The sequence below is a fragment of the Litoribrevibacter euphylliae genome, assembly GCF_042646085.1.
GTDB classification, from domain to species: domain Bacteria; phylum Pseudomonadota; class Gammaproteobacteria; order Pseudomonadales; family Litoribrevibacteraceae; genus Litoribrevibacter; species Litoribrevibacter euphylliae.
Genome location: NZ_JBHRSZ010000002.1, coordinates 346,030 through 807,402 on the forward strand (window position 1 = coordinate 346,030; position 461,373 = coordinate 807,402).

Annotated in this window: 376 protein-coding genes, 9 tRNA genes and 2 pseudogenes (2 of these 387 cut by a window edge); 166 read left to right on the forward strand and 221 right to left on the reverse strand. The window is 44.3% G+C overall.

The window, feature by feature from the left end:
- Window positions 1–2,190, forward strand: the 3' portion of a protein-coding gene (locus tag ACFOEK_RS03330; protein WP_386716133.1) for a proline dehydrogenase family protein. It extends 1,200 nt beyond the left edge of the window; only the last 2,190 of its 3,390 coding nucleotides appear in the window; the start codon falls outside the window, past its left edge; it ends in the stop codon at window positions 2,188–2,190.
- Here ACFOEK_RS03330 and ACFOEK_RS03335 read toward each other — a convergent pair.
- The 3 genes from ACFOEK_RS03335 to ACFOEK_RS03345 form a co-directional block, all read right to left on the reverse strand.
- Window positions 2,180–4,114, reverse strand: coding sequence for an acyl-CoA synthetase (locus ACFOEK_RS03335; RefSeq protein ID WP_386716136.1), 1,935 nt, complete (start codon window positions 4,112–4,114; stop codon window positions 2,180–2,182). The two genes, ACFOEK_RS03330 and ACFOEK_RS03335, sit on opposite strands and share 11 nt — an antisense overlap.
- Window positions 4,115–4,495: 381 nt before the next feature.
- On the reverse strand, window positions 4,496–5,089 hold the full coding sequence (locus tag ACFOEK_RS03340; protein ID WP_386716139.1) for a 2-hydroxychromene-2-carboxylate isomerase: 594 nt from the start codon (window positions 5,087–5,089) through the stop codon (window positions 4,496–4,498).
- A gap of 33 nt (window positions 5,090–5,122) precedes the next feature.
- Window positions 5,123–5,866 (reverse strand): SDR family NAD(P)-dependent oxidoreductase, encoded by a 744-nt coding sequence (locus tag ACFOEK_RS03345; RefSeq protein WP_386716142.1) that lies wholly within the window; start codon window positions 5,864–5,866, stop codon window positions 5,123–5,125.
- Window positions 5,867–6,069: 203 nt separating this feature from the next.
- On the opposite strand from ACFOEK_RS03345, the gene ACFOEK_RS03350 reads away from it, so the two are divergent.
- Window positions 6,070–7,035 (forward strand): LysR family transcriptional regulator, encoded by a 966-nt coding sequence (locus ACFOEK_RS03350; protein WP_386716145.1) that lies wholly within the window; start codon window positions 6,070–6,072, stop codon window positions 7,033–7,035.
- A 69-nt stretch (window positions 7,036–7,104) separates the two neighbouring features.
- On the opposite strand, the gene ACFOEK_RS03355 is transcribed toward ACFOEK_RS03350, so the two are convergent.
- The 6 genes from ACFOEK_RS03355 to ACFOEK_RS03380 all read right to left on the reverse strand — a co-directional run bounded on the left by ACFOEK_RS03355 (window position 7,105) and on the right by ACFOEK_RS03380 (window position 13,512).
- Window positions 7,105–7,545: a hypothetical protein gene (locus ACFOEK_RS03355; RefSeq protein WP_386716148.1), complete on the reverse strand. Its 441-nt coding sequence runs from the start codon at window positions 7,543–7,545 to the stop codon at window positions 7,105–7,107.
- Window positions 7,546–7,820: 275 nt separating this feature from the next.
- The gene (locus tag ACFOEK_RS03360; protein WP_386716151.1) at window positions 7,821–8,726 is read right to left on the reverse strand and encodes a bile acid:sodium symporter family protein; all 906 of its coding nucleotides are present in this window, start codon (window positions 8,724–8,726) and stop codon (window positions 7,821–7,823) included.
- A 221-nt stretch (window positions 8,727–8,947) separates the two neighbouring features.
- Window positions 8,948–9,466 (reverse strand): alpha-ketoglutarate-dependent dioxygenase AlkB family protein, encoded by a 519-nt coding sequence (locus tag ACFOEK_RS03365; RefSeq protein ID WP_386716154.1) that lies wholly within the window; start codon window positions 9,464–9,466, stop codon window positions 8,948–8,950.
- 743 nt (window positions 9,467–10,209) lie between these two features.
- Entirely contained in the window at window positions 10,210–11,061 is an 852-nt protein-coding gene (locus tag ACFOEK_RS03370; RefSeq protein ID WP_386716157.1) for a HEAT repeat domain-containing protein, read from the reverse strand.
- Between the two features lie 551 nt (window positions 11,062–11,612).
- Entirely contained in the window at window positions 11,613–12,380 is a 768-nt protein-coding gene (locus ACFOEK_RS03375; protein WP_386716160.1) for an SDR family NAD(P)-dependent oxidoreductase, read from the reverse strand.
- A gap of 127 nt (window positions 12,381–12,507) precedes the next feature.
- The gene (locus ACFOEK_RS03380) at window positions 12,508–13,512 is read right to left on the reverse strand and encodes an AraC family transcriptional regulator (RefSeq protein ID WP_386716163.1); all 1,005 of its coding nucleotides are present in this window, start codon (window positions 13,510–13,512) and stop codon (window positions 12,508–12,510) included.
- A 221-nt stretch (window positions 13,513–13,733) separates the two neighbouring features.
- On the opposite strand from ACFOEK_RS03380, the gene ACFOEK_RS03385 reads away from it, so the two are divergent.
- The 5 genes from ACFOEK_RS03385 to ACFOEK_RS03405 all read left to right on the forward strand — a co-directional run bounded on the left by ACFOEK_RS03385 (window position 13,734) and on the right by ACFOEK_RS03405 (window position 18,990).
- Window positions 13,734–15,329 (forward strand): sterol desaturase family protein, encoded by a 1,596-nt coding sequence (locus ACFOEK_RS03385; RefSeq protein ID WP_386716166.1) that lies wholly within the window; start codon window positions 13,734–13,736, stop codon window positions 15,327–15,329.
- A 237-nt stretch (window positions 15,330–15,566) separates the two neighbouring features.
- Entirely contained in the window at window positions 15,567–16,409 is an 843-nt protein-coding gene (locus ACFOEK_RS03390) for a TauD/TfdA dioxygenase family protein (RefSeq protein ID WP_386716169.1), read from the forward strand.
- A gap of 38 nt (window positions 16,410–16,447) precedes the next feature.
- Window positions 16,448–16,732 carry an SCP2 sterol-binding domain-containing protein gene (locus tag ACFOEK_RS03395; protein ID WP_386716172.1) on the forward strand — a complete coding sequence of 95 codons (285 nt, stop codon included), beginning with the start codon at window positions 16,448–16,450 and terminating at the stop codon, window positions 16,730–16,732.
- Between the two features lie 157 nt (window positions 16,733–16,889).
- Window positions 16,890–17,921 (forward strand): AraC family transcriptional regulator, encoded by a 1,032-nt coding sequence (locus ACFOEK_RS03400; protein WP_386716175.1) that lies wholly within the window; start codon window positions 16,890–16,892, stop codon window positions 17,919–17,921.
- Window positions 17,922–18,060: 139 nt separating this feature from the next.
- On the forward strand, window positions 18,061–18,990 hold the full coding sequence (locus tag ACFOEK_RS03405; RefSeq protein WP_386716178.1) for a fumarylacetoacetate hydrolase family protein: 930 nt from the start codon (window positions 18,061–18,063) through the stop codon (window positions 18,988–18,990).
- Window positions 18,991–19,006: 16 nt separating this feature from the next.
- Here ACFOEK_RS03405 and ACFOEK_RS03410 read toward each other — a convergent pair whose 3' ends face one another.
- The 3 genes from ACFOEK_RS03410 to ACFOEK_RS03420 form a co-directional block, all read right to left on the reverse strand.
- Complete coding sequence (locus ACFOEK_RS03410; RefSeq protein ID WP_386716181.1) at window positions 19,007–19,795, reverse strand: hypothetical protein; 789 nt, start codon at window positions 19,793–19,795, stop codon at window positions 19,007–19,009.
- 92 nt (window positions 19,796–19,887) lie between these two features.
- Window positions 19,888–20,781, reverse strand: coding sequence for an AbiTii domain-containing protein (locus tag ACFOEK_RS03415; RefSeq protein ID WP_386716184.1), 894 nt, complete (start codon window positions 20,779–20,781; stop codon window positions 19,888–19,890).
- A gap of 110 nt (window positions 20,782–20,891) precedes the next feature.
- Window positions 20,892–21,527: a hypothetical protein gene (locus tag ACFOEK_RS03420; protein WP_386716187.1), complete on the reverse strand. Its 636-nt coding sequence runs from the start codon at window positions 21,525–21,527 to the stop codon at window positions 20,892–20,894.
- Between the two features lie 624 nt (window positions 21,528–22,151).
- On the opposite strand from ACFOEK_RS03420, the gene ACFOEK_RS03425 reads away from it, so the two are divergent.
- Together ACFOEK_RS03425 and ACFOEK_RS03430 are read left to right on the forward strand one after the other, a co-directional pair.
- Window positions 22,152–22,430: a BrnT family toxin gene (locus ACFOEK_RS03425; protein WP_386718527.1), complete on the forward strand. Its 279-nt coding sequence runs from the start codon at window positions 22,152–22,154 to the stop codon at window positions 22,428–22,430.
- A complete protein-coding gene (locus ACFOEK_RS03430; protein WP_386716190.1) occupies window positions 22,427–22,615 on the forward strand; it encodes a hypothetical protein in 189 nt (62 codons plus the stop codon). Before ACFOEK_RS03425 ends, ACFOEK_RS03430 begins: the two co-directional genes overlap by 4 nt.
- Window positions 22,616–22,763: 148 nt before the next feature.
- On the opposite strand, the gene ACFOEK_RS03435 is transcribed toward ACFOEK_RS03430, so the two are convergent.
- Both ACFOEK_RS03435 and ACFOEK_RS03440 read right to left on the reverse strand, forming a co-directional pair.
- A complete protein-coding gene (locus tag ACFOEK_RS03435) occupies window positions 22,764–23,153 on the reverse strand; it encodes a tautomerase family protein (protein WP_386716193.1) in 390 nt (129 codons plus the stop codon).
- A 10-nt stretch (window positions 23,154–23,163) separates the two neighbouring features.
- Window positions 23,164–23,625 (reverse strand): hypothetical protein, encoded by a 462-nt coding sequence (locus tag ACFOEK_RS03440; protein WP_386716196.1) that lies wholly within the window; start codon window positions 23,623–23,625, stop codon window positions 23,164–23,166.
- A gap of 242 nt (window positions 23,626–23,867) precedes the next feature.
- Between ACFOEK_RS03440 and ACFOEK_RS03445 the strand changes: the two genes are divergently transcribed.
- Window positions 23,868–25,097, forward strand: coding sequence for an NADH:flavin oxidoreductase/NADH oxidase family protein (locus ACFOEK_RS03445; RefSeq protein WP_386716199.1), 1,230 nt, complete (start codon window positions 23,868–23,870; stop codon window positions 25,095–25,097).
- A gap of 108 nt (window positions 25,098–25,205) precedes the next feature.
- On the opposite strand, the gene ACFOEK_RS03450 is transcribed toward ACFOEK_RS03445, so the two are convergent.
- Entirely contained in the window at window positions 25,206–26,105 is a 900-nt protein-coding gene (locus ACFOEK_RS03450) for a LysR family transcriptional regulator (RefSeq protein WP_386716202.1), read from the reverse strand.
- Between the two features lie 275 nt (window positions 26,106–26,380).
- Here ACFOEK_RS03450 and ACFOEK_RS03455 point away from each other — a divergent pair, with 275 nt between their 5' ends.
- Both ACFOEK_RS03455 and ACFOEK_RS03460 read left to right on the forward strand, forming a co-directional pair.
- Window positions 26,381–27,832 (forward strand): coniferyl aldehyde dehydrogenase, encoded by a 1,452-nt coding sequence (locus tag ACFOEK_RS03455; RefSeq protein WP_386716205.1) that lies wholly within the window; start codon window positions 26,381–26,383, stop codon window positions 27,830–27,832.
- A 43-nt stretch (window positions 27,833–27,875) separates the two neighbouring features.
- Window positions 27,876–29,498, forward strand: coding sequence for a GMC oxidoreductase (locus tag ACFOEK_RS03460; protein WP_386716208.1), 1,623 nt, complete (start codon window positions 27,876–27,878; stop codon window positions 29,496–29,498).
- Between the two features lie 31 nt (window positions 29,499–29,529).
- Here ACFOEK_RS03460 and ACFOEK_RS03465 read toward each other — a convergent pair whose 3' ends face one another.
- Window positions 29,530–29,784, reverse strand: coding sequence for a YkgJ family cysteine cluster protein (locus ACFOEK_RS03465; protein WP_386716211.1), 255 nt, complete (start codon window positions 29,782–29,784; stop codon window positions 29,530–29,532).
- 268 nt (window positions 29,785–30,052) lie between these two features.
- Between ACFOEK_RS03465 and ACFOEK_RS03470 the strand changes: the two genes are divergently transcribed.
- The gene (locus ACFOEK_RS03470) at window positions 30,053–30,238 is read left to right on the forward strand and encodes a hypothetical protein (protein WP_386716214.1); all 186 of its coding nucleotides are present in this window, start codon (window positions 30,053–30,055) and stop codon (window positions 30,236–30,238) included.
- 276 nt (window positions 30,239–30,514) lie between these two features.
- Here the strand turns inward: ACFOEK_RS03470 and choV are convergent, their stop codons facing one another.
- The 9 genes from choV to ACFOEK_RS03515 all read right to left on the reverse strand — a co-directional run bounded on the left by choV (window position 30,515) and on the right by ACFOEK_RS03515 (window position 41,463).
- A complete protein-coding gene (gene choV / locus ACFOEK_RS03475) occupies window positions 30,515–31,693 on the reverse strand; it encodes a choline ABC transporter ATP-binding protein (RefSeq protein WP_386716217.1) in 1,179 nt (392 codons plus the stop codon).
- Window positions 31,694–31,730: 37 nt separating this feature from the next.
- Entirely contained in the window at window positions 31,731–32,570 is an 840-nt protein-coding gene (choW, locus tag ACFOEK_RS03480; protein WP_386716220.1) for a choline ABC transporter permease subunit, read from the reverse strand.
- 103 nt (window positions 32,571–32,673) lie between these two features.
- Window positions 32,674–33,615, reverse strand: a complete 942-nt coding sequence (locus ACFOEK_RS03485; protein WP_386716223.1) for a choline ABC transporter substrate-binding protein — start codon at window positions 33,613–33,615, stop codon at window positions 32,674–32,676.
- A gap of 84 nt (window positions 33,616–33,699) precedes the next feature.
- The gene (gene betA, locus ACFOEK_RS03490; protein ID WP_386716226.1) at window positions 33,700–35,400 is read right to left on the reverse strand and encodes a choline dehydrogenase; all 1,701 of its coding nucleotides are present in this window, start codon (window positions 35,398–35,400) and stop codon (window positions 33,700–33,702) included.
- A 9-nt stretch (window positions 35,401–35,409) separates the two neighbouring features.
- Window positions 35,410–36,888 carry a betaine-aldehyde dehydrogenase gene (gene betB / locus ACFOEK_RS03495; RefSeq protein WP_386716229.1) on the reverse strand — a complete coding sequence of 493 codons (1,479 nt, stop codon included), beginning with the start codon at window positions 36,886–36,888 and terminating at the stop codon, window positions 35,410–35,412.
- 10 nt (window positions 36,889–36,898) lie between these two features.
- On the reverse strand, window positions 36,899–37,522 hold the full coding sequence (betI, locus tag ACFOEK_RS03500) for a transcriptional regulator BetI (protein ID WP_386716232.1): 624 nt from the start codon (window positions 37,520–37,522) through the stop codon (window positions 36,899–36,901).
- 422 nt (window positions 37,523–37,944) lie between these two features.
- Window positions 37,945–38,460 carry a chalcone isomerase family protein gene (locus tag ACFOEK_RS03505; protein ID WP_386716235.1) on the reverse strand — a complete coding sequence of 172 codons (516 nt, stop codon included), beginning with the start codon at window positions 38,458–38,460 and terminating at the stop codon, window positions 37,945–37,947.
- 224 nt (window positions 38,461–38,684) lie between these two features.
- A complete protein-coding gene (gene argS / locus ACFOEK_RS03510) occupies window positions 38,685–40,418 on the reverse strand; it encodes an arginine--tRNA ligase (RefSeq protein ID WP_386716238.1) in 1,734 nt (577 codons plus the stop codon).
- Between the two features lie 211 nt (window positions 40,419–40,629).
- Window positions 40,630–41,463 (reverse strand): HDOD domain-containing protein, encoded by an 834-nt coding sequence (locus tag ACFOEK_RS03515; RefSeq protein WP_386716241.1) that lies wholly within the window; start codon window positions 41,461–41,463, stop codon window positions 40,630–40,632.
- A gap of 440 nt (window positions 41,464–41,903) precedes the next feature.
- Between ACFOEK_RS03515 and rimO the strand changes: the two genes are divergently transcribed.
- Entirely contained in the window at window positions 41,904–43,223 is a 1,320-nt protein-coding gene (gene rimO / locus ACFOEK_RS03520) for a 30S ribosomal protein S12 methylthiotransferase RimO (RefSeq protein WP_386716244.1), read from the forward strand.
- A 90-nt stretch (window positions 43,224–43,313) separates the two neighbouring features.
- On the opposite strand, the gene ACFOEK_RS03525 is transcribed toward rimO, so the two are convergent.
- From ACFOEK_RS03525 to argF, 6 genes are all read right to left on the reverse strand, one after another.
- Entirely contained in the window at window positions 43,314–44,723 is a 1,410-nt protein-coding gene (locus ACFOEK_RS03525) for a hypothetical protein (protein WP_386716247.1), read from the reverse strand.
- Between the two features lie 76 nt (window positions 44,724–44,799).
- The gene (locus ACFOEK_RS03530) at window positions 44,800–45,642 is read right to left on the reverse strand and encodes an alpha/beta hydrolase (protein ID WP_386716250.1); all 843 of its coding nucleotides are present in this window, start codon (window positions 45,640–45,642) and stop codon (window positions 44,800–44,802) included.
- Between the two features lie 81 nt (window positions 45,643–45,723).
- Window positions 45,724–47,496 carry an Lnb N-terminal periplasmic domain-containing protein gene (locus ACFOEK_RS03535; RefSeq protein ID WP_386716253.1) on the reverse strand — a complete coding sequence of 591 codons (1,773 nt, stop codon included), beginning with the start codon at window positions 47,494–47,496 and terminating at the stop codon, window positions 45,724–45,726.
- A gap of 226 nt (window positions 47,497–47,722) precedes the next feature.
- Complete coding sequence (locus ACFOEK_RS03540) at window positions 47,723–48,205, reverse strand: DUF3015 domain-containing protein (protein ID WP_386716256.1); 483 nt, start codon at window positions 48,203–48,205, stop codon at window positions 47,723–47,725.
- 408 nt (window positions 48,206–48,613) lie between these two features.
- On the reverse strand, window positions 48,614–49,411 hold the full coding sequence (locus ACFOEK_RS03545) for a PhzF family phenazine biosynthesis protein (protein ID WP_386716259.1): 798 nt from the start codon (window positions 49,409–49,411) through the stop codon (window positions 48,614–48,616).
- Window positions 49,412–49,414: 3 nt separating this feature from the next.
- The gene (argF, locus tag ACFOEK_RS03550) at window positions 49,415–50,416 is read right to left on the reverse strand and encodes an ornithine carbamoyltransferase (protein WP_386716262.1); all 1,002 of its coding nucleotides are present in this window, start codon (window positions 50,414–50,416) and stop codon (window positions 49,415–49,417) included.
- A gap of 511 nt (window positions 50,417–50,927) precedes the next feature.
- Between argF and ACFOEK_RS03555 the strand changes: the two genes are divergently transcribed.
- Window positions 50,928–54,446 carry an ATP-binding protein gene (locus ACFOEK_RS03555; protein WP_386716265.1) on the forward strand — a complete coding sequence of 1,173 codons (3,519 nt, stop codon included), beginning with the start codon at window positions 50,928–50,930 and terminating at the stop codon, window positions 54,444–54,446.
- On the opposite strand, the gene murI is transcribed toward ACFOEK_RS03555, so the two are convergent.
- From murI to ACFOEK_RS03580, 5 genes are all read right to left on the reverse strand, one after another.
- Complete coding sequence (murI, locus tag ACFOEK_RS03560) at window positions 54,443–55,258, reverse strand: glutamate racemase (protein WP_386716268.1); 816 nt, start codon at window positions 55,256–55,258, stop codon at window positions 54,443–54,445. The genes ACFOEK_RS03555 and murI overlap by 4 nt on opposite strands.
- A 71-nt stretch (window positions 55,259–55,329) precedes the next feature.
- On the reverse strand, window positions 55,330–56,049 hold the full coding sequence (gene hda, locus ACFOEK_RS03565) for a DnaA regulatory inactivator Hda (protein WP_386716271.1): 720 nt from the start codon (window positions 56,047–56,049) through the stop codon (window positions 55,330–55,332).
- Window positions 56,050–56,082: 33 nt separating this feature from the next.
- Window positions 56,083–57,144: an AI-2E family transporter gene (locus ACFOEK_RS03570; protein ID WP_386716274.1), complete on the reverse strand. Its 1,062-nt coding sequence runs from the start codon at window positions 57,142–57,144 to the stop codon at window positions 56,083–56,085.
- A 52-nt stretch (window positions 57,145–57,196) separates the two neighbouring features.
- The gene (locus ACFOEK_RS03575; protein WP_386716277.1) at window positions 57,197–57,760 is read right to left on the reverse strand and encodes a CDP-alcohol phosphatidyltransferase family protein; all 564 of its coding nucleotides are present in this window, start codon (window positions 57,758–57,760) and stop codon (window positions 57,197–57,199) included.
- Between the two features lie 33 nt (window positions 57,761–57,793).
- A complete protein-coding gene (locus ACFOEK_RS03580; protein ID WP_386716280.1) occupies window positions 57,794–59,119 on the reverse strand; it encodes a DUF2066 domain-containing protein in 1,326 nt (441 codons plus the stop codon).
- 267 nt (window positions 59,120–59,386) lie between these two features.
- Here ACFOEK_RS03580 and purM point away from each other — a divergent pair, with 267 nt between their 5' ends.
- Together purM and purN are read left to right on the forward strand one after the other, a co-directional pair.
- Entirely contained in the window at window positions 59,387–60,430 is a 1,044-nt protein-coding gene (purM, locus tag ACFOEK_RS03585) for a phosphoribosylformylglycinamidine cyclo-ligase (RefSeq protein ID WP_386716283.1), read from the forward strand.
- A 103-nt stretch (window positions 60,431–60,533) separates the two neighbouring features.
- On the forward strand, window positions 60,534–61,178 hold the full coding sequence (gene purN / locus ACFOEK_RS03590; protein WP_449280216.1) for a phosphoribosylglycinamide formyltransferase: 645 nt from the start codon (window positions 60,534–60,536) through the stop codon (window positions 61,176–61,178).
- A gap of 80 nt (window positions 61,179–61,258) precedes the next feature.
- On the opposite strand, the gene ACFOEK_RS03595 is transcribed toward purN, so the two are convergent.
- The 3 genes from ACFOEK_RS03595 to apbC form a co-directional block, all read right to left on the reverse strand.
- Window positions 61,259–61,897 carry a TetR/AcrR family transcriptional regulator gene (locus ACFOEK_RS03595; RefSeq protein WP_386716285.1) on the reverse strand — a complete coding sequence of 213 codons (639 nt, stop codon included), beginning with the start codon at window positions 61,895–61,897 and terminating at the stop codon, window positions 61,259–61,261.
- Window positions 61,897–62,466: a dCTP deaminase gene (gene dcd / locus ACFOEK_RS03600; protein ID WP_386716288.1), complete on the reverse strand. Its 570-nt coding sequence runs from the start codon at window positions 62,464–62,466 to the stop codon at window positions 61,897–61,899. Before dcd ends, ACFOEK_RS03595 begins: the two co-directional genes overlap by 1 nt.
- Before the next feature lie 105 nt (window positions 62,467–62,571).
- Window positions 62,572–63,660, reverse strand: a complete 1,089-nt coding sequence (gene apbC / locus ACFOEK_RS03605; RefSeq protein WP_386716291.1) for an iron-sulfur cluster carrier protein ApbC — start codon at window positions 63,658–63,660, stop codon at window positions 62,572–62,574.
- 293 nt (window positions 63,661–63,953) lie between these two features.
- Between apbC and metG the strand changes: the two genes are divergently transcribed.
- From metG to ACFOEK_RS03665, 12 genes are all read left to right on the forward strand, one after another.
- A complete protein-coding gene (gene metG, locus ACFOEK_RS03610) occupies window positions 63,954–66,017 on the forward strand; it encodes a methionine--tRNA ligase (RefSeq protein ID WP_386716294.1) in 2,064 nt (687 codons plus the stop codon).
- Between the two features lie 195 nt (window positions 66,018–66,212).
- Window positions 66,213–66,443 carry a type II toxin-antitoxin system ParD family antitoxin gene (locus tag ACFOEK_RS03615; protein WP_386716297.1) on the forward strand — a complete coding sequence of 77 codons (231 nt, stop codon included), beginning with the start codon at window positions 66,213–66,215 and terminating at the stop codon, window positions 66,441–66,443.
- A 266-nt stretch (window positions 66,444–66,709) separates the two neighbouring features.
- Window positions 66,710–67,291, forward strand: a complete 582-nt coding sequence (rsxA, locus tag ACFOEK_RS03620) for an electron transport complex subunit RsxA (RefSeq protein WP_386716300.1) — start codon at window positions 66,710–66,712, stop codon at window positions 67,289–67,291.
- Window positions 67,292–67,300: 9 nt separating this feature from the next.
- Complete coding sequence (gene rsxB, locus ACFOEK_RS03625; RefSeq protein ID WP_386716303.1) at window positions 67,301–67,906, forward strand: electron transport complex subunit RsxB; 606 nt, start codon at window positions 67,301–67,303, stop codon at window positions 67,904–67,906.
- The gene (gene rsxC / locus ACFOEK_RS03630; protein WP_386716306.1) at window positions 67,906–70,749 is read left to right on the forward strand and encodes an electron transport complex subunit RsxC; all 2,844 of its coding nucleotides are present in this window, start codon (window positions 67,906–67,908) and stop codon (window positions 70,747–70,749) included. The genes rsxB and rsxC overlap by 1 nt, the downstream gene beginning before the upstream one ends.
- Window positions 70,750–70,756: 7 nt before the next feature.
- On the forward strand, window positions 70,757–71,803 hold the full coding sequence (gene rsxD / locus ACFOEK_RS03635) for an electron transport complex subunit RsxD (protein ID WP_386716309.1): 1,047 nt from the start codon (window positions 70,757–70,759) through the stop codon (window positions 71,801–71,803).
- A 3-nt stretch (window positions 71,804–71,806) separates the two neighbouring features.
- A complete protein-coding gene (gene rsxG / locus ACFOEK_RS03640) occupies window positions 71,807–72,526 on the forward strand; it encodes an electron transport complex subunit RsxG (protein WP_386716312.1) in 720 nt (239 codons plus the stop codon).
- A 2-nt stretch (window positions 72,527–72,528) separates the two neighbouring features.
- Window positions 72,529–73,236: an electron transport complex subunit E gene (locus ACFOEK_RS03645; RefSeq protein ID WP_386716315.1), complete on the forward strand. Its 708-nt coding sequence runs from the start codon at window positions 72,529–72,531 to the stop codon at window positions 73,234–73,236.
- 47 nt (window positions 73,237–73,283) lie between these two features.
- Window positions 73,284–73,919, forward strand: coding sequence for an endonuclease III (gene nth / locus ACFOEK_RS03650; RefSeq protein ID WP_386716318.1), 636 nt, complete (start codon window positions 73,284–73,286; stop codon window positions 73,917–73,919).
- Between the two features lie 109 nt (window positions 73,920–74,028).
- Window positions 74,029–74,433, forward strand: coding sequence for a lactoylglutathione lyase (gene gloA, locus ACFOEK_RS03655; protein ID WP_386716320.1), 405 nt, complete (start codon window positions 74,029–74,031; stop codon window positions 74,431–74,433).
- 4 nt (window positions 74,434–74,437) lie between these two features.
- Complete coding sequence (gene rlmF / locus ACFOEK_RS03660) at window positions 74,438–75,418, forward strand: 23S rRNA (adenine(1618)-N(6))-methyltransferase RlmF (RefSeq protein ID WP_386716323.1); 981 nt, start codon at window positions 74,438–74,440, stop codon at window positions 75,416–75,418.
- Between the two features lie 121 nt (window positions 75,419–75,539).
- The gene (locus ACFOEK_RS03665; protein WP_386716326.1) at window positions 75,540–76,229 is read left to right on the forward strand and encodes a TetR/AcrR family transcriptional regulator; all 690 of its coding nucleotides are present in this window, start codon (window positions 75,540–75,542) and stop codon (window positions 76,227–76,229) included.
- 46 nt (window positions 76,230–76,275) lie between these two features.
- Here the strand turns inward: ACFOEK_RS03665 and ACFOEK_RS03670 are convergent, their stop codons facing one another.
- The 5 genes from ACFOEK_RS03670 to ACFOEK_RS03690 form a co-directional block, all read right to left on the reverse strand.
- A complete protein-coding gene (locus tag ACFOEK_RS03670) occupies window positions 76,276–76,749 on the reverse strand; it encodes an FKBP-type peptidyl-prolyl cis-trans isomerase (RefSeq protein ID WP_386716329.1) in 474 nt (157 codons plus the stop codon).
- 257 nt (window positions 76,750–77,006) lie between these two features.
- Window positions 77,007–78,179, reverse strand: coding sequence for an FAD-binding oxidoreductase (locus tag ACFOEK_RS03675; RefSeq protein WP_386716332.1), 1,173 nt, complete (start codon window positions 78,177–78,179; stop codon window positions 77,007–77,009).
- A gap of 2 nt (window positions 78,180–78,181) precedes the next feature.
- Window positions 78,182–79,750 (reverse strand): phytoene desaturase family protein, encoded by a 1,569-nt coding sequence (locus tag ACFOEK_RS03680; protein WP_386716335.1) that lies wholly within the window; start codon window positions 79,748–79,750, stop codon window positions 78,182–78,184.
- A gap of 173 nt (window positions 79,751–79,923) precedes the next feature.
- Complete coding sequence (locus ACFOEK_RS03685; RefSeq protein WP_386716338.1) at window positions 79,924–80,757, reverse strand: CvfB family protein; 834 nt, start codon at window positions 80,755–80,757, stop codon at window positions 79,924–79,926.
- 69 nt (window positions 80,758–80,826) lie between these two features.
- Window positions 80,827–81,897: a phospholipase A gene (locus ACFOEK_RS03690; protein ID WP_386716341.1), complete on the reverse strand. Its 1,071-nt coding sequence runs from the start codon at window positions 81,895–81,897 to the stop codon at window positions 80,827–80,829.
- Window positions 81,898–82,144: 247 nt separating this feature from the next.
- Between ACFOEK_RS03690 and ACFOEK_RS03695 the strand changes: the two genes are divergently transcribed.
- Window positions 82,145–84,028 carry a methyl-accepting chemotaxis protein gene (locus ACFOEK_RS03695; RefSeq protein WP_386716344.1) on the forward strand — a complete coding sequence of 628 codons (1,884 nt, stop codon included), beginning with the start codon at window positions 82,145–82,147 and terminating at the stop codon, window positions 84,026–84,028.
- A gap of 80 nt (window positions 84,029–84,108) precedes the next feature.
- On the opposite strand, the gene ACFOEK_RS03700 is transcribed toward ACFOEK_RS03695, so the two are convergent.
- Window positions 84,109–85,938, reverse strand: a complete 1,830-nt coding sequence (locus ACFOEK_RS03700) for an ABC transporter ATP-binding protein (protein WP_386716346.1) — start codon at window positions 85,936–85,938, stop codon at window positions 84,109–84,111.
- A gap of 187 nt (window positions 85,939–86,125) precedes the next feature.
- Here ACFOEK_RS03700 and ACFOEK_RS03705 point away from each other — a divergent pair, with 187 nt between their 5' ends.
- Window positions 86,126–86,524, forward strand: coding sequence for a SpoIIAA family protein (locus ACFOEK_RS03705; protein ID WP_386716349.1), 399 nt, complete (start codon window positions 86,126–86,128; stop codon window positions 86,522–86,524).
- A gap of 41 nt (window positions 86,525–86,565) precedes the next feature.
- On the opposite strand, the gene ACFOEK_RS03710 is transcribed toward ACFOEK_RS03705, so the two are convergent.
- Window positions 86,566–87,984, reverse strand: coding sequence for an ABC1 kinase family protein (locus ACFOEK_RS03710; protein WP_386716352.1), 1,419 nt, complete (start codon window positions 87,982–87,984; stop codon window positions 86,566–86,568).
- Between the two features lie 361 nt (window positions 87,985–88,345).
- Between ACFOEK_RS03710 and ACFOEK_RS03715 the strand changes: the two genes are divergently transcribed.
- The 4 genes from ACFOEK_RS03715 to ACFOEK_RS03730 all read left to right on the forward strand — a co-directional run bounded on the left by ACFOEK_RS03715 (window position 88,346) and on the right by ACFOEK_RS03730 (window position 94,050).
- A tRNA-Thr gene (locus ACFOEK_RS03715) sits at window positions 88,346–88,421 on the forward strand.
- Window positions 88,422–88,737: 316 nt separating this feature from the next.
- Window positions 88,738–89,856 (forward strand): efflux RND transporter periplasmic adaptor subunit, encoded by a 1,119-nt coding sequence (locus ACFOEK_RS03720; protein WP_386716355.1) that lies wholly within the window; start codon window positions 88,738–88,740, stop codon window positions 89,854–89,856.
- Window positions 89,857–89,979: 123 nt separating this feature from the next.
- The gene (locus tag ACFOEK_RS03725; protein WP_386716358.1) at window positions 89,980–93,108 is read left to right on the forward strand and encodes an efflux RND transporter permease subunit; all 3,129 of its coding nucleotides are present in this window, start codon (window positions 89,980–89,982) and stop codon (window positions 93,106–93,108) included.
- Between the two features lie 225 nt (window positions 93,109–93,333).
- Window positions 93,334–94,050: a substrate-binding periplasmic protein gene (locus ACFOEK_RS03730; protein WP_386716361.1), complete on the forward strand. Its 717-nt coding sequence runs from the start codon at window positions 93,334–93,336 to the stop codon at window positions 94,048–94,050.
- Between the two features lie 43 nt (window positions 94,051–94,093).
- On the opposite strand, the gene ACFOEK_RS03735 is transcribed toward ACFOEK_RS03730, so the two are convergent.
- The 5 genes from ACFOEK_RS03735 to ACFOEK_RS03755 all read right to left on the reverse strand — a co-directional run bounded on the left by ACFOEK_RS03735 (window position 94,094) and on the right by ACFOEK_RS03755 (window position 99,947).
- A complete protein-coding gene (locus tag ACFOEK_RS03735; protein WP_386716364.1) occupies window positions 94,094–95,116 on the reverse strand; it encodes an AraC family transcriptional regulator in 1,023 nt (340 codons plus the stop codon).
- A gap of 377 nt (window positions 95,117–95,493) precedes the next feature.
- Entirely contained in the window at window positions 95,494–96,660 is a 1,167-nt protein-coding gene (locus ACFOEK_RS03740) for a dihydrolipoamide acetyltransferase family protein (protein ID WP_386716367.1), read from the reverse strand.
- 45 nt (window positions 96,661–96,705) lie between these two features.
- Entirely contained in the window at window positions 96,706–97,668 is a 963-nt protein-coding gene (locus ACFOEK_RS03745) for an alpha-ketoacid dehydrogenase subunit beta (protein WP_386718533.1), read from the reverse strand.
- Window positions 97,669–97,755: 87 nt separating this feature from the next.
- The gene (gene pdhA / locus ACFOEK_RS03750) at window positions 97,756–98,859 is read right to left on the reverse strand and encodes a pyruvate dehydrogenase (acetyl-transferring) E1 component subunit alpha (RefSeq protein ID WP_386716370.1); all 1,104 of its coding nucleotides are present in this window, start codon (window positions 98,857–98,859) and stop codon (window positions 97,756–97,758) included.
- Window positions 98,860–98,936: 77 nt separating this feature from the next.
- Complete coding sequence (locus ACFOEK_RS03755) at window positions 98,937–99,947, reverse strand: Glu/Leu/Phe/Val family dehydrogenase (protein ID WP_386716373.1); 1,011 nt, start codon at window positions 99,945–99,947, stop codon at window positions 98,937–98,939.
- 152 nt (window positions 99,948–100,099) lie between these two features.
- On the opposite strand from ACFOEK_RS03755, the gene ACFOEK_RS03760 reads away from it, so the two are divergent.
- Window positions 100,100–100,849 carry a pseudouridine synthase gene (locus ACFOEK_RS03760; RefSeq protein WP_386716376.1) on the forward strand — a complete coding sequence of 250 codons (750 nt, stop codon included), beginning with the start codon at window positions 100,100–100,102 and terminating at the stop codon, window positions 100,847–100,849.
- Window positions 100,850–100,861: 12 nt separating this feature from the next.
- Here ACFOEK_RS03760 and ACFOEK_RS03765 read toward each other — a convergent pair whose 3' ends face one another.
- On the reverse strand, window positions 100,862–101,788 hold the full coding sequence (locus ACFOEK_RS03765; RefSeq protein WP_386716379.1) for a substrate-binding periplasmic protein: 927 nt from the start codon (window positions 101,786–101,788) through the stop codon (window positions 100,862–100,864).
- A 175-nt stretch (window positions 101,789–101,963) separates the two neighbouring features.
- Here ACFOEK_RS03765 and ACFOEK_RS03770 point away from each other — a divergent pair, with 175 nt between their 5' ends.
- The 6 genes from ACFOEK_RS03770 (at window position 101,964) to ACFOEK_RS03795 (ending at window position 105,897) form a co-directional block, all read left to right on the forward strand.
- On the forward strand, window positions 101,964–103,010 hold the full coding sequence (locus tag ACFOEK_RS03770; protein ID WP_386716382.1) for an alpha/beta fold hydrolase: 1,047 nt from the start codon (window positions 101,964–101,966) through the stop codon (window positions 103,008–103,010).
- 186 nt (window positions 103,011–103,196) lie between these two features.
- A tRNA-Asn gene (locus tag ACFOEK_RS03775) sits at window positions 103,197–103,272 on the forward strand.
- A 3-nt stretch (window positions 103,273–103,275) separates the two neighbouring features.
- A tRNA-Pro gene (locus tag ACFOEK_RS03780) sits at window positions 103,276–103,352 on the forward strand.
- Between the two features lie 110 nt (window positions 103,353–103,462).
- Window positions 103,463–103,539: transfer RNA gene (locus ACFOEK_RS03785), tRNA-Pro, on the forward strand.
- 125 nt (window positions 103,540–103,664) lie between these two features.
- The gene (locus ACFOEK_RS03790) at window positions 103,665–105,005 is read left to right on the forward strand and encodes an SLC13 family permease (protein WP_386716385.1); all 1,341 of its coding nucleotides are present in this window, start codon (window positions 103,665–103,667) and stop codon (window positions 105,003–105,005) included.
- Between the two features lie 43 nt (window positions 105,006–105,048).
- Complete coding sequence (locus tag ACFOEK_RS03795; RefSeq protein ID WP_386716388.1) at window positions 105,049–105,897, forward strand: sterol desaturase family protein; 849 nt, start codon at window positions 105,049–105,051, stop codon at window positions 105,895–105,897.
- A gap of 60 nt (window positions 105,898–105,957) precedes the next feature.
- Here ACFOEK_RS03795 and ACFOEK_RS03800 read toward each other — a convergent pair whose 3' ends face one another.
- Window positions 105,958–106,836, reverse strand: a complete 879-nt coding sequence (locus ACFOEK_RS03800; RefSeq protein WP_386716391.1) for an SDR family oxidoreductase — start codon at window positions 106,834–106,836, stop codon at window positions 105,958–105,960.
- Between the two features lie 125 nt (window positions 106,837–106,961).
- Between ACFOEK_RS03800 and ACFOEK_RS03805 the strand changes: the two genes are divergently transcribed.
- Window positions 106,962–107,885 (forward strand): LysR family transcriptional regulator, encoded by a 924-nt coding sequence (locus tag ACFOEK_RS03805; protein WP_386716394.1) that lies wholly within the window; start codon window positions 106,962–106,964, stop codon window positions 107,883–107,885.
- A 15-nt stretch (window positions 107,886–107,900) separates the two neighbouring features.
- On the opposite strand, the gene ACFOEK_RS03810 is transcribed toward ACFOEK_RS03805, so the two are convergent.
- Complete coding sequence (locus tag ACFOEK_RS03810) at window positions 107,901–108,362, reverse strand: Lrp/AsnC family transcriptional regulator (protein ID WP_386716397.1); 462 nt, start codon at window positions 108,360–108,362, stop codon at window positions 107,901–107,903.
- A 120-nt stretch (window positions 108,363–108,482) separates the two neighbouring features.
- Between ACFOEK_RS03810 and ACFOEK_RS03815 the strand changes: the two genes are divergently transcribed.
- Window positions 108,483–109,505 (forward strand): hypothetical protein, encoded by a 1,023-nt coding sequence (locus ACFOEK_RS03815; protein ID WP_386716400.1) that lies wholly within the window; start codon window positions 108,483–108,485, stop codon window positions 109,503–109,505.
- A gap of 25 nt (window positions 109,506–109,530) precedes the next feature.
- Here the strand turns inward: ACFOEK_RS03815 and ACFOEK_RS03820 are convergent, their stop codons facing one another.
- The 5 genes from ACFOEK_RS03820 to ACFOEK_RS03840 form a co-directional block, all read right to left on the reverse strand.
- Window positions 109,531–110,808 carry an O-acetylhomoserine aminocarboxypropyltransferase/cysteine synthase family protein gene (locus ACFOEK_RS03820; RefSeq protein WP_386716403.1) on the reverse strand — a complete coding sequence of 426 codons (1,278 nt, stop codon included), beginning with the start codon at window positions 110,806–110,808 and terminating at the stop codon, window positions 109,531–109,533.
- Between the two features lie 459 nt (window positions 110,809–111,267).
- Window positions 111,268–111,474, reverse strand: coding sequence for a cold-shock protein (locus ACFOEK_RS03825; protein ID WP_284382005.1), 207 nt, complete (start codon window positions 111,472–111,474; stop codon window positions 111,268–111,270).
- A gap of 497 nt (window positions 111,475–111,971) precedes the next feature.
- Window positions 111,972–112,844, reverse strand: coding sequence for a substrate-binding periplasmic protein (locus ACFOEK_RS03830; protein WP_386716407.1), 873 nt, complete (start codon window positions 112,842–112,844; stop codon window positions 111,972–111,974).
- 87 nt (window positions 112,845–112,931) lie between these two features.
- Window positions 112,932–113,387, reverse strand: coding sequence for a BLUF domain-containing protein (locus ACFOEK_RS03835; protein ID WP_386716410.1), 456 nt, complete (start codon window positions 113,385–113,387; stop codon window positions 112,932–112,934).
- Window positions 113,388–113,645: 258 nt separating this feature from the next.
- The gene (locus ACFOEK_RS03840; RefSeq protein ID WP_386716413.1) at window positions 113,646–115,067 is read right to left on the reverse strand and encodes an SPFH domain-containing protein; all 1,422 of its coding nucleotides are present in this window, start codon (window positions 115,065–115,067) and stop codon (window positions 113,646–113,648) included.
- Between the two features lie 526 nt (window positions 115,068–115,593).
- On the opposite strand from ACFOEK_RS03840, the gene ACFOEK_RS03845 reads away from it, so the two are divergent.
- Window positions 115,594–116,073, forward strand: a complete 480-nt coding sequence (locus ACFOEK_RS03845) for a hypothetical protein (RefSeq protein WP_386716416.1) — start codon at window positions 115,594–115,596, stop codon at window positions 116,071–116,073.
- Between the two features lie 30 nt (window positions 116,074–116,103).
- On the opposite strand, the gene ACFOEK_RS03850 is transcribed toward ACFOEK_RS03845, so the two are convergent.
- On the reverse strand, window positions 116,104–116,721 hold the full coding sequence (locus ACFOEK_RS03850) for a uracil-DNA glycosylase family protein (RefSeq protein WP_386716419.1): 618 nt from the start codon (window positions 116,719–116,721) through the stop codon (window positions 116,104–116,106).
- Between the two features lie 131 nt (window positions 116,722–116,852).
- On the opposite strand from ACFOEK_RS03850, the gene ACFOEK_RS03855 reads away from it, so the two are divergent.
- Complete coding sequence (locus ACFOEK_RS03855) at window positions 116,853–119,147, forward strand: LemA family protein (RefSeq protein ID WP_386716422.1); 2,295 nt, start codon at window positions 116,853–116,855, stop codon at window positions 119,145–119,147.
- A 135-nt stretch (window positions 119,148–119,282) separates the two neighbouring features.
- On the opposite strand, the gene ACFOEK_RS03860 is transcribed toward ACFOEK_RS03855, so the two are convergent.
- On the reverse strand, window positions 119,283–119,744 hold the full coding sequence (locus tag ACFOEK_RS03860; protein WP_386716424.1) for an Lrp/AsnC family transcriptional regulator: 462 nt from the start codon (window positions 119,742–119,744) through the stop codon (window positions 119,283–119,285).
- 471 nt (window positions 119,745–120,215) lie between these two features.
- On the opposite strand from ACFOEK_RS03860, the gene putP reads away from it, so the two are divergent.
- Both putP and putA read left to right on the forward strand, forming a co-directional pair.
- The gene (gene putP / locus ACFOEK_RS03865; RefSeq protein ID WP_386716427.1) at window positions 120,216–121,682 is read left to right on the forward strand and encodes a sodium/proline symporter PutP; all 1,467 of its coding nucleotides are present in this window, start codon (window positions 120,216–120,218) and stop codon (window positions 121,680–121,682) included.
- Between the two features lie 229 nt (window positions 121,683–121,911).
- Window positions 121,912–125,547, forward strand: coding sequence for a bifunctional proline dehydrogenase/L-glutamate gamma-semialdehyde dehydrogenase PutA (gene putA, locus ACFOEK_RS03870; RefSeq protein WP_386716430.1), 3,636 nt, complete (start codon window positions 121,912–121,914; stop codon window positions 125,545–125,547).
- Window positions 125,548–125,727: 180 nt separating this feature from the next.
- Here putA and ACFOEK_RS03875 read toward each other — a convergent pair whose 3' ends face one another.
- On the reverse strand, window positions 125,728–125,979 hold the full coding sequence (locus ACFOEK_RS03875) for an FKBP-type peptidyl-prolyl cis-trans isomerase (RefSeq protein WP_386718536.1): 252 nt from the start codon (window positions 125,977–125,979) through the stop codon (window positions 125,728–125,730).
- Between the two features lie 186 nt (window positions 125,980–126,165).
- Between ACFOEK_RS03875 and ACFOEK_RS03880 the strand changes: the two genes are divergently transcribed.
- The 4 genes from ACFOEK_RS03880 to ACFOEK_RS03895 all read left to right on the forward strand — a co-directional run bounded on the left by ACFOEK_RS03880 (window position 126,166) and on the right by ACFOEK_RS03895 (window position 135,596).
- Complete coding sequence (locus ACFOEK_RS03880) at window positions 126,166–127,995, forward strand: hypothetical protein (RefSeq protein WP_386716433.1); 1,830 nt, start codon at window positions 126,166–126,168, stop codon at window positions 127,993–127,995.
- Window positions 127,996–128,305: 310 nt separating this feature from the next.
- The gene (locus tag ACFOEK_RS03885) at window positions 128,306–130,138 is read left to right on the forward strand and encodes a hypothetical protein (RefSeq protein ID WP_386716436.1); all 1,833 of its coding nucleotides are present in this window, start codon (window positions 128,306–128,308) and stop codon (window positions 130,136–130,138) included.
- A 312-nt stretch (window positions 130,139–130,450) separates the two neighbouring features.
- Window positions 130,451–132,835, forward strand: coding sequence for a hypothetical protein (locus ACFOEK_RS03890; protein WP_386716438.1), 2,385 nt, complete (start codon window positions 130,451–130,453; stop codon window positions 132,833–132,835).
- Between the two features lie 280 nt (window positions 132,836–133,115).
- The gene (locus tag ACFOEK_RS03895) at window positions 133,116–135,596 is read left to right on the forward strand and encodes a hypothetical protein (protein WP_386716441.1); all 2,481 of its coding nucleotides are present in this window, start codon (window positions 133,116–133,118) and stop codon (window positions 135,594–135,596) included.
- A gap of 68 nt (window positions 135,597–135,664) precedes the next feature.
- Here the strand turns inward: ACFOEK_RS03895 and ACFOEK_RS03900 are convergent, their stop codons facing one another.
- The 4 genes from ACFOEK_RS03900 to ACFOEK_RS03915 all read right to left on the reverse strand — a co-directional run bounded on the left by ACFOEK_RS03900 (window position 135,665) and on the right by ACFOEK_RS03915 (window position 139,769).
- Window positions 135,665–136,642, reverse strand: a complete 978-nt coding sequence (locus ACFOEK_RS03900) for a GlxA family transcriptional regulator (protein ID WP_386716443.1) — start codon at window positions 136,640–136,642, stop codon at window positions 135,665–135,667.
- A 365-nt stretch (window positions 136,643–137,007) separates the two neighbouring features.
- A complete protein-coding gene (locus tag ACFOEK_RS03905; protein ID WP_386716446.1) occupies window positions 137,008–138,000 on the reverse strand; it encodes a GlxA family transcriptional regulator in 993 nt (330 codons plus the stop codon).
- Between the two features lie 384 nt (window positions 138,001–138,384).
- Entirely contained in the window at window positions 138,385–138,948 is a 564-nt protein-coding gene (locus ACFOEK_RS03910) for a hypothetical protein (protein ID WP_386716449.1), read from the reverse strand.
- Between the two features lie 104 nt (window positions 138,949–139,052).
- Complete coding sequence (locus tag ACFOEK_RS03915) at window positions 139,053–139,769, reverse strand: FKBP-type peptidyl-prolyl cis-trans isomerase (RefSeq protein ID WP_449280217.1); 717 nt, start codon at window positions 139,767–139,769, stop codon at window positions 139,053–139,055.
- A 214-nt stretch (window positions 139,770–139,983) separates the two neighbouring features.
- On the opposite strand from ACFOEK_RS03915, the gene ACFOEK_RS03920 reads away from it, so the two are divergent.
- On the forward strand, window positions 139,984–142,218 hold the full coding sequence (locus ACFOEK_RS03920; RefSeq protein ID WP_386716452.1) for a thrombospondin type 3 repeat-containing protein: 2,235 nt from the start codon (window positions 139,984–139,986) through the stop codon (window positions 142,216–142,218).
- A 63-nt stretch (window positions 142,219–142,281) separates the two neighbouring features.
- Here the strand turns inward: ACFOEK_RS03920 and ACFOEK_RS03925 are convergent, their stop codons facing one another.
- A complete protein-coding gene (locus ACFOEK_RS03925; RefSeq protein WP_386716455.1) occupies window positions 142,282–143,436 on the reverse strand; it encodes a GGDEF domain-containing protein in 1,155 nt (384 codons plus the stop codon).
- 160 nt (window positions 143,437–143,596) lie between these two features.
- Here ACFOEK_RS03925 and ACFOEK_RS03930 point away from each other — a divergent pair, with 160 nt between their 5' ends.
- A complete protein-coding gene (locus ACFOEK_RS03930; protein WP_386716458.1) occupies window positions 143,597–144,142 on the forward strand; it encodes an adenine phosphoribosyltransferase in 546 nt (181 codons plus the stop codon).
- Window positions 144,143–144,233: 91 nt separating this feature from the next.
- Here ACFOEK_RS03930 and ACFOEK_RS03935 read toward each other — a convergent pair whose 3' ends face one another.
- A complete protein-coding gene (locus ACFOEK_RS03935) occupies window positions 144,234–145,256 on the reverse strand; it encodes an AraC family transcriptional regulator (protein ID WP_386716462.1) in 1,023 nt (340 codons plus the stop codon).
- A 107-nt stretch (window positions 145,257–145,363) separates the two neighbouring features.
- Here ACFOEK_RS03935 and ACFOEK_RS03940 point away from each other — a divergent pair, with 107 nt between their 5' ends.
- Entirely contained in the window at window positions 145,364–147,085 is a 1,722-nt protein-coding gene (locus ACFOEK_RS03940; RefSeq protein ID WP_386716465.1) for a PKD domain-containing protein, read from the forward strand.
- Between the two features lie 303 nt (window positions 147,086–147,388).
- Window positions 147,389–147,934, forward strand: a complete 546-nt coding sequence (locus ACFOEK_RS03945) for a hypothetical protein (protein ID WP_386716468.1) — start codon at window positions 147,389–147,391, stop codon at window positions 147,932–147,934.
- A 47-nt stretch (window positions 147,935–147,981) separates the two neighbouring features.
- Here ACFOEK_RS03945 and ACFOEK_RS03950 read toward each other — a convergent pair whose 3' ends face one another.
- From ACFOEK_RS03950 to ACFOEK_RS03960, 3 genes are all read right to left on the reverse strand, one after another.
- Entirely contained in the window at window positions 147,982–148,695 is a 714-nt protein-coding gene (locus tag ACFOEK_RS03950; RefSeq protein WP_386716470.1) for a 16S rRNA (uracil(1498)-N(3))-methyltransferase, read from the reverse strand.
- Window positions 148,696–148,721: 26 nt separating this feature from the next.
- Entirely contained in the window at window positions 148,722–149,720 is a 999-nt protein-coding gene (gene trhO / locus ACFOEK_RS03955) for an oxygen-dependent tRNA uridine(34) hydroxylase TrhO (protein WP_386716473.1), read from the reverse strand.
- A 130-nt stretch (window positions 149,721–149,850) separates the two neighbouring features.
- Complete coding sequence (locus ACFOEK_RS03960) at window positions 149,851–150,168, reverse strand: BolA family protein (protein ID WP_386716476.1); 318 nt, start codon at window positions 150,166–150,168, stop codon at window positions 149,851–149,853.
- 164 nt (window positions 150,169–150,332) lie between these two features.
- On the opposite strand from ACFOEK_RS03960, the gene ACFOEK_RS03965 reads away from it, so the two are divergent.
- Window positions 150,333–151,259 (forward strand): alpha/beta fold hydrolase, encoded by a 927-nt coding sequence (locus ACFOEK_RS03965; RefSeq protein WP_386716479.1) that lies wholly within the window; start codon window positions 150,333–150,335, stop codon window positions 151,257–151,259.
- Window positions 151,260–151,387: 128 nt separating this feature from the next.
- On the forward strand, window positions 151,388–152,302 hold the full coding sequence (locus ACFOEK_RS03970; protein ID WP_386716482.1) for a sensor domain-containing diguanylate cyclase: 915 nt from the start codon (window positions 151,388–151,390) through the stop codon (window positions 152,300–152,302).
- A gap of 112 nt (window positions 152,303–152,414) precedes the next feature.
- Here ACFOEK_RS03970 and ACFOEK_RS03975 read toward each other — a convergent pair whose 3' ends face one another.
- The 4 genes from ACFOEK_RS03975 to ACFOEK_RS03990 form a co-directional block, all read right to left on the reverse strand.
- Entirely contained in the window at window positions 152,415–153,707 is a 1,293-nt protein-coding gene (locus ACFOEK_RS03975; protein ID WP_386716486.1) for an NCS2 family permease, read from the reverse strand.
- Between the two features lie 611 nt (window positions 153,708–154,318).
- Window positions 154,319–155,965 carry a methyl-accepting chemotaxis protein gene (locus tag ACFOEK_RS03980; RefSeq protein ID WP_386716489.1) on the reverse strand — a complete coding sequence of 549 codons (1,647 nt, stop codon included), beginning with the start codon at window positions 155,963–155,965 and terminating at the stop codon, window positions 154,319–154,321.
- A 43-nt stretch (window positions 155,966–156,008) separates the two neighbouring features.
- A complete protein-coding gene (locus tag ACFOEK_RS03985; RefSeq protein ID WP_386716492.1) occupies window positions 156,009–156,602 on the reverse strand; it encodes a cache domain-containing protein in 594 nt (197 codons plus the stop codon).
- Between the two features lie 187 nt (window positions 156,603–156,789).
- Complete coding sequence (locus tag ACFOEK_RS03990; protein WP_386716495.1) at window positions 156,790–158,220, reverse strand: DUF3422 family protein; 1,431 nt, start codon at window positions 158,218–158,220, stop codon at window positions 156,790–156,792.
- A 289-nt stretch (window positions 158,221–158,509) separates the two neighbouring features.
- On the opposite strand from ACFOEK_RS03990, the gene ACFOEK_RS03995 reads away from it, so the two are divergent.
- Both ACFOEK_RS03995 and ACFOEK_RS04000 read left to right on the forward strand, forming a co-directional pair.
- Entirely contained in the window at window positions 158,510–160,642 is a 2,133-nt protein-coding gene (locus tag ACFOEK_RS03995) for a GAF and HD-GYP domain-containing protein (protein WP_386716498.1), read from the forward strand.
- A 287-nt stretch (window positions 160,643–160,929) separates the two neighbouring features.
- Window positions 160,930–163,761, forward strand: coding sequence for a sensor domain-containing protein (locus tag ACFOEK_RS04000; protein ID WP_386716501.1), 2,832 nt, complete (start codon window positions 160,930–160,932; stop codon window positions 163,759–163,761).
- 72 nt (window positions 163,762–163,833) lie between these two features.
- On the opposite strand, the gene ACFOEK_RS04005 is transcribed toward ACFOEK_RS04000, so the two are convergent.
- The 4 genes from ACFOEK_RS04005 to ACFOEK_RS04020 form a co-directional block, all read right to left on the reverse strand.
- A complete protein-coding gene (locus ACFOEK_RS04005; RefSeq protein WP_386716504.1) occupies window positions 163,834–164,715 on the reverse strand; it encodes a nitrate- and nitrite sensing domain-containing protein in 882 nt (293 codons plus the stop codon).
- A 212-nt stretch (window positions 164,716–164,927) separates the two neighbouring features.
- A complete protein-coding gene (locus tag ACFOEK_RS04010; RefSeq protein WP_386716506.1) occupies window positions 164,928–166,109 on the reverse strand; it encodes an acetyl-CoA C-acetyltransferase in 1,182 nt (393 codons plus the stop codon).
- 186 nt (window positions 166,110–166,295) lie between these two features.
- Window positions 166,296–167,921 carry a methyl-accepting chemotaxis protein gene (locus ACFOEK_RS04015; protein ID WP_386716509.1) on the reverse strand — a complete coding sequence of 542 codons (1,626 nt, stop codon included), beginning with the start codon at window positions 167,919–167,921 and terminating at the stop codon, window positions 166,296–166,298.
- A 111-nt stretch (window positions 167,922–168,032) separates the two neighbouring features.
- Window positions 168,033–169,268 carry a GGDEF domain-containing protein gene (locus ACFOEK_RS04020; protein ID WP_386716512.1) on the reverse strand — a complete coding sequence of 412 codons (1,236 nt, stop codon included), beginning with the start codon at window positions 169,266–169,268 and terminating at the stop codon, window positions 168,033–168,035.
- 180 nt (window positions 169,269–169,448) lie between these two features.
- Between ACFOEK_RS04020 and ACFOEK_RS04025 the strand changes: the two genes are divergently transcribed.
- Window positions 169,449–169,904 (forward strand): RDD family protein, encoded by a 456-nt coding sequence (locus ACFOEK_RS04025; protein WP_386716515.1) that lies wholly within the window; start codon window positions 169,449–169,451, stop codon window positions 169,902–169,904.
- 21 nt (window positions 169,905–169,925) lie between these two features.
- On the opposite strand, the gene lptG is transcribed toward ACFOEK_RS04025, so the two are convergent.
- Window positions 169,926–171,008, reverse strand: coding sequence for an LPS export ABC transporter permease LptG (lptG, locus tag ACFOEK_RS04030; RefSeq protein WP_386718542.1), 1,083 nt, complete (start codon window positions 171,006–171,008; stop codon window positions 169,926–169,928).
- The gene (gene lptF / locus ACFOEK_RS04035; RefSeq protein WP_386716518.1) at window positions 171,008–172,129 is read right to left on the reverse strand and encodes an LPS export ABC transporter permease LptF; all 1,122 of its coding nucleotides are present in this window, start codon (window positions 172,127–172,129) and stop codon (window positions 171,008–171,010) included. The genes lptG and lptF overlap by 1 nt, the downstream gene beginning before the upstream one ends.
- Window positions 172,130–172,366: 237 nt before the next feature.
- On the opposite strand from lptF, the gene ACFOEK_RS04040 reads away from it, so the two are divergent.
- From ACFOEK_RS04040 to ACFOEK_RS04060, 5 genes are all read left to right on the forward strand, one after another.
- Complete coding sequence (locus ACFOEK_RS04040; protein ID WP_386716521.1) at window positions 172,367–173,833, forward strand: leucyl aminopeptidase; 1,467 nt, start codon at window positions 172,367–172,369, stop codon at window positions 173,831–173,833.
- A 58-nt stretch (window positions 173,834–173,891) separates the two neighbouring features.
- Window positions 173,892–174,317 (forward strand): DNA polymerase III subunit chi, encoded by a 426-nt coding sequence (locus ACFOEK_RS04045; protein ID WP_386716524.1) that lies wholly within the window; start codon window positions 173,892–173,894, stop codon window positions 174,315–174,317.
- A 42-nt stretch (window positions 174,318–174,359) separates the two neighbouring features.
- Window positions 174,360–175,016: a hypothetical protein gene (locus tag ACFOEK_RS04050; protein ID WP_386716527.1), complete on the forward strand. Its 657-nt coding sequence runs from the start codon at window positions 174,360–174,362 to the stop codon at window positions 175,014–175,016.
- Window positions 175,017–175,179: 163 nt separating this feature from the next.
- On the forward strand, window positions 175,180–178,047 hold the full coding sequence (locus ACFOEK_RS04055; RefSeq protein WP_386716530.1) for a valine--tRNA ligase: 2,868 nt from the start codon (window positions 175,180–175,182) through the stop codon (window positions 178,045–178,047).
- Window positions 178,048–178,178: 131 nt separating this feature from the next.
- The gene (locus ACFOEK_RS04060; RefSeq protein ID WP_386716533.1) at window positions 178,179–178,664 is read left to right on the forward strand and encodes an asparaginase domain-containing protein; all 486 of its coding nucleotides are present in this window, start codon (window positions 178,179–178,181) and stop codon (window positions 178,662–178,664) included.
- A gap of 79 nt (window positions 178,665–178,743) precedes the next feature.
- Here ACFOEK_RS04060 and ACFOEK_RS04065 read toward each other — a convergent pair whose 3' ends face one another.
- The gene (locus tag ACFOEK_RS04065) at window positions 178,744–178,932 is read right to left on the reverse strand and encodes a DUF2175 domain-containing protein (protein WP_386716536.1); all 189 of its coding nucleotides are present in this window, start codon (window positions 178,930–178,932) and stop codon (window positions 178,744–178,746) included.
- A gap of 275 nt (window positions 178,933–179,207) precedes the next feature.
- On the opposite strand from ACFOEK_RS04065, the gene ACFOEK_RS04070 reads away from it, so the two are divergent.
- Window positions 179,208–180,428 carry a DUF445 domain-containing protein gene (locus ACFOEK_RS04070; protein ID WP_386716539.1) on the forward strand — a complete coding sequence of 407 codons (1,221 nt, stop codon included), beginning with the start codon at window positions 179,208–179,210 and terminating at the stop codon, window positions 180,426–180,428.
- Between the two features lie 158 nt (window positions 180,429–180,586).
- Window positions 180,587–181,207, forward strand: a complete 621-nt coding sequence (locus tag ACFOEK_RS04075; RefSeq protein WP_386716541.1) for a TetR/AcrR family transcriptional regulator — start codon at window positions 180,587–180,589, stop codon at window positions 181,205–181,207.
- Between the two features lie 105 nt (window positions 181,208–181,312).
- Here the strand turns inward: ACFOEK_RS04075 and ACFOEK_RS04080 are convergent, their stop codons facing one another.
- The 3 genes from ACFOEK_RS04080 to ACFOEK_RS04090 all read right to left on the reverse strand — a co-directional run bounded on the left by ACFOEK_RS04080 (window position 181,313) and on the right by ACFOEK_RS04090 (window position 182,929).
- The gene (locus ACFOEK_RS04080; RefSeq protein WP_386716544.1) at window positions 181,313–181,738 is read right to left on the reverse strand and encodes a phasin family protein; all 426 of its coding nucleotides are present in this window, start codon (window positions 181,736–181,738) and stop codon (window positions 181,313–181,315) included.
- Between the two features lie 273 nt (window positions 181,739–182,011).
- A complete protein-coding gene (locus tag ACFOEK_RS04085; RefSeq protein WP_386716547.1) occupies window positions 182,012–182,512 on the reverse strand; it encodes a hypothetical protein in 501 nt (166 codons plus the stop codon).
- A 69-nt stretch (window positions 182,513–182,581) separates the two neighbouring features.
- Window positions 182,582–182,929, reverse strand: coding sequence for a YqcC family protein (locus tag ACFOEK_RS04090; protein WP_386716550.1), 348 nt, complete (start codon window positions 182,927–182,929; stop codon window positions 182,582–182,584).
- 106 nt (window positions 182,930–183,035) lie between these two features.
- On the opposite strand from ACFOEK_RS04090, the gene ACFOEK_RS04095 reads away from it, so the two are divergent.
- Window positions 183,036–184,094, forward strand: a complete 1,059-nt coding sequence (locus ACFOEK_RS04095; RefSeq protein ID WP_386716553.1) for a DUF3549 family protein — start codon at window positions 183,036–183,038, stop codon at window positions 184,092–184,094.
- A gap of 88 nt (window positions 184,095–184,182) precedes the next feature.
- Here ACFOEK_RS04095 and ACFOEK_RS04100 read toward each other — a convergent pair whose 3' ends face one another.
- On the reverse strand, window positions 184,183–184,977 hold the full coding sequence (locus tag ACFOEK_RS04100; protein ID WP_386716556.1) for a ParA family protein: 795 nt from the start codon (window positions 184,975–184,977) through the stop codon (window positions 184,183–184,185).
- Between the two features lie 233 nt (window positions 184,978–185,210).
- Between ACFOEK_RS04100 and ACFOEK_RS04105 the strand changes: the two genes are divergently transcribed.
- Both ACFOEK_RS04105 and ACFOEK_RS04110 read left to right on the forward strand, forming a co-directional pair.
- The gene (locus ACFOEK_RS04105; RefSeq protein WP_386716559.1) at window positions 185,211–186,128 is read left to right on the forward strand and encodes a DUF2971 domain-containing protein; all 918 of its coding nucleotides are present in this window, start codon (window positions 185,211–185,213) and stop codon (window positions 186,126–186,128) included.
- A 13-nt stretch (window positions 186,129–186,141) separates the two neighbouring features.
- Complete coding sequence (locus ACFOEK_RS04110; protein ID WP_386716562.1) at window positions 186,142–187,374, forward strand: DUF945 family protein; 1,233 nt, start codon at window positions 186,142–186,144, stop codon at window positions 187,372–187,374.
- Between the two features lie 48 nt (window positions 187,375–187,422).
- Here the strand turns inward: ACFOEK_RS04110 and purU are convergent, their stop codons facing one another.
- On the reverse strand, window positions 187,423–188,277 hold the full coding sequence (gene purU, locus ACFOEK_RS04115; protein ID WP_386716565.1) for a formyltetrahydrofolate deformylase: 855 nt from the start codon (window positions 188,275–188,277) through the stop codon (window positions 187,423–187,425).
- Between the two features lie 108 nt (window positions 188,278–188,385).
- Window positions 188,386–189,906, reverse strand: coding sequence for a fumarate hydratase (locus tag ACFOEK_RS04120; RefSeq protein WP_386716568.1), 1,521 nt, complete (start codon window positions 189,904–189,906; stop codon window positions 188,386–188,388).
- 346 nt (window positions 189,907–190,252) lie between these two features.
- Between ACFOEK_RS04120 and ACFOEK_RS04125 the strand changes: the two genes are divergently transcribed.
- Window positions 190,253–191,458 carry a GGDEF domain-containing protein gene (locus ACFOEK_RS04125; RefSeq protein ID WP_386716571.1) on the forward strand — a complete coding sequence of 402 codons (1,206 nt, stop codon included), beginning with the start codon at window positions 190,253–190,255 and terminating at the stop codon, window positions 191,456–191,458.
- Between the two features lie 9 nt (window positions 191,459–191,467).
- On the opposite strand, the gene trmH is transcribed toward ACFOEK_RS04125, so the two are convergent.
- A complete protein-coding gene (trmH, locus tag ACFOEK_RS04130) occupies window positions 191,468–192,163 on the reverse strand; it encodes a tRNA (guanosine(18)-2'-O)-methyltransferase TrmH (protein ID WP_386716574.1) in 696 nt (231 codons plus the stop codon).
- Between the two features lie 140 nt (window positions 192,164–192,303).
- Window positions 192,304–193,005, reverse strand: a complete 702-nt coding sequence (locus ACFOEK_RS04135) for a hypothetical protein (RefSeq protein WP_386716577.1) — start codon at window positions 193,003–193,005, stop codon at window positions 192,304–192,306.
- Between the two features lie 188 nt (window positions 193,006–193,193).
- On the opposite strand from ACFOEK_RS04135, the gene ACFOEK_RS04140 reads away from it, so the two are divergent.
- Together ACFOEK_RS04140 and ACFOEK_RS04145 are read left to right on the forward strand one after the other, a co-directional pair.
- On the forward strand, window positions 193,194–193,616 hold the full coding sequence (locus ACFOEK_RS04140) for a CBS domain-containing protein (RefSeq protein ID WP_386716580.1): 423 nt from the start codon (window positions 193,194–193,196) through the stop codon (window positions 193,614–193,616).
- A 170-nt stretch (window positions 193,617–193,786) separates the two neighbouring features.
- Window positions 193,787–194,629, forward strand: coding sequence for an SDR family oxidoreductase (locus tag ACFOEK_RS04145; protein WP_386716583.1), 843 nt, complete (start codon window positions 193,787–193,789; stop codon window positions 194,627–194,629).
- A 67-nt stretch (window positions 194,630–194,696) separates the two neighbouring features.
- On the opposite strand, the gene purT is transcribed toward ACFOEK_RS04145, so the two are convergent.
- The 4 genes from purT to ACFOEK_RS04165 all read right to left on the reverse strand — a co-directional run bounded on the left by purT (window position 194,697) and on the right by ACFOEK_RS04165 (window position 197,402).
- The gene (gene purT / locus ACFOEK_RS04150) at window positions 194,697–195,878 is read right to left on the reverse strand and encodes a formate-dependent phosphoribosylglycinamide formyltransferase (protein WP_386716586.1); all 1,182 of its coding nucleotides are present in this window, start codon (window positions 195,876–195,878) and stop codon (window positions 194,697–194,699) included.
- 38 nt (window positions 195,879–195,916) lie between these two features.
- Window positions 195,917–196,114 carry a DUF1289 domain-containing protein gene (locus tag ACFOEK_RS04155; RefSeq protein ID WP_386716589.1) on the reverse strand — a complete coding sequence of 66 codons (198 nt, stop codon included), beginning with the start codon at window positions 196,112–196,114 and terminating at the stop codon, window positions 195,917–195,919.
- A 98-nt stretch (window positions 196,115–196,212) separates the two neighbouring features.
- Complete coding sequence (locus ACFOEK_RS04160; RefSeq protein WP_386716592.1) at window positions 196,213–196,737, reverse strand: gamma carbonic anhydrase family protein; 525 nt, start codon at window positions 196,735–196,737, stop codon at window positions 196,213–196,215.
- A 47-nt stretch (window positions 196,738–196,784) separates the two neighbouring features.
- Window positions 196,785–197,402 carry a CoA pyrophosphatase gene (locus ACFOEK_RS04165; RefSeq protein ID WP_386716595.1) on the reverse strand — a complete coding sequence of 206 codons (618 nt, stop codon included), beginning with the start codon at window positions 197,400–197,402 and terminating at the stop codon, window positions 196,785–196,787.
- Between the two features lie 311 nt (window positions 197,403–197,713).
- Between ACFOEK_RS04165 and ACFOEK_RS04170 the strand changes: the two genes are divergently transcribed.
- The gene (locus ACFOEK_RS04170; RefSeq protein ID WP_386716598.1) at window positions 197,714–198,274 is read left to right on the forward strand and encodes an NUDIX hydrolase; all 561 of its coding nucleotides are present in this window, start codon (window positions 197,714–197,716) and stop codon (window positions 198,272–198,274) included.
- Window positions 198,275–198,295: 21 nt separating this feature from the next.
- Here the strand turns inward: ACFOEK_RS04170 and ACFOEK_RS04175 are convergent, their stop codons facing one another.
- The 3 genes from ACFOEK_RS04175 to purL all read right to left on the reverse strand — a co-directional run bounded on the left by ACFOEK_RS04175 (window position 198,296) and on the right by purL (window position 203,923).
- A complete protein-coding gene (locus ACFOEK_RS04175) occupies window positions 198,296–198,607 on the reverse strand; it encodes an NGG1p interacting factor NIF3 (protein WP_386716601.1) in 312 nt (103 codons plus the stop codon).
- Window positions 198,608–198,610: 3 nt separating this feature from the next.
- Window positions 198,611–199,687 (reverse strand): DUF4062 domain-containing protein, encoded by a 1,077-nt coding sequence (locus ACFOEK_RS04180; protein ID WP_386716604.1) that lies wholly within the window; start codon window positions 199,685–199,687, stop codon window positions 198,611–198,613.
- Between the two features lie 333 nt (window positions 199,688–200,020).
- Window positions 200,021–203,923 (reverse strand): phosphoribosylformylglycinamidine synthase, encoded by a 3,903-nt coding sequence (gene purL, locus ACFOEK_RS04185; RefSeq protein WP_386716607.1) that lies wholly within the window; start codon window positions 203,921–203,923, stop codon window positions 200,021–200,023.
- A gap of 219 nt (window positions 203,924–204,142) precedes the next feature.
- Between purL and mltF the strand changes: the two genes are divergently transcribed.
- Complete coding sequence (gene mltF / locus ACFOEK_RS04190; protein WP_386716610.1) at window positions 204,143–205,651, forward strand: membrane-bound lytic murein transglycosylase MltF; 1,509 nt, start codon at window positions 204,143–204,145, stop codon at window positions 205,649–205,651.
- A gap of 66 nt (window positions 205,652–205,717) precedes the next feature.
- Here the strand turns inward: mltF and tadA are convergent, their stop codons facing one another.
- From tadA to guaB, 3 genes are all read right to left on the reverse strand, one after another.
- A complete protein-coding gene (gene tadA / locus ACFOEK_RS04195; RefSeq protein ID WP_386716613.1) occupies window positions 205,718–206,233 on the reverse strand; it encodes a tRNA adenosine(34) deaminase TadA in 516 nt (171 codons plus the stop codon).
- 92 nt (window positions 206,234–206,325) lie between these two features.
- Window positions 206,326–207,903, reverse strand: coding sequence for a glutamine-hydrolyzing GMP synthase (gene guaA, locus ACFOEK_RS04200; RefSeq protein ID WP_386716616.1), 1,578 nt, complete (start codon window positions 207,901–207,903; stop codon window positions 206,326–206,328).
- Window positions 207,904–208,021: 118 nt separating this feature from the next.
- Window positions 208,022–209,494, reverse strand: coding sequence for an IMP dehydrogenase (gene guaB, locus ACFOEK_RS04205; RefSeq protein ID WP_386716619.1), 1,473 nt, complete (start codon window positions 209,492–209,494; stop codon window positions 208,022–208,024).
- A gap of 156 nt (window positions 209,495–209,650) precedes the next feature.
- On the opposite strand from guaB, the gene xseA reads away from it, so the two are divergent.
- Complete coding sequence (xseA, locus tag ACFOEK_RS04210) at window positions 209,651–210,973, forward strand: exodeoxyribonuclease VII large subunit (protein ID WP_386716622.1); 1,323 nt, start codon at window positions 209,651–209,653, stop codon at window positions 210,971–210,973.
- Window positions 210,974–211,086: 113 nt separating this feature from the next.
- Here the strand turns inward: xseA and ACFOEK_RS04215 are convergent, their stop codons facing one another.
- The 10 genes from ACFOEK_RS04215 to ndk all read right to left on the reverse strand — a co-directional run bounded on the left by ACFOEK_RS04215 (window position 211,087) and on the right by ndk (window position 221,874).
- Entirely contained in the window at window positions 211,087–212,112 is a 1,026-nt protein-coding gene (locus ACFOEK_RS04215) for an AraC family transcriptional regulator (RefSeq protein WP_386716625.1), read from the reverse strand.
- Between the two features lie 167 nt (window positions 212,113–212,279).
- Window positions 212,280–213,731, reverse strand: coding sequence for a ribosome biogenesis GTPase Der (gene der, locus ACFOEK_RS04220; protein ID WP_386716628.1), 1,452 nt, complete (start codon window positions 213,729–213,731; stop codon window positions 212,280–212,282).
- Between the two features lie 12 nt (window positions 213,732–213,743).
- Window positions 213,744–214,904 carry an outer membrane protein assembly factor BamB gene (bamB, locus tag ACFOEK_RS04225; protein ID WP_386716631.1) on the reverse strand — a complete coding sequence of 387 codons (1,161 nt, stop codon included), beginning with the start codon at window positions 214,902–214,904 and terminating at the stop codon, window positions 213,744–213,746.
- Window positions 214,904–215,578 (reverse strand): YfgM family protein, encoded by a 675-nt coding sequence (locus ACFOEK_RS04230; RefSeq protein WP_386716634.1) that lies wholly within the window; start codon window positions 215,576–215,578, stop codon window positions 214,904–214,906. The genes bamB and ACFOEK_RS04230 overlap by 1 nt, the downstream gene beginning before the upstream one ends.
- A gap of 91 nt (window positions 215,579–215,669) precedes the next feature.
- Window positions 215,670–216,941, reverse strand: a complete 1,272-nt coding sequence (gene hisS / locus ACFOEK_RS04235; RefSeq protein ID WP_386716637.1) for a histidine--tRNA ligase — start codon at window positions 216,939–216,941, stop codon at window positions 215,670–215,672.
- 88 nt (window positions 216,942–217,029) lie between these two features.
- Window positions 217,030–218,148, reverse strand: a complete 1,119-nt coding sequence (ispG, locus tag ACFOEK_RS04240) for a flavodoxin-dependent (E)-4-hydroxy-3-methylbut-2-enyl-diphosphate synthase (protein WP_386716640.1) — start codon at window positions 218,146–218,148, stop codon at window positions 217,030–217,032.
- A 65-nt stretch (window positions 218,149–218,213) separates the two neighbouring features.
- The gene (locus tag ACFOEK_RS04245) at window positions 218,214–219,158 is read right to left on the reverse strand and encodes a RodZ domain-containing protein (protein WP_386716644.1); all 945 of its coding nucleotides are present in this window, start codon (window positions 219,156–219,158) and stop codon (window positions 218,214–218,216) included.
- An 18-nt stretch (window positions 219,159–219,176) separates the two neighbouring features.
- Complete coding sequence (gene pilW / locus ACFOEK_RS04250; RefSeq protein WP_386716646.1) at window positions 219,177–219,992, reverse strand: type IV pilus biogenesis/stability protein PilW; 816 nt, start codon at window positions 219,990–219,992, stop codon at window positions 219,177–219,179.
- A gap of 147 nt (window positions 219,993–220,139) precedes the next feature.
- Window positions 220,140–221,297, reverse strand: coding sequence for a 23S rRNA (adenine(2503)-C(2))-methyltransferase RlmN (rlmN, locus tag ACFOEK_RS04255; RefSeq protein WP_386716649.1), 1,158 nt, complete (start codon window positions 221,295–221,297; stop codon window positions 220,140–220,142).
- A gap of 151 nt (window positions 221,298–221,448) precedes the next feature.
- On the reverse strand, window positions 221,449–221,874 hold the full coding sequence (gene ndk, locus ACFOEK_RS04260) for a nucleoside-diphosphate kinase (RefSeq protein ID WP_386716652.1): 426 nt from the start codon (window positions 221,872–221,874) through the stop codon (window positions 221,449–221,451).
- Window positions 221,875–222,058: 184 nt separating this feature from the next.
- On the opposite strand from ndk, the gene ACFOEK_RS04265 reads away from it, so the two are divergent.
- Entirely contained in the window at window positions 222,059–223,864 is a 1,806-nt protein-coding gene (locus ACFOEK_RS04265; RefSeq protein WP_386716655.1) for a flagellinolysin, read from the forward strand.
- Window positions 223,865–223,942: 78 nt separating this feature from the next.
- Here the strand turns inward: ACFOEK_RS04265 and ACFOEK_RS04270 are convergent, their stop codons facing one another.
- From ACFOEK_RS04270 to trmJ, 13 genes are all read right to left on the reverse strand, one after another.
- Entirely contained in the window at window positions 223,943–224,386 is a 444-nt protein-coding gene (locus tag ACFOEK_RS04270) for a chemotaxis protein CheW (protein WP_386716658.1), read from the reverse strand.
- A 289-nt stretch (window positions 224,387–224,675) separates the two neighbouring features.
- Window positions 224,676–225,479 carry a mechanosensitive ion channel family protein gene (locus tag ACFOEK_RS04275; RefSeq protein WP_386716661.1) on the reverse strand — a complete coding sequence of 268 codons (804 nt, stop codon included), beginning with the start codon at window positions 225,477–225,479 and terminating at the stop codon, window positions 224,676–224,678.
- 185 nt (window positions 225,480–225,664) lie between these two features.
- Window positions 225,665–226,090 (reverse strand): SufE family protein, encoded by a 426-nt coding sequence (locus ACFOEK_RS04280; RefSeq protein WP_386716664.1) that lies wholly within the window; start codon window positions 226,088–226,090, stop codon window positions 225,665–225,667.
- A 100-nt stretch (window positions 226,091–226,190) separates the two neighbouring features.
- Window positions 226,191–226,724, reverse strand: coding sequence for a putative Fe-S cluster assembly protein SufT (gene sufT, locus ACFOEK_RS04285; RefSeq protein WP_386716667.1), 534 nt, complete (start codon window positions 226,722–226,724; stop codon window positions 226,191–226,193).
- Between the two features lie 45 nt (window positions 226,725–226,769).
- Entirely contained in the window at window positions 226,770–227,123 is a 354-nt protein-coding gene (locus ACFOEK_RS04290) for a HesB/IscA family protein (RefSeq protein ID WP_386716670.1), read from the reverse strand.
- 89 nt (window positions 227,124–227,212) lie between these two features.
- Window positions 227,213–228,475 (reverse strand): SufS family cysteine desulfurase, encoded by a 1,263-nt coding sequence (locus ACFOEK_RS04295; protein WP_386716673.1) that lies wholly within the window; start codon window positions 228,473–228,475, stop codon window positions 227,213–227,215.
- Complete coding sequence (gene sufD / locus ACFOEK_RS04300) at window positions 228,472–229,845, reverse strand: Fe-S cluster assembly protein SufD (RefSeq protein WP_386716676.1); 1,374 nt, start codon at window positions 229,843–229,845, stop codon at window positions 228,472–228,474. Before sufD ends, ACFOEK_RS04295 begins: the two co-directional genes overlap by 4 nt.
- A 3-nt stretch (window positions 229,846–229,848) precedes the next feature.
- On the reverse strand, window positions 229,849–230,631 hold the full coding sequence (gene sufC, locus ACFOEK_RS04305) for a Fe-S cluster assembly ATPase SufC (RefSeq protein ID WP_449280221.1): 783 nt from the start codon (window positions 230,629–230,631) through the stop codon (window positions 229,849–229,851).
- Window positions 230,631–232,067, reverse strand: coding sequence for a Fe-S cluster assembly protein SufB (sufB, locus tag ACFOEK_RS04310; protein ID WP_386716682.1), 1,437 nt, complete (start codon window positions 232,065–232,067; stop codon window positions 230,631–230,633). The genes sufC and sufB overlap by 1 nt, the downstream gene beginning before the upstream one ends.
- 140 nt (window positions 232,068–232,207) lie before the next feature.
- Complete coding sequence (locus tag ACFOEK_RS04315; RefSeq protein ID WP_386716685.1) at window positions 232,208–233,371, reverse strand: IscS subfamily cysteine desulfurase; 1,164 nt, start codon at window positions 233,369–233,371, stop codon at window positions 232,208–232,210.
- Window positions 233,372–233,505: 134 nt separating this feature from the next.
- A complete protein-coding gene (gene iscR, locus ACFOEK_RS04320) occupies window positions 233,506–233,982 on the reverse strand; it encodes a Fe-S cluster assembly transcriptional regulator IscR (RefSeq protein ID WP_386716688.1) in 477 nt (158 codons plus the stop codon).
- Between the two features lie 281 nt (window positions 233,983–234,263).
- Window positions 234,264–235,082 carry a serine O-acetyltransferase gene (gene cysE / locus ACFOEK_RS04325; protein ID WP_386716691.1) on the reverse strand — a complete coding sequence of 273 codons (819 nt, stop codon included), beginning with the start codon at window positions 235,080–235,082 and terminating at the stop codon, window positions 234,264–234,266.
- A 288-nt stretch (window positions 235,083–235,370) separates the two neighbouring features.
- Entirely contained in the window at window positions 235,371–236,147 is a 777-nt protein-coding gene (gene trmJ, locus ACFOEK_RS04330) for a tRNA (cytosine(32)/uridine(32)-2'-O)-methyltransferase TrmJ (protein ID WP_386716694.1), read from the reverse strand.
- Between the two features lie 264 nt (window positions 236,148–236,411).
- Between trmJ and ACFOEK_RS04335 the strand changes: the two genes are divergently transcribed.
- Window positions 236,412–237,161, forward strand: coding sequence for an inositol monophosphatase family protein (locus ACFOEK_RS04335; RefSeq protein ID WP_386716697.1), 750 nt, complete (start codon window positions 236,412–236,414; stop codon window positions 237,159–237,161).
- Between the two features lie 106 nt (window positions 237,162–237,267).
- Here the strand turns inward: ACFOEK_RS04335 and ACFOEK_RS04340 are convergent, their stop codons facing one another.
- The 6 genes from ACFOEK_RS04340 to ACFOEK_RS04365 form a co-directional block, all read right to left on the reverse strand.
- Complete coding sequence (locus tag ACFOEK_RS04340; RefSeq protein WP_386716699.1) at window positions 237,268–238,521, reverse strand: sensor histidine kinase; 1,254 nt, start codon at window positions 238,519–238,521, stop codon at window positions 237,268–237,270.
- A gap of 88 nt (window positions 238,522–238,609) precedes the next feature.
- A complete protein-coding gene (locus ACFOEK_RS04345; protein ID WP_386716702.1) occupies window positions 238,610–239,293 on the reverse strand; it encodes a response regulator transcription factor in 684 nt (227 codons plus the stop codon).
- Window positions 239,294–239,350: 57 nt separating this feature from the next.
- Window positions 239,351–239,917: a PepSY domain-containing protein gene (locus ACFOEK_RS04350; protein ID WP_386716705.1), complete on the reverse strand. Its 567-nt coding sequence runs from the start codon at window positions 239,915–239,917 to the stop codon at window positions 239,351–239,353.
- A 231-nt stretch (window positions 239,918–240,148) separates the two neighbouring features.
- Entirely contained in the window at window positions 240,149–240,967 is an 819-nt protein-coding gene (locus tag ACFOEK_RS04355; RefSeq protein ID WP_386716708.1) for an SDR family NAD(P)-dependent oxidoreductase, read from the reverse strand.
- Between the two features lie 107 nt (window positions 240,968–241,074).
- Window positions 241,075–242,016 (reverse strand): alpha/beta fold hydrolase, encoded by a 942-nt coding sequence (locus tag ACFOEK_RS04360; RefSeq protein WP_386716711.1) that lies wholly within the window; start codon window positions 242,014–242,016, stop codon window positions 241,075–241,077.
- A gap of 18 nt (window positions 242,017–242,034) precedes the next feature.
- Window positions 242,035–243,639, reverse strand: coding sequence for a flavin-containing monooxygenase (locus tag ACFOEK_RS04365; RefSeq protein ID WP_386716713.1), 1,605 nt, complete (start codon window positions 243,637–243,639; stop codon window positions 242,035–242,037).
- Window positions 243,640–243,816: 177 nt separating this feature from the next.
- Here ACFOEK_RS04365 and ACFOEK_RS04370 point away from each other — a divergent pair, with 177 nt between their 5' ends.
- The 4 genes from ACFOEK_RS04370 (at window position 243,817) to ACFOEK_RS04385 (ending at window position 248,993) form a co-directional block, all read left to right on the forward strand.
- A complete protein-coding gene (locus ACFOEK_RS04370; protein ID WP_386716716.1) occupies window positions 243,817–244,830 on the forward strand; it encodes an AraC family transcriptional regulator in 1,014 nt (337 codons plus the stop codon).
- Between the two features lie 212 nt (window positions 244,831–245,042).
- Window positions 245,043–245,993, forward strand: a complete 951-nt coding sequence (locus tag ACFOEK_RS04375) for an esterase/lipase family protein (RefSeq protein WP_386716719.1) — start codon at window positions 245,043–245,045, stop codon at window positions 245,991–245,993.
- Between the two features lie 176 nt (window positions 245,994–246,169).
- Window positions 246,170–247,303, forward strand: a complete 1,134-nt coding sequence (locus ACFOEK_RS04380) for a lipase secretion chaperone (protein WP_386716722.1) — start codon at window positions 246,170–246,172, stop codon at window positions 247,301–247,303.
- 262 nt (window positions 247,304–247,565) lie between these two features.
- Window positions 247,566–248,993: a sensor histidine kinase gene (locus ACFOEK_RS04385; protein ID WP_386716724.1), complete on the forward strand. Its 1,428-nt coding sequence runs from the start codon at window positions 247,566–247,568 to the stop codon at window positions 248,991–248,993.
- On the opposite strand, the gene ACFOEK_RS04390 is transcribed toward ACFOEK_RS04385, so the two are convergent.
- Window positions 248,961–249,635: a response regulator gene (locus ACFOEK_RS04390; protein WP_386716726.1), complete on the reverse strand. Its 675-nt coding sequence runs from the start codon at window positions 249,633–249,635 to the stop codon at window positions 248,961–248,963. The two genes, ACFOEK_RS04385 and ACFOEK_RS04390, sit on opposite strands and share 33 nt — an antisense overlap.
- A gap of 160 nt (window positions 249,636–249,795) precedes the next feature.
- Here ACFOEK_RS04390 and ACFOEK_RS04395 point away from each other — a divergent pair, with 160 nt between their 5' ends.
- Together ACFOEK_RS04395 and can are read left to right on the forward strand one after the other, a co-directional pair.
- Entirely contained in the window at window positions 249,796–250,194 is a 399-nt protein-coding gene (locus tag ACFOEK_RS04395; protein ID WP_386716729.1) for a YkvA family protein, read from the forward strand.
- Between the two features lie 103 nt (window positions 250,195–250,297).
- Window positions 250,298–250,951 (forward strand): carbonate dehydratase, encoded by a 654-nt coding sequence (gene can, locus ACFOEK_RS04400; RefSeq protein ID WP_386716731.1) that lies wholly within the window; start codon window positions 250,298–250,300, stop codon window positions 250,949–250,951.
- Between the two features lie 67 nt (window positions 250,952–251,018).
- Here can and ACFOEK_RS04405 read toward each other — a convergent pair whose 3' ends face one another.
- The 4 genes from ACFOEK_RS04405 to ACFOEK_RS04420 all read right to left on the reverse strand — a co-directional run bounded on the left by ACFOEK_RS04405 (window position 251,019) and on the right by ACFOEK_RS04420 (window position 256,376).
- Complete coding sequence (locus ACFOEK_RS04405) at window positions 251,019–251,876, reverse strand: hypothetical protein (RefSeq protein ID WP_386716734.1); 858 nt, start codon at window positions 251,874–251,876, stop codon at window positions 251,019–251,021.
- Window positions 251,869–252,564 carry a sigma-70 family RNA polymerase sigma factor gene (locus ACFOEK_RS04410; protein ID WP_386716737.1) on the reverse strand — a complete coding sequence of 232 codons (696 nt, stop codon included), beginning with the start codon at window positions 252,562–252,564 and terminating at the stop codon, window positions 251,869–251,871. Before ACFOEK_RS04410 ends, ACFOEK_RS04405 begins: the two co-directional genes overlap by 8 nt.
- Window positions 252,565–252,701: 137 nt before the next feature.
- Complete coding sequence (locus ACFOEK_RS04415) at window positions 252,702–254,762, reverse strand: vWA domain-containing protein (RefSeq protein ID WP_386716740.1); 2,061 nt, start codon at window positions 254,760–254,762, stop codon at window positions 252,702–252,704.
- A 162-nt stretch (window positions 254,763–254,924) separates the two neighbouring features.
- A complete protein-coding gene (locus tag ACFOEK_RS04420) occupies window positions 254,925–256,376 on the reverse strand; it encodes a diguanylate cyclase (RefSeq protein WP_386716743.1) in 1,452 nt (483 codons plus the stop codon).
- 253 nt (window positions 256,377–256,629) lie between these two features.
- Between ACFOEK_RS04420 and ACFOEK_RS04425 the strand changes: the two genes are divergently transcribed.
- The 4 genes from ACFOEK_RS04425 (at window position 256,630) to ACFOEK_RS04440 (ending at window position 261,160) form a co-directional block, all read left to right on the forward strand.
- Window positions 256,630–257,529, forward strand: coding sequence for an alpha/beta hydrolase (locus ACFOEK_RS04425; protein WP_386716746.1), 900 nt, complete (start codon window positions 256,630–256,632; stop codon window positions 257,527–257,529).
- Window positions 257,530–257,700: 171 nt separating this feature from the next.
- Window positions 257,701–258,546, forward strand: a complete 846-nt coding sequence (locus tag ACFOEK_RS04430; protein ID WP_386716749.1) for a substrate-binding domain-containing protein — start codon at window positions 257,701–257,703, stop codon at window positions 258,544–258,546.
- Between the two features lie 68 nt (window positions 258,547–258,614).
- A complete protein-coding gene (locus ACFOEK_RS04435) occupies window positions 258,615–260,207 on the forward strand; it encodes a sensor histidine kinase (protein ID WP_386716752.1) in 1,593 nt (530 codons plus the stop codon).
- 62 nt (window positions 260,208–260,269) lie between these two features.
- Window positions 260,270–261,160, forward strand: a complete 891-nt coding sequence (locus ACFOEK_RS04440; protein ID WP_386716755.1) for a Dyp-type peroxidase — start codon at window positions 260,270–260,272, stop codon at window positions 261,158–261,160.
- A 150-nt stretch (window positions 261,161–261,310) separates the two neighbouring features.
- Here the strand turns inward: ACFOEK_RS04440 and ACFOEK_RS04445 are convergent, their stop codons facing one another.
- Entirely contained in the window at window positions 261,311–261,586 is a 276-nt protein-coding gene (locus ACFOEK_RS04445; RefSeq protein ID WP_386716758.1) for a hypothetical protein, read from the reverse strand.
- Between the two features lie 230 nt (window positions 261,587–261,816).
- On the opposite strand from ACFOEK_RS04445, the gene ACFOEK_RS04450 reads away from it, so the two are divergent.
- Window positions 261,817–262,992: a BaiN/RdsA family NAD(P)/FAD-dependent oxidoreductase gene (locus ACFOEK_RS04450; protein WP_386716761.1), complete on the forward strand. Its 1,176-nt coding sequence runs from the start codon at window positions 261,817–261,819 to the stop codon at window positions 262,990–262,992.
- A 140-nt stretch (window positions 262,993–263,132) separates the two neighbouring features.
- Here ACFOEK_RS04450 and ACFOEK_RS04455 read toward each other — a convergent pair whose 3' ends face one another.
- From ACFOEK_RS04455 to ACFOEK_RS04480, 6 genes are read right to left on the reverse strand one after another with little or no spacing between them, the layout of a single operon-like run.
- Window positions 263,133–263,825, reverse strand: a complete 693-nt coding sequence (locus ACFOEK_RS04455; RefSeq protein ID WP_386716764.1) for a M48 family metallopeptidase — start codon at window positions 263,823–263,825, stop codon at window positions 263,133–263,135.
- A complete protein-coding gene (locus ACFOEK_RS04460; protein WP_386716767.1) occupies window positions 263,822–267,124 on the reverse strand; it encodes a type I restriction endonuclease subunit R in 3,303 nt (1,100 codons plus the stop codon). Before ACFOEK_RS04460 ends, ACFOEK_RS04455 begins: the two co-directional genes overlap by 4 nt.
- A 25-nt stretch (window positions 267,125–267,149) precedes the next feature.
- Complete coding sequence (locus ACFOEK_RS04465; protein WP_386716771.1) at window positions 267,150–268,460, reverse strand: restriction endonuclease subunit S; 1,311 nt, start codon at window positions 268,458–268,460, stop codon at window positions 267,150–267,152.
- Window positions 268,453–270,975, reverse strand: a complete 2,523-nt coding sequence (locus ACFOEK_RS04470; RefSeq protein WP_386716774.1) for a type I restriction-modification system subunit M — start codon at window positions 270,973–270,975, stop codon at window positions 268,453–268,455. The genes ACFOEK_RS04465 and ACFOEK_RS04470 overlap by 8 nt, the downstream gene beginning before the upstream one ends.
- A 4-nt stretch (window positions 270,976–270,979) precedes the next feature.
- Window positions 270,980–273,478, reverse strand: a complete 2,499-nt coding sequence (locus tag ACFOEK_RS04475; RefSeq protein WP_386716777.1) for an N-6 DNA methylase — start codon at window positions 273,476–273,478, stop codon at window positions 270,980–270,982.
- A gap of 59 nt (window positions 273,479–273,537) precedes the next feature.
- Window positions 273,538–274,452: a restriction endonuclease gene (locus ACFOEK_RS04480; RefSeq protein WP_386716780.1), complete on the reverse strand. Its 915-nt coding sequence runs from the start codon at window positions 274,450–274,452 to the stop codon at window positions 273,538–273,540.
- Between the two features lie 450 nt (window positions 274,453–274,902).
- On the opposite strand from ACFOEK_RS04480, the gene ACFOEK_RS04485 reads away from it, so the two are divergent.
- Window positions 274,903–275,553: an RNA ligase family protein gene (locus ACFOEK_RS04485; protein WP_386716783.1), complete on the forward strand. Its 651-nt coding sequence runs from the start codon at window positions 274,903–274,905 to the stop codon at window positions 275,551–275,553.
- A complete protein-coding gene (locus tag ACFOEK_RS04490; protein ID WP_386716786.1) occupies window positions 275,546–276,817 on the forward strand; it encodes an AAA family ATPase in 1,272 nt (423 codons plus the stop codon). The genes ACFOEK_RS04485 and ACFOEK_RS04490 overlap by 8 nt, the downstream gene beginning before the upstream one ends.
- Window positions 276,818–276,859: 42 nt before the next feature.
- On the opposite strand, the gene ACFOEK_RS04495 is transcribed toward ACFOEK_RS04490, so the two are convergent.
- Window positions 276,860–278,467 carry an EAL domain-containing protein gene (locus ACFOEK_RS04495; RefSeq protein ID WP_386716788.1) on the reverse strand — a complete coding sequence of 536 codons (1,608 nt, stop codon included), beginning with the start codon at window positions 278,465–278,467 and terminating at the stop codon, window positions 276,860–276,862.
- 229 nt (window positions 278,468–278,696) lie between these two features.
- Between ACFOEK_RS04495 and ACFOEK_RS04500 the strand changes: the two genes are divergently transcribed.
- The 6 genes from ACFOEK_RS04500 (at window position 278,697) to ACFOEK_RS04525 (ending at window position 286,155) form a co-directional block, all read left to right on the forward strand.
- On the forward strand, window positions 278,697–279,749 hold the full coding sequence (locus tag ACFOEK_RS04500; protein ID WP_386716791.1) for a DUF481 domain-containing protein: 1,053 nt from the start codon (window positions 278,697–278,699) through the stop codon (window positions 279,747–279,749).
- The gene (locus ACFOEK_RS04505; protein WP_386716793.1) at window positions 279,743–280,381 is read left to right on the forward strand and encodes an ATP-dependent zinc protease family protein; all 639 of its coding nucleotides are present in this window, start codon (window positions 279,743–279,745) and stop codon (window positions 280,379–280,381) included. Before ACFOEK_RS04500 ends, ACFOEK_RS04505 begins: the two co-directional genes overlap by 7 nt.
- A 47-nt stretch (window positions 280,382–280,428) precedes the next feature.
- Complete coding sequence (locus ACFOEK_RS04510; protein WP_386716796.1) at window positions 280,429–282,030, forward strand: inactive transglutaminase family protein; 1,602 nt, start codon at window positions 280,429–280,431, stop codon at window positions 282,028–282,030.
- On the forward strand, window positions 282,030–282,971 hold the full coding sequence (locus tag ACFOEK_RS04515; protein ID WP_386716799.1) for an alpha-L-glutamate ligase-like protein: 942 nt from the start codon (window positions 282,030–282,032) through the stop codon (window positions 282,969–282,971). The genes ACFOEK_RS04510 and ACFOEK_RS04515 overlap by 1 nt, the downstream gene beginning before the upstream one ends.
- A 276-nt stretch (window positions 282,972–283,247) precedes the next feature.
- Window positions 283,248–284,801 (forward strand): DUF3369 domain-containing protein, encoded by a 1,554-nt coding sequence (locus tag ACFOEK_RS04520; protein WP_386716802.1) that lies wholly within the window; start codon window positions 283,248–283,250, stop codon window positions 284,799–284,801.
- Window positions 284,761–286,155 (forward strand): ATP-binding protein, encoded by a 1,395-nt coding sequence (locus ACFOEK_RS04525; protein ID WP_386716805.1) that lies wholly within the window; start codon window positions 284,761–284,763, stop codon window positions 286,153–286,155. The genes ACFOEK_RS04520 and ACFOEK_RS04525 overlap by 41 nt, the downstream gene beginning before the upstream one ends.
- Before the next feature lie 97 nt (window positions 286,156–286,252).
- On the opposite strand, the gene ACFOEK_RS04530 is transcribed toward ACFOEK_RS04525, so the two are convergent.
- Entirely contained in the window at window positions 286,253–287,614 is a 1,362-nt protein-coding gene (locus ACFOEK_RS04530) for an MFS transporter (RefSeq protein ID WP_386716807.1), read from the reverse strand.
- 122 nt (window positions 287,615–287,736) lie between these two features.
- Complete coding sequence (locus ACFOEK_RS04535; protein WP_386716810.1) at window positions 287,737–289,053, reverse strand: response regulator transcription factor; 1,317 nt, start codon at window positions 289,051–289,053, stop codon at window positions 287,737–287,739.
- Between the two features lie 149 nt (window positions 289,054–289,202).
- Between ACFOEK_RS04535 and ACFOEK_RS04540 the strand changes: the two genes are divergently transcribed.
- Both ACFOEK_RS04540 and ACFOEK_RS04545 read left to right on the forward strand, forming a co-directional pair.
- Window positions 289,203–289,892 carry a hypothetical protein gene (locus tag ACFOEK_RS04540; protein WP_386716813.1) on the forward strand — a complete coding sequence of 230 codons (690 nt, stop codon included), beginning with the start codon at window positions 289,203–289,205 and terminating at the stop codon, window positions 289,890–289,892.
- Between the two features lie 45 nt (window positions 289,893–289,937).
- A complete protein-coding gene (locus tag ACFOEK_RS04545) occupies window positions 289,938–290,687 on the forward strand; it encodes an acyltransferase (RefSeq protein ID WP_386716816.1) in 750 nt (249 codons plus the stop codon).
- A 27-nt stretch (window positions 290,688–290,714) separates the two neighbouring features.
- Here the strand turns inward: ACFOEK_RS04545 and ACFOEK_RS04550 are convergent, their stop codons facing one another.
- Together ACFOEK_RS04550 and ACFOEK_RS04555 are read right to left on the reverse strand one after the other, a co-directional pair.
- Window positions 290,715–291,542, reverse strand: coding sequence for a hypothetical protein (locus tag ACFOEK_RS04550; RefSeq protein WP_386716818.1), 828 nt, complete (start codon window positions 291,540–291,542; stop codon window positions 290,715–290,717).
- A gap of 119 nt (window positions 291,543–291,661) precedes the next feature.
- Complete coding sequence (locus ACFOEK_RS04555; protein ID WP_386716821.1) at window positions 291,662–291,895, reverse strand: hypothetical protein; 234 nt, start codon at window positions 291,893–291,895, stop codon at window positions 291,662–291,664.
- 201 nt (window positions 291,896–292,096) lie between these two features.
- On the opposite strand from ACFOEK_RS04555, the gene ACFOEK_RS04560 reads away from it, so the two are divergent.
- The 5 genes from ACFOEK_RS04560 to ACFOEK_RS04580 all read left to right on the forward strand — a co-directional run bounded on the left by ACFOEK_RS04560 (window position 292,097) and on the right by ACFOEK_RS04580 (window position 298,100).
- Window positions 292,097–292,993: a LysR substrate-binding domain-containing protein gene (locus tag ACFOEK_RS04560; RefSeq protein WP_386716824.1), complete on the forward strand. Its 897-nt coding sequence runs from the start codon at window positions 292,097–292,099 to the stop codon at window positions 292,991–292,993.
- A 325-nt stretch (window positions 292,994–293,318) separates the two neighbouring features.
- Window positions 293,319–295,790, forward strand: a complete 2,472-nt coding sequence (locus ACFOEK_RS04565) for an efflux RND transporter permease subunit (RefSeq protein ID WP_386716827.1) — start codon at window positions 293,319–293,321, stop codon at window positions 295,788–295,790.
- Complete coding sequence (locus tag ACFOEK_RS04570) at window positions 295,777–296,592, forward strand: outer membrane lipoprotein-sorting protein (protein ID WP_386716830.1); 816 nt, start codon at window positions 295,777–295,779, stop codon at window positions 296,590–296,592. The genes ACFOEK_RS04565 and ACFOEK_RS04570 overlap by 14 nt, the downstream gene beginning before the upstream one ends.
- A gap of 153 nt (window positions 296,593–296,745) precedes the next feature.
- Window positions 296,746–297,879 (forward strand): LPS O-antigen chain length determinant protein WzzB, encoded by a 1,134-nt coding sequence (locus tag ACFOEK_RS04575; RefSeq protein ID WP_386716833.1) that lies wholly within the window; start codon window positions 296,746–296,748, stop codon window positions 297,877–297,879.
- Between the two features lie 134 nt (window positions 297,880–298,013).
- A tRNA-Leu gene (locus ACFOEK_RS04580) sits at window positions 298,014–298,100 on the forward strand.
- A 305-nt stretch (window positions 298,101–298,405) separates the two neighbouring features.
- Here ACFOEK_RS04580 and ACFOEK_RS04585 read toward each other — a convergent pair.
- Both ACFOEK_RS04585 and cysC read right to left on the reverse strand, forming a co-directional pair.
- Window positions 298,406–298,804 (reverse strand): annotated as a pseudogene (locus ACFOEK_RS04585) (helix-turn-helix domain-containing protein); the annotation flags it as partial.
- Between the two features lie 106 nt (window positions 298,805–298,910).
- Window positions 298,911–299,516: an adenylyl-sulfate kinase gene (gene cysC / locus ACFOEK_RS04590; protein WP_386716835.1), complete on the reverse strand. Its 606-nt coding sequence runs from the start codon at window positions 299,514–299,516 to the stop codon at window positions 298,911–298,913.
- A 511-nt stretch (window positions 299,517–300,027) separates the two neighbouring features.
- Between cysC and wecA the strand changes: the two genes are divergently transcribed.
- Window positions 300,028–301,068, forward strand: coding sequence for a UDP-N-acetylglucosamine--undecaprenyl-phosphate N-acetylglucosaminephosphotransferase (wecA, locus tag ACFOEK_RS04595; RefSeq protein WP_386716838.1), 1,041 nt, complete (start codon window positions 300,028–300,030; stop codon window positions 301,066–301,068).
- A gap of 40 nt (window positions 301,069–301,108) precedes the next feature.
- On the opposite strand, the pseudogene ACFOEK_RS04600 reads toward wecA, so the two are convergent.
- From ACFOEK_RS04600 to ACFOEK_RS04710, 23 genes and pseudogenes are all read right to left on the reverse strand, one after another.
- A pseudogene (locus ACFOEK_RS04600) lies at window positions 301,109–302,044 on the reverse strand (IS30 family transposase).
- Window positions 302,045–302,176: 132 nt separating this feature from the next.
- Entirely contained in the window at window positions 302,177–304,114 is a 1,938-nt protein-coding gene (locus ACFOEK_RS04605) for an acyltransferase family protein (protein WP_386716841.1), read from the reverse strand.
- Window positions 304,115–304,124: 10 nt separating this feature from the next.
- The gene (locus ACFOEK_RS04610; RefSeq protein ID WP_386716844.1) at window positions 304,125–304,784 is read right to left on the reverse strand and encodes a class I SAM-dependent methyltransferase; all 660 of its coding nucleotides are present in this window, start codon (window positions 304,782–304,784) and stop codon (window positions 304,125–304,127) included.
- Window positions 304,785–304,786: 2 nt separating this feature from the next.
- Window positions 304,787–306,085 carry a hypothetical protein gene (locus ACFOEK_RS04615; RefSeq protein WP_386716847.1) on the reverse strand — a complete coding sequence of 433 codons (1,299 nt, stop codon included), beginning with the start codon at window positions 306,083–306,085 and terminating at the stop codon, window positions 304,787–304,789.
- Entirely contained in the window at window positions 306,075–307,325 is a 1,251-nt protein-coding gene (locus ACFOEK_RS04620) for a hypothetical protein (RefSeq protein WP_386716850.1), read from the reverse strand. Before ACFOEK_RS04620 ends, ACFOEK_RS04615 begins: the two co-directional genes overlap by 11 nt.
- 16 nt (window positions 307,326–307,341) lie before the next feature.
- Window positions 307,342–308,628, reverse strand: coding sequence for a DUF4910 domain-containing protein (locus tag ACFOEK_RS04625; protein ID WP_386716853.1), 1,287 nt, complete (start codon window positions 308,626–308,628; stop codon window positions 307,342–307,344).
- Window position 308,629: 1 nt separating this feature from the next.
- Window positions 308,630–309,607, reverse strand: coding sequence for a sulfotransferase family protein (locus ACFOEK_RS04630; protein ID WP_386716855.1), 978 nt, complete (start codon window positions 309,605–309,607; stop codon window positions 308,630–308,632).
- Window positions 309,607–310,878: a glycosyltransferase family 2 protein gene (locus ACFOEK_RS04635; RefSeq protein WP_386716858.1), complete on the reverse strand. Its 1,272-nt coding sequence runs from the start codon at window positions 310,876–310,878 to the stop codon at window positions 309,607–309,609. The genes ACFOEK_RS04630 and ACFOEK_RS04635 overlap by 1 nt, the downstream gene beginning before the upstream one ends.
- On the reverse strand, window positions 310,871–311,965 hold the full coding sequence (locus tag ACFOEK_RS04640) for a hypothetical protein (RefSeq protein ID WP_386716861.1): 1,095 nt from the start codon (window positions 311,963–311,965) through the stop codon (window positions 310,871–310,873). Before ACFOEK_RS04640 ends, ACFOEK_RS04635 begins: the two co-directional genes overlap by 8 nt.
- Entirely contained in the window at window positions 311,946–312,458 is a 513-nt protein-coding gene (locus tag ACFOEK_RS04645; RefSeq protein WP_386716864.1) for an acyltransferase, read from the reverse strand. The genes ACFOEK_RS04640 and ACFOEK_RS04645 overlap by 20 nt, the downstream gene beginning before the upstream one ends.
- A gap of 14 nt (window positions 312,459–312,472) precedes the next feature.
- On the reverse strand, window positions 312,473–312,904 hold the full coding sequence (locus ACFOEK_RS04650; RefSeq protein WP_386716867.1) for a hypothetical protein: 432 nt from the start codon (window positions 312,902–312,904) through the stop codon (window positions 312,473–312,475).
- Entirely contained in the window at window positions 312,901–314,601 is a 1,701-nt protein-coding gene (locus ACFOEK_RS04655) for an N-acetylneuraminate synthase family protein (RefSeq protein WP_386716870.1), read from the reverse strand. The genes ACFOEK_RS04650 and ACFOEK_RS04655 overlap by 4 nt, the downstream gene beginning before the upstream one ends.
- The gene (locus ACFOEK_RS04660) at window positions 314,601–315,143 is read right to left on the reverse strand and encodes an acyltransferase (RefSeq protein ID WP_386716873.1); all 543 of its coding nucleotides are present in this window, start codon (window positions 315,141–315,143) and stop codon (window positions 314,601–314,603) included. Before ACFOEK_RS04660 ends, ACFOEK_RS04655 begins: the two co-directional genes overlap by 1 nt.
- Complete coding sequence (locus tag ACFOEK_RS04665; RefSeq protein ID WP_386716876.1) at window positions 315,140–316,276, reverse strand: DegT/DnrJ/EryC1/StrS family aminotransferase; 1,137 nt, start codon at window positions 316,274–316,276, stop codon at window positions 315,140–315,142. Before ACFOEK_RS04665 ends, ACFOEK_RS04660 begins: the two co-directional genes overlap by 4 nt.
- Window positions 316,273–317,253 carry a hypothetical protein gene (locus ACFOEK_RS04670; protein ID WP_386716879.1) on the reverse strand — a complete coding sequence of 327 codons (981 nt, stop codon included), beginning with the start codon at window positions 317,251–317,253 and terminating at the stop codon, window positions 316,273–316,275. Before ACFOEK_RS04670 ends, ACFOEK_RS04665 begins: the two co-directional genes overlap by 4 nt.
- Window positions 317,250–317,801: a dTDP-4-dehydrorhamnose 3,5-epimerase gene (gene rfbC, locus ACFOEK_RS04675; protein ID WP_386716882.1), complete on the reverse strand. Its 552-nt coding sequence runs from the start codon at window positions 317,799–317,801 to the stop codon at window positions 317,250–317,252. The genes ACFOEK_RS04670 and rfbC overlap by 4 nt, the downstream gene beginning before the upstream one ends.
- Entirely contained in the window at window positions 317,798–318,673 is an 876-nt protein-coding gene (gene rfbA, locus ACFOEK_RS04680; RefSeq protein ID WP_386716885.1) for a glucose-1-phosphate thymidylyltransferase RfbA, read from the reverse strand. The genes rfbC and rfbA overlap by 4 nt, the downstream gene beginning before the upstream one ends.
- Before the next feature lie 20 nt (window positions 318,674–318,693).
- Complete coding sequence (rfbB, locus tag ACFOEK_RS04685; RefSeq protein ID WP_386716888.1) at window positions 318,694–319,749, reverse strand: dTDP-glucose 4,6-dehydratase; 1,056 nt, start codon at window positions 319,747–319,749, stop codon at window positions 318,694–318,696.
- Window positions 319,746–320,771, reverse strand: coding sequence for an NAD-dependent epimerase/dehydratase family protein (locus ACFOEK_RS04690; RefSeq protein WP_386716891.1), 1,026 nt, complete (start codon window positions 320,769–320,771; stop codon window positions 319,746–319,748). The genes rfbB and ACFOEK_RS04690 overlap by 4 nt, the downstream gene beginning before the upstream one ends.
- A 19-nt stretch (window positions 320,772–320,790) precedes the next feature.
- The gene (tviB, locus tag ACFOEK_RS04695; RefSeq protein WP_386716894.1) at window positions 320,791–322,065 is read right to left on the reverse strand and encodes a Vi polysaccharide biosynthesis UDP-N-acetylglucosamine C-6 dehydrogenase TviB; all 1,275 of its coding nucleotides are present in this window, start codon (window positions 322,063–322,065) and stop codon (window positions 320,791–320,793) included.
- Window positions 322,066–322,083: 18 nt separating this feature from the next.
- On the reverse strand, window positions 322,084–324,228 hold the full coding sequence (locus tag ACFOEK_RS04700) for a YjbH domain-containing protein (protein ID WP_386716897.1): 2,145 nt from the start codon (window positions 324,226–324,228) through the stop codon (window positions 322,084–322,086).
- A 27-nt stretch (window positions 324,229–324,255) separates the two neighbouring features.
- A complete protein-coding gene (locus ACFOEK_RS04705; protein WP_386716899.1) occupies window positions 324,256–325,242 on the reverse strand; it encodes a Wzz/FepE/Etk N-terminal domain-containing protein in 987 nt (328 codons plus the stop codon).
- Between the two features lie 92 nt (window positions 325,243–325,334).
- Window positions 325,335–328,601, reverse strand: a complete 3,267-nt coding sequence (locus ACFOEK_RS04710) for an SLBB domain-containing protein (protein WP_386716902.1) — start codon at window positions 328,599–328,601, stop codon at window positions 325,335–325,337.
- 243 nt (window positions 328,602–328,844) lie between these two features.
- Between ACFOEK_RS04710 and ACFOEK_RS04715 the strand changes: the two genes are divergently transcribed.
- Complete coding sequence (locus tag ACFOEK_RS04715; protein WP_386716905.1) at window positions 328,845–329,102, forward strand: hypothetical protein; 258 nt, start codon at window positions 328,845–328,847, stop codon at window positions 329,100–329,102.
- A gap of 71 nt (window positions 329,103–329,173) precedes the next feature.
- Here the strand turns inward: ACFOEK_RS04715 and yaaA are convergent, their stop codons facing one another.
- From yaaA to fadB, 4 genes are all read right to left on the reverse strand, one after another.
- Entirely contained in the window at window positions 329,174–329,965 is a 792-nt protein-coding gene (gene yaaA / locus ACFOEK_RS04720) for a peroxide stress protein YaaA (RefSeq protein ID WP_386716908.1), read from the reverse strand.
- A 154-nt stretch (window positions 329,966–330,119) separates the two neighbouring features.
- Window positions 330,120–332,810: a type I DNA topoisomerase gene (gene topA / locus ACFOEK_RS04725; protein WP_386716911.1), complete on the reverse strand. Its 2,691-nt coding sequence runs from the start codon at window positions 332,808–332,810 to the stop codon at window positions 330,120–330,122.
- 178 nt (window positions 332,811–332,988) lie between these two features.
- Window positions 332,989–334,164, reverse strand: coding sequence for an acetyl-CoA C-acyltransferase FadA (gene fadA / locus ACFOEK_RS04730; RefSeq protein WP_386716914.1), 1,176 nt, complete (start codon window positions 334,162–334,164; stop codon window positions 332,989–332,991).
- A 32-nt stretch (window positions 334,165–334,196) separates the two neighbouring features.
- On the reverse strand, window positions 334,197–336,341 hold the full coding sequence (gene fadB, locus ACFOEK_RS04735; RefSeq protein ID WP_386716918.1) for a fatty acid oxidation complex subunit alpha FadB: 2,145 nt from the start codon (window positions 336,339–336,341) through the stop codon (window positions 334,197–334,199).
- Window positions 336,342–336,907: 566 nt separating this feature from the next.
- Here fadB and ACFOEK_RS04740 point away from each other — a divergent pair.
- The 3 genes from ACFOEK_RS04740 (at window position 336,908) to ACFOEK_RS04750 (ending at window position 341,864) form a co-directional block, all read left to right on the forward strand.
- The gene (locus ACFOEK_RS04740; protein WP_386716921.1) at window positions 336,908–338,203 is read left to right on the forward strand and encodes a hypothetical protein; all 1,296 of its coding nucleotides are present in this window, start codon (window positions 336,908–336,910) and stop codon (window positions 338,201–338,203) included.
- A 98-nt stretch (window positions 338,204–338,301) separates the two neighbouring features.
- The gene (locus ACFOEK_RS04745) at window positions 338,302–339,021 is read left to right on the forward strand and encodes a condensin complex protein MksE (protein ID WP_386716924.1); all 720 of its coding nucleotides are present in this window, start codon (window positions 338,302–338,304) and stop codon (window positions 339,019–339,021) included.
- Window positions 339,021–341,864, forward strand: a complete 2,844-nt coding sequence (locus ACFOEK_RS04750) for a hypothetical protein (protein ID WP_386716927.1) — start codon at window positions 339,021–339,023, stop codon at window positions 341,862–341,864. The genes ACFOEK_RS04745 and ACFOEK_RS04750 overlap by 1 nt, the downstream gene beginning before the upstream one ends.
- A gap of 98 nt (window positions 341,865–341,962) precedes the next feature.
- Here the strand turns inward: ACFOEK_RS04750 and ACFOEK_RS04755 are convergent, their stop codons facing one another.
- Window positions 341,963–342,988, reverse strand: a complete 1,026-nt coding sequence (locus ACFOEK_RS04755) for a sensor domain-containing diguanylate cyclase (RefSeq protein WP_386716930.1) — start codon at window positions 342,986–342,988, stop codon at window positions 341,963–341,965.
- 207 nt (window positions 342,989–343,195) lie between these two features.
- Between ACFOEK_RS04755 and ACFOEK_RS04760 the strand changes: the two genes are divergently transcribed.
- Entirely contained in the window at window positions 343,196–344,131 is a 936-nt protein-coding gene (locus ACFOEK_RS04760) for an MBL fold metallo-hydrolase (protein ID WP_386716933.1), read from the forward strand.
- Here the strand turns inward: ACFOEK_RS04760 and ACFOEK_RS04765 are convergent.
- Window positions 344,043–344,771, reverse strand: a complete 729-nt coding sequence (locus ACFOEK_RS04765; protein ID WP_386716935.1) for a pseudouridine synthase — start codon at window positions 344,769–344,771, stop codon at window positions 344,043–344,045. The genes ACFOEK_RS04760 and ACFOEK_RS04765 overlap by 89 nt on opposite strands.
- A 115-nt stretch (window positions 344,772–344,886) precedes the next feature.
- Between ACFOEK_RS04765 and ACFOEK_RS04770 the strand changes: the two genes are divergently transcribed.
- The 3 genes from ACFOEK_RS04770 (at window position 344,887) to ACFOEK_RS04780 (ending at window position 347,879) form a co-directional block, all read left to right on the forward strand.
- Entirely contained in the window at window positions 344,887–346,074 is a 1,188-nt protein-coding gene (locus tag ACFOEK_RS04770; protein WP_386716938.1) for a DesA family fatty acid desaturase, read from the forward strand.
- A 182-nt stretch (window positions 346,075–346,256) separates the two neighbouring features.
- Window positions 346,257–346,523, forward strand: coding sequence for a hypothetical protein (locus ACFOEK_RS04775; protein WP_386716941.1), 267 nt, complete (start codon window positions 346,257–346,259; stop codon window positions 346,521–346,523).
- 171 nt (window positions 346,524–346,694) lie between these two features.
- Complete coding sequence (locus ACFOEK_RS04780) at window positions 346,695–347,879, forward strand: GGDEF domain-containing protein (protein WP_386716944.1); 1,185 nt, start codon at window positions 346,695–346,697, stop codon at window positions 347,877–347,879.
- Between the two features lie 69 nt (window positions 347,880–347,948).
- On the opposite strand, the gene ACFOEK_RS04785 is transcribed toward ACFOEK_RS04780, so the two are convergent.
- Entirely contained in the window at window positions 347,949–349,076 is a 1,128-nt protein-coding gene (locus ACFOEK_RS04785) for a 5-(carboxyamino)imidazole ribonucleotide synthase (protein WP_386716947.1), read from the reverse strand.
- A 42-nt stretch (window positions 349,077–349,118) separates the two neighbouring features.
- The gene (purE, locus tag ACFOEK_RS04790) at window positions 349,119–349,610 is read right to left on the reverse strand and encodes a 5-(carboxyamino)imidazole ribonucleotide mutase (RefSeq protein WP_386716950.1); all 492 of its coding nucleotides are present in this window, start codon (window positions 349,608–349,610) and stop codon (window positions 349,119–349,121) included.
- A gap of 404 nt (window positions 349,611–350,014) precedes the next feature.
- Here purE and ACFOEK_RS04795 point away from each other — a divergent pair, with 404 nt between their 5' ends.
- A complete protein-coding gene (locus tag ACFOEK_RS04795; RefSeq protein WP_386716953.1) occupies window positions 350,015–350,326 on the forward strand; it encodes a hypothetical protein in 312 nt (103 codons plus the stop codon).
- Between the two features lie 53 nt (window positions 350,327–350,379).
- Here ACFOEK_RS04795 and ACFOEK_RS04800 read toward each other — a convergent pair whose 3' ends face one another.
- The 3 genes from ACFOEK_RS04800 to ACFOEK_RS04810 form a co-directional block, all read right to left on the reverse strand.
- The gene (locus tag ACFOEK_RS04800) at window positions 350,380–351,261 is read right to left on the reverse strand and encodes a ribose-phosphate diphosphokinase (RefSeq protein WP_386716956.1); all 882 of its coding nucleotides are present in this window, start codon (window positions 351,259–351,261) and stop codon (window positions 350,380–350,382) included.
- Complete coding sequence (locus ACFOEK_RS04805; protein ID WP_386716959.1) at window positions 351,258–352,769, reverse strand: thymidine phosphorylase family protein; 1,512 nt, start codon at window positions 352,767–352,769, stop codon at window positions 351,258–351,260. Before ACFOEK_RS04805 ends, ACFOEK_RS04800 begins: the two co-directional genes overlap by 4 nt.
- A gap of 760 nt (window positions 352,770–353,529) precedes the next feature.
- Window positions 353,530–354,036 carry a tetratricopeptide repeat protein gene (locus ACFOEK_RS04810; RefSeq protein WP_386716962.1) on the reverse strand — a complete coding sequence of 169 codons (507 nt, stop codon included), beginning with the start codon at window positions 354,034–354,036 and terminating at the stop codon, window positions 353,530–353,532.
- Window positions 354,037–354,239: 203 nt separating this feature from the next.
- Here ACFOEK_RS04810 and ACFOEK_RS04815 point away from each other — a divergent pair, with 203 nt between their 5' ends.
- The 4 genes from ACFOEK_RS04815 to ACFOEK_RS04830 all read left to right on the forward strand — a co-directional run bounded on the left by ACFOEK_RS04815 (window position 354,240) and on the right by ACFOEK_RS04830 (window position 357,236).
- Window positions 354,240–354,986: a glycerophosphodiester phosphodiesterase family protein gene (locus ACFOEK_RS04815; protein WP_386716965.1), complete on the forward strand. Its 747-nt coding sequence runs from the start codon at window positions 354,240–354,242 to the stop codon at window positions 354,984–354,986.
- A 10-nt stretch (window positions 354,987–354,996) separates the two neighbouring features.
- Window positions 354,997–355,644 (forward strand): NUDIX hydrolase, encoded by a 648-nt coding sequence (locus tag ACFOEK_RS04820; protein WP_386716968.1) that lies wholly within the window; start codon window positions 354,997–354,999, stop codon window positions 355,642–355,644.
- A gap of 109 nt (window positions 355,645–355,753) precedes the next feature.
- Complete coding sequence (locus ACFOEK_RS04825) at window positions 355,754–356,377, forward strand: START domain-containing protein (RefSeq protein WP_386716971.1); 624 nt, start codon at window positions 355,754–355,756, stop codon at window positions 356,375–356,377.
- Between the two features lie 151 nt (window positions 356,378–356,528).
- Entirely contained in the window at window positions 356,529–357,236 is a 708-nt protein-coding gene (locus ACFOEK_RS04830) for an START domain-containing protein (RefSeq protein ID WP_386716974.1), read from the forward strand.
- 92 nt (window positions 357,237–357,328) lie between these two features.
- On the opposite strand, the gene secF is transcribed toward ACFOEK_RS04830, so the two are convergent.
- The 5 genes from secF to queA form a co-directional block, all read right to left on the reverse strand.
- Complete coding sequence (gene secF, locus ACFOEK_RS04835) at window positions 357,329–358,288, reverse strand: protein translocase subunit SecF (RefSeq protein ID WP_386716978.1); 960 nt, start codon at window positions 358,286–358,288, stop codon at window positions 357,329–357,331.
- The gene (gene secD / locus ACFOEK_RS04840; protein ID WP_386716981.1) at window positions 358,288–360,153 is read right to left on the reverse strand and encodes a protein translocase subunit SecD; all 1,866 of its coding nucleotides are present in this window, start codon (window positions 360,151–360,153) and stop codon (window positions 358,288–358,290) included. Before secD ends, secF begins: the two co-directional genes overlap by 1 nt.
- Window positions 360,154–360,445: 292 nt before the next feature.
- A complete protein-coding gene (gene yajC / locus ACFOEK_RS04845; RefSeq protein ID WP_386718545.1) occupies window positions 360,446–360,760 on the reverse strand; it encodes a preprotein translocase subunit YajC in 315 nt (104 codons plus the stop codon).
- 104 nt (window positions 360,761–360,864) lie between these two features.
- Complete coding sequence (gene tgt, locus ACFOEK_RS04850) at window positions 360,865–362,016, reverse strand: tRNA guanosine(34) transglycosylase Tgt (RefSeq protein WP_386718549.1); 1,152 nt, start codon at window positions 362,014–362,016, stop codon at window positions 360,865–360,867.
- A gap of 152 nt (window positions 362,017–362,168) precedes the next feature.
- Window positions 362,169–363,233, reverse strand: a complete 1,065-nt coding sequence (gene queA / locus ACFOEK_RS04855) for a tRNA preQ1(34) S-adenosylmethionine ribosyltransferase-isomerase QueA (RefSeq protein ID WP_386716984.1) — start codon at window positions 363,231–363,233, stop codon at window positions 362,169–362,171.
- Window positions 363,234–363,846: 613 nt separating this feature from the next.
- On the opposite strand from queA, the gene ACFOEK_RS04860 reads away from it, so the two are divergent.
- From ACFOEK_RS04860 to ACFOEK_RS04880, 5 genes are all read left to right on the forward strand, one after another.
- Window positions 363,847–367,758: a response regulator gene (locus ACFOEK_RS04860; RefSeq protein WP_386716987.1), complete on the forward strand. Its 3,912-nt coding sequence runs from the start codon at window positions 363,847–363,849 to the stop codon at window positions 367,756–367,758.
- A gap of 17 nt (window positions 367,759–367,775) precedes the next feature.
- Window positions 367,776–368,867, forward strand: a complete 1,092-nt coding sequence (locus tag ACFOEK_RS04865) for an HD domain-containing phosphohydrolase (RefSeq protein WP_386716989.1) — start codon at window positions 367,776–367,778, stop codon at window positions 368,865–368,867.
- A gap of 152 nt (window positions 368,868–369,019) precedes the next feature.
- Window positions 369,020–369,883, forward strand: coding sequence for a pirin family protein (locus tag ACFOEK_RS04870; RefSeq protein WP_386716992.1), 864 nt, complete (start codon window positions 369,020–369,022; stop codon window positions 369,881–369,883).
- The gene (locus tag ACFOEK_RS04875) at window positions 369,880–371,097 is read left to right on the forward strand and encodes a bifunctional alpha/beta hydrolase/OsmC family protein (RefSeq protein ID WP_386716995.1); all 1,218 of its coding nucleotides are present in this window, start codon (window positions 369,880–369,882) and stop codon (window positions 371,095–371,097) included. The genes ACFOEK_RS04870 and ACFOEK_RS04875 overlap by 4 nt, the downstream gene beginning before the upstream one ends.
- 97 nt (window positions 371,098–371,194) lie before the next feature.
- Entirely contained in the window at window positions 371,195–372,859 is a 1,665-nt protein-coding gene (locus tag ACFOEK_RS04880) for an esterase/lipase family protein (RefSeq protein WP_386716998.1), read from the forward strand.
- Window positions 372,860–372,863: 4 nt separating this feature from the next.
- On the opposite strand, the gene wrbA is transcribed toward ACFOEK_RS04880, so the two are convergent.
- Window positions 372,864–373,460 (reverse strand): NAD(P)H:quinone oxidoreductase, encoded by a 597-nt coding sequence (gene wrbA / locus ACFOEK_RS04885; RefSeq protein ID WP_386717000.1) that lies wholly within the window; start codon window positions 373,458–373,460, stop codon window positions 372,864–372,866.
- 156 nt (window positions 373,461–373,616) lie between these two features.
- Window positions 373,617–374,174, reverse strand: a complete 558-nt coding sequence (locus ACFOEK_RS04890; RefSeq protein WP_386717003.1) for a cysteine hydrolase family protein — start codon at window positions 374,172–374,174, stop codon at window positions 373,617–373,619.
- Between the two features lie 96 nt (window positions 374,175–374,270).
- On the opposite strand from ACFOEK_RS04890, the gene ACFOEK_RS04895 reads away from it, so the two are divergent.
- From ACFOEK_RS04895 to ACFOEK_RS04910, 4 genes are all read left to right on the forward strand, one after another.
- Complete coding sequence (locus ACFOEK_RS04895; RefSeq protein WP_386717006.1) at window positions 374,271–375,206, forward strand: GlxA family transcriptional regulator; 936 nt, start codon at window positions 374,271–374,273, stop codon at window positions 375,204–375,206.
- Between the two features lie 141 nt (window positions 375,207–375,347).
- Window positions 375,348–375,848, forward strand: a complete 501-nt coding sequence (locus ACFOEK_RS04900) for a hypothetical protein (protein ID WP_386717009.1) — start codon at window positions 375,348–375,350, stop codon at window positions 375,846–375,848.
- A gap of 65 nt (window positions 375,849–375,913) precedes the next feature.
- Window positions 375,914–376,816 carry a recombination-associated protein RdgC gene (locus ACFOEK_RS04905; protein WP_386717012.1) on the forward strand — a complete coding sequence of 301 codons (903 nt, stop codon included), beginning with the start codon at window positions 375,914–375,916 and terminating at the stop codon, window positions 376,814–376,816.
- Between the two features lie 227 nt (window positions 376,817–377,043).
- Window positions 377,044–377,514: an SRPBCC family protein gene (locus tag ACFOEK_RS04910; RefSeq protein WP_386717015.1), complete on the forward strand. Its 471-nt coding sequence runs from the start codon at window positions 377,044–377,046 to the stop codon at window positions 377,512–377,514.
- A 63-nt stretch (window positions 377,515–377,577) separates the two neighbouring features.
- Here ACFOEK_RS04910 and ACFOEK_RS04915 read toward each other — a convergent pair whose 3' ends face one another.
- The gene (locus tag ACFOEK_RS04915; protein ID WP_386717018.1) at window positions 377,578–380,334 is read right to left on the reverse strand and encodes a bifunctional acetate--CoA ligase family protein/GNAT family N-acetyltransferase; all 2,757 of its coding nucleotides are present in this window, start codon (window positions 380,332–380,334) and stop codon (window positions 377,578–377,580) included.
- Between the two features lie 262 nt (window positions 380,335–380,596).
- Between ACFOEK_RS04915 and ACFOEK_RS04920 the strand changes: the two genes are divergently transcribed.
- From ACFOEK_RS04920 to ACFOEK_RS04945, 6 genes are all read left to right on the forward strand, one after another.
- Window positions 380,597–381,526, forward strand: a complete 930-nt coding sequence (locus ACFOEK_RS04920; RefSeq protein ID WP_386717021.1) for a histone deacetylase family protein — start codon at window positions 380,597–380,599, stop codon at window positions 381,524–381,526.
- Window positions 381,527–381,738: 212 nt separating this feature from the next.
- Window positions 381,739–387,621, forward strand: a complete 5,883-nt coding sequence (locus tag ACFOEK_RS04925; RefSeq protein ID WP_386717024.1) for an alpha-2-macroglobulin family protein — start codon at window positions 381,739–381,741, stop codon at window positions 387,619–387,621.
- Between the two features lie 155 nt (window positions 387,622–387,776).
- Window positions 387,777–390,176: a penicillin-binding protein 1C gene (gene pbpC, locus ACFOEK_RS04930; protein ID WP_386717027.1), complete on the forward strand. Its 2,400-nt coding sequence runs from the start codon at window positions 387,777–387,779 to the stop codon at window positions 390,174–390,176.
- Between the two features lie 209 nt (window positions 390,177–390,385).
- Entirely contained in the window at window positions 390,386–392,755 is a 2,370-nt protein-coding gene (locus ACFOEK_RS04935) for a fatty acid cis/trans isomerase (RefSeq protein WP_386717030.1), read from the forward strand.
- Between the two features lie 172 nt (window positions 392,756–392,927).
- Window positions 392,928–393,278 (forward strand): NUDIX hydrolase, encoded by a 351-nt coding sequence (locus tag ACFOEK_RS04940; RefSeq protein WP_386717033.1) that lies wholly within the window; start codon window positions 392,928–392,930, stop codon window positions 393,276–393,278.
- A 123-nt stretch (window positions 393,279–393,401) separates the two neighbouring features.
- Window positions 393,402–394,484, forward strand: coding sequence for a linear amide C-N hydrolase (locus ACFOEK_RS04945; RefSeq protein ID WP_386717036.1), 1,083 nt, complete (start codon window positions 393,402–393,404; stop codon window positions 394,482–394,484).
- 87 nt (window positions 394,485–394,571) lie between these two features.
- On the opposite strand, the gene ACFOEK_RS04950 is transcribed toward ACFOEK_RS04945, so the two are convergent.
- From ACFOEK_RS04950 to ACFOEK_RS04960, 3 genes are all read right to left on the reverse strand, one after another.
- Window positions 394,572–395,489 carry a DMT family transporter gene (locus tag ACFOEK_RS04950; RefSeq protein WP_386717039.1) on the reverse strand — a complete coding sequence of 306 codons (918 nt, stop codon included), beginning with the start codon at window positions 395,487–395,489 and terminating at the stop codon, window positions 394,572–394,574.
- Between the two features lie 115 nt (window positions 395,490–395,604).
- Entirely contained in the window at window positions 395,605–397,605 is a 2,001-nt protein-coding gene (locus ACFOEK_RS04955) for a methyl-accepting chemotaxis protein (RefSeq protein WP_386717042.1), read from the reverse strand.
- 139 nt (window positions 397,606–397,744) lie between these two features.
- Window positions 397,745–399,475, reverse strand: coding sequence for an ABC transporter substrate-binding protein (locus ACFOEK_RS04960; RefSeq protein ID WP_386717045.1), 1,731 nt, complete (start codon window positions 399,473–399,475; stop codon window positions 397,745–397,747).
- A gap of 298 nt (window positions 399,476–399,773) precedes the next feature.
- Here ACFOEK_RS04960 and ACFOEK_RS04965 point away from each other — a divergent pair, with 298 nt between their 5' ends.
- Window positions 399,774–400,637 (forward strand): helix-turn-helix domain-containing protein, encoded by an 864-nt coding sequence (locus ACFOEK_RS04965; protein ID WP_386717048.1) that lies wholly within the window; start codon window positions 399,774–399,776, stop codon window positions 400,635–400,637.
- Window positions 400,638–400,777: 140 nt separating this feature from the next.
- The gene (locus ACFOEK_RS04970; protein WP_386717051.1) at window positions 400,778–402,154 is read left to right on the forward strand and encodes a glutamine synthetase family protein; all 1,377 of its coding nucleotides are present in this window, start codon (window positions 400,778–400,780) and stop codon (window positions 402,152–402,154) included.
- A gap of 85 nt (window positions 402,155–402,239) precedes the next feature.
- Here the strand turns inward: ACFOEK_RS04970 and ACFOEK_RS04975 are convergent, their stop codons facing one another.
- Window positions 402,240–403,148: a LysR family transcriptional regulator gene (locus tag ACFOEK_RS04975; RefSeq protein ID WP_386717054.1), complete on the reverse strand. Its 909-nt coding sequence runs from the start codon at window positions 403,146–403,148 to the stop codon at window positions 402,240–402,242.
- 120 nt (window positions 403,149–403,268) lie between these two features.
- Here ACFOEK_RS04975 and ACFOEK_RS04980 point away from each other — a divergent pair, with 120 nt between their 5' ends.
- Entirely contained in the window at window positions 403,269–404,006 is a 738-nt protein-coding gene (locus ACFOEK_RS04980) for a cupin domain-containing protein (RefSeq protein ID WP_386717057.1), read from the forward strand.
- A 36-nt stretch (window positions 404,007–404,042) separates the two neighbouring features.
- Here the strand turns inward: ACFOEK_RS04980 and ACFOEK_RS04985 are convergent, their stop codons facing one another.
- Window positions 404,043–405,095: a GlxA family transcriptional regulator gene (locus ACFOEK_RS04985; protein WP_386717060.1), complete on the reverse strand. Its 1,053-nt coding sequence runs from the start codon at window positions 405,093–405,095 to the stop codon at window positions 404,043–404,045.
- Between the two features lie 108 nt (window positions 405,096–405,203).
- Here ACFOEK_RS04985 and ACFOEK_RS04990 point away from each other — a divergent pair, with 108 nt between their 5' ends.
- Together ACFOEK_RS04990 and ACFOEK_RS04995 are read left to right on the forward strand one after the other, a co-directional pair.
- A complete protein-coding gene (locus ACFOEK_RS04990) occupies window positions 405,204–406,535 on the forward strand; it encodes an MFS transporter (protein ID WP_386717063.1) in 1,332 nt (443 codons plus the stop codon).
- Window positions 406,536–406,583: 48 nt separating this feature from the next.
- Window positions 406,584–407,378 (forward strand): hypothetical protein, encoded by a 795-nt coding sequence (locus tag ACFOEK_RS04995; RefSeq protein WP_386717066.1) that lies wholly within the window; start codon window positions 406,584–406,586, stop codon window positions 407,376–407,378.
- A gap of 109 nt (window positions 407,379–407,487) precedes the next feature.
- Here the strand turns inward: ACFOEK_RS04995 and ACFOEK_RS05000 are convergent, their stop codons facing one another.
- The 3 genes from ACFOEK_RS05000 to ACFOEK_RS05010 form a co-directional block, all read right to left on the reverse strand.
- The gene (locus ACFOEK_RS05000) at window positions 407,488–407,772 is read right to left on the reverse strand and encodes a cytochrome C oxidase subunit IV family protein (RefSeq protein ID WP_386717069.1); all 285 of its coding nucleotides are present in this window, start codon (window positions 407,770–407,772) and stop codon (window positions 407,488–407,490) included.
- Window positions 407,773–407,793: 21 nt separating this feature from the next.
- Entirely contained in the window at window positions 407,794–408,435 is a 642-nt protein-coding gene (locus tag ACFOEK_RS05005; protein ID WP_386717072.1) for a cytochrome c oxidase subunit 3, read from the reverse strand.
- Between the two features lie 167 nt (window positions 408,436–408,602).
- Window positions 408,603–408,968, reverse strand: a complete 366-nt coding sequence (locus ACFOEK_RS05010; protein WP_386717075.1) for a glutaredoxin family protein — start codon at window positions 408,966–408,968, stop codon at window positions 408,603–408,605.
- Between the two features lie 208 nt (window positions 408,969–409,176).
- Here ACFOEK_RS05010 and ACFOEK_RS05015 point away from each other — a divergent pair, with 208 nt between their 5' ends.
- Window positions 409,177–409,710, forward strand: coding sequence for a flavodoxin (locus tag ACFOEK_RS05015; protein ID WP_386717078.1), 534 nt, complete (start codon window positions 409,177–409,179; stop codon window positions 409,708–409,710).
- A complete protein-coding gene (locus ACFOEK_RS05020) occupies window positions 409,711–410,082 on the forward strand; it encodes a hypothetical protein (RefSeq protein ID WP_386717081.1) in 372 nt (123 codons plus the stop codon).
- A gap of 375 nt (window positions 410,083–410,457) precedes the next feature.
- On the opposite strand, the gene ACFOEK_RS05025 is transcribed toward ACFOEK_RS05020, so the two are convergent.
- The 3 genes from ACFOEK_RS05025 to ACFOEK_RS05035 all read right to left on the reverse strand — a co-directional run bounded on the left by ACFOEK_RS05025 (window position 410,458) and on the right by ACFOEK_RS05035 (window position 412,335).
- Window positions 410,458–411,018 (reverse strand): LOG family protein, encoded by a 561-nt coding sequence (locus ACFOEK_RS05025; protein WP_386717084.1) that lies wholly within the window; start codon window positions 411,016–411,018, stop codon window positions 410,458–410,460.
- 182 nt (window positions 411,019–411,200) lie between these two features.
- Window positions 411,201–411,410, reverse strand: coding sequence for a cold-shock protein (locus ACFOEK_RS05030; RefSeq protein ID WP_386717087.1), 210 nt, complete (start codon window positions 411,408–411,410; stop codon window positions 411,201–411,203).
- Between the two features lie 229 nt (window positions 411,411–411,639).
- Complete coding sequence (locus tag ACFOEK_RS05035; protein WP_386717090.1) at window positions 411,640–412,335, reverse strand: arylesterase; 696 nt, start codon at window positions 412,333–412,335, stop codon at window positions 411,640–411,642.
- Between ACFOEK_RS05035 and ACFOEK_RS05040 the strand changes: the two genes are divergently transcribed.
- The 4 genes from ACFOEK_RS05040 to ACFOEK_RS05055 all read left to right on the forward strand — a co-directional run bounded on the left by ACFOEK_RS05040 (window position 412,322) and on the right by ACFOEK_RS05055 (window position 417,344).
- Window positions 412,322–413,014: an ABC transporter ATP-binding protein gene (locus tag ACFOEK_RS05040; protein ID WP_386717093.1), complete on the forward strand. Its 693-nt coding sequence runs from the start codon at window positions 412,322–412,324 to the stop codon at window positions 413,012–413,014. The two genes, ACFOEK_RS05035 and ACFOEK_RS05040, sit on opposite strands and share 14 nt — an antisense overlap.
- The gene (locus ACFOEK_RS05045; protein ID WP_386717096.1) at window positions 413,011–415,698 is read left to right on the forward strand and encodes an ABC transporter permease; all 2,688 of its coding nucleotides are present in this window, start codon (window positions 413,011–413,013) and stop codon (window positions 415,696–415,698) included. The genes ACFOEK_RS05040 and ACFOEK_RS05045 overlap by 4 nt, the downstream gene beginning before the upstream one ends.
- A 137-nt stretch (window positions 415,699–415,835) precedes the next feature.
- Window positions 415,836–417,080 carry an APC family permease gene (locus ACFOEK_RS05050; protein ID WP_386717099.1) on the forward strand — a complete coding sequence of 415 codons (1,245 nt, stop codon included), beginning with the start codon at window positions 415,836–415,838 and terminating at the stop codon, window positions 417,078–417,080.
- A 27-nt stretch (window positions 417,081–417,107) separates the two neighbouring features.
- A complete protein-coding gene (locus ACFOEK_RS05055; protein WP_386717102.1) occupies window positions 417,108–417,344 on the forward strand; it encodes a DUF6868 family protein in 237 nt (78 codons plus the stop codon).
- Window positions 417,345–417,376: 32 nt separating this feature from the next.
- On the opposite strand, the gene ACFOEK_RS05060 is transcribed toward ACFOEK_RS05055, so the two are convergent.
- Complete coding sequence (locus tag ACFOEK_RS05060) at window positions 417,377–419,236, reverse strand: methyl-accepting chemotaxis protein (protein ID WP_386717105.1); 1,860 nt, start codon at window positions 419,234–419,236, stop codon at window positions 417,377–417,379.
- A gap of 256 nt (window positions 419,237–419,492) precedes the next feature.
- Here ACFOEK_RS05060 and ACFOEK_RS05065 point away from each other — a divergent pair, with 256 nt between their 5' ends.
- Window positions 419,493–420,230, forward strand: a complete 738-nt coding sequence (locus tag ACFOEK_RS05065) for a substrate-binding periplasmic protein (RefSeq protein ID WP_386717108.1) — start codon at window positions 419,493–419,495, stop codon at window positions 420,228–420,230.
- A 1-nt stretch (window position 420,231) separates the two neighbouring features.
- Here ACFOEK_RS05065 and greB read toward each other — a convergent pair whose 3' ends face one another.
- Genes greB through ACFOEK_RS05080 form a run of 3 tightly spaced genes read right to left on the reverse strand, consistent with a single transcriptional unit; the run spans window position 420,232 to window position 422,799 of the window.
- The gene (gene greB / locus ACFOEK_RS05070) at window positions 420,232–420,714 is read right to left on the reverse strand and encodes a transcription elongation factor GreB (RefSeq protein ID WP_386717111.1); all 483 of its coding nucleotides are present in this window, start codon (window positions 420,712–420,714) and stop codon (window positions 420,232–420,234) included.
- Window positions 420,715–420,772: 58 nt separating this feature from the next.
- Entirely contained in the window at window positions 420,773–421,621 is an 849-nt protein-coding gene (fghA, locus tag ACFOEK_RS05075; protein WP_386717114.1) for an S-formylglutathione hydrolase, read from the reverse strand.
- 59 nt (window positions 421,622–421,680) lie between these two features.
- Window positions 421,681–422,799, reverse strand: a complete 1,119-nt coding sequence (locus tag ACFOEK_RS05080; RefSeq protein ID WP_386718552.1) for an S-(hydroxymethyl)glutathione dehydrogenase/class III alcohol dehydrogenase — start codon at window positions 422,797–422,799, stop codon at window positions 421,681–421,683.
- A 184-nt stretch (window positions 422,800–422,983) separates the two neighbouring features.
- On the opposite strand from ACFOEK_RS05080, the gene ACFOEK_RS05085 reads away from it, so the two are divergent.
- Window positions 422,984–423,853: a LysR family transcriptional regulator gene (locus ACFOEK_RS05085; protein ID WP_386717117.1), complete on the forward strand. Its 870-nt coding sequence runs from the start codon at window positions 422,984–422,986 to the stop codon at window positions 423,851–423,853.
- Between the two features lie 44 nt (window positions 423,854–423,897).
- Here ACFOEK_RS05085 and ACFOEK_RS05090 read toward each other — a convergent pair whose 3' ends face one another.
- Both ACFOEK_RS05090 and ACFOEK_RS05095 read right to left on the reverse strand, forming a co-directional pair.
- The gene (locus ACFOEK_RS05090) at window positions 423,898–424,347 is read right to left on the reverse strand and encodes a hypothetical protein (protein WP_386717120.1); all 450 of its coding nucleotides are present in this window, start codon (window positions 424,345–424,347) and stop codon (window positions 423,898–423,900) included.
- Between the two features lie 121 nt (window positions 424,348–424,468).
- Entirely contained in the window at window positions 424,469–425,488 is a 1,020-nt protein-coding gene (locus ACFOEK_RS05095) for a LysR family transcriptional regulator (RefSeq protein WP_386717123.1), read from the reverse strand.
- Between the two features lie 149 nt (window positions 425,489–425,637).
- Here ACFOEK_RS05095 and ACFOEK_RS05100 point away from each other — a divergent pair, with 149 nt between their 5' ends.
- The 12 genes from ACFOEK_RS05100 to ACFOEK_RS05160 all read left to right on the forward strand — a co-directional run bounded on the left by ACFOEK_RS05100 (window position 425,638) and on the right by ACFOEK_RS05160 (window position 441,893).
- On the forward strand, window positions 425,638–426,942 hold the full coding sequence (locus tag ACFOEK_RS05100; protein WP_386717126.1) for an efflux RND transporter periplasmic adaptor subunit: 1,305 nt from the start codon (window positions 425,638–425,640) through the stop codon (window positions 426,940–426,942).
- A gap of 175 nt (window positions 426,943–427,117) precedes the next feature.
- On the forward strand, window positions 427,118–430,324 hold the full coding sequence (locus ACFOEK_RS05105; RefSeq protein ID WP_386717129.1) for an efflux RND transporter permease subunit: 3,207 nt from the start codon (window positions 427,118–427,120) through the stop codon (window positions 430,322–430,324).
- A gap of 674 nt (window positions 430,325–430,998) precedes the next feature.
- Entirely contained in the window at window positions 430,999–432,522 is a 1,524-nt protein-coding gene (locus tag ACFOEK_RS21230; RefSeq protein WP_449280218.1) for a methyl-accepting chemotaxis protein, read from the forward strand.
- 201 nt (window positions 432,523–432,723) lie between these two features.
- A complete protein-coding gene (locus ACFOEK_RS05120; protein WP_386717132.1) occupies window positions 432,724–433,239 on the forward strand; it encodes a hypothetical protein in 516 nt (171 codons plus the stop codon).
- Between the two features lie 311 nt (window positions 433,240–433,550).
- Entirely contained in the window at window positions 433,551–433,949 is a 399-nt protein-coding gene (locus tag ACFOEK_RS05125; protein WP_386717134.1) for a type IV pilin protein, read from the forward strand.
- 5 nt (window positions 433,950–433,954) lie between these two features.
- Entirely contained in the window at window positions 433,955–434,500 is a 546-nt protein-coding gene (locus ACFOEK_RS05130; protein ID WP_386717137.1) for a GspH/FimT family pseudopilin, read from the forward strand.
- Window positions 434,497–435,078, forward strand: a complete 582-nt coding sequence (gene pilV, locus ACFOEK_RS05135) for a type IV pilus modification protein PilV (RefSeq protein ID WP_386717140.1) — start codon at window positions 434,497–434,499, stop codon at window positions 435,076–435,078. The genes ACFOEK_RS05130 and pilV overlap by 4 nt, the downstream gene beginning before the upstream one ends.
- Window positions 435,079–435,089: 11 nt before the next feature.
- Window positions 435,090–436,073, forward strand: coding sequence for a PilW family protein (locus ACFOEK_RS05140; protein ID WP_386717143.1), 984 nt, complete (start codon window positions 435,090–435,092; stop codon window positions 436,071–436,073).
- 50 nt (window positions 436,074–436,123) lie between these two features.
- Window positions 436,124–436,561, forward strand: coding sequence for a hypothetical protein (locus tag ACFOEK_RS05145; RefSeq protein WP_386717146.1), 438 nt, complete (start codon window positions 436,124–436,126; stop codon window positions 436,559–436,561).
- 12 nt (window positions 436,562–436,573) lie between these two features.
- Complete coding sequence (locus ACFOEK_RS05150; protein ID WP_386717149.1) at window positions 436,574–439,699, forward strand: pilus assembly protein; 3,126 nt, start codon at window positions 436,574–436,576, stop codon at window positions 439,697–439,699.
- 387 nt (window positions 439,700–440,086) lie between these two features.
- Complete coding sequence (locus ACFOEK_RS05155; RefSeq protein WP_386717152.1) at window positions 440,087–440,632, forward strand: hypothetical protein; 546 nt, start codon at window positions 440,087–440,089, stop codon at window positions 440,630–440,632.
- A 508-nt stretch (window positions 440,633–441,140) separates the two neighbouring features.
- The gene (locus ACFOEK_RS05160) at window positions 441,141–441,893 is read left to right on the forward strand and encodes a chalcone isomerase family protein (protein ID WP_386717155.1); all 753 of its coding nucleotides are present in this window, start codon (window positions 441,141–441,143) and stop codon (window positions 441,891–441,893) included.
- 83 nt (window positions 441,894–441,976) lie between these two features.
- On the opposite strand, the gene ACFOEK_RS05165 is transcribed toward ACFOEK_RS05160, so the two are convergent.
- Complete coding sequence (locus ACFOEK_RS05165; RefSeq protein WP_386717158.1) at window positions 441,977–442,387, reverse strand: response regulator transcription factor; 411 nt, start codon at window positions 442,385–442,387, stop codon at window positions 441,977–441,979.
- Window positions 442,388–442,741: 354 nt separating this feature from the next.
- Between ACFOEK_RS05165 and zigA the strand changes: the two genes are divergently transcribed.
- From zigA to ACFOEK_RS05195, 6 genes are all read left to right on the forward strand, one after another.
- Window positions 442,742–443,956, forward strand: coding sequence for a zinc metallochaperone GTPase ZigA (zigA, locus tag ACFOEK_RS05170; RefSeq protein WP_386717161.1), 1,215 nt, complete (start codon window positions 442,742–442,744; stop codon window positions 443,954–443,956).
- Window positions 443,956–444,600 carry a DUF1826 domain-containing protein gene (locus tag ACFOEK_RS05175; protein WP_386717164.1) on the forward strand — a complete coding sequence of 215 codons (645 nt, stop codon included), beginning with the start codon at window positions 443,956–443,958 and terminating at the stop codon, window positions 444,598–444,600. Before zigA ends, ACFOEK_RS05175 begins: the two co-directional genes overlap by 1 nt.
- 133 nt (window positions 444,601–444,733) lie before the next feature.
- Window positions 444,734–446,047 carry a hypothetical protein gene (locus tag ACFOEK_RS05180; protein ID WP_386717167.1) on the forward strand — a complete coding sequence of 438 codons (1,314 nt, stop codon included), beginning with the start codon at window positions 444,734–444,736 and terminating at the stop codon, window positions 446,045–446,047.
- A 141-nt stretch (window positions 446,048–446,188) separates the two neighbouring features.
- On the forward strand, window positions 446,189–447,307 hold the full coding sequence (locus tag ACFOEK_RS05185; protein WP_386717169.1) for a hypothetical protein: 1,119 nt from the start codon (window positions 446,189–446,191) through the stop codon (window positions 447,305–447,307).
- Window positions 447,297–448,226, forward strand: a complete 930-nt coding sequence (locus ACFOEK_RS05190; protein ID WP_386717172.1) for a metal ABC transporter substrate-binding protein — start codon at window positions 447,297–447,299, stop codon at window positions 448,224–448,226. The genes ACFOEK_RS05185 and ACFOEK_RS05190 overlap by 11 nt, the downstream gene beginning before the upstream one ends.
- Window positions 448,219–449,004 carry a metal ABC transporter permease gene (locus tag ACFOEK_RS05195; protein WP_386717175.1) on the forward strand — a complete coding sequence of 262 codons (786 nt, stop codon included), beginning with the start codon at window positions 448,219–448,221 and terminating at the stop codon, window positions 449,002–449,004. The genes ACFOEK_RS05190 and ACFOEK_RS05195 overlap by 8 nt, the downstream gene beginning before the upstream one ends.
- On the opposite strand, the gene ACFOEK_RS05200 is transcribed toward ACFOEK_RS05195, so the two are convergent.
- The 6 genes from ACFOEK_RS05200 to ACFOEK_RS05225 form a co-directional block, all read right to left on the reverse strand.
- Window positions 448,970–449,545, reverse strand: coding sequence for a hypothetical protein (locus ACFOEK_RS05200; RefSeq protein ID WP_386717178.1), 576 nt, complete (start codon window positions 449,543–449,545; stop codon window positions 448,970–448,972). The genes ACFOEK_RS05195 and ACFOEK_RS05200 overlap by 35 nt on opposite strands.
- A gap of 24 nt (window positions 449,546–449,569) precedes the next feature.
- Complete coding sequence (locus tag ACFOEK_RS05205) at window positions 449,570–450,289, reverse strand: OmpA family protein (protein ID WP_386717181.1); 720 nt, start codon at window positions 450,287–450,289, stop codon at window positions 449,570–449,572.
- Window positions 450,286–451,533: a MotA/TolQ/ExbB proton channel family protein gene (locus ACFOEK_RS05210; RefSeq protein ID WP_386717183.1), complete on the reverse strand. Its 1,248-nt coding sequence runs from the start codon at window positions 451,531–451,533 to the stop codon at window positions 450,286–450,288. The genes ACFOEK_RS05205 and ACFOEK_RS05210 overlap by 4 nt, the downstream gene beginning before the upstream one ends.
- Before the next feature lie 122 nt (window positions 451,534–451,655).
- Complete coding sequence (locus ACFOEK_RS05215; RefSeq protein WP_386717186.1) at window positions 451,656–452,957, reverse strand: sodium ion-translocating decarboxylase subunit beta; 1,302 nt, start codon at window positions 452,955–452,957, stop codon at window positions 451,656–451,658.
- Between the two features lie 14 nt (window positions 452,958–452,971).
- The gene (gene oadA / locus ACFOEK_RS05220; protein ID WP_386717189.1) at window positions 452,972–454,750 is read right to left on the reverse strand and encodes a sodium-extruding oxaloacetate decarboxylase subunit alpha; all 1,779 of its coding nucleotides are present in this window, start codon (window positions 454,748–454,750) and stop codon (window positions 452,972–452,974) included.
- Window positions 454,751–454,807: 57 nt separating this feature from the next.
- On the reverse strand, window positions 454,808–455,056 hold the full coding sequence (locus ACFOEK_RS05225; protein ID WP_386717192.1) for an OadG family protein: 249 nt from the start codon (window positions 455,054–455,056) through the stop codon (window positions 454,808–454,810).
- A 327-nt stretch (window positions 455,057–455,383) separates the two neighbouring features.
- Here ACFOEK_RS05225 and ACFOEK_RS05230 point away from each other — a divergent pair, with 327 nt between their 5' ends.
- A complete protein-coding gene (locus ACFOEK_RS05230; protein WP_386717195.1) occupies window positions 455,384–456,334 on the forward strand; it encodes a tRNA-dihydrouridine synthase in 951 nt (316 codons plus the stop codon).
- Between the two features lie 115 nt (window positions 456,335–456,449).
- Here ACFOEK_RS05230 and ACFOEK_RS05235 read toward each other — a convergent pair.
- From ACFOEK_RS05235 to alaS, 7 genes are all read right to left on the reverse strand, one after another.
- Window positions 456,450–456,526: transfer RNA gene (locus ACFOEK_RS05235), tRNA-Arg, on the reverse strand.
- Window positions 456,527–456,597: 71 nt separating this feature from the next.
- A tRNA-Arg gene (locus tag ACFOEK_RS05240) sits at window positions 456,598–456,674 on the reverse strand.
- Between the two features lie 69 nt (window positions 456,675–456,743).
- A tRNA-Arg gene (locus ACFOEK_RS05245) sits at window positions 456,744–456,820 on the reverse strand.
- A 43-nt stretch (window positions 456,821–456,863) separates the two neighbouring features.
- A tRNA-Ser gene (locus ACFOEK_RS05250) sits at window positions 456,864–456,953 on the reverse strand.
- 70 nt (window positions 456,954–457,023) lie between these two features.
- Window positions 457,024–457,209: a carbon storage regulator CsrA gene (csrA, locus tag ACFOEK_RS05255; protein ID WP_284380622.1), complete on the reverse strand. Its 186-nt coding sequence runs from the start codon at window positions 457,207–457,209 to the stop codon at window positions 457,024–457,026.
- A gap of 304 nt (window positions 457,210–457,513) precedes the next feature.
- Window positions 457,514–458,743, reverse strand: coding sequence for an aspartate kinase (locus ACFOEK_RS05260; protein ID WP_386717198.1), 1,230 nt, complete (start codon window positions 458,741–458,743; stop codon window positions 457,514–457,516).
- A gap of 94 nt (window positions 458,744–458,837) precedes the next feature.
- On the reverse strand, window positions 458,838–461,373 hold the 3' portion of the coding sequence (alaS, locus tag ACFOEK_RS05265; RefSeq protein WP_386717201.1) for an alanine--tRNA ligase. The gene runs 89 nt beyond the window's last position; the window shows 2,536 of its 2,625 coding nt (coding positions 90–2,625); its start codon lies off the right edge, out of view — the gene reads right to left on this strand; the stop codon is at window positions 458,838–458,840.

Below are 461,373 nucleotides of genomic sequence, written 5' to 3' on the forward strand. Positions count from 1 at the left end.
ACTCAAAAATCAGCAACCGATTTGAATTACCAAGCCTGCTGCCAGATCTTACTCAAACTGCAAATGGAAGGCTGGCTGCAACCTCAATTCGCAACCCACAATGCCGTCACCATCGCCACGGTTATAAGCCTCGCGGAAGACTTAGACCCTGAACGACAACATCTCTTTCCCATCGAGTTTCAACGACTTCATGGCATGGGCGAAACCATTTACAGCGCGCTCAGTGGGTATAGACAAACGCATCAGGATTACTACTGTCGAAGTTACTGTCCGGTTGGGCCTTATCAAGAATTACTGCCCTACTTGATTCGACGAATTCTTGAGAATGGAGCCAACCAATCCTTCTTGAATCATTTATCCCAAGGAACGGTTTCCCCGCCCAAGAAAGCGAGTGAAGCCAAACGTTCCGCAACGGAAGTGGCAGCAGACATTAAAACAGATGCAGAGTCTGAATCCGCTGTATCCGATGAAACTCAAGACACAATGCCTGAACCACCAACGGACGATCATGAGTTAGAAAAAATCGAAGCCGACGCGCTTGCTAAACTGCCCATTCACGGGCTAATTCAGTATGACCGCTTTCGACCAGATTTCCCGCTTCCCCAAGACATCTACCTGCCTTGGTTAAAAGGGTCGTTAGGGCTCAATGTCAATCACCCTCTGCACCTAAAAACTTTGCTTGAAGAGACACAAGATTTTTCTGAACAACTTTATCAAGTAGAACCGGCACTGCCTGAGAACATTCACCATCAAATCAATTCCGAAACACTTTATTCACCCAACGACCAGGAATTTCGTCTTGGGCTCTGCCATACCTTGAACCAGTTGGATCAACAGCATTTAAAAGTAGCGTTGAAGGAATCCTATCAGTGGAGCAGTGTTTCTCCTGAGCAGCGCATTGCGGTCATTGAACAGTTTGCGCTCATTCTGGAACATCACAAATATGAATTAATCGCGCTGTGCATCAACGAAGCAGGTAAAACGTGGCAGGACGCCATTGGTGAAATCAGAGAAGCCATCGACTTCTGCCATTATTACGCGCAAAGCTACAAAGGGTTAGCGCAGCCGATAACCTTGCCGAATGCCGCCAACGAATCGAACAAACTCATCTACCGGCCCAAAGGCACCTTTTTATGCATTAGCCCGTGGAACTTCCCAATCGCCATTCTAACCGGCCAAGTGGTGGCTGCGTTGGTGACGGGCAATCGTGTCTTAATCAAACCGGCACCTCAAACCCAAATCTGTGGTCGTCGAATCTATGATTTTCTTATCGCCAGCGGCATTCCGAAAGACAGCCTCTACTTCTTGCCCGCCACCAATCAGTTAAGCCAACAGCTGGTGGGCAACCCTCAAATAGACGGCATTGCGTTTACCGGTTCTTTAGCAACAGCCCAAGTCATTCAACAGGAATTGTTAAACCAACGCAGTTACGCAATTCCCTTGATTTCGGAAACCAGTGGTTTGAATTGCATGATCACAGACGACTCGATTCTGACCGAGCAAATGGTCAAAGACGTGGTGTCATCCGCATTTGGATCAGCCGGTCAACGCTGCTCAGCTTTGAGAGTATTGTTTATTCATGAAAGTATTTATCAGGAAACCATTGATGCCATCATAGGGGTGATGAAACGACTTAAAGTCGATCATCCTCGTCAATTTGATAGCGACTTAGGCCCTATTATTGATGAAGCTGCATTGGAGCGTTTACAGAGTTACATTCAAACACTTCAAGAAGACAAGAAACTTCTGTATCAAATCCAATTACCCGAAATGGACGGTCACTACTTTGCCCCGGCACTGGTTAAATTACACGGCATCAAAGAACTGACCAAAGAACACTTTGGCCCGATCCTTCACGTCATCAAATATAAGTCGAACGACATCAACCAGCTGATCCAAGATATTGAAGACACAGACTACGCCCTCACTCTCGGTATCCATAGTCGAGATAAACACTGGATTGATTTTCTCTGCACCAACCTCAGCATGGGCAACATCTACATCAATCGGCACATCACCGGCGCGCAAGTAGCAGCCCAACCTTTTGGTGGGCATAAAAAGTCAGGGTCAGGATTCAAAGCGGGCGGCCCCAATTATCTACTGCAGTTCGTTAACGAACAGTGTATTTCAGAAAACATTGCGGCCATTGGCGGGAACGTCAATTTGATCAACCTCCCCACTAAACGCTAACAATCTCAGTTTTGAAGGTATAACCACCTAAGCGTTTACTTAACTCATCCAGCGACGGCAAGTTCCCAGTAACCGCAATATGAGCCAATAAACCATGAAGCGGGTCTTGTCGTACTTCCACTTTTAGCTCGTGCGTTGGAATTATCTTTGACGCCACTTCAATCACACATTTCTCAATCTCTTGCATTTCCAACGCGGGTTTGAACACCTTTCCCACCGCAGTAACGGGCAGATCACTGACCACATGAATGTCTTTCGGAATCGCTGCGCGTTCAGGAATCACTCTATCTGCAAACTCAATCAACTCGCTAATCTCTATTGGGTACCCCTGTTTCACTTGCACATAGCACACAGGTACTTCCCCCGCATGTAAATCCGGCTTGCCAACCGCTGCGGCCAAATTAATTGCAGGATGTTTACACATAGCTTCTTCAATCATCTTAGGCTCAATGTTGTGCCCACCTCGGACAATCAGTTCTTTCTTTCGCCCCGTCAGCCAGAAATAACCATCGTCATCCTGTCGAGCCAAATCGCCAGTATTCATCCAGACTTGCCCCTGTTCATCGGTCATCCACAAACCTTCGTTCTGATGATCCAACAAATACCCGGAAAACACATTCGGCCCCCGAACCACCAGAGTGCCAATCTCATTAACACTGCATTGTCTGAGGATACGATCCCCCTCGTGCTTTACACACATCATTTGCTGATGAGGAATTCTGACACCGATAGAACCCACCTTCTGCTTGCCATGAATAGGGTTGACACTACTCACGCACGTGGCTTCCGTTAAGCCATACCCTTCAATAATTTTCACGCCTGTGGTTTGCTCAAACGCTTTGAAAGTTTCCACCGGCATAGGTGCAGCTCCGCACAAGCAGAACTCCAGCGAAGAGATGTCTTTGCCTTCAAACGAAAAATTCATCAACGCCGAATACACTGTAGGCACCCCACTGAAGGTCCCCACCTTAAAGTGCTCGATGATGCTCCAAAAGTTCGGAAACAGATTCTCACCACGAAAGCCTTGCGGTGTCGCCATCACCACAGTCGCACCGATTGAAAACGGTAACAAGCCAGTAATCAATGCGCCATTAACATGAAATAACGGCAACCCGGCCAGTATCGACTTGTCTTTATTCAGCGCCGTCGACGCCATGAGTCGAACCGATACCGCATTGGCCAGTTCATTACGATGGGTTCGTTGCGCTATTTTAGGCAGTCCTGTAGTTCCACCAGTACAGAACAGGGAAGAAATGGTGTCATCAGAAAAGCGTCGATAAAATTGCAGCGCCTGACCTTCGCACTTCTGAATTTCTTCCGAGAAATTGTAATACGCCTTGCCATGGGGAATGCTGATGTCTTTTCTATGCAGCAATTGCATCGCTTTGGCCACTAGTTTGGCCGGCCCCTTAACATATGGGTAAATATCGATCCCCACCACATGCTTCACAGAAGGTAATTCGTTAAGAATGGATTGCACCTTAGGCCAAAGATCAATCTTGGTCATCGGGTTCATGGTAACAACCACTTTGGCATTGGCCGAACTTAATAAATCTTTGATTTGTTCAGGCTCAAGCAAGGGATTGACCGCAAAGACCTTACATACCGCTTCACCCCCCCACAGCACGTAATGCGTTTCTGGCAAGTTCGGTAACAGAAAGGCAACCACATCGTTTTCAGTGAGCCCCAGACTATGGAAGAAATTCGCTGTTTGAGTGATTCGTTCCAATAAGGTTTGATAGCTGATGTGATGCGCTTTTTGGAATTCATCCCCTTTCAGAAAGAACGAAATGGCCGCTTTATCCGCGTTCTCCTTGGCACTGGCCTTAATGGCATCATAGGTATTATCAAACGGCATCAGCCCTTGAACTGCATTACTTGCTTCAATGTGTTTCACATCGTCTTGTGTTTTTACTTCTAACATAGTCTTACGCCAAAGAGATTTGAGTTTAAAACCAACAATCTTGGGGGTTAGGGAACCTCTGAATGAGTTCCTAGCTTACTTACGGAAGAATTCGTCATCTATTGAAGAGAATTGCTAAGGACTCTTAAGAAATGTTATAGCCCAGAGCCTTTGCGACCCATTCGGGGAAGACGCACTCAAAAGGTAACGGCCCAGACACATGTGCCATTCGAAAAGTTAAGTACCGTTCAGAAATTTGATCATTAGACTGTCGCGAAGAAACAACGCTTAATAGGCGCTGTCCCTGGCTGGGACATTGTGTTCCCACCATCGCTTATGACAAGAGCCAAGTCATAAGTTATTCACTACTGCCTTTTCGGCAGTAGTTTTTTACGATACCCCTTAACGTTCCGCCAACTGCTCTTCCACAAAATCAAGACGATCCTGACCGAAGTACATCTGATCATCAATGAACATGGTGGGTGCACCAAAGCAACCTTTCTTGACGGCCTTCTCGGTGTTCTCTTTAAGTTCCGCCTTGATGGCCTCGTCGGTACTCAATGCGATAATTGCATCGGCGTCCAACCCTGCTGAAGACAAGGTCTCTTTCCAAATGGCATCATCCCCCAGATTAAGCCCTTTGGCCCAAAGCGCCCGGAACATCACATCCACATAGACGTCGAAGCAGCCCAGTTGTTTCGCGGCATAACACCCTCTCATCAATTTAAGGGTATTGATCGGAAAGTGAGAGTTCATCTTAAACTCCACCCCATATCGCTGAATGAAACGGGGTAAATCCTGAACCAACATGTAGCGCCCCTTAGCGGGTACAGAAATCGGGGGCACGTTGTTAGTGGCTTTGTGCACGGCCCCTAACAGCATGGGTTCGTAAACCAACTCCGCCCCGTACTGCTTAGCAAGATCGTTCAATTTACAATGCGCCAAATACGCGGTGGGACTACCAAAATCAAAATAAAACTCTACTGGCTTCGACATACCGTTTTCTCTTCTTAATCAACAATAAAAGGGTTACCACTTCTCTACCCAAGGGCGAACATCCAACTCAAAAGTCCAGGCGTTACGCGGTTGCTCATGCAACATCACATAGTTTTTGGCCAGGTCAGCAGGCTGAACAATCCCCTCTTTAGCACTTAACTTGCTGTAATCCGGGTGGTTATCACGAATCCACTGAGTTTCTACCGCAGCATCAACCACCACATGGGCTACATGAATGTTCTTGGGCCCTAACTCTCGCGCCATACTTTGTGCCAACGCGCGTAATCCATGTTTAGCACTGGCAAAAGCACCAAAAATGGCACCGCCGCGAAGGCTGGCCGTAGCCCCGGTGAACAAAATCGTGCCACGCTTACGTTGTGTCATTACTCGTGCAGCTTCTCGCCCAACCAAAAAACCAGCAAAGCAGGCCATCTCCCAAATTTTGAAAAACTTTTTCGCACTGGTGTCCAAAATGCTCATAGGCACATTGGCTCCAATGTTAAACACCACCACATCAATAGCGCCTATGACCTGCTCAATGTGTTGAAACAAGGCCTCAACGTCCTCTTCTTTTCGGGCATCCAATGCAAAGCCATGAGCCAGATACCCGTCAGTCTGAAGCTGTCGAGCGTACTCAACCACAGGCGCTTCAGAACGTCTCGCCATACACACGGTGTAACCCTTGGTGGCGAATTCTTTAGCAATGGCACTGCCGATGGCGTCACCCGCTCCCACCACAAGAGCTACTTTTGTTTCTTGTAAGGTTTCATTAGTCATCGCGTAAACCTCGTATTGCTGTTTTTTTTAATAACGCCCATAACAAAGCGTTTTAATGGGTCATAACTCATATCTCGGAGCCAATGAACCAATCATTCTCTGCTCAGAGCTATGCTTTATTGATAAGTTAATCTATATTTATCCTCATAAAAAACAGTTATTAGTTATCCTTTATTAAGTTTTACTTATCATTAACTGAAATCATGAAGCCACCACCTATTCAATGGTTACCCGTTTTCGAAGCCTCCGCCCGGCACAAAAGTTTTCGAAAAGCCGCCGATGAACTGCACGTTTCACCGCCCGCAGTAAGTCAGCAAATTAAGGCGTTAGAGAAGTATCTGGAAATCAAACTGTTTCGTCGTCATGGCCCTCGACTCGAACTGACGGATGCTGGCCATTTTTATTATCAGTTAGCCGCCGATACCGTTCGCTCTTACCAACAAGGCTTTAAGGAATTTGACCGGAAATACAATCAACGGTCGCTGCGATTGAATACCCCACTGTTCATAGCGCAGGAAATACTGATACCGAATTACTTAACCTTCAAAACGCTGGAACCCAACACCGAGCTGAGAATTACTACCGGCACAGAATACATAGACTTCGACACTGGCATTGCCGATGCAGCCATTCGGTTTGGCTTGGGTCACTGGCCGGGGCTGGAAGCAAAACTGTTATGCCCTGTCAAAGTCAGCCCGGTATGCTCACCTGACTACCTGAAGCGAAATCCCATTGGTAAGCGTTCAAACACGAACAATTCACACACGGACACTTCACGCGCGACAAAGACAAATGCACCAAAACCAAGTTTTCCGACATCGGATGTTCATCGCTGGCTGAACGATCAAACCCTGCTTTCCACCAACGAAAACTATCGGGACTGGCTTCAATACTCCCCTGAGCTTCAGCAACATCAAGGCATTGTTTGCGACAGTTACTTCTCTGCCATCAAATCCGCTGAACAAGGATTAGGCGTGGCACTGGGCATCTTCCCTGCCATCAACAACTGGGTAAACGACGGAAAACTGCTTTCATTGACCGAGCGTTTGGACTCCCCCACCAGCTATTGGTTGGTCTGCCCGAAGGAACACGCTCGCAGCGCCTTGATTGATTCTTGCTACCGGTGGGCTAAGCAACTGTTTGATGGGTTGCCGGAGCTTAGTAAGTGAATTGCTGATTGGAACTTTCTCAGGAGTTAACACCGCACATTCGATGAGCTACCTGATCATACTTTATAATTAAGTAGATATATCGTTTGCCACAATGCTATCACCGTTGAATTGTATGCCAATGTATAACCACTTATGCTCGGGCTTAGATTCAAAACATACTTCCCAGTCCAACTCCTCGATAGAATTGATTGAAATAGCTGCTACTTTAAACAAGCTCTTCGCGGGAAGGCTTGGAGGTATAGAGCTCCACTGGCTTGCAATAGATAAAAGCTCAACTGAACAAATTTTCCAATACTTATCTAGATCTTGAAGCTTAGTAATAATGACATCTACTGCTTTAGGGTCTGGCCCCTGCTCATCCCCTGGAACACTGTGAAATATAGCGCTATCGATTGTTTCCCAAAAACCACTGGCAGCATCAAAATTTATGTAACCAAGCTGATCGTGATTAATTGCAATTCTTTGTTTCTGTTTGCTTGGAAATAACTTTTTAAGAAAACTGAACATCAATCCTTCCTATGCACCTATATGTCCTTAACTGAGAGGAAGCATATTTTTGTTAGCTGTATATAGCATATGCTTCATTCATAAGTTGGATACCCTTTTGCTTTCACGTTTAGCCCAGCAATTTACTTTCGAACCACTCTCGAAGATTATTCATCATTTTCCTATATGCATTTTCGTGACTAAACAGTATACAGGGTAAATCTAGCAAGAAATTCATCTCACCATCAGTATTAGACTAACCACACTAACCAACCCAAAACCAAAGAACAACCTCATCAACCGTCAAGCTCATAAGCAGGCGCAGGGTTAGCTTTTGGCCCATCGCCCCAGCGTCTCAACAGAAGTACCGATGGAAAAGCCACGGCATACATAGTCAGGGAGTAAACCGCTGCAGGCAAAGCAAGGTCTGGTAAAGCGCTACTCACTCCGCTGATTAATACCGCTAAGGTAAGCGCCATGGGTGAGTTCTGAATACTGGCTTCAATGGCCAGCGTTTTGGATTCCGTTCGGGAGAGATGAGACATACGGCCAATAAGCAAACCCAAGCAAGTCATTACAATCGGTAGGAACAACAAGCCTGGGCCGATTTTGCCAAAGTTAGCTTCCACGGTCTCCCAAGCAGAAGCAAATGCACCGATCACAATGATACTCCAGAGCACATAAGCCAAGCGCTCCAGCCCTCGCTCAATGCGTAGTGCCGCAGAAGTTTTGAAATGGCGGAACAACACCCCTAATGACACAGGTGTCGTTGTGATCAAGAAAGTCACTAAGGCAATCTTGCTAAAGGAATACTCCGTTAAAGCATCGCCCAAGAAATGAGTCACCGAAAGCGCCACCAAGAAAGGTACCGAAACAAACGCAAGAATACTGGTAACAGCGGTTAAGGATACCGACAGCGCCACATCCCCTTTTGCCATTTTGGAGATAATATTGCTGGTCACGCCGCCCGGGCAGAAGCTAAGAATCATCAAGCCCGCCGCATACATAGGTGGAAAAGAGAACAAATGAACCGTTAAATACGCCAACACAGGCAGAACCAGCACTTGAGCAATGAGTGCAATACCGACGACCTTCTTTCGTTCCAACACACGTTTAAAGTCTTTGACTTCAAGGCCTATGCCCAGTGAAAACATAATGATGCTTTGAGCAATCAACAGCGCAATATTAACTATGGAATCCATCTGAACCGTCTCTCTTATTTATTGTTATTGAATGCCCGGTTTGATGACGTGTTTTTCATTGGCAACAACCTAAACCACACCATCACCTCACCACCACACCAGGCTCTGACGGTTCAATATGCCTGTAGACGCATAAAGTGAATATTGAATTTACTTTTGAGTAGCAGCAAAAGAGAGGAATATCTCTACATTGAGAACGGTGATAAAAGAGTCGGTACAAGTTACTTGATGATGTGCCTAAATGTAAGGCTAATTCTCTCGCCAACCCCTTTCTGCTTTGGAATCGCGTGCATCCATTTCTCTTGCACTTCATCATTCATATATAAAAGAGCTCCGCTTTTAAGCGGATACTTATGCTTAATCTCTTTATCTTCTTTGCTTCGATAAGAAATATTACGCTCTGAACCTAATGATACAATCGCCACACCAGTACCTTCGAGTAACTCTTCACTTGAATCGGAATGGTACCCCATGGATGAATCTCCATCTAAGTAGTAATTAAGAAGACAGTTATTTGGCTTAAACCCCAATTCTTCGTCAATCTTTTCGCAAATTGCACCCAATACCTGAGGCATATCCTCATTTGGATAAGTGATCCCAGAATAATCATAAGCCACACCAAAGCTCGCGGTTTTCCGCGCTTTCATTCTCTCATCCCAATTCACCGACTCTTTCAAATTGAGAAATAGAGAGTCAGATTCTTTAACAAAGTTTTCAATAATTATTAAATTCGGCTCCATCCTACTCTTCTCTTGTAACGTTTTGATAAATAGCGCTAGCGAGTCCAGCAAGGGAGTCTTTTTCCTGACCGAGCATTGCCCAACTTGTTATTAGCTCCATGCCACATGCTATTTTTACGACTCTTTGTTTTTGTGTCTGTAGTTACTGATTTGATGGTTTGCTCGATAAACGCAATTAGCCAAGAACAATGATAAACCTATTGTGCTTACTTTGAAGACCAGTTGGATGCCAGTGTTTGGACAGCCCCAGGCACATGTTGAAAACAAAGATATAAAAGATAGCGCTAGCAGCGTTAATGTAATTAGTATGGCAACTGCGATTTTCATAAATAGACCTTTGCCTTAGTCTGTAGGCCACGTTTTTTTTGCGCCTTGCCAAGCCCCGGTCACATAGATTTTAGACACTTTCTTTGTCCTTTTTAAAACGAGCCCAGAGTATCGATACTGCTAGCGAAAATAGGAACCAAAATAGTATTAGAAAGAGAATCTGTATGGGCGCAAAATTCGGTGTCATTCTCCCGAATATAATCTCAGTTAACTCTCTCATCAATTCTCTATTCTCTAAGAAAGGCATAGCTTTGCAAGGAGCAAGACCTACATGTATTAAAGGATGAGAATAAGGCTCAGGAATTAAGAACGCATTTAGAAGTAAAACAACAGGAACCGTAATCCCAATGAGTATGTGCCTACCCAGTCTCTTCATATTATTTCCGTATGTCTAGACGCCTTAATCACCCGATGCGTTAGTCGTCGATTGGATTTACCTGTTCAATTTTCGGTTGGCATGCCTCTAAAGCACATTGTAACTGCAACTCAAATTGTCCATCTCCTTCACAATCCAAAGTCTCACTAAAATAAATTAACTTAGAGTACAGCCGTGGGCTCGATATTTCTTCAGCCGCTTCCAAACTCAAAACACTAATATCATCAAATGATTTCCATTCATTCAATATTAAATTAATAACTCTACTATCCTTTCTAACTGCAAGCCCTACAAGAGCTTCACCACGAATTTCTGAATCATTGTCGGATACTCCAATAATGAGTGCTTGTCTTATCTCTGGCGTATCAGCTTCGATTTGCGTACCTAACCCAAACATGGCCCAATTCCTAACATCTCTATCTGGATCTTTAGATAGAGTGATAATTGTATCTATAGCCTCTTTAGTCTCCAACCCAGACAATGAAGTAGTTACACCATATCTAATTTGAGAATTTTTATGCCCTGCAAGTCTAATCAACTGACCAATAGACTTTTCGTCACCTCGATGACCTATAGCACAGCATGCGCAGAAAATGACGAACTCGTCTGAATCATCCAGCAGCGAAATTAATATTTTAAGACTTTCTTGCAAATAAGTTCGATCTTGCCAACCTAGCTGTCCTAGTATGTCTGCACCAACAGCTCGGTCTATTGGGTCGTTACTATTTGCGTACATTTTGCCTAAGCGAAACTCTTCCTCCCCACCACGATAATGCACCAAGGAAAGACTTTCTTCGAAATCATCCGACATTACAACTTTCCTATATGCTTCAACTATCGAAACACTAGGTGTCGAATTATTTTCGTACTTAAGGTTAAACTCTTTGGTCATATTAAATTTGAAGACCTCAAACACCAGTTTGGTGAAGTTGGTGGCTTTTTGGGAACAAAAAAGATAACAGCTTTACCAAGCCTCCGTGCTTTGACTTGTTATAAGTTACTCTCGCTCTGCAGCACACCAGCTGCCTCCACAACCGCTATATGTTTCTGCTGTGAGATGATAAAGTTGATTACACTTAGAGCATTCAAAGTAGTAGTCAACGATATCTCCCCATAACTTACCATTTGCAAGATCAGTAAAAGGCCCGCTATCACAGTAATTGAGAATATCCTTCGGCCAATACTCACTCTCTCTAATAGTGCCATCAGATATATTCGCGGCCACAACGCGGATTGCCTTTTCAAGGTCTATAGGGCTTCTTATGCGAAACTCTTGTTTAACTTCACTACAATACTTACAAGTTCGATCACTCATAGACTTTTAGCCCCCAATCCTACGCCCCAAGAAACGCAAAATAGCTTTCCCATTTTGCGAACCATTCTCTAACGCATTGTCCATTAAAACAACAGTTCGATATTTGTCATCAGATCGTCCCTGCGTTTCTATATGGAAAACGGCAACAGTCGAGAGGCTTTTTCCACAACCGAGGGAAAACAGAAGTACAGGCCACTGGCGATGCGTGTTTTGGTATCCATAATGGCGCGGGGCTTTTTCTTGACGGCTTTTGTAATCCATCCTGCGGCTTGATTCGGGGTCATGCCCGGTAATTTTCTAAAGCTCTTTGTTGCACCGCTCATGGCAGTATGCACCAGCGGGAAATGAATTTGGGTAACAGAGATACCTTGGCCTTCCATCTCCATTCTCAGAGTATTAGCCATGGTATCCAGTGCTACTTTGCTAGCGTTGTAGGGGCCAAATCCGGCGGCGGGTAACAGGGTGCCCCAGGTGGTGGAGTTAATAATGTGGCCGTCTTTTGATTGAAGCAGCGCAGGCAATAGATTGCGGATCAAGCGCACAGGCGCAAAGTAGTTGATGTCCATACAACGTTGGAAATCATGGTAGCGTTCCAGAGAATCTTCCATCGGGCGGCGAATAGAGCGCCCAGCATTATTGACCAGTACATCAATGACCAAATGCTCAGAAAGGATCTTATCAGTGAGCTTATCGATTTCTTCGACCTTGGATAAATCACCAACATACCAATGCGCCGTACCACCCAAGGCCTTAATGTCATCGACTACTTCTTTCAGTAAGGCTTCTCGCCTGGCAATAAGGATCACGGTTGCGCCTTTCTTCGCTAATTGAATTGCCGCTGCCTTACCAATGCCGCTGGACGCACCGGTAATCACAATTGTTTTATGAGCAAACATCCTTTCCCCCTTGGTTTTCCCCTTATTTATCGGAACGACTGTTTCCGAATTTTTTTTCTAAAACACGTCTATTTCTGAAACACTCTTCTTTCTAAACGCCGATACGCAAATCGCCTAGAGAGGCGTTCTAAAAAACCCCCTCTTTCAACGCCTTTTTCGGCGTTATGCCAAACCAGGTTTTAAACGAACGATAAAAGCCACTGAGTTCTGAATAGCCTAGTACAAGCGCTGTGTCTTTAATCTCGGTGCCCGTGTTTAATTCTTGCAGTGCTCGTTCCTTCAACACTTCTTCTTTGATTTTTCTAAAGCTCGTTCCGTAATCCGCCAATTGCCGCTGGAGACTGCGTGGATAGGTGTTGAGCTGCTCAGCGCACTCGGTAATGCCCGCCATCAACATACCGTTATGAGCGATGAACCGTCGCACCCGTTGAATCAGTTCAATCCCCTGATTCTTTTCATTCAGCAGTGAATTGGCGTATTCCAGGCACGCGTTGTACAGGGTGGTATCGCAGCCGGAGATGGGCGTTTTCAGCCCTGCCATGCCAATCGTAAATCCAAAGCCGTGCCCCTGATTGATCACCTCCATTTGCAGAAAGTCCCTAATCACATCAGAGGCATACCCTTCGGGCACAACAAGCCGTTTAGCACTCACCTGGCCTGACGATAAGGTGTTAATGACATTAATAACGCCCACCGTGACAGACAGAATTTGCTGCGAGGAGGATCGAACCGCTGCCGGTGTTTCTTCGTAATAGCAAAATATTAGCTGTTTCTCTTCATCAATCTCATATCGAAAAGCGCCATTCTCACTGATCAGTGTCTGAAATCTGGCAATGTTTTGGAGCGCCAGCGCAATGCTTTTTGAATGCCAGATGATGGGGGCCAGCACTCCAATGCTTCGATAATCGGCACTCAATCCGATCTTACACCCCAGTAAAGGGTCTCCCGATAATTTACTGGCGCGATGCCAAAGCAACCGAGCAGACAGCAAATCCAGACGATCGCCTTCGGTGAACTCCCCTTCCACAAATCCAGGTAAGTCCCGAGTTAACTCTCTGCGATTCAGATTCTCAGCATCAAACACTTTTAACAACGCATTGATCCAAGTGCTGGCAATCCACAAATGTTTCATTACACGACCTTCTTACTGTCTGAGCAGCGTCATACCTAAAAAGACTGAGGGAATCTCTAAGGAACCTCTAAACCTTACTTAATCATAATTATTAATTAGCGCCTACATCCGAGATAAAAAACTATCGTATCTATCCACTTTTAATCGCAAAGGGTCAAAGACTTGGAATCACCATCAGGAGACACTGATAACGTCTATAAATACAACAAAGGTAGAATCTCATGGCGTTTGAATACAATTTTGGAGCCATTGGCATCCCGCTGTTTCTTCTATTCATGCTGTTCGAATACATCGCATTGAAGCTACAAGGCAAAAACCTGCACACCTACAGTGACTCCATTACCAGTGGTTCCATGGGGGCCTGCCTGCTGATCTCTGAAGCACTGCTGAAGGTCTTCACCTTTGGCGTATTTGTCTGGGTGTGGGAAAACTACCGACTGTTCGAATTTAGCTCTGCCAGTCTGCTGACTTGGGTGATCTTCTTTTTTGGCGTGGACTTTTGTTATTACTGGTTCCATAGAATCGCGCATGAACGCAATATGCTCTGGGGTGCCCATGAAGGTCATCATCAAGGCGAGGAATTCAACTATACAACGGCGGTGCGCCAAAGTGCATTCCAATACGCTTTCTCTTGGATCTTCTATCTTCCTTTGGCTGTATTAGGCTGTCCGCCGGAGGTATATCTCGGCCAATTCTTACTGCTCAAAGCCTACCAGTTCTGGATTCACACCCAAGGCATCGACCGTATTCCCTACATCGAAGGCATCTTGTCTACCCCATCCAGCCACCGGGTGCATCACGCCAAGAACCCTATATACATTGATCGCAACTACGGCGGCACCTTGGTTATCTGGGATCGATTCTTTGGTTCCTGGCAACCTGAACTGCGGGAAGAAGCCTGTCACTACGGCACAACCAACGCACCGCACACCCTTAGCCCGCTAAAATTGAATCTGCGCCACTGGCGTAATCTGTTCCACGATACAATCAAGACTAAAAAGCTAACCGACAAAATCGGGCTTTGGTTTAAACCAACAGGCTGGCGGCCAACCGACTGCGTGGAAGAGCATCATCACCTTCAAAAAGAAGGCACGGCAGATCGACCTAAATACGACCCGTATTCCACCCTACCGAAAAAACTCTATGCCGGATTTTCAACAATTCTCACCTTCTTAGCGGGCCCCATGTTCATATTTTTATCTCCGCAACTTGAGGTTGTCTATAAGATTGCCGGCGCCTTGATACTGGTTACTGGTGTAATCGTTGCCACGAATCTGTTGGAGAATAAGAACAAGCTGATTCCGTTAGAAGCCGTCAGATTACCTCTGATGCTCGGCTTCATTTATGTGTTGTGGACATTCCCTGTCACCACGACCGTGGTTAATACAGTGGTCATCAACAAACCTGCCAGCGAAGCTCTGAATTACGCCGGTGATGTCAGCCGATGGCCAGAGTGGCATCCGTCTTCTAAGCAGGTTACCACCGCCAAAACAGGCACCATGCAGGCAGGAGATTCCTTTGCAGAAAACATTGAAACACCCATAGGCCCGAATGACCTGAAGTGGCAGATTAAGACCTACCAACCGGGTCAAACATGGTCTGCTGATGCGGAAAACCTAACCAATGGCAGCGTTATTTCACTGCAGTACCGAGTAAGTGCAATGTCAGAGAACCAAACCGAGTTTGAACGAACCCTGCATTACACCCTGCCTAACTTTGCTTTGGTGGCCGCCAATGCGATTTACTTCAAAAAGACAATTGAACAGAGATCAGAGCAATCCTTAGTTCAATTAAAAGCATCCATCGAGGCCATTTAACGTTCGGATACCGCCAAACGAGGCGATTATCGTCTCGTTGATAAAGGCATAACTATGCCGTCAGATACCGCTAATTTCGCGCGCCTCAATCCCTCCTGCCAATGTGACAAAAGCCACGCGCCTGTCTTCCATTTGGCCACATACATCATTCTGTTGGCCTGATGTATCATGTTGATCATTCCCTAATCACCTTAACCTGCTCCTGATTCTAATAAAAAACTGAATGTGGAGTGTGTTATGAGCATGACCGTTACACCTACTGGCGAAGCCTGTGGCGCTTTCATTTCTGGTGTCGATTTGACCCAACCGTTAAGCGAACAACAAATTAAAAATATTCGCGCGGCGTGGAACGAACATCACGTCATCATTTTCAAGAATCAGAAACTGAGCGACGATGATCTGGAACGTATTTCAGAATACTTTGGCGATTTAGCCATCGACCCCTTTGTAAAACCCATGGAAGGTCGTAAGCATATGATTTCCATTCAGCGAGAAGCGGATGAAACCAGCCCGATCTTCGCGGACATCTGGCACGCCGACTGGACCTTTAAAGCCGACCCGCCGTTTGCAACGACCCTTTACAGCATCGAGATTCCACCCGTCGGTGGCGATACCCTGTTTGCCAATCAGATTCAGGCCGCAGCGGAAATGCCAGAAGACCTCCGCCAGCGTGTCGAAGGCAAGATGGCCATTCACTCTGCGAAAATGGGTTACTCCAAGAAAGGCTCTTACGGCGATAAATTCAAGAGCCACAGCATGGAAATCACCCCGTCCGATGAAGCGCTGGACTCAGAAACCCACCCATTCATCATCACCCATCCTGAAAGCGGCAAAGAATCCATTTACGGCTCTGCCATTGCCTACATTGTTGGCATTGAAGACATGCCACACAAAGAAGCCATGGCCTTAGTGATGGAAGTTCAGCGCTGGCAGATTCAGGAGCGCTTCGTTTACCGTCATAAGTGGGAAGAAGACATGCTGGTGATGTGGGATAACCGCAGCGTACTGCATAAAGCCACCGGCGGCTTTGAAGGCCATCGAAGAGAACTGCACCGCACCACCATCAGTGCGCGCGCCTAAAATCCAACATGACTATAAACTCAAAGAAGGTATCTACTATGTCGATCGAATCGTTAATTGAATCCAAAATCATTCCCGCCGTTGAGAAGTTTGGTGGCTTTGCTTCACCGGTTAAATTCCATATAGGGTCAGAAGTGCTGCATATTTCAGGCAAAGACGTGACCACAGAAGATAAGGATGCCGACTGCACCATCACCATGTCGCCAGAGTTGTTCGCCCAAATCGTTGCGGGTGAAACCGACCCAATGACCGAAGTGATGGAAGGCAACATTGAAGTGGAAGGCGACGCCTCCATCGCTATCAGCATTCAGGGTTTGTTTTAAATACTGCCCTGACTAAATTCCGAAGCCCTCAGGCATTCACGGTGCACTTCAAGAGCAGCGTTTGTGTTTGACAGGCTTCTGAATGGCTTTTAGATTTTCTGTAGCGCACTGGTTAATAAATAGAGCAAAAAACACCAAGGGCAAACGGTTTACTGATATGTCGCTGAAACAAAACAATCGGGCAAGACTGGCGATTCAATCCATCCTTCAGATGCTTGAAAAGGAAGGGATTGATCCTGAGCTGTGCTTGCGTCAAACCGGTTTTACCCGCGAGCAATTACTCAATCAGCAAACCGACCTTCCCGACCGATTGGAAATCAAGATCCTGGATCAAGCGTTAGCCCTGCTGCCGCAACGCGCAGGCTACGGCTTTGAAGCTGGGCAAGCCCTTCAAGTCGACAACTTCGGAGTTTGGGGGCTCGCCATTTTGACCAGCCCTGATCTGCGCTCGGCGTTCGATATCGTCTCTCGTTTTTCAAGCATGTCGATCATGCTCTCACGCGTTTTACTTCAGGAAGACGATGACACGGTCAGCCTGGTGCTGGATATGCAGCATTTACCCATCACGATTCATCGCTACTTATTCGAGCGGTATTGTGCTCTGACCATCAACTTCCTAAGAGATATGCTGCCCAACTTTGATTTCTCCAGCGCTGAACTCTGGCTGCCCTTTGATGATGCTGAATACCAGCAGGCGCTGTCGGAACTGACCCAACTCACGGTCAAAACGGAACGCCCCTACTTTGCTATCTCGTTAGCGAGCAACTTGTTTGATATTTCCTTCGCTAAAACCGATGCCTTAATCCATGCCCACTTCATCAGTGAATGCGAGCAGTTATTGGATAGCCATCAAACGCTGCCGGATTATGCCCAGCGCATTCGTAATTACGTGCTGCATAACAAAGCCTTTAATCCAAAGCTTTCGGTAGTGGCCAAATCGCTGTTCATCAGTGATCGAACCCTAAGACGTCGTTTAAAGGAAGAAGATCACAGATTTAGCGAAGTGGTGTTAGACACCAAAATGACCCTCGCCAAAGAATGGCTAATGACCGCCAAACTGCCAGTGAAAGTTGTCGCCGCCCAACTGGATTATTCCGAACCCGCCAGCTTCACTCGTGCCTTTATCAAATGGTGGGGCGTGCCCCCGACAGAAATCCAAGCCCATCATGTGCCGTTAAGATGCGCCTAACCGCTCAGCTGTTGATGCCCGAATTCTTAAAAGCACACCTTCAAACAATAATCCGTATTAAGAACACATAGAGGTCACTATGCCCTGCCATATTGCCAGATTTCAGCACCGCACAACCGGAAAACAAGGTTGGGCACTGATGACAAAAGATACCGATAACACAGAAAGTCTGTACCCCATTGAAGGCGACTACCCAGACACCACAAATTTTCTTGAACAAGGCAAAGCATTGGCCTTTGCCATGATTAAAGACCCGGCATTGCGTAAGCTACCAAAACTGGATACCACAGAGATTGAATTGCTTTCGCCCATCACCGCGCCATGCCGATTGATTTGTCAGGGCGCCAACTACCCGTCCAGTCGCCGTGAGCTGGGCATGGACCCAGAAGATAAAAGCTTTAACAGCCTGTTCCATAAATCCGATGCCAGCCTGTCCGGCCCGTACGATGACATCATCAAACCTGATCACGTTCAATTGCTGGATTACGAACTGGAACTGGCCATCGTGCTTGGCCAATCCATAGAATCACCGCAAATCATCACCCAACAAAATCTGCATCAATACGTTGCCGGCATCGTGATGGTGCAAGACGTCACCGCACGGGATATTCAGATCCCCGAAGGCCAATTCTTCAAAGGCAAAAGCTATCGCACTTTCTGCCCCACCGGGCCGTACTTATGCCTGTTAGAACCGCATGAAATGCACTACCTATCGCAATGCCAACTGAAACTGTCTGTGAATGACGAGCTAAGACAAATCGACAACAGCCAGAACCTGATTTTCAAACCGGAAGAATCCCTCAGCGAACTCTCTCATATCACCAACCTATCACCCGGCGATATGCTACTGACCGGCTCACCAGGCGGTTGTGCGTTGTCCGTTCCACCGGCACCCTTGGTGAAACTCATGGGGTTACTGCCGGAACGTTTGAAATGGCAAGCCTTTATCAAACGCCAACGCGCCAACCCTCAGTATTTGAAGGCTGGCGATCAGATTGTGGCGAGTATTGGCAGTGCAGATGGCGAGGTGAATCTAGGTACGCAGATTAATCGGGTGTGTGGGGGTTAGGAGGGGAAGGCCTCCATCAGCCGACGTCAGAGGCGGTCGGCTGGATTGACTTGTTAGCTGCTTCTATGATTTTTATAAGGATCTTGTCTATGAATACATCGAGCTCAGAGAAGTCGTATTCATGAGGTTCAATCTTCTTTTTTTGAAGAGCTTGCCTACACTCTCTGTAGTCAATAAATCCACAGTGCTTTGCTAGTAACGTAATATCTTCATCTAAAAGAGCTATGAGTTCAGATATGTTTTCTTCTTTTAACTCATCTGAACTGCTAAATAAAACTTCTTGAAGCCACTCCTGTTCTATATGCTCTGATATTTTCTCTTCATAACTTTGAAGATAATTATTGGTGTGAGACATTACAGCTTCGAGTTTTTCTTTTCCTCTAAGCCTATAAGCGAGCACTGGCTTTACTGTAGCAAGATCTAATAAGGTCTCTTCAAAAGGTGTCAATAAGTTTTCATGTATGTCTGTTCTCATTGCTGAGATGATATTATGAAAATGTGTCTTCACTAAATCATGCATTGACCCTTCAATTTCTGAAGGTTCCACAGGAATCCCTTTTTCTTTAATCCTCTTAAAAAGGTGTTCAAAATATGCTTTTGCAGCATCTTCTGGATCAAAAAGAGAGTTTATTATTGCATAGCGTATTTCCAGAAGTAGGTATAAAACCTTTCTTGCGCTTTTCTTAGTCTCTACCCTTGTTTTGAATAAATAACCAAAACTACTCAGTAGAGCGGTTATTAATATCCCACAAACACCAATTAGGGCTACAATGACTTTTACATCTAGGATTTCTTTTTCTTCCATGATTTTCTGATTAATTCCTTGAAGCTAGCGCCCGCAGCTGCGGACAACTTGTAGAGACTAAGGAGCGGAAAGGCGTTTCTTGTTATGTAGCACTACATCAGACTCGCAAGCTGTGTTAGTAACCCTGTAGCCAACATGCTACCGGTAATGCCTTCTAATATTGATCGAGCCGATTTCAGAGACTCCGAGATAATCAACTGCTTTGGTTTTGGTGACGCCATCTGATGCTCAATTGTAAGGACTTCTGCCTCCAATTCCGCTTTACCCTGCTGATCCAACCTTAAGTCAGATATGGAAGCCTTGAGCTTTTGAATAAACTCGGCAAGATCGGCTGTTGATTGTGTAATATTTTGCGTCTGAGAAGCTCCGGCTGAATCTTGCTGTAGCTGTGAGTTCTCCATGCTACCTATATTATTCGTTATTTGATAAGTAACCTGTGATGCAGCCTTCTTTTCTTCGCTTGAAAAACTCATACCATCACCAATAATTCCTTTAGACTCTAAATCCAAAGCCCAATTCAGAACTTCATTTCGTACCGCGTCGAGAATCCCATAGATTTGGGAGTCACTAACTAATAGTGTAGGCTCCAATTGAACATCCATTAAGGACATCAATTTGTTTTTAGTGCGTTGATTAAATGGTACTTGTAGATTGCCTGATTTATCGTTGTTCACAATCGCGACTAACTCACCAATTGCTTGAGATATTTTTCGCTTTGATAAGTTTTCTCCAAGATCTGCATCACCAAAATGGAGTGGCTGCCATCCATGATAAGGATTGTAAACTTTTACCGTTCCAGTTATCTCTCTATATTCCGGCACTGCATCCTCATCCGCAGGATAACCAGACAATTCACTAGTAATCCACTTCTCAATTTCTTCAATTGATAGCTTTTTTGATACTACCATTACCTTTCGCAACAAATCAGATACGTCTACCTGTTTATCAAGGGCGTCTCGTTGAAGTTCTAATACCAAACCAGACATTACTCTGAATCTCCTTTTGCTACATAACACCCGGCTCACCGAGCAAGTTTTATTGCGGCTTTTATGGGACAAAAAAGGTGACACTATAATTTGTCCGGTGGAGCCGCTGGTTAGTGTCTATATCCCATTAAAACTGCAACGAACATTGCACCTACTACATACAAAGGGTATTTGAAAGATTCAAAGAAACCCACATCTGGGTAGAAACAAAAAACAACCAACCCTGAATACACAATAATTAGAGGCAATATTGCACGAATATAAAATACAAAAAATCTTTGAGGGCTTACATCCCCCCACTCACGATCGTAAATATATTCAATATATTTAGTTATAATTTGCCCCAAAATGAACACAGGGATAAATGCTAATAGTACAAATACAATTGCAACATTTATAGAACTTACGCTCTCTAGTGGAAGCCAAAATAATCTACTTGATTGAATATCTACAACCATACTTAAGTTCGAAGAAAGCAATATTGGCAACATAGCTGAAACAAAAAGCGCCATTAGTGACCACATGACCATATTAAAAGACCACTTAAAGCTCTCTGCTCTAGCCCTGTTTAACATTCTCCGAGCATATTTATCACGATCTACTTCTGGTACTTGAACCGGAACCTCTACATCTGTAGGTTGTAGTTTTCTTGCACCAAAAAGATTATCCCAATTCATTACCGATTTGGTTAAATCTGTTAAAAAATTCCCTATCACACTCCCCAAAATACCAATTATAAAATCCAAGGCCTTCTCCTTTGTACCTAATGAGCCCTAACAGTTTTTTCTACGTACGCCTATCCTTTTCCTTATTTAACATACCATTATTCATGGAAACTACTACAAATCAATGAGATACAAATATCCATACAAAAACAAATAAGCAAAAGCGTATCAAGCACACTTTTGCATTTTATAATTTCTATTTATTTCAACGGGTTAGATAGGAATTCCATGTAATATTAACAGTATAAACATATCACTCAGTTAACTCAGTACTAAAGCATTAATTATCTAAAGATCCCCCCATCAAATCAAACCATTTAGCCGCTCTGAAATCATTCTATGCGCATCTTTCATGATGCTGCTGATTAGCTCTTCACAGTTTGGTACGTCATTAATCAAGCCCGCTACTAAACCACACGACCAGGCACCTGCATTTAAGTCGCCCTCCCCATCACTTTTGGATACACTCCGACCACGCCTTCGGCAATGTCATCAAACTTGATGGTATCGCCCAGTTCGCGTTCCAGTTCGATAGTTTTTCTCAACCGCTGGGTTGGTCAGTACCCGTTCTGTGTTTCTTAGTGGGCGCATGACCAATCGAAGGTCGTGTTCTTCGGTATTAACAATGGCCTGTTTTACGTTGTCGTGCACTGGCGCTTCTTTGGTGGCCACAAAGCGCGAATTGACTTTGCTGACGCTGTACACATATTTCTTGATAACAACAGAATTGAGCGTGAAGATTATCGGGTTGGCTATGGAGAACAAAGATTTCAAACCATAGGCTCTTCGGAATATGGCATATTGTTCGTGATTTATACTGAGCGTGAGCCAGATGGAACCATTCGACTCATATCAGCCAGCAAAGTAAACAAACAGGTAAAACTATTACTACAAAGGCAAATTTCTGCAGGCATTGTGATATGACTCTAAAAAAGTTTAGTTTTGAAGAAATTAAAAACCTCAAGGGAAAGACTAAAAAGTCGGAAGTTGACTCAATCACAGATAAAGACATTGCTGAAGCAGTCTTAAGTGACCCTGACTCAAGGGTGCCAACAGAAGAAGAGCTAAAAGAATTTACAAAACCCAAGGAACGGAAACAACATGACTAAGCGTGTAAAAATCCTGTTTACTGCCTATCCAAAGCCAGTATTTACTACAACCAAGATAGGCAGTTCTGAATAATAATATCTTTCGTGAAGCACCTATAGCTTAAACACGATTTTCACTTCATAACATATTGATTGAATGGCCATCGACCTAAGCGCTGTGACCTTTTTGAAGCCACTCACATTGATCTTCTTCGCCCGGTTCAGGCAGGATTTCACCACCTTCCATAACCCATTGAGCGGGTACTTCAAACAGGGACAGTTCTAACTGTAGATCTGAGATTTTCATCAGGTCAGAGATTTTCTGAATCAGTTCTTTTTGCAAGGTGTCGTTCATGGCACTGGTACGACCTTTACGCACCGTTCCCAACACATTCATGGTGATGCCATCCGCCAACGGGACATTTTCACAATACAACACATTCACAAAGGTTTTCGGGGCACCGGTAATACCGCAGTGCACCTCCATAATGAGATTGGCTAATTCTTTTCGTCTGGGCACAGTTAACGAAAGGCCGGTAGAAACGGTATAAAGAGGCATAGTGAATTCCTTATAGATTGACGCTGGTGTTGAGGTAGCCTTTGCGGAGATAGCCCTTCAGCAGACTCATCAGCATTTTGCGTTTGGTTTTGCGTCTCAAAGCGGGGTTAAAGCGTGCGTCCATCGCATCGTAAAACGCATTTACATGCGTCATGTCGGACGACGCCAAAATGATCTCGTTCTTATTGCAACCTGTAATGTGTTGCCATTTGGCGCAGATCTCACTCATGAAGGGATGACGTTGCTCTGGCGGTAAACCATCTTCTACCGGCATTTGTACAGTCGATGCTGTAGACAGTTCGCCGGCTAAATACGATTGTTCATAGGGAATGTTTAACCAGATGAAGACCAGTCGGTACTGCGCGCCAAAGTGCGCCTGGTAGGTGCTTTTCATCACCGATTCCAATTGCTTAATTTTCTTTTGACCCAGGGAACCCTCCTGAATCGAACACATTACTCGAACAACCTTCATGTCGTAGTCACCTTGTTTATGAGTGTTAATACAAGGTTGATGATAGATAACTCGGGTTTCGCCAATAAGTGAAAAAACTTGCCTGCCCTTCGCAATGAACCGAATAAACGTCATTCAATAGATGCGCACAAAGGATCTTTCAGTTTTTTTCCTGCCATCCACAAATATCTTCATTACCTCAGCACAAATCAGCTTCGATACCCTTTGATGCGTTATTGACTACCAACGTAAAGAGATTTCACATGTCCAATCAATCCACCTTATCAACCCCGTTAAAACTTCGTTCCGGCTTAACGCTGAAAAATCGGCTCTGTAAATCGGCAATGAATGAAGCCATCGCCACTGGCGAAGGTCGTGTCGTACGACAATTCGAAGTGCTCTATCGAACCTGGGCAGAAGGCGGTGCCGGGCTTCTGGTTACCGGCAATGTGATGGTGGATAAACGCCACGCGAATGAGCCTTTGGCGGTTGCCGTGGAAGACGAGAAAGATGCGTTATTGCTGCAACTTTGGGCAAACGCCGCTAAATCCAAAGGTGCTCAGATTTGGGCGCAGCTAAGCCACCCCGGCAAACAATCCCCTAAATTTTTGAACTCAGCGCCAGTGGCACCTTCAGCGATTCCTTTAGCCAGCGATATGTTCGTGCCACCCAGAGAGCTGACGGAAACTGAGATTGAAGACATCATCCAGCGTTTCACCACAACCGCGTCGGTGTTAAAAACGGCAGGGTTTGATGGCGTGCAATTGCACGGAGCTCATGGCTATCTAATCAGCCAATTTCTTTCCCCCAACCACAACAAACGCACCGATAAATGGGGTGGCTCGCTTGAAAACCGAATGCGCTTTGTGACCGAGGTGTACAAATCCATTCGAGCCAAAGTCGGGAAAAAGTTTGCCATTGGCATCAAGCTCAATTCATCAGATTTCCAAAAAGGCGGCTTTACCAACGAAGAGTCCATTGAAGTGTGTAAAACGCTCGATAAGTTGGGCATTGATATGATTGAAATTTCAGGGGGCAGCTGGGAAAACCCGGTGAACCGAAAGGGCAACCTGAAGGAAAGCACCAAACAACGGGAAGCCTATTTCCTTGAATTCTCTGAACAACTGAAAAAGAACGTCTCAGCACCGATTATGGTCACTGGCGGATTCAGAAGCCAACGAGCCATGGAAGAAGCGGTTGAATCGGGCGCGACCGACATTGTAGGTCTGGCCCGTCCGTTTGCTATTGATCCCGATTTGGCCAATAAAATCCTGAAAGGCCAAGGCTATCTGTCGACAGTAAAGCCCATCTCTACCGGTATTAAAAAGATTGATGATATGGCCATCATGGAAATCAGTTGGTACACCGATCAGATCCGTCGTATGAGTGAAGGTAAAGACCCGAAAACCAAAGTACGCGGCTTAATCTCTGTGGCTGACGTGTTGTTTAACTTCTGGCGTCGTGGCCAGCAGGTTAAGCGCGTGCGTGCGTAAGCCTTGATGTTTTCGCTAACGAAAGCGTTATCTTTATCACTTTCGTTAGCCAAAGCATAAGAAAAGCGCTGCCTTGTGAAAAGCGAGTTTGTCTAGGGAACCTTTCAACTAGACTTCAGGCGCATCCATGTACTGAGAGAAGATCGAGACAACTTCCTTCACGATGGGGATCAACAAGGTTTCTGGTCTGCCAATGCACATGCAATTCCAGTTTACATCGATTGGAAATTCCAGCTTCGCCAACTCACCACTGGTAAACTCCGTTCGAAACAAAGACTCAGGACCCGCCGTAATATAATCTGAGTTACTCACAATGGTTTTCGCCATCGCATAATTTTCGCACACGATTTCCGGCTCTAACGGCGTGTTCTCCAGTAAACGACTGATTTGATGGCCCATATGCGCAGGGATGTCCGGCGTGACGGCTTTGAATCTGGTGAACGCATCTAAGGTCAGCGCAGCACCCTTCGAAGATAAGTCATGCCCGGAGCGCACCGCACCGATAATTTTCTCGGATAAATACAGAGGCGATGTCATGTCATCTGGAATATCACTCTCAACGAACGGCCCAATGGCCAGATCAATAGCGCCCTTTCTAAGTTGCTTCAGTAACGCTTCAGAAGACATGGTGGTGACCTGAATTTTGAAGTCGTAGTTTTGATCCACATAATCCAGCAGCACTTTAGGCAACAGAATCTGCTCTACAATTGGGCCGACACCCAACTTCACCACACCGCCTTTTTTATAGGACATCAACTCCAGCTGTCGCTCTACTTTCCGAAGCTGGTCTTTAAGATGACTGCCCTCTTCAATCAATAAATTCGCAGCTTCGGTTGGCACCATCCCGGCGATGCCCCGGCTGAACAGTTCCAGGTTTAGCTTTTGTTCCAGACGGCTTACTTTCTTGCTCAAGGTGGGTTGTGACATATTCAGCAGCTCTGCGGCTTTATTGATGCTGCCCACATCGGCCACTACTTGAATCATATGAATATCAGAAATATCAATCACGTTTGGCGCACTCGGCTCTTAAGATTATTGTTATGCTCTACACCAGTATAGGTAAAAACATCGTCCATCATCTTAGATTACCAGCACACTATGGTATTCAGATAATTAATAACCCATGGTAAGTTTTTGAATACCCCTTGCCTTCCTATGCTTGTCTCCCAGCTGTATTCAAATACTTCATCACCCCACCGCAAACTATTAATTATCTGCCACCCCCGGCTTTTGGCTAACCTAAACGCGATTAACATCCCCATTAAAGAACGCAGGTAAGGCTTATGAGTGCAATCGAACAAATAACCACTGAGAAAAATTATTCGTACCTTAGTGACCGTCTTCATGCTCAAAAGATTGCTTATATCAATAAGCCAATGCCAACGGCACAAGAGAGAATCAACCAACTTAAGAAACTGAAAGCGGCGATTATTGAATACTCCGATGAGGTCATTTCGGCGGTCAGTATGGATTTTGGCAACCGCTCAGAATCGGAAACTTTAATGGCTGAAATCTTTCCGTTGTTGGATGCCATTAATTACAGCAAAGCCCGCATCAAAAAGTGGATGAAGTCCGAGAAACGTAAAACCCCAATGACCTTAATGCCCGCACAAGTGGAGCTAATGTATCAACCATTAGGGGTCGTAGGCATAGTCGTGCCCTGGAACTTCCCGTTGTTTCTCGGTTTATCACCTCTGGTTTCGGCTTTGGCGGCCGGCAATCGGGCAATGATCAAAATGTCTGAGTTTGCACCCAACACCGCCGAGGTGGTTAAGAAAATCATCGAGTCCTGTTTTATCGATGACGAAGTAGCCGTCTTCACAGGCGAAGTCGATGTCAGCAGTGAATTCACTAAACTGCCGTTTGATCACCTGGTGTTTACCGGTGCGACCTCCGTCGGCAAACTGGTGATGCGTGCCGCTTCTGAACATTTAACCCCGGTGACATTGGAGTTGGGCGGTAAATCCCCAACCATCATTCACGATTCTTTCCCGATTGAAGAAGCCGCTCAACGCATTGCCTTTGGTAAAGCAATGAACGCTGGTCAAATCTGTGTATCACCGGATTACATCTTCTGCCCGAGACATAAAGTTCACGCCTTTGTGGAAGCCTTTATTAAAGCCATAAGCAAGAGCTACCCCAGCCTTAAAACCAATGATGACTGGACGTCCATCATTAATGATCGTCAGTTAGCGCGCCTGCAATCTTACTTACAAGATGCTAAAGAAAAAGGCGCGAACGTCCTGCCAATTAACCCGCAGGAAGAGAGCTTTGAAGGGGGGCGCAAGATGCCGATGACACTGGTATTGGATACAAACGAAACCATGTTGATTGAGCAAGAGGAGCTGTTCGGCCCGATCCTTCCGATCAAGCCTTACGATGACATCGAAGAAGCCCTGCTCTACATCAATCAACGCCCAAGGCCATTAGCCCTGTATTACTTTGACTGGGACAAACAGCGTGCCGCCGATATTGTGTCACGAACCCACTCCGGCGGCGTCTGCATTAACGACACCCTAAGCCATGTAATGGTAGACGATGCTCCCTTTGGTGGTATCGGGCCTTCAGGAATGGGCCATTACCACGGTAAAGAAGGCTTCATTAATTTCAGTAAAGCTAAAACCATCGTTCATAAGGGCACCATCAACACCGCCAAGTACATTGCCCCACCGTGGAATAACCTGCCGTTCAACCTCTTGAAGAAACTGCTGTGGTTCAAATTCAAGCGCAGTTAATGAAGTTAAGTTTCAATGGTAAAGCGATTGAGAGCACAGCAGTATGAAACACACAGCACAAGCACAGGCCTACGATTACATCATTATCGGCAGTGGTTTTGGCGGCTCGGTAAGTGCCTACCGCCTCAGCCAAAAAGGTTACAAGGTATTGGTCATTGAAAAGGGGCAGTGGTTTAAAGAGAGTAACTACGCTGCCAATGCCTGGAACCTGAAGAAGTGGCTGTGGATGCCCATGCTGGGATTAAGAGGCATCATGAAAATGACCATCCTTCGTCATGTGACTGTCTTTTCAGGGGTTGGCGTCGGCGGTGGCTCCCTAACCTATGGCGCTACCTTGCCTACACCCAAACAGCAATTCTTCGAGTCTGGCTCTTGGGGACAATTGCAAGACTGGGAAACCCTGCTCAAGCCTCATTACGAAGAAGCACTTAGAATGCTGGGCGCTACTGAAAACCCGACTCTCACCGAAGCCGACCATGTCATTAAAGAACTGGCGGAGACACTGGGTAAAGAAGACCAGTTTCACCCTTCCCGAGTGGCGATTCATTTTTCCGACCCGTCGCAACACGGCAGCTATCAGGATGACCCATATTTTGATGGCAAAGGGCCTGCTCGTAGAGGTTGTACTCAATGTGGCAGCTGCATGACCGGCTGTAAAAACAACGCCAAGAACACGCTGGATAAAAACTATCTGTACCTAGCGCAAGCTCACGGTGCAGAGATAGTGGCCGAACATGAGGTGGTGGATGTACTGCCCGCAGGCGATAAACAAGGGGCGGATGGTTACTTGGTCAGTTATCAATCGTCCAAAACGTACGCCAGAAAACAGAAGAAGGTCAGCCATACCAAAGGCGTGATTTTCTCTGGCGGCGTGTTGGGCACTGTGCCCTTATTGTTGAAGCTCAAAGACTCTGGCTCCTTACCTCGTCTTTCCGATCAGGTCGGGGCTGATATCCGAACCAATAACGAAACCATTACCTCGGTTACTTCCTTCAAAGACGATGTGAACTTCGCACAGGGTGTCACCATTGGCTCGGTATTGCACACCGACGAACACAGCCACCTGGAGCCGATTAATCAAAACAGCCGTGCAGGGTTAATGAAGTTAATCACCGCACCGAGGGTGTCTGGCTCGAACCTGATCACCCGTTTTGGCTCCTTTGTGAAAACCATGGTGCTTTCCCCCAAAGCCAATTTAAAGGTGCTGTTCGCTAAAGACTGGGGTAAGAAAACCCTCTTTTTATTGTTTATGCAGCACCTAGACAGCACACTGACCTTCAAACGCGGTATCGGCGGTCAACTGACCAGTCATTTGGGGAACGGCCCGGCGCCTTCAAGATACATTGAAGCCTCTGACGCCATAACCAAAGAGGTTGAAAAAATCGTCGACGGTAAAGCCACCACAGGGATGACCGAAGCCGTATTTGGCACACCCAGCACTGCCCATATTCTGGGTGGTGCCGTAATGGCGAGCGATCCCAAAAACGGCGTCATTAACGACAAGTGCGAGGTGTTTGGCTATGACAATGTGTTGGTCTGTGACGGCTCTGCAATATCCGCAAACCCAGGAGTGAATCCGTCGCTGAGCATTACTGCCATTTCCGAATGGGCCATGAGTCATATCCCCGATAAAGAAATACCCGTTACCGTGAAGAAACCGTCATAGTAAAAAATCGCTGACAGTGAAAAGAAGTGCCTTAGTGACTCGTAATATCTTCCATCTCAATCAAGCGAGCCATGGCGGTCTCATTCGACGAACCACACACCCATTCAGCGGCATGGAAGTCTAGGCAGACTTTCGGCCGCTCTGGCTGACCAAAGATTTTACATAGATTGTTGTCGTCCAACTGCACACAACGTTCACCGGCTTTTTTCCCATCGGGCATCCCCGGAATTGCACTGGTAATGGAGGGGGCGATACAGCAAGCACCGCAGCCAAGGCGACATTCCATAACAAAAGAACTCTTTAGAAAAATATCAGAATAGAATTGAGTCGCTATCAGACCGATCAGTGAACCGGTTCCAAACGAACCGAATTACAAAAGCTCACAAAAAGGATGAAAACTCACAGCCACTTGGGGGACTATTCTACACGAACTTACTTAGGATTCAGAAAAAGCGTTCCGCACCACAAGATATACTTAAAGCTTATGTCGGAAACGAAAAAAATAATCCGAGCCAATCCGAGCCGTCAATCCAGCTAAGCATTAGGAACAATGTATGAAGTATTTACAGCGCATCAACTGGTTTCCACCTGAGCATAAAGTTATCTTTCGTGATCACGAAAACAATCGAAGTTGGATTTCATTTAAGAGCATTCGACTGCTTGCCCGAAGAGAACGCGCCGATATCTGGCTATGCTGTGAAGGTCAGTTTGAATTTTTGATGTTAAAGCTACCCGACTAGTCTTATGACATTCGAATTTAAGACGCTATAATCAAGGATATGAGTGGTTGCAGATTGAGAATCTAGCATGCAGTACCTACAAAAAATCGACTCTTGGCGCGACAAACGTCAAAAATTGATCTTAAAAGAAGACGGCCAAGTTTTTTATATTTCCGCGAAAGCGGCCATGGAGAAAGCCAAATATTGCGATAAGGATATTTGGCAATGCAGAGATAAAGGCCACATCTTTTACATACTACGGGAAAAGGACGTAGCCTAGTGATAGCCCATCACAGGCTAATCGTCATCCAGCAGCTTACCTAACATCGCATGGTAAATATCTTTATCCCCGATATAACCAGTAATCTGTTGTTCTGCCTGAACTAACACACCATGACCTGTGTAATAGCGAATTTCCATCACCTCTTTCATGGAAACCTCTGATGACACTATGGTTGGGTGTTTTTCTAAAGATTCAATGGCCGTTTCACCATTCCACACTTGTAAGGTATGTTGTTCGTCACCGTAGCGAACCTGGCTGTCAGAGATAGATGCTCCCAATTTAAGCCAATAATCATGACGACGACTTAATAAATACTCGCCCTCTTCCTGCTTTAAGGTGTCTAGCGGACGCTGCAATGAACCGGCTTTAACCACTTCTGTTGGATTGGTGTGAGCTACGAAATCACGGACATAATCATTGGCCGGATTCAACACGATGTTCTCTGGCGTATCGTGCTGAACGATCTCACCGTCTTTCATGATCGCGATGTGGTTCCCCAGTTTCAGAGCTTCATCCAAATCATGACTCACAAAAATCACGGTTTTATGCAGCTGTTCTTGCAATCGTAACAGCTCGTCTTGCAATTGCGCTCGAATTAACGGGTCGAGCGCTGAAAAGGGTTCGTCCATCAAAATGATGTCCGTTTCCATTGCCAAAGCCCGTGCTAACCCCACACGCTGTTGCATACCACCCGACAGCTCAGAAGGTTTCATATCCGCCCACTGAGACAAGCCAACCAGTTCCAACTGGTTTGCAGTTTTCTCTTTAATTTCTTTTTTAGAGAGGCCCTTTTGTTCCAAGCCAAAAGCAACATTCTGCGCTACGGTCAGCCAGGGCATCAAAGCGAACTTTTGGAATACCATGGTGATCTTGTTCATGCGGATATCGCGTTGCTCTGCCTCGCTCAACGCCATGAAATCCTGCATGCCCTGCTCAGTTTCAACCAGCACTTCACCACGGGCCACCGGATTCAAACCATTAGCTGTGCGTAACAAGCTGGATTTACCTGAGCCGGACAAGCCCATCAACACACAAATCTCACCCTTCGCCACCGAAAGATTGGCGTTACGAACACCTGCGGTTAATCCGGTTTCATCCAAAATCTCTGAGCGGCTTAATCCTTGATCCAATAAAGGTAAGGCTCTCTCAGGTTGTTTTCCAAAGACGACGTCAACGTTCTTAAATTCAATCATAACTACTTAACAACTCGGAATTTCAATGATCAGAGACTTATTCAGAGGTTCCCTTGGTTTTAAACAAGCGATCCAACATGATGGCAATCAACACAATGGCCAAGCCAGCTTCAAAGCCCGTTGCAATATCAACGGTATTCAAAGCTCGAACCACGGGTTTACCCAGGCCATCAGCCCCCACTAACGCGGCAATCACAACCATCGACAACGACAACATGATGCACTGGGTAATTCCCGCACGAATGCTCGACATCGCCGCCGGAATTTCAATCCGCGTTAAAAGACGCTGCTTAGTGCAACCAAACGCCTGACCGGCTTCTAACAATTCTTTCGGCACTTCACTGATGCCCAGATAGGTCAGTCGAATCGGTGCTGCAATGGCAAAGACAATGGTAGAAATTAGCCCTGGCACAACCCCTAAGCCAAACAAGGTCAGGGTTGGAATCAAATACACAAAGGTCGGAATGGTCTGCATTAAATCCAGAATCGGTCGTAACACTTTATACAGCCACGGACGGTGTGCTGCGGCAATCCCGATCGGCACACCAATCAGCACACAAAAGCCGGTCGCAAAGAGCACCAAAGACAAGGTTTCGATGGTTTCTTGCCAATAGCCAAGATTCCAAATCAACACAAGTGATAAGGTCGAGAATAATGCCGTGCCCCAGTGCCTTTGACGCCACACAGCAAAAGCAGCAATCAGCACAACCACCAACCACGGCGGCATCATAGTCAACAGGTTTACTAAGCCCTCGATCATGGTTTCCAACACAACGGATAAACCATCAAAGAAAGCGCCACTGTGATCGATCAGAGCATCAATAACGTCTTCCGCCCAATCACCCACAGGTAATTTATTTTCTGTAATCCAATTCATAACACTTATATTGATTAATGAATGACATGTGTGATCACTAGTGATCACACATAAAAGAATCTAAGCTAATGCTTTGCTAACGACTTAACTCAACAGTCATCGACTACTTAGCTAAAAATGCTTTAACTGCAGCTTCAGCAGGCTTACCGTCAAGTGTGGTAACACCTTCAAGCCAGCCGGAAAGTACAGACGTGTTGTTACTTAACCATGCTTTTGCAGCAGCGTTAGGCTTTTTACCTTCATCAAGAATGGCAGACATCACTTCGTTTTCCATCGCCAAAGTAAAGGTCAGATTCGTTAATAAGTTGCCCACGTTCTTACACTCAGCGGCATACCCCTTACGAACGTTAGTGAAAACGCTTGCTCCCCCAAGGTTCGGGCCGAAGAAATCATCACCACCTTCCAGATACTCCAACTCAAAGTTCGCATTCATTGGGTGTGGCTCCCAACCTAGGAACACAATCCACTTGTCGCGCTTGGTCTTACGTTTTACCTGAGACAACATACCTGCTTCAGAAGACTCAACCACTTTAAAGCCTTTAAGACCAAACGCATCCTGATCAATCATGGATTGAATCAAACGGTTGCCGTCGTTGCCTGGTTCGATGCCGTAAATTTTGCTGTCGAACTTATCGGCAAACTTGGCGATATCTGCAAAGTTTTTCACACCGGTATCGTACACGTATTTAGGAACCGCCAACGTATACTTTGCACCTTCTAAATTCTTATGGATGGTTTCAACCGTACCACGCTCACGGTACGCTTTGATGTCCGCTTCCATCGTTGGCATCCAGTTACCCAAGAACACATCAATGTCGTTATTTTCCAACGACTTATAGGTCACAGGCACAGACAGTAACTGAGTCTTGGTTTTGTAGCCCATGCCTTCCAGCAACGTAGACGTAATCGCGGTGGTCGCCGTAATATCAGTCCAGCCAACGTCCGAAAAACGAACGGTTTCACATTGGTTTGCACTTGCTATCGTTGATGCAGACAAGGTCGCTGCTGATAGCAGTACCGAACCGAGTAGAGATCTAAATTTCATTGTCTGTGTTTCCTCGTTATCGATGAGTTTTCTTGTTATTGGTTGTTCAAATTATTTGTTGTAATAAGTCGTTGTAATCAGCCGCTATTTAATAATGCGCTCTGGAGTGTGATCACGCTGCTTGGTTTGCCACTCGTGCTCCATTCCGACCTCTGCCGTGCTTACCTGCAAGGTGCCCTGCCCTTTAATCAAATCCGCAGCACGTTCAGCCACCATAATGGTCGGCGCATTTAAGTTCCCATTTGGAATCGTTGGGAAGATGGATGAATCCACCACGCGTAATCCGGAAACCCCGCGCACCCGTGTTTCGGAATCCACCACTGCCATGTCATCTTCTCCCATCCGGCAAGAACACGACGGGTGATACGCACTTTCTACGTTCTGACGTACGAACTGATCAATCTCTTCATCCGTTCTTACGTGCTCACCAGGTTGGATTTCTCCGTCCCGATAATCATCGAACGCAGGTTGATTGATGATCTCACGCGTTAATTTCACGCAGTCCCGGAAACCTTCAATGTCATCTTCGTGTTGAAGATAGTTAAACAGAATGCTCGGCTTATCTTTCGGATCAGCACTCTTAATATGAATACGTCCACGACTTTTCGGTTTGTTATGGCCAATGTGTACCTGGAAGCCATGACCAGCAAAGGCGGTTCGGCCATCGTAACGCATCGCCGCTGGTAAGAAATGGTATTGAAGGTCTGGCCACTCAACGCCTGCTTTGGAACGAATAAAGCCGCACGACTCAAAGTGGTTGGTTGCACCTAAACCATCACGTTTAAAGAACCAACGGGCACCAATTAAGAATTTATTGAACCAGTCCAACTTACTGTTCAAGGTGATTGGCTGTTTGCACTTAAACTGGAAGTAAAACTCCAAGTGATCCTGAAGGTTTTCACCCACGCCGGGTAACTCGTGCGCAACTTCGACACCCGCCTTTTCAAGCACAGCTTTGTTACCAATACCGGAGAGCTGTAAGATCTGAGGCGAGCCAACCGACCCTGCCGAAAGTACGACTTCTTTCGAGCAACGCACCTCTTCAATGGTGCCTTTACGCTCGTACTTCACTCCCACTGCGATTTTGTTTTCCTGCCCAGGTTTATTTTCTAACAGCACTTTATGCACCAAAGCGTGGGTTATTACGGTTAGATTTGGGCGAGACATCGCAGGACGCAAGTAAGCGTTTGAAGTTGACCAACGCACACCGTTCTTAACCGTCATGTGCATCGGGCCAAAACCTTCTTGCTGTTTACCATTGTAATCCTGAGTAAAGAAATAACCCGCTTGCTGACCCGCTTTGATGAACGTCTTATAGAGCGGATTCTTCATCTGGTTGCCGTTATTGACACCCAACGGGCCGGAATCACCACGATACTCATCAGCACCGAACGCCCAGGTTTCCGCTTTTTTGAAATACGGTAAGCAGTTCGCATAATCCCAATCTTTGGCACCATGTTCTGCCCACTCATCAAAGTCTTTTGCATGGCCACGAACGTACACCATGCCATTGATCGACGACGAACCACCCAGCACTTTACCTCGTGGGCAATGCATTTCACGGTTATCCAAATGCAGCTCAGGTTCAGTCTCAAACTGCCAAGCGTATTTTTCAGTATTCATCGGAATGGATAAGGCCGTCGGCATCTGAATAAAAATGCTTCGATCACTGCCACCGGTTTCCAATAACAACACAGATACCTTAGGGTCTTCCGACAGTCGATTGGCTAACACACAACCGGCCGAACCAGCGCCAACAATGATGTAATCGTATTTTTTGCTCATCAAACTTTCCTAAAACGGGCTTTCCAAAGGATTCATCCCCACATATACCGCTTTCAACTGGGTATAGTGATTTAATGTCGCCACACCATTTTCACGACCAATGCCCGATTGCTTGTATCCACCCACCGGCATTTCGGCAGGCGAAGCGCCGTAGGCATTGATCCAGCAAATACCCGCTTGTATTTGATGAATCACACGATGAGCACGTTGAATGTTTTGGGTAAATACACCAGCGGCTAGACCAAGTTCCGTATCGTTAGCACGCGCAATGACTTCGGTTTCTTCAGAGAAGCTCAACAACGCCATGACCGGGCCAAAGATTTCTTCACGAACAATGGTCATGTCGTCTGTACAATCCGCAAACACGGTCGGCGCAACGAAATAACCATTAGGTGCTGATTCAGGGCTTAACGCTTGACCACCCGCGAGTAGGGTTGCACCTTCATCAATGCCTTTCTGAATGTAATCCATCACTAAGCTGTGATGTTTCTTAGAAATCATTGCGCCGAAATTCACTTCCGGATCAAGAGGATTACCCGCAATGATGTTGTTCTGGATGCGTGTCACCAACTTCTCTTTGAATTGATCCATCACGGATTCATGCACAAAGACTCGTGTACCGTTAGTACAAATTTCACCTTGGGTGTAGAAGTTACCCAACATGGCAGCAGACACCGCTTCGTCCAGATCGGCATCGTCAAACACGATCAATGGCGACTTACCACCCAGCTCCATGGTCACATCTTTTAGGTTTGATGCGGCATTAGCCATCACCTTCTTGCCCGTACCCACTTCACCCGTAAAGGAAACCTTCTCGATACCACTATGACCGGTCAGTTGCTGCCCTACTCGATGGTCGCCTTGAACTACATTGAATACGCCAGCCGGTACACCTGCTTCAATAAAAATTTCTGCCAGTTTCAATGCGCCCAATGGTGTTTCTTCTGACGGCTTAAACACCATCGCATTACCCGTTGCCAGGGCCGGAGCTGATTTCCAGCAAGCAATCTGTAACGGATAATTCCAAGCACCAATCCCAGCACACACGCCCAAAGGCTCGCGACGGGTGTAATAAAAATCACCACCTAAATCCTGTTGATTGCCCTCGATAGATGGCGCGAGACCAGCAAAGAATTCAATGGAATCGGCCCCGGTAACAACATCTACAACAGACGCTTCTTGCCAAGGTTTACCGGTATCCAATACTTCAATTCGAGCCAGTTCATCATTACGTTCGCGCAACAGCGCAACCGCTTTTAATAGGATGCGTGAACGCTCCATACCAGTCATTGCTGACCACTCAGCAAAGCCTTGTTGCGCAGATTCAACCGCGCGATCAACCAAGGCTTCATCCGCTTGTTCAACAGCGTAAATCACTTCACCAGTAGCAGGGTTTACTACATCGAAAGTTTCACCAGTGGCATTTGCCACATACTGGCCATGAATAAAGGATTGATAACATGGTTTGTTCGTAACGGGGTTAGTCATAACTTATTCGCTAAATCAAAGATCTCAAAAATCGTTTACATAATGCAGCGGCGTGCTGCCCATCAATAGCTTCTTCACTAAGCGCACCTCGTAACCATAGGCCATCAATCAAAGCGGCAATACTTTTTGCTGCATCATCAACCATTTCTTCTGGCAACAATGCTCTTAGTGAATATTTAAGGTTTGAATGCAATCGGCGTTCATTCACTCGTTGCAAACGTGCAAACTCTGGCTGATGCATTGACTGAGCCCAAAATGCCATCCAAGTCTTTGCACTGGACTCATCAATTTGAAATTGGCTGAAGTTAGCATCAATGATCGCATCCAAACGCGTTAATGGATCATTCCCAATTTCGCTGTTCAACTGAGCAAACAATTCATCCTGCAACGACTGCAGTAAAAATCGAACCGTCGCTTCTAATAATTCTTGCTTACCGCCGAAGTAATGACTGATGACCCCCGTCGATACTCCAGCAATCTTACTGATACTGCTTACTGTCGTCCCATGCAAACCAAAGCGTTCGACAGAAGCAATGGTTGCCTCAATCAGCTGCGCTTGGCGTATTGGTTTCATTCCTACTTTTGGCATGACACGAACGTACTCTTCATTCATTAAACAAATTGAACGTTTCAAGATTTGGATCACCGCATTGAGCAAGCCCCAAGCCATACTTCAAAGCGTATTCATAACCCATTCTTTTTTTAATGAACGTTCAATATAAAAAGAATAATAATAGTTAGAGTTGTAAATATCAAATCCACAAAGTCTACTAATATTCAGATAGCCACTCAGAAAAAAACGGATCAAAACCTAAAGAAATAACGATTAATCTTTTATTTTCAATAAGATAAAGACAGTCACACCACCAAAAGAATTCTTTTAGGACTCTAAATATTTTCCTGATAAACGTTTTTATTCTGATCAAAAAAACATAGACATCTATAGACTATCCTTCCATTCTCCCCTTCTCTGGATAGGTTATTGGTCAAACTGCAGGCATAAAAAAAGCGAGCCGAAGCTCGCTTTTTATCGATCTGAAGTTTGCTACTTAGCGCTTAACTACCTAGCAATTCAGCTTTTAAGCCGTCGTGTACAGGATTGTCTGACAACCAAATACCGAACATAGCTTTTTTGAATTCTACGCCTTTAACAGTGTCTTTCTTAACACCGTTCTTAGTAACAGTTACACCTTCACCTGGTACGTAAACCAAATCAAAGATGTCACCTTCTTTAATCTCTTCACGGAAAACATTGATGAACTTATCGATTTCAGATTTGATTGCTGCAGTGTTACCACCCGTTGCCAGCTCAAAACCTTCGTTCGTTGCATTGACCATTTTCTCTGCTGTAATCAAGCCAGAAACGATGTGTAAACGAAGCGCCATTGGCTGGTCAGCATTAACAACCTGATCGGCTGATAAGCCTTTGTTTTGTAGGTAAAGACCTGCAACGTAAAGATCCAGGAACATCTTGTCACGGATGCCTGCGCCATTAAGCACTAGATCGCCACTTGAAACACTTAGTTGATCTGGAATTTCAATGTCAGCAATTTGCATAGCTGAAGCGGACATTGCGCAAACCATTGCGCCACATGCGATGATTTTTTTAAACATTTATCTCTGATCCCATATTGTTATTGTTAGTCGTCCAGTACACAGGTCGCTTAGGAGTGTGTGCCCTGTGCGCGATAAAGTGTACTGGTTTGGGTACCACAAAAATGTGGACTGAGTTACATTTTTTATCTGAAATAAGCGCCAAATGTTAAAAGGCGACAAAAAGCATCATAGCCGCCCTATTACATACGATCAACAACCTTAATGCCTAACAGATCCAGGCCAGTGTGCATCGCTTCTGCAACGCGTTTACACAGTGCCAAACGGCTTGCTCGAACCTCGGCATCCACGCCCTCTTTATTGATAGGACACGCCTCGTAGAAGGTCATGAAGTTGCCTGACAACTCATACAGATACGTACACAGTAAATGTGGTGCACCCTCTTTCGCTACCGCTTCTACGACCTCAGGAAGTTGTAAGAGTTTCATTGCCAAAGTACGCTCTGCGTCTTCTTGAACAACAATATCCGCAGCAAAGGTTTCTAATGACTCATCTGCTTTGCGGAATACACTAACAACACGAGTGTAAGCATACTGAAGGTAAGGCGCAGTATTACCTTCAAACGACAACATGTTATCCCACTCGAAAATGTAATCCGTCGTGCGGTTCTTAGATAGATCAGCATACTTCACAGCACCGATGGATACGGCATCGATCACCGCTTGTTTTTGCTCTTCAGTAAGATCAGAACCTTTCGACTCAATCAAACTAGTGGCACGCTGCTCTGCTTCATCCAACAAATCAGACAACTTAACCACACCGCCAGAACGAGTTTTGAACGGGCGGCCATCTTTGCCTAACATCATGCCAAATGCATGGTGCTCCAAAGACATGCCTTCAGGCGCATAGCCCGCTTTACGGACAATGGTCCAAGCTTGCTGTAAGTGCTGAGCCTGACGGGAGTCGATGAAATAAAGTACACGGTCTGCACCTAATTCTTCATTACGATACTTGGCACATGCAATGTCCGTCGTCGTGTAAAGGAAGCCACCGTCTTTCTTCTGGATAATTACACCCATTGGATCGCCATCTTTGTTCTTAAACTCGTCCAAGAACACCACCATGGCGCCATCGTCTTCAACAGCCAAACCTTTCTCTTTAAGATCAGCCACAACACCTGGCAGCATATCGTTGTACTGGCTTTCACCCATGACATCATCACGAGACAAAGTCACATTTAAACGGTCATAAGACTTCTGGTTCTGCTCCATAGTGACATCAACCAGCTTGCGCCACATGTCATTACACCACTGGTCACCACCTTGCAGCTTCACCACGTAATTACGCGCGCGCTCTGCAAATTCCTCATCGAAATCGTATTTCTGCTTGGATTGACGATAGAATTCTTCCAAATCCGACAATTCAGATTCAAGTACATCCGGGTTATCACGCATCAGCTCTTCTAGGTGTGCAATCAACATCCCAAATTGAGTACCCCAGTCACCAATGTGATTACAACGAATCACTTTGTGACCTAAAAACTCCAACGTTCGAACAACAGCATCTCCGATAATGGTGGAACGCAAGTGACCAACGTGCATTTCTTTAGCAACGTTCGGAGCGGAATAATCAACCGCAATGGTTTGAGTCTCTTGAAGCTCAACACCGCAACGCGAGTCGTAGCCTTTTAATTCGTTGGCAACCCAATCTTTATTTAGAAAGATATTAATGAACCCTGGGCCCGCAATTTCTAATTTATCGATCACACCTTCGAGCTGAACCTGCTCAACCACTTTCTGAGCAAACTCACGTGGATTCATGCCCAGTTTTTTGGCAACCGGCATCACACCGTTGGATTGATAATCTCCGAAATTAGCTTTCGCGCTTGGTCGCACCATTCCTGGTGTTCCTTCAGGAGCACCTGCGGCTACTAATGCTTTTGAAAACGCTTGATCTAGAAAGTTACGAAGATTCATTTATCAACCTTTATGAAATTGGGGAAGGAGTTAACAAACTGCTTTATAGCGAAACAACACTAAAATGCTTCAAAAATGAGGCGCTATTCTACAACAGACTGCGTAGAGGAAAAACCGCCGAATATAGAAAGTCCGAAGAACGAAAAGCCAGATACAGAAAAGGCCAGCAAATGCCAGCCCTTATCGATCAGATATATTGACAGAAAGTCGATTACAAGCCTTCTAAAAGAGCATCCAACGCTTCTTCAACACCCACCGCATCCTGTACTTCCTGCAATGCTCTCGGATGATCCATTCCCACCGCATCTGCGATTTGAGAAGGGAAGCGAGCGATAATCTCGTCTTCACTTAACTCGTCCATGTGTGCTTGATGTAGGAATAGCGCTAGATTAATAATGCCAGCCATAGGCGGAACCGGATCATTCGCCAACGGATCATAGTGATGAGCAATGCCATCGCTCATTTCATTAGGAAAACGCCATCGCCTCGCCAACTCTGCACCAACCTCCGCGTAATCATAACCAAAGACCTGATGCTCCGCTTCACGACGGTCTTTACCTTCTTTGATCATGGCATCAACGCCGACACATTCCTGCGGATACACGGTATGCATCAGTACTATACCAATGGAATACAACATGCCCGCCGTAAATGCAGATTCAGGGTTCACATTGGTATAACGAGCAATCCAACGCGATAGCTCGGCAACTGCAAAACTGTCTTTCCAAAAACCTTTTCGATCAAACCCTTGAGGTACAGTAACTGCCGCCGAGATACCTGAAGCCAACACCATGGTTCGCAACATACTCAAGCCAAGCAGCACCACTGCATCATTGATCGTTTTGACTTCACGACTCGAACTGAATTTCGCCGAATTAGCGATTCGTAAAACCTTTGCACTTAACACCTGATCTTTCGATATTTTATCGGCAATGTCGTCAATATCGATGGATTCTTCATCCTTAAAACTTTCGATCAGTTCCTGAACCACTTTAGGAATACTTGGGAGTTGTTGTGAGCTATTGAAAATGTCTGCTAGTTCCATATACATCCTCATCAGATAATACTTGCCGAATACTCAATAGATGCGCTCCGCGCCGGACAACTCTTTGATTTAAAGGAAGATTTAAATCAAAAAGATCCCCTGCCTCTATCAAGTAAGACATGAAAATTAATACTAAGCTTGGTCTCGCGAGATGTGCTTCACTGAACCCTGTTTTTGTTAGAATCTTTTCTGATCCACACATTTGAGTGTAGACACTAATCTGCCCTCAACACTGACTTTTTTCGTTATCTTTATGTTAAAAAGACTGTCAGCCATACCTCATTGCTCTCAACATATCTTGTGACCACTCAAATTGATCATTTCCCGACCAATGACCAAAAAAAGACGACCTAAACCTTAACTGTCTTTTGCTCTAACGCTACAATACGCCGCTGTTTAAAACCTATCATTTATGAACTGTAATTCTGAGAACAATTTCTATGTCAAAGCATCAAGGTAAAGTCGGGTTTGTATCACTGGGCTGCCCAAAAAATACGGTAGACTCGGAGCGTATTCTGACTCAACTAAAAACCGAAGGTTATGAGATATCCCCTAGCTATGAGGATGCGGATGTTGTTCTTGTAAATACGTGCGGATTCATTGATAGCGCAGTTCAGGAATCATTGGATACCATTGGTGAAGCCATTCAGGAAAACGGTAAAGTTATCGTGACCGGCTGCTTAGGTGCGAAAGAAGATGTTATCCGTGAAGTGCATCCTAACGTGCTAGCAGTAAGTGGCCCGCATGCTTACGATGAAGTTATGAATCAAGTTCATGAAGTGGTTGATAAACCGGTTCATAATCCGTTTGAGAGCTTAGTTCCCGATACTGGCGTGAAGTTAACACCAAAACATTACGCTTATCTAAAAATCTCAGAAGGCTGTAACCACCGTTGTACGTTCTGCATTATTCCTTCTTTCCGTGGTGATTTGGTTAGCCGCCCTGTGGGTGAAGTGCTTCATGAAGCCAAACGCCTTGCGGATGCCGGTGTTAAAGAATTATTGGTGATTTCACAAGACACCAGTGCTTATGGCGTCGACACCAAATACAAACTTGACTTCTGGGATGGTCGCCCGGTTAAAACACGCTTAACTCAACTGTGTGAAGAGTTGGCTAAGTTTGGCATCTGGGTTCGCCTTCACTATGTTTATCCATATCCGAATGTAGATGAGCTGATTCCTTTGATGGCTGAAGGAAAAATCCTTCCGTACTTGGATATCCCATTCCAACACGCATCACCAAAAGTGTTAAAGAACATGAAGCGCCCTGCCCATTCTGAGAAAGTGCTAGGACGTATTAAGAAATGGCGCGAGATCTGCCCGAACATTGTGCTTCGCTCTACCTTTATTGTGGGCTTCCCTGGTGAAACCGAAGAAGACTTCCAAATGCTATTAGACTTCCTTGAAGAAGCACAATTGGATCGCGTCGGCTGCTTTAAGTACTCTCCGGTAGATGGTGCCACTGCTAATGAGCTACCAGATCAAGTTGATGAAGACGTAAAACAAGAGCGTTGGGATCGCTTTATGGAAGTTCAACAGCGCATCAGTGCTGCCAAGCTTCAAGCAAAAGTCGGTACCATCATGGATGTGATCGTTGATGAAGTGGTAGAAGAAGGTGCCGTTTGCCGTTCATTCGGAGACGCGCCTGAAATCGACGGCCAAGTTTTCCTGGATAACCAAGTTCACCTGAAGCCAGGGGAAATCGTAACCGTTAAAATCGAAGAAGCCGATGAATACGATATGTGGGGTCACTTGGTTTAATCTGTTTAAACCATTAACCGCACGAAACGAAAAAGGGGATTTGTTACAATCCCCTTTTTTATTCTTATTTACTGTCTCAATTGCAAGCGCTCAATCCGTTACTACTCTGGGCAAGGTGGTAAACATCAACACCGCTTCCGCCGGATTCACTTCACTGGCTTTTTTCTTCTTTTTAACCAAGCCGCGAGTTTTAGAAACGCCTTCGCTCACACTTTTGGCAATGGTGTAGTAAGTACCATCAAACTCGGTGTAGGGAATCAAATCCATAGGATCATTTTTAAGCGCCATCACTTGCAGGCTCTCCACCCCAAACGGTGGCTCGATTTCAAACTCACCCAAGGACATCCAGCGATTGGCATCGTCCGCATTTACATATTGGATAAATTTTCGATTCCCCGGCGCATCCTGCAAATCAAGGAGATAGCTTTTTTCACCTTGATTACTCTTGGTATGACCTACTAAATAGTAATAGCCAGGCTGGTTCAATTTGATAAAGAGTTCAACCGATTCACCCGCCATAAACGCCAAATCACGCATCCCGCGATTAGTGCGCAGCTGCACTGAAAAATCAGACGACACGGCATACCCCGAATGCAATAACTGATCAAAGTCGACGGCTTTTGGCTGTGTATTAAGATGTGCAAATGCTGAAGGTGCTAACCGAACAAGCCGAGCAGCAACAACACTCCCCTGACGATCCACTAAGCGGTAATTTACCGTTATTCCTTTTCCATGCTTTGCGTATTGCCCTTCAAAGTAGTATTCCGCTCGATTTAAGGACGTTGTTTTTCCACCAAGTACAGATTCCAAGTGCACTTTCATCGCCTGAGCAAATTCGGTGACCTCTCGTGAGCTCTGCAAAGTCGCAGGTAAGATGAGGATATTTGATTGAGTAATGTTCTTAACCAATTGTTTGGCAGCATGAGCCAGCGATTTGGATTGAGATACGCTTTGTTGTAAGCGTTCCATTAAATCATGCTTACTCACATCTAAGGATGCTTTCTTCGCATCAGCACTGGAAAGCAGAGCGAGCACTTCACGTAAGCGATACCATTCATCTATCTGATTAATCGCTTTAGCTAACGCTTGTTCTTGCTGAATCTGTGACATTGAATCAATCGCTTTCTCCGTATGCTGGATCTCGTCTGATAGCAAGGTCAACTTCTGGAGATATAAAGGAGCGGCTTGCTGGGAATCCAACAAACCGTGACAGGTATATTCGTTACTCTTGGCAAAACAATCCACCTGAGCACCTAAGATCGGCAGATGCGTGGTTGCTTTCGTTTTGGTTGTGGATTTTAGACCTTTAACTGTATCCGCCACGCTGACAGATTCGCTTTCGATTTGAACGTATAAATTGCTGGCCAGATGACTGAGTACTTGCTCACGTGCATAAGCTTCAGTGGGCCCAAACGACTGAGCATCCCAAGTCTGCCCATAAGATACAGAAACAAATACCAGCAAACTGAGAGCAATTAATTTATTAAGCACCTTATACATAACAACAAACCCTTTACCATTACCCTAATAAAGCAAAATAGACAGGAAATAAATAACGTTCAAAGAGTACTGCGATTTATTGAGAATTACATGTCTGATAGAAATCCAAAAGAACATTCCGGTATTTCTGTAAATTGAAGGTCGCAATATGCAGGCCTGAAGAGTCGACCCATGACAGTTGTTCAAAATGCCTGCTAAGTGCGACACCTTGATCATAAGGAATCACCTGATCATTCGGCGAATGGAATTGCAGAACAGGCATCTTAAGTTTATCTGCATAATCCTCTGGTTCTAAATCCGAAGGCAACAACCAACTGGCCGGATAAGCAAAAAGCCAAAATAACCAAGAGCGTTGAAAGCTGATTCTCGCCATATCCTGAAACGAACCAAACCCGGCATCTAACACCACACAATCCGGTTGTGATTCCATATTCGCGATGGCCATAACTGACAAGGCGGCACCAATGCTCTGCCCTAAAACATAAATGGGTTTGTTATCAACAGACGCTCTTCGTTGCATCCATTCATAGGATACTTGCATATCTGAAAGCACATCCGGCAAAACAGGCACCCCGGATGATTTACCAAACCCACGATAATCAACCAGAAAAACTTCATAACCCGCTTTAGGCAGCCAATGAACACTACCAAAATGCGTACTGATATTTTCTGCATTACCATGAAAGAAAACGATACGACCTTTAAGCTCGCCTTCCGCATGAAACAGCCAGTTCTCTAACTGAACACCATCTGGCGTTTCAAGCGTGACCGCTTCATAAGAAATGCCATAATCTTTAGGATCATTAAAGTATTGAGTGCTGGGATGGAAATAGAGTGTCGTTAAAGAACGACACCCTGATAATAAAGTAAAAATCAGAACGATAAGAATAAGTGGGAAATGCCGACTCTTTTTCATCATAAGCTCATCCTTTGAATCCGTTCAAAGCACCGTTAACAAGTACCGTTAATTGGCGGATATTCCAGTATTTCCAGTCACTGATTAAAAGTAATAACGATAGCCAGCAAACACTTCACCAAAAGATTCATCATTGTGCCATTCATAACCTAACGAGAATCTCAGCGCATGGTTTACATTAAGATTAATATTTTGTTCAAAAGAAGCCTTGGTTCGGTATTGACCATTCAAAAATTTATAGCCACTTACATCCAATTTTTGAGCACCGAACGAAGGATTATTCAATAATCCAACTGCTGCACCAAACGCCGGTTCAACGAAGTATTCAAAATCTTGATTATGCTCCGCCCTTGCCGTTGCTAATCCATAGAAGGCCATATCATCGGTTACTTCATAGGTATGACCAACACCACCGTTCACTTGAACCACACCGGTATCATCGTTCTCACTATAAACTCGTTCATAGCCCACATTAACTCGCCAGGAAAGCGGCGTTAGAAAACGATTACGTTTAGAAATGGAATTAATATCCAATAATTCAAAACGATTTACCTTCAATCCTGCGTCTTGGTAATACCTTAGTTCCGTATTCGCAAATAAAATCTGAGCACCGCGAATGTATCCCTGCTCATTATCAAGCAAGTCATGATAATTCACTCGAAAACTGAACTGCTGATAAAAGTCGTCATTTCTTTCACCAATCCCATACGTAATCAAACTGGTTTCATGACCCGTTTCAGGCGATGCAGGCTCTGCAACTTCCAACTTTTCAGACGGCAGCTTATTCAATGCAAGCAGCAATCGATGACTTCTGCGAGCCATCTCCTTACTTCTCTGAATTTTTCTTTGCTCATATCTCAAAAAGCTATACGCCAACTGGACTACATCCGCTTTTTCTTTATCTTCAAGCGCTAAAAACTCCGACGATTCCATCACTTGAATATCATCCGCAAGCGCACGAGCCAACACTTGGCTTTCTTCGGATAAAGCATTAATCCGAGTTCTCAAGACACTGACTTCGGAAGGGCGGAATTTAATATCCTCAACTAACTCTTCCTCAATTACAGCCCGTACGGTATTGGTAGGAATCACAGCATAACTAAAACGCCCCGTCAGGTTTACATCCGGGCGAACCAGCTCTAACAACGCTAATAAACGGAACGAACAGTTTTCGTCTAAAAAGAAATAATCGAAATTAATGTCTTTTAATTCCCAAACGTGCTGAAGAATCAAATCTACTTCTTCCGGCGTCAGGTTAAGTTTGTATTCCCACATGTCTCGGTTTTCCATGCGGTTATATTCTTTGATTTTTTCAAAGTAACGCATCATGTTATAAACACCGGGATAACCTCCGGCAAGCCCATGGTACGCAAAGAAAATAGAGTTATCGTCGTTATTAATATTTGCACCAAAATTAAGTGCATACGACAACCAATCCGAACCTTCCTCAATGTCTTTAGGGTCAAACCTCAACAATGTATGGCCGAACATAGAAGACGGACTGTTAAGCGTACTCGCAGGAAATACCAGCGAAACAGAATGCGCATTTACTTCACTGCGCCATTGAGCGTAATCCTTACATTTCACTGCGGGTAAACGTTCAGAATCAATAGATAACTTTTCTGAAAGCCACTGATAACGATAAATGAATCGACATTGGGCCTGCTCTTCGCCCTGCTCTTTGGTAGAAAAAATCTGCTCTATGGTTGCCAGAAGTTCACTTTCACTGTTGCTATCACCGTCTTCCGCATAGAAGAAATCAGGATCATCCACGTAACTGCTATAACCTGAAGCTGACCAAGAATCTTCATGATAGTGCAACAAGGCCCACCAGGTTTTTTCATCAGCAAGCTTCAAGCGTAGGGCCTGCCTTTGTAATTCTTTAACGTATTGATTTGTTTCTGAAATATTGTTGTTTGCGTGCAAATTAAAACTAAGTAAAACACCCAGCAGAAGAACTATTAAATGGTGCATATATAGGAACTAATGATTTAAGGAATAAGGAGGGGAAAACAGAATAAAGATAGGGAAAGAATAATCAACATAAAGAATGCCTACGAGAGGCATTCTTTATTAACACAAATTAAGCAGCGTACTTGCTTAAACGAGTGTCAGCTTTCATAACGTCAAGAACAGCAGCCATTGCTTGGTCAGCTGTAACTTCTTCGCTTGGGAAAATTACTGCGAAGTTTTCATGCATCACTGCATCAAAAGTAGCACGATCTTGAGCTTCAATGTTAAGAGCTACAGCAACAGTACGAAGTGCATCGCCATGACCACGAGCTACGTCTTCAGAAAACTCGTCCATGATAGCACCAAGGTCGATCATTGGCTTACCACCGTATGTCAATGTACCGTCAGCAGAACAGCCGTTAGTACCAGAAGTCATACCGAATGAAGCATTACCTGATGTACCGTTAGTTGTAGAAGCAAGAACATGCATAGGTAGACCAGACTGGCCTTCAAACAACATGTTACCCCAACCACAGCTATCGCCACCTGGTACAACTGCTGAAGCTTGGAAAGACGCTGCCAATAGACCTGCTGCCAATAAAGACTTTTTCATAGTAATTCCTCTTACTAACTAAATCTATGCGCGGAAAAATTCGTCACATAGAATTTCAAATTTTGATTCTAGCCCTTTCTACTTTAGATGAGATCTCACAATGAGCGAGATTATCTTTGTTTCAAAAAGTAAACACTCGTTTAAGAACCGGATTCCATTTTTAGAATTCATAAATCCAAATGAACACTAATATAACTCAGAAATTACAACCTCGTTTCAACAAGGTTACAAGTACGGAGCAAGGCCGATTAAAATAAAAGTTGATCCTCAAATCAAGATTTTTTTATTAGAAAACTGGTATTTGGTTAACAAAAGCCATCATTAAAATCAGTCCAGCAGTCAGATCCTCAACAAAAAGGGCCACCTAATGGCAGCCCTCTGTAGATTTAGATCGACAGAAAATATCAATCAAGACACTAAAATCGAACCTTTCATATAAAGTACAGCTCCACCTTTTAAAGTAACGTTTTCATCACTCACGACACAAACAAGGTTTCCTTCCCTTGCAGATACCTGCCTTGCTGTTAGTTCGCTCTTACCTAATTTCTCTGCCCAAAATGGCGCTGAAACACAATGAGCCGAGCCGGTCACTGGGTCTTCATTAATCCCAAACGCAGGCGCAAAGTAGCGTGATACAAAATCTACATTCTTACCAGGCGCTGTAACTATCGCACCCCGTCGATCCAACTGAGCTAATACGGAAAAGTCAGGATTTAAAGCAAGAACATCGTCTTCTGAAGGAAGCACTACCAAATAGTCATCGGAAACGAGCGCTTCAGAAACATCTATTTTCAAACCTTCAGTAAGTGCTGCAGGAATCTCGCTCACAGCTTCCGGCTTCAGATTTGGAAACGTCATGCTATAACCTGAAGCTTCTTTCACTACGGTGAGAGGGCCTTTGAATTTGGTCTGAAACGTAATTTGATCATCAGCAAAGCCCATTTCTTCAAAAAGTACATGTGCCGTTGCTAGTGTTGCGTGACCACATAGCTCAACTTCACAGGTTGGCGTAAACCAACGTAGCAACAACTCACCCTCTTCCGTCATGGCAAAGAAGGCGGTTTCTGCCAAGTTATTTTCTGCAGCAATGTTTTGTAGTACTGCATCATCAAGCCATTCAGTCAGAGGAACGACAGCAGCAGGATTTCCTTTGAACAACTCAGAGGTAAAGGCATCAACCTGATAAATCGTCAACCAATTACTCATTTGTTATTCCCCTAACGTTGCGACCATAACGGCTTTAATTGTATGCATCCGGTTTTCTGCTTGATCGAACACGATAGAGTGTCTCGATTCAAAAACCTCTTCGGTGACTTCCATACCATCAAGACCAAACTTCTGATAGATCTCTTCACCTACTTTGGTTTCACGATTATGAAAGGCAGGAAGACAATGCATAAATTTAACGTCAGGATTTCCGGTTTGCTCTATCACTTGCTGATTGATTTGATACGGTTTCAATAAGGTAATACGCTCATCCCAAACGGATTCAGGCTCACCCATAGAAACCCATACATCGGTGTAAAGGAAATCAGCGCCTTTTACCCCTTCTTCCACATCTTCTGTGAGAAGAATCTTAGCACCGGATTGTTTCGCAATTTTCTGGCAGGTTTCCACCAATGACTCCACTGGCTGGCAGCTCTTTGGAGCCGCAATACGGAAATCCAAGCCCATAATAGCCGCACCGACCATCAAAGAATTCGCCATATTATTACGACCGTCACCCAAGTAACAAAAGGTCATCTCATGCAAATCTTTATGGGAGTGTTCTTGCATCGTTAAGAAGTCTGCAAGGATTTGTGTCGGGTGGAACTCATCCGTCAAACCGTTCCAAACCGGCACACCGGCATGCTCTGCTAATTCTTCCACAACCGACTGACCGTAACCACGGTATTGAATGCCATCGTACATGCGCCCTAATACACGAGCAGTGTCTTTCATCGATTCTTTATGACCGATTTGCGAACCGCTTGGCCCAAGATAGGTAACATAAGCGCCTTGATCTTGCGCAGCCACCTCAAATGCACAACGAGTTCGTGTCGACGACTTTTCAAAGATCAACGCAATTTGTTTGCCTTTTAATCGAGGTTGTTCATAACCACCATATTTAGCTGCTTTCAAGTTGGCAGCCAAAGACAACAAAAAACCAATTTCCTCCCGGTTGAAATCCAGAAGCTTTAAAAAGTGTCGATTTCTCAAATTAAATGCCATGCATTCATCTCTTCTATCTAACGGTACACATCGAACAGCCCACAGATTCCGGGCCAAAAGATTACGTTTTGTTACAGGAAACCCCGCACTCTACCTCTTCTTTCCATGAGACTCAATGCCCGCGAATCATCTAACAATTGCACCTATTCACAAGATGGCGGCGTTTTTTACTTATCAAACACGGACAAAATTGTATAATCTTTGCGCGTCTTGTTTGGCCCAAAAAATAAAACTTAGGTAGACAAGCGTCTATACTGGGAATCTTGTGGACATACAGCTACTACATAATGTTACATTCCACAGACCTGAACGACCGATAGCAGAACTATAATAAGGCAAGCATGGTCGTATATAAATCGAGCAGCGCCAGCCCTATCTTCTCTCTGTTGCCATACGCAGTAGTCGCAGAGAAACAACGGCATTGCAATAATATCTAATCTAGTTACTGAACCAAGGATGGATGGCTCAGGCTTTGCTAAACTTAGAAAACTAAGTCCAAGAGAAAACAGGGATGAACTGGTTTAACAACCTAAAAATTCGCTACAAGCTCGCCCTTATCGTATTGCTACCCAGCATTACGCTTTTGGCCTTTTCAATTAAGGCGATTCAGGAAAGGTACAGCGTCTACCAAGACTTTTCGACTACAGCCACTGACTTTCATGCGATTGATTACATTTATTCCATTGTTAGCGGCCTGCAAACCGAACGAACCTTAAGCCGGGCCTATCAAGTCACACAACAAGGCAACTACCAAGAAGCACTCTTAAGACACAGAAAAGTAGTCGATAATGCGATTCATCAGCTGGAGCAATTTGTTAAACGCAGCGAAATCAGTCAACGTTTTAAAGACCCCAGAAGCCTGGACGCGGATCAGCGAATCAATGATCCGGTGAATGACCTCAATCAACTGCTCTTTGACTTAGAGTCGATTAGAGATGTACGCGCAGGTTTTGATAACAAAAACCCGAATTCAGACTACTTCTACTTTTTCTCCGACATTATTCAAACGGCGCTTTATCTGGTTAAGGCCATCACCTCCACCAACCATGACCTGTCGGTTCTGCAAAAAACCAATGTATCCAATCTTCTTGCTCGCATCGAAGAACAGGTAAGCTTAGAAACCGCTCATGGTTTAACCTTCATGAACTCGCCAGAGCAAAACTACGATGAGAACAAATTTCTCCAGACCAATATGCTGGTGCAGAATGCTCTCTACGATGATTTCCATTTTGAGCTAGCAACCGAAAAACAAAAGAACATGCTTTATGGCAGTGAGAGTCAAACGACCTCTCATAGGATTAACGAACTCAGAGACCAGATGCTGAACATGCCGTCCAAGCTGGAAATCATTCAACAGCTTGAGCACATTTTTCAAACTCGATCGTGGTACAACTTATGTCAACTGGCTCAAGAAGGCAGTGAGGTTTCACCTTTGATTCGCTCCAGTAGCAGTCGCATCACCATCCTCCTGGATAAATACCGTTTTCTGTCGAAAACTAAAGAAGTAGAGCGAACACCTCTTTCGAGTCTAAATAAGCTGCTTAATGGCTGTCATACCATTGAAAACACGAATGATGCAGACGCCTGGATTTCAGAACTAAAAAGCAGTTTAGCAACCTTACAAGCTGCCGCGCTGACCTTTGAATCCAATGAATGGTATGAACTTTCAAAGCAGAAGAGTGCTCATATTCACAACATTCGACAGATCATCAGCCAACAAGCACTCAGTGAAATTATCGACCTGTCAGACAGCGCACGCCACCAGCTTGTTCGCTACATTATCGTAACCTTACTCGCCATTATCGGATCCCTTTGGTTAGGTTATCTTCTTGTTTCCAGAGCATCTAGCACCTTGGGATCAATCAACAAAACACTATCGAGTTACGCCAAAAGCGGGCACTTCTCGAACAAAGTTACCGTATATGGCAACGACGAAATCAGTGAAGTGGCTCTGCATCTGAATCAGGTCATCGATGAACGTGAATCCATGAATATCGCACTGGAACACAGCGAAACCAAATTCATCGAAGTGTGCCATACGTCCAGCGAACCTATCTTCCTCATTCGAGATCATGAAGTCATTGATTTCAACCACTCCGGCGCTCAACTCCTAAAAGCCAGCGAAGACAACATTACGGGAATTAATTTAGGTCAATTGTTGATTGCACCGCATCAGAATGAACAGGAGCGAATTAAAGAGCTCAATCAATTAATCGACGATGCCTCGAATAACGGTTCTTCTCATAAGGAGTTAAACTTCCTGGCGCCAAATCAAGATGAAATCTCCATCATTGATCTTTCCCTGATCTCTATGGTGTTCCAAGGCGAAAATATTATCTATTGCGTGTGTAAGGACATCACAGCACAGAAACGCGCTGAGAAAGCACTGATTGAATCCAAACGTGCCGCCGAAGCAGCGAATAAAACCAAGAGTATGTTCCTGGCCAATATGTCTCACGAGTTAAGAACGCCAATGAACGGCATTCTTGGCATGGCCTCTTTGCTTCAGAAAACAGAATTGAATTCAGAACAAAACGAATACGTCTCTACCATCAACAATTCTGCATCTACTCTGCTCAATATCCTGAATGACATTCTGGATTTCTCTAAAATTGAGGCAGGAAAACTTCAGATTGAGATTCTTCCCTTCAGTCTGGTCAAACTGGTTGAAGACGTTACCTCACTGCTTAATGTCAAAGCCTCTGAAAAAGGCATCAGTCTGGATACTCGCATCCAGCCGGATCTACCTATCGAGCTGATTGGTGATTACGTTCGAATCAAGCAGATCATTCTAAACCTTTGCTCGAATGCGATTAAATTCACCGAAGAAGGTCATGTAATGATCCATGTTAAACGTGATGCTTCGGTACAGGTGCGCCCACTGTCGAACAAGGTGCCTCTGGTCATTGAAGTCGTAGATACAGGGCATGGCATTAACAATCAGAAGCTCAACGATATTTTCCGGGTATTTACGCAAGAAGACAGTTCAACAACACGTCGATTTGGCGGCACCGGCCTTGGTTTAACCATCTCCAGACAGCTCGCTGAGCTTATGGGCGGAAAGATTTCTGTAGAAAGCACCAAAGGTCACGGCTCCACCTTTAGTCTACATTTGCCGCTTGCGGCTCCCAAAGGCTCTGCCTCTCTGTTCTCCAGGGGATTACTGCAAGGTCAGCACGTTTGCTTAGCCTGTCATGATGACAATGAACAAGAATCCTTGCGTGAAATTTTCAGACATTATGGTGCCAGCGTTCATACCGCACATAACAACGAACAGCTTGATCAGCTCTTCCAACGTCAAGACGAGGTATCCGAAGCCATATCCTTGATTCATATCTCAGATGATTTTGACTATCAATGTATTAACACCAAGCTGAAAGAACTCGCCCAATTACTAAGCGCCACCAGGATTATTTTTGCCAACAGTGCCCAAAATGATGTCTTGCCAGAATCTCTCGAAGCCACTTTATTTGACGGCTGTTACTCCAAAATCTATCGCTACAGCATTCTGGAACCCATGCTCAACCGTCTGCATGTACAAGACTTTGGCAGCACGCAACTTCTGACGAAAGCAGATCTGATCGAAGCAGAGAACAACACCAATCTCAATGGCAATGAGCATGATGTTAACTTCGCCATTTCAGTCTTATTAGTTGAAGACAACCCTGTCAATCAAAGGGTTGCTACCCGTATCCTTGAAAAACTCGGCTGTACCGTTGATTTAGCAGAAGACGGCACGAAAGCCTTGGAAATGTTCCACCATAACTACGATGTCATCCTGATGGACTGTCAAATGCCCGTTATGGATGGTTTTGAAGCGACACGAAATATCAGAGCCAAAGAAGCCCTACTTGGCGGCAAGAATCTAATTATCGCGCTCACAGCTAACACCATCGAGGGTGATAAACGTAAATGCATAGAAGCCGGCATGGACGACTTCATTCCAAAGCCAGTCACCATGAATGCGCTGCAAGAATTGTTAGGAAAGTACTTTAATCACCAGGAAGAGAAAGTACCCAGCGAAGTCTAACCCTTGAGTTCAAAGGGAAGAATCTGTGAGAACGCCCAAGCTGAGATTACCTCAGAATTGAGCTTAGTCAGATCCGTTGAATAAAACACTTTATGATCAGAGCAGCCCTCTGCTCGATGCGGATCTGCCTTACTATCAAGCTTTAATAAGAAAGACACTCGACGTGCAATTGCCTGTCCAGAATCAACCCAGCTTACCGACCAATCTGCAGCTTGTCCCAATTCCTCTTTTAACAAGGGAAAATGAGTGCACCCCAGCACCACTGTATCGACTTGAGCTTCTTTCAGCGGGTATAGAATCTGCTGTAACTCATAAATATCAATCACTTCCCCTGCAAGCTTCTGCTCTGCTAACTCCACTAATCGAGCTGAACCAACCAACGTAATTTCATTATCCTGACCAAAGTCATTAATGAGATTACGAGTGTATTCCCGAGTTACAGTTCCCTCTGTCGCCAGTACCCCTACACGCTTTGACGACGACAAAGCACAAGCAGGCTTAATTGCAGGCACTACGCCCACAAACGGCATATCAAAACGAGCACGCAAAGCTTCCAATACCACGGTACTGGCCGTATTGCAGGCAATGACCGCAAGATCATAAGGTGAATCAGTTGGGGATTTGTTAATTGCGTGCTGAATCAGAGATGAGACTCGAGCAATTAACTCAGAAGGGGATTTTGTACCGTAGGGAAAAAACGCATGATCCGCCAGATAATCAATATGAGCACCGGACACAACCTGAGAGATCTCTTGTAGAACACTAAGACCGCCAACACCAGAGTCCAAAATCAATATGCGAGGACATGTCATCTAACAGACCTTTTAGTCACTATCTAGCAAGCACAAGGATCAAACACTCAAGGATAAATACTTTAAAGCCGTTACCACTCAAGCACTTCTTTAACAAACGGACGTGTCAATTTACGTTTTGCGGACAAACTTGCGAAGTCCAAACGATCTAATGTTTCCAATAACTCAGGTGCAGAGCGTCGCGCTCTGGAGACAATGTAGTCCGCGACTTCCTCCGACATCTCTAAACCACGTTTATTAGCGTGATCGATCAATAAGTCACGTGCATCCAGCTCTGACAAACTCTCAATCTTAAAGGTTAGCCCCCAACTGAACCGGGATTTCAGATCCGCTAACTCCAAAGGTATTTGCAGCGCCGATTCATCACTGGATACAACGAGACAATGCCCGCGATCTCTCAGCTTATTGAAAAGATGGAATATACCAATTTGCCAATGCTTATTGCCTTTTAAGCAATTGACGTCATCCAGACACACCAACTTCATGTTTTCCAGCCCCTGTAAGACTTCTGGGCCGTACTTCAAAAGCTCTGGTAGAGGGAGATAGACACAATCAACTTTATGCGCGCCGACATGATTGCACAGCGCTTGCAACAAATGAGTCTTACCTACCCCTTGAGCACCCCAAAGGTAGAAATTGGTTTCAAAAGGCGACTGAGCAACAATGCTTTCAGACAAACGTAATAAAGCATCGACTACGGCTGAGTTATCACCCGCCCAAAAGCTTTCAAAGTTCGCTTCAGGCTTCAGCTGAATATCAAGAGGAAGCTGTACTAACTGAGAAACGGTCATTCTCTTCAGATCATCTTTTATTAAGTTAGGAGTTTACTGTCCGGCGTGGTAGAAATGACTACCTTTATAGCCGGAATAAGCAAACCTCAATATTACCATTGCCACTGCAGCAACCGGTAACGCCAGTAACACTCCGGTAAAACCAAAGAGCTGGCCACCCGCCATAATGGCAAAAATCACTGCAACAGGATGCAAGCCAATTTTGTCACCGACCAATACCGGCGTTAGCAGAACACTTTCTAAAACCTGACCTACACCAAATACGATACAAACGTATACCAGCGGCAACCAATCGTGAAACTGGAAAATAGCAGCAACAAGTGCAAAGCCGATTCCGACAATAAAACCTAAATACGGCACTATGCTCGACAGGCCCGCAACCATACCAATTAATAAAGCTAAATCAAGTCCTACGATCCATAATCCAATGGAATAAATGATACCAAGGGCCAACATCACCAATAACTGCCCCTTCAGGAAAGAACCTAAAACTTCGTCACTTTCACGAGCGAGATGGGTAACCGTTCCCTCAAGATTCCTCGGTAACATAGAATGAATGCGCTCGATAATTAAATCCCAGTCCCGCATCAAATAGAAAGACACCACAGGCACCAGCAGTAAATTTGCAGCCCACACCAACATAGAAAACGAAGACACGGTCACTTCTTTTGCGATTGAGGCTAATAACCCACCATGCGTTGATAATTTCTCTTGCACGACGTGGCGGACGCCTTCGGTAGAAAGCCGCTCCAACTCCCACCCCAGATTATTGGTTAACCAAGGCACCAGTACCTGATCAAACCAAATAATGGCATCTGGAATAAAACCACGTAACAACTCAATCTGTCGGATTAAGCTCGGAATAATCAATAACAATGAAAGCACACTGAGCAAGGTAAAAACCGCGAACACCACAGAGACACCCAGGGCTCTAGGCCACTTCCAGGCCTCAAACCGATCCACAATAGGATCACCAAGATAAGCAATCAAAGCCCCCAACAAAAACGGCATCAAAATCGGCTGCAGCAGATAAATAAATACACCCGAAATAAGAGCAATTGCCAAGAAGAACCAACGCTGTGACACCGTCATCATACTGTCCTTAGTACTTAGTATTTGTTTCGTGTTTCTCTGAAATTAGAGGCACTTAATGAGTTTGTTTCATACCCTGAGACTTACGATACCAAGTCACAACATATTCCAAACCACTGTAGATAGTAACGATCAGAGTTAACCAAATTAACGCCGTTGAAATATGCTGACCAGAGAGTTCAAAGGATTGTTCCACCAACAACCACAACACCAATAGAATTTGTAAGAAGGTGCTCATCTTTCCAGCCTTGCTTGGAGACATCATGTAAGGCCCATGCAACCAACGAAAAATGGAAGCACCCGCTATGATCACAATATCCCGAACAACCACCGCCAACATCAACCAAGTAGGAACAATGCCAATTACGGTTAGCACAATATAACTGACCGTCATCAGTAACTTATCCGCGATAGGGTCTAAGATTGCGCCTAAATAGCTCTGCCATTGATATCGTCGAGCAAGAAAACCATCCAACCCATCGGTAAATCCAGCAAAACTAAAGGTCACCAACGCCGCAAAAAATTGTTGTTGATAGATAAACCAAGCGACTGGTGCCACAAGTAAACACCGTAATATGGTCAATGCATTTGGAATCCAACTTAAACCAACGCTACTCATAAACTCACTAATTACCTAAACAATTAATTCGGACTAGCCTTCAATCAAGAATTCCGATTCACCCTCAGAAGGTATTTCTTCGGCAGCTTCACTGTCTGAAGACTCACCATCTAAGAATTGGGCGTCTGACGCATTATAAACTTCAGCGCCGTCTTGTTCTTTCAGATGCAATTGCTCACTTTGATATTGATAGTAGAGATTTACGATCTGCTCTGACTTAATTTCAGATTCAGTTTCAACCTCACCAACAGCAACATTATCTGCAGGCACTGGTTCAGTGGATACATCAGGCACCTGATCATCTACTTTAATAAGCTCCAATAAGTAGTCCTTATTTGACAGCACTACTTGTAACAATTGCTCATCGCCCAGGATTTTCAACTTTAGTTGAACATCATTGCCATTCAATGAGACAGGTATGACATCTTTTACCATTAAAATCGACGACAGATCAGCCATCATATAATGCAGTTGATCGTATTTAGAAACCGAAGCTACATCCAGTAGAACTTCACGCTGATCGTTTGGGTCCACCTGCAGCGCATAGTGTTCAGCCATTATATTCATGGCATTATTAAGCACCAATGATAACGCTTGCGCTTCCGACTCTGCCGTACCTTGGTAGGGCACAGAGGCATTCGGCATATTCATTACCGCATCAAATTGCCAGGTTTCTTCAGAACTTGGGAAAATACGTGCAGCAAGACTGTTCTTTAATTGATAGGCCAAACTGGCTTGCTTAATTTCTTCCTGAAAAAGCCCCCAGAGTGCGGAGGTAGAAAGAAGCTCACGATCTTCGTCATCATAGACAGGGAATTTCAAATTAATTCCCCTACCACGAGCTTGGTATGTTAGCGATGATTTATATTTCTCAGGCGTTACTTCGTTTGAAGTCAAAACCCTTCTGAGTCCATCTTGTGACTCATAGGCAACCCATACCATCAAATCCGGCCTTGGCATCGGCCAAATCGGTGCGCCAGCATTGAATAAGGCAGACTCTACCGCCTTATGATCGAATCTCAATCGTAAACGCCACTTTGCTTGTTTACTCTGCTCAAATTCAGACACGATCTCCAAATCAGATTCAGCCAGTGGCTCATAGCGAAATTCGAGTAAAAATTTATCAGGCTGGGCCATTAATTGAGCCACTTGAGGAAGCTCTGAAACCGCCGAATTTCCTGACATCATAGTCAGGTATTCAACAAAAGCACTGCGAACCGCAACCTTAAATTCACTCTGTTGCTGGCTGACTACTTTCCGAATTACTGCTTGTGAGCCTAAATCCTGAGCAAAGACCGTGGAAAAAGAAGCACAAAAAGCACAAAGAAAAACTAAAAAAACCTTATAAATCTTATACATAGACAATGCTTCCATGCTCTTACAATATTTATCTTGGTCGTCCTTACGGGTGCTGATAAAATAGCGCCCCATTCAAGTGAGCTGAAACCATATCAAATGGTCCCAATGAATTGGACTATTGAATTGAATTTTAATGCGGGGCAATTGTAATACATAAGATGAGCCTAGTCTCATACCTCGTATAGATTAATCTCGATTCTCTAATCGAATCATCAGACTCAAAGAAAAAGTCTTTCCAAACACACTTTTATGATCGGGCGAGAACACATGACAGATCAGACATCCATTAGCTATAAAGACGCGGGCGTTGATATTGACGCGGGCAATGCATTGGTAGAGCGAATTAAAGGCGTTGCCAAACGTACCAGTCGTCCTGGCGTAATGGCAGGCCTTGGCGGTTTTGGTGCATTATTCGAAATTCCTAAGGGCTACGAAGAACCTGTTCTTGTGTCAGGTACAGATGGCGTGGGTACAAAACTTCGCCTGGCGATGGATTTAAACCTACACAACACCATCGGTATTGATCTGGTTGCAATGTGTGTAAACGACCTTGTAGTAGCCGGCGCAGAACCTTTGTTCTTCCTTGATTACTACGCGACAGGTAAGTTGAACGTTGATGTAGCCGCTTCGGTTGTTGAAGGTATCGGTACAGGTTGTGAACAAGCAGGCGCTGCTTTAGTAGGTGGTGAAACTGCTGAAATGCCAGGTATGTATGAAGGCGAAGATTACGACTTGGCCGGTTTCTGCGTTGGTGTTGTTGAAAAATCAAAAATCATCGACGGTTCTAAAGTAGCTGTTGGCGATACACTGATTGGTCTGCCTTCTTCTGGCCCTCATTCAAACGGCTACTCACTGATCCGTAAGATTCTTGAAGTTAAAAACATCGACATCAACCAAGAATTCGATGGTAAAACCTTGGGCGAAGTACTGCTTGAACCAACACGCATTTACGTAAAACCACTCCTAGCACTTCTTAAAGAAGTAACTGTGAATTCACTTTCGCACATTACTGGTGGCGGCTTGTACGAAAACTTACCTCGCGTACTGCCTGAAAATGCAAAAGCCGTTATTGATGCAAAAAGCTGGAATCGCCCTGCTGTCTTCGATTGGCTACAAGAGCAAGGTAACGTTGAAGACCGTGAAATGCTGCGCACCTTAAACTGCGGCATCGGAATGGTTGTTGTTGTTCCAGCTAATGAAGCAGATAAAGCGGTTGAACTTCTTAAAGCAGAGGGTGAATCACCTGTTGTGATCGGTTCTATCGAAGCTGCGACGGCAGACGAAGAACAGGTTGAAGTTAAAAACCTGTAACAGACTTTCGTTCTGATCGATACCAGGGTTAAAGCATATGTGTTCAAATGCTTTAACCCTTTATTTTTTGAACACTTTCAAACTTAGCTGAATTATAAATACCATGAATGTCGTTGTACTCATCTCTGGGGGCGGAACCAACTTACAGGCCCTGATCGACGGTCAACTGGATAAGACCCTACCGATCACCATTCAATCAGTCATCAGCAATAAAGCCGACGCTTATGGATTAGAGCGAGCAAAACTGGCAGGCATCAACACAGATGTTCTTGATCACAAAGCGTTTGATTCACGAGAAGCCTTTGATCAAGCAATGATTAAAATCATTGATCAGTATAAACCTGAACTTGTGGTACTAGCTGGTTTCATGAGAATTCTGACACCAGAATTTACTCGTCATTATTTAGGAAGAATGATCAACATCCACCCTTCTCTGCTACCAAAGTATCAAGGCTTGCACACACATAAGCGCGCCATTGAAGCTGGTGATAAAGAACACGGTTGCTCTGTTCACTTTGTAACAGAAGAACTGGATGGCGGCCCTGTAGCAATGCAGGCGGTAGTACCTATCGAAAAAAATGACACACCAGAAACCTTAGCCACACGCGTGCTAACACAAGAACACATCATCTTCCCTGAAAGCGTTAAACTCTTTGCAGAGAAACGACTAACCATGGGCGAGAACAGCTCAGTTTTGGATGGCACCGCCCTTCCTGCTCACGGATTACTTATAAACAACTTCAAGTAACCACCATTTGAGCAAGACTTTCAGACATTAAAAAGGGAGCGATCACAGCTCCCTTTTTTTGTTCTAAGCCATCGCTAATCTTAAGAATCCAAACGCCCTTCAAGTAACGCTAGCACCGCCAACTTATAGCCAGTTAACATCAATTCTCGAAGCTCTTCTTTTGGGCGAATCAACAATAGCTTCCTGAAAATGGAATCACCTAGTTCAACCACTGCTTCAGCCATAAGATTCAATACATCATCTTTTTGATCCGGATAACGTCGCTTCAGAAGCCCCACTAACCATCTCGCCAGACGTCGATTATTTGAATCCAACAACTCACGAAAGTCAGGATGAACGTGCATGCTATTCATAATATTGATCATACCAGGGACTTTCTCATAGGCCGTACTCATCGAGAACACGGCTTGCCCCATCAACTCATCCATCGACAACTTATCTAACGATTCCGAAAAGAAAGGCTCGAAATGCGTATCCAGCTGATGCAATTGACGCTCAAATAGAGCGTACAGAATAGACTCTTTGTTCGGAAAGAACTGATAAATCGTACCAATAGGAACACCTACCTTTTCGGCAATAAGATTGGTCGTAATCCAATCGGTACCGCCCGACTCAACCAAGTCAGCAACCGTATCCAGAATACGGTTGTATTTTTGAATGGAACGCGCTTGAGTCGGTTTTTTACGTAGCTGAACTCTAGGAGAAGAAGAATCTTTCATTAGGTTTTCGGAAGCGTCACACCTGTTTGACCTTGGTACTTACCACCACGATCTTTATACGAAGTGTCACAAGGTTCGTCCGACTGTAGGAACAACATCTGAGCCACACCTTCATTGGCATAAATCTTAGCCGGCAAGTTGGTCGTATTAGAAAACTCCAACGTTACATGACCTTCCCACTCAGGCTCCAACGGCGTTACATTCACAATAATGCCACAACGCGCATAGGTGGACTTGCCTAAACAGATAGTCAACACATCACGAGGAATTCGGAAATACTCAACCGTTCTCGCCAATGCAAAGGAGTTTGGCGGAATCACACACACATCATCGACAATATCCACAAAACTCTTTTCATCGAAATTCTTTGGATCTACCGTTGCTGAATGAATATTGGTAAAGACTTTAAACTCATTTGAACAACGAACATCGTAACCATAGCTGGATGTACCATAAGAAATTAAACGATCGTTGTTTGCACCATAGCGCACCTGACCAGGCTCAAACGGCTCAATCATGCCTTGCTCTTGCGCCATGCGACGGATCCACTTATCCGACTTAATTGACATCTATATTCTCCTTTCGGCCTGACAATATGCCCGGCATTAAACTAATTTTGCACATAATACCTGCACGCCCATTAAATGCCTATGAGCGTTACATTTCGGATGATATTAATCATCGCTCATTTGAATAATCGGCATCTCTTCTTGTGCTTGATTCTGTTGAGCCAAACGAGCCATCGCTCGTCGGGCAATGTCGATATACATCATCGCAATCGGACTTTCAGGATCGTCTGCCACATGCGGGCTTCCCGCATCGGCCTTTTCCCGAATACTCAATGACAAAGGCAGTTCGCCAATTAAGGATGTACCAAACTCTTTCGCGATACGATCGCCACCGCCTTCGCCAAAGATCGGCTCTTCATGACCGCACTTAGTACAAATGTGCGTGCTCATATTTTCAATCACCCCCAGCACAGGCACATTCACCTTACGGAACATTTCAATGCCTTTCTTAGCATCCAATAATGCCAAGTCTTGGGGGGTTGTAACGATGACGGCCGCTGTTACCGGTACTTTTTGAGATAACGTCAGCTGAATATCACCCGTTCCTGGCGGAAGATCGATCACCAAGTAATCCAAATCATCCCACAATGTCTGAGTAAGCAATTGCTGAAGCGCACCACTGACCATAGGACCACGCCAAACCATCGGGGTGTTTTCTGTCACCAAAAACGCCATCGACATCACCTGTAAGCCATGCGCTTCAATCGGAAGAAAGAACTTCTCATCCTGAACTTCCGGACGAACACCATCAGCCACACCCAGCATCAACCCTTGACTGGGGCCATAAATATCCGCATCCAACAAACCTACGCGAGCACCTTCATGTTTCAACGCCAACGCCAAATTAGCAGAAGTCGTTGACTTACCAACCCCACCTTTGCCCGACGCAACGGCAATGATGTTTTTAACGCCTTTCAGACCAGGAAGATTGTTCGCTGTTTTTTGTGCCTCAACCTTCCAGTCAACAACGACTTCAACTCGGTGTTCATCAAATTCAGAACTTAATCCACTTTGAAGCAACTGCTGAACACCGCCACCAAAAAACTCAGCAGCGTACGGCAAGGTAAGTTTCACTGTGATCGATTGATCATCAATTTCGATACTGTTCACCGCACCGGCTTCAACATAATTTTGTTCAAGATAAGGATCGGTGATATTGGAGATTACGTCTTCGACTTGAGAACGATCAATCATCTGGATAACTTCCTTCAAAACGGCGTTTCAGGCAACCTCAAGTTCGTTCGGAGAAAGAACTCGAACGAAAGCCACCACACGCATAATAAGATGGCGCGTATTAAACCATAATCAGCACTTTGGATTCACATATTTTTCTGTAAACAGAACACCTCAAAATGAACACGAGAGGTGAAAAACTTCATCAAACCAAGTAATATTGCCCACCACGTTTAAGGCTTATTATCTTTCGCCTATTCAACATTCGGATAATCACACGAACTGATCAACTACTAACGAGCTGAGTTTCAACAATGACCGACGTTCAACCGCGTAAAATTCTTGTAACAAGCGCATTGCCGTATGCCAATGGCCCGATTCATCTGGGTCACCTTCTTGAGTACATTCAGACGGATATCTGGTCTCGTTTCCAGAAATCTCGTGGACATGAGTGTTACTACGTTTGTGCTGATGATGCACACGGCACCGCCATTATGTTACGCGCAGAACGCGAAGGCATTACTCCAGAGCAATTGATTGCCCGCATATCGGAAGAACATCAAGCGGATTTTGCGGACTTCAAAATCAAGTTCGACAACTATCACTCCACGCATTCCGAAGAAAACCGCGAACTGTCTTCTTACATTTATAAGCAATGTCGCGACAATGGCCACATAGCGACTCGCATGATCACTCAGGCCTTCGACCCGGAACAAAACTTGTTCTTGGCAGATCGCTACATTAAAGGCGAATGCCCTAAGTGTGGTGCCGATGATCAATACGGTGATAACTGTGAAGCCTGTGGTGCAACCTATTCACCAGCAGAATTGAAGAACGCCAAGTCTGTAATTTCTGGTGCAACGCCCATTCAAAAAGATTCAGAACACTTCTTCTTCAAACTGACAGATTTCGAAGACTTTTTGAAAGACTGGACCAAAGCCGGCCATCTTCAAGATTCTGTTTCAAACAAGCTTCAAGAATGGTTGGAAGGCGGTCTTCAGGATTGGGATATCAGCCGTGATGCCCCCTATTTCGGTTTTGAAATCCCGGACGCACCAGGTAAGTATTTCTACGTTTGGCTGGACGCACCGATTGGCTACATGGCGAGTTTCAAAAACCTATGCGATCGCGAAGGCATTAACTTCGATGAATTCTGGGCGAAAGACTCGGAAGCCGAGCTTTACCACTTCATCGGTAAAGACATCATCAACTTCCACGCCCTATTTTGGCCTGCGATGTTAAGCTGCTCTGGTTTCCGTACGCCAACCGCTGTGAACGCACACGGTTTCGTTACGGTAGACGGAGCTAAAATGTCGAAGTCTCGTGGCACCTTCATCAAGGCTCGCACCTTCGTTGACCATGTGAACCCAGAAGCACTTCGTTACTACTTCGCCGCAAAACTAGGCAACGGCGTAGACGACTTCGATCTGAACTTTGAAGATTTCGTGCAGCGCGTAAATGCGGACTTGGTAAACAAGTACGTCAACATCGCTTCTCGTTGTGCTCCATTCATCAAAAAAGCTGGCGGCAAACTGTCTGAAAACATTGCCGAACCAGAAATGATGCAGAGCTTCATTGAAGCCGGTGAACAAATTGCTGAATTCTATGAAAACCGCGAATTTGGTAAAGCAACTAAACTGATCATGGAATTGGCGGATCGTGCCAACGAGTACATCCAAACCAAAGAACCATGGGTACTAGCTAAGCAAGAAGGCAAAGAACAAGAAGTTCTGGATATTTGTACTTTAGGCATCAACTTGTTCCGTCAGATCACTATTTATTTAGCACCTGTGCTTCCTGAAATGGCAGAGAAAGTTCAAGCCTTTATGAATCTTGAGACTCTGTCGTGGGAAAGTCGCAAGGAAGTACTGAAAGGTCACAGTATTAATAAATTCAAACCTTTGATGCAACGTGTTGAAGGTGCACAAATCGAGAAAATGAAAGAAGCAACCGTGGCAGATTTAGAAGCAGAACAAGCACTGGCGGCGAACAGCACTACTAAAGCTGCAGAAGAAACCAGCAACAAGCATTGGGAAGACAACCCACTGGCTGAACAAATCACTTTCGATGATTTCGTGAAAGTCGATATGCGCGTTGCCTTGATTGAAAACGCACAACACGTCGAAGGTGCAGGTAAGCTACTTCAGCTAACCCTGGATTTGGGCGGCGAAAAGCGTAATGTCTTCGCCGGCATCAAATCCGCCTACAAACCAGAAGACTTAATTGGCCGTAAGACCATAATGGTCGCTAACCTGGCACCACGTAAGATGAAGTTCGGCGTGTCAGAAGGCATGGTGATGGCTGCAGGCCCTGGTGGTAAAGAGATTTACCTATTCTCACCTGACGAAGGTGCAGAACCAGGTATGCGTGTCTTCTAATTTATTCTTAGATTCTTCTCATACCCACACAAAAAGGTCGGACACGTTCCGGCCTTTTTTTATATCCAAATCACAACGCCTGCTCAACTTTTACTGATTTACTACATTCCTCCGATTGATGCACTAAAAGTCACACGGCAAGGTGAAGCTACGGCAACTCACACCTGAATAAAAATCACTACACAAGGAAAAAACGTGGCCAACCGTCTTAGCTTAGGAAATCATTGGGAGCACTTCATTCAGCAAGAAATTAAAAGTGGTCGATACCTATCTGTATCTGAAGTGCTAAGAGATGCATTAAGAGCCCTTGAAGAAAGAAGATCCAACCATCAAACGCTTGAACCTCTCTCTGGCTTTAGTTCACCCTATTCAAATTCTTCTCGATTTGAAGATCACATGAGCATTGATCACATCATTCACGAATAGTCTTTATCCAAAAATCCGAACTACCAATCAAATATTATCTACTTAGCCGATAAGAATTATAGACAATTTTCTTAATGACAAAGCCATTACAACTTGATTGGCAGAGCCCTGTGCCAGATAATACGCGCGCCTAAGATTCTAGAACTATCATAATTTCTCTGCTTACTTACGTTTTGTTGATCGAGATCGGTACCTATTGCTGACAAAACAGTTATAAGCACTAGCTCTTTGGCACCTTTGATTAAGCGGATAAAGTGATATAGCTAATGGTTGATTATCTACTGATTCTGGTCAGTACCATCCTGGTGAACAACTTCGTATTGGTTCAGTTCCTTGGTTTATGCCCATTCATGGGAGTGTCCAATAAACTCGAAACTGCCATGGGTATGTCACTGGCAACCACCTTCGTATTAACACTTTCTTCTGTATGCAGTTACCTAACGTACGAATTCATTCTCGAACCGCTTAATATTACCTACCTAAAAACTATTTCCTTTATTTTGGTGATTGCCGTGGTTGTGCAGTTCACTGAAATGTTCGTGCGTAAAGCCAGTCCGGTACTCTATAAGGTGTTAGGGGTATTTTTACCGCTGATCACCACCAACTGTGCGGTACTCGGTGTTGCATTACTCAACATCAAAAAAGAAAACGATTTCATTGAATCCGTATTTTACGGTTTCGGCGCAGCAGTGGGCTTTTCACTGGTATTAGTATTATTTGCAGCCATGCGTGAGCGCATTGCTGTTTCCGATGTGCCTGTGCCTTTCCAAGGCGCAGCTATTGGTATGATTACAGCCGGCCTTATGTCTCTGGCCTTTATGGGCTTCACTGGCCTAGTAACTTTATAAGGAGGCGACATGACGTTATTAACCGCTATCCTTGCCTTAGTTGGCTTAGCGCTTCTCTTTGGAGCCATTCTCGGCTTTGCCTCAATCCGCTATAAAGTGGAAGGCAATCCCATCGTCGATCAAATCGATGCTCTGCTCCCTCAAACTCAATGCGGACAATGTAGCTACCCGGGTTGTAAGCCTTACGCTGAAGCCATTGCAGGCGGTGAGAAAATTAATAAGTGTCCTCCTGGTGGTGAAACGACTATTCAAGCCTTGGCCGATTTATTAGGTGTTGAGCCAGAACCGTTGGATGCCGAACACGGTGAAGAATCCGTTACCAAAGTAGCCATCATTCGTGAAGATGAATGTATTGGCTGTACCAAATGTATTCAGGCCTGCCCGGTTGATGCCATTCTAGGCGCAGCAAAACAAATGCACACCGTGATTGCCAGCGAATGTACCGGCTGTGATCTCTGTGTAGAACCTTGCCCTGTCGATTGTATTGATATGGTGCCTGTGGCGCCTACGCTTCAAACTTGGAGCTGGGATCAACCGCCTTCTGCAGCTGACACAGTAACGACACAGAATGATCATCTAATTATTACGGATAAAGGCCGAGGAGAAGCTGCCTAATGAGTCAAGCAATAAAACTCTGGGATATCCACGGCGGCATTCATCCAGCAGAAAATAAAGAGCAATCATCTCAAAAGCCGATTCGCCAGGCAGCCTTGCCAAAGAAACTGTATCTGCCACTGCAACAACATATTGGTAGCCCATCGGAGCTATCTATCAAGGTTGGCGATAAAGTACTGAAAGGCCAACGCATTGCAGAAGCGAATGGTTTCATCAGTGCTTCATTGCACGCACCAACCTCAGGTACTGTGGTTGCGATTGAAAATCGCGCGATTCCACACCCTTCCGGTCTGTCCGCTGAAACTCTGATCATCGAGACCGACGGTGAAGAAACTTGGTGTGAACGTGAAATCATTGAGGATTATCGTCACACCGATCCAAAAGTATTACTAAACCATATCCGTAATCATGGCATTACTGGTATGGGCGGTGCAGGCTTCCCGACATCAGTGAAACTGACCGCGAAAGATGATGATCACATCGACACCTTAATCATTAATGGTGCTGAGTGTGAGCCTTACATCACCGCCGATCACCTGCTTATGCGGGAACGCGCCGATCAAATCATTGAAGGCATTGGCATTCTTGGCCACATCCTAAAACCTCGCCGCTGCATTATCGGCGTTGAGGATAACAAGATGGATGCAGTAGAAGCGTTAAAAGCTTCCGTTCAATCTCACCCGAATACCTTGCCATTTGAAGTGGTAGTTGCGGCTATTCCAACCAAATACCCATCCGGTGGTGAGAAACAATTGATTCAAATTCTTACGGGTAAAGAAGTACCTCACGGTGGTATTCCCGCCGACCTAGGCATTGTGTGTCAAAACGTCGGAACCGTTGCTGCGGTGAGTAAAGCCGTTTTACAAGGCGAACCTCTGATCAGCCGAATTACCACAGTGACCGGTAATGCTGTCGCTGATAAAGGCAATTTCGAAACCTTAATCGGTACTTCCATAGCAGACCTACTGTATCAGTGCGGTTTGGACGAAGACGATCTGCACCGCTTACTCATGGGCGGGCCAATGATGGGCTTCGCATTACAGACCACTGATCTGCCAGTGATTAAAACCACTAACTGTATTCTTGCAGCCACAGAAGCAGAATTCCCGAACCCAGCAACCGTCCAAGACTGTATTCGTTGCGGTATGTGTGCCGAAGCCTGTCCTGCTGAGCTTCTTCCACAACAGCTGTATTGGTTCTCTCGCGCTAAAGAGTTTGATAAAGCCAAACACTTTAACTTGTTTGATTGTATTGAATGCGGCGCCTGTTCGTTTGTCTGCCCTAGTCATATTCCACTGGTTCAATATTTCCGTTTTGCCAAAGGCGGAATTCGCACGGAAGAGCAAGCACACATCAAATCAGATCGCGCAAAAATGCGTTTCGAAGCCAGACAAGAGCGCTTGGCTAAAGAAGAGGCTGAAAAAGAAGCACGCCGTAAAGCTCGTGCTGACGCAGCTGCAAAAGCCAAAGCGGAAAAAGAAAAAGCCGCCGCACAAGCAGAAGCAACACCCTCCGATAACGCCGAAGACGATAAGAAAGCCGCGATTGCAGCTGCGGTGGCCAGAGCCAAAACCAAAAAAGGTGCCGATGCATCAGCGCCGAGCGTTGATCTAAAAGCCTTAAAGGTAGAGTCGTCTCAGGCTCGCGCTGCGTATTTAAAAGCTCAACGTACGTTGGATGCCGCCAAAGAAGCGAGTGAAGTAACCCCGGAACAAATTGCCGAACAAGAAGCGGACATCGCTAAGCTGAAAAAAGCATACGACGATGCCAAAGCCAAGATGGATTCAGCACGTAGCGGTGGTTCGACACCCGCTGCACCTGCGGAATCTAACGGCCCTGACCTGAAAGCCTTGAAAGTTGCCTCCTCGCAGGCCCGTGCTGCCCATTTAAAAGCTCAACGAGCATTGGATGCAGCGAAAGAAGCTGGTGAGCTTTCAGAGGAAGAAGTAAAAGCTCAAGAAGCTGAAGTGGCGAAACTACTCACCGCTTATGAAGACTCGAAGAAAGCACTGGATGACGCCAAGTCTGGAAATGCACCTTCAGCTGAAGCATCGGCAAACACCGCTGACACTCAGCCAGCCGTTGATGTTAAGGCGTTAAAGGTTGCCTCTTCACAAGCACGAGCAGCTCACCTCAAAGCACAGCGCGCATTCGACGCCGCTAAAGAAGCGGGCGAACTTTCAGCTGAAGAAGTCAAAGCACAGGAAGCCGAAGTAGCCAAGTTGCAGGCCACCTATGAAGCGGCTAAGAAAGCCTTGGATGATGCAAAGAATGGCGTCACGGCTTCAAGCAAAGAACAAGCAGTATCAAGCAAAGCTCAAGTCACGGATGCACCTGCGACCAAAACGCTCGATCAGAAATACAAAGAGATGAAGGTACAAGCATCTCAAGCCCGTGCCGCAGCAAAACAAGCACAAAAAGCGGTCGATGAAGCCAAAGAAGCAGGCCAAACGGCTGACGTAATCAAAGCACTGGAAGATACCCTAGCCGAAGCCGTTCAAAACTACGAGAAGCTCAATGCCAAGAAGTTAGTGCTTCAGGAAAAGGTCAAACTTCAGAAAGAAGCACCTGCAGCTAAATCGAACAGTTCTGAACCAGCCGAGGTAGCAGAAACAATCACTGAAACCAAAATCGAAGAAGACCCGGCACAAAAAGCTAAAGAACTAAAAGTGGCCGCGTCTCAAGCTAAGGCAGCATGGCGTAAACTGGAACGAGAGCTGAGCTCGGCACAAGAAGCCGGTGGCGACACCTCGGCTCTTGAAACACAAGTTGCTGAAGCAAAAGAAAAATATGATCAGGCCAATGAAGCGAAAACGGCTGCAATGGACGCCCTGAAAGGATAATTACCCTATGTCATTATTGAGCATCACTTCCCCTCATATGAATAAATCCAACGTGCGTAGCGTTGGATGGGTAATGACCCAGGTAATTCTGGCGACTGTACCTGCCATTTTGGCGATGACCTGGTATTTTGGCTGGGGCACGCTGATCAACATTAGCTTGGCCGTTATCGTTGCCCTACTTTCTGAAGCCTTTGCATTAAAACTTCGTAAGCGCCCAATGAGCTTCTATTTAAAAGACGGCTCAGCCATCGTTACCGCATTGTTACTTGCCTTGGCCTTGCCGACCTTCGCTCCATGGTGGTTAACCACGGTCGGGGTGGCTTTCGCAATTATTGTGGCTAAACACATGTATGGCGGCATGGGTTATAACCCATTTAACCCGGCTATGGTCGCGTATGCTTTGCTACTGGTTTCCTTCCCTGTGGATATGACCCAATGGTCTTTCCCAAATCACAGTTTTGTCTTGAGCTTCTCTGATACCTTTAGCCATATCTTTGGCTTATCTGTAGCCCACGATGGCTTAACCAGTGCGACGCCACTTGATGCTATGAAGCACAGTGCCGGTCAAACCTTGAACGAATTATTCGCATCGAAAGCCGCCCTACAGCCAGAAACGTTCGAAGCCTATCAAGTAGTTTCAGTGGCCTTCCTGTTAGGAGGCATTTACTTACTGGCACGTAAAATCTACACCTGGCATGCGCCAATTGGCATGTTAGCGGGAATCGCAGTGATTGCGACCATTTTCCAAATTATTGACCCTGACAGCTATGCACCAGCCAGCTTCCATTTATTAACCGGCGCGACCATGTTGGGTGCCTTCTTCATTGTGACCGACCCGGTCACCAGCGCGACCAGCACAAAGGGCCGCTTAATCTTTGGTATTGGCGTTGGCATTTTGGTGTATTTGATCCGCACCTTTGGTAATTACCCTGACGCGGTAGCATTTGCCGTGTTACTGATGAACTTTGCATCGCCGTTTCTTGATCAGTACACCCAACCTCGAACCTATGGTCACCGCAAAGCGCGCTCCGGCCTGCCAAAGAAGAAGGATTAATCCATGGATTCGTTGTTAATTGCTATTCGTAAAAACGCTATAGGTTTAGCCATATTCGCGGCAGTCACCGCCGGACTGATCGCCGTCATTCAAGTAACGACCAAAGAAACCATTAGCCACAATATTCAACAAGCTCGCGTAAAAGCACTGCACGAAATTCTGCCTCGTGATCAACACGATAATGATTTGCTTGAAGATGCTTTCTGGGTCAACGGTAAGGCGTTAGGACTTACTCACCCGACAGAGGCTTTTATTGCTAGGAAAGACAACCAAGCAGCGGTCTTCTTTTTCCCAGTGAAAGCACTCGAAGGATATACTGGCCCGATCAGCTTGGTAGTAGGCGTTAAACGCTCAGGAGAGCTGGCAGGTATTCGCGTCCTTCAGCATCAGGAAACACCGGGATTGGGTGACCAAATCGAGCTAAAGAAATCTGACTGGGTTCTGACCTTCAACGGTCGTTCTCTTAACAACCCTGAAGACTCCGGCTGGAAAGTTAAAAAAGACGGCGGTCAATTTGACCAGTTCACTGGTGCAACCATTACACCGCGAACCATCGTTAAAGCAGTCCATCAAACACTGAAAGCCTTCAAACAAAATAAACACCGTCTAATGAACATAGAAACACATCAAAGTATCGAAGGTGCAGAACCTGCGAATGTATTTGAAATGACCTATGATCCAGACTTAGATTCTGCTGGCTCACAAAGCACCAAAGGAGAATAACCATGACAGACATGAAAAAAATCGTGGTCGATGGCCTTTGGAAAAATAACCCGGCCACAGTTCAACTTTTAGGTCTTTGTCCGCTGTTGGCGGTAACAGGCTCGGTAGTTAACGCACTAGGTTTGGGCCTTGCAACTATTCTGGTTTTGGTCGGCTCTAACTTATCCGTTTCGCTGATTCGAAACTATGTCTCGGAAGCAGTTCGTCTTCCTGCATTCGTAATGATCATTGCCTCCTTCACCACGTCTGTAGAGCTTCTGATGCAAGCGTTCACTTACGAGCTCTATCAGATTCTAGGTATTTTTATCCCATTGATCGTAACCAACTGTGCCATTCTAGGCCGTGCTGATGCTTTTGCCTGTAAGAACCCGGTTCTGCCTTCTGTGATCGACGGTTTGATGATGGGCTTAGGCTTCACCGGCATCTTGATCTTATTAGGTGCAATGCGTGAAATCATCGGTCTGGGTACCCTATTCTCAAACATGACCCTACTGTTTGGTAGCATGGCGGAGAACTGGACTGTTATCTTATTCGATGACTACAAAGGCATGCTATTCGCAATCCTACCGCCGGGAGCCTTCATTGGTTTAGGCTTGATTATCGCGGTTAAAAACATCATCGACGCGAAAATTAAAGAACGCGAAGAAGCAAATAAAGTCCACGTTGAGACCGGCTCCAAACGTGCTCGTGTGACCGGTACGATTTCTTAGTACTCTCGCTCCTAAAAATTGCGTTCTTAATAGATGACAGCTATCTGATGAATAAAGAAAAACGTACCGAGATATTTACTCGACTCAGAGATCAGAACCCAAACCCTGTAACGGAGCTGGAATACAGCTCTCCGTTTGAGTTATTGCTGGCCGTTGCCCTCTCAGCTCAAGCCACCGATGTCAGTGTTAACAAAGCCACACGCAAACTCTTTCCGGTGGCTAACACGGCTCAATCAGTTTATGAATTGGGTGTTGAAGGCTTAAGTGAGTACATCAAGACCATTGGTCTGTACAACTCCAAAGCAAAAAACGCCATCGCCATGTGCAAGATCCTGATCGAAAAATACGATGGTGAAGTACCAGAAACCCGCGAAGAGTTAGAAGCCCTACCGGGTGTTGGTCGCAAAACCGCTAACGTGGTATTGAACACCGCGTTTCGTCAAATCGCGATGGCCGTTGATACGCATATTTTTCGAGTTTCCAATCGGACAAAAATCGCTGCGGGTAAGAACGTTCGAGAAGTGGAAGATCGCCTAATTCGACTTGTCCCCAAAGACTTTTTGATGGATGCGCATCACTGGCTGATTCTTCATGGCCGATACGTGTGTACCGCACGCAAACCTAAGTGCACTGCCTGCATCATTGAAGATTTATGTGAATTCAAAGAAAAGACGAGTGAATAAGTTTCTACTGAGTTTATTCGTTCTTTTTCCTATACTCATTCAGCAATTTAAGCCTGAGCATCAACCCAGAAGCTAATTTCCCAAAAATCAGTCTACTTGAGAGTTACACATGCGAATTCTTCACACCATGCTGCGCGTTGGCGACCTTGATCGTTCCATTGAGTTTTACACTAATGTTTTGGGCATGAACCTGATCCGTCGATCTGACAATGAACAATACAAATACACCTTGGCTTTTGTAGGCTATGGCAATGAGAAAGACGGCGCAGTCATTGAGCTAACCTACAACTGGGGTGTCAGTGATTATGAGCATGGTGGCGCGTTCGGCCATATTGCCATCGAAACTGACGATATCTATGCCACCTGTGATGCCATCAAAGCCAAAGGCGGGACCGTGACACGCGAACCAGGCCCGGTGAAAGGCGGCACCACCGTTATTGCTTTTGTAAAAGATCCAGACGGTTACAGCATCGAATTGATCAATAAGAAAGATGCAGGACAAGGGCTCGGTTAAGACAGTGTCTAAACATTCTAAACATAAGACGTCGTCTCAACCTAAAGCTGCACTCCACCCCAGAAACCCGCATTCCGGGCGCTACGATTTAAACGCGTTATGCCAAGTAAAACCTGAGCTAAAGAACTACCTAAAGCTCAACCCTCGAGGTGAGCAAACTGTCGATTTTGGCGACGATCAAGCGGTCAAGTGTCTGAATGCGGCGTTGCTAAAGCATCATTATCACATTGAGTTTTGGGATATTCCCAAAGGCTACTTGTGCCCACCGATTCCAGGTCGGGCTGACTACATTCACCATCTGGCCGATTTACTGAGTGAATCCAATCAAGGTAATTTACCGACAGGCAAACACATTCACGGTCTCGACATAGGCACTGGTGCCAACGTAATTTATCCGCTTCTGGCTCATAAAAGTTATGGTTGGAAAATGACAGCCAGTGATATTGAAAAACCATCACTGGCATCCGCCGAAGCAATCCTTAAAGCCAATCAACTGCACAAATCCATTAAGCTGAAACACCAAGCTAACAAAGCTCATATTTTTGAAGGCGTTATTTCGGACACAGATCGCTTTCACTTTACGCTGTGTAATCCTCCTTTCCATACATCCGCACAAGAAGCGGCTGACGGCACGGATCGTAAATTACGTAATCTCAAGAAAAGCGCGATCAAGCAACAGGATCAAAAACCATCGACTCGCTTAAACTTTGGCGGACAACACAATGAGCTTTGGTGCGAAGGCGGTGAAGTCGGTTTCATCAAACAGATGATTAGAGAAAGTGTTCAATTTCAGAATCAATGCCTGTGGTTTACCTCATTAGTGGCTAAGAAAGAGCATTTACCCGCCATTCACAGGGCATTGAAGAAACACAAAGTTGCTTACTTTAGAGAAGTAAAAATGGCGCAAGGCAATAAAATCAGCCGTTTCATCGCTTGGACATTTCACCCAAAATCAGAACAGATCCATTGGTTTAGAGATCACTAGAGAGTCTCTGAATAGATAAAATTCGTAGGAAATTAGGGAAGTCCCGGCTTTCTTTGTATAATCCTGAAAAATAAGCATTTATCTTTTACGTTATTCACTTCCAACCTTGAAACGGCATTGCATGTCCAATACTACTGTATCTGTAACGACTGAAGCATCAGACTCGAAATCACCAAAAACCAAAGGTAATACCTACCATCACGGTGATTTAAAAGCGTCTCTTATTACTGCCGCCAGAACCATTCTTCAACGCGATGGTGCAGATGCGTTATCCCTACGCTCCATTGCGGCCGAAGTTGGTGTATCCCACATGGCGCCCTATTCTCACTTCAAGAATAAGAAAGAGTTGATTCAGGCAATCACTGCAGACGGTTTTCGCTCGTTAGCCACAGCGATGGAACAAGACAGTCAAGGTTTGCAGAAACCGGAAGAATTGATATTGGCTTATGGCACATCCTACTTGGAATTCGCGGTAAACAACCCTCAGTTGTATCGGATTATGTTAGGCCAGGTGGACTCACAAGGTCGCAGAAATCGAAAGGAAAACCCAAGCCAAGCACTTGAGCCAAAACTCTCTATTGAGCAGGACGGTTTCAGTGAAGGCCCTTATGCCTTGCTAAAGAATGCCTTTGCCAGCGTATATCAAGACGAAACAATGATTAAAGCACAGGCCATTGGCGCCTGGTCTATCGTTCATGGCATGGCGGCATTGATTATCGAAGGCCATATCGACATACCGGAAGGTACTAGCTTAAAACAGTTCTTGGCCAAGGCGGCGCTTCGTGCCAGCCCCAACATTGAATTGATTTAGTAACTAAGGGAGAGAACTCTCCCTTCACAAGATCATGATCGCAGTGTTAGTTAATCGCGATCAATTCCACATCAAAGATCAGTAGCGATCCACCAGGAATGGCACCGACCGGGCGATCCCCATAAGCCAAGTGACTCGGGATGCTCAAACGTGCTTTCTCACCCACCACCATTTTTTGAAGCCCTTCTGTCCAACCAGGAATCACTTGATTCAGAAAGAAGTCGATGGTCTGGCCACGATCCACAGAGCTGTCGAAGACCGTGCCGTCGATCAACGTACCGTGGTAATGTACTGTCACTTTATTAGTAACGGAAGGATGTTCTGTCCCCGTGCCTTTACGCAAAACCTGATACAACATACCAGATTCTGTTTGTTCAACGTTTGAATCGTTCTTATGAAGGTCTATGTATTCCTGCCCTTTTTGAATATTAATCTGAGCTTGCTTCTTAGCGTTCTGGAATCGTCGGGTAAACATAAAGACCAAAAAGACAGTGACGACAATCACAAGTAAATTCATCATAAGGAAGGCTCCCGACGCTAATAGCTAGTAATACAACAAAAATTACGGAAGCCGCATTGTATAGAACTAATGACTTCAGGGAAATGACATTGTCCGACAAAAGGGTTGAGACAAAAAAGCCAACACAGATGATTACTACCTTATCTGTGTTGGCTAAAAAATACTGACTAAAAGGTGCTGCTTGAAACAGCACGGGAACCTTAAGAGTTACAAACCGTGAAGCCTCTGTTGTACGAGGCTACGGTAAAAAGACATCGTTAAACGACGATCTCAATGTCTTCAGTAGGAAACGCCACACACGAATGACACCAACCGTATTGGGCATCCGTCGAACGCAAATGCGCTTCCGGAGGATTAAACACCTGCCCCTTTGTGACTTTTACACGACAAAGGCTGCATTCGCCTGAGCGACACGCATTCTCGGTAGTAAAGCCGTTTCGCTCCATGCTGTTCAGCAAAGGCTCATCCACTCGCGCCTTAAATGTTCCTTTGCCTTTGATGGTGACATTTACTTCGTGCTCAGGGGCTAATCCTTCTGGCCAGCCTGCTAACGTTTCAGGGTTCTTTGGTGGCCCGTTACACTCAACACGTACTCGTTTAGCTTTTACATTCAGCAGTTCAAGTTGGGACTCACAAAACTCATGGAAGCTGGTTGGTCCACAGACATAAAACATCTTGCTTTGAACATCGCCCACCAAGTCTTCAATGACCTCCGCTTTTAGGTGACCAGTGCGGCCTTGATAACCTTCTGGCGGACGTGAAATTAACTTAGTCACTGTTAGAAACTCATGCGCCTTGTCCAAGGCTTTCAGTTCCTCATCAAAGATCACATCATCCACATAGCTTGAGCCGTAGATCAGATGGAATTTATAAGTAAGACCGCGATCAGCAATGTCTTTGATCATGCTACGCGCAGGTGCAATACCAGAACCACCTGCAAGAAACACCAAATCATTCCCATGAAAAACCGGGTTGTGATAGAAAGTCCCCATAGGCCCGGTACTCTCAAACTGATCACCCACCTTAACGCGATCCAAAAGGAAATGCGTCACATAGCCTTGTTCCACACGTTTGATCGTCAAATCGTAATAACCACGGGCCAACGGCGCGGAAGAAATGGCGTAAGGGCGTGCTGTTTCGACGCCATCAATGTTCACAAATAAATTGATGTACTGCCCGGCCTGAAAGGGTGGCAAAGGTAACCCGGTAGACACCAAACGAAAGGTTTTAGTACTTGGGGTATCTTCAATAATTTCAGCCACTTCGAGCGTCAAACGCTTAGGATGCAACTTGGCAATTGTACTTTCGACCTTACCCTTTTGCTCGGTGTAATCCGTGCCCGTTTTTTCTAATTCCGCTTTATGATCCAAGGCTTGTTGATAACCTTCGACGGCATGCAATACGTTCATTTCAGGTGAAGAGTTCGACATGATTAAGCTCCCTCTGCTTCTGTGTTTAACACTTGTTCTGATGCCTGATTTTGTTGGGCTTCGGCGTGCTTTTTCTTAACTTTCTTAACCGCCGCGCGGCCCGTACTTTCACCAATCATATAAGTTGGCTGGAAACCGCCCATCCCATTCCAGCAGCCAGCCAATAACAAGCCATCAATGGCATTCATGCGCTCGCGGAATATTGGCCCATCCTGAGTGTTCTGCTGGAAACCATAGATAGCGCCCCCGGGGGTGTTGAGATAACGCATCATAGTCAGAGGCGTGCCCACTTCGAGCTCTTCAATGTTGTCACGAATCCCAGGAAAGACTCGTTCTGCGTGTTCAATTAAGTGATCTGCAAACTCGTATTTGGTCTTGGCATAGTCTTCCGGAGGAATAGACTCCCATGGCTCTCCGTATTGCAAGCAAAGTAACGACAAGGTGGTCTTACCTTCCGGTGCAAAGCTTGGGTCTTCAAAGTTGTAACAGGTCAGCATGGTATGCATCGGCGGTGTCATGCTCTGCATGTTCTTATGTGCAACTTCCTCATCACAACTGTCGATGATGAAGGTCGATGCTGCATTCACTCCGATGTCTTGAGGCGAACAATCCAAACCAATATAAAGCACGAACGCAGAAGTCCCCAAACGACGAGACTTCATATCTTGAGCGGCTTGGATTGGCGGATGATCCGTATCCAACAATTCGTTAAAAGTATGAATCGGGCTGGAATTCGAAATTACGGAAGAACAACTGAAGGTCTCGCCATTCTCTGCAACAACAGCGGTGACCGCATCGTTTTCCGTTAAGATTTTCTTTGCTCCGCAGTTAAAACGAACTTCACCGCCCGCTTCCATAAAGGATTCCAACAAGGCGCTGGAAATTGCCTGTGAACCGCCTTTGATATGACACGGTTTGTAGGCAGCGTAGGAATAGATCATCACTGCCATATCCATGAACGGGATGTCTTTGGTCGGCATACCGATGTAACACCAGTACGCAGCAATGATGGCCTTCAACTGTTCACTTTCAAAGAACTCATCCAACACCTCTTTGGTCGATTTCAGGCCGTATTTCACATAGTTCGGACAAGATGCCTTAAGCATGCTCTCATCATTTGCCTTCATAACACGAGGCATCATCATAAAGGCTTCCAGGCAGAGGGTTTCGCAGAGCTTCATATAACGAGCGATGTTATCGGCCTCTGCAGGGAACTGGTCACTCAGAACCTCTATCAGCCCCTTCACACTGGCAGGTAAGGTCACATCAAACTCACCCGGCATCACAATGCGATACAAAGAATGCTCTTGAACCACTTCCAAGCGATCCATAATGCCAAGTTTTTGGAAGATTTGACGAAGAATAAACGGCTTGTCGTCGGTTCCCATGCCACTCAATTGGTGAAGAGCAACTTCAAATTCATAGTCACCTCGTACAAACGAAGTCGCACACCCACCAGGGATGTTATGCCTTTCTAAAAGAAGTGTGCGTGCACCGCCTCGTTGAGCAGCCACCGCGGCCGTCAAACCCGCGTTACCCGCACCAATCACGATCACATCAAAGTCGGTCATCGGTTTGCCCTCATACGTTTCTTGTTATTTTGTTTCAATCAACATGAGCAACCTTACAAAGTAAAGTTTACATTGTAAAGTTAATAATTAATGTTTCGAGTAAATAGTTTCAGGCAATAAAAATCCCGATACGAAGATCGGGATTGAAAGAGAAGAACCGAAAAGATTACGGACTAAACCAGATGAATACCGTCTTTCTCGATTTTGATGAGTTGCTGTTTATAGAGCGTTCCGATGGCTTGCTTGTAGGCATTCTTACTGCATTTAAAAACGCGCTTAATGGCGTCAGGCGAACTCTTATCACTGATGGCAATGTAACCGCCTTCTTTCTTAAGCTTTTGCAACACTTCGCCAGCTAAGCCTTCCACTTTAGCAAACCCCAGAGGCCTGAGACTGATTTCAAGCTTCTGATCCTCACGGACACGCTTGATATACGCCTTACGTTCTTGGCCGCGCTTTGGGGTTTCAAACAAATCATTGGCATAAATCAGCCCCCAATGCGTGCCATTTACAATCACTTTCAAGCCCAGATCCGACTTTTCAGCAGCAACAATAGAAACTTCATCACCTTGTTTGAAGGTATTCGTGTCATCGATATCTTCTAAAAAACGATCCAGCTTGGTAGAAGCCGCAATACGTTCGGAATTATCGAGATAAACTCGCACTAACGCCTGTCCACCTTTTTTCAGGGTATGTCGTTGTTCACTGAAAGGCACAAACAAATCTTTCGACAGGCCCCAATCCAAAAAACAGCCGTGGCGATTTTCATCCACCACATTCAAGTAAGCAAATTCGCCGACCTGAACCTTTGGGGTTTCTGTCGTAGCAATAAGTCGATCTTCGCTATCGCAGTAAATAAATACGCGAAGCACATCGCCTACCTGTTCATCCCCTTGCAAATATTGTTTCGGCAAGAGGATTTCACCGAATTCACCACCATCCAACTGCAACCCTCGGGGTAGCTGACTTAATACAGGTAAATCATTGTATCGACCAATCTGAATCATGATATTGCTCACTTATTTAAACAGGCAGCATTATAGCCGAGGGCAGCCATTCGCTAAAGAAAACAGAAATTAAAGAATATCGGTCAGAATCACACCAAGACCGAATCGATGAACCTTGTGATCGTAATCAATCAAACTCTCACCATAGCCATGAAAATATTGAGCAAACCCACGCAAACGCCCCCAGAGTGGAAAGCTTAAACCCGTTTCTACTGCACCAAAGCCCGTTGCCCAGTTGTATCGGAAGCCACCGGTAAATTCGTAATCTTCATCTAATCGATACACGCCATGAACTTCGTAATAACCCATGTACTTATTGATGTCTGGGTTGTCGTCACCTTCCGGATCATCGTCGTTTTCTTTTTCGTCCTCAGGAATTCGATACCAAGGCTGGATATAAACGCCCCAATCATTCTTGGCAAACCCAAGTCCGGCAAAGACACGGTTCCAACTTCGACTTAAATCACCACCTCGTCCATTCGACTCGTGTTCAATACCAATACGAGTAAGTAATGTCCCACCCCATAGCGAGGCAGGAATGGGCGCTTCGTAATAAATTTCAGGTCGATAGTTGGTTTCACGAAACGGCGAAGAAATATCCGAAGCATAGAATTGCCAGAACGATTTCAGCGTAAAACCAAAGTAAATGGTGTCATTAGGAACCAATAAGCTGGAATAACTCAATGGCACTTTCAAACTGAGCTGTAATTTAACTTCTTCATTTTCAATGGGGTTTTCAACGCCAGGATAAAAATCCACGCCCTCATAAGCGTCCTGATTGGGTGAATCCATGTAACTAAACGGAAGAATATAGTTCTGTCTGTGCGCCGTGATGATGAAGCGATTATCTTCAGTGGCCTTCTCAACCACAATACGTTTCGGCACTTCCACTTCATTCATGGTTTCCAGACGTAAACAATTGTCTTTGATTTCTTGAACCGTAACCCCTTCCCCTGCAATGTCTACGCTTCTCAGAATACAAAGATTGTATCTTTCATCGCTGGAAAGGCTCTCCAGATCGGGTTCTTCAGTGGCAGCAAAACCAATGCTGGCACACACTGTTGCAGAATAGGCCAGTAGCCACTTACTAAAAGATCGACCAAGAAATACACGACTCTTGTTGTGGCGGGGAATAATCACATTACGCTCCTTGTACGCACAGTTCGTAGCTTTCCACTATAGGACAATCTTTGTAAGCCTTATCCTACAAAGCATCAGAGAAACTTGATTCTTAACTCATTCAATCTAATCTGAAATTTAAATGCATAGTAACACTAGAGAACCCCTGAACAAGTCCCTCTCTGCTCTGGGTTCCCTAAAGAGTCAGTCTTTTATGACGTTAAATAAAAAACTACTCGATTATAAGCAGTGAGATTTGGAGGACGTTGTGAAAGTTTCCCATAAAGTCGGCGGGATATCCGCCATCATATTATTAACTGTAATCACCATCCTCTCCTGGTCTCAGTACCTCACCGTCAGTAACAGCCTCTATCAGAAAACCGAAAACTCGATTAACGAAATCAGTTCAGCCTTAGCACATCAGATCGCTAATTGGCTTAATGGTAAGTTAAACCTGGTCAATCAAATGGCTCAAACCATCGATGCCGATTTCAGTAAAGAACGTATTCAAGAAGTGTTTGATCAATCGATTTTAAAAGAAGAATTCCTCTTGATCTTCGGCGGCTTAGACACAGACGGAAAAGCCATCACCAATGACACCAGCTGGAACCCTTCTGGTTGGGATGCGCGAAAACGGCCTTGGTATCAAGTGGCCAGAAATGCCAACGGCAAAGCCGTATTAACCGAACCCTATGCAGACGCCAGTACCAAAGAAATTCTTATTTCTGTAGTAGCAAACTTCAGCGACAGAGGTTCGTTTAAAGGCGCATTCGGTGGTGACTTGAGCCTGAAAACAGTGTCAGACTCGGTCAATACCGTCACCTTTAATGATTCCGGTTATGCCTTTTTGTTGACGAATAAAGGCGTGATCATTAGCCACCCCAATGCCGAGTTGAACGGCAAACCCATTTCAAAACTCTTCACAAATAACACGCCGAAACTAACGTCCGAATTACAAACCATGGACATTGATGGCACGTCGGTGTTTACCTCCTATCACCCACTCAGCAACCTGAAAGGCAGTGACTGGATGATTGGAGTGGTCGTTGAAGAAGACATCATCATGGCAGATGCTGCGGCAGTGGGTTGGCGAGCATTCTTTGCGGCCATCATTGGTGTGGTCGCCAGTACCCTGATCCTACTCGTGGTAATGACCAAAGTACTGAAACCATTGCAATTGCTCTATGAATCGTTACTAGAAATTAACCGTGGTGAAGGGGATTTAACGAAGCGGCTTCCCATTGTCAGTAAAGATGAGTTTGGTGATGTATCCATTCAATTCAATCAATTTGTTGAGCACTTACAACAGCTCATCATTAAAATTAAAGACTTGTCGTCCGGGGTAAGAAACAGTACCAATTCCACAGCCGAAGCCGCAGCCGAAGCGTCGGAATGTTTGCAACGACAGCTTTCTGAACTGGACCAACTGGCAACCGCTATGGCCGAAATGTCATCCACAGCCCATGACGTTGCAGACAACGCTCAGCGTGGAGCCGACAGTGCGCAAACTGCGTTAGAAGCAGCTCAAACCGGTGCCGGCATTGTTCAGAAAACCACCACCTCCATCAATCAGCTTTCCAGCGATATGGACGATGCGGTCAAAACCATTACTAACTTAGCCGAATACAGTAACAACATTGAATCGATTCTATCGGTTATTACCGGCATTGCTGAACAAACCAATCTGCTTGCGTTAAACGCAGCCATTGAGGCGGCACGAGCGGGTGAACAAGGACGTGGCTTCGCAGTGGTTGCTGATGAAGTTCGCGCGTTAGCCTCTCGTACTCAAGAATCTACCGAAGAAATTCAGAACATGATTAATCAACTGCAAACCGGAGTGAAACAGGCCGAGCAAACCATTAATCACAGTCAGCAAATGGCAAACGATACTCAAGAAGTGTCAGCCAAAGCCAACGATGCGTTGGAGTCGATCAGTCAGGCCATCTCTGAGATTTCAGACATGACCATCCAAATTGCTGCGGCGGCAGAAGAGCAAAGTGCAACCACAGAAGAAATTAACCGCAACACCACCAACATTCGCGACATCAGCCAAAGCGTTGCAGACGGTGCCGAAGAACAAACCGCACACTGTCAGGACATGGTGGAAAAAGCGAGTCAGCAAGAAGATCACCTCAGTGTTTTCAAGGTCTAACACAACGAACACTCAAAAACCAAAAAGGAGGCCGACTGACCTCCTTTTTACTTTCTATTACTTACCTTCAAAAGAAAAGATCATTCCTCTCCAATATAGCCGCCGGTCTGATGAGCCCAGAGGTGCGCATAAATACCACCGTATTCGATCAGTTCCTGATGAGTTCCCTGCTCTACAATCGCGCCTTTATCCATCACAATTAAGCGGTCCATCGCGGCGATAGTAGACAGACGGTGTGCGATGGCAATAACCGTTTTGTTCTCCATAAGCTGAGTTAAGCTTTTCTGGATGGATGCCTCCACTTCCGAATCCAACGCAGAGGTTGCTTCGTCCAATACCAAAATAGGAGCATCTTTCAAAAGCACCCGAGCAATAGCAATGCGCTGACGTTGGCCGCCCGACAACTTAACACCACGCTCACCGACTTTGGCGTCATAACCAACGCGACCTTCGAGATCACTTAACGTCTGGATAAATTCATCCGCTTCCGCTTGCAAGGTTGCCTGCACCATTTCTTGTTCAGTAGCTGTTGGATGACCGTACAAGATATTCTCGCGAACAGAACGGTGCAGTAACGAGGTATCTTGTGTCACCATACCAATCTGGGCGCGCAGAGACTCTTGCTGAACCTTGCTGATGTCCTGACCGTCAATCAAAATACGGCCACCTGCCAAATCATGGAACCGCAGCAAGCTGTTCACCAATGTAGATTTACCCGCACCTGATCGACCCACTAAACCGACTTTTTCACCCGGCTTGATGTTTAAGCTTAAATCATCAATCACACCAGACGCTTTGCCGTAATGGAAAGCCATATGCTCAAACTCAATCTTACCGCGCGTCACTTCCAATGGTTTAGCATCAGGTGCATCCACCACATCTTGCGGTTGAGACAGAGTCGTAATGCCATCGGCAACGGTACCAATGTTTTCAAACAAGGCCGACATTTCCCACATAATCCACTGAGACATGCCGTTCAGACGCAGAGCCAAACTGACAGCAACCGCAATCGCGCCTGCGGTAATTAATTCTCCCGTCCACAACCAAATACCAATAAAGCCTAAAGCAAAGATCAATAAGTAATTAATTACATCAACACCGAAGCTCAGCCCAGTGGCATAACGCATTTGGGTGTACACCGTTTGTAAAAATGAATTCATGCCTTCTTTGGCGTAAGAGGCTTCGCGCTGACTGTGTGAAAACAGTTTTACCGTAGCAATGTTGGTGTAACTGTCCACCACCCGACCGGTCATTTCAGCCCGCGCATCGGCCTGTATGGTTGAAATTCGCTTTAAACGTGGAATAAAGAAGTAAAGAATTAATGAGTAGCACACGATCCAAGCCAGCAAAGGCAACATCATTCGATAATCTGACTGCGCCACCAAGACGAGAATAGACACCGCATAGACACCGACATAAACCATTACATCCAACAGTTTCATCACGGTTTCGCGAACCGCTAACGACGTTTGCATTACCTTGGTGGCAATCCGCCCGGCAAAGTCATTCTGATAAAACGACATACTTTGTTTCAGTAAATAGCGGTGCGACATCCAACGAATTTGCATCGGAAAATTACCAAGTAACGCCAAGTGCAAAACCGCTGCGTGCAAAAATACCAGAATCGGCAGCCCCACTAATAAGAGCACACCAAACCAAAACAACTCGCTGCCATGATTTTGATACAAGCTTGACGGTGTTTCTGTGGACAACCAGTCAATCAAGTCACCCATAAACCCAAACATGTAGACTTCAATCACCGCCAGAATCGCCGACAAAATACCCATGGTAATGAGAGGCCACTCCATGCCACGAATGTGATGACGACAGAACTGATACAAAGAAGAAGGCGGCTGTTTAGGTTCCTCTTCAGGAAAGGGATCAATGATTTTCTCGAACAAACGAAACATGAAAAAGACCTTAAAGACTGGAAAAAATAAGAAGGCATTGTAAAGCAATAAACCCTGATCAATGTAACAGGATTTTAGATTTAAGTTATCAATTTAGTTGCTCCGATCTATAGTTATAACAAGTGAACCGCTGAACAAGCTCATTCTTTTTCCTGAGCTCCTAATCCATCACGTTATGGAGGTATGTATGAATACGTCACGTCATGGAATATCTGTAGGCATTGAGCGAGTTGACGATGAAATACTGCTTACTATGCAAATTCAAGGAAAGCTAACACATCAAGATTACGAACACTTTGTTCCTATGTTGGAATCTGCGCTACAAGGCATTGAGCATCCTTACATCAACTTTTATGTTGATGCCACGGAATTAGAAGGCTGGGAACTGCGAGCAGCCTGGGACGATTTAAAGCTGGGGCTGAAACATGGAAATGACATCGCAAAAATAGCCATTTACGGCAATAAGAAATGGCAAGAATACGCAGCGAAGATTGGCTCTTGGTTTATATCGGGTGAAGCCAAGTTCTTTGAATCCAGGGAAGAAGCTATGGATTGGCTAAAAGAAGAAAAAAAGGCACTTTGGTAATCAAAGTGCCTTTTATGATCTTTAAACCAGCCGAATATGGATCACGCTTGTTGATAGTCACCTTCTTCGATGTGATCGGTAAGCAACTCAAAGTAAGGTTCAAACACGTCCTGTCCATTAAACTCGGCCTTCAATACCGAGATCATGGTGTACACACCCACCAGTTTTCTTTGCAAAAATAAGAACTCTTTTGGTGGCATATTAAAATGCTTAGACAGTGCTGAAATCGCTGCTTTTCTAGCAACCCGCGCAGGCAAATCACTCAGCGCCCAACAATATTCACCAAACTGATTTAAGGTAAATGCAGGGGGTGGATTTTGTTCATTGGCGAACGGTTCAACCAAATCGTACACGATCTCAGTAAAGGCACTTAAAATCTTCGGCGGGAAATGATCCTGCATAAAGTTGACGGATACCGCCCCTTCCAAGACACGTTTTTTATCACGCAGATAACCACCTTTAATCATCAACTGAACCGGTTTCATGATGCTGTCATCGAATGAACGAACGGCACCAAAATCCAGTAACACCAGTTGATCAGACTGGCCGTTTTCGCTTAAACGCACTCGGTAGTTACCAAAGTTCGGATCCGTTTGCATTTCCTGCCAAACAAAGAGCTCTTTAAATAACAGATCTAATGCCGCTTTCGACAGCTTATTTCTGCGCTCTAGTGTCAGCCCTAGCACGGCATCACAATTGACCGTTAAACCTTCTTCATACGTGGTGCACAGTACCGCACCTGTGGAATATCGATCAATCACATCCGGCACCACATAACGATGGTCATCCGCCAGCTGTTTTCTGAATTTCTTAGTGGTATGCGCTTCTTCGTAGTAATCCACTTCACGATGCATCATGAAGCGAATTTCATTGAACCACTGATCGAAATCTTTACCCATCTTGATGGAACGAGTCAGCTTCAATAAAGAAGCCACAGTACTTAAATCACTGTCGATGGCTTCGGCCACACCCGGGTATTGAACTTTCAGGCACAATTGCTTGCCGTCGGACTTACGAACGGCACGATGTACCTGCCCCAGCGACGCCGCACCTAGGGGGACAGGGTCAATCTCCAATTCAAGAAGGCGTTCAGCACCGAGCTCGGTAATCAACGCGTGATGAATGGTTGTCCAAGCAACCGGCGTGGTATCTTCTTCAAGGGTATGAAGCGCATCGGTGATTTCTTCGGGGAGGAATAACTCGCCGTATAAAGCCATCATTTGGCCAATCTTTACAACACTGCCTTTGAGTTTCCCCAGCTCTTCGACCAGGTAATGGGCTTCTTGAGATAAAGCACGCTTATGCGCTTTGCGTCGACGATCCTGACCTTTGAGCATGGCTCCTGCACTCTTTGACGCATAACGAGTACCTGCTACCAAGCCAGCTTTGGCCATCAAGAACTTTCGTTCAAAACTTCCTATTTTAATCTTTTCTACGTGCTTTTTCTTTTGTTTTGCCATGAAGCTTCCAATCTAGGATGGATACTTATTAAACAATCTCTATTAAAAAGAGATCACAACGCATGAGCCTGGCTGTCCATCAATCTCGCAATCGAGCCTGAAGGTTATAATTATTTATTGTGATTTATTATTTACTGATGAATAAAGGGCTGCGAATTCTACCGACTTTTGCGAATCAGCGCGATGTCATGAACCGACGTTTAACGTCACCCATTGCCATCTATCACACTAAAGCCCTCTCTACATCTCAGGCGATTTTGTCCAACCTAAATAGATTAATCAATTGATTAAGAAAAAAATTAAAAAAGTTATAAGAAAGTCTAGACAAAGAATATTTAATACATATAATGCTCATCCATTCGCCGGCATAGCTCAGTTGGTAGAGCAACTGACTTGTAATCAGTAGGTCCCGAGTTCGACTCTTGGTGCCGGCACCAGAATTAAAGCCCGACTTCGAAAGAAGTCGGGCTTTTTCGTTTTTCAGAAAAATTCTCTCACCACCACTAACCTTCACATTCCATTCTATAGTTGTATCAAGTTCGTACGAATACAGTTAGTAGGAATAAATCAGTACGATTGAATTAAAACGATTGGCCAGACGATCAAATAGCACTTACCAACAAGCAGAGATGAGACCAATTCATCTAAGTGATCAATTTTCTCAATTGAGCCCTGTTCATAAAGCACATAAACTAACCACCAAAATTAAACGTATGTTTGATACCCAAACACAGCAATAAAAAGAGATAACAAATGACTGCCTGCACTTCAGCCACCTTCAACCACCGTCGACTTTCCAAGTCCGCTAATCTTGCTCTGCAAGCGCTGATTGGCTTGATGTCATTTATATGGATGTTGAATCTTCATGCAAACACCCCTCCGCCAGCCAAAGTGGTTACTACTAACATCCAATTTCAGGAACTGGCCGATACCACCAGTATTCCTGGAATCATAGAGTTTAATACCAGCAGTCAAATCACCAGTGAACAAACCGGCATTATCTCCGCGATCTATTTCAATGAAGGCGACAAGGTGAACAAAGGCGATATTATTGCCAGCCTCAACACCGACTTGTTACATCAAGATATCAAAGTTAAGCGTTCTGAAATTGATGCCTTGGCAGCAGAACAAACACGAATCGAAAAAGACATCGAGCGTTCAAATAAGCTGCTCAAAACCAGTTTCGAAAGTAAACGCGCGTTGGAAAACCTAGAGTTCAGCCTGAAAGCAAATCTGGCAAACCGTCAGCGTCTGCTGCATCAGGTAGAACGTTTAAATATTCTGATTCGAAAGAGTGAAATCAAAGCGCAATTCGACGGTTTAATCCTGGCAAAACACAAACATCCTGGTGAGTGGCTGGGTCAAGCCGATCCCATTGTGACCTTGGCGAAACTAAGTGACACCATGGCACTGGTAAGTGTACCGGAACGTTACATTCGCTACATTCAATTAAGAAGCACCACCAGTGTAATGATCCCAGCGTTGGATCTAGAAGTGGAAGGTACCATCGACAGTACCGTGCCGGTAGCAGACCTTCGAACCAAAAGCGTTCCTCTAAAAGTGAAGATCGACTATCAGACCAGTTTCATCCGCAACATGTCGGTCAAAGTGTCTGTCGCTACCTCCGCGAAACGTAAGGTACTGACCTTCCCTAGAGATGCCGTCATTCAACATCAGGGCAAAGAGTTTGTTTATACCGTAAAAACCAATGACGATGGCAGCCAACAAGCCCAGATTGTTCCTGTACAAATAACAGGGCGTTATGGTGCAACTGTGGCAATTCAGCCAGGCTTATTGCAAGCAGATCAGCCAGTAATCATCAAAGGGAACGATCGCTTACAGCCAGATCAACCGATCGCGGTTCAGAATTAATATGAAAAATAACTATGAAAAACTAACCTGAAAACTCATCTAAAAAATACGGTATATGCCATCAGGCAAACGTTTATCGCTGGAGGCAAAAGCAGCTAGCGACGATTGGATCAAGGAATTCCTATGTCATTCATCAGTCAATCCATCAGACATCCGGTTGCGACCATCTCGGCCGTTATTCTGGTGGTCATGTTTGGTATTGTCAGCTTACTGCAGTTACCCGTACAGCTGACCCCAGATGTGGAACAACCACAAATCACAGTTCGAACGGTATGGGCTGGCGCCAGCCCTTATGAGATCGAAAAAGAAATCATTGAACCTCAAGAAGAAGTGTTGAAAAGCGTTCAGGGCTTGTTGCTACTCGAAAGCTCAAGCTACAACGACTACGGTGAAATCACATTAACCTTTAAAGTGGGAACGGCATTAAACACCGCCAACATGCTGGTTTCCAACAAACTTAATGAAGTATCCAGCTACCCTGAAAATGCCCTCAAGCCAGTAATCAACACGTCAGGCGCAGACAGTTCACCTATCATTTGGATGATGCTTAAAAAGAAAGAAGAACCGTTCCGGGATATTCGTAAAGAGCGCACCTTCTTCGAAAATGAAGTTCGTGCTCAGTTAGAACGCGTCGATGGCGTTGGTTCCTTATTTGTTCTCGGCGGAACAGAAGAGCAATTGGAAGTGGTGGTCGATACCACCGCACTTGCAAATAACCAGCTCACCATTGATGAACTCGCCCAGCGTATCCAGCGAGGCAACAAAACCACTTCCGCCGGTGTCCAAGGCATCAGCCGTCGTAATTACCGCATTCGTACCCTTGCTGAATTCCAAACACCTGAAGACGTAGAAAAACTGCCTGTCCGTGATGACGGCTTTTATCGCATTACTGTCGCGGATGTTGCCAACGCGCGTATCGGTTATGAACCAAAAACCGACGCCGTCCTGCATAATGGCATGCCGATGATCATCGTTGGCGTACGAAAAGAATCCGGCGCCAATGTATTGGAATTAACCCGCAGAGTGAACGTCGTTGTTAACGACCTGAATGACAACATTCTTGCCGATAACGGCCTGTATCTCGATTGGGTTTATGACCAAACGCCATACATCAATACTGCCATCGAAATGGTTCAAAACAACCTGATCATTGGTGCGTTAATGGCGATCACGGTACTCCAGTTGTTCTTACGCTCAATCTCCTCGACCATCACGGTAGCCATTGCCATTCCGGTTTCAGCCATGGGGACGTTTATCTTCTTGTATCTCGGTGAACGTTCAATCAATGTCGTCAGCCTGGCGGGGATTTCGTTCGCCGTTGGTATGCTGGTGGATAACTCCATTGTGGTCTTGGAAAACATCGACCGACATCGTCGCATGGGTAAAAGCGCGTTCAAAGCAGCGTTCGATGGTACCAACGAAGTATGGGGCGCAGTATTGGCGTCAACGGTCACTACCGTTGCCGTATTCCTACCAGTGCTCTTTATCGAAGAAGAAGCCGGTCAGCTGTTCCGGGACATTGCCATCGCGATTACTGCTTCGATTGTCTTCAGTCTAGTGGTATCAGTGTCGGTGATTCCAACCATCATTCGTCGTTTTTATGGGCGATCGGATCATAAATCCAGCCGCGCCGATGAACATGAACGCCCAGTGAAGCTCCACAAAGGTAACTGGTTTGTGCGAGGCATCATGGTGCTCTCTGAGATCACCTTAAAATCGTCATTCACACGTCTGACCACCGTCATTGTGTTTGTGTTGGGCTCATACTTCATCACCATGTGGTTGCTGCCCAAGTCGGAATACTTGCCACAAGGTAACCGAAACCTGATCCTTAACATTCTGGTTCCACCACCCGGCTATTCCGTCGAAAAACGCGAGCAACTATCCGAATACGTGTACGACGAATTAAAGCCGTATATTGAAGAAGATAACGTTGAAGGCTTCCCTCAAATCAAACAGCTCTTCTTCGTAAGTAACGATGGGCTTACCCTCTTTGGCGGCTTGAGTGAACACGAAACACGAGCCAAAGAACTAATGCCTCTATTCAACCGAGTAATGCAGTCGATACCGGATATGTTCGGTGTCAGTTTGCAAGCGGGTATTTTCGAAAGCGGCATCGGTAAAGGCCGAAGCATTGATGTGAATATCTCCGGCGAAGACAACGAAGCCATCGTCAATGCCGCCCGAGTACTCTACGGTACCTTGGCAGGCGCAATTCAAGAAGCTCAGATCCGACCTGTGCCGTCATTGGAAATCTCCTATCCAGAAGCTCGAATCATGCCGGATCGCAATAAACTGCTTGCCAACGGTCTCGATGAAACCAGCTTAGGCACCTACATCGACATCATCATGGATGGCCGAAAAATCAGCGAATACAAACCGGACGGTAAGAAAGAAATCGACCTGGTATTACGTACCGCTGCCGAGCGTGTGGCTTCACCCGAGGACATTCTGGATAAACACATCGTTAACAACTTTGGACAACTGGTCCGCATCGGAGATGTCGCTGAATTGAGTTACACCACGGGTGTTCCCCAAATCAATCACAGAGAACGCAAACGTACCGTGACACTGCAAGTGACGCCGCCACCAGAAATGCCATTACAAACGGCACTGGAGTTGATCAGTCAGAAGCTGGTACCGTCCGTAGAAGAGCAAGGTATCCTAGGCGACGTTCAAGTCTCGGTCGGTGGTAACGCAGACAAACTGACCGAAACCAAAGACGCTTTGCAGTGGAACTTCATCCTAGCAATCCTGATTACTTACCTATTGATGTCAGCGCTGTTCTCAAACTATCTCTATCCACTGATCATTTTGGTGTCAGTGCCATTAGCCGCCGCCGGTGGTTTTGTGGGCTTATCACTGGTAAATCAATTCATTGCACCACAACCCTTCGATATTCTGGTAATGCTTGGCTTTGTAATTCTGGTGGGAACAGTCGTGAACAATGCAATTCTGATCGTTCACCAGTCTCTGAATAACGTTCGCTTTAACGGTATGGATAACATCACTGCGATTCTGTGGTCGGTTCGTACTCGTATTCGACCGATCTTTATGAGTACCACCACCAGCCTGTTTGGACTTTTCCCGCTGGTGATTGCCACAGGCGCGGGCAGTGAAATTTATCGAGGACTCGGCAGTGTCATTCTGGGAGGCTTAGCCTTATCCACCCTACTAACACTCTTTGTGATTCCTGCATTGTTGGCTTTCTTCATTCACATGGAGAAACCACAAATCCGCGAAGAACTGTAAATACAGCCCGTCCTCACAGGAAAATCTTTCTGTTCCTTACTCCAGAGCAAGCACTATAGTGACTTGCTTTGGGGACTTACTCCGAGAACGCCCTATGGGAACTCGCTCTGGAATAGCCTCGAACATCTCATTTCTTTTTTAATCTCAAAATTCTGCCATACTTTTTAAAGCTCTATAGAACATACCCATAAAAAATAATTTAAAGCTCATACTCAAATGGATGCTATGAAAAAGCCCTGTTCTGCTCTTTTGTCCTTTTTACTATTCTTTTTAACTCAGACTGTTTTAGCTATTGAACCAGATCCATCTAAAGCCGATGTACGTTTAGTCACAGGAATTCTAGAACCTTATCAGGTGTATGATCAAAATCAGCAACTCACAGGCACAGGCATCTCTGCCATTCAATGCCTGGAAAAACAATCAGGATTAACCTTCAGTGTTGAAGTGTTTCCATGGAAACGAGCGCAAGAATTAGTCGAAAGAAAAAAGTACGATGGTTTTTTTGTTGGCTCTAAAAATACAACACGTGATAAATACGCAACCTTCGTTGGGCCACTGCTTCACAGTTTTTGGCAGTGGTACACAGTGAAAGATGAAAAGATGGAAATTAACCCGGATGGCACACCTACATCTAAAGACAAGATCATCGGTGTGGTGTTAGGGACAAATATGCATCAGTGGATTTCAAGCCAACCTGGCTATCAAGTGGTTGCACACACCACCAGCGACCAGTTGTTTGAATTACTTGCTGCAGGCAGACTCGATTATGTATTGGCCACAGGTGCCATGTATGAAGAGTCCTTAAAAACACTGGATTCCCAATTCAACATTTTGGTCGCCCGATCCAAACCTTTGGGCCTGTATCTAGGCCATCACTTTATGGAACAACACAAAGAACTTGCAGCTAAAATCGAAAAAGGCGCAACTCAATGTGCGCCTTAATGTCGATAGTACTGAAATAGCACTTTAAGCGTTTCAACGCCCACTAACAGCGTCGGTATTCACTCGGCGCTTTCCCCGTCCAACGTTTAAATGCCCTACGGAAATTAGCACTGTCGCTGTATCCCAGGCGGCTGGCAACATCATCAACTGAAAGACGATGATCACCCAAGAAATGACAGGCTTTTTCTTTCAATACCGAGTTCACAATATTTTGGTAGCTGGTATCGTGACGAGCCAATCGTTGTCGCAACGCTTTAGGTGACAATTCAAACGAATCCGCCAAATCGTTAAGGCTTGGGATGTTGCCCGTGTTGCGTTGCAAAATCAGTTTCACCTGATTAGGCAGGGTATCTTGTTCGGATAAATCGCGAATGCGCTGATCACACAGTTTCTTAGCCAGTTCCGACAAAAATGGATTGGCTGTCTTCAACGGCTGACTTAGCAAAGCGGTCGGAAACACCATTTCATTAAACTGTTGATCAAAAGAGACGTCACAACCAAACAGATCTTCGTAATCTTTCAGGTACTTCCTACGACCGAAAGCCAAATTTAGCTGGCTCAACATCATCTGATCACCGAGCATGCTTTGCAGCTTCATCCAATGGCTGGCGAAAACGGCTTCGGCAGTGAACACTTTATGTTGAGGTTTGATGCGATTGTAGTAAGGATAGGTCACTCGAATAATAGTGAGATCATCCATTACCGTGACAGATTGCTGCATGGAAAAGCCAGAAATCGGGTAATACTTCATCATCCGATCCACCGCTTCCCCTAAGGTATTCGCAGACACCACCAACTGAGACAATAGACCGTCAGCGTGTACGGTAATTTGTCGTCCAAACTCAAGACCAAGCGAAGGACAGTCCGTGAGTTTGTAGCCTAAGTCGATCATACGACCAAATTGGCGGCGACTGACCCGGCCTTCATTTGAATATAATTTGTTTGAAGAAATTCCAACCTGATCACCCAGATGAAACTCCTGCCCCCCTAGTTTATCAGCAACCTGACTTAATACCGCCGCATAGATCGAAGGTATTTGTTCTTTATCCAGTACTTTGTCGTTCATGGCTTGCCTATCAAAGTCTGATAATTGGTACGCCTGAACCCCCGGTGGAATGCCCTAAACAGGTCATTCCGTTCATGTACCTTATTATAATTATCGCCTGTTATTATTCGGCATCCGAAGCTGTATTTATTACCAATTTTCAAGATGCACCTTATTGGAAACGTGTCCGTACATAGTATTCAGCCACTCTCCTGAGGCATTTCGTCCACAGTAACATCGTACCAACTCGGTATAGAGGTTATATCTGACCATATTTCAGTCATACTTTACCAGCGTTTATTGAATTGTCGTTCAATTAAAAATCATGTCGCGAATTATCAATAAACTAACACCTCTTAACAACCACATAAGTTTCAAGGACTTACTCGGAGAGCCCCCTACTTAATCCGCTTTTTAGACAGACTCTCCAGTATTGCAGCCAAGAAACGGGCAGCTTCCCCACCAGTAACAGCTCTGTGATCAAAGGTTAATGAAAGAGGCATCACCGAACGAATTTGCGCCTCCCCCTTATACACCACGACATCTTCATAAATTTTCCCGGCGCCGATAATAGCTACTGTAGGTGGTACAACCACGGGTGTGGCAAAACGCCCGGCCATTGTGCCAAAATTGCTCAAGGTGATGGTTGCGCCCAGCATTTCAGACGGCGGAATGGTACGAGCTTTGACATCAGCCCTAAGATGATTCAAGCCATCCCGAAGATTCTTTAATGAACGATTATTGATGTCGCGTAATACCGGCACAAACAAACCTTGATCGGTATCCACGGCAATGCCCAAGTCCACTTGAGAACACATACGACGCGACATGTGCTCACCGTCAAACCACACATTCAACGCAGGCTCTTTCTTGCAGGCCGCTGCAATGGCTTTCGCCAACCTCATGGTGGTGTCTTCACCTTCCGCCCATTTATCTACGTCTGCTACATCGAAAATACTCACCGGCACCACATGCTGATGCGACAAGGACATGGTTTTGGCCATGGTACGGCGCACCCCTCGCAAGGTTTCGCCCTGGCCTTTTTCCTGATCCACACGCGCATAGGACTCAATGTCTTGCGCTAAAATCCGTCCCTCTGGACCCGACCCTCGCACCGAGTCAATATCCACATCCAGGCGACGTGCTAACGCCCGAACACTGGGCGTCGCCTTGGCTTGAGAATAGGACGAGTGAGAAGATGACGAAGCGTGTGGCGAACCAATAATGAACTGTTCAGTTACAGACGATTTAGCCGTAGTAGATGCCCCAGTGGACACTTTGGATTTTTTCGCTTCAGGGATTTTCCCGACTACTGTGCCAGTGTCTTCCGCTTGGCTATCAAACTCCACTAATGGATCACCAATATGAAGCACATCGCCCGGCTGACCAAAACACGCCACAACTTTGCCTGAGACAGGAGAAGGCAAATCTACAATGGCTTTGGCCGTTTCCACTGATACGAGTAATTGATCTTCCTTAATCTCTTCGCCTTCTTTGACATGCCACTCAACGATTTCTGCTTCTGATAACCCTTCACCCAAATCGGGTAATTTAAAGTACTTCATAGGCACTCCGTTTAATCAGACGTCATTTCTTTTCAGGTCCACGTTTTAAAATTTCATTAGGTCAAGACAGGTACTTACGATGTCTTGTTCGGATGGCAAGTAATACTGTTCGTTTTTAAAGTACGGCATGATGGTGTCGAACCCCGTGACCCGTTTTACCGGCGCTTTTAAGTCCAACAAGGCGTGCTCCGCAAGCCCTGCCGCTATCTCAGCGCCCACCCCGAACGAACGACAAGCTTCATGCACAATGCAACAACGACCAGTGTGCTTAACGGAATTCAAGATAGTCGCGAAATCCAACGGTTTAATGGTGGCCAAATCCAACACTTCACATTCAATTCCTTGTTCACTGAGCTGGTCTGCTGCCGACATGGTTTCCATGATCGACGCCCCCCAACTCACCAGAGTAATGTCGTCACCCTGACGTAAGGTAAAACAGGTATCCAAAGGCAACGCCTGCCCATGGTCTTCCACCCGTTGTCTTTCTATCCGATAGATGCGTTTAGGTTCCAGAAACAACACAGGGTCATTACTTCGAATCGCAGCCAACAATAAGCCATAAGCGCGAACCGGGGACGACGGAATCACCACCCGTAACCCTGGCACATGAGCAAACAAGGCTTCGGTGCTTTCTGAGTGATGTTCCGGTGCATGAATTCCGCCACCAAACGGTGCTCGAATGACCAGCGGACATGTAATGCGACCACGGGTGCGATTCCGCATGCGACTGGCATGGGACACCACTTGCTCCATACAGGCGTAGATAAACCCCATGAATTGAATCTCAGCTACAGGTCTCAAGCCATAGCCCGCCATGCCAATGGCCATACCGGCAATCAAGGTTTCCGCCAAAGGCGTATCCATGACGCGCTTGAATCCAAACTCCTCTCTTAAACCTAAAGTTGCACGAAATACCCCGCCGTTGGGCCCAATATCTTCTCCAAGCAGGACGACATTCTCATCACAACGCATCTCATGCGCTAACGCTAAGGTCACCGCTTCGACCATAGTGATGTCATGCACAGGGCTGTTATTCACAGTTGCATCGTTCGCTGTTTCAATGCTCGCTGTTTCATCGTTCATAACCGCTCCCCTCTAATCCTCAGTCTCGGAAGACTGCATTCGTTCGACTTTCTGATAGAGCAATTCCAACTGCCCTGACATACACTCAGGAAATTCCTCATACAGATGATCAAACATCGCTTCGGCCGGCTCAGGCGGCATGGATTTATAGGCGCTAATCCCCTCTTCGACTTTTTTGTCACACGCGTGTTGCCACTGTTTTTCTTGATCGCTGTCCCACCAGCCTTGCTCAGCTAAATAGGTTTGCATGCGTTTAATGGGTTCTTTTGACCAAGCCTCTTTGGCTTCTTCGGGGGAACGATAACGGGTGGCATCATCGGCTGTGGTGTGATCCCCTAAACGATAAGTCACCGCTTCAATCAGAAACGCGCCTTTACCAGATCGGGCACGTTCGAGCGCTAAAGTCATCGCGTCATAACAAGCGACAAAATCATTGCCATCTACTTGCAGAAAAGGAATGCCTGCACCAACGGCTTTTTGCGCTAAGGTCTTGGCGCCGCATTGAATCGATCGGGGCACTGAAATGGCGTACTGATTGTTGGAGATGACAAACACCACCGGCAACTGCCAGGCACCGGCCACATTAATCGCTTCAAGAAAGTCGCCTTTGGATGTTCCACCATCACCGATGGTCGTGACCACGGCATTGGCTTCGCCTTTAATCTTCATAGCCGCCCCCACACCAGCCGCATGACCCGACTGAGTAGCAATGGGAACACTGATCGGAAAATCATGAACCGGACCACCCGCACTGCCGCGTTCATCGCCGCCCCAATACAACAACACATCCCGAATCGGCCAGCCACGAATCAAAAAAGTCGCATGATCACGATAATAAGGAACAAGCACATCCTCCTTGGTCATCGACAATCCGACGGCAACACCAATGGCTTCCTGACCTAGCGAGGCGGGATAGGTGCCCATTTGTCCGGTTCGCTGTAAGGCAACGGCCTTTTGATCGTAGACACGAGTTAAGGTCATCCAGCGATAGGCTTCTTTAAGCAATTCGGGATTTTTAAGAATGGACGCCTGCGTTTCGGTTAAGCCGGTTAACGCTTGTCCTTTGGCTGAAAGACATTGTAGATAAGGTACTTCCACATGCGGTTGCATAGGCATAGACGACTCCTATCTTCATAATCATTTCGACCCAGTCGTTGCTGTTCACAAACTCTGTATACAAATTGCTGGGTACGTTAGGCTTCAATAATCTCCTTCGCCATGGTAACAGCCACCTGATTCGTGGGAATATCCTGTTTATGGGACTCAGAGAAAACCTGAGCTAAGGTCTTAGGTAAGCGCTCTAAATTAAGTGCGATTTGTTCGGCTGAAAATCCTTGATAACGCCCCGACGCATAGATAAGTCCACCCGAGTTGATGACAAAATCAGGGGCATAGAGGATTTCTCGTTTATGTAATAAATCGCCCGTTTCTTCATTCCAAAGCTGATTATTAGCACAGCCTGCAATGGCTTTGCAGTTTAATCTAGGCACCAAATCCGGCGTGATAATGCCACCTAAACCACACGGCGCTAAGATGTCGCAGGGCTCAACAAGTAACTCGCTGACCGGCGCAACAAACACCCCATGTTCATTGATGACGCGGCGGGTTTTCTCTGAATCCTTATCCGAAACAATCACTGTCACGCCCTTTTCGATGAGCTTTTCCATCAAGGTATAACCGACATTCCCTAAACCTTGAATAGCAACCGTAGATCGATCCAGTGCAATATTCAGTTCGTCTTCAAGGATCATTCGTATGTTCTGAAACACCCCTTCTGCAGTATGTGGAGAGGGATTACCAATAACAGAACTGCTGGCCACAAATTCGGTTTGTCCTCGAATAATATCCATATCCTGAACGTCGGTTCCCGAATCTACAGCCGTTATGTAACGCCCCACTAAATCCTGAACAAACTGACCAAAACGCTTAAACAAGGCTTCACGATCAAATTCGCCTTCCGGATACAAAATGACGGCCTTGCCACCACCAAACGGCACTCCCGCCAATGCGGCTTTATAAGTCATACCTTGGGCCAAACGCGCCGCATCCAACGCGGCACTGTCGGGGTCTGAATAAGGAACAAAACGACACCCGCCCAATGCTGGCCCCAGCTGGGTGCTGTGTATTGCCACAATCGCGTTCAAGTCATCGCTTTGAACATAGTGCAATTCTTGAAGTTGGTGTTCCTTCATCAGATCAAACATAGAAGACTCCATGAAGTGAAGGTAACCGATCAGGAAGTCCCTGAATCCATTAGCGGTTTTAACTTGAGTTTAGCCAGACAGCTCAAAAAATGTGCAACTTTTTGTAAATAAAAGGTCCAAATAAGGGATTATAGGTTGCACAAAAATGGCGGATGCGGATAATCACGAGCACTCAAAATACGCCTATCTCAGCAAACGCCCCCGAATCTCCGATGCCTGAAAATACCAAACACCCAGCACTCTTTGATACCGTCATTACCAGCCATCGAGACATCGACGTTTATTACCAAGACGATCATATGGCAATGGTAGCCAAACCCGCTGACCTGCTTACCGTACCAGGAAGGGGGCCAGACAAAGCCGACTGTTTGATTTCCCGAATTCAGGAAAACGCACCCTATGCACGCATCGTTCATCGCTTAGATATGGCAACGTCAGGAATTTTAGTCATCGCTTATACGCCCACTGCACATCGGGAACTCAGCCGTCAGTTTCAAGATCGAGAAACTCAAAAACACTACATTGCTGTGGTGAATGGTGACTTGGTGGCCAGCACTGGAAAAAAATCCGGGGAAGTGGATCTGCCCTTAATCACCGACTGGCCGAATCGTCCAAAACAGAAAGTGTGTCATGAGTCAGGAAAACCCTCTCAAACGTTGTGGCAGGTAATAGAACACTCTGATGATCGAACGCGTGTAAAGCTGACCCCAATTACCGGTCGCAGTCATCAATTAAGAGTGCACATGTTGGCATTAGGCCACCCAATTCTTGGTGATAACCTCTACGCCTGTGATGAAGCCTTGGCCAAATCGGATCGTTTGTTATTGCATGCAGAACAACTTACGGTAACTCACCCAGTCACCCAACAGCCCATTTGTGCCAAAGCCCGGCTGGATTTTTAACGATAGAAACAATCAATGACGTTTCTTTTCCAACTGTTGCTGATGAAACGCCACCCTCGCCTCAAAGTCCACTGATTGATAATACGCTTCTAACGCGCTGAGCCATCGGCTTTGCAATTGCGGATATACCTTATTTTTCTTGGAAAACGCCAAATACACGGGCGTAGAACGCTTTACGCTGTAGACTTCTCGAAACGTCGCTTCGCTGAGCTGATTCGACGCATTACTCACTTTCTCAACTTCTTCCTGAAAACTGGCTCTGGGCATAAAGAAATAGTCGGCTCGTTTCAGAGCCACAAATTTCATTACTTGATCTAAGGTGGACAGCTCCACAAGCTTGGGATCAAGACCTCGCTTTGGAAGTAACGCAACAAAGTCATCTATTTCTTTACCAAAACTGTTACCCCGGACAATCGCTAACGTAAACTGAGCGAGATCTTCTATGGCCGTGACGTCTGGAAAATTTGTGTCGTAAGCACTGTAAACACCTACTTCAGTGAAATTAATAAATGCGGGACGATCAAGATAACGAAACTTTATCTCCCGTTCAGGTGTTTTATTTGCCCCTAAAATAAAGTCAGTGGTTCCTAGCGCAACACTTTCCTGACAACGCTTCCAACTGTCAATTTCCTTCATGACCAGTTTAATATCCGGATTTTTTGCCCTAAACAAATCAAGCTGTTCAACCAAAATACCACTGTAAGTACCTTGTTTGTTTTTATAAATCCAGGGTGGCCAATTGAAATAAGCACACCAACGAAACGCCTTATCTTGGCCAATATTGATCTGACTAGAGTCGGCTTGAGTAGGTTCAATCTGAATGGATTCGATCTGAATGGATTCGACCTGAATAAGTTCAATCTGAACAGATTCCTTCTGAACAGAACCAGCCAGCAGCGGCGTACTCAACAAACACAACAAAAGAATGATATGTTTCATAAATGATTTTTCACGTGACAGTGAAATCCAGTATAGCCGGATGTTCAGCGACTTTTCTAAGGGAACCTTTGAGTATCACATCAAGATTATCAACGACTTGTCTTAAATCGACATAAAGGTTCTCCAGAATCACCTTCTATACTGGTAAAGATTACTTTCCCCGTTGGAGGTTTAAGTGCGGCAAAGATTCAGTTCGATTAATTCAGGCAGCCAAACCCAAATTGGCTATAAAGAGATTTTCGAAGTCATCACGGACGACGGCGTACCTTTGATCGTGACCCGCAAGCTTCCTTTGCTCCAAAAAAGAAATCTAACACCGGTATTACTGATTCACGGTCTCGGTCAAAATCGTCATTTTTGGGATCTGACCGGACGTTCCTTTGCCGACTATCTTGTAACTCAAGGCTATGATGTGTTTATCGCAGAACTTCGCGGTCATGGCCTCAGCCGCGCGAATGGCGCACCTTACCCTAAGAGTTTCGAAGAATATGTGGATTACGATGTTCCTGCACTGATCGACTTTATCTGTCACCGAACCGAACACAACAAGATCTATCTCATCGGTCACTCACTGGGTGGCGCCATCTGTTACGGGGCCAGCTCTGAAATGCAGCGCCAACTCAAAGGCTTTGTGTCCATTTGCGGGCCGTTTAATTTTGGCAAAGGCACTCGTGTGATTCGTCCATTGGCGCAAGCCTACACCTGGATGCACCGTAAATTGCACGTTCACGCCCTCTTTCCACAACACCTGAGTATTGATGTGGTCGGCGCTCTCACTAATCGAGCACTGCCTTTTCTCGATAATGAAAAGAATCGCTGGTTCGCCCCCTTATGGGTTCCACAAACCATAGATCAACCTTTCTTAACCAATCTGCTATTAAAAGCTTTTGACCGAACGGGCATGCCGGTTTTCTCTACGCTATTAGGCTGGGCGTCAGAAGGCAGGTTTTTAAGCACCAATCGGCAACACGATTACGAGCAATCCATTCGGCAAATTACCACACCGGTATTATTTCTCTCTGCAGACAAGGACAGAGTAGTACCGCCAGAGTCCATTGCCGGTGCCTATGACAAAATTGGTAGTGTCGATCGTCAATGGCGTGAGTTTGGAAAACCGGAAGATCATCGACATTTTGGTCACATGGATATTATTTGTGGTCAAGATGCTCCTGAAAAAGTCTGGCCAGTTGTCCGGGATTGGTTACTGGAACGAGACGCTTAACGCACTTCTCAAAATATTTCTGAACATAAAATAATCATTATTTATCAATAACCTCTGAATTCGTTCAAAGATTAAACACCTTTTAAATGACTGCGTTAAAAATTCATATTTTTAAAGAAATTCGTTGGAAAAACTGTTGACAGTAAAACGGCTCATCATTAATATACGCGCCACTTGATGAGTTGTTCCTCGATAGCTCAGTTGGTAGAGCAGTAGACTGTTAATCTATTGGTCGCTGGTTCGAGTCCAGCTCGAGGAGCCATTTCGGAGTGTAGCGCAGCTTGGTAGCGCAACTGGTTTGGGACCAGTGGGTCGGGGGTTCGAATCCCTCCACTCCGACCATCTTTCTTCTCATCAATCTTTTTTCTTCTCTTGAAGATCATCTGTGAAGGAATCACTTATTTAAACGAATGCTCTGTTAAGTGCAGGCATCAGTGATTGCTTTATTTGCTCGGAGTGTAGCGCAGCTTGGTAGCGCAACTGGTTTGGGACCAGTGGGTCGGGGGTTCGAATCCCTCCACTCCGACCATCTTTTCTTCTCCTCTTTTGATATTCGTCAATTTCATCCAACGCTTTCTTGTCGATAAATCAGTACGTCTAAACTTTAATTAATTCTTACCCTAATTCTCTTTTCAGATAGGAGACGGCGTAGGAATGACAACAAAGAAACTAGTCAGCTTACTCACACTTTTGATTGCGTGCTTGGCCATTTACTTGTCGGACTTCGATCCAAATGTAAAGAAAGGGCTTACCATCTTTAGTGTCGCCGCCATCCTATGGATGACTGAAACGCTTCATCTCACTGCCACTGCCTTGTTGATTCCCGTCTTGTCGGTAGCGTTGGGCGTTTTCCCGGTCAATCAAGCCCTGGATTCATTCTCCCACCCCATTGTGTTTATCTTTCTTGGCGGGTTTACTTTAGCAACGGCGCTCAGAAAACAGCGACTCGATGAAGTTATTGCCCACAAAATTCTGGCCTGTTCGAAAGGCCATACCAGCCTCGCGATTTACTTACTGTTTGGTTTAACGGCGGTACTTTCAATGTGGGTCAGTAACACCGCCATTACCGCCGTCATGTTACCGCTCGCCCTGGGCATCATTGCTTCCTTGAGGTTATCACAAGGTCCAACCTCATTATTTGTGTTACTAGGCATTGCCTATTCCGCCAGTATCGGCGGTATGGGATCTCTGGTCGGCAGCCCGCCAAATGCTATCGTTGGAGCCGCGTTGAATCTCACCTTTATAGACTGGATGAAGGTCGGCTTGCCTCTGGTCATCGTACTGCTACCGCTTTTAATCTTCACTCTCAAATTGGTCGTCAAACCGGATTTATCGGGCAAGGTTGAACTTTCAATGGACGCCCCCGAAGCCAGTTCGGGCAGTAAAACTGTGATCGTTATTTTCTTATGCACTGTACTTGCCTGGTTATTTGGAAAGCCTTTAGGCAATTGGCTTGGTATCGAAAAATACTTTGATGCCTGGGTAGCCATTTCAGCCGTTGTGACTTTGATTGTGTTCCAAAGCCTGAAATGGAAAGACATTGAACAAGGGGCAGACTGGGGCGTTTTATTACTCTTTGGCGGCGGCCTGGCCTTAAGTGGCGTGTTAAAAACCACAGGCACCAGCGCGTTTATCGCTGAAAACTTTGCCAGCTACATGCACGGCATGCCCTTTATGATATTTCTGGTGATGGTGATTCTGTTCGTCATTTTCTTAACCGAATTAACCAGTAACACTGCCACCGCTGCGTTATTAGTACCGCTGTTTATTAGCATTTCAGATCAGCTGAATTTACCTTCTGAATTCATCGCCATGGGCATTGGTCTCGCTGCATCCTGCGCCTTTATGTTGCCTGTCGCGACACCACCAAATGCAGTGGTTTATGGCAGTGGTTTAGTGCCTCAATCAGAAATGATGCGGGCGGGGATATTCCTTAATCTCGTTGCCTCTGCGTCTTTACCATTCTTGCTATATTTATTTTTATGGCTCGCTTGAAGTCTCAACGTAAAAATTAAATGTAGGACAAAAGGCAAAGATAATGAGTACGCTCGATTCTGCTAGCATTTTAGCAACCCTGCTCCCTGCGGCCTGGCTGAATAGCTATCAAGACACGCTCTATGTTGATTTGGTGGTCGTCACACCACTTCTGAGCATCGCTGCCTTTCTGATCTTTGCCCTTCCCTGGACGTTACTGGCCTTTTTCGATCCTAAATCCATGCAAGGATTCAAGATTCAGCAAAAACCGTTTCAGGTCAGAAAATACTTCCTCCCAAACATTGCTCGAATCACTGTTAACACGACGATTTTGATCGCATTAATGACCTTACTGTGGCCGTTGTTCCGGCACATAAACACTATTCACATAGGTGAACTGCCGGCTTGGTACCTCATTATTGGGCAACTGATTTTCTTTATTATCCTCGATGATTTTTTGTATTACTGGATGCACCGAAGCATGCATCAACGCTGGATTCTGAAACACATACACGGCGTCCATCACCGCATCAAAAACACCTGCGCCTTGGACGGAAATTATTTTCATTGGGTGGAATTTGTCGCAACGGGCCTATTAGCGCTCGTCCCGCCGTTGCTGGTCGGGGCGCATTTATATGTGGTCTACGCCTGGATTATCATCCGTCAGTTTGAAGCCGCCGATGGTCACAGTGGTTATGATATTCCCTATAACCCGATTAAGCTCATTCCTTGCTATCACGGCGCCATTTATCACGATTTTCATCACGCCAAATTCAAGGGGAATTTTTCAGGATTCTTGTCCTATTTAGACGGTTGGATGGGCAACACCTACATCCCGTCGTATCTCAGTTATTTAAGCAATCGTAAGAAAGGTCTTGCACCTGCTGAAGCCAATGAGAATAACCCTAAATAATAAGAGAAACAGTCATGAACCACAGACGCCTGCTTAGTGCAGGCTTCTGTGATCATTTAGCTATTGAGTACAGTCTTGAATACTGTCTTTAATACAGCCTTTTATACTTTGCTGAATCGAAGTGGTTGGCCTTCCAATCAACTTAGATAAAGTGCCGCTGTCATCAAACAACCACCCATCTCGCGCATTGAGATCAGAATCCGCTAACAGCGCAGCAAAACCCTCCGGTAAACCAACACTCACGAGAAAGCCCTGATACTCAGTGTCATTCATTGAGTTGAACGTCACTTCCTTGCCAGACTGACGAGCAATCTCTTGCGCATACTCTGACAATGAAAAAGACGCGTCTCCGGCCAACTCGTATACATTGCCTGAAAGATCATCCTTAGACGCTAACACAGCAGCCGCCGCTTCTGCGTAATCTTTACGATCCGCTGACGAAATTCGTCCATCAGCCGAGGCACCAGCAACCACACCGTATTGAACAACGTCCTTAATTGAACCCGTATAGTTTTCCGAGTACCAACCGTTTCTGAGAATCACAGCAGGAACGCCTGATTGCTGAATGTAGTCTTCAGTAGCCACATGCTCTTGCGCCATTTTCATTGGCGATTGTTGAGCCTTCAAAATGCTGGTGTATACCAACAAGTTAACGCCCTCTTCTTTCGCCGCATCCACAACGGCCTGATGTTGTGGAACACGTTGACCTACCGCGTTACTGGAAATCAGCAACAACTTGTTAATGCCTTGCAACGCCTTGGCTAAGGTATCAGGTTTGTCGTAATCCGCTTCACGAATCTCTACGCCCAACGCGGCTAGTTCATTTGCGTCATTCACGTTTCTTACTAAAGCCACCACTTCTGTTGCTGGCACTTGTTCAATTAAAGATTCAATTACTAATCGGCCAAGCTGACCATTGGCACCGGTTACTGCGATCATCGTCTACTCCTGCGTATATCTATTAAATGACTCAAGGTGGTCATTCGATCTTGAACATAGGAGCCATTATGGGCACCATCTATTGTCATCACTAGATAGACATTACCGAATAGATTGATCGGATTATGAGAACAAAAAATTTTACGATACTGAAGTTACTGGCCATTTTTGTCACCGTGATCGAATCCGGTAGCTTTGCCGAAGCCGCCAGACGATTACATTCCAGTCGCTCAAGAATCAGCGAACAAGTGGCTCAGCTGGAACAACATCTCGGCATCCGATTGATTCAGCGCTCTACCCGAAAGCTGTCCATCACCCCGGAAGGTCAGGAAATTTTTGACGAAGCCCAACAGCTACCTCAACTACTGAATAAGGTAGATGCCATAGCCTCACCTCAAACGCCAAAAGGCCGAGTCAGCATCACCATGAACACGGACATTGCGGTCACACACTTTATTCCCGCCTTAGACGACTTTCATAACGCCTTTCCCGAGATAGAAATTGATTTGATTGCGGACGATTATCCGCTCGACTTAATTGAAGAGACCATTGATTTAGCCATTCGAATTGGCTTTCCAAAGGACGACTCACTGATCGCCCGCCCCATGTTTCAGGAAAGCTTCGGGATCTTTTGCACCCCAGACTTTTTGAAAAAGAACGCACATAAAAACAAAACAGTACAATCCATTGAAGAACTCGAACAACTCAGATGGATTATCCTGAATCAGTCCACACCGAATGGCCTGATCGAGTTGATACAAGATCAACAGAAAGTCCTCATACAGCCAAAGAGATATGATAAGTGCAACTCGCCAATGGCCATGCAACACATGATCAAGGCTGGTCAAGGGGTTGGACTATTATTACCAACAACGGTTAAAGACGCGATCAAGAACCAATCATTGGTTCAATTATTTCCGGACATTCAATCCGCGCCCTTGGTGTTTTCATTGGTTTACCCTTCACGAAAACAAGTACCGTTAAGAGTTCGCTGTTTGATTGATTTTTTAATGAAGAGAAATATCTTTCACTCGCCTTTTAACGCATAGAGTAAGTGAAAAAGATCAAAGCGGCACTTCCGTCGAGAACTTATTGCGGCGCATAGAAATCAACGTCCGAAACTTTCGCATGTTCGAATAGGAATACAGAACCTGTTCTGTAAAGGTTTGAAAGGCTTCCATGTCCGATACGTTCACAATCAACACAAAATCCACTTCACCCGTCACTTGATAACACTGTGAGACTTCAGGTGTTGCTTTCACTCGACGGATGAACTCATCGTTCTTATCCGCACGATCACTCTCCATCTCAACTTCCACAATCATGGTGATACCAATGCCCGCCTGCTTAAGATTAAGAATGGCAACGTTCTGCTCGATTACCCCAACTTCGTGAAGCCGTTTCACCCGCTTTAAGCAAGCCGGTGGCGATAGTCCAACGCGCTCTGCCAATGCTGCATTGGTGATTTTATTATCTTTTTGAAGAATACGTAGAATTCGACGATCTGTTTCAAGTAACTCAGCCATAAGTTAATTTTTCATCAACTGTTTTAATAAATTAGAAATAATATTAACTCTAGAGTTTAGATTAAGAAATTGAAAATTCTTCGCTTGGTTTACCATATTCAACCTAAGCGAGGAAAAATCATGACAACATTTCTTAAAGGCATCCCCTTTTTCCAAGGGGCTTTTTATAAAGAATTGGGCAAGGAAATTTGGGAAGTATCCACCACCCTCTTCAAAATCATGATCCCAACGATTGTGGTGGTAAAGTTGCTCGAACTGATGGGGCTCCTAAAATACATCGCCATGCTGATCGGCCCAATCATGAGTTGGGTTGGACTACCAGAATCCATGGGCTTAGTTTGGGTCACAACCATCTTCACCAACATTTATGCGGGCATGCTGGTGTTCTTTTATGTGCAACAACATGAAGTTCTTACTGTTGCACAGGTCACCATTATTTCACTGTTGATGCTATTAGCCCATGGCCTGCCAGTCGAAGCCAGAATTGCACAACAAGCCGGTATTCGTTTAAGAATTACATTACTGCTGCGCATCGGTGGTGGACTGTTATTAGCCTGGATAACTCACCAAACTTACGATGCTTTCGATTACTTACAAACGCCGAGTGAATTGTTATGGCAACCGGAGATTCCTGATGCCAGTTTATCCGGCTGGGCCGTTAGCCAGTTGGAAAGTCTCATCATTATCCAGCTGACCATTATCGTGCTACTGACCTTTCTAAAAATTCTGAAAGTAATTGGTATCGAGCGTTTAATGCGGCTTCTGCTCTCTCCGATCCTTAAATTACTGGGCATCGGTAATCAGGCCACATCCATTACGATTATCGGTGTGACGCTGGGTCTGAGTTTCGGTGGCGGGTTGCTGATTTATGAGAGCCGTCAGGGTCACGTGTCCAAGCGTGATGTTTTTTCAGCCATGTGCTTATTGGCCTTGTGTCACAGCATTATCGAAGACACCTTGTTAGTCATGCTCTTAGGTGCGGATATTTCTGGGGTGCTCTGGGCTCGGTTGGCGTTTTCAGTGTTGGTCATTGCGCTGTTGACACGTGTGGTCAATCGACTGCCAGAGCACTTTTGGGATAAACACTTAACCAATCGGCATCTGAACAGATCGTCCGATGAAACAGCCGTCCCGGCCAACTAAGGCCGGGCTGCCCATGAAACCATGATTAAGACATAGCGACCTTAAGCGCTTGATCAATATCGGCAATGATATCGTCAATGTGCTCAATACCAATCGACAAACGTACCATTTCTTCGCTTACACCCGCAGACTTCAATTCTTCAGGTGATAGCTGACGGTGCGTTGTTGAAGCTGGGTGACACGCCAATGACTTAGCATCACCAATATTCACCAGACGCAAAATCATCTGTAGCGAATCGATAAACTTAGCACCCGCCGGTACGCCACCTTTGATACCAAAACTTAGAATGCCCGATGCTTTACCCGAGGTAATCTTATCCGCCAAAGGACGGTACGGGCTGTTTTCCAAGCCAGCGTAATTTACCCAAGATACGGCTTCGTGCTGATCCAGATACTCGGCAACTTTCTGTGCGTTCTCACAATGACGTTCCATACGCAGAGACAAGGTTTCTAAACCTTGCATCAATAAGAACGCACTGTGTGGCGCCATTGCTGCACCGGTATTACGAAGAGGAACAACGCGACAACGACCAATAAATGCCGCAGCGCCTAGTGCTTCGGTATACACCACACCGTGATAAGAAGGATCAGGCTCATTCAGAATTGGGAAACGCTCTTTATTTGCTGCCCAATCGAACTTACCAGAATCAACAATAGCGCCACCAATGGTCGTACCATGACCACCAATGTACTTAGTCAAAGAATGAATCACGATGTCTGCTCCGTACTCAAACGGACGACATAGCACAGGCGTTGCTACCGTGTTATCCACCATCAGTGGTACACCGTGACGATGAGCAATTTCAGCCAAACGCGCAATATCGACCACGTTACCTGCCGGATTACCGATCGACTCACAGAACATTAACTTAGTGTTCTCATCAATGGCTGCTTCCAACGCTTCATAGTCATCGTGCGCAGCAAAACGTACATCAATACCTTGCTTTGGTAAGGTATGAGCAAACAAATTATACGTCCCGCCATACAACTGACTGGTACTGACAATATTACTGCCGACGTTTGTAATGGCTTGAACTGCATAGGTAATTGCAGCCATCCCGGAAGCCACACATAACGCACCAATACCACCTTCCATGGCTGCAACGCGCTCTTCAAGCACTGCGGTGGTTGGGTTCATGATTCGTGTATAGATGTTGCCTGGAACCTTCAAATCAAATAAATCAGCGCCATGCTGAGTATCGTCAAAGGTATATGAAGTCGTTTGATAAATTGGTGTCGTGGCAGCATTAGTAGTCGGGTCGCCATCATACCCTGCGTGTAACGCGATGGTTTCTAATTTCATTATCTTCCCCAAGATGTTAGCTTATTGAGAATACTCTCATTAGGGAACCTCTGAACAAGTCCCTCTCTGCTCAGGCCTATAAGAGAAATGTCTATTTGAGGCGCGGTTTTGAAGGCATAACGGGTTACGTCAAAAAGCCGCAACAAAAAAGAGATATTTCTCTTAAGGCCCCGAAGGGCGGGGCTTGAAAAATGTTAGAACTGGTAACCACGTTATGTGTTGAACTTCTTGAAAAGGTCTCGGACTGAAGGTCTCGACATTCTCTACGAAGCTCGCCTTGTTCTAACACTTTTCTAGCGCCCGCTGAGCTAGAGCGGACTTGTTCAGAGGTTCCCTAGCTTTATAACTTATTAATTTGTATCAATAAACACATAAGAAGCTTTTGAGTGGGTCTATTTTTTAACAGACACAAAAAAGCGCCAACTAGTGTGGCGCTTTTTAACCCATCTTAACAGGGTATTAGATTGCAGTTACATCTTCTGCTTGAGGACCTTTTTGGCCTTGGCTTATAGTGAATTGAACTTTCTGTCCCTCGGCCAGGGTTTTAAAACCATCGCCTTTAATTGCACTGAAATGAACAAAGACATCAGGTCCGCTTTCTTGTTGAATAAAGCCAAAACCTTTTTGTTCGTTAAACCATTTCACCTGGCCTGTTTGTGTAGACATATTACTTTCCTAAAATTTCTGTATTTCTCACTTACGAGTGTTCAAGAGTTCGCCCCTTACCCCCGCACCAAGGCAACCCTTCGTCCCGATGATATGCATACAGAAATGCTTTAACAGTTCACTCCGTAAACGCGCATATGCAACAAACAATGTCCTTGCCTGTTCATAACACTAGCTCGTTTCTAAAAGAAAAAAAAGCCATTTTGATTATATTTTCATCAATAATTTAATTTTGAGAAACGAGAGACTGAAGACCCGTTTTAGGGAAAGCCGCTGATTTCAAGCTATCCCAAAAGCCAGGAACTCTAAATTAAATCAATGGATAAGAAAGAAAACCTCCAAAACAGTCAGGTTTGATAAAAGGTAGTTACATCCCGAGTGCTTTTCTTAGCGCTGTACATTGGTTGATCAGCACGCTTTAACATTCTCTCGCCAGAAATACTCGGCCCCCAAAGCAACACCAGAGCTAATTCACATTCACTCAAGCGTCGAACCGATTACTGAGTTTTCAATAATGTCTCTACCGACAACCAGTAATCCTCCCGATCTAAAGGCGTCTCTTTCGATAACAACGGATTCGAGAGATACAGCACCCTTCGCGGACTGTCCTTTAAAGCCTCAAATGCCTTTCGATGAAGCGGATGATTTAAGAGTAACGAGTCAAAGCTGCCATCGTTTAACGCAGCGTTTAATCCCAAAGTCAGACGCTCAGCCAGGCGCTTATCATTTTTATGAACAAAGAAATAAACCGGGGCGGGATAGACCAGCAATAGACTTGGTTCCACTTGCAGGTATTTATGGCGAGTTGATAGCAGCTCTTCCCAAGCCTCCAGAATACCTCGTGGAAAATAATCGTATCGCCCATGATCGAGACGCTCAAAAATAGCCAGGTATTTTGAATCCGAGACGACCTGAAGGCCGTTATGTCGAAGGATACGAGTATCCGGCCAGTCATGCCCTTGAATGGCGGTAAAATGCGCTAAGTCCCGAAGTGTTCGAACTTCACTGAAGGCTTCCGCTTTGTCCTTATGAACGATTAACACGCGAAATCCAAGCAAGCCTTTCATCAACGGAATACGAATGGGTCTTGCCATGGTTTCTCGTGACTTGGATGTCATCGACCACACCACATCCAACTGCCCTTGCTGCAGGCTTTTGAACGCTCTTGCTTGAAATACCTGAGTCTTTGATTGTTCCAGTCGATAATCCCCAAACGCAGGCTTACTTTTCTCGAGAGCCAATTCCAATACGTCGAGAAAATACTGTTTTCGAACATCCACTCTATCTTCGGGCGGGACATGTCGAATAACGTCTCCCGCTCCAACCATTGATGCGCCATAAAGCCATCCACTAAGGATGAACTGAAACATACCGACACCAGATGCGAGAACTATCCGAGTAATGAATTTGCTCTTCATTTATTCACCATTGCCATGAGCAAGAATAAAGAACCTGAGCTACTCCAAAGACGCTCGCCATCGCCCTTCTTCAAAAGCCTTTAGTAACGTCTTTGCTCGGCCTTCGGTTAAGGTGGTGAAACACTTGCGAGAATGAAAAAAGTCATTCATACCATCTAAGGCTTTGAGCTCATTACGGGAAATCCCTGAATATCCCATACTCCATTCTGAAAAGCTGCGTTCTTCGATGGGCTCATAAATAAGCTTTACTATGCGGTCGTGTCGGTTATCTTGAGCAATGGCTTTAAAGAGCTCACCCACAACTTTGGCGTCCCCCTCAAGTACCTGAAAAAAAGAACCTTCATCATGAAGCAGCATGCCTGTCACTCCGAGCGACTCATTACGTTGACGCGCTTTTTCCAACAAAATCATTAATTCATCATTCGACATTCCAGCCGAAGAAGCACTGGAATAAATAAGATGAACTAAGTTTTCATCTGAAACGTCTTCTGTCATTTGATGCTTCCCTATTCAATTGAAACTATGCATTTCAAGGCAGAAACTATACTTGTCAGAACTTCAAAATTAAGTGTAGAAAACAAACTAGCAAAGACAACACAGCAAGAACTCAGCAGTCCATGATCCAAGGCAAAAGCAAAAGACGAATAATAGAAAGGTAGAAAATAAGAAGGAAAAACGTTGAGCCGGATCAGATCAATCCGAGCTCAACGTTTCTAATTAGGCAAGATGTCTAATGTAGAGAAGTAAGTTAGCTTAGCGATTCTTTGCCGTAGAAATATCTCGATCGTAGCTTAGTCGCTTGGCTGCATCCAAAGTCAGCAACTGCATGAAAGCACGGGTTTCGGAGTCACCGCCTACAGGGGTATCACCCGCAGCACCAAACACATTGGTTGGTACAGCACGCTTCGCATAAGCATCGGCCCAAAGCTTCTGGATTTGAACTTCCGCATCCAGCTTTTGCGCCAAGGCGTTATCGGCACGAAGAATTTCGCGTTTCTTATAAGCTTCTGCATCGGCCAAGGTTTTCACCGTCTGCGCTTCAATCTTGGCTTTATCCAGATTAATCTCAGCCGTTTCTTTTTCGATTTGCGCTTGCTCTTTTAGCTTTAACGCTTTAGTCAGTGCCAACTGTTTCTCGGTTTCCGCTTCCGTAGTACGCTGAATCTGCTCTACTTTCGCTTGCGCCTGACGCTCTGCAACTTCACGCTCACCTTTTGCAATAGCCAGTAAACGTTGTTCTTCTTCCTGAATACGTTGTTCACGAGCGATGGCGCGATCCGCAGATGCTTTCTGTTTCAGCTGCATACGCTCAACAAACTTGCTGTTTGGACGCATATTGGTGACACGAGCATCCACCACGGCAATCCCGAAGTTCACGAATTTCTGATGCTTTTTCCTCGGCTGACCGTTTTCATCCAGCACCTTGTTCACGACAAACGCAATTTTCGCTTCGTCACCGTAAGTTTCCTGATTTTTCCCTAACGCAGCATTAGCCGATCCCTTCACCTTACGTTCTGAACGAATCATCACTTCTTCACGGCGTACTATGTAAATACCACTGGTCATCTGCTGTTCGAATTCAGAATTAAACTCAGAACGTGCACCTGAGTAGTAGTTTTCAGCACTGAACAAAGAAGCGGTTGCTTGCAGAGTTTCTTTAAACGCTGGAATCAAAGCAGTACGCAGCAAGTTTTCAGGCGTACGATATTCATGGGTTAATTCAAGAAAAGACTCTTCATCACTTGGAATCGAAAAACGAACCGTTGCTTCTGCATCCGCGTCTACCTGGTCCAGAAACATGATGTTTAGCGGTGGCAAACCTGCGCTGGCTTCTGAAGTATCACGTTCTGCATACAATCCATCGGTAGAACCCGCTGCGGCCTGAACCGTCATCGCACGTTTCCAGGCATTGTATCGACCAAACGGATAGAATTTATATCCTGGCTCAGACACCACTTCTTCATCGCCCATCACAGTACGTACGTGATACACATAGCCTGGTTCCGCGTAGAAGATGCCCGAACCAGTAAAGCCTAAACCAAACCCTATCGCAGCAATCGTTAAAATCAAACGCATTGCACCTTTCGGAACGCGTTCTTTGTCTTTAATTCCAAAGTGGAGAAAAATTGCAATGATGATTGCTACGCCAGCAATCCCGAAACCAATTGAAGTCATGGGCTAATTCCTTGTGCCATAGAGTGCTTACATGTTTATGTAATTAATTTTGTAGTTCATTGCTTAGAAACAGAGTGGATCAGTATTCGCTCCCTAAAGAGAACCTAGCTACTGCGAAATTAGATAGCTACTCCGAATATCACTCTGTCCCGAATATCACTTCGTCAAAGCCGCGCCATTTTAGTCGAGCTCGTACTCAAATAGCCAGAAAATAGCCAGAACCAGTCATGCTAAAAAGCAGCTTTTCTCGAAAATCCTCTTTCTATGAACGCACTGAAAACTAACATCCCTGTTAAAACATTAACCAGGAGGTCATATTTTTACCAAAACCATCATGGTTTTATACCTTTCTCGTAACAAAGTGTTAAAACATGGCGTAAGTTCACGTTTTCATGTGTCTAGAGTCTCTAAAATGCGCGGTGACAAAATACGTCACATTTACATAAAAATCTGACAATTTTTGGCGCCATACCTGATATTACTTTTTATTTCCCAATAAACTTTTTAACGTTGAAATAATAACTACATGAAATCATTAATCTTTTCCGAATCCAGCAAAACACCGGTCACTCTGAAGCAAATCCCTCGAAGTCAGTACATGGATGCGCCGATTTGCAAAGACCCGTTAAACGAGAAAAGCCGTAAAAGCTTTTTCCAGCTGCTTCGTAAAAAACAGGCGCCTAAAAAACCAACCACATCAAGCAACTCAAGAGAAACATTCAGCGTTGCAGCCTGGCTCAGTTTTGATGTTGAAGTCCAGGGGGCTTATAGCTTGTTAATTACCTATGAAGACAGCTGGGGTGAACAAGATGCGGTGATTGAAAAAACCGTTGCCCGAGGTACTAAATCAATAATGCTATCTGGTCAGGCAACTATTGAGGTCAAAGGTGACTTAGAGAGTTTGAAAGTGCAATTACTGGGGCTTCCCCCAGAAACTCGTTGCTGGGTCGATGATGTCCACTTTCAGAAAAAAGCACGTCCTGTCGAGGAATCGCAAACAGCCTAAGCAACATCAATATTCTCTTATTACAGGCCATCAAATCGTCTCGATAATTCGTCTTAATTCTGACACCACCTCATCTTCAAACCAGGGATTCTTCTTTAACCAGAGGGTGTTTCTGGGTGAAGGATGAGGTATCGGCAGAAATCCCTCCGCCAAATACTCCCGATAATGTTTGACGGTTTCTGTTAACGTTTTCTGTTTAGCTTTGCCCAAGTAATAGCTTTGGGCATAACTCCCGACCAATAAAGTTAAGCGAACATCAGGTAATTGCGCCATCAAGCGTGCATGCCATTGAGCAGCACATTCGGGTCTTGGCGGTAAATCGCCACTCTTCCCTCGGCCGGGATAGCAGAACCCCATCGGAATAATCGCGACCTTAGACTCGTCATAGAAAGAATCTTTATCCATTTGCAACCAGGATCGAAGTCGATCACCGCTAGGGTCATTCCAGGGAATGCCCGTTGCATGCACGCGCGTACCTGGCGCTTGGCCGATAATTAATAACTGAGCCGTGGTACTGGCTCGAACCACCGGGTTGGGCTCCAATACATCCTCACAGATACGACAGGCACGGACTTCAACCAATAGATCTTGAAGATCAATGTTGCGTTTTTTGATTGTTTTCTCGGGGTACACTTTCCGCTTCGACATCGTTTTCAAATACTTCTAAACTTCAATACCATCAACAAGTTGCCAACGAGCCATTCAACAGCTCGCCATTCAGAACGGCTATTTAACAACTGCCATTAATTAAAGAACGCGTTTAAAGACAGGATTCTAAAGTGACCATCAAGGAAAGACTACTCACCCAAGTTCTCCCACTTATTTTAGGCGTATTTGCCTTTTGGTGTGGCTGGAAATTAATGCACTTTGGGTTTGAAGAAATTCAGGCGTTACGGCAGTTAGAACGCACACCCACCGTTTCATTGAACAGTCTTATCCCAGGGCCCAATGCCGTGTCAGGGTTTGTAGAGCAAGCACCCGACGGTCAATTGGTCAAAAGCTATCACACCCGAACGCCCAGTGTGTATTACCGCTACACCCACGAAGTAGAAAAACGAGACTCTGACGGAAACACCTATTGGGATTTAGTCGACTCCAAAACCAAACGTGTTGAATTCCTGATTCGAGATCACAGTAAAGCCGTTTTGGTGAACCCTAACACCTACACTGACTCGATAGATTGGTCTGTTGAGCAGAGCTTCCAAACCATCACCGGTGATCATAGATACACTGAATATCGCATCGAACCAAACAAGAAAATCTTCATTTACGGGCATGCGCAAGCAAGCTCTGCGGACTCAAGTAAAATGACGCTGGAGTTCCCCCCTTCTAACGACTATACCCCCATCATTTCGACCTACGATAAAAGCTATGAGCAACAACGCATGGGCAGTGCTGGCGTCTTCTATCTTTGGGGTGGCTTGGCCTTAATCGCCATGTCCATTTATGCCTTGGCAGTGATCATGCGAGTTCACAAAGTATGGAAATATCAAACCTTACTGATTACCTGCGTCAGCATAGTATTAGTTCACTTCAGTTTATTGATGATGAACAACGATCTAAAACAAGCCATTGAACGCTATCAACAGCAATGGACGTTTACCATGGATCGGCTGGCGAACATCAACCAAGGAGATCGATCCGTTTCCCAAAACCTACTGACGCAAGCCAACGTCAGCTTTGAGGATGAACATCTCAACAATCAATTAACCGAATACAAGGTTAATTTAGCGCTTTCTCAATATCTGGTAGAAAGTCAATTAACCCGTTTCCCAGAATGGTTATTTGCACCGATGTGGGGCCATAATCTCGACGATTCCCAAAGTGTTCAATTGAATGCAACACTTCAAGGCCAGCTTGAAAAGCGCATCAACCAACAGGCAGATTCCAAGCTCACCAGTGGTTGGCATTATTTCTTCTTTTTCTTAGGGCTCTCATTGATGGCACTGTTTAGCTATCTGGGCTTTCGACGCATTAAGTTCAAACGACTGATCGAGAACATCCCAACCCAGAAAACCCTGGGCTTGGTACCGGGCATGTCCGAAGTACAAGGCAGCATTCAGTTGCCCGAGAAAACACAATCACTTAAAAGTCCAATGACTAGCAGCGAGTGTTGTTGGTACCACTATTTAGTCAAAGAAAAACGCGGCACTGGTAAGGACGCTAAATGGGTCACCGTTGTGGATGACCTTCAATACATGGACTTTGAGTGTGAAGACGAAGAAGGTCGAGTCAAAATCGTGCCAGTAGACGCAGAGATTATCACCAGCCATTCGAACTCGCGCACGTCGGGTAATCGTTCCTACAGTGAAAAGCTGCTTAAACTCAACGACCCACTCTATGCCATTGGTGAAGCGAAGCCAGACCCAAATCAACAGGATAAACTACACATCACAGAGGCCGGCTCAAAACTGCCATTTATTCTCAGTAACCTGTCAGAATCCAAAGTCATGTTCCGAAAAGCCTGGGTTGGCTTGTTGTTTCTGAATCTGGCCTTCACCGGTATTTTCAGCAGTGGCCTACTTTGGTTTGCCCAAAGCGGCAGCTTCTCCCCAAGTGACTTTTTACTCGCTGCACTGGTCGGCCCCGTCTACATGTTCTTCTTCACTATGATGCTGCATTACAACGACATCATTTTCCTGCGCCAGCGAGCGGAGCGAAACTGGGTCAACATGGGCGTTGCCATCCGTAAACGTAAGAACCTGATTCCGTCATTGGAAACCCTTGTAAAAGAGTTCATGAAGCATGAAAGGGATATTATGTCCGAGGTCGCTTCTTTCCGCTCTGCCATTCAAGAGGTTCATGAAGATAAAGATTCGTTAGAACAATGCCTGGGCGCGACTCATAAGATAAAACAATCGGTCAATGCGGTTGTGGAAAACTACCCAGACCTTAAAAGCCAAGAGCTGGTTTCAAAACTGATGGATGAACTGACCCGACTGGATACCGAATTGGCACTGCTAAAAAACGGCTACAACGACTCAGTTACCCTCTATAACGAACGTTTAGAAACCTTCCCGGATATTCTCTTTACCTGGTTGTTTAAGTTCCAACGCCAGGAATTGTTTGCGTAAGTTAAGGCATTACATTCTTCAATAAAACCAAAACCGGGTGGATCATCAAACTCCGCCCGGGATGTCATTTCCCAAAATTTAATTTAATAACGCATCATGGCAGTGCCATTGGCTAGCCTCTTGTTTAACCAACAATTAAATAACCTTCGATGCGACATCCTTAACGTCTTCCATCACAACAAAGGTACTGGTCTGTTTCACAAAAGGCAGGTTAGATATTTTCTCGCCTAGCACCAGCCGGTAGTTTTCAATGTTAGAGGTCCGTACTTTCAACAGGTAATCAAAGCTACCGGCTATCATGTGGCATTGTTCAATTTCAGGAATCTCACGTACCGCATCATTAAACGCCTGAAGCGCGTTTGTTTTGGTATCGATCATGGTGACCTGTACAAAAGCTACGTGCCTGGAGCCTAATTTTTTCTGATCAATGATGGCGGTATAACCAAGGATATAACCCAGTTCCTCCAGCCGCTTTACCCGAACCTGGCAAGGCGTTTTTGATAAACCAACCCGAGATGCTAATTCGGTAACGGTAATACGACCGTTTTTTTGCAACTCACGCAGGATAGACATATCCAGCTTATCCAGGTTTTCCATACTTTCACCCCGCTGTAACGCTTCCTAGGGAACCTCTGAACAAGTCCGCTCTAGCTCAGCCAGTAACGTCTCATATCTGTTTAATATACTAAAAGGCTAAGTTTCATTATTAAGATAGTGAATACGTCTACAACAAACAAGAAAAGTGTACGTTCTGTACTTTTTGTTAGTGAGAAAGGCATTGATTCCTGAAGCCAAATCAACGTCGAAAAGGAAAAAGAACTGCTAGTTTTAATTAAAAAAAAATAATTACCTGGGAAATAAACAAATACAGAGTAATTGACTAGAGGCTTGAGGGTAAGCTTTTAAATAATTGTACTAGCGAAAAACAACGAAGGCGTTCTGACTTGTTTGAGCGAGCTCCAGTCACTGAAGTGAACGAGTTGTAATAGGTATGATCAAGGAAGCTGTGAAGTGAAAAGCGGCCTCCGAATACAATAATAAACATAGAGTATTACAAAGAGGTTTCATATGATAACCCTGACCTTTGTTATTTACTTGGCTCTGATGCTGGCAATCGGCATTATTGCTTATCGTCGCACCCAGGATCTATCCGACTACGTTCTGGGGGGACGTAACTTAGGGCCAATTCCAAGCGCATTAAGCGCTGGCGCATCAGATATGAGTGGTTGGCTTCTGATGGGCCTACCTGGCTACGCGATGGCAGCCGGTTTCGGTTCCTTCTGGCTCGCAGGTGGGCTTCTGATTGGCACTTGGCTGAATTGGTTACTGGTGGCACAACGGTTGCGGGTTTACTCGCAAAAAGCCGATGATGCACTAACTTTGCCCGCATTCTTTGAAAAACGCTTTGAAGATAAAAGTCACAGTCTACGTATCATCTCAGCTGTTTTTGTACTGGTTTTCTTCTTGTTTTACACCAGCTCCGGCCTAGTTGCTGGAGGTAAACTGTTTGAAACCGTATTTGGTTTTGACTACACCGTCGCTGTACTCGTAGGTTCGGCAGCTGTGATTTCCTATACCCTGTTTGGTGGTTTTCTGGCGGTGTCCTGGACCGACGTTGTGCAAGGCTTGTTGATGGTTGGAGCCTTAATGCTGGTGCCGCTATTTGCCATAGGTGAAATTGGTGGTCTGAGCGGTACGGTGGCAGCGGTTGAAGCGAAAAACCCTGAGCTCTTGAATATGTTCACCGATGAAAAAGGGGAAACAATAACGCTGATCGGCACCTTGTCTTTGCTCGGCTGGGGCTTGGGCTATTTCGGACAGCCGCATATTCTTGCGCGTTTCAAAGGCATTAAAAGTAAAGATCATGTTCCTGCTGCACGTCGTATTGCGGTGTTGTGGAGTGCCGCATCAATGGCTGGTGCCTGCTTAATCGGTCTGGCAGCAATTGGGTATTTACCTGAGGGACTGGGAGATAATGAAACAGTATTCATGGTAATGGTTGATGCCCTCTTCCACCCTGCTATTGCCGGGGTACTGTTAGCAGCCATTCTTGCAGCGGTGATGAGTACCGCCGACTCTCAACTGCTGGTATCGTCATCAGCTTTGGCAGAAGACTTCTATAAAGCACTGTTTAATAAGAATGCAACGCAAGAGCAGTTGGTCAACGTAGGCCGCATAGCTGTGATTGTCATTGCCGTTATTGCGACCTTCCTCGCAATGGATAAAGATTCCAAGGTACTGGAACTGGTGTCCTATGCCTGGGCAGGCTTCGGTGCTGCGTTTGGCCCGGCTTTGATCATGTCTTTGTATTGGAAAGATATGACTAAGGTTGGCGCTTTGGCCGGTATTATTACTGGTGGCGTAACGGTGGTGTTGTGGAAGCAACTAACCGGTGGATGGTTTGATCTGTACGAGATTATTCCGGGTATTGTGTTTGCATTTATAGCAATTATTGTCGCGTCCAAACTCACTGCTGCACCATCCGCGACTGTCCTGGCTCGCTTTGAAGAGGTAGAGGCTGAGATTAAGAGTTAAAACCAAACGTCAATTCCTTAAACCTAAAAGCCCTGGTTAATGTAGCTAGCCAGGGCTTTTTTATGCCAACAACATACAACCAATAAAGACTAAAAAATAACTCAAAAACAAGATATTTATTTATTTTATTTAATCATTAAAGTTATTAAACCTACAAAATAAATAAATACAGTCGAATTCTCTTTTTCACCACATTTAGAATATCAAACATAATATGAGGTGAGAAAGAATGAGCTTAACAATCGAACATTACCGCCAAGCGATCTGTAGCCACTATTTGGCAGATGAGACAGAAGTAATCAATCATTTGATCAATGATTCAGGCTTGAGTGAGCAGGATCGTCACACCATATCCTCCAATGCTGCGGAGTTAGTACGCAAGGTACGTGCAGAAAGCGCGCCCTCAATTATGGAAAAGTTTTTAGCTCAATACGGTCTGACCACGAAGGAAGGGGTTGCCCTGATGTGTCTGGCTGAAGCGTTGTTGCGTGTACCCGACAGCATTACGATTGATGCACTCATTGAAGACAAAGTGGCAACCGGCAATTGGGAAAGTCATCTCGGTCAATCGGCCTCATCTTTAGTGAACAGTGCAACCTGGGGGCTTCTAATTACCGGAAAGCTACTCAAAGAAGATGAAGATAAGAGCATTGGCTCAACGGTTAAGAGCATCATCAAACGCCTGGGTGAACCGGTGGTTAGAGCCGCTGTAGGTCAAGCGATGAAAGAACTAGGGCGTCAGTTTGTTTTAGGACGAACCATTGGCGAGGCGACCAAACGTGCAGCCAAGCTTGAGCAGAAAGGTTACAGCTACTCCTATGACATGTTGGGTGAGGCCGCGCGTACGGATCATGATGCAGTGCGTTACTACGAAGCCTATGCCAAAGCGATCGCAGAACTAGCCGCGAGCTGCCATAGCGATGATATTCGAACGAATCCGGGAATCTCTGTCAAACTGTCCGCATTACACGCTCGTTATGAAGTGGGTCAGAAAGACCGGGTCATGACAGAGCTTGTACCACGGGTGTTATCCCTGGCTACGCAAGCACGAAAGGCCAATATGGGGTTCAACATTGATGCGGAGGAAGCGGACAGACTGGATCTCTCTTTGGATGTGATCGAAGCCGTACTGGAAGATAAAGGTCTCTCGGGATGGGATGGCTTTGGCATTGTTGTTCAGGCCTTTGGTCCTCGTGCCAGCTATGTATTGGATTGGCTCTACGCAACGGCACAACGGTTAGATCGACGTATTATGGTACGTCTGGTTAAAGGAGCTTACTGGGATGCTGAAATCAAGCGTGCACAGGTACTCGGACTGAACGGCTTTCCGGTGTTTACCCGTAAAATACACTCTGATCTGTCCTATATGTGTTGTGCTGAAAAGCTACTCACAATGACCGATCGCATTTACCCGCAGTTTGCAACCCACAATGCCCATTCCGCAGCGGCGATTCTGACTATGGCGCAGAAAGCCGGGGTTGATAATTTTGAGTTCCAGCGACTTCATGGCATGGGTGAAGCCCTGCACGATACGGTACTGAAACTCAACAATACACGTTGTCGTATCTATGCGCCGGTCGGAGCTCACCGCGATCTGCTGGCCTACCTTGTGCGCCGCCTGCTTGAAAATGGCGCCAACAGTTCCTTTGTAAATCAGATTGTAGATACCCGCATTACCCCGGAAGAAATTGCTAGAGATCCCTTCTCACAGATTCTTGAAACCGAGGGGGATCTGTCAAATAAAGTGATTGCAAAACCCGCCTCAATCTTTGGCGCGCGACGGTTAAATGCCAAAGGCTGGGATATTACAGATAAGCAAACGTTGGCCGAATTGGAACCGCAACGTAAAGTATTTCAACATGTTAGATGGCAGGCTCAACCAATCATCGCAGGTAGTGCCGCCTCTGATAGCGTCAGTAATAGCGCCAGAATCGAGATTCGTAACCCCGCCGATCCTACTGATCTGGTAGGTACAGTAACGGAGTCGAACCCACAAGACATAGAAACCGCAATTCATTCCGCAGAAGCGGGTTTCCAGCGCTGGTCCAAAGTACCTGCGTTGGAACGCGCCGCCTGTTTACGACGTGTGGCAGATCTGTTTGAAGCAAATGCAGCTGAATTCTTTGCTTTAGCTTGCCGTGAAGCGGGTAAAAGCCTACTGGATGCGGTAGGCGAAGTACGAGAAGCTGTGGATTTTGCCCGCTACTACGCCAATCAGGCGGAACAATTAGAGGCTACCGAAGCACGTGGCATTGTCACCTGTATTTCCCCCTGGAACTTCCCATTGGCGATTTTCTCAGGGCAAGTATTGGCTGCACTGGCATCAGGTAACGCCGTGTTGGCAAAGCCGGCCGATCAGACACCGCTGATTGCCTACCGTGCGGTAGAACTGATGCATGAAGCAGGTATTCCTGAAGAAGCGCTGCAACTATTGCCCGGTTCCGGTATCGCTGTAGGTGCACCATTAACATCAGATGCACGTATCGCAGCCGTTTGCTTTACCGGCTCGACCCTGACAGCTCAGAACATCAACCGCAATATGGCGAATACGATGGCACCGAATGCCCCTCTGGTCGCAGAAACTGGCGGTATGAATGCGATGATCGTTGACTCAACGGCACTCCCTGAGCAAGTGGTCAGAGATGTCATTATGTCAGCATTTCAGAGTGCCGGGCAGCGTTGTTCCGCACTACGGATGCTCTATCTGCAAGAAGATATCGCCGAGCATCTATTACAGATGCTGTATGGCGCAATGGATGAACTCAGCATCGGTAATCCCTGGTTGCTGAGTACCGACGTTGGCCCGGTAATTGACTCTACGGCACAGGCACGCATTCAACAGCACTGTGCGGCCCTTGAAGCTGAAGGTAAGTTACTGAAGCAGCTGCCTACGCCTGAAGGAGGCACGTTTGTTGCGCCAACGGTGTTGAAAGTTTCTGGCATTGAAGAGCTTGAAGAAGAGATATTTGGCCCAGTACTGCATGTGGCAACTTTCTCAGCCAAAAACCTGGATAACGTAGTCGCATCCATCAACAGTAAAGGCTACGGTCTCACTTTTGGTCTGCACACCCGCGTCAACAGCCGTGTTGATCGTATTGTTAACCAGGTTGCTGTCGGCAATATCTATGTTAACCGCAACCAGATCGGGGCAATTGTTGGCTCCCAGCCCTTTGGCGGAGAAGGCTTGTCTGGAACAGGACCTAAAGCAGGTGGACCGCATTATGTGAAGCGCTTTACCCGTAGCCGTACAGAACCTCATCAAGAAGGCTTTTCTGGTCAGATTATCGATGGTGACAAACTCCATAAGATGATTTCGCAGCTGAATGTAGCAGCCTGGAGGAATGAAACAAACCGATTCCAACAACTGCTGCCGGTCTTCTCTGAGCAACTCGCCTCATTGCAGGAGGTTTCACACGAAGCCGAAGAGATGCCAGGCCCCACTGGTGAATTGAATCTACTCTCCCAGCTGGGACGAGGGGTGGTTCTCTGCTTAGGGCCGGATGCCAACAGCGCACGCCAACAAGCCGCAGTTGCCCTGCTCCAAGGTAACGCCGTCGTGGTAGTAGCTCAAGGCATTGACGATATGCTGAAACAATGTCACAAGCTCGGGCTACCAGTACAAGGCATGGTTGGACAACTGTCGTTAGATGCCGTATCGAGTACTGACGGGTTTGCGGCCATCAGCTGTAATTCATCGACAACAGATCTGCGTAATCTACGTCAGGCACTGGCGCAACGTGAGGGCGCGTTATTGCCTATCATCACCGAACTTGATCAACCTGAGCGTTTTGTTATTGAACGCCACCTTTGCATCGACACCACGGCTGCGGGTGGAAATGCGAGTTTGATTGCTGCCTCCGAGTAAAAATTACGCCTGAAGTTAAACCTCTTCCAACAAACTTCGTTTAGCCCATCACTGCTTAAACGAAGTCTTCCTCCCCCCGGTCAAACGTCTACTTCTTTTGACCGGGGATTTTTTTACACATAAAAAAACCTCACGAAGGAGGTTTTTATAATCAACAAAGCACGCTCAATAGAAAATCTATTAAGAGTCTTTGCCTTTAATCACGCCACCCACAGGGAAAGTCGCTGGCTGACCACGATCTACAGAACTATCGAATACCGTGCCATCAACCAAAGTACCGTGATAATGAGTGGTTACCATGTCCGATGCTTGAGGTGCTGGTGCACCTTCGTCACCGTTCTTAAGAACTTCGTACTGAAGACCACTGTCCAGAACGGTTACTACGTCACGCTCACCATTTGTCTTAAGGAACTCTTCGCCTAAGCGTCGAATTCCTGATTCGGGATCACAGCAAGAAGCCCCCTCGCCCCTGCATTCCTATTTGTACGGTTCATTAGATTACAGAACATAACCTGCCAAAAATGCAGCCGTGCTTGCCAACATTCATACCCTCTATAGCAAACTTGATTTCTATTCTTAGGATGGGCTCCCGATGAAATTCCAAATTCGAGAGACAACATGAATAAAAAATTATTATTAACGGCCTTTATCTCTTCTTTTCTTGCAGCTTGCGGAGACTCCTCTTCTTCTAATTCCAAATCCGCGGAGCCAAACAATGATGGTTCTGCGTCCGGGGGTACGTCAACAGCAGGGGAATTAGTTGGCCAAATATCAAATATCTCAGGCCTTGCCTATACGGCGGGGGATTACACAGGTGTCGTTAACGCAAACGGCGAATTTAATTACGATGAAGGCGACACGGTAACCTTCTCTCTAGGTGGCATTGAATTAGGTCAGGTGGCTGCGGCAGAATCACTTTCGCTAGCGGACTTATTCCCTAACCTGCCTGAAACGGCTGCTAGCTTCCGTAAAGCAATGCGAGATGGCTATTTTGGACGAATTTATGCTCAATCTCATATTGAACCAGAGTCTACCGCCTTCACCTACGGTGTTGAGAGTGACCTTCACAAAACCTCTAATCTCATGAAATTACTATTAGCTATGGATGAAGATGGTGATAGTAGTAACGGTTTGGATCTATTGTCATCAGATTGGAATACCCAATTAACGAATATGTCATCTGAAGACCTGCCACTAAATACACCTCTATACGACTTCAGTACAAATCAGAAAGTCAAAGAATTTCAACAAAATTACGCAGTAAGTTTAGCCATGGATGTAGCTGATCCCCTGGCTTACCTATACTCTATTACAGGAAAGTCCATTGAGGTTAATCCTGTAACACAAAGCGTTAGCACCGAAGATACAAATAAAATAACTAACTTTGAGTTTAACGATCACTATCAACTATCAAAAATTGAGAATGTCGACACCAGTGACCAAGAAACTGATATCCAAACATGGGTTTACGACTCTCAGGGTAATATTATTGAGTACCGTACTCAAACTGACACAAATGGTGATGGCTCGCCCGAAAACAATTCAGAAAAAATCTATGCCTACAATACGTTTGGAGCCTTAACTCAATATGATTTTCGTAGATACACAGCCAATAATGGTGATACACCAACCGATGATCGAACTGAAGTTTATGGACAATTAGAAGATAAGCTATTCACTACAAATACACTTCTTACCAACAATCTACTGCCAAACGATCCAATTGATCAATATCGCAGAACCTACGACGCCGACTTAAACATGACAAGCTGGATCAGTGAACGTGTTGATTCTACAACCGATACCGTGATCAGAAACCATTTAGCCTATGAATTAAATTACCATGAAGACGGTCGTCTTGAGTCCTTACAAGAGTACAGCTACAACAGTAGTGGAGCTATTAGCAGTACTAGAGAGATCTCAGTAGAACACACAGGAAACCAAGTAACTGTTATTGTCGAAAGATTTGATGGTAATGGAGACTTTGTTGAAAGAGAACAATTGATTGAGACCTCTGACAATAACGGCAGAATTGTGTCCAAAGAATTCTTAGAAGCAAATTCAAACAATGAAACCGATTCTATTTCCACATTTGATTATACCTACGATGACAGCGGCCGCATTATTGCCTGTGATTTAGAAGTCGATACCGATGGCAATGGAAGTATTGACTCAATTTCTCGTCAACGACATATCTACAATGACGTTGGTATTGCTGAATTGATTTATGAAGAAGACGCCGATACAAATGGTGAGTTTGAGCGCCAGGATACCTTCCAATTCACTTATGGGGAAAGTGGTGAACTGCTTGAAGAACCGTTAGAGAAAAAAGAGTCATTCAACTATACCGACACACCCGCTGAAAATGGCGTTCGCTATCTAATCTCTGAACATAAGACCATCGATCTTAGGGTTTTCAATCAAAATGACATTTGTACTGTTCACTAAAAATAAGCCTGCATGAATCTAGATTTCCATACTAGATAAGAGTTTAAGCACACCCGGTTCAGAACGTTTCAAATGCTGAATCGAGGTGCGCTTTTTAATGACTATGAATTCACGTTTAAAACGTCTTTCTGAGACTAATAGAACCTGTTTTCTTCATCGCTTTTCACACCCTAATTTGTACGGTTTATCGCATTAACAAACAAATTCCGCCAAAAAAATCACCCTACTTGCCAACGTCCCCTCCCTCTCTAGAAAAGTTCAAAACTATCCATAGGATGGCCCCCAGAATAACGACTAACAAAGGGATAACATGAACAAAGAAATACTATTAGCAGCCATCATCTGCTCGTCTCTGACGGCATGCGGGGATTCTTCCTCTTCTAATTCTAAATCAACAGAGCCAAATAACGACGGTTCTGCGTCCGGGGGCACGTCAACACCAGGTGAACTAGTTGGCCAAATCTCTAACATCACTGGCCTTGGCTATACGGCGGGTGATTACACAGGTGTGGTTAACGCAAACGGTGAATTTAATTACGATGAAGGCGACACGGTAACCTTCTCTCTCGGCGGTATCGAATTAGGCCAGATAGCTGCGGCTGAGTCTCTGTCGTTGGCAGACTTATTCCCTAACCTGCCTGAAACGGCTGCTAGCTTCCGTAAAGCAATGCGAGATGGCTACTTCGGCAGAATTCATTCTCAAACACAATCAGAATTTGAGTCCTCTCATACTTATAGCTATGGATCAGAGAATGAACTGCACAAAGCATCAAATCTGATGCAACTGCTACTGGCAATGGATGAAGATACAGATAGCAGTAACGGCATTGATTTATTAACTTCCGATTGGAATACCCAATTGGCTCAGATCTCATCTGAAGATCTACCATTGAAATCACATCTCTATGATTTCAGTACATATCCAAGCGTCGTAAGATTCCAGCAAGGTTACGCAGTGAGTCTAGTCATGGACAAAGCTGATCCTCTGGCTTACCTATATTCTCTTTCAGGGAAGTCCATCGAAGTTAATCCTTTGGTACAAACTGTTAAGACAGATGATGATACTCAGATAGTTAACTTTGAATTTAACGATCGCTATCTATTGTCTAAAGAAGAACGTGTTGATACAGATGCCCAAGACATATCTACTCGGTCATCGGAATATGACTCAAAAGGCAACATCACCAAGCATCTGACGGAAAACGACACCAATGGAGATGGTTCTCCCGAACACAGCACAGAGATACGCTATAACTACAATACATTTGGTGGTTTAACTCAATATAATTATCGCAGGTATACAGCTAATAATGGGGACACACCAACTTACGACAAAAGACAAGTTCATGGACGAATAGACGACAGACTGTTAGCAACAAATACTGTTATCACAAATATTCTACAACCAAACGATCCTATCATCCGATATCGTCGCACCTATGATAGCAACTTCAAACTAACGAATTGGGTCAGTGAAACAGTTGATTCGACAACGGATACCGTTATACAAACCAGCAGTAGTTATGCACTGAGTTATTTAGAAAGTGGGGATATTGAAAACATGATTTCCCACTCTTATGACGGCAGCGGCAGTCTTTACCGTATCAGAGAATACAGTTACGAATATGCAGATAATCAGCGACAAGGTTCTGAGGAAACCTTAAACGCAGCCAGAGAACTGATTGAAATAGAGCAACTGACCGAAACATTGGACAATAGCGGCAGAGTTGTATCTAAAGAACTCTTAAACGCAAATTCAAACAATGAAACCGATTCCATTTCCACATTAAGTTATACCTATGATGACAGCGGTCGCATTATTGCCTGTAATATGGAAATCGATTCTGATGGCAATGGAAGTATTGACTCAATCTCTCGTCAACGACATGTCTACAATGACGTCGGTATTGCCGAATTGATTTATGAAGAAGATGCCGATGTAAATGGTGAATTTGAACGCCAAGACACCTTCCAATTCACTTACGGTGAAAACGGTCAGTGGCTTGAAGATCCGATGACAAATAGCAAAGCATTTAACTATTCAAATACCCCGGCAACAAATGGCGTTCGCTATCTTATTACTGAATACAATGTTGTTGACCGATCGATCTTTGATCAAAATGATATTTGTACTGTTCACTAAAAATAAGTCTGCCTGAATCTAGGTTTCCCACTCTAGATAATAGTTTTAAGCACACCCGGTTCAGAACGTTTCAAATGCTGAATCGAGGTGCGCTTTTTAATGACTATGAATTCACGTTTAAAACGTCTTTCTGAGACTAATAGAACCTGTTTTCTTCATCGCTTTTCACACCCTAATTTGTACGGTTTATCGCATCAACAAACAAATTCCGCCAAAAAAATCACCCTACTTGCCAACGTACCCTCCCTCTCTAGAAAAGTTCAGAACTATCCATAGGATGGCCCCCAGAACAACTACTAACAAAGGGATAACATGAACAAAGAAATACTATTAGCAGCCATAATCTGCTCGTCTCTGACGGCATGTGGTGATGCTTCAGACACAACCACCTTGGATACAGACAACGACGTTCCAGCAACAGAAGAACCGGCAACGGGCTCAGGCGACGATACAAATACTGACACCGATGGTGATACCAACGATACAGACACCGATTCAGGCTCTGGAGCCGGTGGGGGCGGTAATACAGGCGGAGGAAACAACTCTGGTTCAGACGATGGATCGGATAACGGTTCTGATGATGGATCGGATAACGGTTCTGATGATGGCTCCGATAATGGATCTGATAACGGTTCTGATAATGGCTCCGACGATGGATCTGACAACGGTTCAGACGATGGATCGGATAACGGTTCTGATAATGGCTCCGACGATGGATCGGATAACGGTTCCGACGACGGCTCTGATAACGGTTCCGACGATGGGTCTGACAACGGCTCCGACGATGGATCGGATAACGGTTCAGACGACGGATCGGATGACGGATCGGATGACGGCTCAGACGATGGTTCTGATGACGGTTCAGACGATGGCTCTGATGACGGTTCAGACGATGGCTCTGATGACGGCTCAGACGATGGTTCTGATGACGGGTCTGATGACGGTTCAGACGACGGCTCTGATGATGGCCCACTGGTTGGTACCATCTCGAATATTTCTGGCCTTGCCTACACAGCAGGTGATCATAGCGGTGTTGTTAATGCCAACGGCGAATTCAACTATGAAGAAGGGGATAACATTCATTTCTCTATTGGTGGTATTGGACTGGCTCAACTACCTGCGACTGAATCTATTTCACTAGCAGATCTATTCCCTGCTCTACCTGAAACCGCAGCCGAATTTCGTAAAGAAATGCGTGATATGGATTATGGGCGTGAGAGGCTACAAGTAAAGGGAGAACCACAGCTGACATTTGGTATCACAGAATATCCTGTGTACTACACCTATGGAGTTGAAAGCAGCTTACACCTGACGTCAAATCTAATGCAGTTGCTATTGGCCATGGATGAAGATGGTGATAGCAGTAATGGCCTTGATCTCTTGACTTCTGATTGGAACACGCGCTTAACAGCCCTGTCCGAGGAAGATCTTCCATTCAATACCCATTTATTAGAGTTTGCATCACACCCAGACTCCAAAAAGTTCCAGCATGATTATGACCTTAGCTTGGTCATGAACAAGGCAGATCCACTGGCTTACCTATACAGTATTTCAGGAAAATCCATTGAAGCCTACCCTGTACTTCAAGGTACTAACCCTGAAGATCCATCAATCTTAACTAATTTCGAATTTACCGATCAGTACCTACTGTCAAAGCAGGAACTACTCTATACGGATGATCAAGAGACCTATAGTGATCTATGGGAATATGATAACAACGGCAACATTACTAAATTTTCGCAAGAAGAAGACACTAACGCCGACGGGAATCTAGAACGCTTGCTTGAGACAACTTATAGCTATAACGCCTTTGGCCAATTGTCTCAGTCAAATTTTCAACTGTTTACCTCAGGTAATGGGGCAGATCCTGTTCAGAGTACAACCACAACTTATGACCGAGTAGATGATAAAAATTACCTCTCCAATACGACAGAGATGAATAACCTTTCACCTACAGACCCGATAGTTATAGAAACGCTAGTTCTCAACTCTGATATGCAGGTAGAGAGCCATTACAAAGAAGAGGTTGACCCTACGACAGGTACTCCTATTGAAACCGACTATGGCAATGAAATGACTTACTTGGCAGACGGCAACTTGGAAAGTCTAATCTGGACAAACTACATCAATAACAGTCCCGTTCTCAAGTACGATCACAATATGGAGTATAACGGCAATCAAACAATAGAGAACTATGCAAGAATCAACTCATCGGATGAAGTACTTTCTAGTAATCGAGTTGCCGAGTTTGTTGACGATAGCAATAAAAAGACGCGTCATGAATATACGGGATTTAATTCAGATGGCGACATTACCTTTTCAATGGCCGTTGATTACACCTACGATGAACATGGTCGATTTAGCTCTTGTACTCAAGAAACAGACAGAACTGGTGATGGAAATCTCAATGAAAGAGAAACCTATCGCCATGTCTACAATGAATTTGGTCTGTCAGAAATTATCACAGAGGAAGACGAAGATTTAGATGGTATTATCGACGATATAGACACATATTCGATTACTTATGGAACCAATGGTGAGCTGCTAGTAGACGCAGACCATGTCGAGCAAAGTCTAAGTTATGACACCACACCGGCCTCAAATGGTGTGCGGTATTTGATAACAGAATACCAAACTCTAGACCGTAAAATATTGAGACCAGACAGAGTGACTTGTGAATTTTCATCTAGACGATAACTCTTAGGACTCATAGTAAACAAAAAAGCACAACCTGATACGGGTTGTGCTTTTTCACCCACGTTTAATAAATTTCCCCACCTCAATCTAAGGGACGTCTTAAAGTCAACAACACCTGTATTTCCCCGCTCTACTGCATCCTATTTTGTACGGTTAATAGTATTAATAAACAAATTCCGCCAAAAAAATCACCCTACTTGCCAACGTACCCTCCCTCTCTAGAAAAGTTCAAAACTATCCATAGGATGGCCCCCAGAACAACTACTAACAAAGGGATAACATGAACAAAGAAATACTATTAGCAGCCATAATCTGCTCGTCTCTGACGGCATGTGGTGATGCTTCAGACACAACCACCTTGGATGCAGACAACGACGTTCCAGCAACAGAAGAACCGGCAACTGGCTCAGGCGACGATACAAATACTGACACCGATGGTGATACCAACACCGATACTGACGGCGATACAGACACCGATTCAGGCTCTGGAGCCGGTAATGGCGGCAATGGAGGCGGTAATACAGGCGGAGGAAACAACTCTGGTTCCGACGATGGATCGGATAACGGTTCAGATGATGGATCTGATAATGGCTCAGACGATGGATCGGATAACGGTTCAGACGATGGCTCAGACAATGGATCTGACAACGGTTCAGACGATGGATCTGATGACGGTTCTGATAATGGTTCAGACGATGGATCTGACAACGGCTCAGACGATGGATCTGACAACGGCTCAGACGATGGCTCTGATGATGGTTCAGACGATGGCTCTGATGACGGTTCAGACGATGGCTCTGATGACGGTTCAGACGATGGCTCTGATGACGGTTCAGACGATGGCTCTGATGACGGTTCAGACGATGGCTCTGATAACGGTTCAGACGATGGCTCTGATGACGGCTCAGACGATGGCTCTGATGATGGTTCAGACGATGGCTCTGATGACGGTTCAGACGATGGTTCTGATGATGGCTCTGATGACGGCTCTGATGACGGTTCAGACGATGGTTCTGACGATGGCTCTGATACTGGCCCGCTGGTTGGTACCATCTCGAATATTTCTGGCCTTGCCTACACAGCAGGCGATCATACCGGTATTGTTAATGCCAATGGCGAGTTTAATTATGAAGAAGGGGATAACGTTCTTTTCTCTATTGGCGGCCTTGAACTCGCTCAAATTCAAGCAGCAGAAACAGTATCTCTAGCGGACTTATTCCCTGTTCTACCTGAAACCGCAGCCGAATTCCGTAAAGAAATGCGCGATATGGATTATGGACGTGAGATACTACAAACCAAAGGAGAACCACAGCTGGTATTTGGCATCACAGAATATCCTGTGTATTACACCTATGGCGTTGAAAGCAGCTTACACCTAACGTCAAACCTCATGCAGTTACTATTGGCCATGGATGAAGATGGTGATAGCAGTAATGGTATTGATCTTCTAACCTCAGATTGGAATACACGCTTAGCGAGTCTCTCCGATGAAGATCTGCCTTTCAATAGCCATTTATTAGAGTTTGCATCACACCCAGGCACCAAAAAGTTCCAGCATGATTATGACCTTAGCCTGGTCATGAACAAGGCAGATCCACTGGCTTACCTATACAGTGTTTCAGGAAAATCCATTGAAGCCTATCCAGTGCTTCAAGGTACTAACCCTGACGATCCATCAATCTTAACTAATTTCGAATTTACCGATCAGTACCTACTATCAAAGCAGGAACTACACTATACGAATGATCAAGAGATCTATCGTGATCTATGGGAATATGATAACAACGGCAACATTACTAAATTTTCGCAAGAAGAAGACACTAACGCCGACGGGAATCTAGAACGCTTGTATGAGACAACCTATAACTACAACGCATTTGGCCAAGTGTCTCAGTCAAACGTTCAAGTGTTTACCTCAATTAATGGGACAGATCCTACCACAAGTACCACCACAACTTATGACCGAGTAGATGATAAAAATTACCTCTCCAATACGACAGAGACAAATAATCTTTCACCTACAGACCCAGTAATCGTAGAAACACTCATCCTCAACTCTGATATGCAGATAGAGAGTTACTACAATGAGGAAGTTGACCCGATGACAGGTACATCCATTGAACCAGACTATGACTATGAAATGACTTACTTGGCAAACGGCAACTTGGAAAGCCTAGCCTGGATAAACTACAGCAATAATAGCCCTGTTCTAAAGTACGACCACACTGTAGAGTATAACGGTAACCAGGCAATCAACACGTGGGACAGAATTAACTCATCAGATGAAGTAGTTTCTAGTTATCGAGTTGCCGAGTTTGTCGACAATAGCAACAAAAAAACGCGTCATGAATATACCGTTCTCAATTCAGATGGCGATATTACCTACTCATCAGCCATTGATTACACCTATGATGAAAATGGACGCTTTACGTCGTGTACCAGAGAAGAAGACAGCTCCGGCGATGGCAACCTTGACGGAAGAGAAACATATCGTCACGTCTACAATGAATTTGGTTTATCAGAAATAATCATTGAACAAGACAATGATTTAGATGGAATTATTGACGATACCAAAACATATACAAAAGCCTATGGAACGAATGGCGAATTGCTATCGGATGAAGATAATCTAGAACAAAACCTAAGCTACGACACTACGCCAGCCACAAATGGTGTTCGGTATTTGATTTCTGAATACCAAGCCTTGGATCGCAAAATAATTAGATCAGGCGTGACCTGTGGTTTTGCTCAAAGGCGATAACTGAATATCTATGATGTACAAACCACAATCTGTTAATCAGATTGTGGTTTTTTTATGAGTCACTATTTTTATTCCTGACTCATCTTCATCACAGAGAAAGTGTCGCGATAAGCACGCGGTGAAACGCCAAATCGTTGACTGAATGCACGGGAAAATGTGGGTGTCTGATTAAAGCCAACTTGAGCGGCAATTTGTTTTACCGATAAGGTTTCATCTTGAAGCAGAGTTCGACCTCGCTCTAACCTTAACTCAGATAACAATTGCGCCGGACTCATGTTAAACGCATTCACACAGTTTCGATGTAAAGTACGCACCGAATTTAACGTAAATTTAGCCATATCATCTACGGATGTCGGCTTATCCAAACGGGTTTCCAACCAAGAAATTAATGAAATCAGACTAGCGTCTTTTGACTTTGATTGGAAATCAATGGGCATCGAAAATTGAGCTTGCCCACCTTGCCGTAACAGATAAACCACCAGTACACGAGCAACGGCCAATGCCAACTCAGGCCCGCAGTCTTTCATCACCATCGCCAACATCATATCGACACCAGACGTAATACCTGCGGATGTCCAGATATCACCTTCATTAACGTATAAAATATTGTCCTGTACGATGGCTTCTGGATAGCTCTGTTTTAGTCTGCTCAAGCCATCCCAATGCGTTGTCACTTTTCGATCCTTAAGTAATCCAACTTCGCCCAAAAAGAAACACCCCATACAGATACTGGCTTTTATTTTTGAGATTTTTGCTACATCTGATATCCAGCGGAGAATCTGTTTATCTTTCAAAACCTCCTCCATAACAGACTCATGGGCTCCTGGAAGAATCAACAGATCAATTTCTTTTGGAATGAAAAAGGGTTGAGCCGTCACTTCTAAATACGCTGAAGTTTGTACCTTTCCGGAAGCATTAGGAGTGACATAGGTGACTTGATAAAGAGGCTCAGGGCTAAGTGCATTAGCAACAGACAACACTTCAGACGGGCCACCAAAGTCCATTAACTGAACACCATCATAAAGAAGAATAAACACTTGTTTCATCGATTTGAAAATGCCATTTAAAGTGTACTTTTAAAACAATAGCAGAGAAAAATCATAGCTTATGGAAATTAAATACTTCCTAAGTACTAAGCAATAACCTCCTATCATTCACTTACTTTTGAATTTGGAGTTACTTATCCAAATCAATCGTCGAATTATAATTGAAATGCCAGGCTAAGAGCTGAAAGTGCTACAAAGTGTAACAATAAAACTTGGGGATTTTTAAACAAGGAATCGAAAACACAGCCTGAGTTATAAACTTAGGCTGTTCTTCTACTTTGTGGTTTTCAGTGTTTCGTTTTTTATTCTGATGACAGCTAGGAACAAAACGATCTTAATAAAACCCTAAATTCAGATAATAAACGTTAAGCGCTTTCTTTTTCAGGCTGGCTCATGTGGATAAACAAGAACGGTTCACGATATACACGAGGTGATACGCCAAACCGTTGATTAAATGCGCGAGAGAACGTGGATGATTGATTAAACCCCACTTGCGCAGCCACCTGCTTTACAGACAAGGTTTCATCTTGCAGTAATATTTTTCCTCGCTGAAGTCTCAGTTCAGATAACAATTGAGCCGGACTCATCTTAAACGCCGAAATACAATTTCGGTGTAACGTACGAACCGAACTAAGTGAAAACTTAGCCATTTCTTCCACAGTTGGCGGATTATCCAGTCGAGTTTCAAGCCAGGAAATTAATGGAATAAGACTTTCATCTTTTGACTTAGACTGAAAATCAATGGGCATCGAAAACTGAGCCTGACCGCCTCGGCGTAATAGGTAAATCACCATTTTACGAGCAATCAAAATCGCAAACTCTTTACCGTAATCTTTCATTACCATGGCTAACAACATATCAACACCTGAAGACATTCCAGCTGACGACCATACATCACCGTCATGAAGGTACAAGATCCCCTCTTTTACATGGGTTTCAGGATATCGTTCCTTAAAACTGTCCACTCCCATCCAATGTGTTGTAACTTTTCTTTTATTTAAAAGACCGGTTTCTCCGAGAAAAAAAGCGCCTGTTCCAATACTTGCTTTAACTTTTGCTATTTTAGAGATCTCTGATATCCAGTCGATTAATGACTTACTCTCCATAGTCGTTTCTACAATAGAAGGTTTAGCTCCGGGAATAATCAACAGATCCAATTTTTCGGGAATAAAAAGAGGTGTGGCTTTCAACGTCAAATTAGAAGACGTATGAACTTCGCCCGATAGATTAGGCGTTACATAGATAATCTCATAGAGAGACTCTTTACTAAATAAATTAGCACAAGAAAGAACTTCAGACGGGCCACTGCAATCCATTAACTGGACACCATCATAAAGTAAGATAAACACTTTTTTCATTGATTTAAGGCTGCCTTAAAGAATATGCGTTCAAAACAACAACCGGACAATAAGTTATGGTAAAACTAAAATTGTCATAACTTCATATTGCTATGAAATCACTAGAAAAATTGATTCATAATTTCAGTCAAAGTACTGCTTTGTAGGCTTGAATTTCCATATTCAAAGTCACTAAGGCCTTATAAAAAGGCCTTTTTAAACTTAAATAACGCATACCTATTAGACTGGTAGTATGGATTTTTCTAACGGTCAGAATTAAACAGGCATTTAAACAAAAAACTTCGAATGAAATTGAAAAGAAATAGATGGAATCCTGCCAAAAACAGGGATTTTTAGGTCAAAGGGCTTAACACTAAAAACTATACAAGAAGGAAGCTAAGGTATTTACGCCTTAGTAACTTCAGAAGACTCGTAAGAAAACTTTGTATCGCGAAAGGGAACACCGAGCTCCATCAGCTCCGTGTAAATCAACTCTAAATCAGCGCAACATTCATTAGTAAACTTGAAAAACGAGCCATCTTTTTTGACAAGAACTTTCACAAAGTCTTTATCCGCGCCCCGCCTATGACTTTCAAAACGTTGTTTAGTGCCAATGAAATCAATCTCATCCATTGGCAGAAAAAAGGATGCTTCAATCTGTGGGCTGGGAGACAACCACTCAATCCCTTTCGAGGTAACAGTAATTACCCACTTACCGCCATTACGAATCAAACTAAAGGCTTGATAGCCATGATAGGAAACAACAAGAATCGCGATAATGCGATAAATCCAGATAAAGGTAATAGTAAGCCAATCAGGTGGATTCACCGTGCCACGCCCTGGTATGAAGTGTGAGCCAGCAATGAAATTAACAAACACCCAATGAAAGAATAGAAATAATAACGCCAACAGGCAGCCTAGGAAGATCTTGAATCCGGCAACTTCAGAAGCTGTTTTCTCTAGCACCATAAGAATAACTATCCTTTTATTCTGAGATTCATAATCTACACAAACACGAAAACCTCCCGAAGGAGGTTTTCGTCATCAACAAAACACTCTCAATAGAAAATCTATTAAGAGTCTTTGCCTTTAATGCTCAATAATTCAACTTCGAAAATCAGCGCTGAATTTGGTGGAATTTTAGGGCTTGGGCTTTGAGCACCGTAAGCCAAGTTCGCAGGAACATACAGCTTCCACTTATCACCCACTTTCATCATCTGAAGCGCTTCGATCCAACCTTTAATCACGCCACCCACAGGGAAAGTCGCAGGCTGGCCACGATCAACAGAGCTATCGAATACCGTGCCATCAACCAAAGTGCCGTGGTAATGAGTGGTTACCATGTCCGATGCTTCAGGTGTTGCTGCACCTTCGTCACCGTTCTTAAGAATTTCGTACTGAAGACCACTCTCCAGAACAGTTACTACGTCACGCTCGCCATTTGTTTTAAGGAAATCTTCGCCTAGGCGTAGGTTCTCATCATTCAGCGCCTTCATTTTATCTTCCTGAAGCGCACGAACTTCATTAAATGCAGCAGTTAACTCTTCCATCGTCAGGCGACGCTCTTTATCTGCAAGCGCATCCTGCAAACCTTGAGCAATGGCTTCAACATTCATTTCCTGAAGACCTTCCTGGCGCATGCCAGAACCAACGTTATAACCAATGCCGTAACTAACTTTGTCGCTATTCGTTTTAAGCTCAACTTCTTTGTCACCACACCCTGTCATTGCAAGGGTAGAAACCAAAGCAGCACTTCCTAGCACTGCAGCAATTTTATTCTTTTTGAACATAGTAATTCTCAATGTCAATCGTCGAATGAATGTATAAAGCAGACCATCGTAAACCGCCCTTAGAGATTAAACAATTGCTTTTAGTTCCCTTAGATTAAATCCTCATGAAATCTCAATTACGAGTAATTTAGATAAGAGATCACCGCAGTACGTGAAGTTATCGACAATCTTTTAGATCGTCCGTTTCTTTCCTATCGAATCATCAGTTAGAATCTTGTTAACCTTTAATGATACGACCACAATTTGGATCGTGGTTGATAACAACAATAAATGCCGTTACGACATGCCTAGCCTGCCATTTAAATTGAAGAAACCTCATCTTAAACATGTTGCCATTCTGGCCGTTTCGTCGGTCAGTATTGTGTTAGCCGCACCCGCTATCATGGAATCGAAACTGTTTCGAAACCTGACTGACGGAACGCACCTCCAGCTCGCCGCAAGTTCAGGGCCCGATATGGATAATGATGGTATTCCTGACCATCGAGATCTCGATATGGATGGCGATGGCATAGACAACCATTATGAACTTCAAACGGGATACGACCCTCGTCGTAAAAAGAGTACCCCGCCCGATTTAGATAAAGACGGCCTTCCCGATGAAATTGATGTGGATCGCGATGGCGATCGGGTAAACAACCTGCTTGATAAGTTCCCGGACAACAATAGGGAATGGGGCGACATCGACGGTGATGGCATCGGCGATAATGCGGACACCGAGAAAGACGGCGATGGTTTCTCCGATAAGGTAGAAATTCAGCTCGGCACCAACCCCTATGATCCTAACGATTACCCGAAAGATACCGATGGCGACGGCATTCCTGATGTTCTTGATGATGACATGGATAACGACGGTTACGCCAACGATGACGATGTTTTCCCAACCGATCCAAAAGAATGGTCGGATTTGGATGGCGATGGCATTGGGGATAATTCAGACCCGGATCGCGATAACGACGGCATTCGTAACGATTATGAAGAGCAAGTCGGCACCAATCCTAACGATGCCAGCAGTGTACCAGTAGACAGCGACGGGGATGGCATTCCTGACGCCATTGATGACGACCGAGATGGCGACGGCTGTTTGAATGACGAAGACGCCTTCCCTGACGATCCTCGCTATTGCAAAGATACCGACGGTGATGGCATTCCTGATCAGAACGACAAAGATCAGGATGGCGACGGCTACAATAATGATGTCGATGCTTTCCCGATGGATCCTACCGAGTGGAAAGACACCGACGGCGATGGCATTGGCGACAATTCCGATCCGGATATTGATAATGATGGTCATTTAAACGCGCAAGACGCTTTCCCATTTGATCCCAAAGAATGGTCGGACATCGACAAAGATGGCATTGGGGACAACGCCGACCCGGAACGCGATGGCGATAAAATCAGCAACGAATATGAGCTTCAATTAGGCACCGATCCCAACGACCCGACATCCGTGCCACCAGATTTTGATTTTGACGGTATTCCCGACGCGCTTGATCCTGACATGGATAACGATGGCTATCTAAACGAACAAGACGCCTTCCGTCGTAATGCCAAAGAGTGGTCGGATTTGGATAACGATGGCATTGGTGATAACTCGGATAAAGATCGTGATGGCGATGGCATCTCCAACCATTACGAAGAGCGTGTTGGCACCGATCCTAACGATCCTAAGTCTGTCCCGTCTGATATTGATGGCGATGGTATCCCAGACAGCCTTGATCCTGATATGGATGGTGACGGTTACAAGAACGAAGTGGATGTCTTCCCTCGTGATCCGAAAGAATGGTCTGACATGGACGGCGATGGCATTGGTGATAATTCCGACCCGGATCGGGATGGTGACAAGATCGACAACCATTACGAAGTTCAAGTAGGTACCGATCCAAACGACCCAAACAGTGTGCCACCGGATATGGATGGCGACGGCATTCCTGATAGCCTTGACCCGGATCGTGACGGTGATGGCTATGATAATGGCACCGATGTTTTCCCGAGCGACCCAACCGAGTGGTCTGACATAGACGCTGATGGTATTGGTGATAATAAAGACATCGACCGCGACGGTGACTTGTTCGCTAACGACGTGGAAGAAATGTTCGACTCCAACCCGAACGATCCGAAGAGCTTCCCGGATGATCTAAAACCGGCGTTGGAGCTGTCTGGCAAAAACGGTGAAGAAGTGGCAACTGAAGTCACTGAAATCCGCTTACGTGGGCAAGCTTATGACATTGGAGTAGGTATCGACAGAGTCTATGCCACCAGCGACCGAGTTTCGGGCAGCTTCGATGGTAAGTTCTTCTATCACTCAGCCTTCGCAATCGTGGTGCCGTTGGAATATGGCGAAAACACTATTACCGTCCATGCGATTGATAACGACGGCAATGAACTCACCATAAAACGCGAAGTGATTCGTACACCGCCACCACCGCCTCCGGCAGAAACGGCAAATTAAAACATGAGCTTCATGATTCTTAGTCGGCGCTTTCCATCTGCTTTGTGCAACAGAAAGAGCCTACTAAGAATCCAGAATAAGATAGTCTTTTGACACTTCATCGTAGACACAAAAGACGCAACGATTTCGACCTGTTTCCTTAGCTCGATACAACGCCTTATCCGCTTCTTTGAACAACTGAGTGGGTAAATTGGTTTCGTAGTTTTTAACGACTCGTGAAACAGAGCCGATACTCACTGTCATCGACAAGTTGATATCAGCCAGTTTTAATGGCGTTGACTCAATGCGTTGACGAATACGTTCCATCACCAATCTCGCACCCTCCACATCCGTCCCAGGTAGGATCAAGCTAAATTCTTCACCACCAAATCGAGCGCAAATATCCGTGGTTCTGGGAAGGCATTTAGTTAACAGTGTCGCCAAATGCTTCAGACACTGATCCCCTACATCATGGCCATGGCTGTCATTTATTTTTTTGAAAAAATCACAATCTACGATAGCAACGGTAATTTTTTCATGATTACGAGATGTTAAATGGCACAGTTCGTTAAGTTTTTCATCGAAGAAGCGGCGATTATCCAATTGTGTGAGAGCATCAGTTCGACTGAGTTTAGCAAGTACCAACTCATTATTGAGAGACCCCCAATACGCCTGAGATTGCCGTTTCGCCAAATCCAGAATGAAAAACATGTAGACAAGCAAAAGCAATGTCATGGCCCATTGATGGGTCACACTCAACGTCACTAAGATGGCTGGAAGTATCATAGATAAGACAAAGAACACACCCAGTTTTAGATTCGGTGCAAAATTATCTGTCCCACCAGGCACTAACCCAGCCGTACTGAAGGTCATCAGCATTAAGAACATGCTGTTAGGTTGCTGTAGCGAATAAGCAAACAAACCACCCCAAAGCAAAGAGTGCGGCATCAGAAGCCAAATCAGCCAGCTCTTCCAGCGTTTAATATTGAAGCCATCATCACGGCTTAAAGATCTTAAATGCAGCCAGCGAATGGCCGCCACAATAACGAAGAGACAAAGAGCCCCCCAGAACAGCAGCGGTTGCTCCAGAAAAATGCCACTTCCTATCCCGTTGATTAACCAAATAAAGGGATAAATCAGAACACCAAGTGCCATCCTTTTCTGAGTGTCAAAAGCCACTCGGACGTCTACCTCAAGATGAGAACCGACAACATCTTCAGACAACTTAGGGTCATTCATTAGGGGTTTAATTCCACAATGCGCATTATTAGCAGTGTAGCAGCTGATATATCCCCTTCACTTTTCACTGGCAAGCTTTACAATCTTGGTATTCAATTAACGTAAGGACGTTGAACGGAGCTTTCCGTTCAAACTGCTATTTCTCTGCAAGGATTCCTCTATGTCGTTTGACGAGATCTATCTAAAAGCTAACATTCGCGCGGTTCATAACTGGCCAAAAGAAGGCGTAACCTTCCGAGACATCACCCCACTCCTGCAACAACCAAAGCCATTTCGAATGGTGATTGATGCACTAACTCAACGTTATATTAATCATGACATTGACCGGATTGCCGCCATCGATAGTCGCGGGTTTTTAATTGGTTCCGTACTGGCGTACAACCTCAATAAACCTCTTATTCTGGTTCGTAAAAAAGACAAGCTTCCACCACCGGTCATTTCAGAAAGTTATGATTTGGAATACGGTGCTGCGACCGTTGAGATTCAAGAAGGTTCTTGCAATGCAGGTGACAAAGTACTGATTGTCGATGACATCATCGCCACCGGCGGCACTATGATGGCAGCCAGTACTTTATTGAAGAGCCAAGGCGCGGAAGTGTTTGAAGCTGCAGCCTTGATTGATTTGCCAGACCTAAATGGCTCGACCCTTCTTCAGAATATTGGCATTGGCGTCTATAGCCTATGCGCCTTTGAGGGTGAGTCGTGAAATTTATCTCTAGCCATAAGTAGTTAGTACTTAGCCCAATATATAAAAACAATAAATAAAGAGTTGTTATATGTTGGGCCTCATCATTATCTTAACGATCATCTAAACGGGCTAAATATATACTTGGTGATGTACCAAACCAACGCTTAAAGGCTTTATAAAAACTACTGTTGTCTTTATAACCAAGGCTTAATGCTACGCTAGTCACGCTTTCTGACTCTACTCTGAGCAACCTTAACGCCTCTTCCTTTTTAATATCATCACAAATAGATGTGAAATCCGTACCCTCTTCCTTCAACTTTCGATATAAGGTTTGACGACTGACATTCATTCTCTTACACACAATATTGACATTAATATCGCGCTGTTCATTTAGCGCCTGCCTAACCACCTCATTTGTTTTGACAGCAAAGGTGTGCTGAGACGTTATGGTGTTCATAATCTCTTGCGCTTTTGACTCCATGATAGCTTTTAGGTACTGATTCCCATTCAAAATGGGAAGCTGTAGCAATGCTTTATCAAAAACCAAGGCATTATGTTCAGCGTTATAAGAAACACTGCAATCAAAAAAAGAATTTAACGCGGAATGATAAGCAGGTTTGGGAAAGGTAAAGCATACCTCTGAACATGGGATAGCATGAGCACTCAGAACACGGCCCCAACTGATCATTGCGCTCATACTCCGCTCTACTACCCTACTTGGATAGCCCTTATCCTCATCTAACGAAAACACAAGAACGCATGATTCATTATCTATGCGCATCACCCACGATTCAGAAGAATTCATCAACGGGATATTTTGAATAAAAATAGCAATAGCCTCTCCCAAATTTTCACATTGACTCACCCAACTGGCCAACACGCCTTTTGAAGAGGTATTAACCCTTTGACCAATTTGTAAGCCAATATCAGGGATGACAGTATTGCAATCAATCCACTTCCACAGCGTAATCAATTTGCTCTCGGGAAAACGTCTTTCTGGGTTTTCCAGTGAACTACGATCAATACCTAATTTATTTAGTATCTTTTCATTTATAACCTTTAATGAACTGCAAGTTTCCACTAAATCCAACACAGAAGCGTTTGATACTGAGCCTGAAATGCTTAAACCCATGGTGTGTTACCAATAGACATATAACCGAGACGATAAGACATTATTAGTTTTGACTGAAACCCTTAGTATAACCACTGAACCAAATCACAATAAACATGGGACTTTCAGTGAAGATTCGTTTTCATCATTTTCTTTTAAAACATCATCAGACGTACATTCATATTCCTTTCTTAATCTGTAGTTCAGTATTTCTCAGTGGCTGTGGTGGATCTGGCGGATCAGGGAGGGATGAAGCCGATGTTTCGGCTGGACAAGTACAACCGATAGAATTTCAGCAACCACTGAGTAACATTGAGTCTGCATCACTTAGAGACACGAATGGTACAGAAGAACAATTAAGCGGTACTCTGAAACTGACCTATTCCGACGCGACGGTTTCTAACGAGAATCAAGCCAATATGCTGAATCTCTATTGGACTGATGGCGATGGCAGCGTCTCTTCACAACAACCATTCACTCAGTTACCCCTCAATTCTGATAAAACAGAAGTTACACTTAACAATGTAAGTATCCCTAACCATGCTTATGGAATTTTAATTTTCTCAAGTAACGACGCTGGTGAATCAGAAGAAGGTTTCCCAGTTAGCTTTCACGACTTCCAAGGGAATACGAATCTATCTGGCCCTGGAGGTAATGAACAGACCTTCTGGTATTATGGTAACGACCGTCCTCATATTTCCATTCTACGCGATGCATCACAATCAATATGTTGGTTTGATAATGGTTTAGTAAGTGTCATTGATATGAATAATACTCGTGATGAAAGTAATCATGATGGTATAAATCAGTCCAACACCCCAGATGATGCAACCTACCCACCCTACTCTTTTAATTGCGATGCCGAACCCGTCAACTCCTATCGCACCATAAGCGACAACATTGGCGTATGGACTTATTCCACCATTAATGACGCCATGCATTACGGCACTCACGTGTACGATATTTTCCTCAAGTATCTTAATGAACCACCACTAAAGGAAAAAATTCGTCTACGGGTTCATTATGATAATGAAGTTAGTGTCTCTGCTTTTTGGGATGGCGCGTATGCAAATTTTAGTGATGGTTATGGAAGCCATTATTCTTTAGCAACACTAGACATTATTGCCCACGAAGTAGCTCACGGAGTTTTAGATCGTATTTCATCGCTGAAGATTTTCGACGGGCCAATAACTCAAGATATGCGCACACTACACGAAGCATTTAGCGATATTTCTGGTGTGATAGCAAAATATGAATACACAGGTACGCTGAGTAGCTGGGTACACGGGGAAGAATCCAATGGACGGATTCGAAACCTAGACCAGATCATCACAGAACCCGGTGCTATTGCCAGCTTTTTAGATTACAACGAAGCCAATAATAATCCTTATTTTCGCATCGGAATAATGACTTACCCGTTCTATCAACTAACCCAAACTTGGGGGGTAGAGCAAGCCTATAATATTTATATTAATGCTGCGAAATATTGCTGGCAGCCTACCTCCACGCTTCCTGAAGCTGCAGAATGCATTAAGGAGCAAGCAAGCAATCAAGAGCTACCTGAGCAAGACGTTATTGATGCGTTTAAAACTGTCAAAATTAAATTATTTGACGAGGGAGTTCTTAGTCACTTCACTCTTGTGAAAAATGACCTTACCGTAACGCTTAGCGATAACAGCCAAAGCACAAGCAGCGTAAGCAACTGGCAATGGGACTTTGGAGATAACACACAGTCAAATGACACACATCCAATACACACCTACACCCAGCCAGGAGAATACATCATTCGTTTAGTTGTCAGAGATCAAAGCGGATCAGAAGACAGCTTTGAGAGAAAAATAACCATTTAAAGAGACTGAAGCCATTAAATATTCACCGTTTTCAGTGCGTAAAGAGGACAAGCTTTTGGGCTGATCCATGAAACGTCATGGATCACCTTCTTAAAATAGGTATTAATGTTTCTTCAGTTTTTTAGCGCAGAATTGTTTACAGTCTCCGTTCGTCGGGTCTTTCTCTTTTTTTCTTTTATATTCACCATTGTGAACTAATTTAAGGAGTACTGAAGTATCAACAAGTTAGGGACTTTTTTTGATATTGATTATCAAAAGGGGCTCTTTTCCCCTGATTTTTAAGGATAACGGGGTATAAGAAAGATGGATGCACAACTTAATTCTTTGAATAAAGGCGTGGTCACTCCGATTCTCAAGACACTTAGCCAACACCTGAAGCTACCGGATCTCGCGGAGCTTTATTTACTGACCACCGCTGCTGTCAGCCTGAACCGACAGAGCCACATGTTCCAATTTGCGTCTGATACGTTTGGACTCTTCCGAATTACGGAAGCACAACACTTATCTCTTTGGGATGAACAGCTCGTCAAAGACCCGGACTTAGCATCGAAGATTCGAGGCCTTGCCAGTCAACACCAGTTCTTACAATCCCCTCACCAAGAGCTCAATATTAATCTTAACTACTCAACAGCTATTGCCGTGTTTGCACTCAGTCTCATGCCTAAAAGCTTCGAAGTGGGTTTAAGCCTTCACCAACAGATAGCATTAATTAATCAGGCCTTTCCCGGATTTAAAGGGATCAACAGACGAGAATGGCAACAAGCCAATGCGCGATTAAATACTCAGGATACAGAAACCTGTTTGTTATCTCCGTCGAAGCAGAACAACCCGGTTCCGGTATGTGCTTAATGTTCAGCACAAAACAAAGATAAGTTATCGGTTATCAATCAGGTCTCTTAGAAAAGTCGACCGATTAACTGTGGCAGCACGGTTTCCACTTTTTGAATGCGTTGCCCCAAGGTAACGGCCTCAAAACCCGCTTCAATCAGTTTATCCACTTCGTATTGGATAAAGCCGCCTTCCGGCCCTATCGCCAATACTAACGACTCGTCGATATCCCGAGGGCAAGTCTCCGAAACGTACGGATGTGCGACCAACGCCTTTTTCTCAGACACAACGGTTGGCAAACGATCCTCCACAAACGGTTTGAAACGCTTTTCCAACTGAATCGTCATCGGAACCGTATCAACCGCCTGTTCTAACCCTAACTGAACGTATTCATCCAACTGTTCTAGAAACGGCGATTGCCAATAACTTTTTTCAACACGGTAAGAGTTAATCAACACCAGATGTTCAACGCCCAGCGCAGTTAAGTTCTGAATAATACGACGTAGCATCTTTGGCCGAGGTAAAGCCAGAATGACGGTCAGAGGAAGTTTGTTAGGCGGGTTATGCGTCAGCTCCACAGTTAAACTGACGCGAAAGGATTGACCATCTTGCGTTGCTTCAATGACCTCACCATATCCCATCAAACCATTAAGCATACCAACTTTTAATCGTCGCCCCGGTTCGGCTTGATGCACTTGATGAATGTGCTTAGCTCGATAATCCGACAGTTCAATCAGAGAAGAACTGACAAAATCATGTTCTGTAATAAGAATCAGGTTCACCAGCTAAGCACTCGCAGGAAAGGCAATTAGTCTAAATGCAAAGAACGCTTTCTGTGCTCTGCTTTCTTGGCTTGTTTGATCGCTTTACGCTCTTCCATAGATACGCCAATGTGACCAATACCCTGCTCTTGGGCTAACGCCATTTGACGCTGACGATTACGAGCGCGTTCACGGGTGGTTTCATCGAGCGTATCGAAACAGCTTGGGCATGATACGCCGTCTTCAAATTTTTCAGAGGCTTTGTCTTCTTCTGAAACCGGCATACGACATGCGTGGCATAGCTCGAACTTACCTTTATCCAGGTTGTGATCAACCGTGACACGGTTGTCGAAAACAAAGCATTCACCTTTCCACATACTTTCTTCGGCAGGCACTTCTTCCAAATATTTAAGAATGCCGCCTTCCAGGTGATAAACCTCTTCAAAGCCTTCTTTTTTCATAAAGGCAGAGGCTTTTTCACAACGAATCCCGCCCGTACAAAACATAGCTACTTTCTTGTGCTTGGTTTTGTCGACGTTCTCACGAACATAGCCTGGGAATTCACGGAAGATCTTAGTGTCCGGGTTTACTGCGTGTTCAAAGGTACCCACTTCAACTTCGTAGTCGTTACGCGTATCCAACAAAAGTACGTCTGGATCAGAAATCAGGTCGTTCCAATCTTTCGGCTTAACATAGGTGCCAACCACTTCATTCGGGTCGATCCCATCAACACCCATGGTTACGATTTCTTTCTTAAGCTTAACTTTCATGCGGTAGAACGGCTGTGCTTCATCGAACGATTCTTTATGTTCTAGTTCAGCCAAACGCGGATCACTCTTCAGGTAAGCCAATAAGGCATCAATGCCTTCACGGGTACCCGCTACCGTACCGTTAATGCCTTCTTGAGCAAGCAGTAAGGTGCCTTTAATCTCATGCTCATCACAGAATGCTTTAAGCGGATCACGGATTTCTTGGTAATTGTCTAATGTCACGAAGCGATACATAGCCGCAACAACAATCGGCTGTGAAGAAGTTTGTTCAGTCATTTTCTAACTCAATCTAATGTTTTTGAAGTTCAACAGTTTTTGAAATTCAATCGTTCCTGAAATTCAATAGTTCTTGGAGTTGATAGGTTTTATGAAACACGCCAGCGCGTTAGTGTTGACCACTATTCGCTTACTGCTGATCGTGTTTACTTCCACCCATGCAATTTGGAGAGTCCGGTGCCGACTGCACCTGCTGGTACTCTTCCGGGGTATAGGTATGCAATGCCAGAGCATGGATGGTATCCATCACTTCGCCCAACACGCCATACACTTGCTGATGACGAGCAACTGAACGCTTGCCCTCGAATTTATCCGTAACCAACACCACTTTGAAATGCGACTCGGAACCGTCCGGTACATTGTGCATGTGGCTCTCGTTGAGAACTTCGAAATACTGAGGTTCAAAATTAGAACGAATTAACGCTTCGATTTGTGCTTGAATTTTCATAAGGGTCAGCCTGCTTATCACTCAGCCGTATATTGAAAGAGCGGCATTGTAGCAAAGCCAGGGATAGAGGCACAAATTTTTGCCTAATAGGGAGACCCAATCAAAGCCATTGCGCGTTGATTGGCCTCTACGGTGTATATGTAAAACGGACAAACGGTACATCAATGACAGACAATATCCTTCACTACGACACAACCCCACAACAAGAGACTCTGGATTACCAATCCAAACGCTTCACTCTATCTGACGGACGGCAATTGGAATACTTCGAGTTTGGCGACCCTTTGGGCATTCCGACTCTCTATCATCATGGTATGCCAGGTTCAGCGATGGAAGCAGCAGCCTTGCATGATGTATTTATTCAGCACGGATTAAAACTGATCAGCCCTAACCGCCCCGGCATCGGCTTTTCATCCAAAACCGAAAACTATTGCCTTGAATTGATCACGTCCGATACCAAAGAGCTGATGGATTACCTCGGGCATCAAAAAGTCTCCGTAATAGGCTGGTCGTCGGGTGGCGTTCCTGCGTTATGGCTGGCCAAATCTGCTACCGAGTACGTACAACAAGTGATTCTGCTAAGCAGCTACAGTCACTTCTCTGAACTGGAACAGGCCCCATTCCACCAAACTGGACAAGCCTCTTGGCTAAAGCGTGTGGTTTCCCGATTGCCACGGCTCAGTTTGCTATGCATGGCGATGGCCGGTTATTTGGCCAATAAACTGCCCAAGCTCTATTTCCAATTAATGATTCGTCAATGCCATGTACAAGACGTTGATATACTTCAAAGTTATCCACATTATGGCACCATGCTTTTAGAGGCTCAGCGCCAATCTTTTCGACAATCCAGTGCCAGCCTTTTTCATGATTTAGTCAGTCAATTTGAACAATGGCCGTTTCACTTAAGTAGCATAGATACCCCAGTAACCGTTTTTCAGGGCGACTGCGATCCCTTCGTTTCTGAGCGCATAGGCCAACACCTTGCCGATTGTTTGCCCAACGCTGAATACAACCTATTACACGGACAAGGCCATTTGTATTGGCTAGAGAAAAGCTTTCACTACCGGCTGGCCCGCCTTTGCCAAACCTGATCAATAGACCAAGAAAATCAGTAACTAAAGGCTGAAGAAGAGTTGCAAAAGGCCGATAAAGGAACTACTACTTTAAAATAATAAAACCCTTTTAAACGGGTCACGACACTCTTACTTGGTTGGTAAATATGGATGCAAAAACTGCCAAACTTCTGGCATCTGCGCTCGACCTCACTGAAAACGGCATCATGATCCTAGATCGATTAGATAAGGTGGTCTACAGCAATCAGATGGCCTCAGAATTATTTGGTTACGAAAAGGAAAATATCAAAGGGAAAGAATACGACGACCTGATTCGCCATGCCTATGAGGCACAACATGGCCTTTCTATTCAGGCAAGCGACATCGAAGAATGGTTATCTGAAGCCGTACTGCATCGCCGTACGGAAGTTTATCGCTCGTTTGAAGTAGACAGTCTCGACGGCCGTTGGTTTTTGATTGCAGAACAACTGTTGGAAGACGATCACCTTTGCCTCTTCTTCTTTGATCAAACTGGCGAAAAAGAAACGCAAGATGAACTGCAGCACTCCAAAACCTTACTAAATGAAGCCGCCAGTAACGACCTGATGACAGGTTTACTGAACCACAGAACCTTCGTGGATCGAGCTCGACAAGAAATCAGTCGCGGATACCGCGCAAACAAACCTACGGCTTTGTTATTGGTCGATCTATGTAAACTCAAAGACATCAACGATAAATTTGGATACCACGCTGGCGACCATTGCTTAATTCAAGTCGCCCACCATTTAACGGATCTATACCGCGACTATGACTTAATTGGCCGCCTCGATGGCGATGAATTCGCGGTGCTTTTGTCAGGCGCGACCTACGAAGATACAGATGTTATTGCGCATCGGACAAAGCATTTGTTTGAGCAGCTCGATCTGGAATTTGAAGGACGAGTTTTCCGCACCTCGGTTACCATAGGCGCACACGTTCTTGGACGATCTCAACTGCCCTTTGACCAGATGCATCACAACGCGGAAGAAGCATTACTGGAAGCTAAAGCACAAGGCAATGGCTCGGTCATACTTACTAAGTGAAGTATCAGAGCAAGTAAGCTTAAATAAGTACGTTTCATAAAAAATCCCGCGTCTACTATCGCAGCGCGGGATTTTTTGTACGTTCGATTTTAACAACCGACTCTTAACTCGCCTAGAAAACGTGAGCTAATTTCAAAGCAAACACAAAGGCCACTAACCAGACCGCCGCACTTACATCCTTGAATCGACCCGTCACTGCTTTACCAACCGCATAGGTGATAAATGCCAAACCAATACCATCTGCAATTGAGAAAGTCAGAGGCATACCAAGCGCGGCAACAAACACAGGAGCGGCTTCCGTTAAGTCGTCCCAGGTTACATGACGAAGCTCAGACATCATCAATACAGCTACATAAAGTAGTGCAGGCGCAGTTGCGTAAGAAGGAACCAAACCAGCAACGGGCGCGAAGAACAGAGCCAATAGGAACAACAAGCCAACTACAACAGCGGTTAAGCCAGTACGACCACCCTGAGCAATGCCTGAGGTACTTTCTACATAACTAGTAACCGTAGACGAACCAAGCACCGCACCGGCAACACTTGCACCTGAGTCCGCAACCATCGCTTTACCAACGTTCTCGATCTTACCGTCTTCATCAACTAAGTCGGCTTTTTGAGCTACTGCGAGTAACGTCCCAGAGGTATCAAACAAATCGACGAATACAAAAGCGAAGATGACCGAAATCATCGCGCCTTCCATCACGCGAGAGAAATCCATCTGCCAAAAAGTCGGAGCTACGCTTGGCGGAAGAGACACCAAACTACCCACTTCCTGACCTGTAATGGCGATAGAAATCGCAGTCACAATCAAAACACTCATCAACACATCGCCAGGTACTTTGCGATATTCAAGCGCAAGAATTAGGAACAAACCAACGGCCGCCAGCAATGGGCCTTTTTCCGTAAAATCACCCAAAGTCACGAACGTCGCCGGATGATCAACCACAATGCCAGCGTTCTTTAACGCAATAAGTGAAAGGAATAAACCGATACCCGCCGCAATACCAAAGCGTAAGTTCTTTGGAATGCTGTGCATGATCCACTCACGGACTTTGAAGGCACTCAAGATGAAGAAGATGATACCGGCGATAAACACCGCACCTAGTGCTTCTTGCCAGGTGTACCCCATAGAGCCACACACAGTGAAGGCGAAAAAGGCATTCAGTCCCATCGCGGGAGCCAGTGCAACCGGGAAGTTAGCTAACAACCCCATCAAAATACAACCAAAGGCTGCAGAAACTGCCGTGGCTGTGAATAGAGAGCCTTTATCCATACCTGTTACAGACAGAATGTCCGGGTTAACAAACAGGATGTAGGCCATCGTCAAGAAGGTGGTAAAGCCCGCTACTACTTCGGTCTTCACATTGGTGTTATGCGCAGATAATTTAAATAGTTTTTCCAACATAGCTCTTCGTCTTTTGGCGTAATTTTTATTAGATTAATCGAGTCTTATAGGGGTTAACAACACGGCAAACTCCTGACCAAACAGTCAGATTATGTACAATGAAAACTCAAGATACCAGTACTTATTTCTAATCAGCAACACTCGACCTTTGTCCATGGGCCTCATTTAGCAACAAAAAACGATACAAACTTAAAAGTTTCTAAAAAATAAAAATACCGTTTAAAATCAATCAGTTAAAAATAGTCATATCTTTTATATGTGTATCCAGTTCAGGGGATATTTTCCAACCGTCAGTTTTTTAAAATAATTTAATTTTGCATTCTTATAAGATTCGATAAATTTATCGTCATCACCCTGCCAATAGTCCGATGTTTTATTGGCCATAGTGACATTGGCACCCTGCATATCCATCAAGAAAAATTCAAAGAGATAGGGTTGGATTTTTCTAGCTCAGACAAGGTTTTTGCAACATCATTTTCCATTAAACACTTCATAAAGGAATTAAGCCGAACACAGCTTGCGGAACCTCTGCAGCAGCTTGACCACTGCATTCTATTTCAGGAAGGTAACGAGCACCTGAACAAATCCTCTCTGAACAAGCCCTTCTCTGTTCAGGTTTTAAAAGTCTTAACGAGTTCTGACAAACCATCCACATCGGAAGACATCGACGAAATACACTCCGCACCTTCAATCGAGGCATCATTGGTCTGTGCCGCAAGGTCATTAATGCTTGCCAAAGTAGTATTCATCTCATCGCTGACACTGGATTGCTCTTCAGCGGAACTGGCAATTTGCGTGTTCATGGAATTCATCATCGAGACGGATTCATTAATATCATTGAGCACCTGACTCATTAAGCCTGCTTTCTCGACGCTCGTTTCGGCTTTGCTACGACCACTGTTCATCACCTGCGTAGCTTTGGACGCTCGAGTCTGCAAGGTTTCAATCATCTCTTCGATTTCCTGAGTCGACTGTTGAGTCCTGGAAGCCAACGCCCTAACTTCGTCGGCTACCACAGCAAAGCCACGACCTTGCTCGCCTGCCCTAGCTGCTTCAATCGCGGCATTCAGTGCCAACAAGTTGGTTTGTTCTGCAATGCCCTGAATCACACCAACCACCGTGCCTATGCTACTGATTGCGTCTTGCAGTTGCGAAATCACTTCCGATGCATTCATCACTTCTTCCGCCAATTGATTAATCGATCCTTTGGCGTCGTTGACTACTTGCTGGCCTGTAGTGGCATTGGCATCGGCCTTTTCTGCAACACTTCTCGCTTGTTCTGTATTGTCAGCCACTTCATGAATTGTGGCGACCATCTCATGCATGGAGTTAGCCACCATCTCAATTTGATTGCGTTGCTCTTGAATTGCTTCGGACGTTCTTTGAGTAATTTCTTTGGTACTCTCCATGCCATCATGCACACGACCAGACACCACTTTCACCTGAGTAATGAGTTGCTGAAGATTCCCTAAAAACTCATTAAAGCCGGAAGCCAATTGCCCCAACTCATCGGATGATTTCACACGGAGCCGCTTGGTCAGATCGCCCTGCCCAGACGCCATCTCATTGGTATGCTCAATCATCTTGTTAATCGGAGTGGTAACCATCTTCGGAAAGATCATCATAACTGCGATGCAAATTAAGATACCGATGACTAAGGCGATAATAATTTTGATGGTAGATTCTTCACTTAGCTTATGAGCCAACTTTTCAGTTTCTTCCACTTCTTCCGATAAGCGATTTACATAGTCGTCCAATTCGGTTCGCAATGCGTTAAAGGCATCACTGGCCTCACCAAAGCTCAAGCCCATGGCCGTGCTTCGTCCCTGCCGAGTGTTAGAAGCACGCTCTGACATCACTTCTTTGGTCAGATCCGACCACTTCTCATGCGCTTTTAACATGGAATCCAAAGACGCCAGGGATGTCGGATCGTCAACCATGGCTTTAACTTTGGAGATTCGTTCCGCCACTTGCGCAATGTTCTCATTGTGCGCAGCCTGTACTTCTTGAAAACGATTGTCCCGAACATTTAAAAACAAGGCGCTTCGTTCAGCAGTTGCAGCCTGATACAAATCCCGATCAGCATTTAAAAGGAGGTCAATTTGAGGAAGATAAGACTTCGCCAACAGTTGATTGCTTTTTGACAACGCCAACGACTGGCTGATGGACACCCCGGCCAATGCCAGAAGAATTACCACCATAATCAATAAGGGAATGGATACCTTATATTTGAATAAGAGATTGTTGAACCAGTTCATCTCCCTTCTCCTTGAACCTATCGCCCTTCCATATGAATTCGAGCTATTGTATCGCTTCCAATTCATCCAAATTGATACCAATTGTCATGGCACCGATGGCTTTGCCGGACTCCATTACAGGCACTGAGATCTGAACCAAATACGCCTGAGCACTGTCATCGAACTCAACGTCCCCAACATGGACTGCACCCATACCGTTTTTGAATGAATCGGTAAACTTGGCTTCATCGCCCTGCCAATAGTCCGAAGTCTTATTGGTCATCGCAACATTTGCGCCTTGGTTGTCCATCAAGAAAAGTTCAAAAAAATAAGGTTGAGAACTCTCTAACGACATCATCTTCTTCGCAGCATCGTTTTCCATAAGCGTTTTCATAAAAGGCGAAACCCGACTGTCTCCACGCCATTCATTGTCCCTACTCTTGATTTCATCGAGAGACATGCCTTTGGCATTCTGTGTTTTGACCGCTTGAACCAATTCCGGGGTCATGCCCCAGTCTTTGAGAGAAGGGATTAAATCGAGTACGGATTGCGGGACATCTTCAGCAAAGGCCTGACCAACCCACAGTACACAAACAACAAAAGAGTGCATGAAAAGTGCTACAGCCCTACGCACTTGGAACATTGAAATCAGTTTCATCTCAAACTCCTTGATTTCCATGAGGTGTTTTAAAAGCCTAGCCACTGACTATTTTTTGTCCAACCATCAATACTTCTTCGATGCGTGAAATTAAAAAAGGCCCGAGTCTCAGAAAGTTCTGAGTCTCGAGCCTTTTTCATGAGTTGAGACACCGCGTAGTCATGCGGCTAACGTTATGGCATCGGGCTTACTCTAAGCGTTGATGTTCAGTGACTCTCTGCTTTTGTTTCATTTTTTGGTTTACAGCGTTGATCTTTTTCTTCAATCGTTTCTGCGAAAACCACACGGTGAGTAACACCAGCGGTGCCGCAATACCAATAATGAGCTTATGATCCAAATCGACGCTGGCCAAATGGCTTGCACCTAACATCAAGTCGAACAAAGCCAATAGATAGTAGCTGATTGCCGCTACCGACAAGCCTTCAACCGTCTGCTGCATGTACAGCTGGAGCTTGCTTCGACGATCCATTGATTTCAGCAAATACTGATTCTGCTGCTCAATCACCATATCAATTCGAGTACGCAACAACTCACTGGCACGATCCACTCGACGCGAAATAGTGTCCATGCGGTCACTGGTCGCCTGACAAGTTCTGAAGGCCGGTGTCATTCGACGGGTTAAGAACTCAGTCATGGTTAACAGGCCGGACACTTCCTCTTCACGCAGTTCTTTCAGCCTCGACATCACCAATTGGTAATAAGCATTGGTGGCAGAGAAACGGTAACTGTTTGAAGAAATAATCCATTCAATCTGAGCCGATACCTTGGACAGCTTACCCAGCAAACGTTTTTCGTCTTCCACACCCTGAATGTCAGAAATTTCCTGCGTGACTTCCGCCAATTCTTTTTCCAGATCTGTCAGATCTTGATTTAGTGAACGCGCTTTCGGTAGTCCTAATAACGCCATCGAGCGGTAGGTTTCCAATTCCAGCAAACGACGTAACAAACGCCCGGCTTGACACTGATTCAGGGTGCGATTGTAGACCAGGACACGTCCAAAGCCATCGCTGTGTGGACGCAAGGGTGTCCATAATCGAGCTTGGTTGGAATCCACGACACAACCAATCAAACGATGACCTTCGAAGTAATCGTGTAATTCATTCAGAGAAGGGATTTCGGTGGGCTCATCCAGCATTTCAATATGCACAGCCGCGACAACTTCGCCTGGTACACCAGCGACCCAATCCGCCGGTAAAGTCGCCAACGCCGATTGCTCGAAAGGCGTCCCCGGTTCAATGGAGCGAATCACCGTATAAGTACAAAACTCGGTATGGGCTTCCCAACGAACCTCAAAAGAACCAAAGTTCTGATAGTAGCAGTTCACAGAATCCGCAGGCGGATTTACGCCGTAACGAGCACATAGGTTCAATACATGTTGATGGGCAGACAGCTTGCCCTCTTCATCGTACAAGCAAACAAAATGAGAAACGCGAACCGGCGTTTTAATAACCGGAAATGGTCGTGTATGAAGCTCGTCATAGAGCTGATGGCGATCAGCATGCCAAGTTAAGCCAAACCCCAATGGCTTGGACTCATTACCAGCCGCCGTGTCTGTAGCCCGTTCTGAAGCCACTGTTTCCGGGTTGTTTTGAATCTCTAGGTCTTCCACCATAGTCATAGTTATGTTCCGTCGTAATTATCGATCTAACCATCTCTCGGACATCCCGGTACTTCTAACGGTACCTTTATTTAAAGGCTGGCAACTTTACCACAAAACCCTGTTCAAACCACTTGATCGGCATCAGCATCTCTCATCACATATTTAAGCCCGTATTTGCGGTATTGTCTTGAGCGTCCCGAAAATGACACTCTGAGTAAGATAAGGCGGGTTTGACATACAAAGAGCCAACTTCTAATTTCATCATAAGAAGTTAGCTACATGTGAGCTAAGCCAAAGAGAGCAAAGAATGAGCGAAACTGAACAATTGCTGGACCCAACAACTAATCGAGCACTGATGGACATTGCCCATGAGTTGTTTGCCGAAAGAGACGTATCGGCTCTCTGTGAAAAAGTTCTGACCCGAGCGCAGCAATTAACTCACGCCGATGGTGGTACCCTTTATATCACCAACCCAATTCGTCCCAAGGCGTTGGAATTCGCCATCGTTAACAACACCTCATTAAACATCTATCAAGGTGGCGTCTCCGGCAACCGGGTACAATTTACCCCATTGCCACTTTATGATTCCTTTAACTGTGAACCCAACATGGCTACCGTTGCAACTCGTGCTGCACATACACGAGAGCTGATCAATATCTCGGACGTCTATGACGATGAGGATCAACACAAAGGCACAACGCAGATTGATGAGCAATCCAAGTACCATACTGAATCCGTGTTAGCACTTCCGCTCATAAATCAGGCCAGTCAACTCGTGGGAGTACTTCAGTTAATCAATGCTCAGGACACCGAAGGCAAAGTCATTCCATTTGATCAAAAAAGTGAACTTATTCTTCAAGAGTTAGGGCGTTTCGCTGCGGTCGCCCTGGATCAACAACTGCAAATTAACAGTCAACGGGAATTGTTGGCCGAATTGTCGTCCTTTTCTTCACCTCACACCTTGTTGCCAAAGATTTTAAAAGAAGCGCAATCGCTTACCATGGCCGATGCCGGTACGATTTATCTGATGGAAGATGAAGAAACCGAGCCCAAGCTACGTTTCTCGGTCATTCACAATAAAACACTTAAGATAAATAAGAACCTGTTAGGTTCTGACGAGCAAAGTAACTTCAATGCCATCTTGTTGAAGAATGAGCAAGGCGAAGACAACCTTCTTAACGTTGCCAGTTATTGTGCTAATACCAAGCAAATGGTGAACATTGAAGACGCCTATGAAAGCACCGAGTTCTGCTTTGACGGCACCAAGGCCTTTGATGAATCGACCGGATATCGTTCCCAATCATTTCTGACCTTGCCACTGTTGAATCACAATAATGATGTGATTGGTGTGCTCCAACTGATTAATGCAAAGCACCCCAAAACCAAAGAGACCATTCCGTTTTCAAAACATATAGAGCCGCTAATTAAAGGCTTGTCGACATACGCTGCTATTGCATTGAATAACCAGATTTTACTCCAAGATCACAAAAACCTTCTGGATGCTTTTATCAAATGCATTGCTCAAGCCATTGACGCCAAGTCACCTCACACTTCAGCGCATTGTCAGCGAGTCCCCCTGCTAATGGAGTTGATTGCACAAGCTGCGTGTGAAGATGATGCCGTATTCAGAGATTTCAACTTGAATGAAGATGAGTGGTACGAGCTCAGAGTATCAGCCTGGATGCACGACTGCGGCAAGCTTGCTACGCCGGATACGGTACTTGAGAAGTCCACCAAACTGCACACCATGCAAGATGGCATTGATTTAGTACTGGCACGTTTAGGAACCCTAGATAAAGGGCCTACACTCACAAATGGCCAAACCACTCTGTCCCATGAAGAAATCAAAGAAATTGCGGAATTCCTGACAAGCGCCAATAAAGGTGGGGAATTCATGAAAGAAGCCGATCAAGATCGGGTTAAAGAGTTAGCCAATATTCAATGGTATGACCTGGACGGAACCCCCCATCCATTGCTTAGCGATTTTGAAGTCATGAATCTATGTATTCCCAAAGGCACCTTGTCTGTCGATGAGAGGAAGATCATTAACAACCACATGCAAGTCACCATTGATATGCTGGAATCTCTGCCCTTCCCTAAAAAGCTGCGTCGTGTTCCTGAATTTGCTGGCGGACATCATGAAAAAATGGATGGTTCAGGCTTTCCAAAAGGCCTTACACGAGAACAAATGTCGTTACCGGCACGTATGATGGCCATTGCTGATATTTTTGAAGCCCTGACCGCGCGTGATCGCCCATACAAGCCCCCTATGCCAATCAGCCAGGCATTAAGAATCTTACGAAACATGAAAGACAGTAATCATATCGATCCGGATCTGTTTGAACTCTTTGTTCGCTCAAAAGTCTGGGAAAAATACGCAGACATGGTGTTATTGCCAGAACAGAAGGATATTGAATCGGGACAAGAATATCTCAACTAGAGACACATCTATCCCGTTGATATTGCAGTGAATTCGCCTCTATATCAGTAGGATCCTGCTGCTAACACAAAAAATCTCCCATCGATTCCTTATATTTTGTAGGAATGTTACTCAAACAACATTGGGAGATTGCTGCGTTCATCTGTATACCCGCAATTAAACTACAGCTCCAGAAAGTCTCAACTATAGTAAATTGGAGTGTTCAAATCTGTCTATCTTTGGCATGTGAATTTAATGAATGATTCGGTTCTAGAGAACCTCTGAATAAGCAAGCTATTGGAATGAGGATGACTTCAACTGTGCCACAGGAACCGTCCGTACAGGAATACAAGGTTCAATCGCTGCTGCCCTATTATTCGCAAGTGGATAATTTTTCCATAGTTATCAACCTGTCGGACTATTCTGTCATTTCCATTGCCTGCTCAGAACAAAGCCTTCAGAAGTGTCTATCGTCCTTCGTTCATGCGTCTTTGTTTGAGCTTATCCCTGAGCTCAAAAACTATCAGCAAGATTTATCCAACAACCTTAAAGAGCAAACGTTTTATACCGTCCTTGAAACCACCACATGTCATCTGGTGGTGAATGCAAACACTATCGTTACCGACGAAGTCAAAGAACCTCAGGCCTTACTGCACATTAGCGTGCCTGAACCTAAAACGGATTGCTCCTTTATTTATTTATTATCGAGGGCCTTGGAGGCCGCTCATCATGGCATCATCATTTCAGATGCCCGTCTGCCCGATCAGCCAGTCATTTACTGCAATCAAGCATTTACCATATTAAGCGGCTATGAAACCCATGAAATTCTGGGAAAGAACTGTCGCTTTCTGCAAGGTACAGATAGGGATCAACGTGGTGCAGACATCGTCAGACAGAGCATTGCTGAAGGCAAAGAATGCCAAACCGTTCTGCGCAATTATAAAAAAAACGGTGAAATGTTTTGGAATGAATTGACCATCTCCCCCGTATTCGATGGTCATGGTGATGTCACTCACTACATAGGGATTCAATACAACATCACAGATCAAATGCTGGTAGAAGGAGCCTTAAAAGAATCCGAAAAGCGTTACCGCACATTATTTGAAACCAATGTTGATGGCATTGCCTATTACGATCTGGAAGGAAACTGTATTGATGCTAACGAAACCTACTGCCACATGCTCGGTAAACGCTGGGAAGATGTGGTCGAAAGTACTTCAGAAAACATCACACCGAAACATTGGCACACCATTGATAGACGCATTCGTGAAAGCCAACTTAAAAACGCACTGCATTGCCAGGAATATGAAAAAGAACTGATTCGTAACGATACGGAAGTGTTTCCGGTCAATGTTCGACAATGCCTGCACCTCAATGAACACGGACAACCTATCGCATTTTGGCTACTGATCCGGGATATCAGTCGTCAGAAAGAAACCCTTGAGAAGCTGGAACACAGCCGTCAACTGCTCAATGAGACGGGAAAATTAGCCAAAGTCGGCGGCTGGGAAATGCTTGAAGATCAGAGCATCTATCTCACTCAAGAAGCCGTCGCTATTTTAGGATTTCACTCCGACCGAACTCACCTCACTGACCTCAGCTCACTTTTTATTGATGAACAGAAACTGTTGTTCAGAAAATCGGTGGAAATCACCTATGAAACCGAAGAACCATTGGATATCACCTTACAAACCACGCACTCAGACACACCACAATTTTTGAGAGTTCAGGGACACATCAAAGTTGATGAAGGCTCTCGTACTATCGTAGGCGCTGTCCAAGACATCACTGAAACTAAAGTGACTCAAGACAAACTCATTGAACATGAATCTCATTTAAAATACCTCGCGCACCACGATGCCCTCACCGGCTTGCCCAATAGGCTTTTATACAATGACCGTGTGACACACGCGATAATGCGAGCAAAGCGAGAGAACCATAAAGTCGCCGTTTTGTTGCTCGACCTGGATCGCTTTAAGGTGATTAATGACAGCTTAGGCCATGATATTGGTGATCGTTTTCTGAAGAGCATCGCCAGCCGTGCAAGCTTAGCCATTCGTGAATCCGATACTTTCGCTCGCCTCGGCGGCGATGAGTTTGTCGTCTTACTGGAAGGTATTCACGATACTCAAGACGTTGTGACCGTCACCCAAAAACTGCAAACCGCTATTTCACTGCCCATCCAGGTTGAAAATCATAACCTCCACAGCTCTGCCAGTATTGGTATCGCCATGTACCCTGAGGATGGCAAGCATGTGGATGAGCTATTGAGATGCGCCGATGCCGCAATGTATCGAGTTAAAGATCAGGGCAAAAATAATTTTCAGTTTTATACCAAGGAAATCAATCACCGCGCCGTTGAGTTGTTAGTGCTTGAAAATGACATGCACAAAGCCATCGAAGAAAAGGAATTCCTGCTTCACTATCAACCTCAAATCTCATTGGAAAACAACGCCATTATTGGTTTAGAGAGTCTGGTGCGATGGCATCACCCGGAGAAAGGGATGATTTCACCTGGCGACTTCATTCCACTGGCAGAAGAAAGCGGCATGATTATGGAACTGGGAGAATGGGTGCTGATGGAATCCTGCCGTCAAGCCAGAGAGTGGCTGGATATAGGCTATGACTTTGGCAAGATTGCAGTAAACCTTTCAGCCAAACAATTCCACCGTTCCAACATCGTGGCTCAGGTAAAAGAAGCCCTAAAAACCTATAACCTTCCGCCCGACAATTTGGAGCTCGAGATCACAGAAAGTATTGCCATCGAGAACATTGATATCACCATCGAAACACTTAAAGAGCTCAAAGCCCTTGGCATACATCTCGCGATTGACGATTTTGGAACCGGCTATTCCTCCTTAAGTTATTTGAAACGCTTCTCCATCGACAAACTTAAAATTGACAAAAGCTTTGTAGATGACATTCTTACCGACGATGGCGGGGCCGCAATCGCAACCTCAACCATAGCCTTAGCTCACCAAATGGGTCTGAAAGTCATCGCCGAAGGCGTAGAGACGCAAGATCAATGCACGTTCCTTAAAGAACACGACTGCGATGAAGCTCAGGGTTACCATATTTCCCGCCCGCTCAGTAGCAAGGATGCCCAGAAGTTTTTTGATTCCTACTCACACAGCTCTTAATGGGCTCTGAATATTGACCTCAATAAACCTCCAAATCACAACGCACTTATCAACAGAAAAATGAATTACTGATTACTGCATGGCCGGGCGCTTTCCTAGTTCTGCACGGATCGGTTTTCGGTTAAAGACACGTAGCCTTTTCTTCATAATGACTAACTCCTCATCCAACACCTGAGTCACATGCTCCAACGAAAGCGTCGCAATGGAAAAGTACTCCTGACTTGAATAGGGGTAGAGTTCAAGGTTCGACATAAACTGGCCAAGTGCATCTTTGACCGGATCAATGGCTTTTTCCAATTCTCGCATTTTTTCCAAAGAGAATGACTGATCCATACTGTGTAGACGATCATGGATTTTATCGCTAAGCAGCTGAAAGCGAATGAACTCCAAGTAGCTTGCATGACCTCGTGCCAACGCAGACGCCCCAAGTGCACGCGACTGCCCAATACACTCAGATAACACCAGCAACTGACGCCATAGCAACTGATCTTTGCCATGATCTATGCTGTGCCCTAAATCCGAGTTATTGCAGATATTTTCAGCCAAATACAGCAAGTTATTGATCATGTGGTTATGTTGCTGAAAGCTGTCTTCCGCTTCAACATTGACTGAATTACCACGCAGCCTCTGCCAGTGGTCAAAAAAACTTTCCCAACGCTCGGTCACCTTACCACTGAGTACCAAATTCAAACTTTCAACCAAGTAAGAAATATCACGCTGGACGTTGAAGAGTTTTTCCTGCAAAGAAGATTCGCCTGAAATAATGCCCAGACTTAGCCCTCTGTGTTGCTGGATAGAACGAATGAGATTAAGCACCAACTCATATTGTTTGAGAGCTTTTCGTTGAAAGTGATATTTGGAACGTGACGTTAAAAAATACAGCAGCAATATAAAACTGCTACAGACGCCGCACGTGGCAAAAAGGAACAAAACGATATCGTTGGTCGTAAACATAAGAGCCCCACTATTAAACAGAGTCTCTCTCACTATCCGAGATTCATGCCAAACTACAACCTATTGATATTTTTATACTTTTATTCATCCCTCACTATTTTTCGCTAAAAAAACGCCCCAAAACTAATCATTTAGACTTAGTTTTGGGGCGTTTTTACAAGCTGCTATTAATCACTGAACCAATGATTAATGTATTGCTTCCTCGGTCGAAGCTAAAGCGTTTCTACCGCCAAAGACACGCCCATACCACCACCGATACACAAGGTCGCAAGTCCTTTGGCCTGACCACGGCGCTTCATTTCGTGCAGTAAAGTGACCAACACACGACAACCAGACGCACCAATCGGATGGCCTAGAGCAATGGCACCACCATTGACGTTAACACGCTCAGCATCCCAACCTAATTCTTTGCCAACAGACAAAGACTGAACCGCAAAGGCTTCATTGGCTTCAATCACATCTAAATCATCAACGGTCCAACCGGCTTTCTCCAAGCAAGATTGCGTCGCTGTCACCGGACCAATGCCCATGATTTCAGGATTCACACCCGCATTGGCATAACCACGAATCACAGCCAATGGCTCAAGACCCAGTTCATCCGCTTTTTCTTTGCTCATTACAAGCACTGCGGCAGCACCGTCGTTCAAAGAAGAAGCATTCGCTGCGGTCACCGTACCGTCTTTCTTAAATGCTGGACGCATACCTGCTAATTTCTCAGCCGTCGTTCCAGCGCGTGGACATTCGTCTTTATCCACAACAATAGGGTCACCTTTACGCTGCGGAATGGTGACAGGCACAATTTCGTCAACAAACTTGCCCGCTTCCATCGCCGCACACGCTTTTTGTTGAGACGCTGCAGCAAACTCATCTTGCGCTTCACGGCTAATCTCGTATTTTTCCGCCAGATTTTCAGCGGTAATGCCCATGTGATAGTCGTTAAACGCATCCCAAAGACCATCGTTAATCATGGTATCCACCATGTTCCAATTCCCCATGCGCTGACCATTGCGAGAATTAGGCAATACGTGCGGCGCTTGGCTCATGCTTTCTTGCCCACCAGCTACGACTACATCGGCATCACCACAACGGATCGCCTGAATCGCCATGTGAACTGCTTTAAGACCCGAGCCACACACTTTGTTGATCGTTAGTGCTGGCGTTGTATTCGGCAAGCCTGCATTAATAGACGATTGACGTGCAGGGTTCTGACCACAACCCGCCGTTAGCACCTGCCCCATGATCACTTCATCCACCTGATCACCAGCAACACCCGCTTTTTCAAGAGCCGCAGAGATAACCGTTTCACCCAATTTCACAGCCGACAAGCTTGATAACCCGCCACCAAATGAACCTATCGCTGTACGCACAGCAGATACAATCACTACATCTTTCATCTCTGATCTCCTAGTATGAGCCGTTCACTCAACGACTTGTCAGTAATCTGGACTTAAGAAGCCTGTTCTTAACACCGATCCATAAAAAATGCCCACATTCTAAGGGAATGCAGGCATTTATAAAGAGCCTTTTTCGACAACAAAGAGCCCGTTCTTTTAAAAACTAGGGAACCACTGAATAAGTCCCTAGGTTCTGAGTCGATTCGCCAAACTGATTTGCTCTTGTTTAACATCGTCCAGACATTGCAGTGAATCTTCACCCTGAGTGGCAAATTCACTGGTTCTCACAGACAAGTCAGCGATCTCTCGAACATTGCTGGAGATTTCATCAATCACTTGAGTTTGTTCTTCAGACGCCGCCGCAATTTGGATATTCATATCATGAATACGAGTGACTTGCTCATTGATCTTTTCAAGCGCAGATCCCGCTTCATTGACTTGAGACACTGAGGTTCCTGTTCGTTCAGAACCACTGCTCATTGCGGCTACTGCGGCTTGGGCGCCTTTCTGAATACTGACAATAATGTCCTGAATTTCAGTGGTCGAATCTTGCGTTTTCTGAGCCAAGGTTCGTACTTCATCCGCAACCACTGCAAAGCCCCGACCTTGTTCGCCAGCACGCGCCGCTTCAATGGCCGCATTCAACGCCAATAAGTTGGTCTGTTCGGCAATCCCTTGAATCACATTTAAGACAGTACCAATGTTTTGAGACTCTTCTTCCAGCTTCTGTACAACGTCCGCAGCATTACCAATCTCTTCCGCTAATTGATTGATGCCCGCCACTGTATTCCTCATGGTTCGAGTACCGGTATCTGAAATCTCTTTTGCATCATCAACCGCTTCCGCCGCCGCTGTCGCATTATTGGAAATCTCTTGTGAAGCCGTTGCCATTTCATTAACCGCAGCAGCTACCGTTTCGGAACAACTGCTCTGCTCAGCCGCCGCTTGAGAGACCTGTCTCGAGGCTTCTTTAACCTCAGAAAACGCCTTATCTACGCTCATTACCGAATTTTTCATTGAAGCTGCAACATCAAGCAGATAGTTTTGAAGCGTTCTTGCAGATGAGGCCAATCTGCCAATTTCATCTTTACTTTGAATACTACAATTGACCGTCAAATCGCCTTCTGCCAGTGCAGAAAAGTAAGATTCCAGATCTTTGGTAGGTTTAATCAATCCGCGATTAAAGCCAAAAATCAACATGGCTAGAATGATGACAGAAGCGGCAATGAGAATGGCAATGGAAATAACGAAGGCTGAGGCAGCCGTTTCATCATTATGAGCACTTTCCTCTGCTACCAACTTAGAGATTAATTCTTGGGCTTCTACAAGTAATTTTGCTGGCGCGCGATCTATCCCTGAAACCGCTTTATCCCCTGCGGTGTGGTTATAATTCGCTTGTTCAAAGGCTCTGAAACCGGCTTCATATTTAGGAATCGCCTCTTCATAGGCTTTGGAAAATTCATTCACCAGCTTCAAGGCTTCCTTATTCTCAACAATCTTTTTCAAATAGGTAGACAGAGCACGGATTTCATCTTTTTTCTTTTGGAAACGTCCCCAGTATTTATCCCGTTGCTTCGCATCATGCCCGCGAATCAGGACGTTCTTCCATTCCTGAACTTGTACTTTGAAAGCGTAATTCATCGCACCAATGGTACGTTCTGAATCGACAGATACATTCACAAGGTGACGATAGCCATCCACTGAGCTATTAATATTGGACATACCCCAAAGGGCAACAATGAGTGAAACGACAGTACCAAGAAAAGTCACGGCAATGAGACGGGCAGACAAGCTGCCAGACAGAATGGACATAGAGAGAATCCTCAAACATCAAACTATAAGTATTACTTTAGACCAGAGCGTGATGTTTGCTAGATTCCTTGCATACCTGATGGCGCCTAAGTGATCTTTAATAAAGATGAATCACTGGCACACACAGTTTCTTCCTGATTCTTTTGCTCTGTACAAGGCCTTATCGGCGCTTTTGAGGACAACATTAGGATCTTTATCTTCTGACGTACGCTGTGCAACCCCGATACTGATGGTCACCGAGACCTGTTCCGTGTCATCTGACGATTGCTTTTTACGTTGTTTTTTTCCTTCGTCGTGATCTTTCGGACGATCTTGTCGACGGATTGTCATTTGATAGTTTTCTATGGCAGTTCGCACCGCTTCAAGATGCGCTAAGGTTTGTTCAACACTCTTTCCAGAAAATACAATAGTGAACTCTTCACCACCATAGCGGAAAGGCTTACCGCCCCCTGTCACTTCATTGATGCGGGCAGCCACCATTTTCAACACCTGATCCCCAATATCATGACCGTAGGTATCGTTGAATTTCTTGAAATGGTCCACATCCATCATCGCAATGGTGTACTTACGACCTAGCCCCTGCATGGTTTCATTCAAAGCTCGACGACCAGGTAAACCAGTGAGTTCATCCAAGTACACCAATTGCCAAGACTGCTGCATTAAATAAATAAGTAAAGACAGTACAGCCGCCAACAGCATTAAAGTAGATTCATAAGGCAGATGAAATCTAAGGTTCAGTACAAAACCAGCAACCACCAACACAGGCAGTACTTTCGGAAGCTTTAACCAATGAGCTAAAGCAATCGCAGCACTCAACGACAATACATACCCTATCCAAATAGCCACAGAAGACACCGACCAGGACACAGGCCACAACTGCAGTAACTGCTCTTTCAACCCGCCTTCAATCAAGATGCCGTAATACCAATCCGAATAGGATTCAATATCCAACCAAGGCCATGCTAGTAGCGCAAGATACAGCCCAACTGTCAGAGCCTGACTAAGATGCACAACCGGCCGCGAAGGCATTAACGCGACAATTATTAAACTGATCGGAAACCACAACGCCAACCACACATACTGTGCTTGAACATCCAACTCGGTTGACGGAGCCTGAAGATAGGTTTGAATAAGATAGTACTGAATACCTAAAAGAATTGTCGTATGGGCGTAAAAAGGTCGATTGAAATGGACGGACATACCAAGGGTAATCATCAGCAGCCCGTACCCAGACCACTTAAGAAACTCAAACCAGTCGGTAAGTAAGGCCGTCTGGGTCTCCGCCAACCACTGAGCCACACACAACAACAATAAACCAGGAAGGTAGGGTTTTAACTGACGGGTCACAAATAATCCTATTTAACTCTTTAACTTCCCTGAATGGGACAAACCTTCTGACATTGGCCCCCTACAATTTCTCATTACAGATCAATCTCACGACAATACAAATAGCAATGAGCAGGTCTAGGAAGCTTTTCCACAATCTATTAGAATGCCCTTCGCCCGTTTCAATGGTCAATGAAAATTATGCAACCAAATTTATCTCAACCGTATCCAATTCAAGCCATCGACCCAAGTGCCGGAATCATGCGCCGTTTAATTGCCATGGTCTATGACCTATTAGTCGTACTGGGCCTACTCTTTTTTGTTCTCGCAATTGTGACGGGAATCAATGGAATGGAAGCAGTCGAAGGTCCAGCATTTCAAAGTCTGATCTTTCTTGTGATCTTTGGTTTTTTTGCTATTTTTTGGACGTATGGTGGACAGACGGCGGGAATGAAAGCCTGGCGTTTAAGAGTGGAGACACTCGATGGTCGTCCTATTACCCTTCAACAATCCTTGGTTCGCTTTTTAGCAGCAATACTCTCAGCCGCATGTTTGGGACTTGGCTATGCCTGGTTATTCTTCGATAAAGACAAGGTAACTTGGCACGAGAAAATTTCAGGTACTCGTACTGTCGTGCTTCCTAAGCCAGAAAAATAATTTTTGAATCAGAGCTGGTCATCAACCAGCTCGACGTATCATCACAAACCCAATCAAAGCACACAGCGCAATGGGCATCAGAGCCGCCAACCAAGGCTCAATCCCGAACACCGATGCCGCTGGCCCCATAAAATCCTGAAGATACTTGAAGGTTAATCCGGTAATAATGCCGTAGAACAATCGTGTTCCCATCGCCACGGAACGTAACGGGCCAAACACGAATGAAATCCCAATCAGTACTAAAGCACCAATGGCTAAGGGTTGATACAGCTTACGCCAGAAAGATAACTTGAATGGCCCTGCATCCAGCCCTTGCACATCCAAATAGCTCGACAAGGAATACAAATCCGTCATCGCCAGATAATCCGGCTTAAGCACAATGACTGACAATAAAGCGGGTTGCAAAGACACATCCCAAGTCTGCTCGGCAAACTGTTTTACCTGCGTTTTATCCTCAACAAACTCTGTACGCATCGTATCGTATAACACCCACTGTTCATCTTTGTATTCAGCAAGTTTTGAGTATTCCAGAGAACGTAATCGCTGTTGATCATCAAACTGATATCGAGTGACACCGTGCAAACGTCCTGACGGTTCAACCACCGCAAAATGAACAAACTCAGTGCTTTCCTTATGCCAAAAACCTTTGCCCTTACGAATCAGTTGCGCATCGCCATTGGCCATTTTTACCGCTTTACTGGTTTGTGCGTAAGATTCAGTAGCTGGCACCACTAACTGTCCTAACAAGAAGCCCACCAACATCAGCAAAAACGCCGCTTTCATGACCGCATAGACGATACGGTAGGTAGACATACCTGCCGCTCTGAGAATCACCAACTCACTGTTATTCGCAAGACGACCAATCCCCACCAAAGCGCCAATCATCGCCAACAAAGGCAGATATTCATAAAGACGACGCGGTATCGTCATTAACATAAAAAGGAAGGCATCCAACATCTGATACTGATTTCGGGTGTCATCCAGTTCAGATAAGAAAGAAAACAACAGATCCAGCCCGAGGATAATCAAGGCTAATGCCGCAAATGAGGTAAACACGACTTTAGCAATGTATTTCTCAACCGTGTTCATGCCTGGAATGTTCATCACGCCACGCCTCCTTTTGATGCATCAACGGAGGAAGATGGGCCTGATCCGGCCATGATTTTCTTATCTTTCCACAGTTGTCGATTCAAAAAGGCGGCAATGGCGATAAAGAATAAGTGCACAGACCACATTACAATCGGATGAATTTTTTCCTTCTCGATATTGTCACGAGACCAGATCATTAGCCCGGCATAGGCAAGAATGATAATGATTGCAGGCACAAACCGCTTCACCTGACCGTCCCGCGGATTAATCTCGCTCAGTGGCACTGCCAAAAGTGCCAATACTGGCAACATAAACGGCAGGGCCAAACGCCAGTGCAAGAAGGCTCTGGCTTCCGAATCATCATGCCCCCAAAGCTCTGGGACATTCATGCCTTCGATATCTTTTCGTTGAACTACAACGGATCTAGGTAAGCGAACATGTAACTCTTCAAAATCCACAACATCGGCTTCTAGTTGCCCTGGCACTAACATCACTCGCTGACCATTTTGCAATACCAGTAAACGTTCCCCGTCCTGACCGGTTACTTGATGACCACTTTCAGCCATGATCACATCTCGCATGTCCTCTTGCCCAGGAACAGAACGGCTGGCAAAAATATTGAACATCTTGGACTTATCGTCTGTCATGTCTCCCGCATACACCACCACGCCCGACTTCTTAATCACACTGAACGAACGTTCAGAAATAAAATCCAGCACATGCATAGACTTCTGCTTGTCCTTAATGTTTTGGACTTCACGCTCGCCCCAGGCGGTTAACCCCAATGTCATACTCGCCACCATCGCAAAGGCCACAACGGAAACACCCAATGTGTACCTCAATAAATGCTGTCGACTCATGCCACATGAAGAGAGTACGGCCATTTCTGAATCAAGATACATTCGGCCATAAGCCAACAACAAGCTGAGGAAAAATGCCAAAGGAACAATAAGTTCAAGGAACCCAGGAATCCGATAACCTATAAAGAGTAAAAGAAACTCGGGAGCTAGTGTGCCCTCGGCAATATAACGGAAATACTTAACTAAACGCGCACTCACGATAATCATCAAAAGAATACTGATGATCGCCATCATATTTACCAATACTTGGCGTGCGAGATATTTGAAAATAATCAAAGCTGACCCTTAACCCTTCAATATTGACACTGGAAGTCCTGACATTTGAGGGATACACTAATTCAATTAATAAAATTGAGAATCAATTGTCTTAACGAGCTGATGTTAGAATGACTCATTAGTTGGTAGAACAACAAATTAGTTAGTACAACAAATCAGCCCTCAGGTTCCGAAACCTGATATCACGAAACGGGCAATTATCCACCATTATTTCTATAAAGTCTTGCGGAGCATCTAATGAATTTTGTACTGGACAGCGGAGATATTCTATCCAGCTCATCAAACTGCCTAGTTATTGGTATTCAACAAGAAAATGAACTGACAGGTTCAGCAAAAAAAGCAGATGAACAAACACAAGGCCTGATCAGTGAGATCATCGCCTCCGAAGACTTCAAAGGCCAAAAAGGCGAGAAATACACCTTATTTAGCCCAGCAGGCTTTGCAGGTAAACGCCTTATTCTAATTGGCCTTGGTAAAGACGCCCTAACCGAATCAAGTTTCATTGCAGCGGCCAATGCCACAGCAGAAGCCATTAAATCAACGGCAACTGATTCAGCCGCACTTTTCATTGCCGAAGCGGACGTTAATAACCGCGATAACAACTGGAAAGTTGAGCAATTGGTGTTGGCCATTGAATCCGCCGCCTATGTATTTGATGAACTTAAGAGCGAAAAAGCACCGACATCAAAACTTGAAAGTGTAAGCATTCAGGCAGAAGGTGCCGATGACGCAGCAATCATCAAAGCACAAGCCACTGCGAAAGGCATGGCGCTTACCAAAACTTTGGGCAACCTACCTGGCAACGTCTGTACGCCAACTTACTTAGCAGACAAAGCATTCGAATTGGCAAAAAGCTGTGACAAGTTAAGCGTCACTGTTCTAGATGAAAAAGAAATGTCTGAGCTGGGCATGGGTTCTCTGCTTTCTGTCAGTCGTGGCAGTGAAGAGCCAGCCAAACTGATCGTAATGGAATACAAAGGCGCAGGTGACGAACAGCCAAACGTTCTGGTTGGTAAAGGCATCACCTTTGATACGGGTGGCATCAGCCTAAAACCTGGCGCTGGCATGGACGAAATGAAGTGGGATATGTGTGGTGCTGGCAGTGTCTTTGGTGCCATGCAAGCCATCATCGAAATCCAGCCTCAAGCAAACATCATTGGTGTTGTCGCTGCTGCTGAAAATATGCCAAGCGGCAAAGCAACAAAACCTGGCGACATCGTAACGACTATGTCAGGAACAACTGTTGAAATTCTTAATACAGATGCGGAAGGTCGTTTGGTTCTTTGTGACGCCTTAACGTTCGTTGAGAAATTCAATCCAAAATCCGTGATCGACATAGCCACATTGACTGGCGCTTGTGTTGTAGCGCTAGGTCATCATCCATCCGCTGTTTACTCTAACGATGAATCACTTAGCTTAGCGATTGTTAATTCTGGTGTATCCAGCTGGGATCGCGTATGGCCAATGCCGCTATGGGAAGAGTATCAGGAAGAATTGGATTCGAACTTCGCCGACATGGCCAACATTGGTAGTCGTTGGGGTGGTAGTATCACGGCAGCGTGTTTCCTTTCCCGTTTCACTAAGAAATACAAGTGGGCACACCTAGACATCGCCGGAACAGCATGGACAAGTGGTGGCAAGAAAAAAGGCAGCACAGGTCGTCCAGTTCCTCTGCTTGTGAACTACTTGCTTAACAACATCTAATCCTCTTTTTTGCCATCTACCCTAGCCCTCTTTCAGGGCTAGGGATATTAAGATCACTATGACCCGCATTGACTTTTACATCATCCCTCAAGATCAGCTTGAGCATATCTATAGCTTTACCTGTCGTTTGGCAGAGAAGGCTTATCAACATGACCATAAAATCACGATCAAGGTGAACACCGAAGACGAAGCTCAAACTCTGGATGATTTACTTTGGAGTTATAAACCAGAGAGTTTTCTACCTCACGCAAAACAAAGCGACTCTGAAGAAGCGCCAATCCGAATCGTTTGGGATGACTTGGGCAGTGACTATGAAGTATTGATAAACCTATCAGACGAAGTACCATTAGAGTTTACCCGCTTCCAGCGAGTAACCCAGATTGCTTCGCAACACCCGGAACAAAGAGCAATCAGTCGAGAGCATTACAAGTTTTACAAGGAACGTGGTTACCCACTCCACAACCACGACCTAAGAAAACGCTAAACACAGAACGAATACTGACTTAAGACAGTACAAGGCCATACGATGAGCACCTCCGGTAAAGGCAAAAAAGATCTGCTTGGCGACCTTGAGAACATCAAAGATTTACTCGGTGATACCTCAATTGATAGCACCCCAAGTACTTCAAATCAGGAATCCTCAGACAATTTAGATGAGATTCCTTTGCTTTCGGATGTCGTCCCTCAAGATAAATCAGAGAAAAAGAGTTCATCACCTTCAAGCGCCACAGCAAACCGTCCTACAAACTCAAACCTTGCTACCAACGCTTCCGAGAAGCAATCTACATCCGAGGCAGCAGAAAATAACACGATTAAAAGTAACCCCTTTATTCCCTATGAGGCCATCAACAGACTGAAAGAAGAACGACAAACCATGAAAAACTTTGCTGCGGAAGTCATGAAGGCCGCTCAGCAAGGGATTTCAAAAAACGAATTGGATCAATTCGATCTGTTTAAATATTCCCGTTCAACTAAACGAGAAATCCCGCCTACCTCTGAAGTTTCAAAAAAAGAAGCACCCTCGCAGACGGATACGAAGCAACCCGCCCCCCCTTCAGAAATGGAAATTGAGGTCATCATAAATCAGGTCATCGAAGACTATCGCCCAGTATTGGAAGAAGCCATGCGCGATGCTCTTTTAGCCTTTTATAAGAACGAGTCAGAAAAAAATTCACCACAATAAGACCCATTCAATGGTCTGACAATCAAATGCGACACCGGCAAGCTGAAAAAACTGACCTCTGAGCCACATTTCACCATGGCAGACAACGCGCGTCCCAGATATAATACGTAGCATTTTTCTGCGCATTTATTTTGCACTCATAGCATACGACGTTTCGGATATTATGGATAAAACATACACACCACAAAATATTGAATCTAACTGGTACAAAACCTGGGAAGAAAAGAACTACTTTGCACCTTCGGGACAAGGCGATTCTTACTGCATCATGATTCCGCCACCGAACGTCACCGGTAGCCTTCACATGGGGCATGCATTCCAACAAACGATCATGGATGCATTAACCCGTTACCATCGTATGACTGGCCACAACACACTTTGGCAACCAGGTACTGACCACGCAGGTATCGCAACCCAAATGGTGGTTGAGCGTTTGCTAGCGCAAGACGACGTAACTCGTCATGATCTGGGTCGCGACAAGTTCATCGACAAAGTTTGGGAATGGAAAGAACAATCCGGCGGCACCATCACCTCTCAACAACGTCGCCTGGGCACATCCGTTGATTGGTCTCGCGAACGCTTTACTATGGACGATGGTTTGTCTGAAGCGGTAAAAGAAGTCTTTGTCCGCTTGTACGAAGAAGACCTAATCTATCGTGGTAAGCGTCTGGTTAACTGGGACCCAAAACTTCACACTGCCATTTCTGATCTTGAAGTAGAAAACAAAGACGAATCCGGTTTCCTATGGCACTTCCGTTACCCGTTAGCGGACGGCGTACAAACCACCGATGGAAAAGATTACATCGTTGTAGCAACGACTCGTCCTGAAACTATGTTGGGCGATACCGCCGTTGCGGTTCACCCTGAAGATGAGCGCTACACACACTTGGTTGGCAAGTTTGTAGACCTACCTCTGGTGGGGCGTCGCATTCCAATCGTTGCAGATGAATACGTAGATAAAGAGTTTGGAACCGGCTGCGTTAAGATCACGCCTGCTCATGACTTCAACGACTACGAAGTGGGCAAGCGCCACCAAACCGCACTGATTAACGTATTTAATCGTGATGCAAAAATTCTTAAGCAAGCAGAAGCCTTTAACTTTGAAGGTCAACCAATTGATGGCGTTGATTGCACCATTCCTGAAGGTTATGGAGAACTGGACCGCTACGACGCTCGTAAGAAAATTGTTGCCGATTTCGAAGCCTTGGGCCTTCTAGAAGAAATTAAAGACCACAGCTTAGTGGTGCCTCGCGGCGACCGTTCTGGCGTTGTCATCGAGCCTTGGCTAACAGACCAATGGTATGTATCGGCTAAAACGCTGGCAGAACCTGCGATCAAAGCCGTAGAAGACGGTGATATTGAATTTGTACCTAAGCAGTGGGAAAACACTTACTTCTCTTGGATGCGTGACATTCAGGATTGGTGTATTTCTCGCCAGCTTTGGTGGGGTCATCAAATCCCGGCCTGGTATGACAACGACGGTAACGTTTATGTAGGTCGTACCGAAGACGAAGTTCGTGCTAAGCATAACTTGGCGGCTGATATTGAGCTTCGTCAAGACGAAGACGTGCTCGATACTTGGTTCTCATCCGCACTATGGACCTTCTCTACTTTAGGCTGGCCGCATGACGAGGAAGCACTAAAAACCTTCCACTCTACTGATGTATTGGTAACAGGTTTTGACATCATCTTCTTCTGGGTTGCCCGAATGATCATGATGACGCTTCACTTCATCAAGAACGAAGACGGCACACCGCAAGTTCCGTTTAAGAAAGTATATGTAACCGGTCTGATTCGTGATGAGCAAGGCCAGAAGATGTCTAAGTCGAAAGGGAACGTACTTGACCCTATCGATTTGATTGACGGTATTGAGCTGGACAATCTGGTTGAGAAACGCACCTCTGGCATGATGCAGCCTCAGCTGAAGCAAAAGATTGAAAAAGCCACCCGTAAAGCCTTCCCGGAAGGATTTGCAGAAAGCGGCACCGACGCCCTTCGCTTTACCCTAACCTCTTTAGCATCGCTGGGCCGCGACATTAAGTTCGACGTTAAACGTCTTGAAGGTTACCGCAACTTCTGTAACAAAATCTGGAACGCCGCTCGTTACGTTCAAATGAACACCGAAGACGAGAATGGCAATGCATTGGATTGTGGTCAAAACGGTGGCGACATTGAATTAAGCGTAGCTGATCGTTGGATCATCTCTCGCCTGCAATCAGTGGAAGCAGACGTTCAGAAATACTACGAGCAATATCGTTTCGACTTGATGAGCCAAACGCTGTATGAATTCATCTGGAACGAATACTGCGATTGGTATTTGGAGCTTTCCAAGCCGGTCTTCTGGAACGAAAACAGCACCGAAGCGCAACTACGTGGAACACGTCGCACTTTGGTTCGCGTACTTGAAACGACTTTACGCTTGATTCACCCAATCATGCCGTTCATCTCTGAAGAGATCTGGCAATCGATTAAAGGTTTGGCCGGCGTTGAAGGTGATTCCATCATGCTTCAAGCCTTCCCTGTCGCAGATGAAAGCAAGATCGATCAGCAGGCCGAGCAAGACATCGAATGGCTAAAAGGTGTGATCGTTGGTGTTCGTAACATTCGTGGTGAAATGAACATCGCACCGAGCAAAGCTTTGGATCTATTGTTCCGTAATGGTTCAGAAGACGATAAGCAGCGTTTAGCTAACAACGAAAACTTCCTGAAAGCACTGGCTAAGTTGGAATCCATCACTTGGTTGAATGACGGCGATGAAGCCCCTATGTCAGCCACGCAGTTAGTGGGCCAGATGGAAGTACTTGTTCCTATGGCTGGTCTGATCGACAAAGACGCCGAAATCGCTCGCCTTAACAAAGAGCTGGAAAAACTGCAAAAAGACATTCAGCGCATCTCTGGCAAACTCAACAATGAGAACTTTGTTAGTAAAGCACCAGAAGCCGTGGTTGCAAAAGAAAAGGCCAAGCTGGACGAAATGTCTGCGGCATCTTCCAAGCTAAACGAGCAAATGGAAGCCATTAAGAGCATGTAACGTCTTAGTTGCTGATTAATCAAGGAGGCAAAAGCCTCCTTTTTTGGTTACGCTTTAAGTCAGTGCTTCCCTGATCTTCCAACGTTTATGAAACAACGTTTAATTTATCTCTCAACAGAAGTGGACTCTATATGAAAATCGATATTTTTTGCACCGGTGGCACCATCGACAAAATTTACTTTGACGCCAAAAGTGATTACCAAGTCGGAGAGCCTAAAGTCGGTCGAATTCTTGAGGCGTATAACCTCAACATTGACTTCGAGGTTCACTCGGTCTTGAAAAAAGACAGCCTGGAGATGACGGATCAGGATCGTCAGCAATTAAAGGATGCGATTTCCAGCTGTTCTAATGATTTGATTTTGGTCACCCACGGCACGGACACCATGCCGGAAACCGCCGATGTACTGAAAGACCTTACCGATAAGACCATTGTAATGTTTGGCGCCATGGAACCCGCCATGTACAAGACCAGCGATGCCGAGTTTAATGCTGGCTGTGCGGTAGGCGCAGTTCAGTCACTTCCTAAAGGAGTTTACATTGCCATGAGCGGCCGCATCTTTGAGGCAGGAAAAGTTAAGAAAAACGTAGAAAAAGGGATATTTGAGATTAAAGAATAATCTTATTCCGTTGAAGTACGCCTAGGTGTTTTGGAACCCTGTCACAAAACACCTAATTTCTTTTCTACAAACCAAGGCACTAAAAAAGCTCAACATCGTTCGCTGCAGGTGAACGACTGTTCATTTCCAGTTTGACCAAATCAAATAAATCATTCAGCTCAGAATCCGTCAAAGCAGTCAATTTTAAGCTCTTAAACACTCGCTGAGACATAAGGTCAAATTGGTAGCAATTGGCATGCGCAGGCGCACCGCCCTCAACCGTAACCACATCACGACTTCCTACAACATTACAATCGCAATAGACACAACGCATAAAAAATAACCAAGTAGTCAAATAAATAATTAGACCGACAATATACCGATAGAATAAACAAACTCAGTAACCTTTTAGTTACTAAGGTTTTATTCGCGTTACAATTCCAAGTAATCTACTAAAACACTCAACTACTCTGTCGTAATTTCTCAACTTTATATCGTAATGGGCTTGTTATAATCTTTCGAACTACAACTCTAATATAACTAAAACGATAAATACGGTAACCCATGCTGGAAGCATTCTTTGATCCTGAACTTTGGAAATACTTAAGTATTCCCATCATCGCTGGCCTGGTCGGCTGGAGTACCAACTGGTTGGCCATTCAACTCACTTTCTACCCGGTAGAATTTCAAGGCGTTAAGAAACCTTTTCTAGGTTGGCAAGGCATTGTTCCTCGCTCCTATAAAAAGATGGCTTCCATCTGTGTCGACACCACAATGAGTAAGCTCGGCACCTTATCAGACATTATCAACAGCTTAGAACCCAAAGTTCTGATAGATCGCATGATTCAAGTGCTCATCCCTAAAGTGGAGTACATGGTTGATGACATCATGCGTAAAGAAAAACCAGTGCTCTGGGAAAACCTACCAAAAGCGGCTAAAAACAAAGTATACAATCATGTAAAAACGGAACTTCCAAAACGCCTGGATGCCATTGTTTCAGACTTTCAACAGGATGCAGATCAGCTGATCAACCTTAAAGATTTGGTGATTACGGAATTAGGAAACGATAAGAAACTCCTGAACCGCATCTTTCTTGAATCCGGCAACCAAGAATTCAAATTCATTATCAATTCTGGATTATATTTCGGCGCAGCCTTTGGCTTGATCCAGATGATTATCTGGTATTTCTTTGCTGCATGGTGGATTCTGCCATTGTTTGGCTTATTGGTTGGATACATCACCAACTGGATTGCGTTAAACATTGTCTTCAGACCATTAAACCCTGTTCGGCTATGGAAAATCTCAGTGCAAGGCATCTTTCTGAAACGCCAAAAAGAAGTATCCAAGGCATGGTGTGACATTGTCGCTTTCGAACTGTTAACCATTGAGAACTTCAGCAAAGCCTTGCTTGAAGGCCCAAACAGCCATAAAACTCGCAGTCTAGTAGATAAGCACATCCGCAATCTCTTAGATGATTCCCTGGCTCTTCGCACCTTAGCTCAAATGACGATGGGACCAGCAGGCTATGCCAACCTCAAAGACAACATGGCTAACTTGGCCTTCGAATATTCCAAAGAACCCTTTAAAGACAAGCGCTTTAACGAGGACCGCGCCGCATTAGTATCTGACATGATTCGCGAGCGAATGGAAGCACTCACACCCGAAGAGTTCCAAGGCGTTTTGAGACCAGCCTTTCAGGAAGATGAGTGGATGTTGATCCTTGCAGGCGGGATTTTGGGACTTTTTGCAGGTTTTGCTCAATTAGTCTTTATTTTTGGTGGCTGATTCTAATCTTATTCGTTATAACATTTCACAAGAATAAAAATTCGGTTATCCAACACCTAGTCAGTCAGAGATGAGAAAGTAATTTCCACTGATATCTCTGACTGCCAGTGCTTTTGCCAAAGGATAAGTATCTGGAAAAGGATCATAGGCAGGCAGTTATGAAAACCAGAGACAGAATTCTTGTAACCAGTCTCGAATTATTTAACGAGTTTGGCGAGCCCAACGTTACCACCATTCATATCGCCGACGAAATGGACATTTCGCCGGGCAATCTCTATTACCACTTCAGAAATAAAAACGAAATTATTTATGAGCTTTATCAGAAGTTTGAAAAGCGCATGAATGAAATTTTGGTTCCGCCACCAGAAGATCGCCAAATCACTATGGAAGATCACTGGTTGTTTGTTCATCTGCTGTTTGAGCATATCTGGGAATATCGCTTCATCTATCGCAACCTGCCCGACTTATTAGCCAGTGTCGATAAACTCGCTACACACTTCAATCGTATCTTGGACAAAAAAGAACGAGTGAATAAAGCGATTTGTGAAGGGTTAATTGCCAACGGGACTATGCTTGCCAGTCTCGAAGAAGTGAATGCTTTATCCCAGAACATCACCATGACGATGACTTATTGGTTGAATTATGAAAATGTGAGAAACAAAGGCAAACACACAGAAGATTTAGGGAAAGGCGTCTATCAGGTAATGAGTCTTCTTACTCCCTATCTTGAACCAACTCACAGAGCCTTCATGCAAGATCTCAGTAAGAAATACCTTTAAGACATGTAAGATTACAAAACCAGAAAGCACTAAAAAAGCCTCGTAAAGAGGCTTTTTTAATCCGATGTTTCTGAACAACTAAAACATCACGTGGTAGTGTTCAGATTAGCCTTTTGAAAGAGCTTTAACAGATTTATTCAATGCATCTACTTTTTTAATCAATGTATCAACATCTGATTTACTTGGCATGCCAAGCAGATGAACAACACGTTCAACACCTTGCTCCATGAAAGACTCTACTTTTTCAAGAGATTCATTCAGCTTGGCTTTTAACTCTTCAATAGATTGATTCGCACGCTCACGAAGCTCATTGGTTTTAGCAAAAGTTTCATTGGTTACTTCCGTCGCGCGAGACTCTACCTCTTCACCTTCCTTGATTAAAGACTCAATCACTTTCACGCTTTCTTCTTCTGCTTTGGCATACGCGCCAAGTGCCGCCAACCAAATTTGATGAGCAGAATCACGAACTTTACCTGCCAGTTTCACACCTGACTCTTCTTCTACTTCAACAGACTCAACAACTTCAGACATAACTAGTTTCCTTATTTAGGTTAAACACAAACACGTCCTTGAAAGTGCAACTTAACCATTCAAAGTGTGCTGAAGGTTTCATCCGATAGTAGCAACGCCCTTTAGAATACACATACTAAAGAACTTCGTCATAAAGTCTGATTTTTATGGCAGATAACGGTAAGTAATTGCCACTCAAATTACGGCAAGAACCATCCTTTTAAGAAGCTTAAATAACAAGCAAAAATAAACCCGCCAAAAGCGGGTTTATCAAAGGGGATACGAAAATGGGAGCTACTGGATGCCTAAATAACCATAGCCGGAGACACGCTGGTAAGCACTGGTAGGATAACTCGGTGCTGTTATGTTCTTTAGCGTAGTTAAAAGCTTATTCATTCCTTCTAACGTTGCCGAGTCTTCACCTTGCATAGCCAATTCCTGGGCTTGATCTTGGAGCACATTTACTGCTTGCTCAGGAGTCTGGATGGTCTGGGTTCGAGTTTGCAACGGAATATGGTTGAGATTTTCTAATGATAAAAATCCGTACTCGTATAGTGTATGAGCCAAGTCACCGATCTGCGTTTCCGCCTTCATCGAAGCCATTAGCTCTTTAGACATTTGCTCCAATTGACTGGCACGACCGGAAATAGAGACCTGATCACTGTACGGGTTACTCTGGTCATCACCACCTTTCTGCTGACCATTTTTTGACTTAGGTACGGCTTCTACACTTTGTTTACTGGGCGAATGAGTCGAAGAGTTGACACTATTCCCCGTAATTTGATTAATCGGCATGGTTTTATCCCCTTTATATGTAACATTTCGTATCTCACTTAACAAAATGCACAAACCATACCAAACTGATCAATTTTCAGCCAAACCACCTAAACAAGCGTCAATTGCATTTAAAATCATCAATAACCGAGATATATCAACGGTACTCGTTTTAAAAAACTCTTCAGCCATGGGCGCTATGCCACAGCGAGAAGGCAATGGACTTTCACTCTCTATAAGCTCGTGCATTTTTGGCAGGAAAATAAACTGCATCCACTCAGGCAATGACATGGTGTCATAAGCAAACGGTTGCTGACTTAAAAAAGCATCAGGCGCTGGCGGGCGATCAGCCCACACACCTAAATGCGTCATCTCTCCTTCCAGCTCTACCAAAAGCTCATGTATCGGAAAAGCCTCAAGTGATTCATTATTTGTCATTCCTGGAATCTTCCTCTGTTTCTTTGCGTGCTATAATGCGCCGCCAAGATTATTTTCAATTTCATTTTTTAACTTCAAGATCAATTCGAAGACAAACAAGGGCCTTATGGAAACCGCAGTTAATACCATTACCGATTTTGTAAAATCTCTCGACGCTGAACTTCGTGTATTCGACATGGGACGCAGATTATATCGGCTCTCAAACGGTCAATTCCAGAAATTCGAAAATCTTGAAATTCCCTACCCAACACCATTGCAACGTCACGCTTGGTTAGGCTTCTTAATTTGGTGGAACGAAACTAAAGAAGAACCTTTGATTTGGTTCTTAAAATTACCTTTGGATGAACAAGGGAAAATCATTCCTGCCACCCGCGACGATTTCATTCAACGATTAATGAAAGCCATTCAAAACCGCGTCAACAATCCTGGCAGCAAAGAACAAAGCATCCTGAACGAATCCGAACTCGCGTTCACACCAAATCAAGAACGCATGGCGAGCTTCCATGCTAAATCTTCTCGCTTTATTGGTAAGCACGCGTCGAGCTACTATGAACCAGCCATTAGCTATTTAAAAGGCGAGCAAACGCCGGAACAGTGGGAAGCATTAGGGCTTCAAGGTTTGGCAGACGTATGCGCCCGTCTTGAAGACCTTAACCATGCAGAGATCATCAAAAAAGCTTTGGAATGGTTACCTGAAGCACCTAAATATCAGGTTCTTGCGTTATTAGAGAATGAAGAAATACCTACAGAATTGGCGCTCTACATTCTTAACCTGTTGGAGAACTCATTGGATTCTCAGGCACCTAACCAGGCTTTAATAGCATCGGGTTTAAGAGCGCTATCAGGATCAAAAACGATTCAACCAAGACAAGCATTAATCCTGAAGATTTTATCTACACCAAGTATTCAGGATGATTTAGAAATTCTTTCAACCATTGTAAGCCGTTGCTGGATGGATTTAGAAAACCCAGAGATTTGCCACCAGCTATTTGAACGAGTGGCTAAACAAGAAGCGGGCGAACAAATTTTTGTTCAATTCTTTATTGATTTGGTCGCAATACCTGGCGTTCGTACCTGGTTAATGGAGATGGTGCGAAGAACAGAACGCTCAGAAGAACTAAGTCGCTGTATTGGTCAATTATTTGGTGCTATTCAGAAACATTAAGCTCCACTACTAAAGTGACCACACTTCTCCTGCCATAAAAAATGCCACGTCATAGCGTGGCACTTTTTATGAATTCTGATATTTAGTATTAAGCAAACTCAGGATGCTCAACCTTCTTCCCTTCTAGCACTTCAGACAACTCAACAAACTGCTGAGTCAATTTATGTTTAGGGTCGATATGAATCAAAGGACGATTCTTCTGGTGGGACTCCTTCATCTTCACCGAACTGGTAAGATAGACAGGCAATACTGGTAACCCTTCTTCAATCAATTCCTTGATTAACTGTTGTGGCAAACTTGCACGAGGCTGGAACTGATTAACGATGATACCTTCAATCTTGAGCTCATCATTATGATCTTCTTGGATTTCTTGAATTTCCATACCCAAGCTGTATAGCGCTTTTCGGGAGAAGTCGTCACAATCGAAAGGAATTAAACACTTATTACAAGCAATCAACGCCGATTGCGTATAGAAGTTCAGAGCAGGCGCAGTATCAACAAAAATACGATCGTATTTACGCTCTAACGCTTTAAGTGCATCGCGTAACTTATAAATCTTATGCTTGGCTTCAAGTTTACGCTCAAGGTGTTCTAATTCAGGGCTTGAAGCAATTACATCCAAATTTTCATACGGCGATGGCGTAATGAAATCTTCAGGCTTCTTATTGAATACTTTAAACGACAACACTTGCTCAAAGTATTGCGCAATATTGTTCTCGCATTCAGTAGAAGATTTACCCAACAGATAATGCGTAGTATTGCCCTGCACATCTAAATCAATAACCAAGGTTTTGTAACCCTGCTGAGCGCTAATCGCAGCCAAATTACAGGTGATACTGGATTTCCCTACTCCGCCTTTCTGATTAAATACGACTCGACGCATTTACCCTGTCCTCTGAGTTAAATTCTACTGGTGATTTTGCGATCACATTTTAGTCTAAAGAAACCAACGGGTCGACTGAAACCACGTCATATCTGGCTTTTCTCGACAAGATTACGTTTTTTATCACAAATTACTGTAAGAATCTGGCTTATCCTTAAAGCAATTGCTTTAATAGCCGATCTAAACAATACTCTATCTAACTTTATCTGATTCAACACCATGGAGCTAAGGGAGTGACCTCCATTCCTGCAATTTTATATAAGTACGCTGATCTGGAGACGGCGCATAAAATTATCGACACCAAGACTCTACGATGGCTTTCTCCGTATCAACTGCCTGAGCCATTTGCGGTGAATTCTGCTAAGTCGTTGATGATCAAAGATGACATCCTAACGGATGCTTTGGCGAAGTTTGTCGCCAGTATGATTTTTACCCATTCGCTTCCTTTCAAAGACACTACTAATCCGATTGTAAAAGCAATTATCCGCTGGCGATCTACTGACCGTTTTGACTCCGAAGAGGAAGCACGATCAGTCCTGAATGACTTGCTGCAAAGCACCATCATCAAGCAACAAGAAAAAAATCAGGAAATGCTAGAGCATTGGGACTACTACCTCGATCACCTGCGTATTTTATGCCTCGGCGATAAACCGGATAACCTAGCGTTGTGGCAAACCCATGGCAGCAATCATACAGGCGTCGCGTTTGGATTTGACGTAGACCCTCAACATGATGATGGTGCACCTCAAAAGCCATCCAAAGTGAAGTACGCTGAACAACGACCTGTACTTACGGATATGAGAGCACAGATCGAAGACATTTTAGGTATCCGTCGCCTAGAACCTCAAAGTATGTTTGCAACCCAATTTTTGGTTAAGTCAAAAACATCAATTGCTGAGCAAGAATGGCGTTGTCTGAGAGTGTTACCTGAGCAACAAGTTATGCAGTCGGATGATAAGACACACAGCGACTTCACCTTTAACCTGGAAAACCTAAAGCGTGTGTATTTAGGTTCAGCCATGTCTTCAGACGATAAAATCCAACTGATGAACCGTATCAAAGAAGAGTTGCCGCACACTGATATCTACTCATGTACTCCTAATATGAATCAATTCTCTTTGAAGTTGGAAAAGATCCATACCGGGAAATAAAGACCATCACTGAATGCCTCTGAATAAAAAGCTTCTTATTTCCCTCATTGGGTGCACTCTGCTCATCCTATTAGTTACGCCAGGTGTGTTAGGCACACTGGCCAAACACTATATAGAACGAGCGGTTTACCTGAGTAACTTAAACACAGCATTAACCATCGAACTGGAAGAATACCAACAATCTTGGTTCAGCAGTCGCTTTGTGATTAATGTTTATACAGAGGATGAATTTGAAGAAACCTTAGTCCCCATTGGTAGCTTCCCCGCCATTTTAAAACACGGACCACTGACCTTCGTAAATCACCAACCCGGTATTGGTGCCTTCTATCTCTACAGTAACAGCCTAAAAGAAGCGAATTTAAGTACTCCCTATATTGGCTACGCGAGAGCTGGTTTTTTGGGAACCGTTGAACTGAACATCAACGTAGACTTACACGCTTTAAGTCAGTCTTATGAATATTCTCAACTTGAAACTACCGGACTCAAACTAAGTCCATTAATTCTCTCCATCGACAGTAATTTTGAGTTCGAACAGATCAACTACAAAATTCTGTGGCCCGGTTTCAAAGGCCAACATAATCCTCGTAATGCCTATGTCGAGGATGTCCTACTGACTGGCCATATGAATCGAATCAGTGACGAACACTGGCAAGGAAGCTCAACTGCGAACATCAAACAACTGACGTTCCCCTCTTCGGACTTTAAAGCCAACGATCTCCAGCTTACCTTAAAAAATTCCCTAATCATCGACGAATCAAATCGCAGCACTCACATCCAATTGAGTGGACAAGCGGTCGAATTACAAAGCACTTGGAATCAATGGCGTGACGCCAAACTCGATATTGATATTCAACGCGCAGACTTAACCGCCCTCTCAAGCCTTTACGATCTAGCTGAACGCGCCTATCTAGAGTTCGACTCTCCATTCGGTGAATACGCTCAATTGGAATACATGGCAGCGCTACAAACCACTCTCCCCGCACTCTTTTCCGATAATGCGCAAGTGAATATCAACGACATCTCATTTGTAGATAAAGAATCAGGCGACAAAAAAAAGATCACAGGAACCATAGATTTCCCGGATTTACCTGAGTTTATGGACGAGCACTTACTCTCATTAATCGCAAAAGTGAACGGTACGATTAAAAGTAAAAATGAAAGCTCGGGAGAAGAGAAAGAAATTCAGATTAAAAATGGTCGGCTGTCTGTCGACAACCAAGCCTTCGATTTCTCATTATTCAATTAAGAAATCATATGAGCCTGAAGCCCTTAAGCTTCAGACTCATGGTTATCTTTAACTAAACACAACCGTCTTATTACCGTGAACAATCACACGGTCTTCCAAATGCCAGCGCAAACCACGCGCCAGAACATTTTTCTCTACGTCTTTACCTAAACGCACCATGTCTTCAACGGTATCGCGATGAGTAATGCGAATGACATCCTGATCAATAATCGGCCCGGCATCCAGCACTTCCGTCACATAGTGACAGGTTGCACCAATCAATTTCACACCACGGTCCGCGGCCTGATGATAAGGACGAGCGCCCGCAAAGGATGGCAAGAAGCTGTGGTGAATATTGATGATGCGCCCAGGATGCGTGTGACACAATTCAGGCGGAAGAATCTGCATGTAACGGGCTAATACGACCGTATCCGCTTGGTATTGATCGATCAGACCAGACACCTCAGCAAACGCCGCAGGCTTGTCATTAGGATCAACAGGTACATGATGGAACGGAATGTCATGCCACTCAACCATTGAACGTAAATGGTCGTGGTTAGCAATCACACACGCGATTTCACACGGTAATTCATTGCTGTGCCAACGATGTAGGATATCCGCCAAACAATGACTTTCTTTCGACGCCATTAGCACAACTTTTTTTGGCTTATGCGAATCTGAAATTCGCCATTTCATATTGTACTCATCCGCAATTGGCTGAAACTGCTTTTCAAATTCAGCCAAATCAAACGGTAAGGAATCCGCACGAATCTCATTTCGCATGAAGAACATCCCACTCGGACGATCTGCATGATGGTTCGCCTCGGTAATCCACCCATTTAAGCTGGATAGAAAACTACTGACTTTTGACACAATACCCACGCCATCAGGGCATGCAATAACTAATCGATAAACACGGTCCATGAATACAAACTCACAATTCTTAAGGTCTTACAAATATATAGGGATTAAAAACAAAAACCCCAGCAGCCCGTAACTAACGTCCTGCTGGGGTTTTTAAGAAGATATTAACTATTTAACTTCAATAACTTCCGCAGCATGGATCTTCTCAAACCACTCTTGTGGCCCGGTCTGGTGAACAGACGTTCCGTTCACATCCACTGCAACCGTTACCGGCATATCTTCAACATCGAACTCATAAATTGCTTCCATTCCCATCTCAGGGAAGGCAACAACTTCTGCGCCCTTAATAGCTTTCGATACAAGATACGCTGCACCACCAACGGCCATTAAATACGTTGCTTTATGCTTCTTAATCGCATCAATAGCAACCTGACCACGCTCAGCTTTACCGATCATGCCCATCAAACCAGTGGTTTCAAGCATGGTATCGGTGAACTTATCCATACGCGTTGAGGTTGTCGGGCCAGCAGGGCCAACCACTTCGTCACGAACAGGATCAACCGGACCAACGTAGTAGATGAAGCGACCTTTCAGATCTACAGGTAGCTCTTCACCTTTCGCGATCATATCAACCATTTTCTTATGCGCGGCATCACGACCGGTCAGCATTTTACCTGACAATAGAAGGGTTTCACCTGGCTTCCACTCTTCCATTTCTGATTGAGTAAGGGTGTCTAAATTCACTCGACGAACTGAATCACCGACTTCCCATGTAATTTCCGGCCAATCTTCCAACTTAGGTGGAGTTTGCAATGATGGACCAGAACCATCCAATTCAAAGTGTGCGTGACGTGTCGCAGCACAGTTAGGAATCATACAGATAGGCAGAGACGCCGCGTGCGTTGGGTAGTCCATGATTTTAACGTCAAGCACAGTTGTCAAACCACCAAGACCTTGAGCACCAATGCCCAACTTATTCACCGCATCCATGATTTCAAGACGCAACTCTTCTACACGATTTTGAGGTCCGCGCTCACGAAGTTCGTGAATATCGATCGGATCCATCAAAGATTCTTTAGCCATCACTGCCGCTTTTTCAGCGGTACCACCAATACCAATACCTAGCATGCCCGGTGGACACCAGCCTGCCCCCATAGTTGGAACAGTTTTCACAACCCAATCAACGATACTGTCAGATGGATTCAACATCACCATCTTAGATTTGTTTTCAGAACCACCACCTTTAGCAGCTACTTGCACGTCTACGGTATTCCCAGAAACGATCTGAGTGTGAATAACCGCAGGTGTGTTGTCCTTCGTGTTCTGACGCTTACCTGCTGGATCAGCCAGGATAGAAGCACGAAGTACATTGTCCGGATGCGTATACGCACGGCGAACACCTTCGTTAATCATATCTTCAAGACTCATTTCTGCGTCCCACTGAACGTCCATACCCACTTTTACGAATACGGTTACGATACCTGTATCCTGACATAGCGGACGCTTACCTTCGGCACACATACGTGAGTTAATAAGAATCTGCGCCATCGAGTCTTTGGCGGCTTGCGATTCTTCTCTCTGATAGGCTTCATGAACCGCATCAATAAAATCTTTGGGATGGTAGTAAGAAATGTACTGTAGCGCATCGGCAACGCTATCGATTAAATCATCCTGACGAATTACAGTCATGAGAACCTCTTATCAGCTAACAAATAGTTTTAATGCACTTATTTAATTGGCACTTTTTTACTAATGGTCTGCTCAAGCACTGAATTGTTTCTGTAGTAGAAGGCCTGAAGCATAGAACGTGTGAAAGGCCGCAGATTGTACATTATTTAACAAAAGAAAGCATAAACTTGAGCAAAAAGAAGCTAAGTTATATGTAATTCTTAGACACAGTGTTCAACTTCCCTTAACAAAAAGGAACGAATCATAAATGTCCCTAACGCAATAACGTGTTAGTTTTTACTATTAATAATTATATCAGCATTTAATTTAGCTTAACTCTCATAACAACTATTAAAACAGAGTAATCATGAGTAAGACTTCCGTAGCTTTGAGCGATGACGTTCACAGCAAACAAAAAGTACGTATGAAGCGATTAATGATGGGCTTTGCCGCCTACATTGTTTGCGGCACCATTGTGTGGTTGTACTTTTTAACCAATCAAACGGAAGGCACCAGCATTATAGAGATTGGTATTGCATCGGCCTTTTCACTGATCATCCAGGCTACTTTTTATTATCTCATCAAAAGCAATATCAACTTAAAGTTTAAAGACCCGTCTCTGACTATCCAACAAATGATCCCAGGCTTTCTGTGGGTCACCTACTTGCTGTCGATTACACAGTCTGTTCGAGGCGTCGTCTTAGTTCTCTATTTTGTTATTCTGATGTTTGGTATTTTCCGCCTCACCGCCAGACAGTACCTCGCTCTTTCTGTATTAGCCCTGTCAGGCTACGGATTAGTCATAGCAAACGATATTGCAACTAATGCCTCGCACTTCAATTTAACACTCAACTTAGTACAGTGGACTGTGCTTGGTATTCTATTAGTTTGGTTCTCTTATTTTGGTCATGAAGTTCATGCACTCAGAAACGAAAATAAAATCAAAAAAGCGCAACTGATTCGCAAGCACATGGAGATAGAACGTCAGCGCGATGAGATTCATCGTACCAATAACGAATTACAAGTAGTGCTCTCGAAACTTAGCACTCAAGCGATCACAGACGAATTAACTGGCTTACCAAATCGACGTCACTTCGCCGATTGCTTACAGCCCTATATTGATCAAGCAAAAGACGACAGTGAATTCTCGATCTGCTTACTCGATCTGGATCACTTCAAACAAATCAATGATACCTACGGGCATAACGCAGGCGACCTAGTACTTCAGCAATTTGCTGATACTGCCAAGAAGTGCTTACGCAAAAACGACTTGCTGGCTCGTTACGGTGGTGAAGAGTTTATTCTGTTCCTACCAAGAGCTGATAAATACGCAGCGATGGAATGTGCTGAAAGAATTCGCACCGAATTTGCTAAGGTGGTGTTTCATGATTTACCTGGCTCACCGAGCTTTACTTTATCCGTCGGTGTAACCATCTTCCTTCCAAAGAAAGATCATATGAAGTCGGAGAATTTAATTTCTCGTGCCGATGCGGCACTTTATAACGCTAAGAAACGAGGCAGAAATCAAGTGGTGCTTGCAGAACCTGCCTACAAACACCACTTTGCTGCGTAGCAGAAAGAATTAGTCTTCTTTATTAGGAACGTCTCTGACACTTTGAGACCACTGAGCAGCATTCTCAATGTCGCCTTCTTCGTTCAGTGCCGGATAAGGCAACTTCTTGTTATCACAGAACTTCGCTACTTGTGGATGTGCCCAGCGAAATAGCGTCTGTTGATATTCTTCCGGATCAAGACTCAATTTATCAAACATCCCAGCGGCGTCACGTTGACGCTGGGCTTCACTTAAAATGATTGCGGCTGCAACGGATACGTTGAACGACTCCACCATGCCTTGCATTGGGATCACTACATGCTCATCACACATATCCGCAGACTCATCAGACACACCGAAAAGCTCCTGCCCCAATAACAAAGTCGTTGGTTGAGTGTAATCATAATCCCTGAAATCAATGGCACGATCCGAGAAGTGCGCCGCAATGACCTTACGACCTTCTTTCTTTTGTAACTCAATGGCTTCTTGTGACGTTTGATGAGAATGGACCGTCACCCAACGATCACTGCCGGATGCCGTTTTGCTGTAACGACCAAATTGATCATGAGGCCAAACCATATGAAGATGAGCCACGCCCATTGCATCACAAGTTCGGACAATCGCCGCAATATTGTGAGGCTTGTGTACGTGATCCGTTAACACTCTAAGATCAGGCTGTCTGCGGCTTAAGGTGTGTTGTAATTTGGCAAAACGTTCAGGGGTCATCCAACAACTTCTCTTTTTGTGCGCCTCTATCAAAAAACCTTCTAGAAGCACGAATCTATGAGGAATAATTTAAGGCTGCGAATTATACCCAATAAAGAATGCATTGCTAACTGGGAGCCAAGCAGAGAAAAAAAGAACACCTACTCTTTCAGTTTAAGATGGCTGGTATCAGGCACCTCAACTTCTTTTTCTGGTTCAGGCTCAACTAAATAGCCATCCATCGGCTTGACCGTCAGATGATCGGTATCCGGAGCTTCAACAGGTTCCTCTTTAGATTCAGGAAGAATCAAGCTTCCAGTCGGAGCAATGGATAAATCTCCCACACTCTGCTGGTCACCTTGCTTCTTATCTTTCTCCGTAGCTGTTGCTGAAACCTGTTCTGGCGGCTTTTCATCAGAATGTTTTAACGCCTCCATAGCCGCCTGAACTTCCTCAGAGGATGCTTCGGAAACCTCAGGAACGGGAATGCCAATCGGTTCGGCCTCTTTGACTTTCTCGACACGCTCTACTCTTTCATGCTTACGCTCTTCATGAGCTTTTGCGACTGCCGACATAGAAGGTTTAGAAAAATCCTTCGCCATAAAAGAGGCTGGATTTTGAGGCTTAGGCGCTTCCTTCTTCTGAACAGAACGAATTTCAGCCTGAGCACCCGCTTTATTCATCGCAGCGAGATATTTCTGAGCTGTCGCCTCATCCAAGCCGCCTTTAATGACCACTGTTTTCCCAGAAAACAACGCATTCAATTTGGCGTCATCCGCTTTGAACATCCGCCCTACATTGGCTCGAACTTCCTGCTCATCGGCACCTTCAATCACTTTACCCTGAAAAATGACTTCAAACACAACTCATACCCATAAAAAAGATCTATTTAACAACAGTTTAATTCCATTTAGAGGATCTCGCGACTCTTTCGTCAGAATGATACGAAGATGAAAAAAAGATCTAGGTCAATAACAACAAAAAAATGGGGTCTATACTGGAAAGATAATAATCAAAAACCTCTATAGAACGCGCCAACAAGGAACCCGATATGAGTATCGAATCCATAAAAGTAAGATCGTGCATGGATGAAAGTATTTTACCTCTCACCCCAGATACGCCTTTGATCGTCGCGACCACCGCCTTATGCAAAAATAAACTGACGGGCTTACCTGTGGTCGACAAATCCCTGAAAGTGATTGGGTTCTTGTCTGAACAAGATTGCATCGGAAAAATCTTGAACGAAAGCTTTTACGGATACTCAGATGCCGTGGTCAAAGATGTCATGCAAAGCGACATAGTGAGTATTTCTCCAGAAACCAGCATTATCGATCTAGCTCAACAAATGAAAAGCAATCGACCAAGAGTTTACCCCGTTGTGGAAAACGAACGACTGTTAGGGGTAATCAGCCGAACGGATGTACTGACAGCACTTAAACTCCATATTAAACAAATGAAATCGACTCATATTTAATGAATACTTGAAACAAAATTCACCCCTGAAGATTCTGGACAACGCCCATATTAGCCGACATTATTATCGGCCAATATGGGCGCTTTTATATGTGCAGTGATGAGCGCTTTCAGCGTTTAAAAACAATTTCATGGTTCAGTCAAAGCAGAACAATCAAGGAAGAACAATCCATGACGTCAAAACTCTTTAAAACGGTTCTCATTACAGGTTGCTCTTCTGGTATCGGAGAAACCCTTGCTATCGAATTAAGTCGGCAAGGGTATCAAGTATTAGCAACCGCACGGAATGCAGATAAGTTGGCTTCGCTTTCCGAGCAAGGAATTTCAACCTACGCCTTAGACGTCACAAATCAAGCATCGATTGATCAACTGGCAGACAAATTCCAGCAAGAGAACATTGCTATTGATGCCATCATCAATAATGCGGGCTATGCAGCCATTGGCCCCGTGGCCGAACTTCCTATTGAAGATCTAGAGAAACAACTGGCCACCAATGTCACGGGTATTGTACGTGTTACACAAGCCTTTACCCAAAATATGATTAATCAAAAGAAAGGTCTCATCGTCAATATCGGTTCGGTTTCCGGCATACTCACCACGCCGTTTTCCGGTGCGTATTGCGCAAGTAAAGCCGCAGTACATTCGTTGACCGACGCACTGAGAATGGAACTGGCGCCCTTTAATGTAAAAGTGGTTGATGTGCGACCTGGTGCCATTCAATCAAGCTTCGGGAACAACGCAATGGCTGGAACTGAAAAGAACCGGGAGCAATTTAAGCGATATATACAGATTTTTGAAAAAATTATGGAACGCGCCAACGCATCTCAAGATAACCCAACATCAACGGATGAATTTTGCAAAACGCTCATCAAGCAGTGTTTTACCGACAACCCCGTCTCAATTCAATACATTGGCAATGGCAGTATCACATTACCTTTCCTAAAACGATGGTTGCCAACACCTCTGCTGGATAAGATTCTCTCCAAGAAATTTGGGCTTAACTTATTGAAGTAACAGGCATTAAAACAGCAGACACAAAAAACGACCCATGCGGGTCGTTCTTAGAGAATCACAAATAAGCTTATAGCTCTACAGTAATCTTCTGACAGGCATCACGAGCAATCGCTCTGGCGTCATCAACATCGCTTCCTCTCGCCAACGTCACGCCCATTCGACGCTTACCAGAGACTTCAGGCTTACCAAATAAACGGATCTGCGTATCTGGTTGTGCCATAGCTTCAGTCAAACCAGAGAAGCGGACGTGATTCGATTCGCCTTCCACTAACAATGCACAAGATGCCGATGGACCATGTTGACGAATATTAGGAATTGGCAAATTAAGGATCGCTCGGGCATGAAGCGCAAATTCCGATAAGTCTTGAGAAATCAACGTCACCAATCCAGTATCATGAGGTCGAGGGGAGACTTCGCTAAAATATACTTGATCACCTTTAATGAACAACTCGACACCAAATACGCCCTGACCGCCCAAAGCAGCAGTCACTTTTTCAGCAATGTCTTTGGAAGCGCTTAATGCTTCCCTCGACATCGCTTGAGGCTGCCAAGACTCACGATAGTCGCCCTCTTTTTGGATATGACCAATGGGCTCACAGAAGCTCACACCATCACAATGACGCACGGTTAATAAAGTAATTTCATAATCGAAATCGATAAAGCCTTCCACAATCACACGGCCTTTGCCAGCACGTCCCCCTTCTTGTGCATAAGCCCAAGCAGAATCAATATCGGATTCAGCACGAACCACCGATTGACCTTTGCCTGACGAACTCATGATAGGCTTTACAACACATGGCATACCAACGGCGTTGATCGCTTGCTCGAAGCTCTCTTTGGTGTCTGCAAACTGATAAGGTGAAGTAGCCAGCGCCAATTCCTCTGCCGCCAAGCGACGAATGCCTTCACGATTCATCGTCAGCTGCGTGGCTTTTGCTGTTGGAATGATGTTAAAGCCTTCTGCCTCTAACTCAACTAAAGCTTGTGTTGCAATGGCCTCAATTTCAGGCACAACCAAGTCCGGCTTTTCTTGCTCAATTACTGTTCTCAATGCTTGTTCATCAAGCATGTCAATTACATGCGAGCGATGCGCCACCTGCATTGCAGGAGCGTTGGCATAACGATCTACGGCAATTACTTCAACACCCAAACGCTGAAGTTCGATGACGACTTCTTTTCCTAACTCGCCACAACCACACATCATGACTTTCGTTGCAGACTGGCTTAATGGCGTACCAATTGATGCCATAGTATTTTCCTTTTATTCGAGATAAATCGATTCCGACATTAACCAATAAAATTAAACGACGCTTTTTCTCGTTCGCGTACGCGTTCCATAACTGCTTTCTTTTCAGAATTTGAAAACGCCCCCCATTGGGAAATTTCCTGACCAGAGCGATAACAGCCCTGACAGATATCATCATCATCCAAATAACAAATACTCACACAGGGAGAAGGAACGGGCTTATCAATCTGTTCTGACATACAATACTCTATTTAACACGTACAAATCTTAAAGAGCGCCATTTTACTGAACAGATTGATCAAATGATAGGCACGACGATACGGAAGCTATTATACGGTTATGCCATTGGCTCTAGTGTACGCCGAAAAAAGTCAGCATTTTTCACATAATACTGGGCACTTAACTCAAGCATCTTTTTCTGGGCCTCAGATAATTCGCGTTTAATTTTGGCAGGCGAGCCAACCACTAAAGAGCCATCTGGAATCTCCATCCCTTCTGGAATGAGGGCATTGGCCCCAATTAAACAATACTTACCAATCTTGGCGCCGTTTAGCACGACTGCATTTATCCCGACTAGGCTGTAATCACCAATCGTGCAGCCATGAAGCATGGCTTTATGACCAATTGTCACACCACGACCTAATGTAAGCGGATAACCTGCATCGGTATGAATGACAGTTCCATCTTGGATATTGGACTCTTCGCCAATGTGTATCAATTCATTATCACCACGGATAACTGCGTTAAACCAAACACTGGAATGCTCTTCGAGCACGACATTCCCAATGACAGTCGCATTCGGTGCAACATAGATATTGGGCGACTTTAACGTTACTTTGACATCCCCAAGTGCATACAACATGCTCAATCCTCTTAGCTATTATTATTTAATTTTTATTTTAATCACGTTCAGCGATAACGAATCCTGGAGTCGTCCGGCTTGCTGAATAAATCAAAACCGGCATCAAATCCAACATCCAAAAACTCACTAAGTATCATCGCACTCAGCCCCCAAATTTCATACTCTTCATAGAAATAGCAAGGGATATAGACCTCTCCCTTAGGATGCTGAATACGATCAAAACAATCCGGTTCATTTTGCAGAAAATAGTCCACAGGCACATGAAAGATGGCATCCAATTCCCCTTGGTTTGCCACTAATTGATGTGTTCCTTCCACCAAACCAATGTAGGGATAAACCAGAATACCTTGCCGGGAAACAACTTGGCTCAACTGACCTAATAATCGTATAGACTCTCTTGGAAGAGCAATTTCTTCTTCCGTTTCTCTAAGTGCCGTTTCAACAAGACAGGCATCTTCAGGATCTTTTTTACCACCAGGAAAGGCCACCTGCCCCGCATGAGAATTAAGGTGATTTGCCCGTTGTGTAAAAATGATTTCAGGCTGATCTTGATCCTGAGTAATGGCAAGTAAAACAGCGGCTTCAGGTAATTCAAGCCCAATAGCATTAGGAGTGTGATTGTCCAGCCGTTGCTGTAAATCATTCATACAAACCAAACGAGACAAAGGTATTCCTCAATACAATAAACATCCCAGCATTGAACCATGAGAACAAAAAATGATTCAAGCCATTCTGCGCCAAGATTTTACGACCTGCGCGAAGCACCTAACAATAGTTGCGTTATGCACTTCCAGAGAATTACTATGTAAAGCACGGATATAGGCTAGATAATTATTCGCATCAAAATCGCTAATGAAACACTGATCCATACACCAATACATCAAGCTATGGTGAAATCGTTTCTTTTGAATGTTGCACTTATTATCTGGATTAATATAAAAGCGTTCTAATACAACAAGTATAGTCGGATAAAGTAATGAAGTTTTGCAGTGCGTGTGGTGCCCCGGTAACTCTTGAAATTCCAGACATGGACAATCGCTTAAGACACGTCTGTACCCAATGCAAAACAATCCATTACCAAAACCCTCGTATTGTCGCAGGCACACTTCCTTTTCATCAGGACAAGATTCTACTGTGCAAGCGAGCGATCGAGCCAAGACTAGGCTTCTGGACTCTACCCGCAGGTTTTATGGAAAATGAAGAAACAACTCCGAATGCAGCGGTTCGTGAAACACTTGAAGAGGCCAACGCCAGAGTAAAGTTGGGTCAACTCCTTAGCGTCATCGACGTACCTCACATCAGCCAAGTTCACATGTTTTTTACCGCTGAACTTTCCGATCTAGAATACAGTTCCGGACCTGAATCACTTGAAGTAGAGTTATTTTCTGAAGAAGAGATTCCGTGGGACGACATTGCATTTCCAACGGTAAAAAGAACATTACGGCATTTCCTTAAAGCCAGAGCTAATCAGATTGCCATTAATGAAATGGAGTTACTGGTGGACCATATCGATTTTGCAAATCGCATCAAAAAATGATGTCAAAAAATAAGAGCTATCTTACAGATCAACCAACTGGATAACATCGTAAGCGGGTTCTTCATAAGGGTGACTTGATTTCATCGCTTCAATCACGCCGACCAGCAAAGCATCATCACAGACCAGTTCGACTTTGTACTCATCCACGTACTCAACCTCACCTTGCGATCCAATGTAAGGGTTGGAGCCACTGAGAGCCCGGAATTGCCCTTGCCCTTTGGATTGCCAACAGCATTGATCGTAATTACCAATACGCCCAGCACCCGCTTGAAACATAGCGCTTTTCACTTGCTCAAGATGACTCTCAGGAATAAAGATCGCAAGCTTGTACATAACTTATGAATTAATTGAGGTTGTCGCAGATTGATCTGTATAAAGTTCAGTGAGGTACGCATCGCCTGACTCCGTCAGCATCCACCGAATATCGCGCCCTTGCATGACTTCCCGAATCAGATCCTGACCTCTCAGATAAATCTTAATCCGATTAATACTATCATTGGAAAGGCGAATATCCGCCACAGCATGAGAATCGGGGTACCTGGCCTTGATTGGTTCCTGAACATCACTGGCTAATGCAGCCGAGATCACCAAGCGTATCTTTTCTTCAGAAATGGGTTTAAGCATGTGAGGCGCTACCGCCAGAAAGACAGTATCCCAAGTCATGTTCCAAGTTTCAGAAATGGTTTTGAAATTACCACCACTAAACACCTTAGCGCTAAATGACACCGTAACTCGTTTATTTCTAGAAGGAGCAACTTTCGACAAAGCAACATTAGAAGACGTAACCAAGGTTGATGGTGCGGAAGCAAGGGCTTTTTTGGCTTCTTCAAGCTCACGTTTCAGTGCTTTGATTTCTTTCATCTGGTTGGTTTGAGATAACTGACCAGAGACATTTTCTTGAGAAGTAATCGTCGATTGTGACGAGACAGGCATCAAGCCTAAATTATGAGCGCTTTTCAGCTTACGAATCGCCATAAGCAATTGTTTACGCAGATCCGTTAAGCATGTCCAATAACGAACCTTATGGGAAGACAGAAATTTGCGAAACTCCTGTAAATGCGCACTCTTGGAAACAGACGCTTCTGAACTTTTTAAACAAAAAGGAAAGATAGGTTTACCTTGAGTGGTGGCATAAATATAAGCCATGTGCACATAACTTACGCCGCTCGGGGAAAGTTCACCATAAGAATTACCAACCAATAAAAACACCACGTCCGATTCGTCAATCATGGAACGGGTAACTTCCCAGTGATTGTTTTGAGACGAAGGATTTAAACCAATGCCCATTGGAATGCACTGGTGCTTCACAAGCTCAAAGCTTGCTTCTACAGCAACAGATTCCAATTCGGTCACGTCATGAGCGATAAAAACACGATAACGTTGGTCTTTCACTTCCACCTCTCTGAACGTCATATACAACTATCCCTATCACAACGCCTGTATTCTTATTCTATCCATCAGTGGATTAGCATTTCAGACGCGATAACTTCAGATCTTCCTTTGATAAATCAGTAATAAAAGCAGTTATTGTAAAGTGTAGACAGTTATTAACTGTTCAATAAACAAGCACTACCCTAACCAAAGTTAGGAATAAGAATCTAGTATACATGAACCTAACCTCATGAAAACGCTCATCTACGCCAAAAGCAGGTTCATAAGTAATACTTTCAGATTATTTTCACATTTTACGTCACAAAAAAGGCCACATGACATTATCATGCGGCCCTTTTGGGTATAACCGAGCGATTAATCCACCCAGCGGCGAGCGTTTCGGAACATTCTCATCCACGCACCGTCTTCATTCCACTGACTTGGAGCCCAAGAGTTTTGAACCTTACGGAACACACGCTCAGGGTGCGGCATCATAATAGTCACACGACCATCATCATTAGTTAAACCGCCAATCCCCATTGGAGAACCATTAGGGTTGAATGGATACTGTTGCGTCTGCTGACCATAGTTATCCACATAGCGAATCGCCACTGTACCGCTTGTATTAGCAGTATCTAAATGCGCTGTATCACGGAACTCAGTACGCCCTTCACCATGCGCAATAGCAATCGGCATTTTAGAGCCTGACATACCTTGCAACAGAATCGATGGGCTATCTTGCACTTCAACCATAGCAACACGAGCTTCAAATTGTTCAGATTCGTTTCGAACAAAACGAGGCCAGTGGTCTGTACCAGGAATCAATGACGCCAAGTTAGATAACATCTGACAACCGTTACACACACCCAATGCAAAACTGTCTTCACGTTCAAACAATCCTGCAAACTGATCACGAGCGCGCGCATTAAACAGAATGGACTTAGCCCATCCTTCACCAGCGCCTAGAACATCACCGTAAGAGAAACCACCACAAGCCACTAAACCACGGAATTGATCCAAGGTAATACGGCCCGACAGAATATCACTCATGTGAACATCAATCGCTTCGAAACCAGCACGATCAAAAGCAGCTGCCATTTCAACCTGACCATTAACCCCTTGCTCACGAAGAACGGCTACTTTCGGACGTACACTCTTAGCAATATACGGCGCAGCTACGTTCTCATTAACATCAAAGGTAAGATCTACAGACAAACCTGGGTCCTGATCATCCAAGATATTAGCAAACTCTTGATCTGCACAATCCGCATTATCACGTAGCTTTTGAATTTCAAAACTGTTACGAGACCACAACTGTTGTAGCTCAGCACGGCTACGATCAATCAACAAGTCGTCATCCAAAGATACTCGAATTTGCTGATCATCGTTCAAACTTGCCACAACACCAGAACAATCCCCCAGACCGGCACCGTTCAATTGAGCCAGAACGAAATCCAAGTCCTCACGACGAACCTGAATCACAGCACCTAGCTCTTCGTTGAAGAGTACTTGAAGTGCTTCGTCAGCACTGTCTGCAAGATAATCCAGATTGATATCAACACCAGTACGGCCAGCAAATGCCATTTCAGTCAACGTTGCGAACAAACCACCGTCCGAACGATCGTGATAAGCCAATAACTTGTCATCTGAATTTAGCCCTTGGATAACAGCAAAGAAGGCTTTCAAGTCTTCAGCGTCGTCCAAGTCTGCACACTGATTACCCACTTGGTTGAATACCTGGGCCAAACAAGAACCGCCTAAACGATTCTTACCACGACCAAGATCAATCAATACCAAGTCAGTCTCGCCTTGATCTTTCTTCAATTCAGGCGTCAGGGTTTTACGCACATCATTAACAGGTGCAAAACCAGAAATGATCAGGGACAAAGGAGCTACGACGGATTTCGTCTCTTCACCTTGCTCCCAAACAGTCTTCATAGACATAGAGTCTTTACCTACCGGGATTGATATACCCAGTTCAGGACAAAGCTCCATACCCACAGCTTTTACTGTGTTATAAAGATTTTGGTCTTCACCTGGATGCCCTGCTGCAGCCATCCAGTTCGCAGACATTTTAATGTCTGAAATCTGATTAATAGACGCTGATGCCAAGTTGGTAATGGCTTCACCGATCGCCATCCGGCCAGATGCAGGAGCGTTAATCAAAGCAATTGGTGTACGCTCACCCATCGCCATCGCTTCACCCGCATTGGTATCGAAGCTAGACGTTGTTACTGCAGCGTCTGCTACCGGCACCTGCCATGGGCCAACCATCTGATCGCGATTAACCATGCCGGTAATTGAACGGTCACCGATCGTAATCAAGAAACTCTTACTGGCAACGGTTGGAAGACTTAAGACTCGATTAGCGGCTTCATCCAACGTTACACCGTCAAAACTTAAGCCCGACAACTCTGCCGTTTGCGTTTCAAAAGAACGCTGCATCTTAGGTGGTTTACCAAGTAGAACTTGAAGAGGTAAATCTACTGGATTGTTCTCGAAGTGCTCATCGTTTAGTAGCAAGTGTTCTTCTTCCGTTGCTTCACCAACAACAGCAAAAGGACAACGCTCACGCTCACATAATGCTTCGAAACGCTTCATGTCTTCTGGAGCTACCGCCAACACATAACGCTCTTGAGATTCGTTACACCAGATCTCCGCCGGAGACATACCCGGCTCATCATTTGGAACGTCACGCAATTGGAAACGGCCACCGCGGCCAGCATCGCTCACCAACTCAGGCAAAGCGTTAGAAATACCACCAGCACCCACATCGTGGATAAATTTAATCGGGTTTTCATCACCCATCTGCCAGCAGCGATCAATCACTTCCTGACAACGACGCTCCATCTCAGGGTTATCACGCTGAACCGAAGCAAAGTCCAGGTCAGCACTGCTTGAACCAGAGGCCATTGACGAAGCTGCACCACCGCCAAGACCGATCAGCATGGCAGGGCCACCCAATACGATCAGCTTAGCGCCAACAGGAATTTCTTTTTTCTCAACATGCTCGCTGCGAATATTACCCAAGCCACCTGCAATCATGATTGGCTTGTGATAACCGCGCATTTCCGTTCCCGCAACGCCTTCTGCTTGTTGCTCATAGGTACGGAAATATCCATTCAAATTTGGACGACCAAACTCGTTATTGAACGCAGCGCCACCGATCGGCCCTTCGATCATAATATCGAGTGCAGAAACAATACGTTCAGGCTTACCGTATTCACCTTCCCATGGTTGTTTCCAGCCTGGGATATTCAAGTTAGATACGGTAAAACCAGTTAAGCCTGCTTTCGGCTTACTTCCGATACCCGTTGCACCTTCATCACGAATTTCACCGCCGGAGCCCGTTGCTGCACCTGAGTGAGGCGCAATGGCTGTTGGGTGGTTATGTGTTTCCACCTTCATCAAGATGTGGATATCTTCTTCGTGATACGCGTACTTATTCGCACCAGGTTCAGGGAAGAAACGGCCTGCTTTATGACCTTTAATCACTGAAGCGTTATCTTTATAAGCGCTTAAAACGTCCTGACCGCTTAACTCATTGGTGTTTTTGATCATCTTAAACAGGGATTTATCTGCCTGTTTACCATCAATCACCCAATCCGCATTGAAGATTTTATGGCGACAATGCTCAGAGTTTGCTTGCGCAAACATCATTAATTCAACGTCAGTAGGGTTTCTCTCAAGTGCCTTGAAATTCTCAACCAGATAATCAATTTCATCTTCGGCCAACGCTAATCCCCAATCGTCGTTGGCAACTGCCAAAGCATCACGACCGCCCTCAAGAATATTTACGGTTCTTAGAGGTTTAGGTTCAGATTGGGTAAACAATAACTCTGCACCACCCATGGACGAGAAAACCGCTTCCGTCATGCGATCATGCAATAAGTCAGCAAGGACTTTCTTGGTTGCCTCTTCGACAGGCGAATCCGTACGAATATAATAAGCAACGCCGCGCTCAATGCGCTGAACACTGTGCAACCCACAGTTATGTAATATATCTGTTGCTTTACTGGACCATGGTGAAATCGTTCCCGGACGAGGAACCACTAAAAACAGAGTACCGTTCAAGTCTTCAACTGACTCGCTCGGACCATATTCAAGTGCCTTATTCAGAATGGTCTGTTCATCTTGACTGAGTGTTCCATCAAGAGAAACAAAGTGCATGAATTCTGCGTAAACCCCCGTCACAGCTGGGACGGCGGATTGAAGAGTGTTAAGAAGTTTTTCAGATTTAAACTTGGAAAGCGCTGGTGCACCGCGAAGCTCAAGCATACTGAGGAAGCCCCTGACTATAATTTAGACTATTCCCAGCTTTTTCACGCTGGAAATTCAAGGCGTGAATGATACTGGAAAAGCAAACAAACGGCTACTTATGTCACACTTCTAATCACACTAGAATGCTCATTCAAAAAAAAGAACATAAAATAACCACCACTAACATGAATTCGTGATTTACTTCACATATTAGTCGAGATATGAGGTCTTTAAGGTTTGAACTTTATTGATATCTTAAAAACAGGATGGCTAAACACTGGACGTACTTCAGCATTTTCTCATTTGGATTCGATCCAAAAGCTGAGTCGTGCTGTCGTGCTTGGTCTCTTATCAGCTCTATCCTTATTCGGCTGTACCCACCCTACTGAACTAGAAACGATCCAGCGTGAAGGTACATTAAATGTCGTTACCATTGACAGTGATCGCACGCTGGTTGAAAAAGACGGGGAAACTGTTGGCTTCGAATACGAATTAGCCAAACAGTTTGCGGATCGTTTAGGTGTCAAACTTCGCATGTACAGCGTAGACAGCATCGAACAAGTCTACGACAGTATTAATCAAGGTTATGCTTCGCTTGCAGCGCCCGGAATTGCATTAAATATTCAAGCCAACCAAGTAATATCTCCAACCTATGCATCATCATCTACCATTGCAATTTATCGCCAAGGCTCGGTAAAGCCTGGTGCACCGACCGACCTAATTGGTAAAAAGGTAGCAGTAATCAAAGACAGTCCAGCTGAGCATTGGTTACAAGTCACCACTCAAGCTTTACCAGACTTAACATGGGAAGCCATCCCATCTCCAGACATTGTTTCTCTGTTTGCCGAGTTAGATGCACAACATTTTGATGTACTGATCGCTTCTGATCATGACTATGAAGCCTATCAAGCCTACTTTCCTGAGCTTAGAGTTGCCTTTTCCGGCCTAGATAATCAAGAAATTGGCTGGTTATTCACCAAGTCTGAAGATCTCAGCTTATATAACAAGGCGGTCGATTTTTTAAGCGATGAAACGACTGCTGAGCAGATCTCGTATTTACAAGAAAAGTACTACGGCCACCAGTCTCGTCTGGATTTTGTCGGCGCTAAAACGTTCAAATACCACACCAGAAAACGCTTGCCGAAATACCGTGAATCCATCGAAAAGGCTGCTGAGAAGTACCAGCAAGATTATTATTTATTAGCCGCTATTGGTTATCAGGAATCACATTGGAACCCAAGAGCTAAGAGCCCAACTGGTGTTCGTGGATTTATGATGCTGACTCGCCCAACAGCGAAAGACATGGGCGTATCTAATCGTCTGAATGCAAAACAAAGCATTGAAGGCGGTGCGCGGTACTTTACTCGTCTGCACAAAAGCTTACCCGAACGCATTCAAGAACCAGATCGAACCTGGTTTGCCTTAGCCGCATACAACGTTGGTCGTGGTCACTTGGAAGATGCTCGCATTCTCACGGAACAAGGTGGAAAAAATCCCGATAAGTGGGCAGACGTAAAAGAATTCTTACCATTACTGCAAGATCGCCGCTGGTATAAAAAAACCAAATATGGCTATGCTCGTGGGTATGAACCCGTAATCTATGTACAGAATATCCGTCGATATGTCGATGTACTTCGTTGGTACGATCACCAACAAGAAGAAATCCGTATCGCGCAAGCTAAAGAAGATGAGACGAGTGAGGAGCAACAACCGACCTCATTAGAAGCGCCAGTGATCATGCTGTAGATGAATAAGGATTGAGCAAAAGTAAAAGTCGAACAAAATAAAAAAGAGAGCCTGTGCTCTCTTTTTTTATAGCTCTTGATACAAAGCTAAATATTCCTGGTAGCGCAGCATTGACGGCTTGCGACGGTACTTAAAGAAGTTTTGCATCAATACTCTGGCCGAAGATTCTAAAACACCACCCTGCCACTCAACCATATGATTAAACTGGGGTTGATCAAACATCTGTTGATGACTGCACACCGCACCCGCTTTTGGTTCAGAAGCACCAAACACCACCCGTGACACTCGGGAATGGATAATAGCACCCGCACACATAGCGCAAGGCTCGACCGTCACATATAGCGTTGTGTCCACCAAACGGTAATTATCAATGCGCTGCGCCGCATCCCTCAGACACTGAATCTCAGCATGAGCTGTCGGATCAGATGACGTAATTGGACGATTCCAGCCCTGACCAATAATCACATTATCTCGTACCAACACCGCACCCACTGGCACTTCACCCTCAAACCAGGCATTAACACCTAATTTCAGAGCCTGCTTCATCCAGTATTGGTCTTGGGTTAGTTGATTCGTCGTCATTTTGAATGAAATATAGAGAGGAAGGATGGCTTGAATGAATTGAAATAATGAGGGTTTCTCGTCTGCGAGAACAGACGAGAAATACTATTATTTTATTCCCACTCAATCGTCGCTGGCGGCTTCGAACTCACATCGTAAGCCACACGAGAAATACCTGAGATTTCGTTAATGATACGATTCGACACTTTCTCCAAAAGCTCATAAGGAAGATGCGCCCAACGAGCCGTCATGAAATCAATGGTCTCTACCGCTCGAAGTGAGACAACCCACTCATAACGACGACCATCACCCACAACGCCTACAGATTTCACAGGAAGGAATACAACGAAAGCCTGAGAAGTTTTGTGATACCAATCCGCTTTATGTAGTTCTTCAATGAAAATCGCATCGGCTTCACGAAGAATATCCGCATACTCTTTCTTAACTTCACCAAGAATACGAACCCCCAAACCAGGGCCTGGGAATGGATGGCGGTAAACCATGTCGTATGGCAAACCAAGCTCTAAACCGATCTTACGTACTTCGTCTTTAAACAGTTCGCGAAGAGGCTCAACCAAATCAAGCTTCATATCTTCAGGCAGACCACCTACGTTGTGGTGAGACTTAATAACGTGCGCTTTACCGGTTTTTGCAGCTGCAGATTCAATCACATCAGGGTAAATCGTACCCTGAGCCAAGAACGAACAATTGCTCAACTTAGCCGATTCTTCATCGAATACCTCAATAAAGGTATTACCAATGATTTTACGCTTAGCTTCCGGATCAGCAACGCCTTCCAATTTGGATAGGAAACGCTCTTCCGCATCCGCACGGATAACACGTACGCCCATGTTTTTAGCAAACATATCCATGACCTGATCCCCTTCGTTCTTACGAAGTAGACCATTATCCACAAATACACAGGTTAGCTGATCGCCAATGGCTTTATGAAGCAAGGCAGCAACTACGGACGAATCCACACCACCGGATAGACCAAGCAATACTTCGCCGTCGCCTACTTGTTCTTTCACTTTAGCGATTTGATCTTCAATGATGTTCGCCGGTGTCCACAGCTTCTCGCAGCCACTTAACTCAAGAACAAAGTGCTCAAGAATGCGACCACCTTGAAGTGTATGCGTTACTTCAGGGTGGAATTGAACGCCATAGAAACGCTTCTCTTCGTTATACATGCCAGCAATCGGACATGAATCCGTTGAAGCCATTAGCTCAAAGCCTTGTGGCATAGCTACAACTTTATCACCATGACTCATCCACACATCTAACAAGGAATCGCCATTGTCATTTAGATGATCTCGGATATCGTGAAGCAGAGAACTTTGTCCTTCAACTTTCACCTGCGCATAACCAAACTCACGAAGAGTGGATGACTCAACTTTACCGCCCAACTGCTCGGCCATGGTTTGCATGCCATAACAAATCCCCAATACAGGCACGCCCAGATTGAATACTACTTCCGGTGCACGAGGAGATTGGCCCTCTGTTACTGACTCTGGTCCGCCCGCCAAAATAATGCCCTTCGGATTAAAGTCACGAATATCCTGTTCAGACATATCGAAGGCGTGGATCTCTGAATACACACCGATTTCACGAACTCTGCGTGCGATCAACTGAGTGTACTGACTACCAAAATCAAGAATAAGGATTCGTTGAGCATGGATATCTTGAGTCATGGAAATTAATTCCTTAGAAAATAAGAGAAAACATCGGTTATGGATAACTTTAGACAGTTTTTAGTTACCCAATTAAATAATGGGGCCTACGCCCCATTATTCGATAAAGCACAGTAATTTAACCACCTACACGGTAGTTTGGTGCTTCTTTCGTAATATGAACATCGTGTACGTGAGATTCACTCATACCGGCATTGGTAATCTGAACAAACTCAGGCTCCGTACGCATTGAATCAATGGTCTGACAACCGGTATACCCCATTGAAGAACGTAAACCGCCCATCAACTGATGAACAGTATTCGACAAAGGTCCTTTACATGCGATTCGACCTTCAATACCTTCCGGAACCAGCTTTTCCACGCCTTCTTTTGCATCTTGGAAGTAACGATCACTGGAACCCTGGCTTTGGCCCATCGCACCTAAAGATCCCATACCACGGTAAGACTTGTAGGCACGACCTTGGTATAGCTCTACTTCACCAGGTGCTTCATCAGTACCCGCCAACAAGCTACCCGCCATAACGACGCTTGCACCAGCAACAATCGCTTTCGCCAAATCACCAGAGAAACGAACACCGCCATCAGCAATCAGAGGAACACCTGTTCCTTTCAACGCTTCTGCCACATTAGCAATTGCAGAGATCTGTGGTACACCTACACCGGCAACAATACGAGTTGTACAGATAGAACCTGGACCAATACCCACCTTAACGCCGTCCGCACCCGCTTCTGCAAGCGCTTTTGCCGCTTCACCTGTCGCAATGTTACCACCAATGACCTGAACTTCAGGGAAGTTCTGCTTCACCCAAGCTACGCGATCAATAACACCTTTTGAGTGACCATGTGCAGTATCCACAACGACCACATCAACGCCAGCAGCTACCAAAGCAGATACACGATCAGGCGTTTCTGGGCCAGTACCAACAGCGGCACCTACACGCAAACGACCTTGATCATCTTTACAGGCATTCGGGAAAGCATTCGATTTAGCGATGTCCTTAACCGTCATCAAACCAACCAGTTTGTCAGCGTCGCTTACAACCAAAACTTTCTCAATGCGATTAATGTGAAGCAACTCTCTAACACGGCCAGCGCTGGTGCCTTCTTTTACAGTGATCAGCTTATCTTTGGGTGTCATTACTGAATTAACTGTTGCGTCCAGATTCAGTTCAAAGCGAACATCACGACTGGTCACAATGCCGACAAGTTCATCACCATCGACCACAGGAACACCTGAGATGTTGTTGCGACGGGTAATATCGATCAACTCACGAATCGTGGTATTACTGGAAACAGTGATAGGATCTTTAACAATCCCGCTTTCGTACTTTTTCACGGCACGAACTTCTGCGGCTTGCTGCTCAATGGTTAGATTTTTGTGAATTATCCCTAAGCCACCCTCTTGCGCCATGGCAATCGCCAGACGAGATTCAGTTACTGTGTCCATAGCAGCTGAAACTAAAGGAATATTCAGCTCGATATCACGTGTGATACGAGTTTTAAGACTCACGTCTTTAGGGAGAATTTCGGAATAACGAGGGACGAGTAAAACGTCATCAAAGGTCAATGCATCTTGGGCGATACGTAGCATAATTTATTCCTGAAGCTAATGAATTATGCGCGCACATTATATCCTCGTAAATGCTTCGGGTAAACTCAAAGATGCAAGATTCGTATCCAAAAGTTTCGATAAAACTGATAATATTTTCCGATTCATCCATTTAGTCACCCAGGCAGCACTTCTTTCATGCTTTTTAACCGGCCTCTTTCTGTTTCAGAACTCAATAAACACACCAAAGATTTATTGGAAACACACTTTTTATCCGTAGAAGTAACAGGGGAAGTATCCGGATTTGTAGCCGCAGCCTCCGGCCATTGGTATTTCACGCTGAAAGATAGTAAAGCACAGGTGAAATGCGCCATGTTTCGAGGGCAAAATCGCAGCGTTATTCGTCCCCCCAAAAATGGAGACAAAGTTAAGATCCAAGCACGAGTAACCCTCTATGAAGCTCGCGGCGACTTTCAGTTAGTTGCTAACGCATTGGAACATGATGGAACAGGTGCATTACTAGCAGCCTATGAACGATTAAAACTAAAGCTTGAACAGGAAGGCCTGTTTGCACCAGGACATAAAAAACTAATTCCTGCATTTGCCAGAGAAATTGGAGTGATCACCTCACCCACAGGGGCTGCAATTCAGGATATTCTGCACGTTACACAACGACGCTTTCCGCTGGCCAACATCACCCTTTACCCGACTCAAGTGCAAGGAAGCGATGCACCACTGCAAATAATGTCGGCATTACATTCAGCCATCAGTCAAAATAAATGCGATGTATTGATTATTGGCCGAGGCGGCGGATCAATTGAAGACCTATGGTGCTTCAACGACGAACAATTAGCCCGAATGATCTACAGCTGCCCTATTCCAATTATTTCCGCAGTAGGCCATGAAGTCGATTTTACTATTTCAGATTTCGTTGCGGATCTTCGCGCTCCTACACCGTCAGCAGCAGCTGAAGTAGTCACCCCTGACCAGTTTGAATGGCAAACCCGTTTCGCCAATCAACAAAAACGCTTGATCTATGCCATTCGTCAGAAACTCAAACTCTTACATCATCAACTGGCAGTACAAAGCAGCAACCTGAGATCACCAAAACAAAAGCTTGAACGTGATGCGCAACGTTTAGACGAATTAAATTTCCGACTAAAAGCGGCCATCCGCCAAACACTAAGCTCTCTGGAAAATAAACAAGCTCTACTCGAACAGCAAGTTTTAAAACATCACCCAAAACAAAAGCTGTCGAATCATAAAGGAAACCTTCGTCAACTGGAGCAACGCCTACAACGCGCTATTCAGCAACGGCTCATAAGCAAGCGTAGCGAATTCCAATCCCTAATTAAGTCCTTACAGCTTATCAGCCCACTAAATACCCTGGAACGCGGTTATTCCATAACCTCAAGCAATGGCAAAATCGTTCAACAAAGTGATCAGGTTACGGTCGGCGAAAAAATTGATGTGCAACTTAAGAAAGGGAAGATAGAAGCCAGTGTGACTCGGGTCGAATGAGCTCGGGTCGAATGAGCTCGGGTCGAATGAGTTCGACCTGAAAGATACAGATAAAACTAAAGCTTGAAAGGTTCAGGTATCCCCCAAACCTTTCAGATAATCTATACGCTTCCCTAGGAAACAGTATTCGGATGAATTGACTTACGATACTCGCCTGGCGAACACCCTAGCCAACGCTTAAACGCATGATAAAAACTTGAGGTTTCAGCAAAGCCCAACTTATCGGCGATTTGATCCATCTCCAGCTCACCTTCCTGAATGTAACGGATGGCCTTACGCTGACGAACTTTATCTCGCAACACCGCAAACGACGTATCTTGCTTCTTCAATTTACGCTGCAAGGTTCTTGAACTCATATTAAACTTGCTGGCTGCATCCTCCATACTGGCAGGAGCATTACCCAAGTTGTCATCCAAGAACTTCTCAACTTTATTTACCAGCACGTTGTGATGAGGCATCTGACGAAGTTTAGAATTCGCCATTTCGATCAGATTGTCATGAAAAACAGGAAAGTGCCCGGCTAATGGAACATCCAACAGATCACTTTCTACAATGATTTCATCACGTTCTTGATTGAATAGAATCGGAGCGTCAAACACTCGAGCATATTCTTCAACGTACTCAGGCTGTGCATGACGAAAGCGAACCTCAATAACCGTTAATGGTCGTCCCATCAGCCACTCAGCAAGGGTAAGAACACCAGCGAACATGCCTTCAGCAAAGTAAACATGGCGGCGAGTATCGATTTCATCGGTTTCAAAAAGAATACGAGCAACATCCTGCGCTTCCTCTACGATAGTAATATCAATAAACGGAAGCCAAAGGTTTTTATACTCATTGAATCGTGCAATGGCGTCACGACCCGTTTGACTGGTCGCAATCAAAGAACCAACAATGTCCAGTTCTTCATAGCTCAAATGCTCACCCACATGAAGACCGAATACAGGATCTCCCGATAGGCGATGCATACTACCAAACAGTGCTATTACATCATCCTGTGTAATGTAGCTGTCTGGTTGAGCGACTTTATATGGGTCTAAACCCGCCCCACGGAAGATTTCTTCCATGGGAATATCATATTGACGTGCCAAACGAATAAAAACAGGTGCTAGCGCCTGCGTGGACACGGTAGGTTGCATTTCATACCCCACTAATATCTCTAGGCTGTCCCCGGCAGTGCATAAATCAAGTGTCCTATTATTAGTTATTCTGTATTTTTTATAATAGTTATGTTCGGACACTTACAGTAACCAGTCGTACATAATATTTTGATTATTAACAACTGGCTTTGTGAATAGGCGCCAGTTTACTTCCTTTTAACTGATTTTTTCTTGACCGGCTTCACCCTATTCGGATCTTTACGCTTCTGGTTCGGCGTTCGAGTATCTCGTTTATTCGAGAATGGGTTATCACCCGTCTTGAATTCAAACGCCATCGGCGTACCCGTGATATTCAATACCCGACGAAACGTATTTTCTAAATATCTCTTATATGAGTTAGGCAAAGCATTGGTCTGATTTCCATGAATCACAATTCTTGGTGGGTTAGAACCACCTTGGTGCGCATAGCGTAACTTGATCCGATGCCCTTTGACCACTGGAGGCGTATGAACTTTTACCGAGTCTTCGAGAATCTGAGTAAGGTAGTTGGTCGTCCACTTACCCATTGCCGCATCATAAGCAGCTTCAATAGAACCGTACAAGTTACCAACGTTACTGCCGTGCAAAGCGGAAATAAAATGAATATCGGCATAATTAGTAAAGACCAGTCGACGTTCAATTTCTTTCTTAATATGAGACTTTTTGTCTTCGTTTAGACCATCCCACTTATTGATCGCAATAGTAAACGCACGCCCCGCATCAATTACGTAGCCCAAAAGATGTAAATCCTGTTCAACCAAGCCTTCCTGGGCATCAATCACGAGAACAACAACATTTGCATCCTCAATCGCCTGCATGGTTTTAACAATAGAAAACTTCTCGACTGTCTCTTTAACATTCTTTCTGCGCCGAACACCTGCTGTATCAATCAGAGTGTATTCCTTACCGTAACGCTCATAAGGAATATAGACAGAATCACGCGTTGTCCCTGGCATGTCGTAAACAACGACACGCTCTTCACCCAACAATCGGTTTACCAAGGTCGATTTACCAACATTAGGTCGACCTACCACACCAATCTTGATCCCTCGTGAATCAGGTTCAACATTTACACCTGGCTCATAGCTTTCCAGTTCGCCTTTGGCAACCAAACCACGACAGTAGCTATCCCAATATTCAAAAACCTCATCCATCAAAGACTTGATGCCTCGATTCTGCGAAGCAGCAATTGGGAATGGCTCACCGGTAAGACCTAAGCCATAAAAGTCTGCCATGGCAGTTTCCGGGTCAATGCCATCTGTCTTGTTAACAACCAGCCATACCTGCTTTTCGGAGCTACGAAGGTATTTAACCATTTCTTCGTCACCGACGGTCATGCCAGCTTTACCGTCTACCAAAAACAGTACGATGTCAGACTCTTCAACAGCCAATAAAGACTGTTTCGCCATCTCCTGATCAATACCCTTTTCGTCACCGGCAATACCACCAGTATCAATCACCATGAAACGACGGTCTGCCAGTTTTCCCTGACCATATTTACGATCTCGAGTTAAACCGGCAAAGTCTGCCACTAAAGCATCACGGCTTTTGGTTAAACGATTAAAGAGGGTAGATTTACCCACATTTGGACGCCCTACCAGGGCAATCACTGGATCCATTATCTTCTCCGATCAGGACTCTTCCCGAATTTGTACAGCAGCCAGTGTTCCATCACTGGAGTAGATATAAAGAGTATCACCCACAACAATTGGTGGAGATAATAAGCCATCGCTATCGATTCGGATGCGCTCTGCAAACGTCCCCGACAGCTGAGATACAAAGTGTAGATAACCTTCAAAGTCACCAACAACGACGTAGTTACCAAGGGTTACAGGCCGGGTAAGACGACGATTCAACAAGCTGTCTTGTTTCCAGTTAACTGAACTGGATCTATCATCCAGCGCAACCAACTCACCGTTATCCAACGATAGATAAACTTGGCCAAAACCAAACGCAGGACCAACCCACGAAGAAAATTCTTTCTGCCAGCGAACTCGACCAGAGTAAAGATCAATAGCACGCACAAAACCATTAAATCCAACGGCATACATGGTGTCTTGATCAAGAATAGGAGTGCCATCAACATCCGCAAGTTTCTCTAGATCAGACTTGCCACTTGGAATAGAAATACGTTTTTCCCAAAGACTGACACCAGATTCATTATCCAAAGCCACTACTTTACCGTTAGCAAACGCCGCATAGGTAACTTTGTCATTAATGATCGGATCAGCAGTGCCTCTTAAACTCAGCAAAGGCAAAGTCGCATCGTAATGCCACTTTCGCTCTTTCATTTTGAGATCAAAGCCAAAGACGTGTCCATTTTGAGATTGCACAACCAGCAAATCATCTTGAATGGCAGGGCTCGACAATACCTCACTGGTTAATTGCTCTCTGAACACTTCAGAACCATCTTGGCCATTCAGTACAACCAAGAAACCATCTAAAGTACCAAAAGCAACAAAGCCAGAACCTGCACCAACACCACCCGATACATCAAGATCGAAGCTTACGCTCCAAAGTCGATCCCCTGAGTGTCTGTTGTATGCATAACAGTCACCATCGGCGTCACACACATAGATGGCATCGCCATCAACAGCCGGCTTCAATCGTAACCAGGATTCAGTACCGGCACCATCACCAGCCCAGCGATTCCAAACCTCATCTACACTAATAACAGGTGCAAAATCGACTAACTCAGCTGGTTGTGTGGCTTCATTTTCATCACTGGAACTACAACCCACCGTAGCAACTACAGCTGCCAACAGGGTTAATCGTTTAAATAGGGATAACATTAATTAATGGTCTCAGCTGAAACTACGTCATTAAGATCGTTGCGTTTTAATTCAAGCAAATCGATTGGCATTCCCGCCATACCCGCTTGAGCAATGGCCTTGTCATAAGTATTGCGTGCATCTTCACGCTGACCTTTAGCCAATAAAATGTCCCCTCTTAATTCAAGGGTTCTGGCCGCAAATGCACCTTCAGCCGTTTCAGGCAAAAGCGCTAAAGCATCATCCGATTTTTCTTGAGCATAAAGAACCTGGGCAAGACGAACATTTGTCAGAGCCTTTAACTCTGGAGACGTAGCTTTTGTATTAGCCGTCTTTAAGTGTTCTTCAGCTAAAGCAAAGTCCTTTGTCTCAACAGCAAGTTTTGCCATGATCAGGTCAGCGTATACGGCATAGGCAGTATCACCGTGCTCATCACGTAGCTTAGTCGCCATCTCGAATACTTTGCTACGCTCTTCTTCAGAGGCATCATCAGGCAATGCCACTTGCTCTTCCAGTAAATTTTGGAATTGAGCAGACACTGCTTCAGCTTCTGCTTGGGTATTTTTTTGAAATTGATCCCAACCAAATACGGCAGCAACACCAAGCACAACAGCACCGATCAGGCTCTTTCCGTTTTCATCCCACCAGCGTTTGATTTTCTCTTCTGTGTCATGTTCAAACTGATCGTAATCCACTTGTACTTACTCCTAAATTCCTTAAATGCGCTTCCTTTATTCAGGAAATCACTCGTTATCTTATTGTTCTTAATTAAACGCGAGCGTCTGTTTACAGGTTCTCTTTAAAGTACTGAGTTAACTCTGAAAACGCTACTGACGTTTGTTCACCTTCTTGTAGATTTTTAACCGCTGCCATTTGTTGTTCAATCTCTTGATCACCCAAAATGATGGCAAACTTAGCACCACTGTTACCGGCCTTCTTCATTTGGCTTTTAAAGCTGCCACCACCGCAGTGCAATTGAATTCTAAGATTCTCAGCCTGATCTCGTAATTGCTCAGCTAAAATCATGGCTTCTTGCGCAGCTGCATCCCCCATACTGGTGATGTAAACATCCAGAGTTTGCTTAACTGATTCAGGCACAACATTTAACGTTTCCAGCAACAGCACCAAGCGTTCAACGCCCATAGCAAAACCAACGGCTGGAGTCGCTCGACCACCTAATTGCTCAACCAAGCCATCATAACGACCACCGGCACAAACCGTTCCTTGCGCACCCAGAGAAGTCGTTACCCATTCGAATACCGTTTTACAATAGTAATCTAGACCTCGAACCAACGTCGGGTTAACCACATAGTTCACGCCTGCTTTATCCAAACGCGCCAACAGCTCTTCAAAGTGAGCTTTAGACTCGTCATCGATGTGATCCATTAAGCTCGGTGCATCTTTAAGGATTTCCTGAGTCTCGGGAGACTTACTATCCAAAACACGCAAAGGATTAGTTTCAAGGCGTCTCTGGCTATCAGCATCCAGCTTCTCAAAGTGCTCTTTTAGATACGCTACAAGTGCCGTTTTATACTCAGCGCGAGCCTCATTAGAGGCCAACGTATTAACCTGAAGCTCCAACTCATCCAAGATACCAAACTCTTTCCAAAGTCGAGCACTAATTAAAATCACTTCAGCGTCAATATCAGGACCATTCATTCCGAATGTTTCGACACCCACTTGATGAAACTGACGATAACGCCCCTTTTGTGGTTTCTCATACCGGAACATAGGCCCTGTATACCAAAGACGTTGCGTTTGGTTATACAGCAAACCATGCTCTTCGGCAGCACGAACACAACCGGCCGTTCCCTCTGGGCGTAAAGTGAGACTTTCACCGTTTCTATCGTCAAAGGTATACATCTCTTTTTCAACGATATCTGTAACTTCACCGATGGAGCGTTTAAATAAATCGGTTTGCTCAACAATCGGCATTCGGATTTGTTGGTAACCGTATGTGTTTAAAACCGATTTAATAGTGTCTTCAAAATACAACCAAACAGGCGTCTGATCAGGCAGAATATCATTCATGCCTCTAATGGCTTTAATGCGTGCCAAAACTACCTCTCTCAACTGGACTGATAAAAACCATTCCAGACATAAGCAAAAATTTAAAACGAAATAGAAGTGAGTCGATACCCACCACTTAAGATTTTACGATAACGTCCTCTAGCTCTTTTTGTTTAAGAGCCGCTTTTTCTCTGATCATGCGTTCCATGTCGTCAACCAGAGTCTCATTCTGTAAGCGTTCATGAGGTTTACCATCAATATATACACGATTTGCTGTCGCACCGCCGGTCAAGCCCACATCGGCTTCTTTTGCTTCACCCGGACCATTCACAATGCAACCAATCACTGCTACATCCATAGGGACAACAATGTCCTCTAAACGGGTTTCCAGCTCATTCATGGTATTAATAACATCGTAGGTTTGGCGAGAACAGCTAGGGCAAGCAATAAAGTTAATGCCTCGCGTTCTCAACTTCAAAGACTTGAGAATGTCATAGCCAACTTTAATTTCATTAACCGGATCAGAAGCCAATGACACGCGAATGGTGTCACCAATGCCATCCATCAACAGAATACCAAGTCCTACTGCCGACTTAACGGTTCCATTTCGGAACCCTCCAGCTTCTGTAATTCCAAGATGTAAAGGTTGCTCAATTTGCCCCGCAATCTTGCGGTATGCGTCCACCGTCATAAACACTTCAGAGGCTTTCAAGCTAACTTTAAAATTTTGAAAGTCTAGCTTGTCAAGAATATCAATATGTCGAAATGCAGATTCGACCAAAGCGTCTGCAGTTGGCTCGCCATATTTTTGCTGAAGATCTTTTTCTAACGAACCGGCATTAACACCGATACGAATCGGAATATTCTTATCTTTCGCGCAATCAACTACCTGACGCACACGATCTGCCCGACCAATATTACCAGGATTGATACGTAAACAATCAACGCCCAATTCCATCACACGAAGTGCAATTTTGTAATCAAAGTGGATATCAGAAACCAGTGGAACATTTACCTGCTCACGAATCTGAGCAAAGGCATCAGTCGCTTCCATACTAGGTACCGACACTCGAACAATGTCGGCACCGGCATCTTCAAGCGCTTTAATCTGTGCAACCGTTGCAGCAACGTCGGTGGTTTCCGTATTCGTCATACTTTGAACAGCAATAGGCGCATCACCACCAACGGGAACATCACCGACCATAACTTGACGTGACTTACGACGTTTAATTGGGGACTCAGGATTTTTATTCATGTACTCAAACTACTTAATAACTTTGATCTCAGCTCAGGGATGCTCATTCAAGCATTGCCCCCTGATTAACCGCCTACTTTAAAACGCGCAGACTTACGTTCGAAATAAGGTGATAAGTCTACTGATTGGCCTTGGAACATCAGCTCAACAGCTGTAGTGTCTCCCAAAGTAATAGTAAACGGTGGTATACCTTCTACGCTCGAAGTATCGCCTGCCGACTTAGTTCTTTCCGCTAACTTAGCACCAGTAGAGTCAACCACTTGATACCAACAATCACCCGTGAAGGTAAAGGAAAGCTCCTCTTTAACATCGGCTAATACTTGCTCTTCAGCCTGTAAATCTTCTGAATCAGCTTCAATCTCAGACACACTTTCCAGCATGTCCTGTTCCGGCTGTTCATTCACCGACATCTCTTCTGTCACTTCCGACTCATCGGAAGTAACTGGATCAGAAGGTTGCTCTTCATCTAACCGGGATTCTGGAGTTGTTTCTTCCACTACGTCCAGCGAAGAGTTTGCTTCAACAGACTGTACATTTTCAGCCTCTGAAGAACTTATTTCCGGCTCTGTAGCAGTTGAAGTGCTGTCACTCTGACTGTTCTTGCCCTCTTCCATGCCCAAACCAATCACAACTGCAATTACTACTAGAATTACAATCGCCAAGCCTAAAATCGGTAATTTATTCGATCCAGAACTCTTCTGCCGCTGAGATGCTTCTAATGCTTCAGCTTCTCTTGCCGAATTCTGTTGTTCTATATAGATGCGAACTAATTCTTCACCATTCAAACCCACGATATCGGCATAATTCCTAAGATACCCGCGGATAAAAGTATCACCCGGCAATGTCTCGTATTGCCCGGCTTCCAACGCTTTAATGTACCCTTCCGTCAAACACAAACGAGCAGCAACCATATCAGTAGTCATGCCCTGTTCTGATCTGGCGGACGCCAGAATTTTACCGACAGGTAAACTACTTTTATGACCCACTTCATGTAATGACTGATCCGTCATATCTTGCTGTCCTTATTTTTATAGACTTCCGGAGTTCTGAAACGCATTCTGCTTTAATACTTCAGAGTATTCCGGCGAGTTAGGGTAAAGCTTAGCGAGTAACTGTACATATCTTGCCGCAAGTTCATTACGTTTTGCGCCTTTTTGAATTTGATAACCCAGCAACAAAGTTCTAGGGGTATAGTTGTTAACAGACCCTAAATTCCTTTCATAGTTTCTGAAATAACGTGCCGCAAAACGATAATCTTGTTCAGCGTAACTGATACGCGCTAAATGAATATAAGGTTTGGTTTGCTTAGGATTAATCACTGAAGACTTTTCAAAGGCCGATCGAGCACGATCCGTTTTTTTCAGTTTCAAAGCACACAGACCAAGATTCAAATTGGCCGCTGCAAGATTTTCATACAATTTATCATCAACCACTTTTTCAAATTGGCTCAGTGCCTCGTCATAGCGGCCTTTCGAATAAAGAAACACACCATATAGCTCTTTTCCACGCGTATATTTAGGGTCTGTCTTTATTGCATTTTTATAGTATTTCTCTGCTTCAACAGGCTCACCTTCTTTATCCAACGCCAACGCCAACGCTGACATTGCAGGAGCATGATTCGGTTGAATTTGCAGAACTTCCGTTGCTTTTAGTTTCGCAGGCTCGGTATGACCACGCTGCAGATGCAAAAAAGCAGCCTTAACACGGAAGTCGATATTCTTTTCAATGTCCTTCTTTTCAGTGAAACGACTATGAGTTTCAACAACCGTACACCCAGAAACCAAAGCGATTAGCCCCAACAGAACCCCAAACACCAAAGTACGACTGTTAATATTAAAATTCATTGCCTTGATACGTTCCCTTTAATGATTAACCACAACAACGATACAGTTTAAATGCTAGTTGACTGCACTTGCTAGTCAAAGTCTGCATCAATTCCACTTTTCCTTGTAAATTTCTCTACTTCTCTTGCTTTACATACAAAGCAGCTCTTACTGAGCTGCCTGAGCGTATTTAGCACTTCGACGAGTTCTATCTTCCACTTGACCGACTAATTGACCACATGCGGCATCAATATCATCACCACGCGTTGAACGCACTGTAGTTACGATACCAACCGAGTTTAAGTAATTATGAAATTGACTAACAGCCTCTTGCTTCGAGCGCTGGTACCCTGAATTTGGGAACGGATTAAATGGAATCAAATTCACCTTACAAGAAATACGACGTAATACTTTAGCAAGCTGTTTAGCATGGGCAAGGGTATCATTTACACCATCCATCATAGTGTATTCAATGGTGATGCCTCGCTTGTCATCACATTTATCCAAGTATTCTTGGCAAGCATCCAACAATACAGAGATAGGATACTTCTTATTGATCGGCACCAATTCGTTACGTAACTCATCGTTCGGCGCATGCAGAGAAATGGCCAGAGAAACATCGGTACGATCTCCCAACTCTTTTAAAGCAGGAACAACACCAGACGTGCTCAGTGTAACTCGACGTTTTGATAAACCGTAGGCATTGTCTTCCATCATCAATGACATGGAATCGACAACATTTTCAAAATTCAATAACGGCTCGCCCATGCCCATCATCACAACGTTTGATACGGGACGAGGATTAGATGGATCTCGATCACCAAATGACTTACACGCAATCCATAGTTGACCGATAATTTCAGACGCACTCAAATTACGCTGAAAACCTTGCTTCCCGGTTGAACAAAAACTGCAATCTAAAGAACAACCTACTTGTGAAGAGACACAAAGTGTATTTCGACCTTCCGCCGGAATTAATACCGTCTCGATACAACTGCCGCCTTCAACACGAATCACCCACTTACGGGTACCGTCATCTGCAAAGTTATGATAAACGACTTCTGGCGGTCTGATTTCAGACACTTTTTCTAGCTTAGCTTTTAGTGCTTTCCCAACGTTGGTCATATCATCGAAATTATCAATACCGTATTGGTGAATCCACTTCATCACCTGAACCGCGCGAAATTTCTTTTCTCCGATGCTTTCAAAAAACTCGATCATTTTATCGAGTGAAAGCCCTAACAGATTTACTTTTTGGAGGGATGACTGGCTATCGGTAGTGATAACTTGGGATGTAGTGTCTTGACTAGCAGGAGCGGAACTCATGATGACTCACCTTTAATCCAGGATTTACGGTCGATAAATCGATTGTAAAACGAGAAAACTATTAATTTGATGCGTTTCAAATACGCATTATCCAGAAAGCACAAAGCCGAAGCAACCAGGGCCTCGGCTTAATGTACGCAAAAGCTAAAACTTAGCGAGCGCAGATTTCTTCAGCAGCGAAGAAGTAAGCGATTTCACGCTCAGCAGAAGCTGCAGAATCAGAACCGTGTACAGCGTTTGCATCGATGCTCTGAGCGAAGTCAGCACGGATAGTACCAGCTTCAGCTTCTTGTGGGTTAGTTGCACCCATAAGATCACGGTTTTTAGCGATTGCGCCTTCACCTTCAAGAACCTGAACAACAACAGGACCAGAAGTCATGAATTCAACAAGATCTTTAAAGAAAGGACGTTCTTTGTGCTCAGCGTAGAAACCGCCAGCTTTTTCGTCGTCCAGTTGAAGCATTTTAGCAGCAACGATTTGTAGACCTGCTTTTTCGAAACGAGCAAGGATTTCACCAATTACGTTTTTGCCAACTGCATCTGGTTTAACAATAGAAAGAGTGCGCTCTACCGCCATGAAACTATCCCTCAAAAATGTGTATTTAACTGTATAAAAAAATCGAGCGGATTATACGTCACTTCCCATTAAGTTTACTAGCCCACTCATACAACAAATGTTGCGACTATTTAACTATAAAAACTAAAGGTTACTAAAGATCTGGCGATAAGGGATTGAATAGGGATAAAAGTTCGCAAAGTAGATGCAGATAATCAATACCAATATTGCTGCCTTACGGGCCCAACGGCATTTAAACAGCGTTGAAACCGAAATGAGTACGGTGTTCCGTAGGCTTTCGTCTGGCCTGCGAATTAACAGCGCAGCGGATGATGCAGCGGGCCTTGCCATATCTACCCGAATGGAAGCTCGTATTCGTGAATCTACCGTCGCTATTCGTAATGCAAATGACGGCATATCCCTTATTCAAACTGCCGAAGGTGGCCTGGAAACCATAACCGACAACATACAACGCATTCGAGTACTTGCTTTACAAGCAGCCAATGGCACAAACAGTGACTTTGAACGTGAAGCCATGCAAATTGAAGTGGATTACCTTCTTGAAGGTATTAATTTTGCTGCCAAGCACTCCAGATACAACGGCATCAATCTACTCAATGACAGCTCATCACCACTCGAAGATAACGGCATCGTATCCTTACAAGACGATGAAACCAAAACCGCCGTTATGATCGGACTCACAACCGGCTGGCTCGAATCCTCAGAAAACTTAATTGAAGAATTTTATGGCCTGACCGGAGATGGCCAAACCCTGGGAATTTTCCTTGCAGATACAGGAGACCCGGAAAGTGACGGCCCTGGTGGCACCGCGGCTTATGTTCAAACCCTAGTAGGAGCATCCGGCCCAGCCGTCAATGGAAGTGTTGAACTGTATATCGACATGGAAGACTTTCGACCAGCCAACCTACCAAATGGCGGGACAGAGCCTTTCTATAATGACCGAATCATTGCTCATGAAATGGTTCACGCTGTCATGGCAGTAAGCACTAACTGGGGCGAACTTAATACTTGGTTTAAAGAAGGAGCCGCAGAGTTCATTCACGGCGCCGACGAACGCATTGCCATAGATCTTGCCGCAGCAGGCAGTTCCAGCGCCTTAGTATCCCAAGGCTTTACCGGCGCACCCGCCGCGTGGGGTGGAACCAGTGCCGAATATTCATCTTCAACCATAGCGGTTCGTTATTTACATGACGCCATTGTGGCCGCCGGCGGTGAAGGCATTAAGGATATAATGGAAGAGCTTGCGCTTGATCCAAACAACACGACTTTAGACGACGCCATCGCGCAAGTTAGTACAGATCTAGGCGGGCTCCGAGGTTATGTTTCAGGTGCCGGATTTACCGGAACACTATTTACCGACGAAGCCACCTTCTTAACCGACTATGACACTAATGGGGACGATTTTCTCGACGAACAGATCCAGCTTGTAGACCCCGATACGGGCTCCATCCAAGGTTCAAATGTTAACCCCGCCAACCCATCTATAAATCAAGAGGATGCGGTAGAAGATCCTATTGACTATAACAGTGACCCTCTAGAGCACTGGCAAGAAATTTGGCCTTCTGGCTTCACCGTCAAAGCAAGTCGAAATGACAATTCTTTTAGCAGCGTATACATACAGCTTGGAGCAACGGCATCTGATCGCTTGGAAATCAATCTATATGGCGCCAACACTTCCGCATTAGGGTTAGACGGAGTCGATATTAGCGAAGATCCTCTTGACGCAATAGAACGATCAGACGAAGCATTGGAGCTTGTTTCATTTATCCGAGCAAACTTAGGTGCTGCTCAAAACCGCCTGGAAAGCACCATCAATAATCTTGCTATCCAAAAAGAAAATCTAGTCAGTGCTCAATCGAGAATCATGGACACTGACTACGCGGCAGAGACGGCACGATTAGCACGCCTCACCGTTCTTCAACAAGCCGGATTCAGTGTACTAGCTCAAGCGAATAGTCGACCTCAGCAAGTCTTACAATTACTAGGCTAGCGCTTAATCACTGCAGATATTAAAAATCCAGACATAAAAAAAGAGTCTCATCAGACTCTTTTTTCGTAAAAGACAAGATCACGCAAGCGCAGCTTGACGCTCTTCAATGTAGTTAGCCACAAACGTATCAACATCAATGGCAATTTTAAGCCCCTTCTCGTCTTTATAAGTGCCCTTAATCATCATCGACGAACCAGTAATGGTAGGTTGTGCCCCCTTGTCCAGTTGAGAATCCTCAAAATCAATCATCTCTGATACCGAATCAACCAACAAACCGAAATTACCTTCTGGAAGTTCGAGGCAAATAATCCGACTGGCTTCAGTCATCTGGAATGGCGGTAAGCCCATGATAGTTCGGGTATCCAACACCACCATCACCTCACCACGAACATTAATAATACCCGCAACAAAGTCCGGGGCTCCAGGAACAGGAACAGGCTCTTCATATCGAAGTACTTCCTTGACTGAACTTACCTGATGACAATAATCCTCGTCTTCAACACAAAATGTAATCCACTTCATCTGTAACCGGGCCTTTAGCTGCTGATCTTCTCTAATCTACGAATCATTCGTTAACCAATTAAATGTTATAGCGTACAAAAAGCTAAAAACATTAGCATAAATACTAGCATACTCAGGCTAAAAATCAGGATGATAGCAACAAGAAAGGAAGATTAAAAAACTCAGGGCAACAGCGTTGCCCTGAAAAACGAAGGGTAGGAAACTTGGGGTTCCCAGATTTCAAGACCTATACTAACGACCAAATTTGCAAGAAAAATGGAAGAAATAGTAAAGATCGGTAAAGGCTCTATTAAGCACCCTCTTTAAACAGATGGACATCCATCTGAGGAAATGGAATACCAATGCCCTTATCATCCAAAGTCAGCTTCACTTGTTCCAAGATTTCAGCACGCACTCCCCAATAATCATCCGTTTTCACCCAAGGACGAACATTGAAGTTAACACTGCTATCACCCAGCTCAACTAAAGCTACGGCAGGCTCAGGATCTTTTAACACGCTAGGATGCGCTTGTAGAATACCTTCCAACACACGCTTAACCTCTCGTACATCCGCTGAATAATCAACACCAACAACTAAGTCGATTCGACGCGTGTCTCTTGCGGAATAATTAACAATCGTGTCCGAATAAATCGCGCCATTAGGCACAATCACCTCTTTATTATCACCTGTCCGGACCAACGTGGAGAAGATCGTAATTTTTTCTACAATCCCCGAAACGCCAGCAATCTCAACAAAGTCACCTGTCTTAAACGGTCGAAATAGAACAAGCATCACCCCTGCAGCGAAATTTTGCAGCGAGTCCTTTAACGCCAAACCTACCGCCAATCCGGCAGCACCCACTAAAGCCACAAGCGAAGTCGTATCGACACCCAGCTGATCAAGCGCGACTACCGCAACAACCAACATCAATAACATTTGAAGAATGGAGCTTACGAAATTAATCAGTATCTCATCGGTTTTTGCACGCCCCATTACGCCGCGTACAGCGCCTATGACCACCTTCACCAATATACGACCAACGATAAAGACAATGATTGCGATGAGTAACTTGTAAGACCAAGGCAAAATGTACTCGTTAATAAAGCTTTCCATTCGATCAACTTCCTTTAATATTTTGAATTATTTGAACATCTATTTTAGAAAAGTATTGAAAAAGCGCACCCTAATCTTCAAAACTCTGGCAAAAAAAAATCCCTGCACAATGACAGGGATTTCTAACTACTTAAATATTGCTTGGTCTATTAGAGTGGAGTCTGAATCGTCTCTCAAACAACACATTAACTTAAGCTAGCAGCCAATTCTCGAATTTTTTGAACCATAGCACGAAGACCATTACCACGCGTCGGTGATAAATGCTTAACCAAATCCAGCTCACCGAAAAAGGCTTCGATATCAAAATCCAGCACTTGCGCCGCCGTTTTGCCGTTATACGCACTCATGACCACAGCCAACAAACCACGAACAATGTGAGCATCACTGTCTACGCTCAACATAATCTTGTCACCTTCAAGCCAGTGATCAATCCACACCTGAGATTGACAACCTTTTACAATTCGATCATCAGTTTTCTTCGCTTCATCCATTTCAGGAAGCTGTTTTCCAAGATCAATAATGTAGCGATATCTGTCTTCCCAACTATCAAAGAAGCCCAGCGTATCTACAATTTCTTCCGGAGTAATTTCAGTTCCAAAGGGATTAGACATACAAAAAACCTGTTCAAAGACTAAACAAAGCGCGCATTTAACCTGTTATTCTTTGCTTTATCAAGGGTGAAGCCACTAAAGAGGAAAACACTACAATGAATTAAAAAAACATTCCGGTTTCCAGTTGAGCCTCTTCACTCATCATATCTCTATGCCATGGAGGATCAAATACCAGCTCAACTTCAACGGTGTCAACGTTCGGAGCTTTAGCCACACGATACTTCACATCACTGACAAGAACCGGCCCCATACCACAACCCGGAGCAGTAAGCGTCATATCAATCACAACCTTCTTTGCATCCTGATCAATCGTGACGTTATAGATCAAACCTAAGTCCACCAAATTGACTGGAATCTCAGGATCAAATACCGTTTTTAACGCCTGCCAAACATGATCTTCATGAATTGAATCATCACTGACATTAGCAAACTCAAGCTCTTCTGCGATCAAACCTAAAGCATCAGCATCAGTACCGTCTACACGCGCCATATTACCGTTGACTGTTACCGTATAATTACCGCCAAGTGCTTGTGTGATGGTCACAAAGGTACCAGATGGAATACTAATCTTTGTACCTGCAGGAACCAAACGCGCTGGACAGTCCCTAACAGTGGCAACCATTCTACGTTCCATATCTACTACCTATGTTAAATCAAAGATGGAAGGAATCACGCTGTATTAAACAGTGAAGCTTTCGCCACAACCACAAAGCGCTTTAGCATTCGGATTGTTGAACTTAATGGTGCTGTTAAGGCCTTCCGTGTGGTAGTCAATTTCCGTCCCCTGAACCATAGGCAAGGCATCGACCGCCACATAAAGAGTAACACCATCCGCCAAATTAAAGACCTTGTCCCCTGCTGGCACATCAGAGGTTAAGTTCAGTTCATACATAAACCCTGAACAACCACTCTCATTGACCGCTAAACGAATGCCTGCAGACTTAGTACGCTCAATCTGTCCCGCCAAATGCTTGGCAGCAGCAGCGGTAATGGTTAGTACAGCGTCGTCCGGATTAAATGATTCAACCGTCATTGATATCTATCTCTAATTTAATTGTGATGTCATTGAATTGCATAAAACAGATCAGGAAGATCATAAGCTAATCGTCCTGATTTAATCACTTACAGCAGGAACATTTTCACTTTGTTAATCGCATCGAATAAAGCATCCACTTCTTCAATGGTGTTGTAAAAAGTGAAAGACGCACGCACCGTGCCGGGAATGCAATATTGCTCCATAATCGGCATAGCACAGTGATGCCCCGTACGAACCGCAACGCCCTGCTGATCCAACAATGTCCCCACATCATGCGGATGAGCACCTTTAATTAGGAAGCTCATGACACTCACTTTCTTCTCAGCCGTGCCTATTAACTGAATCTCAGGAATTTCTGCAGCGCGCGTTTGCGCATGTGCTAACAATGCATCTTCATGAGCAATTAACGACTCACGATCGAGCGATTCAAGATAATGAATTGCTGCAGCCAAACCAACAGCACCCGCAATGTTTGGTGTTCCCGCTTCATATTTATACGGAAGCTTATTGAAGGTAGTGCCTGTAAAGCTCACCTGCTCGATCATCTCACCGCCAAATTGATACGGTGGCATTGCATCAAGCAACGCTTTCTTACCGTACAAAGCGCCGATGCCTGTTGGGCCATAAAGCTTATGCCCGGAGAACACATAGAAATCACAATCCAATGCCTGCACATCAATCGTCCAATGCGCTACCGCTTGCGCACCATCAACCAAGACTTTGGCATTGAGTTTATGAGCCGCTTCAATAATGTCTTCAACCGGGTTAATGCTACCCAAAGCATTGGAGACATGAACAACGGAAACTAACTTAGTGCGATCATCCAACAGTTTCAGAAATTCCTCAAACTGCAGCTCACCTTTATCATTAACCGGAATAACACGTAACTCTGCTCCCGATTGCTCACACAACATCTGCCAAGGCACGATATTAGAGTGATGCTCCATCGCCGAGATAATAACGTTGTCGCCCGCTTGTACATTTGCTCGCCCATAAGTCTGAGCAACCAAGTTAATGCCTTCAGTCGTCCCGCGGGTCCAGATGATTTCTTCCGACGCAGATGCGTTTAAGAACTTCTGAACCACCACACGAGCATCTTCAAACGCTTGTGTGGCGCGATCACTCAAAGTATGAGCACCGCGATGAACATTAGAATTATCCGCTTGATAGTAAGCCGCTAAAGCATCAATTACAGCCTGAGGCTTTTGAGTCGTTGCTGCATTGTCCAGATACACCAACGGATGACCATTGACCTCTTGATCCAAGATAGGAAAATCCTTTCGAATCAAATCAACATCAAATCCTTTGTGTGCCTCAACAGCTACAGTTTCTGCAACACTCGTTGTCATACAATATGCCTTGTTAACGACTCGTCTTTACCAAATGGCCCTTTATCAAACAAACTAGCCAAAATCGGACGAAGTTTTTCTTGAATCGAGTGATGAGCCAAATCATCCAACAACTCATTGATGAATCCAAAGCTCAACATCACTTCCGCTTCTTGACGAGAGATACCACGAGATAACATATAACTCATGGCCTTTTCATCTAACTGAGCAATGGTTGCACCATGCGCACAACGCACGTCATCCGCATAAATTTCTAACTCAGGTTTGGTATTGATTTCCGCTTTGTTGGAAAGCAACAAGTTACGGTTATTCAATTCAGCCAAGGTCTTCTGCGCATCAGGATGAATATGAATACGGCCGTTAAACACCGCTTTTGCCTGATCAGCAATAATACCCCGGAATACTTCATCCGTTGTGCAATGCGGAACCTTATGCTCAATACAGGTATGGTAATCAATGTGCTGATTATTCTGCGGAAGGTAGACACCTTTCAGATCGCAATGCGCACCAGCGCCTTCGTGATTTACTACTATATCAACACGCTTAACCTTACCACCCAAGCCAACATGAAAACTCTCTAGCTGACTGGAGGCCTGTTGCTCAACATGCATACCACCAAGATGAATGATGTCTTCTTGTTCAAGCTGCAAACGGTAGTGGAATAACTTGGCGTTATCTTCCAACTTACATTCCGTCAGGCTATTCACCAATGCAGTCTGCGAGGCTTTATCAGAAACAAAGCTCTCTACCACAACACCCTGTGAACCGGTTTCAGACACCACCAAAAGTCGGGCATTTACTGAAAACGCTTGATCCTGAGCAGTCGTCAAATGCACAACCTGCAAAGGCGTTTCCGTTTTCTTGTTCTTAACGAAACGAACAAACACACCGTCTTCCAGTTGCCCAGCATTTAGAGCACTGAACATGTGCTGATCGTTTAGTGTGATTGAGCCAAGTTGGGAATGAATCGCTTTCTGCTGCGCTTCATTCGCATCTGAGAAACGAACTACTTCAACTGAACCTGAGGCAGTTAATGCATCAATACCTGACGATAACGAGCTGTTAAAAACACCATTTACAAAAACCAACTGAGCCGCATTCAAACCTTCAATTTCGTACAAAGGCTTAGCAATATCCGCCGACAAGTCGGTTGAGTTCGCAGGAGCTACTTGAGCAAAGTTAGCTTTGGTTAACGCAGATAAATTAGTGTATTTCCAATGCTCTGTTTTACGTGTTGGCCAAGCATGCTCGCCAAACGCTTTAATGCCTTCAGCCTTTAAAGAATCCAACCACGCAGGCGCAGACGTTTGCTCAGCAAACTGAGCGGCTTGAGCTGCATAATCGAATGTTTGATTTAACGCTTCTGTCATGACTTACGCGACCTCTTCGTCAATCCAGCTATAACCTTTCTCTTCTAGCTCAAGTGCCAGCTCTTTGCCGCCAGACTTAACAATCTTTCCGCCTGCCAATACATGAACATAATCAGGAACAATATAATCAAGCAGACGCTGGTAGTGAGTCACTACGATAAATGAGCGATCCGGGCTACGCTGAGAATTCACTCCATCCGCAACCACTTGCAAGGCATCGATATCCAAGCCTGAGTCAGTTTCGTCAAGAATACAAACTGACGGCTCAAGCAACATCATCTGCATAATTTCATTACGCTTTTTCTCACCACCGGAGAAACCTTCGTTCACGCCACGTTTAAGGAAGTTCTGATCAAGGTTAACTGCTTTACATTTTTCACGAGCAAGCTTCATAAAGCTCACAGAGTCCATCGGCTCCTGACCACGATGCTCACGAACCGCATCAACAGACGCTTTCAAGAACTCAAGGTTGGATACACCTGGGATCTCAACCGGATATTGAAACGCAAGAAACAAACCTTCACGAGCACGTTCTTCAGGTTCCATATCCAACAGATCTTTGCCTAAGAACTGAACTGAACCGCCAGTCACTTCATAACCTTCGCGACCTGAAAGTACATTACCCAAGGTACTTTTACCGGCACCGTTAGGCCCCATGATCGCATGAACTTCGCCTGGTTTGATGTCCAGATTCAGACCTTTAAGAATGTCTTTATCTTCTACTTTTGCCTGTAAATCTTTAATGGTTAACATTAATAATCTCTCTATCTCTTCATCAAACCAGATTAACCCACGGAACCTTCAAGGCTGACTTCAAGCAACTTGCCTGCTTCAACCGCGAATTCCATAGGTAGCTCTTTGAATACTTCTTTACAGAAACCGTTAACAATCATGGAAACGGCTTTTTCCACATCAATGCCACGCTGCTGACATAAGAACAACTGATCATCACTTACTTTTGAGGTCGTCGCTTCGTGTTCAACCACGGCACTTGGGTGCTTGCTTTCAATGTATGGGAAGGTATGAGCCCCACACTTGTCACCGATCAACAAGGAATCACATTGCGTATAGTTTCGAGCGCCTTCGGCACCCGGGTTCATACGAACCAAACCGCGATAGGCGTTTTGACTTTTACCCGCTGAAATACCTTTTGAGATAATGGTCGACTTGGTATTTTTACCCAAGTGAATCATCTTGGTACCGGTATCCGCTTGCTGGAAGTTATTCGTCAAAGCAACGGAATAGAACTCACCGATGCTGTTATCACCTTTCAGTACACAGCTTGGGTACTTCCAGGTCACCGCCGAACCGGTTTCAACCTGAGTCCATGAAATCTTAGCGTTGGTATGGCAGACACCACGCTTAGTTACGAAATTGTAGATACCGCCTTTGCCTTCTGCATCACCTGGATACCAGTTCTGAACGGTAGAATACTTAATTTCAGCATTATCTAACGCAACTAACTCAACCACTGCCGCGTGAAGCTGATTCTCATCACGCATTGGCGCAGTACAACCTTCCAGATAACTTACGTGACTTCCTTCTTCCGCAACAATCAGAGTACGCTCAAACTGACCAGTATTCTGCTCGTTAATACGGAAGTATGTGGATAATTCCATCGGGCAACGAACGCCTTTCGGGATATAAACAAAAGAACCGTCACTAAATACAGCACTGTTGAGCGCTGCGTAATAGTTATCTTTTTGAGGAACCACGCTACCCATGTATTTCTTCACTAACTCAGGGTGCTCATGTACCGCTTCGCTGATTGGCATAAAGATCACGCCCGCTTCTTTCAACTTTTCGCGGAACGTGGTTGCAACAGAAACCGAATCAAACACCACATCCACCGCAACACCCGCAAGTATCTCTTGCTCATGCAGAGGAATACCTAGTTTTTCATAGGTGCGAAGTAATTCCGGATCAACTTCATCCAAGCTCTTCGGCTTATCATCCATGCTCTTTGGCGCGGAGTAGTAAGAGACAGCCTGGAAATCAATTTCCGGGTAATGAACATGAGCCCATGTCGGCTCGTCCATTTCTTTCCAGATGTTAAAGGCTTTCAAGCGCCATTCCAGCAACCATTCTGGTTCGTTTTTCTTCTTGGAGATAAAACGAATAACATCTTCATTGATACCCGGCGGCAACGTTTCAGACTCAATGTCTGTCACAAAGCCAGCTTCGTATTCATTTTTGATTAACTCGTTAATTTCTTCAGTCATCAAACTACTCCCCTCAACAGGGATTCCTAATCAAGCGTTGTTTTTAATCCCGGCAAACCAAGTTAAAAACAATCTGTATGTAATATATTTAATAAATGTAAACGTCCTGCTGGACCAATACTTCAGCCCTTGCTAATCACTCAACCTTTCAAGCGATTAACCACCTCAACAACCTTGTTAACGGTGTAATCAATTTCTTCTTCTGTGGTAAAACGCCCAATCGAGAAACGAATAGAGGCATGAGCCAACTCATCATTTAAGCCAAGGGTTTTCAACACATATGAAGGCTCAACTGTCGCCGATGTACACGCTGAACCAGTGCTCACAGCAATATCATGCAATGACATCAACAGTGTTTCACCATCAACTCCAGCAAAGCTAACATTCAAAATACCTGGAATATGATGTTCGAGAGTGCCATTCACCATCACACCTTCAAGCTGCTGAAAACCAGCCCACAATTTGTCACGCAAGCCTGTAAGATATTCAACTTCCTGATCCAACTCTCTGGACGCAATTGCTGCTGCCTCACCCATACCGACAATTTGATGAGTCGCCAAGGTTCCTGAACGCATACCTCGTTCATGGCCGCCGCCATGAATCTGAGCAGAAATTTTAACGTTGGGATCACGTCGAACGAACAAACACCCGATACCTTTCGGGCCGTACATTTTGTGCGCAGAAATCGATACCAAATCCACATTCATAGATTTAACATCTACAGCAATTTTACCAACGCTTTGGGCCGCATCCACATGAAACAGAACAGAACGAGCACGACAAAGCTGACCAATCGCAGCAATGTCGTTGATGACACCCAGTTCGTTATTAACATGCATTACGGAAACTAAAATCGTGTCAGGCCTTATTGCGGCCTCAATATCGGAGGGAGAAATCAGTCCATCTGAAGTTGGCTTAACATATGTAACCTCAAAGCCTTCAGCTTCAAGTGCATTACAACTATCAAGTACTGCTTTATGTTCATAAGCAGAAGTAATGATGTGCTTACCTTTAGCACCCCCCAGTTCAGAGGAAAGAAAATACGCGACACCTTTTAGAGCCAGGTTATCGGATTCTGTTGCGCCGGATGTAATGACAATTTCACGAGGATCAGCATTGATTAAGTCAGCCACTTGACCTCGCGCTGTTTCCACCGCTTCTTCCGCTAACCAACCATATTTATGAGAACGAGACGCAGGATTACCAAAATTGCCTTCCAAAGTCAGACAATCACACATTTTTTCAGCAACACGCGGATCAACAGGCGCAGTTGCAGCATAATCCATATAAATAGGTGTACGCATTGAACTAAACACCCTTAACTACAAGCAAAACATCTAAACAATTAGCGAAAGTACTTATTAACACAACGACTCTTTACCTTCGATTTATAAGTTTTTCACAATTCAAAACACTTAAAATTCAATATCCGGACAACCTACATAGAGGTGATAATATTATCCAGCATATCCTGACGCTGTTTTAAGTCTTGTCTCTGAGCCACTTCCCGAACCTCAGTTTTCGCTACTAACTGAGACAAAGAAATACCACTTAAAAACTCGTGAATTTGCTCACTCAAGTCCTGCCAAAGATAATGCGTTAAACACAAGCTTCCATCCTGACAACCACCAGAACCACCACAACGCGTGGTATCTACTGTTTCACTGACCGCATCAATTACTTGCGCAACGTAGATTTCAGAACCATCACGGCTTAGACGATAACCGCCACCTGGGCCACGTACGCTATTAACCAAACCGTTTCGACGCAGCTTAGCAAACAACTGTTCTAGATAAGAAAGGGAAATACCTTGGCGCTGAGAGATATCAGCCAGGCTAATAGGACCTTTTTCGGCGTGAAGCGCTAGGTCAAGCATGGCCGTTACCGCATAACGACCTTTGGTTGTCAAACGCATTGAACCAACCTCTATTACAATTCACGAGAGTGGTTGCCATTATGAAATACCCGACTAAAAGAGTCAAGTAAAAGACATACTATTTTACTAAGGTATTATTTAGGTAGAAAGGATAACAGACAAGCCGTTTGATGGCTTTTTAATCAGAAAGGAATTTTTCGCGCATTGTACTCGCGAGATGAGAAAAAGTCACTATCTAAATAGAAATGAACAAACAACCACTCCTTCCTCGCCCGTAATTGCACACTCTTTCATGAGCAAGGAAGAAGCGATAACCGGTTTTAGCGCCGTTTATCATCTGACAATATTTCAGCAACTACATCCGACGGACTATCATCACTGGTCACCCCTTCAAAATCCTCTGGATTCAGCTCAGGCAAAGCCTCGTCATGGTAATTGCTGTCTAATTTTTCAAGCGCCTGGCACATAGACTCTAACTTATGATCAACCGCCAGAATATGATCTAACAGACCACGAATGGATTGAGCAATAGGGTCATTAACGTTCTGGGTTTCTCCATAAGCAACAAAACCAATGCGTTCAGCTATCGCCCTACGCTTACGCTCAGCTTCATCCGTAGTTTCATCCTGCTTACGAATAATACGACCAGGAATACCAATAGCGGTCGCACCTTCAGGCACTTCTTTGGTAACAACCGAATTCGAGCCGATCTTGGCCCCTTTATGCACTGTAATGGGACCAAGCACTTTTGCACCCGCACCAACAACCACACCATCTTCTAACGTTGGGTGACGCTTACCCTTATTCCAAGTTGTACCACCTAAAGTGACACCATGATAAAGCGTTACGTCATCACCAATTTCTGCGGTCTCACCGATCACAACACCCATTCCGTGATCAATAAAGAAACGACGACCAATAGTAGCACCCGGGTGAATTTCAATACCGGTAAAGAAGCGACTTACCGTTGATACACTGCGCGCCACCAGCTTCATGTCTTTTTTCCACAAAGCATGAGCTGCTCTGTGCATAATAATGGCATGCACCCCAGGGTAATTAGTCAGAATCTCGAAGGAGTTTCGCGCTGCCGGGTCACGATCAAAAACACTACGAATATCTTCTTTCAAACGTTTAAACATTATGTTCTCCAGTACTCTTAATTGATGATTTATTTCTATGAATCAGTCGAATTAAGAGCAACAACATCGCTGCTTTAGATTAAATCGTTGAACTAATAAACGCATAAAAAGTGCCATTAAAGTGAGTAACCTTTGTACTTCATCGTAACATAACAAGTAAAAAAACCAGCAATGCCGTCATGCACAACAACATGTACTTTGTTTATAAGTGTACACAGTCATTAATAAGTTCACATAGTCTTCAGTTAATTCAGCAATAAACTAGCTGAGAAGCTATATGGAACATAACTAAGGATCTATTTTTCTTGAGATCGAGGACAAAATGCCCCTCAACACATTGATCTCGACCTTATCCGGAAGACTACGATTAAACAAACGCCTCAACCGTGTCATCACATAGCGCGGATTCTCCGGATCCAAAAACCCTGTAGTGACCATGATGGATTCCAGATGATCGATAAAGCCATCCAACTCTTGAGCAGACGCTAGGTCTTTATCCCACTCAACGCCCCAAAACTCCGACTCCGGTTGCGCTTGTGTTTCGATCGCCATACGCAACTCATAACACAGTACCTGGATTGCCGACGCAATATTCAGAGAGCTGTAATCCGGATTCGTTGGAATATGTACGTGAGCCTGGCATTTCGCCAGCTCTTCGTTGGTCAATCCTCGATCCTCACGACCAAATAATATTGCAACTTTTTGACGTTTAGATGTCAGTACGGCACGTTCTGCACATTGACGAGGATTTAATAGTGGCCAAGGAATGCTACGCGAGCGAGCACTGGTTCCAATCACCAAACCACAATCTTCAATGGCTTCCTCCAAAGTGCTTACTTGCACTGCACTTTCCAAAATATCCGTAGCTCCCGAAGAACGTGCGATGGCTTCTTCATCAATCGGCTTCTTAGGATCAACCAACACCAGATCCGATAAGCCCATGGTTTTCATCGCACGTGCTGCAGAACCAATATTACCAGGCAGTGTTGTGTTAACCATTACCACTCGAACATTCGATAACAGATCAAAACTTAATTCAGCTATCTCAGTATCAGATTTGGACATGATTTTCGGCCTGCTGCGGTAAAAAAGAAGCCGGACAGTGTAACAAATCCAAAGATACATTCGAATAAAAACCTTTACTCGAAAGTCGCTAGACCTTTTCAAAGCTTCTGATATAATGCGCCCAAATTTTGATCAGGCACTAAGCATAACTAGATGCTAAACGAGAGCTAAATCGTTTTCTTCTCTCAAAATTTTGCCGGGTCACGAGTTTTTATAAAACTCCGCTCTTTTAAAAGTACTGTTAACCAACCAGGTGAATACGCAATGCATCCATACCTGAATAATGCCCTGCGCGCGGCTCGTCGTGCAGCTGAATCTCTTGTGTCTGGACAGGATCGTCTTGATTCCGAAATTCGTGAAGGAAAACCTCTTGCATCCATTCTGCCAAGCTATCTTCGTCATGCAGAACAACAAATTATTCGCCTGTTAGCAAAAAGCTACCCCGAACATTACGTTGTAGGTCAGTTTGATGCGATTGGGGACAGTACCGCTCAATACCGCTGGGAAATTCAAATCCTAGACTCTCAAACACAGTACATTCGTCAGATTCCAAGCTATGCATTGGCTGTTACATATTATTTCCGCGATGTTGCGGAACATTCAGTCATTATTAATCCAGCAACGCTAGAAGAGTTTACGGCTTCAAAAGGTCGCGGAGCTCAAAGCAATGGTCGTCGCATTCGCTTCTCAGATAACTTCTCAGCCGCAGGAAAACTGGTTTCTGGTAACTTCCTGAATGGCAATAACATCGAAGTTGCTCAAAAACTAAAAGAAAACGCATACCAACTATGCGATATCGACAGCCCTTTATTGGCGATGGCTTATGCGGCTTCAGGTAAAGCAGAAGCAGCAATCGTGACAGGTGCTAAAACAAAGCTGGATGCAGCAGTATTGATTGCTAAAGAAGCCGGCGCTTTGGTTGGCGATTCGAAAGGCGCTCCACGCCCTGGAGACGATACATTAGTAGCCAGTCCTCGCGTCTTCAAGCAGGTAGTTCAGTCGCTTAAAAATTAAGACTATTTCTACCCTTAGAAATACAAAAAAGCGGGCTAATCAGCCCGCTTTTTTCATTTCTTACCTAACCGAATGCCCCAAAGGCGTCGATCGAAGACACGAAGCTCTATTTAGAAAGATGAATCACCACTTTCAAACCCGGCTTATTGTCTTTCAATTCAATACTCATACCCTGTTGATTTAAAATCGCTTTAACAATCGACAACCCTAATCCATAACCTTGTTGAGTCCGGCTCGAATCCAATCGCCCTAATCGTTGAAACGCTTTTTCAATATCATTCTCTGGAATTCCAGGCCCGGTATCGCTAACCACTAACTTATTGGCACTTAACTGAACGTCAATTTCGGCCCCTTCTCCAGCGTACTTAACTGCATTATCCAAGAGGTTATATACAGTTCGGAACAGTAGATTCCGATCGCCTTTAATCGAAACAGACTCTAATTGATGGACTAAGGTTTGTTGATGCTCTTCAGTTAATGGTTCAACTAACTCCAACGCATCTTCAACTACCGAACGCACATCAACACTCTCAAGCTCTGTATCCAGAAGTCCGTTCTCTAACTTGGTTAGCTCTAACATAGAAGTAAACGTTGAGAGCACCGAATCCAGTTCAGACAACACGTCAGCCAACTCATCGGTTTTAACCTTTCCGTCAGGCAAGCAAACCAAGCGTTCTAACTTCAAACGCATTCGATTCAACGGCGTTCTTAAGTCATGAGCAATGGCATCGGTCGTTCCCCGAATGGTCTCAAAGGTTGCTTCCAACTGATTCAACATCCGATTGGTATGCTGAGCCATTTCATCAAATTCATCACCGTAATGACTCTCCGGCACTCTGGCGGTCATGTCACCTTGCTCAACTTTGGTCACCGTATGATTAAACAAGGTCACCTTACGAATGAGTTTTCGGGAAAACCACCAACCGCAAAGACTTCCAAACAGAACCGTGGCACACAATGTAAAAATACTGGCCTGTCTGAACAGCGACTCCCAACGATCCAATTTTTGACGGTTTTGAGCGATTAATACCCGACCATCATGAGCAGGAATGGTACACCCAGTCAAAATCTCAATGGCATCGTAACGTGCCTGATACACAGGAAACTTGGAGAGCAAAGGGCATGAAGCAATGTTTTTTGGAATATGAGATAAACGACCAACAATATCATGCATTGAGTCAGTCCATTGGAAACTCAGACTCATGACATCCGACAGCTGATATTCAGGCGTAAATTGAAGCTTATAATCCTCAAGCGACAGTTGTGTCGATAGCAATCGGTGTTGCAGGACGGCTTCAGTAAAATTTCGCTCTTGAGCACGAACAACCTGCCCAACACTAAAATAGTAAACGGCCGACATCACCACAGTAACCAAGAATGTAGTGATGAAAGTATAAAGAATGGTAAGCCGCCAAATAGAATTCGTTTGTAGATTTCTCAGCGCCCGTTTAGTCAGAGGAAAGACGATAGCCTACTCCTCGGACAGTATCTATTTCAACTACACAACCTGCTGCGGCCAGCTTCTTACGCAACCGGGCGACATGAACATCAATGACATTGGTTTGCGGATCAAACTGATAATTCCACACTGCTTCAAACAACATGGTTCGAGTAACTACTTGATTTTGATGTTCCAGCAAATACTTCAATAGCTGAAACTCTTTCGGCTGCAATTCGATCTCATCATCCTGTACAACCAGCTTATGCGATAACAAATCGAGCTTGAGATTTTTCAACACCAGCTCAGTAACTTGTTGTGCAGATGACGAAACATCATTTCGACGAATTAGAATCTCGACACGCGCTAATAACTCAGCCAGTGCAAAGGGTTTTACTAGGTAATCATCGCCACCTTGCTTCAACCCTTTCACTCGTTCATCAACACTGTCCAAGGCACTTAGGATCAACACGGGGACAGATCGTTCACTGGAACGCAACGCCTGCAGAACGGTTAAACCATCCATTTTCGGTAACATGCGATCAAGAATAATGAGATCAAATTCCAACTCCATTGCCTGAAATAGGCCATCCTGACCATCGGCCGCCACTTCGACCAAATAGCCTTGTTCCGTTAGCGCTTGCTGTAAAAACTCACGCGTGGTTTTGTCATCTTCAACAACCAGTATCTTCATGTAACCTATCTTATGCCCTTAACAACCCTTGCCTTCACAGCCGTTGCAATCAAATCACTAATCCCGATCCATCACCGGAATCATTTCGCCATTCTCTGTATCCAGAATCACCTTTTTACGAACGCCGTCCGGAGACATCAGCTTGATTTTGTAATACGAAACGCCTTTTTCATTCTCTAGTTCTACTTCTCTTACCAATCCAGGGTGACTTTGCTTCACTTTTGCCAACTGCCCAAGCAAAGAAAACTGTTTTGCATCCATAGATTTCAAGGCCTTTAGCTCTTCATCATCAAAGCGATTAAAGCCCAACAGAGATATATTCTCCGTTTCTTTTAGTTCAACCATACCTGTTAAAGGGTTATACACCACTTCATGCAGCTTACCTTCGCTGAGATTTACCACTTCAGCTTCATAGACAAACTGGTTCTTATGATCATCCAACTCAACTTCGTTTATTTGTCCAGGAAACTTGTCGCTGATTGCAACCAAAGCCGGCTCAATACTCAGATTAGAGCGCTTCATGTGAATCAACTCGGCCGCTTCATCGGCATTGGCTGCCACTGAAAACGACACCGTCGCCAACATGGTAGGAACAGAAATCAACAGTACTGATACCTTATTCATTAATCTATTCATCTTTTTATTCCTGGTAACTTAATGACAAGGTCAGTGTACGTTTGGAGCATTAACCTCCGGATGGAGACAAGATTAAAAAAAATTCATGCTCTTTAATAGATGGAACGGCGGGAAATACTCAAAAAAAAACTCCACTAAGGCAACACCCAAGTGGAGTTAAAAATCAACGAAAGGTTTTCAGAAAGTTTTTCGTTGGATCAGAGAACACTTAATTCGACACTAATAAATCATTTTCTTCGCCCAGAGCTGAGTAAGAGCCTGATAGCGACTACCCAATACCTGACTCAGAAAATGAATCACATGAGCATCTGGCCCGACTAATATTCTCGCTTTATTGGCTTTAATCCCTTTTAAGATGATGGAGGCCGCTTTTGCAGGTGTTGTCTTCGCCACCTTATCAAAGCTGGTATCCGTCAAGTTTCGGTCTTCCGTTGCACCGATTCTGGCATTTCGGGCAATCTCCGTTTGAATGCCACCAGGATGCACACAACTCACCTGCACTGGTAAATTATCTAATTTCAACTCCTGACGCAGTGCTTCGGTATAGCCTCGAACCGCAAACTTGGCAGCGTTATAAGTGCCTTGCTTCGGTACACTGATGATGCCGAAAACACTTGAAATATTAATAATATGCCCGTCACCCGAAGCGATCAGTTTGGGTAAGAACGCTTGAGTGCCATACACCACACCCCAAAAATCAATATTCATCAGCCACTCAAAGTCTTCCATATCCACTTCAAGCAACTTGGCAGATAAGGCCACACCGGCATTATTGAAAATCAAATTAACCTTACCGAAGTCTCTTTCCACTTCTTCAGCATGGGCATAGACCGCTTCTTTATCCGAAACATCCAGGCGATAGGTTCGCACACAGCTTAAATCCTTGCCGATTTGTTTTTTGGTTTCTTCTAAACCTTCAACATTTACATCCGACAGTGCTAACTGAGCACCTTCTTTTGCCAACGCAATAGCTAATGCTCGACCGATTCCAGAGCCAGCGCCTGTAACAACAGCCACTTTATTGTTCAGACTTTTCATTATTATTCTCCTGAGCAGATTAGAAACCTGCTAAATGCAGTATGAGCCAACACTAGACCAAACGGCTCATACCAAAGATGGATTTTTCCTCATCCTAAAATAAAGAATCAGACGTTCTTCTCGATAAAAGCGTGAATATCCTGAGAAGAGCGTTGCGGAATTTCGATCATAGGAACATGACCAATGTCGGGATAAATCAGCTTTCTGGAATTCGGAATCAACTGATCGAAGATGTCTGAGTTTTTATAGTTAATCACACGATCCTGCTCACCCCACATAATCAGAACCGGCGCTTTGATTTTGCCAAGTTCTTCTTTGAAGTTGTAAGCGTGCTCAGTACTTTTCAGATGCTTAAAAATCTGTTCGTTTAAGTCTTGGTTCGCCATAGAACGTTCCGCTACAACTTCAGGAACCGGCCACGGCATGAACGGCTTTTCTTCCATGGCAAAATCCATCAGGGTGTAGATGTCATCGAGTTTCTTAACCACCAACGGATTTTCGCCCCGATCAAGATAATCCGCCAACACACTTCTATGATCAAAGATACCCGCCGGATTAACCAAACTCACACTTAACACCCGATCCGAATGCATTGCAGCAAACAACGATGAAATGGCTCCGCCCATGGAATTCCCAACCAAATGGACTTTTGTTAACCCTTTGGCATTGAGAAAGTTCACCAAATACGCCACCTGATCATCCAAATCATGACGTAAAGATTTGTCTTTGGTACTTTTACCATGCCCCAACAGATCAACTGCAACCAAGTGATAGTCATCCGCTAGATTACCGGCAAAGCGCAACCAATTTTCTTTATTAGCCGCAAAACCGTGAATCAACAACATCGTAGGCTTGCCTTCCGGCTTTTCGCCTTCAAGGTAACTGACGTTGATACCATTGATCTTCACTTGTTTTTCAATCAAACCAGCACGACTTTTTTCAGCATTCATTGCCAGTTCATACAGCTCGTATTTATAGATAGAACCGAGAATTAAGTAACCACCGACTAATACGGCCAGCGATATCACCGCAAATAGTATTTTTTTCATTAAAACCATTCCTTTTGATTATTGAGCTGCTGCTAACGGAGTATCTGATGCGTCGGCTTTAACAGCCCCTTCTTCAATTATTTTCTCAGGCAATTGAGAAAGCGACTTCCAAACAAAGCTGGTTTCGGGAACAGAACGCGTCTTTAAGCGATAACGCCACGTTGATCCGGGCCAGATAGTAAAATTCTTCCCATTATCCTGAATGTACCAACTGGCACAGCCAGAGGACCAAACGGTATTTTTCAAACCGTTTTGAATCCACTCGTTAAATTGCGTCTGAATCTCAGGCTTCACTTCCATTGTCTGCGCATTCTTGGTCTTCATCTTCTTGAGACACTCAATAACATAATGCACTTGCGATTCAATCATGAAGATCACAGAGTTATGGCCCAAACCAGTATTCGGTCCGACTAATTGGAACATGTTTGGAAAGCCTTTCACTGTCATACCGAAGTAGGCTTCCGCACCTTCTTTCCATTCATCCAATAACGTCTTGCCATCTCGCCCCTGAATCACAAAATCTTTCAAATAATTTCTAGGGTCGGCCTGAAATCCTGTACCCAAAATAATGGCATCGATGTCTCGTTTCTTACCATCACGAGTGACAATGTGATCTTCACCCACTTCTTGAATACCATCGGTAATCAGCTCCACGTTCGAGCGATTAAAGGTGGGTAAGTACTTATTTGAAATAAGAATTCGCTTACATCCGATGGTGTAATCTGGGGTGAGTTTAGCTCTCAATTCAGGGTCTTTGATGTATTTACGAATATGCAGTTTGGCAACCTTAGAGAATACCGATGCAACCGTTGGATTTAAGATCGGCAAGAGTCTGGATTCGTTCATCCAATACAACATAGAACGATACAGTTTGCGTACGCCTGGCGCATTACGGAACAGCCACTTTTCAACGCCGGTGTAGGCACGCTCATTTCTAGGAAGCACCCACGCTGCAGTGCGTTGATACACATAAAGCTGATCAACGTCTGGGGCAATCTCTGGCACATATTGAATGGCCGAGCCACCGGTTCCGATGGAGGCAACCCGCTTACCTTTCATATCAAAGTCATGATTCCACTCAGCCGAGTGAAACACTTCGCCTTTAAAGGACTCTAAACCAGGTATGTTAGGCTTCGCCGGAACGTGCAGAGGCCCGGTGCCCATCACAAAGGTTTGAGCTCGCACCTGCTGACCATCTCTGCTGGTCAAAGTCCACTCACCAAGGTGCTCGTCAAAGATTGCCGAAGCCACTTCGAAGCCAGAGTGCACATACTTTCTTAAGCCGTATTTAGTTGCACAATGATTGGTGTAGTCCTGAATTTCCTTCCACCCGGAAAATACTTTTGACCACTCAGGGTTTCCTTCAAAAGAATAAGAATACAAGTGTGATTGAACATCACAGGCACACCCTGGGTAGGTGTTGTCTCGCCAAGTACCACCGATGTCGGTCTTCTTTTCGAGCAACACAAATGAATCGATTCCAGCTTCCAACAATTTAATGCCCATACATAAGCCAGAAAATCCTGTACCAATAATGGCAACTTTGACCGACGGGATTTGGTTAGAACGAGACTGATCAGTTCGAGCTTGATCAGCACCGCCCTTCACTTGCTGATGAGACATACAACTCCCTCCACAAAAATCTCTGTATTTATCGTTATTGTTGTTTTGAATTTAGAGAGCCATAGATATGGCAATTATCTAAACATGAGTCATTGCTCAAAAGTATAGTTTGCCTTAATCTCTCTTTAACAGAATTACAAATGACCAAAACTTGATAATTTAGGCCACCACGTTTCTATGTCGACTCGCTCTGTACTCAGTTTGGTTTACGCCATTCATAATCTGAATGATATGGGAATTGACTGTTCTGACATCCTCAGAAAGTATGGTTTTTCAATGGATCATTTAGACCCATTCGGTCAGATCGATCGTGCCACCGAGCTGAAGATTCTCAATGAGCTGATGCCAAGAATTGATGACCCTGTCTGCGGCCTTAAACTCGGCCAACAATTCAGTCTTGTGGGATATGGCCCGTTCTCCTTGATGTTGATGACTGCGCCCAGTGCCTACGATGCCTGCCGTATGGGCATACAGTATCAAGAGCTCACCTACCTCTATGGCAAAATGGAGTTGGACTTATCACCCACAAACAGTGGTCTGAACATTTATATATCCCCACTGCCAGACTCCGTTAGAGACTTTCTGATTGACCGAGACATTGCAGGTACTTATCAGTTACTGCTGGATATCATGAAAATTGTCGATGAACCGGTCGAGGTAAAAGAAGTCTGGATTCCTCACGGGCACAACAATCAAGCCGATGTTTATAAAACAGCATTCGGTTGTGATGTACGATTTAATGCACCTCATACACGTCTGGAAATAGAAAATGTCAATCTCGGACTTCCCTTCCCACAATCAAACCCTATTGCTTTCAATCTCTATAAAGCACAATGCGATAACCTACTGAATGAACGCTCTCAAGACTCATCTCAACTGTCCTCTCAAGTGGAATCCTATCTTGAGCTCTTTGAATATCAGTTCCCCAAGCTACAAGAGGTCGCTACCTTATTTGGCATCTCGGAAAGAAGCCTACGCAGACAACTAAAAGCCGAAGCAACCAGCTTTCAACAAGTATTGAATCGAGTGCGCTTCCACAAAGCTCAAACCTTACTAAAAACGACGCAATTGAGTGTTGACCACATTGCAGAGCGCTTAGGCTATTCAGAACCAGCTTCTTTTAATCACGCCTTCACTCGCTGGGCGCAAATATCACCAACCATATTTCGCAAACAACACAACGAATCATAAAGACACAACTGACCATATTTTAACCTACCCATATGGGTGATCCTCAAATCCCCAACAAAGCTTTAAGGTGTGCAACAGGCATTTGTGACGCATAAAAATAATAAGTGACACAAAAAATCAATTTCAGATAAGCAGTGCCTGTAAACATGTTCCAGATACAGTGAATTGGTACCTCTAACGGCCATAAAAATAACAAGTCCGAGGTAAATACAATGAAACACTCCCTTAAAAAACTAGTTACGGCAACCGCTGTAGCAACTGCGGCATTAACCGCACCAATTGCACAAGCAGGTTACACTGAAACCAAATACCCGATTGTACTGGTGCATGGTGTTGCTGGTTTTGACAGCGTGGCAGGCATCGTCGGCTACTTCCATACCATTCCATACAACCTCAAGCGCAGCGGGGCAACGGTTCATGTAGCAAGTGTCTCAGCGTTTGCATCCAGTGAAACTCGCGGCGCACAATTGGCCAATCAAATAGTACCTTGGGCCAATGCTCAAGGCGGTAAAGTCAACCTGATGGGGCACAGCCAAGGGGCACCCACCTCTCGCGTTGCACTAACACTTCAACCAAACAAAGTAGCGTCCATCACATCAATCGACGGTGTGAATAAAGGGTCAAAAGTAGCGGATGTTATTCGCGGCGTGATTCCAGCAGACAGTGTCATTGAAGGTGGCGCAGCAGCCATTGCCAATGCTTTCGGAACCATCGTTAACTGGCTTTCAGGTGCCAATAACCAACAACAAGCCATTGATGCTTTGTGGACACTCACCACGCCTGGCACCAATGCACTGAACCAAACACACGGCTGGGGTGTAGATACCTCAAACTATTGCGGCACCGGCCCATCGTCCGTCAACGTTAATGGTAACAACGTGAAGCTTTATTCTTGGACAGGTAACACCAGCTTTACCAACGTCTTAGACGTTCTTGATCCGCCACAAGCATTACTAGGACTAGCATTCGTTGGTCAATCGGTATCAACCAGTGACGGCCTTGTGGATATCTGCTCCGCGAAAATGGGACAAGTGATTGGAACCCACTACGACATGAACCACATGGATGCGGTTAACCACACCCTGGGCATTCGTTCACTATGGCATAACCCTGTGACGCAATACCGTTCGCAGGCGAATCGCTTGAAGAACCAAGGCCTATAAGCCTATTAATTAGGTCTTACACCATGTCGGCACCTTCTTTCACCTTCGCACGTATTATTCACATTGATGATGTGCATTTATGGAAGGTGTCTATATAGAAGGTGTCGATATAGAAGGTGCCGAAACATCAACATCAAAAATGTGAACATTTAACTCGGTATACGAAGTCCAATACTATGAAAAAGCGCTACGTACTTGCTGCTCTGATCGTCTCAGGGCTTATGATCCTGATGGCAGCCGCACCTCAGTTAATGACGTCGACTCAGGAAACGCCACTCACAACCGCAACTCAGATAACAAGTCATGCGGTGGAAGAGCTCGCCAAAGAGCAGGCTTCTCCGATACAGCAAGTAAAAGCACTGAACATCCATTCTCTGCCCCCAGAAACATCGAGCCATTATCAAGATGATCCATCCACACCTCGCCCTGAGTATGTCCAGCAAGCGCCCTCTCTTTCTGGCACAAACATCGATGGATCTTTCCGTTTGGATTCAGCAAACAACCTTGTTTTAAGTTTGGATGTTCGCGACACGTTCGACTATTTTCTTAACACAATTGGCGAAGTTAGTTCAGAAATAGCCATTAAAGAAATCAAATCTCTCATTGCCGCGCAACTCCCGGAGCCAGCACAAACACAAGCCATCACCGCTTTGGAAGACTACCTGACCTACAAAGCCGCGGCACTCGAAATTCTTAATCGACCTCTGACCTCACCAGAGCAACAAACGCAGACCTATCAATATCAAATTCTAAAAGACAGTTTGTCGCAACTGCGACAATTACAAGAACAGTATCTTTCTCCAGAAATGAACCAAGCCTTTTACCAAGAAGAAAATGCCTTTGCCGATTACACCTTGAAGAGTATGGAAATCCAGCTCAACGAATCCCTTAGCCTTGAAGAAAAGACTCAAGCACTGATGCTGCTCGAAGAGGAACTGCCAGAGCAACTTCAATCCGCCATGAATGAAATTTCACAGAGCCAGCAAGTCGCTCAAAAAGCAGAACAGCTTTATCAATCAGGTAATCGAGAAGCCTATCAAGCCCATCTTCAGGCCAATTACTCTGAAGACGTAGTTCAAGCGTCCATGGACGACTTCGATCGACAGCAAACCTTTGAAAGCAGTTACCAGACGTATCAGGCCGCATTGAAGCAATACGACGTTAGCAACATGGATGAAACAGAAATCCAAGCCCTCCAAGAAGACTTAAGAACGCAATATTTTGAGGGCCATGATTTGTTAATTGCAAAAACCAGAGACGATCTCATTCAAACACCTCAGGAGCAAACAAACCAAAGCCTGACAAATTAGCAGCCACTTACTTACACGAAGAGCGACTAACAGTAAAATTCGATCTAAAATGACGAAAATGAAAAAGTGAAAATCATCCCAAGTTCAGCATAAAGGCTCATTAGGCCATGGGTATTCGATGATGTTCTTGATAAAATCAGCGCCATAACAATAACAACCAAGATCTGAGCTGGCAGTGCAACGTCCCGCCTAACTAGGTTTCCAGCAGAAATCTAAGTTCAGAATCTGTTGACTCCAATATATTCGGTTAGCTGACTGCATCATGAGCAATTTCAAAGCCTCAACTCAAGAGCAATCCCAATTACTTCAAGCTCAATTGGACGATGGGTTTCGACGACTACGCTTTGATCAACCGTTGGAATCCGACTTTAAAGCCTATCAAACGCATCTAATCCAGAGACGCGTGGGATATGTGAGCCTGTTCAGCATCGTACTTTTAACACTCTACGCATGTGTCGATTTTCTATTTCTGCCAGATCGGATTTGGGAATTTACCGTGATGGTTCGAGCGACCATGATTGTCCCGGTCATTATCCTGGCATACGCATTTTTTAAACAAGAACCCAAACCCAATACCATTATTAACGCCACATTTCTCTGTTACATGATGATGGGCATCGGTGTCATTGCCATCATCGGTGGCTCTCAACTGGGCGGTTATGACATTCCTTACGAAGGGCTTTATTCGGTCATTCTATTTGGCTTCTTTCTGCTCGGTCTTCCATTCAAACTCATTCTCTTTTCCACTTGGGGAATGTGGTGGTTATTCGGTTGCATGGAACTCCTGGTCGGCCACACAGAAAATCTACTGCCAGAATTATTCTTCCTCGCTTCCATGTGCGCTATCGGGACAGTGGGTAGTTACTTACATGAACACACCTTAAGGTCGGGCTATCTCAAACATCGACTGGTTAAACTCAGCCAACAACAAGCCGTTGCCGATAAAGAAGCCAAAACCCAATTTCTGGCCGCTGCCGGGCACGACTTACGACAACCGATTAATGCCATCAGTCTGATTTCAGACGCACTCGCCCAAACCCTAATCCACTCAGACAATAACCCGCAACAACAAGTCATGACAGAACGATTGACGGCCTCTGTCGATATGCTCAATCGTTTACTGGATTCACTTTTGGAATACAGTCGCTTGGAAATGGGCGAAGTTGAGCCCTATTGGGAAAAAGTGCCGTTGGATACCCTGACTCATGAAGTGGTTTCTGCCATGACCACACAGCTCGAGGCTGCTCACATCAAGGTTCATTTGCATGTGGCAACGCAAGCCCATGTAAAAACAGACCCTCTGCTCTTTGAACGCATTCTTCGTAATCTCATCAGCAATGTTATTCAACACGCCAAAGCCAGCGAGATTCATATATCAACCGCGATTAATAACCAAACCATCACGCTTGAAATTAAAGACAACGGCTGCGGTATTTCGAAAGAACATCAAGAAGCCATCTTTGATCAGTACTATCAAGTCACTCCCAATAGAGAGCGTGGTATGGGGCTGGGATTGAGCATCGTTCAACAACTGGCAGATATTTTAAATATCCGCCTGAGTGTCACCTCACAACTCAATGAAGGGACCTGTTTCTTACTGTCCGTCGATTGTTTGGAACAAGACTCTCTAGAGCAAGACCACCAAGAACAGAAACTTCTAAAGCAAAACATTCAGGCGTCGAGCCACTGAGACACACTCAGTGCGGTTATGAACATCCAGAGCAAGAAACAACGCCTTCAGATGAAACTTCACCGTCGCTTCGGTCAAATCCAACCGACGGCATATATGTTTATTCGACAAACCTTCGGAAAGCAACACCAAAACCTCAGCCTGGCGCTGGGTGATTCTGTATTGCCGTGCAATGCTGATACGAACACGACTCAAAAGATCATCCGGTTTCGGGTTATCCACAGCCAAACTCAATACCGGCTGTAATGATTCACCGGCAGCCACTTTGGTAATGGCATCACGTATTTCCAAACCACTGGCCGATTTACTCAAGAAGCCTTTCGCTCCACGACTCAGGGCCAAACGTATGTCTTCCGGTTCGTTAGAGCCTGACAGAATAATGATGGGTGCACTTGGGCAACATTCATCCAACACCGACATGATGTGAAAACCATCCACCTGCGGGAAGTGAAGGTCTAACAAAATCATATCAGGAGTCATAGACGTCAAGATCACTTGAGCCTCTTCGAGACAGGTAGCCTGAAACACAGACGCCACTGTGTCCATTAAAGACAACGAGATATTGAGTCCATCAAGATAGATTTGATGATCATCGATCAACAGAAGATTCAGACCCTTCTCTGAATCAGCCTTGAGATTCATACTATCTCCAAACTATTATTTTTATTATGGAGCTTTGAATAATCTCAACACATGTTCAGGAAAGACTTAAACTGAACGTTGAGAATCGTATACAGTCTATTATTGTACACCTAGCATAGACGCGCCATATGTGACTATGTTCAAGTTTGAGGGTCTTACTATGAAAACTGGACGTACGGCTAACAATCACTTAACCACTGACACCCCAGCAACTGAACGAGGTGTCTGGAGAAAGCTTAAACGCCACAGCAAACGTATTGGTCGTGAGGTTGTCGAAACCACCCTTAAACTCTATTACTCCGCCCGAGACGAACGTACCCCGACTTGGGCTCGTACCGTTATCTATGGCGCATTGGCGTATTTTCTTATTCCGATTGACGCCATACCTGATCTTCTCCCTGGTGGCTATGCCGATGATTTCACCACCCTGCTAGCCGCTATCGCGACTGTAGGCATGTACATTAAGCCCGAACATAAATCGAAGGCCAAAGAGCAAACAGATCACTGGTTTAAGCAGGGCAAAGACACGGAAGATAAGATAGAAACCTCGAAACGATAATACAATTGTCTTGCTTATCAACTTCATAGATAATCCCTGACCATCGTTCTTACCCTCATCCATCATAATCCCAAAAGGATTCAATTGAGTCGAAGGAATCAATATGCCACAAGTGAAAGAACTCCTAGCTAAGAACAAGCAATGGGCGGCCTCCATTAAAGAGCAAGACCCTCAATTCTTTGATCGACTCAAGCAACAACAATCGCCGGAATACCTTTGGATAGGCTGTTCAGACAGTCGAGTACCAGCCAACCAAATTGTCGATCTGTTGCCGGGTGAACTGTTCGTTCACCGAAACGTGGCTAATATGGTGGTTCATACCGACCTAAACTGCCTGTCAGTGATGCAATACGCGGTGGACGTACTCAAGGTCAAACACATCATTGTTACCGGGCATTACGGTTGTGGTGGTGTAAGAGCGTCCATCGAAGATCAGCGTTACGGACTGATTGATAACTGGTTACGCCACATTCACGACGTCTATAAGAAACATCAAAAATCCATGCAGAAATACACGAATTTTGATGAGAAATGTGACCGTCTCTGTGAACTCAATGTCATCGAACAGGTGATGAACGTTGTCAGCACCTCGGTCATACAGGAAGCCTGGGATCGAGGCCAAAACTTAAGCGTTCATGGCTGGATCTATGGTATCGAGAACGGTTTGGTGAATGACCTTAATATGACCATTCGAGGCCTGAAAGGTGCCGATGCCATCTACGACGAAGCACTCGCAAATATTCTAGGGAACGACTAATTCTTTCCAATGAAAAATTAGCCGCACTCCAAACATTGATCGAACCGATGACTACAGAAAAACGTTATTACGGTTCGATCAATGCGTTAAAGCGCTCGGGTAATTCATAATCCGGATACGCTTGTTTTAACTTCACGATCTCTTCTTTTGCCTGTTGGTCTTCACCTTTTTCTATCAGCGCATCAATATTGGAAATCCACGCTTCTGCTGATAAGAGGTCTGGTTTACTCTGTTCATCATCTGACTCAACAGCAGAGACTGCACCAGCCCCCGAGAAGGTATCCGCCCGTTCCCGGCTCATTAATCGCTGACTCTCAACAGCTCGCGGCTTCGCTTTCAATTCACGCTCTAGTAATTCAGTTTCTACAGATTTTCTCTCTTCCATCGCATCATGTCTATCTAACCTTTGAGGCGCTGAAAACTGCTGTATCGACATAGCAGGCACAGACGCTGGCGCATGCTCTGTTTCAAAGGCATCGGACTCCATCTCAACCGAATCAGAAAGCGACGGCTTACTTTGATAAGCTTCCATATCTGCCGCTTCTTTTTTCATCATCTTTTCGGCAGGAGCCATATCATTAAGAGGCGCAAACTCTTCCGAAGATTCAAATGTCTCAAAAGATTCTAGTTCCTCAAAAGGCGCTTCGGAATCAAACTTCACCTCCAACTTCTGTTGCTGATGCAGATCTAAAATAATCGAGCTGGAAATCACCACCACCGCAGCCGCCGATAATGGCCACTGCCATTTTCGTAAACGCGACACCTGGGACGGTTTTCTATCATGAGGAATCTGCGTTTCCGCTAATTCTTGTTTAGCTTGCGCCAGAATAAGGTGATCAAGTGATTCAGGTGGCTGTTCAGTTGCGCCCTGTTGATACAAAGCGGAGACATCGAACTCTTCCGAAGGCTGTTTTGAATCAGTCATGTCGCCCTCCTGAAGTGGTTACTTGCTGCCAATATTCGGATAAGCACTCTTGAAGCTGTTTACGGGCATAGCGTAATCGGCTCTTCGCAGCCTCCAACGAAATCGATACCACATCGGCAATTGCCGCTAAGGTCATCCCGGCTTCTTCGTTCAATAAAAATACGTCTTGCTGCGCTTGAGGCAGCTGACCCATGCAGACTTTTAATTGCTCCGAGAGCTGTCGATTAAACTCGGCATGGTCAGGCTGATGCATTGCAGACGAGCTAGGTTCTGTTTGATTCACGGAAGGTTTTTTTGAACTCTGATCGTTTACATCATCCAAAGATTCCACAGGCTTAAGCGTTCGAACATGATCAATCACCAGATTATGTGCCATGGTGTACACCCAGGTCGTCCACTTAGCAGTGACTTTATAACTTTGCGCCGAGCGGATAATCCGTCCCCACAACTCCTGATAAAGATCTTGAGCTAAAGTAAGGTCCGATAACTGACGACAAAAATAACGATACAAACTGCCTTTGTGTTTCTGATACAAGGACTCAAATGCCGCCATATCGCCTTGCGCGTATGCCAGCATTAACTCTTCATCGCTGGCATCATGCCCCGTTGTTTTCTGAAAAGCAGCACTGGAATCCTTTAGCGCATTATTCGGTTTATCGTCCTTAAACACCTGAGTACCTATGTTCATGATCTGAATACATTGTTAGAGACTACTTTAAAGTTCGAGATTACGTTAAAGATTCACTAACTGAAAGCGATTCTGGAGGAGGCGTTCCCCTCCTCTCAGAATCGCACAGCAATGACTTATGACTCTCTATTGAAACACTACTGAGATAGAGAATCCGCCAAACGCACAAGCTGGATAAACTCATTACGATAGCCAAATGGGTCGTTGCCTTTGGCTTTCTGAGCCTGATCCACCATGTCCTGATAATCGAAACCGTTGAGGTATTTGTCCTGTCTTAGTTTCTGACCAAAGCCTGCGACCACTGCCGCAAATCTAAAGTCCTGACTGGCATTCGCAAAGCTGGCCACCTTTTTTGACAGTTGAATTGGCGTTTCAATCAACTGACTTTTCTCCGCATCCGGTGCCTTGTATCTCAACTTCAAGAAGCCTAACTCAGAACTAGACGCCGCTTTCGATAGAGAAACAGACGTTTCAGTCGAAGTTTTAGATTGCCCTTCTTGCTGATAGCGCAATGCAGGTAACCGTTGCCCATCCGAATCCACCAGCGCGAGTTCATATATAGCCGTCACTTTATGGCCCGCACCGATCTCGCCCGAGTCCACTTTATCGTTGTTGAAATCTTCGCGAGCCAGCATACGATTTTCATAACCAATCAAGCGATATTCCGCCACCCATTGCGGGTTAAACTCCAGCTGGATTTTTACGTCTTTAGCAATGGTCATTAGCGTCGCATTGAGCTCTTCCACCAGTACTTTTCGAGCCTCATGCAAGGTATCAATATAGGCGTAATTGCCATTTCCTACATCAGCCAGCTGCTCCATTAAATGATCATTGTAATTACCGGTTCCAAAGCCCAGAGTTGTGAGCGAAATGCCTTTTTTACGTTTACTCTCGATCAAATCTTTCAACGCATCCGTATCACTCAAACCAACATTAAAGTCGCCATCGGTGGCTAATAACACTCGATTAATGCCGTCTTTTACGAAAGATTGTTCCGCAAGACGATAAGCTAACTGAATGCCCTGATGACCATTAGTCGAGCCACCCGCTTGAAGTTTCTGCAACGCCTGTTCAATCTTGAACTTTTCGTTACCTGCGGTGGGTTCCAGCACTACACCAGAAGCACCGGCATACACTACGATTGAAACCTTATCGTCTTCGCTCAATTGGTTGGTCAACATCAATAGCGACTTCTTAAGCAGGGGCAGCTTATCGGCAGAATTCATCGAGCCCGACACATCCAATAAAAACACCAGGTTCGCATGAGGTCGTTCCGACTGCACAGGTTCAAAGCCTTGCAAGCCGACTCTAAGCAACAGATGATCATCAGACCACGGTGCCTGAGCTAACTCGGTATTCACACTAAATGGCGCTTTTGATAAATCCGGTTGCGGATAATCGTAGTCAAAGTAGTTCACCATCTCTTCTATTCGAACTGCGTTTTTTGGTGGCATCACTCCCTGATTCAGAATTCGGCGAATGTTGCTGTAACTGCCGGTATCCACGTCAATACTGAAGGTCGATACTGGCTCTTGAACCACCGATTTAACACTGTTGAATTCAATATCTGCGTACTTCTCATTTGAAAGATCATCACTTGGTAAATGGCCTTGATCAAATACCGGTTGCGGTTCAGGTAAATGCGGCGGTACAAATCCAGGTGCAGGCATGATTGTTTGAGGGGCTATATGATAACTCTTACTAAGTGCAGTATTTCCAGCCACGGCACCGGATGCCATTTCCATCCGACTTAAACGATCCGCCGACATGACTTTCGCTTCCATTGCACGCTCTTTCTTTCGAACATCCACACGATGCGGCTCTTCCACCAGACCGTCATCCACCAGACCAACGTCCGCCACTTCCGTTTCTATGGCATCGACTTCCGAATCTGGTTTATGGCTTGAATGATGAGCACCTTGCCCGTTTGCAGATGAACTGCTTGAAGATGAACTGCTATTTCCAGAAACCAGCTCTTGCTCTGGCGCTTCGTTAGAGGCACACCCCGACAAAGCGATGAAGGCAACACTGCCCATCACCAAACTACCAACCATAACGCTTTTGCGTAACGCCGTAGAAATGCTCTGTGCCAAGGTTGTTTTAGTGAAAGCACGCTGATGAGACTCAGCATAAGACTTAGACGTTGTAAGATCTTTTGCTTGATAAGAAATTACGGTTGAAGGACGTTGAGTGTTCATGATTCGCTCCGTTTATGCGGATTACCACAGTCGCTGATAATCGTTTCAGTCAATAAAGAAATAATTTCTAATGACTACAAACGAAACGAATTTAAAAAGGGGTTAAAATTTTTAAAAAAATTTCAAAATAATTTTTGTTATTAGGGGACTCCCTAGTTACCACTAATCATGGCACACGCGATTTCGACCTTCACTTTTCGCACGATAGAGCTGCTTATCAGCCCGTGACACCAGCTCTTTCTCACCATCCCCATCTTCAACCGTGGTGACACCAAAACTCACGGTGATATGCCCCACCGGTTCAAAGTGCGTTTCTTCAATCGCACGCCGCAGTTTTTCTGCCGTGATAATGGCTTCTTCCTTAGACGTGGCAGGGCAGAGAATCATAAACTCCTCCCCTCCCCAACGGCCAAAGATGTCGGTAGAGCGTAATTGCTCAGAGATCAATTTACACAAATCAATCAGCAAACGATCACCCGCGGGATGACCATACTTATCGTTGACCCGTTTAAAGTAATCAATGTCTAAAATGATCAAAGAAAACTCAGCCCGATAGCGCTTAAAGCGGTTTACTTCGGACGTTAACGTTTCATCCAAACGAAGTCGATTATGAATCGAGGTCAAAGCATCGGTATGAGAAATACGATCTAATTCCTGAGTTCGTTTTTCCAGAAGATCATACGCTTCGCTCAACTTTTGGTTATAGCGCGTTAAGGTCACAGAGCGATACCCCAGCAACAAGAGCACAACCACGGACACTAGAGATATGATCAAGACCAAATCGTAATCCTGACCAATTTCGTACTTCACTTTTACCCAATGATTCACGATTGCCGCATCGTCTTCAGGATCAATTGACGCTACCGCTTTACTCATGATGGAAAATAGAACGGGTTCACTTTTTGAAACACCAATTCTTAGCTCGTTGCGATACTCGGTCGGCCCAACAATCTTCAGATTTGAAAGCCCCAGCCGTTGAATCCGTTCAGTTACGATAAACAATGAACCTATGGTGCCAAAGACTTCACCACTGGACACAGCTTCAAGCGTTTCATCCGACGTCTGATATTTTTTGATGCGAATTCGAGGAAAGTCCCGCTCAATTAGCTCCCGATAAAAATAGCCCTCGACCATGGACAAACTCTTTCTGCCATAGGATTTCAAACCATCCATATAGCCTTCCGAATCTCTCGTCACAATCACCACAGGAGACGAAAGATAGGGTTCTGTGAAATTAAAATGATCGGCGCGATCTTCCGTTTTATTGATAAGGGAAATAAGTTTGCAGGTACCATCCATTAAATAATCTTTGGATTGTATCCAGGAATCCGTGGGCACCAGTTTAAAGGTTAATTGGGTCACCTGACTGAACCATTGGAAATAATCGGCCGACATGCCCGTGTGCTCACCTTCCGAATCAATTGCTTCATACGGAAGCCAATTTGGATCAACACAGATGGGCACAATGTTATTCTGTTGAATCCATTGTGACTCTTCATTAGAGAAAGATAATGGCTCAGACTGCGCGTTCACACCCAAGGCTAAACCGACTCCGAGCAAACATAACATAGGTAGGATGAGGTATTGGTTTAACCAACGCCTAAATTCAAACATGTTCAGTAACGTCTCCAAGAAGAATCACGACAAATTCGCTCCTTAATAAACATAACACAGCCTCTTTTCATAACGATTGAGTAGGCTCAAGTTTTACTGCTCACATCCTAGTAAAAGAACAGTATAGAAAAGACAGTTACACTTCGGCATAGAATAGCATTTAAATTTGCAGTTAAATGCCGCATGATCATGAGATAAACAAACTCAATCAGGTTATTTCACCCGTCAGTGGATGCTCTACAAGGAATTGGTCATGTTAAGTCTTCGCGCTCAATTGGTAAAAAAAGCTCTGCAAAACAGCGTTAAACCGCTACTCAGCCCCACTACTTCCACAGAGCTTCAACGACGCGTCACAGACTTTGGCTTACAACTCAACCTGCTTCCTCTTGGAACCGAAATAACTACTACAAACATTGATGGTATCCCTGCCGAATGGATTACCAACCGTCGACAAGCCTGTTCCGATAGCGTCATTCTTTATTTGCACGGCGGAGCCTATAGCATTGGTTCCGCAAAGTCTCATCGTAATCTCACTGCCCATTTAGCCAAAGCCACCGGCGCAACCATCCTGGTACTCGACTATAAGTTAGCCCCCGAGTTTCCTTTCCCTGCCGCCTTGACCGACGCCACCGATGCTTATCAGTGGCTTCTTAAAAACGGCCACCAAGCTCAGGATATTGTGATTGCAGGCGACTCAGCAGGCGGCGGTTTGGCATTAGCGACGGCACTGTCATTGAAAGACAAACACATTCCTCTGCCAGCTTGTCTCGGATTAATCTCTCCTTGGGTCGATATGACCATGTCCGGCGAATCCGTGAAGTCTAAAGCCGACTTAGACCCAATGATTCGTGAGGATTGGTTGAATGTCATGATCAACAACTACGCTGTTGATTTACCGCCAGAATCCCCTCTGTGCTCGCCTATTTTTGCCGACTTAGAAGGGCTGCCTCCTATTCACATTCAAGTGGGTTCTGATGAGATTTTACTGGATGATGCGCTTCGCCTTGCCCAGAGAGCAGAATCCCAAGGCATTACCGTAAACTTAGAAATTTGGGATGAGATGTGGCACGTCTGGCATTTCCAGGCAGGTCTCGTTCCCGAAGCGAATCAAGCCATTGAACAATTTGCAAAGCTGATATGCCCTGCCAGTTAAGCGTGCGCTTTAAAACGTGCTGTTATAAACAAGCCCTATCATAAAGAACAGCCTTCACTGCGACTCAGTTCAACCACTTCTGTGGTTATTCAGTAGAGGAAACTGGAGGCTGGTCTATACTCATGCAAAGTCATCCACTGCATTTTCACTTTCTCTAATAAGAAATAAAAGATGATTAAATTCAGTAAATTACAATTTAATACACATTACTCTCGTCGTTGTTTTGCAGCATTACTGACCATACTCTGTGTACTGAATACCGCGTTTTCACATGCAGACACCTTGCGTTTAGCCACAACAACGACATTAAAGAATTCAGGTTTGTTGGATTATTTATTACCCAAAATTGAAGCCGACCTACAAATAAACATCACTCACACAGTCACGGCCACCGGACAAGCACTGAGACTGGGTAAGTTGGGAGAAGTGGATATATTGTTGGTTCACGCGCCCAAAGCAGAACGTAAATTTGTCCGTGAAGGCTGGGGAGTAGGACGCTACCCAGTGATGAAAAACGATTACCTTATCGTTGGGCCGGAATCAGACCCCGTTGAAATTAAAGGCGCCAAAAACTTATCCTCAGTATTTCTTAAATTTACCGGAGGCAAAGGTACTTTTGTATCGCGAGGCGATCAATCTGGCACCCACAAGAAAGAAGTGACCTTGTGGAATCGACACGCCCTTTTCCCGGTAGGAGCCAGTTGGTATTTTGAAATCGGCCAAAGCATGCAGAAAACCCTGTTAAAAGCAGACGAATTAAACGCCTACACCTTGGTTGACAGAGGAACTTGGCTGGCGACTCAAAAACAGACCAAGCTGGTAGAGCTCTATTCCGAAGACCCAAGCCTGGTTAATGTCTATTCCGTCATCCTGATTAATTCGGAACGTCACAGAGTGAATATCAGAGAATCCAGCGCGTTTCTGGATTGGTTCTTATCAGAACAGGGCAATAAAACCATCGCTAATTTCAAAATAAACAACCAAGCGCCCTTCGAAGCCATCTCAGGTTATGACTAGCGATTCACGATTAACGACCAACGATTAAAAACAAGACAGAATAGGTTTAGTAACAGGATGTCTCACCTATGAAACTCAATACAAGGCTGATTACATACCTTGTTGTTAGCTTACTTGCTGTGATCGCACTGCAAGTAAGCTTGCTTATTTTGTTTCTGAATAACCTTGAACAAGCCAATCACATCCGCTCTTTAGCGAATCAAAACAAAGAAGAAACCCACCGCATAGAAATGGTTTTGCTCAAGCAATCCTATTCGTTAAAAAATCTCTTTATACGAGGCCATGATCCCACAGCCTACTACTTATATCTTGAAGAGTTTTTCGACAGCGAACGCAAAGTATATCGTTCACTTGAAACAATGAAGCCTTCCATTAAAGACGACCCAACATTACTGGAAAGCTATAACGAGCTCATGAAGGGTATTCTCTCAAGCAGTACAGACTACCGTGCCGCCATTGAGGCTTATTCCGAATCCAATACCGACGCACACTTAGTCGCAGATCGTTACACCTCCATCGAGAACCTGATCTTAGAAGACTTACTAAGATTTTCTAACTTGATTGGCCAGCACTCCCAAGATCAAATTGAGCAACTGAACCACGACATTGAACAAGGCATCGCCTTCTTGCTGGTCAGCACCATCGGCGGAGGTTTACTGTTGTTAGTGGCCTTAATCTGGTACTTCAAAACACGCTTTATTAACCCTTTGGAAAAAGCCATCCACACCGCCAGCGCAGTTAGCCAAGGGAATAAAGACCAACGAATGGAAGTCTCAAAACACCATATCAATCCTCAAGAGTTTGACATCTTTGCACTGGCCTTCAATGAAATGCTCGATAACCTCGAACAAAAGAATCAAGAGCTCAAACAAGCGATGATTCAACTTTCCACAGCAGAGAAATTATCATCATTAGGAAGCTTAGTTGCCGGCGTTGCTCATGAACTCAATACCCCGATTGGGGTGGCATTAACCGGTTCAAGTTGTTTGGGAGATAGAGCCGATGAAATCGAACATGCCATCAAAGAAGACAGGCTAACCAAACAAAAGCTAGTGGAGTTTTTAAGCGATATTCGAACAGGTTCAAGACTCATCGTTAATAACATAAAAGTGGCCTCCGAACTCATTCACAACTTCAAACAAGTGGCGGTCGATCAATCCAGTGAACGACGCAGAGAGTTCAACGTCAAAGTCACATTAGTGGAAGTGCTGTCCACACTTTCTCCAACGATCAAAAAAACACCGCATACCGTCCATCTCAATATTGAGCCTCACATTGTTATTGATAGTTTTCCTGGTCCGCTCGGCCAAGTCATTACTAATTTAATCAATAACTCACTGATTCACGGCTTTGATGGAAAAGAACAAGGCAATATCTGGATAGAAGCATACTCTCGTGGCCATACCATTCAACTCACCTATCGAGACGATGGCAAGGGGATTCCCAAAGAAATCCAAAGCCGCGTTTTCGAGCCCTTTTTTACAACCCGCATGGGACAAGGCGGCAGTGGTTTAGGTATGCATATTGTGCATAATATTGTCACTGGGATTCTTAAAGGCCATCTGACCCTGGAATCTGATGCATATCAAGGCGTTAAGATTACAATGGAGTTACCTTTAAGCGTAGACCCGAAAACAAATAAAGAATCCATGGCTAAATGACGAACTCTGCATCCGTTGTACTCCGTGGACCATAAGTGATTAGCATTGCCTGGGAAAGCCAAATGACAACACCACAAAACGCAATATTAGACGGTCAGGACTCACGTTTTTTCTACTTTCTTGAATACCAATTACTTGGCAGCACCTCCGAACAACAAATCATCAAAACGTTGAAATCCATTGGCCATGCGCAAGGCGTTTATCAGCTGGTCGCCTTCGGCCCAGACTTGGCTCAACGTCTTTTACCTGAAACAGAAGCCCTGGCTTTTGCCCCCATGAAAACACTTGCCGGCCCTGACTATCAGATGCCAGACACCCAAAGTGACCTGTTCTTCTGGTTACACGGCGCCAACAACAGCGACCTTTATGATCAGGTGCTAACCATTCAAAACTCTATGTCAGGTTTAGCAAAACTGACTCAAGATCAAGCCGGTTTCACCTATCACGACAACAAAGATTTGATTGGCTTTGAAGACGGCACCGCCAACCCGAAAGAAGACGCTCGTATTCCAGTGGCATTAATTCAAGACGACGCCGCCAATAAAGATGGCGCCATTGTGTTCGCTCAAAAATGGCGACATAAACTCGAACAATTTTTATCTCTACCAGTAGCAGCACAAGAGAAGATTGTCGGCCGAACCAAAGTTGAAAACATTGAATTGGAAGGCAATGACATGCCCGACGATTCACACGTCAGCCGTACCGATGTCAAACTGGATGGCGAAGCGATGAAGATCTATCGCCGCAGTGCGCCGTACGGTAATGCTACTGAAAAAGGGCTGATGTTCCTTTGCTTTGCCTGCAGCCAGAAGCGCATTCAAATTCAATTGGAACGCATGGTCGGTTGCACAGGAGATGGCTTGTCAGATCACTTAATGAAGTATTCAGATGCGGTCTCGGGCAGTTACTTTTATGCGCCTTCGCAAACGCAGTTAGATAAGTTGTTGGGCTAAGGAATTAGGGCTGCGCGATCCGCAGCCCAACTATTATGGCCAAGTATTACGGTCGTAATTTACAACCCAATATTAGGCACAAGAGTTACAACCACGATTTACAACCGCAATTCACAACCACGATTTACAACCGCAATTCACAACCACGATTCACAACCCAAATTTGGGCGGTTTAGACTCGCCTTTTGAGCGTAACTCCACCTCTCGGAAATGTTCAACCGCCTTAATAAGCGCCGCATGCGCTTCCACCGCCTGACCAGAGTTCAAGAAGTGCTCAAGCGCTTCATAGACGTGCTCTAACTCCGTAAAACGGTAATTAAGGCTTAGCAGGCTTTTCGCAATGAAATCAGGGTCTTCACCCTTCTCTCTCATGGCCGCTGCTTTTTCCAAAGCGATGGTTAGTTGCTCCCGAGTTGGTGTTGACATGTCCCCTCTCACTTATTAATCATCTACTTAATAACCTAGGTCTTTGTAGGGAATTTTCAAGTTTTGCGACCTACAAAAAGTATTCTTCAACAGATCAAATAACACACATCAGAAAGTTAAAAGTTTCGTCCTCATCCCCGCCCTTTTTTGATAAGATCGCGCTTCCAAATTCACCTCCTCTCAACCATGCCTAGCAATGCGTTGTTCGATACCACTGGATCGCTTTATCTATGAACTCACAAGTCATCATCGTTGGCGCTGGCGCAGCCGGTTTAATGTGTGCAATTTCCGCGGCACAAAATGGCAAACAAGTGATGGTGCTCGATCACGCAAACAAAGCCGGTAAAAAGATCCTTATGTCAGGCGGTGGACGTTGTAACTTCACCAATATGTTCACCGAACCAGACAACTACCTTTCCGAGAATGAGCATTTCTGCAAATCGGCGCTATCCCGATACACCCAATGGGATTTTATGGCGATGGTGGATAAGCACGGCATTCCTTATCATGAAAAGACGCTAGGCCAATTATTTTGTGATAACAAATCGTCAGACATTCTGAATATGCTACTGACGGAATGTGAACAAGCCGGTGTAGAAATTCGCCTCGATCATGCCATCGAAGCGGTGGAGAAAGTCGAAGATCATTTCGAGCTTATCGTTAACGGACAGCCCGCTACCTGTGAATCTCTGGTGATTGCCACCGGTGGTCTGTCCATTCCCACACTCGGCGCCACCGGCTTTGGGTATGATCTCGCCCGCCAGTTTGGTTTAAAAGTACTCGACACCTCAGCCGGGCTCGTTCCTTTTACCATCACCGATCAACTCAAAAACTGGTGTACCGAACTCTCAGGCACAGCCATCGACTGCGTGGTCAGCTGCAACGGTCAATCCTTTAAAGAAGCCTTCCTGTTCACCCATCGAGGGTTGAGCGGCCCAGCCATGCTTCAGATCTCTTCCTACTGGAAACCGGGTGACAGTATCACCATCAACCTGCTTCCCAATGAATCGGCTCTTGATTGGTTGCAACAAGCACAAGCTGACCGCCCAAATACCGAACTGAAAACACTATTAGCAGACCAGTTCACCAAAAAAGTAGCGGCACTGATGTGCCAAGACTGGTTCGAATCCCGAGCATTAAAAACCTACAACGAACCACAACTCAAAGACATCGCCAGACAACTGGAAGCCTGGGTTGTCACCCCATCCGGCACCGAAGGCTATCGCACTGCCGAAGTTACCCTAGGCGGCGTTGATACCGACGAAGTCAGCTCCAAAACCTTTGAAGCTAAAAAAGTACCCGGTTTGTATTTCATCGGCGAAGTACTCGACGTAACCGGCCATTTAGGTGGCTTTAACTTCCAATGGGCTTGGGCAAGTGGCTATTGCTGTGGGCAGGCGTTGTAAACTGTATTGATGAAATTAAAACGAAGACAAGCGTGTTTGACAATCAAAGCATCATATAAAAAAGTATTTAGAAAAAAGATAAGTTAGTAAACTTAATCTATAGCCTGATTTAATCGATGAAGTATTCGAACGCAGAAGAATTATAAACCTTCTACCTCCATCCCGTGCTCAGCCAACCATTGTTTTCGCTCTTTATAATCAGGCATTGCTCGTTCTACACATAACCAAAATTCAGCTGAATGGCTGGGTTCTATAAGGTGAGATAACTCGTGAACAACAACATACTCAGCTATTTTTGCAGGTAGAAGAATTGTCTTCCAATGAAAGTATAGTGTTTGGTTTTTACCACAAGAGCCCCAACGGTAACCGAGGTCACGTACTTTCAGTGATGAATATTCAACGCCCAGCCTGTTTTTAAATTCATTTGCTTTAGCTGTTAACCAATTAAGTCCCTTCGATGAATACCAATCAATAAATAGTTTTCGAGCATCGTTAGCATTAGTTATAGATAGGTGAAAGCGACCCTGATGAAATTTAAATGGTACTATTTGTTCATCGACTAAATTCAAACGATAGCTACGCCCTAGGTATAAAAAACCTTCTCCTTGAATAAACTGCTTAGGTCTTATCGTTTTCTGCATCAACGACTTTTCAGCAAGCTTTTGATAGATCCAGCTAAGTTTAGAGCGAACAAACCCTTCTAGTTTATCCTTTGTCACAGTGGGGGGCGCAGTAAGTAATAAACTGCTGTCCCTGTCCACCGTGAGCTGCATCGTTTTACGATTGCTACTGAGCTTAACTGGAATAATCAAGTCTTCGATGGTTAAGGTCATAATGCCTCTAACTTGGGTGTATTAGCCTTGGCAAGCTCTCTTAGCTTGTCTACTAAAGGCTCCATATGGTCAAAATCTAAAAGATCTGACTCATGCAGGCTTTCAAATAAGTACTGCTCAAGCTCTTCTTGTAACGATATTCTGTGGGGCTCCCAAAAACTCGTTGTGGTTATCTTGTCCTGAATATGCGCCACCAACTTTTCTGTTAACTCGATAAGTTGCGCTTCAATTGCTAAGTCAGGTTGCTCCTCACCACATACAGCTACTTTAAGCATGCGGTAAAAAGCTAAGTAGTGCTCAGGGATATCTGGCAAACCTTCCTCATGCTTTGTTGAACCAGAACGGACTTCATCAATAATGGTTTGTAGTGCTTTTATTAACTCATCCCACTGACCTGCCAGATCTTCAAGTATCTTTTTGAGGTAATCACTTAGTTTTACGTAATAAATTGGGTCTTCATCATGATGTTGTGTTATGTGATGCCTAATTGCGTGTTCCATCTCTGAAGCTGCGGCCTTTTTCTGCTCTTCAGGTGTTGCACCTTGGTTTGCGGCTTGTGCAGCTATCTCGTCGATATTTTTTTCAAAGTGAGCATCGGTTAAGTTCACAGGTGCTACTTTAGGATCAATGCCCAGCGAAATAATGTGTTCGTCTATTAAAGTACGAACTTTTGCACCTACATCTTTACCTATGACCAAGCTATCACGGTAGCGCATTCTAGCCCGATTTTGGATCATCGCGAGTGCTTTTGCATCAGCGGCAAAAGGCAAACCTTCCGGTCTTGGCAGAACCGTCTCTAAGCTTTGTAAAAAGGCTTTCAGTTTAACGGCAAACTCTTGTCGCAATCGCTCCGTGCTAAGTAACTGCACGCAAGACTCAATATCATCAAGAGATTCAACACCTTTACTTCGGAAGACATCTATAGCACGAATATGTCGTTCTCTAAGTGCAGGTACCTCGTCTTTTAAACTGCGTAGCGCACCTTCAACATCCTCATCACTATAAGCAGCTAGAGCAGCCTTTAAATGATTAGCAACGCCATAGTAATCAACAACGATACCAAATTGTTTACCAAAACCTGTGCGGTTAACGCGGGCAATGGTTTGTAATAGCTCAGCTTCACGAATAGAGCGGTCTAAATACATTACCCCTTCAATTGGCGCATCAAAGCCCGTAAGTAACATTGACTTAACAATTAAAAATGAAAGCGGGTCAGTGTCTGTTTGTTTACCTTCTTCAGCTAAAAGTGGCTTTTTAAAGCGCTCAATCGCTTTATCTTGCTTAGCCCTATCTGTATGCTCCGCCCATTCTGGTCCATCGTTATTATCAGATGAAATAATGGTGGCAAATTCCATTTTTGCTAATACATCTCGGTAACGCCAAGCTTGTATCAAAGCTTGTACTTTTGGTGATTTACGACACAAGGTTTCGTTATCACACGCTTTTAACTCATCAGTTAAACGCTCTGAATCAAATAACAGTTTATCACGGGCCTCTTTAAAGGCTTTAAAGTAGCGCACAGCAGCTAGTCGGCTATAGGCCACAACTTGCGCTTTATAGCCATTGGGCAGAATGTTCGTCACATAGTGACGAAGCATGTCAGCGGCTTTGTCTTCAATTAGCTTAGTCGCCTCAAGTACGTTACCCTTGGTTGCGTATTTCTTCTTTATAGCTTCCAGTTCTTCTTCTGTTTTTTCATTGAAGAAGTCTTCAAATAACTCGTCTAAGCTTGAGCCATCTTTAACTGCACCACTTACCGTGCGGCCTTCATACAAAATAGGCACAGTTGCGCCATCCGCTTCAGCTTCTTTGATGGTGTATTTATCAATAAACTCACCAAAGACTTCATGAGTACGTTTTTTCTCGCCCATGATAATTGGCGTGCCGGTAAAACCAATACGCGCACAATTTGGAATACCTGAAAGCAAATTAGCATGTAAGTCACCTGATTGCGTGCGATGCGCCTCGTCTACCATGACCAAAATGTCTTCGCTGGCATTGAGTAATTCAAATGGATCAGCCGCTTTAGCTTGTGATTCGCGATACTTTTGGATCATGGCGAATACAATGCCGGGGCCTTGTTGCTTTAATAGGTTTTTAAGCGACTTATTGTTTGTTGCAACCGAAACCATTTCATCAGTAATTTTGGCAGTACCTGAGAGTTGGCTTTGTAAGTCTTTACGGTCGGTCACAATCACCACTTTAAAACGTCGTAGTTTTACGTCGGTACGCAGCTTGCGGATCAGGAACATCATGGTGAGTGATTTACCCGAGCCCTGGGTGTGCCACACAATGCCGCCGCGTCTGTCGTACTCGCCGTCTTGCTTACGGGTTTTACCATTTAGCAAGCGATGAACAGAGCGAACCACGCCACGGTATTGTTGATATCGACACACCATTTTGATGGTTTGCCCACCTTGATGGGTAAATAAAATAAAGTGGCGGATAATATCAAGCAGTGACTCAGGCATTAACATGCCTGCAACCAGTCGCTGCTGGGCAGATAACTTGGTTACCTCTAGCTCGTTTGCCAACGCTTTTTCACAGCGATTTGGTTCACTCGCCGTAACAACGGTTTTCCAAGGTTTATAAAACTCAGCACGTGCGCCAACAGTGCCCACTAAACACTGCTCAAAGCTTGCCGCTATCATTAACTGATTGGTATTAAATAACTGCGGAGCACCTTCGTTGTCTTCAACTTCACCTGCGGTAAAACGCTGGTTAGAATAGCGACGAAGCTGGTTAATTGCAGCAGCCATGGGCTCAGCGCTGTCTGGATTTTTACACTCAATAACGACGAGTGGAATACCATTAACTAGCAAGACTAGATCAGGAATAATGTGTTTTTTGCTGGTGTCGTGACCTGCTGGGCACTGCACCTTAAACTGGTTAATTACCGTAAAGGTGTTATTTTCTGGCGTATCCCAGTCAATAAAATGAATACTACGGGCGCGGCCACCATCCCAATCAGGCAGGCCATCGACAATTATGCCGTTGGTTATCAGTTCAAATGCTTTCTGATTTGCTTCCATCAATTTAGAAGCGGCAATACGGCTGATGGCAGAAACAGCTTGATTGACTCTTTGCTCATCAAGCCACTTAACTTGCTCACCATTTTCTAACGTACGCAAATTAATGTTTACCAGTTGCGCGCGCAATACTTTACTTTGTAGTACTTCGGCAAAGTTATCACGGCCAGTTATCGCAGCATCATCCAGACAACCTTCAATATACTGCCATCCTTGAGCTTGCAGTTGTTTAATCAAAGGCAATTCTGATTGTAAATATTCCGGACCCATAGTACTTCCTTTTAAATTCTTACTTTTAACTGGCCTGTTTTTGCTTTAATAATTCAGTGACACGGACTTTGCCGGTAAGAAGATCGTCCATTAAGCCTGATTTCTTTGAAAGAAGCTTATCTAAAGTCATTGCCTCAGCATTGATTTTATCAATCATTTCTCTGTATGCTTTTACAATATGTTGTTGTTCATTTGTCTCATCAGGTACCGCTATTTTGAATTTCTCCACATCACTTTTGGTGATGTTAGGGTCTTTTCTCGTACTAGCCGCTACTTTTTTCCAGTGGTGCCTGTTGAACTGCAATGAACGAAGAACAAATTCAGGGAAAATGTCGTCACTTTTAAATATTAAAACACTAATAGCTTGGTTAGTTGCTGCTTCTTTAGCTAACATAGCAACTCGCCCGATTTGCTCCCATCCGCCATACATTGCTACTAGCACTGATTCTTTGGGATATAGTGTACACGAGGTTTTGTCTAAAGCTTTTTGTGTGATTTGCTCATCAGTTCGGACTAATACATCCTCATTTAGATCCATGGTTTTGACCCAGGGAAATCCCCCCTCAGAACAGAAGTAGATCTCTGCTTTTGCCCTAAGAGGAGTACTACCAGACTTAATAGTACTTATTTCTTCCAGTGACTTCGCATTCCACTCTTTTGGAATCAAACCTAACTCAGATGGTTTATATAACTCTGGCGCATCTTCATAACTTGGGCGAAGTTCACCGTTTTCATCCACGCCACGGGTTAATAAGTCATGCAACAAGCCTTGTTTAACTTGTTGTAATTTGGCGATGATGGCTTCAGTTTCGCGGATTTGAGTGTCTAAAGTATCTAAAATATTTGCTATTGTTACTTTTTCTTCCGAATTGAAATCAATTAGCTCATAATCTTCTACGTCTTTGTTTCGCAGATTGTTAATAGCACTACCTGCCAAAATGAAGTCGATGTGTTTCCTAAATGAGCTTGATTGAAATACATGACTGAGAAAAGCAGAATCAGCTGAATCATACGGCCTGAATAGCGAACAAAAAGCACCAACTGTGTAACGGCCTTTTATATCTCTATATGCCGCAGATTTACCAACGAGTGCTTTTGAACCATTCGACATACATACCGCAATATCACCATCTACTAATATTTGCTCTTCACTTACAACACTCTCAGGGACAATTTGAGTTTTGATAAAATTTAGAAAGCCTCCCTCGATATTATTTGAACGCAACAAAACAAAACTAGTATCTGTTTTATGCTCAAGCAGCTGCTCTGGGGTATAAGAGACACCTCTATAGCCCTTAGCTAGTTTTCCCAGCTTAATTAAACTAAATTTAGACATAGCCAAGCCCTTTCAAATAAACTTCAAGGACAGTTGCTGCTTTATTTCGGGACAACTCTATTTGCGTTAATGTAATCTGATATTTATCCCACCAGTTTTCTACTGTTGCGATTAACTGCTGACGTTCCGTAGCTAGATAACGGTCTACAATGGTCAACATATCTTGGTAAAGGATATCGAGTATTAACTTCGCGGCTTCGGCAGAGCCGAGTTCATCTACTTTGGTATTTAACTCACTCTCAAAGGCTTCAGTTTTTGCCTTTAAGTTCTTAACGATTTTACTGCGTTTAGACTTTTGGGCTTTGATTTGCTTTTCAATACGCGCTATTTCTTCTGCTGAGAGTACTTCGGTGGTTTCACCATTATCTTCAGCTTCATCACTCTCTTCGTTTTCATCTTGTGGCAATTTTGCGCTTAGGGCTTTTATTGAGCCATCTAGCTCAGTTTTTTGTTGCTGTAAGCTCTGCACTTCAGATAAAAAGCCATCGAGTAAAAAGCGCACAAGCTTGTGCTCTAGTGGGTCATATTTGCTTTTACTATCTTCCATGGCGGTAATAATGCTGGTACGCCATGCATCAACCACACCTTTGGAATCACGGGCAATTAAGGTTAAAAAGTCATAGCGCTGTTGATACCAAAACGCTGCTATCATGCCACTTACCTGCGCATCGCTAAGCATGCCAATGGGTTTTAAGCTTTCGGTAAAACTGTTGATAAGCTCTTTGCGCAGCGCTGCATACTCTTTGTTTTTAGCAAGCGCGGTAATGCTTAGTTTGTGATTATCCCACCAAGTATTAAACGCTGAACGCATTGCTTGCTCTTGCGCCATTACACTTGGGTTACTGTTTATCACAGCTTTAATGGCTTGTTTAGAGTCAATGGTAGCTATAAATTCTTGGTAACCAGCTTGGCCTGCTTTTGGCGTAAAGATATCTGCTGTTTTTAAGCCTTGCGCGGTAAATAAAGGTTGTTTGCTCGCAATTTCGCTATCAGGAATCCCGCCCAGTAAATGTGCTTTAACATCATGGGGCTCTGGCGCGGGAGAGTTATCGGCATAACGGCGTATATTGAGGTTATAACGCTCTTCGCTTAGCTTTTTGTTGGTGACTATCGAAGCAAAACCCGGAATATCTTCTGTAAGCTCACCAGATTCAAAAGCTTCAAATACCGACGCTACACGCTCGATATGTTCAGGCATGAGATAGTTTTGTGCACGGCCTTCAAAGTATTCTTTATCTGCATTAATAAATAATACCTTGCCTTGCATATGTTCAGGTTTGCCACTGATTTTGTGTGCACCTTCAGCAACTTGCTGCCTAAAAATCATGATGCAGGCTGGAATACCTGTACCGTAAAATAGGTTTGGCGGCAGGCCGATAACCGCTTCAAGTAGGTCATCTGCAATAATGCCTGCGCGGATGTCTCTCTCTTCACCACCACGGAATAACACACCATGAGGCAGTACGGTAGCTACTCGACCGCCTTCAGCACATACCGCCAGCATATGCTGCACAAACATAAGGTCAGCTTTTTTAGCGCCTAAAGGTACTTGGCCATATTTAAAACGTTCGGGGTGATCAGGCTGATAAATAAATTGGCCATCATCATCTGTTTCTTTGGTGCCAAAGTTAATTGAAAATGGCGGGTTAGTAAGAATGCGATCAAACTGGATCAGTTTGCCATCTGTTGTATGCTGAGGGTGTTCTAGCGTGTCATCGTTCTCTAAGCTGTTACTGGTTAAACCATGTAGCAACATATTCATCTTCGCGATTGACCAAACAGTGCCAGCGGCTTCTTGGCCGTAGCAATCTAGGCGTGCGCCATTACCACCTTGTTCATCAATATATTCTTTTGAGGCGATAAGCATACCGCCAGAGCCACAACAAGGATCATAGACTTTATGGTGTTGCTCTGGCTTCATTAATCGAACCATCAAACGAACAACGGAACGAGGCGTATAGAATTCACCACCTTTTTTCCCCGCAGAATCGGCAAAGTCGCCGATTAAATACTCATAGGCCGCACCAAGTAAGTCAGGGAACTCAAAGTCATCATTACGTAGCCTGTGCTTGTTAAAATGGGTAATCAGCTCACGTAATTTACGATCAGGCATCGAGCTTTTACCAATTTTACGGTTAAAGTCGATGTACTCTAGAACATCTTGCAGTGAGCTATTGCCTTGCTCTAAACCACCAAGCGCTTCATTTAAAAAATTACCTACGTTTTTGTGTGCTTCGTTTACTAGATAATTCCAGCGAGAAGCTGGTGGCACATAGAAAGTCTTTTTGTACCACATTTTGGTTTCGGCAATTTTTTCAGCTTCTGCTTGGCTTTTACCTTTTTCAAGCTGTTGTTTGATAACTTCTTCACGGCGCTCTTCAAAAATATCTGAGCAACGCTTTAGAAACAGCATACCAAAAATGTACTCTTTAAATTCTGATGCATCCATCTTGCCACGTAGTATATCGGCGGCGTTGAAAAGATGTCTTTCTAGTTGGGATAGGGTTAATGGCATAAATTTACTTATTAAAATGTGATTCTATGTAGTCTAACAGTTCATAACCTTTGAGAGCTGTAGACGCGGTACCTCGTCTAATAATAAACTCAGTTGGTTTGCTTTGAATTCTCCCATCACTATTTTTGGCAGGGATTAAAACTGGCTTTGTGGCTTGTTTGCAGTCAATTACGATAATTGTCTTTCCATCAACTTCAACTGATGAGTAGTCCACCCATTTGCTGTTTTTCTCACCAATCAAATTGACTACATCTTGAGATAAGCGCTTAATATAGCCTTCCGCTTTAACTTCTTTGATATGCAGCATTTCCATTTCGATACCGCAGACCTGGCTATCATCAGTTACACCAATCAGTAAGGTGCCGCCATCTGTGTTTAAGAAAGTTGCTATATTTTTGGCTATTTTATATTGCTCTGCTTTACACCTTTTCTTGTAGTTATTGTCACCCTTGGTGAACGAGCAACCTAAATCCTCTACATTAGCGAAGAATGTTTGTTTGAATTCTATACGTTGTGTTTCATTGATTTTAATGAGCTGCTTTACTCTGCTAACTTCATCCAATGAGGAGAGTTCATATACAAAGTCATCAGTTCTCGATTCAACTTCTTTATATAGAGCGGGCTTTGTAAGTAATTCATTTTTGTATTCAGTGAGTTGCTCTCTTGCAACATCAAGCTTTCTAGCCAAGTCGACGATTCTAGTTTGTTCAACTTTGCTAGGAATAAATATCGTTAAGCTTTCAATGTTTTGCCTCGTTAGCATCGGTATCGTCGTGCCACGAGGTAAGTGTGATAATGTGAGTTTACCAAGCTCCGATTCAAAAAATAGCTTTACATACGCACTTGAAACTATTTGTTCATCAAATTGAATTTCAAAAAAGTTATTTTTGTTCCGTTTACCTATTTCGCTGTATTCAATACATTGTTGTTTGCCTGTAACCATTTTACTTAATACTATGGTGTTTGAGCGGGGACGATTAGAAGGCGATTTGATAGATTTCACGACGCAGTTTTTACTGTTAGGCGAAAAAGCATACTCATTAAAAATTTGATGATATTTATTGAGTTCATTCATTCTCCTTAAAACAGGTGAATTATCAACATAAGTTCTTACACTTAGATCATAATCATTTACACGAATGTCTTCAGTGCGAATTATTTTTGTATAACTTCCTTCAGAGGAAAAAGAAAAATATGCACTGGTGATTTTTTCGATATCTTCTGGACCTAAACGCTTCGCGTAACGAACTTCTTTGTAGTCATGTGAAGCATCAACAAATAAAGTTTGTAGCTTTCTATCGCTTGGCTTGTTTTTATTAAGGACTAAAATAGCAGCCGGTATACCCGTACCATAAAAAAGACCAGATGGTAGAGCTATGACGGCTTCTAACAAATCATCTTCGACCATACCAGATCGAATTTCTTTTTCATTATGATTCCGAAAAAGCGCCCCAAGTGGGATAACAGAAATTACTTTTCCATTCTTTTTACAAGCAGCAAGCATATGCTGCAAAAACATTAGATCAGCTTTTTTAGAGCCTAATGGTACAGAACCATATTTAAACCTTTCAGGGTATTGAATATTCTCTTTTGTGCTCTGTTCTTGGGTGCCAAAACGACTAGAAAAAGGAGGAACTGATAACACTCTATCAAATTGTGTAAGCGTCCCATCTTTATTTACATGAGCTGGACTTTCTAGGGTATCTTCATTAGAGAGATGGCTTAATGGAACACCTGAAAACAGCAGGTTCATTTGAGCTATCGACCACGTTACTCCAGATGCTTCTTGCCCATATAGCTCCAAATTAACATAGCCATCTGACTTACTAGCAACATGTCTTTTAGCTTCAACAAGTAAGCCAGCAGAACCACAGCAAGGATCGTAAACAGAAGTGTTATTTTCAGGGTTAGCCAGTTTTACAAGCAATTGAACTAGTGCCCTTGGGGTATGAAACTCTACTGCTTTTTTTCCAGCAGTTTCAGCAAAATACCCTAACAACGACTCAAAGGCTGCTCCTAGTGCGTCTTCATTTTCCAGATTATTATCAGCAAGATTTATGCGACTGAAGTGCTTGATAAGCTCACGCTGTAGATTATCTGTTAATTGTCTTTTACTGACTTTGCGGTTGAAGTCTATATATTGTAAAACATCTTGTAGTGAACTATTACCTTGCTCTAACCTACCAAGCGCTTCATTTAAATAGTTTCCGATATTTGTAGTTTGATTGGCTAGGTAGTTCCAGCGAGACGCCGGTGGCACATAAAATGAGTTTTTGTACCACATTTTCTCTTCTGCAATTTCCGAAGCTTCTTCACGGTCTATACCTTTTAATAGCTGTTCTGTTATTACGTCTTCACGGCGCTCTTCGAATGCATCGTTGCAGCGCTTTAAAAACAGCATGCCGAAGATATATTCTTTAAAATCTGATGCGTCTATCTTGCCGTGTAGTATGTCAGCGGCATTTAACAAGTGGTCTTCTAATTGAGGTAACGTTAACAGCACTACTAATTCTCAAAAAATTCTTCGACTTTTATTTAAACTTTGTACCCAATTTCCAATAATCAATCATCTAAAAAATAATCTGTATCAATAGTCTTCACCTGGTAAGTCTCTTTCACACTGACACCAAGATTATGTTTGATCATCAAGTCAGCCAGTTGTTTACCGTCAATCAGTACAACCTTCTTCTCTATCATTGAAATGTACTCTAGGGCGTCTTTACTGAAACGACTGGTGGTGATGAAAACCCCTTTGCGAGCTCGCCTCATCTCCAGAGCACCAACAAACGCCTGAATATCTGGTCTACCAATAACATTGTCAGTATAACGTTTGGCTTGAAGATAAATGGTTTCTAAACCCAGCGGATCTTCATTGATAATGCCATCGATTCCCCCGTCAGAAGTGTATTGTGTTGCCTGACCTGACTCAGCACTCCAACCGCCATACCCCATGGCTTGCATTAGCTGAACCACTAGATGTTCAAAGAATTGAGGCGATTGATTTTTAATGGACTCAAGTACATCAGCCGCCAAGTCGTTATTGAGGGTATTGAAGGCTGTTTCAATGGCTTCGGTAGGAGTTTGAGTTGACTCAACATTTATCACTTCACTTGGAGTCGTATTTGCTTTTGGGGAGCTGTTATGAAATTCACAAAATTCTTCGAAACGACGTAAATAACGAGCATTAATAAAGTCAGGCTTTTCAGCCAGAACCTCTCTTCCTCGATCGGAAATATGGAAAACACCTCTACGTGGCGATTCTATCAGTAAAGCTTTTTTAAAATACGTACGAACCCAACCAACCCTATTCGCCATAACCCCCTGATTACCACTAGCAAGTAACTCACGCCTTTCAGACTCTGACAGTTGAAACTTATCTGACAGCGTTTCAATTATGCTCTTAAGAGTATGTTCCTCACCATCATCTAATAATTTAAGAAAAGGAAGCATAAGAGTTTGATAATCAGGAATGGTCACTAAACAACCTCCATTGTTGTCGGAAGAACCGCATTAAAAATCAAAAAGAAGACATGGTATCACTGAGCTTCTCGGATCAAAAACCTTATGTTATGGCATCAAGTTTAAAATCACCTCTGATTTTTCACTGCTTATTTTTAATGTATTTAAGGACTCATCGTTACAGGTTCAATTACACAAATACCCAACAGTTTAAAATTCAACCAAGCTGCCCTATAATCCCCGCCAATTAAAACCCACCTTATCTTTGAGGCGTTGGACTTACGTTCTATATGCGGAGCCATGTAATTACTTTCTCTTTCTTATACAGCACACCCAATATTCACTGAACGATCACTCTTGAGATCGGATCAATGTGAAGGGTCATTGCTGTCTTTCCAAAGTTCATCCTTTAAACGCATACCAATAGCCACAAGCGTATTTGGTATCGGAAAGTTAAGGAGATAGGTAATGAACACTCAACGGTTCAAATACCCTCGTACCCCTCATCTTCCATGGTCACCCGGATTCACTGCCGATGATATTCGGAACACAGACGTTCATGGATTTGAGAACAAAGAAATTATTATCACTGAAAAAATGGATGGTGAGTGCACCACTATTTATGGTGATTACATACACGCGCGTTCGATTGATAGCCGCCACCACGATTCCCGTACCTGGGTTAAAGGGTTGCAGGCTCGGCTTGCTGCTGATATCCCAGAGGGCTGGCGTATCTGTGGAGAAAATCTCTACGCAAAACATTCGCTCTTTTATTCTGAGTTAGAGAGCTATTTTTATGTGTTTGCCATTTGGGATGAACACAATCGCTGTTTGAGTTGGGATGAAACGCTTGAGTGGGCGCAACTACTGCAACTTCACACGGTGCCGGTTATTCATCGGGGTCTGTGGAACGAACAGTTTGTTCAAGATATCCAGGTCAATACCAACAAAATGGAGGGCTATGTTGTCCGCACAGCAGAAGGATTTCACTACTCTAAATTCAAACACCACTTCGCTAAATGGGTACGAACCAATCACGTTCAAACGGATACCCACTGGATGGCACAAGAGGTTATTCCCAATAAATTGAAATCCACGGAGGGAGTCGAACATGAATAGGAAATCCTGGCTTCAGTCGTTAGCAGAAGACGCAACACCCGCCATTGATGAATGCATTGAACAGCTAGGGGAAACCTTTCCCCTGCTGGATCAATTTAAACTCACCGAGCAAGACCCTCAGTGGCATGCAGAAGGTGATGTGCATATTCATACCGGGATGGTTTTGGATGAGCTGTATCAATTGCTTGAGAACGAAGCCAACCATATTCAAGGAGCGCATCGTCAGGCATTGGTGCTTGGTGCGTTGCTGCACGATATTGCCAAGCCACTAACTACCCGACGTAAAGAAGTTAGAGGCGTTGAGCGTGTTGTGGCGACAAGGCACGAGGCTATGGGGCGCTCCTATATAGCCCATCGTCTATTAAACCTCGAACTGTCGATGACGGTTGTTGATCTGGTGATGGGGTTAGTTGGCGAACACCACATGCCCAAGCTCTTAGTTATTAAACAGATGGAGCGAGGCGAATATTGGAAGCTTGCAAGAAAAGCCTCAATGGAGCTGCTTTATTGGTTGGAAGTAGCCGACATGAGAGGCCGAATCTGTGAGGATTTAAACCAGCAAATCGATTTACTCGAACAATTCAAGATGTTCAGTGAAGAGTACGGTGTCTGGGCTACACACCAACCGCTTGAACACCTCCGGCAAGAGATAAAACCACATATCAAAGACTTACGAGCTGATGTGCAAGACATGATTTTTGCCCGCACCATGCGAGACTTTGAAGAAGGTGATATTTCAACCGTAGAAGAAGGCATCGCACGAACCTATTCCTTGAGAGACGGGTTCAGTGAAGTCTACGTGTTGTACGGGCCGAGTGGTTCAGGAAAGTCTTCTTGGATTAAGCAATTCGACGCTGAGTGCGAAGTCATTTCTCTTGATGAGTTACGAAAGGAGATCAATGGCGACAGAGCGAATCAGTCGAATATCAGTCAAATTCTAACGGTTGCTCGCGAACGCCTAAAAGCACATTTGAGAGCGAAAAAGAAGATCATTTGGGATGCGACAAATCTACGGGAAGACTTCAGACAACGAATCTGTCGGATTGCGTTTGATTATCACGCCTTCGTTACTTTGGTGGTTTTTCACAAGTCGGAGCGACAACTGTTCGCGGACAACAAAAGCCGACCGTATTCTGTCCCCGAAAACGTACTTCAAGATCAACTGGATCACCTTGAGTGGCCAGTTCCTGAAGAAGCGCACAGATACTGGGTTGTGGATAACTCTGGAAAAGTCATCAAACAATCCGGCGGGTTTAATGACTGACAGAAAAGAAATAGTTTCTAAGACCTATTAGCAACTTGCAGCTTATTCCCCATTCAAGAACCTCTTCAGCTCATCAACTGGCATTGCCTTGGCGTAATGCCAGCCTTGATGAAGCGTTATTCCCCGATCCATCAGGTATGTCACCTGCGCTTCCGTTTCCACCCCTTCTGCGACGGTACTCATATTAAGGTCTTTGGCGAGGCGAGCCATGTAATCCAGCACGACAGCGCTTGGGGAGTCTGTACCGCAGGCAGCGACGAATGAGCGGTCAATCTTGATGACATCAATCGGCAGCTCTTCGAGATAGCGTAACCCAGAGTAGCCAGTACCAAAGTCATCGATGGCCAGAGAAATATTTTGACTTCGAAGCATGTTGATGGAAGCAATCACACCTTCACAACTGGAATCAATTAACTCGTTTTCAGTAAGCTCCAACATCAGGAGAGGAAAGAAGCGCGTACTGGCGATGATCCGCTCTACAAATTGCTGATCTCTCAGGTGCTGGCCACAGATATTAATGTTGACTTTAAATCCCAGCCGACTTTGAGCCAAATCCGAAATTTCATGAATGGCATTATTCACTATGGCTTCTGTCATCGGGATGATTAAGCCCGTACGCTCGGCTTCAGGAATGAAGATGTTGGGTGGCAAAATGCCCTCTTCCGGATGATGCCAGCGCAACAAAATTTCAACACCAGACACTCGGCCATTACTGGCATCAATAATAGGTTGATAGTAGTTCACAAATTCATTGTTTTTTATGCCCTGATTTACACGATCTCTTAGTGACTGATTTTTAGGACGCATTCGCGTCATCACAAAGGCAATGAAGATACCTAAGCTTAGTGATACCAAGAAATTCATAACATCAAAACGATAAATTCCCGCATTCAGGGATTCAGAGCTTTGTGCTTGTACAACGGCCAAGTTCCAGCCGGGGATGACTCGGATACTCAGATAGTGACTTGACCCATTGTCCATCAGTCCTTCGTGTTGGACATCGTGATTGAGAGGAAAAGTTACCGTGCCTTGCGGTAAAGGGAGACTGTAGGTTCCTGATAACGCCACGGGAACACCGGATTGTGTATCAATCAAGGCTGTAAAACCAATGGACTCGGAAGGCGAACCAGAGTTAAGTACATCGTCCAACCAAGTCATAGGGAGAAGCGCATTGATTTCCGAACCATCATTGCGACCCATGGAAACTACAAAGGCGGATTTTTGCATGAACTCAACAATGGTGGGGCCGTAGATTCTGAACTCATAAGGCTTCGGTGGTTTTTGCACCAACAAAGGGGGATCTATTTTCTGCCAGCTGGTGCATTTCAAATAACCGTCAACACTGACCATTCCAAGTTCGCTGACAAAGATAAGATCAAATAATTCTTCACGCAGTTGATTAACGACCTCATCCGAACAATCAATATTCAAATACTCACGTCGTTTGAACACATCCCTTAAGCGATTCAGATCACGGCTGATCTTATTCACCATGTGATCGCTGTAAAAGGTGAGCTCTTGACGATGTTGAAGCGCATAGCGTTGCGCATCAACAAACAGTAAAAGCAAAAACGTAGAAATAGCGACGATGGCCCCAAATGCGATAACGCCGACATACGCCTTTAACGCTCTGAACAGATCTTTTCTCATAAAGACAACAGCTTCACCCAAAGTATTTATAGTAGCTCTCGGGCACCTATGAGCAAGTCGTTATCGATCCGAGCATTCTAAGGCAAAAAATTCATCAATCCCTTTAAACCTTAAAGCGCAGTGATTAAGATAACGTGAATAAAGTTTAATTATTGGCAGATGAAGGGAACCATCTCCAGCCATTGACCTCAAAGTCAACTTTCAAAACCGTTCAAGGACCGATTTGTTCATGAGTTTTACTTCCTCAACGACTGGCTCACTCAAAACATGGCTTTTGAGACCGCTATCGATCTGGCTGTTTGCCCTGATAAGTGTTCCAACCCAGGCGGATCAAGTGGTGACAGGCAGCGGGGATCAATTAACCGGCTTCATCAGTTATCTCGACGGCAGTAAATTACGACTGTCCACGTCTCATTCCGGTTCGGTCAGTCTTAGCCGTAGTCATATTCAAAGCCTGATCCTAGAACGCAACGTCAGCATTCGTCTAAAGAACGGCTCCAAATACACAGGTAGGCTGCAAAGCATTAAGGAAGGGGTCACCCTGATTGAAACCATCGACGGCGAAACCGTTGAATTAGAATCGCTAGACGAAGTGAAGTACTTCTATTACCTCTCCCCGATCAATCAAGAATTCAAGTATTCCGGCTCTATTCTGGCGGAAATTGATATTGAGCACAGTGAAAGTGGTAAGAACTCAAGAGAACTGGAACTGACCTTAGAGAATTCGATTACCTATCACAACCTGCGAAACCGTTCGAAGTTAGAATTTGAACGAGATTCCACCAACGACATCACCACCGATCGTGAAACCTTATTTGATACTTCGATAGATTACTTCGTTAGCTCCAAGATCTTCGCAACCTCACGTTTTCGGTATGAAGAAGACTTATTTGAGAATTTAAACCGTCGCCGTATTCTTGGGATCGGAATTGGTCATCAACCATGGCAAGCGCCCTTCCGAAAACTGCTCTACAGTGTTGACCTGGTTCACCTGGATGAACACTATGAAGAACAAGGGCAAGTCTCGGAATTCGGTCTGGAATTCCGTTTCTACTATAAAGAAGAAACCATGATTGATGGCTTGTACTTTTTCCATGAAAACAACTTGCTGTACTTTGGTAGGGAAGACAAGCGGATAGAGAGTATCTCGACGCTGGAATACGGCCTTCCCTATAACATTGGCATAAACCTTAACTACGAGTGGGATTACAACGATGCCCCTGAGTCTGGCAACAGTAAGACCTACAGTAACTTAACCTTTGGAGTATCTTACCGATGGTAAACAAATCTTTTAGTGTTCTTTTACTTGTTGGCGTACTTTCAGGCTGTGATGTTCTGCCGACGCAACCATCAGATGGCAATCAACAAGCTCAAAATTGCCCTCCCCCTACGGAAGCTCCGCAAGCGTGTCCGGAATTAAAACAGAAAATCGTAACCAAAGAAGTGGAAAAACGTGTTGAGGTCTTACCTGCCAAATTCCAGAGCATTGAGAAAAAAGCCATTATTGGGCAAGTAGAGCATACTAAAATTGAACCCTCTGGTTGGAGCTTCGAATCTCGCATTGATTCCGGTGCCACAACCACCTCTATTGATGCCAGAGACATCACGCCTTTCGAACGGGATGGCAAACCCTGGGTTCGCTTTAACCTTAAAGATCGTAAATCCGAAGAAACCTTTGCGATCGAAAAGCCAGTAGAGCGCATCGTTAAAGTTAAGCGCCATGGCACCGAAGTACAGGAACGCTTCGTTGTACTATTAGACTTAAGCATCGGTGGCCTGTCCGAGCGAGTAGAAGTATCACTTACGGATCGTAGAGACTTCACCTACCCGGTGCTTATCGGCCGTAACTTTCTGATGGATCGCGCCGTCATTGACGTCAGCCAGAAATTCGTTGCCAAAGATACTAATAAATAAAAAAACAGTAAGCCAAAAGACACTCAGTAAAGGAAGAATACAGCCCCATGTCCAGTCGAGCCCAAGTCTATTTTATTGCCTTTGCCCTAATCCTTCTGGGGTTAGGTATGACCTTGCATAAGTCCTATGAAATGGACTTCCCTCTGGTGAAAGGAGAAACCAAAGAAGTCTGGACCGTAGAGGCGCTGGTTAACTTTAAAGCCGATGCTTCACAGCCGGAAGCTCAAGCAAAACTCACCTTGCCAAGTCAGCAAAGTGGCATCGCCATTCTTGACGAACAATACACCACCAGCGGTTACGGGCTAACAACCACGGAAGAGAATAACGTTCGCCAAGCTGTATGGAGTAAGCGTAATGCATCAGGACAACAACGCCTCTTCTATAAAATGCAGCTAACCTACGATGGCCAACAGCAATCCGAGTTAATGCCTGAACCTAATCCTGAACCACAAGCGGACTTCGATAAAGACCAACTGATCGCGGCACAAGCCATTATCGACATGGCCTTTGAACAGTCAGCGGATCGCGAAAGCCTGGTACATCGACTCATCCAGATTATTCAGACCAAAGACTTGCCGGAAGTTGGGTATTTATTGAATGACGAACTAAAAACAGGCAGCAAATCCAAGCTTATTATGAATCTGCTAGCCCTGAAAGGCATTGATTCTACCATCGTTCGAGGCCTCTATTTGGAAGACGGCCACCGACGTTTACTGCCTTCTGAAATACTGTCTGTTTACATCGATCAAGACTGGAAGCTGTTTAACTTTGACTCGGATCGTGACACAACGCTGGATAACTTCCTGATCTGGCAAATTGGCGGAAAATCCTTGCTGGATGTAATCGGCGGTTATGATTCAGAAGTCCGTTTCTCGATCATCAGCAACATCATGTCTAGCCGAAAAGTGGCTGTTTGGAATGAGTTGCATGTAGAGGGAGATGACTCTGAATTCACCATTCTTGGCCTTCCAACCGAACAACAAAGCATTTTCAAATTGATCCTGTTGATTCCGCTTGGAGCTTTAGTTGTCGTGTTCCTACGCGTACTCGTCGGTATTAAAACCTCGGGTACCTTTATGCCAGTATTGATAGCACTGGCGTTCATTGAAACCACTTTGACCACTGGTTTACCCGTGTTCCTGACCATTGTTTTTGTTGGTCTGTTGATTCGCTCCTATCTAAGTAATATCAACTTGCTGTTAGTGGCCAGGGTCGCCGCCATCGTAGTAATCGTGGTCGGGCTCATGGGCGTAATCAGCATCACCAGCCACAAATTGGGTATTGAACAAGGGCTAACGGTGACCTTCTTCCCGATGATTATTTTGGCCTGGACCATTGAGCGTATGTCGATTATCTGGGAAGAAGAAGGCCCGAAAGACGTGTTAGTACAAGGGAGCGGAAGCTTGATTGTGGCTATCATGTGTTACTTTGTGATGACCTCAAGCACGTTGAAATACCTGGCCTTTAACTTCCCTGAACTTCATCTGGCGACGCTAGGTTTCATCCTGATTCTGGGTCAATACAATGGCTATCGTTTGTCAGAGCTGTTCCGTTTTGCGCAGGTCAGTAAGTCTGAACAGGAATGGCATATCCCACCGGCTCAGCAAAAACCGGCAGCGCAATCCGCTTCATCTCAGGAGGAGCGCTAATGTTAGCCAATCCATTTGCACTCAAGCGCATGGGTATCCTCGGCATGAACAAGCGCAACGTGGATTACATTGCACGTTACAATGACCGCCGCTATTACCCATTAGTGGATGACAAACTGAAGACTAAGCAAGCCGCCATTCAGGCAGGCATTTCAGTGCCTCACCTGATCGGTGTGATTTCGCATCAGTTTGAAATCAAGTCGGCCTTGGATAAGTTCTTACACCTTGAGAAGTTCGTGATCAAACCTGCGCAAGGCAGTGGCGGAAAAGGCATTCTGGTAATTGTCGGCCGTGAAGGCGATCATTTCCTGAAACCCAGCGGCGACAGCATCAGCCTGCTCGACATTCAGCGACATATATCCAACACCCTCAGTGGTCTCTACAGCTTGGGCGGACGTAACGATGTGGCGATGGTCGAAGACTTGGTGAACTTTGATCCCCGTTTTAACGACTACAGTTTCCAGGGCGTGCCGGATATTCGAGTCATTATCTTCAAAGGCTTCCCTATCATGGCGATGATGCGTTGCTCCACTCAAGCGTCTGACGGTAAAGCCAACTTACACCAAGGTGCAGTCGGTGTTGGACTGGATATTGCCACCGGTAAAAGTCTGTTCGCCGTTCAAAACGATCATCTTGTGGACATCCACCCGGATACACAGAAACCGTTTAATGAGCTAGACATTCCCCACTGGGAAACCATTCTGAAGCTTTCTGCCGGTTGTTATGAAATGACGCACTTAGGCTACCTCGGTGCGGATATCGTTCTGGACAATGAACTAGGCCCACTGATTCTGGAAGTCAATGCACGACCAGGTCTGGCTATTCAGATCGCCAATCAAATTGGTTTAGGGCATAGATTACAAACGGTAGAACAGCTGGAACATTGCGAGTTGAGTATTGATGAGCGAGTACAGTGGTCCATTAATCAGTGGCGCCACTAATTCCAGTCGACGCTTACCAATCGACACATACCATTCATCACTTACCCTCCAACACTTACCTGCCAACACTAATAATACGCTTCATTCAGAGTACTCTCTTCCGGGAGTACTCTTGACTGAAGACATGCCTGATTAAGAGCGTCTCTGATGGAAAGCATGCCTGATTAATAAGCCCACCCTATTAAGCCTAAACAGGACAGTTTGGTAATTCCCCTGTTGCACAAAAGCCGACTAAACTGTACTCAGTAAGAGAGCGAAATAGGTGTACTCTGAATCATGGGTGATGCACTTCTTTTTGGAAATGAAAAACCAACCGAACCCCGTGCTACGTCAGAACAGACGGCCAGCAGAGGGCATTGGAATATCCTAATTGTAGACGACGAACCCCAAGTCCATACTGTGACTAAAATGGTTCTGAAGGGCTTCACCTTTAACGATAAAACTCTGCACTTTGACAGCGCCTATTCCGCACAAGAAGCCAAAGAACTGCTCACTCAAAAAGAGTATGCTTTAGCTCTGGTGGACGTGGTTATGGAGACGGAACACGCTGGCTTAGAGTTAGCAAAGTACATTCGAACTACCTTAAATATCACATCCACGCGCGTGGTTTTACGAACCGGTCAACCAGGACAAGCACCGGAAGAACAAGTTATCCGCGATCTAGACATCAACGATTACAAAGCCAAAACCGAGCTCACAGTAACCAAGCTCAAAACCCTGTTCTTTTCTACCCTACGCTCTTTCCGCGATATCAAAACCATTGATAACCACCGCAAAGGACTGGAAAAAGTCATCAAAGCAAGCAACGAAATTATGGAATTCAGCCGCCTGGAAGAATTCGCATCTGCTATGTTAATGCAAGTCACCAACATTCTGGGGCTGGATGATAATGCTATCTACCTTAATGCCGTTTCTGCGTTTGCAGCCTCACATCGTCAAAACCACTATCAAATTCTGGCCGCTACCGGTGATCAACTTGGGCCTTTGATTGAATCGCAAGATCAGAAGATTCCTGATGACATCATGGCTCTGTTTGATGAAGCTATGACCAAACAAACCTCCCTGCATAAAGACAATCACTTCGTAGGCTTTTTTGCGACCCGCTCTGGCAGTGAAAATCTACTCTACGTGTCGAACGTGGATAAACTGACGGATTTGGATCATCGCCTGTTGGAGATCTTTTCCACCAGTGTTGCCATTGCATACGAGAACTTATTGCTCCGGGATGAAATCGAAGACACCCAACGCGAGCTGGTATACCTGCTGGGTGAAGCCGTTGAAAAACGCAGTAAGGAAACCGGCGCACATGTAAAACGAGTTGCCAAAATCAGTGAATTGCTGGCACGGAAAATTGGCCTGCCCGACGCCACAGTTGAGCTCATAAAGCATGCTTCGCCGTTACACGATATTGGCAAGATCGCGGTTCCTGATTCCATTTTAAATAAGCCTGGGAAACATTCTGACGACGAGTGGCAAGTCATGAAGACTCATGCCGAAATTGGCTATGAAATTCTCTCGCAATCGGACAAACGTATCTTAAAAATGGGAGCGATCATCGCTCACCAGCACCATGAGAAGTGGGATGGTACGGGTTATCCACAGGCTTTGAAAGGCGAAGAAATCGATATTTGTGGCCGTATTGTCGCATTGGCAGACGTCTATGATGCTTTAGGTAGCTCTCGATGTTACAAAGCGCCGTGGGATCACGAGGACATTGCAGCCTTTCTGAAAGAACAGTCGGGCAAGCACTTTGATCCCAAACTGGTTGATATTTTATTAGACGATCTCGATGAATTTAAAGTCTTCAGAAGCAGATATCCTGATGAGTGAACAAGAACAGCTTAATAAGTTACTGCTGGAAGTGTCGCAATCGCCCACCATAGACTGTGGCGATTACGCTTCCGCGATGAAATATGTCACTCAAATATGCCGCGCTGGTTTAGACGTCGCACGGTGTAGTGTTTGGCAGTTAGATAAAACCTTCACACAAATTCGGTGCCTGATTTTAAACCACTCCAAGGGCATCGAAGAATCGAATAACACATGCACTGAAACAGATTACCCTGCGTACTTTAAAGCATTACGTGAAAAGCGGTTCATTGTGGCCGACAATGCGCAAGTCGATCCTGATACCTTTGAGTTCAAGGACTATCTGCAAGAAGAACACATTGCTTCCATTCTTGATGCACCGATCCGACAGGGCGGACACATCGTCGGCACCCTGTGTTGTGAACATACCGGCCAAATACGAGCCTGGTCACCGGATGAACAAAGCTTTGTTGGCTCACTGGCCGATATTTTAGGGCGGGCACTGACAGCACAAGACCGACGTCAAGTCCAACAAAGCCTGGAAGAGAGCAACCAATATCTCTCGAAGCTCATAGATGAGCGGACTCATCATCTGTCCTTAGCCTTTGAACAAATTTCTGAACAGGAAAAAATGGCTTCCCTCGGCAAGTTAGTCGCGGGGGTGGCTCATGAGATCAACAACCCTATTGGCTTAGGCATTACCACAGCCACGCATATTGAGGACATGACACTGCAGATCTCAAAAGCGTTTCAGGAAGGCACAATCACACAATCTCAATTCAAAGAGTACATCGAAGTGGTGGAAGAAGGCAGTTTGTTATTGATCGAAAATCTTCATCGGGCAGCCGACTTAGTCAAAAGCTTTAAACAAATCGCAGTCGATCAAAGTGACAATTCATTTCTGGAAATCAATCTGGTTGATACGCTCAATAACATAGTGAATAGCCTGAAAGCCGAATTAAAAAAGAAACATCAGACCACCATTCAACTGAACTGCCCCAAGAATATTCTCCTGAATACCTGCCCTGGCAGCATCGCCCAAATAATGACAAATTTATTGATGAATGCAGGGATTCATGCCTTTCCCGAGGATCAAACGGACCGACACGTCAGCATTACGGTGGAAGACCAACAAACCCAAATCAAACTCTGTGTGGAAGACAATGGCCAGGGAATAAGACCCGAAATCATTAATAAGATTTATGAGCCCTTCGTGACCACACGTCGATCTCAGGGCGGCAGCGGCCTTGGATTAAACATAGTGCATAATCTGGTCACCCAAAAGCTACAGGGCACGATTGAGGTTGAAAGTCAGCCCAATCAATTCACCCGTTTTATCATCTTCATTCCAAAGACACTGGAACCCTCCAACTAAGAAATAACCAACTAAGAAACAAGCAATTGATTTAACGCCGCTCGTCCACATGTCTTGTTCAGATCACTTATTCAGGTGACGTATTCAGATAACGGGGTCAATCTTGAGACTGTTGAGCGAGGTTCTGCGCCTTCTTGATGTATAAGAAGATGGCTAACAAGGTAAACACACCTAATCCGGCGGCCACTATAAATGATAATGAATAGTTACCTAATGCATCCGCGATGAATCCCCCCAAAGCACCAGCAAGCCCGGCCGAAAACACCTGCAAACAGGCTTGCAGTGTGTAATCCCCCCCTTCGTGCTGTTTACGACAATGTCCCATCATAATGGCAAACAACACCACCGTAGACATAGTATCCACCAGCTGATCTTGAGTAACAATCCAATAAATCCAAACTAAATACTCTTCGGAATGCTTATCCAATCCGGGAATCAAACTGTAAGCACTGATGGTGGCCATTTGCAGTACAGCAAAAAACAACAGCAAGTAGATGGGTGTGATAAAGCGATAAAGCACACCGACCACCAGCGCCCCCACCAAACTCACCAATGATGAGATGAAAGTGATCTGCCCCACATCGGCTAAGCTCATGCCTTGATCAACCAACAAAGGCTTAACCAAGGTGGAAGACATGCCATCGGCTAACTTATACGTCAAAATGACCAACAACCAGAAGCCAATTTTCTCAACTTTGAAGTATTCCCAAAACAGTAATTCTTTGGCTTTTGAAGGCGAAGCTTCAGCGCCCGGTTTAATCGAATCGCTCTGTTTAATAGAAACATGATCGCAGGTGCTTGTAAGCTTTCTGAATCCAAGAATCTGGTTTTCTTTGAATAACAAGGTAGGCACCAGCATGATGATCAGAGTCGCTGCTACCAGCTGAATCGTTATATCCCAGCCCCAGCTATTCATTAACACCAACAGGCCTGAGCCACCCAACATAAGACCAATTTTATAGCCGACCACTTGAATGCTGTTACCAAAGCCTCGCAGCTTTTTGCTCAATAGCGACACCGCCAAACCATCGGTCGCGACATCCTGTGTCGACGAAAATACATTCAATAAGCACAACAGCACAAAAAGCAGTATCAATCCGTCTTCAAACAGCCATGCTGGTGACAAAAAGGACATCGCAGCTAAGGTAGCAATTGCCCCTACCTGCATAGTAAGAATCCAACTGCGATGCGGGCCTATTGGTCGATAATAGTATTGATCTAACAAAGGCGCCCATAGGAACTTAAACAACCATGGCAAAGCCAATAGCTTCAGCATGCCAATGGCTGAAAGCGACGCACCGTACTCACGCATGATCGCAGGCATGGCATGAGCCAATAAGCCGGAAGGAAACCCTTGGGAAAAGTAGAGCGACGTGAGTAAAACGAATAGAAACGGCGTATTGATCGAACGAGCATTCATCATGCTGTTACTGGCAGAAGAGTTAAAAGACGCGTCCATAGAACAAGGGCTACTCGAAACAAGTGGTTATGAATTTCGGAGCACCCTACCACAGAACGGTGAAGTTTACGCTATGACCAGTAATTTACGCTATGACAAGTAAGAGAATAACGACTGACAGATTAAAACAGCTCGATATCGTTATCAGAACACACATCCTGTGATGAGCCTTCTTCTTCAATGGACGCATCGGTACAGGCTTTACTGGCAATAGCCCTATCCACCATTTGATTCTGTTGATCCACCAAGTGATCGAGCAGACGAATCACATTGGTAATCGAACCTTTGAGATTAGCTCCGGAATCCAGAACACCGTTAGCATCCGTGACGGCACCATCAATCCGTCGAATCAAATACTGCTCCTGATCGTCATCCAATCCCATTCGTGGAATTTCTTCATCCAGTTCGCTCAGCATTTTATGCATGATGCTGGCGACATCTTCCTGATTTTGCCTTAACGCATCAGTGAGCTGAATAAGAGTTTGTTTCACGGTATCAAAAGATTTACCCAAATTATGAGACTGTTCAATGAGTTGCGCTTCGATATTTAATGAACGTATGGTGGCATCAGTCACTTCGATCATAAAGGGTAATAAATCTTTATATCGTCCGTATTTCTCACGATCCTCCACGGGCATGTTTTTAACCAGCAAAGACACATGTGGATAATTAATCTGCGTTCGCGTGCCAAAATCATTGAAACGTTTGGCTTCCGACAACATAAGAATCAGTTCTTGTTCCAGCGGACTGACAATAGGATTGGTTTTACTGCTGGTATAGAACTGCACTTCATGCTCGGATTTGATCATTAAACTGCAATTCAACGAAAACTGATCGGTAGCCTTAAAGAACTGACTGGCCAACAGTTCGTATGTCCCAATACTGTGAGTCTTTTCCACAAACCGAATGGCGGTTCCAAATTCACTTGTTCCTGAAATTGCCTGAAACGCTGCTTGATGCGCATCCTTCAGTTGTTTCTTCAGCTGGTCACGGTCTTTTCGGTAATCCAGCAACTTGGATAACTTGGCTCTTAAATATTCGGGTTCGAAAGGTTTGGTCAGATAATCCTCTGCGCCCAACTCCAAGCCATGAAGGCGTTCGGTCATAGAGCCTCGGGAAGAAATAAAAACAACAGGAATATCTTCACAGCCAGAGTTTAATTTTTTGATTTCCTTACATACTTCAAAGCCCGTCATATCGGGCATTTCAACATCCAACAGAATCAAATCAGGTTTGTTTTCTTTTACGGAAGATATGGCTGATAGCCCATCCTCAACCATAGTTAGCTGGAAGCCGTCTGTAAGAGATTGAGAAACGGCCTTTCGTGCAATTACTTCATCATCAACAACCAGTACTTTCATCAAGAACTCCATTGACCGCCATATCACCCTGGCATCCACTGCCCCTTCCAGTAGAGAACTGGTTATACTTAGAGACATACAACAGCAATTCCACGCGCTGTCGCTTTATAATCATAGTTATTGTTCTTCTACCCGTAACAGAAGGTATGAAGTTGGTGTAAATTATTACCAAACATGAGATCCAACCATATGTTAATAACCATAGTAGACAACTGGAGGTTATGTGTATGAGATGTATACCTTTTAGTGTAGGAGATCGTAGATCATTCTCTTCATTTTTAGCACGTACCCGAGATAACATGCGCATCAACGAGCTTCTTCGCATATCGCTTCTGTTCGGTGTGCTCTTCAAGGTTACGTTCGTCAATGCAGAGCCCGTATATCTTGCTCAAGAAATTCAATATGGAAAGGTCGTCACACATCAGATCTACAAAGTTGACCCGACTTATGGCCGAGGCGCTCTGTTAGGAGCCATTACAGGTGCGGTCATTGCTGAAAACGCTCGAGGCTGGGGAGCATTGGGTGGCGCAATTGTTGGTGCAGGTCTTGAAGGGGCCATTACATCCGGGGAAGAAGCGCATAAGGTTGTCGTTCAATTAACGAACGGCCAGTCTTTTTCTATCGCCACGCCTCCAAATAAGCTGCGCCAAGGCGATTGTGTAGCCGTAGAACAGTCAGGCCGCGGCGCTGAAATTTTCAAAGTTAATTATCAGTTTTGCCAAGACGCTCAGAAACGGGATCAACAACAAACCTATCAACAAGCCAATAATCCTGCCCCTTACCAACAGGATCGCTATAGAGACGAGCGTGCCGTGAAAGCCGAGAAATGCGATGACGCAAGAAGCCGCTTAAGATACGCCAAAGACTCTAAATACAATCGAGTGCTTGCCGATGTACAACGCTATTGCCAAGACTGATCTCATCAACTGAACCTGTTTTCAAATACAGCAAAAGATACGCCCATGCCTCAACTCGACAACACAGAAGTTGCTCACACTACATCAATGTCTAATCTAACGTCTGACAAGCCAACGCCTGATAAGACAACCTCTAAAGAGTACCAAGAACAACACAAACAACGACTAAATTATATGCCGTGGCTGTATCACTCATTAAAGCCTAAGCTGAAGTCGTGGGCTGAACCTTGGCAAGCTTCTGTTCAAGCGAAAATAGCTCAATTGGAGACCGTCGTATTTGGAAACAATTGCTTTGTTGCACCAACGGCACGACTGTTTGCTGAGCCTGGCCGAACCATTAAAGTCGGCGATTTCTCGACCATCGCCGCGGATGTATTTCTCCATGGGCCGGCCAAGATCGGTCAACATGTGGCAATCAACCATAATGTCAGTATGGATGGAGGTTCTGAAGGCATTGAAATTGGTGACCACAGTCGCATCGCCTGTCAATGCACCTTCTTTGCCTTTAATCACGGCATGGCCCCCGACCTCTTAGTCCGGGAACAAGCGGTCAGTTCACAGGGCATTCACATAGGTCAGGATGTATGGATTGGCGCAAATACCAGTGTTGTTGATGGTGTACATATCCATGATCACGCCATCATTGGTATGGGATCGGTAGTGACACACGACATCCCAGAATTTGCCATCGCAGTGGGTAACCCTGCACGAGTCATAGGAGATCGCCGGCATAAACCCGATGCCCAATGGCAATGGGTTTTAAACGGCAAAAACGAAGAAAACCCAGAGACCTGAATCAGGATTCACTGAGTAAAGAGACTGCTAGTCTGGTATTGAAGAGTCAGGCACGGAATAAAAGGTCTCAGCGTATCGCTCGACTATGGCCTGACGACTGTCTTCAGAAATGTTAGCCAATCCTTCCCATATCTTCTGGGCTTTATCAGCATGATGTTTCATGAATTGATGGGAAAATACAATATGCCAATCGGCATCAAACAGTGGCGTATCTAAATAAAATACCCGGTCTTGCAGCTCTCTTGGCATTCGGAACACTGTCTGGATTCCAATATGCTTCTCAATTACATAGCCATCCAACCGATCTAACGCCACCAACTTAAAGCCCTCTAGCGGTATATGACTTCCCTTGGCCAATACCCCCATTCCTTTGAGCTTTTTCTTGGCAACGTAGCCTGGCGGTGCCGAGATGCCTCCTCGTTTAAGGCCATGAAAATTCTTACCATCCCAGTTTAGCCCCGACGCTCGATTAACAAAGATCTGATATTGAACATGCCATAAACGATAACGGCTGTCCGCTGCTACACCAGTGCGCTTATTTAATGGTGGAAATTGCCCCCAGCTATCCCGTTCAGGTAACCAGATGGCTGCAAATAAGGCATCTACCCGCCCCAGTTGCAGTTGCTTAATACATCGTTTCCATGGCTTGCGCTGATATTCGATGTTTACATCTGGCGCTGCAATATCTAACAGCTCCAGCAAGATACCCGGCTTCTGCTCTGGCACCTTCTTTTCACCCAACATAAAAGGGACATAATCCAGGTTTTCATAGCAAACCACAGTAGGGCGAGAATCGGCTGACACCAGCGCAGGCAATATAATAAAAGAGAGACATAAACAAAGTGACCATTGCATAAGGAAAAATGAGATCCTATACGATTGGAACATACTCGCCCCTTATGCAATGTACTGTTAACCGCAGGTGAATCCTGTGATTTCGAAGGAGACTTCCGTCTTACCAATAGTGTAGACGATTAAAACTCTTCAAGATCATCCTCTTCATCCACACCATCGACGACTTCAGTCACGACGGGGTTACCGCACTTCAAACACTCGCCTTCAATAAAAACGCGGCCATTTTCTTCATACTCTTTTGGGTTTTTCATACCCAAATCAACTTCCATACATTCATTGCACCAAGTCTGTTCCAAAAAAGCTTGTTGCTCGTCTTCTGGACGTAAATAAAAATCACGTTCTTCTCTTGCCATTCCTCTTTCCTTTATCAATAGCCCTACACCAATATCACGGACTTTCTCTGTGGGTAAGTGTAAATCATTAAACTCGCATGTCACCTGTAAATTCGCGTTAGTATGTAAAAGACACTAAGCAATATAGTTGACACATCAATTAATTTTTGTCATCTATATACACCAAAGCGATTGCTGCTGAGTCATAAAAATAAGTACGCTATGAAAAAAACCCTGCCTCCGCTACAAAGTCTGAAAGCATTTCTATTGGCTGCTGAACATGAAAGTTTTAAACAAGCTGCACATGAACTTCACCTGACACCCTCAGCAATTAGCCATCAAATTAAAGGCCTAGAAGATACGCTTGGTATTGAATTATTCCGACGACAAAACCGCCAAATTAAACTCTCTCCAGCGGGTCAGATGTATAAAAACATCGTAGAGCAGGCATTAAATGAGCTGAGTTCAGGGACGGATCGACTAAAGCGTCAGTTCAGCCAGAATGTATTGCGAGTAAGAATCCCACCAATGATCACAACCGATTATGTGATCCCGAATCTCAGTGAATTCCAACAACAGAACCCTCAAATCGAATTGCGGTTAGAAACCAGCTTACACTGGGCCAACCCCGAACGGGATGACTTGGATGTGATGCTGTACTTTGGAACTGAACCCGTCAATCGAGATGTAATTTATGAAAAGGTGAACTCACTGTCGGCCACCCCAATTATGAGTCAGGAGTTTTACGAGTCACAGCAACCGACATTAGAGACATTAACGCAACATCGACTCATTCACTCGAGTGTGGTGAGCAACAGCTGGCAACGCTTTATAAGTGCTTTTAATGGTGAGTATCAACAGCAAAACACCGACCTTTGGTTGGATTCCTACACCAGCATGTTACAAAGCTGCGCCCAAGGTCATGGCATCACCCTTGGATTGTTACCCTTGCTAAAGCTTCGTTTGGATCGAGGCGAATTAATCCGGCCCTTCAAAGAGGAGTTGAAGCTCCCGGAAGCCATCTATCTGGTCTATCGTAAAGACAAACATATCACACCCGCGATTCGCACCTTCTCCGATTGGGTCAAAGGATTACTCCAGAATCCAGGGAACCTCTGAACAAGTCCCGCCCTTAGAGCCTTATTCAGAGGTTCACTAGCACATTAATGAATCATTGATCGCTAAGTAGCCTTGCTTAATACCTTCTAAAGATACTATTTAATCACTGTTCAGTTGAATTTCTCTCACCTATACGTTGAAAACTTTCGTTTGTTTTCATAGGACAAAAACTGGACAATACCGGAACCCTGATAAACATGGGTTCTTGCTCATAGTCATTTGATAATTATTAATAAAATCAAAACAACAATAATCTAAAAGCCAACACTTACAGCCAATACCATAAACAAGAAAAATTTGTCTGTAGCTCGATAAAGGAAGCACTATGTCACAGCACCATCAGTCGGATAATTCTCCGACGCTGTCTCGTTCTGATAACTCCTCCGAACGTCTCGCTGCCTTGGTGGTTAAAGCACGTTTTATTACCTTATTAGCAACTGCTGCTATTTTTTATGTTTGTTTCTTGGGAATGCAAAACATCAAGTTCTCAACGGACTACCGGATTTTCTTCAGCCACGATAACCCGCACATGCTGGCTTTTGAAAATCTTCAGGAAACCTATACCAAAGACGATTCCCTGCTTTTCGTCATCGAATCCAAACAAGGCAACATCTTCGAACAGAAAACCTTATCGATGATCGAAGCCTTAACTGATGAAGGCTGGACGGTTCCCTATTCATCTCGTGTTGATTCCATCACCAACTATCAGCATACCTATGCCGAAGAAGACGACCTCATCGTTGGAAACCTAATCGAATATGCGGATCAACTGACCAACGAAGATTTCCAACAAGCCCAGAAAGTTGCATTAGAAGAACCGATCCTAAAAGATCGCCTGATTTCATCAGACAGTCGAGTCACAGCAGTCAATGTCACGGTTCGCCTTCCAGGTGAAAACAAGTCGAAAGAAGTCCCTGAAGTTGTCACATACGGCCGTGATTTAATTAAAAAATACGAAACCGAATACAGCGATATAGCTAACTTTTATCTGGCCGGCTCGGTAATCAATAACAACGCCTTTAAAGAAGCTTCTATTAATGACTTAACCAGCCTCATTCCACTGGCGATGTTACTAGCAATTCTTGGCATTGCCATTTATATGTTCATCGCGAGCCGCAGTATTATGACCACCTTATCGGGTACGTTTGCAACGGTTGTTATTATTGTTGCTTCGATCTGGACCGCCGAAGGCGTCGCCGGTTGGTTAGGCATCAATTTATCGCCACCTGCGGCTAATGCACCAACAATGATCCTAACGTTAGCAATTGCCGACAGCATCCATATCTTGGTGTCTTTCTTCTTAGCCAGCCAGCGAGGTTTGGCCAAAGTGGATGCCGTTAAAGAGAGTTTACGTCTTAACTTTCAGCCGGTTTTCCTAACCAGCCTTACCACCATGATTGGTTTCCTTACCTTAAACTTTAGCGACTCACCACCATTCAGAGACATGGGCAATGTGGTTGCGATGGGCGTGGTGTTTGCCTGGATGTATTCCGTCGTTCTACTTCCTGCACTAATCCTAATGCTGCCTTTCAAAGTGAAAATCAAAGACGATTCTGGCTTGCCTATGATGCAGAAAGTAGCTACTCTCACCATCAACAAGTACCGCCCTATTCTCATCGGTGTGCTCGCCATCATTATCGGGTTCGGCGCCTTCGTTCCTAAGAATGAACTGTACGATGTCTGGGCGGAGTACTTTGACGAAAGCATGCCGGTTCGTCAGGCCATCGACTTTACTCAATTTAACCTTACAGGTGTTGCCACGGTTGAATATTCACTGGCCGCCAGAGAAGCGAATGGCGTAACTGACCCTGAGTACTTACAAGGTCTAGAGAAGTTCACTAACTGGTTATCTGAACAACCAGAAGTCGCGCATGTAAACAGTTTCATTCACGTTATGAAGCGTCTGAATAAAAACATGCACGCTGATAACCCGGAATGGTACAAGGTGCCGAATGATCGTGAGCTGGCAGCTCAGTATTTACTTCTTTATGAACTGTCTTTACCGTTCGGCTTGGATCTTAACAACCAAGTCAATCTCGACAAATCAGCGACTCGCGTTGTTGTGAGTATTCATCGACTCAGTACGGTTGATCTCCTTGCGTTCGCTGATCGCGCCTATGCTTGGATGGAAGACAACCTTCCAGCTCATATGATGGATCATGGATCAAGCCGTGACATCATGTTTGCCCACATCGGTGAACGAAACATCAGCAGCATGCTGGAAGGCACCGCACTAGCCATCGTTTTAATCTCGCTGGTGTTAGCGATTGCATTGAAGTCTTGGCAATATGGAGTGTTAAGCCTGATTCCAAACATTGCGCCAGCCGCGATTGCGTTCGGCGTTTGGGGCATTTTCTCAGGCCGCGTCGGCGTATCACTTTCCATTGTGACATGTATGACGCTTGGCATTGTCGTAGACTATACCGTTCACTTGCTGAGCAAGTACTTACGCGCAAAACGTGAACAAGGTTTATCAACCGACGAAGCCATTCACTATGCATTTAATACGGTTGGTATTGCTCTCATCGTGACTACTGCAATTTTATGTGTGAACTTCGGTATTCTAGCTTTCTCGGATTTCAGCATGAACTCTCAGATGGGCTTAATGACAGCAATTACCATTGTGATTGCTTTAGTCATCGACTTCCTATTCCTACCATCTTTGCTGAAGTATCTATCTGAACGTCAGAAGAATCGCAAGCAAGATTCGGGAAACGGACCATTGTCTAGCAAACAAAATACAAATTCTAAATCAAACCAAAGCCTCAATAAGGAGCCTGAGCATGAAATGGCCTAATCCATCTTTACGTCAGATCACAGCAGTTGCAGGACTGATGCTGACGACCGCTGTTACATCAATCTCAACGGTCTATGCACAAACCGCAGAAGAGAAAGGTTTGGCTATTGCTCAGGAAGCAGATCGTCGCAATACCGGCTGGCAAGATTCAGCTGCTAGCATGACGATGATTTTAAGAAACAAACGTGGCGATGAAACCTCTCGTGAATTGTCTGTAAAAGCATTAGAAGTGGCAGACGATGGCGACAAAAGTCTGACCGTATTTAACTCACCACGAGATGTTAAAGGCACCGCACTTTTATCCTTTTCACACAAAGTAGATGCTGATGATCAATGGCTGTACCTACCAAAATTAGGTCGAGTAAAACGCATCGCCAGTCGCAACAAATCAGGTCCATTCATGGGCAGTGAATTTGCGTTCGAAGACATGACACCACAAGAAGTGGAAAAGTACACCTACAAGTTCATCAAAGAAGAAGAGCTTAATGGCCAAAAATGCTTTGTGGTTGAACGCTACCCTGTGGATAAATATTCAGGCTACACCAAACAACTGGCTTGGGTGGATCAAGAAGAATACCGCACACTCAAAGTAGAGTTCTATGACCGTAAAAAGTCATTACTAAAAACTCTAACTGCAAGTGAATGGAAAGAGTACCTAGACCAATACTGGCGCCCTCACAGCTCCACTATGATCAACCACCAAACAGGTAAAAGCACGGATCTAGTAATGAGCGATTTTACTTTTAAGAATGGCTTGGATGATGGCGATTTCAATAAAAACAGTTTAAAGCGAGCGAGATAACACTTAATTACAAGCTAACGCTCACAAAGGAGGGAATTCTCCCCTCCTTTGACCTATTACATCTCTTCACGTCATTTTTCTTACTTTCCTTGCTATCCAGATAAGGACTGGTACAATCCGCATCGTTCAAAAAACAATCAGGCATTAAGACGTATGCAAAAGAGCTCCTACAACCCTACGACTCCATATAGTAACCATCAAAATGATGAGATAGACCTATTAGAGCTTTTTGTTGTTTTAAAACAGCGATTCTCGATCATTGCAGCCTTCACTGTTTCTTTTACCTGTTTAGCAATTTTATACGTAACAACGGTAGAACCAACATACGAAGCGGAAGCCATTCTGATTCCGCCTAAGCAATCAGAACTCTATAAAATAGACAATGGCATAAACCTGATTAAGATAACACCAAATGAAGTATTTGATCGTTTTTATCAAACACTTACCAGCCAAAACTTTCAATACCAGTTCTCTGAGAGATTTGTAGATCAATCTCAATCAACTGAGCTCTCTTCAGTAGCCCAACAAAAAGCCTTCAACACATTCAAACAACAACTTACTGTAAAAAAATCACAGAAGAAAAAAACAGATCAGAATTACATTCATCTTAGCTTCCAAGCTAATGATGCAAAACTTGCTGAGTCAACTTTATCAAGCTACATTGATGAAGCTAGGAAAAGAACTACAGCGGATTTGATTGCGCTATATTCATCAGAGAGAAAAAGCTTAATTAATCGTTTAAACAAAAAGATTGAAGAAAAAACAGAAGCAACTAAAAACGAAGTAACCGGAGAAATACAACGCCTTTCCGGAGCGGCACAAATTGCTCGTTCGTTAGATTTGGAATTGCCAACATCAAATACTATTTTGACAACAGAACTAAATAGCTACTCCCTACCTTTATATACCTTTGGATATCGAGCTTTAGAGTTGAGAATCGAGCTATTACAATCTCGAGAAAGCTTGAATATATTTACCAAAGACCTTGCAGAACTTGAAGCAGAGCTAAAATCATTAACAAAAATACAACTAAGTAATCAGTTTAGTGTAATCAACTATCAAATGGATCCACTTATACCCTTAGCTCCAATTAAACCGAAAAAAGCTTTAATTACCATCCTAGCAGCTCTTCTTGGAGTTATGATGGGTTGCTTAATAGCAATAATCATACACTTTATTAGTAAGAGAAAAGAACAAGATAGCCTTAGCGTGGATCATGGAGTCAACATGGACAAACTTGTTGTATCTTTGTCTAATTCAAAGAAGGCCAAAGAATCTGTAGGCTAATCCAAACCCTTTAAATATACTTACAAGGGCTTTATTTAAATAAAAATCCCAAAAACAGTTGACGACGAACTAAGCTTCCGTATAATACGCTCAATCTTCAAGGGAAGCTTTATTTAAAGATATCCTTATTAAGTGCCAGTGTGGTGAAATTGGTAGACACGTCGGATTCAAAATCCGATGACTTCACGGTCGTGGCGGTTCGAGTCCGCCCACTGGTACCATTCCAATAGTAGAATCCTACTCATTTTAAAAGATTAAAAATATTCTCTTAGATTAACCCCCTGTATTTAAGTCATTAACAACGCCGGATACCCCACCCCAATAGCAAGCTGATCTGAAAAAAGTCTATAGACTATCGGTCATTCACTCGTTCCAGCAACAACCCCATGACCAATATAATTCTATCAATTTCCTTCATTTCTTGTACGAACTGCAGTAATTCAGACTTAATCCGACAGTTACCGACTTTTCAGAAGATATCTTCCTGGTCAAATACAGTTTAAGAACTTTTCCAGCCAGATTCTTTCCCATCTTCTGCCACCTTCGTTTCTAGGGCCTTCAGGCGTTTCTTGAAGCCAGTAAGATCATGACGGAGCGGAACTGATCACACAATTGGGAGATACAAAGATACCTTTCATGCGAAGCTCATTAGACACTCGAACCTATCCGTGTGCAGGTTCGTCAATCACATATTGAATCACAGCTGATTCAACGAGAGTATCAACAGTGTTCTTTATGTTTGGCATTCGTCGATTTTGATCAAGAGCGGTTCAAGGCTACCTTCATCCATCGCCTCTTTGTAACGATAGAACATGCCTCTCTACACTCCCATTATCTTACAAGCTTTGGATATACTTCCAAGTTCATCAACTAGACTCAGTAGACCTGCTTTGTGTTTAACGATTTTATCATTAACATGAAGCATGAGGGTTACCTCTTATGTGTTCTAATTTTCAGGTTTCGTCACCTTAAATCAAAATTGATAACCCTCTCTTTTTCAAGGAAAGATACCAGATCTGGTCTGAACTAATTCAGATAATATTTCTTGATTTGAGCAATTCAATCAACTGCTCAACACATTCATCTACCGACTGCCTTGAAGTATCAAAAGTAATTTCAGGGTTTTCGGGAGCCTCATAAACTGAATCAATCCCTGTAAAATGTTTAATTGTGCCCGCACGTGCCTTTTTATAAAGTCCTTTAGGGTCTCTCTTCTCACAGATATTCAAAGGCGTCGAAACAAACACCTCAATAAACTCATCTGCCGGAAACAAACTGCGAACCATCTGCCGATCCGACTTAAAAGGTGAAATAAAAGCAGACAAAACAATCAATCCAGCATCAGAAAATAACTTAGATGCTTCACCAATCCTTCGGATATTTTCAACTCTATCTGTATCTGAAAAGCCTAGATCCTTATTTAAACCATGACGAACATTATCTCCATCCAACAAAAAAGTGTGCATCCCTAATTTAAACAAAGCACAATCTAAAGAATTCGCAACCGTCGATTTACCCGCTCCACTTAATCCTGTAAACCATAATAGACAAGGCTTTTGAGACTTCTGCTCTGATCGATCCTTACGTGAAACGCTGTGTGAATGCCAAACTACGTCCGTGCTTTTACTGTCTAACATAAAACTTCCCGAATATAATACATACAAAAAAACATTACACTCATATCACCAGAGTAGGTCAAGTCATAAAAGTAAAGTTAATGGCGACTTTACTTTTTCTAGGATACTTACACACCAACCTAGAGACTCGCTAACAAAGCAATACAACTCCAAGACCTCATGTTCTGCTTGTATCCAGATGAAATATGCCAGCCTTTCATCGATTATTTTTAATTATACCCTAATTTTTCTACATCGGTGCTGAACCAAACATTCCAATTTATTACTTTTTCATAAACCTCTGATGCAGCGTACAACTCGGCCAGCCCTATTACATTCCAAATACATTGTGTCAAGAAGGCCTAATTGATCTCCACAACGCAGTTAAGAGATAACCCCCCCATAACTGGAGTCTACAAAAGAAAGAAATAGTTGATAGGTTAAAGAGAGGCAAAGATACTGGCTTGTTCAGAAGTTCCCTAGCTGCTAACATAATTCAAAATACGTTCTGCACTCCTCTCAAGGACATGAAGTGAGTACATTCATCACCGCCATTTTTGCATTTGCCGCAACCTGTTTTTTCATCTATCTCTACAAGCCATTAGCTATTAAGGGAGGCTTAGTTGACATACCCAATAAGAGAAAACAGCATACAGGTAATATTCCTCTAATAGGAGGCTTAAGTATTTATTCAGCCTATTTGGGAATTAGTTTAATTACTGGCGAGCTTAGCCCTACTCAGGTGACATTCCTAACTTGCTCGCTGATTATGATCATTCTTGGTGCTGTTGATGACTATAAAGACCTTTCATTCAAACTTCGCCTAGTTATTCAAGCCGCGATAGCCTTAATAATGGTTTACGTGGGAGGAGTAAAAATCGACACTCTAGGTAATTTATTTCACTCTGGCGAGATAGAGCTTGGGAAGATATCAGCAGTCTTTACTGTAATCGCTGTCATTGGGTGCATAAACGCCTTTAATATGATGGATGGTATTGATGGACTATGCAGTGGAGTTACAATTACTACTTTAATGGCCATCGTCCTTTTCAACTCAAGCTCCACACCTCTTACCATTAATGTTACCGCTTTAATTCTTTGCCTTTTAGCCTACATCATTTTTAATTTACAACTACTTGGCAAACGAATACCAAAAATATTTATGGGAGACGCTGGTAGTATGTTTATCGGATTTTCCGTTGTTTGGCTCCTAGCTGAGACCACTCAAAACAGCTCTCAAACTCCACCTGTTATGGCCATTTGGATTATAGGTATTCCCTTAATGGATATGGGAGCTATAATGATCAGAAGAACAAAAAAAGGACAATCTCCATTCAAACCCGATAGAAATCATCTTCATCATATCCTGATGAGATATGGATATAACGCTCGTGAAACATTAGTTATTATTCTGGGGCTTTGCCTCACCGTAATCACTACAGGATACGTGCTAATGAAACTCCAGCTAAGTGAATGGCAGTTACTTTGTATTTGGCTCACACTATTTTTCTTCTACTCATACACAATGAACCGTGTATCACAGAGCCAACACTTAAAATCTCAAAATAAGTGATATCAAACCCGCAAATTAACTCGTAAGTGCAACTCTCGTCCTAAGCCGCAGCTTTTAAGCCTTCATAGACCTTCTGCAGCCGCCTAAACCCAAGACACTTTCTGTGTCTCAGGTATAATTCTTTTCTATGATAGCTAAATCATCATTGGTCACGAGCCTAAGATCGCTTCCCTTTGAAACATACTACCTCAAATTTTCATTTAGCCCTCGCTCCTATGAAGTGTATGGATGAGCAAGATATGTCATTACCTGAAGAGCTTCTTCGATCTTTTTATAATGGGTAAATTCGCGACCATTATCAAACGTTATTGTCTTTACGAAGTTCTTGTGTGGCTTAAGCATGCAGATAATGGCTTCGCTTATTTCATCGGTTAACTTGCTGTTTACTCTGCGGATCAAGTACAACCGACTCTTTCATTCTGCAAGCGTAACAATGATACCTGTTCCATGTTTTCCTAACACCTTATCCGCTTCCCAATCGCCTAGTCTGGCACAGGCTTGAACCTTCGAAGACCCGAGGTCAATTGATCGCGCATCAGCAATCGGTAAGCGATTTTAGTGCTTACCTTTACGGTATTTTCTGTCGCATTGTTTTAGGTGTTTGAATAGCGTTCCACCGGACAATTTATCTTTGGCAATGAACCGGTAAATCCATTCATGACTTCACCGGAAAACCAAGTTCATTCAGCACAGCCGATACTTTTTCAGCGCTCCAATCCGCCTCTATAAAACTGTGAACATAGAACTCGGTTTGAGCTGATATGCGATACTTGGAAGCCTTGATCTTTCTGGTTTGGGTATGCTTTTGCGCCGACGCGGAACAATATTCGTTTCCCTCCGTATTTCGTTTCAACTCTCTACTGATGGTGCTGGGATCAACCTCCAGCAACTCAGCAAGCTTTCTCTGACTCAAACTCTGGGATAAATAGGCTTGAATCTGGTATCGTTGACCTTCGACTAGCTGCCTTTTACTCATGTGTTTTCTTTATGTTGTGGTGACTAAAGCTTACCATCAACAGGCAGTTGCTCTCTTCTCACCAGCTCAACCATTAGTGTTGCACTTATTATCTAAAAATAATAACCACTCTAATGAGAGCTGCTAATAGAATTACTCACTAAGGAAATCACTAAATTTTGTTTTTAACAAGCTCGCGCCCTGCTCAGAAAGGTGATCTTCGTCGAAATAATATGAGTGAACGTTATTGCCAACGGGACAATAACGCTCATCGCAAAAAGTAGATGTAGGATCTATAACAACGATTTTACCATCATCCAACTCCTCTAATAGGGCTAAATTCGTGGCACTTTGAAAATCAATATGGTCTTTATATGATACGGAATTTATTCTTAACCGCTCAGCTGAGAGCTTATAATCAGTAAAAGAATCATAATACAAACTTATGGGTAAACGTTTCTGCATTGGAACCTGAAGCACTAAACCGACCTTCATACCATCACTATAAAAACGCTCAACAAAGTCACCTACACCAGCAACTAAATTTTTCTGAGACTGCACCTTATCAGCACTATTACCTAAAGGATCACCAATATAGACCATATCAGCTCCTGAGTAATTCCCTTCAGAGTAATAAGTCCACCGAGATGCCAATACAATATAATCAAATTTTTCCACTTCAATTAAACTTAGAACTAACTTGTTCAAATGGGAACAAACCGAAGAATCTTTTCTAATTGTCATTGAGTTAATAATTGGAGGGCACCCCCCCATACCAATATAATACAAAGAAAAGTCATTATCTTTAGATAAATCTTCCAGCACAGGTACCAAAGAATTAGCATGCGAGTCGCCAATCAGAAGTAAGCTTTTGCTACCATCAGAGATCTTACAGTTCTGAATATCTTTAATTAATAGTGCTTTATTGTTAAAACATGGAGCAGGGGTTTTGGAAATTGAAGAAACCACGCTATCAGGAATAGGATAGAAGGCCACTAACGGAGGATATTTATATAGCACTAATGAAGAAAAAAATAACAACAAACTCAATAAAATAGGCTTATTGCCCACAAAGAAGGAAAAACTACTTTTAGGCTTTGAGATTTTATAGCTTTCAATAAACCTATAACTTAGGAATCCAAAGAACACAGAAATAATGACACCAAAAAAATAGTACTTAATATTCAAATTATAACGTTCGATAAATACTACTACTGGCCAGTGCCAGAGATATATTGAGTATGACCATTGGCCTAAATAAAAAGTAACTCGATTATCTACCAAAACACTTGATTGATAACCAGCTATAAGCACTAACATTGTCGATAAAACAGGCAACAAAGTAACTATACCTGGCCAAGTGGAACTTTCATCAACTATCAGCGTGGTGACTAAAATCCCTATGGAACCTGTGTAAAACAAAAATCGATTTGTAGTGGGAGTGAATTTAATAGGGTAAAAGCAAAGTAATGATCCAGCAACCATCTCCCAAGCTCTAGTCGGTAGCATAAAATACGATAAGGATGACCAATTAGAAGATGTATAAATAGAAAAAACGAATAAAAATAAAAAAATTATAAGAATTAATTTCTTAACATTAAATATAGAGAATTTACTTAAAAAAAATCTCAATAGAAGGGGGTAAATAATATAAAACTGCCACTCCACAGAAAGAGACCAAGTGTGCAGTAAAAACTTTGATCGCGAATCTTGATCAAAATATCCTGATTCCAACCAATAAACAAAATTAGAGATAAATGAAACCGAAGATGCAGAATGTTTAGCAAGTAAGGAATATTCATTTGGATCTAATATAAATAACCCGAGAATCAATAAAACCAACACTAAAACCAAGAGAGCAGGAAAGATCCTAAAAATCCTGGATATGTAGAATAAACTTAAGGAAAAACTTCCTGATTTAACGCCTTTGACAACTATCGCTGTCATAAGATAGCCAGATAAGACAAAAAACACATCCACTCCAGCGAAACCTCCAGAAAAGGAAGTTGGAAAAAAGTGAAATAGAACAACTATTACTACTGCTAAAGCTCTTAAAGCATTAATGTCATATCTAAAGTTTAATTCACTCATTAATAGTGGCCTATTCCTTAATTAGCACAAAGCCAAGCATAAAGGCCTTTTCATGGCTTACTGTTTTATCAATAAAATTATAAATAAGTTTTTTAATAAACTCTGTGTAAGAAGATGATATTAAAGGTCTTTGAGCCTTATAAACTTTTTCAAGTCTTAAACCGCTTTTTCTAAAAAGTTCTAAGTACTCATTAAAGGTAAGATCAACATCTTTTAACCCTTTTAGCTCTAGCTTTCTAGCGTGATAAACATCCAACTTAAAATATCTTGTAAGCTCTCTGACCAAAAAATTATAGTTCCTAACTTCAATATAGATTTTAGCACCTTGATTTAAAGATGAAATAATGTTTCTGAGCGCAACATCTTTATCTTCAATCTCATCTAGTACCGTAAGTGAAAGGCATTGATCATATTTCTTATCCAATTGATCTTTAGTAATATCAGAAAACCTAAAATCCTTTTCAGGATAAACATCCTTTGCCCAGGATATCTTATTCCTATCAAACTCAGTGCCTAAAAACCGCCCATTAAAGTAAGCAGACGAGAATCCCCAGCCGCATCCAACATCAAGAGTTGATAGTTCTTTACTTAACCCAAGTTTCATAAAATAATCGTTATAATAAGCTTCAAGTGCGCTGTTTTTTTTAAAATTTATTCCCTTAATAACCATAATTAATCAACCTTTGTGTAAGTAGGCACCAAATAGAATCCAAGGCATTTCCTAACGCACAAATAAGACAAGGCGTTCCTCAATGACAAACTAATAGCGATGGATAAACAGGCTCCTAACAGAGAAAATTCGAGCGTCAACGGAATAATCAATATAGATAAAATCAATGATGAAATAAGTACATTATCTCTCATTTTATTCTGGTTTCCAGTCATATTCAGTAATGGTCCCGTTGGACCTGTAACGAGATTCACCACCTGCCCAAACAAAAGAAAATAAAAACAATTCCTGTATTCAATCAGATCAGAAGAGAAAAAAATCAAAAGAGCATCGGAAAATAACAACATAAAAGGAACTAATATAGCACTGATTAAGCACATCAATAACATAGAAAGATTTGCAAATGACTTTATCTTATTAAAATCACCTTTAGAAAATAAAATTGAGAATTTAGGATCTAAAAGTGTATTAAAAACCAATACAAAAAAACTCAATACGAGTGCTATTCTAAGAATAATAGAGAAAACACCAACTTCGAAATCACTAAGAATAAATCCAATAACCAACACAATCCCATACTGAACAAAGTAGTTTATATTATCAGATATCGCATAATCCACCATACCTTCTTTCCATTGATAACTCTTAAAAAAAGAAACCCTAAAGAATGAAGAGCTAGCTTTCAGTTTAAAAATCGCAGCTCCTTGTCTAATAGAAATCACAAAAAACAACAGTGTTGAAATTAAAAAGCTTAGGGTGAGAAAGTCGAGTTTTGAAAACCCACTTAGAACAGGAAAATAGGAAAGAACATAGAAAAATACTAATGTCATCAAAACAATACCTGCATTTTCAAAAATAGGCGAAACATGGGCCTTCCCTATAACCTTAAAATATGCACCAAAACAAAACACAAAAGAGTGAAAAGGAGCTGTCAACAACATAAGCTTTAACTCATTATTATTAAAATCCTCAAAAAAACCAAGTACCACAAAATAAACAACTAAAGTCATTAATAATGCTGTATAAAAAATAAAGAGACCAACCTCAACAAATGTTTCAGAGAGTTTTTCGAAATTCCCTTTTCCATAGAAGAACCCCCCCCATCGAACTAACCCTAGTGATAAACCAAATCTAGAAAAGGTCCCTATCCCAAGAACCAAGGTATACAAAAAAATAAACCGCCCAAATCCATCAACACCAAGCTCTATCGTTACAACAAAAGTTAACAACAAAGATGCTAATACATTCAACGCTCTAGAGAAAAAGTTTAAACAGAGTTGATTAATAAAACTACTGACCATGAGGGGTAAACCTAAAAGTATAATAATAAAAAAGAATAACTAATGAAAAAATATAAGGGTAAAAAAGAACTAAACTTACATTCTTTAAACTGTATACAAATAAATAGTAAACAGGAAACACCAAAAAGTGATTCACCGCCCCCCTATAGGTTATCAACCTATAAGAAGGAAGCACCAACAAAAAGAATAAAATCAACCAATAGAGTATAAAATTAACAAAAAAAACAGAATCCACCTGATATGAATTAGCCAAAGAAGGACCGTAAGTAATAAATCCAAATTCTAAACTAGGCGTAAATATCCTAAAGAATGCAAGAATACTTTGATATCCAGATCTGTTTGAAAGATTTTCAGATATTCCTATCCCTCCAGATTGAAACGATGACAGGTCAGAAAATTGACTCATGGTTGACGACAACGAATATAAAGCCCCCAATGAAAGTACAACTGCACAATAAAAGACAAACTTTTTTAAAACCAAAGGCCTCAACTTAATCATAAAAATAAAAAATAAGCTCAGCATAATCGCAACAAGATTAGAAAAAGAAACCGTAGAAGATAAAGAAAACAAATATAAAAAACTAAACAGGATACTTATACCTGACGAAAATCCTTGAAAGTAAAGTCTAAAAGAAAACCCCACAAGAATTAAAGAGAAGAACACATGAGGCTCAGCAGATAGTCCTGTTGGCATGAATTCAACGCCAATTAAATTGAAAGCTACCTCTGAGCCAGGTAAGAAATTTGAAAAACCAATAGACTTAAATCTAACTTCACCATCAACATCTAATTTTCTATATATTGCCTCATCATGTAAGGCAGTAGGTGCATGTGAAAAAGTATCAAAATCAATCACTGCTAAAGATAAACAAAGAAAGTTGATGATCACCAAAATATCAGTATATTTATATAAGATCCGCCCATATTCTTCATACCCAAATCCAACACTTTTAAAATAAGTTATTGACAAAACAGTGAGTATAATCATCGGAGAGGCCGAAAAAGGAACCCCCATAGCTATTTGACCTAATAATTCTATTACGCCAAATAGAAAAATAATAAAGATCAGTCTATCTGGTATTCTAACTGATGATTTAATTAATAAGAAAAATACCAGAAGAAAAAACACATAAACAAATTGCAGCGTGTTACCTCCCCCCAAAGTTAAAATACTTAATAGAGGAGTAGTCTCCATAGACGAAAGTAAGATAACCAATACTGCTGCGAGAGTAATCTTCATATAAATATGTTAACTATTAATCAATAGTCTTTAGTAAGCCACATGAATGCATCTTCTTAGCAGCCTCAACTATCAAATAAATATCTAGACCACTTTTTTCGGAAATACTAAATAAATCACTTTTTCCATCACAAAAGTGAATAAGCCACTTCACTGCCTTAGTAAGATCACTTGCAAATCTATGATCTTTGTTGAAGTAAAGCCCATCATAGTTTGACATAAAAGGCTCACAATAAGGGGTTGTGGACTGATATACCTTATTCTCTTCTAACAGCTTAAATACTTCTACATATGTATTTGATGTTTCCAGAAGAGCATCAAAGCTAATAATATTTTTATTATCCAGGGATGTATGATACTCAGGATACTGGTGATAAGGTGTCCTCATCAAAGATCCCACAGGTAAATTCACTCCCAACGAACAATATTGTCGCTCGTCACTACCTGACGGTGAAAACTCCTTCCATATCAGTTCTTTACTAGAATTACGGGTAAAATAGCACTTTATTGCTCTATCAATAAGACTTTCGCCTGATCGAGAACTTTTATACTGATATTCTTTATCGTGTCCGACACATGTCGAAATTAAACCGCCAATTAAACTTGCTTTCAGATGTTCAAAGTTTTGCGATATATAAGTGATTGCACCAATTGTTTCAGGAGCAAAAACAAACCTATAGGAATAATAGTTGTCACTTCTACTAGCCAATGCTGAAGCCGTTGCTAGAGTAACTAACACTCCGGAGAGCTCATTAATAGCAAGAGAAGGATGGCAAGTATAGGTATGAACTAGAATCTCTTTATCAGACTCTCCTTCAATAAGGAAATCAGAAATCGTCATACTACCGACGAAAAGTTCAGTATCTACAACGACTTCGTAAATACCTTCTTTCAAACAATTATATTGATCAAATGAAAGACAAAAACCCCAAGTTTCCCTGTAGTAACTTGTTTTGTATGGGATAGCGCTGGGTAATTCTGGCATTGTGTGCAATCGAGGACGAAGCTCGTTTAATGTTAACTTACCTTGAAACGGAATTGAGTAATTAACTAAATGTAAATTATTCTCGGAGAAGTCACACAATTTTTTTCCATCAGGATCTATAATATAAGCCTGATTTACTTTCCACTCTCTTGGGACAGACCAGTCGAAAACCTTCGTACCTGTAGGTACTTCATAGGTATTCAAAGGAATATAATTTGAGAGAATTTTATGAGTCTCTCGAACACCATCACCCGTAATACTTCTATTTAAAAACCATAACGCGTCAAAAACCTTTTCGAGCTCTTGTAGACTCAACATCTTATACTCCTTTAAAACTGTCTTTATAAAAATACTTATAATTACTCCATTTATAATATTCCGAAACAGAATCGGTTAGTTCAGCTTCTGTAAACTCAATAGGATAGTCCCAGTTTTTCATCTCTTGTTCCAAGAAAAACTCAATAACTTTTTGTTCGTCTTCAGTGATTCTCTCTTTCCAACGGCCAACATTACGATCTGAAATAGAGAACATTTTTTCTCCACCATGACTGTTTCCAGCCTGTGAGACCCCAAAGCTCGTAGGTTTAAGGAGTACATCACTGTATTCTATTCCTAAGAACTCACAGATACCATTCAGAACGTTCACAGGATTTTTAACAAGATCTTCAAATCGTACAACTTTATAACGATCACAGCCGTACTTCTCGATATTAATCCGAGCAAGTTTAAAACCAATTTCGACCCTATGAAGAACACTAGCAAGACTACTATTTTCAGTTTCACCCAGATTAGAATAATAACTTGCAACTCCTGATTTGATAGCAGCGAAGTTATCTCGTGGATCCCTAATTAAATGTAAAAACTTTGCATTTGGGTACATAGAAAAAAGTTGATTTGCATAAATTTCAATACTAGTTTCTTTCCAGACAGAAAACTTTTGATCTAGTCCCCCCATATACTCTTCGTAGCTATAAAAAAGTGTATCAAGTATCGCCTTAATGTTACGATAATCTAAGTTCGAGGCATTAGCGTAAAACCGCTTACTAAACTCTTCTACAGAGAACTTGTCTTTATAACCTCTCTTATCCACTTTTTTTTCAAGCATTCTAAACACAACTGAATCAAGCCTATCTTTCAGCTCTAGCTCATTTGAAATACTTTCTATATGCTTCGGATAATATCCATAAAGCAAACACAAGTCCTCAGGGTATGTTAGAAGATTTGAGTGACCATTCAATAGATTTAACAACATTGTGGTTCCAGACTTTCTGTGCCCACAAAGGAATAACGGCTCCATTAAATCATTTCCTCAATATTTTTTAATTCTTTTGCTTCAATTTCGATTAAAGAGTAAATCGGATTCTTCTTAGTTAAAGAATCAGTCTTAATACAAGTCAAACCCCCAATATGAACAACCCACCTATCTACATCCTTAACCGTACCGTCTTTAGAAACTTGCTGAACACCACCGGCAATTGGTCTAAAAAGGGACTGATCAAACCTATAACCACTAATGGAGCCATCAGTATTAAACACTTGGGCCACACGAGATGCTTGTAGCAAATAATTTTTTGGTACCAATGCTTCAGATATATTTACAATACAAACATATTCATACTCACTAGAATTGACCACCCTCTCAATCAACGGGTGACTTGAAATTTCCTGGGCTTCAGATTCAGTCCACTGATCGAGAGGTATATTAGAAAACTCGCTCCAATTTTCTAAAGTATCCGAATACCCTATGATTACTTTTGAATCTATACGAGAGCTGTATTCTGTTAAAAAACTCGCCAAGTTAGAGATTGACTTGCGTTCTTCATTAACAGATATACTTCCTGAATCATTAATGAGTAAATAAAGCGTTTTAGGGAAAGTTAGCGCTTCTTCAGTGGCCCGTTGCTCTATCATTTTGATTCGAGTATCAAACAATCTAGACTTATTGGTAGACAAGCTAGTATGCCCCTTACGATAAAAAAAGCACTTATGATCCAACAAGCTAATTTTATGATTCCTTAGCTTTAGATATAAATCAAACCCGTCTTGGCACGAAAAGTTCTCATAGTAGCCACCTAAAGAAAGAAAATCTTCTCTCTTTATAAGAGTGCAAGCACCATGTAGAGGCTCATCATGGGTAATAGCATTATTATTTAGTCCACGACTCAGGCAATGGTGCTCACCAATAACTTTATCCTTACCATCGACGTAGAAGAAATTACCAAAAACTAGACTTGGAGAGTCCTTATATATTATTTTTTTCATCTCTGAGATATAAGATGAATCCAACCAGTCGTCAGCATCTAATCTAACAATGTAGTCTGAATCAATGCTATTTAGTACTCTATTTCCTACTGCACCTAAAGGAATGTTTTTAAACTGCCAAAACTCCCAAGAGTATTGATTCCGTATTTTTTCTAAGTAATCAACTGAGCCATCGGTAGAGCCATTATCAATTAATATCACATCAAAATCATTATCAGATTGGTTCAATATACTATCGATAGCTTTTGGGAGAAATCTCTTATAATTATAATTAAGTAAATAAATTGTAATTTTATGACTACCCATAGAAAAAATCCCTAACAAACAGCTCTATACCATCTAAACCCTTTAAAACCCCCAAAGAAACACCTTCCATATAGTGTTCATACCTATCTTTCTCAGAAAGATAAACCACAAAAGGAATCTCCTCTTCACTTGCTTCTACAATTATACTTGATGGTCTAAATATATATAACGAACAACCTTTAAACTTATCACCTGTCACAATATAATTACTATTGCCGGGATATAAATCTAAATATTCCGAAAAATCCTCTCTAGGATGAGGACTAACGTAAACTGTTAAATGAGGAAAGTTATCAACCAGTAATTTCACCAAGCTCAAATTAATTTCCAAATGATTTGGATTAGTAGCAAAATAGATAGAGTCACTAATTCTTCCAGGAGTCTGTTTAAACTTTGGTTCCCTATTTAAAGTAGAAACTACATAATCATCATCACCCTTATAGCCAATAAAATACGAATTCAAAATTTCTGACTTTTCAGAAAATTTCATATGAAACTTCGTTATATATGTTCTCTTGATACCGTCTAGTTTTCTGAGCGCGCCATGTTGATAAACCTCATGCTCAATATTATTCCGCTTGCAAATGACCCCTATAAACTGCATTCGCCTACAAAAAGTACCAAAAGAAAAGGCTAGACTAACATTATGGTTAACGAGTACATCATATATAAATGCGTATTCAAAACTAAATAATAAAGCCTCGCCACGACTTATACCGTATTTTCTAAATTTATTACTAAACAACAAGCCTCCATAAAGTACGCTCATTAATTTGAGCACTGAAAGCAAATGATAATTTCTAGAAAACTCTAAAGGAGTTTGATAATTAAGATTAAGTACCTGTGAAGAGTTATAATCAATCGAGTGATTTGACCAATGAAAACCTACTTCCTCGTAACTCTGTTTACTACTTTTTCCTTTCATTAACCTTAGAAAAAGCAACAAAAAAACCCCTAAGACAGATTTCAAGCTTCTGCTTTTATCAATTTCTCTTTGAGATGCATTTCTTAAAATCTCCGTATTTATAGTGCTATTCTTCAAGCCCGTTTCAAAATCTTGAAAAACCTCACTTTTGCTTAGAAACAAAAATCTCACCTTCACCGATATCCCTTGTAACCACAGAATTAGCTCCCACTACAGCTCCTCGGCCAATAGTTACTCCAGGCATTATCAATGAATTCTTGCCAATAAACGCATGCTCATTAATCGTAACCTTTTTCTGAATAACAGGTCTTTCAGGTACTGAAAGCTCGTGTCCATTTCGATGATTAGTCTCATATGTACTAATATACACATCGGGGGCTAGAGTAACACCATTCTTTAATAGAACATCACTACCAACAATACAATGAAAATTCTGCCCAATCCTTACAAGGCCATCTACATAGATCTTCCCTTGTCCCTGGAATTCAATCCTCCAATTAGGAAACAACCCTAACGAACCTTTTACGATTATTCTATTTCTTAATCGATAAGGAAAAACAGGTGCACCAATGTAGCTCTTAAGATCGCCGGATAAACCATAAACAAAACGATAAAGGCTATATCTTAAGATCCATATTGCATATTTCAAATACATAGCGACACAACACCTTAATCACTCAACCAAACACCCAATTTTGAATAAGGAGGCACTATTTCATTTTCCTCGACTATAGAGTCCATACTTAGTAAGCAATATGGAGAGATTATTGATTTTCCCTTCAAATGTACTTTTCCATGCTTATAAAGTCTATTCTCTCCGTCTATCCTCCAAATTGAAGATTGCAAAATGCAATACCCATAGATAGACACACTATCTTCAATAAGAATCTCACCTCCACAATTCAACATTGTGCCTTTCCCGATCTTCGAATTTCTACCTATAGTTACACTTCCGGTTGAGGATATAACAATTCTTACATCATCATCTATTTTTGCACCTGGCAGTACTTTTAAGTAACCTCCAGAATCAATCCTGATTGTAGCTTTATCAGAAATAAGAGCTGATTCAGAAACATCAACATTTTCCCGGTTCTCAATCACTCAAAGAACCCCCACTCCAACTTACAATATGCACTGATATCAGCTTTCAATTTTAAACCAACAACTTTGTCTGAATCCAAGGCTGAAATACCTTCACATGGGCGTAATGTAATTAAATCCTCATATTTAATCGTTTCACCCGACTTCAAATCTTTGTTTAAGAAAACACCTTTTCTGAAAGACGTGACATGTCCATTAACAACTTCACATATAGCTGGTTGTTTTTCCTTCACTCCTTGTAAGCTTTTAATTTCAATTACGTTTTTAACTAGCGCTTCGACATCTGACAAAGTTAACGAAACCTGGTGATCCCTAAAGTCTCGGTCATGCTTACAATCAGTAAAATGAAATTCTAAAATCTCCGCTCCAGCCGCTACTGAATACGATAGAGCATTAATATCTGTTGTATGATCAGAATAGCCAATTAAATATTGAGGAAAGGCTTGTCCAAAGGTATCCATTACATTCAAATTTGCATCAAACTTTGGAATAGGATACATCGACGTACACTGTAGTATTCCAAGTTCATCTCCACGCGAACCCTCTGGATCAAGTTTACGTATCGCAAAGGCTACATTATCTATAGTCGCTAAGCCGGTAGAGATAATAACAGGCTTACCAGTTTCTCTAATAGCATTAAGCATCAATGCATCTGTTAAATCACCAGAACCTACTTTTATAAAATCTATCTCGTCAATAAATTCATTCAGTTCTTGAATAGACCAAACTGAGGCAGAGACAGACTTTCCGGAGTCACGAATTATTTTCAACAATTCTTTATATTGACTAGTACTTAAGGCAAACTTACCAAAATGTTTATGCCTTTGGGGACTTAAATATTTATTTACAAGTAAATCAGGCGAATATATCTGTAATTTCACACAATCAGCATCAGAGAGACAGGCCTCTTCTACTAATCGCTTCGCATACTCAAAATCTCCCTCATGATTTCCCCCTACCTCAGCAATCATAAAAGGACCATGTTTACCGGCAAAGGGGTTCTCACTGTTAAATAATTTCACCTCTTCACAGACACTTTTTAGATCACATTCACTAATTTTGCTACCAAACTTTTGAATAACTCTAGAAACAACTCGATAATCTTTGAAAGTATCTAAAGAAAGTGAATGATTAGAATAGTCATTTAATAAGGCGATATTTTTAATTCTTGATGAATCTAGCTCCCTATAGAAGTAAGTCATTACATGTTCCCTATCATCGCCTGATAAGTCATACTTCTCATTTACACAACAGAAAGTAGATGTTCTAATGGCTTCAATACTACACCCCTTCGGATAAGTTCTAGGGCTGACGTTTGAAACCATATCATATTGATCATCACTAATTTCCTTTAGAACTGCCATGATCAGCTCATCAATAATAAAAACATTATCGCCATTAATTCTAATCAACCAGTCATGTTTATCTTTATCGACCCCAAGAAGAACTCGAGAAAATACATCCTCTTCAGAACCTCTGTAGAAAGGGATTGTTCTAGACTTCAGAAACATAGCCAAAAGATCATTTTCTTTACCATCAGGAATAGCGTATTTAATTTCTACTTCGTTTGGAAAAACATTAATCAACGCAGTATACTGATTTTCAATTAGAGTCGCGTCTCCAATTAGCTTCAAGTGTTTCCCAGGAAGCCTTGAGCTAGTTATACGAGCCGGAATAATACAAACAATTCTATTCATTACCTATCACCTATTTTCTTAGCCGGAACACCTGCCCATATTTCGTAAGCACCTATATCAGACCTAACAACACTATTCGCAGCAATAACAGCGCCCTCACCAATATTACTCCCAGCCGTAATTATCGAGTGAGCCCCAATCCAAACGTCATCGGCTATTTTTATTTTCTTCGCTATATTTTCTTGATACCTAATTGGTTCGGCTCGTTCAATACCATGATTACTATCTACAATATAAACAAATGGCGCAATTAAGCATCGATTACCTATATCTATGCCCTTAGATGAATAAACAAACGTATAATTACCTATAGTTGTTTCATTACCAATTGTAATTTTTGCATCCGGATTACAAACACATAAGTCAGCATTAGACTTAACAACAGTTGAAGAGCCTATCTTTATTTTTTTTATAAATCTCGACAGTTTGGCTCCAAAAATCACATAGGAGTCTTTCCCTATATCAACTCCAAGTAATCTTATAACTTTAGTTATCAGCAGATCTCTAAAACGGGGTTTAAAGTACTTATGGAACTGACTCATTCTTCAAAAAAACTTTTAATCAATTGAACAACTAGACTTATATTAGCATCAGACAAATTCTGATGAATCGGTAAATTTAGACAGTTAGCTGCCATATATTCAGCATTAGGAAATTTCGAATCTACATCCTTATATAAAGTTGTTTTATGTAGAGGCCAATATCTAAACGTAGTATATACATTATTATCTTTTAAAAATCTTGCAAGCTCATTTCTTTTAGCAGTTTCTATTGTAAAAAAATAATGCGAAACATCAGAATCATTCAATTCTTGCGAGAGAACTTTAACTTCTTTAATAGAACCCAACTCTTCACAATAGAATGTAGCTATTTTTTTTCGTCTTTCGATGTATTGATCTAACTTTGATAACTGTTCTCGTCCAATAGCAGCTAAAATGTCATTCATGATATCTCGAGATCCAGGCCTTAAAATATCATACTCCCACCACATACTGTCGCCACTACCGCTTTTGTCCAGACCAGATTTATCACTAGCAGGTAACCCTAGATACAGTAACTCAGACGCCTTATCTCGTAGCGCTTGATCACGAAGAATCATCATACCTCCATCTCCACAAGTTAAAGTCTTCATCGCATCGAAAGACCATATTGCACAATCTGAATAAGTACCTACTCTTCTTCCTTGGCTATCAAAAGATTTAATAGCACAAGCAGTATCTTCTATAACATAAATATTTCTACTACTTGCAAATACCTTAATTTCTTCCAGTTCAACAGGTGTTCCACCGTAGTGAGTAACGATAATAGCTTTAGTTGTAGCATCGACAAGATCTCTAAAACAGTCTAGAGTAACATTTCCTGTTCTCTTATCCACATCGCAAAACTTAATCGTGATATCCAAACGCTTGAACGAATTAGCTAGACTAGGAAAACTAATCGTAGGCATGATTACTGAATCACCGGCTTTTAGGTCAAATAAATAAGGCAAAACCATCAAACCAGCCGAACAGCTATTTGTTAGAAGAACTCTGTCTTTCTCTACACCAAACTCTACTGAAAGTTCTTCCCTAAAGGCCTTTACATGAGGACCTGCGCCAATCCATTTAGATTCAAGTACGTCACTTACTCTGTTAGAATCTTCTATACCCACAGATGGTTCAAAAACATTAATCATTTTACGAAACCTATTAGCTTATTTATCCAGTTATCCAAGCGATATTCCTGAATAACTTCAGGATCCATTCTTTTTAGTTTGTCAATACTTTCCAAACCAGACTCCAAGTTATCCCGATCAATAAATAGTACGCTATCTTTAAATATTGGATACTTCCTGATATATTTATTTGTAGTGATAAGAGTTTGTCCGGAACCTAAACTCTCTAATGTTCTAGAAGTCAAGCCAGTTTGATTCGGATGAGTAACATCCAATACGACCTTACTCAGATTAAACAGCTCATTAATTTGCTCATGAGATATTTTTTTATTTGTCAGATAGCATCTAAGCTTATAGACAGAGAAAGGATGAGTTAAAGACTTTAAAAGAAGCTGTAAATAGCTATTGTAATAAAGATGAAAGTAGCAGCTCTTGTTATTTTTTTTAGCCACATCATTGATATCAGATAAGTATTTTATGCGTTCACTATGAATCGTACACACACTACAAAAGTCATATCTAGAATCTTTAGAAGGAACAGGATAATAGTCCTCAGTGTAAAATAGAGGCAAATGCTCAACACCATATTTATGACTATCAACATAATCAAAAGTAACAATATTACTTTTAAAATCACTTATATAAGCATTGAAAACAGGTTTATTTTTAAAAGAATCCCAAAAATACATCAAAAATCTACCCAGAACTTTATCTTTTATTTTTTTATACTGCTCATTAGTAAATGTCTCCGGGTTTAAAACAAGAACCTCATCAATATTCTCTCTATCTATTAACGACATAACATCTAAAAAATGAGCGTTTAGCCGATTATTAAATAAGAATCGAAGTCCTAATCTAACTACAACCTTAGACATTAAGTCATCGCCAATTCGTTCGTTTAAAAAAAAAGTTTTATTACCATATTTTTCTAACTGACTCCGAATTGCTTCACTATAACCAAAGAACTTAGGGCCTATAACCAATATATTTTTCTTCATAAATCCAACAAGGTTTTCTTCAAATCAATTAGCTTCACACCTTTTTGATCCTTTTCAGATAAGACCGGGCAGCTGTGAATTGGCCAATCAATAGAAACAGTTGGATCATTCCAAGCCATACACAGTTCATCATCAGGGGAATAAAAAGAAGTACATTTATATTCAAAATGTGCAGTTTCAGACATAACCAAGAAGCCATGCCCAAAGCCCTCAGGCAACCACATTTGCTTCTTATTTTCTCCTGACAGAACTAAGCCAAACCACTGACCAAAAGTTTTACTATCCGGCCTTAAGTCCACGGCTACATCAAAAACTTCTCCTTCCACAACTCTCACTAACTTTCCCTGAGGTAAGTGCTTCTGGAGATGTATCCCCCTTAGAATATTTTTCGTAGAAAAAGAGTGGTTATCCTGCACAAAGACCCGTTCAGCAACCAAACTATTAAATCTTTCCTGCTGAAAAGTTTCTAAAAAAAATCCTCGATCATCACCAAACACCTCTGGTTCGATGATCTTTAAGCCTTCAAGCTCTGTTTCTATTACTTTCATTTACAGTCTTCCTCAACTATTTTTCTGAGATATAGACCATAGCTATTCTTTGCATAACTTTTAGCAATTTCCAAAACTGCGTCTTTCTCTAACCAGCCTTTATTAAAAGCAATTTCTTCCAAGCACGCGATCTTAAAGCCTTGTCTTGCTTCGATGGTCTGAACAAAGTTGCCAGCATCCAATAAGCTTTGGTGCGTCCCAGTATCCAGCCATGCAAAGCCACGCCCTAGCAACTCAACGCGTAGTTTCTTTTCTTCTAGATAAATCTGATTAATGGATGTTATTTCTAACTCATTTCTCGCCGAAGGAGTAATCTGTTTAGAGTATGAAACAACATCGTTATCATAGAAATACAAGCCCGTTAAAGCATAATTAGACTTAGGATTTTCAGGCTTTTCTTCTATTGAGGTTATATTAAGATTCTCATCAAACGCAACAACACCAAATTGGGTTGGGTTATTAACATGGTAAGCAAAAACTGTTGCACTATCTCTGTTGTTTACAGCTCTTAGCAAGTTATCTGAAAAGTGCTGACCAAAGAAAATATTATCGCCTAAAACTAACGAAACACTATCGAAACCAATAAACTCCTCTCCGATAATGAATGCCTCTGCAATACCATTCGGCTTATCTTGGACCTTGTACTGCAAATTCACTCCAAAGCGCCTACCATCACCTAATAGCTGCTTAAATGAAAGCGAATCTTCTTGAGTTGTAATAATCAAGATATCCCTTATCCCTGCCAGCATTAATACTGAAAGAGGATAATAAATCATGGGCTTATCATAAATGGGCAGTAACTGTTTAGATACACCTTGAGTAATCGGAAATAAGCGAGATCCCGTTCCACCAGCTAAAATTATTCCTTTCATAACTTTCCTTCGAATTCAAATTACAGACTAAGACCTACTCGCTTATCTTGATAAGAACCATCTAGTATATGTTCGACCCACTCAATATTATTCAAATACCATAAAACTGTCTTTCGGATGCCAGTATCGAATGTTTCTTGAGGCACCCAGCCCAAATCATTTTGAATTTTCTTAGCATCAATGGCATAACGAACATCGTGACCAGGACGATCTTTTACGAACGAAATGAGATCACTATACTTTTCTATACCGTTTGGCTTATCAGGATATAACTCGTCTAAAATATTACAAATCGTATACACTACCTCTATGTTCTTTTTTTCATTATGACCGCCAATATTGTACGTTTCACCAAGAATACCCTTAGTAGCTACTTCTATTAATGCACGAGCATGATCATCAACAAATAACCAATCGCGAACTTGAGAACCGTTACCATAAACAGGCAGAGGTTTACCCGCTAGAGCATTTAGTATAATCACCGGTATCAGTTTTTCAGGAAACTGGAAAGGTCCATAATTATTTGAACAGTTAGTAATAACTACTGGCAAGCCATAGGTTCGATACCATGCACGAACCAAGTGGTCTGAACTTGCTTTACTTGCAGAATAAGGTGAACTTGGGGCATAAGGAGTATCTTCTGTAAAGAGCCCTCCAGGTCCTAAATCACCATATACTTCGTCTGTGGAGATATGATGAAAACGAAAACTTGCGTCACCCGACTTTTTCCAAAACTTTCGCGCAGATTCAAGCAAGGTATAAGTACCAACAATGTTAGTCCCAATGAAGTCACCCGGCCCATCGATCGAACGATCAACATGACTTTCTGCCGCTAGGTGCATTATTACATTAGGCCGCTCAATTTCGAGAAGACCATCTAATGAACTTTTATCCAATATATCTATTTTATGAAATGAGTAGCGTTCATTATTTTCAATCTCAGCAAGCGATTCAAGATTTCCTGCGTAGGTCAAGTTGTCAACATTAACCACACGATACTCTGTATTATTAATTAAATACCTAATCAAAGCAGAACCAATAAATCCAGCGCCACCTGTTATCAAAAGCTTTTTCATCTGGACAAAAACTCCTTGTACCATGGCATTGCGATACTAATCCCTTCTTTAATGCGATAAGAAGGCTGATAACCTAACCTGGACTGAGCCTTTGATATATTGGCCTGAGAGTGACGAACATCACCAACTCGAAAATCCCTATAAATTCTTTTAGAATCAGAATAAATTCCATTCTCTTCTAATGCAGTAAAAATCGCCTCACATAGCTCATTTAGAGTTGTTCTGTCACCCACTGCAACATTATAAACCTCGTTTTTTCCCTCCTCATCAGCTAAAGCAGCAAGAAGATTCATTTGGATAACGTTTTCAATAAAACAAAAGTCCCGACTTGTTTCTCCATCACCATTAATGAAAACATCTTCACCTTGGATTATAGATGCTGTCCACTTTGGAATCACAGCTGCATATGCACCATTAGGATCCTGCCTCTTTCCAAAAACATTAAAGTATCTTAAACCGATACAATTAAATTCATAAGTCCGCGCGTATACACTAGCATAGAGCTCATTTACATATTTAGTTACTGCGTAAGGAGATAAAGGATTACCTATATTTTCTTCCGTTTTGGGTAACTCAGGATGATCACCATATGTAGAACTACTTGCGGCATAAGTAAAACTTTTGACACCAGCTTCTTTTGCTGCATGTAGAAGGTTTAAAAAACCAGTTATATTTGCGGAATTTGTCATTAAAGGATCTGTTATTGAACGGGGAACAGACCCTAGTGCCGCCTGATGCAAAACATGGTCAACACCCTCGACTGCTCTAGCACAACCTCCATAATCTCTTATATCACCATTGATGAATATAAAGTTATTCCATTGACTATCCGAAACGACTTTTTCTACTTCATCTAAATTGTACTGATGGCCTGTAGAAAAGTTATCAAGCCCAACCACTTTTTGATCCAGCAATAACAAGGTTTCTAATAAATTAGAACCAATAAATCCTGCGACGCCGGTAACCAACCAAACTTTAGGTTCTTGCGCCAGCTGCATTTTTATTTCTTCGTAACGACTCATTAATCATTCATCCAATCGACTATAGGCGCATATCTACTTCATTTTTTGGTAAAACATATTTCAGATCGTAAAGCACATGATTTCCTTTACCTAGCTTATGTATATGATCAGCACCTAGCGATTTAAACTCCTCATGAGCGACAGCGAGAATGATAGCATCATAAGTTCCAGAAACAGGGCTCTTAGTTAGCTCTAAACTATACTCGTGTTTAGCTTCGTCATTAGAGCACCAAGGGTCAACAATATCCGCTTCAATATTGTACTCTTTTAACTCTTCAACAATATCAACAACTTTAGTATTCCGTAGATCCGGGCAGTTTTCTTTAAAAGTTAACCCCATAATCAAGACTTTTGCGCCTTCGACATGAATACGCTGTTTTACCATTTGTTTAACAAGCTGAGACACAACATATTGTCCCATGCCATCATTTAATCGACGGCCAGCTAAAATCATTTCAGGGTGGTAACCTACACTTTGAGCCTTATGCGTAAGATAATATGGATCAACTCCAATACAATGGCCGCCAACCAAACCTGGCCGAAATGGTAAGAAATTCCACTTAGTACCTGCAGCCTCTAATACCTCTAATGTATCAATACCAAGTTTGTTAAAAATAATAGAGAGCTCATTAATCAATGCAATATTTACATCACGTTGGGTGTTTTCAATAACCTTAGCAGCCTCAGCAACTTTGATTGAAGAAGCTTTATGAGTTCCGGCAGTAACTATTGACGCATAAATGGCGTCAACAAAGTCAGCAGCTTCAGGAGTTGAACCACTAGTTACCTTTAATATATTAGTCACCCTATGATCTTTATCACCAGGATTGATTCGCTCAGGAGAATATCCGGCATAGAAGTCTTTATTCAAAAATAATTCAGAAAACTTCTCAATAATAGGTAAACATATTTCTTCAGTTGCTCCTGGATAGACCGTCGACTCATAGACAATCACATCACCACGTTTAATTACCCTACCAAGCATTTCACTAGCTTTAATAAGAGGTGTTAAATCTGGTTGGTTGTGTTTATCTATAGGTGTAGGCACCGTAACAATAAAAACATTATAATTAGCTAAGTCCTCAATTTTAGAACTATAAGACAAATTAGATGATTGATTTAATTCTTCAATTGAACACTCTAAAGTAGAATCCACACCAGCAACAAGCTCAGCTACTCTTTGCTCATTGATATCAAAACCTATTGTTTGATATTTCTTTCCAAATTCTACCGCTAAGGGCAAACCTACATAACCTAAACCAACAATTGCAATTCTTGCATCTCTTACATTCATATCCGTCGTTCTTAATTCTTATGGGTTTACAAGAGTGTATAATTGATTACCTAAGTTAAGCTTCTGCCCACCATCTCTAGTAATAGGGCTCCATGAGGCTCTTAGGCTATCTTTACGGGATTCAACAAAGAAAAGATCCAACGGAAATTCTATATAAATCCCTTTATCAAAGCTTCCCTCACCAAATTCTTCAGAGGACACATCAGTAAACGTAGACCAGCCGCCCATCACCACCCCAGTTTTAAATTTCCTACTAACATCGATAGTGGTACCTAGATCCCCAGCTAAGTAGCGCCCAGTACTTACCTTGGCTAAGATATTACTGATAGGCGCATCATAATACAGAGTGAAATGGCCAGTGGCTACAGTGTAATCCCTAAATTCAATAAGCTGCTGATAACTACGTTGTTTTACGTAATTAGCATCAATACCAATTGCTAATCGGCTCTTAACGGGTTTGTACAAATACTCCCCCCCTACTCCGCCAAACATCGTTTCAAAGAGACCAGACGATAGGCGAGCATAACTTACCTTGGACGGCTTCCAGATATAATCCATTTGCATACGCTTAATTCCGGTTGCCCCCTCTTCCGCATATTTTGCAACATCAGAACGCACATGAGGTAAAACCGAATCAGATTCAACTTCTAATTTGTTGTAATTATTGGCTATATCCACACCAAAGACATTATTCAGGGACAGATTATCAGTAAAACGAAAATCAGCAGTAAACTTCAACCAAAATTGGTACAAAACGAAGGCCTCTGGCGCACCAAAACTAGGAGAAAAAATAGGTCGAATTCGCCAATCAAATGTAGGATAATCCACTAACTTTTCCGCGTTCTGATAGTCAACAGGAGCCTCACTCAGACGCATGTAAGCCTTATTAAAGCCACCTTCGACTTCATCTCTTATAGCCTCTTTAAAAGGCTCGACATAAACATCAACTTGACTTGTATTCAGCAAACCTTCTTTGCTGATATACCGAACACTCGAAAGCGTAGACGGTAACTCATTAATCAAAATACGAGTAGCTCGGCCTACTGCATCCGCCTGATCACGAAAGCGCTTTTGACTAGCATAAACAGTTATCTGGTTATTTGTAGCATCGATAGCTGATATCATTATTTTTTCAGCAGCAAGCCGAGCCTGTATTTGATCTTTTTTCCCCTTCGAAATTAAGGCTTCATTAACTGGGCGATAATTATTGCCTTGCTTTTCAAAAATTCGTTCTGGCAGATTATCGAATTTTGGCATCATCGCTTCATCAGAGCCTAGATTCATCCCCAGTTGAATGCCTGCCATCAGGGTATCACCGCGCTCCCAACCAACTTGCACTCGAAACAGATCATTTAAACGATAAATTACCCCTAAGTTTACAGGGTAGTTTTGAACAAAATCACCATCGTTGTTAGCTTGACCATCGAGATCAGAAGACTCTTGAGTATAGTCATTACCTTCAATTTCTAACTTAAATGCCCAATCACTACCTGAAGGGGCATACTCTACTCCCCCAATTAAGGCAATCTCCTCCCCCGAAAAGTATTGACCTAAAGAGACATCTCCGCCCTCACCTACATCTCTCTCTCTGCTCTGAAAGCGATCACTTAAAAACGTCAACGGGTTTTTAATACCACCTCCCGTGCCAGCATACCCCCAAGCTAAACCCAAAGAGAAATCAAAGTCATAATAGCGCTTTGAAGCAAGAAGAAACTCAGAACTAAATAATCCTGTCCCTAAAAAGTCATAAAAGGCGATCGAGACTTCAGGAATTTTTTTTTGCTCGGACCATAGACGAGTTTTTAAATCAAAACCTCGATCTTTATAAGTCTGAGAGCCAGAAAATTCTTCATCTCGACTGTACCGTCGATTAGTAATTGCTGTATAGCGAACAGTTCCCTCCAACCAAGGTAAAACTTGAGCTGAGATAGAGGTACGATTATAGGGAGAGGCATGTGAAAAGTTAGCGTTAAAGTTACCATCTGGAGAATGGCGAGCAGTAGGCGTTTGTAATAAGCCAACACCACCAAAGTCAGAATGAGTCATACGAACAGGCTCATCCATAAGCTCATTATCGGCAACAGATACACAACTATATATTGAAAGTAAAAACGACCAAAATGCTAGTTTACAATCAATACCTTTAATAACGGCGTCCGGCACGCTAAGTTAAATCCTTTTTAATACTGACTAATTAGCAATATTCATCGGTTTGGCTTCTAAGCGTTTTTTAACAAAATAAGAAACCAACGCTATTAAGGTACCCAACATTCCTCCTAGTAAAGAACCAAACACACACATCAAAGCACGTTTCGGTCTCGACTTCTCAAGAGGCACTACTGCAGGATCAATAGTCCGGAAAGCATATTCGTCCCGAACCTCAGCCAACATAATAGTTTTCCCTTGCGCTTCAATCAGATTAAAAAAGATGGTTTGCATATCAAGCAAACTTACCTCTTTAATCTTTTCTCTAATAAACGCAATACTCTTTTGTGCTTCACTAACATCACGATTCTTTATATGTTCATTTAAACCTTTAATTAATAAAGTAACCCATGCCTGAGCTTGCTCCGGAACATACCATTCAATAGAGACGTTTACCAATCCCGTTTGCTTGTCGGTCGATACAGTTAAAATCTCTGAAAAAGATTTATATATCTCCCAGTCCGTTGGTTCAGCCGTATAAGGTGACTGAACCTCTCTTACCCAGGTATTTGTTGACATATCATATATATTAGGATCTAAGGCAACGCCCTTAGAAAATCGAACAGGCTGAAGAGCAAACAAAGGAATTAGAATATTATTTTTACGAACAAACTGGGTAATAAATTCTCTGGACTTAAGAATAGCTAACGCTTCCTCAGTTTTATTATTTCCAGTTGAGGATAAATTAACACCAGCCAACGAAGCCAAGCCTCCAAATTGACCAGCCAAAGCCCCCAAACCTGAGCTAGACTTATCATCAACCGCCGGTGCCAATAACGCTTCAGATTTATACAGGTTAGGCTGTGAGAGCGCAAAAAATACACTTCCCACAGCAAAAACTACAGTAATTAAAATAACTTTCAACTTTTGAGACCATATAGCCTGCCAAAGCTGAAGGAGATCAACCTCTTCTTGAGACTGCACAGAATAAGGTGTACTACTTTCAGAATTTTGAGTTAATTGCTTATTCATAAACCTTATATTCACTACTTACTCTATTTACTCAATAGGGTATAAATTCATTGCAAAAGATTGCAAAAGGAAGCTACTTCACTTTAGCACTACTAATTATCAGAAATTGTTGCCAGTGAGGCAGCTGTAATCGCTAACTGAGAAGCGATACTAGTAACACTCTGAGTTAACGCCAACCAATCAACTGGTCTCGCATCTCGAGGAACAATGATTGTCGACCCTGGAGGAATATTAGTAGGCTTATAATTCCACCATGATGCCTGTAAGCTACGAGCACTGCCATTTGGCAAAACAATAAACACACGATCTTCATCCGCCGACTCACTATATCCACCAGACTGATCCAAATAATCAATGGCATTCTGCTCTGGGTCGAACAATAAAGTACCAGGATTAAGAACCTGACCAACCACAGAAACAGTCCTTGTACGCTTAGGCATAAACAAGGTATCACCGACTTCTAATTTAATATCCAGTTCAGGTCGAACATCTAAAATAGAAGGATCAGCCTCTACAACAATACGCCCAAGCGCTTCTGTTTCCTCGAGCTCCGAAGTCAAACTTTGCAACATGGCAATCCCATCTGCCCCGCCTGCAGATTTAAAGGTTCCACTGGCAATCGCAGTAAACAATGCACTATTCAACTCTTCAGCAGCACGTTTAAAAGCTTTTTGTTCCAACTTACGAGTACTTTCTCTGGTAAATACCGCCCCATAAGGATACGCATCTTTAGTCAAACCACCAGCACGAGTAATAAGTTGAGACAACGTCTCCCCTTTCCTAAAACTATATACACCTGGATACACAAACTCACCAGCAAGCTTAACTACACCTTTTTCAACTTGAGTTTCTTTCGGCCGAACACTGATAATATCGCCAGGAAAAGCCTGATGAGAGCCAACAACTAAGTCTAGATTTCTAAAAATCTGTCCATTACTAGCTGTATTACGTACGCTTGCAATTTCAACTATTGATAAATCACCATCTTGAGTTATCCCCCCCAAAGCCTCGATCATAAAAGCAGCATCCACAGGCTCAGCTAATGGATACAAACCTGGTTCTCGAGACTCTCCCTGAACTGCAACCACATATTCCATTAGCATTGGCAATAAATATGGATATTCCTCATAGATATCAGGGCATTGCATTACATTTTTTAAAGAAACCTGTTCTGCTGTTGATTGAGTTGCAATAGCTCGCTTAATACGGCTACCACCTTCACTGTTAACTACTTCAGCCAGCTGAATTAACCCCTTGCACAAGCCAGTAATCGCATCTTTAGATTCTTGAGAGATAAAGTCTGAGTCATCAATATTTTGGTAAGAAGAAACCTGAGATCTAACCTGGGCAGGCATAACGCCCTGCTGCTTCTTTTTCAAAAGAGCATCGGTTTGCTCTTGCAATTGCTTCGTAACCAAGATGCCATCAGATTTCAACCTCAACGAAGATGGCTCCTCACCATTTAAAACATCATGAATGTCTGCAGAAGAAAGATACCCAATATGACTTTCATCAAAGAAAAATACACGATCACCCGGCTGCAAAGACAAATCATCTGAATTAACCAAAACTCGATAAGGCAAAAATGTTTTAAAACTTCTATTTTTAGTCTGAGGATCTACTCGTTCAATAACACCAAATAAATTATACGGCTCGCTCTCAGAACGCTGATAACCTTTTGCAGTTTCAAAAAGATCTGATAGATTCATACCTTTTAGATATGGATATGTACCAGGATTTGTTACCGCTCCCTGCACCTCAACCAGCAAAGGCAACTCGAAGGCACTTGATTGATATTTAAGTTCTGTCGTAATCGGCTCTAGCTGTTCCGAACGACTAGAATCCAGCGACAATACAGTCAACTCATCTCTTGGCTGAAGTTCAATATTATGAGGACTTAAAAAGTCAAAAATGATAGGAACTAAATTAACGGAGTAAAACTCAATAGAACGGCTTTCAGGATTTATTCTTTTAAGCAGAACATACCTAAGATCCACCTGATCCTCAAACACTGATATATCACCTAACACATCAGAAACTCTCAAGCCTTTACGCCATTGGTATTGACGTTCACGCTTTACATGCCCTTGTATTGTTACCACCTGTTCGAAGTGATCAATTACAGAGTAAGCTATTAATTTATCGCCAGACTTCACTTTTGTCTCAAGACTTACGAGTTTAGAGGTATCTAAATCCAATAATTCTTGCTGCTTTCCATTTTTAATACGATGCAATTGAACATAACCCTGATCAGCCGTAGGTTTTAATCCTCCAGCAAGATCAATTACTTCTTGTAACCTTTGCTCATCTTTCAACTCATAAATCGCAGGGCGATTCACTTCCCCCGCAACAGATATAATCGAACCAACAGGTGGAATAAATACCGCATCCCCAGGCAAAAGTTTCAGATCTTTAGAAGTATCACCTTTTAGCAAAAAATCATACAAATCGAATTCAGTAACCACCTCACCATTACGTTTTAACTGAATTTTACGCAATGAACCACTCTCTTTGACACCGCCGCTAACCATAATTGCATGAGAGATGGTAGAAAGCGCACTCACGGTATAAGAGCCTGGCTGCCATGCATCCCCCAATACAAAAACCCGCATCGAGCGCAATTCCCCCATGGTAACAACTGCAGTTACTCCAATTTTTTGATTTTTAATTCTTGATAGTATTACCTCACGGGCATCTTTAAATTCCAACCCACCAACCCTAACCAATCCCAGATTTGGAATATTAATACTGCCATCACGATGAACAACTAATGAATGTTGAGCACTTACCTTCCCGAAAAGTGTGATTTCAAATTTATCGCCTGGGCCAATAATATATTCTTGAGGAACAGGTATGTCAGTAGCGGGGGCAAACGTGGTCGGAGATGAAGCAAACAAATCATACCCGAACGCTTTCAATTCAGAAAACGGATCATTTTTTCGTCTTTCATAATTTTCTCGTGCTTTATTAAGGTATATCTGACGAAGAATCGGGTCTTGAATTTCCATAGCTTGTATTAGCTCAAGCGTATAATCTCCACTATCAAGATCACCTGGCAAATGCTTAAGCAAAGACGAATCTAATTCTTGTCTTCCTAAAGCACCGTTTATAGGGTCAGCATTAGCCCTTTCTTGTGGAAGCCTTTTTTCAAATATCTTAGGCTGAACAAAATTTTCATTAGTTCCCGCGTCTTGATTTTGAATCATTTTCAAAGCTTTCTCTTGTTGATCTGCAGGAAGCGTACTGAAAAGAGCTTGATATTGAGGAGGTACCGAAGAGTTACTTGCAAAGGTCGGTAAGACTTTAAGAAACATTAAAAATATAAATAACGCATAACCAACCAACCGATGAAGATACATAACTTTCTATCCCTGAAACTTCATTAACTATATCTAAAAAGCCTAGATAACCATCTAGATCTCTTGTGAGCCGATAAATTTACACTGTTTCTTCTTAAGTAATCAATCTCGACCGCGAAGATTCTGTATTTTTTTACATTTTGATTGGAAATCAGCTATTTTTTGTGCTGTTATTAGCGTATTAAGGCACGGAGTGACCTTAATATTGGCCAATATTAACTTGTTAAAAAATAAGGAAAAAAGATGAAAAAATTAGTTGCTTCTATCTTCGCTGCTATGCTCGCACTCTCAACAGCAGCTGTTGCTGAAAGCGGGGGTTCTGCTGGTGGTGCAGCTGCTAGCGGCGGTGCAGGTGCTGGCGGTGCGGCTGGTGCGGCGGCTGGCGCTGCAGCAGCTGGTACTGCTGCTATCGGTGCAGCTGCTGTTGCAGTTGGTGCATCAGTTGCTGCAGCTTCCGATTCAGAAGAAACCAGCACTAGCATTACTACTTCAACTCAGTAATAGTTAGGTAGCAAAAAAACCCCGTTTTACGGGGTTTTTTTGCTTGTATCCATCTATCTGTATTCAGGTCACTACTTCTCTTCGGAGCGTTTAAACACCCACTCATTCGCAGTAGATTCTTCAGGTGCATACTGATACCCCTGATAGTTAAACTTCTTCAAATCTTCTGCTTTAGTGATCTGGTGATCCACCGCATAGCGCACCATCAAACCACGCGCCTTCTTGGCGTAGAAACTAATAATTTTGTATTTACCGTTTTTCTCGTCTTTAAAGACTGGTGTGATCAGCTTGCCTTTAAGCTTCTTGGTGTTAACTGACTTGAAGTATTCGGTTGAAGCAAGGTTCACCAACTCATCAGAGCCTTGAACCTCCAGCTGCTGATTAATGTAGTCCACATTATTGTCACCCCAGAATTCATAGAGGTTTTTACCTCGGCCGTTTTCTAGCTTGGTACCCATCTCAAGGCGATATGGACGAATTAAATCCAGTGGCTTAAGGATGCCATATAAGCCAGACAGAATACGAAGATGATTCTGAGTAAAGTCTAATTGTTCATCCGATAGTGTTGTAGCATCCAAGCCTGTGTATACATCACCTTTAAACGCCAACACAGCCTGTTTCACAGTTAGGCCTTCAAGTTGTGCTTGATCAAATGGCGCTTGCCACTCCTGGAATCGATTAGCATTCAGCTCACCCAGCTTTGCACTGATTTTCATTAACTCTGAAATATCGGTAGGAGACTTTTCTTTGAGTACATTAACCAACTCCGCCGAGTCTTCCAGAAACAAGGGCTGAGTAAATTTGTTAGTGGTTGGTTGTGTTTCGTAGTCCAGCGTCTTCGCTGGTGAGATCACCATTAACATTTTTGATCTTCCTATATGAAAATTCCAATATTCCAGACAAACAAAACCCGACCATTGAGATCGGGTTTCAATGTACAGGCAAGTTTACAAAACTAACGCCCGGATGTAAGGGAAAAACTTTTAATGAACATCATTAGTTTTTTCCATCACCTTTTTATTTTTTCTTAGTTGCTGCCTTTTTCTTAGCTGGTTTCTTAGTTTCAGTGTACGTCCATTTCTTTGTATCTTGATCAAAGAAGCCAGTCCAACCAGTAGCTTTACCCTCAGGCGTTTCCGTCATCAGATACTGTTGCTTGGTTTTACGACTAAAACGAATTTGAGCTTCATTACCATTCTCATCGTGTGTTTCCCCTTCCAACAAGAAATGATATTTAGGATCAATTTCAGGCTTATGAGGTAACAACTCCACAACTTTCGGAGCGCGCGTCTCACGATTTTTAGGGAACTGACTCGCCGCCAAGAACATCCCGGTAGCACCATCACGCAGAATATAGTGGTCATCAACCTTCTGACACTTCAATTCTGGCATAGGAACCGGGTCCATCTTCGGTGGTGCAGGCTCACCGTTTTTCAGAAGTTTACGGGTATTCTTACACTCTTCATTGGTACAACCGAAGTACTTACCGAAACGGCCGGTTTTGAGCTGCATCTCAGAGCCACACTTGTCGCACTCAATCACAGGCCCGTCATAGCCTTTGATCTTGAAAGTGCCTGCTTCCAATTTATATCCAGAACACGCCGGATTATTACCACAAATATGAAGCTTACGAGACTCATCAATGAGATAACTTTCCATCGCGTTATCACACACAGGGCAACGCTCTTTTTGACGAAGTGCCAGTGTTTCAGCTTCGTCCTGCTCACTTTCAGTACTACCTTCAACGACAGCAACCGCATCGTCTCCAGGTGCAAGATTAAGCGTCTTCTTACATTGCTCGTCTTTCTTAAGCGCATAACCAGAACACGCAAGGAAAACACCCGTTGTCGCATTGCGAATCAACATGTTTCGACCACAATCAGGACACTTGATATCCGTCTCTGTAGGATTGTTCGGACGCATCCCCTCTTCAGATTCAGCGTGAGACAACTTGGCTTTGAAGTCACCATAGAATTCATTAAGAAGCGCTTTCCACTCTTTAATGCCTTCAGCTACATCATCCAACTGCTCTTCCATACCCGCAGTAAAGCCATAATCCATCAGATTATTAAAGCTCTCCATCAGGCGATCGGTAACAATTTCGCCCATTTTTTCGGCGTAAAAGCGCTTATTCTCAAGACGGACGTAACCACGATCCTGAATAGTAGAGATAATAGAAGCGTAGGTTGACGGGCGACCAATACCTTGCTTTTCAAGTTCTTTAACAAGAGCAGCCTCACTGAAACGAGCAGCTGGCTTCGTAAAGTGTTGCTTCGCTTCTACGTTATTAAGATCTAGCTGATCACCTTGCTTCAAATCAGGAAGAGTTACATCGTCTTCTTTTTTAGCAATTTGCGGCATGACACGAGTGTAACCATCAAAACGAACCACTCGACCACGCGTTTTCAACTCGAATTCGTCTGCAGTCACGGTAATCGTGGTAGAAGTATACTCTGCTGGCACCATCTGACACGCTACAAACTGGCGCCAAATCAACTCATACAAACGCTGAGCATCACGCTCCATATCAGATAAAGAGGCGCCTGATCGATTCACATCAGAAGGACGAATCGCTTCGTGCGCTTCCTGTGCACCTTCTTTTGAAGAATAAGTATTTGGAGAATCGGGGAGATACTTATCGCCAAAATTTTCATCAATATAGCCACGACAAGCTTCCACAGCGTCTTTACTCAAGGCAGTCGAGTCAGTACGCATGTAAGTTATATAACCCGCCTCATAGAGTCTCTGAGCGAGCATCATGGTCTTTTTCACACCAAAACCAAGACGAGTACTCGCTGCCTGCTGCAACGTAGACGTAATAAAAGGTGCGCTCGGCTTAGACTTGGTTGGCTTATCTTCACGTTTGGCAACGCTGTAAGACGCCGATTCTAATTTAGCTACCGCCGCCTGAGCTTGCGCTTTATTTACAGGTCGGAAGTTTTCACCCGCCTGTTTGGCAACTTGGAATTTAATATTCTTATCACTGGCGTGATCAAGAAAAGAAAATGCTTCCCAGTACTCTTCCGGGTTAAAGGCTCGAATTTCACGTTCACGCTCTACCACCAAACGTACAGCGACCGATTGTACACGTCCTGCCGATAGTCCACGGGTGATTTTACTCCACAAAAGAGGAGAAACCATGAACCCCACTACCCGATCAAGAAAACGACGAGCTTGCTGTGCATTCACACGCGCCATATTCAAGTCATCAGGACGCTCAAATGCCTCTTGAATTGCAGACTTAGTAATTTCGTTGAACGTCACTCGACTAAAACGATCATCGTCTCCGCCTATCACTTCACGAAGGTGCCAAGCAATGGCCTCTCCTTCTCTATCCAAATCGGTTGCGAGATAGATATGATCGGCGCTTTTAGCTAATTTTTTTAACTCATCAACAACTTTTTCCTTACCTGGAAGTATCTGATACTTAGCAGACCAATCCTTTTCCGGATCAACCCCCATCTTTTCAATAAGCTGGGTATAAGCTTTCTGCTTCTTATATTCAGCTTTCGCTTCTGGTGCCATCTTCCGTGTTTTTGCTGCTTCAGCCGCTCTAGCCTTAGCATCCACTGGCTTCTTTGCGCCCGCGCCTGTTGGCAAATCTCGAATATGACCAACACTCGACTTCACCACAAAGTCATTACCTAAATACTTATTGATGGTCTTTGCCTTTGCAGGGGACTCCACAATTACCAAAGATTTCGCCATACGTTCCTTACTCGTCACCAAAAAAATGTCAGCGCAAATGCGACTGTAAAATTATTATTTTCCGAATATATAGGGGTAATTCTTCACAGGGTCAAGAAAAGTTTGTTCTCTTGAACCTTAATTTCAAAGACAAAAAAGCCGAGGAAAACCTCGGCTTTTCTGCAAATCAGGGCCTAAATTATAGGCGCTCCCATACGGTAGCAACACCCTGACCCATACCGATACACATAGTTGAAACACCTAGTGCACCGCCCTTCTGGTTCATGATATGAAGAAGGGTAGTAGAGATACGAGCACCTGAACAGCCTAGTGGGTGACCAAGAGCGATCGCACCACCGTTCAAGTTAATCTTCTCTTCTGCAACATCTTGCAACTTAAGATCTTTAACACATGGTAGAGACTGAGCTGCGAATGCTTCGTTAAGCTCCCAGAAGTCAATATCAGTAGTTTGTAGACCAGCACGCTTAAGTGCTTTCTTAGTTGCAGGAACAGGACCATAACCCATGATCGCAGCGTCACAGCCAGCAACAGCCATAGACTTGATACGAGCCATTGGCTCAAGACCAAGCTCTTTAGCACGCGCATAAGACATCATCAACATTGCTGACGCACCGTCAGAAAGCTGAGAAGACGTACCCGCAGTCACAGTACCACCTTTAGGGTTAAATACTGGCTTAAGCTTGCCTAGGCTCTCTGCAGTTGTTTCAGGACGAATAGTCTCGTCTTCAGTTACAAGAACTTTGAAACCATTCGCGTCATGACCTTCGATGCCAACGATTTCGTTCTTGAAACGACCTTCAACAGTAGCTTCGTGAGCTAGACGGTGAGAACGAGCACCGAACGCGTCTTGAGCTTCACGAGTAATACCGTGCATCTTACCTAGCATTTCAGCTGTAAGACCCATCATGTTAGATGCTTTTGCAGAGTACTTAGATGCTTCTGGGTTGTGGTCAAAGCCGTGTTGCATGTCCACGTGGCCCATGTGCTCAACACCACCAACAACGAATGCATCACCGTTGCCAGTCATGATGCCCTGTGCCGCAGTGTGGATTGCAGACATTGCAGAACCACAAAGACGGTTAACAGTCAAAGCACCAGCTTCTTTAGGCACAGAAGTCATCAAAGAAATTTGACGAGCAACGTTAAAGCCTTGTTCTTTAGTTTGGTTAACACAACCCCAGATTACGTCTTCAACGTCTGCTGGGTTAGCGTTAGGGTTACGCTCAAAAAGAGCGTTGATTAGTGCAGCAGATAGTGTTTCTGCACGAACGTTACGAAATACACCGCCCTTAGAGCGACCCATTGGCGTACGTACGCAGTCTACAACTACTACATCATTAGGATTGTAACCCATTGATTTTCTCCTATTGGTATCCTGGTCGTCTATTAGCCGAAGTACTTCTCGCCTTTCTTAGCCATATCACGCATCTTTTCAGTTGGGTGATATAGTTTGCCAAGATCAGCATACTTGTCAGCAATTTCACAGAACTTGTCTAGACCCATTGAGTCAATATAACGCAATGCGCCACCACGGAATGGAGGGAAACCAATACCGAAGATAAGACCCATATCTGCTTCAGCAGGATCTTCAACAATACCTTCTTCCAAGCAACGTACAGTTTCAATACACATTGGAACCATTACGCGCTCGATAATTTCTTCGTCAGAGAAGTCTTTCTCATCAGCAACTACGTCTTTGATCAAGCCATAAACAGACTCATCAACAACTTTCTTCTGCTTACCTTTGCGATCTAGCTCATAAGCGTAGAAACCTTTGTCGTTCTTCTGACCATAACGATCGTTTTCGAACAACACTTGCATCGCAGACTTATAGTCAGCCTTCATGCGGTCTGGGAAGCCTTCTGCCATAACTTCGTTAGCGTGAACAGCAGTGTCCATACCAACAACGTCAAGAAGATAAGCAGGACCCATTGGCCAACCGAATTTTTCCATTACCTTGTCAACTTTCTGGAAGTTTGCGCCATCACGCAATAGACCAGCAAAGCCACCGAAGTACGGGAACAATACACGGTTAACTAGGAAACCTGGGCAGTCATTAACAACAACAGGTGTTTTACCCATTGCTTGAGCGTAAGCAACAACCTTAGCAACTGCTTCGTCAGACGTCTTCTTACCACGAATGATTTCTACAAGAGGCATCATGTGTACTGGGTTGAAGAAGTGCATACCCAAGAAGTTTTCTGGACGCTTAAGGCCTTCAGCCAACAAATCAATAGAGATAGTTGACGTGTTAGAAGTAATGATAGTGTCTTCAGATACTAGACCTTCAACTTCTGCCAATACTGCTTTCTTAACTTTTGGATTCTCAACAACCGCTTCAACGATAACGTCAACGTCACCAAACTCAGAATAAGTTAGAGCTGGGATGATGTTGTTAAGAACTTTACCAGCTGCATCAGGCTTCATACGGCCTTTTTCAACGCGCTTAGCAAGAAGTTTGTTAGCCTCAGAAAGACCCAAGTCGATACCCGCTTGGTTGATATCTTTCATGATGATAGGCGTGCCTTTAAGTGCTGACTGGTAAGCGATACCGCCACCCATAATACCAGCACCAAGAACTGCAGCTTTCTTAACAGGCTCAGTCTTAGGCATTTCTTTCGCTTTCTTCTTCAACAACTGATCGTTCAAGAACAAACCGATTAGAGATTCAGCAATGCTTGTCTTCGCCATTTTAGCGAAGCCTTTTGCTTCAACTTCTAGAGCTTTATCGCGAGTCATACCAGCGTGCTTCTGCATCGCTTTAATCGCTTCAATAGGAGCTGGGTATTGGCCTTTAGTTTGGCCAGCAATGAAACCTTTAGCAGTTTCAAATACCATCATGCTTTCCATTGGGTTCAACTTAAGCTTGCCAGTCTTCTCTTCACGACGAGCTTTATAGTCGATTTCGCCTTCACAAGCGCGCTTAACTAGGTCAACAGCAGCATCCAATAGTTTCTCTGGAGCTACAACCGCGTCAACAGCACCTTCTTTCAATGCAACAGCAGCTTTCTTCTCTTTAGTTGCAGCGATCCACTCGATTGCGTTGTCCGCACCGATTAGACGAGGAAGACGAACAGTACCACCCCAACCTGGGTAGATACCTAGTTTAACTTCAGGCAAACCAACTTTTGCCTTTTCAGACATAACGCGATAATCACACGTCAGACAGATTTCAAAGCCACCACCAAGAGCGATGCCGTTAATTGCAGCAACCGTTGGGAAAGGTAGATCTTCAACTGAAGAGAAAATCTTGTTTACTTCGATGTTTGCCGCTACCAATTCTTCTTCTGGTAGTTTGAAAGTGTCAGTAAACTCGGTGATGTCCGCACCAACGATAAAGACATCTTTTGAACTTGACAGAACAAGACCTTTAACGCCGTTCTGACCCTGGATTGCTTCTACCGCAGCTTTCAAATCTTCAATAGTTTGACGGTTGAATTTGTTAACCGACTCACCTTCAAGATCGAAATTAAGCTGCAAAATGCCGCCTTCGATTTCTTTAACCGTGATGGCTTTACCTTCGTAAATCATCAACTGATCTCCACGCTATGTTTTAGCTATTTTTTGGTCGAAACTGGAAACAATTAGCAAATAAGTAACTAGTGAATTCCAGCATTCCTCTTTGCTGACCTCAACACACTGCTCTCAGCACCATGCCAAATCAGCTCCCTTGCCAGGGATTGATCAAGAACCCATAAACTGTTTATCAACTAAACAATTCATACGCTCGTTTGATTCTTAGTGCGCACACCATGAGTAAAAACGAAAGGAATGTCAATCCTTTCTTTAATCCGACAGAGAGTAAAAAATCTCCCGTAATTTGCCGAACCTTAGGTTTTTATTGACATATCAACCATTTACTTTGGTGTGTTATTTTTCCTCTAGGAAGCCTCATTCATAAGGTCATAAAAGGAAAAGACAAGCCTAACTTGCATACTTAGTGCTCAGCAAAGTGCACATCAGCATAGTAGACTGTCGAAATTTCATCCATGAGATAAAGAACCATTCATCTGAACAGAACTTTTCATTCATTGAAGATTGATATAAAACAAGCCGCCCCCATATCGAACCTTTAGGATTTTAAAAAGAACTCGGACATGATATCGCCCAAACGCATTGTTCAAACGTTATTGGATCACTGGCCAACCATTCAGACACTGATTGTCAGAAATGATTCAGGAAGTTTCAGTTTCCAAAATCTTCAGTCACTGATTCTGCACCACAATCCGGCCTACTCTTCGGAACAAAGTTTCAAGGAAGCCCAGCGATTACTTGCTAATGAGCTGATTATTCCACTTGCTAAATCCAGCGAGCTAGAACTTAATCTTCCAGTGCTCGAATTCGGCCAATTCTTATTGGATGAGCATTCCTTAGGACTCGCAGAAGAAGTTTCTGTTCTTCTGGATGACATGGACAGACTGACCACTCGTGTTCGTTTAGCATCCGAAGACAAAGATGCTTACGAAGTAAAGCGCAATCTGTACAGATTGGACGATCGTATCCGTAAGGTAATCAAGCATTTCCAACACAACGAAATTGCCATCGCCAATTTAGTAGAAGAGGCAAAATCACAGAAATCTTCCATTCCGCTCGAAAAACGTTACGCCTCTGTTTTGGATGCTTTTGATCAGTACATTGAGCCTATGCTGGATATGCTCGATATTTTCGGAAAGTTCCGCTTAACCTGCGACAAAATTGAAGATCTACTCTCAGGATTAATTGAAACCGCAGATACCCTCGGCCAAATGAAACGGGAACAACAAAGTTTCATTAATCTACGAAGCCGAGTATTAGAAGTATTTCAGCTTGGCCAACAAAGTTTGCGCCGATCCACAGATTTACTCATGCCGTTACGTGATGAATTGCGGAAAAACACGGAAGTTACACGAGCGGTGTCAAAAGTCTTGGCAAGCATTCGCAAGCAAGGTCTGAATCATCATATTCATAATGCCATGCCCGTTATCGCCACTGAAACAGCACGCCATAACTTAGGCCTTCACAGACACATTGTGAGCTATCTTGCCGACGTCATTGAAACCAAAGAAGACGATATTTTCCTACCGGATGATGATCAATTAGAACCGTACGAACCCATTGATGTGCCAGATTTCCGAGAAGTATTAGCCGAAACACCGTCCAAACAAACCGATGATTTTCTTGGCTGGTTAAAAGACAAGTATCAGGACATTCCTTCTGATGAGTTGCTGTACCTCTACCTACAACTGACCGACAGCGATCAAATCAACCTGTCTGATCACAGAGAGCGTCGAGAATACAGACTTAACAAGACTAGGCTGATTGCTTATTCACTTGGCGGTCATAAAGCAGGTAATGGCGCGAGCAATAATGAATCAACGACCGACTCTGCTCAGCCGGACATGGCCAAGAACTAATATAGCTAAGCACTAATACAGTACAAACATAAATACGGTACAAACCTATTTGATAAGGCTTTTTGCCTAACTCGCATACAGAGCGATTTATTTAGATTATGAACACGAATAATACAGACACGAACAACAATACCCTCGACATGCCAGAGAACCGTCAGCAAAGAGCTGCAACCACTGATTCTCTCGCAATGACAACAAATTCCAGCATTATCGACCTCAGCCAGCTCACGGCATTAACAACCATCTATCAAAAGTTGATGTCAGGTTTTCATATCACCGAAAACGATCTCATTCTGTGGCAATCTCTTGATCAGCATCTGACATCCTATCAAGTACTGTTTACCGGCTTAGGCTATAACCTTGTAAAAGACGCTCGGGGGTATTTCTATTTTTCGACACCTGACACCTCGGTGACAATGACCAAAACGTCCCGAAGAATCGCGCTTTTCCTGTATACATTAATTGAGTATTGGGCCGATCAAGGATACGACCCCGTTGCTGCACTTTTCGAACAGCCTATCAGTAAAGACACCTTAGAAAAGCTGTTCAACCACAACACTTCAGTGTTTGAACAAATTGACATCAACAATGCGGCCGATATCCGTAATGAAATCATCAAACGTATGGTTCGGCTAGGTTTCGCCAAAGAGTTTGGCAAAGAATATAAGCTGCTCGCGCCTTGCTATCGCTACATTGATGCAGTGATGGAGTTGTCAGACCAATTCTCAGCCTCAACCGATCCTTTAGACGACACGAGTTCAGACGACTCATTATTAGAAGATACGAACACTGACAGCACAACTGAGGGGAATTACTAATGCAACATGACAACACTCAGTATGGGTTGACCAAACTTGCGCTACTAAACACCGCGGGTTATTCCAAATGCGTTATTCCTCTGGATAAGCCGGTTTCTATCTGTGCACCGAACAACACCGGTAAATCCTCGGTAATTAATGCTCTCCAGTTTCCTTTGATTAACGACTTGCGACTCACCGAATGGGACGGTCACTCAATCGAAGAAACGCGAAAGTTCTATTTCTCTACGGATCGTTCTTTCATTCTATTAGAAGCCAACCTCCCCGAAGGTAAAGTAGTGATTGGTGTGGCAGGGCTCGGCCCGGTGGCAGGCTACGAGCATCAGTTTTTCACTTATCAAGGTGAACTGAATCTCGATGACTATTACGAAGATCGAAAGTTGCTGAAATACAGCAAGGTATTTATTGACCTCAACAACCGTGGTGCCAATCCAGTTGAACTTAAACCCAACGAATTGAATGCGTTATTGACTGGTGGCCCAACCAAATTTGATAGTCGCGTCAACCTACGCATGGTGCCACTCGCCAATAACAGTGACGCACCGATTTACAAAGAGATTTTCCGCAAGATCCTCAACTTGCACAACCTATCCGCTCAAGATGTTAAGCGCTTCATTCTTAAAGTCTTTGATCGCGCTATCAGCGCAGGCGCCATCGACTTTTATGAAGTATGGCAAACCTCTTTTGAACAAGTGAATCGTGCTCGCAAGCAGTTACAGTTATTAGAATCACAACAAGACGCTGTCGAAGCGCTCGAACAACTGCGCCAAAAACGAGGCGAACTCAAAGGCAAACTCAGTCACCTCCAACCAAAGATCGACATTGCATTAACTGAATGGGACGACTACATCCAGAGCAACCGAGATTCACTCAGTGAAGAACTGGAAAGCATCGTTCATCAGCAATCAGGCTTGGCAGAGCAAAACCAACTTTATACCAATCAGCTAAACCAAGTCGCCATTGACAGTGCCGACATGGAACGCTGGCTGATCGATTACGCCCGATTAGATCAAGAGTTTGCACTCACGAACCTTGAAACCCTCAGCAATCGATTAAGTGAAAGTCGAGCAGAATACGAAAGCCTTTCTCACGGTATTCAGGGTATCAAAGGGCAAAATTTATCGACCATTGTTTCCCGCCGTCGCGAAGTCAGCCGTCAACTAAAAACCCTTGAACGCCAACTGAAAAACATCGAATACAACTTGTATTCGCGCATTCGAGAAGACCTGTCCTTAAACGAAGTAGATCTGATCAGTCGACTGTTCAATCAAGACGTACTTAACCTCGCAACCACAGCGCAAGGTGACATCCAGATTGAAGATGAAGCCGCTTTCAGTGATTTTGTAGAACAGATCGCCAGCTCGATTACCGGAAACACCCTTAATCTGCCAGGCGCTAAGCTTGACCTGAGTGATCTTTCAGCACCAGACATGAGCACAACAGAAGACAAAGTAGCGCTGGCAGAACAAATCGAAGCGCTGAAATTGTCATTAGAGGAATTAGAAACGCAAGAAGAGATCGCCAAAGATCTGGAAAGCAAGCTGGCTGAGCGTGAAGTGCTTTATGAAGAACTGAAACACTCAGAAAAAGACCTTGAGCAATTCAAGCTCTACCAAGCATTGAGCGATCAATACGATGAGAAGCTGTCCCTGAAAGAACAACTGCTGGAAGAGAAAGCCATCATTGAAATTAAGCAACAAGACATCACCGCTCAGTCCACTCAATTGGCTGATAAGCGCAGTCAGATCAAGGTCAAACGCGAACAGCTGGAACGTCAACAACAACGTATGGCTGAATCCGCCAAACGCCGTATGGATGATCGTCTTGAACTGCGTCAGGGGTATGTGGTGCCGTTCCCGATGAACATCGACATCGACATGGATACCCTCAGCGATCAACTGGATCAGTTCAATGAGGAGTGTCGCGAACTCAACCTCACCAACTTAAACATCGAAAACAGCTACAAAATGGTGTTTAACTCTGGGGTAACCAAGTTTGATATTGAAGAAGACGAAGACACGCGTCTTGAGAAATTAATCTCTGCCTTCCATAACCTGGATAACGAACGAGAAGCCATTGAGCGCCAATCCCGAGTGGCTTTAACTGAAGTTGCGTCGACAATCAAAGGGCTCCGCCAGGACTTGGATCGCCTTAAAAATGAAATGAACAGCTTCAACCGAAAAGTGGGTAAAAACCACATTTCAAATCTGAAAGACTTCCGCATTGATATCATTGAGCGCAGCCATATTGTGGATGCAATCGATACCATTCTGGCGACGTCTGAATCTTACGAACAAGGCGATACCCTGTCCGTATTTGATATGGCGTTTTCAGACAGCAATCTATCCAATCAACAATTGGAAGATGCCAAAGACTATTTAATTAAAGCTGGTTCAGAGAAAGGCGGCCTGACGCTGTCTGATCTCTTCGATGTACGCTTTAAAGTTGTTAACCGCAACGACGAAACTGAGTTCTTTGACCGCATTGATTCTGCCGGCTCTAACGGAACCCGAATCACCATTAAACTGCTGTGTGGCATGCTCTTTATTCGTCAGCTACTGACCGAGAAAGAACAAGGTCGTTATCAAATCCCGATTTACATTGACGAAGCAGCGGATATTGACCCGGAGAACCAGAAGTCCATCATCGAAATGGCGGTGAGTTTTGGCTTCAACCCGGTTTTTGCCAGTGTGAAACCTCAGACGTCTTGTAATTACATCGTACCGATTCGAACCACTAAAGATGGCAAACTTAATTTAGTGGATCAAAAGGATTGGATTGAGTGCCTACACGAAGAAACGCAGTCCCAGGCACAAGAGTCAGCTGAAGACGCTTTAGCTTGATAACCTTATATGACTACTGTTTGAGTTAATTCATCGTAATAGCAAAAGGGGGAGCCTGCTCCCCCTCTGCTTTCGCCTTTCATTTTCACAAGTAAGAGTTAGAAAGCACTGTACATCGCTTGTTCTTGTGTATCGATTGTCGCGACGACCACTTTATTCCGGCCACTGCTTTTGGCTTCAGACAACGCACCTTCCGCCATATTCAGAAGCTCTTCCACCGTTGTAATCATCCCGGTTTCAAACAAGGCAACACCGATACTGGCCGTGTAATAAATCGAGTGCCCGTTATATTCAACGGCTTTACTGCACAGCTTCTTACGAATCCGTTCCAAAATCTCATAGGCTTTAGACGCGTCCATCTCCGGCAACAACAAACAAAACTCTTCGCCGCCAAAACGAGCGACAAAATCGCTTTGCCTCAACATATCGTCTAACGAGATAACCAAATGTTTTAGCACTGCATCACCGACAGTATTCCCATACTCATCGTTTATTTGCTTAAAGTGATCCACATCCAACAGAGCCAAAGCAAAGCAACCCGATCTGCGAGTTGTCCTGGAAAGTTCAGCGATTGCCAACTCCTGAAGTGCTCTGCGATTGTATGCGCCAGTCAATGGATCTCGTGAGGTAAATTCTTTGTATTGTTGTTGATAGCGATCCAAAGCAATCTGAGTATGTTCGTGTTGATCCTGCTCATGAACTAACGCAAGCTGATTTTCAATGACATTGCTCATATGATCGAACACTACCATTAGCTCAGAAGTAAACTCTCTAGGTTGAGTATCCATAACGCTTAACGTGCCAAACACTTGCCCATCCGGCCAATGAATTGGCTTACCTAAATAACACCTCATATTATGATTATCATTACTTGCCTCTAACGCCTCGATATACACCGTCTTATTTGAATCCACCACACGGCGACATAGATCATCTTTATTAAAGGGTAGGCGCTCTTTTAAGAGAAAAGGATTATCTTTGGATTTGTTAATAACGCGTACCGTACATGTTTTTTTGGTAACAGCCGTAATCATACACGCCGAAACCTGCATCAGTTGCGCCACGAGATTTGCACTGTCTTGCCAAGAATCCAACGTGTCTGCCGGTATATGTAATGAATTCACGGATTAGCCTCTATTTTCAGGTTCTATTCCTTTAATCAGTAAAGTCCATCCCTTTTTTAAATCTAGTATGAACATTCAATTTATGATGTATAGATTGAAGAAAACTGCCTGCCGTATCAGGCAACAATGCGTATTCGTATGCGTTTTAGATTAGTTACAGAGCACTCGAACATCATCATTTAGCCATCCCATGAGGGAGATCAAATCATGACGGGCAAGATCCATCATCTCAATTGCGGCACTCTCAACCCGTTCAGCTCTCGTTTTTTATTTCCTGCCAACGGTTTCAAAGACACGCGTTTCTTAGTCAATCACTGCCTATTAATAGAGACAGGAAAAGGGTTGGTTTTAGTGGATTCAGGCTTAGGCCGTCAGGACATCGAACGTACTGACATCACCCTTGGTAAAGTACGTCCCGCAGTCATTCAACCGGCATTACTTAAAATCGAATGTGCAATCAATCAAGTAGAAAGACTCGGTTACAACCGGGATGATGTTCGGCACATCGTATTAACTCACATGGATTTTTTACAAACCGGCGGTTTATCCGATTTTCCAAATGCCACCATTCATGTCATGCGAAGGGAATTTGAAGCGGCCAATGCCCCACAAACGCTATTGGAGCGCTGGCGCTATGTTCAGGCACACTGGCAACACAGTGCTAAATGGAAACTGCATTCGTGTGTCGGCGGCCTTTGGAAGGGGCTGGAATTTTCTCCGGTATTCCCTGACACCGATGATATCCTGCTGATCAGTCTTCCCGGCCATACTCGCGGCCATTGTGGCGTCGCCATTAAAAAGCCTACAGGCTGGCTACTGCATTGCGGTGATGCCACCCTCAACATCAATCACATCAAACAACCACAAAATTATTCAGTAAACGGATTTGTAAGCGCATCGCTGGAATGCTGTCGAGCAGATCGTCTTCACAGCCTTCAAAGACTAGCAACATTAGCTGAAGCACTTTCGAACAATAAAGAGTCTCAAGCGAGTGATCCAGAACGCATTGATTTCGCTTGCAGTTTGGATCCTGACAACTTCTATCAATTACGCTTTAATCCGTCGTCTGATGTACCTGAAGCTGATCAATCACAGCTTTCATTTCCTCTGCAGGCGGCACCTCAAGATGAAGTAACTGCTTAGTCACCGGGTGCTCCATTTCTAGCTTAGTTGCTGCCAGCAGTAAACGATGACACGATAGCTTCTCACGAAACATTCGATTGTGTGATCCCTGACCGTAACGAGTATCACCAATAATGGGGTGTGCTATGTGGTCCATGTGTTTACGGATCTGATGACGTCGCCCGGTTTTAGGATACACCTCAACCAAAGAATAACGGGTCGTTTGAAACTTTCCTGAAGGCCATGGCATCTCATAGTGCGCTAGCGTTTGATATTCTGATACCGCATCTTTGGCTTCATGAGTTACGCCTTGACGAAGCAAACGTCTATCATCAACAGGGTCACTGAGCGGATGATCAATGACACCAGACTCAGTGTACCCACGAACAACACACTGATAGGTTTTATGTACCTGGCAATGTTCAAACTGTGTAGAAATTTCAGCTAAAACCTGTTCGCTCAATGCAAACACCAAAATTCCCGACGTAGGTCGATCCAAACGATGCACGGGATATACTTTTTTACCAATCTGATCTCTCAATAACTGTAAGGCGAACTCCTTCACCCCATGAGCCATCTTAGATCTATGTACCAATAAGCCGGACGGTTTATCTATCACAACCATGTCATCATCTTGGTAAATAATCTTTAACTGCGTCATAAACTAAACCATTTCAACTTACACAAGCTCACTCAAATCGAATAACGCGAGCAAAAAATACAAAAACGTGCTATTAATAGCCACCAAATCGCCTGATACTTTGGAGACAGTTTAAATGTGGGAACAAATATGGCAACAAGGCCTGCTAGGAACTAACTTTTGGCACTTCCTGGCTGCATTGCTGATCATGACACATCTGACCATTCTTAGCGTGACTATCTATTTGCATAGATTTTCTGCACACAGATCATTAGAGCTTCATCCAGCCGTCCAGCACTTCTTCCGCTTCTGGGTTTGGCTAACCACAGCTCAAAGTACCAAAGAATGGACCGCCATTCATCGGAAACATCACGCCAAATGCGAAACCGAAGAAGATCCACACAGCCCTGTTGTCAAAGGCCTTCGTACCGTCTTACTTCGTGGCGCCGAACTTTACCGCGAAGCAGCGACTGAAGAAACCCTTAAAAAGTATGGAAACGGTACGCCAGACGATTGGCTAGAGCGCCGTATATATACGCCTCATAAAATGAAAGGGATTTTCTTACTATTAGCGATCGATATTTTAGCCTTCGGCCCGATCGGAATTACTTTGTGGGCCGTTCAGATGCTTTGGATGCCAGTATTTGCAGCAGGTGTTGTTAACGGCCTTGGCCACTACTGGGGTTACCGCAACTTTGAATGCAGCGACGCAGCGACTAACATCTCTCCTTGGGGCATCATCATTGGCGGTGAAGAACTTCATAACAACCACCACACCTACCCAAATTCAGCAAAACTGTCTGTTAAACCTTGGGAGTTTGACATTGGCTGGATGTGGATTCAGATTTTATCCTTCTTCAAACTGGCCAAAGTTCGCAAAGTAGCACCGATTGCGGTGAAAGATTCAAGTAAGCAAGCATTGGATCTAGATGCCGCTAAAGCAGCAGTTCACAATCGCTTCCAAATCATGTCTGCTTATACCAAAACGGTTATTAAACCTGCCATTAAAGAAGAACGCGCTAAAGCCAGTGATGAACTGCAACGCTTGTTCAACAAGGCCAAGAAAGTGCTTTGCCGTGATGAAAACTTACTCAGTGACAAGTACATCCAACAGCGTGACCAGTTACTGGATTCTCATGACATGTTGAGCGAGATTTATAAGAAGAAGCAAGAGCTTATGGAGATCTGGGCGAAGCGCTCTAAAGGTGGTGAAGAACTTCTGAACGCATTAAAACAATGGTGCCATGAAGCTGAGCAATCAGGCATTGATCGCTTAAAAGAGTTCGCAGAGCAATTGAAACTGTACACGTTAAAAACCGCATAATCTGAAAGAAATACCTTCCGCCTTCCGGCCTGTCTTCGCCGGAAGGCGTTTACTACCAAATTAACAGTTATCTAAACCATCTCACCGCCGCCGCAGATACACCTTCTCGAAGATTACGCTTAGACTCGGTCTCTGATAAACTAACTTGCTTAAATCACTTCCCAATGTTTCAGAGCATCCCAATGACAGATACTTCTTCACAAGCACAAACGATTCATAAAAAGCTCACCACAGGTTTCAAAATCTATGGAGGTTTGCTTTGGGCTATCTTTCTGATTGGAACAATCTTAGCCCCATCTTTAATGGGCGTATCGGATGATGACGTAAAACATCTGGCGTCGCGCTCATTTGTTGTTTTATTGCTTGCTTACTTCATCCCTTACTTCATATCTTGGAAATTGTTTGAGCGAAAATTCGGCCGTGTGCCCGATGAATCTCACAAGAAATAAATCTTATTGGGCAGGAGTACTCCTCTAAAGAGTACAAATAACACTCTATCCAATGATAGTATGATCAGTTAATCATTCGAATAATAATACGTGATCTATGCTTATCGAGAGGCAATCTTTCGAGCTCAGCATTAAGTTCAATTTAAAAGAACCTAGAGCCAGGTGTACTCAATGGATAATGAAAGCCAGCAAGAAAATTCTCCCGAGAATAAACGCCTTTTCTTGCTTTACACAAACTCATTGAAGTCAGTTCCAGCCACAATTTTGAACAGCAGTATTCTATTAGCTCTGTTCTGGACAAAAGTGCCCTGGCTGACCATGTTGATCTGGTACACCCTCATGCTGTCGGTCTCCATTTACCGATTACAGCAGGTTCGCAAAGCGTTAAAGACCAAGAGTTATCTTAAGTTACATCCGAAGAAAGCACTCAACCAATTTATTCTGGGCTCCTCTATTACCGGAGCCATCTGGGGTGCTAGCTTTGTACTATTCAATTTCTACACGGATGAAGCCTACAGTTTGCTGATGATCTGGATTGCCTCAGCAACCGCAATGGGCGGGAGCATGAGCTTAGCGCCATCACAACGGGCACAAAATATCTTTGTTGGATTAATTTTCCTGCCTGCAGTAGTAATGAACATATTTTCAGGCAATGAATTCAACATCACCATGGGCACGCTGTGCATTCTGTTCTTGATCGTACTCATCATGCTAGGAAATACCTTCTCTAGCTGGGTCAATGAATCACTCACCTTGCAGGCGCAAAACCAGGAATTACTTCAGTCGCTTCAACAAAAAAATGAACGCCTAGAAACCACAAATTCCGAGTTAATCAAGACAAAAGAATTCCTGACAGAACAAACCATGAGCGACCCGTTAACCGGCATCGCCAATCGTCGTAGCTTTGATCACACCTTGATTAAAGAGTGGAATCGCTGCCTTCGCCGCCAGTATCCTCTGTCCTGCATACTGATCGACATCGACTATTTCAAACGCTTCAACGATCATTACGGACACCAAAAAGGTGACGAACTTCTGAGAGAAGTAGCCAATATCATTTCCAGCCAGGCTACTCGAGCGGACGATCTCGTCGCTCGCTATGGTGGAGAGGAGTTCATTGTCATTCTCAGCAACGCTTCTCATGATGACGCCGTTATGCTGGCAGAACGAACACGCAAAGCCATTTTGGATGCAGAGCTGGAACACAAGAACAGTGAAATTTCTGATCGCATTACGATCAGTGCCGGTGTGGCAACTATCACTCCCACCAACATCCAGGATTGTTACGAAATTGTCCACAAAGCAGATGAGAAACTCTACGAAGCCAAGAACAATGGCCGTAACCAAGTTTGCTAATGAATCCTAGCAAATTCAGGCAATAAAAAAGGGAATCGATTGATTCCCTTTTTTATTGCTTAACCGGCTTTACTTCACTAACGCATCAACATCATCAATTTTCTGTTGAAGCTGTAAGTAATCATCCGCCAAGATATTCACGTGCCCAACCTTTCGCTTAGGCTTGATATCTTTACCGTACCAATGAACATGCACATCATGCATTGCCATTGCGGAACGATCCACGTCATGACCTACTAAGTTATACATAGCACTCACTGAGCGGTTATCGGTAACCCCTAGAGGTAAACCCGCAATGGCACGAATATGGTTTTCAAATTGGCCGGTGACACAACCTTCCATCGACCAATGACCAGAATTATGAACACGCGGCGCAAATTCATTCACCACCAATCCATCTTCCGTTTCAAAGAACTCAATGGACAACACACCAACATAGTTTAGTTTTTCCAATAACTTCTGAGCATACCCTTGAAGGTTTGCTAGCTTTTCATCGGATAAATTAGGAGCTGGCGCCACACTCAGATGAAGAATTCCATCGCGATGATCGTTTTCGGCAGGCGAGTAAAAAACGCAATTTCCAACCTGATCACGAACACTGATGATTGATAGCTCACGAGTAAAGTTAACAAACGCTTCCGCAATGTATTCATTTACACCCGCGTAACTGGTTTCCTGGCAGGCTTCGCCCATTTCAGGAAACAGCTTGTCAGCCAACTCAGATAACTCTGCTTCAGAAGTAACGCGATACTGTCCTTTTCCGTCATAACCTAAAGTCGTGGTTTTCAGGATAAAAGGGATGCCTACTTCGGTTGCGGCATCCAGTAAGGAAACACGATCATCAACCTTACTAAACCGAGTAACCGGCACACCAAGATCAACGAACAACTGCTTTTCACGTAAACGGTGCTGACTGTAATACAGGGCATCCTTCCCAGGATACAAAGGCTTACGCTGCACAATATACTCAGCAAGCTCTAACGGAACGTTCTCAAACTCATAGGTAAACACATCATGTTCATCGACAAACTTTTTAAGCTCGTCGGTCACCTCAAAAGGCGCGTTATACAAACGTGCAACCTGACCACCGCAGGAATCTTGAGTCGGATCGTAAAGACCAAACTCAATACCCAAAGGGTATCCAGCAATCGCCATCATACGACCAAGCTGACCACCACCGAGTACACCAATTTTCATTCCGCTATACCTCAATAAAACTCAAGCTAAATCGACGATAAATTATTGATTTCTAGGATCAGGATCTGACAGCACTTTGTCTGTTTGTTCCTGACGGAATTGAGCAACGGCCTGACGAATTTCGTCGTTTTCAAACTGTAGCATCTGAGCCGCTAAAATCGCTGCGTTAGTTGCACCAGCACGACCAATGGCCAAGGTACCTACCGGCACGCCTGCTGGCATTTGAACGATGGATAATAAAGAGTCTTGTCCACTTAATGCTTTCGACTGAACAGGAACCCCCAGTACAGGAAGATTCGTTTTAGAAGCTGCCATACCCGGAAGATGAGCCGCACCACCCGCGCCAGCGATAATGACACGTAAACCACGCCCTTCTGCTGTCTCTGCATAAGTCATTAACTTATCTGGTGTTCTATGAGCTGAAACCACTTCAACTTCATAAGGAACCTTGAGTTGCTCAAGCATAGATACTGTGTGTTCCATGGTGCTCCAATCAGACTTGGATCCCATAATCACGCCAACAAGAGGTGTCATACTGTTTCCCTCATAACCTGTTCATTTAACAAGTACGCGTTTCAAATGCTATTAACTACACCTGGACACCAATTGCATCCTTATTCCATCAGACTGTACAGAGGTTAAATCTGCATCAAATCGGGGATGGAATCATGTAATGAATTACCGAAAAACCGCACTTCTGAAAAGAAGCCGGGCATTATAGTTAACCCGTACTCCAATGTCGCCCATTTCACTTAAAAAAGCGCAACTTTTGATCAATATATCGAAATAAACAGATAAATCGGCAGGAAAGGCCTAATTACCTGACCACTCAGTCAATTTATTCTTTAATTTCATTGCCTTATCTCAACAAAACACAGCATTCATTGATTATAATTTGAATATCCAAGCAATACTGCATCGCCAGCAAGGATCAGATCATGTACACGACATCAAAACTGATTGCGGAACAAGGCTTACCTCAATTCTTTCTAGACGGAACCCAGAAGTACTCATTTAATGCAGAAAAGATTTTCCAGGATTTTTATATATTGGGAAAAGAAACGCATGAATATGATGGCAAAGCAGCATCCGACTTAACGGACAAAGCGCTTGTGGTGATTGCAACACACAAACAAGCCGATTCCATAAGCCGTCAGGAGGTTCATCAGGTCATTACTGATCTCTTGTACATGAACGGGTTCGCCAATGCCGCGATTTATGTTCAGCAACGACAACAACTTCCGTCTTAACATCCTTCCCGCTCACTCAGCCACTTTAGCTTGATCGAACCGCTCTGAGCCTCTTATTGATTGCTCAGAGCCTCAGTCCAATCTTCAGTTAACTGAATCAGGGCTGACGGATGATTTAAGGTATTACAACTGACTACCTGTTGTGCACCGGATTCCTTTAAAAGTGCAATGCAATCATCAGAAAACAGAGGATGCACACCAATGCACACCGGCGCTTTCATATCACATTGAATCAAGTTCACAACCGCATTCGCCATGGTGCGTCCAGTAGAAATAATGTCATCCACCAGCACGGGTGTAAAACCTTTAAAATCGGCCCTTTTAGGAAGACTGACAGAGACATCACGATCACCCGAGCGCTCCTTCAGCAGAACTTCATACGAACATCCAACCAAAGACGCCACGTCTTGTACCCACTGTTGACTTTCAATATCAGGGCCAATGATCACCGGATTATCCACAGACTGTTTGATCCAGCGTGCAATGGCAGGAGCAGCTGGAACAATGCGCGTTGGAATACTGTAAATCTCAGACAACGCATCGTAACGATGCAAATGAGGGTCAGTAGTAATCAGCCAGTCGAACGAAGCACTGATCAACTTAGCAAAGTGCCGAGAAGTCACACATTCACCCGGTTTAAAGCGAATGTCCTGACGCATGTAGGGAAGATAAGGAATCAGCATACCCACCGATGTGGCACCGAGTTCTTTAAGGTTCTCAGCCATGTAAATCCAACTCAAGAACTGTTGATCCGGCTGAACGCCGTTGATCAGAAGAACACATTCCCGATCAGCCACATCACTGAGTACATTTAGATAGGTTTCACCATCAGGAAAACAGCGCTGTTCAAATTCACCGCTTTCGGACGCACACCCGCTAATTAATTCTTGAGCCGTTTTCGCGTCCCATCCCATATTAAACACAATTCGACTCATACTGTTTCTCCTGAAACCTGACAACAATCACTGTGCTGATTGAGAAAATCCAACGCATAATCCATTTCACCTTTCGCATTAGCATGCAAACGAAATAAAGGCTGCCCTTTTTCTACACGATCACCCAAACGCACCAACACATCCACACCCGCTACTTTTGAATTAGGCGCACCAGCTAAACACGCCAATTGTGCCAAACAACGGTTATTAAAGTGCGTCACAATCCCTGATTGAGCAGCACAATACTCAAATTGGTGGGATGACGTTGGAATCTCGTTAAAACCACCTTGCGCCTCACAGATCGCCTTGAACTTGTCATAGGCGGCTCCACTTAACAACACCCCTCTGGCTTTATCTTGGCCTTTTCCAGACTCACAAACCTCAGCCAGTTCCAACATTAACCCGGCGAGATAAACGGCTCGATCTCTGAGATCTTCAGGTGCTTGATCAGAGTTTTGAAGCACCCACAACACATCACGGGCTTCTAATGCAGGGCCAATACCTCGCCCTACCGGTTGGCTTCCATCCGAGCGATGGACCACCACATGCAAGCCTAATCCTTGACCTGTACTGATCAACTTTTCTTCCAGCTTTTTCGCTTGTTCAAACGACCGTACCTTGACTGTCGGCCCCACCGGAATATCAATTAACACATGTGTCGATCCGGCGGCTACTTTCTTGGATAACACCGAAGCAACCAACTGCCCTTCACTATCAAGATTCAACGCACGCTCGATTCGGATGATAATGTCATCAGCCGGACTAAGGCTGACCGAACCACCCCAAGCCAAACACGCACCTTCGGTATCAACGACCGTTTTCATCTGATCCTGAGTTAATTCCACATTGGTTAACACTTCCATCGTGTCTGCGGTCCCCGCCGGTGACGTGATCGCACGAGACGATGTCTTAGGCATGGTCAGTCCACACGCCGCAACGATAGCCACGACAATAGGGGTTGTACGATTCCCGGGAAGGCCACCTACACAGTGCTTATCCAGCACCATGGTTTGATCCCAAGACATTTGCTCACCCACATTAATCATGGCCTGCGTTAATGCCAAGGTTTCAGGGTTGGATAGACGATCAGCGGTACACGCAGAAACAAACGAAGAAAGCTGGATGTCAGAATAACGACCCGCCTGTATATCTTTGACGATCTCATAACACGCAGAGTAATCCAGCTCACCACCATAAAGCTTGCTGCGTACATGAGACATAGAATTGACCGGCTGTGCATGCTTAATAATGACCGCTTCATCGCCATTTAAATTTAGCGCCAGCCAAGCCGCTTCCGAAAATCCCGCCTGATGCGAAGAAATCAAACCATTGTGGGTGATATTAACGGTAGCAATGATGGCATCACTGCCACTGTCCACACAAACACGAGAATGAGAAGTAAAACCTTCAGACTGCACCACATGACAATCGGCATTGAGATAAACAATTCGTTCTTGATGGCTATCAATACCTAATCGAAGAACATCTAATCCTTTGATTTTTTTCATTATTCCTTCATTAACAAAACGATGAGCACAACACTCATAACTCAAAAGTACAATCACTATAGTTGATCTTAATCCGATAACACTAACTTAGATCAATTAAGAAACCTATGAATCAGCCTAAGGAACCTCAAGGGCGCGCGTTTTACTACGAAGTTTTATTTTTTAGGCACATGCCTTACATCACTAGCTCTATAATCCTGGCCGGCTATAAAAAAGATGAGCGCGTAGGCTTCTTATTATTTCACTTAAAAGAAGTGGTAGGTAATTATTGTGACAGTATCGTGCATAACGGATTTCAAGCGCCGAGCCAAAAGGGCTACTGTACGGGTTATCTCAAATAGCTCCCACCCCCCACAGAGTATTTATAAATCCCGGGGAGAGTTTGGCGTCTGACATATTGAAGGGACAAATTGAAAGTCAATTAAGCATTCCCACGGAATGAGCCACCGAAGGTCAACTAATCAATTTATAAATCAGTGTTAAGGAACCTCTGAATAAGTCTCTCTCTGCTCAGGCCTATAAGAGAAATGTCTATTTGAGGCGCGGTTTTGAAGGCATAACGGGTTACGTCAAAAAGCCGCAACAAAAAAGAGACATTTCTCTTAAGGCCCCGAAGGGCGGGGCTTTAAAAACGTTATTACTGGTAACCACGTTATGTGTTGAACTTCTTGAAAAGGTCTAGACATTCTCTACGAAATTCGCCTTGTTCTAACATTTTTCTAGCGCCCGCTGCGCTAGAGCGGACTTGTCCAGAGGTTCCTTAATTCCCTAGCAAAGATTCGAGCCACACATGATCTTCTGAATCTAAGCTATCCAAAAGCTCTGGGTGAGACGACAAAATACCCGATAACTGTTGCTCAGCTAAATAATGTCCGCCTTTAGCTGCCACCATCAACAAAGAGAAAACCTCACTCTGATCATCATTCAAACCATGCGCTTGTTGCATCATTAAATCCGCCAATTGATAACTGGCTTTTACGTCCCCTTGCTGGGCCGCGTACTTCAGATATTCAACGCCCTGCTTTTTATCCCATGGAGTTACCCCTCGAAAAACCAGAATATGGCCATACATGGAATTGGCCATCAAATGCTGACGATCTGCACAGAATTGAAATAGTCGCATCACTTGTTGGTGACGCTTTTCAGAACCTTTGGGATAAAACGAGTGAAAGAGTTTGCTGGTAAACCAAAACACTAGATTCACCAACCACGGTTTGTTAAATGAAAGCGGCTGCTTAGGTTGATTACTCGTCTCACAACAACTCATAACGGCATTCTCTCCGAGCCTTGATTAGATGAATGATTCAGACAATGAATTAACTTCTGATTCAAAAAGGATGGTAACTGACTTACTCATATATCAGCAAACAAACATACTAATAATTATGTTGAGCAGCCACTGCGAAAATTCTACACTGCCGACGAACGCTTGGATACATATCACCTATTTCTTGGAACAGGGACCGTTGCATGGACGACAATCAAATTACTTACCCCTTTGTGATAGGCCATAGAGGTGCCGCAGGTTACGCGCCGGAAAACACGCTTGCCTCTTTGGAACTAGCGTACAAACTGGGGGTGCGTTTCATAGAAGTGGATGTGATGTTAACCGCGGATAATCACGCCATCATTTTTCATGATCACACCCTAGATCGAACCACATCGTTGAAAGGTAAGGTGTCACACCATAATTGGTCTCAATTGCAAGGCCAGGACTCTGGCAGCTGGTTTCATCTTGACTATGCTAATCAAGGCATTCTACACCTTAAGGATTTGATCAACTTCGCCAATGAGCATCCTGATTTAATCCTGAATATTGAACTCAAGCCGCGATTGTCGAATTCCATCAAAACCACGTCGCTAGCCATTCAACAACTCAAAAAAGACGTCCAAAATCCAGAACGCTTAATACTGTCGAGCTTTGACGTATTAGCGCTAAAAACAGCACAAATGTTGTGGCCAAAATGCTATCGAGCTTTGAACCTCGAAACCCGATACCCAGGATGGTCAACCATCGCAAAAAACCTGAAATGCAAAGCGATACACATAGATCAACAACAAATCACCTCAGGATTTATACAACGATGCCACCGAATGAACATGGCCGTTCGTTGTTTCACGGTAAATGATCCATCACGAGCCAGACAACTCAAAGCGATGCAAGTCGATGGTTTATTCACCGATAAACCTGCAGACCTATTCAGCCATATCTTTTAATGGGCTTATGATGCTTACGCCTGATGAACTGAAAGCCGCATTACAGCGCTACCCCGCAAAGAAACGCAGTCTGAACACCAAACACTTGGCGTCCGTTGCGCTGATCATCCGAGTTCATGAAGATCGTGGTCTTGAAATTTTGATGATTGAACGCTCGCACAGAGAAGGTGACCCTTGGTCTGGTCACATGGCCTTTCCCGGCGGCAAGAAAGAGAAAAATGATTACGACAGCGCTGATACGGCAACCCGTGAGGTATTTGAAGAAATCGGCTTGCACCTCAGGCCTCATCAACAACTCGGTCGCTTATCAGATCTTATTACCCGACATCACGACAATAAAAGCCTGATGAAAATCACGCCGTGGGTTTATTTCCTGGAAGAACATCACTCTTACCGCTTTACCTTAAATCATGAAGCCCAATCCATTATTTGGCTGCCTTTAAATCATCTTATCCCAGAGCATCGCAAAACCATGCAGTGGCCTTTACTCAAACGTTGGGGATTAAAATTGAATGTTTCACTGCCTCATTATCTATTCGAAAACAGAAAAATTTGGGGTTTGTCACTGATGATCTTGGACGAACTCAACCATTTAATGCGTTGCCACGGCTACCAACGATTAAAATTCAGTAATAAAATTAAACGCTTATTTAGTTGAGAGGTTTATCAACTACCGCTAACATTCGAAAAACATTCAATGGATTGTATTTTTAGTTCAAGGATTAGAACAGATAACACTCATTGAGATTGATATACAGTTGATTAGCATGATTAAAACTCTAATAAATTGCCTTCTGATTATTGCCACTTCTTTTTTACCTAATTTAGCGGCCGCCGATTGGGAACTCGTCAAAGAATCCCATAACGTCAAACTTTTTCGTTCTGCTGCTGAAGCCGACCAATTTACTAGTCGTTTAGAAGCCGAAGTAAATACCCCGCTGCAATCGTTAATTGATACAATTGAAGACCCGGATGCTTGCAGTAAGTGGTTGTTTCGATGTCAAACAGCTCACCGCATTAGCGAAACAGACGACGCACATTTATACACTTATTATGTCCGTGACTACCCATTTCCATTAAAAGATCGCCATGGTGTTCTAGAAATAACTAAAAGCTATCAGGAAAACGGCGAATTTGTGATGAATATGAGGCTCCAGCAAGACATGACACCGGAAGAATCGACGCTAATCGTACCGGACATATTTCTCGCTAAAATTCGCCTGATCAAAATGGCTGCGGGAAAGACAAAGGTCTATTTAGAGCATCAGCTGAATCCTGGCGGTAAAGTACCTGACTGGATTAAGAAGTCGATTCATGAAGAATTTCCGTTTAATTCTATGCTTGGACTGATCGAGTCTGCCCAAAGCAAGCGACTGTCCAAGATTCACTAGCGGTTTCTTAGAAGACATACTTCTTGAAAGCACATTTAAATAGAATGTGCTTTTGATCATCTTTCTGAGCTCAATCCAGGAATTATCTTCCGCCTCCATTCAATATCCGCTAAAGTAGTTCGCCATAATAATTATTAAAAAGGGTTGATCTATGCAGTTTGGCACTACGCGAACGTCTTTCATCGGACTTTGCTGTTCATTTCTCTTCACCGTTTCCAGTAACTCTTTCGCCAATAACGATTTTTCTAACAACTGGTCTTTAGAAAAAGAAGATGACGGTATCAAAATTTCATCGCGAGAAATTGCACATTCTGATTTCAGGGAATTCAAAGCTGAAGTAACCCTAGAAACCTCCATTGATGCAATCTTAGCAGTCTTCCAAGACCCGGATTCTTTCACTCGCTGGGTTCACCAATGCTCCAGTGCAGAAATCATTCAGCAGGACTCATTCTTAGATGTGTATGTCTACCAAGTCAGTGATATGCCATTGTTAGTGAGCGATCGCGATGTTGTGATCCACGATGTTTACACTTACTCGGACGATTACAAACAGTGGTCGATTGATGTCCAGGCCGTTGAAGGCATGGTCGCCGAAACCGATATGGTACGAGTGACAAAATCCCAGGGTACCTACAACCTGTACGATATGGAGAACGGCACAGTTCAAATCGTCTGGTTCCAACACGCTGATCCTGGAGGCGCTTTACCTTCCTGGCTGGTTAATTCACTCATTGTAGATCTACCTTTTAATACTCTTAATAACCTCAGAGAGCTGGTTAAAGAAGCCCAATACGCCACGTCCAAGATTGGATACGATGAGAACGGCGTTCCGACTCACTGGGCCGTTAAGAATTTTTAAGATCACGTAACAAACAGCGATTCAATAGATACAAAAAAGGCGCTCTACTAATGTAGAGCGCCTTTTTTATCTTGGTGATAACCGAATGAGGATTAACGGAAATCCTCTGGACGAGGAACGTATTCTTCGTCGCCTTCGATCACACCTTCTTCTGTCTCTGGTTTCTCCGGTGGGATCATATCCGTTCTGGAGATATTTTGAGCCAGCAACAAGTTACCTGCCACATAGATAGAAGAATAAGTACCGACTGTCACACCAACCAACAACGCCAACGCAAAGCCGGCCATGCTTGGACCACCGAAGATGTACAAGGCCACCAACACTAATAAGGTGGTTAAAGACGTCATCAAGGTACGACCTAGTGTTTCATTCAATGATTGATTAATAATGTCGACCGCTGAATCGGTGCGTACGATTCGGAAGTTCTCACGAATACGATCCGATACAACGATGGTATCGTTCAGCGAGTAACCGATCACCGCCAGGATTGCGCCCAAAACCGTCAAATCGAAATCGAATTGGAATAAGGAGAAAAAGCCCAATACCAAAATCACATCGTGCGCCAATGCCAATACCGCCCCCACCGAGAACTTATATTGGAAACGCACCGCAACGTACGCCATCACGACTAACAAAGCGATCAGCATGCCAAGACCACCACGCTCACGCAGTTCTTCACCCACTTGCGGACCAACGTATTCGGTACGGCGCAACTCGATGTCAGAATTGTTTTTCGCTTGCAATGCAGCCAGCACCTCATCGCCAAGCCCTTGCTTATCACTCTGCATGCGAATCAGAACATCGTTAGGCTTACCAAAGTTCTGCACCACGGCATTCTTGTACCCTGCTTGTTCAAGTTCGCCACGGATGTCCGTTAACTGAGGTGTCTCCGAATACTCCACTTCAATTAAGGTACCACCGGTAAAGTCCAAACCAAATTTAAGGCCGTTAGTTACCAATGAACCGATGGAGGCAATTAAAAGAATAATGGATAGGAAAGTCGCAATCTTGCGCTTCCCCATAAAATCGATTTGGATATCACTTAACGCCATTACTTAACTCCTCCAATCGATAGAGATTGAACATTACGACCACCATAAATCAGATTAATTAATCCACGGCTTACAACAATTGCGGTAAACATCGAAGTGATGATGCCCACCATCAAGGTGACGGCGAAGCCTTTCACTGGGCCAGTACCCACAGCGAATAGAATGACCGCTACAATCAAGGTCGTTAAGTTAGCATCGAAGATAGTCACAAACGCACGCTCATAACCGGCATGAATTGCAGATTGTGGTGGTACTGCATTATTCAGCTCTTCGCGAATCCGCGAGAAGATCAACACATTGGCGTCAACAGCCATACCTACGGTCAAGACGATACCGGCAATACCTGGCAAGGTCAGCGTTGCAGACATCAGCGACATAACGGCCACCAAAATCACCAAGTTCAGAACCAAAGCCACGTTAGCTACTAAGCCAAATACTCGGTAGAACACCAACATACAAACAAGTACCAACGCCAAACCGATTTGAACCGACGTCACACCTAGATCAATGTTTTCCTGACCTAAGCTTGGCCCAACCGTACGTTCTTCAACAAAGTAGATTGGCGCTGCTAAAGAACCTGCACGAAGTAATAGCGCCAAGTTAGACGCTTCTTGAGGGCTGTCTAAACCAGTAATGCGGAAGCTGTTACCCAGTGGGCTTTGAATTGTCGCTAAGCTGATGATGCCTTGTTCAGAGAACTTCTGGCGCTCTTCAACCAGCTCGCCTTTCACCACTTTCTTGATAACGCGAGATTTGTGTTCCACAAAAATCACCGCCATCTTACGACCCACGGCTTTACGAGTCACACGGTGCATCAACTTACCACCGCTGGCATCCAAGGTGATGTTTACTTGTGGTAAGCCATTTTCGTCAAAACCAAGAGACGCTGTAGATACGCTTTCACCAGAGAGAATAATGTCTTTCTCGATGTTGGCACGACGATCAGGGTTATCACGGAAGTTAAAGGCCTTACGCTCAGCGATTGACGCATTCGGTAACGCTTCAAGACGGAACTGCAAGTTAGCAGTCTGACCAATAATATCCTTAGCCTGAGCCGTGTCCTGAACGCCCGGTAATTGAACTACGATACGATCCTGGCCCTGGCGCTGAACCAAAGGCTCGGCAACACCTAACTCATTCACACGATTACGCAAGGTCGTTAAGTTTTGAGTGATGGCGTAGTCTTTAATTTCTTTGATTTTCTGAGGCGTCAGTTTCAAAGATAAATAGAAGTATTGATCATCTTCACGTTCAGATGCTTCAAATTCGTTGTACTCACCACGAAGCAAGCTACGACCTTGTTCACGGTCTTCTTCCTTACGGAAAGTAATTTCCAACCCATCTTCTTTCGCTAGTTCAACACGACGATAGCGAATTTTCTCGTCACGCAGCAGACGCTTGATTTCCCCAACGTAAACATCCATGCGCTGAGAAATGGCTTTCTCCATATCCACTTCTAACAAGAAGTGCACACCGCCACGCAAGTCCAGCCCCAGTTTCATCGGGCCAGCGCCTAACGAGCTCAACCACTCTGGCGTCGTCGGTGCCATATTCAGTGCAACGATAAAATCGTGGCCCAGCTTACCTTCAATAAGAGGTTTAGCATTCAGCTGATCTTCACCCGACTTGAAACGAAACAGAGCTTTTTTATCACCCTTTTCTTCCGCAAGTACTTCGATACCCGCCTGATCAAGTACCTGACGCACCGCTTCCAGTTTGGTTTCACTTAAACTGCCACTGCTACGGGTTTCTGAAATTTGAACGGCAGGATCTTCTGGATAGAGGTTAGGTGCAGCATAAATACAACTGATCACCACTGCCGCAAGAATCACTAAATATTTCCACAAGGGATATTTATTAAGCATATTCGTGCCTTACTTTCGTCCTGAATGAGAGCACGAACGCCCTCATCTTTATTACAACAACGACGGGTTTTAAGAGCTGAAAAACGAGATTATTCGTTCGAAACGTTTTAGAGCTTAGAAGTCTGCCGTTTTAAGCTGAACAATTATGATCCTTAGAATCACCAACACGTCAAATTGAAACGTCATGGAAAGGTAGGAGTTATTCAGCCGCTTTATTCTTATATTACAATTCAATTAAGTAAGTTCGGTTAAAAACAATAAATCCCTCACTTGAGGGATTTATTGGTTGTCATTACTTAACTGACTTGATGGTGCCTTTTGGAAGGACTGCAGTTACTGCTACTTTTTGAAGTTTCACTTCAGTACCGTCAGCAATTTCCATAGCCACATAGTCATCCGTTACTGCGGTGATTTTACCTAGCATGCCGCCAGAGGTTGCTACTTCATCACCTTTGCCCAAATTACCAACCAATTCACGATGTTCTTTGGCACGCTTAGACTGTGGGCGCCACAGCAAGAAATAGAAAATCAGGACGAAACCGCCCAACATTACTAGCTGACCTACTGCACTTGGACCTGCTGGTGCTGCTGCGCCTGCGTCCGCCATTGCTTGAGAGATAAAAAAGCTCACTAAGATACTCCTATCATTAATTTAATATTCAATAAAACCGTTTAAAAACTGATTCAGACTCAACCCTTTTGGTTGATGCCTTACGACTCGCTTGCAGCTGTGTCTTCCAGAGAAGATTTTTCTAATGAAGGCACGTCCATACCACGTTTCGCATAAAATTCTTCCACAAACTCATCAAAGGTATCCGCTTCCAAAGCAGCACGGATTCCAGCCATGAGGCGCTGATAATACCTTAAATTGTGAATTGTGTTTAGCTGTGCACCAAGCATTTCCTGACACTTATCAAGGTGATGCAGATAGGCTCGAGAAAAGTTAGTGCAGGTATAACAATCACACTCACTGTCTAAGGTACTGGTGTCGTGACGGTGCTTAGCGTTACGAATCTTAATCACACCCTCTGTAGTAAAGAGATGACCATTTCGAGCATTTCGCGTTGGCATTACGCAGTCGAACATATCAACACCGCGACGCACGCCTTCCACCAAGTCTTCCGGCTTACCCACACCCATCAAATAGCGCGGTTTGTCTTCCGGCATTTTCGGTGTGATGTAAGACAATACCTTCATCATTTCATCTTTTGGTTCGCCTACCGACAAACCACCAATGGCATAACCATCAAAACCGATATCAGTTAACCCTTCCAATGACACATCACGAAGATCTTCATACATGCCACCTTGAACAATGCCGAACAATGCCGACGGGCTGTCACCGTGCGCCGCTTTACTGCGTTTCGCCCAGCGAAGTGATAATTCCATGGATTCTTTGGCTTGCTCTTCCGTCGCAGGATACGGCGTACACTCGTCAAAGATCATTACAATGTCAGAGCCTAGGTCACGCTGAACTTCCATCGAGCGCTCTGGCGTCAATTCAACTTTGCTGCCATTGATTGGGGATTTAAAGGTCACTCCTTCTTCGGTGATTTTACGCATGTCACCCAAGCTGAACACCTGAAAACCGCCGGAATCGGTCAGGATTGGCTTATCCCACTGAATGAAATCATGAAGCGTACCGTGCTCTTTCACCACGTCCGTTCCCGGACGAAGCATCAGATGGAACGTGTTGCCCAAGATAATATGCGCACCAATTTCTTCAATGTCTCTTGGCAGCATGCCTTTCACTGTGCCATAGGTGCCTACGGGCATGAATGCTGGAGTTTCAACGGTTCCTCTTGGAAACTCTAATTTACCTCGACGAGCATTTCCTGACGTTTTGCTCACAGAGAAATTCATAAAACAAGTTCGAGACACATCTACTCCAGACATTATTCAATTTTTGATTAATGAAATTACAAAGCCATGATCATCATAATCAACTCATGACTTAGGTTTATGGCGATGATTTTTTGATTTACAAGGCTAGCATCGCAAAACCACAGTATTTCTTATTCGGTCACTGTTTCAGGGGCTTTTCGAGTTAAGAACATCGCATCCCCATAACTGAAGAAACGATACTTCTGATTTACCGCTTCATTGTATGCCGCCATGATGTTGTCATATCCTGCAAAAGCCGACACCAACATAATCAAGGTGGATTCTGGCAAATGAAAGTTGGTCACCATGGCATCCACCAAGTTCCATTGGTAGCCCGGATAAATGAAGATATCCGTTTCACCAAAATACGGTGCAATTTCCGAGTTGGGTAATTCACTCTTCCAACATGCGGATTCAAGACTACGAACACTGGTTGTACCCACGGCCACGACTCGGCCACCCCTGGCTTTACACGCCTTAATTTGTTCGCACACCGTTTCGTCAACTTCGATGTACTCTGAATGCATCTCATGATCATGCACATTGTCGACTTTAACTGGCTGGAAGGTTCCTGCGCCAACATGCAAAGTAACATAACCAAACTCAACGCCTTTGGCGTTCAATTTGGCCAATAATTCGTCATCAAAATGAAGGCCCGCAGTTGGTGCTGCAACCGCGCCCGGCTTCTGAGCATAGACCGTTTGATAGCGTTCACGGTCTTCTAACTGATCTTCCCGTTCCATGTAGGGCGGAAGCGGCATGTGCCCTAATTCTTCCAGCGCTTCAAACACTGTCTGTCCTTGATCATCGAAACGGATTTTAAATAACGCACCTTCACGACCAGTCACTTCAATCCACTGTTTTTCTTCCAGTAGAATTCTCGCACCTGCTTTAGGAGAACGGTTGGAACGCATATGAGCCAGTACATTTCGATCATCCAACACTCGCTCAACCAGCACTTCGATCTTGCCGCCCGACTCTTTCTGACCAAACAAACGAGCCGGAATCACTCGCGTATTGTTGAACACCAATAAGTCGCCTGAATTCAACAATTCAAGCACATCAGTAAATTGCCCATGCTGGATCTCATTCGTCGTGCCGTCCACCTGTAATAATCGAGAAGCACTGCGACTCTCCAGCGGTTGGCTGGCAATGAGTTCTTTGGGTAAATCAAAATGAAACTTAGATACTTCCATAGAAGAGGGAAACCCTTTAATTCAAAACAACGAATACAACAATAAATACAGTGAGTAAGCACAACGGGCGAAATAAAAAGACGCGCAATTTTAACTGTTAGGGCAGGAAATCTCTAGGCTTTCATAGAATGACCGACAAAACGGTTTACTCAAGAATACTTGTGATCGTTAATTACAAGGTAAGTTTTGGCAAAGTAGGGGTTAACAGTAAGCGATCAACATAGCGCTATATCTCCCTACCTGTAGGACATTAACTCAAGTATCTTTACGAAATTCTGAAAAAGTGCTCTCTCATCCGGGTAAGAAAGAAACCAATAAAATGATTAATCTTCAGTTCATTAGCGCGATGAATTCATCTAACTCATTATCAAAAAAACACACTGCCCCTCTTTTGCAACAAAGCGTCCTGATTTTCAATACCGTTGCGTAGAGAAGAATCCTACACATATCTATGTAGAACACGCATAGCAAGTCCATTCATTTGCGTACTGCTCCACTCATCACCCCGCTTGACGCCTCCGAAGCCCCCTACAATACTCGTAAGACAAGGGAATTACAGACATTTTTTTTGCCCCTTTGACGCTCATATACATTCACTCCTGAGGGCATTCTAGTGCGATTTTCAATTCAGAAGCTCAAACAAAAGCCCCCAACGTCGATACGAACAAAAGTCACCATCTTACTGGTATTTATGGCCTTTCTGGCCTTTGTATCGGCAGGTGGGATCGCCCTTTTCAATTTCAAAAAGAATCTGGATGAAAGTTTCTACCATCGCTTGTCTTTAGCAGCCCAAGGTCAAGGTCAGCGTGTTAAAGCGTTTATAGAAAACAACAAAGAGCGTCTAAAGTTAGTTGCCAGCCGCACTCAAATGCGTATCTCATTGAAAAATCATCTCGAAGCGCCAGATCAAAAATACGTCGACAAAATGATCCGTATTCTCAATGACGCCAAAGCATCTATCCCGTACTTCAAAACGATTTCCATCACCGATCTCAGAGATCACATTATCGCCTCAACCGATCAGACCAAGGTAGGTAACACCATTATTAACAGTAAGCTGCAGAGTATTCCTTCGACAGAAGTAAACCACTCACTGGTTCAATACCGCATTTCAAGTGATGACGATCAACAGCTTACCTTCCACCTTTATACCGATTTAATATTGGATGAAGAAACCATAGGCCGAATTCATGTAAAGATTGACGGAACCCAACTCACACAAATCACCCAAGATTACACAGGGCTTGGAGAAACTGGCGAGACCTTATTGGCAGAGCGCCTTCCCAACGGTGATGCCCGATTCCTGGTGCCTCTGCGTTTTGACCCAGATGCTGCACTCAAACGAACCATAGCGGCCAGTCGTGATGATGTGCCAATTATTCGAGCCTTGAAACGAGAAACCGGGTTTCACAGCGGCGTGGTCGATTATCGAGATGTTCCTGTACTGGCAATGGCAAGCTACCTCCCGGAAGTGGGCTGGGGCTTGCTGACCAAAATAGATGAAGTGGAAGCCTATCAGCCTTACATTATCATGAAGATCACCATGATCCAGCTTTGTGTGGTCTTCATTATTCTGGCTTTATTGGCCTCCTACTTTCTGTCCCGATCTGTCAGTCGCCCCATTGAATACCTCACCGACATAGCTAAACGCATTAAAAATGGCGAACGTAATGTGCGAGCTGAAGGCGTGGCTAATGATCTGGAGACCAGTTTATTAGCCAACACCTTCAACAACCTGACACAAGAAATGATGAAGACCTTCGATGCCTCACCCAATGGCATGTTGGTAATTAATTTATCCGGCACCATCCAACGTTGGAATTCTCAAATCGAACACCTCTTTGGATATCAACAGGTTGAACTGTTCAACTTCTCCATCGATGAACTGCTGCCAGGCAGCCTCCCCTTAGTCAATCAGGTCGCTAAGCACATCGAAAACAATCAACCCATAGAAACGCTGGATTCAACTAAACCCAAAGACATTGAAGCCATTCGTTTAGATAACAGTGAATTTCTGGCTGAATTACATATTTCGCCGTTCATCAGCGACGGAGAAACACTCATTCTCGTCAACATCCGAGACATTACTGAGAAACGAGAACTTGAAACACAGCTAGAAAATCATCGAATTCACTTAGAGTATACAGTGAAAGAAAGAACCAAAGAGCTTATCAAAGCCAATCAGTACAAGAGTGACTTTTTAGCCAACATGAGTCATGAGATTCGTACACCGATGAACGCCATTACCGGTATGGTGTATTTACTATTACAAGAAGAGCTGCCCAGAAAGCATCGCCAACAGTTACTGAAAATTGATAAAGCCTCCAAACTGCTTCTCAACATCATCAATGACATTCTCGATTACTCCAAAATTGAAGCCGGAAAACTGGATATTGAAAGCACGCCTTTTAATCTTGAAGAAGTCATCGACAACATTGCCAACATCAGCCGGGCTGTCGCTAAAAGCAAGGATATTCAATTCATCATTCAGCTCGACCCCCATGTTCCAAGACATCTGGTCGGCGACTCGCTTCGCTTAGGGCAAGTGCTTACCAACCTCGTCAATAACGCACTCAAGTTTACTCAAAAAGGGTTCGTTAAACTCATGATTGAAGGGTATGCAGAGGAAAACGATGCCAATGTCGAAATCGCCTTTTCCGTCACCGATACCGGCATAGGTATGGATGAACAGGCACTTAAACATCTATTCACTCCTTTCCAGCAGGCAGACAGTTCAATAACGCGAAAATTTGGCGGCACCGGCTTAGGACTTTCGATCGTCAAACAGCTGGTCGACTTGATGAACGGTAACATCTCAGTTGAAAGTAAACCAAACGCAGGCACCACCTTTAAAGTTCGTTTGCCCTATATTCTGAGTCAGGAACCGATTGATTATCGCTCCTACGACAAATACGCCTTTGAACAGTTGAACCTTCTGATTGTGGAAGACTCTTGGGAAGCACTCGAAGCGCTCGATAAGATGGCAACCGGTTTTGGCTGCCAAACAACACTGGCTCGTACCGGCGAACAAGCCATCAGTCTGGTAGAACAAGCCGAGAAAGCTGGCACACCGTACGATATCATCATGATGGATTGGCGCCTGCCAGGCCTTGACGGTATTTCAGCAGCTCAAAAAATTCATACCGACATGAAGATCAATAAACCCATCATTATTCTCGAAACCGCCTATGGCAACGAGTTAATGACTCAGGAGATTGATCGTAATGCCTGCGATGCCATTCTGACCAAGCCCATCACCCCCTCCTCGTTCTTCGACGCTCTGGTTCAGTTCATTGACAACAAGTCAGGCAAAGAACTTCAGGATCCATCCAAACAAAATGCCGTTTCCAAAGATCTATTAAAAGGCATGTGTTTATTGCTGGTAGAAGACTACGAAGTGAATCAGGAAGTGGCAAAATCCATGCTTAATGGCGTCGGTGCAAGTGTCACCGTTGCCGATCACGGCGGTATCGCACTGGATCTGCTCAGACAAAATCCGAACAACTACCATGCTGTGTTAATGGATATGCAAATGCCAGTAATGGACGGCCTTCAAGCCACCCGAAACATTCGTAAACACGAAACTTGGGCCGACTTACCCATCATTGCAATGACGGCCAACGCCACCGAGAAAGACAAAGAACGCTGCCTTGATGCCGGTATGAACGACTACATTTCGAAGCCCATCGACCCATTACAGCTCTTCACCAAGCTCTCTGATTTATGGAAAGGCACCTCGTCAAAAACACAGAACTTGGAACGATCAGAGTCAAACAATCGATATGAAACCATCGACATTGATCAAGCACTGTTACGTCTAGGAGATGACACCAAGCTATTTCTTCACCTCATGAAGAAACTGCTCACTCAAGCCGATACCTGCATGTCTGTTACGCCAGAATTAGTGAAGCAAGGGAAACACAAAGAAGCAAAAGAAGTAATACATGGTTTGAAAGGCACGAGCGGTAATCTCGTGGCCAACATAATTCACCAAGTGTCCACCGACTTGGATAAATTATTGAACGACGAACCGGATTTGGAAAATCCACAACTTTCCGAACTCTTTCAGGCGCTCAACGACGCAGTCAATCTTTTACGAAATGAGCTACCAGCGATTCATGCCGAATTATCACCCAACACAGACACTCGCTCGGCTAAACACCCGGATGAAGACTCTTCTGTAAGCACGAGAGAAAGCACGACCGAAAACACATCAACAATCAAACATAACACCACAAGTGGAGATCAACCTACTGATCACACCATAAAATCGTCGGAGAAAATTGATCCGCTGCTCGACGAACTTGAAGCAGCATTGATCAACCGCGATATGGGAGCTTCCGATCTATTTAAAGAAGTCTCCGAAACATTAAACAACGAAGATTTCCGTCCGGTCATCGAAAGCATGTATCAAAGCATTTATGACCTCGAATACGAAAAAACTCTGGAAGACCTTGAGCGATTAAGAGAACTGGTCACCACAGTCTACTTCACTCCCTCAATGGAACACAGCGCCGTAAACTGACGGAGAGAATGAGCCAGATGAACACAACGTCCTTACTTAATGAATCCCTATCCATTCAGATTAACCAGCGGCCAAAAATTCTGATCGTGGATGATGAACCCGCCAATATCCAAGTGATTGGCCGGATTCTCAACGAAGACTACCAGACACTGTTTGCCAAAAGCGGCGAACAAGCCATTGAATTGGCGAACAAACAACAGCCAGACCTTATCTTGATGGACATTGTCATGCCTGGAATGTCCGGCTACGAAGCGGTCGAACAATTAAAGAAAAACAAACGAACCGCTTCCATTCCTGTCATCTTTATCACCTCCATGACTGGCGATGATCACGAAACCCTTGGCTTTGAATGCCAAGCGGTTGATTACATCACCAAACCGGTTCACCCCAATATTGTTTTGGCACGCGTTAAAACGCACTTATCTTTGGTGGGCGTCGATGCATTAAATGAAACCCGAGAACAAATCATTCACAGTCTGGGTCACGCCGCAGAATACAAAGACAACGAAACCGGGTTACACGTTATTCGCATGAGTAACTACTCCAAAGTCATAGCTCAAGCCGCCGGCCTTTCCGAAGAAGAATGCGAACTGCTCTGTACTGCTGCCCCAATGCACGATGTTGGGAAAATTGGTATTCCCGATCACATTTTACTTAAGCCCGGCAAACTGAATGATCAAGAATGGAAAATCATGAAGCGGCACCCGTTCATCGGCTACAAGATCATAGGCAATCAAAACTCGCCTTTATTAGCACTCGCCGCCAGCATTGCCTACACTCATCATGAGAAATGGAATGGCAAAGGCTACCCAAGAGGACTAAAAGGCACCGACATTCCTCTGGAGGGTCGGATCGTTGCCATTGCAGATGTGTTTGATGCGCTCACCACAGCACGCCCCTACAAAGCAGCCTGGCCCATAGAAAAGGCTCTAGATCTGATCAAAGAAGAAAGCGGCGAACACTTCGACCCTAGACTTGTCCCCTTATTTCTAGATCATTTGGACGAAATCCTCGCCATCAGAGAACAGTGGATGGAAGAAGACACCCCAGAAGAACACGCATCCGAAGCAGATACCTCTCAAGCCGAGTGCACAACAACCGTAGGATGAGCTGGGTGAGTCTATATTCAACACCACAAATTTACTCTGTCAGCTACGGAACTTCAGAATGCGTTATCTACGAGTGGCAAAATTCAGCTTACGCGCTAGGGTTAAATATGTATTAGCTTATCCTTGCTGTCACACATCATTAAAGAAAATTCATGCCTGAAATCTTAGAAGCCACTGAACATGATATAGGCGGCTTAACCGTTAAACGCATGCTCCCGAATATGAAAAAGAAGATGGTTGGGCCATTTATCTTCTTCGATCATTTAGGCCCTTCTACCTTCTCAGAAGGAGACGGTATTGATGTTCTACCTCATCCTCACATAGGGTTATCCACACTCACCTATTTATTTACGGGCAGTATTCTTCATCGTGATTCCCTTGGTAATCACCAGGAAATCCATCCCGGCGATGTCAACTGGATGACCGCAGGCCAGGGCATAGTACATTCAGAACGAGAGTCCATCGAAGTCCGTACATCACAGCATCAGATAAATGGTCTTCAATGCTGGATAGCCTTACCCGAAGCCTTGGAAACGATTGAACCTAGCTTTCATCACATCAAAAAAGAACAACTTCCTCAGCTAAATTTAGACGGGAAAATGATTCGACTGATTGTTGGAGAAGCTTATGGTATGAGTTCCCCCGTCAAAACCTACAGCCCTATGTTCTATCTGGATGTTGTCGCACCCGCCGGTGCCAGTATCGACCAACCACAAGAACATCAAGAAACCGCCATTTACCTCATATATGGTCAGATCGAAATTCAGGGGGCTACGTATGAAGCAGGAGACTTTGTACTGCTAGAGGAAGAAGACTCTCATTTCCTTTGTACACGTCATACCCGCTGTATAGTGTTAGGAGGGAAGAAGTTCACCAAAACGCCCTATATTCACTGGAACTTTGTCTCATTCAGCCGAGACAGAATAGAAGAGGCCAAAAAACGCTGGAAAACACAAGGTTTTCCCTCCATCCCAGAGGATAATCAGGAATATGTGGCGCTAGGAGAGTTTAAATGAGAGAAAAAGTCGAGTTTCAAAGCAATGGACAAACCCTCGCGGGTCTTCTTGAAACACCACTGGATCAACCACTCGCCTATATTCTGTTCGCTCATTGTTTTACCTGCGGTAAAGACATCGCAGCGGCCTCAAGAATCTCAAAAGCCTTGGTGGGAGAAGGCTTTGCCGTTTTGCGCTTTGATTTCACAGGCCTTGGAAACAGCGACGGGGATTTTGCCAACACCAACTTTTCCTCAAACCTTCAAGACTTGTTAAGTGCCGCCGATTTTCTTCGAACCCACTATCAAGCCCCGCAAGCACTGATCGGACATTCTTTAGGTGGGGCTGCCGTCTTATCGGTGGCTAATAACATTCCAGAATGCAAAGCCGTCGTCACTATTGGCGCTCCTGCTCAGGCAGAACATGTCACTCATAACTTTGTCAGCGCTATGGATGAAATTGAACGCGAAGGGGAAGCCGAAGTAAAACTCGGCCTCCGTACCTTCAAGATCAAAAAACAGTTTTTAGAAGACGTTAAACAGCATAGCCAGGAGATGTTTGTATTAAACAAAAAAGCACTGCTAGTAATGCATTCACCTCTGGATAACACGGTTTCGATTAAGCAAGCCGAATACATCTATCAGGCGGCAAAGCATCCAAAAAGTTTTGTCTCTCTCGATCAGGCTGATCACCTGTTGAGTAAGAAAGAAGACTCCCAATACGTTGCCAATGTGATTTCCAGCTGGCTTGGCCATTATCTTGATCTAACAGAACTGAAACTAGCTCAACAAGATCTGCCAAAATCGGTCGGAAAAAATGAAATTGTGGTGGAAGAAAAAGATCATAAGTTCGCTCAATTTGTTGTCAGTGATCAACACCTTTGGCTCGCAGATGAACCCACCAGCGTAGGTGGCAGAGATTCAGGACCTGATCCCTATGAGCATTTACTGGCAGCCTTGGGAGCCTGTACCTCTATGACACTACGCATGTATGCAGATCATAAACAACTCCCCCTCAAGCACATCAAAGTGACACTTTCTCACGATAAGAACTACTTTGAAGATTGTCAGGAATGCCAGGAAAAAGACACCTATGCTGAAAAAATCACACGTCGTATCGAGTTGTTTGGAGAGTTGACGGAAGAACAACGTACTCGACTGATGGAGATCGCAGATCGATGCCCCGTTCACAAAACACTGAGCAATACCTTAATCATTGAGACACTACCAGGATAGCTGGCACTTAATGACGTTCCACAATCTCAATTGGTTCAGATGGATAAACGCTTATCTGACCAAATACAGGCTTTTTCTACGACTACTGATCATCTTGATGCTCCCCTTATCAACTGGGTGCAGTTCAGGCCGTTTTATTGAATTAATCCCCTCCGATGAAACGGTGCTAGTTCACACGAATGGGACACCCTACCTCAATCCTTATCTTCCGGTCTGGAAGCAACTGTCTTCTGATGAGATCAAAAAGCAATGCTTTAAGCACCTCGACGACAAACTGTTGACTCATCTCTTGCGAACCATTTGCGCACAGGAACTGCTCTCCCGATCACCTATATCACCGCTAGAGAAATTCGGCCTGCTTCAAACCCACAACAAAAATTTATCCTTTCTTGTTCAGCAACTACTCCTAAAGAAGGGGTCGTTACTCCACGGAAATGTGCGTGTAACACTGGATACATCATTAGAAGAGCGACAGCAGTATTTTCTGACGCAACATCTCAAAACGCTGGATAACTATCTGACCATTAAAGATCACGGTCAAATCGGTGTACCCGCCATCACCTACCGCTCTAACACAGGTTACGGTAGGGACCCGTTCTATCCTAAAGAAGGCATCTTCCGTAATGCCACCTTTGTAATGAAATCTCTGACGCGTAGTCCAGCAGGATGGCATTTAACCATTCAATTGCAGCCAATGAATCACACAAAATCCCTTGAGATTGGCAACAACCGCTATCAAATCGCCTATACACCAGCTGCGGCCTACTTACTTTTGTTGGAACACGCGAACATAGATCAATTTAGTTGGGACGGATTTTTTAATGCGGAGCTCGCCGAAAACCGCCGTGGTATCTTCGCCATTGAGCCCATCGATAACCAGAAAATCCCCATTTTAATGATTCATGGATTAAATTCAGACCCGTTAATCTGGCGACATCTCTCACTGAACATCCTGAACGACAAAGAATTACACAGTCGATATCAAATCTGGCACGCTTTTTATCCGTCAGGACCGCCGCCCTTTTTCAATGGCATGCTTCTCCGCAAGCGATTGAAGGCGCTATTGGCTTTAAGTGCCGACCGTCACGTTCAAAACAGTCGTTCTCAGAACAGCCACAATCAAAAGCAAATGGTTTACATTGGACACAGCATGGGCGGTATTCTTGCCCATACCATGGTGGTAGATTCCGGCTATCAATTGTGGGACACCACCTTCAAAGAGCGACCAGAGCAGCTTTCGATCGCACCAAATGATCCCATTACAGACTTACTGATATTTAAGCCTCTGACACAACACAATCAGGTTTTCTTTCTAGACACCCCACACAGGGGCTCCGACACCGCCAGTTCGTTTGTTGGAAACGTCAGCTCAACACTGGTCAATCTACCTCAAAACTTTATCTCCATGATCAAGACACTCATAGATAGCATTGGTCTTGATAGGGTCACGCAGCGTATGCTGCCGTACCTCAGAAACAATGGGCCTAACAGTGTTCAGGTGCTTCGCCCAGGGCATCCATTACTTGAAACCCTGAACGAACTACCCATTGCAGGCACGGCTTATTCGATCATAGGATCTCAATCCGACATGGAGTGTGATACCCAAGAACAATGCCATAACATTACTGACAGCGTAGTAAACTACGCAAGCGCCCATTTATCACAAGCAGAGCAAGAGATAATCGTTCCTTCGAACCACAATTCCTATCAAAGTGAAGAAGCCATTCGCTTTATCCTGACCAAGCTTAAAGCATCTCAATAAACATTCACTTCATAGATAAAACGATCTTAGCCACATGCTCACCTTGGAATCGAGCCATGTTTAACTCTTTCTCAGACGGCTGACGAGAGCCATCTGCCGCCGCAATACAAGCGGCCCCTAAGGGCGATCCGCCTTTTACTTCACTGATGTCAGCCAGATCCGCACATGCATAGGGCAACCCCACGACAATCATACCGTGATGAAACAACGTGGTATGGAAGGACTGCACCGTGGTTTCATTGCCTCCACCCGTACCGGTAGAAGTAAAGACACTGCCAATTTTCCCAACCAATTTGCCCTGTACCCAAAGCCCTCCGGTTTGATCCAAAAAATTCCGCATCTGAGATGCCATATTGCCAAACCTTGTGGGTGTACCAAAGATAATGGCATCGTAATTTTCCAAATCGGCGGGGCTGGCAACCGGAGCCGCTTGATCCAATTTCACACCGGCATTCTTAGCAACTTCCTCCGGCATAAGTTCAGGAACTCGTTTTACATCTACCTCAACACCGACCTGACCGGAAGCGCCTTCAGCAACAGCACCTGCCATGGTTTCTATGTGGCCATAACTGGAGTAATAAAGTACTAAAATCTTTTTCATGGTCTCCTGCCTTTCATTCAAAAAGAAATGGTAACTCACACATTCACTCTAGCTTTGCCCAGCAGTTCCTCCAGTTCATTGGTCAGCTCGTTAACAATGTGAAGCTGTTAAAAACAGCCTCACTAATTCATAGAGCGCATTTACTAAAATATGCACTCATATCATCGACATTTCCGCCTCACTTGATTTCAACGAACAATAACTGGTTAATGCCGCCATAAATGCGGCATGCACATGCTCAGCTGGTACTTTGACGCCATTAAACTCTAGATCTCGAGTTGCACAGGCATCATGAACAAGCACACATTCATATCCCAGATCCGAAGCCGCTCGAACAATCGCATCAATACACATGTGACTCATGGCACCCGCAATGACGAGTCTGATCACACCCTGATCTTTAAGTATTGAATTCAGGTTAGTGTCCAGAAAACTGTTGACCTTGTGCTTCACCACAACCGCTTCATCAGGCAATGGTTTGAGACTATGGTGAATATCAGCCCCTTCAGTACCGACCTGAAAGAACGGCGCATTTTCTGCAAGTGACTCATGACGAACATGTACTACCGGCAAGCCTTCTTCTCGAACATGATCTAACAGTATTGCTGCGTTCTGAGCTGCAGTTTCAGTCTCTGAGAGCGGCCACTTAGCGCCTGAGAAGGTTGGAAAATAGTCATTTTGGAAATCGACCAAAACTAATGCGGTTTTGGACATAGTCTTTCTCCTTAACGTGGTTTGAATGTCTGGAGAAATTATGGGTATGATGCGAACTCCTTACCTATGGCAAAAATGCCAAGATAGAGATCAAAAGTGACAAAGTATATTAATGTTCATATCATCAATTATCCGGGTGCCTTGCAAAGTGCCACTCATGGTTTAGAAGAACTGTTTTTACTGGCCAACAATATCGCATCTGAACAAAATCTGACGATTGAGTTTGTTCCTCAAATCCTTCAACTCGATTCAAGTTTTGACCCTCTATCAACACCAACTCAAATTCTCATTTGTCCACCCAGCATCCAGAACACTTACTTTCAAAACCCCAGCGAAGAACTGCTCTCCTTCATTAATCACGTTCATCGTAAAGGCGGAATCTTATGTTCTGCTTGTGCCGGTGCGTTTCTTCTTGGCGCAGCAGGTCAACTCAACCATAAACGAGTGACAACGCACTGGAAGCTTGCGGAGCAGTTACAATCAAGCTTTCCTGATGCTCACCTTCAGGCCGAGAGCATATTGATTAATGAAGGCAACTTGATCACTGCGGGTGGCATCATGTCCTGGGTTGATCTTGGTCTGGAACTGGTTGCCCACTTTATGTCACCACAGGTGATGCGCAATTTAGGGAAGTACTTAATCGTCGATACCGGCAAACGAGAACAACGTTATTATCAAAGCTTCACTCCAAGAATGGATCACGGTTATGAAGCCATTCTGAAGACACAACACTATCTTCATAAACACTATGGTGATGCGATTAAGATCGAAGAACTTGCCTCTCAAAGCTTCATGACCAAGCGTACGTTCTTAAGAAAGTTCACTGAAGCAACGGGCTTAAAACCCCTTCAATATTTACAGCGTGTTCGTATTCAAAGCGCCTGTAATTTGTTGGAATCCACGCAACAAACGGCGGAACAGATAGCCTTCAAGGTAGGCTATGAAGACGTTAACAGCTTTCGGAAAGTCTTTACCAAAATCATGGGGCTCACCCCCACTGAATTTAAAGATCGTTTCTCCGTAGGGACTTAAGAAACCTTATTTAAATGACAACAGATAATTGAAGTTCAGAAGAAAATTCCATAGCCGTTCCATCCTCAGCTTTGCTAAACTTGTTCGTTTTCGTCCGCATAGACTGACATACCCACACATACAGACATCCAAGGTAACCCGATGAGTGATTCCTTACCGCGTTTTATCTCTGTCGAAGGCAGCAGCTACAGCGATCAAAGCTACCCAGTTATTGCAGCTTGGTCTTTAGAAAACAATGACATTAAAGACGCAATCATCACCCCGGAAGAAAGCTGGGAAGACGAAGATGCCCGCTTAACGGATCTCGATTTGGAAGAATATCAACTGAGCCAAATGGGACACCCGGCCTGGGAAGTGCTTCGAGAAATGAACAACGACCTTCAAGGCGAAACGGTGTACTGCATGAACGCACCGATCATCGAGCGCTGGCTTGATAAGCTATGTTCTGAATTCAACGAAGAACTGAGCTTTGAAATCGCCAATGCCTACGAGTTATTCCCGGATCGTTTACCTGAAGAGTTTGATGATCAACTGCGTGAGTGTTCTGACTTGTTGTTGATGTCTCAAGACAAAAGCGATGAACTGGTTCGATTACTTCAGGAAAGTTGGCTTCGTCTTAAACAACTCGAAAGCGATTATTAGTGTCTTCACGCTTTTAATGCACCGAACAACAAAGTTATCCACAATTAAAAACCCGAAAGAATCCTATGTTTAAACAGTGCTTTACATATCAAATCACTCGTCCGCTTGAAACCACTGCTGATGAGTTGGAAAAGAAACTAAAAGAATTCTCGTTCAAGCCTTGCGGCCAACAAGAAAGAAAACGCAACGGCTGGGCAGCACCGGTAAAACAAGCGCCAGATATGCTTGTTCATGAACTGATGGGCGTATGGATCATTAACCTGCGCCATCAAGAAAAAGTGATCCCACCGTCTGCCATCAATGAACGCCTCGAAGAAAAAGTGGCAGAGATTGAAGCAGAACACGGTCGTCCAGTTCGTCGTAAAGAAAAAGCGCAACTGAAAGAAGACATCACTACCCTACTGCTACCAAATGCGCTTTCTCGCACTCAAGATACCTTAGCTGTGATTATTCCTGAGAAGAACTTCATGCTGGTTAACGCCGGTAGTTCCTCTAAAGCAGAAGAAGTTGCATCCACACTGCGTAAAGCTTTAGGCACCATGCCAGTGGTTCCACTGCAAACTGAAATGTCACCAGCCATCGTCATGTCTGCGTGGCTTAATGGCAAACACAGCCTACCGCAACACATGGAACTGGGCTTCGAAGCACAACTGAAAAGTGACGACGAAGACGGCGGTTCTGTACGCCTAACAGGAATGGACGTCGCTGATGAACATGCTCTTAATTATCTAAATAACGGCATGTCGGTTACACGTTTGGCATTGAACTGGAAGGACAAACTGGAACTTGTGATCGACGATCAACTGATCATCAAACGCATCAAGTTTACCGATACCTATCAAGAAGAAATTCACGATGAACTGGGTGAAGCCGATGCCGTTAGCCAATTCACAGGCTCTATGGCTCTGATCGTCAATGAGTTATTGGATGTGATTGAGAGTATTGCTAAGAACTTTAGTGAAGAGTGATTAGCTAGCTCTTCATATTTTCACCTCTGAAATCCCCGTCAGAGGTTATTATAGCGAACTACGTCATTATCTGGCCGTAGATGACGTATTCGCTACTTTCTTCTTTTCCCACCAACTTCTACAATGCGTCCTTAATAATAAAAAGGTATGTTTGGATTCTTTAGAAGCCTCTAAATAAATTCATACCCACAATTTCACTCGGATGTATAAATCGTTAAGGAACTACAATGGCTTTTGACGTTACCATTGAAATCAACAAATCTTTCTCCGTTTCTGCAAATGCAGACAAAGTGTTCGAAGTTCTGGCAGACGTTCCAGAATCCACCAGCCACTTCCCTAAGCTAGACAATCTAGTTAAAGAATCAGACAACCAATATCGTTGGGAAATGGAAAAAGTTGGCGCAGGTTCAGCCTCAATTCAAACCATTTATGCTTGTGAATATCAGTCTGATGCATCTACTCGTGATATTTCCTGGAAACCGGCTAAAACCAAAGACAGCAACGCAGAAGTGTTTGGAACATGGAAAATTACTGAAGCGGCCAACGGCGGCACTGATATCGTGTTTGAAACCAAAGCGACCTTGACATTGCCACTGCCTAAGCTAACTCGTGCAATGATTTCGCCGGTTGTAAAAATGGAGTTTGAAGGTATGGTCGATAAGTACATCGACAACCTTCACGAAGTATTTAAAGCGTAATTCGTTAAGAACATTCCGAACAATTTCGCTTCGAAAATCCTAAGTTCCGATTCAGAATCGGGCTTAGGATTTTTTATGCGCACTTTCTTTCCCTGCCAATGCAGCCAAACGTACTTTCTGCCAGCTTTCTTTTGGCTTGTTCAGAGGTAAGAAGAGTTCAGTCACCTGCTCTTCCTGATTGTACTGCGTTTCAAATCCAAGCTTCTCAGCCAGCTTAAGCATCCCCGAATTATCCGGTAGCACCGTTCCCACCATGGATAAGGTGCCGCGCTTACGGCAATAGCTGATCATCTTCTTCATCAACGCCATACCCAAGCCTTCACCGGTTTGTTGGTCTTGTACCATAACCGCGAACTCAGAAGAGACATTATCCGGATCAGTCCAAGTACGAACTTCACCAAGAATTTTTTCTTCTTGAGAGTGGGATTTACGCTGTGTTGCCACAAAGGCCATTTCACGGTCGTAATCAATCTGCGTTAAACGCGCGATCTCGGTGGCAGAAAACCGAGCTTGGCGATGGAAGAAACGGAAGCGATTGGCTTCGGGTGAAATGCTTTCCTGAAACTCGATAATCGCGTGTGCATCTTCAGCCATAATCGGGCGTAACGTCACTTCTTGCTTGCTACGTTTCAAGGTGTAGTGTGATGTCAGCTCTTCTGGGTAGCCGTGAAAAAGCGGCTGCGAAGGGTAACCCACGGTTCCGGAAGCATCATAAATCACCAACTGATCTTTATGTTCAAACTGAGCCGAGACTTCGAGTAACGCTAACTTAGGATGATCCATCACAAGCTGCGATAAGGTTACTAAGGTCTTAGCCAGAATTTTCTTTTGCAGCTCGCCAATCTCACCGAAATCACTGAGCAGATGCGACACGTAAGAACGGCGAATCAAGTCGCTTGCCAAAGTCATGTTCAACGGTGGAAACGCCACTTGCCGATCCGAGCGAATATTAACGGTTGACCCACCCGCACCGAAGAAAATCAGCGGGCCAAACACGTCATCCCGGGTTACCCCCATATTGAACTGCAACCCCAAAGTAGGTTTCAGCACTTTCTGGGCACTAAAGCAGATCAGGCGTTCATTCGGATCTTGTTTCTTATAGCGTTTAACCAAAGTCTCTGCCGCTTGAGCAAGTTCGTTTGCATCAACGATATTGCGCTGACAGCCTCGCCACTTTAACGGATCATCACGATAGGAAAACGGAGTTAACCGGCGTTGATTAATAATGGTTAAATTAACCGGGTATCCCAGTTTTTCGACCTTACGAATTAAAGAAACAGGATCATCATCAAAAGCAGTATCAACCACTTTCAAGCCATACTGGCTTAATAACGTCACTAGCGTATCAGGTGCTAACTCATCGCCTTTGATGTAGCGATCCAGAATATCAACCGTCGCGTCTTTGCACTCATCAAGACGTAAACGTAATGGCGTTTCACGCAAGATGGTTAACGAGTAGTGATAATTCACCGACTGACGAAATGCCTGCGCCGCCACTTCCGGGCTATTAAACGAAGGAATGCCGTGTTGATCGAACAAGGAGCGAGCTTTTGCTAAGCTGCCTTCTCCCACCCAACAGGTCATAATCGGTATACGTAATTTATCACGATGCTGCACCAGGGCTTCAGCAATCTCATAGGAATGAGCGTGTGCGCTTGGCACATGAAGAATCAACAAGTGATCCACATTCGGATCTTGAGAAATAATTTCTGCCGCTTTGATATAAGTTTTAGCAGAAGCCCCCACTTCCAAATCCACCGGGCTTTTTTGAGACCAATAACGAGGTAACACCTTATTGAGCTGCTCAATGGTTTTATCGCTCAACTTTACCAGCTCGGAACGGGAGTGATCATAGAGTCGGTCCGTTGCCACCATCGCCATACCAATGCTGTTGGATAAAATGGCTAATCGATTGCCTTTAAAACGACGTTGTTGCTCCAAAATCGGTAAGCTTTCCATCAGATCCAACGGGGAACGCAACTGCATCACCCCCAAGCGACGAAACATCTGCTTATAGATTCGACCCGAATCGTGAATACCTTGTGCGACTCGATGACCATCTCCGATCACCCCTTCGCTGTCCCCGGTTCGAACGGCAACCACTAACTTAGCTTTGGCAGCCGCGCCCACCGCAGCAATGAATTTTTCAGGTCGTCTGATGTGCTCCACATGCAAAAGAATCACTCGTACTGAACGATGCAATGACAAGTAATCCACAATGTCGGCAAGATCCACATCCCCCCGATCATCGAGGTTAATGAAGTGCGAGAAACCAAAACCATGAGCATGCCCCCAATCCAATACACTACTAGCGACTGTTCCGGATTGCCCCACGTACGCTACATTGCCTTTATGAATCGGCAAATGGCCATAACTGATGTTGATCGGGTTTACTGACGACATCAGACCCAAAGTATTCGGACCAATCACCCGGACGTTATTTACTTTCGCCAAACGAAGAACGGCTTGGTTCAGGTTGTTATCGAACCAGGAATGCTTACGAGACAAACCACCGGTCAATAACATGACTGCACGAACGCCTTTCCACACCAACTGCTGCATGATCAGCAATAAGGTTTCCGGCGGTGTACACACAACGGCTAGATCGAGTTTTTCAGGAAGGGATTTGATGCGCTTATAGGTAGGAACCCCCTGAATATCGCCCGACTTCTGCTTGTTCACCGCATAAATCTGGCCACTGTAATCACTTTCAAGCAAGTTCTTAAGGACGATCTGCCCCATCTTGCCTTCTTTATCCGAAGCACCGATGACAGCAATCGAACGAGGTTCAAAGAAATATTTAAGATACTTAGTCGCCATACCATTCAGACCTACAAGTTAATTCCCTTTATGAACTCTGTGGATAGGTTATGTCCGCAGTATATTGTGCTTGTCCTTAGAAAGCATGTGGGAACTAAACAAAACTTAACCTATCTCAATACTTTTTTTGACGACACGGCTAAGTTAGAGAGTATACTTTGCCAAAAATTACAACAGACAGAACGCTTACCTAATTCGTATGACAGATCACTCACCGTCAGACATCACCTTTATTACGCATCCCGCTTGCTTGGAACACCGCATGACGGATCACCATCCTGAATGCCCGGAGCGCTTGATTGAAATCATGAAGCATCTGGAAAAACAGCCATTTTTTGATGCGTTGAATAAAGAGATGGCGACAAAGGCGGATCGCAAGTGGGTTGAGTCTGTTCATCCGGCTGGATACATAGATCAGTTACTAGGCATTGAACCATCCCATGGCTTAATCATGGTCGATGAAGATACAGCACTTAGCCCAACTTCAATGGATGCCATCTGGTACGCCGCCGGGGCAGGTATGAATGCGGTGGATGCCGTTTTAGGATCTGGAAACAAATCAGGCAAAACCAGCCGAGTTGCCTTTTGTGCCACTCGACCACCAGGTCATCATGCCGAACCTCGTAAAGCCATGGGCTTTTGCTTCTTTAGTAACATTGCCATAGCCGCCAAATATGCCCTCGATCATTATGGATTAGAGCGCGTTGCCATCATCGACTTTGATGTTCACCAAGCCAACGGCACCATCGAATGCTTACGAGACGAGCCAAGAGCCTTAGTCTGCACTTCATTTCAACACCCGTATTATCCAAACAGTCATTGGTATGGTTTGCCGGAACACATAGTCAATCTACCCATTGAAGAGCACAGCAACGGCGACTTCATGCGCCAAGCAGTGAATGATGTTTGGGAACCGGCACTGGCTATTCACCAACCACAACTCATACTTATTTCTGCGGGATTTGATGCCCATCGTCAAGATCCAATGGCCACGGTGGAGTGGGAAACTCGCGACTTCGCCTGGCTGACTCGTTGGCTACAAAACCAAGCCTACAAATATTGTGGCGGTAAAATCGTCAGCATGCTGGAAGGTGGTTATTCACTGGATGCCCTGCCCCACTGCGTCAGTGCTCACTTAGGCGTATTTGCTGGTGATGAAAAGGCTCTGATGCTTTCTCGGGTGAAACAATAAGCGATTTTAGGCTCATCCATCACCTCACTCAATTCGCTACTACGCGAAGAGCTTCAGCCTCATTCCATACCATTACAAACTGATACAATTGTTTAGCGGTTTCCAAGATTTTTCCGGTGACGCACCTTCGGTCGAAAGTTATACTTCCCCGCCTCACGTTAGCGTAAGCTCGTCTAAAATATTTCAGAGAAAATGCCACAGGGAGAAGTGCCATGTTTGCTATCGCATCAAGCTTGATGTCGATTCTTTGGTTCATTGTTAAGTTAATCTTTTCGCCCATTACTTGGGTTTTGAACCTGATCTTTTATCGCTTTTTAGGCATCAGCTGGTCGATTCCCGGTTGGATTTCTGGCATCAACAACACTCGTCGTACCAAACCAAAACGCTTCTGGACAATATGTCTGGTACTTCTCGGGTTATTCGGCGGCACTTACTATCACCTGTTTGTTCCTAAACCACCCAAGGTTGTGGCCAAGCTCTATACGCCAAAACTCTCTGAGAATGAAGAGGTCATCCGCCCTAAACCTCTGGTCATTTCTTTTAACTATCAGAAAGTTGATTATTCGACTTACTTATCAACGGGTCTAATTGAACGCCCGAGTGGTCGTTTGTCTGTTGCTCCGATTGATGGCGTAGATAAAGAAATCACAAAAGGCATCAAACTCTTCCCTAATCGTGCGGGTACATGGCGTTGGGTCGGCGACAATCGTATTGAGTTCACCCCGGAAGCCGACTGGCCTGCGGATCAAGATTACACCGTTACTTTTGCAGAAGATTTCTTTGCCGAACATATTGAAATGGCGGATCTCAGCTACGAGTTCACCACCTTTGCGTTCCAGGCAACCGTCAAAAAGTTCGAGCTTTATAAAGACCCAACCAAACGCAACGCACAACACTTGGTTGCTACCTTAAAACTCTCTCATCCCGTTAAGCGAGACAATATTCGTGATCATTTAAGATTTGAAATCCTCAAGCCGCAGACCGGAAATATGGTAGAGCTTACGCAAACGGTTAAACCAAGTTTTGAAGTTAACTACGGTTTGAATGATCGTGAAATCTATCTGAAGAGTGAACAAATTGATCTTCCGGAACACGAAGAGTATGCGCATCTCATTGTTACTGAAGAACTGCTAAGCATGGGCTCAGACTCTACCCTTGCTGAGCGCATTGATGAGAAAGTACTACTACCAAACATCAGCAACTTCCTAAAAGTAACTAATGCCGACGTTCGTATCCTAAGAAATCAGGACAACCAGCCAGAGCAAATCCTGAACCTACAATTCACTGACGGTATTACTTTCAACGAAATCCAAGACAATCTGGATGTCTATTTACTTCCAAAAACCAATCGCCACTGGAATCTCGATCGTGCCACATCCTTGTCTACCAGCAAGATGACCAAGCTGTCACCAGAATGGATGGAAAACGAACAAGCCAGTTCTCCGTACTACAACTTGAAGCTTGATGTCCCGGAACGCCGAGCCATTTACCTCAAAGTGAAGCAAGGCCTAACCTCTAGCAGCGATTACACCTTAGCGAAAAACTATCGTCAGGTTATCTATCTGGATGAGTATCCAAAAGAAGCCAGCATCATGGGTGAAGGGTCATTACTGTCATTGTCTGGCGATAAAACCCTAAGCCTGATGTCTCGCGGTCACACGGCACTGAAAGTGGCGATTCATAAGCTTCAAGACAAGCAATTAAATCACTTGATCAGCCAAACCGGCGGCGATATCAGCAAACCTTATTTCCGTAATTACCAGTTCAATGAACAAAATATCTCGGTCGCGTATGAACAAATTCTCAGACTGACCAAGAAACATCCGAAAGAATTGAATTACGCATCTATCTCTTTGGCGTCTTACCTAAAAGAAGCCGGTATGGGCGTGTTCTTTGTGGAAGTATCTGGCTGGGACATGGATCGCAACCGCAAAGTGTACGGTCAAGAAGACAAGCGCCTGATTGTAATCACCGACTTGGGTGTGATCGTTAAGAAGACTCGCGACTTTAATCGTCAGCATGTATTCGTACAGTCCATAGCCACCGGCCAACCGGTTAGCAACGCTAAAGTAGAAGTGCTCGGCAAGAATGGTGTACCAGTCTTCTCCGGTCAAACCGATCCACAAGGTCAAACTGAACTGCACGACTTAAGCCGTCTCTATCGCGAACAGCAACCAACGGTGTTCCTGATCACCAAAGGGAAAGATCGCGCGTTCTTACCGTATGATCAACACACACGTCAGATCAACTACTCACGTTTTGATGTCTCCGGTCAGACGCAAATGCGTTCCGATCAAAACCAACTCTCTGCCTACGTGATCACCGACCGTGGTATTTATCGTCCGGGTGAAACCGTACAGTTTGCCAGCATCGTCAAAGACCAGACCTTCCGTTCTACCGCTGGTTTGCCATTGGAATTCACCATTACAGACGCACGTGGCAAGAAGGTTCTGGATAAGCGTTTGACGCTGAACAAAGAAGGTCTGCTTGATTTAACCTATAAAACCAAACTCACCAGCAGCACCGGTGATTATCAAGCTAACTTGTACCTGCTGACTAAGAAAGGCTATCTGGATTATCGTTTGGGCGGTGTGAGCTTCACGGTCGAAGAATTCCAACCAGACACCATGAAGATCAGTTCTGAACTGTCGCCTAACTTATCCCAAGGCTGGTTCCATCAAGAACAGATTCAAGCCAATGTCGAACTGAAAAACCTGTTCGGTACACCAGCGCAAGATCGTAAAGTATCTGCGACGCTGAACCTGACACCTACGGAGTTCTACTTCCGACCATTCAAAGGCTACCGCTTTGTTGATCCGCTACGTGATGAACAAGCGCAATTACGAGTGGTTGACGAACGACTAAACGACCAAACCAGTGACGCTGATGGTCGAGCGACATTCGATATCAGTCTCAATCAATACGCTAAGGGTACTTATCGCTTAAACTTCGAGGCTGAAGGCTTTGAAGCGGGTGGTGGCCGCAGTGTCTTCGCTCAAAATCAGGCGTTGATTTCACCACTCACGCAATTGGTGGGTTACAAAGCCGATGGCGGTCTGGACTATCTGAACAAAGAACAAGCCCGCACTATTTCGCTGGTTGCGGTTAATCCTAAACTGGAACGCATTGCGCTGGACGGCCTAACACTGAAACTGATTCACAAGCAGCCAGTATCAACGTTAGTGATGGCAAAAGATGGCACCTACAGCTATCAATCCATCATCAAATCTAAAGTACTCAAAGAAACCCCGTTCGAGCTGACAACAGCAGACAACACGCTTTCTTTGGAAACGGACGAAGCCGGTGATTTCCAACTGCAATTAGTTGACAGCCAACAACAGCTATTGACCAAGATCGACTACCAAGTAGTGTCGGAAGGCAACATGGCTGGTCGTTTGGAGCAAAATGCAGAGCTATCGTTGAAGCTGAATCAAAGCGACTACAAACCAGGCGATTGGATCGAGATGAACATTATCGCGCCGTATGCCGGTTCTGGATTGATCACCATCGAGAGCAACAAGGTTCACGCACATAAGTGGTTTAAAACCACGACGAACAGTACCCTTCAGAAGATTCGTTTACCAAAAGGCATTGAAGGGAACGCCTACGTCAATGTTGCTTTTGTTCGCTCGCAAGATGCGAAAGAAATCTTTATGAGCCCACTGAGCTACGCGGTGCAGCCATTCAACATCGACCGCAGCAAGCGTGAAGTGGACATCCAATTGACCACTAAAGAGATTGTTCGCCCAGGTAAACCGATGAAGATTGGTTACCAAACCGATAAACCGTCTAAGATCATCGTCTTTGCGGTGGATGAAGGCATTCTACAAGTGGCCGGTTACCAAACACCGGCGCCATTGGATCACTTCTTGAGTAAGCGTGCGTTGCAAGTACGCACTCAACAGATGTTAGATCTGATTCTGCCGGAGTATAAAACCTTACTACAACACGCAGGTGTTGGTGGTGGTGCTGAAGCCATGAAATTAATGGCTGCGAACCTGAACCCCTTCCAGCGTAAACTCGATAAACCGGCCGTATTCTGGTCAGGTGTGTTGAATGCGGATCAAACCAAACGCTCCACTGAATTCCTGGTGCCAGACACCTTCAGCGGTAACTTGCGTGTGATGGCCATTGCCGTGGCGGATCAGTCCATCGGTGCCACCAGCAAACACAGCTTGGTTCGTGGCCCATTTGTATTGTCACCCAACGTCTTGACCACAGCCACACCGGGTGATGAGTTTGATGTTACCTTGGGCGTTGCCAACCTGATTGACGGTTCCGGCGACAATGCCGAGATTAACGTTCAGTTGAAGCCGTCGGATAACCTCGAAATCGTCGGCAACAGCACTGCAACCCTATCGATCTCTGAGGGCAGTGAAAGCAAAGCCGCCTTCCGCGTTAAAGTAAAAACAGCGACCCAAGGCGGTCAACAAATTCTGGGCGAAGGCAATCTAACCTTTGTGGCTCAATACGCAGGTTCAAACGTTGATGGTCATCTAGTCTCTGCAGAAGAAACACAACGTTCAGCGAGCCTCAGCATTCGCCCGGCGTCGTCCTTCCAAACTCAAATTGCCACCGGCTTTAGTGACGATTCAGCGACACTTCCGCTCACTCGTAATATGTATAACGCCTTCGGTAAGAAGCAAGTGGTCGCATCTGCCAGCCCTATGGTGCTAACGCGAGGCTTAACAACCTACTTGTCAAATTATGTTCATGGCTGTACCGAGCAAATCACCAGTCAGGTGTTCCCTTGGATCAACCTTGCAGCACAGCCCGAATACCTGGATCAACGTCAGGCCACCGAAGAAAAACTGAGCACCCTGATCAGCACATTGAGAAGCCGTCAGCAAAGCGATGGCGGATTCAGCTTGTGGACAGGTGGTTCCTATACTGCGATCTTCCCTACGCTGTATGCAACGCACTTATTAACGGAAGCCAAAGCCTTTGGTTATCAAGTTCCGAGAAAAATGTTTGATAACGTTATCGATAAAGTGCGGGTTATGGCAGGTCGTCAAAGTGATGACTTAATCTCTGCCCGTCAACGCGCATTGGCTATTTACTTATTGATTCGTAATCAAAGTGTTGCCACCAGTTACCTGATCGACCTGCATCAAGTATTGGAAGCCTCGTCTTTGAACTGGCAGCAAGACATCACCTCCAGCTACTTGGCCGCGTCTTATCAACTGCTCAAGAAACAAGAAGAAGCGGATCGTCTGATCAAGCTCTTCACACCATCGGACTCAGTGAGTGCTTCAACGAACTATCAAACCTCGGACACTCAGTTTGCTCAATACGTGTATCTGCTTTCAAACCACTTCCCAAGTGTGTTGGAAAGTTTATCGGCTGAAGACACCATTGATCGTTTGTTGAAACCTATGCAAGAAGAGCGCATCACCACCATTAATGCGTCCTACACGACATTGGCATTAAGTGCTTACAGCAAACGTATCCGAAACCTTTATGGCGACGACAAGGTCTCCATTGAAGTCTCACCTGAGCAATTCGAGTTACTAAGCAAGTCGTCCGAAGGAGGCTTTGCGGTCCAAGAGATTGCGCTAGAGCGTCAATCTGCTCAAGTGAAAGCGCCGCACCCGTTCTTCTATCAAACGGTTCAAGCCGGATTCGAGCGTGGGGCATCCACTAAAAGAGGCGACCAAAACAAAAAAGACAACCAAGGCATAGAGATCGTCAAAGAGTTTTATGACGAAGAAGGCAATCAAATCAAGCTGGATTCAAGCGACAAACAAATCCATCAAGGTCAGGAAGTGACAGTGAAACTGAAAGTACGCGTGACCGGCAACAGCCGAGTTAGCAGCGTTGCTGTAGTGGATCTGCAACCGGGTGGTTTTGAAGTCTTAAGAAGCTCGTTGGATCGTCGTTCCAGCTACTGGGATTCCGAATACATCGATATCCGTGAAGATCGTTTAGTGATTTACGGCAGCTTCGATCAAGGCGTGACGGAATTGAGCTACAAGGTGAAAGCAACGGCTTCCGGTGATTTCGTATTACCGTCGGTATTTGCTGAAGCCATGTACGATCCGAAAACCTATGGTTATTCTGCGGCAGGCTCATTGAGCGTAGCGCCTTCTGAATAATCCTGCTAATTAATAGAAATAAACAAAAGAAATAAAGAGACATAAACACAGTAATGCCCAAGGATTCCACGTCACCCGCTCCGTCACTACGATCAACAATTGTAACCACTAATAGATCAACACGACGGAGCAAAAAGCCAGTTTACTGGCTGTTAGTGGGACTCCTTGGGTTACCCGTTTTCTACGGCCTGTTACTGCTGACGTTATATGCCCTTCCTGCCCCGAAACTGTTCGAGTGGCAAACCTGGTCAACAGCCTATCTCGATCAAGACGGTCAACTGCTGCGATTAACCTTGGCCGATGATGAAAGTTATCGTTTAGAAACCCAACTCGAAGACGTCTCAGACTCGCTCATTCAAGCTGCCCTGCTGTACGAAGACAAAGACTTTTATGATCACTCCGGCGTAGACTTCACCGCCATCGGTCGTGCCTTCTGGCACACCTACGTGGTTAAGAATCGTCAGATTGGTGGCTCGACCATCAGCATGCAAGTGGCTCGCATGAGCACAGGTATCGACTCTTCGCACATTCCCGGCAAGTTGCAACAAATGCTCTATGCCTTATGGATTGAAGCCCACTACAGCAAGCAAGAGATTCTGACCGCTTACCTTAACCATCTACCCTATGGTGGCAATATTGAGGGCATTGAAGCGGCCAGCCTGATCTACTTCAACAAATCTGCCGCGCAACTTAATACTGCAGAAGCCATGGCTTTAGCGGTGATACCGCAGAATCCCTCAAAACGAAATCCTCTCAGCACGAAAGGCTATGCTGAATTGATGGACGCACGTGCGCGCTTGTTACAACTCTGGCAAGACCAATACAGTGAAGACAAGCACAGTGAGGACAAGCACGGTAAAAACAAGCAGCTCGCCCAATGGTTTGATCTGCCATTAAGTTTTCGCTCACCGCGACAACTGCCCTTTGAAGCGCCACACTTCGTCAATCATTTGCAAAAAACACAACCTTTCGCCAGAAATCGTCTGCATACCAGCATCAAGCTGAATCAGCAAAAACGAGTGGAAGCCTGGATAAAACGCTACTTATCCGACACCCAATCGTTAGGCTATCAAAACGCATCAGCCTTGCTACTCAATCACCAAACAATGGAAGTGGAAGCCTGGGTTGGCTCAGCCGGATTCTTCAATGATGAGATCTCCGGCCAAGTGGATGGCGTCACCGCCAAGCGCTCCCCTGGCTCGACATTAAAGCCGCTGGTGTATGCCTTGGCGATGGATCAAGGATTGATTCACCCTCTTTCATTATTAAAAGACACGCCCAGTCGATTCGCAGCCTATACACCTGAAAACTACGATCTTGCTTACGCTGGCCCGATCGACGCTACCGACGCCTTAATTACCAGCCGTAATGTGCCCGCTATACGTTTGGCTGCACAACTGAACTCGCCAAACCTGTATCAACTTCTACAACAAGCGGGCATCACAGAAATGAACACCCGAGATCATTACGGCCTGTCGACTGTGTTGGGGGGTATGGAAACCAGCATGTTAGAGCTCACTCGTCTATACGCGATGCTGGCAAACTTGGGCCAATTCCAATCCGAACGCACGGCTCATACCCAATCCAAACAATCTCATCCCCTTAGCATTCCAGAAAACACACTGTTGTCACCCGAAAGTGCCTGGCTCACCTATCATATGCTGACGCAAAACCCGCCAACAGATAGCCCTCATTATTCAGTCTCCAACACCACTAAAACCAACAGCAATGCCATCGCCTGGAAAACAGGAACGTCTTTCGCCTTTCGGGATGCCTGGTCAGTCGGTTTTGATGACCAATACGTTCTAGCCGTCTGGGTAGGAAATTTCGATGGTACAGGCAACCCCAACCTGATTGGCCGGAAAGCCGCTGCGCCGTTGTTTTTCAAAATCTTCAGAGATCTACAAAGCACCACAGAAAATAACAACACCTCTTCTTTAAACTCAATGACACTTAAGCAACCGCCAGAACTTCTCAAATTGAATGTAAAGAAAGTCGACATCTGTGAAGCCACCGGATTCTTACCGGGCAAACATTGCCCAATGACCGTCAAAAGCTGGTTTATTCCCGGTGTGTCACCGATTAAAACCGGCAACGTATTCCGAGCCGTACCAGTGAACATCCAAAGCGGAAAACGCGCTTGTCGTCATCAACCCGGAAAGACCCGTCTCGATGTCTATGAGTTTTGGCCGAGCGACCTCTCCCGACTCTTCCAAATGGCCGGCATACAGCGTAAACAACCACCGGAATACGAAGCCGACTGCCAGCTAGAACAACTCAGCGCCGATGCTACACCACCGCGCATCACCACACCCGTCAAAGGCTTGGTGTATTTCCTAACTGAAGATGAAGAACAACTGCCCTTTGAAGCGATTCTTGATGCCGACGTAAAACACGCCTACTGGTTTCTGGATGGCAGCTTTATTGGAAAATCCACACCCAACAAACCTTTATTCTGGAATGCTGAACCAGGAAAGTATTTGTTAACAGTAACGGACGATCATGGACTGACGGATTCGATTGAATTGGAAGTGCAGAGGATGGGTGTGAGGTAAAATTTTAAGAACACACACGTACCACTTTTCAACTCAAAATAGCCGCTAACCTCCCATTCATAGGGGCTTTAGCTGTTCGCTTGTTGACTGTAATTTTCCGTCTTTTTCCACTTACAAAATAGCAACTTTTATTCCTTTTAATTCATTTCTAATGTGCCAGAATGTGCGCTTTTCGGGTCAGAACATCGACAATTATTGGATGGATTCTTATGCGTTTATTTACTTTAAAGTTTCATTGGCAGTGGTTTGTTTTGTTGTTAGCCGGGTGTGCGGGGGTTGGCATCACTCAATACGATCCGCTCGTTGAACTCTACGGCGAAAGCGCGCCTAAGAACCGAATGGTGGAGCCGGACTCAACCGCTGGCCAATACTTTTTACATGATGTTCAGCCGATTATTGAACAGCGCTGTGTGGTCTGTCATGGCTGCTACGATGCGCCCTGTCAGTTAAAACTTTCCTCCCCTGAAGGGATAGACCGTGGTGCCAGTAAAGATGTGGTGTATGACGGCGCTCGAATCCTGGCCAGCGAACCAACGCGTTTAGGCATTGATGCCGACAGTACCTTTGAATGGCGCCAGAAAGGCTTTCACCCGATCTTAAATGAGCGAACTCAAACGCCATCGGTGAATCTACAAGCGAGTTTGATGTATCAATTCATCAGCCAAAAGCAGAAACAACCTGTGTTTGATTCTGAGCGTCTGGGTGACGATATCCCCCTTGGCTTGAACAATCCAAATCAGTGCCCTTCGCCTGCGGAATCCCAAGATTATTTGGCCGAAAACCCAAACCACGGCATGCCTTACGGCTTACCAGCCATATCGAAGCAGGAATACGGCGTTCTTACCAAATGGTTAGCCGATGGCGCAAACATGGCTAATAAGCCTAAATTGACCAAGCCATACACTGATCAAGTTACACAATGGGAAGCCTTTCTAAATCAGGACGATTTGAAACATCAATTGATGGCCCGCTATGTTTATGAACATCTATATTTAGGGCATTTGTATTTCGCTGAGTTTGATGAGAACAAAGACTCGACACACCGTGAGTACTTTAAGATGGTGCGTTCTTCAACACCGCCCGGCTCGCCAATCAATCATGTGAAAACGCGTCGCCCGTACGATGATCCTGGCATTCAGCGCGTTTACTATCGCTTAGAACGCGAACAGGAAAGCATTCTGGCAAAAACGCACATGCCTTATTCTCTGGATACTCAGCGAATGAACTGGATCAAGACGCTGTTTATTGAGCCAAACTACACAGTATCAGAACTGCCTGGTTATGAACCGGAAATCGCAGCCAATCCGTTTAAAGCCTTTGAGGCCATCCCGAGCCGATCTCGTTACCGCTTTATGCTGGAAGAATCACAGTTCACCATTATGGGCTTCATCAAAGGCCCTGTGTGTCGAGGCCAAATCGCACTGAATGTGATTGACGATCACTTCTGGGTGCTGTTTGTTGACCCGGATTTGAACCCGGAAGGCATGGACAGACTGGTAGCCAGTCAACAAGATAACCTGGTGTTGCCCGGCGAAAAACAAAGCAATGCAGGCATCGTGACCAACTGGGTATCTTTCTCTGCTACGCAAAGGAAATACCTGAATAACAAGCTGGAATTAATCCGGCATTTGAGTGAAGAAGAAAAGTTAAACCTCGATCTGATTTGGGACGGAGACAAAAAGAACGATAATGCCACCTTAACCATCTTCCGTCATTTCGACAGTTCTACCGTAGTGAAAGGCTTGGTAGGCCAAGAACCTAAAACTACCTGGCTCATTGATTATCCGTTGCTTGAGCGCATCCATTACTTACTGGTCGCAGAATACGACGTATTCGGAAACATCGGACATCAGATGAATACCCGCTTGTATATGGACTTCCTACGCATGGAAGGCGAAGGCAACTTCCTGTCACTGCTGCCCGCTGATGAACGTAAGAAACTATGGCGCTTTTGGTATCGTAACTCCCAGCAAGAAGTGAAAGAGTTTGTGTTCGGTCCTCGTGTAAATTTCGATGTAAAAACCAACATTGATTTTAAAACCGATTCGCCAAAATCCGAGCTATTAGATATGGCGAAAGCAAAGCTAGGCTCATTACAAACCAGCCCACATAACTTAACCGATTCAGCTCTGGATACTAAACTGGCTAAGTTGCACAACATCGCCGTCGGTGCGCCAACCTTGATGCCAGAGATGGGCGTACTGTCTGTAGAAACCGAAAATAACGACCTAGGCTTATACACCATCCTTAGAAACAGCGGCCACAGCAACATCGACAGTTTATTGTTCGAAGACAGCAACCGCCTGCCGGAAGAAGACTATCTGACTATTAATCGTGGCATTACTGGCAGCTACCCTGCGGCTTACTGGCATGTTAAAGAAGCAAATCTGGATCAATTTATTGCTGCTGTATCGAACTTACAGACAGAAGACGATTACGATGAGTTGATGGATATCTTCGGTATTCGTCGTACCAATCCTAACTTCTGGGCCCACAGTGACCGTATTCATCAACAGTACCTGAAAGACCAACCCAAGACTGCCGGTCTGCTGGATTACAATCGGTTGGAGAATCGGTAAGCGTATTGTGAAAGTGTTAGAACTTTAACCAAATGAGCCCGAGTATGATGCTCGGGCTCTGGAAAGTGAATGTTGCATTAGGCAGCTGTTATTAGCCCTTTCTTATCTGAAGCGATTGTAGCTGATTAATTCATCCTCGATACAACTGAAAAAGAGCGCCAGCTCTGAAGAAGTGGTCTGGGTTCCGGTAAAAGCAGTCGTTAACAATTACTCGCTGACATTTGATCACCAACACATTTTGAACGTTTGTTATGAGCGGCTTCAAAACAAGGTTCAGTACACATCACTCCCTATCCATCTATTACCCGATTCATTCACTTTGACTGAGCTGCAGACCACCTTTGAAATAATTTTGGAAAAAACGGTAGAGAAGAAATCATTTCGTCGAAGAATTCTTGAAGCGAACATTATTGAAGAAACAGGAGACATGCGAACAGGTAATAGCAGACCCGCAAAACTCTATCGCTTAAGAAAAGAGTCATCTAACCACTACTTCACTCGAAATATTGAAGGCCCTCGATAATATCAACTAAAAATTACGATGTAATCCCAGGTAATTTTCATTCCCAGCTTGCTAACTACGCTTATCTTACTCAGGGTCATTCTGGCCCTATTCCTCTAACACAGAACCGTAGGGAAATTAGATATGTGTACACGAGTGTTTAACAATTTTAACTCTAAGTTCTTAGCTACTGCTCGCAATATGGATTGGGAAGTTCAGCTACCGACCAGTCTGTTTGTGTTTAAAAAGGGACTGTCAAAGACAGGAACGGCGGAGCCTAAAGAGAATGCGTTAACCTGGACGTCTATTTACGACAGTAGCGTATCCATGGTGGGTGCACCCGGTATTGGCTATGGAGCATCAGATGGTATTAATTCTGAAGGCTTAGTCGCGAATATGTTGTATGACAGTAATGCAAATTATGGGCGTCCCAAGTCCGACCATAAACTCTTAGATGTTTTAAGATGGGCTCAGTACGTTCTTGATGTTTTCTCAACAGTTGAACAAGTGGTCACAGCATTTTCAGCAGATGCCAAAGAAAAGATACAGCTCTTGGGTTCTAAAGTACCAGGCTCACCAAAAGAAGCATCCTTGCACTTATCGGTATCGGATATAAAAGGCGATTCGGCCATCATTGAGGTTGTCAACGGGGGCTTTAAGATTTATCACCACTCTAGTTACCGAGTCATGACCAACGAACCAAGCTACGAAACCCAATTGTTATTAAATAACTATTGGACATGGCAATGGAGTTCCGAAAATAAATTCCCGAGTCATACCATCCCTGGTGGGCCATTTCCTTCGGATCGCTTTGAACGTGCCTCTTTCTATGTGAATCACCTGAAGAACCCAACATCAACGGAAGAAGCTCTGGCACAAGTAAAGTCGGTCGTTGCCAATGCATCCGTACCAGTAGCATTTGACTGTAAGGTCACCAGCGACAGCCCTAACGTAGCTCAAACATTGTGGTCGACCATTTCTGATCACAATGGCCAGATCTATTATTTTGCCAACGCAAGAACACCGGATGTGATGTGGATAGCGTTAAATGCAATTGATTCCTTACCTGAAGTATCCAATCTGGACGTGGTTATTCAAGACAAGGATGATACGTTTGACAATGTCGCTATCAACGGTTTGGTCAACGACCTAATGAAAAAGACCAACGATCCGTTCAGGCTGGTAGATCAAACATCAAAAGAAGCCGCTTTATCCGCAGCGATCTAGGGAACCTCTGAACAAGTCCCTCTACCAGATCTATAAGAAACGAAATGCACAGCCTACAGGGAACGTTTGCTGTGCATCGGAATACACCTAGTTTTGCCCCTGAACCGCAGGACGCTTGAACCACTTCTCCACATCCAGATTCATGATCACATTGCCCAACATAGTTAATCCTAGACCCACAAAGCTGGTCACTTGCCATTCGTAGCTTTCAAACCAGCTCGACAACAATAAAGCCACCACCGGGAACATCACCGTCGCATAGGCGGCTTTGTTGGCGCCTAATCGAGCTACCAGCGTTAAGTAGGCCGTAAAACCAATGATGGAACCAAACACGCTGAGATAAAAAAGCGCACCTAAGTATTGAGGGCTGGTATCAATCACCAATGGCTGACCGGTGATGACCAGAATACCAATCAAAATTATCGAACCATACGCCATAGCATAGGCATTGGTGGTCAGGGGCTTCACACCTTTCAGACTGTGACGCTTGGAAATCATATTTCCTAATGAGAAGAAGTAGGTACCCAAAGCTGCCAGCAACAATCCTTTGAGAATATCTGTTGAAATGCCTTTATCACTGGTTTCACCAAGTAGCTCAGGAAGGAAGAGTAAAACCAACCCGGTAGTACCAATCACCCCCGCCAGGATGACTTTCGGTGGAATCGATTCTTTCCAGAACAAGCTGTTATTAATGGCGTTGTAGATGGTCGCAGCAGAAAATACGACCGCCACCAAGCCACTGGTAATGTACTGAGTCGCGTTGTAGAAACAGATAAAATTCAGCGAGAATAAACAGGCACCTTGCAGCACCATAAACTTATGATCACTGGCATCGGTTTTCTGAAGTTTTCCGGTCAACCACATCCACGGCAATAACAATAATGCAGCCAAAGCAAAGCGATAGAATACGGACACATTCACTGGCACTTCCCCCAGCTGGAAGTAGATTGCCAGCCAAGTACTGCCCCAAATTAACACGGTTAATGCGTATAAAGATGTTGTCATAATAGTCCCTCCTTACAGAGCTCTATCGTGACAGAGCAAGTAAGGAGGGTATTGCACAATATTGCGGTTTATTGAACCACGTAAAGGGAGGTAGCAATGGAGAAAACAGAGCTCACTAGACTTCAAATCGGTTGGTCATTTCCGTTAACTGATCCGCCAAATGCGCCACTTCCTGACTGGTTTCCATGTTAGCCCGAGCGCCTTCTGCCGCAGTACCGGACAACTCACTGATCTGATTAACGTGTCGATTGATTTCTTCTGTAACACTAACCTGCTCTTCTGCTGCGGTAGCAATTTGAATGTTCATGCTCAGACACTGGTTCATTCTTTCACGAAGCTCGTTCAGTAAGGCATCGATGGCTTCTGCGTTACCGACACTGCTTTCGGCCCGTTCACGGCTGTTTTTCATTACACTTACGGCTTCATTGGAACGAGACTGCAGCCCTTCCAGAACCTTTTGAATTTCGTTGGTGGAGTCCTGGGTGCGTTGTGCCAGGGTTCGGACTTCATCCGCCACCACCGCAAAACCTCGGCCCTGTTCACCAGCGCGCGCCGCTTCAATGGCCGCGTTCAATGCCAACAAATTGGTTTGTTCAGCGATGCCTTTGATCACATCCAAAATGGAACCAACCGACTCGCTTTCCTCAGCCAGTTTACGCACCACATCAGAAGCGGACTCAATTTCTCCGGACAGTTCAGTAATGGACTGGCGATTTTGACGGACAACTCTTTGACTTTCGGTAACTTTGTCATCGGCTTCTTGAGTGGCCGATTGAGCATCTGAGGCATTTCTCGCCACTTCCTGTACGGCCGAACTCATTTCATTCAGCGCCACCGCGATTTGCTCACTGCCTTCGCGTTGTTCATCGGTCGCAGCGCTGGTTGATTCAGCTTGGGATTTTAACTGCACCGAGGTTCTGGTCAGGTCATCAGCACGATCAATGATTTGAGACACGGTTTTACGAATGGTGCCCACAAACTTGTTAAAACTATCGGCCATTTGGGCGACTTCATCATTACCTTTAAAGTTGATGGTTTTGGTTAAGTCCCCTCGCCCGGAGGAAATATCCTGCATCCGATGACCTACCACTTTGATTGGTCTCACTACCGAGATTAAACACAAAGCGGTCGCGGCAACGGCAATCAGGAACCCTGCCACCAGAGCAATGGAAATAGAACGATAAACACCGAATTTAGTATCTGCAGCGCCTTCCGTTTCATCTGCGACCACCTGATCTAAGGTGGTCTTGGCATTTTTAAGATAGCCATTAAAGTCAATGGCGACTTTCAAATAAGCCGTTCTCGCTTGAACAAAGGCCTTGTGATCACTCACCAACTGATCAAATTCCTTGCGATGGGTTTCCAACAACGCATTTAAAACGTCCACATAGGTTTGCCCTTGGTACTCACCGGATTTAATGGTGTTTTCCAGAAACTCCAGCTCTCCCAAATATTCCGCCTCATCAGAAAGGTCGTCCCAGGCACCTTCCATCTTGTCGAGCATTTCTTCCGGGGCATCGCCCCCTAAGTAACGTTGGAGGTAGAAAAAACGCTTAGCCAATGCAGCTTTGGATTGGAAAAAATACGTCTGCAGTTCCCATTTATCATCCGCCGATACTTTGGGTAAAGAAAAGATTTGATTGTTATAGAACTGCAATAAATCCATGTAGGACTCAAACTTGTTAAAACCGGTAAACGCATCTTTACGAACCTGAACAAAGCGGGCATGGCTACTTAGCAAACTCTCTTGGCTGCTGGAGAAGGAAGAAAACCGTTGATCCAATGCATTGATCATTTCTTCTGATACCAAATCAAACTGTTTTAGTTGCGTCAGTAATTCTTGCGCTTGATTGGTCAGGCTGGCCAGTTCTGTTTTCTTAGTATTATCCACAGCATCTCTGGTCTCGATGATTTCAGTCACCAAAGAAGCCTGCTGTTGAAGTGTTGCTGATAAGGTATTTGAGGTTTGCGCTAACGGCCAAGCCGTTTGTGATAAATAGTCAACATTATTGCCAAGTTTGATGGCTCCCTTAAAGCCAAAGCCCCCCGCAATCAATAACATAACCAACACGGCGACAAAGCCGCCCCCAATTTTTATCCCAACTGATAACTTCATACAGTGCCCTACTCCGTCCAATCACCCGCTGGATAATCTGCTTATCGGATGGCCTGAATCATTCAATTAGAACCATTCACTCCGAACCATCCAACAAACAAACTCTCCAACGATACCTCAATAATCTGAATTTCCCTTCCTATCTGGGTCTTCCCTCTTTCCAGGCCTGTAATAATTTATCGTAAGCAACTGTGATACCTTGAGGCTTTTCATTTGCCAACTTGGCTTTCGGTGCCCCTGGCTGACTAAGCCAGAATTCAGCGCCTTTCAGGTCTTTCTTCTTAGAGAGTTTCGGAGCGCAGGCTTGTTGAGCCCCGGATCGCTCTAACTTACGCAGCACCTTATCTTGTGCTTTTGCTAAGCTGTCCATCGCTTCTTGAGGTGTTTTAGTACCGCTTGAGGCATCCCCGATATTCTTCCACCAAAGAGGTGCTAACTTAGGATAATCCGGTACGTTCACCCCTGTTGGGGTCCAGGCTTTACGCGCTGGGCTTCGATAGAATTCAACCAAGCCGCCCAGTTTGGGGGCCACATCGGTCATAGCTTGAGATTGAATATCAGACTCACGAATCGGCGTTAAGCCCACTAACGTTTTCTTCAAAGACACGGTTTTTGAAACAGTGAATTGAGCATAGAGCCACGCGGCTTTACGTCTATCTTCAGGTGTACTTTTGAGTAACGTCCAAGAGCCTGCATCCTGATAACCTAACTTCTGCCCCTCTTCCCAGTAGGCACCATGAGGCGATGGCGCCATACGCCACTTAGGTGTACCGTCATCGTTCACCACAGGTAAACCGTCTTTAATCATGTCTGCCGTAAATGCGGTATACCAAAACATCTGTTGAGCAATATTTCCCTGAGAAGGTAACGGCCCGGCTTCACTGAAGGTCATCTCTCGTGATCCCGGTGGTGCGTATTTATCCAACCACTCGATGTATTTGGTGATGGAATACACCGCAGCCGGTCCATTGGTTGCACCGCCACGCGCTACCGACGAACCAACCGGATGGCAATCTTCCATACGAATACCCCATTCATCGACCGGCGTACCGTTCGGAATACCTTTATCGCCAGCCCCCGCCATCGACAACCAGGCATCGGTGAAACGCCAACCTAACGAAGGGTGTTTTTTACCGTAGTCCATGTGGCCATACACTTTGACGCCATCAATTTCACCCACATCGTTGGTAAAGAATTCAGCGATGTCTTCATAGGCTGACCAGTTCACCGGCACGCCCAACTCATAGCCGTATTTGGCTTTGAACTTGGCTTGTAAATCATCGCGCTCAAACCAGTCAGCACGGAACCAATAGAGGTTTGCGAATTGCTGATCCGGTAGCTGATAGAGCTTACCATCCACGCCTTTGGTGAAGTCCAAACCAATAAAGTCATCAACGTCGAGCGTAGGCAAGGTGACAGATTTACCTTCGCCAGCCATGAAATCCGAAAGAGCAACCACTTCCCCATAACGACTGTGAGTGCCGATTAAATCCGAGTCATTAATATAGGCATCAAATAAACTCTCCCCGGTGTACATTTGCTGTTGCAGATGCTCAATTACATCCCCTTCACCTGTCAGAACATGCTCAATTTCAATACCAGTAATGTCAGTGAAGGCCTTAGCAAGGGTTTCCGACTCATAGACATGAGTCGCAATGGTTTCAGAGACCACTTTAATCTTCATGCCCTTATAAGGTTTGGCCGCATTGATAAACCAATTCATTTCCTCCATCTGCTCTGCCTGAGAAAGAGTCGACGTATTAAACTCCTCTGTAACCCATTTTTTAGCTACAGCTTCATCGGCCACCACACTGCCTGAAAGCAATATCGGGGCTAGAGCCACCACCTTAAGCATGCTCAACTGTTTCATCATCCACCTTTAAATATCTTTTGAAATCAATTAATTATTTCTATTATCTCGTTAATAGTAGTTAATTTCCCACAGATCTTTGGGTCGATATATCAAACGATTAATTTCATATAAGGAACAATCCACAGTAAATACAGCGCGCTTGTCACTTAATTTAACTCAATTCAATAGTTCATATTCCAAATGCGCATTGCACAATATTGCGGTTTCTTTCTTAGAAGACTTGAGAGAATCAAAGCGCCTGAGTACCCTTAAAGAAAGCGGGAATACGTCGCTTACTTGATCAAAGAGACACGCCATGAACAAAATCAGCCAGGAATCTGTTTTCGATAGTTTGGATAAATCCAACGCTCAACTGATGGCTGAACATAATGTAAATCAACATTTGAAAGTAGCGTATTGGGCAAACACCCTTGATCGTGTCACTTATAATGCGGATCAAGTTCACACTCTAAGCTTTTATCTGGAAGGTGGTGAAGGCTCGAAACGAGTCGATCTTGATCGGGGCAATGGGCATTCCGGAAGCCTCTGCCTTTTACCTCAATACCACCATTCAATTTGGGAAATTACTTCACCTTTTAAGTTCGCGCACCTTTACTTCAGTGATGATTCCATCAAGCAATTTGCCAGCACCACACTGGACATTGAACCTCGCTTGATAGAAATTCCAGAACTGACCTTTCATAATGACCAACAACTGGTCACCTTGGCTCGACAGCTGTTCTTAACCTCGGACGCCTCGTCGCTCAGCTACCAACAAAGCACTCTAGAGATCTTTCGCTATTTACTCTCTGACACACAGTATTGTCTGAACAAGCATCTGAAATTAACTGGCGGGTTAAGTCCAGCGGCTTTGAACCGGGTAAAGGATTATATCCATCAACATTTTGACCAAAGCATCTCCATTGCCGATCTCTCTGCACAGGCGAACCTCAGCGACTTCCATCTGTTGCGGATGTTCAAGCAATCCACAGGCTTTACGCCGAACGACTACCTCAATCATGTGCGAGTCAACGCAGCCAAAGAAGGCGTGATTTCTGGTAAAGCGTTAAGTGATCTGGCTCAGGAATGCGGTTTCAGTAATCAAAGCCACATGAATCGCACCTTCAAGAAATGGGTTGGCATGACACCAGGGCAGTTCCGAAAAGATAACCAAAGTTAGTACCTCTCTCTGAACATTTGAAACAATTTGCAAAACACCAACGTAAAAAATATTAAACACTTTTCTTAATTGGGTGTTACACTGAATTCATCTGCGTGGGGGACTTCTGACATGTCTCGCTCGAATAATAAGGAAAGCAAATGAGTTCTCAAAAACAACACTGGCTGAAAGAATTACCTGAGGCGTTCATCAACTATCGAAACGATCGCACCATTTATGAAGTTGAGTGCATTGTTCCGGATCTCGCCGGAATGTCCCGTGGTAAGGCCATGCCGATCCAGAAGTTCAGCCCGAATCATGAAACCTATCTTCCCATCTCTATTTTTTATCAAACCATCACCGGCGAAGACGTAGAACTCGATATCGAAGACCAATGGGCCGAGAGTGACATCGTGCTCAAGCCCGACATGACAACGGCCAAAGCCGTACCTTGGGCCAAAGAAGCAACCCTGCAGGTAATTCACGATCTCTTTTATCGCAATGGCAAGCCAGTAGAAATGGCACCACGAAATGTCTTAAAACATATTGTCGAACTCTATCGTCAACAAGGCTGGAAACCCGTAGTGGCTCCTGAACTTGAGTTCTATCTGATCAACCCGAACCTCGATGCCAACGAACCCATTCAACCACCGATTGGCCGCACCGGAAGACAAGGTGCGGGTCGTCAGTCCTACTCCATGTCAGCCGTTGATGAGTACGGTTCGGTCATTGATACCATTTACGATTACGCCGAAGACGCCGGCTTGAATATTGATACCGTGATTCAAGAAGATGGCGCTGGCCAGGTAGAAATCAACCTCACTCACGGTGACCCGGTAGATTTGGCCGATCAGGTCTTTTTCTTTAAGCGAATCATTAAAGAAGCGGCACTGAATCATGGCATGTTTGCTACTTTCATGGCGAAGCCGATGAAGGAACAACCCGGCTCGGCCATGCACGTTCACCAGAGCGTAGTGAATATCGAAACAGGCAAGAATATTTTCAGTGATGACCAAGGGGAAGCCACCGAAACCTTCTTACACTTCATTGGCGGCAGCCAGAAATACATGCCGTTGGTGATGCCGCTGATCGCGCCTTATGTGAACAGTTATCGTCGGTTCGAATCCGACACCAATTCCAGTGCACCGACCAATGTCGAATGGGGTTACGATAACCGAGCTACTGGCTTACGTGTTCCAGTCTCTGGAGCTCAAGACCGCCGCTTGGAAAACCGAGTCATTGGTGTCGACTGCAACCCGTATCTGGCAATAGCCGCCAGTTTGGCCTGTGGCTATCTCGGCATGTTAGAGAAAGCTCAACCCAGCGAACCCATCACCGGCGAGCTGGAAGAAAGTGATTACACCATTCCGATGACGCTTGATCACGCCTTAAATCTGTTCCAGAACACACCGGCTATTCGAGACGTGTTAGGTGAATCCTTTTCTATGGTATACGAAGAAGTGAAACTGGCCGAAGTACGTCAATTCCATCGTGAAATTTCACCGTGGGAACGAGAACACTTACTGCTGAATGTTTAATGTTTAATGTTTAATGTTTAATGTTTAATAGCGAGTGCAAATAACCTATCCGACTAAGTCCGCACCTGATGTTTTTTGTTTATCATCAGGTGTAGCGACTGGTTTCAAACATAGATCGATGGCCTTCCAGTTCTTCAATCAAGAATCTCCGCAACGTTTGAATTCTCGCCGTTTTACGAAGATCCACATGGTTCAGCACCCATACGCCCCAAGTCGAAGGGGCTTGAGCAAAGGGCAATTGTTGGATCAATTGATCCGGCGTTTCCCGACCTGCCCGCATCAATAACTCCGGGTAATAACACGCGATTCGAGCAACCCCCATGCCGGAACGAATGGCCGAGTACATGCTGGCTAGGTCATCCACCCACATCACAATTTCACTGTTAGGGAACAAGCTTTCTGCCCATTCTGGCGTTTCCAGTTCATCTTCCCAAACGATGATGGGCACCACATAGTCAGGATCGTTCAGACGATCAAGATCGAAGTCTTTCGACGCATAAATGCCATGTTGCATCCGACATACTTTTTTCCCGACCAACACCTCTGGCGGATTCGCCGTTTTGCGCACCGAAATATCGGCTTCACGAGTCACCATATTCAACAAAGTATCGGTGACTTTCATATTGATTTTAATACCAGGATATTGCGTTCGAAACCGGGATAAAGGGTCGGCCAACAAGCATTCATAGATATCGTGCGACATAGTGAGGTTAATTACCCCTTCGAGCCGTTGATCCTGCCCTAACAGGGTACGAGACATACTCAGACTCAGTGTTTCCATCTCCAATGCCTGCTCATAAATGGCATCGGCTGACGCTGTCATCACATAACCATCTCGTTGACGATCAAATAAACGCACACCGTGTTTTTCTTCAAACGCTTGAATCCGGCGGGAAACGGTCGAGTGATTCACACCGAGAGTTTTGGCCGCTGACGATACGCTGCCTTTACGAGCCACCGCCAAGAAGTACCGAATGTCGTCCCAATTATTCATCAACTCTTCCTACTTGATGTGCATTTATGCACAACTGTAACGCATTTTTTGAGAATTTATTATCAAAAAAACCTCTCTTACACTTCAGTCATCCTAATCACATACAGAAGAGACACGCTTATGAAACTTTCATTCACACACCTAGCCGCCCTTGCTGTTCCTATATTGGTATCTGCCAGTTTCATACACGCCAATACCACAGTGACTAAAGATCACCAAGTAACATCGACGAAACTGCTCAGCGCTAATTTCGATGCGCGTGACGTGGTGAAGATTGAAGCAGGAAGCTTCCACTTCTTACCAGGGCAAATAGCACCACTTCATACTCATCAAGCCCCCGCCATTGGATACGTGGCTAAAGGCGCTATTCTGTATCAGGTGGAGGGAGAGAAACCGCAGTTGTTGAATGAAGGCGACGCCTTCTTTGAACCGGTTGGGCCTAAAATTCTGCGATTCGATAATGCGTCAGCCACAGAAAAAGCGGTATTTATTGATTTCAACTTTCAACAAAAGGACGAGCCTTTTATTGTTTTTAATGAACCGCTGAAAGAAGCGATCGACCGACGTGCTATGCCGACCGTCAGTTTGACCAATCATGAACTTGCAGGACAGAGCATTAATGAAGTCAATGTGTTTCAAACTGAGTTAATCCCCAACGCTCAGCAAGAGCTCAAACCATCTTTCCCTGTCATGGGCTACGTGACCAAAGGCAGCATCAAACTGCGACGCCCAGGTAAAGTGATTGATCGATTCATTGCGGGGGAAAGTTACCATATTCCAGCCAACCAAAAGGTCACGCTTTACAGCGCGTCTGTGGATATCCCTGCAGAAGTCATTTCGTTCGAAATGAACCGTTAGCATTGAATCAACCACGAGGGCACCACGAAAGAGTGCCTAGAGTTGAAACTTCTTCCGGTAATCGGTTGGGCCTATGCCCACTCGGGTTTTAAACAAGCGCCGGAAGGAGTTGCTGTCTTCGTAACCAATCTGATAGGTAATTTGCTCAAAATTGGTTTTAGTGGTTTCCAACAAGTGCTTCGCTTGTTCGATACGTAAACTCTGTAAGTATTGATTGGGCGTATCGCCCGTGGCGCTTTTAAAGCGTCGGATAAAATTTCTCACCCCAAAATTAAACTGAGTCGCCACTTCATCGAAGAGAATGTCACTCTGATAGTTTTCTTCTAACCAATCCTGAACGTGTAAGATTTCCTGGTCTTCATGATTACGCTTGAAGTTGTACTGCACATAAGGCGTTTGGGTTCGACGGCTGGTATCCACCAACAGTTTTCGAGAACACTCAGACGCCAATTCCGGCGAACCAAAACAACGAATCAAGTAGATCAGCAGATCGATGGCTGAAGACGCCCCGCCTGAACAAAAAACACCGTTATCATCCGTCACCGTGTAATCATCTTTGATTTTGGCCTGTGGATAACGACGCTGGAACTGCTTCAGGAACATCCAGTGGGTGGTCGCTTGTCGGCCATCGAGAAGACCCGCTTCCGCAACCACAAAAGCGCCGGTACAAATCGACGCAACTTGTGCCCCACCATTAGCCATGACTTTTAACCAGTCACTGATGGGCTGAAGCGTATGCAATACCGGCATAATATTAAACATGAAGCCAGGTACGATGATTAAGTCAGTGCTTTCAATGTCTGACAACGCTTTCATCGGCGCTAATGAAACACCTCCCGTACAAGATACTGGCAAACCATCCACAGACGCCGTCTCTATGTGAAATAACTGAGTCGATTGAGATTGCTTATTTCGACGCTTATTAAACCAATCCATGGTATTGGCACTGTCGAACATTTCGAGAGTGGTGGTGATGCTGCTCGACGAGGAGTACGGAGCCATAATAACAGTGATATGAATCGGTGCTGTACGAGAACACTGGTGAGCGTGCCGAGAGGAATCGTTTACAAAGTCCATTCTTGCGTTCATGGCATATTTCACTTTTCACATGAATTAAGTCAATTACGACCTTACCAGAAAAAGAACAGAATGAATAACATGTCATCAAATCGCTAGAGAACGTTCAGAGCACGACCTATGGCAGCATACAGTAAGCTATCACTAACAGCGTTGTTTATTACCAGCTCGATCATCTGGATCAGCGGTAATGGTATTTTGCCACTACTGCCAGTCTATGCAGGATCACTAGGCGCCAGTAACTTTGAGATCGGTCTTTACCTGGCTTTTTCATATGCATGTCTGGCTATTGGTGCAGTGATCACCGCGAAGTCGATTCACTCCCAGCACGCAGCCAAACAAATTATGGTGATCAGCGGTGCTTTAGCTGTACCTATCACCTTCTGTGTCGGACAAGCGCATTCTCTCTTTGAATTGATGGCATTTACCTCTCTGATCTGGATGTTGGGGGGCGCGGGCTTCAGCGCCTTAAACAGCCTCGTTAGTGGATTCACAGCTGCACAACATCGTGGAAAAATCATGGGAGCATTGGCCATTACCAGTCCATTAGGGTCGGTGATTGGCGGGGGGATTTCAGGGCCTATCGTTGATATCTGGGGTTTCGATGCGCTGTTCTTAACATTGGCACTGATTAATCTGCTTTGGCCAGTCTGCGCAATGTTCGTCAAGACATCACAACCAACAGTGCTGGATTTTGACATTACCAGCAGTAGTCAAAAGACAACCCTTCTACGTTGGTCAAAACACGCATTACATCTTAACCATTTAAGTTGGAAAAAACGGCTGATCCTCGCGACATCGTTTTCCTATATGGCGTATTACGTCGCATTGTTAGCGACCTCCATTACTATGAAAGACGCGGGCTTTTCGGCCACAGACATCTCCAGTACGGCCATTGTTGGGGGGCTGGCAGCGATTCCTTTTATCTACAGCATCTCGCATGCCTCGGATGCCCTGGGACGAAAAGCGCTATGGGTGTTTTGTAATCTGGTCGGAGCCGTCGCGCTGTTATTACTGTCCATGGCTGAAACGCTTTTAACCTTCTGGGCCGTTGCGTTCATGATCCGCTGTCTTTCCTCTGGTAGCCGCAGCATTGGCAGCGCCTGGGTGGCAGACTTGTATGATCACACGGCTCAACCGAATAACTTATCCACAGCGCAATCTGACACAGCTAACCCAGACATAGCTAATCCAGATATAACAAAAGCGACATCAAATCAGAAAAGAACAGGCTTACTCGGCACAGAAGAAAAAGCACTGGCCTTGATCAGCGCTACGCCGTGGCTAGGTGGGATTCTGGGTTACCTGATGTATGGCAGCGCCAGTCTGGTCTTTAGCTCATCACACGTATTAATGGTAGCAGCGGTGGTTCCGCTGCTGTCCATCGGTTTGGTCTTCCCCATTGGATTCTCGCCTTTAGCAAGCGCGAATCCTTTAACCAAAGCAAGTTAGCACAACCCCATAGAACGATAAAAAGATGAAACAATAACGAGGTGCATCATGACTCAAATACAAGACAGCGCAACTCAAGAGAGCTTACAAAAAACGGATACGCGCTCAAAAACACGGAAGAAGCTATTTACTCATGTTGTAGAAAGCAAAGACGCCGATGAAACACTGCTCAGAGACATGTGGCGTATGCGCTTGAAGCTGCTGACGCTGAGCATTCCAGAGGAAGAAGACTACGCCATCTTCAAAGACTACTGCACGCGTCCCGACACCTTCTTGTTCACCTTCCGAGGTGAAGACAATGAAGTGGGTGCTTTCTTTACCTTCTCGTTTCATCCGGTAAATAAAGACGGTCACAAAGCGCTGATGATTCACTCTAAGTATTATTATGTGGATCGACCGTATCGTGGCCACCCTAAGATTACCTCTGCCGCCTGGCCGATGATGCCAAAATTCCTGTGGCGTTATGGTTTCCGTCGCATTTACTTTGCAGCGTTCACCTTCCCGACCAGTTTTGTGTCTCTAAGCCGAACCTTCGGACGTGTTTACACCATTCAGGGTGATCTTGCCAAAGACTGGGAAAAAGACATGTTGGAAGATCTCGCTTCTAAACTGAATGGTAAAAACTGGGATACCAAAGAAAAAGTGATCTGCAATATGAGCGTGCCGCAAGGCGAAGAAAAAGCGGCCTCACGCGGCGTCACAAAATTAAGAGAAGAATACGAAACCTATAATCCGAATTGGCAGGACGGAAAATCACTCCCGATTATGATGCGCTTTGATTTAGCCACTATGAAAAGTGTCATTGGCACCAGCCTAAGGAGGAATAAGCGTAAAAAGCAATAATTCAATTAGTGTTAGAACGACCAGGAGCCTCTAAAAAATATCAAACGGTTTGAGGCTCTCTGGTTTATTTTTTCTTATCTTCTTTCAGCTAAAAATGACTGTCTTCTTTCTAAGACTGTACACTCATCCAATACGCCGTAAACACCAAGCCACTGATCACCACAGAATAAGCGGACAACAATAAACGCCAATGCCAATCGACATGACGTAATTCCATAAAGTGATCCACCACCAATTGCCCTTTAGCAATTAATAACCCCAAGGCCACCAGCGCCCCGACCACGCCAGAATGCCCGGCGCTGCCGATGGCCGCAGCAATCAAGGTTGCCACCATCAGAAACAACCACACGTAAGTGACTTTCTTTACCTGAGATACTTTTTCAAGATCAGACATAGCTTCTCTCCTGAACCCTCGTTAATGCAGCACATACACCAGTGGAAACAGAATAATCCACAACAAATCAATCATGTGCCAGTAAGAGGCACCGCTCTCTACCACGGCAATACTCTCATCTTCAATGCCCTTCTCTTGATCCCCCCGATAAGCCCCTTGGCGCACTTTGAACGAGATAATCGCCAACACCACCATACCTAATAACACATGCGCAAAGTGAAAGAAGGTCAGAAAGAAATAGAACATATAAAAGGTATTCGTGTGGATACTAAAACCCGCGTCGAGCGTTTCAGAATACTCCCACAGTTTGACCACCACATAGACAGCGCCACACACCAAGGCCCAATTGAGCCACCGCGAGCAGCTTTGATCCTTCCCGTTGTGAATCTCCATCACTGCCCGAACCACAAAATAGCTGCTGGTTATCAAGGCCAAGGTATTGATCACACCCGCTGTACGATTGAGGTGTTGAAAACCTTCTTCAAACATTTCCAAATTGTTCAGACGAACAAAGGCATAGGCTACAAAGAAAATGGAAAAGACCGCCAATTCGGCCAGGATAAAAAACCAGATGGCTAAATCACCCGGTAGCGGTTTACTTGTCTTTGATAACGACTCACCTTGCTGAGTTTTAGGTGTCGCTTGGGAAGAGGTATACGTCATAAGCCATCCCGAAAGAAGATCGAGATTCAATAATAGCCACTGGTGATTTTTTGCTTATGACTGAAATCAATACCTGACTATTTAAATCAGGTATTTTTCATAGGTAGTTTTAATAATTGCTTCTGATAAGTGCTTTTAATAGATACCGTTGATAGAAAGTAACCGCTCTAATTGAGCGCTCTTAAAATGCGCTTTTTCTTGAATCCTTGGATGACCTGATTATTCACAATCATCAAGGGCACACCGCTACCACCGAGTTGATTGTATTGCTCTTCACCAACGGCCGATTCTTCAATGTCGTACTCATAATACGCAACGCCCTGCTCTTCAAATAATGCTCGTGCCTTAGCACAGTAACCACACCAAGAGGTTGCATAAAGAACCACAGGTTCGGTGTGACGTTGAGCAAAGTCCGCGGCCATAAGCTCCACTTCTGATGGCAACGGGGGATTAAGATAGGCATCAATGGCATCGCGTTTTTGATAAGCAAACAGCCCGATCAGGATCACGGCCAAAATGATTTTACTGCTCATAAGTATCCTTTCGAAAAAATTTAGTATTCCTTTACAGCGCAAGGGATCATACCACAGAGTGTGTTGAAGGCTATCTAAAGCAAAAGTCATACGTCTCCTAACCTCCTCTAAATAAAACACAAACACATTTGCAAATGATTATCATTTATATAGAATTCCTACTATCTAGATTTAAATGCAACGGTCACAGGAACGGAGAAATAGAGAAATGACAGACATTCTTTTGGTTTTTGGTACAGACACAGGCAATACCGAAGAAGCGGCGGAGAAAATTCAGGAACGCTTCTCAGAAGCTGGCCATTTTGTAGAACTGATGAATGTTACAGACTGTTCTGTTGACCGTATCAACGAAGCTGATGTCTGCATTTTCGGGATTCCGACATGGGATTTCGGAGGTATCCAAGGCGATTGGGAAGATTTTGAAGAAGAGCTGGAACGTGCTGATTTGAAAGGCAAGCTGATTGCCCTGTATGGCTTGGGAGATCAATTTGGTTACGGTGATTATTTCATTGATTCCGTGGGCTGGTTACATGAAATCATTGAACCGATGGGCGCATCCATTAAAGGGTATTGGCCAACCGAAGGCTACGACTTCACAGACAGCCGAGCATTAAGCGACTGCAAAACCTATTTTTACGGTCTGGCCATCGATGAAGATCAGCAATTCGAGTTATCGAATGATCGAATCCAAAACTGGGTTGAGCAATTGTTAGAAGAATTCCAACTGCAAGAGGCCGCATAAATGTGCAATAAGATTACGAAAGTCGCAGAACAAAATCGTTATCAATGGGTGGGGATTTGCAGTCATGGCTCGGCCCATATTTTCTGGCGAACCACCCACATCTGCCTTCCCTATGAACAGCTAGAAGCTGTCATGAATCAAGCGGCTTCGAAGCAATTAGCCGTGGAAGTGTACGACGATAACTATTTGCTTTGGTTAAATCAGGTAGCAGTAAAGCTAGACGACAACGATTACCAAGAGATTCAAAGCTTGTTGGCTCAAGCAGCTTCAGCATGCGGGAGTTCGTCGAACAAAGCTGCTGAACCAACATCAACCACAAAAGCTATATCACGAACGAATGCATTGTCTGGGGAAAAAGTCGTTCTGCACTAACAGTCTCTCTGGAATATCGACTAGTCGGTGAATTCATTATTCAGGGAACGCCTTATCCATTATTTTCCCGCTCAAGATCAGATTGGATAAGGCCCTATGAAACAGTATTTCCTTTGCAAAATTTCAACACCTGAACTCACCTTCAGAACCGTTCTTTCCGCCCACCAGCTAGATAATCAAGAATCAACACTCCAAGGTTTTTCATTACCCGAAGAATCGAATATTACAATTCTAGAGCGAGTAGGCGCTGCCCGTTTCCTGAAAACATCCTTACTGAGGCTGGTTCCCTAAATGGCAATGAATCTCGTGTTTTGGTTGATCATCGGTATTTTAGTCAGCCAGCTTACATTGCTTTTGATGGAAATGAATTAAGCCTCAGCTCCACTTTTGTCTTGGCGACACATAACTCTGAATCGCAGACAACAAGTCTTGAGGGTTATCGGTATGAATCAACATATCCGCGTAATCCAGCTTCAGAAAACCCGACGTTGTCATGGTACTGATCATATCTTTCAAAGGCTCGTAATAACCATTGGTATTGTAGAAAGCGCAAGGTTTCGTGTGATAGCCCAGTTGTGCCCAAGTCCAGGCTTCAAATATCTCTTCCAACGTTCCTGCTCCGCCCGGTAAGGCCACAAACGCATCGGCCAAACGTGCCATTTCTGCTTTGCGCTCGTGCATATCAGCGACCACTTTAAGCTCGGTCAATGACGGATGAGCAATCTCTTTCTCTTGAAGAGCTTCTGGAATCACACCATAGACATTACCACCCGCGTCTAAACACGCTTGGGCAACGGTTCCCATCAAACCAACGTTACCGCCACCATAGACTACGTCTATGCCCTGTTCACCAAAAAAGCAGCCTAACTCAGCCGTTGCCTGCGCATACACAGGATCAACACCCATACTCGAACCACAAAAAACAGCAATTTTCATCCAATACAACCACGCATTTCATGTTTAACTTATTAAGGAACCTCTGAATAAGTCCATCCAAAATTTCGGAATGGCTCACGACCATCCTATCGTAATTCATTATCCAGAGGCGATTAATCACAAATTTCGAGCACAAAAAAAGGCGAGCCATTCGACTCACCTTTTTCTATCACTTCAAGCAATTAAAGAACTTGGATGTTCTCAGCTTGAGGGCCTTTTTGACCTTGAGTGATAGTGAATTCTACTTGTTGGCCTTCAGCTAGAGTTTTGAAGCCCGAACCAACGATTGCACTGAAGTGTGCGAAAACGTCTGGACCAGACTCTTGTTGAATGAAACCAAAACCTTTAGATTCGTTGAACCACTTAACGGTTCCTTTAACAGTATCCGACATAATAAATATCCGAGTTGTGTTGATTTGTTCACCCTTAATGGGCCTTTGTTGCATGGAAATTTAGAATTGTACTTAAATACTGCAAACCGAAGTGTTCAAGAACACCGAGATGAGATTTAAAACATTAGACTTTCTTTCTTGCCGCTCTCACCCTATAGAGTTTTATATTGCTTGTCTACCAGTATTTTACTTTTATTTTAGGAACACTCTGTCCTATCAAATAAAGTCATCAAAACTCTTGAATAATGGGGTTCAACGTTTTCCAAATATGCTCCATGATCATAGGCTGGGCCTTAGCCGTGGGATGCAAACCATCGCTCTGAATCAGTGCCTTTTTTACCGAATCTTTTTGGTCTTTTTGTGTCTCAACTAAGATGGGTTCAAGCATGAAAGGTATAAAGTGCGTGTTATATTCTTCAGCTAACTGAAGATAAACATTGTGGAACATTTGGGTGTATCTTCGACCGTAATTGGTTGGAATACGCATCCCCAGCAATAGGACTTCGATATTCTGGTCGTTGGCGGTCTGGATTATTCCCGCCAGGTTGTTTTTCATTTCACTAATGGACAAACCTCGCAGACCATCATTCGCACCGAGTTCAAGTACCAATAGCGAGGGTTGATGCGTTTTCAGAAGAGAATCCACTTGAGACAAACCTTCAACAGAGGTCTGTCCACTGATGCTGACATTCTTAAGAATAAAGTTTGGGTGATTGTCTGAGAGTCTTTGTTCCAACAACACCGGCCAACTTTGCTCAACTTCAATGCCATACCCCGCACTGAGGCTGTCACCTAGAATTAAGATACGCTTGCCTTGAGCCAAAGTGATTGAACTAAACAGTGAAAAAACAAGTATAACTAAGAAATAAACATTACGTTTCATAAAGCCACGCATTTGGATTGAACGAACTATGGTTGTGATCAAAGCAGAAAACCTCAGTAAAACCGTCTCATTAGGACGCCAGACATTAACCATCTTATCAGGGCTAAATCTGGAGGTGAATTCAGGTGAGACACTGGCAATCATCGGACGTTCCGGTTCAGGTAAATCAACACTGCTCAGTTTGCTGGCAGGGTTGGATTCAGCCACAGGCGGATTAATCTCTCTAAACGGTAACGAGCTCACGCTGTTGGATGAAGATGGTCGTGCAGCCGTTCGCAATCAACATGTCGGCTTTATCTTCCAGTCCTTTCAATTACTCCCTCACCTGACTGCCTTAGACAATGTGATGTTACCGTTAGAACTTTCAGGCGACAAAGACGCGGAAGAAAAAGCACGTCATTGGTTAACCGAAGTGGGGCTAGGTAACCGTCTTGGTCATCAACCCAATCAGCTGTCCGGCGGCGAACAACAACGCGTAGCCATTGCCCGAGCCTTCGTGACGCACCCTGAAATTCTGTTTGCCGATGAACCCACTGGCAATCTCGATCCAAACACAGGCCAAACCATCACCGAACTATTGTTCCGGCTCAATCAGCAACAAGGCACAACCTTAGTGTTGGTAACGCACGATCATGAACTGGCGCAACTCTGTCAACGTCAAGTATCGCTTGAAGAAGGCCATCTAATAGAACTGTCGCAACCGGAGGCCACTTATTCATGAGTACCGCCTCTACTAACCACGAGCGACTGAGTTCCAAACAAGCTTCGCCTTCGTGGTATATTTTTCGTCTTGCAGCAAAACACTGGCGACGGGATTTCAACAGCGCCGAAATGCGCCTCTTATTAATCGCCACATTGGTCGCTGCGTTAAGTATGACGATGATCACTACCTTTACGGATCGGCTGACTCGTACCATGGCGTATCGCGCCAGTGAGTTGATCGCTGGGGATTTAACCCTACGCAGTCAAAACCCGATCGCTCAGGCCTATATTGATGAAGCCTTGAATCGTAAGTTCCAGCACTCGCCATCCTTATCGTTCTCAACCATGGCCTTTGCCAACGACACCTTACAACTTTCCCAAATCCGCGCAGTATCAGATAACTATCCATTGAAGGGTAAGATCACGTTAACGGATAAAGCCTTTCAACCAGGTTATACCGTTCAGAAAGCGCCAGACTTAGGCCAGGTATGGGTCGAACAACGCGTGATGCAGGCGCTCAGTTTGCAGGTAGGTGATTCTGTTGAAATCGGCGATGCGCTGTTTACTGTGGATAAAATTCTGGTGCAGGACGCTGACCGCAGCGGTAATTTTTACAGCCCATTCGGTTCGATTCTGATGCGATTGGAAGATGTAGAGAAAACCGGAGTGATAGGCCCAGGCAGCCGACTTTCTCATAAACACTATTTCCGAGCGTCTACTAATATCGAACGATCTCTTAGTACCGAACACTCTATTAACAGCGAGCAATCTACAAAGCAAAACAGTGATGAGCAAGCGCAAAACGATGTTGAACAAGCACAAGCGGTCGAAGCCTTTGCGCAATGGCTAACACCACAGCTCACCGAACACGAGAAACTTGCCGGAGCCATCAGTTCAGAAACCAGCATGGGCACAGCCGTTCAAAGAGCCCAACAATACTTGAGCCTTGCCAGCCTAGTGGCAGTCTTACTCGCTGGCGTTGCCATCGCTATGGCCAGCCAGCGCTTCAGTGAACGTCATTATCAAACCGCTGCGTTGCTGCGTTCTCTTGGCGCGCAACAATCACAGATCACGCGAATTTTCTTCAGTAAGATAGCCATCACCGGACTGGTAGCCGTGTCTATTGGCGCAGCGTTAGGCTTCGGCGCACATTACATTCTGTTTGAACTGATGCGATCACTGATTCCCAGCGACATTCTTCCTGCCCGTTGGCAACCGGTATTGATCAGTATGAGCGCTGGCATCATCGTACTCATGGCGTTTTCGATGGCGCCTATCCAACAACTGAAACGAGTATCTCCGGTTCGAGTACTGCGTAGAGAGCTCAACCCCAGCCCTATTCGCTTGAACGTGTTCTACCTGATTGCCATTGTTTGTATGGGCGGGCTTGCGTATCTACTCACAAATCACCTAACGCTGACTTTGATCTTTGTGGTTGGCTTGATCTTAATGGCGTTGTTATTCGGAAGTGTGTCGGCGGGAATTTTATTAGGACTGCATAAGATCAATCATCGACTGCCGAAGAAACTTCAAATCGGCTTTAATCAACTTTATCGCCATCGATACTATGCCATTTCACAGCTGGGTGCATTTGCCTTCATCTTTACCGCGATCACCTTGATTCTGGTCGTCAGAACGGATCTCTTTTCCCGCTGGCAAGCGTCGATTCCAGCAGATACACCCAACCATTTCGCCATTAATATCCTGCCTGAGAAGATAAACCGCTTTGATCAATTTCTCAGCGACGCCGGTGTCGAAGGCAGTGTCTCTTACCCGATTGTTCGAGGTCGTCTGATTGAAATTAATCAACAGCCCGTAGAAAAGGCGGTCTCGAAAGAAGATAAGCCAGGTGCGATTCGTCGTGAATTGAATCTGACTTGGAGTGATCAGCTAGGCGATGATGTGTCTTTGGTTGAAGGCCAATGGTGGCCTGAGCTCAATCTGGCATCAGACCAAGCCTCTGACAAGACGTCGACAAGCAAGACCTCGACAAACAAGGTCTCAGTCGAAAGCGAGTTGGCAACCAAACTGGGCATTCAACTGGGTGATACACTAACGTTCAAAGTCGCAGGCCGTAGTTTTGATGCCAATGTCAGCAGCATTCGAAAGGTGAAATGGGATAACTTCAAACCGAATTTTTACATGGTGTTTCCACCCGGCACTATGGATCACCTCCATCACACCTATCTGAAAAGCTTTTATCTCGATCCGAGCGACCATTCTACTTTGATTGAACTCAGCCGAAGCTTCAAAGCCGTCAGCTTGATTCCGGTCGAACAAATCATTCAGCAAGTCCGAGATATTCTTGAACAAACCACAGTGGCCGTAGAATACATCCTGATTCTTGTGTTGGCCGCTGGGTTAGTCCTGCTGTTTGCAACGCTGCAAAGTACCCTCTCCATCCGACGCCATGAAGCCGCTATCTACCGAACGCTTGGCGCGTCCGGTAGCTACATCAATCAATTAGTGATTTTCGAGTATCTATGGCTGGCACTTTTAGCCGGCGGGCTTGCTGTGCTCGCCACCGAAGGACTGACCTTTGTGCTCTACCAGCAAGTGTTTGACGCCGATTGGTTAGCTCACGCTTGGCTGTGGATAACCACACCTACGGCCGCCATTCTGGTCATCGTGCTCTCAGGTTGGTTCGGCAGTCGCCCGGTAATTCAGGCGTCGCCTAATCGCTTATTACGGGAAGTGGGCTAAGCCCTTCCTTTGCTTTCGTAATCTCACGTGGACAAGAGGAATAACTAAGTGTTTTAGGAAGAAACCTAGTTTTCCTCTCGTCTTGTTCTAGTATCTAAAGTAACAAATGTACCTACCCTCACTTTGTTAATGACGATATGGATCAAAACGAACTTTCTTCACACACGTCTAATAATTCACCTCAACTTGCACGGAAAATCGGCTTTCCCTTACTCACCTTTTATGGCATCGGAACCATTCTGGGAGCGGGTATTTACGTGCTGGTCGGCAAGGTAGCTGCCGTATCAGGATTACTCGCCCCCTTAGCTTTTTTAATTGCAGGTCTGGTCGCTTGGGTCACGGCTATGAGCTATTGCCAATTAGTGATGAACTACCCAAAAAGTGCCGGTGAAGCTCATTATGTGGAAGAAGGGTTTGGGATTCCCAAGCTCACAACCTTGGTCGGGTATTTAGTCATTTTTACGGGAATTGTCTCTGCGGCTACTCTGGCTCATGGCTTTGTTGGCTACTTAACCGCCTTCATCGATATTTCGCCCATTCTCGCCATCGTGATCATCATTGTATTTATGGGGGTGATGGCCTTATGGGGCATTGCCGAATCCCTGTGGCTAGCAGCCATCATCACCGTTGTTGAAATAACGGGATTATTACTTGTAATTGTATTTGGCGGGCATTATCTCGGTGAACTGCCCAATCGCATCAATGAAGTGTTTGTTCAAGATGCTCAAACCGAAATCGCGCTCCTTATGAGCGGCGCCTTTATCGCCTTCTATGCCTTCATCGGTTTTGAAGACATGGTGAACGTTGCCGAAGAAGTGAAAGAGCCCTCTCGTATCATGCCGAAAGCCATCATTACAGCGGTTATTTTGTCGACATTACTCTATTTCTTTATTACCGCCATTACAGTACTCGGTTTGCCAATGGAACAATTGGAATCTTCTGGAGCGCCCCTAAAAGAGCTACTCAGCCAAGAAAACGAGCAAGCAAGTCAATGGGTGGGGCTGATCAGTTTGTTTGCCATCGTCAACGGCGTGCTCACGCAAATTATTATGGCCTCTCGGGTACTCTATGGCATGGCAATGCAAGAGCGAGCCCCCGAAATATTTAGTTTTGTGGAAGAGAACACCCGAACACCTTGGATCGCGACCCTCACAATTACCACAGTCATTTTGATTTTTGCACTTTGGCTCCCGATTGTTAGCCTCGCTAAAACCACTACCTTTATTATTCTAATCATCTTTGTGTTGGTTAATTTGACACTTTGGAGACTTAAGCGAACTAACCGAATCAACACTAAAAATAATCTCCCAAGCTGGCCATTACTCGGTGTTTTATTAAGTTTAGGGTTACTGCTTTATCAGGTGATACAACTTCTATTTTGAATTTAAGAACGCAAAGGAGAAATGGATATGGAAACACTTACTCAATTTCTTGGCTGGGCCACGCTGATAAATTACGTCATTCTTTGTTTATGGTTTGCGCTCTTTGCCTATGCAAAGGACTGGCTCTATAACCTACATTCCAATTGGTTCGACATTTCAAAAAAGCACTTTGAAATGTTTCATTATTCCGGCATGGCTGTGTACAAAATGTTCATCATATTCTTTACGATGATCCCCTTCTGTATCCTACTCTTTATGATGTAATCCCCATCCTTGGAGATATTGAGCCGTGTTTTCTACACGGCGAACGCGGAAGCCGACTGGTTAATATCATTAACTACTTCACTGAGCCGTTGAGTGGCTACTGACGATTGTTCGCTGTGTTCTCTCAGGGTTTTGGAAGATTCAAAAATGTCGTGAATGTAGCAGTTCAATTCATTGGCCGCTGCGGTTTGTTCTTCCACACTGGTAGCAATTTGAATGTTCATCATGCTGATCTCGGCTACTTTTTGCGTCATTTCTCGCATCATCTGAATAGCATGATCCGCTTGATGTTGACCCTTTTCGCCTTTCTCGTTAGACAGCTCGACCGATTCCACCACGCTCGATATCACAGTCTTAAACTGATTTAAGGTATTACGAACCTCTTCGGTTGCGGAATGTGTACGTGCCGATAAGGTACGCACCTCATCAGCCACAACAGCAAAACCTCGACCATGATCGCCGGCACGAGCCGCTTCAATGGCGGCATTCAGTGCCAACATATTAGTTTGATCGGCAATGTCCTGAATGGAGTCCAATAAGGTTTCAATGTTGCAACTGGTTTCTTCCAGCTTTCCGATGGCCTTGACTGAGTTCTTAACTTCCTCTTGCAGAACTCGGATGGCATCCTGTGCCAAACCACTGATCTCAGTCGTTTCATTGAGCTTTTCATTGACGTTAGAGACAAAGTTCGCCGTGCCCTGAGCGTTCTTAGACACTTCTTGAATAGCGCAGGACATTTCTTCCATCGCCGTTGCCGATTGCTCGACTTTCCGATGCTGCTCTTCAGTGGACTGATTCACTTGTTCGGTCATCACCGACATTTCAGATGCGACATCAGTTATGTTATTGGCCGACGTTTTAATCTCAGAAATGGCAACACCCAACTTCTGATTTAAGCCATTGAAGGCTTCCTCAAGAATATCCAGTTCGTTATTTTTACTTTGAATACGATGTGTTAAAGCATCATCGTTAAGGAGCTCCAACACATAACGAATCAGCTTATTCAGCGAAGAGGCTATGCCTTGTGAAATCACCAAAACAAACAATACAGTGACCGCTGCCATAGAAAATAACGCAGTATAAAACAGCCACGTCACCGTTTCTGTCTTCTCATAAATCGTAACTTTGAGTTCAGTATTGAGTTGGCCCAGAAGCTCTTCCAAAGTATGAGCCGACGTTCTGAGTATGCCATGAAGGCCTTCGCTCGGCTCCAACCCGATTTTGACTTCGGCATCGTAGAGTTTGAGAAACTTCTGTTGATAGTCATCCAGTTTCGGGATGATTTGCCCTAGTAATTCATTCGGTATGCGAGACTTCATGGTTGTGATTGTCTGAGAAAATTTGTCGATGTACTTGCTGTCACGACGCAACATAAAATCTTTTTCATGACGACGTAGCATCAGCATGTCCGCCATCAATATCGGTTGATCGTTAATAACCTCTTCTACACCATGAATAGAGGCGCGCAGAGCTCCGTACAAGCCGCTTTTATGATCCAGCCCTATGGTCGTTTGATACTTTGCCAAACCACTAAAGGCATCGGAGTATGCGCTCAAATTCACTTCAAGCTGCTCGACCATCGGATTACTTGAGCCAAACGATGTGTTCAAACCTTGTTTAAACGACTCTTCAGTGACCATCAGTTGTTGGTATTGGTTTTCAAACTCCGCAACGTATTTTTCATCTTTCCTTGCTAAGAAATCTTTCTCAGCACGGCGCAGTTGAAGCGTCTTTTGAGATAACGCCTCTAACTGAACCGACAACTCATGTAAGTGATGCATAGACTCATTCGAATAATGGCTCAGCCCACCCGTGATCGAAAAGCCCAAGGCCACAATCAGTAATATGATCATGTGACGCTGACGTATTGAAAGTTGATTTCCTATCCACATAGCTTCACCTTTTTTCGTTCCCAACATCTTCCGCTGTGGGAGTTCATCGTATGATCACTAAAGTATTGGTAAAAAAACTGTAATATTCACAGGAGAGAAGACGAAATCAGAGTGGGACATTAACGATTACATTTATAAGAAACCAACCATACGATCAGTTTTTGTTTGAGATAAACAGATGCCTTTTGTCTGAATTATCTTTTACCGGCGAATTCGGAGATAAGATTAATAGAAGATTCAAATGCAAAGGCGATGTATGAAGAGACAGTTTCTGACACTGATCCTATTCTTTATTACAATGACTTCTAGCGCCTATGAGCTTCATGTTGTAACGGAGGACTTCGCGCCCTACAGTTATAAAGAAAATGGCCATATAACGGGCATATCAGTCGAGATCGTTCAAGCCCTGTTAAAAGACCTCGACGTACAGGCAGAAATTCGAATTTATCCATTCAAGCGAGCCATGGAGCTTGCTAAAACCCAAAAAAATACGCTGATTTTTTCTATTATCAGGACTGATGACAGAGAACATTTGTTTAAGTGGGTGGGTCAATTAGCCCCGATCACGACGGGTCTGTTTCGACTCAAAAAGCGGCATGATATTGAGATTCATCGCATCCAAGACATTGCCCAATATCAAGTGAGTGACGTTCAAGGATCGGCCGTTTGGGAGCACTTGAAGCATTATGGTATTGATGTCTTTGAAATCCCTTCTACCGCTCAAAACATCCAAATGCTGAAATTAGGGCGAGTGGATTTAACCAGTACCGTTGAATTGAATTTCTATCACATCGTCCGGCAACTGCGATATTCACCGGAAAGTTTCGAAATGACCTATGTGTTTGAGGAACTATCCAATCACTTGTGGTTAGCCTTCAATAAAGACACCGACGATGACATCGTGAATGATTTTCGACGCGCTCTTGGGAATTTTAAAACGTCGCTCATGTTTAAAGCCCTGCACAAGAAATACAACCCTAATCTAAAGAACTGATTTAGGATTGTGTCTCGTATTCAATCGCCGTCACAAACCACACAGATTCACCTTCCGGTGTTCTAACTACGACTTCATCGTCTACTTCTTTTTTCAGCAGTGCTCGAGCCATAGGGGAGTCAATGGAAATATAATCTTTGATCCCAAAGAAAATCTCGTCATAGCCAACGATACGAATTCGCTTTTCTTCACCGTCTTCATTTTCGACTTCGACCCAGGCCCCGAAGAATACTTTGCCCTCTTGCTGAGGAGAGTAATCCACCACCTTGATTTGCTCGATGCGCTTGGACAAATAGCGCACGCGACGATCAATTTCACGAAGTTTACGCTTATTTTCCTTGTAGTCAGCATTTTCGGAACGATCACCGAGACTCGCTGCCCAGGCAACCTTCTCGGTGATGATAGGACGTTCAACTCGCCACAGATGATCAAGCTCTTCTTTGAGTTTAAGATAACCTTCGCGCGTAATAATGGCTGTTTTCATAAACGGGATCGACTTCAAAAAGAGAAGAATAGTAATCTATTCAATCCCGTCTAAAAAGCTACTTCAAATATTCAGCATGGAATCGTAAGTGATCATCAATAAAGCTTTGAATGAAGAAATAACTGTGGTCATAACCTGGCTGCATCCGCAAGGTCAATGACGGATCAACCTGTTTAGCGGCTTGTTCAAGTGCTTGAGGCTTGAGTTGTTCTTCCAGAAAACCATCACTGTCGCCTTGATCCACCAGGATAGGAAGCGTGCACCCTCTGGTTGTTAATAACTCACAGCTGTCATAGTCTTTCCACAATTCCTGATCCGAACCTAAATACCGACTGAAGGCTTTTTGTCCCCAAGGGCAATTCGTTGGATTAGTGATTGGACTGAAGGCACTGATGGCACGGTACTGCTCCGGGTTCTTAATACCAATGGTTAATGCCCCATGACCGCCCATGCTATGGCCGGAAATGGACTTTACTGTAGACACCGGAAAGTGGGCTTCCACCAGCTCAGGCAACTCCTGAACTATGTAGTCATACATTTGATAATGCTTAGACCAAGGTTCCTGAGTGGCGTTGAGATAAAATCCGGCCCCTAGGCCAAAATCATAGGCTCCGTCAGGATCATCAGGTACACCCTCTCCGCGCGGGCTAGTATCCGGGGCAACAATGGCAATGCCTAATTCTTCAGCCACACGGAACGCCCCTGCTTTCTGCATGAAGTTTTCATCCGTGCAGGTTAAGCCAGACAACCAATAAAACACAGGCACCGGATTATCCGTTGATGCACTCGAAGGAATAAACACAGCGAACTTCATGTCACATTGCAACACCTTTGATGGGTGGGTGTACTGCTTATGAAAGCCACCGAAGACCTTGGCCTGGCTGACCATTTCTATATCTATGCTCATAATCCTAGCTCCATAAAGATGACCGAAAGAGGATTCGGCCATCTCATTTAACGGTCGTCCTATTTATGATTGAAGTGAATAACGCTACGAATGCTCTCGCCTTTATGCATTAAGTCAAACGCATTATTAATCTCTTCTAAAGGCATGGTGTGAGTAATAAACTCTTGTAAACCAAACTCTCCCGCCAGGTACTTTTCAACAATCTCAGGCAACTCTGAACGACCTTTCACACCACCAAATGCCGAGCCTCGCCATACACGCCCGGTCACTAGCTGGAATGGTCGAGTTGAGATTTCCTGGCCCGCACCAGCAACACCGATGATGACTGATTCACCCCAGCCTTTATGACAACATTCCAGAGCTTGGCGCATCACATTCACATTACCAATACATTCGAAAGAGTAATCGACACCACCGTCGGTCATTTCAACAATGACTTCCTGAATAGGCTTATCAAAGTTATTTGGATTAATGCAATCAGTAGCACCAAGCTGCTTCGCCAACTCGAACTTACTCTCGTTGATATCGATACCGATAATGCGGCTCGCACCAGCCATACGGGCACCAATAATAGCGGATAAACCAATGCCACCCAGCCCGAAGATAGCGACAGTATCACCTTGCTGGACTTTAGCGGTATTCAGCACCGCGCCCATGCCAGTGGTCACACCACACCCTAAGAGACATACCTCTTCCAACGGTGCCGTTTTATTTACCTTGGCCAAAGAAATCTCTGGTAACACGGTGTATTCAGAAAAGGTAGAACACCCCATGTAATGATAGATAGGTTCGCCGTCCTTATAGAAACGTGTGGTGCCATCCGGCATCAAGCCTTTGCCCTGAGTTTCTCGAACGGCTTGGCACAAGTTGGTTTTACCTGATGTGCAAAACTTACATTCGCCACATTCTGCGGTGTACAGTGGAATAACATGATCACCAACCTCAACACCGGTAACACCTTCGCCCACCATTTCAACAATACCACCGCCTTCATGCCCTAAAATGGCAGGAAAGATTCCCTCAGGATCATCGCCCGATAGAGTAAAGGCATCGGTATGACATACGCCGGATGCTATGACTTTGACGAGAACTTCACCCGCTCTTGGCAACATTACATCGACTTCTTCCACTTTCAGAGGTTGATTTGGCCCCCAGGCAACGGCAGCTTTGGCTTTAATAAATTGATCAGTCACTGTTATTTCCTTCTATAAAAAAAGATTTGCTGGTAAGCCTCTGAGCTAAAGCGAACTTATTCAGAGATTCCCTAGCATCTAAATTAATTTTCATACGCTCAGTATATTTATTTCCAAAGCAGTAATAATTAGCAATAATTGAAAATCTTTATTACATATACGAAACAATATGATTTGTTGGGATGGAATCAGTGAGTTTGTTGCCGTCGTTGAGCAGAATGGATTTACATCAGCAGCACAACGATTAAATACCTCACCTGCACAAGTAAGCCGGAAAGTGGCTGCGCTTGAACAGCGCTTGGCAGTTAAGCTGCTCAATCGCACCACTCGTAAAGTTTCTCTGACCGAAGCTGGTCAACTCTACTATCAACAATGCAAAGAGTTAGTCAGTGGATTAGAGTACGCCGATTTAATGGTCAGCCAGATGCAGACCAAACCGATGGGCTTAATCAAAATTACCGCACCAGTGACGTACGGCGAACGAATCATCGCGCCGCTACTAAATGATTTCTTGGTAACGTATCCAGACTTGGAAGTGGAATTAATCTTATCTAACCAAACCTTGGATTTGATTGATCAAGGTATCAACCTGGCAATTCGCCTCGGTCAATTAAAGGATTCCAGCTTTATCGCCAAACGGCTTGCGAACCGAAAGCTGTATGTCTGTGCCACTCCAGAGTATCTCAGTAGACACGGAACACCTCATACCTTGTCAGAGCTAAACCGCCATCATTGTTTGATTGGTAGCCGTGAACAATGGCGATTCAAAGAAACCAATAAAACTAGGAATCTCAGTGTTCAAGGTCGGATTAAATACAACAGTGGCCCTGCACTACTGGATGCCGCACTTAAACACTTAGGATTGGTTCAACTACCCGACTTCTACGTTGATGCCTATTTAGAGTCTGGTACCTTAATCGAGGTCTTACACCCGTTTCAAGATAACTCCGAAGCGGTATGGGCTATGTATCCTGAGCGACAGTTTTTATCTCCAAAAATACAGCTTTTGCTTGGCTATCTGTCTGACCGCCTGGGATAACCTATAGAAAATCTTCTCGTTGAACGAGTTCTCTTTGGATTCAATTAATGCGAAGGCGGGGCTTTTACTACCGGCTGACAATGCCCTTTAAAAGAGTAGACAATCTGACGCCGCAATTGAGGTGGATAGGCTTTTTGAATGAGGTATGTGAATACATGCTCTTTGGTCATATAAAAAATGCCAAAAAACCCTTCTTTTGGTTCGCACCGAAATTCACTCTGGCAACGGGCAAAGATCGGTTCTTGGTCGTTGTTTTCCCAGAGCTGCCAATGACCAGATTCGTTGGTTAACGTCAAAGATAAGGAAGAGACATCATATAGATTTGCAGTGATGGCCCCTGCGCCCGTATGTTCCAACCCCGCACCAGCCTCTGGTTTACAATGAAACGTATGAATTGGATTGTTCGCATACACAAGATTTGGCTGACTCAGCACGCACAACAACACACTAAACAGCCCACCACGCATGACCAACCACAAATAGGAATAATTCATTCAACAACCTTACAACTCATGATGCCTATTACGGCATCATGGAGGTTTTTGTTTTCCCTACCGAGCAAATTCCTTACTGCTATTAAGTCTAGCAGCTTAAAACTGTGCGAATCACCAACGGCTAATGCATCTCAGAATGATTCAGATGCTGGCTTTTCGCCTGACAACTGCCTTCCTTACACATACGCTGTTCAATCATCTTGTAATGCTGATCGGCATGATCTTTTACAATTCGGCTCACATGTTTCCTCAACCAACTTAATCCAGGATCATGTTCTTGCCGCTTATGCCAACACAAAGATAACTGGGGTGCGACCACTTCAATCGGTGGATTTACCACCGCCAATTCTTCATTAAAGATGGCACTTTCGATAGTGGTTGAAGGCATCACAGCGATTAAATTACTTTCTTTGAGCAGTGGGGTCACCGCTGAAAAATGGTTCACCGACATCGCAATACGACGCGTTAAATCGTATTGAGCCAGCGCCTGATCGGTAATACCGGTTGTATCACCTGACAGAGACACCAATAGGTGATCTGCAGCAGCAAACTCTTCCAGTGATAAATCGGCTTTTGCCAGAGGATGATCCGGTCTCATCACACAGACATAACAAGGCGTATAAAGGTAATCTGTTTGGATCACCGAATCGCCAATCACATTCGCTCCGATCAACATATCCACATCTGCATTATGCAACAGTTCATCTGTTTTAATACTGTAAGGCACGGCATGGATATTAATACCAGGCGCTTCTTCTTCGATCACTTTACGAAGCCTTGGCCAAATCACACTCACCAGAGCATCAACAGCAGAGAATCGGAAGGTCCGTTTTGCAGACGCGGGATCAAAACTGCCTTGATCCATTGCCTTTTCGAGATTATGTAAAGGCCCGCGAATCTGGGACCACAGATTCTGTGCATATACGGTCGGCCGAATATTTCGACCATCTTTAACAAACACGTCATCTTTCCAAACAGTTCGCATCCTAGACAATGCATTCGACACGGCTGGCTGAGTAAGAGCCAATCGGTCTGCCGCCCTAGTTATTGACCCTTCGGTCATGATTGCATCAAAAATCACAAGCAAATTCAGATCTTGATAGCGCATTTTCTTGATCTCGTTATACAACAGCTGTCTCACTTATTCCTGACCAAATACTTCACTTTCTATCCAATGAAAATAAAACATCAATTTTTATGATAATACTCATAAATAAATATAATTATATTTATGTTTTGACGGATTGCATAATGCCTCTCATAGAAAAATATGATCTGGGGGGATCGACAATGTCACTTCAACGTACTCTGAAGTTATTTACTGCCATTGCAAGCATTGCTGTATTAAGCGCTTGCAGCCAAGGGCAAGCTGAATCAGAAGGAGCTCAGCAAGCCCAACAACCACCGGCACCTAGTGTGACCGTTGCAAAAGTCTTACATGAGCGTCTAACTGAGTGGGATGAATTTACCGGCCGCTTAGAAGCACCTGAAAGCGTTGAGCTTCGCCCTCGTGTTTCCGGTTATATCGAGCGCGTTGCCTTTGAAGAAGGCGCGATTGTTCAAGCCGGTGACCCGTTGTTTTATATCGACAGCCGTTCTTTCAACACGGAAGTAAAGCGTTTAAAAGCGGAATTGACCGAAGCTCAAAGCCAGTTGAAATTGGCGGACATCGCTTATAACCGAACCAAACGCCTAACGTCTCAAAACGCACTATCGAAAGAAGATTACGACAATCGTTTTGCAGAACTGCAACAGGCTCGCGCTCACGTTCAATCGGTGGAAGCTGCTTTAGAATTAGCTCAGCTAAACCTAAGTTACACACAAGTAGAAGCACCGATTACCGGTCGTGTGTCTCGTGCAGATGTGACTAAAGGCAACTACGTTGCGGCGGGCCAGACGATTCTGACTACTTTGGTGTCTACCGAGAAAGTGTACGCGTACTTCGACGCCGATGAGAACACCTACTTGAAGTACACTAAGTTGGCTCAAGAAGGGACTCGTGCAGACGACCGTGAAGCTCAAAACCCTGTATTCATGGCGCTTTCCAATGAAAGTGAATACCCACATCAAGGCTTCATCGACTTTGTGGATAACCGCATTAATCCGGCGACAGGCACCATCCGTGGCCGCGCTGTGTTTGAAAACAGCCAAGGCACCTTCACACCCGGTTTGTTTGCTCGTTTACAGCTGATTGGTAGTGCTAGCTACCAGGGTATTCTAATTGATGACAAAGCCATCGGTACGGACCTAAACAACAAGTTTGTATTGGTATTAGATCAAAGCAACACAGTGCAATATCGCCCTGTAACACTAGGTGAAAAAGTGAATGGCTTGCGCATCATTGCTGATGGTCTAAACCCAGGCGAGCGCATTGTCATTAAAGGGCTTCAGCGTGTTCGCCCAGGAACCCCTGTAAATCCTCAAGAAGCCGAGATGGCTACGCCTGAGCAATTAGCAACGTTGCAACGAGTTCAAGCAAAAGTAGATCGTGTATTACTTGCTAACGAAACAAAGAAAAGTTCAGAGCAATTGCTAACAGCGCGTGTTCAATCATCACTGAATGACCAAAAAGCAACAAACGAAGGTCATCTGTAGCCGTAAAAGGTCGCCCAGAAACTTAAGTGATCTATAACTTAAAGATGAACGCTTAATGCCATAGGAACAGTGAGCGGACAACCTAAATTCCTCTAGCTTGGAAAGGGTTGTCTGGCTCCCTGCCTTTCCTGACCAAAATCAGTATCTGTATTTCGATTTTCTAAGAGAAGAGCGCATGAACTTTTCCCAGTTTTTTATTAACCGCCCTATCTTTGCGGGCGTACTCTCCTTGATGATTTTCATCGCCGGAGCCCTCGCAGTGTGGAAACTGCCAATTACCGAGTACCCGGAAGTTGCACCGCCTACGGTTGTAGTAACCGCTAACTATCCTGGTGCGAACCCTAAAGTCATTGCCGATACCGTAGCCTCGCCATTGGAACAAGAAATCAATGGTGTGGAAGGTATGATCTATATGTCATCGCAAGCCACTTCGGATGGCCGCATGACTTTAACCTTAACCTTTGCCATTGGTACGGATGTAGACAAAGCACAAACGCTGGTTCAAAACCGTGTGGATCGTGCCCTACCCCGTCTACCTCAAGAAGTGCAACGTCTTGGGGTTGTGACCCAGAAGTCATCGCCTGATTTAACCATGGTGGTTCACATCACCTCACCCGACAACCGCTATGACATGCTCTACTTGTCGAACTACGCCCATCTAAAAGTAAAAGATGAGCTGGCTCGTATCGAAGGTGTGGGTGACGTTCGTTTGTTTGGTGCCGGTGAATACAGCATGCGTATCTGGTTAGATCCGGAAAAAGTAGCCGCACTGAATCTAAACCCTGGCGACATTGTGAACGCCATTCGTGAACAGAACCAACAAGCCGCAGCAGGTTCATTAGGTGCTCAACCTTCCGGAACTAACGACTTCCAGCTTCTGATTAATGTAAAAGGCCGTTTAACCTCGGAAGAAGAATTTGGTGAGATCATCATCAAAGTCGGTAACAACGGTGAAATTGCACGTTTGAAAGACGTTGCCCGAATCGAGCTGGGCTCAGACTTTTATGCGCTACGTTCTTTGTTAAATAACCAACCTGCAGTAGCGATTCCGATCTTCCAAGCGCCGGGTTCCAATGCCATCCAGATTTCAGACGACGTTCGTGCAACGATGGCGGAACTTAAGAAAGTCTTCCCGGAAGGCGTAGATTACTCCATCGTTTATGACCCAACCGTCTTCGTGCGTGGTTCCATCGAAGCCGTTGTGAATACATTATTCGAAGCCATCTTACTGGTTGTACTGGTTGTGGTGCTGTTCCTGCAAACCTGGCGCGCGTCTATCATTCCATTGGTTGCAGTTCCTATCTCCTTGGTGGGTACGTTCGCGATCATGCACTTATTAGGCTTCAGCTTTAACGCACTTTCGTTATTCGGTTTGGTACTGGCTATCGGTATTGTCGTGGACGATGCCATCGTGGTGGTTGAAAACGTTGAACGTAATATCAGCGAAGGCTTGTCGCCTATCGAAGCGACTAAGAAAGCCATGACAGAAGTAACTGGCCCGATTATCGCGACCACCTTAGTACTGATGGCAGTATTTATTCCTACGGCCTTCATGTCCGGTTTGACGGGCCAGTTCTATAAACAGTTTGCTCTGACCATTACCATTTCAACCATCATTTCCGCGATCAACTCATTAACATTGAGCCCTGCGTTATCGGCGCTGCTGTTGAAAGATGAGCATGCGAAGAAAGATTGGTTGAGCCGTACTATCGACTTCTTATTTGCTAAGTGGTTGTTCGGTCCGTTCAACAAGCTCTTTAATTGGGGCGCTAAAGGGTACACGGCGGGCATCGGTAAACTGATCCGTATGAGTGGCATCGTTGTACTGCTGTACGGTGGATTGATGGGCTTAACCTACCATCAGTTCAGTACCACACCGACCGGTTACGTGCCAGGGCAAGACAAGATGTATCTGGTGTCTTTCGCGCAGCTTCCAGACGCAGCCTCACTGGAGCGCACCGAAGATGTGATTCGTCAAATGTCTGAAATGGCGTTGAATCATCCAGGTGTTGAGTCTGCAGTTGCCTTCCCGGGTCTGAACATTAACGGATTCACCAACAGCCCGAACAGCGGCATCGTGTTTGTGACTCTGAAAGACTTCGATGAACGTACTACACCTGATTTATCAGCCTTCGCCATTGCCGGTCAATTGAACGGGCAGTTCGCCTCTATTCAAGAAGCCTTTATTGCGATCTTCCCGCCACCACCGGTATCCGGTTTGGGAACAATTGGCGGCTTCCGTCTGCAAATCGAAGACCGTGGTAATCTGGGTTATGAGGAGCTATACCGAGTCACTCAAGAAGTAATCATGAAAGCTTGGGCGGCTCCGGAATTAACCGGTAACTTCAGTAGCTTCCAGGTTAACGTGCCGCAATTGGAAGTGGACTTGGATCGAACCAAAGCCAAGAGCCAAGGTGTTCAGGTTGATGATGTATTTACCACCATGCAGGCTTACTTGGGCTCTATTTATGTGAATGACTTCAACCAGTTTGGCCGTACTTATCAGGTGAACGTTCAAGCGGATGAGAGCTTCCGTCAAGAGCCGGATCAAATCAGTCAATTGAAAGTTCGTAACCAGAACGGCGATATGATTCCACTGGGGTCGTTCCTGAACGTCACGCACGGTGCCGGGCCGGATCGAGTGATGCACTACAACGGCTTTACCACGGCAGAAGTCAATGGTGCGCCAGCGCCGGGCTACAGTTCAGGCCAAGCACAAGCCGCCATTGAACGTATTCTTGAAGAAACCTTGCCTATCGGTATGGAGTACGAGTGGACCGATCTAACCTATCAGCAAATTCTTGCTGGCAACACTGCTTTGCTGGTGTTCCCACTGGTTGTGATCCTGGTCTTCCTGGTGTTGGCGGCTCAGTATGAGAGTGTCAGCTTACCATTAGCGATTATCCTCATCGTGCCAATGACACTGCTGTCAGCGATGACGGGGGTAATTGTCTACGGCGGCGATAACAACATCTTTACTCAGATTGGCTTCATTGTACTCGTCGGGCTCGCCACCAAGAACGCCATTTTGATCGTGGAGTTTGCGAAAGAGTTGCAAGACCAAGGGATGACGGTAATGCAAGCCATCAAAGAAGCGGGTCGCTTACGTCTGCGTCCGATCCTGATGACTTCCATCGCGTTCATTATGGGTGTGGTACCTATGGTGTTCTCAACCGGTGCTGGTGCAGAGATGCGTCAAGCCATGGGTGTAGCGGTGTTCTCCGGAATGATCGGGGTGACTGTGTTTGGTTTGGTCTTAACACCGGTGTTCTACTATTTATTACGTCGCAACAGTGACCAGAAGACAAACGGTGATGGCACAAGCACGCCACCAGCGCAGGCCACGTCCAATGGCCAGATAAAAAATGAGGCTACCGCCTAATCTCTGGATACCGTGACAGGTTCACGTTGAACCTGTCATGAGTATTTATTGAAACACTTTTTTAAACACGAGTTTTAACCCTAGTTGAAGCCCCAGCCAATTCCCGATCCCTACCCCCAGGCTGGGTGCTTCACTTTCTTTTTATAAAAAATCAGCGTTTTAAAGAGTCGAGACAACTCTTCATAAAGCCCTGAACATCAATCTTTTTAAGCCCTTCGTTCAAGATACCCGCCAGTTTTTCACCTCAGCCCCTTTCTTGAAGCAAACATACAGCTGTTTATCCTCAAAAAGATTCGCATTGAACTGAATCTTGCCCGTCTGTGCTTTCAATTTAGGATCAGACGCCAATAAGCAGCTCATTACGTTGTTACCAACCAATGCATCCCTTACGAGGAAAAGACCTCAATATCAAAGAGTTAGCGCACTGACGATAATCGTCTATAGTAGTTTTAGGAAAAACACCCAATTTAATGACAGAGAAGAGCGCACAATTAAAGGCATATCAGCTATTAAAAAGGGACATTTTGAACAATTCCCTTAAAGGTCTTTTAAAAAAGGTCGATGACAAAACAATGAGATAAGAGAAATACCATAAAAGTATGTATACTTTTTGGTACTTACTTCATTTTTCCTGTTAAAGAATTCACACATTTAAGTTGCACCAGAGGCCGTCTGTGAAAAACTCGATTAGCTTACGATTTAACCTACTTGCAAGTGCCCTAGTAATTACTTTACTGGTTGCTTTCGGTATCTATAACCAAATGCAAACAGGTAATGCTTTGCGAGCCACGCTAGACAAGCAAACCAACGCTGTAATTGGCCGATTAACTCAGAGTTTACCCCCAACCCTTTGGAACTTCGAAACCGATCAAATGATTAGCATTGTCGAATCAGAAGTCAGCGCCAGTGAAATTAAAGGCGTTTTCGTTTACGACAACAAAGAGATCATTCTGGGTCGTATGACCAACGAATTCGATAAAACAGTCGACATCAAAAAACTACCGGGAGACTTAGGTTTAACCAAACAGCACGCGCTGGAATTTGATGACTCCGGGTCGGTAAACAAGGTGGGGAAAGTACTGATCCTTATAGATGAAAGTGCGATTGATAATCTATTAGCAGAATCTCAGCAGAGGACGGTGGTCCAGATTGTGGTGATGGTTATTCTGCTGGTCGCCATGCTGACCTTCCTGATTCGAACCATAGTGATCAAACCTCTTGGTCAAATTGGTTCTGCATTGAATGACATTTCACAAGGCGAAGGGGATCTAACAAAACGTTTGGATGCCAACCGAAAAGATGAGCTGGGTCAGGTAGCCAATAGCTTTAATCTCTTTGTTGATAAGATTCAAAAGCTGGTTCAGCAAGTCGTGGGATCAATGAACCACATGTCTGAGTTGACCCAGGATTTGATTGAAGTTGCTCAAGCGACTAACAATGGTGTGCAAGCCCAGTCCAAAGAAACAGAACAAGTAGCTGCGGCCATTAATGAAATGAGTGCAACGGCACACAACATTTCGCAAAACACCTCAGAAGCAGCAGAAGCCGCTCACCACGCCAACGACGAAGCACTCCTCACTAAAGGCGTTGTTACCGCTTCTATTCAATCCATCGAGCATCTTGCAGAAGAAATTGATACCGGTGCAAAAGTTATTAATAACCTGGAAACCGACGTCGCTAACATTACGTCTATGGTGGACGTTATTCAGAGTATCGCCGAACAAACCAACTTGCTGGCCCTGAACGCAGCAATTGAAGCCGCTCGTGCTGGTGAACAAGGTCGAGGTTTCGCCGTTGTAGCCGACGAAGTACGAACCCTGGCAAGCAGAACTCAATCCACTACGGAAGAAATCCAACAAATGATTGATAAGCTGCAAAATGGCGCTCAAAGTGCAGTTGCAGTGATGGAGAGCAGTAAAGCAAAAGGCGAAAGCACGGTTGAGGAAGTGAACAAAACGGAAGAGTCCCTTACAGGTATTGTTAACGCTGTTTCAACCATTAACGATATGAGTACTCAAATCGCAAGCGCTTCGGAAGAGCAAACGGCAGTGTCGGAAGAAATTGGTAACAGCGTTACCCGTATTGCTGAGATTGCTGACGAAGCCGCCACAGGTGCGAAAAACACCGAAGAATCCTGTATTCGATTAGCGAATCTCACCCAAGAAATTCGTAATCAACTTGGTCAATTTAAAGTTTAAACAAGTTGAAGTTTTAACCACCTGCAGTGCCGGTGGTTAAATCAATCATTAACCCCTTTCTCCCCCTGCCTCTTTCTACTTTATTCCCCCCAAGAAACAGATAACTGGTCATTTTTTCGGGATGATTGTCACCTAAACTTAAAATGATAAAAGGAAGGTAATTTTAGGGATATTATCAACACTTTAAGTAGATACTCCCTTATGAACAAAAGTATTCCTACACGATTCCTACGTGATAGCACCAAGCTACTTGAAGTCCCTCTGTCTGAATTTCTAGACAGACCGAAATGTGAAAACCCTTTAGATCAAAAGTCTCGTTTAGACTTTTTTAAATTACTTAGAGGAAAGAGCAAAGAGGCACCTACACAACCAAAGGTAAACCCTAACCTGAAACAAGCACATCAGTTTAATACTGCGGTTTGGCTGTCCTTTAAAAATCCTCCTGAAAAGCCTGTTGCCCTATTACTTCAGTACAAAGATTCAAAAGGCGAGTTTGCCATTGTCGTCGATGAAAGCGTTCCTGACTCAAGTACAACCATGATGTTATCAGGTGATACATATTTAGAGTTTTATGGAGAACTTGAGTATTTAAAAGCCATTGCTACCGGACTAAAACGAGAACACCTGTTTTTTGTTGAAGATGTCCATGTGCAAAGAATTCGTACAAAAGAAGAACAAAAGGACAAAACGAATTACTGGCTTGTATCAAACGACTGAAATAGAAACGAGCTTTCTTTCTAATTCTCCCCCAACTCAAATAAACACTCTGTCTCATATTTTGTCTTAAAACACCTTCAAAATCATAAACCCTTGATTTCTTTGACATGGGTAAAAACCCTCCATACCGGTCAGTTTTTAACCAACGAAACACTCTATTCGTAAGAATAAAACCAAAGATCACGTACTCCCAATTTCAAGCCATTTATCGGATGAAGCGCATATTATCTGTAATATATCCGCCCATTTAACCGATCATTTTTTATACTACTACTAGATAGTCCCAGCCATATCTATGTAGGGCTTAACAAATGCTTCATAAAAACTCAGATAAAGGCTTTTCACTAATTGAACTACTCATTGTGGTAGCCATTATTGGTGTATTGGGGTTTATTGCTTACCCTAACTACCAACAGTTCGTTCAAGACGGAAAGCGAAACGCTACTAAAAGCTTCATGATGGAGCTTGCCAGCCAACAATCTAATTACCTACAAGACAACAGAGAATATGCGGCAATCCTAGCTGACTTAAATGTAACGGCTTCGGAAGACGTTACAAACAACTACGCAATAACTATTTCTATCGACGGTTCTTCTACTATTCCAAACTACCTAATCACCGCTAGTCCATTAGCGGCCAGCATCATGTCCGGAGATGGAGATCTAACTCTTAATCACCTGGGTGTTAAAACACCATCTGCTAAGTGGTGAACACCATGAAACCTCAAACGCACTTAATTACTTACACTCAAGGGTTTTCCTTAATAGAACTAATGGTTGCTCTTGCAGTTATGGGAGTACTATTAACAGGTGGATATACAGCACTCAAAAACTATCTTCTCAATGAAGATGTCCGTCTTATTGCCCATCAACTTCAATCATCCTTGCTAATGACTCGCAGCGAAGCCGTAAAACGTGCGTCCGATGTTTATATGATTCCTTCTTCTACAGGCTACGAAAATGGATGGGCTATCTCATGGAATGAAAATAGGAATTACGATGACTGTGTGGATGTTACTCCAGAAGATGACTGTTTATATGTTTTTCAAAACGATAGACCTTTTAAATTAACAGGCCTTACAACCGGTGTGGCAGGCAATAAAGTTGAATACAACCGCCAAGGGAGAATTCCGTTTGGTAATAGCTCTTTCACTATTGAAATTTGTGATGAAGATGAAAGCTCTTTCGTGACGAAACGAACCATTGAAGTCAGTTCAAATGGTTTTCCGAAAATTGTAAGTGAAGGAAGTTGCGAGCCATGAGACATAATTCTGTTAGAAGTATCAAAACTAATCTCCATCACGGTTTTAGCATGATTGAAACCTTGGTGGCACTCATTATCTTCGCAATAGGATTTCTAGGTTTCATTGGTATGCAGAACCGAAGCGTCCAAATGAACGTTGAAATGGATCAAAGAGAACAAGCATCACGCATTCTCAACTATATGATTGAAGCTATTCAAACTAACAGGGATGCAAAGGGTTGCTACGTAACAATAGGTGGCGTTCATGCATCACCCTATGCAGGCACAGGAACGTCAGGCAGTTTCTCATGCTCAGCCTTTGGAACACTGGAAACTCAAACCCAAGCAAACGACGACTTAAATTTCTGGGATGATTTACTAAAAGGAGAAAATCAAGGGGGAGCCCTTATAAGTGCTCGAGGATGTGTTTCAGAAGATACAACTGCAGGCACTATGACCGTTAGCGTAGTGTGGCAAGGTTTGGTAGATACCGTCAACTCGGATGATCCCTGTGCAAGCACTCTCTACTCTGCAGACAGCCGCAGAGTCTTGAACTATACAATTGCCTTTGCAAATCTTGAAAACACAGGAACTTAATGGTGACTATTATGATATCACGAATATCTCATCAAAAAGGTCTTACACTAATTGAGCTAATGATTGGAGCAACCTTAGGCTTAACTCTTAGCCTAACAATCATGACAGCGGTCATTAATAGCAACGAAATGAATCGTGAGGGCATGAAGGCAATTGAACTTACCGAAAATGGTCGCTTCCTAAACGAAATACTAAAAAATGACATTGCAAATGCCGGGTACTATGGAGCCCTGTCTGACATACCAACGGGAGGAACCTCACCTGATCCATGTGATTTGGACATTCTAAACGATACTGTAGCTTTCCCCCTTCAAGTTTATAACGACACAACCGATACTGACTTAGCCAGTAAAACGACATGTAATTTAAAAGTTGTTCCTAACACTGACGTTCTTGTGATCCGCCGGGCAAATTCTGTTGAAGAAGATCCAGCATCACTACCTACAGAGTACAACATACAAACAACCTATAACGATTATTTAATACAAAAATCTACGGATGCTTCTTTATATCCATACACAAATAAAGCAGAAACCGAAGAAATACGAAGATTCTTAGTTCATATTTATTACGTCAGTCCATGTAGAGAGAGTGATTGCAGTAGTAGCTCTGCCACAGACACTCCCACTCTTAAACGACTAGAACTACGTGATGGTGAATTCACCAGTGTCGCAATATCAGAGGGTATTGAGCAATTACAGTTTGAGTTTGGTATTGATAGATCAGAAAACGGTATTCCGAATGAATCATTTTCTGGTGCTGACGATGCATATGTTACTGAACCAACTGACGAAGAAATTCAAAACACTGTTACCGTCAAGTTTTATGCCCTTGTGCGATCAAACGATAAATCAAATGACCTTACAGATTCAAACCTCTATGACCTCGGTCGCTTTGGGTTTGTAAGTGGAACAACGTTAGGGGAAAACTTCAAGCGCAGAGTCTTTATGAATCTTACCCGTGTACACAACATTGCGATTAAGAGAGAAAGCTAATGACTAAGTTCCCCTCTCAAATAATTCAAATTCAAAGAGGGGCAGTACTCTTGCTGTCTCTAATCATGGTGCTGGTTTTATCCATTTCTTCTATCGCTATGATGAATGTAAATAATGTCAATCAACAAATTATCCGTAATCAAATCAACATCATGGAAGCAGAAGAAGTAGCCTATGAAGTAATTGAAGGCCTACTTAATGGGTTAACCACATTTGAAACTGCTGCTGACGAACAGTATTTAGGTAACATCTATGAAATCACAGACGGATCTTTAGACCCCATCGATAAGCCCAACTACACCGTTTCGGTTTTAAACATACGCTGTATTTACTCTCACATCATTGACGGTTATTCGTTAACAGCAGACTCAGTACCTGAAACCAATTACTTTGAATTTGACATTGAGGTTGCGTCTTCAGTGACAGGTGCTTCTACAAGAATGACCCAAGGCGTTCGATTTAACAGTCCTTCTGGACTTTGCCCATAGAGGAAGAGAACCATGTTTAAACGTCTGATTTCTTTCACTAGTGTATTGGCATTAAGTTGGGGCTGTTACTCTGCAGATACCGATATTTTTGAGCCAAATCCATTAGCAAGCTCAGAAAACCCAAATATTCTTATTCTGCTAGATAACTCTGCAAACTGGAGTGCAGAAAGTGGAGGAACTACCAAAAAAGTACTCATTCACGAAGCCCTGTATAAAGTCATCATGTCTGCAGATAACAACACAATGAATTTAGGCCTAGGTATCTTTGCCGATACCGGCTCTGGCGGTGGTGGTGGAGGGGCAAATGTAGAGGGCAGTAAGTTAGCCAACCGGATTCAAAATCTGGATGCATCCCTAAAAGATACATACGCACACCTTTTATATAACAATGCTGATGACTTATCACTAATTGAGGTTACGGATGGTAGCGGTGAAGTAATTGGTTATCTTATTGATGGTTTTGTAGCAGACCAGGAGGCATTAGAGAAAGCCAACAATGCTCCTTACGCCATGTCAATGAACGAGGCGCGTTTGTACTTTGGTGGTATGACACCAGAGTCATCCAAGACAGATCCTTGGGATAAATTTTCTTTAGGCAGTGATCAAGCAGGTGATTATGAAAGCCCCATTACTTTGGCCAATGCGTGCGGTGCTAACTATATAATCCTGCTTGCAAATGGAGCTCCTGATAGTGGTGAAAATAATAAAGCGGAGGCTCGTCTGAAAGCTCACGGAGCAGATGCGACACAAATATCACTTACAGCGGATAAATTTGAAGCTAACTGGGTAGATGAATACGCACGTTATATGTCCACAGCCGATATGAACGATGATGTCGGTGGAGATCAACCCGTTATTACTTATGTAGTCGATATCTACGATGAAAGCACGCTAAAAGGAAATAACAAGCCAGGCAGTAATAATTTCGAAGGTGCTCGGGCACTATTAAAGAGCGTCGCATCTCAGGGGAAAGGAAAATACTTCACCGCCTCAGACTCTGATGAAGTAGTGGTTGCTCTACAAAGCATTCTAGATGACATTCTTGATAAGTCTTCAGTATTCGCAGCCAGTGCCCTTCCTGTATCAGTGAATACCCGCGGCACTAATTTAAACCAAGTTTATATGGGGGTTTTTCAACCAGATAAAGATCGTCAGCCAAGGTGGTATGGCAACCTAAAATTATATCAAATAGGAAACAATAACGGCTCTCTAGCACTCGTAGACCAAAATGATATAGCAGTGAGAGATGCAAGCCGAGGTTTCGTAAACTCCAATGTTCAAAGTTTTTGGACTCATGATTCAACCTTTTTTGACTATGCCCCTCGTGGCACTGGTATCTTTTCCACTGGCAGTGACTCTCCCGATGGAGAAGTTGTAGAAAAAGGAGGGGCAGCCCAACAAATCCGAGAAGGCTATACAAGTACGTCAAACACCGGCAGAACGCTCTACACATGTGTCTCCTGCAGTTCAACACTTCAAACCTTTAATAGCTCAACGTCAGGACTCAGCACAACACTTGTTGAGTGGATATATGGCGCCAATAATACAGATGATGGGGACAGCTCAACATTAACCACTCTTGAACAGAATAACGACGATGAAGGTACCGCTGCAGTTCGAGCCTCTGTTCATGGAGACGTGGTTCATTCGCAACCCACCATTATTAATTACGGTAATGGAGACATATACGTCTTCTATGGCTCCAATGATGGTATTTTCAGAGCTGTTAAAGGAGGATTAACAGGTTCAGGAGTAGGTGAAGAAGTTTGGGGATTTATTCCTCCTGAGCATTTTTCTGAGCTTGAGGACTTGAGAACTAATGCTGAAAGCAGCCTATTTGGCAGCCCTAACAAACCTTGGTTCATCGATGGTGATATCTCCTCCTACTATGAAGATACTGATGGCGATGGAATTATTGAATCAGGTGATAAGGCTTATCTTTATCTCACCATGCGTAGAGGTGGAAACTTTATCTACGCACTCGATGTATCAAATCCTACAAGTCCCAAGTTCCTCTTTAAAATTACTGGAGGCAGTGGCTCCTTTAGTGAATTAGCAGATACATGGTCAGGGATCGAAGTTACCAAAATTTTAGCTAACAGCAACCCTGTTTTGGTATTTGGTGGAGGTTACGACGAATCAGCGGATGACGTAGGTCCCGATACTTTAAGTGGCTCAACCTCAGCAGGAACTGCAACAACAGGACGAGCAATTTTTGTGGTCGATGCATTTAACGGTAATTTAATCGCGAGTATAGGCCCCTCCGTAAGTCATACAGTTACAGTGCCAGACATGGACTATTCCATTCCAGCCAATATAGCGGTCTTAGATATCAACAATAACGGCTACGCTGATCGTTTCTATGCCGCTGATACAGGTGCTAACATTTGGAGAGTGGACACTGAGGTTAATCCCACACCATCTAATTGGACTGTTACCCATATTGCCGATGTCAGTAATAACTTCGATGGAAACTCAAGCAATGATGGTCGAAAATTCTTATATCGAGTTGATGTTGTCGCAGCAGAAGATTCTGTTGGTGATTATCATGCTGTTCTCATAGGTTCTGGAGATAGGGAACATCCCTTCGATACTGGCGTAAAAAACTACATGTATATGTTTAAAGATAGATATATAAACCTCTTGTCCAGCCAGTCAAATGTAATAACTATGCCTAGTATGTATGATGCTACTGACAATCTTATTCAAGAAGGCTCTGATCCAACCGCTGAGATAGCCCTACTCGACTCAGCAACTGGTTGGTTTATAGAATTAGGAACAGGTGAAAAGACTGTCAGCCACGTTACATCGCTTGCAGGTGTTGCTTATTTTAATACTAATCAACCGGATACTGGCAGCACCTCCTGCGGTTCAAACCTAGGTATTGCTCGGATTTATCAAATCAGTGTTACTAATGCTACGGCAGTCACAGAAAATGATCAAATTGCAGGCTTAACACTGGATGATCGAAGCTATGAAGTCCCAGGTGGCGGTTACCCTCCTCCCCCGGTACACGTTATTGTTGAAGTCGATGGAGAGCTTGTGGAGGCAATCATCTCAGGTACTGAAGTGAATGAATCACAATCTGATCTAAATACACGAACCAGAACTTTCTGGTCGAAACAGATCGATAATTAATGAACTGGTTAGGTTAATTAATATGGCTCTGTAATTACAAAGCCATGTTACTTTTTATCTAAAAAGATTGTTAACACTAACCACTCCCCCGCAATTCATGCCCTTCTAGTCATCACAAACACACAAGAGGAACCCAGTTGAAATTCTTTATCACCTTCGCCTGTTAGCACTAACACTAAACCTATCACCATTCCTACTAACACAGCCATAGCGCCCCCCACAAACCACAAATACCTATTAATTCAACACTCTACATTAATTTTTTAGGTTGAAATATGAGATATCTTAGCTATCTTACTTAGAATATTAGTTAATTTTTTATCTACCCTGCCGATAATCTATTCATTATCGAGACTGCCGCGTTATACAGGGAATATGGGGAATGTAATGGCCGAAGAAGAAAAAGAAGAACTCACCGAAGAACAACAGATACAGTTGCTTCAAAAGAAAAACAACAGTTTAAAAATGGTGGTCACTGTACTATCAGGTTTAAGCTTTATTTTATTACTTGGTGTCGGCACCTTAAGCTATTTACTGGCTGACTCTCCAAGTGTCGAGTTTGCCACCACGACAGAAACTGAAGAGTTAAAGAACACTTTAGCCGTTCAGCAAGCTAACCTTGAAAAGTTATCTGCACAATTACAGTTGCTAGAAGCTCAACGCATCAGTGCCTCTGGTATTCCAAGAGATGCTGCAATTGAGAGTCAGAGAGACTTCCTAAGATTGGTTCATATCATGCAGAACAGTATGAGAGATGAATCTCGTATGATTAAAGGAGCGCGTTCTTGGTATGAGCATTACAACCAATTACTCAACACTTTACGCCAAAAAGGAAAAGAGCGATTAACCCAACTTGGCTCGACTGAACCAAACATGTCTGAAGGCAGTAAATCACAAACCAAAGACGAAGACTTTGGTGATTCACTCTTCTAATCACGATCGCGTCACTGAAAGCTATTAAAAGGCCTCTCCTACATGAGAGGCCTTTTTATTATTAAGTAACAGTCGCCATTACTATTCTTGAATGTACGCCTTAACTTACACCCTGTAAATTTGTTAAAAATCCGTCTTTATAAAAAGTGTTAAGAGTCGCACACTCTCTCCGTGGATCGGTCACAACTCAGTTTAAACCCCAACCTTTGACGTTAATGCACCCAACCTTTACCTCAATTAATAAACAAAAAATTCCTTTATTTATGAAGGAAATATCTCACATTTTGAGTATCTACTGACGTTTCATATTTCGCCTTTGGTGTCCCACATTTATATCTCTACAAATCCCAGTGAGTTACATATATTAATTTAAGAAGTTCAAACCAATGAACCTCTTACGACCTCCGTTTCAACTCTTCAGGTTAAAGAAGAGCATTAACGTGCTTTATTGAAGTTCTGGGCACAGCGGAACCATTCAAGAGAGAGGGAACCTTAAAAGGGGAACAGAATGAATAAGGTACAAAGCGTTGGCAGTCATCAATCTTACGGTCAAAAATTCAAAACTCTTTTTTCCAGTACGCTAGCGGTTATTTGCCTGGCATACGGTCAAGCGCAAGCCAGTGAAGCAGAAGCCTATTGGCCTCCTGTTGCTGAAGCCTTTACCGAGAACAACATTTCCATCAGTCATATCGGTAGCGCGATGCGTTATCAAGGTTCTGAACCTGTATACATTGCAAGCCTTTACTCACAAGATAAAGTTCCCAACAGCGCTGTACTCATGTCCAATGACGGCTCTAAAGAGCTTCAACTGATTGTCATGAAAGAATCCATGAGCCATCGTCGACTACAGCGGATGCTTAAAAATGATTTAATTATCAGCCACTCCAACGACGCATTTTCAAAACTACAGCAAGACATAGATACGCTTCTTTCGGCCTTAAAAGCGGATTATCGAATTGGCTCTCTCATTACTATTTCTTACGATTCGTTGAGAGACACCACGGCCGTCGCGCTGAACAGTGAACGTAAAGCTATTATCAATGGTAAAGACATCTTTAATGCAACATTAAGAGCGATGGTAGGGAGTCGTCCTCCCAGCCGTCAGTTCAAAGAAGCATTGTTAGGGGAGATAGCACCAGTCATTGATATGACTGAAGAACAAGAAGTACTGCTTACACAATATATGAATCATCAACTAAACCCAGAAGCCTTTAATTCGCTATCCAATCAAGAACTAGTGGTTAATGTACAAACCCACTAATATCAGAACTAAACTTCAATCGCCGCTCATAAGAAAGGCTCCATATCCGGAGCCTTATTCATTTCACTAATCGTACGCTACGGCTACTTGCAGCAAGCTTCTTGAGTCCCCAGCTTTCCCGTTAAACAGCTCTTTACCACACCCGCTAGATTCGTAACTAAATCACTCTTTCTCAGACAATAATCTGCACCCACTAACTTGGCACATTCCAAGTACAAGGAAGTTCCATCGTGGCTTATATCACTGTCCGTCATAGCAATAATGACAGGCCGAGGTTCAAGCGTCTTTAAGTATTCAATTAATTCGATGCCATCCATACGAGGCATGAAAATGTCAGTGATAACCAAATCCGGAAGCTGCTTCTTAATCAATTCCTGTGCTTCATAACCATCGGCAGCAAATTCAACCACCAAAGACGCACCTACCCCATCCAGAATACTTTTTACGAAAAGCTTAATTGAAGTCTGATCATCGACAATGAGTACTCTTTTCATAGGACAACCAATTTACAGAAAAACAAGTTCATCGAGACAAAGGTTTTAGAAACTTAAAATACTAGCTTTCTATAAACATAACATACCGGTGTGAATGCACCTTTATAAACCTATATTTCCTACGAGTATTTGAGAAATCATGTAACTCAATTAATCCAATAACAGCGATCAGTAACCGGCAATATCCCAAACTTAATGCAGCCAAAATTAGAGTCCAGCAATAGAGGCACCTCAAAGCCTGCCAATCTTAATATTCCTCGATGCCTGTAATCTCCCTGATTACAACTCCACTAAATTCTTGCCAGCATAAATTGTTATATTATAACATAACAATAAATTAAAGGAGATAGAATCATGAATCAAGTTGCTGCCGAGACGAAGCTACCGGTCACCGTGCTTTCGGGTTTCTTAGGTGCAGGAAAAACAACTGTTCTGAATTACATACTCAATAACCGGGACAACTTACGAGTCGCGGTGATTGTTAATGACATGAGCGAAATCAACATCGACGCTGCTTTGGTCAAAGGGGAAATCGCACTTAACCGAAGTGAAGAAAAACTCGTTGAGATGAGTAATGGGTGTATCTGTTGCACGCTCAGAGAAGACCTTTTAGAAGAAGTCACCGCCCTCGCAAAAGAACAAAAGTTCGATTATTTAGTTATTGAATCCACAGGTATATCAGAGCCCCTTCCTGTAGCCGAGACCTTCACATTTGAAGATGAAAATGGCGTCAGCCTGAGTCATATCGCTCGCTTAGATACTATGGTTACTGTCGTCGATGCCTTCAACTTCCTGAATGATTTTCAAGAGGCTAAACCCTTAAGTAGCACAGGGGAAAGCCTGGGCGAAGAAGACGAACGAAGTGTTTCTGAGCTGCTGGTCGATCAGATTGAATTCTCAAATGTGATTTTGTTAAGCAAAACCGATCTGGTCGATTCAGAGAAACAACAGCAAGTCACTGGAATTATTCGATCGCTCAACCCTGATGTTGACATCATCCCTATCGAACAAGGACAAGTTCCTCTGAACAAGATCATCAACACTCAACTGTTTGATTTTGAAAAGGCAGAGCAGGCCCCTGGCTGGCTGAAAGAAATGCGTGGAGAACACATTCCTGAAACGGAAGAATACGGCATCAGCAGTTTTACCTACGAAGCTCGCCGTCCATTCCATCCGGAGAAGTTTTATCGCTTTCTGGAAGCAACGCCAAACCAAGGAAAACTCATTCGTTCAAAAGGCTTTTTCTGGTTAGCAACTCGCCCTCAGTACGCATGCTCCTTTAGCCAGGCCGGCGGCATGGCCCGTGTTGATTTTGCTGGGCTATTTTGGAAAGCGGTTCCACAAAAAAACTGGCCAACGGACACAGACTATCTGAAATCGATTCATGAAAAATGGCAAGAACCGTTTGGCGACATGCGTCAAGAGCTGGTGTTTATTGGTCAAAACCTGAACCAGCAAACTCTGACACAAGCACTGGATGACTGTCTATTAACGATGGAAGAGGTCTTGGAAGGAAAAACCTACTGGTTATCCCTTAATGATCCCTTTCCAGCATGGGAGCCAATGTAATGCTGGCACATAACGTCTTACGTAATCATGAACGGGGACACTCCTATATCCGCTCCGAAAATATTGAAGTACTCACTCATATCTATGACGAGCACATCAACCTAGCGGCTTGGAAAAAGCCTTGTAATACGGCAGCAAAATCATACGCGCAATTTTATCTGTCGCACCACTCATCGACCCAATTGCAAGGTGCACTATCAAATCAACACGCGAGGGCATGGCTCAACGATAAGCTACCTGATCACATATCTAAGCAGGCCTTCATTGAGGACCTTACTGAAGTAATTGAGATGTTTGCTTATCTCTTTGACCTTACCTCGGTTGGGCTGCGGTTGACACCACTCACCAAGAGCATGTGCCCTCGCTTGCATGTGGATAAAGTCCAATGTCGACTTGTAACCACCTACGCCGGTGTAGGGACTGAGTGGCTGGACGACAACATTGGATACAGATCACAACTTAAACTGGGATCTACCCCCACGGAGCCACCATCTGAACTGATTCATTCATTGGATGAACAAGAAGTTGGGCTATTGAAAGGCACACGCTGGGATGAGTCAGATACAACCGGTGTAATTCATCGTTCACCTCAGGCCGCCCAAGAGAATCCAAGGCTTTTGCTGACCTTAGACATCCTTAACTAAGACGCCCTTAACTTGGACCACCTTAACTTGGACAAAGAATGCTTACAAAAAACTTATAACAATCAATTAAACAACAAGCACTTCAACAAAAGCACTTTAACAAAAAGCACTTATACCGGGAGAAATGTATCTAATGCTTCGCTCACTTAATCGTTTAAAACATCACTCAACGTTAGCTTCCAGCATCTTATTGGTTGGACTGATCACTGGGTGCAGTAAAGGCAGCGACTCATCAAACGATCTCGACCATGATCACTCTCATACAGAAATTGAAAGCTCTGGTCGCTTAGCGCTTTATAACGCTGACACAACCAGCATCGATGTTCTGAATATTGATGATCAGCAAATCCTAACCAGCTTTGCCCTTAATGGTGCCGCACCTCGCCTGTACACCAGTCCTGAAGGTCGATATGCCATTGCCATTCAGCGCAGTGATAACCTGGTTTCCATCTTTGATAGTGGTCTCTACATCGAAGATCACGGCGACCACCTACATGAATACGACGAAACGCCCTCTGATACAGGGATCACCTTAAATGGTATCGCCCCCACGCACTATTCCGTGCATGAAGAACATGGCGTCATCTTTAACGATGCAAGTGATGGCAATGTTTCCTCAATCGCATTACTTTCAGATGAAATACTCACTGCAAACAGTGCGATTCAAACACTTGAATTAACCAACCGCATGCACGGGGTCGCAAAGTTAATCAACGACAAAGTCTTTGTCACCTATCGTGATCTTTCCGTTACAGATACAACTCTGCCTGAGCAGGTAGAACGATACTCTTTTGACGGTAACGACTTTACTCTGGACACGCGATATACAGAGCAATGCCCTGCATTACACGGCGCAGGCACCAACGAAGATTACCTTGTTTTTGGGTGCGGTGATGGTGTATTGAGCATTGATATCCAGGACGCAAACTATCCGGCAGTTCATTCTGACAACCCTGCCAGCTTTACCGACGGTGCACGAATTGGTTCGGTATATGGACATCATGAGGTAACAGAGTTGATTGGTACTGTGGGGGCTCATGGTTCAAACACCCGCCACTTGTATTTCATTACTCCAACCGCTGCAGAAGTCATTACGGCATTTGATTTACCAAACGATGATGAAGCAATTACTCAAGGTTTCACACCATCGGGGGACACCTTTTACGTATTAGCACAAGATGGCGTCATGCACTTCTTTAATACAACGGACTGGTCTTTGGCCGATAGTATTCAAGCCATTGAAGTAGCACAACTCTCATTGGACTCCGGCGAAGCCCCATTGGTCATTACCTCAAAAGCCACGGATACTCTTTACGTGTTAAACCCCAATGCTCAAGAAATATACATTCTTGATGCTGAACATGCCGAATTGGTTGAAACGATTGAACTCGACTTCACCGCCACCAGCATCGCTTGGTTAGGCTTAGTGGAAGAACATGATCACTAACGGTATTGCACCCTATCCACAAGCCAGACAACTCAGCATAAGTCCGCTGTAGCTCAGCGGACTCTCAAAACGCTATAAACCACGCTGTACGCAACATATTCCAACACCTTATTGAAGTAGATTTTAAGGAAGATTAATCACATGAAACACAACTTTCGTATGATCGGCGCCTGCGCGTTGATCATCACCAGCACCAGTGCGTCCGCCAATGAATTCAACCCTGACATCAGTCTAGTACTGGATGGCGTCTATAAAACCAACGACACCGCCCTGCAAAATGCTGAAAAAGGGTTTTCGCTTGGGCATACCGAACTCACCGTTGAAGCGCCTGTAGACGACCTGTTTCATGGCCGCCTAACCGCGGTACTTGAAGATCATGAAGGCGAAACCGAGCTAACCATGGAAGAAGCATTTCTTGAAACAACCGCACTGCCTTACGGAGCACAAATCAAAGCCGGTCGCTTTCTTTCTACTATCGGTTACCTGAATGGCAGGCATACTCACGAAGATAACTTCTCTGAACGACCGGCCGTCTATCGAGCACTTTTAGGTAGCCACTACTTTGATGACGGTGTTCAATTTAACGTTTTAATGCCTACCGATTTCTATTGGAAAGTATCTGCTGAAGCCTTTGACGGAAAACAATTGGCCGGCCAATCGCACGACAAATCGGTAGGTGTGTACACGCTATCGACTAAAATCGGCGGCGACCTGAATATTGAAAACAGCTGGCAAGTCGGTGCATCCTATTTGCATAACCGCTTAACTGACCTTGAAACGGACGGTGAGCACGAAGACCACGATCATGGCGGACATGAGGGCCACAGCCATGATGTGGAGTATCAAGGCAAGCATCTTTATATTCTGGATGCCGTATGGAAATGGGCACCTAATGGAAATTCCAAAGAAGAGCAACTGACACTGTCAGGTGAGTACTTACTTGCAAAACAACCCAACCAATACGCAAGCAGCGATGATTTTCAGCAAGGCTGGTACGTCAGCTCCAGTTATCGTTTCCAACCAGAATGGACGGTATCCGCGCGCATCGGACAAGTCGACCTCAGTGAACCTCATGGTGACCACTTTCATCGACAACAACTGGACGAAGCTAACTTGGCGTTGACCTGGTCTCGCTCACATTTCTCATTGATCCGCCTTATGTACACCCATCAAAACAGCGATGATTTTGAGGAAGAAGGCGACGCCGTAAGCTTGCAATACCAATTGATTTTAGGAGCGCACGGTGCACATGAATTCTAATAGGCATTCCTTGTACTCTGCGGTATTTATCATACTGCTTTCTATTTTTAGCATTAACGCGCACGGGAAACTGCAGGTTTTTACCTGCGAACCTGAGTGGCAAGCCTTGGTTGAGAACTTAGGAGGCGAACATGTAACAGCAGTCTCAGCAACCACAGCATTCCAAGACCCCCATTACATCGAAGCCCGCCCTTCTTTGATTGTGAAAGTGTGTAAAGCCGATCTATTAGTATGTACAGGAGCAGAATTGGAAATTGGCTGGCTGCCCTTGCTGTTAAGAAAGTCCGGCAACGCTAACGTCCAACTCTCTCAGCCTGGCAGTTTTATGGCTGCCGATTTTGTCGAGCGATTGGAAATCCCTCATCGACACGACAGAAGTGACGGAGATGTGCATGCCTCCGGTAATCCGCATGTCCATCTTGATCCTCATAGATTGCTGACGATCGCTGAGGCTCTGAGCAAGCGTTTGATACAGCTCGACCCGACTAATAAAGACGACTATCAGACTGCATTGCATAAATTTAAGCGCACTTGGTCACAGCGTATTAAAGAGTGGGAAAACAAACTGCAATCGCTTTCCGGTGAATACTTCATCGTCCATCACAGAAATTGGAGCTATCTGTTCAACTGGCTATCACTAAAAGAGTTGGCAGATCTCGAGCCTAAACCCGGTATCCCTCCAAGCAGCAGTCACTTATTATCACTGCTCGAAAAGGTGGAGAACAAACAGGCAAAGGGTATCTTGATCTCCAACTATCAAAACCCTAAAGCGGCCCAATGGCTTTCGGAACGAACGGGACTCCCAGTAATTACGCTGCCATTCACTGTCGGTGCCGACGACTCTATTCAGACATTAGAGAACCTCTTTGATGCCATAACGGATCGTCTTGTGGCTAATAGTGCAGGCCAACATGACTGATGTGATGCTTCATCTTGAAATATTGCTGCCAGCCTTCTTGGCTGGCCTAGTCATTCTAGTTACGCACATTCCCCTAGGCAGCAAAGTGCTGTCGAAGGGGATCATTTTCTTTGATCTGGCCATTGCTCAGCTTGCGGCCTTTGGTGTGGTGCTGTCCTCTTTAGTGTTGGACTTTTCGGATGCGACATGGACAGTTCATGCTATTGCTTTACTCACCGCACTGAGCGGAGCTTGTTTGCTCTACGCGTTAAGAAAACACAGCATAAAGTTTCAGGAAGCCGTCATAGGAACCATTTTTCTCCTATCGAGCACAGGTGTTTTACTTGTCTTAACTCAAGACTCAAGTGCTCACGAGACATTCCAACAGTTGATGCTTGGGCAAATTCTGTGGGTTAGCTATGAGGATGTCTTAACTCTGTGCGGCTACACGTTAGTATTAATTATCACCTGGAGGCTGATTCAACAGTTCAACAAAGAACTGGCGTTCTATATCACCTTTGCGTTAACGATCACAATGTCCACCCAGTTTATTGGAGTCTATCTGGTGTTTGCCAGCTTGATCATTCCAGCGCTTGCCAGCCAAAAATTTCAACATCGCTGGCTGGTAGCAAGTCTGGTAGGCATCTCCAGCTACCTTGTCGGGTTACTGCTTTCGGCTTTGCTCGATCTGCCATCCGGCGCGCTTATCAGCTGGTGCATGGTAGTGATGGGGGCATTGGTTTTTATGTTGATGCCATTAAGAACTAACCCCAAAGTTCTTCTGGCAGAGGATACATAGTGAATTTTTGTGTGAAATCCGACATCTTAAAAGACCGCCACACCTGTTCACTGTGTAGACGTTTTCGGTGCTTATCGCCATCAAAACCGTCCACCCGCAGGGCATGAAGACATTCCCAACAGGGACGTAGTTCAAATGATGGTTCTTGAGAAATATTTGCCAACACAGACGCAAGTTCATGCGTGTACTCTGTTGCAATAAAGACTTTAGAACCTTTAGGAGGTTTGAGCTTTCCGCCACCTTTTAAGTGCTTACAATGCGCAAAGTGGTAACTGTAAACAGCAAGCCCCATGTCTTGCTGTTCCGCCGCTTTTCTCTCAAATACAAAGACACGCGCATTTTTATATGCCAACGTATCGTCTGGCAAAAATCGAAGGCGATCAAACGGAATATCGAGATAAGACTTAGATAAACTGTCGACTTCTAAAGACGTCAGTTGCAGTTTGGGATCAAATGGCTCAAAGCTACCTAATTCATCTGCGCCCATCTGTTTACGAAGCGCATTCATAGGCTCAAACTGTTCAAAATCAGGTAATTTCAAGAGAGTATCCTTCGTTCCTGACGCTTATCGCATACGATCAAGAATATCAGCAATTCTGGATTCAGCATCGGTTTTGAGACGAAACTCTACACGACGTGAGCGTTCTTGATCCAACTGTCCGTGTTCATCAACGACGGGATGAGAAGACGATAACCCATTTGCTGTCAGGCGTTCTCGTAACCATTCTTTTTGCTTATATACTTCGGGCAGCAACAACAAATAAGCCAAGGTTGTTCTCGTTCTCGCCTGAGATAAACGCATATTTAAAATATACGCGGTATCTGCATCCGCAGCCTTGCCCCAACCGACCGAAGTATGACCTTCAATACGAACTTCGGTAATGGCTTCTTGATAGCCATTGTTGGTGATGATTCGGGTATAGCGAGGAAAGAAATCACGAAGAATTGCTTTAAATTCAGGTTTAAGGTCCGATTTACCATGATCAAACAAGAGTCGGTCATCAATAAAACGAAAAGTTAAATCATCCTCATCCAGCTCAGCCCCCCAACGTGGTAGGTCATCTTTAAACTCTTCGTAAAGCTGTTCATACAAGGAGGTTCTTAGTTTTTCATAGAGCAACGCAACTTCTTGAATTTTTTCCTTTTCAATCTGCATCTTGATCATGAAGACCACAGAAATCATCAGAAAACACATCATTAGGCCCGCCATCAAATCACTGACGGATACCCAATGTTCTTCTTGAGAATCTCCGACACCACTGTAATCTTGATCAAAAGCACTCATGATGCTTTCCGTTGCTGATCTGCGATACGAATGACGTCTTTAAGTTTTTCAGTCAGCGGCGTGTAATCCCGAACAAACTTTTCTGACAAAGCCGTAAGCTGACAACCAAAAGTCTCAAGTGCGCGCGTTAACTCTTCTTCCATTGCCTGATCCAGTTTGAGCACCTGACGATCGGTGCGATCAATCATCTTCTGAACCGACTGATGAATGCCATCTTGTTCTTCCAACAACTTACCGCTGAATGAGGTTTGAGCCTCAGTCAGTTGATTATTCATTTGTTGAACAGCGCTCTGAACCAAGGCTTGATACTCAGACTGACTTTTCTCAATACCATTCACCAGATTCTCAGTCAGTGACAACATGCGTTGCTCAAGCGTCGGAAGGCCATGTACCGCTTCCCCAATGGCAGAATCCAGACCTTTAAGGTATTTATCCAACTGCTTACTTTGCGCTTCTAATGAATCCAACATGACACCCAAAGCCTCGGCCGTTCTGCCAAAGACCTGAGTTTTCTCAACCACCGTCTGGTAAGCTTGTGTCGCTTCCGTCATAGTTGAGGCTGTGGTTTGTTGCTGCTCAATCAAACTACTGAGTTGATCCTGATAGGCTTTTTGCCAACTCAACATCTGACCCACAGCTTCATTCAGTTTCTTAAAGTTATCGCCATATTGCTCATTAATGCGAACATTAAACTCACGCATGACTGTACCAATGGCTTCAACAAGAGCGTCGGCGTTCGCGTCCGCCATTTGAGTCTGATAATTAGCGAGTGAACCGTTCAATCCGGTAATGGACTCAACCAAGCTGGATTCCATATTGCTCATTTGAGCATTGCCACTATCGTACTTGTCTTTAAAGGTAGCGGTTAGATTAACCATTTCCTGGTGGAGATCAGCTAAAGTTACAGTGTTAGTACGCCCTGTCTTTTGTCTTGGCTGGGTCACAACCACATAACGAAATTTAATACTCAGTGCAGAAAACAATCCGGCAATCGATGTCCAGAATGCCGTTTTCAACCCCTCTAATAAGGAAGGAACACTGTCTTGAATGTGAGTGGTATCGAACTCTTGTAAGCCTTGAGCAATACCCACAAAAGTACCAAAGATCCCAATACTGGTAAGCAATGCCGGAGCTGAATTGACAGTATTCATGTTGTAAGCAAGTACATGAAAATACACTGCCATCAGGAGAATCACACCAATGATCAACTGACTGGTTAAGGTCATCTCCGTAATAAATTCCATAATGATCCCTGTCATAAAGCTGTCAAAACTGAAGTCTTATCTTACCGATAAGCAAAAAAAAAGCCACGAACTATCAAAAGATAGCCGTGGCTTTTTGATGCGCGGTTAAACCGCTTAAGCAATTAGCTCAAGTAATTCAACATCACACCGGCTGCTACCGCAGAACCGATTACACCAGCAACGTTTGGTCCCATCGCGTGCATAAGCAAGAAATTTTGCTTGTTCGCTTCAAGACCAACCTTGTTGGATACACGGGCTGCCATAGGTACAGCGGATACACCGGCAGAACCAATCAATGGGTTCACTGGCGTCTTAACAAACTTGTTCATCAGTTTCGCCATTAGAACACCTGCCGCAGTACCGATACCAAATGCAACGATACCCAACGCCATGATGCCCAGAGTTTCAGTCGCTAGGAACTTATCAGCTACCAGCTTAGAACCTACGGAAAGACCAAGGAAAATAGTTACAACGTTAATCAATGCGTTTTGAGCCGTATCACTCAAACGATCAACCACGCCACACTCTTTCATCAAGTTACCGAAACAGAACATACCAAGCAGCGGTGCTGCATCAGGAAGCAATAGTGCAACAAGTACAAGAACGATGATCGGGAATACGATCTTTTCAGTCTTGGTTACATGACGCGCCTGAGTCATTTGAATCGCACGCTCTTTCTCAGTAGTCAGTGCTCTCATGATTGGCGGCTGGATCATAGGAACCAATGCCATGTATGAGTATGCTGCTACCGCAATCGCACCTAGGAACTCAGGTGCCAACTTAGAAGCTACGAAGATCGAAGTAGGACCATCAGCACCACCGATGATACCGATTGCAGCTGCCTGCTCTACAGAGAACTCCATGATACCTAGCTCAGTCATACCTACTGCACCGAATACCGTTGCGAAGATACCAAACTGTGCTGCAGCACCTAGTAGAAGCGTCTTAGGGTTAGCCAATAACGGACCGAAGTCAGTCATCGCACCAACGCCCATGAAGATCAATAATGGAGCAATGGTTGAACCAATCGCTACAGAGTAGAACTGATACAGCATACCGTGACCGTAGCCAGCATCTTGAGCAATGTTCATAGCAACCGTTTTAGTCGCTGCAGGCGCTTCATCATAAGCAACCAGAATTGCTTTATAACCTACGTCACCAGCAACACCTAACACTTGAGCAATCTGATTCGTTAGCTCTTGCGAACCAACATGTAATGCCTGCTCAAGAGCATGATAAGCCAAACCAGCTTCAGGAATATTCGCAAGAATACCGCCCATGCCGATTGGAACTAGTAGTAGAGGCTCAAAGCCTTTTACGATGGCAAGGTACAACAAGAACAAGCAGACCACGATCATAGAGAACTGACCTACTCCGATGTTGTACATCCCAGAGGAGTACCAAAGGTTTAATACGTTTTCCATCAAGTCAGCCCCTATCAACCTAGAGTTAGAAGAGTATCGCCAACTTTAACAGCGTCGCCTTCTTTCACTGATATCGTACCGATTACACCAGCTTTAGAAGCACTCACTTCTGTTTCCATCTTCATTGCTTCAAGAATCATCAAGGTCTGACCTTCTTCTACCTGTTGACCAGGCTGAACAAGAACTTTCCAGATGTTACCAGCAAGAGGAGCAGGAACAGGATCACCACCGCCGGCTGGCATTGCCGCTGGAGCACCACCTGCTGCAGGAGCAGAACCACCAAATGATAGAGGCGCACCATTTACAGGCGCTAGATCAGTAACGTCACCGCCGTCATCTACTTTAACAACGTACTCGTTACCATCTACCGTCACAGTGAAGGTATCTTCAGCTGCACCTTTTGGAGCAGGTTCGAATGCATCTGGATTACCACGATTCTCAAGGAATTTAGGAGCAATCTGCGGGAACAATGCATAAGTCAGTGCATCATCAATCTTCTCGTTAGACAGCTTAATGCCTTTCTCAGAAGCTAATGCATCAACGTCAGCAATGATTTTGTCCAATTCGTTCTCAAGAAGGTCTGCAGGACGACAAGTAATTGCTTCTGCACCATCAAGCACTTTTGCTTGAAGTTCAGCATTGTAAGGAGCCGGTGCAGCACCGTATTCGCCTTTCAAGATGCCTTGAGTTTCTTTTGAAATTGACTTGTAACGCTCACCCGTCAACACGTTAAGTACTGCTTGAGTACCAACGATTTGAGACGTAGGAGTTACCAGAGGAATATGACCTAGGTCTTCACGTACACGAGGAATCTCTTTCAATACTTCGTCAAACTTGTCAGAAGCACCCTGCTCGCGCAGTTGGTTTTCCATGTTAGTCAACATACCACCAGGTACTTGAGCAACAAGAATACGTGAATCTGTACCGCGAAGTGCACCTTCGAATTTAGCGTACTTCTTACGTACATTACGGAAGTAAGCAGCGATCTCTTCAAGAAGCAATAAATCAAGACCAGTGTCACGGTCAGTACCTTTAGTAGCCGCTACAACTGTTTCAGTTGCAGAATGGCCGTATGTACCAGACATTGAAGAAATAGCCGTATCAACACGGTCAACGCCAGCTTCAATCGCTTTCAGGATAGCCATATCTGACATACCCGCTGTCGCGTGACAGTGAAGTTGAACTTCCAAATCAGTTTCTGCTTTCAGACGAGAAACCAATTCAAATACTTCGTATGGATTAATGATGCCAGCCATGTCTTTAATGGCAATAGAGTCAGCACCCAAATCCTCAACTTGTTTTGCCAAAGTCAACCAAGAATCCATGCCATGAACAGGACTGGTTGTATAAGACAATGTACCTTGAGCGTGTTTGCCATTCGCTTTAACCGCTTTAATAGCCGTCTCAAGGTTACGAGGATCGTTCATTGCGTCGAATACGCGGAATACATCAACACCGTTTGTAGCGGCACGCTCAACAAACTTCTCAACCACATCGTCTGCGTAGTGACGGTAACCTAGCAAGTTTTGGCCACGCAAAAGCATTTGGTGCTTTGTATTTGGCATCGCTTTCTTAAATTCGCGGATACGATCCCAAGGATCTTCTCCCAAGAAACGGATGCATGAGTCAAAAGTTGCGCCGCCCCAAGATTCTAAAGACCAGTAGCCTACTTGGTCTAGCTTCTCAGCGATTGGCAGCATGTCGTCGATGCGCATACGCGTTGCAAATAAAGATTGGTGCGCGTCACGCAATACTACGTCAGTAATTCCTAGAGGTTTTTTGTTATCGGTCATGGGTATATGGCCTTTCCTAAAAAAACGTTCTGTTAAACGTGCTAATTCACTCATTCACTACTTTTGGCGTGAACGATGTTCCTGCACAGCAGCTTTTAATACTGCCAGCAATTTTGGATCAACACCGCCACCTGTATTCGCAGGAGGTGTTACCGGTGCTGGTGCAGCAGGTTCTGGTTCAGGGAAGAATTTCACAACTACTTTGGACATCGCAGTTGTGGCAAAAATGAGAACAACCAGGAATGAGAAAACGAATCCCATACCTAACAGCATCAATGTAACGCCTTCGCTCATTAATTCGGACATGCGGTCTCCTTTATGGTAACCGTAGTTTCGTCCCGTTCGTCGGATAGACTTGGGACTCCCTCAGTACAATCGTGTAAATCATACTTCCTAGTATCTTACCAAGTGAGTGACTACTTACCTGACTAATTGTACAAATAATAGACAACCCTTTCAGCAAAACGGCTCTACTTTACCCAGTAAAGTTTTTTTACGCAATATTGACAAACCGTTTACATAGCTTCCCAGTGTAATTAATGAATGAAAAATCGCCAATTTCGGATAAAATACCGCGTTTTTTGCCTGCTTAGCCTATAAAAAGCAGTTACTTTCATAATACTGGTACAAATTATGCGTATATTGTTAGCCCCTATGGAGGGCGTTCTTGACCCACCGCTGCGAGAAGTATTAACACGCGTTGGTCAATTTGATTTTTGCGTTTCTGAATTTATACGTATCACAGACCAGCATTTACCCGCTAAAGTTTTCTACCGTCTTTGCCCGGAGCTCCATCACAACAGCCAAACCCGATCCGGTACAGACGTCAAAGTACAACTATTAGGAAATAACCCAGAAACATTAGCTCGAAGTGCCTTAAAAGCTATTAAACTGGGCTCTCCAGGCATTGATCTTAATTTTGGCTGCCCAGCTAAAACCGTAAATAAGCACAAAGGTGGTGCTGTTTTATTAAAAGAGCCGAACAGCATCGTTGAAATCATAAGCAAGGTTCGTCAGGAAGTACCAAGAGACTTTCCTGTTACTGCAAAAATGCGATTAGGGTGGGATTGCCATAAAGGCTCTGTAGATCTCGCCAAACAAATCGAAGATGCGGGTGCGAATGAACTGGTCGTTCATGCACGAACCAAAGTTCAGGGCTACAAACCACCGGCACACTGGCACCTACTAAAAGAGATTAGCGACTCGCTCTCTATTCCTGTTGTCGCAAACGGGGATATTTGGACACTCGATGATTATAAAGAGTGTATAAACGTCAGCGGCTGCCAAGACGTAATGATCGGACGTGGAGCCATCGCCTCACCCTTCCTGAGTCGCCAAATACGTGACTATCAGAGAGGCATCTCAACCGATAAAGCCCCATGGCAAGAAATCAAACCATTACTAACAGAATTTTACGATGCCTGTGAACCTAACGGGACACCACGACACGACGTGCAAATTACAGGCAGACTTAAGCAATGGTTACACATGCTCGGATGGCAATATCCTGAAGCAAAGGCAATATTTGACCAAGTAAAACGCTTTAAGACACGCCAAGAAGTTTTTGGGGTGATTGATCGATAAGGTCGGGAGACGCTAAAAGATAATCCATCTAACATCGATTCTCGACGAAACTGCACGGCCAGAACAAGCTTAAGAAATTAAAAAAAGCAGGAAATCAAGGAAACATAATAAGAAGTGGCGCACCCGAGAGGAGTCGAACCTCTAACCGCTCGGTTCGTAGCCGAGTACTCTATCCAATTGAGCTACGGGTGCATAGATATCAGAGCAAACTGATAAAGGGTAATAAGAAGATCCAACTTAAGTTTCATTACCAAAAAATTAAGTGGCGCACCCGAGAGGAGTCGAACCTCTAACCGCTCGGTTCGTAGCCGAGTACTCTATCCAATTGAGCTACGGGTGCATATAACCAGATCCATCCGGTTGACGGTAATTCGTTTAACCATCATAACTTCATTACCAAAAAGTTAAGTGGCGCACCCGAGAGGAGTCGAACCTCTAACCGCTCGGTTCGTAGCCGAGTACTCTATCCAATTGAGCTACGGGTGCTAGGTGGTCGGGAATCAGAGTTAACATCATCCAATCGACAAGGTGGCGGAGAGAGAGGGATTCGAACCCTCGATAGGTGTTAACCTATACGCCCTTAGCAGGGGCGCGCCTTCAGCCACTCGGCCATCTCTCCAAAACACGGGCAGCATCTTACCACGAAAAAACGAAAAGAAAAGACCCAAATTCAAAAAAATGTAAGATTTTTATGAGTTTGCGTCTTGCTCTTTTTCTTTTTGAATGCGCTGATAGATTTCTTCGCGGTGAACAGCCACTTCTTTTGGAGCGTTAACACCAATACGAACTTGATTTCCTTTTACGCCAAGAACGGTAACAGTAACATCATCCCCAATCATCAACGTTTCACCAACGCGACGTGTCAAAATAAGCATATCTTTCTCCTTGTTATAATTCCTTGTCCACTGACAGGACGATTATTTCCGTCATGCCATGCAGCTACCAAAAGGCTTCAGTTAAGGGCGTTAGATGGCAACGCCCTCATCTAGTTCACCAGTTATATCGTTGTTATTAACTGTAGAGGCCTTAAAGGTTCTGCCTTAGTCATCCTATGAGGATTTAACTTACAACCAATAAGTCAACTTCTTACCCACTAGTTAGCAAGTATTGACCATAGACAGAAGAATTCAAAATTTTATTGTTTCTGAAACCCAATAAATTTGTTTCAAGAAAGACAACTTACTCTTTCTCGGCCAATTCGAAAGCACTGTGAAGGCTACGAACAGCTAGTTCCAGATATTTCTCATCAATCACAACAGACACTTTGATTTCAGACGTAGAAATCATTTGAATGTTGATATTTTCTTTAGCAAGCGTACGGAACATAGTGCTAGCAACGCCTGCGTGAGAACGCATACCCACACCAACGATTGATACCTTGGCAATTTTGTTATCACCCACAACTTCACGGGCACCTAAATCAGTACAGATTTGCGTCAGAATTTCTTCTGCTTTTTCATATTCGTTGCGATGTACTGTAAAGGTAAAATCCGTTGTTCCGTCTTGACCAATATTCTGTACGATCATATCAACTTCAACGTTCTGATCACCTACAGGGCCAAGAATACGAGAAGCCACACCAGGAATATCAGGGACACCCACCAGGGTCAATTTCGCTTCATCACGGTTAAATGCAATACCAGAGATCAGTGGCTGTTCCATTGAATCATCTTCCTCATTATCAATCGTAATTAGAGTACCAGGGCCTTCTTTAAAGCTGGAAAGTACTCTCAATGGCACTTTATATTTACCGGCAAATTCAACAGAGCGTATCTGTAGAACCTTAGAACCTAGGCTTGCCATTTCCAACATTTCTTCAAATGTAATTTGTTCTAATCGACGAGCATCTTCAACAACACGAGGATCCGTCGTATAAACACCATCTACATCGGTATAAATCTGGCATTCATCAGCCCCAAGCGCAGCCGCCAAAGCGACACCCGTCGTATCAGAACCACCACGACCCAACGTGGTAATATTGCCATCAGCATCGACACCCTGAAATCCAGCGACTACCACCACGCGACCTGCATTCAGATCGTCACGCATTTTGTCGCCATCAATATCTTGAATACGAGCTTTACCGTGAGAGTCATCCGTTAAAATTCTCACCTGTCCGCCCGTATAAGAGCGTGCATCCCAACCACGCTTTTTAAGCGCCATGGATAACAAAGCAATGGTTACTTGTTCGCCAGTAGATACCAGCACATCTAGCTCACGTGGATCAGGGCGTTCCATTACGTCAGACGCAAGCCCGAGCAAACGATTCGTTTCACCACTCATTGCCGACACAACGACCACAACATCATGACCGTCTTGACGGAACTTAATGACTTTTTCCGCAACAGCTTCGATTCTTTCGATGGTACCTACGGATGTACCACCATACTTTTGAACTATTAATGCCATATCCGATGTTCTGTCTTGACCTTAAAACGGGCGCCTATTAAACACCAAGACACCCTAAAGTTAAATATAAAAGATAGCAGCCAGAGGCCGAGTTTTAAGCAAACTTCTCTGCCACCCAATCTTTAGCCAAAGCTAATGCAGCATCGACGCCAGAAGGATCACTACCACCAGCCTGCGCCATATCAGGACGACCACCACCTTTACCGCCTACTTTTTCAGCAGCCAATTTGATTAAGTCGCCGGCTTTTGCAGAACCAGTCAGGTCTTTCGTCACGCCAGCAATCAAGCTTACTTTTTCGCCGTTCACTGCGGCCAATAGCACAATCCCTGACTGCAGTTTATTCTTAAGTTGATCTGTCAGCTCACGAAGCCCCTTAGGATCCGCACCATCTAATTTAGCAGCCAGAAGCTTAACGCCTGCCACTTCGATCGCCTGCCCTGCTAAATCACTACCTGCGGAACTGGCCAACTTCGCTTTCGCCTGCTCAAGATCTTTCTCTAACTGACGAGCTTTAGAAATTATTTGCTGAACTTTTTCCAGCACAGATTCACGATTTCCTTTTAACTGGCCCGCAATTTCAGAAATAATAGCGTCCGATTCTTGTGTTCGCTGATAAGCCGCTTCACCAGTAACGGCTTCAATACGACGAACCCCCGCAGCGATTCCAGATTCCGATGTAATCTTCAGGATACCGATGTCGCCTGTACGTTTCGCATGAGTACCGCCACACAGCTCAATCGAGAAGTTATCTGCCATCGAAAGCACACGCACTTCATCGTCATACTTCTCACCAAACAGCGCCATCGCGCCTTTGGATTTCGCACTCTCGATATCCATTACTTCGGTATCAACAGACGTGTTAGCAGAGATCAATGCATTAACACGCGCTTCAATTTCTTTAACTTGTTCTGGAGTAACCGCTTCGAAATGAGAAAAGTCGAAACGTAGTTTTTCTGGGTCAACCAAGGAACCTTTCTGAGCAACATGATCACCCAACACATCGCGCAATACCGCATGGAGTAAGTGAGTAGCAGAGTGATTCAAAGCCGTTGCTTGACGAGCTTCTTTATCAACCTGAGCCCCCAGCACATCACCAACTTGAATCTCACCCGCAGACAATTTACCAACATGAAGATGATTAGCGCCGTCTTTCTGGGTATCAGATACATCAAACTGCACACCATTAGCAATCAAAAGACCTGAATCCCCAACTTGACCACCTGACTCACCGTAGAAAGGCGTTTCTTCCAAAACAACAATCCCTTCATCGCCTGCCGACAATGAAGTGACTTGCTCACCACCTTTCAGCAAAGCAACAACTTTAGATTGGCCGTCTAAATGATCGTAACCGGTAAACTCTGTCGCTTTTTCCAGCTCAACTTTTGCCGTCAAATCCACATCAAACTTGCTGGCGGCACGAGCACGTTCACGCTGCTCGTTCATTGCTACTTCAAAGCCTGCTTCATCAATGGTTAAGCCGCGATCACGAGCAACCATAGCAGTTAAATCCAGAGGGAAACCATAGGTGTCGTAGAGTTTGAACACGGTCTCGCCAGGAATTTCCGTGCCAGACATCTCTTCAACCGCTTGATCGAAGATTTTTACACCTTGATCCAAGGTCTTCGCGAACTGCTCTTCTTCTTTTAGAAGTGCACGTTCTATTAATTCCTGATTCTTTTTAAGCTCTGGATAAGCATCACCCATCACATCAACCAATGCTGAAACCAGCTTATGGAAGAAAGGCTCTTCACCACCTAGCTTGTGGCCATGCAAAGCGGCACGACGAATGATACGGCGCAGTACATAACCACGCCCTTCATTAGAAGGTGTAATACCGTCGGAAATCATAAATGAACAAGCACGGATGTGATCTGCAATTACGCGTAACGATGCTTGCGTTGTATCGGTTTGTCCAAGCAACTTAGCAGCCGCATTAAGCAGATATTGGAACAGGTCAATCTCATAGTTTGAGTGAACATGTTGAAGAACAGCGGAAATACGTTCCAAGCCCATCCCGGTATCAACAGAAGGTTTTGGAAGAGGCTCCATCACACCGTCTGCAGTTCGGTTGTACTGCATGAACACCAGGTTCCAAATCTCAATAAAACGATCGCCGTCTTCTTCTGGAGACCCTGGAGGTCCACCCCACACTTCTGGACCATGATCGTAGAAAATTTCAGAACACGGACCACATGGACCGGTATCACCCATCGCCCAGAAGTTATCAGAATTATACTTCTCGCCTTTATCACCGATCCGGATGATTCGGTCTTCGGCAACACCCATCTTCTTATTCCAAAGCTCGAATGCTTCGCTATCGTCGTGGTAAACCGTCACCATCAACTTTTCAGTCGGAATATTTAACCACTGCTCAGACGTTAGGAACTCCCAGGCAAATTTAATGGCGTCTTCTTTGAAATAATCACCAAAACTGAAATTACCTAGCATCTCGAAGAAAGTATGGTGACGCGCGGTAAAACCTACGTTCTCAAGGTCATTATGCTTACCACCAGCACGTACACATTTCTGAGAAGTTGCTGCACGGGTATAACTGCGTTTTTCTTTACCTAAAAAGCAGTCTTTGAATTGCACCATTCCGGCAACTGTAAACATCACGGTAGGATCGTTT

Bases quoted from the DNA above. Each gene is read 5' to 3' on its own strand.
- ACFOEK_RS04110 (WP_386716562.1), top strand. From the start codon at position 186,142: ATGCCTCTGAATAAAAAGCTTCTTATTTCCCTCATTGGGTGCACTCTG.
- ACFOEK_RS04540 (WP_386716813.1), top strand. From the start codon at position 289,203: ATGAGATGTATACCTTTTAGTGTAGGAGATCGTAGATCATTCTCTTCA.
- ACFOEK_RS04825 (WP_386716971.1), top strand. From the start codon at position 355,754: ATGATTAAAACTCTAATAAATTGCCTTCTGATTATTGCCACTTCTTTT.
- secD (WP_386716981.1), bottom strand. From the start codon at position 360,153: ATGCTTAATAAATATCCCTTGTGGAAATATTTAGTGATTCTTGCGGCA.
- ACFOEK_RS03790 (WP_386716385.1), top strand. From the start codon at position 103,665: ATGACAACAAAGAAACTAGTCAGCTTACTCACACTTTTGATTGCGTGC.
- ACFOEK_RS04070 (WP_386716539.1), top strand. From the start codon at position 179,208: ATGCTGGAAGCATTCTTTGATCCTGAACTTTGGAAATACTTAAGTATT.
- putA (WP_386716430.1), top strand. From the start codon at position 121,912: ATGAGCTTAACAATCGAACATTACCGCCAAGCGATCTGTAGCCACTAT.
- ACFOEK_RS05185 (WP_386717169.1), top strand. From the start codon at position 446,189: ATGAAACACAACTTTCGTATGATCGGCGCCTGCGCGTTGATCATCACC.
- ACFOEK_RS04810 (WP_386716962.1), bottom strand. From the start codon at position 354,036: ATGAGTTGTTGTGAGACGAGTAATCAACCTAAGCAGCCGCTTTCATTT.
- ACFOEK_RS04710 (WP_386716902.1), bottom strand. From the start codon at position 328,601: ATGTATCTTCATCGGTTGGTTGGTTATGCGTTATTTATATTTTTAATG.
- ACFOEK_RS03350 (WP_386716145.1), top strand. From the start codon at position 6,070: ATGAAGCCACCACCTATTCAATGGTTACCCGTTTTCGAAGCCTCCGCC.
- topA (WP_386716911.1), bottom strand. From the start codon at position 332,810: ATGGCGAAATCTTTGGTAATTGTGGAGTCCCCTGCAAAGGCAAAGACC.
- ACFOEK_RS03705 (WP_386716349.1), top strand. From the start codon at position 86,126: ATGAATACGTCACGTCATGGAATATCTGTAGGCATTGAGCGAGTTGAC.
- nth (WP_386716318.1), top strand. From the start codon at position 73,284: ATGAATAAAGAAAAACGTACCGAGATATTTACTCGACTCAGAGATCAG.
- ACFOEK_RS04690 (WP_386716891.1), bottom strand. From the start codon at position 320,771: ATGAGTCGTTACGAAGAAATAAAAATGCAGCTGGCGCAAGAACCTAAA.
- ACFOEK_RS05155 (WP_386717152.1), top strand. From the start codon at position 440,087: ATGGCCGAAGAAGAAAAAGAAGAACTCACCGAAGAACAACAGATACAG.
- pdhA (WP_386716370.1), bottom strand. From the start codon at position 98,859: ATGCCTATGCAACCGCATGTGGAAGTACCTTATCTACAATGTCTTTCA.
- ACFOEK_RS03845 (WP_386716416.1), top strand. From the start codon at position 115,594: ATGAAATCATTAATCTTTTCCGAATCCAGCAAAACACCGGTCACTCTG.
- ACFOEK_RS03800 (WP_386716391.1), bottom strand. From the start codon at position 106,836: ATGATCGCAGTAACCGGTGCCAATGGTCAGCTTGGCCGATTAGTAATT.
- ACFOEK_RS04935 (WP_386717030.1), top strand. From the start codon at position 390,386: ATGCGTTTATTTACTTTAAAGTTTCATTGGCAGTGGTTTGTTTTGTTG.
- ACFOEK_RS03980 (WP_386716489.1), bottom strand. From the start codon at position 155,965: ATGAACTGGTTCAACAATCTCTTATTCAAATATAAGGTATCCATTCCC.
- ACFOEK_RS04160 (WP_386716592.1), bottom strand. From the start codon at position 196,737: ATGTTGTATGCACTTGGGGATGTCAAAGTAACGTTAAAGTCGCCCAAT.
- ACFOEK_RS04525 (WP_386716805.1), top strand. From the start codon at position 284,761: ATGAATTTAAAGTCTTCAGAAGCAGATATCCTGATGAGTGAACAAGAA.
- bamB (WP_386716631.1), bottom strand. From the start codon at position 214,904: ATGTTATCCCTATTTAAACGATTAACCCTGTTGGCAGCTGTAGTTGCT.
- ACFOEK_RS05090 (WP_386717120.1), bottom strand. From the start codon at position 424,347: ATGAATTATTCCTATTTGTGGTTGGTCATGCGTGGTGGGCTGTTTAGT.
- ACFOEK_RS04430 (WP_386716749.1), top strand. From the start codon at position 257,701: ATGATTAAATTCAGTAAATTACAATTTAATACACATTACTCTCGTCGT.
- ACFOEK_RS03340 (WP_386716139.1), bottom strand. From the start codon at position 5,089: ATGTCGAAGCCAGTAGAGTTTTATTTTGATTTTGGTAGTCCCACCGCG.
- trhO (WP_386716473.1), bottom strand. From the start codon at position 149,720: ATGACTGAACAAACTTCTTCACAGCCGATTGTTGTTGCGGCTATGTAT.
- ACFOEK_RS04625 (WP_386716853.1), bottom strand. From the start codon at position 308,628: ATGTTGAGTCTACAAGAGCTCGAAAAGGTTTTTGACGCGTTATGGTTT.
- ACFOEK_RS04515 (WP_386716799.1), top strand. From the start codon at position 282,030: ATGTTAGCCAATCCATTTGCACTCAAGCGCATGGGTATCCTCGGCATG.
- ACFOEK_RS04015 (WP_386716509.1), bottom strand. From the start codon at position 167,921: ATGTCCATTCTGTCTGGCAGCTTGTCTGCCCGTCTCATTGCCGTGACT.
- ACFOEK_RS04500 (WP_386716791.1), top strand. From the start codon at position 278,697: ATGAGTTTTACTTCCTCAACGACTGGCTCACTCAAAACATGGCTTTTG.
- ACFOEK_RS03755 (WP_386716373.1), bottom strand. From the start codon at position 99,947: ATGTTTGATCTGATGAAGGAACACCAACTTCAAGAATTGCACTATGTT.
- betB (WP_386716229.1), bottom strand. From the start codon at position 36,888: ATGACTAACCCCGTTACGAACAAACCATGTTATCAATCCTTTATTCAT.
- ACFOEK_RS03710 (WP_386716352.1), bottom strand. From the start codon at position 87,984: ATGGCAAAACAAAAGAAAAAGCACGTAGAAAAGATTAAAATAGGAAGT.
- ACFOEK_RS04010 (WP_386716506.1), bottom strand. From the start codon at position 166,109: ATGAAAGATGTAGTGATTGTATCTGCTGTGCGTACAGCGATAGGTTCA.
- ACFOEK_RS03345 (WP_386716142.1), bottom strand. From the start codon at position 5,866: ATGACTAATGAAACCTTACAAGAAACAAAAGTAGCTCTTGTGGTGGGA.
- ACFOEK_RS04575 (WP_386716833.1), top strand. From the start codon at position 296,746: ATGCAAAAGAGCTCCTACAACCCTACGACTCCATATAGTAACCATCAA.
- ACFOEK_RS05225 (WP_386717192.1), bottom strand. From the start codon at position 455,056: ATGTCCGAATTAATGAGCGAAGGCGTTACATTGATGCTGTTAGGTATG.
- ACFOEK_RS04815 (WP_386716965.1), top strand. From the start codon at position 354,240: ATGGACGACAATCAAATTACTTACCCCTTTGTGATAGGCCATAGAGGT.
- ACFOEK_RS05045 (WP_386717096.1), top strand. From the start codon at position 413,011: ATGAGTACCGCCTCTACTAACCACGAGCGACTGAGTTCCAAACAAGCT.
- dcd (WP_386716288.1), bottom strand. From the start codon at position 62,466: ATGTCAATTAAGTCGGATAAGTGGATCCGTCGCATGGCGCAAGAGCAA.
- ACFOEK_RS03760 (WP_386716376.1), top strand. From the start codon at position 100,100: ATGCGGATAATCACGAGCACTCAAAATACGCCTATCTCAGCAAACGCC.
- ACFOEK_RS03720 (WP_386716355.1), top strand. From the start codon at position 88,738: ATGACTGCCTGCACTTCAGCCACCTTCAACCACCGTCGACTTTCCAAG.
- rsxA (WP_386716300.1), top strand. From the start codon at position 66,710: ATGGTTGATTATCTACTGATTCTGGTCAGTACCATCCTGGTGAACAAC.
- ACFOEK_RS04945 (WP_386717036.1), top strand. From the start codon at position 393,402: ATGTGTACACGAGTGTTTAACAATTTTAACTCTAAGTTCTTAGCTACT.
- ACFOEK_RS04830 (WP_386716974.1), top strand. From the start codon at position 356,529: ATGCAGTTTGGCACTACGCGAACGTCTTTCATCGGACTTTGCTGTTCA.
- ACFOEK_RS04375 (WP_386716719.1), top strand. From the start codon at position 245,043: ATGAAACACTCCCTTAAAAAACTAGTTACGGCAACCGCTGTAGCAACT.
- ACFOEK_RS03430 (WP_386716190.1), top strand. From the start codon at position 22,427: ATGACTCTAAAAAAGTTTAGTTTTGAAGAAATTAAAAACCTCAAGGGA.
- choV (WP_386716217.1), bottom strand. From the start codon at position 31,693: ATGATTGAATTTAAGAACGTTGACGTCGTCTTTGGAAAACAACCTGAG.
- argS (WP_386716238.1), bottom strand. From the start codon at position 40,418: ATGAATCTTCGTAACTTTCTAGATCAAGCGTTTTCAAAAGCATTAGTA.
- ACFOEK_RS03860 (WP_386716424.1), bottom strand. From the start codon at position 119,744: ATGGAAAACCTGGATAAGCTGGATATGTCTATCCTGCGTGAGTTGCAA.
- rfbA (WP_386716885.1), bottom strand. From the start codon at position 318,673: ATGAAAGGAATAATTTTAGCTGGTGGAACGGGATCTCGCTTATTTCCG.
- ACFOEK_RS03400 (WP_386716175.1), top strand. From the start codon at position 16,890: ATGTCGCTGAAACAAAACAATCGGGCAAGACTGGCGATTCAATCCATC.
- ACFOEK_RS04365 (WP_386716713.1), bottom strand. From the start codon at position 243,639: ATGTCTCATCAGCAAGTGAAGGGCGGTGCTGATCAAGCTCGAACTGAT.
- ACFOEK_RS03415 (WP_386716184.1), bottom strand. From the start codon at position 20,781: ATGTCTGGTTTGGTATTAGAACTTCAACGAGACGCCCTTGATAAACAG.
- ACFOEK_RS04925 (WP_386717024.1), top strand. From the start codon at position 381,739: ATGTTTGCTATCGCATCAAGCTTGATGTCGATTCTTTGGTTCATTGTT.
- ACFOEK_RS04670 (WP_386716879.1), bottom strand. From the start codon at position 317,253: ATGAAGAAAAATATATTGGTTATAGGCCCTAAGTTCTTTGGTTATAGT.
- purU (WP_386716565.1), bottom strand. From the start codon at position 188,277: ATGGACCGTGTTTATCGATTAGTTATTGCATGCCCTGATGGCGTGGGT.
- ACFOEK_RS04490 (WP_386716786.1), top strand. From the start codon at position 275,546: ATGAATAGGAAATCCTGGCTTCAGTCGTTAGCAGAAGACGCAACACCC.
- ACFOEK_RS04535 (WP_386716810.1), bottom strand. From the start codon at position 289,053: ATGTCTCTAAGTATAACCAGTTCTCTACTGGAAGGGGCAGTGGATGCC.
- ACFOEK_RS03910 (WP_386716449.1), bottom strand. From the start codon at position 138,948: ATGGTGCTAGAGAAAACAGCTTCTGAAGTTGCCGGATTCAAGATCTTC.
- ACFOEK_RS04660 (WP_386716873.1), bottom strand. From the start codon at position 315,143: ATGAGTCAGTTCCATAAGTACTTTAAACCCCGTTTTAGAGATCTGCTG.
- yajC (WP_386718545.1), bottom strand. From the start codon at position 360,760: ATGGCGGACGCAGGCGCAGCAGCACCAGCAGGTCCAAGTGCAGTAGGT.
- ACFOEK_RS03930 (WP_386716458.1), top strand. From the start codon at position 143,597: ATGTCGTTTGACGAGATCTATCTAAAAGCTAACATTCGCGCGGTTCAT.
- ACFOEK_RS04350 (WP_386716705.1), bottom strand. From the start codon at position 239,917: ATGAATAAGGTATCAGTACTGTTGATTTCTGTTCCTACCATGTTGGCG.
- queA (WP_386716984.1), bottom strand. From the start codon at position 363,233: ATGGAAGTATCTAAGTTTCATTTTGATTTACCCAAAGAACTCATTGCC.
- fadA (WP_386716914.1), bottom strand. From the start codon at position 334,164: ATGGGTTACAATCCTAATGATGTAGTAGTTGTAGACTGCGTACGTACG.
- cysE (WP_386716691.1), bottom strand. From the start codon at position 235,082: ATGTTTAAACGTTTGAAAGAAGATATTCGTAGTGTTTTTGATCGTGAC.
- ACFOEK_RS04380 (WP_386716722.1), top strand. From the start codon at position 246,170: ATGAAAAAGCGCTACGTACTTGCTGCTCTGATCGTCTCAGGGCTTATG.
- tgt (WP_386718549.1), bottom strand. From the start codon at position 362,016: ATGAATTTCTCTGTGAGCAAAACGTCAGGAAATGCTCGTCGAGGTAAA.
- ACFOEK_RS03440 (WP_386716196.1), bottom strand. From the start codon at position 23,625: ATGAAGGTTGTTCGAGTAATGTGTTCGATTCAGGAGGGTTCCCTGGGT.
- ACFOEK_RS03835 (WP_386716410.1), bottom strand. From the start codon at position 113,387: ATGACAGAAGACGTTTCAGATGAAAACTTAGTTCATCTTATTTATTCC.
- ACFOEK_RS04445 (WP_386716758.1), bottom strand. From the start codon at position 261,586: ATGTCAACACCAACTCGGGAGCAACTAACCATCGCTTTGGAAAAAGCA.
- ACFOEK_RS04485 (WP_386716783.1), top strand. From the start codon at position 274,903: ATGAACACTCAACGGTTCAAATACCCTCGTACCCCTCATCTTCCATGG.
- guaA (WP_386716616.1), bottom strand. From the start codon at position 207,903: ATGACTCAAGATATCCATGCTCAACGAATCCTTATTCTTGATTTTGGT.
- ACFOEK_RS04045 (WP_386716524.1), top strand. From the start codon at position 173,892: ATGACCCGCATTGACTTTTACATCATCCCTCAAGATCAGCTTGAGCAT.
- ACFOEK_RS03730 (WP_386716361.1), top strand. From the start codon at position 93,334: ATGAAAAAGCCCTGTTCTGCTCTTTTGTCCTTTTTACTATTCTTTTTA.
- rfbB (WP_386716888.1), bottom strand. From the start codon at position 319,749: ATGAAAAAGCTTTTGATAACAGGTGGCGCTGGATTTATTGGTTCTGCT.
- ACFOEK_RS05060 (WP_386717105.1), bottom strand. From the start codon at position 419,236: ATGTGGATAGGAAATCAACTTTCAATACGTCAGCGTCACATGATCATA.
- rsxC (WP_386716306.1), top strand. From the start codon at position 67,906: ATGAGTCAAGCAATAAAACTCTGGGATATCCACGGCGGCATTCATCCA.
- purM (WP_386716283.1), top strand. From the start codon at position 59,387: ATGACAGATCAGACATCCATTAGCTATAAAGACGCGGGCGTTGATATT.
- ACFOEK_RS04395 (WP_386716729.1), top strand. From the start codon at position 249,796: ATGAAAACTGGACGTACGGCTAACAATCACTTAACCACTGACACCCCA.
- ACFOEK_RS03765 (WP_386716379.1), bottom strand. From the start codon at position 101,788: ATGAAACATATCATTCTTTTGTTGTGTTTGTTGAGTACGCCGCTGCTG.
- fghA (WP_386717114.1), bottom strand. From the start codon at position 421,621: ATGAGCATAGATATAGAAATGGTCAGCCAGGCCAAGGTCTTCGGTGGC.
- cysC (WP_386716835.1), bottom strand. From the start codon at position 299,516: ATGTTAGACAGTAAAAGCACGGACGTAGTTTGGCATTCACACAGCGTT.
- ACFOEK_RS04425 (WP_386716746.1), top strand. From the start codon at position 256,630: ATGTTAAGTCTTCGCGCTCAATTGGTAAAAAAAGCTCTGCAAAACAGC.
- ACFOEK_RS04245 (WP_386716644.1), bottom strand. From the start codon at position 219,158: ATGACGGATCAGTCATTACATGAAGTGGGTCATAAAAGTAGTTTACCT.
- ACFOEK_RS03890 (WP_386716438.1), top strand. From the start codon at position 130,451: ATGAACAAAGAAATACTATTAGCAGCCATAATCTGCTCGTCTCTGACG.
- lptG (WP_386718542.1), bottom strand. From the start codon at position 171,008: ATGAACATTCCAGGCATGAACACGGTTGAGAAATACATTGCTAAAGTC.
- ACFOEK_RS04470 (WP_386716774.1), bottom strand. From the start codon at position 270,975: ATGCCATTAACCCTATCCCAACTAGAAAGACATCTTTTCAACGCCGCC.
- ACFOEK_RS05180 (WP_386717167.1), top strand. From the start codon at position 444,734: ATGCTTCGCTCACTTAATCGTTTAAAACATCACTCAACGTTAGCTTCC.
- ACFOEK_RS05040 (WP_386717093.1), top strand. From the start codon at position 412,322: ATGGTTGTGATCAAAGCAGAAAACCTCAGTAAAACCGTCTCATTAGGA.
- ACFOEK_RS03825 (WP_284382005.1), bottom strand. From the start codon at position 111,474: ATGTCTACACAAACAGGCCAGGTGAAATGGTTTAACGAACAAAAAGGT.
- ACFOEK_RS04750 (WP_386716927.1), top strand. From the start codon at position 339,021: ATGCAACATGACAACACTCAGTATGGGTTGACCAAACTTGCGCTACTA.
- ACFOEK_RS04770 (WP_386716938.1), top strand. From the start codon at position 344,887: ATGTGGGAACAAATATGGCAACAAGGCCTGCTAGGAACTAACTTTTGG.
- ACFOEK_RS04705 (WP_386716899.1), bottom strand. From the start codon at position 325,242: ATGAATAAGCAATTAACTCAAAATTCTGAAAGTAGTACACCTTATTCT.
- ACFOEK_RS04985 (WP_386717060.1), bottom strand. From the start codon at position 405,095: ATGAACGCAAGAATGGACTTTGTAAACGATTCCTCTCGGCACGCTCAC.
- ACFOEK_RS03375 (WP_386716160.1), bottom strand. From the start codon at position 12,380: ATGTTTGCTCATAAAACAATTGTGATTACCGGTGCGTCCAGCGGCATT.
- ACFOEK_RS04145 (WP_386716583.1), top strand. From the start codon at position 193,787: ATGACGTCAAAACTCTTTAAAACGGTTCTCATTACAGGTTGCTCTTCT.
- ACFOEK_RS03460 (WP_386716208.1), top strand. From the start codon at position 27,876: ATGAAACACACAGCACAAGCACAGGCCTACGATTACATCATTATCGGC.
- ACFOEK_RS03970 (WP_386716482.1), top strand. From the start codon at position 151,388: ATGGATGCAAAAACTGCCAAACTTCTGGCATCTGCGCTCGACCTCACT.
- ACFOEK_RS03465 (WP_386716211.1), bottom strand. From the start codon at position 29,784: ATGGAATGTCGCCTTGGCTGCGGTGCTTGCTGTATCGCCCCCTCCATT.
- ACFOEK_RS03795 (WP_386716388.1), top strand. From the start codon at position 105,049: ATGAGTACGCTCGATTCTGCTAGCATTTTAGCAACCCTGCTCCCTGCG.
- ACFOEK_RS03410 (WP_386716181.1), bottom strand. From the start codon at position 19,795: ATGGAAGAAAAAGAAATCCTAGATGTAAAAGTCATTGTAGCCCTAATT.
- rfbC (WP_386716882.1), bottom strand. From the start codon at position 317,801: ATGAAAGTAATAGAAACAGAGCTTGAAGGCTTAAAGATCATCGAACCA.
- ACFOEK_RS03740 (WP_386716367.1), bottom strand. From the start codon at position 96,660: ATGAAGTACTTTAAATTACCCGATTTGGGTGAAGGGTTATCAGAAGCA.
- iscR (WP_386716688.1), bottom strand. From the start codon at position 233,982: ATGCGTTTGACAACCAAAGGTCGTTATGCGGTAACGGCCATGCTTGAC.
- ACFOEK_RS04865 (WP_386716989.1), top strand. From the start codon at position 367,776: ATGAACACAACGTCCTTACTTAATGAATCCCTATCCATTCAGATTAAC.
- ACFOEK_RS04455 (WP_386716764.1), bottom strand. From the start codon at position 263,825: ATGACCTTAACCATCGAAGACTTGATTATTCCAGTTAAGCTCAGTAGC.
- ACFOEK_RS03915 (WP_449280217.1), bottom strand. From the start codon at position 139,769: ATGTTCAAAAAGAATAAAATTGCTGCAGTGCTAGGAAGTGCTGCTTTG.
- yaaA (WP_386716908.1), bottom strand. From the start codon at position 329,965: ATGTTAATGGTGATCTCACCAGCGAAGACGCTGGACTACGAAACACAA.
- ACFOEK_RS04715 (WP_386716905.1), top strand. From the start codon at position 328,845: ATGAAAAAATTAGTTGCTTCTATCTTCGCTGCTATGCTCGCACTCTCA.
- ACFOEK_RS04615 (WP_386716847.1), bottom strand. From the start codon at position 306,085: ATGGTCAGTAGTTTTATTAATCAACTCTGTTTAAACTTTTTCTCTAGA.
- purL (WP_386716607.1), bottom strand. From the start codon at position 203,923: ATGCTTGAGCTTCGCGGTGCACCAGCGCTTTCCAAGTTTAAATCTGAA.
- ACFOEK_RS04870 (WP_386716992.1), top strand. From the start codon at position 369,020: ATGCCTGAAATCTTAGAAGCCACTGAACATGATATAGGCGGCTTAACC.
- trmH (WP_386716574.1), bottom strand. From the start codon at position 192,163: ATGACCCCTGAACGTTTTGCCAAATTACAACACACCTTAAGCCGCAGA.
- ACFOEK_RS04270 (WP_386716658.1), bottom strand. From the start codon at position 224,386: ATGAAGTGGATTACATTTTGTGTTGAAGACGAGGATTATTGTCATCAG.
- rsxG (WP_386716312.1), top strand. From the start codon at position 71,807: ATGGATTCGTTGTTAATTGCTATTCGTAAAAACGCTATAGGTTTAGCC.
- ACFOEK_RS03975 (WP_386716486.1), bottom strand. From the start codon at position 153,707: ATGTTGGAAAAACTATTTAAATTATCTGCGCATAACACCAATGTGAAG.
- ACFOEK_RS04435 (WP_386716752.1), top strand. From the start codon at position 258,615: ATGAAACTCAATACAAGGCTGATTACATACCTTGTTGTTAGCTTACTT.
- ACFOEK_RS03880 (WP_386716433.1), top strand. From the start codon at position 126,166: ATGAATAAAAAATTATTATTAACGGCCTTTATCTCTTCTTTTCTTGCA.
- ACFOEK_RS04315 (WP_386716685.1), bottom strand. From the start codon at position 233,371: ATGCGTACACCTATTTATATGGATTATGCTGCAACTGCGCCTGTTGAT.
- zigA (WP_386717161.1), top strand. From the start codon at position 442,742: ATGAATCAAGTTGCTGCCGAGACGAAGCTACCGGTCACCGTGCTTTCG.
- ACFOEK_RS03645 (WP_386716315.1), top strand. From the start codon at position 72,529: ATGACAGACATGAAAAAAATCGTGGTCGATGGCCTTTGGAAAAATAAC.
- ACFOEK_RS04665 (WP_386716876.1), bottom strand. From the start codon at position 316,276: ATGATTAATGTTTTTGAACCATCTGTGGGTATAGAAGATTCTAACAGA.
- ACFOEK_RS04120 (WP_386716568.1), bottom strand. From the start codon at position 189,906: ATGACTGTAATTCGTCAGGATGATTTAATCGATAGCGTTGCCGATGCG.
- ACFOEK_RS05050 (WP_386717099.1), top strand. From the start codon at position 415,836: ATGGATCAAAACGAACTTTCTTCACACACGTCTAATAATTCACCTCAA.
- ACFOEK_RS03380 (WP_386716163.1), bottom strand. From the start codon at position 13,512: ATGAAACATTTGTGGATTGCCAGCACTTGGATCAATGCGTTGTTAAAA.
- ACFOEK_RS04555 (WP_386716821.1), bottom strand. From the start codon at position 291,895: ATGGCAAGAGAAGAACGTGATTTTTATTTACGTCCAGAAGACGAGCAA.
- ACFOEK_RS04265 (WP_386716655.1), top strand. From the start codon at position 222,059: ATGCAGATAATCAATACCAATATTGCTGCCTTACGGGCCCAACGGCAT.
- ACFOEK_RS04520 (WP_386716802.1), top strand. From the start codon at position 283,248: ATGGGTGATGCACTTCTTTTTGGAAATGAAAAACCAACCGAACCCCGT.
- ACFOEK_RS03805 (WP_386716394.1), top strand. From the start codon at position 106,962: ATGAGAACAAAAAATTTTACGATACTGAAGTTACTGGCCATTTTTGTC.
- ACFOEK_RS05215 (WP_386717186.1), bottom strand. From the start codon at position 452,957: ATGGAAAACGTATTAAACCTTTGGTACTCCTCTGGGATGTACAACATC.
- ACFOEK_RS04655 (WP_386716870.1), bottom strand. From the start codon at position 314,601: ATGAATAGAATTGTTTGTATTATTCCGGCTCGTATAACTAGCTCAAGG.
- ACFOEK_RS04355 (WP_386716708.1), bottom strand. From the start codon at position 240,967: ATGAAAAGTCTGAACAATAAAGTGGCTGTTGTTACAGGCGCTGGCTCT.
- ACFOEK_RS03745 (WP_386718533.1), bottom strand. From the start codon at position 97,668: ATGGTCGAAGCGGTGACCTTAGCGTTAGCGCATGAGATGCGTTGTGAT.
- gloA (WP_386716320.1), top strand. From the start codon at position 74,029: ATGCGAATTCTTCACACCATGCTGCGCGTTGGCGACCTTGATCGTTCC.
- ACFOEK_RS04370 (WP_386716716.1), top strand. From the start codon at position 243,817: ATGTCGACTCGCTCTGTACTCAGTTTGGTTTACGCCATTCATAATCTG.
- ACFOEK_RS03985 (WP_386716492.1), bottom strand. From the start codon at position 156,602: ATGAAACTGATTTCAATGTTCCAAGTGCGTAGGGCTGTAGCACTTTTC.
- ACFOEK_RS04025 (WP_386716515.1), top strand. From the start codon at position 169,449: ATGCAACCAAATTTATCTCAACCGTATCCAATTCAAGCCATCGACCCA.
- sufB (WP_386716682.1), bottom strand. From the start codon at position 232,067: ATGACTGAAGAAATTAACGAGTTAATCAAAAATGAATACGAAGCTGGC.
- ACFOEK_RS04610 (WP_386716844.1), bottom strand. From the start codon at position 304,784: ATGGTTATTAAGGGAATAAATTTTAAAAAAAACAGCGCACTTGAAGCT.
- ACFOEK_RS05105 (WP_386717129.1), top strand. From the start codon at position 427,118: ATGAACTTTTCCCAGTTTTTTATTAACCGCCCTATCTTTGCGGGCGTA.
- rimO (WP_386716244.1), top strand. From the start codon at position 41,904: ATGTCAAAGCATCAAGGTAAAGTCGGGTTTGTATCACTGGGCTGCCCA.
- sufT (WP_386716667.1), bottom strand. From the start codon at position 226,724: ATGGAACGTAGAATGGTTGCCACTGTTAGGGACTGTCCAGCGCGTTTG.
- ACFOEK_RS05025 (WP_386717084.1), bottom strand. From the start codon at position 411,018: ATGAAAATTGCTGTTTTTTGTGGTTCGAGTATGGGTGTTGATCCTGTG.
- xseA (WP_386716622.1), top strand. From the start codon at position 209,651: ATGCTTTTTAACCGGCCTCTTTCTGTTTCAGAACTCAATAAACACACC.
- ispG (WP_386716640.1), bottom strand. From the start codon at position 218,148: ATGAATAAAAATCCTGAGTCCCCAATTAAACGTCGTAAGTCACGTCAA.
- ACFOEK_RS03360 (WP_386716151.1), bottom strand. From the start codon at position 8,726: ATGGATTCCATAGTTAATATTGCGCTGTTGATTGCTCAAAGCATCATT.
- ACFOEK_RS04910 (WP_386717015.1), top strand. From the start codon at position 377,044: ATGGCTTTTGACGTTACCATTGAAATCAACAAATCTTTCTCCGTTTCT.
- ACFOEK_RS04155 (WP_386716589.1), bottom strand. From the start codon at position 196,114: ATGTCAGAACAGATTGATAAGCCCGTTCCTTCTCCCTGTGTGAGTATT.
- tviB (WP_386716894.1), bottom strand. From the start codon at position 322,065: ATGAATGTAAGAGATGCAAGAATTGCAATTGTTGGTTTAGGTTATGTA.
- purT (WP_386716586.1), bottom strand. From the start codon at position 195,878: ATGGCATCAATTGGTACGCCATTAAGCCAGTCTGCAACGAAAGTCATG.
- trmJ (WP_386716694.1), bottom strand. From the start codon at position 236,147: ATGTCCAAATCTGATACTGAGATAGCTGAATTAAGTTTTGATCTGTTA.
- ACFOEK_RS05230 (WP_386717195.1), top strand. From the start codon at position 455,384: ATGCGTATATTGTTAGCCCCTATGGAGGGCGTTCTTGACCCACCGCTG.
- ACFOEK_RS04340 (WP_386716699.1), bottom strand. From the start codon at position 238,521: ATGTCGGCCGTTTACTATTTTAGTGTTGGGCAGGTTGTTCGTGCTCAA.
- ACFOEK_RS04995 (WP_386717066.1), top strand. From the start codon at position 406,584: ATGACTCAAATACAAGACAGCGCAACTCAAGAGAGCTTACAAAAAACG.
- ACFOEK_RS03355 (WP_386716148.1), bottom strand. From the start codon at position 7,545: ATGTTCAGTTTTCTTAAAAAGTTATTTCCAAGCAAACAGAAACAAAGA.
- purN (WP_449280216.1), top strand. From the start codon at position 60,534: ATGAATGTCGTTGTACTCATCTCTGGGGGCGGAACCAACTTACAGGCC.
- csrA (WP_284380622.1), bottom strand. From the start codon at position 457,209: ATGCTTATTTTGACACGTCGCGTTGGTGAAACGTTGATGATTGGGGAT.
- ACFOEK_RS04335 (WP_386716697.1), top strand. From the start codon at position 236,412: ATGCATCCATACCTGAATAATGCCCTGCGCGCGGCTCGTCGTGCAGCT.
- ACFOEK_RS04050 (WP_386716527.1), top strand. From the start codon at position 174,360: ATGAGCACCTCCGGTAAAGGCAAAAAAGATCTGCTTGGCGACCTTGAG.
- ACFOEK_RS04560 (WP_386716824.1), top strand. From the start codon at position 292,097: ATGAAAAAAACCCTGCCTCCGCTACAAAGTCTGAAAGCATTTCTATTG.
- ACFOEK_RS04780 (WP_386716944.1), top strand. From the start codon at position 346,695: ATGGATAATGAAAGCCAGCAAGAAAATTCTCCCGAGAATAAACGCCTT.
- ACFOEK_RS04390 (WP_386716726.1), bottom strand. From the start codon at position 249,635: ATGAATCTCAAGGCTGATTCAGAGAAGGGTCTGAATCTTCTGTTGATC.
- ACFOEK_RS04765 (WP_386716935.1), bottom strand. From the start codon at position 344,771: ATGACGCAGTTAAAGATTATTTACCAAGATGATGACATGGTTGTGATA.
- ACFOEK_RS03580 (WP_386716280.1), bottom strand. From the start codon at position 59,119: ATGTATAAGATTTATAAGGTTTTTTTAGTTTTTCTTTGTGCTTTTTGT.
- ACFOEK_RS04345 (WP_386716702.1), bottom strand. From the start codon at position 239,293: ATGAAGATACTGGTTGTTGAAGATGACAAAACCACGCGTGAGTTTTTA.
- ACFOEK_RS03990 (WP_386716495.1), bottom strand. From the start codon at position 158,220: ATGACTATGGTGGAAGACCTAGAGATTCAAAACAACCCGGAAACAGTG.
- ACFOEK_RS04405 (WP_386716734.1), bottom strand. From the start codon at position 251,876: ATGACTGATTCAAAACAGCCTTCGGAAGAGTTCGATGTCTCCGCTTTG.
- tadA (WP_386716613.1), bottom strand. From the start codon at position 206,233: ATGACGACGAATCAACTAACCCAAGACCAATACTGGATGAAGCAGGCT.
- ACFOEK_RS04545 (WP_386716816.1), top strand. From the start codon at position 289,938: ATGCCTCAACTCGACAACACAGAAGTTGCTCACACTACATCAATGTCT.
- ACFOEK_RS04440 (WP_386716755.1), top strand. From the start codon at position 260,270: ATGACAACACCACAAAACGCAATATTAGACGGTCAGGACTCACGTTTT.
- der (WP_386716628.1), bottom strand. From the start codon at position 213,731: ATGGATCCAGTGATTGCCCTGGTAGGGCGTCCAAATGTGGGTAAATCT.
- ACFOEK_RS04095 (WP_386716553.1), top strand. From the start codon at position 183,036: ATGGAAACCGCAGTTAATACCATTACCGATTTTGTAAAATCTCTCGAC.
- murI (WP_386716268.1), bottom strand. From the start codon at position 55,258: ATGACATGTCCTCGCATATTGATTTTGGACTCTGGTGTTGGCGGTCTT.
- pilW (WP_386716646.1), bottom strand. From the start codon at position 219,992: ATGAATTTTAATATTAACAGTCGTACTTTGGTGTTTGGGGTTCTGTTG.
- ACFOEK_RS03385 (WP_386716166.1), top strand. From the start codon at position 13,734: ATGGCGTTTGAATACAATTTTGGAGCCATTGGCATCCCGCTGTTTCTT.
- ACFOEK_RS05085 (WP_386717117.1), top strand. From the start codon at position 422,984: ATGATTTGTTGGGATGGAATCAGTGAGTTTGTTGCCGTCGTTGAGCAG.
- choW (WP_386716220.1), bottom strand. From the start codon at position 32,570: ATGAATTGGATTACAGAAAATAAATTACCTGTGGGTGATTGGGCGGAA.
- ACFOEK_RS04450 (WP_386716761.1), top strand. From the start codon at position 261,817: ATGAACTCACAAGTCATCATCGTTGGCGCTGGCGCAGCCGGTTTAATG.
- ACFOEK_RS03545 (WP_386716259.1), bottom strand. From the start codon at position 49,411: ATGAGTAATTGGTTGACGATTTATCAGGTTGATGCCTTTACCTCTGAG.
- ACFOEK_RS05015 (WP_386717078.1), top strand. From the start codon at position 409,177: ATGACAGACATTCTTTTGGTTTTTGGTACAGACACAGGCAATACCGAA.
- ACFOEK_RS04280 (WP_386716664.1), bottom strand. From the start codon at position 226,090: ATGTCTAATCCCTTTGGAACTGAAATTACTCCGGAAGAAATTGTAGAT.
- ACFOEK_RS04495 (WP_386716788.1), bottom strand. From the start codon at position 278,467: ATGAGAAAAGATCTGTTCAGAGCGTTAAAGGCGTATGTCGGCGTTATC.
- ACFOEK_RS04875 (WP_386716995.1), top strand. From the start codon at position 369,880: ATGAGAGAAAAAGTCGAGTTTCAAAGCAATGGACAAACCCTCGCGGGT.
- ACFOEK_RS03965 (WP_386716479.1), top strand. From the start codon at position 150,333: ATGACAGACAATATCCTTCACTACGACACAACCCCACAACAAGAGACT.
- fadB (WP_386716918.1), bottom strand. From the start codon at position 336,341: ATGATTTACGAAGGTAAAGCCATCACGGTTAAAGAAATCGAAGGCGGC.
- ACFOEK_RS04970 (WP_386717051.1), top strand. From the start codon at position 400,778: ATGAGTTCTCAAAAACAACACTGGCTGAAAGAATTACCTGAGGCGTTC.
- ACFOEK_RS04605 (WP_386716841.1), bottom strand. From the start codon at position 304,114: ATGAGTGAATTAAACTTTAGATATGACATTAATGCTTTAAGAGCTTTA.
- ACFOEK_RS04805 (WP_386716959.1), bottom strand. From the start codon at position 352,769: ATGAAAAAAATCAAAGGATTAGATGTTCTTCGATTAGGTATTGATAGC.
- ACFOEK_RS04785 (WP_386716947.1), bottom strand. From the start codon at position 349,076: ATGAAAATTGGTGTACTCGGTGGTGGTCAGCTTGGTCGTATGATGGCG.
- ACFOEK_RS05125 (WP_386717134.1), top strand. From the start codon at position 433,551: ATGCTTCATAAAAACTCAGATAAAGGCTTTTCACTAATTGAACTACTC.
- ACFOEK_RS04290 (WP_386716670.1), bottom strand. From the start codon at position 227,123: ATGACGGTTGAATCATTTAATCCGGACGACGCTGTACTAACCATTACC.
- ACFOEK_RS03900 (WP_386716443.1), bottom strand. From the start codon at position 136,642: ATGAAACAAGTGTTTATTCTTCTTTATGATGGTGTTCAGTTAATGGAC.
- ACFOEK_RS04775 (WP_386716941.1), top strand. From the start codon at position 346,257: ATGACAGATACTTCTTCACAAGCACAAACGATTCATAAAAAGCTCACC.
- ACFOEK_RS03555 (WP_386716265.1), top strand. From the start codon at position 50,928: ATGAACTGGTTTAACAACCTAAAAATTCGCTACAAGCTCGCCCTTATC.
- ACFOEK_RS04760 (WP_386716933.1), top strand. From the start codon at position 343,196: ATGACGGGCAAGATCCATCATCTCAATTGCGGCACTCTCAACCCGTTC.
- ACFOEK_RS03570 (WP_386716274.1), bottom strand. From the start codon at position 57,144: ATGATGACGGTGTCACAGCGTTGGTTCTTCTTGGCAATTGCTCTTATT.
- ACFOEK_RS03850 (WP_386716419.1), bottom strand. From the start codon at position 116,721: ATGTCGAAGCGGAAAGTGTACCCCGAGAAAACAATCAAAAAACGCAAC.
- ACFOEK_RS04745 (WP_386716924.1), top strand. From the start codon at position 338,302: ATGAACACGAATAATACAGACACGAACAACAATACCCTCGACATGCCA.
- ACFOEK_RS03725 (WP_386716358.1), top strand. From the start codon at position 89,980: ATGTCATTCATCAGTCAATCCATCAGACATCCGGTTGCGACCATCTCG.
- ACFOEK_RS03925 (WP_386716455.1), bottom strand. From the start codon at position 143,436: ATGAATGACCCTAAGTTGTCTGAAGATGTTGTCGGTTCTCATCTTGAG.
- ACFOEK_RS04295 (WP_386716673.1), bottom strand. From the start codon at position 228,475: ATGACAACGAGTGTTGCAGAAACTGTAGCTGTTGAGGCACACAAAGGA.
- ACFOEK_RS04880 (WP_386716998.1), top strand. From the start codon at position 371,195: ATGCTCCCCTTATCAACTGGGTGCAGTTCAGGCCGTTTTATTGAATTA.
- ACFOEK_RS03830 (WP_386716407.1), bottom strand. From the start codon at position 112,844: ATGTTTCAGTTCATCCTTAGTGGATGGCTTTATGGCGCATCAATGGTT.
- ACFOEK_RS04090 (WP_386716550.1), bottom strand. From the start codon at position 182,929: ATGACAAATAATGAATCACTTGAGGCTTTTCCGATACATGAGCTTTTG.
- ACFOEK_RS03960 (WP_386716476.1), bottom strand. From the start codon at position 150,168: ATGAAAATTCAAGCACAAATCGAAGCGTTAATTCGTTCTAATTTTGAA.
- ACFOEK_RS05030 (WP_386717087.1), bottom strand. From the start codon at position 411,410: ATGTCGGATACTGTTAAAGGAACCGTTAAGTGGTTCAACGAATCTAAA.
- argF (WP_386716262.1), bottom strand. From the start codon at position 50,416: ATGGCATTTAATTTGAGAAATCGACACTTTTTAAAGCTTCTGGATTTC.
- ACFOEK_RS03370 (WP_386716157.1), bottom strand. From the start codon at position 11,061: ATGACCAAAGAGTTTAACCTTAAGTACGAAAATAATTCGACACCTAGT.
- ACFOEK_RS03680 (WP_386716335.1), bottom strand. From the start codon at position 79,750: ATGACCGACTTTGATGTGATCGTGATTGGTGCGGGTAACGCGGGTTTG.
- ACFOEK_RS03675 (WP_386716332.1), bottom strand. From the start codon at position 78,179: ATGTCGAACTCTTCACCTGAAATGAACGTATTGCATGCCGTCGAAGGT.
- ACFOEK_RS03735 (WP_386716364.1), bottom strand. From the start codon at position 95,116: ATGAACGACAAAGTACTGGATAAAGAACAAATACCTTCGATCTATGCG.
- ACFOEK_RS03515 (WP_386716241.1), bottom strand. From the start codon at position 41,463: ATGGAACTAGCAGACATTTTCAATAGCTCACAACAACTCCCAAGTATT.
- ACFOEK_RS04890 (WP_386717003.1), bottom strand. From the start codon at position 374,174: ATGTCCAAAACCGCATTAGTTTTGGTCGATTTCCAAAATGACTATTTT.
- ACFOEK_RS04415 (WP_386716740.1), bottom strand. From the start codon at position 254,762: ATGAACACTCAACGTCCTTCAACCGTAATTTCTTATCAAGCAAAAGAT.
- ACFOEK_RS03935 (WP_386716462.1), bottom strand. From the start codon at position 145,256: ATGGGTTTAAGCATTTCAGGCTCAGTATCAAACGCTTCTGTGTTGGAT.
- ACFOEK_RS04820 (WP_386716968.1), top strand. From the start codon at position 354,997: ATGCTTACGCCTGATGAACTGAAAGCCGCATTACAGCGCTACCCCGCA.
- ACFOEK_RS03885 (WP_386716436.1), top strand. From the start codon at position 128,306: ATGAACAAAGAAATACTATTAGCAGCCATCATCTGCTCGTCTCTGACG.
- ACFOEK_RS04900 (WP_386717009.1), top strand. From the start codon at position 375,348: ATGAGTGATTCCTTACCGCGTTTTATCTCTGTCGAAGGCAGCAGCTAC.
- ACFOEK_RS04510 (WP_386716796.1), top strand. From the start codon at position 280,429: ATGTCCAGTCGAGCCCAAGTCTATTTTATTGCCTTTGCCCTAATCCTT.
- wrbA (WP_386717000.1), bottom strand. From the start codon at position 373,460: ATGAAAAAGATTTTAGTACTTTATTACTCCAGTTATGGCCACATAGAA.
- ACFOEK_RS03455 (WP_386716205.1), top strand. From the start codon at position 26,381: ATGAGTGCAATCGAACAAATAACCACTGAGAAAAATTATTCGTACCTT.
- ACFOEK_RS03995 (WP_386716498.1), top strand. From the start codon at position 158,510: ATGAGCGAAACTGAACAATTGCTGGACCCAACAACTAATCGAGCACTG.
- ACFOEK_RS03595 (WP_386716285.1), bottom strand. From the start codon at position 61,897: ATGAAAGATTCTTCTTCTCCTAGAGTTCAGCTACGTAAAAAACCGACT.
- metG (WP_386716294.1), top strand. From the start codon at position 63,954: ATGACCGACGTTCAACCGCGTAAAATTCTTGTAACAAGCGCATTGCCG.
- ACFOEK_RS04905 (WP_386717012.1), top strand. From the start codon at position 375,914: ATGTTTAAACAGTGCTTTACATATCAAATCACTCGTCCGCTTGAAACC.
- rsxD (WP_386716309.1), top strand. From the start codon at position 70,757: ATGTCATTATTGAGCATCACTTCCCCTCATATGAATAAATCCAACGTG.
- ACFOEK_RS04075 (WP_386716541.1), top strand. From the start codon at position 180,587: ATGAAAACCAGAGACAGAATTCTTGTAACCAGTCTCGAATTATTTAAC.
- can (WP_386716731.1), top strand. From the start codon at position 250,298: ATGCCACAAGTGAAAGAACTCCTAGCTAAGAACAAGCAATGGGCGGCC.
- ACFOEK_RS04175 (WP_386716601.1), bottom strand. From the start codon at position 198,607: ATGTACAAGCTTGCGATCTTTATTCCTGAGAGTCATCTTGAGCAAGTG.
- ACFOEK_RS04635 (WP_386716858.1), bottom strand. From the start codon at position 310,878: ATGGGTAGTCATAAAATTACAATTTATTTACTTAATTATAATTATAAG.
- ACFOEK_RS04170 (WP_386716598.1), top strand. From the start codon at position 197,714: ATGAAGTTTTGCAGTGCGTGTGGTGCCCCGGTAACTCTTGAAATTCCA.
- ACFOEK_RS04990 (WP_386717063.1), top strand. From the start codon at position 405,204: ATGGCAGCATACAGTAAGCTATCACTAACAGCGTTGTTTATTACCAGC.
- ACFOEK_RS03685 (WP_386716338.1), bottom strand. From the start codon at position 80,757: ATGATTCAGATTGGTCGATACAATGATTTACCTGTATTAAGTCAGCTA.
- ACFOEK_RS05195 (WP_386717175.1), top strand. From the start codon at position 448,219: ATGACTGATGTGATGCTTCATCTTGAAATATTGCTGCCAGCCTTCTTG.
- ACFOEK_RS03395 (WP_386716172.1), top strand. From the start codon at position 16,448: ATGTCGATCGAATCGTTAATTGAATCCAAAATCATTCCCGCCGTTGAG.
- ACFOEK_RS04460 (WP_386716767.1), bottom strand. From the start codon at position 267,124: ATGGGTCCGGAATATTTACAATCAGAATTGCCTTTGATTAAACAACTG.
- ACFOEK_RS04965 (WP_386717048.1), top strand. From the start codon at position 399,774: ATGAACAAAATCAGCCAGGAATCTGTTTTCGATAGTTTGGATAAATCC.
- ACFOEK_RS04040 (WP_386716521.1), top strand. From the start codon at position 172,367: ATGAATTTTGTACTGGACAGCGGAGATATTCTATCCAGCTCATCAAAC.
- ACFOEK_RS03390 (WP_386716169.1), top strand. From the start codon at position 15,567: ATGAGCATGACCGTTACACCTACTGGCGAAGCCTGTGGCGCTTTCATT.
- ACFOEK_RS05150 (WP_386717149.1), top strand. From the start codon at position 436,574: ATGTTTAAACGTCTGATTTCTTTCACTAGTGTATTGGCATTAAGTTGG.
- ACFOEK_RS04800 (WP_386716956.1), bottom strand. From the start codon at position 351,261: ATGAGTCGAATTGTGTTTAATATGGGATGGGACGCGAAAACGGCTCAA.
- ACFOEK_RS03470 (WP_386716214.1), top strand. From the start codon at position 30,053: ATGAAGTATTTACAGCGCATCAACTGGTTTCCACCTGAGCATAAAGTT.
- ACFOEK_RS05160 (WP_386717155.1), top strand. From the start codon at position 441,141: ATGAATAAGGTACAAAGCGTTGGCAGTCATCAATCTTACGGTCAAAAA.
- ACFOEK_RS04505 (WP_386716793.1), top strand. From the start codon at position 279,743: ATGGTAAACAAATCTTTTAGTGTTCTTTTACTTGTTGGCGTACTTTCA.
- ACFOEK_RS03445 (WP_386716199.1), top strand. From the start codon at position 23,868: ATGTCCAATCAATCCACCTTATCAACCCCGTTAAAACTTCGTTCCGGC.
- ACFOEK_RS04080 (WP_386716544.1), bottom strand. From the start codon at position 181,738: ATGTCTGAAGTTGTTGAGTCTGTTGAAGTAGAAGAAGAGTCAGGTGTG.
- ACFOEK_RS05000 (WP_386717069.1), bottom strand. From the start codon at position 407,772: ATGTCTGATCTTGAAAAAGTATCTCAGGTAAAGAAAGTCACTTACGTG.
- ACFOEK_RS05005 (WP_386717072.1), bottom strand. From the start codon at position 408,435: ATGACGTATACCTCTTCCCAAGCGACACCTAAAACTCAGCAAGGTGAG.
- ACFOEK_RS03815 (WP_386716400.1), top strand. From the start codon at position 108,483: ATGACAACATTTCTTAAAGGCATCCCCTTTTTCCAAGGGGCTTTTTAT.
- ACFOEK_RS03485 (WP_386716223.1), bottom strand. From the start codon at position 33,615: ATGAAATTTAGATCTCTACTCGGTTCGGTACTGCTATCAGCAGCGACC.
- ACFOEK_RS04215 (WP_386716625.1), bottom strand. From the start codon at position 212,112: ATGCAACCTACCGTGTCCACGCAGGCGCTAGCACCTGTTTTTATTCGT.
- betA (WP_386716226.1), bottom strand. From the start codon at position 35,400: ATGAGCAAAAAATACGATTACATCATTGTTGGCGCTGGTTCGGCCGGT.
- ACFOEK_RS04125 (WP_386716571.1), top strand. From the start codon at position 190,253: ATGAGTAAGACTTCCGTAGCTTTGAGCGATGACGTTCACAGCAAACAA.
- ACFOEK_RS03905 (WP_386716446.1), bottom strand. From the start codon at position 138,000: ATGAAAAAAGTGTTTATCTTACTTTATGATGGTGTCCAGTTAATGGAT.
- sufD (WP_386716676.1), bottom strand. From the start codon at position 229,845: ATGACAGAAGCGTTAAATCAAACATTCGATTATGCAGCTCAAGCCGCT.
- apbC (WP_386716291.1), bottom strand. From the start codon at position 63,660: ATGATTGATCGTTCTCAAGTCGAAGACGTAATCTCCAATATCACCGAT.
- ACFOEK_RS03820 (WP_386716403.1), bottom strand. From the start codon at position 110,808: ATGAAATTAGAAACCATCGCGTTACACGCAGGGTATGATGGCGACCCG.
- ACFOEK_RS04620 (WP_386716850.1), bottom strand. From the start codon at position 307,325: ATGAAGATTACTCTCGCAGCAGTATTGGTTATCTTACTTTCGTCTATG.
- rlmN (WP_386716649.1), bottom strand. From the start codon at position 221,297: ATGAGTTCCGCTCCTGCTAGTCAAGACACTACATCCCAAGTTATCACT.
- ACFOEK_RS04420 (WP_386716743.1), bottom strand. From the start codon at position 256,376: ATGTTTGAATTTAGGCGTTGGTTAAACCAATACCTCATCCTACCTATG.
- ACFOEK_RS03700 (WP_386716346.1), bottom strand. From the start codon at position 85,938: ATGTTTCGTTTGTTCGAGAAAATCATTGATCCCTTTCCTGAAGAGGAA.
- ACFOEK_RS04950 (WP_386717039.1), bottom strand. From the start codon at position 395,489: ATGACAACATCTTTATACGCATTAACCGTGTTAATTTGGGGCAGTACT.
- ACFOEK_RS04920 (WP_386717021.1), top strand. From the start codon at position 380,597: ATGACGGATCACCATCCTGAATGCCCGGAGCGCTTGATTGAAATCATG.
- ACFOEK_RS04740 (WP_386716921.1), top strand. From the start codon at position 336,908: ATGATATCGCCCAAACGCATTGTTCAAACGTTATTGGATCACTGGCCA.
- ACFOEK_RS04975 (WP_386717054.1), bottom strand. From the start codon at position 403,148: ATGAATAATTGGGACGACATTCGGTACTTCTTGGCGGTGGCTCGTAAA.
- ACFOEK_RS04000 (WP_386716501.1), top strand. From the start codon at position 160,930: ATGACTTCAACTGTGCCACAGGAACCGTCCGTACAGGAATACAAGGTT.
- ACFOEK_RS04085 (WP_386716547.1), bottom strand. From the start codon at position 182,512: ATGCCGATTAATCAAATTACGGGGAATAGTGTCAACTCTTCGACTCAT.
- ACFOEK_RS03945 (WP_386716468.1), top strand. From the start codon at position 147,389: ATGGATGCACAACTTAATTCTTTGAATAAAGGCGTGGTCACTCCGATT.
- pilV (WP_386717140.1), top strand. From the start codon at position 434,497: ATGAGACATAATTCTGTTAGAAGTATCAAAACTAATCTCCATCACGGT.
- ACFOEK_RS04385 (WP_386716724.1), top strand. From the start codon at position 247,566: ATGAGCAATTTCAAAGCCTCAACTCAAGAGCAATCCCAATTACTTCAA.
- greB (WP_386717111.1), bottom strand. From the start codon at position 420,714: ATGAAAACAGCCATTATTACGCGCGAAGGTTATCTTAAACTCAAAGAA.
- oadA (WP_386717189.1), bottom strand. From the start codon at position 454,750: ATGACCGATAACAAAAAACCTCTAGGAATTACTGACGTAGTATTGCGT.
- ACFOEK_RS03665 (WP_386716326.1), top strand. From the start codon at position 75,540: ATGTCCAATACTACTGTATCTGTAACGACTGAAGCATCAGACTCGAAA.
- ACFOEK_RS04980 (WP_386717057.1), top strand. From the start codon at position 403,269: ATGAAACTTTCATTCACACACCTAGCCGCCCTTGCTGTTCCTATATTG.
- ACFOEK_RS04915 (WP_386717018.1), bottom strand. From the start codon at position 380,334: ATGGCGACTAAGTATCTTAAATATTTCTTTGAACCTCGTTCGATTGCT.
- ACFOEK_RS04955 (WP_386717042.1), bottom strand. From the start codon at position 397,605: ATGAAGTTATCAGTTGGGATAAAAATTGGGGGCGGCTTTGTCGCCGTG.
- ACFOEK_RS03365 (WP_386716154.1), bottom strand. From the start codon at position 9,466: ATGGAGCCGAATTTAATAATTATTGAAAACTTTGTTAAAGAATCTGAC.
- ACFOEK_RS04005 (WP_386716504.1), bottom strand. From the start codon at position 164,715: ATGTTTACGACCAACGATATCGTTTTGTTCCTTTTTGCCACGTGCGGC.
- putP (WP_386716427.1), top strand. From the start codon at position 120,216: ATGATAACCCTGACCTTTGTTATTTACTTGGCTCTGATGCTGGCAATC.
- ACFOEK_RS04055 (WP_386716530.1), top strand. From the start codon at position 175,180: ATGGATAAAACATACACACCACAAAATATTGAATCTAACTGGTACAAA.
- secF (WP_386716978.1), bottom strand. From the start codon at position 358,288: ATGGCGTTAAGTGATATCCAAATCGATTTTATGGGGAAGCGCAAGATT.
- ACFOEK_RS05190 (WP_386717172.1), top strand. From the start codon at position 447,297: ATGAATTCTAATAGGCATTCCTTGTACTCTGCGGTATTTATCATACTG.
- ACFOEK_RS05205 (WP_386717181.1), bottom strand. From the start codon at position 450,289: ATGAGTGCTTTTGATCAAGATTACAGTGGTGTCGGAGATTCTCAAGAA.
- hda (WP_386716271.1), bottom strand. From the start codon at position 56,049: ATGACCGTTTCTCAGTTAGTACAGCTTCCTCTTGATATTCAGCTGAAG.
- ACFOEK_RS05010 (WP_386717075.1), bottom strand. From the start codon at position 408,968: ATGAGCAGTAAAATCATTTTGGCCGTGATCCTGATCGGGCTGTTTGCT.
- ACFOEK_RS05100 (WP_386717126.1), top strand. From the start codon at position 425,638: ATGTCACTTCAACGTACTCTGAAGTTATTTACTGCCATTGCAAGCATT.
- ACFOEK_RS05140 (WP_386717143.1), top strand. From the start codon at position 435,090: ATGATATCACGAATATCTCATCAAAAAGGTCTTACACTAATTGAGCTA.
- ACFOEK_RS05130 (WP_386717137.1), top strand. From the start codon at position 433,955: ATGAAACCTCAAACGCACTTAATTACTTACACTCAAGGGTTTTCCTTA.
- ACFOEK_RS05065 (WP_386717108.1), top strand. From the start codon at position 419,493: ATGAAGAGACAGTTTCTGACACTGATCCTATTCTTTATTACAATGACT.
- ACFOEK_RS03335 (WP_386716136.1), bottom strand. From the start codon at position 4,114: ATGTTAGAAGTAAAAACACAAGACGATGTGAAACACATTGAAGCAAGT.
- ACFOEK_RS04465 (WP_386716771.1), bottom strand. From the start codon at position 268,460: ATGTCTAAATTTAGTTTAATTAAGCTGGGAAAACTAGCTAAGGGCTAT.
- ACFOEK_RS05055 (WP_386717102.1), top strand. From the start codon at position 417,108: ATGGAAACACTTACTCAATTTCTTGGCTGGGCCACGCTGATAAATTAC.
- ACFOEK_RS04960 (WP_386717045.1), bottom strand. From the start codon at position 399,475: ATGAAACAGTTGAGCATGCTTAAGGTGGTGGCTCTAGCCCCGATATTG.
- ACFOEK_RS04140 (WP_386716580.1), top strand. From the start codon at position 193,194: ATGAGTATCGAATCCATAAAAGTAAGATCGTGCATGGATGAAAGTATT.
- ndk (WP_386716652.1), bottom strand. From the start codon at position 221,874: ATGGCGGTAGAGCGCACTCTTTCTATTGTTAAACCAGATGCAGTTGGC.
- ACFOEK_RS03840 (WP_386716413.1), bottom strand. From the start codon at position 115,067: ATGACTTCAATTGGTTTCGGGATTGCTGGCGTAGCAATCATCATTGCA.
- rsxB (WP_386716303.1), top strand. From the start codon at position 67,301: ATGACGTTATTAACCGCTATCCTTGCCTTAGTTGGCTTAGCGCTTCTC.
- ACFOEK_RS05260 (WP_386717198.1), bottom strand. From the start codon at position 458,743: ATGGCATTAATAGTTCAAAAGTATGGTGGTACATCCGTAGGTACCATC.
- ACFOEK_RS04570 (WP_386716830.1), top strand. From the start codon at position 295,777: ATGAAATGGCCTAATCCATCTTTACGTCAGATCACAGCAGTTGCAGGA.
- ACFOEK_RS05020 (WP_386717081.1), top strand. From the start codon at position 409,711: ATGTGCAATAAGATTACGAAAGTCGCAGAACAAAATCGTTATCAATGG.
- ACFOEK_RS03525 (WP_386716247.1), bottom strand. From the start codon at position 44,723: ATGTATAAGGTGCTTAATAAATTAATTGCTCTCAGTTTGCTGGTATTT.
- ACFOEK_RS05120 (WP_386717132.1), top strand. From the start codon at position 432,724: ATGAACAAAAGTATTCCTACACGATTCCTACGTGATAGCACCAAGCTA.
- ACFOEK_RS04100 (WP_386716556.1), bottom strand. From the start codon at position 184,977: ATGCGTCGAGTCGTATTTAATCAGAAAGGCGGAGTAGGGAAATCCAGT.
- ACFOEK_RS04530 (WP_386716807.1), bottom strand. From the start codon at position 287,614: ATGGACGCGTCTTTTAACTCTTCTGCCAGTAACAGCATGATGAATGCT.
- guaB (WP_386716619.1), bottom strand. From the start codon at position 209,494: ATGCTACGTATCGCCCAAGATGCATTGACCTTTGATGACGTTTTACTC.
- ACFOEK_RS04795 (WP_386716953.1), top strand. From the start codon at position 350,015: ATGTACACGACATCAAAACTGATTGCGGAACAAGGCTTACCTCAATTC.
- ACFOEK_RS03405 (WP_386716178.1), top strand. From the start codon at position 18,061: ATGACAAAAGATACCGATAACACAGAAAGTCTGTACCCCATTGAAGGC.
- ACFOEK_RS04565 (WP_386716827.1), top strand. From the start codon at position 293,319: ATGTCACAGCACCATCAGTCGGATAATTCTCCGACGCTGTCTCGTTCT.
- ACFOEK_RS05175 (WP_386717164.1), top strand. From the start codon at position 443,956: ATGCTGGCACATAACGTCTTACGTAATCATGAACGGGGACACTCCTAT.
- ACFOEK_RS03435 (WP_386716193.1), bottom strand. From the start codon at position 23,153: ATGCCTCTTTATACCGTTTCTACCGGCCTTTCGTTAACTGTGCCCAGA.
- ACFOEK_RS03670 (WP_386716329.1), bottom strand. From the start codon at position 76,749: ATGATGAATTTACTTGTGATTGTCGTCACTGTCTTTTTGGTCTTTATG.
- ACFOEK_RS03505 (WP_386716235.1), bottom strand. From the start codon at position 38,460: ATGTCCGCTTCAGCTATGCAAATTGCTGACATTGAAATTCCAGATCAA.
- purE (WP_386716950.1), bottom strand. From the start codon at position 349,610: ATGACACCTCTTGTTGGCGTGATTATGGGATCCAAGTCTGATTGGAGC.
- ACFOEK_RS04410 (WP_386716737.1), bottom strand. From the start codon at position 252,564: ATGAACATAGGTACTCAGGTGTTTAAGGACGATAAACCGAATAATGCG.
- ACFOEK_RS03895 (WP_386716441.1), top strand. From the start codon at position 133,116: ATGAACAAAGAAATACTATTAGCAGCCATAATCTGCTCGTCTCTGACG.
- ACFOEK_RS05165 (WP_386717158.1), bottom strand. From the start codon at position 442,387: ATGAAAAGAGTACTCATTGTCGATGATCAGACTTCAATTAAGCTTTTC.
- ACFOEK_RS04275 (WP_386716661.1), bottom strand. From the start codon at position 225,479: ATGGAAAGCTTTATTAACGAGTACATTTTGCCTTGGTCTTACAAGTTA.
- ACFOEK_RS04360 (WP_386716711.1), bottom strand. From the start codon at position 242,016: ATGAAAAAAATACTATTTGCGGTGATATCGCTGGCCGTATTAGTCGGT.
- ACFOEK_RS03540 (WP_386716256.1), bottom strand. From the start codon at position 48,205: ATGAAAAAGTCTTTATTGGCAGCAGGTCTATTGGCAGCGTCTTTCCAA.
- ACFOEK_RS04630 (WP_386716855.1), bottom strand. From the start codon at position 309,607: ATGGAGCCGTTATTCCTTTGTGGGCACAGAAAGTCTGGAACCACAATG.
- ACFOEK_RS03575 (WP_386716277.1), bottom strand. From the start codon at position 57,760: ATGAGTAGCGTTGGTTTAAGTTGGATTCCAAATGCATTGACCATATTA.
- ACFOEK_RS04060 (WP_386716533.1), top strand. From the start codon at position 178,179: ATGAAAATCGATATTTTTTGCACCGGTGGCACCATCGACAAAATTTAC.
- ACFOEK_RS05210 (WP_386717183.1), bottom strand. From the start codon at position 451,533: ATGGAATTTATTACGGAGATGACCTTAACCAGTCAGTTGATCATTGGT.
- ACFOEK_RS04645 (WP_386716864.1), bottom strand. From the start codon at position 312,458: ATGTATTTGAAATATGCAATATGGATCTTAAGATATAGCCTTTATCGT.
- ACFOEK_RS03530 (WP_386716250.1), bottom strand. From the start codon at position 45,642: ATGATGAAAAAGAGTCGGCATTTCCCACTTATTCTTATCGTTCTGATT.
- ACFOEK_RS04550 (WP_386716818.1), bottom strand. From the start codon at position 291,542: ATGCAATGGTCACTTTGTTTATGTCTCTCTTTTATTATATTGCCTGCG.
- ACFOEK_RS04180 (WP_386716604.1), bottom strand. From the start codon at position 199,687: ATGACGTTCAGAGAGGTGGAAGTGAAAGACCAACGTTATCGTGTTTTT.
- ACFOEK_RS03810 (WP_386716397.1), bottom strand. From the start codon at position 108,362: ATGGCTGAGTTACTTGAAACAGATCGTCGAATTCTACGTATTCTTCAA.